Source organism: uncultured Tenacibaculum sp. (genome assembly GCF_947495995.1).
Lineage (GTDB): Bacteria > Bacteroidota > Bacteroidia > Flavobacteriales > Flavobacteriaceae > Polaribacter.
Window position 1 is genome coordinate 519,041 of sequence record NZ_CANMAX010000001.1, and the last position, 461,373, is coordinate 980,413.

General features: G+C 30.5%; 423 protein-coding genes and 6 tRNA genes (2 of these 429 only partly in view). 184 read left to right on the top strand and 245 right to left on the bottom strand.

All coding sequences use genetic code 11. The features are described 5' to 3' along the window. Together Q1A15_RS02335 and Q1A15_RS02340 are read right to left on the bottom strand one after the other, a co-directional pair. On the bottom strand, nucleotides 1-654 hold the 5' portion of the coding sequence (locus Q1A15_RS02335) for a ZIP family metal transporter (RefSeq protein WP_299618148.1). The gene continues 183 nt to the left of window position 1, outside the view; 654 of the gene's 837 nt are visible here — the first part of the coding sequence; it begins with the start codon at nucleotides 652-654; its stop codon lies beyond the left edge, outside the window. Continuing rightward, complete coding sequence (locus tag Q1A15_RS02340; RefSeq protein WP_299618152.1) at nucleotides 651-1,307, bottom strand: metal-dependent transcriptional regulator; 657 nt, start codon at nucleotides 1,305-1,307, stop codon at nucleotides 651-653. Before Q1A15_RS02340 ends, Q1A15_RS02335 begins: the two co-directional genes overlap by 4 nt. A gap of 113 nt (nucleotides 1,308-1,420) precedes the next feature. Between Q1A15_RS02340 and Q1A15_RS02345 the strand changes: the two genes are divergently transcribed. The 4 genes from Q1A15_RS02345 to Q1A15_RS02360 all read left to right on the top strand — a co-directional run bounded on the left by Q1A15_RS02345 (nucleotide 1,421) and on the right by Q1A15_RS02360 (nucleotide 9,732). Continuing rightward, a complete protein-coding gene (locus tag Q1A15_RS02345) occupies nucleotides 1,421-3,772 on the top strand; it encodes a TonB-dependent receptor (protein WP_299618155.1) in 2,352 nt (783 codons plus the stop codon). Between the two features lie 27 nt (nucleotides 3,773-3,799). Continuing rightward, the gene (locus Q1A15_RS02350; RefSeq protein WP_299618158.1) at nucleotides 3,800-4,285 is read left to right on the top strand and encodes a thioredoxin fold domain-containing protein; all 486 of its coding nucleotides are present in this window, start codon (nucleotides 3,800-3,802) and stop codon (nucleotides 4,283-4,285) included. Nucleotides 4,286-4,606: 321 nt separating this feature from the next. Further along, on the top strand, nucleotides 4,607-7,393 hold the full coding sequence (locus Q1A15_RS02355) for a TonB-dependent receptor (protein ID WP_299618161.1): 2,787 nt from the start codon (nucleotides 4,607-4,609) through the stop codon (nucleotides 7,391-7,393). A 122-nt stretch (nucleotides 7,394-7,515) separates the two neighbouring features. Continuing rightward, a complete protein-coding gene (locus tag Q1A15_RS02360) occupies nucleotides 7,516-9,732 on the top strand; it encodes a hypothetical protein (protein WP_299618164.1) in 2,217 nt (738 codons plus the stop codon). A gap of 80 nt (nucleotides 9,733-9,812) precedes the next feature. On the opposite strand, the gene Q1A15_RS02365 is transcribed toward Q1A15_RS02360, so the two are convergent. Continuing rightward, nucleotides 9,813-10,166 (bottom strand): nicotinic acid mononucleotide adenyltransferase, encoded by a 354-nt coding sequence (locus Q1A15_RS02365; protein WP_299618167.1) that lies wholly within the window; start codon nucleotides 10,164-10,166, stop codon nucleotides 9,813-9,815. A 158-nt stretch (nucleotides 10,167-10,324) separates the two neighbouring features. Here Q1A15_RS02365 and Q1A15_RS02370 point away from each other — a divergent pair, with 158 nt between their 5' ends. The 6 genes from Q1A15_RS02370 (at nucleotide 10,325) to Q1A15_RS02395 (ending at nucleotide 15,027) form a co-directional block, all read left to right on the top strand. Next, the gene (locus Q1A15_RS02370) at nucleotides 10,325-10,525 is read left to right on the top strand and encodes a dodecin family protein (protein ID WP_299618170.1); all 201 of its coding nucleotides are present in this window, start codon (nucleotides 10,325-10,327) and stop codon (nucleotides 10,523-10,525) included. Between the two features lie 250 nt (nucleotides 10,526-10,775). Beyond that, nucleotides 10,776-11,582, top strand: a complete 807-nt coding sequence (locus Q1A15_RS02375) for a mechanosensitive ion channel domain-containing protein (protein WP_299618173.1) — start codon at nucleotides 10,776-10,778, stop codon at nucleotides 11,580-11,582. A 20-nt stretch (nucleotides 11,583-11,602) separates the two neighbouring features. Continuing rightward, nucleotides 11,603-12,343: a hypothetical protein gene (locus tag Q1A15_RS02380; RefSeq protein ID WP_299618176.1), complete on the top strand. Its 741-nt coding sequence runs from the start codon at nucleotides 11,603-11,605 to the stop codon at nucleotides 12,341-12,343. A 160-nt stretch (nucleotides 12,344-12,503) separates the two neighbouring features. Further along, nucleotides 12,504-13,214, top strand: coding sequence for a hypothetical protein (locus Q1A15_RS02385; protein ID WP_299618178.1), 711 nt, complete (start codon nucleotides 12,504-12,506; stop codon nucleotides 13,212-13,214). A gap of 180 nt (nucleotides 13,215-13,394) precedes the next feature. Next, nucleotides 13,395-14,108 (top strand): hypothetical protein, encoded by a 714-nt coding sequence (locus Q1A15_RS02390; protein ID WP_299618181.1) that lies wholly within the window; start codon nucleotides 13,395-13,397, stop codon nucleotides 14,106-14,108. A 205-nt stretch (nucleotides 14,109-14,313) separates the two neighbouring features. Next, nucleotides 14,314-15,027, top strand: a complete 714-nt coding sequence (locus tag Q1A15_RS02395) for a hypothetical protein (protein WP_299618184.1) — start codon at nucleotides 14,314-14,316, stop codon at nucleotides 15,025-15,027. Here the strand turns inward: Q1A15_RS02395 and tsaB are convergent. The 10 genes from tsaB to cyoE all read right to left on the bottom strand — a co-directional run bounded on the left by tsaB (nucleotide 15,020) and on the right by cyoE (nucleotide 22,147). Beyond that, complete coding sequence (gene tsaB / locus Q1A15_RS02400) at nucleotides 15,020-15,700, bottom strand: tRNA (adenosine(37)-N6)-threonylcarbamoyltransferase complex dimerization subunit type 1 TsaB (protein WP_299618188.1); 681 nt, start codon at nucleotides 15,698-15,700, stop codon at nucleotides 15,020-15,022. The two genes, Q1A15_RS02395 and tsaB, sit on opposite strands and share 8 nt — an antisense overlap. 91 nt (nucleotides 15,701-15,791) lie before the next feature. Further along, on the bottom strand, nucleotides 15,792-17,129 hold the full coding sequence (locus Q1A15_RS02405) for a TolC family protein (protein WP_299618191.1): 1,338 nt from the start codon (nucleotides 17,127-17,129) through the stop codon (nucleotides 15,792-15,794). A 69-nt stretch (nucleotides 17,130-17,198) separates the two neighbouring features. After that, nucleotides 17,199-17,408 (bottom strand): hypothetical protein, encoded by a 210-nt coding sequence (locus Q1A15_RS02410; protein WP_299618194.1) that lies wholly within the window; start codon nucleotides 17,406-17,408, stop codon nucleotides 17,199-17,201. Further along, nucleotides 17,401-17,931 (bottom strand): DUF420 domain-containing protein, encoded by a 531-nt coding sequence (locus Q1A15_RS02415; protein WP_299618197.1) that lies wholly within the window; start codon nucleotides 17,929-17,931, stop codon nucleotides 17,401-17,403. The genes Q1A15_RS02410 and Q1A15_RS02415 overlap by 8 nt, the downstream gene beginning before the upstream one ends. Beyond that, on the bottom strand, nucleotides 17,924-18,571 hold the full coding sequence (locus tag Q1A15_RS02420) for an SCO family protein (protein WP_299618200.1): 648 nt from the start codon (nucleotides 18,569-18,571) through the stop codon (nucleotides 17,924-17,926). The genes Q1A15_RS02415 and Q1A15_RS02420 overlap by 8 nt, the downstream gene beginning before the upstream one ends. Further along, a complete protein-coding gene (locus Q1A15_RS02425) occupies nucleotides 18,558-19,238 on the bottom strand; it encodes a hypothetical protein (RefSeq protein ID WP_299618203.1) in 681 nt (226 codons plus the stop codon). Before Q1A15_RS02425 ends, Q1A15_RS02420 begins: the two co-directional genes overlap by 14 nt. A 60-nt stretch (nucleotides 19,239-19,298) precedes the next feature. Beyond that, complete coding sequence (locus tag Q1A15_RS02430) at nucleotides 19,299-19,637, bottom strand: cytochrome C oxidase subunit IV family protein (RefSeq protein WP_095074693.1); 339 nt, start codon at nucleotides 19,635-19,637, stop codon at nucleotides 19,299-19,301. 21 nt (nucleotides 19,638-19,658) lie between these two features. Beyond that, a complete protein-coding gene (locus Q1A15_RS02435; protein WP_299618220.1) occupies nucleotides 19,659-20,639 on the bottom strand; it encodes a cytochrome c oxidase subunit 3 in 981 nt (326 codons plus the stop codon). Between the two features lie 57 nt (nucleotides 20,640-20,696). Beyond that, nucleotides 20,697-21,281, bottom strand: coding sequence for a cytochrome c oxidase subunit 3 (locus Q1A15_RS02440; protein WP_299618223.1), 585 nt, complete (start codon nucleotides 21,279-21,281; stop codon nucleotides 20,697-20,699). Then, nucleotides 21,281-22,147, bottom strand: coding sequence for a heme o synthase (gene cyoE, locus Q1A15_RS02445; RefSeq protein ID WP_299618226.1), 867 nt, complete (start codon nucleotides 22,145-22,147; stop codon nucleotides 21,281-21,283). The genes Q1A15_RS02440 and cyoE overlap by 1 nt, the downstream gene beginning before the upstream one ends. 258 nt (nucleotides 22,148-22,405) lie before the next feature. Here cyoE and Q1A15_RS02450 point away from each other — a divergent pair. From Q1A15_RS02450 to Q1A15_RS02460, 3 genes are all read left to right on the top strand, one after another. After that, nucleotides 22,406-22,491 (top strand) — tRNA-Leu (locus tag Q1A15_RS02450). Nucleotides 22,492-22,751: 260 nt separating this feature from the next. After that, nucleotides 22,752-22,823 (top strand) — tRNA-Gly (locus Q1A15_RS02455). A 25-nt stretch (nucleotides 22,824-22,848) separates the two neighbouring features. Continuing rightward, nucleotides 22,849-22,934, top strand: a tRNA-Leu gene (locus Q1A15_RS02460). A 107-nt stretch (nucleotides 22,935-23,041) separates the two neighbouring features. On the opposite strand, the gene Q1A15_RS02465 is transcribed toward Q1A15_RS02460, so the two are convergent. The 3 genes from Q1A15_RS02465 to Q1A15_RS02475 all read right to left on the bottom strand — a co-directional run bounded on the left by Q1A15_RS02465 (nucleotide 23,042) and on the right by Q1A15_RS02475 (nucleotide 25,186). Next, complete coding sequence (locus Q1A15_RS02465; protein WP_299618228.1) at nucleotides 23,042-23,824, bottom strand: hypothetical protein; 783 nt, start codon at nucleotides 23,822-23,824, stop codon at nucleotides 23,042-23,044. 5 nt (nucleotides 23,825-23,829) lie between these two features. Further along, nucleotides 23,830-24,498: a peroxiredoxin-like family protein gene (locus tag Q1A15_RS02470; RefSeq protein ID WP_299618231.1), complete on the bottom strand. Its 669-nt coding sequence runs from the start codon at nucleotides 24,496-24,498 to the stop codon at nucleotides 23,830-23,832. A 112-nt stretch (nucleotides 24,499-24,610) separates the two neighbouring features. After that, a complete protein-coding gene (locus Q1A15_RS02475) occupies nucleotides 24,611-25,186 on the bottom strand; it encodes a Crp/Fnr family transcriptional regulator (RefSeq protein WP_299618234.1) in 576 nt (191 codons plus the stop codon). A 238-nt stretch (nucleotides 25,187-25,424) separates the two neighbouring features. On the opposite strand from Q1A15_RS02475, the gene Q1A15_RS02480 reads away from it, so the two are divergent. From Q1A15_RS02480 to Q1A15_RS02540, 13 genes are all read left to right on the top strand, one after another. Next, nucleotides 25,425-26,858: a hypothetical protein gene (locus tag Q1A15_RS02480; protein WP_299618237.1), complete on the top strand. Its 1,434-nt coding sequence runs from the start codon at nucleotides 25,425-25,427 to the stop codon at nucleotides 26,856-26,858. Between the two features lie 360 nt (nucleotides 26,859-27,218). Then, a complete protein-coding gene (locus tag Q1A15_RS02485; RefSeq protein WP_299618240.1) occupies nucleotides 27,219-27,929 on the top strand; it encodes a DUF547 domain-containing protein in 711 nt (236 codons plus the stop codon). A gap of 35 nt (nucleotides 27,930-27,964) precedes the next feature. Beyond that, nucleotides 27,965-28,300, top strand: coding sequence for an arsenosugar biosynthesis-associated peroxidase-like protein (locus Q1A15_RS02490; RefSeq protein WP_095074706.1), 336 nt, complete (start codon nucleotides 27,965-27,967; stop codon nucleotides 28,298-28,300). Between the two features lie 75 nt (nucleotides 28,301-28,375). Beyond that, a complete protein-coding gene (gene arsS, locus Q1A15_RS02495; RefSeq protein ID WP_299618246.1) occupies nucleotides 28,376-29,428 on the top strand; it encodes an arsenosugar biosynthesis radical SAM (seleno)protein ArsS in 1,053 nt (350 codons plus the stop codon). A 3-nt stretch (nucleotides 29,429-29,431) separates the two neighbouring features. Beyond that, nucleotides 29,432-29,935 carry a rhodanese-like domain-containing protein gene (locus Q1A15_RS02500; RefSeq protein ID WP_299618249.1) on the top strand — a complete coding sequence of 168 codons (504 nt, stop codon included), beginning with the start codon at nucleotides 29,432-29,434 and terminating at the stop codon, nucleotides 29,933-29,935. After that, nucleotides 29,928-30,530: a TIGR04282 family arsenosugar biosynthesis glycosyltransferase gene (locus Q1A15_RS02505; RefSeq protein WP_299618252.1), complete on the top strand. Its 603-nt coding sequence runs from the start codon at nucleotides 29,928-29,930 to the stop codon at nucleotides 30,528-30,530. Before Q1A15_RS02500 ends, Q1A15_RS02505 begins: the two co-directional genes overlap by 8 nt. After that, nucleotides 30,527-31,342 carry a purine-nucleoside phosphorylase gene (locus tag Q1A15_RS02510; RefSeq protein WP_095074714.1) on the top strand — a complete coding sequence of 272 codons (816 nt, stop codon included), beginning with the start codon at nucleotides 30,527-30,529 and terminating at the stop codon, nucleotides 31,340-31,342. The genes Q1A15_RS02505 and Q1A15_RS02510 overlap by 4 nt, the downstream gene beginning before the upstream one ends. Beyond that, nucleotides 31,342-31,755, top strand: a complete 414-nt coding sequence (locus tag Q1A15_RS02515; RefSeq protein ID WP_299618257.1) for a DoxX family membrane protein — start codon at nucleotides 31,342-31,344, stop codon at nucleotides 31,753-31,755. The genes Q1A15_RS02510 and Q1A15_RS02515 overlap by 1 nt, the downstream gene beginning before the upstream one ends. Before the next feature lie 2 nt (nucleotides 31,756-31,757). Further along, nucleotides 31,758-32,726 (top strand): arsenosugar biosynthesis arsenite methyltransferase ArsM, encoded by a 969-nt coding sequence (arsM, locus tag Q1A15_RS02520; RefSeq protein WP_299618260.1) that lies wholly within the window; start codon nucleotides 31,758-31,760, stop codon nucleotides 32,724-32,726. Nucleotides 32,727-32,929: 203 nt separating this feature from the next. Continuing rightward, nucleotides 32,930-34,291, top strand: coding sequence for a TlpA disulfide reductase family protein (locus Q1A15_RS02525; protein ID WP_299618263.1), 1,362 nt, complete (start codon nucleotides 32,930-32,932; stop codon nucleotides 34,289-34,291). A 119-nt stretch (nucleotides 34,292-34,410) separates the two neighbouring features. Beyond that, nucleotides 34,411-35,085 (top strand): DUF2064 domain-containing protein, encoded by a 675-nt coding sequence (locus tag Q1A15_RS02530; protein ID WP_299618266.1) that lies wholly within the window; start codon nucleotides 34,411-34,413, stop codon nucleotides 35,083-35,085. Between the two features lie 97 nt (nucleotides 35,086-35,182). Next, nucleotides 35,183-38,293, top strand: coding sequence for a carboxypeptidase regulatory-like domain-containing protein (locus tag Q1A15_RS02535; protein ID WP_299618269.1), 3,111 nt, complete (start codon nucleotides 35,183-35,185; stop codon nucleotides 38,291-38,293). 150 nt (nucleotides 38,294-38,443) lie between these two features. Further along, complete coding sequence (locus Q1A15_RS02540; RefSeq protein ID WP_299618272.1) at nucleotides 38,444-39,325, top strand: sterol desaturase family protein; 882 nt, start codon at nucleotides 38,444-38,446, stop codon at nucleotides 39,323-39,325. A gap of 3 nt (nucleotides 39,326-39,328) precedes the next feature. Here the strand turns inward: Q1A15_RS02540 and Q1A15_RS02545 are convergent, their stop codons facing one another. From Q1A15_RS02545 to Q1A15_RS02560, 4 genes are read right to left on the bottom strand one after another with little or no spacing between them, the layout of a single operon-like run. After that, nucleotides 39,329-40,591 carry a POTRA domain-containing protein gene (locus Q1A15_RS02545; protein WP_299618274.1) on the bottom strand — a complete coding sequence of 421 codons (1,263 nt, stop codon included), beginning with the start codon at nucleotides 40,589-40,591 and terminating at the stop codon, nucleotides 39,329-39,331. A 2-nt stretch (nucleotides 40,592-40,593) separates the two neighbouring features. Continuing rightward, nucleotides 40,594-41,331 (bottom strand): hypothetical protein, encoded by a 738-nt coding sequence (locus Q1A15_RS02550; protein WP_299618277.1) that lies wholly within the window; start codon nucleotides 41,329-41,331, stop codon nucleotides 40,594-40,596. Beyond that, nucleotides 41,321-42,322: a glycoside hydrolase gene (locus Q1A15_RS02555; protein ID WP_299618279.1), complete on the bottom strand. Its 1,002-nt coding sequence runs from the start codon at nucleotides 42,320-42,322 to the stop codon at nucleotides 41,321-41,323. Before Q1A15_RS02555 ends, Q1A15_RS02550 begins: the two co-directional genes overlap by 11 nt. Before the next feature lie 44 nt (nucleotides 42,323-42,366). Then, entirely contained in the window at nucleotides 42,367-43,248 is an 882-nt protein-coding gene (locus tag Q1A15_RS02560; protein ID WP_299618282.1) for a hypothetical protein, read from the bottom strand. Between the two features lie 157 nt (nucleotides 43,249-43,405). Between Q1A15_RS02560 and Q1A15_RS02565 the strand changes: the two genes are divergently transcribed. The 6 genes from Q1A15_RS02565 to Q1A15_RS02590 are packed head-to-tail and all read left to right on the top strand — an operon-like array spanning nucleotide 43,406 to nucleotide 50,417. Next, nucleotides 43,406-44,749, top strand: a complete 1,344-nt coding sequence (locus Q1A15_RS02565) for an FAD/NAD(P)-binding oxidoreductase (RefSeq protein ID WP_299618285.1) — start codon at nucleotides 43,406-43,408, stop codon at nucleotides 44,747-44,749. A 17-nt stretch (nucleotides 44,750-44,766) separates the two neighbouring features. Next, entirely contained in the window at nucleotides 44,767-46,371 is a 1,605-nt protein-coding gene (locus Q1A15_RS02570; RefSeq protein WP_299618288.1) for a 4Fe-4S dicluster domain-containing protein, read from the top strand. Beyond that, on the top strand, nucleotides 46,361-46,837 hold the full coding sequence (locus Q1A15_RS02575) for a hypothetical protein (RefSeq protein ID WP_299618291.1): 477 nt from the start codon (nucleotides 46,361-46,363) through the stop codon (nucleotides 46,835-46,837). Before Q1A15_RS02570 ends, Q1A15_RS02575 begins: the two co-directional genes overlap by 11 nt. Continuing rightward, complete coding sequence (locus Q1A15_RS02580) at nucleotides 46,837-47,532, top strand: glycosyltransferase family 2 protein (RefSeq protein WP_299618294.1); 696 nt, start codon at nucleotides 46,837-46,839, stop codon at nucleotides 47,530-47,532. The genes Q1A15_RS02575 and Q1A15_RS02580 overlap by 1 nt, the downstream gene beginning before the upstream one ends. Beyond that, nucleotides 47,532-49,022: a cellulose synthase family protein gene (locus Q1A15_RS02585; protein ID WP_299618297.1), complete on the top strand. Its 1,491-nt coding sequence runs from the start codon at nucleotides 47,532-47,534 to the stop codon at nucleotides 49,020-49,022. The genes Q1A15_RS02580 and Q1A15_RS02585 overlap by 1 nt, the downstream gene beginning before the upstream one ends. After that, nucleotides 49,023-50,417 (top strand): glycosyltransferase 87 family protein, encoded by a 1,395-nt coding sequence (locus tag Q1A15_RS02590; protein WP_299618300.1) that lies wholly within the window; start codon nucleotides 49,023-49,025, stop codon nucleotides 50,415-50,417. Between the two features lie 175 nt (nucleotides 50,418-50,592). Here Q1A15_RS02590 and Q1A15_RS02595 read toward each other — a convergent pair whose 3' ends face one another. The 9 genes from Q1A15_RS02595 to glpK form a co-directional block, all read right to left on the bottom strand. Continuing rightward, nucleotides 50,593-51,348 (bottom strand): energy transducer TonB, encoded by a 756-nt coding sequence (locus tag Q1A15_RS02595; protein WP_299618303.1) that lies wholly within the window; start codon nucleotides 51,346-51,348, stop codon nucleotides 50,593-50,595. A 103-nt stretch (nucleotides 51,349-51,451) separates the two neighbouring features. Further along, complete coding sequence (locus Q1A15_RS02600) at nucleotides 51,452-52,177, bottom strand: energy transducer TonB (RefSeq protein WP_299618306.1); 726 nt, start codon at nucleotides 52,175-52,177, stop codon at nucleotides 51,452-51,454. 48 nt (nucleotides 52,178-52,225) lie between these two features. Continuing rightward, complete coding sequence (locus Q1A15_RS02605; RefSeq protein ID WP_299618309.1) at nucleotides 52,226-52,615, bottom strand: VanZ family protein; 390 nt, start codon at nucleotides 52,613-52,615, stop codon at nucleotides 52,226-52,228. Beyond that, nucleotides 52,581-52,961, bottom strand: coding sequence for a glycine cleavage system protein GcvH (gene gcvH, locus Q1A15_RS02610; RefSeq protein ID WP_299618312.1), 381 nt, complete (start codon nucleotides 52,959-52,961; stop codon nucleotides 52,581-52,583). The genes Q1A15_RS02605 and gcvH overlap by 35 nt, the downstream gene beginning before the upstream one ends. A gap of 35 nt (nucleotides 52,962-52,996) precedes the next feature. Then, a complete protein-coding gene (sprA, locus tag Q1A15_RS02615) occupies nucleotides 52,997-60,133 on the bottom strand; it encodes a cell surface protein SprA (RefSeq protein ID WP_299618315.1) in 7,137 nt (2,378 codons plus the stop codon). Between the two features lie 47 nt (nucleotides 60,134-60,180). After that, complete coding sequence (ruvA, locus tag Q1A15_RS02620; protein WP_299618318.1) at nucleotides 60,181-60,762, bottom strand: Holliday junction branch migration protein RuvA; 582 nt, start codon at nucleotides 60,760-60,762, stop codon at nucleotides 60,181-60,183. Nucleotides 60,763-60,828: 66 nt separating this feature from the next. Then, nucleotides 60,829-63,117, bottom strand: coding sequence for an NADP-dependent malic enzyme (locus Q1A15_RS02625; RefSeq protein WP_299618321.1), 2,289 nt, complete (start codon nucleotides 63,115-63,117; stop codon nucleotides 60,829-60,831). 80 nt (nucleotides 63,118-63,197) lie between these two features. Then, complete coding sequence (locus Q1A15_RS02630) at nucleotides 63,198-64,634, bottom strand: DASS family sodium-coupled anion symporter (RefSeq protein WP_299618324.1); 1,437 nt, start codon at nucleotides 64,632-64,634, stop codon at nucleotides 63,198-63,200. 15 nt (nucleotides 64,635-64,649) lie between these two features. Beyond that, complete coding sequence (gene glpK / locus Q1A15_RS02635; RefSeq protein ID WP_299618327.1) at nucleotides 64,650-67,820, bottom strand: glycerol kinase GlpK; 3,171 nt, start codon at nucleotides 67,818-67,820, stop codon at nucleotides 64,650-64,652. 134 nt (nucleotides 67,821-67,954) lie between these two features. Here glpK and Q1A15_RS02640 point away from each other — a divergent pair, with 134 nt between their 5' ends. Further along, nucleotides 67,955-68,581 carry a PAS domain-containing protein gene (locus tag Q1A15_RS02640; RefSeq protein ID WP_299618330.1) on the top strand — a complete coding sequence of 209 codons (627 nt, stop codon included), beginning with the start codon at nucleotides 67,955-67,957 and terminating at the stop codon, nucleotides 68,579-68,581. A 121-nt stretch (nucleotides 68,582-68,702) separates the two neighbouring features. On the opposite strand, the gene Q1A15_RS02645 is transcribed toward Q1A15_RS02640, so the two are convergent. Together Q1A15_RS02645 and queG are read right to left on the bottom strand one after the other, a co-directional pair. Further along, entirely contained in the window at nucleotides 68,703-70,670 is a 1,968-nt protein-coding gene (locus Q1A15_RS02645; protein WP_299618333.1) for a hypothetical protein, read from the bottom strand. 201 nt (nucleotides 70,671-70,871) lie between these two features. Beyond that, nucleotides 70,872-71,798, bottom strand: a complete 927-nt coding sequence (gene queG, locus Q1A15_RS02650; protein WP_299618336.1) for a tRNA epoxyqueuosine(34) reductase QueG — start codon at nucleotides 71,796-71,798, stop codon at nucleotides 70,872-70,874. A 119-nt stretch (nucleotides 71,799-71,917) separates the two neighbouring features. Here queG and Q1A15_RS02655 point away from each other — a divergent pair, with 119 nt between their 5' ends. From Q1A15_RS02655 to Q1A15_RS02665, 3 genes are all read left to right on the top strand, one after another. Beyond that, nucleotides 71,918-74,548 (top strand): AsmA-like C-terminal region-containing protein, encoded by a 2,631-nt coding sequence (locus Q1A15_RS02655; RefSeq protein ID WP_299618339.1) that lies wholly within the window; start codon nucleotides 71,918-71,920, stop codon nucleotides 74,546-74,548. A gap of 445 nt (nucleotides 74,549-74,993) precedes the next feature. Then, the gene (locus Q1A15_RS02660) at nucleotides 74,994-77,459 is read left to right on the top strand and encodes a DUF5686 and carboxypeptidase regulatory-like domain-containing protein (protein ID WP_299618342.1); all 2,466 of its coding nucleotides are present in this window, start codon (nucleotides 74,994-74,996) and stop codon (nucleotides 77,457-77,459) included. A gap of 272 nt (nucleotides 77,460-77,731) precedes the next feature. Continuing rightward, nucleotides 77,732-78,388: an ATP-binding cassette domain-containing protein gene (locus Q1A15_RS02665; protein WP_299618344.1), complete on the top strand. Its 657-nt coding sequence runs from the start codon at nucleotides 77,732-77,734 to the stop codon at nucleotides 78,386-78,388. A 69-nt stretch (nucleotides 78,389-78,457) separates the two neighbouring features. Here Q1A15_RS02665 and Q1A15_RS02670 read toward each other — a convergent pair whose 3' ends face one another. The 5 genes from Q1A15_RS02670 to Q1A15_RS02690 all read right to left on the bottom strand — a co-directional run bounded on the left by Q1A15_RS02670 (nucleotide 78,458) and on the right by Q1A15_RS02690 (nucleotide 84,802). Then, complete coding sequence (locus Q1A15_RS02670; protein ID WP_299618347.1) at nucleotides 78,458-78,685, bottom strand: hypothetical protein; 228 nt, start codon at nucleotides 78,683-78,685, stop codon at nucleotides 78,458-78,460. Nucleotides 78,686-78,993: 308 nt separating this feature from the next. Beyond that, on the bottom strand, nucleotides 78,994-79,272 hold the full coding sequence (locus Q1A15_RS02675; RefSeq protein ID WP_299618350.1) for a DUF3817 domain-containing protein: 279 nt from the start codon (nucleotides 79,270-79,272) through the stop codon (nucleotides 78,994-78,996). A gap of 8 nt (nucleotides 79,273-79,280) precedes the next feature. Continuing rightward, on the bottom strand, nucleotides 79,281-81,755 hold the full coding sequence (locus Q1A15_RS02680; protein WP_299618353.1) for a TonB-dependent receptor: 2,475 nt from the start codon (nucleotides 81,753-81,755) through the stop codon (nucleotides 79,281-79,283). Nucleotides 81,756-81,758: 3 nt separating this feature from the next. Continuing rightward, on the bottom strand, nucleotides 81,759-82,481 hold the full coding sequence (gene recO, locus Q1A15_RS02685) for a DNA repair protein RecO (RefSeq protein WP_299618356.1): 723 nt from the start codon (nucleotides 82,479-82,481) through the stop codon (nucleotides 81,759-81,761). After that, nucleotides 82,481-84,802, bottom strand: coding sequence for a two-component regulator propeller domain-containing protein (locus Q1A15_RS02690; protein WP_299618359.1), 2,322 nt, complete (start codon nucleotides 84,800-84,802; stop codon nucleotides 82,481-82,483). The genes recO and Q1A15_RS02690 overlap by 1 nt, the downstream gene beginning before the upstream one ends. Nucleotides 84,803-84,870: 68 nt before the next feature. On the opposite strand from Q1A15_RS02690, the gene Q1A15_RS02695 reads away from it, so the two are divergent. Beyond that, entirely contained in the window at nucleotides 84,871-85,341 is a 471-nt protein-coding gene (locus Q1A15_RS02695; protein ID WP_299618362.1) for a CYTH domain-containing protein, read from the top strand. On the opposite strand, the gene Q1A15_RS02700 is transcribed toward Q1A15_RS02695, so the two are convergent. Both Q1A15_RS02700 and Q1A15_RS02705 read right to left on the bottom strand, forming a co-directional pair. After that, the gene (locus tag Q1A15_RS02700) at nucleotides 85,342-85,983 is read right to left on the bottom strand and encodes a hemolysin III family protein (protein WP_299618365.1); all 642 of its coding nucleotides are present in this window, start codon (nucleotides 85,981-85,983) and stop codon (nucleotides 85,342-85,344) included. Next, nucleotides 85,967-86,746: a lysophospholipid acyltransferase family protein gene (locus Q1A15_RS02705; protein ID WP_299618368.1), complete on the bottom strand. Its 780-nt coding sequence runs from the start codon at nucleotides 86,744-86,746 to the stop codon at nucleotides 85,967-85,969. Before Q1A15_RS02705 ends, Q1A15_RS02700 begins: the two co-directional genes overlap by 17 nt. A 79-nt stretch (nucleotides 86,747-86,825) precedes the next feature. Here Q1A15_RS02705 and Q1A15_RS02710 point away from each other — a divergent pair, with 79 nt between their 5' ends. From Q1A15_RS02710 to Q1A15_RS02720, 3 genes are all read left to right on the top strand, one after another. Continuing rightward, entirely contained in the window at nucleotides 86,826-87,626 is an 801-nt protein-coding gene (locus Q1A15_RS02710) for a hypothetical protein (protein ID WP_299618371.1), read from the top strand. A gap of 1 nt (nucleotide 87,627) precedes the next feature. Continuing rightward, nucleotides 87,628-88,596 (top strand): tryptophan--tRNA ligase, encoded by a 969-nt coding sequence (trpS, locus tag Q1A15_RS02715; protein WP_095074771.1) that lies wholly within the window; start codon nucleotides 87,628-87,630, stop codon nucleotides 88,594-88,596. Between the two features lie 246 nt (nucleotides 88,597-88,842). Further along, on the top strand, nucleotides 88,843-90,270 hold the full coding sequence (locus tag Q1A15_RS02720; protein WP_299618379.1) for a S41 family peptidase: 1,428 nt from the start codon (nucleotides 88,843-88,845) through the stop codon (nucleotides 90,268-90,270). Nucleotides 90,271-90,351: 81 nt separating this feature from the next. Here the strand turns inward: Q1A15_RS02720 and Q1A15_RS02725 are convergent, their stop codons facing one another. The 3 genes from Q1A15_RS02725 to Q1A15_RS02735 form a co-directional block, all read right to left on the bottom strand. Next, nucleotides 90,352-90,672 carry a cytochrome c gene (locus Q1A15_RS02725; protein WP_299618382.1) on the bottom strand — a complete coding sequence of 107 codons (321 nt, stop codon included), beginning with the start codon at nucleotides 90,670-90,672 and terminating at the stop codon, nucleotides 90,352-90,354. Nucleotides 90,673-90,709: 37 nt separating this feature from the next. Then, a complete protein-coding gene (locus tag Q1A15_RS02730) occupies nucleotides 90,710-91,750 on the bottom strand; it encodes an NADP(H)-dependent aldo-keto reductase (RefSeq protein ID WP_299618385.1) in 1,041 nt (346 codons plus the stop codon). Between the two features lie 236 nt (nucleotides 91,751-91,986). Beyond that, entirely contained in the window at nucleotides 91,987-93,174 is a 1,188-nt protein-coding gene (locus Q1A15_RS02735) for a phosphoglycerate kinase (RefSeq protein ID WP_299618388.1), read from the bottom strand. Nucleotides 93,175-93,311: 137 nt separating this feature from the next. Here Q1A15_RS02735 and Q1A15_RS02740 point away from each other — a divergent pair, with 137 nt between their 5' ends. After that, nucleotides 93,312-93,842 (top strand): GNAT family N-acetyltransferase, encoded by a 531-nt coding sequence (locus tag Q1A15_RS02740; protein WP_299618391.1) that lies wholly within the window; start codon nucleotides 93,312-93,314, stop codon nucleotides 93,840-93,842. A gap of 227 nt (nucleotides 93,843-94,069) precedes the next feature. Beyond that, nucleotides 94,070-94,669 carry a hypothetical protein gene (locus Q1A15_RS02745; RefSeq protein WP_299618394.1) on the top strand — a complete coding sequence of 200 codons (600 nt, stop codon included), beginning with the start codon at nucleotides 94,070-94,072 and terminating at the stop codon, nucleotides 94,667-94,669. A 33-nt stretch (nucleotides 94,670-94,702) separates the two neighbouring features. On the opposite strand, the gene Q1A15_RS02750 is transcribed toward Q1A15_RS02745, so the two are convergent. The 3 genes from Q1A15_RS02750 to Q1A15_RS02760 form a co-directional block, all read right to left on the bottom strand. Continuing rightward, entirely contained in the window at nucleotides 94,703-94,906 is a 204-nt protein-coding gene (locus Q1A15_RS02750) for a hypothetical protein (RefSeq protein ID WP_299618397.1), read from the bottom strand. 325 nt (nucleotides 94,907-95,231) lie between these two features. Continuing rightward, complete coding sequence (locus tag Q1A15_RS02755; RefSeq protein WP_299618412.1) at nucleotides 95,232-97,568, bottom strand: T9SS type A sorting domain-containing protein; 2,337 nt, start codon at nucleotides 97,566-97,568, stop codon at nucleotides 95,232-95,234. Between the two features lie 303 nt (nucleotides 97,569-97,871). Next, complete coding sequence (locus Q1A15_RS02760; RefSeq protein WP_299618414.1) at nucleotides 97,872-100,622, bottom strand: PD-(D/E)XK nuclease family protein; 2,751 nt, start codon at nucleotides 100,620-100,622, stop codon at nucleotides 97,872-97,874. Nucleotides 100,623-100,767: 145 nt separating this feature from the next. Between Q1A15_RS02760 and Q1A15_RS02765 the strand changes: the two genes are divergently transcribed. From Q1A15_RS02765 to Q1A15_RS02785, 5 genes are all read left to right on the top strand, one after another. After that, entirely contained in the window at nucleotides 100,768-101,544 is a 777-nt protein-coding gene (locus Q1A15_RS02765) for an amidohydrolase (protein WP_299618416.1), read from the top strand. Nucleotides 101,545-101,565: 21 nt separating this feature from the next. After that, nucleotides 101,566-102,015 (top strand): hypothetical protein, encoded by a 450-nt coding sequence (locus Q1A15_RS02770; protein ID WP_299618418.1) that lies wholly within the window; start codon nucleotides 101,566-101,568, stop codon nucleotides 102,013-102,015. Then, the gene (locus tag Q1A15_RS02775) at nucleotides 102,015-102,635 is read left to right on the top strand and encodes an acyloxyacyl hydrolase (protein WP_299618420.1); all 621 of its coding nucleotides are present in this window, start codon (nucleotides 102,015-102,017) and stop codon (nucleotides 102,633-102,635) included. The genes Q1A15_RS02770 and Q1A15_RS02775 overlap by 1 nt, the downstream gene beginning before the upstream one ends. 4 nt (nucleotides 102,636-102,639) lie before the next feature. After that, complete coding sequence (locus Q1A15_RS02780; protein WP_299618422.1) at nucleotides 102,640-103,035, top strand: hypothetical protein; 396 nt, start codon at nucleotides 102,640-102,642, stop codon at nucleotides 103,033-103,035. Between the two features lie 77 nt (nucleotides 103,036-103,112). Further along, a complete protein-coding gene (locus Q1A15_RS02785) occupies nucleotides 103,113-103,652 on the top strand; it encodes a DUF4377 domain-containing protein (protein WP_299618424.1) in 540 nt (179 codons plus the stop codon). Between the two features lie 53 nt (nucleotides 103,653-103,705). Here the strand turns inward: Q1A15_RS02785 and Q1A15_RS02790 are convergent, their stop codons facing one another. The 11 genes from Q1A15_RS02790 to Q1A15_RS02840 all read right to left on the bottom strand — a co-directional run bounded on the left by Q1A15_RS02790 (nucleotide 103,706) and on the right by Q1A15_RS02840 (nucleotide 118,400). Beyond that, nucleotides 103,706-104,686 carry an acyl-ACP desaturase gene (locus tag Q1A15_RS02790; RefSeq protein WP_299618426.1) on the bottom strand — a complete coding sequence of 327 codons (981 nt, stop codon included), beginning with the start codon at nucleotides 104,684-104,686 and terminating at the stop codon, nucleotides 103,706-103,708. A 14-nt stretch (nucleotides 104,687-104,700) separates the two neighbouring features. Then, complete coding sequence (locus Q1A15_RS02795) at nucleotides 104,701-105,432, bottom strand: lysophospholipid acyltransferase family protein (protein ID WP_299618428.1); 732 nt, start codon at nucleotides 105,430-105,432, stop codon at nucleotides 104,701-104,703. A gap of 45 nt (nucleotides 105,433-105,477) precedes the next feature. Then, nucleotides 105,478-105,894: a hypothetical protein gene (locus Q1A15_RS02800; RefSeq protein WP_299619772.1), complete on the bottom strand. Its 417-nt coding sequence runs from the start codon at nucleotides 105,892-105,894 to the stop codon at nucleotides 105,478-105,480. Nucleotides 105,895-105,991: 97 nt separating this feature from the next. Continuing rightward, complete coding sequence (locus tag Q1A15_RS02805; RefSeq protein ID WP_299618430.1) at nucleotides 105,992-109,222, bottom strand: TonB-dependent receptor; 3,231 nt, start codon at nucleotides 109,220-109,222, stop codon at nucleotides 105,992-105,994. A 123-nt stretch (nucleotides 109,223-109,345) separates the two neighbouring features. Beyond that, entirely contained in the window at nucleotides 109,346-110,914 is a 1,569-nt protein-coding gene (pgi, locus tag Q1A15_RS02810; RefSeq protein ID WP_299618432.1) for a glucose-6-phosphate isomerase, read from the bottom strand. A 7-nt stretch (nucleotides 110,915-110,921) separates the two neighbouring features. Beyond that, a complete protein-coding gene (locus tag Q1A15_RS02815) occupies nucleotides 110,922-112,241 on the bottom strand; it encodes a peptidoglycan DD-metalloendopeptidase family protein (RefSeq protein WP_299618434.1) in 1,320 nt (439 codons plus the stop codon). 94 nt (nucleotides 112,242-112,335) lie between these two features. After that, the gene (locus Q1A15_RS02820) at nucleotides 112,336-113,115 is read right to left on the bottom strand and encodes a DUF3108 domain-containing protein (protein WP_299618436.1); all 780 of its coding nucleotides are present in this window, start codon (nucleotides 113,113-113,115) and stop codon (nucleotides 112,336-112,338) included. A 66-nt stretch (nucleotides 113,116-113,181) separates the two neighbouring features. After that, entirely contained in the window at nucleotides 113,182-115,746 is a 2,565-nt protein-coding gene (locus Q1A15_RS02825; RefSeq protein WP_299618439.1) for a carboxypeptidase-like regulatory domain-containing protein, read from the bottom strand. Nucleotides 115,747-115,748: 2 nt separating this feature from the next. Further along, complete coding sequence (locus Q1A15_RS02830; protein WP_299618441.1) at nucleotides 115,749-116,672, bottom strand: FecR family protein; 924 nt, start codon at nucleotides 116,670-116,672, stop codon at nucleotides 115,749-115,751. A 4-nt stretch (nucleotides 116,673-116,676) separates the two neighbouring features. Further along, nucleotides 116,677-117,243 carry an RNA polymerase sigma-70 factor gene (locus Q1A15_RS02835; RefSeq protein ID WP_299618444.1) on the bottom strand — a complete coding sequence of 189 codons (567 nt, stop codon included), beginning with the start codon at nucleotides 117,241-117,243 and terminating at the stop codon, nucleotides 116,677-116,679. A gap of 101 nt (nucleotides 117,244-117,344) precedes the next feature. Next, nucleotides 117,345-118,400 (bottom strand): hypothetical protein, encoded by a 1,056-nt coding sequence (locus tag Q1A15_RS02840; protein WP_299618447.1) that lies wholly within the window; start codon nucleotides 118,398-118,400, stop codon nucleotides 117,345-117,347. A 295-nt stretch (nucleotides 118,401-118,695) separates the two neighbouring features. On the opposite strand from Q1A15_RS02840, the gene Q1A15_RS02845 reads away from it, so the two are divergent. Both Q1A15_RS02845 and Q1A15_RS02850 read left to right on the top strand, forming a co-directional pair. Next, nucleotides 118,696-119,076: an SMI1/KNR4 family protein gene (locus Q1A15_RS02845; RefSeq protein ID WP_299618450.1), complete on the top strand. Its 381-nt coding sequence runs from the start codon at nucleotides 118,696-118,698 to the stop codon at nucleotides 119,074-119,076. Between the two features lie 17 nt (nucleotides 119,077-119,093). Continuing rightward, nucleotides 119,094-119,303 (top strand): hypothetical protein, encoded by a 210-nt coding sequence (locus Q1A15_RS02850; protein ID WP_299618453.1) that lies wholly within the window; start codon nucleotides 119,094-119,096, stop codon nucleotides 119,301-119,303. Nucleotides 119,304-119,307: 4 nt separating this feature from the next. On the opposite strand, the gene Q1A15_RS02855 is transcribed toward Q1A15_RS02850, so the two are convergent. The 15 genes from Q1A15_RS02855 to Q1A15_RS02925 all read right to left on the bottom strand — a co-directional run bounded on the left by Q1A15_RS02855 (nucleotide 119,308) and on the right by Q1A15_RS02925 (nucleotide 130,197). After that, nucleotides 119,308-120,225 carry a tryptophan 2,3-dioxygenase family protein gene (locus Q1A15_RS02855; protein WP_299618456.1) on the bottom strand — a complete coding sequence of 306 codons (918 nt, stop codon included), beginning with the start codon at nucleotides 120,223-120,225 and terminating at the stop codon, nucleotides 119,308-119,310. Between the two features lie 141 nt (nucleotides 120,226-120,366). Then, nucleotides 120,367-121,530: a 4-hydroxyphenylpyruvate dioxygenase gene (gene hppD / locus Q1A15_RS02860; RefSeq protein WP_095074795.1), complete on the bottom strand. Its 1,164-nt coding sequence runs from the start codon at nucleotides 121,528-121,530 to the stop codon at nucleotides 120,367-120,369. 240 nt (nucleotides 121,531-121,770) lie between these two features. Continuing rightward, the gene (locus Q1A15_RS02865) at nucleotides 121,771-122,928 is read right to left on the bottom strand and encodes a homogentisate 1,2-dioxygenase (protein ID WP_299618462.1); all 1,158 of its coding nucleotides are present in this window, start codon (nucleotides 122,926-122,928) and stop codon (nucleotides 121,771-121,773) included. Between the two features lie 306 nt (nucleotides 122,929-123,234). Next, on the bottom strand, nucleotides 123,235-123,741 hold the full coding sequence (locus Q1A15_RS02870; RefSeq protein WP_299618465.1) for a ferritin: 507 nt from the start codon (nucleotides 123,739-123,741) through the stop codon (nucleotides 123,235-123,237). Between the two features lie 96 nt (nucleotides 123,742-123,837). Next, nucleotides 123,838-124,140, bottom strand: coding sequence for a hypothetical protein (locus tag Q1A15_RS02875; RefSeq protein WP_095074799.1), 303 nt, complete (start codon nucleotides 124,138-124,140; stop codon nucleotides 123,838-123,840). A gap of 36 nt (nucleotides 124,141-124,176) precedes the next feature. Continuing rightward, nucleotides 124,177-124,512 (bottom strand): 2Fe-2S iron-sulfur cluster-binding protein, encoded by a 336-nt coding sequence (locus Q1A15_RS02880; RefSeq protein ID WP_299618473.1) that lies wholly within the window; start codon nucleotides 124,510-124,512, stop codon nucleotides 124,177-124,179. Between the two features lies 1 nt (nucleotide 124,513). Further along, entirely contained in the window at nucleotides 124,514-124,795 is a 282-nt protein-coding gene (locus Q1A15_RS02885) for a hypothetical protein (RefSeq protein ID WP_299618476.1), read from the bottom strand. A gap of 4 nt (nucleotides 124,796-124,799) precedes the next feature. Beyond that, on the bottom strand, nucleotides 124,800-125,705 hold the full coding sequence (locus Q1A15_RS02890) for a sterol desaturase family protein (RefSeq protein ID WP_299618479.1): 906 nt from the start codon (nucleotides 125,703-125,705) through the stop codon (nucleotides 124,800-124,802). Between the two features lies 1 nt (nucleotide 125,706). Continuing rightward, on the bottom strand, nucleotides 125,707-126,762 hold the full coding sequence (locus Q1A15_RS02895) for an NAD(P)/FAD-dependent oxidoreductase (protein ID WP_299618482.1): 1,056 nt from the start codon (nucleotides 126,760-126,762) through the stop codon (nucleotides 125,707-125,709). Nucleotides 126,763-126,775: 13 nt separating this feature from the next. Continuing rightward, nucleotides 126,776-127,009 carry a NifU family protein gene (locus Q1A15_RS02900; RefSeq protein WP_299618485.1) on the bottom strand — a complete coding sequence of 78 codons (234 nt, stop codon included), beginning with the start codon at nucleotides 127,007-127,009 and terminating at the stop codon, nucleotides 126,776-126,778. 8 nt (nucleotides 127,010-127,017) lie between these two features. Beyond that, a complete protein-coding gene (locus Q1A15_RS02905; RefSeq protein ID WP_299618488.1) occupies nucleotides 127,018-128,148 on the bottom strand; it encodes an Mrp/NBP35 family ATP-binding protein in 1,131 nt (376 codons plus the stop codon). Nucleotides 128,149-128,274: 126 nt separating this feature from the next. After that, nucleotides 128,275-128,601, bottom strand: a complete 327-nt coding sequence (locus tag Q1A15_RS02910) for an MGMT family protein (RefSeq protein WP_299618491.1) — start codon at nucleotides 128,599-128,601, stop codon at nucleotides 128,275-128,277. Nucleotides 128,602-128,604: 3 nt separating this feature from the next. Then, nucleotides 128,605-129,216, bottom strand: a complete 612-nt coding sequence (locus Q1A15_RS02915) for a hypothetical protein (protein ID WP_299618494.1) — start codon at nucleotides 129,214-129,216, stop codon at nucleotides 128,605-128,607. 73 nt (nucleotides 129,217-129,289) lie between these two features. Then, a complete protein-coding gene (trmB, locus tag Q1A15_RS02920) occupies nucleotides 129,290-129,961 on the bottom strand; it encodes a tRNA (guanosine(46)-N7)-methyltransferase TrmB (protein ID WP_299618496.1) in 672 nt (223 codons plus the stop codon). 17 nt (nucleotides 129,962-129,978) lie between these two features. Continuing rightward, entirely contained in the window at nucleotides 129,979-130,197 is a 219-nt protein-coding gene (locus Q1A15_RS02925; protein WP_299618499.1) for a hypothetical protein, read from the bottom strand. 42 nt (nucleotides 130,198-130,239) lie between these two features. Here Q1A15_RS02925 and Q1A15_RS02930 point away from each other — a divergent pair, with 42 nt between their 5' ends. Further along, nucleotides 130,240-131,142 carry a DUF6427 family protein gene (locus tag Q1A15_RS02930; protein ID WP_299618501.1) on the top strand — a complete coding sequence of 301 codons (903 nt, stop codon included), beginning with the start codon at nucleotides 130,240-130,242 and terminating at the stop codon, nucleotides 131,140-131,142. Here the strand turns inward: Q1A15_RS02930 and upp are convergent, their stop codons facing one another. Beyond that, nucleotides 131,143-131,796 carry a uracil phosphoribosyltransferase gene (upp, locus tag Q1A15_RS02935; RefSeq protein ID WP_299618504.1) on the bottom strand — a complete coding sequence of 218 codons (654 nt, stop codon included), beginning with the start codon at nucleotides 131,794-131,796 and terminating at the stop codon, nucleotides 131,143-131,145. It abuts the gene before it with no gap. 119 nt (nucleotides 131,797-131,915) lie between these two features. Here upp and Q1A15_RS02940 point away from each other — a divergent pair, with 119 nt between their 5' ends. Beyond that, entirely contained in the window at nucleotides 131,916-132,710 is a 795-nt protein-coding gene (locus Q1A15_RS02940) for a hypothetical protein (RefSeq protein WP_299618507.1), read from the top strand. A 95-nt stretch (nucleotides 132,711-132,805) separates the two neighbouring features. Here the strand turns inward: Q1A15_RS02940 and Q1A15_RS02945 are convergent, their stop codons facing one another. From Q1A15_RS02945 to Q1A15_RS02960, 4 genes are all read right to left on the bottom strand, one after another. Continuing rightward, complete coding sequence (locus Q1A15_RS02945; RefSeq protein ID WP_299618510.1) at nucleotides 132,806-135,178, bottom strand: TonB-dependent receptor; 2,373 nt, start codon at nucleotides 135,176-135,178, stop codon at nucleotides 132,806-132,808. A gap of 134 nt (nucleotides 135,179-135,312) precedes the next feature. Next, complete coding sequence (locus Q1A15_RS02950) at nucleotides 135,313-136,431, bottom strand: helix-turn-helix domain-containing protein (RefSeq protein ID WP_299618513.1); 1,119 nt, start codon at nucleotides 136,429-136,431, stop codon at nucleotides 135,313-135,315. A 3-nt stretch (nucleotides 136,432-136,434) separates the two neighbouring features. After that, nucleotides 136,435-137,565 carry an AraC family transcriptional regulator gene (locus Q1A15_RS02955; protein ID WP_299618516.1) on the bottom strand — a complete coding sequence of 377 codons (1,131 nt, stop codon included), beginning with the start codon at nucleotides 137,563-137,565 and terminating at the stop codon, nucleotides 136,435-136,437. Nucleotides 137,566-137,611: 46 nt separating this feature from the next. After that, the gene (locus Q1A15_RS02960) at nucleotides 137,612-138,397 is read right to left on the bottom strand and encodes an alpha/beta hydrolase (protein ID WP_299618519.1); all 786 of its coding nucleotides are present in this window, start codon (nucleotides 138,395-138,397) and stop codon (nucleotides 137,612-137,614) included. A gap of 47 nt (nucleotides 138,398-138,444) precedes the next feature. Between Q1A15_RS02960 and Q1A15_RS02965 the strand changes: the two genes are divergently transcribed. Then, nucleotides 138,445-139,239 carry an alpha/beta hydrolase gene (locus Q1A15_RS02965; protein WP_299619775.1) on the top strand — a complete coding sequence of 265 codons (795 nt, stop codon included), beginning with the start codon at nucleotides 138,445-138,447 and terminating at the stop codon, nucleotides 139,237-139,239. Then, nucleotides 139,240-140,514 (top strand): branched-chain amino acid transport system II carrier protein, encoded by a 1,275-nt coding sequence (gene brnQ / locus Q1A15_RS02970; protein WP_299618522.1) that lies wholly within the window; start codon nucleotides 139,240-139,242, stop codon nucleotides 140,512-140,514. Here the strand turns inward: brnQ and Q1A15_RS02975 are convergent. From Q1A15_RS02975 to Q1A15_RS03070, 20 genes are all read right to left on the bottom strand, one after another. After that, nucleotides 140,511-140,987, bottom strand: coding sequence for a hypothetical protein (locus Q1A15_RS02975; RefSeq protein ID WP_299618525.1), 477 nt, complete (start codon nucleotides 140,985-140,987; stop codon nucleotides 140,511-140,513). The two genes, brnQ and Q1A15_RS02975, sit on opposite strands and share 4 nt — an antisense overlap. 89 nt (nucleotides 140,988-141,076) lie before the next feature. Further along, complete coding sequence (locus Q1A15_RS02980) at nucleotides 141,077-144,451, bottom strand: hypothetical protein (RefSeq protein WP_299618528.1); 3,375 nt, start codon at nucleotides 144,449-144,451, stop codon at nucleotides 141,077-141,079. Nucleotides 144,452-144,551: 100 nt separating this feature from the next. Continuing rightward, nucleotides 144,552-144,668 (bottom strand): FeoB-associated Cys-rich membrane protein, encoded by a 117-nt coding sequence (locus Q1A15_RS02985; RefSeq protein ID WP_299618531.1) that lies wholly within the window; start codon nucleotides 144,666-144,668, stop codon nucleotides 144,552-144,554. Further along, the gene (locus Q1A15_RS02990) at nucleotides 144,668-144,829 is read right to left on the bottom strand and encodes a hypothetical protein (RefSeq protein ID WP_299618534.1); all 162 of its coding nucleotides are present in this window, start codon (nucleotides 144,827-144,829) and stop codon (nucleotides 144,668-144,670) included. Before Q1A15_RS02990 ends, Q1A15_RS02985 begins: the two co-directional genes overlap by 1 nt. Before the next feature lie 685 nt (nucleotides 144,830-145,514). After that, nucleotides 145,515-145,898, bottom strand: coding sequence for an NHLP leader peptide family RiPP precursor (locus Q1A15_RS02995; protein WP_299618537.1), 384 nt, complete (start codon nucleotides 145,896-145,898; stop codon nucleotides 145,515-145,517). 4 nt (nucleotides 145,899-145,902) lie between these two features. Continuing rightward, nucleotides 145,903-146,265 carry a hypothetical protein gene (locus Q1A15_RS03000; RefSeq protein WP_299618540.1) on the bottom strand — a complete coding sequence of 121 codons (363 nt, stop codon included), beginning with the start codon at nucleotides 146,263-146,265 and terminating at the stop codon, nucleotides 145,903-145,905. Nucleotides 146,266-146,279: 14 nt separating this feature from the next. Further along, on the bottom strand, nucleotides 146,280-146,642 hold the full coding sequence (locus Q1A15_RS03005; RefSeq protein WP_299618543.1) for an NHLP leader peptide family RiPP precursor: 363 nt from the start codon (nucleotides 146,640-146,642) through the stop codon (nucleotides 146,280-146,282). Between the two features lie 368 nt (nucleotides 146,643-147,010). Next, the gene (locus Q1A15_RS03010) at nucleotides 147,011-147,340 is read right to left on the bottom strand and encodes an NHLP leader peptide family RiPP precursor (protein ID WP_299618547.1); all 330 of its coding nucleotides are present in this window, start codon (nucleotides 147,338-147,340) and stop codon (nucleotides 147,011-147,013) included. 76 nt (nucleotides 147,341-147,416) lie between these two features. After that, nucleotides 147,417-147,794 carry an NHLP leader peptide family RiPP precursor gene (locus Q1A15_RS03015; protein WP_299618550.1) on the bottom strand — a complete coding sequence of 126 codons (378 nt, stop codon included), beginning with the start codon at nucleotides 147,792-147,794 and terminating at the stop codon, nucleotides 147,417-147,419. A gap of 97 nt (nucleotides 147,795-147,891) precedes the next feature. Then, complete coding sequence (locus Q1A15_RS03020; protein ID WP_299618553.1) at nucleotides 147,892-149,856, bottom strand: adenylate/guanylate cyclase domain-containing protein; 1,965 nt, start codon at nucleotides 149,854-149,856, stop codon at nucleotides 147,892-147,894. 18 nt (nucleotides 149,857-149,874) lie between these two features. After that, nucleotides 149,875-150,204 (bottom strand): hypothetical protein, encoded by a 330-nt coding sequence (locus Q1A15_RS03025; protein ID WP_299618556.1) that lies wholly within the window; start codon nucleotides 150,202-150,204, stop codon nucleotides 149,875-149,877. A gap of 96 nt (nucleotides 150,205-150,300) precedes the next feature. Beyond that, complete coding sequence (locus Q1A15_RS03030; protein ID WP_299618559.1) at nucleotides 150,301-152,451, bottom strand: adenylate/guanylate cyclase domain-containing protein; 2,151 nt, start codon at nucleotides 152,449-152,451, stop codon at nucleotides 150,301-150,303. Beyond that, nucleotides 152,451-153,584, bottom strand: a complete 1,134-nt coding sequence (locus Q1A15_RS03035; protein WP_299618562.1) for a hypothetical protein — start codon at nucleotides 153,582-153,584, stop codon at nucleotides 152,451-152,453. The genes Q1A15_RS03030 and Q1A15_RS03035 overlap by 1 nt, the downstream gene beginning before the upstream one ends. A 3-nt stretch (nucleotides 153,585-153,587) precedes the next feature. Next, entirely contained in the window at nucleotides 153,588-156,494 is a 2,907-nt protein-coding gene (locus Q1A15_RS03040; RefSeq protein WP_299618565.1) for an NHLP bacteriocin export ABC transporter permease/ATPase subunit, read from the bottom strand. Between the two features lie 7 nt (nucleotides 156,495-156,501). After that, a complete protein-coding gene (locus tag Q1A15_RS03045; protein WP_299618568.1) occupies nucleotides 156,502-158,691 on the bottom strand; it encodes an NHLP family bacteriocin export ABC transporter peptidase/permease/ATPase subunit in 2,190 nt (729 codons plus the stop codon). A gap of 12 nt (nucleotides 158,692-158,703) precedes the next feature. Continuing rightward, nucleotides 158,704-159,966: an NHLP bacteriocin system secretion protein gene (locus Q1A15_RS03050; RefSeq protein WP_299618572.1), complete on the bottom strand. Its 1,263-nt coding sequence runs from the start codon at nucleotides 159,964-159,966 to the stop codon at nucleotides 158,704-158,706. An 11-nt stretch (nucleotides 159,967-159,977) separates the two neighbouring features. Beyond that, the gene (locus Q1A15_RS03055) at nucleotides 159,978-161,534 is read right to left on the bottom strand and encodes a TolC family protein (RefSeq protein WP_299618575.1); all 1,557 of its coding nucleotides are present in this window, start codon (nucleotides 161,532-161,534) and stop codon (nucleotides 159,978-159,980) included. A 13-nt stretch (nucleotides 161,535-161,547) separates the two neighbouring features. Continuing rightward, on the bottom strand, nucleotides 161,548-162,066 hold the full coding sequence (locus Q1A15_RS03060) for a cyclic nucleotide-binding domain-containing protein (RefSeq protein WP_299618578.1): 519 nt from the start codon (nucleotides 162,064-162,066) through the stop codon (nucleotides 161,548-161,550). 303 nt (nucleotides 162,067-162,369) lie between these two features. Further along, the gene (locus Q1A15_RS03065; RefSeq protein ID WP_299618581.1) at nucleotides 162,370-163,005 is read right to left on the bottom strand and encodes a helix-turn-helix transcriptional regulator; all 636 of its coding nucleotides are present in this window, start codon (nucleotides 163,003-163,005) and stop codon (nucleotides 162,370-162,372) included. A gap of 15 nt (nucleotides 163,006-163,020) precedes the next feature. After that, the gene (locus Q1A15_RS03070) at nucleotides 163,021-164,232 is read right to left on the bottom strand and encodes a cupin domain-containing protein (protein WP_299618584.1); all 1,212 of its coding nucleotides are present in this window, start codon (nucleotides 164,230-164,232) and stop codon (nucleotides 163,021-163,023) included. A gap of 244 nt (nucleotides 164,233-164,476) precedes the next feature. On the opposite strand from Q1A15_RS03070, the gene Q1A15_RS03075 reads away from it, so the two are divergent. The 5 genes from Q1A15_RS03075 to Q1A15_RS03095 all read left to right on the top strand — a co-directional run bounded on the left by Q1A15_RS03075 (nucleotide 164,477) and on the right by Q1A15_RS03095 (nucleotide 171,816). Beyond that, complete coding sequence (locus Q1A15_RS03075) at nucleotides 164,477-166,690, top strand: lantibiotic dehydratase family protein (protein WP_299618587.1); 2,214 nt, start codon at nucleotides 164,477-164,479, stop codon at nucleotides 166,688-166,690. 5 nt (nucleotides 166,691-166,695) lie between these two features. Beyond that, the gene (locus Q1A15_RS03080) at nucleotides 166,696-167,544 is read left to right on the top strand and encodes a thiopeptide-type bacteriocin biosynthesis protein (RefSeq protein WP_299618590.1); all 849 of its coding nucleotides are present in this window, start codon (nucleotides 166,696-166,698) and stop codon (nucleotides 167,542-167,544) included. After that, nucleotides 167,531-169,255, top strand: coding sequence for a helix-turn-helix domain-containing protein (locus tag Q1A15_RS03085; protein WP_299618593.1), 1,725 nt, complete (start codon nucleotides 167,531-167,533; stop codon nucleotides 169,253-169,255). Before Q1A15_RS03080 ends, Q1A15_RS03085 begins: the two co-directional genes overlap by 14 nt. A 136-nt stretch (nucleotides 169,256-169,391) precedes the next feature. Continuing rightward, nucleotides 169,392-169,565 (top strand): hypothetical protein, encoded by a 174-nt coding sequence (locus Q1A15_RS03090; RefSeq protein WP_299618596.1) that lies wholly within the window; start codon nucleotides 169,392-169,394, stop codon nucleotides 169,563-169,565. A gap of 70 nt (nucleotides 169,566-169,635) precedes the next feature. Beyond that, nucleotides 169,636-171,816 (top strand): prolyl oligopeptidase family serine peptidase, encoded by a 2,181-nt coding sequence (locus Q1A15_RS03095; protein WP_299618599.1) that lies wholly within the window; start codon nucleotides 169,636-169,638, stop codon nucleotides 171,814-171,816. 68 nt (nucleotides 171,817-171,884) lie between these two features. Here Q1A15_RS03095 and Q1A15_RS03100 read toward each other — a convergent pair whose 3' ends face one another. The 3 genes from Q1A15_RS03100 to Q1A15_RS03110 are packed head-to-tail and all read right to left on the bottom strand — an operon-like array spanning nucleotide 171,885 to nucleotide 174,352. Further along, a complete protein-coding gene (locus Q1A15_RS03100) occupies nucleotides 171,885-172,025 on the bottom strand; it encodes a FeoB-associated Cys-rich membrane protein (protein WP_299618602.1) in 141 nt (46 codons plus the stop codon). Further along, on the bottom strand, nucleotides 172,025-174,121 hold the full coding sequence (gene feoB / locus Q1A15_RS03105) for a ferrous iron transport protein B (RefSeq protein WP_299618605.1): 2,097 nt from the start codon (nucleotides 174,119-174,121) through the stop codon (nucleotides 172,025-172,027). Before feoB ends, Q1A15_RS03100 begins: the two co-directional genes overlap by 1 nt. Nucleotides 174,122-174,127: 6 nt before the next feature. Further along, nucleotides 174,128-174,352: a FeoA family protein gene (locus Q1A15_RS03110; protein WP_299618608.1), complete on the bottom strand. Its 225-nt coding sequence runs from the start codon at nucleotides 174,350-174,352 to the stop codon at nucleotides 174,128-174,130. A 126-nt stretch (nucleotides 174,353-174,478) separates the two neighbouring features. On the opposite strand from Q1A15_RS03110, the gene Q1A15_RS03115 reads away from it, so the two are divergent. The 6 genes from Q1A15_RS03115 (at nucleotide 174,479) to Q1A15_RS03140 (ending at nucleotide 181,219) form a co-directional block, all read left to right on the top strand. Further along, complete coding sequence (locus Q1A15_RS03115; RefSeq protein WP_299618611.1) at nucleotides 174,479-175,630, top strand: DNA polymerase III subunit delta'; 1,152 nt, start codon at nucleotides 174,479-174,481, stop codon at nucleotides 175,628-175,630. 1 nt (nucleotide 175,631) lies between these two features. Then, nucleotides 175,632-176,147 (top strand): hypothetical protein, encoded by a 516-nt coding sequence (locus Q1A15_RS03120; RefSeq protein ID WP_299618614.1) that lies wholly within the window; start codon nucleotides 175,632-175,634, stop codon nucleotides 176,145-176,147. A gap of 51 nt (nucleotides 176,148-176,198) precedes the next feature. Beyond that, nucleotides 176,199-177,608 (top strand): ATP-binding protein, encoded by a 1,410-nt coding sequence (locus Q1A15_RS03125; RefSeq protein WP_299618617.1) that lies wholly within the window; start codon nucleotides 176,199-176,201, stop codon nucleotides 177,606-177,608. A 7-nt stretch (nucleotides 177,609-177,615) separates the two neighbouring features. Further along, nucleotides 177,616-178,398, top strand: a complete 783-nt coding sequence (locus Q1A15_RS03130) for an enoyl-CoA hydratase-related protein (protein WP_299618620.1) — start codon at nucleotides 177,616-177,618, stop codon at nucleotides 178,396-178,398. 147 nt (nucleotides 178,399-178,545) lie between these two features. Next, nucleotides 178,546-179,289, top strand: a complete 744-nt coding sequence (locus tag Q1A15_RS03135; RefSeq protein WP_299618623.1) for a LytTR family DNA-binding domain-containing protein — start codon at nucleotides 178,546-178,548, stop codon at nucleotides 179,287-179,289. A gap of 1 nt (nucleotide 179,290) precedes the next feature. Further along, nucleotides 179,291-181,219 (top strand): tetratricopeptide repeat protein, encoded by a 1,929-nt coding sequence (locus Q1A15_RS03140; RefSeq protein WP_299618626.1) that lies wholly within the window; start codon nucleotides 179,291-179,293, stop codon nucleotides 181,217-181,219. Here Q1A15_RS03140 and dinB read toward each other — a convergent pair. Further along, nucleotides 181,216-182,298, bottom strand: a complete 1,083-nt coding sequence (gene dinB, locus Q1A15_RS03145) for a DNA polymerase IV (RefSeq protein WP_299618629.1) — start codon at nucleotides 182,296-182,298, stop codon at nucleotides 181,216-181,218. The genes Q1A15_RS03140 and dinB overlap by 4 nt on opposite strands. A 114-nt stretch (nucleotides 182,299-182,412) precedes the next feature. Between dinB and Q1A15_RS03150 the strand changes: the two genes are divergently transcribed. Continuing rightward, on the top strand, nucleotides 182,413-183,474 hold the full coding sequence (locus Q1A15_RS03150; protein WP_299618632.1) for a COX15/CtaA family protein: 1,062 nt from the start codon (nucleotides 182,413-182,415) through the stop codon (nucleotides 183,472-183,474). Here the strand turns inward: Q1A15_RS03150 and Q1A15_RS03155 are convergent. The 6 genes from Q1A15_RS03155 to mutY form a co-directional block, all read right to left on the bottom strand. Continuing rightward, nucleotides 183,471-184,136, bottom strand: coding sequence for a hypothetical protein (locus Q1A15_RS03155; protein WP_299618635.1), 666 nt, complete (start codon nucleotides 184,134-184,136; stop codon nucleotides 183,471-183,473). The two genes, Q1A15_RS03150 and Q1A15_RS03155, sit on opposite strands and share 4 nt — an antisense overlap. Before the next feature lie 112 nt (nucleotides 184,137-184,248). After that, nucleotides 184,249-184,653 (bottom strand): hypothetical protein, encoded by a 405-nt coding sequence (locus Q1A15_RS03160; protein WP_299618638.1) that lies wholly within the window; start codon nucleotides 184,651-184,653, stop codon nucleotides 184,249-184,251. 10 nt (nucleotides 184,654-184,663) lie between these two features. Then, nucleotides 184,664-185,224: a gliding motility lipoprotein GldD gene (gene gldD, locus Q1A15_RS03165; protein ID WP_299618641.1), complete on the bottom strand. Its 561-nt coding sequence runs from the start codon at nucleotides 185,222-185,224 to the stop codon at nucleotides 184,664-184,666. Then, nucleotides 185,217-186,548, bottom strand: a complete 1,332-nt coding sequence (gene gldE / locus Q1A15_RS03170; protein WP_299618644.1) for a gliding motility-associated protein GldE — start codon at nucleotides 186,546-186,548, stop codon at nucleotides 185,217-185,219. Before gldE ends, gldD begins: the two co-directional genes overlap by 8 nt. Nucleotides 186,549-186,567: 19 nt before the next feature. Then, nucleotides 186,568-186,999, bottom strand: a complete 432-nt coding sequence (gene ssb / locus Q1A15_RS03175; RefSeq protein WP_299618647.1) for a single-stranded DNA-binding protein — start codon at nucleotides 186,997-186,999, stop codon at nucleotides 186,568-186,570. Nucleotides 187,000-187,032: 33 nt separating this feature from the next. Beyond that, entirely contained in the window at nucleotides 187,033-188,076 is a 1,044-nt protein-coding gene (gene mutY / locus Q1A15_RS03180) for an A/G-specific adenine glycosylase (protein WP_299618650.1), read from the bottom strand. 141 nt (nucleotides 188,077-188,217) lie between these two features. Here mutY and Q1A15_RS03185 point away from each other — a divergent pair, with 141 nt between their 5' ends. Next, entirely contained in the window at nucleotides 188,218-188,508 is a 291-nt protein-coding gene (locus Q1A15_RS03185) for an HU family DNA-binding protein (protein WP_075340504.1), read from the top strand. 286 nt (nucleotides 188,509-188,794) lie between these two features. Then, the gene (locus Q1A15_RS03190) at nucleotides 188,795-190,333 is read left to right on the top strand and encodes a ribonuclease E/G (protein ID WP_299618658.1); all 1,539 of its coding nucleotides are present in this window, start codon (nucleotides 188,795-188,797) and stop codon (nucleotides 190,331-190,333) included. Between the two features lie 63 nt (nucleotides 190,334-190,396). Here the strand turns inward: Q1A15_RS03190 and Q1A15_RS03195 are convergent, their stop codons facing one another. The 4 genes from Q1A15_RS03195 to Q1A15_RS03210 form a co-directional block, all read right to left on the bottom strand. Next, nucleotides 190,397-192,598, bottom strand: a complete 2,202-nt coding sequence (locus Q1A15_RS03195) for a patatin-like phospholipase family protein (protein WP_299618661.1) — start codon at nucleotides 192,596-192,598, stop codon at nucleotides 190,397-190,399. Then, nucleotides 192,595-194,394 (bottom strand): excinuclease ABC subunit UvrC, encoded by a 1,800-nt coding sequence (gene uvrC, locus Q1A15_RS03200; protein ID WP_299618664.1) that lies wholly within the window; start codon nucleotides 194,392-194,394, stop codon nucleotides 192,595-192,597. Before uvrC ends, Q1A15_RS03195 begins: the two co-directional genes overlap by 4 nt. 81 nt (nucleotides 194,395-194,475) lie before the next feature. Further along, on the bottom strand, nucleotides 194,476-195,519 hold the full coding sequence (locus Q1A15_RS03205; RefSeq protein ID WP_299618667.1) for an ATP-binding protein: 1,044 nt from the start codon (nucleotides 195,517-195,519) through the stop codon (nucleotides 194,476-194,478). A gap of 21 nt (nucleotides 195,520-195,540) precedes the next feature. Continuing rightward, nucleotides 195,541-196,236 carry a response regulator transcription factor gene (locus Q1A15_RS03210; RefSeq protein ID WP_299618670.1) on the bottom strand — a complete coding sequence of 232 codons (696 nt, stop codon included), beginning with the start codon at nucleotides 196,234-196,236 and terminating at the stop codon, nucleotides 195,541-195,543. Between the two features lie 215 nt (nucleotides 196,237-196,451). On the opposite strand from Q1A15_RS03210, the gene Q1A15_RS03215 reads away from it, so the two are divergent. After that, a complete protein-coding gene (locus Q1A15_RS03215) occupies nucleotides 196,452-198,581 on the top strand; it encodes a T9SS type A sorting domain-containing protein (RefSeq protein WP_299618673.1) in 2,130 nt (709 codons plus the stop codon). An 86-nt stretch (nucleotides 198,582-198,667) separates the two neighbouring features. After that, nucleotides 198,668-199,291, top strand: coding sequence for a hypothetical protein (locus Q1A15_RS03220; RefSeq protein WP_299618676.1), 624 nt, complete (start codon nucleotides 198,668-198,670; stop codon nucleotides 199,289-199,291). On the opposite strand, the gene Q1A15_RS03225 is transcribed toward Q1A15_RS03220, so the two are convergent. From Q1A15_RS03225 to Q1A15_RS03245, 5 genes are all read right to left on the bottom strand, one after another. After that, nucleotides 199,288-200,427, bottom strand: coding sequence for an ATP-binding protein (locus tag Q1A15_RS03225; RefSeq protein ID WP_299618679.1), 1,140 nt, complete (start codon nucleotides 200,425-200,427; stop codon nucleotides 199,288-199,290). The genes Q1A15_RS03220 and Q1A15_RS03225 overlap by 4 nt on opposite strands. A gap of 2 nt (nucleotides 200,428-200,429) precedes the next feature. Beyond that, the gene (locus tag Q1A15_RS03230) at nucleotides 200,430-201,302 is read right to left on the bottom strand and encodes an aldo/keto reductase (RefSeq protein WP_299618682.1); all 873 of its coding nucleotides are present in this window, start codon (nucleotides 201,300-201,302) and stop codon (nucleotides 200,430-200,432) included. Then, a complete protein-coding gene (locus tag Q1A15_RS03235) occupies nucleotides 201,292-202,047 on the bottom strand; it encodes an SDR family NAD(P)-dependent oxidoreductase (RefSeq protein WP_299618685.1) in 756 nt (251 codons plus the stop codon). The genes Q1A15_RS03230 and Q1A15_RS03235 overlap by 11 nt, the downstream gene beginning before the upstream one ends. A 137-nt stretch (nucleotides 202,048-202,184) precedes the next feature. Further along, a complete protein-coding gene (locus Q1A15_RS03240; RefSeq protein ID WP_299618688.1) occupies nucleotides 202,185-203,117 on the bottom strand; it encodes a hypothetical protein in 933 nt (310 codons plus the stop codon). A gap of 93 nt (nucleotides 203,118-203,210) precedes the next feature. After that, entirely contained in the window at nucleotides 203,211-203,681 is a 471-nt protein-coding gene (locus Q1A15_RS03245) for a hypothetical protein (RefSeq protein WP_299618691.1), read from the bottom strand. Nucleotides 203,682-203,765: 84 nt separating this feature from the next. On the opposite strand from Q1A15_RS03245, the gene Q1A15_RS03250 reads away from it, so the two are divergent. Together Q1A15_RS03250 and Q1A15_RS03255 are read left to right on the top strand one after the other, a co-directional pair. Beyond that, the gene (locus Q1A15_RS03250; protein ID WP_299619778.1) at nucleotides 203,766-204,872 is read left to right on the top strand and encodes an FAD-dependent oxidoreductase; all 1,107 of its coding nucleotides are present in this window, start codon (nucleotides 203,766-203,768) and stop codon (nucleotides 204,870-204,872) included. Further along, nucleotides 204,869-205,318 carry a 3-oxoacyl-ACP synthase gene (locus Q1A15_RS03255; protein ID WP_299618694.1) on the top strand — a complete coding sequence of 150 codons (450 nt, stop codon included), beginning with the start codon at nucleotides 204,869-204,871 and terminating at the stop codon, nucleotides 205,316-205,318. Before Q1A15_RS03250 ends, Q1A15_RS03255 begins: the two co-directional genes overlap by 4 nt. On the opposite strand, the gene Q1A15_RS03260 is transcribed toward Q1A15_RS03255, so the two are convergent. The 5 genes from Q1A15_RS03260 to Q1A15_RS03280 form a co-directional block, all read right to left on the bottom strand. Further along, complete coding sequence (locus Q1A15_RS03260; protein WP_299618696.1) at nucleotides 205,308-206,234, bottom strand: ABC transporter ATP-binding protein; 927 nt, start codon at nucleotides 206,232-206,234, stop codon at nucleotides 205,308-205,310. The two genes, Q1A15_RS03255 and Q1A15_RS03260, sit on opposite strands and share 11 nt — an antisense overlap. 34 nt (nucleotides 206,235-206,268) lie before the next feature. Further along, nucleotides 206,269-207,018: a DUF3667 domain-containing protein gene (locus tag Q1A15_RS03265; RefSeq protein ID WP_299618700.1), complete on the bottom strand. Its 750-nt coding sequence runs from the start codon at nucleotides 207,016-207,018 to the stop codon at nucleotides 206,269-206,271. A 108-nt stretch (nucleotides 207,019-207,126) separates the two neighbouring features. Beyond that, the gene (locus Q1A15_RS03270) at nucleotides 207,127-209,229 is read right to left on the bottom strand and encodes a M13 family metallopeptidase (protein ID WP_299618703.1); all 2,103 of its coding nucleotides are present in this window, start codon (nucleotides 209,227-209,229) and stop codon (nucleotides 207,127-207,129) included. Between the two features lie 11 nt (nucleotides 209,230-209,240). Next, complete coding sequence (locus Q1A15_RS03275) at nucleotides 209,241-209,705, bottom strand: hypothetical protein (protein WP_299618706.1); 465 nt, start codon at nucleotides 209,703-209,705, stop codon at nucleotides 209,241-209,243. A 61-nt stretch (nucleotides 209,706-209,766) separates the two neighbouring features. Then, on the bottom strand, nucleotides 209,767-211,920 hold the full coding sequence (locus Q1A15_RS03280) for a prolyl oligopeptidase family serine peptidase (RefSeq protein ID WP_299618709.1): 2,154 nt from the start codon (nucleotides 211,918-211,920) through the stop codon (nucleotides 209,767-209,769). Nucleotides 211,921-212,068: 148 nt separating this feature from the next. Between Q1A15_RS03280 and trxA the strand changes: the two genes are divergently transcribed. The 3 genes from trxA to Q1A15_RS03295 all read left to right on the top strand — a co-directional run bounded on the left by trxA (nucleotide 212,069) and on the right by Q1A15_RS03295 (nucleotide 216,378). Beyond that, entirely contained in the window at nucleotides 212,069-212,428 is a 360-nt protein-coding gene (trxA, locus tag Q1A15_RS03285; RefSeq protein ID WP_299618712.1) for a thioredoxin, read from the top strand. Nucleotides 212,429-212,922: 494 nt separating this feature from the next. Next, the gene (locus tag Q1A15_RS03290) at nucleotides 212,923-213,894 is read left to right on the top strand and encodes a ribonucleotide-diphosphate reductase subunit beta (protein WP_299618715.1); all 972 of its coding nucleotides are present in this window, start codon (nucleotides 212,923-212,925) and stop codon (nucleotides 213,892-213,894) included. Nucleotides 213,895-213,984: 90 nt separating this feature from the next. Further along, on the top strand, nucleotides 213,985-216,378 hold the full coding sequence (locus Q1A15_RS03295) for a ribonucleoside-diphosphate reductase subunit alpha (protein WP_299618718.1): 2,394 nt from the start codon (nucleotides 213,985-213,987) through the stop codon (nucleotides 216,376-216,378). A 60-nt stretch (nucleotides 216,379-216,438) separates the two neighbouring features. Here Q1A15_RS03295 and Q1A15_RS03300 read toward each other — a convergent pair whose 3' ends face one another. Beyond that, a complete protein-coding gene (locus Q1A15_RS03300) occupies nucleotides 216,439-216,771 on the bottom strand; it encodes a hypothetical protein (RefSeq protein ID WP_299618721.1) in 333 nt (110 codons plus the stop codon). Beyond that, on the bottom strand, nucleotides 216,764-217,288 hold the full coding sequence (locus Q1A15_RS03305; RefSeq protein ID WP_299618724.1) for a type II toxin-antitoxin system antitoxin SocA domain-containing protein: 525 nt from the start codon (nucleotides 217,286-217,288) through the stop codon (nucleotides 216,764-216,766). The genes Q1A15_RS03300 and Q1A15_RS03305 overlap by 8 nt, the downstream gene beginning before the upstream one ends. Before the next feature lie 152 nt (nucleotides 217,289-217,440). On the opposite strand from Q1A15_RS03305, the gene Q1A15_RS03310 reads away from it, so the two are divergent. Next, nucleotides 217,441-218,775, top strand: coding sequence for a deoxyguanosinetriphosphate triphosphohydrolase (locus tag Q1A15_RS03310; protein ID WP_299618727.1), 1,335 nt, complete (start codon nucleotides 217,441-217,443; stop codon nucleotides 218,773-218,775). A 78-nt stretch (nucleotides 218,776-218,853) separates the two neighbouring features. Here the strand turns inward: Q1A15_RS03310 and Q1A15_RS03315 are convergent, their stop codons facing one another. Beyond that, nucleotides 218,854-219,618, bottom strand: coding sequence for a DUF4412 domain-containing protein (locus Q1A15_RS03315; RefSeq protein WP_299618729.1), 765 nt, complete (start codon nucleotides 219,616-219,618; stop codon nucleotides 218,854-218,856). Nucleotides 219,619-219,725: 107 nt separating this feature from the next. Here Q1A15_RS03315 and Q1A15_RS03320 point away from each other — a divergent pair, with 107 nt between their 5' ends. Together Q1A15_RS03320 and Q1A15_RS03325 are read left to right on the top strand one after the other, a co-directional pair. Further along, complete coding sequence (locus Q1A15_RS03320) at nucleotides 219,726-220,271, top strand: sigma-70 family RNA polymerase sigma factor (RefSeq protein ID WP_299618732.1); 546 nt, start codon at nucleotides 219,726-219,728, stop codon at nucleotides 220,269-220,271. After that, the gene (locus Q1A15_RS03325; protein ID WP_299618735.1) at nucleotides 220,264-220,983 is read left to right on the top strand and encodes a tetratricopeptide repeat protein; all 720 of its coding nucleotides are present in this window, start codon (nucleotides 220,264-220,266) and stop codon (nucleotides 220,981-220,983) included. The genes Q1A15_RS03320 and Q1A15_RS03325 overlap by 8 nt, the downstream gene beginning before the upstream one ends. A gap of 13 nt (nucleotides 220,984-220,996) precedes the next feature. On the opposite strand, the gene Q1A15_RS03330 is transcribed toward Q1A15_RS03325, so the two are convergent. Then, nucleotides 220,997-221,563, bottom strand: coding sequence for a DUF3109 family protein (locus Q1A15_RS03330; RefSeq protein ID WP_299618738.1), 567 nt, complete (start codon nucleotides 221,561-221,563; stop codon nucleotides 220,997-220,999). Between the two features lie 94 nt (nucleotides 221,564-221,657). On the opposite strand from Q1A15_RS03330, the gene Q1A15_RS03335 reads away from it, so the two are divergent. The 5 genes from Q1A15_RS03335 (at nucleotide 221,658) to Q1A15_RS03355 (ending at nucleotide 225,487) form a co-directional block, all read left to right on the top strand. After that, nucleotides 221,658-222,239: a MarC family protein gene (locus Q1A15_RS03335; RefSeq protein WP_299618742.1), complete on the top strand. Its 582-nt coding sequence runs from the start codon at nucleotides 221,658-221,660 to the stop codon at nucleotides 222,237-222,239. 2 nt (nucleotides 222,240-222,241) lie between these two features. Continuing rightward, the gene (locus Q1A15_RS03340) at nucleotides 222,242-222,856 is read left to right on the top strand and encodes an FAD-dependent oxidoreductase (protein ID WP_299618745.1); all 615 of its coding nucleotides are present in this window, start codon (nucleotides 222,242-222,244) and stop codon (nucleotides 222,854-222,856) included. A gap of 284 nt (nucleotides 222,857-223,140) precedes the next feature. After that, a complete protein-coding gene (locus Q1A15_RS03345) occupies nucleotides 223,141-223,794 on the top strand; it encodes a hypothetical protein (RefSeq protein ID WP_299618748.1) in 654 nt (217 codons plus the stop codon). Continuing rightward, on the top strand, nucleotides 223,794-224,810 hold the full coding sequence (locus Q1A15_RS03350) for a histidine kinase (RefSeq protein WP_299618751.1): 1,017 nt from the start codon (nucleotides 223,794-223,796) through the stop codon (nucleotides 224,808-224,810). The genes Q1A15_RS03345 and Q1A15_RS03350 overlap by 1 nt, the downstream gene beginning before the upstream one ends. Then, nucleotides 224,810-225,487 (top strand): response regulator transcription factor, encoded by a 678-nt coding sequence (locus Q1A15_RS03355; protein WP_299618754.1) that lies wholly within the window; start codon nucleotides 224,810-224,812, stop codon nucleotides 225,485-225,487. The genes Q1A15_RS03350 and Q1A15_RS03355 overlap by 1 nt, the downstream gene beginning before the upstream one ends. An 853-nt stretch (nucleotides 225,488-226,340) precedes the next feature. On the opposite strand, the gene Q1A15_RS03360 is transcribed toward Q1A15_RS03355, so the two are convergent. Next, on the bottom strand, nucleotides 226,341-227,519 hold the full coding sequence (locus tag Q1A15_RS03360) for an acyl-CoA dehydrogenase family protein (protein ID WP_299618757.1): 1,179 nt from the start codon (nucleotides 227,517-227,519) through the stop codon (nucleotides 226,341-226,343). A gap of 70 nt (nucleotides 227,520-227,589) precedes the next feature. Between Q1A15_RS03360 and rnpA the strand changes: the two genes are divergently transcribed. From rnpA to purD, 18 genes are all read left to right on the top strand, one after another. Then, nucleotides 227,590-227,973 carry a ribonuclease P protein component gene (gene rnpA / locus Q1A15_RS03365; RefSeq protein ID WP_299618760.1) on the top strand — a complete coding sequence of 128 codons (384 nt, stop codon included), beginning with the start codon at nucleotides 227,590-227,592 and terminating at the stop codon, nucleotides 227,971-227,973. Further along, complete coding sequence (locus tag Q1A15_RS03370) at nucleotides 227,963-229,585, top strand: S41 family peptidase (protein ID WP_299618763.1); 1,623 nt, start codon at nucleotides 227,963-227,965, stop codon at nucleotides 229,583-229,585. Before rnpA ends, Q1A15_RS03370 begins: the two co-directional genes overlap by 11 nt. A gap of 8 nt (nucleotides 229,586-229,593) precedes the next feature. Next, on the top strand, nucleotides 229,594-231,273 hold the full coding sequence (locus tag Q1A15_RS03375; RefSeq protein WP_299618766.1) for a hypothetical protein: 1,680 nt from the start codon (nucleotides 229,594-229,596) through the stop codon (nucleotides 231,271-231,273). A gap of 2 nt (nucleotides 231,274-231,275) precedes the next feature. Beyond that, a complete protein-coding gene (locus Q1A15_RS03380; RefSeq protein ID WP_299618768.1) occupies nucleotides 231,276-232,322 on the top strand; it encodes a hypothetical protein in 1,047 nt (348 codons plus the stop codon). Nucleotides 232,323-232,356: 34 nt separating this feature from the next. Beyond that, nucleotides 232,357-233,472 (top strand): GDP-mannose 4,6-dehydratase, encoded by a 1,116-nt coding sequence (gene gmd / locus Q1A15_RS03385; protein WP_299618771.1) that lies wholly within the window; start codon nucleotides 232,357-232,359, stop codon nucleotides 233,470-233,472. Further along, entirely contained in the window at nucleotides 233,465-234,508 is a 1,044-nt protein-coding gene (locus Q1A15_RS03390; protein WP_299618774.1) for a GDP-L-fucose synthase, read from the top strand. Before gmd ends, Q1A15_RS03390 begins: the two co-directional genes overlap by 8 nt. A 2-nt stretch (nucleotides 234,509-234,510) precedes the next feature. Next, nucleotides 234,511-235,380: an N-acetylneuraminate synthase family protein gene (locus tag Q1A15_RS03395; protein ID WP_299618777.1), complete on the top strand. Its 870-nt coding sequence runs from the start codon at nucleotides 234,511-234,513 to the stop codon at nucleotides 235,378-235,380. Next, nucleotides 235,380-236,531 (top strand): acylneuraminate cytidylyltransferase, encoded by a 1,152-nt coding sequence (locus tag Q1A15_RS03400; protein ID WP_299618780.1) that lies wholly within the window; start codon nucleotides 235,380-235,382, stop codon nucleotides 236,529-236,531. The genes Q1A15_RS03395 and Q1A15_RS03400 overlap by 1 nt, the downstream gene beginning before the upstream one ends. Nucleotide 236,532: 1 nt before the next feature. After that, the gene (locus Q1A15_RS03405; protein ID WP_299618783.1) at nucleotides 236,533-237,759 is read left to right on the top strand and encodes a hypothetical protein; all 1,227 of its coding nucleotides are present in this window, start codon (nucleotides 236,533-236,535) and stop codon (nucleotides 237,757-237,759) included. Next, complete coding sequence (locus Q1A15_RS03410) at nucleotides 237,752-238,969, top strand: hypothetical protein (RefSeq protein ID WP_299618786.1); 1,218 nt, start codon at nucleotides 237,752-237,754, stop codon at nucleotides 238,967-238,969. The genes Q1A15_RS03405 and Q1A15_RS03410 overlap by 8 nt, the downstream gene beginning before the upstream one ends. An 805-nt stretch (nucleotides 238,970-239,774) precedes the next feature. Continuing rightward, on the top strand, nucleotides 239,775-240,380 hold the full coding sequence (gene wzy / locus Q1A15_RS03415; RefSeq protein ID WP_299618788.1) for an O-antigen polysaccharide polymerase Wzy: 606 nt from the start codon (nucleotides 239,775-239,777) through the stop codon (nucleotides 240,378-240,380). Further along, nucleotides 240,381-241,586, top strand: coding sequence for an O-antigen ligase family protein (locus Q1A15_RS03420; protein ID WP_299618791.1), 1,206 nt, complete (start codon nucleotides 240,381-240,383; stop codon nucleotides 241,584-241,586). It begins immediately after the preceding gene. Next, nucleotides 241,576-242,655 (top strand): glycosyltransferase family 4 protein, encoded by a 1,080-nt coding sequence (locus tag Q1A15_RS03425; RefSeq protein ID WP_299618794.1) that lies wholly within the window; start codon nucleotides 241,576-241,578, stop codon nucleotides 242,653-242,655. Before Q1A15_RS03420 ends, Q1A15_RS03425 begins: the two co-directional genes overlap by 11 nt. Further along, complete coding sequence (locus tag Q1A15_RS03430; protein ID WP_299618797.1) at nucleotides 242,648-243,196, top strand: putative colanic acid biosynthesis acetyltransferase; 549 nt, start codon at nucleotides 242,648-242,650, stop codon at nucleotides 243,194-243,196. The genes Q1A15_RS03425 and Q1A15_RS03430 overlap by 8 nt, the downstream gene beginning before the upstream one ends. A gap of 17 nt (nucleotides 243,197-243,213) precedes the next feature. Then, nucleotides 243,214-244,386, top strand: coding sequence for a glycosyltransferase (locus Q1A15_RS03435; protein ID WP_299618799.1), 1,173 nt, complete (start codon nucleotides 243,214-243,216; stop codon nucleotides 244,384-244,386). Nucleotides 244,387-244,392: 6 nt separating this feature from the next. Then, on the top strand, nucleotides 244,393-245,748 hold the full coding sequence (locus Q1A15_RS03440) for an undecaprenyl-phosphate glucose phosphotransferase (protein ID WP_299618802.1): 1,356 nt from the start codon (nucleotides 244,393-244,395) through the stop codon (nucleotides 245,746-245,748). Then, the gene (locus tag Q1A15_RS03445; RefSeq protein WP_299618805.1) at nucleotides 245,748-246,503 is read left to right on the top strand and encodes a glycosyltransferase; all 756 of its coding nucleotides are present in this window, start codon (nucleotides 245,748-245,750) and stop codon (nucleotides 246,501-246,503) included. Before Q1A15_RS03440 ends, Q1A15_RS03445 begins: the two co-directional genes overlap by 1 nt. Nucleotides 246,504-246,539: 36 nt before the next feature. Continuing rightward, complete coding sequence (gene purD, locus Q1A15_RS03450) at nucleotides 246,540-247,811, top strand: phosphoribosylamine--glycine ligase (RefSeq protein WP_299618807.1); 1,272 nt, start codon at nucleotides 246,540-246,542, stop codon at nucleotides 247,809-247,811. 27 nt (nucleotides 247,812-247,838) lie between these two features. On the opposite strand, the gene Q1A15_RS03455 is transcribed toward purD, so the two are convergent. Continuing rightward, nucleotides 247,839-247,922, bottom strand: a tRNA-Leu gene (locus tag Q1A15_RS03455). 179 nt (nucleotides 247,923-248,101) lie between these two features. Continuing rightward, a complete protein-coding gene (locus Q1A15_RS03460; protein ID WP_299618810.1) occupies nucleotides 248,102-248,815 on the bottom strand; it encodes a S24 family peptidase in 714 nt (237 codons plus the stop codon). A gap of 108 nt (nucleotides 248,816-248,923) precedes the next feature. Between Q1A15_RS03460 and Q1A15_RS03465 the strand changes: the two genes are divergently transcribed. From Q1A15_RS03465 to Q1A15_RS03490, 6 genes are all read left to right on the top strand, one after another. Next, on the top strand, nucleotides 248,924-249,178 hold the full coding sequence (locus Q1A15_RS03465) for a hypothetical protein (protein WP_299618813.1): 255 nt from the start codon (nucleotides 248,924-248,926) through the stop codon (nucleotides 249,176-249,178). A gap of 237 nt (nucleotides 249,179-249,415) precedes the next feature. Beyond that, entirely contained in the window at nucleotides 249,416-251,284 is a 1,869-nt protein-coding gene (locus Q1A15_RS03470; RefSeq protein WP_299618816.1) for a hypothetical protein, read from the top strand. A gap of 9 nt (nucleotides 251,285-251,293) precedes the next feature. After that, complete coding sequence (locus tag Q1A15_RS03475; protein WP_299618819.1) at nucleotides 251,294-251,590, top strand: hypothetical protein; 297 nt, start codon at nucleotides 251,294-251,296, stop codon at nucleotides 251,588-251,590. Between the two features lie 143 nt (nucleotides 251,591-251,733). Continuing rightward, nucleotides 251,734-251,865, top strand: coding sequence for a hypothetical protein (locus Q1A15_RS03480; protein WP_299618822.1), 132 nt, complete (start codon nucleotides 251,734-251,736; stop codon nucleotides 251,863-251,865). Next, a complete protein-coding gene (locus Q1A15_RS03485; RefSeq protein ID WP_299618824.1) occupies nucleotides 251,843-252,457 on the top strand; it encodes a hypothetical protein in 615 nt (204 codons plus the stop codon). The genes Q1A15_RS03480 and Q1A15_RS03485 overlap by 23 nt, the downstream gene beginning before the upstream one ends. A gap of 12 nt (nucleotides 252,458-252,469) precedes the next feature. After that, nucleotides 252,470-252,658, top strand: a complete 189-nt coding sequence (locus Q1A15_RS03490) for a hypothetical protein (RefSeq protein WP_299618826.1) — start codon at nucleotides 252,470-252,472, stop codon at nucleotides 252,656-252,658. A gap of 18 nt (nucleotides 252,659-252,676) precedes the next feature. Here the strand turns inward: Q1A15_RS03490 and Q1A15_RS03495 are convergent, their stop codons facing one another. The 5 genes from Q1A15_RS03495 to Q1A15_RS03515 are packed head-to-tail and all read right to left on the bottom strand — an operon-like array spanning nucleotide 252,677 to nucleotide 262,328. Next, nucleotides 252,677-255,823 (bottom strand): type I restriction endonuclease subunit R, encoded by a 3,147-nt coding sequence (locus Q1A15_RS03495; protein WP_299618829.1) that lies wholly within the window; start codon nucleotides 255,821-255,823, stop codon nucleotides 252,677-252,679. 10 nt (nucleotides 255,824-255,833) lie between these two features. Further along, nucleotides 255,834-257,624, bottom strand: a complete 1,791-nt coding sequence (locus Q1A15_RS03500; protein WP_299618832.1) for a DUF262 domain-containing protein — start codon at nucleotides 257,622-257,624, stop codon at nucleotides 255,834-255,836. A gap of 37 nt (nucleotides 257,625-257,661) precedes the next feature. Next, complete coding sequence (locus tag Q1A15_RS03505) at nucleotides 257,662-259,473, bottom strand: AAA family ATPase (protein ID WP_299618835.1); 1,812 nt, start codon at nucleotides 259,471-259,473, stop codon at nucleotides 257,662-257,664. Nucleotides 259,474-259,486: 13 nt separating this feature from the next. Further along, nucleotides 259,487-260,782 (bottom strand): restriction endonuclease subunit S, encoded by a 1,296-nt coding sequence (locus tag Q1A15_RS03510; protein WP_299618838.1) that lies wholly within the window; start codon nucleotides 260,780-260,782, stop codon nucleotides 259,487-259,489. Continuing rightward, nucleotides 260,772-262,328 carry a class I SAM-dependent DNA methyltransferase gene (locus Q1A15_RS03515; protein ID WP_299618841.1) on the bottom strand — a complete coding sequence of 519 codons (1,557 nt, stop codon included), beginning with the start codon at nucleotides 262,326-262,328 and terminating at the stop codon, nucleotides 260,772-260,774. The genes Q1A15_RS03510 and Q1A15_RS03515 overlap by 11 nt, the downstream gene beginning before the upstream one ends. A gap of 249 nt (nucleotides 262,329-262,577) precedes the next feature. Between Q1A15_RS03515 and Q1A15_RS03520 the strand changes: the two genes are divergently transcribed. From Q1A15_RS03520 to Q1A15_RS03580, 13 genes are all read left to right on the top strand, one after another. Further along, nucleotides 262,578-264,122, top strand: a complete 1,545-nt coding sequence (locus Q1A15_RS03520; protein ID WP_299618843.1) for a hypothetical protein — start codon at nucleotides 262,578-262,580, stop codon at nucleotides 264,120-264,122. Continuing rightward, the gene (locus Q1A15_RS03525) at nucleotides 264,100-264,831 is read left to right on the top strand and encodes a hypothetical protein (protein ID WP_299618846.1); all 732 of its coding nucleotides are present in this window, start codon (nucleotides 264,100-264,102) and stop codon (nucleotides 264,829-264,831) included. Before Q1A15_RS03520 ends, Q1A15_RS03525 begins: the two co-directional genes overlap by 23 nt. A gap of 39 nt (nucleotides 264,832-264,870) precedes the next feature. Next, nucleotides 264,871-265,257 carry a hypothetical protein gene (locus Q1A15_RS03530; RefSeq protein ID WP_299618849.1) on the top strand — a complete coding sequence of 129 codons (387 nt, stop codon included), beginning with the start codon at nucleotides 264,871-264,873 and terminating at the stop codon, nucleotides 265,255-265,257. 65 nt (nucleotides 265,258-265,322) lie between these two features. Then, a complete protein-coding gene (locus Q1A15_RS03535) occupies nucleotides 265,323-265,679 on the top strand; it encodes a hypothetical protein (RefSeq protein ID WP_299618852.1) in 357 nt (118 codons plus the stop codon). 38 nt (nucleotides 265,680-265,717) lie between these two features. Continuing rightward, nucleotides 265,718-266,305, top strand: coding sequence for a hypothetical protein (locus Q1A15_RS03540; protein ID WP_299618854.1), 588 nt, complete (start codon nucleotides 265,718-265,720; stop codon nucleotides 266,303-266,305). A 62-nt stretch (nucleotides 266,306-266,367) separates the two neighbouring features. After that, nucleotides 266,368-266,820 (top strand): hypothetical protein, encoded by a 453-nt coding sequence (locus Q1A15_RS03545; RefSeq protein ID WP_299618857.1) that lies wholly within the window; start codon nucleotides 266,368-266,370, stop codon nucleotides 266,818-266,820. Then, the gene (locus Q1A15_RS03550) at nucleotides 266,810-267,127 is read left to right on the top strand and encodes a hypothetical protein (RefSeq protein WP_299618859.1); all 318 of its coding nucleotides are present in this window, start codon (nucleotides 266,810-266,812) and stop codon (nucleotides 267,125-267,127) included. Before Q1A15_RS03545 ends, Q1A15_RS03550 begins: the two co-directional genes overlap by 11 nt. Then, nucleotides 267,117-267,983 carry a hypothetical protein gene (locus Q1A15_RS03555; RefSeq protein WP_299618861.1) on the top strand — a complete coding sequence of 289 codons (867 nt, stop codon included), beginning with the start codon at nucleotides 267,117-267,119 and terminating at the stop codon, nucleotides 267,981-267,983. The genes Q1A15_RS03550 and Q1A15_RS03555 overlap by 11 nt, the downstream gene beginning before the upstream one ends. 149 nt (nucleotides 267,984-268,132) lie before the next feature. Next, the gene (locus tag Q1A15_RS03560; protein WP_299618864.1) at nucleotides 268,133-268,726 is read left to right on the top strand and encodes a hypothetical protein; all 594 of its coding nucleotides are present in this window, start codon (nucleotides 268,133-268,135) and stop codon (nucleotides 268,724-268,726) included. Nucleotides 268,727-268,738: 12 nt separating this feature from the next. Further along, nucleotides 268,739-269,221, top strand: a complete 483-nt coding sequence (locus Q1A15_RS03565; RefSeq protein WP_299618867.1) for a carboxypeptidase-like regulatory domain-containing protein — start codon at nucleotides 268,739-268,741, stop codon at nucleotides 269,219-269,221. A gap of 14 nt (nucleotides 269,222-269,235) precedes the next feature. Next, a complete protein-coding gene (locus Q1A15_RS03570; RefSeq protein WP_299618870.1) occupies nucleotides 269,236-269,727 on the top strand; it encodes a hypothetical protein in 492 nt (163 codons plus the stop codon). A gap of 15 nt (nucleotides 269,728-269,742) precedes the next feature. Beyond that, nucleotides 269,743-270,339, top strand: a complete 597-nt coding sequence (locus Q1A15_RS03575) for a glycosyl hydrolase 108 family protein (RefSeq protein WP_299618873.1) — start codon at nucleotides 269,743-269,745, stop codon at nucleotides 270,337-270,339. A 25-nt stretch (nucleotides 270,340-270,364) separates the two neighbouring features. Continuing rightward, a complete protein-coding gene (locus Q1A15_RS03580) occupies nucleotides 270,365-272,749 on the top strand; it encodes a zincin-like metallopeptidase domain-containing protein (RefSeq protein WP_299618876.1) in 2,385 nt (794 codons plus the stop codon). A 120-nt stretch (nucleotides 272,750-272,869) separates the two neighbouring features. Here Q1A15_RS03580 and Q1A15_RS03585 read toward each other — a convergent pair whose 3' ends face one another. Both Q1A15_RS03585 and Q1A15_RS03590 read right to left on the bottom strand, forming a co-directional pair. Beyond that, nucleotides 272,870-275,650 carry a hypothetical protein gene (locus Q1A15_RS03585; protein ID WP_299618879.1) on the bottom strand — a complete coding sequence of 927 codons (2,781 nt, stop codon included), beginning with the start codon at nucleotides 275,648-275,650 and terminating at the stop codon, nucleotides 272,870-272,872. 85 nt (nucleotides 275,651-275,735) lie between these two features. Then, complete coding sequence (locus Q1A15_RS03590) at nucleotides 275,736-276,320, bottom strand: hypothetical protein (protein ID WP_299618882.1); 585 nt, start codon at nucleotides 276,318-276,320, stop codon at nucleotides 275,736-275,738. Between the two features lie 836 nt (nucleotides 276,321-277,156). On the opposite strand from Q1A15_RS03590, the gene Q1A15_RS03595 reads away from it, so the two are divergent. Continuing rightward, the gene (locus Q1A15_RS03595) at nucleotides 277,157-277,705 is read left to right on the top strand and encodes a helix-turn-helix domain-containing protein (protein WP_299618885.1); all 549 of its coding nucleotides are present in this window, start codon (nucleotides 277,157-277,159) and stop codon (nucleotides 277,703-277,705) included. Between the two features lie 33 nt (nucleotides 277,706-277,738). On the opposite strand, the gene Q1A15_RS03600 is transcribed toward Q1A15_RS03595, so the two are convergent. Then, complete coding sequence (locus Q1A15_RS03600; RefSeq protein ID WP_299618896.1) at nucleotides 277,739-279,013, bottom strand: tyrosine-type recombinase/integrase; 1,275 nt, start codon at nucleotides 279,011-279,013, stop codon at nucleotides 277,739-277,741. Nucleotides 279,014-279,256: 243 nt separating this feature from the next. Between Q1A15_RS03600 and Q1A15_RS03605 the strand changes: the two genes are divergently transcribed. Next, complete coding sequence (locus Q1A15_RS03605; RefSeq protein WP_299618899.1) at nucleotides 279,257-280,198, top strand: ribose-phosphate pyrophosphokinase; 942 nt, start codon at nucleotides 279,257-279,259, stop codon at nucleotides 280,196-280,198. Nucleotides 280,199-280,220: 22 nt separating this feature from the next. Further along, nucleotides 280,221-280,796: a 50S ribosomal protein L25/general stress protein Ctc gene (locus Q1A15_RS03610; protein ID WP_299618902.1), complete on the top strand. Its 576-nt coding sequence runs from the start codon at nucleotides 280,221-280,223 to the stop codon at nucleotides 280,794-280,796. A gap of 89 nt (nucleotides 280,797-280,885) precedes the next feature. Here the strand turns inward: Q1A15_RS03610 and Q1A15_RS03615 are convergent, their stop codons facing one another. Further along, nucleotides 280,886-281,269: an ankyrin repeat domain-containing protein gene (locus tag Q1A15_RS03615; RefSeq protein ID WP_299618905.1), complete on the bottom strand. Its 384-nt coding sequence runs from the start codon at nucleotides 281,267-281,269 to the stop codon at nucleotides 280,886-280,888. Between the two features lie 235 nt (nucleotides 281,270-281,504). On the opposite strand from Q1A15_RS03615, the gene Q1A15_RS03620 reads away from it, so the two are divergent. Continuing rightward, entirely contained in the window at nucleotides 281,505-282,425 is a 921-nt protein-coding gene (locus Q1A15_RS03620; RefSeq protein WP_299618908.1) for an OmpA family protein, read from the top strand. Nucleotides 282,426-282,435: 10 nt separating this feature from the next. Further along, complete coding sequence (locus tag Q1A15_RS03625) at nucleotides 282,436-283,179, top strand: hypothetical protein (RefSeq protein WP_299618911.1); 744 nt, start codon at nucleotides 282,436-282,438, stop codon at nucleotides 283,177-283,179. Nucleotides 283,180-283,238: 59 nt separating this feature from the next. On the opposite strand, the gene Q1A15_RS03630 is transcribed toward Q1A15_RS03625, so the two are convergent. From Q1A15_RS03630 to Q1A15_RS03680, 11 genes are all read right to left on the bottom strand, one after another. Next, a complete protein-coding gene (locus Q1A15_RS03630; RefSeq protein ID WP_299618914.1) occupies nucleotides 283,239-283,601 on the bottom strand; it encodes a hypothetical protein in 363 nt (120 codons plus the stop codon). A gap of 49 nt (nucleotides 283,602-283,650) precedes the next feature. Beyond that, on the bottom strand, nucleotides 283,651-284,208 hold the full coding sequence (locus tag Q1A15_RS03635) for a carboxymuconolactone decarboxylase family protein (RefSeq protein ID WP_299618917.1): 558 nt from the start codon (nucleotides 284,206-284,208) through the stop codon (nucleotides 283,651-283,653). Nucleotides 284,209-284,513: 305 nt separating this feature from the next. Continuing rightward, nucleotides 284,514-285,365: a helix-turn-helix domain-containing protein gene (locus Q1A15_RS03640; protein ID WP_299618920.1), complete on the bottom strand. Its 852-nt coding sequence runs from the start codon at nucleotides 285,363-285,365 to the stop codon at nucleotides 284,514-284,516. Nucleotides 285,366-285,536: 171 nt separating this feature from the next. Further along, entirely contained in the window at nucleotides 285,537-285,968 is a 432-nt protein-coding gene (locus tag Q1A15_RS03645) for a TIGR02594 family protein (protein ID WP_299618924.1), read from the bottom strand. Nucleotides 285,969-286,269: 301 nt separating this feature from the next. Continuing rightward, nucleotides 286,270-286,815, bottom strand: a complete 546-nt coding sequence (locus Q1A15_RS03650) for a hypothetical protein (RefSeq protein WP_299618927.1) — start codon at nucleotides 286,813-286,815, stop codon at nucleotides 286,270-286,272. Nucleotides 286,816-286,817: 2 nt separating this feature from the next. Further along, entirely contained in the window at nucleotides 286,818-287,675 is an 858-nt protein-coding gene (locus Q1A15_RS03655) for a hypothetical protein (protein ID WP_299618930.1), read from the bottom strand. A 77-nt stretch (nucleotides 287,676-287,752) separates the two neighbouring features. Further along, complete coding sequence (locus Q1A15_RS03660) at nucleotides 287,753-288,373, bottom strand: DUF2589 domain-containing protein (protein ID WP_299618932.1); 621 nt, start codon at nucleotides 288,371-288,373, stop codon at nucleotides 287,753-287,755. A 473-nt stretch (nucleotides 288,374-288,846) separates the two neighbouring features. Beyond that, complete coding sequence (locus Q1A15_RS03665; protein WP_299618935.1) at nucleotides 288,847-289,167, bottom strand: hypothetical protein; 321 nt, start codon at nucleotides 289,165-289,167, stop codon at nucleotides 288,847-288,849. Nucleotides 289,168-289,252: 85 nt separating this feature from the next. Continuing rightward, nucleotides 289,253-289,561, bottom strand: a complete 309-nt coding sequence (locus Q1A15_RS03670) for a hypothetical protein (RefSeq protein ID WP_299618938.1) — start codon at nucleotides 289,559-289,561, stop codon at nucleotides 289,253-289,255. A 141-nt stretch (nucleotides 289,562-289,702) separates the two neighbouring features. Then, nucleotides 289,703-290,098, bottom strand: a complete 396-nt coding sequence (locus Q1A15_RS03675; RefSeq protein ID WP_299618941.1) for a hypothetical protein — start codon at nucleotides 290,096-290,098, stop codon at nucleotides 289,703-289,705. Nucleotides 290,099-290,110: 12 nt separating this feature from the next. Next, on the bottom strand, nucleotides 290,111-290,593 hold the full coding sequence (locus Q1A15_RS03680; RefSeq protein ID WP_299618944.1) for an SMI1/KNR4 family protein: 483 nt from the start codon (nucleotides 290,591-290,593) through the stop codon (nucleotides 290,111-290,113). A 97-nt stretch (nucleotides 290,594-290,690) separates the two neighbouring features. On the opposite strand from Q1A15_RS03680, the gene Q1A15_RS03685 reads away from it, so the two are divergent. After that, complete coding sequence (locus tag Q1A15_RS03685; RefSeq protein ID WP_299618947.1) at nucleotides 290,691-291,488, top strand: S24 family peptidase; 798 nt, start codon at nucleotides 290,691-290,693, stop codon at nucleotides 291,486-291,488. Between the two features lie 23 nt (nucleotides 291,489-291,511). Here the strand turns inward: Q1A15_RS03685 and Q1A15_RS03690 are convergent, their stop codons facing one another. Beyond that, complete coding sequence (locus Q1A15_RS03690) at nucleotides 291,512-292,591, bottom strand: aromatic ring-hydroxylating dioxygenase subunit alpha (RefSeq protein WP_299618950.1); 1,080 nt, start codon at nucleotides 292,589-292,591, stop codon at nucleotides 291,512-291,514. A 217-nt stretch (nucleotides 292,592-292,808) separates the two neighbouring features. Between Q1A15_RS03690 and Q1A15_RS03695 the strand changes: the two genes are divergently transcribed. The 4 genes from Q1A15_RS03695 (at nucleotide 292,809) to Q1A15_RS03710 (ending at nucleotide 298,117) form a co-directional block, all read left to right on the top strand. Next, on the top strand, nucleotides 292,809-293,483 hold the full coding sequence (locus tag Q1A15_RS03695) for a succinate dehydrogenase cytochrome b subunit (protein ID WP_299618952.1): 675 nt from the start codon (nucleotides 292,809-292,811) through the stop codon (nucleotides 293,481-293,483). A 12-nt stretch (nucleotides 293,484-293,495) separates the two neighbouring features. After that, nucleotides 293,496-295,511, top strand: coding sequence for a fumarate reductase/succinate dehydrogenase flavoprotein subunit (locus Q1A15_RS03700; RefSeq protein WP_299618954.1), 2,016 nt, complete (start codon nucleotides 293,496-293,498; stop codon nucleotides 295,509-295,511). 10 nt (nucleotides 295,512-295,521) lie between these two features. Further along, entirely contained in the window at nucleotides 295,522-296,268 is a 747-nt protein-coding gene (locus tag Q1A15_RS03705; RefSeq protein WP_299618956.1) for a succinate dehydrogenase/fumarate reductase iron-sulfur subunit, read from the top strand. A gap of 76 nt (nucleotides 296,269-296,344) precedes the next feature. Continuing rightward, nucleotides 296,345-298,117: a DNA mismatch repair protein MutS gene (locus tag Q1A15_RS03710; protein WP_299618958.1), complete on the top strand. Its 1,773-nt coding sequence runs from the start codon at nucleotides 296,345-296,347 to the stop codon at nucleotides 298,115-298,117. A gap of 18 nt (nucleotides 298,118-298,135) precedes the next feature. Here the strand turns inward: Q1A15_RS03710 and Q1A15_RS03715 are convergent, their stop codons facing one another. Beyond that, nucleotides 298,136-298,507 carry a DUF1573 domain-containing protein gene (locus Q1A15_RS03715; protein WP_299618960.1) on the bottom strand — a complete coding sequence of 124 codons (372 nt, stop codon included), beginning with the start codon at nucleotides 298,505-298,507 and terminating at the stop codon, nucleotides 298,136-298,138. A gap of 7 nt (nucleotides 298,508-298,514) precedes the next feature. Further along, complete coding sequence (locus tag Q1A15_RS03720) at nucleotides 298,515-299,405, bottom strand: thioredoxin family protein (protein WP_299618962.1); 891 nt, start codon at nucleotides 299,403-299,405, stop codon at nucleotides 298,515-298,517. Nucleotides 299,406-299,594: 189 nt separating this feature from the next. Between Q1A15_RS03720 and Q1A15_RS03725 the strand changes: the two genes are divergently transcribed. From Q1A15_RS03725 to Q1A15_RS03735, 3 genes are all read left to right on the top strand, one after another. After that, the gene (locus Q1A15_RS03725) at nucleotides 299,595-300,563 is read left to right on the top strand and encodes a histidine kinase (RefSeq protein ID WP_299618964.1); all 969 of its coding nucleotides are present in this window, start codon (nucleotides 299,595-299,597) and stop codon (nucleotides 300,561-300,563) included. Beyond that, on the top strand, nucleotides 300,560-301,246 hold the full coding sequence (locus Q1A15_RS03730; protein ID WP_299618966.1) for a LytTR family DNA-binding domain-containing protein: 687 nt from the start codon (nucleotides 300,560-300,562) through the stop codon (nucleotides 301,244-301,246). Before Q1A15_RS03725 ends, Q1A15_RS03730 begins: the two co-directional genes overlap by 4 nt. 346 nt (nucleotides 301,247-301,592) lie before the next feature. Beyond that, entirely contained in the window at nucleotides 301,593-301,928 is a 336-nt protein-coding gene (locus Q1A15_RS03735; RefSeq protein ID WP_299618970.1) for a hypothetical protein, read from the top strand. A gap of 974 nt (nucleotides 301,929-302,902) precedes the next feature. On the opposite strand, the gene Q1A15_RS03740 is transcribed toward Q1A15_RS03735, so the two are convergent. From Q1A15_RS03740 to Q1A15_RS03760, 5 genes are all read right to left on the bottom strand, one after another. Next, on the bottom strand, nucleotides 302,903-303,580 hold the full coding sequence (locus Q1A15_RS03740) for a hypothetical protein (protein WP_299618973.1): 678 nt from the start codon (nucleotides 303,578-303,580) through the stop codon (nucleotides 302,903-302,905). Then, a complete protein-coding gene (locus Q1A15_RS03745) occupies nucleotides 303,573-305,396 on the bottom strand; it encodes an ATP-binding protein (protein WP_299618976.1) in 1,824 nt (607 codons plus the stop codon). The genes Q1A15_RS03740 and Q1A15_RS03745 overlap by 8 nt, the downstream gene beginning before the upstream one ends. 1,088 nt (nucleotides 305,397-306,484) lie before the next feature. Continuing rightward, entirely contained in the window at nucleotides 306,485-306,610 is a 126-nt protein-coding gene (locus Q1A15_RS03750; RefSeq protein ID WP_299618979.1) for a hypothetical protein, read from the bottom strand. Nucleotides 306,611-307,270: 660 nt separating this feature from the next. Next, the gene (locus tag Q1A15_RS03755) at nucleotides 307,271-307,456 is read right to left on the bottom strand and encodes a hypothetical protein (RefSeq protein ID WP_299618982.1); all 186 of its coding nucleotides are present in this window, start codon (nucleotides 307,454-307,456) and stop codon (nucleotides 307,271-307,273) included. A 253-nt stretch (nucleotides 307,457-307,709) separates the two neighbouring features. Beyond that, nucleotides 307,710-308,240 carry an RNA methyltransferase gene (locus tag Q1A15_RS03760; protein ID WP_299618985.1) on the bottom strand — a complete coding sequence of 177 codons (531 nt, stop codon included), beginning with the start codon at nucleotides 308,238-308,240 and terminating at the stop codon, nucleotides 307,710-307,712. Nucleotides 308,241-308,385: 145 nt separating this feature from the next. Here Q1A15_RS03760 and mutS point away from each other — a divergent pair, with 145 nt between their 5' ends. Next, nucleotides 308,386-310,995: a DNA mismatch repair protein MutS gene (mutS, locus tag Q1A15_RS03765; protein ID WP_299618988.1), complete on the top strand. Its 2,610-nt coding sequence runs from the start codon at nucleotides 308,386-308,388 to the stop codon at nucleotides 310,993-310,995. Nucleotides 310,996-311,150: 155 nt separating this feature from the next. Here the strand turns inward: mutS and folE are convergent, their stop codons facing one another. Further along, complete coding sequence (folE, locus tag Q1A15_RS03770; protein ID WP_299618991.1) at nucleotides 311,151-311,810, bottom strand: GTP cyclohydrolase I FolE; 660 nt, start codon at nucleotides 311,808-311,810, stop codon at nucleotides 311,151-311,153. Nucleotides 311,811-311,823: 13 nt separating this feature from the next. Beyond that, complete coding sequence (locus Q1A15_RS03775) at nucleotides 311,824-312,225, bottom strand: MerC domain-containing protein (protein ID WP_299618993.1); 402 nt, start codon at nucleotides 312,223-312,225, stop codon at nucleotides 311,824-311,826. 81 nt (nucleotides 312,226-312,306) lie between these two features. Between Q1A15_RS03775 and Q1A15_RS03780 the strand changes: the two genes are divergently transcribed. Beyond that, entirely contained in the window at nucleotides 312,307-312,690 is a 384-nt protein-coding gene (locus tag Q1A15_RS03780) for a transcriptional repressor (RefSeq protein ID WP_299618995.1), read from the top strand. Here the strand turns inward: Q1A15_RS03780 and Q1A15_RS03785 are convergent. After that, nucleotides 312,687-313,154: a hypothetical protein gene (locus Q1A15_RS03785; RefSeq protein ID WP_299618998.1), complete on the bottom strand. Its 468-nt coding sequence runs from the start codon at nucleotides 313,152-313,154 to the stop codon at nucleotides 312,687-312,689. The genes Q1A15_RS03780 and Q1A15_RS03785 overlap by 4 nt on opposite strands. A gap of 62 nt (nucleotides 313,155-313,216) precedes the next feature. Here Q1A15_RS03785 and Q1A15_RS03790 point away from each other — a divergent pair, with 62 nt between their 5' ends. Beyond that, the gene (locus tag Q1A15_RS03790) at nucleotides 313,217-314,554 is read left to right on the top strand and encodes an MATE family efflux transporter (RefSeq protein ID WP_299619001.1); all 1,338 of its coding nucleotides are present in this window, start codon (nucleotides 313,217-313,219) and stop codon (nucleotides 314,552-314,554) included. Here the strand turns inward: Q1A15_RS03790 and Q1A15_RS03795 are convergent. Next, the gene (locus tag Q1A15_RS03795; protein ID WP_299619004.1) at nucleotides 314,549-314,998 is read right to left on the bottom strand and encodes a GNAT family N-acetyltransferase; all 450 of its coding nucleotides are present in this window, start codon (nucleotides 314,996-314,998) and stop codon (nucleotides 314,549-314,551) included. The two genes, Q1A15_RS03790 and Q1A15_RS03795, sit on opposite strands and share 6 nt — an antisense overlap. Before the next feature lie 58 nt (nucleotides 314,999-315,056). Here Q1A15_RS03795 and Q1A15_RS03800 point away from each other — a divergent pair, with 58 nt between their 5' ends. The 4 genes from Q1A15_RS03800 to Q1A15_RS03815 are packed head-to-tail and all read left to right on the top strand — an operon-like array spanning nucleotide 315,057 to nucleotide 317,736. Continuing rightward, nucleotides 315,057-315,824 carry an enoyl-CoA hydratase/isomerase family protein gene (locus Q1A15_RS03800; protein WP_299619007.1) on the top strand — a complete coding sequence of 256 codons (768 nt, stop codon included), beginning with the start codon at nucleotides 315,057-315,059 and terminating at the stop codon, nucleotides 315,822-315,824. 14 nt (nucleotides 315,825-315,838) lie between these two features. Continuing rightward, entirely contained in the window at nucleotides 315,839-316,558 is a 720-nt protein-coding gene (locus Q1A15_RS03805) for a suppressor of fused domain protein (protein ID WP_299619010.1), read from the top strand. A gap of 10 nt (nucleotides 316,559-316,568) precedes the next feature. Continuing rightward, nucleotides 316,569-317,270 carry a hypothetical protein gene (locus Q1A15_RS03810; protein ID WP_299619012.1) on the top strand — a complete coding sequence of 234 codons (702 nt, stop codon included), beginning with the start codon at nucleotides 316,569-316,571 and terminating at the stop codon, nucleotides 317,268-317,270. A 13-nt stretch (nucleotides 317,271-317,283) separates the two neighbouring features. Further along, nucleotides 317,284-317,736, top strand: a complete 453-nt coding sequence (locus Q1A15_RS03815) for a GNAT family N-acetyltransferase (protein WP_299619014.1) — start codon at nucleotides 317,284-317,286, stop codon at nucleotides 317,734-317,736. Here Q1A15_RS03815 and Q1A15_RS03820 read toward each other — a convergent pair. Together Q1A15_RS03820 and Q1A15_RS03825 are read right to left on the bottom strand one after the other, a co-directional pair. Next, nucleotides 317,733-318,608 carry a sterol desaturase family protein gene (locus tag Q1A15_RS03820; protein WP_299619017.1) on the bottom strand — a complete coding sequence of 292 codons (876 nt, stop codon included), beginning with the start codon at nucleotides 318,606-318,608 and terminating at the stop codon, nucleotides 317,733-317,735. The genes Q1A15_RS03815 and Q1A15_RS03820 overlap by 4 nt on opposite strands. 66 nt (nucleotides 318,609-318,674) lie before the next feature. Then, entirely contained in the window at nucleotides 318,675-319,556 is an 882-nt protein-coding gene (locus tag Q1A15_RS03825) for an AraC family transcriptional regulator (RefSeq protein ID WP_299619020.1), read from the bottom strand. Between the two features lie 296 nt (nucleotides 319,557-319,852). Between Q1A15_RS03825 and Q1A15_RS03830 the strand changes: the two genes are divergently transcribed. Continuing rightward, nucleotides 319,853-320,305, top strand: a complete 453-nt coding sequence (locus tag Q1A15_RS03830) for a 6-carboxytetrahydropterin synthase (protein WP_299619023.1) — start codon at nucleotides 319,853-319,855, stop codon at nucleotides 320,303-320,305. A gap of 95 nt (nucleotides 320,306-320,400) precedes the next feature. Here Q1A15_RS03830 and pth read toward each other — a convergent pair whose 3' ends face one another. After that, a complete protein-coding gene (pth, locus tag Q1A15_RS03835; protein ID WP_299619025.1) occupies nucleotides 320,401-321,030 on the bottom strand; it encodes an aminoacyl-tRNA hydrolase in 630 nt (209 codons plus the stop codon). 732 nt (nucleotides 321,031-321,762) lie between these two features. Then, nucleotides 321,763-323,304 carry an aldehyde dehydrogenase family protein gene (locus Q1A15_RS03840; RefSeq protein WP_299619028.1) on the bottom strand — a complete coding sequence of 514 codons (1,542 nt, stop codon included), beginning with the start codon at nucleotides 323,302-323,304 and terminating at the stop codon, nucleotides 321,763-321,765. 106 nt (nucleotides 323,305-323,410) lie between these two features. On the opposite strand from Q1A15_RS03840, the gene Q1A15_RS03845 reads away from it, so the two are divergent. Beyond that, nucleotides 323,411-324,457 carry an isoaspartyl peptidase/L-asparaginase gene (locus Q1A15_RS03845; RefSeq protein ID WP_299619031.1) on the top strand — a complete coding sequence of 349 codons (1,047 nt, stop codon included), beginning with the start codon at nucleotides 323,411-323,413 and terminating at the stop codon, nucleotides 324,455-324,457. A gap of 137 nt (nucleotides 324,458-324,594) precedes the next feature. Here the strand turns inward: Q1A15_RS03845 and Q1A15_RS03850 are convergent, their stop codons facing one another. The 5 genes from Q1A15_RS03850 to Q1A15_RS03870 are packed head-to-tail and all read right to left on the bottom strand — an operon-like array spanning nucleotide 324,595 to nucleotide 328,077. Then, entirely contained in the window at nucleotides 324,595-325,983 is a 1,389-nt protein-coding gene (locus Q1A15_RS03850; protein ID WP_299619034.1) for an outer membrane beta-barrel protein, read from the bottom strand. Beyond that, nucleotides 325,983-326,540 (bottom strand): RNA polymerase sigma factor, encoded by a 558-nt coding sequence (locus tag Q1A15_RS03855; RefSeq protein WP_363322666.1) that lies wholly within the window; start codon nucleotides 326,538-326,540, stop codon nucleotides 325,983-325,985. The genes Q1A15_RS03850 and Q1A15_RS03855 overlap by 1 nt, the downstream gene beginning before the upstream one ends. Before the next feature lie 24 nt (nucleotides 326,541-326,564). Then, nucleotides 326,565-326,954: a hypothetical protein gene (locus tag Q1A15_RS03860; RefSeq protein ID WP_299619037.1), complete on the bottom strand. Its 390-nt coding sequence runs from the start codon at nucleotides 326,952-326,954 to the stop codon at nucleotides 326,565-326,567. A gap of 12 nt (nucleotides 326,955-326,966) precedes the next feature. Continuing rightward, the gene (locus Q1A15_RS03865) at nucleotides 326,967-327,374 is read right to left on the bottom strand and encodes a hypothetical protein (protein ID WP_299619039.1); all 408 of its coding nucleotides are present in this window, start codon (nucleotides 327,372-327,374) and stop codon (nucleotides 326,967-326,969) included. A gap of 7 nt (nucleotides 327,375-327,381) precedes the next feature. After that, nucleotides 327,382-328,077 (bottom strand): hypothetical protein, encoded by a 696-nt coding sequence (locus Q1A15_RS03870; protein WP_299619042.1) that lies wholly within the window; start codon nucleotides 328,075-328,077, stop codon nucleotides 327,382-327,384. A gap of 103 nt (nucleotides 328,078-328,180) precedes the next feature. Between Q1A15_RS03870 and Q1A15_RS03875 the strand changes: the two genes are divergently transcribed. Genes Q1A15_RS03875 through Q1A15_RS03885 form a run of 3 tightly spaced genes read left to right on the top strand, consistent with a single transcriptional unit; the run spans nucleotide 328,181 to nucleotide 330,089 of the window. Next, on the top strand, nucleotides 328,181-329,155 hold the full coding sequence (locus tag Q1A15_RS03875) for an acyl transferase (protein WP_299619045.1): 975 nt from the start codon (nucleotides 328,181-328,183) through the stop codon (nucleotides 329,153-329,155). Between the two features lie 44 nt (nucleotides 329,156-329,199). Continuing rightward, entirely contained in the window at nucleotides 329,200-329,649 is a 450-nt protein-coding gene (locus Q1A15_RS03880) for a YHS domain-containing (seleno)protein (RefSeq protein WP_299619049.1), read from the top strand. Beyond that, nucleotides 329,649-330,089 carry a YHS domain-containing (seleno)protein gene (locus tag Q1A15_RS03885; protein ID WP_299619051.1) on the top strand — a complete coding sequence of 147 codons (441 nt, stop codon included), beginning with the start codon at nucleotides 329,649-329,651 and terminating at the stop codon, nucleotides 330,087-330,089. The genes Q1A15_RS03880 and Q1A15_RS03885 overlap by 1 nt, the downstream gene beginning before the upstream one ends. Here the strand turns inward: Q1A15_RS03885 and Q1A15_RS03890 are convergent. The 3 genes from Q1A15_RS03890 to Q1A15_RS03900 form a co-directional block, all read right to left on the bottom strand. After that, nucleotides 330,086-331,354, bottom strand: a complete 1,269-nt coding sequence (locus tag Q1A15_RS03890; RefSeq protein ID WP_299619053.1) for an MFS transporter — start codon at nucleotides 331,352-331,354, stop codon at nucleotides 330,086-330,088. The two genes, Q1A15_RS03885 and Q1A15_RS03890, sit on opposite strands and share 4 nt — an antisense overlap. Before the next feature lie 6 nt (nucleotides 331,355-331,360). Then, nucleotides 331,361-332,020, bottom strand: a complete 660-nt coding sequence (locus tag Q1A15_RS03895; protein ID WP_299619055.1) for a hypothetical protein — start codon at nucleotides 332,018-332,020, stop codon at nucleotides 331,361-331,363. Between the two features lie 210 nt (nucleotides 332,021-332,230). Beyond that, nucleotides 332,231-333,226, bottom strand: a complete 996-nt coding sequence (locus Q1A15_RS03900; RefSeq protein WP_299619058.1) for an NAD(P)H-dependent glycerol-3-phosphate dehydrogenase — start codon at nucleotides 333,224-333,226, stop codon at nucleotides 332,231-332,233. A gap of 95 nt (nucleotides 333,227-333,321) precedes the next feature. On the opposite strand from Q1A15_RS03900, the gene dut reads away from it, so the two are divergent. Beyond that, entirely contained in the window at nucleotides 333,322-333,753 is a 432-nt protein-coding gene (gene dut / locus Q1A15_RS03905) for a dUTP diphosphatase (RefSeq protein WP_299619061.1), read from the top strand. On the opposite strand, the gene Q1A15_RS03910 is transcribed toward dut, so the two are convergent. From Q1A15_RS03910 to recA, 4 genes are all read right to left on the bottom strand, one after another. Beyond that, a complete protein-coding gene (locus tag Q1A15_RS03910) occupies nucleotides 333,750-334,292 on the bottom strand; it encodes a GNAT family N-acetyltransferase (protein ID WP_299619065.1) in 543 nt (180 codons plus the stop codon). The two genes, dut and Q1A15_RS03910, sit on opposite strands and share 4 nt — an antisense overlap. Before the next feature lie 78 nt (nucleotides 334,293-334,370). Then, complete coding sequence (locus Q1A15_RS03915) at nucleotides 334,371-336,044, bottom strand: amidohydrolase (protein WP_299619068.1); 1,674 nt, start codon at nucleotides 336,042-336,044, stop codon at nucleotides 334,371-334,373. Nucleotides 336,045-336,072: 28 nt separating this feature from the next. Then, nucleotides 336,073-336,930, bottom strand: a complete 858-nt coding sequence (locus Q1A15_RS03920) for an AraC family transcriptional regulator (RefSeq protein WP_299619071.1) — start codon at nucleotides 336,928-336,930, stop codon at nucleotides 336,073-336,075. Between the two features lie 126 nt (nucleotides 336,931-337,056). Continuing rightward, nucleotides 337,057-338,064, bottom strand: a complete 1,008-nt coding sequence (gene recA, locus Q1A15_RS03925; RefSeq protein WP_299619074.1) for a recombinase RecA — start codon at nucleotides 338,062-338,064, stop codon at nucleotides 337,057-337,059. Between the two features lie 91 nt (nucleotides 338,065-338,155). Here recA and Q1A15_RS03930 point away from each other — a divergent pair, with 91 nt between their 5' ends. Further along, nucleotides 338,156-338,725, top strand: coding sequence for a pseudouridine synthase (locus Q1A15_RS03930; protein ID WP_299619077.1), 570 nt, complete (start codon nucleotides 338,156-338,158; stop codon nucleotides 338,723-338,725). A 241-nt stretch (nucleotides 338,726-338,966) separates the two neighbouring features. Here the strand turns inward: Q1A15_RS03930 and Q1A15_RS03935 are convergent, their stop codons facing one another. Both Q1A15_RS03935 and rpiB read right to left on the bottom strand, forming a co-directional pair. After that, nucleotides 338,967-339,407: a GNAT family N-acetyltransferase gene (locus Q1A15_RS03935; protein WP_299619080.1), complete on the bottom strand. Its 441-nt coding sequence runs from the start codon at nucleotides 339,405-339,407 to the stop codon at nucleotides 338,967-338,969. Between the two features lie 14 nt (nucleotides 339,408-339,421). Beyond that, entirely contained in the window at nucleotides 339,422-339,853 is a 432-nt protein-coding gene (rpiB, locus tag Q1A15_RS03940) for a ribose 5-phosphate isomerase B (RefSeq protein ID WP_299619083.1), read from the bottom strand. Nucleotides 339,854-340,679: 826 nt separating this feature from the next. Between rpiB and rnr the strand changes: the two genes are divergently transcribed. The 3 genes from rnr (at nucleotide 340,680) to tatA (ending at nucleotide 343,845) form a co-directional block, all read left to right on the top strand. After that, nucleotides 340,680-342,878: a ribonuclease R gene (gene rnr, locus Q1A15_RS03945; protein ID WP_299619086.1), complete on the top strand. Its 2,199-nt coding sequence runs from the start codon at nucleotides 340,680-340,682 to the stop codon at nucleotides 342,876-342,878. Between the two features lie 70 nt (nucleotides 342,879-342,948). After that, the gene (locus Q1A15_RS03950; protein ID WP_299619090.1) at nucleotides 342,949-343,626 is read left to right on the top strand and encodes a head GIN domain-containing protein; all 678 of its coding nucleotides are present in this window, start codon (nucleotides 342,949-342,951) and stop codon (nucleotides 343,624-343,626) included. Nucleotides 343,627-343,662: 36 nt separating this feature from the next. Next, nucleotides 343,663-343,845 (top strand): twin-arginine translocase TatA/TatE family subunit, encoded by a 183-nt coding sequence (tatA, locus tag Q1A15_RS03955; RefSeq protein ID WP_299619093.1) that lies wholly within the window; start codon nucleotides 343,663-343,665, stop codon nucleotides 343,843-343,845. A gap of 43 nt (nucleotides 343,846-343,888) precedes the next feature. Here tatA and Q1A15_RS03960 read toward each other — a convergent pair whose 3' ends face one another. The 4 genes from Q1A15_RS03960 to Q1A15_RS03975 form a co-directional block, all read right to left on the bottom strand. After that, complete coding sequence (locus tag Q1A15_RS03960) at nucleotides 343,889-344,569, bottom strand: LytTR family DNA-binding domain-containing protein (protein WP_299619097.1); 681 nt, start codon at nucleotides 344,567-344,569, stop codon at nucleotides 343,889-343,891. Further along, complete coding sequence (locus Q1A15_RS03965; protein WP_299619100.1) at nucleotides 344,566-345,603, bottom strand: histidine kinase; 1,038 nt, start codon at nucleotides 345,601-345,603, stop codon at nucleotides 344,566-344,568. Before Q1A15_RS03965 ends, Q1A15_RS03960 begins: the two co-directional genes overlap by 4 nt. Next, on the bottom strand, nucleotides 345,600-346,670 hold the full coding sequence (locus tag Q1A15_RS03970) for a serine hydrolase domain-containing protein (RefSeq protein WP_299619103.1): 1,071 nt from the start codon (nucleotides 346,668-346,670) through the stop codon (nucleotides 345,600-345,602). Before Q1A15_RS03970 ends, Q1A15_RS03965 begins: the two co-directional genes overlap by 4 nt. A 148-nt stretch (nucleotides 346,671-346,818) precedes the next feature. After that, complete coding sequence (locus Q1A15_RS03975; protein ID WP_299619106.1) at nucleotides 346,819-347,763, bottom strand: SPFH domain-containing protein; 945 nt, start codon at nucleotides 347,761-347,763, stop codon at nucleotides 346,819-346,821. A 116-nt stretch (nucleotides 347,764-347,879) separates the two neighbouring features. Here Q1A15_RS03975 and Q1A15_RS03980 point away from each other — a divergent pair, with 116 nt between their 5' ends. After that, a complete protein-coding gene (locus tag Q1A15_RS03980; RefSeq protein WP_299619109.1) occupies nucleotides 347,880-348,278 on the top strand; it encodes a DoxX family membrane protein in 399 nt (132 codons plus the stop codon). 138 nt (nucleotides 348,279-348,416) lie between these two features. On the opposite strand, the gene Q1A15_RS03985 is transcribed toward Q1A15_RS03980, so the two are convergent. The 5 genes from Q1A15_RS03985 to Q1A15_RS04005 form a co-directional block, all read right to left on the bottom strand. Further along, complete coding sequence (locus Q1A15_RS03985) at nucleotides 348,417-349,265, bottom strand: class I SAM-dependent methyltransferase (protein ID WP_299619116.1); 849 nt, start codon at nucleotides 349,263-349,265, stop codon at nucleotides 348,417-348,419. Between the two features lie 139 nt (nucleotides 349,266-349,404). Then, nucleotides 349,405-351,282, bottom strand: a complete 1,878-nt coding sequence (gene mnmG, locus Q1A15_RS03990) for a tRNA uridine-5-carboxymethylaminomethyl(34) synthesis enzyme MnmG (RefSeq protein WP_299619119.1) — start codon at nucleotides 351,280-351,282, stop codon at nucleotides 349,405-349,407. A 63-nt stretch (nucleotides 351,283-351,345) separates the two neighbouring features. After that, nucleotides 351,346-351,759 carry an rRNA maturation RNase YbeY gene (ybeY, locus tag Q1A15_RS03995; protein ID WP_299619122.1) on the bottom strand — a complete coding sequence of 138 codons (414 nt, stop codon included), beginning with the start codon at nucleotides 351,757-351,759 and terminating at the stop codon, nucleotides 351,346-351,348. Beyond that, nucleotides 351,756-353,222 carry a hypothetical protein gene (locus Q1A15_RS04000; RefSeq protein WP_299619125.1) on the bottom strand — a complete coding sequence of 489 codons (1,467 nt, stop codon included), beginning with the start codon at nucleotides 353,220-353,222 and terminating at the stop codon, nucleotides 351,756-351,758. The genes ybeY and Q1A15_RS04000 overlap by 4 nt, the downstream gene beginning before the upstream one ends. A gap of 27 nt (nucleotides 353,223-353,249) precedes the next feature. Beyond that, on the bottom strand, nucleotides 353,250-356,600 hold the full coding sequence (locus Q1A15_RS04005) for a DUF4175 family protein (RefSeq protein WP_299619128.1): 3,351 nt from the start codon (nucleotides 356,598-356,600) through the stop codon (nucleotides 353,250-353,252). Nucleotides 356,601-356,793: 193 nt separating this feature from the next. Between Q1A15_RS04005 and Q1A15_RS04010 the strand changes: the two genes are divergently transcribed. The 6 genes from Q1A15_RS04010 (at nucleotide 356,794) to Q1A15_RS04035 (ending at nucleotide 362,453) form a co-directional block, all read left to right on the top strand. Next, entirely contained in the window at nucleotides 356,794-357,039 is a 246-nt protein-coding gene (locus Q1A15_RS04010) for a hypothetical protein (protein ID WP_299619131.1), read from the top strand. A gap of 251 nt (nucleotides 357,040-357,290) precedes the next feature. Beyond that, a complete protein-coding gene (locus Q1A15_RS04015; protein WP_363322667.1) occupies nucleotides 357,291-358,043 on the top strand; it encodes an alpha/beta hydrolase in 753 nt (250 codons plus the stop codon). A 107-nt stretch (nucleotides 358,044-358,150) separates the two neighbouring features. Then, a complete protein-coding gene (locus tag Q1A15_RS04020) occupies nucleotides 358,151-358,984 on the top strand; it encodes a hypothetical protein (RefSeq protein WP_299619134.1) in 834 nt (277 codons plus the stop codon). Between the two features lie 110 nt (nucleotides 358,985-359,094). Then, a complete protein-coding gene (gltX, locus tag Q1A15_RS04025) occupies nucleotides 359,095-360,618 on the top strand; it encodes a glutamate--tRNA ligase (RefSeq protein WP_299619137.1) in 1,524 nt (507 codons plus the stop codon). A gap of 110 nt (nucleotides 360,619-360,728) precedes the next feature. Next, on the top strand, nucleotides 360,729-361,688 hold the full coding sequence (locus Q1A15_RS04030; protein ID WP_299619140.1) for a peptidase: 960 nt from the start codon (nucleotides 360,729-360,731) through the stop codon (nucleotides 361,686-361,688). Nucleotides 361,689-361,700: 12 nt separating this feature from the next. Further along, a complete protein-coding gene (locus Q1A15_RS04035) occupies nucleotides 361,701-362,453 on the top strand; it encodes a DUF481 domain-containing protein (RefSeq protein WP_299619143.1) in 753 nt (250 codons plus the stop codon). A 2-nt stretch (nucleotides 362,454-362,455) separates the two neighbouring features. On the opposite strand, the gene Q1A15_RS04040 is transcribed toward Q1A15_RS04035, so the two are convergent. After that, nucleotides 362,456-362,809, bottom strand: a complete 354-nt coding sequence (locus tag Q1A15_RS04040) for a hypothetical protein (protein ID WP_299619146.1) — start codon at nucleotides 362,807-362,809, stop codon at nucleotides 362,456-362,458. A gap of 36 nt (nucleotides 362,810-362,845) precedes the next feature. Beyond that, nucleotides 362,846-363,445 carry an outer membrane beta-barrel protein gene (locus tag Q1A15_RS04045; RefSeq protein WP_299619149.1) on the bottom strand — a complete coding sequence of 200 codons (600 nt, stop codon included), beginning with the start codon at nucleotides 363,443-363,445 and terminating at the stop codon, nucleotides 362,846-362,848. Nucleotides 363,446-363,752: 307 nt separating this feature from the next. Here Q1A15_RS04045 and Q1A15_RS04050 point away from each other — a divergent pair, with 307 nt between their 5' ends. The 3 genes from Q1A15_RS04050 (at nucleotide 363,753) to Q1A15_RS04060 (ending at nucleotide 370,761) form a co-directional block, all read left to right on the top strand. Continuing rightward, on the top strand, nucleotides 363,753-365,153 hold the full coding sequence (locus Q1A15_RS04050; protein WP_299619152.1) for a hypothetical protein: 1,401 nt from the start codon (nucleotides 363,753-363,755) through the stop codon (nucleotides 365,151-365,153). A gap of 21 nt (nucleotides 365,154-365,174) precedes the next feature. Further along, the gene (locus Q1A15_RS04055) at nucleotides 365,175-368,729 is read left to right on the top strand and encodes a T9SS type A sorting domain-containing protein (protein ID WP_299619155.1); all 3,555 of its coding nucleotides are present in this window, start codon (nucleotides 365,175-365,177) and stop codon (nucleotides 368,727-368,729) included. A gap of 160 nt (nucleotides 368,730-368,889) precedes the next feature. After that, on the top strand, nucleotides 368,890-370,761 hold the full coding sequence (locus Q1A15_RS04060) for a tetratricopeptide repeat protein (protein ID WP_299619158.1): 1,872 nt from the start codon (nucleotides 368,890-368,892) through the stop codon (nucleotides 370,759-370,761). Here the strand turns inward: Q1A15_RS04060 and Q1A15_RS04065 are convergent. Continuing rightward, on the bottom strand, nucleotides 370,758-371,192 hold the full coding sequence (locus Q1A15_RS04065; protein WP_299619160.1) for a TerB family tellurite resistance protein: 435 nt from the start codon (nucleotides 371,190-371,192) through the stop codon (nucleotides 370,758-370,760). The two genes, Q1A15_RS04060 and Q1A15_RS04065, sit on opposite strands and share 4 nt — an antisense overlap. A 169-nt stretch (nucleotides 371,193-371,361) precedes the next feature. On the opposite strand from Q1A15_RS04065, the gene Q1A15_RS04070 reads away from it, so the two are divergent. The 15 genes from Q1A15_RS04070 to Q1A15_RS04140 all read left to right on the top strand — a co-directional run bounded on the left by Q1A15_RS04070 (nucleotide 371,362) and on the right by Q1A15_RS04140 (nucleotide 389,421). Next, the gene (locus Q1A15_RS04070) at nucleotides 371,362-372,357 is read left to right on the top strand and encodes an alpha/beta hydrolase (RefSeq protein ID WP_299619163.1); all 996 of its coding nucleotides are present in this window, start codon (nucleotides 371,362-371,364) and stop codon (nucleotides 372,355-372,357) included. 200 nt (nucleotides 372,358-372,557) lie between these two features. Beyond that, nucleotides 372,558-373,121: a hypothetical protein gene (locus tag Q1A15_RS04075; protein WP_299619166.1), complete on the top strand. Its 564-nt coding sequence runs from the start codon at nucleotides 372,558-372,560 to the stop codon at nucleotides 373,119-373,121. A 132-nt stretch (nucleotides 373,122-373,253) separates the two neighbouring features. Then, on the top strand, nucleotides 373,254-373,547 hold the full coding sequence (locus Q1A15_RS04080; RefSeq protein WP_299619169.1) for an ankyrin repeat domain-containing protein: 294 nt from the start codon (nucleotides 373,254-373,256) through the stop codon (nucleotides 373,545-373,547). Between the two features lie 6 nt (nucleotides 373,548-373,553). Next, entirely contained in the window at nucleotides 373,554-374,150 is a 597-nt protein-coding gene (locus tag Q1A15_RS04085; RefSeq protein ID WP_299619172.1) for a methyltransferase domain-containing protein, read from the top strand. A 602-nt stretch (nucleotides 374,151-374,752) separates the two neighbouring features. Beyond that, entirely contained in the window at nucleotides 374,753-375,136 is a 384-nt protein-coding gene (gene tnpA / locus Q1A15_RS04090) for an IS200/IS605 family transposase (protein ID WP_299619175.1), read from the top strand. Nucleotides 375,137-376,021: 885 nt separating this feature from the next. Continuing rightward, nucleotides 376,022-376,225 (top strand): helix-turn-helix transcriptional regulator, encoded by a 204-nt coding sequence (locus tag Q1A15_RS04095; RefSeq protein WP_299619178.1) that lies wholly within the window; start codon nucleotides 376,022-376,024, stop codon nucleotides 376,223-376,225. Between the two features lie 5 nt (nucleotides 376,226-376,230). After that, nucleotides 376,231-377,439 carry a DNA cytosine methyltransferase gene (locus tag Q1A15_RS04100; protein WP_299619181.1) on the top strand — a complete coding sequence of 403 codons (1,209 nt, stop codon included), beginning with the start codon at nucleotides 376,231-376,233 and terminating at the stop codon, nucleotides 377,437-377,439. After that, complete coding sequence (locus tag Q1A15_RS04105) at nucleotides 377,432-379,939, top strand: ATP-binding protein (protein WP_299619184.1); 2,508 nt, start codon at nucleotides 377,432-377,434, stop codon at nucleotides 379,937-379,939. The genes Q1A15_RS04100 and Q1A15_RS04105 overlap by 8 nt, the downstream gene beginning before the upstream one ends. Next, entirely contained in the window at nucleotides 379,939-380,655 is a 717-nt protein-coding gene (locus Q1A15_RS04110) for a hypothetical protein (protein WP_299619187.1), read from the top strand. Before Q1A15_RS04105 ends, Q1A15_RS04110 begins: the two co-directional genes overlap by 1 nt. Then, nucleotides 380,648-381,313 (top strand): hypothetical protein, encoded by a 666-nt coding sequence (locus Q1A15_RS04115; RefSeq protein WP_299619190.1) that lies wholly within the window; start codon nucleotides 380,648-380,650, stop codon nucleotides 381,311-381,313. Before Q1A15_RS04110 ends, Q1A15_RS04115 begins: the two co-directional genes overlap by 8 nt. A 45-nt stretch (nucleotides 381,314-381,358) precedes the next feature. Next, a complete protein-coding gene (gene mfd, locus Q1A15_RS04120; RefSeq protein ID WP_299619193.1) occupies nucleotides 381,359-384,772 on the top strand; it encodes a transcription-repair coupling factor in 3,414 nt (1,137 codons plus the stop codon). Nucleotides 384,773-384,979: 207 nt separating this feature from the next. Beyond that, nucleotides 384,980-386,311, top strand: a complete 1,332-nt coding sequence (locus tag Q1A15_RS04125; protein WP_299619196.1) for a TlpA disulfide reductase family protein — start codon at nucleotides 384,980-384,982, stop codon at nucleotides 386,309-386,311. A gap of 89 nt (nucleotides 386,312-386,400) precedes the next feature. After that, nucleotides 386,401-387,750 (top strand): TlpA disulfide reductase family protein, encoded by a 1,350-nt coding sequence (locus tag Q1A15_RS04130; protein ID WP_299619199.1) that lies wholly within the window; start codon nucleotides 386,401-386,403, stop codon nucleotides 387,748-387,750. Nucleotides 387,751-387,833: 83 nt separating this feature from the next. Beyond that, complete coding sequence (locus tag Q1A15_RS04135; protein WP_299619202.1) at nucleotides 387,834-388,556, top strand: protein phosphatase 2C domain-containing protein; 723 nt, start codon at nucleotides 387,834-387,836, stop codon at nucleotides 388,554-388,556. 4 nt (nucleotides 388,557-388,560) lie between these two features. Continuing rightward, a complete protein-coding gene (locus Q1A15_RS04140; RefSeq protein WP_299619205.1) occupies nucleotides 388,561-389,421 on the top strand; it encodes a DMT family transporter in 861 nt (286 codons plus the stop codon). 1 nt (nucleotide 389,422) lies between these two features. On the opposite strand, the gene Q1A15_RS04145 is transcribed toward Q1A15_RS04140, so the two are convergent. Both Q1A15_RS04145 and Q1A15_RS04150 read right to left on the bottom strand, forming a co-directional pair. Next, a complete protein-coding gene (locus Q1A15_RS04145) occupies nucleotides 389,423-390,010 on the bottom strand; it encodes a phosphopantetheine-binding protein (RefSeq protein WP_299619208.1) in 588 nt (195 codons plus the stop codon). 6 nt (nucleotides 390,011-390,016) lie between these two features. Beyond that, nucleotides 390,017-391,078 carry a hypothetical protein gene (locus tag Q1A15_RS04150; protein WP_299619211.1) on the bottom strand — a complete coding sequence of 354 codons (1,062 nt, stop codon included), beginning with the start codon at nucleotides 391,076-391,078 and terminating at the stop codon, nucleotides 390,017-390,019. Nucleotides 391,079-391,162: 84 nt separating this feature from the next. Here Q1A15_RS04150 and Q1A15_RS04155 point away from each other — a divergent pair, with 84 nt between their 5' ends. Both Q1A15_RS04155 and Q1A15_RS04160 read left to right on the top strand, forming a co-directional pair. After that, the gene (locus tag Q1A15_RS04155) at nucleotides 391,163-392,182 is read left to right on the top strand and encodes an energy transducer TonB (protein WP_299619214.1); all 1,020 of its coding nucleotides are present in this window, start codon (nucleotides 391,163-391,165) and stop codon (nucleotides 392,180-392,182) included. A gap of 51 nt (nucleotides 392,183-392,233) precedes the next feature. Continuing rightward, nucleotides 392,234-392,803 carry a nucleoside monophosphate kinase gene (locus tag Q1A15_RS04160; RefSeq protein ID WP_299619217.1) on the top strand — a complete coding sequence of 190 codons (570 nt, stop codon included), beginning with the start codon at nucleotides 392,234-392,236 and terminating at the stop codon, nucleotides 392,801-392,803. Nucleotides 392,804-392,942: 139 nt separating this feature from the next. Here the strand turns inward: Q1A15_RS04160 and dprA are convergent, their stop codons facing one another. Beyond that, on the bottom strand, nucleotides 392,943-394,040 hold the full coding sequence (dprA, locus tag Q1A15_RS04165; RefSeq protein WP_299619220.1) for a DNA-processing protein DprA: 1,098 nt from the start codon (nucleotides 394,038-394,040) through the stop codon (nucleotides 392,943-392,945). 99 nt (nucleotides 394,041-394,139) lie between these two features. Here dprA and Q1A15_RS04170 point away from each other — a divergent pair, with 99 nt between their 5' ends. Together Q1A15_RS04170 and Q1A15_RS04175 are read left to right on the top strand one after the other, a co-directional pair. After that, nucleotides 394,140-395,060, top strand: coding sequence for an SPOR domain-containing protein (locus Q1A15_RS04170; protein ID WP_299619223.1), 921 nt, complete (start codon nucleotides 394,140-394,142; stop codon nucleotides 395,058-395,060). 69 nt (nucleotides 395,061-395,129) lie between these two features. Further along, nucleotides 395,130-395,642: an acyl-CoA thioesterase gene (locus Q1A15_RS04175; protein ID WP_299619226.1), complete on the top strand. Its 513-nt coding sequence runs from the start codon at nucleotides 395,130-395,132 to the stop codon at nucleotides 395,640-395,642. Here Q1A15_RS04175 and Q1A15_RS04180 read toward each other — a convergent pair. From Q1A15_RS04180 to Q1A15_RS04205, 6 genes are all read right to left on the bottom strand, one after another. Beyond that, nucleotides 395,620-396,681 carry an AI-2E family transporter gene (locus Q1A15_RS04180; protein WP_299619229.1) on the bottom strand — a complete coding sequence of 354 codons (1,062 nt, stop codon included), beginning with the start codon at nucleotides 396,679-396,681 and terminating at the stop codon, nucleotides 395,620-395,622. The two genes, Q1A15_RS04175 and Q1A15_RS04180, sit on opposite strands and share 23 nt — an antisense overlap. Next, nucleotides 396,681-397,841 carry a peptidoglycan DD-metalloendopeptidase family protein gene (locus Q1A15_RS04185; protein WP_299619231.1) on the bottom strand — a complete coding sequence of 387 codons (1,161 nt, stop codon included), beginning with the start codon at nucleotides 397,839-397,841 and terminating at the stop codon, nucleotides 396,681-396,683. Before Q1A15_RS04185 ends, Q1A15_RS04180 begins: the two co-directional genes overlap by 1 nt. A 47-nt stretch (nucleotides 397,842-397,888) precedes the next feature. After that, complete coding sequence (locus tag Q1A15_RS04190; RefSeq protein WP_299619233.1) at nucleotides 397,889-398,662, bottom strand: DUF4292 domain-containing protein; 774 nt, start codon at nucleotides 398,660-398,662, stop codon at nucleotides 397,889-397,891. A gap of 3 nt (nucleotides 398,663-398,665) precedes the next feature. Further along, nucleotides 398,666-399,556 carry a hypothetical protein gene (locus Q1A15_RS04195; protein WP_299619236.1) on the bottom strand — a complete coding sequence of 297 codons (891 nt, stop codon included), beginning with the start codon at nucleotides 399,554-399,556 and terminating at the stop codon, nucleotides 398,666-398,668. 61 nt (nucleotides 399,557-399,617) lie between these two features. Next, the gene (locus Q1A15_RS04200) at nucleotides 399,618-400,634 is read right to left on the bottom strand and encodes a sugar phosphate nucleotidyltransferase (RefSeq protein WP_299619239.1); all 1,017 of its coding nucleotides are present in this window, start codon (nucleotides 400,632-400,634) and stop codon (nucleotides 399,618-399,620) included. Between the two features lie 61 nt (nucleotides 400,635-400,695). After that, nucleotides 400,696-402,354: an ABC transporter ATP-binding protein gene (locus tag Q1A15_RS04205; protein WP_299619242.1), complete on the bottom strand. Its 1,659-nt coding sequence runs from the start codon at nucleotides 402,352-402,354 to the stop codon at nucleotides 400,696-400,698. 188 nt (nucleotides 402,355-402,542) lie between these two features. On the opposite strand from Q1A15_RS04205, the gene Q1A15_RS04210 reads away from it, so the two are divergent. The 5 genes from Q1A15_RS04210 (at nucleotide 402,543) to Q1A15_RS04230 (ending at nucleotide 415,674) form a co-directional block, all read left to right on the top strand. Then, nucleotides 402,543-406,013: a S8 family serine peptidase gene (locus Q1A15_RS04210; protein ID WP_299619244.1), complete on the top strand. Its 3,471-nt coding sequence runs from the start codon at nucleotides 402,543-402,545 to the stop codon at nucleotides 406,011-406,013. A 239-nt stretch (nucleotides 406,014-406,252) separates the two neighbouring features. Then, entirely contained in the window at nucleotides 406,253-408,949 is a 2,697-nt protein-coding gene (locus Q1A15_RS04215) for a GEVED domain-containing protein (protein WP_299619247.1), read from the top strand. Nucleotides 408,950-409,205: 256 nt separating this feature from the next. Further along, nucleotides 409,206-410,942: a GEVED domain-containing protein gene (locus Q1A15_RS04220; RefSeq protein WP_299619250.1), complete on the top strand. Its 1,737-nt coding sequence runs from the start codon at nucleotides 409,206-409,208 to the stop codon at nucleotides 410,940-410,942. A gap of 319 nt (nucleotides 410,943-411,261) precedes the next feature. Further along, the gene (locus Q1A15_RS04225) at nucleotides 411,262-413,715 is read left to right on the top strand and encodes a GEVED domain-containing protein (RefSeq protein WP_299619254.1); all 2,454 of its coding nucleotides are present in this window, start codon (nucleotides 411,262-411,264) and stop codon (nucleotides 413,713-413,715) included. 99 nt (nucleotides 413,716-413,814) lie between these two features. Next, nucleotides 413,815-415,674 (top strand): ABC-F family ATP-binding cassette domain-containing protein, encoded by a 1,860-nt coding sequence (locus tag Q1A15_RS04230; RefSeq protein ID WP_299619257.1) that lies wholly within the window; start codon nucleotides 413,815-413,817, stop codon nucleotides 415,672-415,674. A 183-nt stretch (nucleotides 415,675-415,857) separates the two neighbouring features. On the opposite strand, the gene Q1A15_RS04235 is transcribed toward Q1A15_RS04230, so the two are convergent. The 5 genes from Q1A15_RS04235 to Q1A15_RS04255 all read right to left on the bottom strand — a co-directional run bounded on the left by Q1A15_RS04235 (nucleotide 415,858) and on the right by Q1A15_RS04255 (nucleotide 421,193). Continuing rightward, entirely contained in the window at nucleotides 415,858-417,501 is a 1,644-nt protein-coding gene (locus Q1A15_RS04235; protein WP_299619260.1) for a hypothetical protein, read from the bottom strand. Nucleotides 417,502-417,503: 2 nt separating this feature from the next. Continuing rightward, nucleotides 417,504-418,754, bottom strand: coding sequence for a hypothetical protein (locus Q1A15_RS04240; RefSeq protein ID WP_299619263.1), 1,251 nt, complete (start codon nucleotides 418,752-418,754; stop codon nucleotides 417,504-417,506). Nucleotides 418,755-419,236: 482 nt separating this feature from the next. Then, complete coding sequence (locus Q1A15_RS04245) at nucleotides 419,237-419,701, bottom strand: DUF3291 domain-containing protein (RefSeq protein WP_299619266.1); 465 nt, start codon at nucleotides 419,699-419,701, stop codon at nucleotides 419,237-419,239. A 152-nt stretch (nucleotides 419,702-419,853) separates the two neighbouring features. Then, nucleotides 419,854-420,261, bottom strand: a complete 408-nt coding sequence (locus Q1A15_RS04250; RefSeq protein WP_299619269.1) for a VOC family protein — start codon at nucleotides 420,259-420,261, stop codon at nucleotides 419,854-419,856. A gap of 2 nt (nucleotides 420,262-420,263) precedes the next feature. Then, entirely contained in the window at nucleotides 420,264-421,193 is a 930-nt protein-coding gene (locus Q1A15_RS04255) for a glyoxylate/hydroxypyruvate reductase A (protein WP_299619272.1), read from the bottom strand. Nucleotides 421,194-421,299: 106 nt separating this feature from the next. Here Q1A15_RS04255 and Q1A15_RS04260 point away from each other — a divergent pair, with 106 nt between their 5' ends. Continuing rightward, a complete protein-coding gene (locus Q1A15_RS04260; RefSeq protein ID WP_299619275.1) occupies nucleotides 421,300-421,725 on the top strand; it encodes an Lrp/AsnC family transcriptional regulator in 426 nt (141 codons plus the stop codon). An 87-nt stretch (nucleotides 421,726-421,812) separates the two neighbouring features. Here the strand turns inward: Q1A15_RS04260 and Q1A15_RS04265 are convergent, their stop codons facing one another. From Q1A15_RS04265 to Q1A15_RS04475, 43 genes are all read right to left on the bottom strand, one after another. Next, nucleotides 421,813-422,937 (bottom strand): aminotransferase class I/II-fold pyridoxal phosphate-dependent enzyme, encoded by a 1,125-nt coding sequence (locus Q1A15_RS04265; RefSeq protein WP_299619278.1) that lies wholly within the window; start codon nucleotides 422,935-422,937, stop codon nucleotides 421,813-421,815. Nucleotides 422,938-422,987: 50 nt separating this feature from the next. Next, nucleotides 422,988-423,356: a hypothetical protein gene (locus Q1A15_RS04270; protein ID WP_299619281.1), complete on the bottom strand. Its 369-nt coding sequence runs from the start codon at nucleotides 423,354-423,356 to the stop codon at nucleotides 422,988-422,990. Between the two features lie 133 nt (nucleotides 423,357-423,489). Continuing rightward, the gene (locus Q1A15_RS04275) at nucleotides 423,490-423,957 is read right to left on the bottom strand and encodes a hypothetical protein (protein WP_299619284.1); all 468 of its coding nucleotides are present in this window, start codon (nucleotides 423,955-423,957) and stop codon (nucleotides 423,490-423,492) included. A gap of 139 nt (nucleotides 423,958-424,096) precedes the next feature. After that, a complete protein-coding gene (locus Q1A15_RS04280) occupies nucleotides 424,097-425,332 on the bottom strand; it encodes an alpha/beta hydrolase-fold protein (protein ID WP_299619287.1) in 1,236 nt (411 codons plus the stop codon). Between the two features lie 78 nt (nucleotides 425,333-425,410). Beyond that, nucleotides 425,411-426,538 carry a hypothetical protein gene (locus Q1A15_RS04285; protein ID WP_299619290.1) on the bottom strand — a complete coding sequence of 376 codons (1,128 nt, stop codon included), beginning with the start codon at nucleotides 426,536-426,538 and terminating at the stop codon, nucleotides 425,411-425,413. 129 nt (nucleotides 426,539-426,667) lie between these two features. Beyond that, on the bottom strand, nucleotides 426,668-427,642 hold the full coding sequence (locus tag Q1A15_RS04290) for a hypothetical protein (RefSeq protein ID WP_299619293.1): 975 nt from the start codon (nucleotides 427,640-427,642) through the stop codon (nucleotides 426,668-426,670). Between the two features lie 40 nt (nucleotides 427,643-427,682). Further along, entirely contained in the window at nucleotides 427,683-428,270 is a 588-nt protein-coding gene (locus tag Q1A15_RS04295) for a hypothetical protein (protein WP_299619296.1), read from the bottom strand. Between the two features lie 155 nt (nucleotides 428,271-428,425). Next, entirely contained in the window at nucleotides 428,426-429,172 is a 747-nt protein-coding gene (locus Q1A15_RS04300) for a hypothetical protein (RefSeq protein WP_299619299.1), read from the bottom strand. Between the two features lie 219 nt (nucleotides 429,173-429,391). Then, on the bottom strand, nucleotides 429,392-430,972 hold the full coding sequence (locus tag Q1A15_RS04305; RefSeq protein ID WP_299619302.1) for an RNA-directed DNA polymerase: 1,581 nt from the start codon (nucleotides 430,970-430,972) through the stop codon (nucleotides 429,392-429,394). A 371-nt stretch (nucleotides 430,973-431,343) separates the two neighbouring features. Continuing rightward, nucleotides 431,344-432,060, bottom strand: coding sequence for a hypothetical protein (locus tag Q1A15_RS04310; RefSeq protein ID WP_299619305.1), 717 nt, complete (start codon nucleotides 432,058-432,060; stop codon nucleotides 431,344-431,346). A gap of 83 nt (nucleotides 432,061-432,143) precedes the next feature. Next, nucleotides 432,144-433,097 carry a 2OG-Fe(II) oxygenase gene (locus Q1A15_RS04315; protein ID WP_299619308.1) on the bottom strand — a complete coding sequence of 318 codons (954 nt, stop codon included), beginning with the start codon at nucleotides 433,095-433,097 and terminating at the stop codon, nucleotides 432,144-432,146. A gap of 199 nt (nucleotides 433,098-433,296) precedes the next feature. Continuing rightward, nucleotides 433,297-433,719 (bottom strand): hypothetical protein, encoded by a 423-nt coding sequence (locus tag Q1A15_RS04320; RefSeq protein WP_299619311.1) that lies wholly within the window; start codon nucleotides 433,717-433,719, stop codon nucleotides 433,297-433,299. 18 nt (nucleotides 433,720-433,737) lie between these two features. Then, on the bottom strand, nucleotides 433,738-434,349 hold the full coding sequence (locus Q1A15_RS04325; protein ID WP_299619315.1) for an outer membrane beta-barrel protein: 612 nt from the start codon (nucleotides 434,347-434,349) through the stop codon (nucleotides 433,738-433,740). An 18-nt stretch (nucleotides 434,350-434,367) separates the two neighbouring features. Beyond that, entirely contained in the window at nucleotides 434,368-434,613 is a 246-nt protein-coding gene (locus Q1A15_RS04330) for a hypothetical protein (protein WP_299619318.1), read from the bottom strand. Nucleotides 434,614-434,733: 120 nt separating this feature from the next. After that, nucleotides 434,734-435,252 carry a hypothetical protein gene (locus tag Q1A15_RS04335; RefSeq protein WP_299619321.1) on the bottom strand — a complete coding sequence of 173 codons (519 nt, stop codon included), beginning with the start codon at nucleotides 435,250-435,252 and terminating at the stop codon, nucleotides 434,734-434,736. 83 nt (nucleotides 435,253-435,335) lie between these two features. Continuing rightward, nucleotides 435,336-435,893, bottom strand: coding sequence for a hypothetical protein (locus tag Q1A15_RS04340; protein WP_299619324.1), 558 nt, complete (start codon nucleotides 435,891-435,893; stop codon nucleotides 435,336-435,338). Continuing rightward, a complete protein-coding gene (locus Q1A15_RS04345) occupies nucleotides 435,893-438,088 on the bottom strand; it encodes a hypothetical protein (RefSeq protein WP_299619326.1) in 2,196 nt (731 codons plus the stop codon). Before Q1A15_RS04345 ends, Q1A15_RS04340 begins: the two co-directional genes overlap by 1 nt. A 4-nt stretch (nucleotides 438,089-438,092) precedes the next feature. Further along, nucleotides 438,093-439,106: a hypothetical protein gene (locus tag Q1A15_RS04350; protein WP_299619329.1), complete on the bottom strand. Its 1,014-nt coding sequence runs from the start codon at nucleotides 439,104-439,106 to the stop codon at nucleotides 438,093-438,095. Between the two features lie 125 nt (nucleotides 439,107-439,231). Continuing rightward, nucleotides 439,232-439,304 (bottom strand) — tRNA-Lys (locus tag Q1A15_RS04355). A 2-nt stretch (nucleotides 439,305-439,306) separates the two neighbouring features. Continuing rightward, a tRNA-Glu gene (locus Q1A15_RS04360) sits at nucleotides 439,307-439,378 on the bottom strand. A gap of 7 nt (nucleotides 439,379-439,385) precedes the next feature. Then, a complete protein-coding gene (locus Q1A15_RS04365; protein ID WP_299619332.1) occupies nucleotides 439,386-440,768 on the bottom strand; it encodes a hypothetical protein in 1,383 nt (460 codons plus the stop codon). A gap of 98 nt (nucleotides 440,769-440,866) precedes the next feature. After that, the gene (locus Q1A15_RS04370; RefSeq protein ID WP_299619335.1) at nucleotides 440,867-441,958 is read right to left on the bottom strand and encodes a serine hydrolase; all 1,092 of its coding nucleotides are present in this window, start codon (nucleotides 441,956-441,958) and stop codon (nucleotides 440,867-440,869) included. Between the two features lie 4 nt (nucleotides 441,959-441,962). Then, on the bottom strand, nucleotides 441,963-443,492 hold the full coding sequence (locus tag Q1A15_RS04375; protein ID WP_299619338.1) for an amidohydrolase family protein: 1,530 nt from the start codon (nucleotides 443,490-443,492) through the stop codon (nucleotides 441,963-441,965). Between the two features lie 161 nt (nucleotides 443,493-443,653). Further along, nucleotides 443,654-444,955 (bottom strand): phosphatidylserine decarboxylase, encoded by a 1,302-nt coding sequence (locus Q1A15_RS04380; RefSeq protein ID WP_299619341.1) that lies wholly within the window; start codon nucleotides 444,953-444,955, stop codon nucleotides 443,654-443,656. A 138-nt stretch (nucleotides 444,956-445,093) separates the two neighbouring features. Continuing rightward, nucleotides 445,094-446,140, bottom strand: a complete 1,047-nt coding sequence (locus Q1A15_RS04385; RefSeq protein WP_299619344.1) for a hypothetical protein — start codon at nucleotides 446,138-446,140, stop codon at nucleotides 445,094-445,096. A 108-nt stretch (nucleotides 446,141-446,248) separates the two neighbouring features. Continuing rightward, complete coding sequence (locus tag Q1A15_RS04390) at nucleotides 446,249-446,998, bottom strand: hypothetical protein (protein ID WP_299619347.1); 750 nt, start codon at nucleotides 446,996-446,998, stop codon at nucleotides 446,249-446,251. 104 nt (nucleotides 446,999-447,102) lie between these two features. Next, the gene (locus Q1A15_RS04395) at nucleotides 447,103-447,681 is read right to left on the bottom strand and encodes a HupE/UreJ family protein (RefSeq protein WP_299619350.1); all 579 of its coding nucleotides are present in this window, start codon (nucleotides 447,679-447,681) and stop codon (nucleotides 447,103-447,105) included. An 11-nt stretch (nucleotides 447,682-447,692) separates the two neighbouring features. Then, nucleotides 447,693-448,199 carry a DUF6702 family protein gene (locus Q1A15_RS04400; RefSeq protein ID WP_299619353.1) on the bottom strand — a complete coding sequence of 169 codons (507 nt, stop codon included), beginning with the start codon at nucleotides 448,197-448,199 and terminating at the stop codon, nucleotides 447,693-447,695. A gap of 8 nt (nucleotides 448,200-448,207) precedes the next feature. Beyond that, nucleotides 448,208-448,513, bottom strand: coding sequence for a heavy-metal-associated domain-containing protein (locus tag Q1A15_RS04405; RefSeq protein WP_299619356.1), 306 nt, complete (start codon nucleotides 448,511-448,513; stop codon nucleotides 448,208-448,210). 114 nt (nucleotides 448,514-448,627) lie between these two features. Next, entirely contained in the window at nucleotides 448,628-449,542 is a 915-nt protein-coding gene (locus Q1A15_RS04410) for a metallophosphatase (RefSeq protein ID WP_299619358.1), read from the bottom strand. Beyond that, on the bottom strand, nucleotides 449,542-450,288 hold the full coding sequence (locus Q1A15_RS04415; RefSeq protein ID WP_299619361.1) for a 5'-nucleotidase: 747 nt from the start codon (nucleotides 450,286-450,288) through the stop codon (nucleotides 449,542-449,544). The genes Q1A15_RS04410 and Q1A15_RS04415 overlap by 1 nt, the downstream gene beginning before the upstream one ends. 31 nt (nucleotides 450,289-450,319) lie before the next feature. Continuing rightward, entirely contained in the window at nucleotides 450,320-450,757 is a 438-nt protein-coding gene (locus Q1A15_RS04420; protein WP_299619364.1) for a hypothetical protein, read from the bottom strand. Next, nucleotides 450,747-452,039, bottom strand: a complete 1,293-nt coding sequence (locus Q1A15_RS04425) for an ABC transporter permease (RefSeq protein ID WP_299619367.1) — start codon at nucleotides 452,037-452,039, stop codon at nucleotides 450,747-450,749. Before Q1A15_RS04425 ends, Q1A15_RS04420 begins: the two co-directional genes overlap by 11 nt. Beyond that, entirely contained in the window at nucleotides 452,039-452,668 is a 630-nt protein-coding gene (locus Q1A15_RS04430) for an ATP-binding cassette domain-containing protein (protein ID WP_299619370.1), read from the bottom strand. Before Q1A15_RS04430 ends, Q1A15_RS04425 begins: the two co-directional genes overlap by 1 nt. 18 nt (nucleotides 452,669-452,686) lie before the next feature. After that, nucleotides 452,687-453,889, bottom strand: a complete 1,203-nt coding sequence (locus tag Q1A15_RS04435; RefSeq protein ID WP_299619373.1) for a GTP-binding protein — start codon at nucleotides 453,887-453,889, stop codon at nucleotides 452,687-452,689. An 11-nt stretch (nucleotides 453,890-453,900) separates the two neighbouring features. Further along, entirely contained in the window at nucleotides 453,901-455,580 is a 1,680-nt protein-coding gene (locus tag Q1A15_RS04440) for an alkaline phosphatase PhoX (RefSeq protein WP_299619375.1), read from the bottom strand. Nucleotides 455,581-455,921: 341 nt separating this feature from the next. Then, nucleotides 455,922-456,494: an HAD family hydrolase gene (locus Q1A15_RS04445; RefSeq protein WP_299619379.1), complete on the bottom strand. Its 573-nt coding sequence runs from the start codon at nucleotides 456,492-456,494 to the stop codon at nucleotides 455,922-455,924. Further along, nucleotides 456,495-457,211 carry a 3'-5' exonuclease gene (locus tag Q1A15_RS04450; protein WP_299619382.1) on the bottom strand — a complete coding sequence of 239 codons (717 nt, stop codon included), beginning with the start codon at nucleotides 457,209-457,211 and terminating at the stop codon, nucleotides 456,495-456,497. Nucleotides 457,212-457,359: 148 nt separating this feature from the next. Then, nucleotides 457,360-458,652 (bottom strand): aminopeptidase P family protein, encoded by a 1,293-nt coding sequence (locus tag Q1A15_RS04455; protein ID WP_299619384.1) that lies wholly within the window; start codon nucleotides 458,650-458,652, stop codon nucleotides 457,360-457,362. 74 nt (nucleotides 458,653-458,726) lie between these two features. Continuing rightward, nucleotides 458,727-459,296, bottom strand: coding sequence for a Crp/Fnr family transcriptional regulator (locus Q1A15_RS04460; protein WP_299619387.1), 570 nt, complete (start codon nucleotides 459,294-459,296; stop codon nucleotides 458,727-458,729). Nucleotides 459,297-459,382: 86 nt separating this feature from the next. Next, nucleotides 459,383-460,714, bottom strand: a complete 1,332-nt coding sequence (locus tag Q1A15_RS04465; protein ID WP_299619389.1) for a DEAD/DEAH box helicase — start codon at nucleotides 460,712-460,714, stop codon at nucleotides 459,383-459,385. Between the two features lie 137 nt (nucleotides 460,715-460,851). Next, nucleotides 460,852-461,103, bottom strand: coding sequence for a hypothetical protein (locus tag Q1A15_RS04470; RefSeq protein ID WP_299619393.1), 252 nt, complete (start codon nucleotides 461,101-461,103; stop codon nucleotides 460,852-460,854). Nucleotides 461,104-461,168: 65 nt separating this feature from the next. Further along, nucleotides 461,169-461,373, bottom strand: partial view of a succinylglutamate desuccinylase/aspartoacylase family protein gene (locus Q1A15_RS04475; protein WP_299619396.1) — the final stretch only. The gene runs 761 nt beyond the window's last position; the window shows 205 of its 966 coding nt (coding positions 762-966); its start codon lies off the right edge, out of view; its stop codon occupies nucleotides 461,169-461,171.

The window sequence follows — 461,373 nt, forward strand, 5'->3', positions numbered from 1 at the left end:
TAATGCTCCTAATACAGCTGCAAAAGGCTCTACTATGGCAGATAATTGTCCGTACCAAAAACTTTTTCTACGACTTACACCCTGTCTTCTTAAAGGCATTGCCACCGCAAATCCTTCTGGGAAATTTTGAATACCAATACCAATCGCTAAAGAAATAGCAGCAATAATCATTTCCGTTTGCTCTACTCCTACTAATGTAGATGCAGCCCCAAATAAAACTCCCACTGCCAAACCTTCTGGTATATTATGTAACGTAATTGCTAAAACTAATAATGTTGTTTTATGCCAATTCGTTTTTACACCTTCAGCTTCTTCTTCTTTAAAATTGATATGTAAGTGTGGTAACCATTTATCCATTCCGAATAAAGCCAACGCCCCTAAAGCGAAACCAATTGCTGAAGGAAGAACTTTTACAAAACCTTCACCCGGACTGTTATCAATAGCTGGTGATAATAAACTCCAAAAACTTGCAGCTACCATTACTCCTCCAGTAAAACCTAACATTCCATCTAAAACTGCTCTATTCATTTTCTTAAAAAAGAAAACTAACGCAGCACCTAACGCTGTTAATCCCCAAGTAAACAACGAAGCATATAATGCTCCTTGAATTGGATGTTCTTTGGCGAAATTAACCAGTTGATCAAAAAAACTCATCTTTTTTGTATGTATAAATTACTTGCTATTTTATTTGAGATAGTTAGTACTTTCTCGTTTACTTCTATTACGAAAGAACCATCAAAAGGTTCGATTTCTACTATTTTAATACGGTTTCCTAAACCAATACCTTGCTTATCTAAAAACTTCAAAAACTCAGATGAAGTATCATCAACACCAACACAAACACCTTCTTCTCCAACAGATAATAAAGACAATAACTTTTTATTAATTTGATGAATATTACCTTCTGCATCTGGAATAGGATCTCCATGAGGATCTTGTTTCGGATATCCTAAAAAAGCATCTAATTCAGAAATTAACTTTGGTGATTTGATATGTTCTAATTGCTCTGCAACTTCATGAACTTCATCCCAAGAAAAATTTAGTTTATCTACTAAAAAAACTTCCCACAAACGATGCTTCCTAATAATACTTGCAGCTACCTTCTTTCCAAAATCAGTTAAGGTTACACCTTGATACTTTTTATATATCACTACTTCCTTTTCAGAAAGTTTTTTTACCATATCAGTTACAGACGAGGCTTTAGTCTCTAATGCTTTTGCAATAGCATTTGTACTAATACCCCCATCAAAATCAATACTTAAATGGTATACTGTTTTTATATAATTTTCTTCAGACTGTGAAAACATAAACATATTTTTCAGCTACAAACATACAAAATTTATATCAGTAAAATTTAATTTTTAGACAAGTCTAAAAATTAGTTTATATTTGCATCGAAATTAATTTTAGAAAAGGTAAAATGAAAATCATTTATCAAATCATATTTTTATTGTTCTGTATAACATCTCAAGCACAAACTGCTACAGTAAGTGGAAGTGTGATGTCGGGTGAAGAATCTATCCCCTTTGCTACAGTATTTGTTAAGGGAAGTAATTTAGGTACTTCAACAGATAAAGATGGTAATTACAACTTTAAAACACCTTCTGGAACAATCACTCTAGTTGTAAGTTCACAAGGATTTCGTAGTGTAGAAAAACAAATTACGGTGTCGGAAGGAGAAAATAAAAAAGTAAATTTTAAACTTATCGAAGACTTACTAGGTCTTGATGAAGTGGTTGTAAGTGCAACAAGAAATCGTGTTGAGCGAAAAAACACTCCTGTTATAGTTTCCTCTATAAAACCACGTTTATTAAACGCTACTCAATCTCTTACTGTAGCAGACGGATTAAATTATGCACCTGGCGTAAGGGTAGAAACTAATTGTCAAAACTGTGGGTTTACACAAGTTAGACTTAATGGTTTAGATGGTGGTTATACACAGATACTTTTAAATAGTCGTCCTGTTTTCAGTTCATTATTAGGCGTATATGGTTTAGAACAAATTCCTACAAACATTATAGATCGCGTAGAAGTGGTTCGTAGTGGTGGTTCTGCATTATTTGGTTCTAATGCTATTGCAGGTACAATAAATATCATTACTAAAGACCCTGTTTTAAACACATGGGAAGTTGGTAGTAATCTAGCTGTTATTGATGGAGATGCTTGGGACAGAAATGTTACTTTCAACACTTCAAATGTTGCTGACGATCTTAATAGTGGTATTACACTTTACGGAACATATCGTAATAGGCAATCTTATGATGCAAATAATGACGGTTTTACTGAAATTGTAGAATTACGCAATACAACTGTAGGTGCAAAAGCCTTTGTAAAACCTAATGATCGTAGTAGAGTTTCAGTAAATCTTAATGCTATACGTGAATACAGACGTGGTGGTGATCGCTTAGAATTAGCTCCTCAATTCACAGATATTACAGAAGAACTTGATCACGATACTTTTATCGGTGGGGCAGATTATGAAATAAGCAGTAAAGACAACACCAATAAATTTCAATTATACACATCGGCTTCTTACACCAATAGAGATAGTTATTATGGTGGTTTAGGTGGTGCTAGAACAAGACAAGATAGTATTACAGCCAATAATGCATTTGGAACTACTAAAGATTTAGCCTGGATTAACGGTGCTCAGTTCACAAAATACCTAAAGAATAATGATGTGCTTACAGCTGGTGCTGAATATAATATAAGCAATACAGAAGATATAATTCCTGGCTACAATAGACTAATTGATCAAAGTGTAAATTCATTAGGTATTTATGCGCAATACGAATGGAAACCTTCTGAAAAGTTTACAGCCTTATTTGGTACTCGATTAGATAACATATCTGTTGATGGTAAATACTCTATCGGTGGAATATCTAGAGAAGCTGATATTAATCAAACAGCAATCTCTCCTAGGTTGACACTATCATACCAACTTTCTAAAGAAATAAAACTACGAGGTGGATATGCACGCGGATTTAGAGCTCCTCAAGCATTTAATGAAGATTTACATATTTCTAGCGTAGGAGGCGAACAACAGTTTGTTATTTTATCAGATGATTTAAATGCTGAGTTTTCCAATGCCTTTACATGGTCGTTTAATTATTCAAAAACGATTAATTTACTACAAGTCGATTTACTCTTAGAAACATTTTTCACTAGCTTACAAGATCCTTTTACTTTAGTAAGTACAGGTGCTACATTAGCAAATGGTTCTATTCTTGAAGAAGTTCGAAATGGTTCAGATGCTAGTGTTTTTGGTTCTAATTTTGAGTTAGGAATTTCACCAAATCCTAAATGGCGTTTTCAATTGGGTGGAACTTTACAACGTACCGAGTATGATGAACCACAAATACTTTTTGAAAGTGATGGAACTCCTGGAGAAAGTGATATTATTATTGAAGAGTTTGTTAGAGTTCCTAATTTTTATGGATACTTAAATGCTACTTGGTTACCTAGCGAAAAATTCAATGTAGATCTTACAGGCACTTATACAGGTAAAATGATCGTACCATTGGTTGTTAGTGACACAGGATTTTTATCTTTAAACGAAGTGGATCCATTTTTTGATTTGAACTTAAAACTTGAAAAACACATAGATTTTAATGACAACTTTATGATTACCTTATCAGGTGGTGTAAATAATCTGTTTAATAGTTATCAAGATGATTTTGATACAGGTGCAGGTCGTGATTCTGATTATGTTTACGGTCCTAACCTACCAAGAACCTTTTTTATGGGTATAAAATTTGGGAAATTTCATTAAAATAAAGATCGTTACTCTTATAATATTATGCATTTAAAAAATATAACATACATACTATTATTTTACTTGTTTACTCAATCTTTAACAGCTCAACAAAATAACAGTATTAACTGGATCACGTTTCAACAGTTAGAAGATTCACTTTCTGTAAAGCCCAAGAAAGTATTTATCGATTTCTATGCAGACTGGTGTATTTATTGTAAAAAAATGGAAAAGGTAGCTTTTAAAGATACTAAAGTTGTTGCAAAATTGAATGCCGATTATTATGCTGTTAAAATGAATGCGGAAAGTAGTGATACCATTTTTTTTGGAAGTGATACTTTTATCAATAAACAAATTGGAAAAAAAAGAAATCCCACTCATGATATTCCTCTGCTTTTAGCATCACGAAACAATAAAGATTTTTCACTTCCAGCAATAGTAATCTTAGATGAGAACTTTAAAATTTCAGCACGATATTTTGAATATTTAGACAGGAAGAAAATGTTGAAAGCTATAAGTCAAGAAAAATAAACTGCCATCTTTTTTATGAATACTAAGAAGATTTTGATCAAGTTTCGATAAAGACGTAAACTATATTTACAGACCTTGTAAACTTAAAACATACTTCATAAGAATAAAATTTATTAATGATTAACTAATTAACTGACACAAATCATTAATACACAAATAGCTACTTCATCACCTATGGAGTAGCTATTTCATTCAGCTTAACTTTTACCATTCTTTTACTTAACATAAAGTAAACATTCTAATAAACTAAGGATAATTTAAAAGTAACCTTATGTTTACACAATCAGTAGACTTTTGCAATTGATTTTAGAATACGTAAAAATGAAAAAAATTTTATTAATTGCTTTAGTTTGTCTGTGTCAAATGGTCGGTGCACAAGACAAGGGTACAGTTACGGGGACTGTTACTGATAAAGAAATGAATGGTGAAAGTTTACCGTTTGCAAATGTATTTATCAAAGGTACTTCTATCGGTGGTAATACAGATTTAGATGGAAAATACACTATTTCTGTTCCTGCTGGAAACCACATATTAACTTTTAGTTTCGTAGGATATCAAACTATAGAAAAGCCAATTACAGTTGTAGCTGGTAAAACACTAATTATAAACCAAGAACTTGGTGCTAGTGGGGGAGAACAATTAGAAGAAGTACAAATTAATACTACTATTAATAGAGAAAAAGAAACTGCTCTTTTATTAGAACAGAAAAAAGCAGTTGTTATCCAACAAAAAATTGGTAATCAAGAATTAGCAAGAAAAGGAGTTGGTGATGTTGCAACCGCCGTTACTAAAACTACTGGTGTTTCAAAAGAAGAAGGTTCAGGAACTGTATTCGTAAGAGGTTTAGGAGATCGTTATAATGTAACAACTCTTAACGGATTACCTTTACCATCTAACGATCCTTCTAAAAAGAATATTGATTTAAGTATTTTTTCTACGGATATTGTTGAGTACATTGGAATTGATAAAACTTACGCACTAAATAACTATGGTGACTTTGCTGGTGCTAATGTTGATATTGCTTCTAAAGTATACAAAGGAAAAGGATTTGCTGAAATCAGTTTAGGTTCAGGAATCAATACTGTAGCTAATAATAAAACTTTTTATGGTTCAGATGGTCCTAATAGTTTTGGTTTTTATAAAACTAACTACCCTGCTTTTCCATTAAACAACTACAACTTTACAACTAGCTGGGACAGACAAGAAGGAGATGCTCCAGTAAATACTTCAATTGCAATTAAAGGAGGAGATTCTTTTAATTTATCTGACAATACAAGATTAAGTTTCTTTGCTGTTGGTTCTTTCAATAACGACTTTACATATCAACAAGGAGTTACAAGAGCAGACGTAAACGTTTCAGGTGTTGCTCGTAGAGATTTGACAAGAGAATCTTACACATATAACACGAATACTACAGCAATGGGTAACTTACGTTTAAAGTATAAATCTCATGAGTTCAAGTATAATGGTTTAATGGTAAACAACTCTAGTGATACTCATGATGACTATCAAGGTATTTACGATATTTTTGATAATGCTCCAGAAGGTGGTGCTGTTATACAAAGACAAACTTATATACAAAACACATTATTTGTTCACCAATTATTAGGAGATCATAAATTCGGAGAAAATATCGAATTTGATTGGGGAGCTTCATATAACTTTAACAAGAACAATGTTCCAGACAGAAAACAAACTACTGTTTTACCTAATAGAAATGACGAACCCAACGGTCCAAAGTCTTTCTTACTAATCAGTAATGATTCTGATAACCATAGATTCTTCTCTGACCTTGAAGAAGAAGAAATTGCTGCGAATTCTAGTATCACATATAAGTTTGCTAAAGATGCAGACGACATTAACAGAGCTAAATTAAAATTAGGTTATAGCGGAAGATTTAAAGATGTTGATTTTGATGCAACTCAATTCAACTTTGCTATTACTTTAAGAACTGTAACACAACCTATCATTAACGATGTTTACAATTTAGATAGTTATTTCAATCAAAATAACTTTAATGCAGGTTTATTTACAATTAGAACATTTAGAGGAGGCTTAGGTAGTACTATAGATGTACTTTTACCACAAACTTATGGAGGTAAGCAAAATATTAATGCTGCTTATGCACAATTTGAATATAAATTTTCTGATAAATTCACAGGTATTTTTGGGGTAAGAGGAGAAAAAATCAGTCAATCTTTATTTTATAACACTTCTATCTTAAATGGACAAAGTGAATTAGATGAAACTCAAATTTTACCATCTGTTTCTTTAAAATACACTTTAAACGACAAGAACAATTTAAAGTTTGCAGCTAGTAAAACATATACATTACCTCAATTTAAAGAAAGAGCTCCTTTCTTATTTGAAGATATCGTAAATAACTCTTTAGGTAACCCTAACTTATATTCTTCAGATAATTATAATGTAGACTTCAAGTGGGAGTTCTATCCTGAAAAAGAAGAAATTATTTCAGCTGGTTTATTTGGTAAGTATATTGCAAATCCAATTAACGAAGTTAGAATTAACTCAGCATCTAACGATATTAGTTACGCAAATACTGGTGATTGGGGTGTTGCTTATGGAGTTGAATTAGAATTAAGAAAAAAGTTATTTAACTTCGAAACTGAAACTGAAGACAAAACTTTAAATAACAAATTAACTTTTGGACTTAATGGATCTTACATGATGCACAATCAAGAGTTAGATAAAGAAAAAGTAATTAGAGAAAATCCTGGAAACAGTGTTGACTTCTCTTTTGAAGAAGATGGTTTTGCTGGAGCTTCTGACTTCTTATTAAATACAGATTTTACATATTTAAAAGATTTCAGAAATGGTATGAATATCCAATCTACTGTAGTTTTCAACTACTTCTCTGATAGAATTTTCGCTTTAGGAACTGAAGGTAAAGGAAACTTAGTTGATAAAGGTTATAGTACTTTAGACTTAATTTTAAAGTCTTCTATTAACGAAAACATTAGTGTTGGTCTTTCTGCTAAAAACTTATTAAACCCAAGTATCGAAAGATTCCAAGACAATCAAGATGTTACTATTTTATCTTTTAGAAGAGGTGTTAATCTTAATTTCTCTCTATCATATAAGTTCTAAATACAGATAACATTTTATTTACAATCCAATAACCCAAGATTAATTTTTGTAAAACATTTAATTAATCTTGGGTTCTTTGATTTGTAGCATTGAAAAATCTATAAAATTATAAATTAAAAAAAATGAAAAGACAATTTTTTAGCCTAATGATGATGGTTGCTACTTTAGCTTTCGTTGTATCATGTGGAGACGATGATCCTGTTCAGACTGCTTCTTGTTCTGACGGAATCCAAAATGGTGACGAAACTGGAGTTGACTGTGGGGGTTCTTCATGTCAACCATGTACTAGTGCTAATTTATCTGGAGACGTAACTAGTGAAGTTACTTTAAATGCTAGTGTAACTTATAAGTTAACTGGTGCTTACGTTATCCAAAACGGAGGGGTTTTAAACATTCCTGCTGGAACAAAAATTGAGGCTACAGGAGGTACTTCTTCTTACATCGCTGTTGCTCAAGGAGGGAAAATATTTGTAAATGGTAATCAAGATAATCCAGTTGTTATGACTTCTGGCGCTGCTACACCTGCTCCAAAAGATTGGGGTGGATTAGTTGTTTGTGGTAAAGCTCCAACAAACGTAGGTTCTACTGCTACTTCTGAAGTTGCTGGTTTAACTTATGGTGGTACTGAAGCTAATGATAACTCAGGATCTATTCGTTATTTAAGAATCGAATATACTGGTGCTACTTTCAACTCTTCTAAAGAGTTCAACGGACTTTCTTTATTCGGTGTTGGTAACGGAACTACTGTAGAGTATGTACAGTCTTACGAAGGTGGAGACGATGGTATCGAATTCTTCGGAGGTACTGTTAATGGTAAATATTTAGTTGCTACTAACTCAGGAGATGATTCAATTGATTTCGCTGACGGATGGGCTGGTACTGGTGAATACTGGTATATCTCAGGAAGTGCAAAAGCTGGTATCGAAGGTTCTAATAACGGAGATAACGGTAATGCTACTCCTGTAACTAACGCTACTTTAAAAAACATTTCAGTTGTAGGTCCTGTTACTGAAGGTGCTTTATTCTACAAAGAAGGTGGTGGTAACTTTAACATCGATAACTTCTATATTTCTGGAGTTGACTTAGGTGTTAAAGTAAAAGATACTGACGCTGAAGCTGGTGTTAGAATTGAAAATGGAGATTTAGTTATGACTAATGTTCAGTTTGCTTCTAACGCAACAGGATTTGAAATGACTGACTATGCTGGTGCAAACCAATCATTCATTTCTCAAGGTGTTACTTCAGGTGCTGGTAACGGTGCTGCTGCTCCAGACTGGGCTGCTGGTTGGACAAGAGGTTTAAGTAACAGTGGTGTTACTTCAGAAAATTTAGCTGGTGAAGTTACTGGAGAAGTTACTTTAAATGCTGATGTTGAATACTTATTAACTAGTTCTTTTGTAGTAAAAGATGGTGGTAAATTAACTATTCCTGCTGGTACTACTATTAAGGCAACAGGAGGTACTTCTTCTTACATTGCTGTAGCTCAAGGTGGTCAAATCTTTGTTGAAGGTACTGCTTCTGATCCTGTAGTAATGACTTCTGGTTCTTCAAACCCAGCTCCAAAAGATTGGGGAGGATTAGTTGTATGTGGAAAAGCTCCAACAAATGTAGGTTCTGTAGCTACTTCTGAGGTTGCTGGTTTAACTTACGGTGGAACAACTACTAATGATAATTCAGGTTCTATTCGTTATTTAAGAATTGAGTATACTGGTGCAACTTTTAACTCTTCAAAAGAGTTTAACGGACTTTCTTTATTCGGTGTTGGTAACGGAACTACTGTAGAGTATGTACAATCTTTCGAAGGTGGTGATGATGGTATCGAATTCTTCGGAGGTACTGTTAACGGAAGCTACTTAGTTTGTACAAATTCTGGTGATGATTCATTAGATGTTGCTGATGGATACAACGGAACAATTGAAAACGTATATATTTCAGGAAGTGCTAAAGCTGGTGTTGAAGCTTCTAACAACGGAGATAACGGTGATGCTGCTCCTGTAACTAACTTAACATTAAGAAACATTACTGTTGTAGGTTCTGTTACTGAAGGTGCTTTATTCTACAAAGAAGGTGGTGGTAACTTTACTATTGATAACTTCTATATTTCTGCAGTTGATTTAGGTGTTAAAGTTAAGTCTACTGATGCTGAAGCTGGTGTTAGAATTGAAAACGGAGATTTAGTTATGACTAACGTTCAGTTTGCTAACAACGTTACTGGTTTCCAAATTACTGATTATGCTGGTGCTGCTGGTTCTTCTTTCTTAACTGAAGGAACTGCAACTGGTGCTGGTAACGGTGCTGCTGCTCCAACTTGGGCTGCTGGTTGGACTAGAGGTTTATAAAAAAATATCCTTATATAAAAAAGCCGAAATCATAACGATTTCGGCTTTTTCTTTTATAATAGTAATAATTTAAGATTCGTTTATTTTACTGCAATTTTAGATCCTTCTTTCCAAGACTGGATACTTGCAACTGCATTGTTTTCGTAGTTAATTTCCTTTAAACCATCTTTATCCCACATAAACCATTTTCCTACTTTTTTTCCTTGATCGTAAAAAGCCATTACTTTTTTATCACCTTGAGCATTAAAAACAACCCATTTTCCGTGAAGTAATTTATTTTTATAAAAGCCTTGCTCTTTTACCTTACCGTTATCATGAAAGTGTGTAACTTGAATTAAGTCACCTTTCTTTACATATACTGGTTTCTTACTGTTTTGTGCAAATGCAACCGAACCAACTAATAAGAAACAAACTAATACTAATATATTTTTCATACCTAAAGCATTTAATCATTAACATTTATATCACAAATATAACTATAAGTTTACTTTTAAACAAACTTTTGTTTACATTAAATTAACATTAGGTGTTTTTCCCGTTTGAATATCAAATAGTTTTATATTTGTACTTAATAATTAATTAAAATTGTATTATGGCAATAATGAAAGTAATTGAAATCTTAGCTAACTCAGATAAAAGTTGGGAAGATGCAACAAAAAAAGCTGTAAGCCAAGCAGCAAAATCAGTAAAAAACATCAGGTCAGCATTTGTACAATCGCAAAGTGTGGTTGTAAAAGATGATGAAGTGAGTGAATTTAGAGTGAACTTAAAAGTTACATTCGAAGTCAACTAAATTTAGCAAAAAACTACTACTACTTTTATATATATTGTGGCTAAAAAGCTGCATATTTCACTGTGCTTTTCGTTAAAAAAAATGTTAAATATCAGAAATAGCACAATAAATATTTCATTTAATAAACAAAGTTATTTAAATTTAAGAGCTATTCTATTATTCTTACTACTAGATATTTATATTTCTAACGGTAGTATTACTAATAAAAAAATTGTTGAATTGAATAACTTATTCAAGAATCAATCAAAACATGGAACAAAATTTCGAAAAAATCAAAAACTTATTATTAGAGTACGCACCTAAGGTAGTAGCAGCATTAATATTATTAATTGTTGGTTTATGGGTAATAGGTATTGTATCTAGAACAGTCTCAAAACTTATGGAAAAGAGAGGTATAGAAGCTTCTCTTAGAGGTTTTCTATCAAGTTTAGTAAACTGGAGTTTAAAGATTTTTTTAATTGTAACCGTAGCTGGACAACTAGGCGTTGAAACCACTTCTTTTGCTGCTATTATAGCTGCAGCTGGTTTAGCTATTGGTATGGCCTTGCAAGGTTCACTATCGAACTTCGCTGGTGGAGCATTAATCATGATCTTTAGACCTTTTAAAGTAGGTGATTATATTGAGGCACAAGGAGAGCAAGGTGTTGTAAAAGAAATTCAAATTTTCACTACTAAATTAAACACCGTGGATAATAAAGAGGTAATTATACCAAATGGGTCATTATCAAACGGGAACATTATTAATTATTCTTCTGAAGAAAAAAGGAGAGTTGATATCACTTTTGGAGTTTCTTATGATGCAGATATTAAAGAAACTAGAAAAGTACTTTTATCTGTTATAGAAAACACATCATATACTATAAACGATCCAGCACCCGCGGTTTTTGTAGGAGAATTAGCTGATAGTTCTGTAAATTTTATCACAAGAACTTGGGTGAAATCTTCTGATTACTGGGATGCTTATTTCCATATTATGGAAAATGTAAAAATTGAATTGGACAAAGCTGGTATTGAAATACCTTATCCACATTCAGTTGAAATTCAAAAAGAAGGCTAACTAACACTTAAAAACAATCTATGAAAAAAACAATTTTAAAATCAACAACATTATTCTTAATTGCTTTATCAAGTTTATCTCAAAATGTAAATGCTCAAGGAGTGGGTACAGGTAGTATTAGAGAAGCTATAAACCCTACTAGTAATTATTACTATGCAACATTTACTCTTGTAGAATTAGATAGAGATCGTATTGAGGGAACTGTTTACGTTGATAAAAAACCTCAAAAAGCTAATATTAATGAAAATCAAGAACTTGTACCTTTCAGATACAATGCTTTTCATGATATGATAGAAGTTAATGCTCCTAATGAAAGGACATTTTCTTTAGTTAAAGAAAAAGGAAACAAGATCAGTAATAAAGATATTACTTATGTTGTTTATGAAGATCTTGTTGAGAAAACTAATCGATTCTTTAAAGTTGAAATGTACTTAGATAACGTAACGCTTTTAACTAAAGAATCTGTTAGGTTAGATGAAGCTAAAATTAGTAGCGATAGTTACAGAATTGATAGACCAGCAAAACTGAAAAGATTAAAAGATACTTTTTATGTTTCTTTTGGTGATTATGAAGCCCATGAATTACCAAGAAATAAAAAGAAATTTCTTGCGCTTTTCGGAAATAAAAAAGATGCTGTAAAATCATTCATTAAGAAGAATGGATTAAATCATAAAAAGAAAAAGGATATTATCCATATCTTAAAGTATTACAATTCGCTGAAAGAAGCTAATTATAGAGTTATTATTGGTCAGAAGAAATAAAGAAATATCCCATTAAGTTTATCTTGATGGGATATTTTATATAAGCTAAATACAGAGCTTTATTTCCTATTTTAGGAAAATGTATCATTTAAAGTAAATACATTTTAATTTTATAAATCGTGTTTACATATTACATGAAATCAAACTAAAAAAATTAACAATGAAAAAATTATTCATCGCAATTATATTCATTTACAGTGTAAATTCTTTTGCTCAAGCCTTTACTGGAAGTACTGGTCGCGCATATAGAAACACAATGATCAATTATATTGCTGAAAATAAAAGATTCGAAAATAACAAAGAGTTCACTGAAAAATTTGAAGGTTCAGCATTTATCCAAAATGGGTTTAAAGTTGGTGTTATTAACGACAACACTAAAAAACATGTTTTATTTAAGTACAATGCTTACAGGGACGAAATATTGATTAAAAATGAAGAAAACCTAACATATTATACACTTCTTAAAGGATTGGGCACTAAAATTAAAGCTCTTAACACCCACAATGAAGATGTATATATTGTATTTAAACATGGAAAAAAGCAAGAAAATAGATTTTTTAAACACGTATTTCATACGGTAGATAAAAAAATATATCTTTTAATTAAAGAAAAAGTAATTTTTGTTGAAGGTAAAAAACCCAAAACAGGTTACGATGAATATGAAAAACCTCATTTCAAAAAATTAGATGATAAATTCTATGTTTCTTTTGATGATGAAAATGCTATAGAAATACCTAAATCTAGACGTAAGTTCACCGCATTATTTGGTGATAAAAAAAATGAGATTAAGAGTTTTATTAAAAGAAATAAAAAAGATCATAGAGAAAAACAAGATCTTATAACTATTTTAAAATACTATAACAGCTTATAAGCGAAAAACAATCTCATTGGAAAATAATTCGAATCATGAATACAAATTATGTGTATACGTTTATTTCCAATACTCTCCTATTTCCGTGATAAGGAAAATGTAAATTGAATGTGACACATTCCAGTAACTTGGATAAAGTCGATATTCTTTAATAACCTAAAAAAACTTAAAAAATTAACAATGAAAAAACTAATTACAGTAATTGTACTTGTGTGCAGTTTCAACTCATTTGGCCAAGCATTTTCATCTAGTGGTGAAGGTGGTAGAGGTTACAGAAATACACTTATAAACTATTTGGCAGAAAACCAAAGATTCAAAAACAACTTAGAGTTTGAAGAAAAATTTGAAGGTTCAGCTTTTATTCAAAAAGATTTTAAAGTTGGAGTAATTAGCGACTCTAACAAACACGTTTTGTTTAGATACAATGCCTACAAAGACGAAATGTTAATTAAAAACGAGAAAACTTTAAAATATTTCAATCTTCTGAAAGGGCTTGGTAATAGAATTAAAGCTGTGAACACTCATGGTGAAGATACTTACATAGTATTTAATGATAAAGAAGATGGAGAAAATAGATTTTTTAAGCACGTATTTAATACTGTAGATAAAAAACAGCATCTTTTAATAAAGGAAAAAGTAATTTTTGTTGAAGCTAAACAACCTAAAACTGCTTATCAAGATTATAAAAAACCACATTTTAAAAGATTAGAAGATAAGTTCTATATTTCTTTAGATGGAGAAAATGCAGTGGAAGTTCCTAGATCTAAACGAAAATTTATTGCATTATTCGGTGATAAGAAGAATGAAATTAAAACTTATATTAAAGAAAAGAAAAAAAGCTATAAGGATAAACAAGGTTTAATGGCTATTTTAAAATATTACAACTCTCTTTAGAAGAAAAGAAACTTATATCAAAAAAATTATATTTTAAGGTAGGGATTTTTAAATCTTTCTTGTTTTAAACTAACAATATCTCAATGTTTAACAAAACATTATAAGCCAAGTTTTATTGAAAACAGTATACTTGGCTTTCAATGGGGCTAACAACATTGAGATATTTATTAAACAACATAAAAATTTAAAACATTAATCCTTAAAAATGAAAAAAGTATTATTATTATTCTTTGCTGTAATTTATTCTGCAAATACTTTTTCGCAAGCTTTTACTGGGGGCGGAAACAAAGCATACCGAAACACTTTAATAAATTATTTATCTGAGAACCTAAGAGTAAAAAACAACAAAGAGTTTTATGAAAAAGTAAGCGGTACCGTTTTTGTTCAAAACAGTTTTATCGCAGGTAGAGTTAACGAATCTAAAGAAATTGTTAAGTATAAATACAATGCTTACAACGATCAAATTTTAATTAACGATAACAACGGAGAAAAGTACTTCAACCTTCTTAAAGGTGTTGGAAACAAAATTCAAGCTATAAACTCTAAATTAAGCGAAACTTATATTGTTTTTAAAGATTTGAGTACAAGTAAAAGTCAATTCTTTAAGCACGAGTTTAATACTTCAGGAGATAAAGTTGTGTCTTTATTAACTAAGCAAAAAGTAGTTTATGTTAAAGGAAAGCAAGCTACGAATAGTTACCAATCTGCTACTAAGCCAAAATTCAATAGATTAAAAGATCAATTCTTTGTTTCTTTAGATGATAGAACTGCAGTTGAAGTACCTAGATCTAAGAAAAAATTCATCGCTTTATTCGAGAATAAAGAAAAAGAAATTAAGACCTACATGAAAGAAAATCGTAAGAGTCACAAGAAAAGAAACGAGTTAATTGATATTTTAAAATATTACGCAACTATATAGTTTTCTTTTGTGGAGTAACAATAAAATCTTTTAGATAAAAAGGTTCAAAATAAGCGACATCTTCGATGTCGTTTTTTTTGTACTTATCATAACTGATTTTTGCCATATCTAAAGCAGAAGGAAATTTATCTTCTACAAACTCAAAATTCGTTGATTTAAGCACTTCTTTACACTTCGTACTTCCATCACCTAATAAATATATTTTTCTATCAGAAATATACTCAGAAAAAGAATCTTCAGTTATGATTTCTGCTTTAACTTCTCTAACTAAATTGTAGTTCGCATCATAAATACTAGAATATACTTCCATTCTTCTGGCATCTAACATCGGTATAATTAGAGAGTTCTCTTCTACAGAAATAGCATGAGCTAATGACGTTAGTGTTTCAACGCTTATTAAAGGTATATTCTGAGCAAAACATAATCCTTTGGCAGATGAAACTCCAATTCTTAAGCCTGTATACGAACCTGGACCTTTACTCACAGCAACAGCGTCTAAATCTTCAATTGAAATATTAGCTTGTTTAATAGCATCTATAATAAAAGGATGCAATTTTTCAGCATGTGAATAATTAATATCATTCAACTCTTTAAAACCAATCACTTCTCCATCTTTTGCTATACTTACAGAACAGTTTTTTGTAGATGTTTCTATATTAAGAATTAATGCCATGCTTGAAATTTATTTTGCAAATATATTACACAAAACAAAAACCCCACAAATAATTTGTGAGGCCTTATAAGTAAAGTTAGTAAACTTTACTTTAGTCTAAAATATTTTCACCGTAATAGAATTTTAAAACTTTAGTTTTAAAAATATAATCAAATTTAGCTCTAATTAAAGCTGATTCTGCATTTACTAATCTATTACGAACCTGATCATAATCAAATCTTGTCATAGCTCCGTATTCATAACTTGCTTGCGCATTTTTGAAAGCTTCATTCTGAGAATCTAACGAAATACTAGCAGCTTCGAAAGTTTTAGCTGCTGCTTTAGCATCTAAAAACGCTTGTTCTATAGTTTGTTTTAAGTTTAACTTTTCTATTTCTAAATTATTTTCAGAAATTAATTTTTGAACCTTAGAACGTTCTACGTTAGCATCATTTCTAAATCCATTAAAAATTGGAATATTTACACTAAACCCTAAACCATAACCTAAGTTATTATCTAACTGAGTAAATAAACCTGTATTAGAAAAACCAGGTGGTAAATCTAAATTGAAACCATAATTAGAACCAACATTAGCAGATGTAGAAATTGTTGGTAAATACCCTGATTTAGCAAGTTTAATTCCAAACTCAGAATTCTCTATATTTAATTTAGCTCTTTCTATCTCTGGCCTGTTAGTCAATGCTTTTTGATATACTTCGTTTGAACTACTATATAATAGAGCCGCAGAAGGAGAACCAATTTCAATTTTCGCTACCTGAAAACCTTCGTAATCTACTTGTAATAATTGCGATAAGTTTAATAAAGCTATGTTTAATGCATTTTCTTGTGTTACCACATTTTGTGCATCATTTGCTGCTGTAGATTGAATATTTAATAAATCTCCTTTAGGAATAGAACCTGTATCAAACTGCGCTTGAGCTCTATCAATTTGGTTTTTACTAATCCCTGCTTGAACTTTAGCTACTTGAAGATTTTCTTTTGCAAACAAAACATTTAAATACGTATTTACAACTCTTAAAGCAATATCATTTTCTATTACTTCTAAATCTAATTTACTTCTTTCAACTCCTAGTTTTGCTTGTTTGTATGTGTTTAAGTTTCTAAAACCGTTGAATACAGTATAACTAACACCAACACTTAAAGATCCACCAAATGTAGTTGTAGAAACCCTGTCGTTTGATACTGGATCGAATGTAGATCCAAAATTTAGACTACCTCCTGTTGAAGCGTTTACTGATGGTAGAAAATTTGCTTTATTATTTTTTACGTCTTTCTCTGCAACTTGTACATTAAGTTCGTTTATCTTAACCTGTATGTTATTTTTCATAGCATGATCAACACACTCTTTTAAAGTCCATTCTTTTTGACTATAAGAAAGTATAGAGACTAATAAAAAGGGAAATAACAGTAGTAATTTTTTGTTCTTCACAATCTTGTTTATTTAGTAAGTATCGATATGACGACAAAGTAAACAATATGTTACAAAAAAAGAACGAAATTAACTATTAGTTTTTTTTCTGTGTCTGTAGAGAAAGAATAATAGCAATCCGATTAATAAATAAGGAAATACCATTAAGTATGTAATACCATTATTAACACCCTCAGCTACAGCCTCATTACCACCTTCAATTACTGCCTTACACATTGCACATTGTGCATTAATATTCAGTGATATAAAAACGATAAATATTAAAAGTTTCTTAAGCATAATAAGGTGAAATCATTAAGTAAATTATTACTCCAGTTACTGCTACATATAACCATAATGGATATGCTATTTTAGCTATTTTCTTATGCATTTCGAACTGACCTAATTTAGCTCTCATAAAAGTAAAAAGCACGAAAGGTATAATTACTATCGATAAAAGTATATGAGTAATTAAAATGAAGTAATAAATGTATTTAATAGCTCCTTCTCCACCGTATGGTGTAGATTCTGAAGTCATGTGATAAGCAACATACATCACTAAAAACAATGCAGAAGAAATAATTGCCAGAGTATTTAGTTGTTCGTGTTGCTTTTTATTCCCTTTTTTAATTGCCATTACAGAGAATATCAACAATAAAGCTGTTATTCCATTCATAGTAGCATAAATAGGCGGTAAAAATGTTAAAGGTTCAACATTTGGAATTTTAATTCCGAAAAGTGCAGCAACTGCTATAGGAATCACTATAGATACTACAGTGATAAACTTTTTATATTTTTTTTCTTGAATCGTAAGATTACTCATTTAACAATAACTTTATATCTTGTTTTAACTCCGTAATTTGATCTGGAAAAGTTTCTTCTTGTAAAGCTCTGTAATACATAATTGGATTACCATACTCATCGTATCTTGAACGTATGTAACCTTGTTTATCAACTAAAGCGAATAAACCTGAATGATAAAACCCTCCATGATCTTCTCCTCCTTCTCCAACAGGTAATTTAAAACCTGTGTTAGAAAGTTCAAAAACATCTTCAACTGGCTTTCCTGTTAACAAATGCCAGTTGACATGTGTCATTTTATAATTTTCAGCATAACTTTTTAATACCTCAGGAGTATCTTTATCGGGTGTTATACTAAAAGAAGCAATACCAAAGTTTGGATTTCCAATGAATTCATTCTGAACACTAACCATTTTTCTGTTCATGATAGGACAAATCGTAGGACAAGTAGTAAAGAAGAATTCAACTACATAAACTTTACCTAAATAGTCCTTGTTAGAAATTGTTTTTCCTTCTTGATTTACAAATTCAAAATCAGGCACTTTATTAAACTTGTATAAATCTGCTTTTTGAAAATGTTTTACAATTTTAGGAACTGAATAAATTCCGAATAATAAAATTATGAATGAAATTCCTATGTAAGAATAATTACTTTTCTTCATTTGATATGCTTTTTTTCCTTCTGTCTTCGCTTCGGTTATTTTTCTTTAGTGCTAAACTATATTCAGCAAGAACAACTTTTACATCATCGAACATATCATTTTTCAATTCAGCAACAGATTGCATATTATAACCGAACAATTTCTTTTTCTTCAAGCTCTTTATAGTAGACTCTCCTCTTCGTAAAGCGACCTCTTTATCAACAATGTAAGCTTGAGAGGTATGAGAATTGCTATCTAACTTAGAATCACTTTTAAAACTATCGTGAATAGCATCCATTTCATCTTTCGAAGTATAGATGAAATTCCATTTTATCATGTTGGTATACTTACCTAGCTTTTCTTTTAAAGCTTCAGTTTGGGGTTTCAGTTCTTTATCTACAAAAGAGATTAATTGGAAATCAGTATAACCGTAAAACTTCTTATAGATTTTCTCATTTAAATTAAAAAGCTCTCCCCTACTATCAATAGTATCTTTACCGATAAAATTAACAACAGATACTTTTCCTTTAAACTTTATCTTTTTATAAATATTACTAACATCAATAACCTCTTTAGTAACTATTGGTAATTTTCCAAAGTTATAAGTTCCCATTTGAAGATATATATAGAACAATAATGGAACTATAAATAAGATAAATAGAACTGCGTGTTTTTTACTAATCTTCATTACAATAAGTGTATAGTTTAAAGCAAAAAAAAGGTGGTTAAAACCACCAATTTTATATTGTTACCATTTAATTAATGGTGCTAATGTATCGTATAAATAATCTCCTTCTAATAAAACTATAAATAGTAAATAGCAAATTAGAAAAACTCCTGTCCATACTATAGATCTTCTAAACCATTTTTTCTCTCCTTCTAAGTGCATGAACGCCCAAGCGATATAGTAAGCTTTAGCTAAAGTAAGGATAATGAATATCCAGTTTAACCAACTTGTACCTGGACCATGTAAGTGTAATGCATCTGGTTTAACAATACCTAAACCTACTTCTACTGCTGTAATTATAGATAATATAGCTAGAACTATCCAGATTCTTTTATTTGACTCGTGTGTATGACCTGCCATTTTAAATACTTTATTTTATTATTATACTAAGTAGAAGAATGTGAATACAAATACCCAAACTAAATCTACGAAGTGCCAATATAATCCTACTTTTTCTACCATTTCGTAGTGTCCTCTTTTCTCGTAAGTTCCTAACACTACATTAAAGAAAATAATGATATTAATTACAATTCCAGAGAATACGTGGAAACCGTGGAAACCTGTAATAAAGAAAAAGAAATCTGCAAAAATTGGATTACCATATTCGTTATCACGTAAATTCGCTCCTTCAACAACTAACTTTACTTTAGCCATTTGCTTAAGACTTTCTTCTCTAGATAAGATAATTTTCTTCTTAGTTGCTAAATCAATTTTCTCACTTCTAACTTGTAAAGAAGGATCGTTTTTAAATGCTTCCTGAACTTGAGCAATAGAATACTGAGAAATTGTAGCTTCATTCGCAAACCATAATCCGTTCTTTCTTGAGTGTTGAACTCTTCCGTCAGCTCTATCTCCCTGAACAAAATCAGCTATAGCGATTTGCTCTCCATTTCTAACGAATTGTAATATGTGATTGTCTGTAGTTTTAACAGCTCCGTAAGATCCTTTAATAAATGTTTTCCATTCCCAAGCTTGAGAACCAACGAATATTAAACCGAACACTATCGTTACAAACATGTATAATGCAACCTTCTTTTGTTTCATTTTGTGACCTGCATCTACAGCTAAAACCATAGTTACAGAAGAAACAATAAGAATAAACGTCATAAACGCTACATAGTACATTGGGTAATTACCATGAAAAAAAGGAACGTGCGTAAATACTTCATCGGCGATTGGCCATGAATCTATAAACTTAAAACGTGTTAAACCATAAGCAGCTAAGAACCCAGAAAAGGTTAAAGCATCAGACAAGATGAAGAACCACATCATCATTTTTCCATAACTAGCGCCAAATGGTTTTACTCCACCTCCGCTCCAGGTCTCTTTATTATCAGAATTTACAGCGATATTAGCTTCCATAAATATCTTTATCAGTTAAATTTTGTTAAATCGTCCGCCAAAATTACACATTTTTAATCATCTAATGAAATAGAAAAAGAAAAATAGATAAATCCATAAAACATCTACAAAATGCCAGAAGATTGCACCTAGTTCAAAACCAAGCATATCGGCGGAACTGTACTTCTTTTTAAAATGATTATAAATAACAACAATTAGCACGATAATTCCTGCTATCAGGTGTAAAACGTGCATAAAAGTAATGATCAATAGTAATGATACTGAAACTGTACTACCAGGACCAGTAAAATATAAACCTGAACTTCTTAATTGTTCGAATCCGATATATTGAAACCAAACAAAAGCTAAACCTAACACAAAAGTTAGACTTAACGTTAAAAAGGACATTTGTAATTTATTTTGTTTTAAGAAACGATGCGATAAAAATAGTGTGATACTACTTAAAACAATTAAGATGGTACTTGTATAAAAAGCAGTAGGTAAATCGAACGTTACCCAATCGTCTCTTTTCATACTAATAATGTATGCACTTGTTAAACCTGCAAAGAACATCACCATACTAATTAGTGACACCCATAACATTGGTTTTGCAGATTTTCTTTTCGCTGTTCTTAACTCACTATTTACTTGAGCTCTCTCCATTAGTGTAAAAATTTATCAATAACATATATAATAGGCAATATTGTGATATAGAACACACTTGCCAACATTAACTTTCTTGCATCTATATTCGATTCAGATTTATACAATTTAATTGCATAAAATAACATCAACAATCCTAAAGCTCCAACTATAATTGCTGTAATGGGATATATATATAAGTTACCTGTCGCTTTTAAAACCGGAGCAATTGATATTAAAATCATAATCGAAGTATAGAAAATCATTTGTACTACGGCTCCTTTATCTTTCTTATCCATAGGAAGCATGTGCAAACCTGCTTTGTTGTATTCTTCATATTGTAACCAACCAATGGCCCAAAAATGTGGGAATTGCCAGAAGAATTGAATCATGAATAAGAAACCTGCTTCGATACCAAATTTACCTGTTGCTGCAACCCAACCTAACATAAAAGGAATTGCTCCTGGAATTGCTCCAACAAAAACAGCAAGAGGTGTTACTGCTTTAAGTGGTGTATAAGCACTTGTGTATAAGAATATCGAAATTGCACCAAAAAGTGCACATTTAGGATTAATTGCATATAAAATAGCAATTCCTAAAATTGTAAATATCGTTGCTATAGTTAATGCTGTAGTTGGACTCATTCTACCAGATGGCAATGGTCTGTTCTTTGTGCGTTGCATTAAACTATCTATGTCTTTTTCTATTACTTGATTAAAAGCATTAGATGCGCCTACCATTAAGTAACCACCAATTGATAATAATACTATAATAGAATAATCTACTGTTTCTGCTCCTAATAAATAGCCAGCAATTGAAGTAAATACCACACTTACTGAAAGTCCTACTTTAGTAAGCTGTTTAAAATCTAAAAAAATTGTTTTCAATATCGACTTGTCTTCAACCAAAACTAAACCCACCTTGCTAATTCCAAAATTTTTGCAAAGATATTCTATAATACTGTAACCACCATGTTTTTTGAGTTTTATTAATGAGTGAAAATATTTTTATTAAAAAAACTTCTTTTTTGTTTGCAGAATAAAAAAACCATTGTATATTTGCACCCGCAATAACAATTGCACAAGTTCTTAAAATTACAAAATCAGAAATTATATATTAAATCTGATTAATATATAAAATACCATGCAGAAGTGGTGGAATTGGTAGACACGTTGGACTTAAAATCCAATGGGCCGTAATGCCCGTGCGGGTTCAAGTCCCGCCTTCTGTACTAAACCGTTGTTAACCCTACGTTTTCAACGGTTTTTTTATGCTTAAAACTTTCCTTCTCTCAACTTTTTAAATTTTCTTTTCAATTCAAAAAAATATTTCTTTTTTATTTGTCTGTTTTTGATTCAATTAAATATTAAAATCCTTTTTTTATATTGAAAAGCTACTGTAAATCTCACTTTTTTATTTGCAGAATAAAAAAACCATTGTATATTTGCATCCGCAATAACAATTGCACAAGTTCTTAAACAAAAAGCTTACGCGAAAGTAGCTCAGGGGTAGAGCATCACCTTGCCAAGGTGAGGGTCGCGGGTTCAAATCCCGTCTTTCGCTCGAACTCTTATATATAAAATACCATGCAGAAGTGGTGGAATTGGTAGACACGTTGGACTTAAAATCCAATGGGCCGTAATGCCCGTGCGGGTTCAAGTCCCGCCTTCTGTACTAAACCGTTATTAATCATACGATTTTTAACGGTTTTTTATTTTAAAAAAAACAATAGCGATTTAATTGAAATCAAATCGCTATTACTTTTACTATTAAACTTAAGGCTATTCAGCTTGTATTGTGGTTAAATTAAACCCGTTATTAAACTTAACATTTCTAGTAAACTGTTCAATCCAATTTTCTTTAATCACTTTTCCATCCCAATCAGCAGGTGCATATTTACGATATGTTGTTACATAAACTCCGTCAATTTTTTCATACTTCACCTTCATTAAACTTGGATCTTTAGCTCCAAAAGCTAATGCTGTATATAAAAATTGATCTATTCTATTGGTATTTGGATTAACATACAAAACATACTTATCACTTGCATCACCCACATTTTCACCAAACGTCATTTCTACAATTTTATAATCTATTCCATCAACTTTTCGAGATAGCAATAACTTATGATTTACTCCTGGATCTAATAATTTGAACATCATTGCAAACCAGTAATAATTTGTCTTTCTAAGCGAATGACCAATATAAGCTGGCTGCTGTTCAGTAATCATCTTTCCATTAACTTTAGAAACAGTTGTATTTCCATTGAAAAACTGAGAATGATTCCCTTTGATTTGAGGCAGAGCATAAACTTCTCTCTTTGAATAATTGGCATACGAAACTTCTCCATTAAAAATATAACGTTCGTTAGAAACATCTACAATATTTTTTCCTGTAACTTTAAATGTGTAATCAAAAGAAACATCTTTCAATTTATACAAAGCATCTACTCCTCCATTAGCTTTTACCACATTGGCAATTACTTCTCTTGCGTTTTGGGCTGTTGAATTGACAGTTATTAAAGTCAACACAATTCCTATAACTCTATTAATTTGCTTTTTCATGATTCTTAAATTTTATTGTTTAATCCGTTAATTATTTCTGAAGGCTCTACACGATTTCTATAATCTCCTCCTTCAGATTTAGCAAAAGAAATTATTCCGTCTTTCTCTATAATAAAAGTTGCAGGTACCGGAAGTTCACTGTTTTCATCAGCATAAAAACTATTATAGTCAAATCCTAATTCAGTCATTTTTTCTACTGATGTTTCAGGATTTTTATGCACCGCTACAAATTGTTTTGCAACAATATTTCCATTATCACTTAAAACTTCAAATTGTAATTCATTCTTCTCTTTAATATTTAGTGATTCATCTGGAGTTTGAGGTGAAATAGCAACTAATGTTGCTCCGGCTTCTTTTATTTCAGGAAGAATGCTCTGATATTGGTTTAAAATTAAATTACAATAAGGACACCAAGTTCCTCTGTAAAACGTAAGAACAACTCTTTCTTCTTTTAGAATATCGTATAAGTTAACTGTTGCATTAACTGCATTAGACAAACTGAAATTTGGAGCTTTATCTCCCTTTTTTAATTTTAAAATAGAAGTTTGATCTTTTTGTAATTGATCTGCATCAGAATTCCAAACATTAAGCGCATGTCCTGGAAGCATTTCTGAAAGGTTTTCTTTTAATACTTTTAAATTTTCTTGATACGAAGGAATTTTGATATTTTTCATTGTTAAAAATTTTATGATGTTTATAAATGTTTACACCACAAATTTCTTATCAATAGCCATGAATAAAAATGAACTGTAACAAGAAATAATCTTGAACTAGTTCAAGATTATATTATCGACGAGCACGTATTTTACTTAAAAACTCTGCAGAAATCCCTAAATAAGAAGCAATAACATATTGCGGTACTCGATTTACAATTTGCGGATATTTCTTCGCGTATTCTAAATAACGCTCTTCTGAAGTTTTACTATTATTAGAAATCACCCTACTTCTAGAACTCGCAAAAGCTTTTTCAGTAATTCGTCTAAAATACTCACTTAAACCATGAGTTTTAGCACACAGTCCTTCTATATCTTCGTACTTTAACTGTAAAATAACCGAATCCTCTAAAGCTTCAGCAAAATGAGCGGCAGGCAATTGATTGATGTAACTATAAAAATCGGTAAAATACCAATCTTCTATACCTATACTCACTGTATGTTCTTTTCCCTTATCATCTAAATAAAATACTCTAAAAGCACCTTTAACTATATAGTTACGATATTCACAAACATATCCTGGCTGAATAACAAACTGCCTTTTTTTAATTCTAGACACTTTAATAATTGAAGTAAACTGCTCTTTTTCTTCTTCAGTTAATTCAACATAACGTGCAATGTTTTTTAATATACCTTCGTACTTATCCATTTTATATAAAGTTAAGTTTGGTGATTCAATCGTAACTACAATCACACTATATAAGATGATTGAATGTTCTAGAAATAAAACTAATAATTCTATCTGTATAAATAAAAAGAACAGATTTAAAAACTTCAACTACACACCACTAAAACAGTTCAGTTTTCATAGATAAAAAGCAATTTTTAACAAGGATATCACCTTGATAAAACACAACTAATCAGCGAGCTTTGTTTAAAAAAATATTATGCAAAATTTTGAATTAATTTTATTTATCTCAGTTTTTAGTTATTTGGTCTTACACCGAATAATTAATGAAAAAATTAAGAAAGCTGGTATCATTATTACATTATGTATCATTCTTATTCTACATTTAATTTTAGAAGGTAGTAGATGGCAAATGTTTCCAATGTATCTCCTTTGGGGATTTTCTCTTCTTACAGCAATTAAACAAACTGAAAAGAAACCTCATATTATAATCCGTACACTAAAAGTTATAGGAATTCTTTTATTAAGCGGTATTAGTTTTTTCCTTTCTTCTCTCCTACCTGTTTTTAAACTTCCAGAAACAACAGGTACTTTTTCTGTAGGAACACAAGATCTCTTCTTAAAAACAAATCGTGACGAAGTGATTACATCAATCAAAGAAGATAAAAGAGAACTTATGATAAAAGTTTGGTATCCATCAAATGATAAAGAAGGTGTAAAAGATCATTATATTGATAAAGCTGGCAGATATGGTTTTGCTCAAAAATATGGATTACCCAATACTACATTCAACTATTTAGATAAAATCAAAACTCATGTATTTCGTGATGCGACAATACCCAAACAACAATTTCCTGTTTTAATTTTTTCTCATGGATATAATTCTAAAGCCAACAGTTATTATAGCTTATTATCAGAAATTGCCAGTCATGGATATATAATTTTTGCTGTTAATCACACTTATGAAAGTACAGGCACTACTTTTCCCGACGGTTCATTAAAATATTTTAATTACACCTATGCTAAAGAAATTGAATCTGGTTCTTGGGATATTATGAAACCTTCTATTGATGCATTTAAAAGCAATACTTCTTTTAATGAAAGACATCCAATAATTAAAAAAAGTCTGACTTCTTATTTTGTCAAAGATATTATAAAACGATGGGCAGATGACATAGGTAATGTAGTTGATGAACTGGAAAACTACAATTCAAATGGATTCTTTAAAAATAAGTTAAACCTACAACAAATTGGTGTATTTGGTCATTCAAGAGGAGGAGCCGCTGCTGGTGAAGCTTTACTTATCAATAAAAAAATTAAAGCTGGGTCTAATATTGATGGAGTACAATGGGGACAAATAGTTGATACCGCATTCCAAAAACCATTTTTGCTTTTAGCTTCAGATTGGCCAGAAAGCCATCCTAAATTTAGTGACCATGCTTATGTAAATAAAAGTACAACTACTTTTTATAAAGGAATAATAAAAGAATCTGGTCACAGTAACTTCATGGATATTCCATTAATGATTCCCATTTCTTCAGTAAATGAAGCTGGAAAAATCGATCCAAACTTAGCTTTAAAAATCACTAATGAACTTATAATTTCTTTCTTTGACAAACATCTCAAGAATGAAGATTTAACATTACAATCAAAACACAGCGCATTGGAATTAAAAACATATACAGGGAATTAAAAAGAGAAAAAACATACATTTAAAATGGTTAATTACACATTTAAAAAGCTGTTCAAATATTCTTTTTTTGAATTTCAAAAAAATTAACACAAAAAACAAAAACCTTAACTATTGATTTACAGACAACTAAGTTTTAACTCAAAAAAAACCATGTTTTTCCTGTTTTGGTACCTCTTAATTGCTTTATATTTGTAGTGTCCTCAGAGACGTTTGAGGACACTTTTTCTTTTTCATAGCAATTTTCCCACTCAATCTTTGAGTGGGTTTTTTTATTTAAATTAGTTACACTTTATTTTTTTGGAATACTCTTTGTAAAGTTCTAACAAAACATCCGTCTATACATATAAATCATTATTATTTATGAAGAAAATCGTTTTTATCCTATCAATATTTTTATCTATAAATGTTATAGCACAAACCTCAACATTTAATAGTTTATTACAAAAACACGTAGACGCAAAAGGAAATGTAAATTATAAAGCTTTAAAGAAGGATGAAGCTACTTTAGATACTTATTTAACCTATTTAAATAACACTACACCTAGTAGTTCTTGGTCCAAAAACAAACAAAAAGCGTTTTGGATTAACGCTTATAATGCATACACGATAAAATTAATTTTGGACAATTACCCAATAAAGAGTATTACTAAAATTAAAAAGAAAGGAAAAAACGCTTGGAAAATTCCTTTCGCTAAAGTTGGTGGTAAAACATATACTTTAGATCATATTGAACATAATATTTTAAGAAAGAAATTATTTGATCCAAGAATTCACGTTGGTGTAAACTGTGCTTCAGGTTCTTGTCCTAAATTACATAACAAAGCTTTTACAGCTAATAATGTAAACAGCGAATTAGAAAGCTTAATGAAGCAATTTATTAACGATCCTAAAAGAAATAAATTAAGTAAGAAAAGTTCGATACAAATTTCTGAAATCTTCAATTGGTTTAAAGGAGATTTCACAAAAGAAGGAACTGTGGTAGATTACATTAACAAGTATGCTAATGAAAAAGTAGCTAGTGATGCAAAAGTACGCAACCTACCATATGACTGGAATCTAAACGGAAAATAGTATCTTTAGTTTTCTAAATACATAAGAAATTATCAATGTCTAAAACATATTACGATCCTTCAGACTTAAGAAAGTTTGGAAAAATCACAGAATGGAGCGAAGAACTTGGAAACAAGTTCTTCGACTATTATGGAAAAGTTTTTGAAGAAGGAGCACTTACTGCTCGTGAAAAAAGCTTAATTGCTTTAGCTGTAGCACATACAGAACAATGTCCTTATTGTATTGATGCTTATACAAAAGACGGATTACAACGAGGCATAACTAAAGAAGAAATGATGGAAGCAATTCATGTTGGAGCTGCTATAAAAAGTGGAGCTACTTTAGTACATGGTGTGCAAATGATGAATAAAGTGAATAAGCTTGAAATGTAATCATGCTATGAATTATTCTAAATTATGAATTGAACTTGATTTCGTTTATAATTTTTAATTCACAATTAAAACTCAATGAAAAAATCACTCTTAGCTAGAAATAACGATTTGGCAAATACAACTCGCCAATTAGAAATATTATCTAACGGAATATTTCAAAATGGTGAATTACCAACATTTGCAAATAAGATAAAGGAGACAAATCAGTTTCCTTTACGTCCAAAAAAGCTAGAAATTTTACAAATAAACTTAGGTTACATGTGTAATCAAGTTTGTGCGCATTGTCATGTTGATGCTGGTCCGGATAGAAAAGAAATCATGACCACTGAAACTATGCAACAATGCTTAGATGTTATTAAAAAAACTGGAGCACACACGTTAGATTTAACTGGTGGAGCGCCAGAAATGAATCCAAATTTCAGATGGTTTGTTGAAGAAGCTTCTAAAGCAGGAATCAAAGATTTTATTGTTCGTTCTAACTTAACAATTATTAGAGCTAACAAAAAGTACTACGATTTACCAGAGTTCTTTAAGAAACATAATGTTCATGTAGTCTCTTCCATGCCACACTGGACAAGAGGAAAAACAGACAAACAAAGAGGTGATGGTGTTTTTGACAAGTCTATTAAAGCACTTCAAATGCTAAATGAAGTTGGATACGGAAAAGAAGGTTCTGGACTTCAATTGGATTTAGTTTACAATCCTTCAGGAGCATTTTTACCAGGAGATCAAGCAGCTTTAGAAAATGATTTCAAAAAAGCATTGCATGAAGATTTTGATATTGTTTTCAACAGCTTATTTGCAATTACAAATTTACCAATCAGTAGATTTTTAGATTATTTAATCGCTTCTGAAAATTATGAAGATTATATGTATGCTTTGGTTGAAGCTTATAATCCAATGGCTGTAGAAAATGTAATGTGTACAAATACTTTATCTATAAGTTGGGATGGTTGGTTATATGATTGTGATTTCAATCAAATGTTAAACCTAAAAGTAGCAAGTAAAGTAAAACACATTTCTGAATATAACGAAGAATTACTTCAAAATAGAAACATCATTATCAATCAACATTGTTACGGATGTACTGCTGGAGCAGGAAGTAGTTGTCAAGGAACTGTTGCATAAACCATGAAGACTAAAATTGTATTTTTTCTATCGTTTTTTATTTTTTCATTTACTTTCTCACAAAGTAGTTTAAAACAATTATTGAAAAAATACAATACTGAGTCTGTTCCATACATTACTGCTGAAAAGTTATCAAAAGAAAAAAGCGATTACATTCTATTAGATTCTCGAGAATCTAAAGAATATGATGTTAGCAGTATTAAAAATGGAATCTTTGTTGGTTATCAAAATTTCGATTTAAAAAGAACTGCAGATGTAATTTTAGCGAATAAGAAAGATGCTAAAATAGTAGTATATTGCTCTCTCGGAGTACGTTCTGAAGATATCGCAGAACAGCTACAAAAAAAAGGATTTACCAATGTATTTAATTTATACGGAGGTATTTTTGAATGGAAAAACAAAGGTTTTACTGTGATTAACACAAATAATAAACCTACAGAAAAAGTACATGCTTTTGATAAAGAATGGGGAAAATGGTTAAAAAAGGGCATAAAAGTATATGAGTAAAAATTTGCTGATGATTTTTACGCGAAACCCAGAATTGGGTAAAGTAAAAACAAGGCTTGCAAAATCTCTAGGAGATCAAAAAGCATTAGATATATATAAATTCTTACTGAATAAAACCAAAGAAGTTACGCAGCATTTATCTTGTGATAAAGCTGTTTTTTATTCTGTAAAAATTAGAAGTAACGATATTTGGGATACAGCGTATACAAAACACCAACAATCTGGAGAAGATTTAGGTATACGTATGCAAAATGCATTTACAGAAGCTTTTGAAAACGGTTATGAAAAGGTTGCTATTATCGGTAGTGATTTATTCGATTTAACTCCAGATCATATTAATGAAGCCTTTGAAAAATTAGATCGTAACGATGTTGTTATTGGTCCAGCAGAAGATGGTGGTTATTATTTATTAGCCAGTAAAAAAGTGTATCCTGAAATATTCCAAAACAAAGCTTGGGGAACCTCAACTGTAAGACAAGAAACACTACAAGACTTACAAAAAGAAAGTGTACATTTATTACCAATGTTAAATGATGTTGATATTATTGAAGACATTCAACAACACCCTGCGTTTCAACAATTTTTAAACTTATGAAAAAACAACAGCTACAAGAAACTATAAATTACCTTAAAGAAAATGGTATTACAAATCCTAAAATCGGAATTGTATTAGGTACAGGTTTAGGAAAATTAGTAGATGAAATTACAATAGAAACAGAAATCCCTTACAGTGATATTCCAAATTTTCCAGAGGCTACAGTAGAATTTCATTCAGGGAAATTAATCTACGGAGAATTAGCTGGTAAAAAAGTGGTTGTAATGTCTGGTCGTTTTCATTTATATGAAGGCTATACACCATGGGAAGTTACTTACGGAATTCGAACTATGCACGGATTAGGAATTGAAAACTTATTAATTTCTAATGCAGCCGGAGCTATTAATTTATCATACAACAAAGGTGAATTAATGCTTATTGAAGATCATATTAATTTACAAGGACAATCTCCTTTAGCTTTTGGTGAAGCCAAAGAATTCGGAAACATTTTTGCAGACATGCTAGAACCTTATTCAAAAAAATTAAATGATTTACTGAAAGGTATTGCCCAAAAACACGACATAACGCTACACGAAGGAGTATATGCTAGTGTATTAGGCCCGCAATTAGAAACGCGTGCAGAATACAGAATGCTTCAAATACTAGAAACAGATGCTGTAGGTATGAGTACTGTTCCTGAAGTAATTGTAGCAAAACAATTAAATATTCCATGTTGTGCTATTTCAGTTTTAACTGATGAGTGCGACCCTAAAAATTTACAACCAGTAGACATTGCTGATATTATCGCAACTGCTGGAAAAGCAGAGCCTAATTTGGTCGCTATATTTAAAGATTTAATTAAAGAACTATAATGCTTAACAAACAAATAGCTGTTTTAACTATTAGATTAATTCTTGGATTTATTTTCTTTTTCCAAGGATTCGGAAAAGTATTCAAATTTGGATTGGATAATGTTTACAAAAATTTCTTCCAATCTAGTTATGGTGAATTACTTCCTGATTTCTTATTGTTATTTTCTGCTTACTTTACTTCTTTAGCAGAATTCATCGGCGGTTTTTTGTTAGTTATCGGTTTTAAAAGAGATTATGCCTTATACGCCCTGGCTTTAGTTTTAGTTATTGTAACTTTTGGTCATGGTTTAAAGGATCCTATTTGGGATTTATCTCATGTGATGTATAGAACAATACTTTTGGTAAGTTTATTATTACTGCCAAAAGAACTTGATAAATTTTCTGTAGACTTTTTAATAAAAAAAGACAAGTAAGAATGAGTTATTTAGAAACAACAAAAGATGTATATAAAGAAGCAGCATTAACTCCAGATGTAGGATTATGTTGTACTACTAACCCAATTTGGGAATTACCAGGATTAAAAATCCCTAAAATCATGCAAGAAATGAACTACGGTTGTGGTTCAACAGTGCATGCTAGAGATTTAACCAATAGTCCGAAAATATTATACGTTGGTGTTGGAGGTGGAATGGAATTATTACAATTCTCTTACTTCTCTCGTCAAAAAAGTGGTGTCATTGGTTTAGATGTAGTAGACGAAATGTTAGAAGCTTCTCGAAAAAACTTTATTGAAGCAGAAGAGCAAAACGATTGGTTTAAAAGTGAATTTGTTGATCTACGTAAAGGCGATGCAATGAATTTACCTGTAGAAGATAATTCTATCGATGTTGCTGCTCAAAACTGTTTATTCAACATTTTTAAAGCAGACGATTTAAAGAAAGCTATTGCTGAAATGTATCGTGTATTAAAACCTCACGGACGTTTAGTAATGAGTGATCCAACTTGTGAACAACCAATGAATGAAACTTTACGTAACGACGAACGTTTACGTGCTTTATGTTTAAGTGGAAGTTTACCAATTGCTGAATATGTAAAAATGTTAACTGACGCTGGTTTCGGTACTATTGAAATTAGAGCTAGAAAACCATACAGAATTTTAGATCCAAAAAATTATCCTACAGATGAATTGATTTATATCGAATCTATAGAAGTAGCTGCAATAAAAGATCCTATGCCAGAAGATGGTCCATGTATCTTTACAGGAAAAGCTGCTATTTACTATGGTGAAGAAGAGTATTTCGATGATGGTAAAGGACACACGTTATTACAAAATCAACCTTTAGCGATTTGTGATAAAACAGCTGCTGCTTTACAAGCTTTAGGAAGAGATGATATTTATTTTTCAGAATCTACATTCCATTATGATGGAGGTGGATGCTGTTAATAATTAAACCACGTATTCTATCAAAAAAAGCGATCTATTTAGATCGCTTTTTTGTTGTTGTAAATTTAAATAATTCGTAATAAAAAGAGAAAAATAAAATAAACTGATTAAAAACCAGTTTAATACCATGTGAAATCGGCATTATTTTTGATAAAAAATCATATATTTAATTCATACTAAAAACCAACTTAAATCTAAAAATTATGAAAAAGCTAATTTTTGGTATCGCAGCTATAGCTTTAGTTTCATGCGGTAAGGAAAAAACAGTTAATTACGCTCTTTTTAAAGGAAACATCAAAAATCAAAACAGTAAAGAATTGTCCATTCTAAACGACAAAAACGAACTTGTTAAAACAATTAAAGTCTCAGACGACGGATCTTTTACAGATACGATTTTTAACGCAAATGGACATCATCGTTTTAGTGACGGAAAAGAATCTTCATCTTTTTACTTAAAAGATGGTTATGATCTTTCTTTACAAATGGATGCTAAAGAATTTGATGAAAGTATTGTCTATTCTGGAGAAGGAAATGATATTAATAATTTTTTAGCTCAAAAATACTTGATTAAAGAAAGAGCAGGATCTATGGAAGAGCTTTATTCTCTTGATGAAGCTGCTTATATCGCTAAAATGGAAGGAGTAAATAAAGAATTAGAAAAAGGTTTAGAGAAATTAGATAGCGATTTTGCTAAAGACGAAAAAGTTAATTTAAACTATGAGTATTTATCTCATTTAACAAATTATCAACCTGCGCATCGATATTTTTCAAAAAATAACGAATTTAAGGTATCAGATACTTTTCCTCTTAACTTAGATAAACTAGATTTAAGTAACGAAGAACACTTTAAAAAATACAACTCTTATAAAAGTATTGTTCACTATCATTTCTCTAAAACAGCAAGAGAGAATGCTAAAAATAAAAACATCTCATATGAAGATGCTGCTATCGAGTTTATAGGTGCTCATAAAAGTGAAGTTATAAAAAATAACTTAATAGAAGGAATGGCTTTTCAGGTTACTTCTAGCAATCCTAAATCTGAACTTTTATACAATGCTATCATGAAAATTTCTAGTGACGAAGCATTAAAAGAAAGATTAACAAAACAATTTGAAGCTATTCAAAAATTAGCAGCTGGTAAGGTCTCTCCTACTTTTGTAAATTATGAGAATAATGCAGGAGGAACAACATCTTTAGCTGATTTAAAAGGCAAGTATGTTTATATCGATCTTTGGGCTACTTGGTGCAAACCTTGTAAAGCAGAAATTCCATTTTTAAAGAAAGTAGAAGAAAAATACAGCGATAAAAATATCGAATTTGTAAGTATTTCTATAGATGCAAAAGCAGATCATGACACTTGGAAAAAAATGATTAAGGATAAAGAGTTAGGTGGAATCCAATTAATGGCAGATAACGATTGGAAGTCGAAATTCGTTTTAGATTACCAAGTACAAGGTATTCCTCATTTCATTTTAATTGATCCGGAAGGAAATATTGTAAAATCTTACGCCCCTAGACCATCCGATAAAAAACTTATTGAATTATTTGATGAATTAAAGATTTAAAAATCAATAATATTACAACATATTCATTGTTAAAAAACGACCTTTTCGGTCGTTTTTTTGCTTTATCAAGTAATGTATTGTAATTTATATCGACTATATACTCCACTTTATAAAAAGGAATGTTAAATAAAAGCACCAATACTGCCATTTTATTGTTTTCGAATACTTCTCAAAAAGAAGTAAAAGAAAAGCAAATACGTAATGGTCGACTTTTATTCAAACATTTACATCAAAAAGTACTTTCAGAAGCTCAAAAAACAGGATTAGACATTCTTGTTTTCAATGAAAATAATCAAGTTGGAACTTCTTTTGGGGAACGATTTTCTAATGCAATTGAAACTGTTTTTAATCAAGGATACGATCATGTAATTACCATAGGTAATGATAGTCCAGAGTTAAATTCAGCACATATTTTAATTGCTCACGAAAATTTAATTCGTCAAAGAAACACTTTAGGTCCGGCTTTAGATGGAGGTGTATACTTAATAGGAATTAGCAAACAACAATTTCTAAAAGATGAGTTTGCTTCTTTACCTTGGCAAACATCTGAGTTATTAAATACTCTAACAGCATTTTTTACTCAAAAAACTCTTAATCCTTTTCTTTTACAACCATTAAAAGATTTAGATTCTAAAAGTGATCTTTTTTACTTTCTTCAATCAGGTAGATCTGTTTTAGAAAGTATCATTTTAACTATTATTTCAACCTTCAGTATTCCAACTTATACTGAATATACTTCTTCAGAAGCTTATATAAAAAATCAGCATAATAAGGGTTCTCCTGCATTAGCTTAAAAATATCATTCAACTTGTTATGAACTTTTAAGTTACTACTTAAAAGTATAAGCTATTCACACCATTATTTTAATTAACTAAATCATTTTTCATTCGTATGAAAATTAAATTTTTTATTGCTGTTCTTTTTTCTGTTTTATTCAGTTATGCTCAAGAAACTACAGGAAATGTTGAGGGAAAAATAACAGATAAACAAGGACTTTCAATTCCTTTTGCTTCGGTAATTATAACAGATACAGAAACTAACTTTTCTTATGGAACAAGTTCTCAAGAATCTGGTCATTATGTAATCGCCAATATTCCACCCGGAAATACTTATAAAATCGAGGTTCATTTTATTGGCTATCATACATACGTTAAAACAGGAATTACAATTCAATTGGGGAAAACATTAACTATAGATATTCCTTTACAAGAAGAAAATGCTACACTAGATGAAGTTGTAATTTCTGGAAAATCGAATAAAATCAACCCATCTGTTATTAACACCAAACAACTGTTAAAAACACCTACAATTAGTAGAAGTGTTCAAGATTTAACACGAAACTTATCTGAAGCCAATTTGAATTCATTTGGAGGAGCAAGCAATAGATTTAATAATTTTAATATAGATGGAATAGCAAGTAACGATGTGGTTGGTTTTCAAGAGCCAGCTAGTGGTGCTGCAGGATCTTCAGCAAATGGAACTCCGGGAAGTTTATCTCGTAGTCAGCCTATTAGTTTTGGAGCAATTAAAGAACTTTCTGTTAAAACTTCACCGTTTGATGTAAGCATAGGAAACTTTACAGGAGCTAATATTAACGTGGTTACAAAAAACGGAACAAATACCACAAAAGCCGAAGTATATGGCTATGGAAATAATCAACTATTAATTGGTTCTTTTGCTGATGGAATTGAACAAGAAGTGAATAGTTTTTATGATATTCAGTTTGGTGGTGGCGTTGGTGGAGCTATAAAAAAAGATAAACTTTTTTATTATGTAAATGTTGAGCAGGCATTGAGTAAAACTCCTCTTATCGGAGCTCCTGGTTCTTCAGGATCAAACATTAGTCAACAAACTGTGATTGATATTGCAGATAAATTAAGAACAGATTATAATTACGATCCTGGTGCTTTTGAAAGCAGTGATATCGAAACTGCTTCTACGAAGATTTTTGCTCGTTTAGATTATAATATTTCAGAAAAACACAAACTTACTTTACGTAACAACTTTGTAAAGAGTTTTGCTGATAATTTAGAATGGAACCAAGCGGTTTTTAATTTTGGAAATCAAGGATACCGACACAATAGTATTCTTAACGGTACTACTTTAGAATTAAACTCTAGTTTATCTGAAAACACATCAAATATTTTAACTTTCGGTTATACAAAAGTAAAGGAAGATCGTTCGTATGACGGAAGAGTTTTTCCGCATATAGAAATTAACGATTCTTCTAATAGAATTTTTGCTGGAACATATCGAGAAGCTTCTATTTACAATACAAATCTGAACACTTTTCAACTTACCAATAAGTTAACATATTATAAAAATAATCATACGGTTACAGGTGGATTATTGTTTCAATACAATGATATTGATTACGGATTTTTAACTGCATGGAATGGACGTTGGGCTTATCGTTCTGTCGATGATTTTTTAAATGATAGACCATCTAGAATTCGTGGAGTATATCATGTTACAAACAACTCTTTTGATTTTGTAAACAATCGTCCTTCAGCAACAATTGATGTCCTGACTTCAGCTTTTTATCTTCAAGATAAAATAAGAATCAGTGATAAATTCTCATTAAACTTAGGTGTTCGATTAGACAACCAATTATTATTAGACGATTTACCTTTAAGTCCGTTAGTTAGAAATACTCCTGAGTTCAGTAATTTCACGAATCAAATAGAAGTAAATCCGCATATCAATCCAAGAGTAAGTTTTGAATATACGTTAGATGAAGACAAGAAATATAAGATTAGTGGAGGAAGTGGATTATTTACAGGTAGAATTCCGTATTTATGGTTTGCATATGCTGAATATATTTCTGGAACAGATTATTTTAATGTAGATATTCGTCCTAATGGAAATACAGTTCGTTTGGAAGAAAATTTAGGAACACTAGCAGCTCAACAGCCAGGATTAACAGAGATCAATTTAATTGATAATGATTTTGAATTACCAAGAGAATGGAAAACTCGCTTACATTTTGAAGCAAAACTACCAAGGAAATTTAGATTTACAGCTGAAGCAACTTATACTGATGTTTTAAAAGGAATTTTCTTTCAATCGATAAACAGAAGACAAGAATTTGGTAATTATTCTGGAGCAGACGATCGTTTATTTTATAACGGAACTCGCGTAAACAACAACTTTACTAATGTATTTTTATTAAGTAACACGAATAAAGGATACCGTTACAACATCAATCTTGGTTTGTATAAAGAAACCGATAATTATTCTGGGTTCTTAGGATATACAAATGGAAAAAGTAAAGAAATATCGAGTACTGTTCGTAATTCTTCTGCTGCAAACTTTGAATGGAATCAGGCTATAAATTCTCACGATCCAGATTTATCGTTTTCTAATTTCGATTTGCGTCATAAGTTTGTTTCATCTCACAGTTACAATATCGACTTCAAAAACAAACATCAAATACAACTTTCTGCTTTATATACAGGAACCTCAGGAAGTCCGTATTCTGTAGTGTATCAAGGAGATGTAAATAGAGATGGATCATCCAGAAACGATTTAGTTTATATTCCAGCAAATCAAGGAGAAATTCAATTACAAGATATTACTGATACCAATGGAAATATATTAGTTTCTGCTCAAGAACAATGGAATCGTTTAGATGCTTTTATTGAAAACAATGATTATTTAAGGGAAAACAGAGGAAGTTATGCAGAGCGAAACGGAGGTAGAACACCTTGGAATCATCAATTAGATGCTAAGTTTGTATACAATCTTCCTTTTGAAAATAATTCGAATTTACAAATCAGTTTAGATGTTTTTAATGTTTTAAACTTAATTCATAAAAATTGGGGACGATTAGTTTTTGTCCCTAACGTTGTAAACTCAAATTTCAACTTATTAGAATTTAGAGGTGTTCAGAATAATCAACCTGTGTATCAATTTACTTTAGATGAAAACGCTACACCTTGGGTTTTAGATGGAATTAATTCTCGCTGGAGAGCACAACTTGGATTGAAATATCAGTTTTAAACTGTCAGATAAAGAAATCTTTTTAACTTATAAATAGGAAAACCGCACTTAAAAATGTGGTTTTCCTTTTTTTTACATCTATAGCATAGTAAATAATATCTATAAGAAACGACTTAAGCTATTGAACTATTCTCGTATTTTTACAAAAGCATGCAAAAGTATCTAGAACTTATAAAAAACTCTTATACCGGTTACTGGAATTACATTAAACAATCTGTTTTAATGGAGTTAAACTGGGAAAATTATTTTTACGGCTTAATTCTAATTTCTTTAGTTGTATGGGGATTAGAAATTGTATTTCCTTGGCGAAAAAATCAATCTGTATTTCGAAAAGATTTCTGGTTAGACACATTTTATATGTTCTTTAATTTCTTTTTACTCAACTTAATTGTTCTGATTGCACTCTCAAATACCGCTTCTGAAGTTTTTAATGATGTTTTGGCAATTGTGGGCTTATCAATTACCGATCTTCAATTATTTGATATCAATAACTTTCCTTATGCTTTACGCCTATTTGTATTCTTTATTATTATTGATTTTGTGCAATGGTACACACACACTTTATTACACAAATACGAGTTTTTATGGAACTTCCACAAAGTACATCACTCTGTAAAACAAATGGGGTTTGCTGCTCATCTTCGCTATCATTGGATGGAACCTGTTGTGTATAAATCAATGAAATATATTCCGCTTGCTATTATGGGCGGATTTACAGCTCAAGATGTTGCTATTGTTCATTTTTTTAACATTGCTGTCGGACACTTAAATCACGCAAACATCAATTTAGATTATGGCTTTCTGAAGTATATTTTAAACAATCCAAAAATGCATATCTGGCATCATGTAAAAGAGTTGCCTGAAGAACGAAAAAATGGAGTAAACTTTGGAATTACATTAAGCATATGGGATTACATTTTCAAAACGAATTACATTCCACATTCTGGAAGAGATATAGAATTAGGTTTTGAAGGTGATGATAAGTTTCCTAAAGATTTTGTCGGTCAAGAATTATATCCTTTAAAGAAATAGACTTTAAAAATACTGCCCAATTCCGAAAACTAAACCGTTGGTATTATCTGTTAAACTAATTCCGTAGTCAATTCTAAAAACTGCGTTATAAATTCTTTTATTAATAAAACGAATTCCAACTCCAGAATAAGCGCGTACATTCTCCGATTTCCAAAAGTCTGATATTCTTCCTCCAGGTTGTCTCCAAGTTCCAGCATCAACAAATGCATTTCCTTGAATAGTCAACCATTTCTTATCATAAAACGTATGTCTATATTCAGTGTTATAAACGATACTAGCCGTACCTCGATCTACTATAAATCCAACTCCTCTTAAGTTAATATTATTATCTAAAGCAAACGGTGCAAAAGGAGAATCGTTATTAGAAGCAAAACCAATACGTAATCGGTTAGCCCAATTCCCTTTCTTCCCTACTCTATCGTAGTAAAAGAAATCGTTCCAAGCGATTATAAACTTATCTTGAAAATCATTTTGAGATGTAACATACTGAAGATATAAAATGCTTTTAAACCCATCTAAATAATGAAAATAATATTCAAGATTTTCATATGTATACAAAAGCTTGTATAGTATTTTATTTACTTTCAAATCTCTTGGTACTTGCGGACTTGTAGCTCCGTTTAAATACTGATATTTCTCTTGGAAATAATTGAATCCAAAAGTTATTTGATGATTAAAATTGATTTGATATAATCCTAATAACTCCGTAGAAATATTATTATACAAGTAATTTGCAGTCTGATTATCAAAAAATAATGGTTCTTCACTTTTCCAATTCTGATGACTAAAACCTAGACCAAACTTCTTAGAAAATAAATTCGGAGCTCTAACATTAAACGCATAAGTATCGTGCCCATTATTTTGATAAAATCCACCAACAGCTATGTTTCTTCCTAGAAAATTATAATCATAAACACCTAATTTATATGCAAATCTATTGTTGGTTGTTGTCCAAAATGCTAGTTCTGGTAAAATTGTAGTACTTTCTTGAATATGAAATTCAATATCACATTTACCATTTTCTACATTAGTTTTCACATAAGCATGTCCTACTGCTGGTAATCTTTTTAAAATGGTAAGGTCTTGATTGAGTGTTTTTGTACTGTATGCTTCTCCTGCTTTTGTTTCTGTAATTGAAGCTAAGAAAGAAGCTCTTGTTTTTTTCATTCCTTTAAAAGTAACTGAACTAATAATAGTTCCGTCTTCTTGTGAAACAGCTAAAAAAACAAATTGAAATAAGAATAGTATGGTTATTAATTTCTTCATTATTACTCTGCGGTAAAATTTGTGTAAGAGTAGCTATTTACCCAATTATCTAGACTTACTGCAAGTACTATAAATTGATAATTGTTTGCTACTTCTAATTCGGGAGGTGTGTTTGTATTTATAGTTAAAACTACATTACTTGTATCATAATAACGGAAAAATTGATCGAAAGTATAAGTTCCTGAAATAAAATTATCATTTTCTTCAAGTAATACCTGAAAATAAATCGCATCAGTATTTCCTGTACTTGCTTGCCAAGTAAATTTAGGTGAAAGTGATGTAGAATTATCTATAGTAATATTTGAATTATAATCGGTTAGTTCAGACAAATGCTTTAAACGAATCGAGTTAGATTTATGTAACTTTCCATTCGTCTGATAAGTTACAATTCCCCAAGCTTCATGTTGTTGTTCTCTTTTAAATGCACTCAATTTATTTCCAAAAACACCATTTATAGGTAAGTTTTTGAGTTTATAATTTGAGAAATCATCCGGATTAACATTTACATCATCCGTTTCATAATATCTAAAATCGAAACTTCCAGCTTCAGGAAAATAAAAAATCGATACAGAATTAAAATCACGATCGCTTCCAGCGCAAGCTATAACTTCGTCAAGTTCTTTATTCGTATTTAGTTGTAAAAAATCACTTAAAATAGTTTCAGATACATCTGATCCTTTTTCTTGATCGCTACAAGAAATGAATATCACTAGAACAAAAAGAAGCCATTTACTGTGCATATAATTTTTGAATTAATTTTTCGGTAGGTTTGTTTTGAGGAGTAAATCGATTATTATCCTCTCCTCCAACCTTTTCATGATCGTGAAACCATTTCCATAAAAATCCACCAGCAAACCAATCTTCTTTCCAAAACTGATTATAAATTGCTTGTGTTGCGTTCTCTTGAGCTTTTAAATTTACTTCTCCAGAAACTCTGTGTGAACTCCATGGTTCTTTCCCTGTAAAATTGATACTTCTGTAGCCAAATTCAGTAAAAAGAATAGGTTTATCAAACTTATCGTGTATTTCTTTTATTGTGGCTTTATGAGGTTTCCATCCTTGTTCAAAAGCTTCCACCGATGGTGTTTTTTCTTCACTTAATGGGAAATATGCATCGACACCTATATAATCTAATTGATTCCAGAAAGGAACTCTCTTAAACTCATCCCAGTTTGCAGCATAAGTTAGTTTACCAGAATACACTTTTTTTATTTTTAGAATTAATGAGTTCCAATATTCTGGTCTATTCATTACAAACTTTTCTAACTCAGTTCCAATACAAAGAATATCTGCTTTAACTTCTTCGGCTGCTGCTGCATATTCTAAAATAAACTTACTGTAAGACGATTCTAAAAGTTTCCATTCATCTTCTGTTTTCATTTCAATATATCCAGTAAACTCTCCTCTCCAAACCCAAATTTGTGGTTTAATCATAAACTTAATTCCGAGTTTTTTAAAAGATTCTGCATATTGCTTTACACCTTTTTTAGTTTCTCCAAACCATTGTCGAGAAGAATTGTATCGCACTTCCGGAGATGCTAAATCTCTTATAAAGCCGAAAGGCATCAATGAAACATAATTCGCTGATGCCTTTACAACTGGTGTTGTATGTTTGTCGTTTATAGCTTCCGAAGAAGCAACAAAACTTAATCCGTTTATTTTTCTTTTTTGACTATTACAAGAAGTAAATAATATCAAAAATGATAGCAAGAAAATTTGATTGAACTTCATGCATTAAAAATAGCCATTAAATTGCATTTTATATAAACCGGTATTTAAAATAATGCTCTAATACCGAAACTATACGTTTCTCCTAAACCTTGAAAGTTAAAACCTCTTACAATGTTGCTATATAAAACTTCCAAGTTAATTACATCTGTTAATTGGTATTTACCTCCAAATCCTAAAGAAGTATTGTCTTGCTCAAAATCACCAAAACGCTCTGAATGCTGAGCAAATGCTAATACTGTTGCTTTTTGAGTTGGGAAATAACTAATAAATGCTCCTGGAACTACTAAAAAAGTATTGTTTGCAAAACTTTGATCGTCACCAAAACCATATTCCGTATTTAACTCTGTAAATAATTGCCATTTTCCACTTGGAAATGTGTAATCGTAAAAGAATCTATTTTGAAAAGACCATGCTGTTTGATCTAAAAATCCTCCATCAGGATTACTTTCATCTCCACTTCCTAATAAAGGAATGTGAATAGCACTTTGAATAGAAAAGTTTCCTACGTTTTTAAAAGGTTGAATTTTTACTGCTGGTGCAATTGAAGAAAATCCTACTCTATTTGTTGGAGTATCTTCTAAACTGAATACAGAAAGTGCTTGTCTTCCTCCGAATGTATTTGAACGAAATTCAACAATAGCTCCTACGTTAATTCTATTATTATCAGAAATACCTGTGAATACTTCCAAAGTAGATGTAAAAAAGTTTGATCTTGCTACATCACTCCCATCACTGTTATTTGCTCCTGTTTGTTTTGTTTGAGTATATAACCCATTAAACCATTTAATGTCCCATTGACCTTTGTTTAATAGTTTAGACGGAGTAAAAACTTGTAGGTTGTTTTTCTCTTCTTCTTGACTGTCTTCTTGAGAAAACACAAGTGAATTAAATGTTAGTAGTGCTAAAAGAATTGATAATCGTTTCATAAATAGTTTTTTTTGATCTTACCCTCAGTCGGATAAAAAAACACTCCATTACATTAAATTTTAAACTCTTTTACTTATTTAAAACAATTCTAAATTTAGAACAATAGTAAATTATTATCTTTTATACCGACAGAAGTTAAAGCAATTTTCAAAAATCATGGAACACATCGTTATTATAGGTAATGGTATTTCTGGTGTTACAGCCGCTAGACATATCAGGAAGCTTTCTGACAAGAAGATTACCATTATCTCTTCAGAAACCGAACATTTTTTCTCAAGAACTGCACTTATGTATATCTACATGGGGCATATGAAATTCGAAAACACCAAACCCTACGAAGATTGGTTTTGGAAAAAGAATCGAATCGAATTAAAAAAAGCACTAGTAGAGAGAATAGATTCTGAAAACAAACAACTTGTGTTACAAGGTGGTTCTAATTTTTCTTATGATAAATTAATTTTAGCAACTGGTTCTAAACCAAATAAATTCGGTTGGCCTGGGCAAGATTTAGATGGTGTTATGGGTATGTACCATAAACAAGATCTAGAAAATTTAGAAAAATATGCACCTAATAGTAAAGCTTGTAAAAGAGCTGTAATTGTTGGTGGTGGACTTATTGGAATTGAATTAGCAGAAATGCTTCATAGTAGAAATATTCCTGTTACTTTTTTAGTACGTGAAGATAGCTTCTGGAATGGCGTACTTCCAGCCGAAGAATCAGAAATGATTAATCAAGAGATTCGAGATAATCATATCGATTTAAGATTAGGTGTAAACTTAAAAGAAATAAAAGCCGATAAAAACGGTAAAGTTAAGTCTATTGTTATTGCGGAAACGGGTGAAGAAATTGCTTGTAATGTTGTTGGATTAACCGCTGGTGTTTCCCCAAACATCAACTTTGTAAAAGAGTCTGCTATTGAAACTAATAGAGGAATTCTTGTAAATCGTTTTTTAGAAACTAGTGAAAAAGATGTTTATGCTATTGGTGATTGTGCTGAGCAAAGAGAGGCTATAGAACAAAGAAGACCTATTGAAGCTGTTTGGTATACTGGTAGAATGATGGGTGAAACGGTAGCACAGACTATCTGTGGAAATAAAATTGAATATAAACCAGGACATTGGTTTAACTCTGCAAAATTTGTAGATATAGAATACCAAACCTATGGTTGGGTTTGGGCAAAACCTAGAGAAAATGAAGCTCGCTTTTTCTGGAAAGATGCTACAGGTAAAAAAGCAATTCATTTAAATTACGATAGAGAAAGTCATGAATTCATTGGAATCAATACTTTCGGAATTCGACTTCGCCATGAGTTCTTCGATAAAGTTCTTACGAATAAGAAATCTGTTGAACATGTTTTAGAATACTTTAAGGATGCAAACTTCGATCCTGAATTCTTTAAACAACATGAAGAAGATATTGTTTCTAAGTTCAATAAAGAAAACGGAACAAATCTTAAAGTAAAAAAGAAAAGTTGGAAACGCATATTTAGTAAGGCATAAAAAAATCAATGAATACCATGAAAGTAATTAAAAATATAGGTTTAGTAATATCCCTTATTGGGTTTGCTATTTTCACAGCTAGCGTTTTTACTGGAACTAATAAAGTTTCAGAAGAAACATTTAACACTTGGGCTTCGCAAAAAGTAAAAAGTGAAGTGTTTGTTGAAAAAGCCAAAAAAGAAATTGTTGGTAAAGAGTTAAGTGCATATCAGTTATCTTCTAAAATTGTTGATATCGCTAAACAGTCTAATGAATTTCATAAGAGTCAAAAAGAAATCGCTTGGGATAAAATCATTTGGATTAAATGGAACAAGACATATAAAGATTTTGTTTATCCTTTAGTTCGTGCATCTGCTACAGGTTGGGTTGTTCAAAACCAAGGATTATTTTTCTTCCTAACTTTCGGATTAGCAATTTTAGGTGGTTTACTATTCTTTGGAGCTGATTATAAATTATTAGGTCCTGCGGGAATAAAAAACAATGGTATTTTCCAGCACTCTGCTACTAACAGAGGAGTTTTAGGAATGATTGCTTTTGCTTACTTCGTTGGGTTTTACATGTTATTATACTTTTTTCCTAACTATTTAATAAACCCTATTTTATCTGTAAATCCGATAAAACAAGCTTTAAACGGTAATGCTTCAGATCAGTGGTTCCTTTACGGATTTATGTATTGTTCTGTAATGACAGTGTTTGCCATTAGAATGTTTATCAAATACAGGCATAATAATTATCAAATTGTAAGAACAGCTGTAGTATTATTTTTCCAAATCGCTTTTGCTTTCTTAATTCCAGAAATCCTTGTTGCATTTAACAAGCCTTGGTTCGATTTTAAAAATGCTTGGCCACTAAATTATACGTTCTTCTTCGATTGGAATATCAATAGTTTAATCGCTAATGGTAACCTTGGAATCTTCATGTTAGTATGGGGAATCATATTAACTTTAATTATTGTTCCAGTAATGGTATACTTCTACGGAAAACGTTGGTATTGTTCTTGGGTTTGTGGTTGTGGTGGTTTAGCTGAAACTTTAGGAGATCCGTACAGACAATTATCTAGTAAATCTTTATTCTCTTGGAAAGTTGAGCGTTGGTTAATTCACGGAGTTTTAGTTTTTGCAACTGTAATGACAGCGTTAACATTATATACATACTTTGCTGAAATTGAAAGTTGGAAAGAAGTAGCATTTGGTTTATCTGCTTACGATATTCAAAGTTCATATGGATTCTTAATTGGTTCTATTTTCTCTGGAGTTATTGGTACAGGATTCTATCCAATTTTAGGAAACCGTGTTTGGTGTCGTTTTGGTTGTCCTTTAGCTGCTTACATGGGATTAGTACAACGTTTCAAATCTCGTTTCAGAATTACAACTAACGGTGGACAATGTATTTCTTGTGGTAACTGTTCTACTTATTGTGAACAAGGTATCGATGTAAGATCTTATGCACAAAAAGGAGAAAATATAGTTCGTTCTAGTTGTGTTGGTTGTGGTGTATGTTCTGCCGTATGTCCTAGAGGAGTTTTAAAATTAGAAAACGGACCAGAAGATGGAAGAATCAACCCTACTCAAGTGTTATTAGGTAATGATGTTGATTTGATAAAATTAATGAATGAAAAATAAGTTCTTACTTTTCTTTTTATTGTTAAGCTTTTTAGGAATATCACAAAAAATATATCAAAAAAAGTATTATTCAGACGGTTCTATTAAAGAAGAAGGTTGGATGAAAGATAATTTACGTGATGCTTTTTGGAAGTTTTACCATCCGAATGGTCAAATAAAAGAAAAAGGACATTACAAAAAAGGTTTAAAACATAAATATTGGTATTTTTACCGCGATAATGCTTCTAAAATTAAAGAAGGTCATTTCTTAAATGGCAAGCAAAACAAATGGTGGCTTTACTATAATGATAAAGGTGCTGTAGTACATAAATGCCAGTTGAAAAATGACATCAAAAACGGATATTGTTTAATTTATCGTGAAAGTAAATTGATAAAAGCTTCTAAATTTGTGGACGGAAAAAAAATAAAGGAATGGTCGGATTTCTCTTCTTTTAAAAGAGAAAATAATCTTAATGATTTAAAATAATGAAGCAGCCTTTAATTAGAGTAATTATTCCTGCATACAACGAACAAGATTCAATAGCAAAAGTAATTCAAGATATACCCGAAATTGTAGCAGAAGTAATTGTTGTTAACAACAATTCTTCTGATGCAACGGTAGAAAATGCAACAAAAGCTGGTGCAACTGTTTTAACCGAAAATAGAAAAGGTTATGGTTATGCTTGTTTAAAAGGAATAAACCATATTATTTCCAATAATTTAAGCACAGACATCGTTGTATTTCTAGATGGTGATTATTCAGATTACCCAGAGCAACTTACAGAAATTGTTGCGCCAATTACGAATAAGAATATTGATTTTGTAATTGGTTCTAGAGTTAAACGACTACGTGAAAGTGGATCGATGACTCCACAACAAGTTTTTGGTAATTGGTTAGCTACATTTCTAATGAAAGTATTTTTTAATGCAAAATTTACCGATTTAGGTCCATTTAGAGCTATTAAGTTTGATAAACTTCTAGAATTAGAAATGGAAGACAAAACTTATGGTTGGACAGTAGAAATGCAATTAAAAGCAATTAAAAGGAAATATTCTTATACAGAAGTTCCTGTTAAATATAGAAATAGAATTGGCGTATCAAAAGTTTCAGGTACGATAAAAGGAACTATATTAGCAGGCGTAAAAATATTAAGTTGGATCTTTAAATATAGTTTTAAGTAATGATACTTGAATACATCATTATAGTTTTATATAGCTTATCGCTATTACTAGTTTTTTTATACGCTTTAGCTCAGTTAAACTTATTGTTTAACTATTTATCTTCAAAAAAGAAAACTGACGATTCTCCAAAGTTTGATTTATCTAATGATGAGGAAGTTCCTTACATAACTATCCAACTTCCAGTATACAACGAGTTGTATGTAATGGAGCGTTTATTAGATAATATTGCGAAAATAAAATACCCTAAAGACAAACTTGAAATTCAAGTTTTAGATGATTCAACTGATGAATCTGTAATTTCTACAGCTGAACAAATAAAAAGAATACAGGAAACTGGTTTAGACATTCAACATATTCGTAGAGAAAATAGAACTGGTTTTAAAGCTGGAGCTTTGAAAGAAGGTTTAAAATTTGCAAAAGGAGAATTCATTGCAATTTTCGATGCCGATTTTTTACCAAAACCATGTTGGTTAGAAAAAACTGTTCCATATTTTAAAGATCCTGAAATTGGTGTAGTGCAAACTCGTTGGGGACATATCAATAGAGATTATTCTACATTAACTAAAGTTCAAGCTTTTGCTTTAGACGCACACTTCTCTTTAGAGCAAGTTGGTAGAAATAGTAAAGGTCATTTCATTAATTTTAATGGAACTGCAGGTATTTGGCGAAAAGAATGTATTATCGACGCTGGTAACTGGGAAGGCGATACACTTACAGAAGATTTAGATTTAAGCTATAGAGCACAATTAAAAAAGTGGAAGTTTAAATATTTAGAAGATGTTGTTACTCCTGCAGAGTTACCGGTTGTAATTAGTGCAGCTAGATCTCAACAATTCAGATGGAATAAAGGTGGTGCAGAGAATTTCCAAAAAATGATGGCTAGAATTATTACTAGTAAAAACATCAATTTTAAAACGAAAGTACATAGTTTACTTCACCTTTTGAATAGTTCTATGTTTACCTGCGTTTTCTTAATGGGAATTTTAAGTATTCCTATGCTATACATAAAAAACAAATACGGACATTTAGAAGTATTTTTCTGGGTAATGAGCTTCTTTGTAAGTAGTACTTTGATTTTCTTCATTTGTTATTGGTTTATGTATAAGAATTCATTCGGTGGAGGAATTAAAAACTTCATTAGATATATTGGAGCATTCTTTACATTTTTCTCTATTGCCATGGGGTTTTCTTTACACAATACTATTGCTGTATTAGAAGGACATATTGGTAAGAAAAGTGAATTTGTAAGAACACCAAAATTCAACATAAAAACATTAGCTGATAGCTGGAAAAACAACAAATACATAAAGAAAAGACCTTCTTTAAATGTAGTTATAGAAGGATTACTTGTATTGTATTTTGCTTTTGGCCTTTTTAGTGCATTTACTGTAGGTGATGGTGATGGTGATTTTGGGCTATTTCCTTTCCATTTAATGTTATTTATTGGATTTGGATATGTATTCTTTAAATCGGTATTTTCTAAGGCTTAAATGAATTTTTCTTTAAAGAATTCTACTCTAATTATAACTACACTATTATCTGGTGTACTATATTATTTATTTGCTTTTGAAACCGAGAGAACTCAATTTGCACAGGTTGTTGTAATTTGGACTTTACTCTTTGCTGGATATTATTTCTTTGTGAAGAATTCTAAAATATCAACGAATTATTACCTTGCTATTGCTATTCTTTTTAGACTCATATTTTTAGCTACAATTCCTAATTTATCTCAAGACTTTTATCGTTTTATTTGGGATGGTAGAATGATATTTGAAGGCTTTAATCCGTATATTTCTTTACCTGAAACTTTTATTACTGAAGGAAACTATCCAGTAAATCAAGCTAAAGAATTGTATGCAGGTATGGGCGGAATGAATGGTAGTCATTATACCAATTATCCACCTTTAAATCAGCTTTGCTTTTATATTGCAACTTTATTGAGTAATAATTCGATTTTAGGAGCTGCTATTGTAATGAGATGTATAATTATACTAGCAGATGTTGGAATCTTTTATTTTGGATATAAACTACTAAAGAATATCAATAAGAATCCTAATCTTATATTTCTTTACCTTTTAAATCCATTTATCATTATTGAACTTACAGGTAATTTACATTTTGAGCCTGTAATGTTATTCTTCTTAATATGGTCTTTATATCATCTTCAAAAGAAGAACTGGATTGTTGCTGGATTCTTACTTGCATTTTCGATTAATGTAAAATTAATCCCGTTGTTATTCTTACCATTATTCTTTAGGTGGTTTTTAGAAAAAAACAACAAACTACAATGGAATCAAATCGGGAAACTAGCTTTGTTTTACGCTATTGTAATTCTAATGTCGTTGGCTTTATTTGTGCCTTTTTTCTCAAATGAATTAATTGACAGTTATTCTAATTCAATCGGATTATGGTTTAGAAATTTCGAGTTTAATGCTAGTTTTTATTACATATTACGAGAAATTGGATACCTGTTTAGAGGTTATAATGAAATAGCTGTAATAGGAAAGATTTCGCCTGTTCTTACTATTTTATTCTTGGCTTATCTTACATTTTTTAAGAAGAATATTTCTTTTACAACATTAGCAACTTCAATGTTATTCGGACTGTCTTTTTATTATTTTACAACAACTACAATGCATCCTTGGTACATATCTACATTGATTATACTGTCTATATTTACAAAATATAGATTTCCATTGGTATGGTCTTTAGTAATTATTTTGAGTTATCAAGCTTATGCAAATACACCTTGGAAAGAAAATCTTTGGTTTGTTTTTTTAGAGTACATAGTAATGTATTTATACTTATTGTATGAAATAAAAAAACCCACTCAACGTCTGAGTGGGAAAAATTGCTATGAAAAAGAAAAAGAAAGTGGTTTATAACCACGTAACAAATATATAGTTAATTCTTTTCTATCCAAAATTAATTAACATTTTATTGTTAAAATTTTAACATAAAAAATCGCTTTTATAAGATTTATAAACTGCTGATTTTCTATATGATAATTTTTCTCTTCCAATAAAAAAGCTCAACCTTTATAAAGATTGAGCTTCTAACTTATTCTACCATAAAACCAATTGGTAATGTGTATCTTACTTTTGCTTTTTGGTTATTTTGAATCCCTGGTTTAAACTTTGGAATCTTCTTAATAATTCTATTTGTTTCTTTCTTTAATCTTGGATGCGGAGCTCTAATCTGAATATCTGTAATTAAACCATCTTCATCGATCACAAACTGAGTTATAATTCTGTTCTTTCCTCTTTGTAAACCTAGATCATTTGCCAAATCTGTATTAAAATGACGTTGTACAAGGCGTTTCATACTTTTTTCGAAGCAAGCCCTCGCCTTACTTTCCGATAATCCTTCACATCCTTTAAAAATAGGTGCTTTTTGTACTAACTTCATAGATACAGGACCGTCTTCTTTTTTTATCTCTTCCTCTTCAACAACTTCTACAATGTCGTCTTCTCCTATTTCAACGACATCATCAATGTCGTTTACAATCTCAGTTTCAACAAAATCCTTTTCATCATTGTCAATGATCTCAGGTTCTTCAATAATGGTTGTTCTTTGTTGTCTTTGTTTTGGTTTTTCTGTTACTTTTTCAACTCTTTTAATCAAGGTAGGAATTTCAGCAAATACAAGTGTAGGCGGATTATCATTATGAGCTGTATCTACAGGCTCTTTAATTAGTTCAGTTTTGTACTCTAAAGTAATGTAAACAATAAACAGAACGGCTACTAAACCTAATTGCATAAAAATTGTTGAAAATTTTTCTAGCTGTTTTTTTGGGTTCTTTTTGAACTTTTTCATCTTAATAGTTTTTGAAATTAATACTTTAAAAACACCAAAAAACATGCCACAAAAAAAAAGCAGCTTTTAAAGCTGCTTTCTTGATTATATGTAAGATAATATATTATTCTACATTAAAAGTAATTGGTAAAGTATACCCTACACGTACTGGCTTACCTCTTTGTCTACCAGGAACCATTTTAGGCAACTTTTTAGCGATTCTTTCCGCTTCCTTCTTTAATCTTGGGTGTGGTGCTCTAGCGTTTACACTAGTAATAGTACCATCCTTGTCAATTTTAAACTGTACGAAGATTCTTTTCTTACCAGGGGCTAAACCTAATTCGTTAGCTAATTCTGCATCAAAATATCTTTGAACGTGCTTACGCATCTTTTTGTTCAAACAATCTTTCTTTTGCTGGTTAGAACCTTTACAACCTGGAAATACTGGTACTTCTTCAATAATTGAGAAAGGTACATCCTCTACTACTTCTTCCTCTTCCTCTGCCTCTTCAATCTCTTCTACTTCAACAGCTTCAGATTCATCTGTTTCAGTTGATTCAATTACAGTTTCTTCAATCTCCTTGTCATCTTCAACTACCTCAATTTTTTCAGGTGTTGGTGGTGGCGGAGCTGGTGGTGGCGGTGGCGGTGGTGGCGGAGCGTTGATAACTAGAGTCTCTTCTTCGACCTCGTCACCAAGATCTGCACTACCCAAATCACCATAATCCTTCTCGTAAGTTTTATGCTCTATTGCTACATAGGTAATAAATAAAGCCAAAACCAAACCAAGTTGGATAAATAACTTGCTGTAGTTTTCAAGATTAAATTTTGGATTTTTCTTTATTTCCATCCTTTTAGTTTTTTCTGGTTTGCTAATTTAGTTAAATTCTTTGGACTTTTACAAGCTATTTAACATATTGATTAGATTTTTTTCAATTCTGATAAAAAACAACAAACCTATTAATACTCCTACAGTGTTCGCTATCATATCTAGATATTCGAATGATCTGTAAGTTGTTAAATTCGACTGGAGAAACTCCATTAAGATTCCAAAAGCTATACAGATAATAACTATTGTTTTTTTTCTTCCTTTAGAGATAAAAGCAAATAACCACGATATTGTTAAACCGAAATATGCAATGGCGTGATATATTTTGTCAATATTACTAAGGCTAATGATTACTTTTCCTGCTAAGTTCATTAAACTTAAAAAAGCAATACTAACAGTTACTAGAATAGCAATGTATATCGATTTATCCTTTAATAAGCTCTTGATAAGCTTCTGCATCTAATAAACCTTCTACTTGACTATTATCAGATAGCTTAACTTTGATCATCCATCCGTTTCCATATGGATCAGAGTTTACTAATTCTGGCTCATCTTCAAGAGTTTCATTGAATTCAATAACTTCTCCTGTTAATGGCATGAAAAGATCAGAAACAGTTTTAACAGCTTCTACAGAACCGAAAACTTCTTCGATTTCTACTGTATCATCTAAAGTGTCTACATCTACATAAACGATATCTCCTAACTCGCTCTGTGCAAAATCAGTGATCCCTATTGTAGCTACATCTCCATCAATTTTCACCCATTCATGGTCTTTTGTATACTTTAATTCTGCTGGAATATTCATTGTAATTTTGTTTTATATATATGTTTAGATTTTGTTTAATTTCCTAAGTTATATACTAGATTAAATCCTCCGTTGATCGATTGTCTTGGGAAGTTTGTTGAGATTGCGTAATCGAAAGTATTATGGTTATAATAAAATGAAACAGTTAAGTTTTTATTTAAATTATAATCTGCTAAAAATTTCAATGCAAACAATCTTTCTCCTCCAGTAATTTGATTGTTTTGTTCGTCTATAGATCTAATTAACGTTAAATTATCTCTTAAAGAAACATCAGCTCTAAAGTTTACATCACCTTTTAATGTTTCTTTTTTACCCGTGATTCTAGTGATAAATTTTACATCTTTAATTCTATATCCAAGTCCAAGAACGTACTCAGTACCTTTAATATCGGTTAACGTATTGTTATTAAAATTCAACGTTAAACTTCTATCTTTTTTTATTTCTCCACGGAAAGAAAACGAATTTCTCATTTTCATATCCACCTTAATTAAAGGAGAGAATTCATCTACTAAAGTTGCTGACGAAATTAATAATTCTGGTTGATAATTTCCGGAACTATTTGTTAAACTAAGATCATTCGGATCGAATTGTAAGTTATTTGTATAATTAAGAATACTATACGAAGATTTATAACTATGAGATAATGTAAATGAAGAGAATCTTTTCTTGAACCATTTTAACTTCATTAAACCATTATAACGCATTGTCCAGTTAGGAATTGGAATGTTTCTGAAAATTCCTGTATCAACAGAATTCGGATTTACCCCAGAATAAGCTGCTAAGAATGCCGGTAACATTGCTTGCTGACCTTCTTTTTGGAAAGCGTTAAATATTCCGTTTGGCTGTGCTTGAGTCTCTAATCTATTAGAAATAATTTGTCGATAACCTAAAAACTTTTCATACAGTGCATCTCCATCTTCAAACATAGTACCTAACATAAAGTGACTAATATTAAAGTTTCCTGTTTCAAATGCTAATAAGTCTGGATTCTGAGCTACAGATCCGTCTGCAAACCTTACAATATCTAATTGTTGCGTAGTATTAGATGTTCTAATTCTACTACCTCTTAAATCAATTGTGAAATCTTTAAATGGCTTTATAGAAATATTATAATCTAATTTATTGGCTTGAGTTTGCGCAAAGTTTTTATTGAAATAATCTTCGTCTTCTCCTCTTGTTACTAACCAACCTTGCTCAATACCTTTACTGATAATATCTGTTTGACTACCAAAAACGAAACCTAATGTTGGAGCAGCACTTCCATTGAAATTACTTCTTCCTAAGAATCCTACAGAAGGTCGATATCCTTGTAATAATGTTCCGTTTTCTTGAGAGTAACTAACTTTTGCTCTTTTAACTGAAGTTAAAACATCGTAAGTTCCTTTTAAAAGCTTCTGACTAAATGAAGCGTTTTTCTTAAGTTTAGGTTTCACACTTTTTTGCTTAGCTCCTAAAGCAACTTGTCCTTTCTTATTACCTCTCTTTTTAGCTCCTTTTAATAGTAACTTTTCTAAACCTAAAGTTTTATAGAAACGATTAAAATCTATAGTCGCATTTATATTATGCTTGTTAGAATTTTGAATCATGTTACCTACTTTATCTTCAATACTTACATCTACAGAATTTCCATTAATGTCTGTTTCTGTAATTGTACTTCTTGAAGAAGCTTGCCAATCGAAATCAGCCGTATATCCATAATCTGAAGTAATAAAATTCAGATACGGTAATTTATTAATTGGTAAATTATATGTAGCGTTTAAAGTTTGGTGATATTGATTTCTTCTTCCGAAAGTAAAGAACTTATCGAAAATTTCTAATTCTTCATCTTCACCGAAACTATCGTAGATATAATTATTTGTTGCTTTAAAGTTTAATTTTAAAGAACGAGTTAAGTCAAACACCACACCATAATCCCAATCAAATAAAAATCTTCTTTGAATTAATTCTGGCTGAGCCACTGGTAAATCAACTAAGTTTCTTGATTGTTGTAAGTTGTAATTTCTATTAATTTTAGAATTTAAAACTACAGATTTTGGTAACGGATTAAAATTTAAATCTCTAATGAATCTCCAATGTTTACTCTTTAATTTCTCAGATTTTTTAAACGGTTCAATACTCCAAGGCGCAAAATTAAAGTTATAACTAGCACCTGCCATTAAGTTTTGATTTACAAACCGTTGAATATTGTAATCTCTATGAAACTCTTCGTTAAACGCATAAGAAACAGATACATTTTCTACATCGTAGAATTTAGGTTTCTTATCACTTTTGGGATTTCTATTTTTCTTAACATTGATAAAACTAATACTCTTTCTTCTTGTATAATCTTGAGCGTTTTCGGCATTACGTTTTACTTGATCAGAACCTGAAGCTTTTGCATCAGCTAACTCAACATCTTGATATTGCGGATCAAATTTTGGATCGATGAATTGCTCTCCATAACTGTAACTCATAGGTACTTGCATGTTCCATTTTTTAGGCATCATTTTACCTAATTGAACATTTGTTGCAACACTATATTGTTTATTTTCTTCAAGACTTCTTTCTTGAACTCTTTGATCTACATTTCCAAATCCAACAGTAGACATACTACCTGCAAGAGTAACATCAGCTACATCAGCAAAATTTGCATCTGCATTTAATACAGCTGCCCAACCTCCTTGATTATCGAAACCAACAGCTCTTAATTCATTAAACCAAACTTCTGCACTAGCAGGATTTGTTGTACTATTTTTTACTCCTAACAATACTGTTCTAATTTGAGCTAAAGTTGGATTACCTTTTACTTTTATTGTTAATCCGTTAGAAGATGTTCCAGAATAAATATCAGAAACTGCAGTTCCTGTTCCATCTCTTTCTAATTTTAAACTTGCTAATTCTGTAAGCGATACATCTAAATTATTTTCTTCTGGCCAAACATCAATTGGTGAAGCACTAGATGTAGATAACTTTAATGGTTTTTCAATTTCATAATAATTATCATTTAAGTCTGTTCCTAAACGAATGATAGCATTCATATCATCGTCAGCAACAACTCTTCCAGGTACATCTTCTGCATGCAAGAACATTCTTAAATTTTTATATCGACGTAAATCGATACTAATATTTTTAAAAATTGCTCTAGCTTTACCTGGTTCTAAATCTGTAACCGTAATTGTAGAAGATTGTTCGTTTTGTCTTTGAATTCTGTTTGTTCCTTGTAATTGTTCTCTAGGAATTCCTGGAGGTAATTCATATCTATCATCATTTTGCTCGATACTAACTACCCCTACTTCAAAGTTATTTAATTCAGTATTGTCTAAATCTTCTTGCGGATCTACTGTCGGATCTAAAGTTCTAGTGTAACGTCTCCAATCTCCACGTACTAATTCTAATTCAGCAAAACGTAATACAACTGGCATACTGAATTGTGTTAAGTACATACGCATAAAACGAATACTATTGAAATCTGTAATTCCTCCAACAGCACGGGCAAAACCATTACGAACTGGAATTCTAAATTGATACCAAGTTGTACTTCTAGTTTCTCCGTTTGGTAATGAAATTGGTTCTGACTTTACATCAACAATAAAGTTAGATCCTTTTACTAAATCATTCTTCTTTAACGAAACTTCATATTCAAAATATGCACTAACTGCATCCATAGTTTGGTCACGGTTTAAATCTTCCACATCTGGATATTGAGATCCTGATGTTGGGAAATTTTCAGAAGACTGATCTATTGTTGGTGAGTTTCCTTGAGTTCCATTAAAGTTTTTATAACGTGTAAGTACTGAAGCTCCGACTGCATCTAATTCACTTCCTCTAAAAAACTGGAAGTTATCACCTGCTGGATCATCACCATAAATACTTCTTGCTTGTTCAATGTTCGCAATTCCAGGGAAATTTTGAACTATTTTTTCTAATTCTTGTGTATCGTTTAATCCATCTAAACCAACATCTTGCTGAGATCTTTCATCTGGATCTGTACTAAATGCATATAAAATTGATGGATTTCTAGGAATATTACCCCAAATTGTTTCTACTTGAGGAGAAGGATTTTGTGTAGTTGATAATCCGTTCTCGAATTGCTTTTGTGAATCTCGAAGAATATCCTCAGAAATACTTCCTAAGTTTAAGAATAGTTTACCTTGATTGATATCACTTTGAGGATCAACTCCTGCAGGTAAACCTTCTTCTGTTGTAATCGAATAACCTTCATATGGATCCATTAACCAGAACTGAACATACTCAACATTAGCTTGTTCGAAGTTATTGGTTGTTGTTAATGCTCTCATAATACCTCCCCATTTATCTTGAGCATTTCCTGGAGTTTGGTTGAAGTTATACGGACCAGTTTCGTTTGGATAATACGCTAAATCTAAAGTTCTAACTAAATTTAACTGAGTAATATCTAAATCTGTATTCGGAAATAATTCAGAAAAACTAATTTGTCTTACCTCATTTCTTGACAGTTCAATATCATTAATATTTGACGGTCTGGTCGCTCCATTAGAATAGAATAATTGATCGATACTGTACCAAGCTAACTTTGCTCTATTGTCATTATATCGAATATCTATATCTTCTGAAAACTGTTGTGAAAGTGGCGAACTTGCTAACTTCCATTCTGTTGGTGCAGTAAGATTGATAGGAATTTGCGTAGCTTCAAAATCATCTAAATATGATGTTGCTGCTCCGTTTACATCAATTCCACTTGGTGTACCTGGTAATAAATACGCCATATCTGCACGAACCGAAAGATTAGACGGTGCATCTGTTTCTACGAAAGGAAGTTTGTTTGCCAATTTTGTAAAGTATGGTACTTCTGTAGAAAAATCTACATTTAAACCAAACATCATATTGTCTATTGGCTCTGCGCCAAAATTAACTTTTGGCGTAATTGGTCGTTCAGTTACATTTAAGAATGTTGCACCAAGCACAAAATTCTCATTGAATTTATGCTCAACATCAATTCCTAAAAATGTTTTTCTTTGCTGATTAAAGAATGTATTATTCTCAACAGAAGCATTAATTGGAACTCCAGAAGCTTCTAATCCTGGATCTAAGATTTGAACCCTACCTAATTGATAATCTACAACATAATCAACACCCTCTACTAAAGTTCTTCCTCCTGCTGTAACTCGAACAGATCCTCTTGGAATATTAAATGCTCCTAAAGGAATACCTCTACTTGTTTCTGATTTATAATATCCTTTTAAAAAGAATTTATCACGATCTTGAAAATCGTTTTTAGCTTGAATCTTGGTTGTTGAATATAATTCATCAAACGCAAATCGATCTCTATCCGCAGTATTTGTAATTGCTAAATCTTCTCCAAAAGGTTCTGGTTTAGGGAAATAAATCAAACCTCTTGATGAGTTTACTGTTATTCCTTCTACATAATCAAAGAAACCATCTCCTCCGTCAACCTTAAACTGACTTTGGTCTAACTTATCAATTTCAAATAAGTTTAGTAATGTTTGATTCAATAAAGAAGTATCAGTTGCTCCTTGTAACGTGTTTTGTAAAACACCTGTATTATCATCTCTATATAATAATTCAAAACGGAAACCTTCTTGACTCAAAGGAACAGCACCTAAAGCATATACGTTTTTCATCATTAAACGCCAAGTTGGAAAAGGCACAAATGTGTTTGGCGAGATTTCTCTTCTTGTTGTTAAGATTTCACTACGTAATAATTTTACTGCAATATTTGAAGGAGCGTTAATTCCATCGTTAGAAAATTCCCCTACTTTAAAGATTGTTTCGCTAACAGGAGCTCCACTTTGTTGTGCACCTACAACAGTATATTCATAAGCAACAGCTAAAACTTCACCGTCGTTTAATCTTCTATTTAAAGAAATAAATCCTAATTGTGGGTGTAAAGTATATTCGTTTGGTTGTAATCTTCTTGCATTTTGTAAATATGAGTAATCTCTACCTTGCACCATTTCTGCTGGCACAGATGTATTAATTGTTGCAACATCTCTAATTCCGCCGTTATCTACAAACAAACCGCTAATGTCGTTCACATCATTATAAGGTAGATTAGAACCTCTTACGGATATCGGATTGTTAACTACATCAACATAACCTTCTTGAAAAACTCCACCGACTGCGTTTGCACTCACCAAATTATCTGGTTGGGATTCTCCTAAATCGGCAAAAGCAACAATACTTCTATAGTCTGTTACATTCTGATTTCTGTTCGTTACCCAGATCTCAATTCTGTTAATGTTTATTGGACTATTGATTAAAGGATAATTTTTTAACGCCGTTTCGTAGTTTTCTCTAAAGTATTGTGATAAAAAGAAGTGACGATCGTTATCATAATCTGTCGCTCTTAATTCAAATTCTTCTATAGATCCACCTGCTTGTGCTACCACATTACGTGTTTGTGAATTCTGTTGAGAAAATACCGATCGAATTGTAGTTTTTCCAAATTGAAAATCTGCTCGAACCCCAAATAAAGCTTGAGCCCCATTAATTAATGAGTTTTTAATCGGTAAATTTACGTTACCCGCATCAATTTTCTGAATAATATCATCTTCAGTAGGTGTATATTCTAACTTGATAATATTTTGAAAATCGAATGTTGTTTGCGTATCGTAATTTGCAGTTACTTGTAATCTTGTTCCTACTTTTGCTTGTAAACTTGCACTAATTTGCTGATCGAAATCGAAAGTAAAACTACTTTGGTTTTCTACAGAGATTTGTGGGTTTTCAGTATTTTGATAAATTCCTCCAAGCTTAATATTTATTTGTCCCGTTGGAATCACCTCTACTTCACTTCCTCCAAAAACAGATTCGAAAAACTTAGAATTCACATAATACTTAGGAAGTAAGTTTTTTCTAGCTTTTTCGTTTCCTTTTCGATTCGGATTCGCAGCTTCTATTTTTTCTTTGAAATATGTTTTAACATCGTTCTTTAATCTGAACTTGTTATACTCTCTCGGTGTTAAATACATTGGAGTACCAATTAAGTAGTCTCCAATTTTTTCAACAATCACAAATTTATCAATAGACTTATCGTAAGTAACCTGAACCGATGTTGGGTTATTTAAAAAGAGATGTGCTTTTTGGTTGAAATTAAAATTATACTTCAGAGGAACAACTGTGTCTTTCTTTTTAGAAATAGAATCGTTCTTCTTTGTTGTATTTTGAGCAAATAAAACAACACTTGCTATCAAAGCAAGTGCCGTTACGAGTTTATTGCGAAAATTTTCTCCCAACCTTTTTACAAATTTTTTAGTGCCTTTTTAATCAGCTCCTCAACGCTAGCTGAAGGCAGTTCTTTTAAAATATCGTTTACTACTTTACCTGCTTGTTTTCGGGCAAAGCCTAAAACCTCTAATGCAGATAACGCTTCTTCTTTATTTGTATTGTTTTCAATTACAGAAACTTCATCAATATCAAAGGTTTTTAATATTTTCTGTTTCAAATCAATGATAACACGCTGCGCTGTTTTTGCCCCAATTCCTTTAACGGATTGTATTAGGCTAACATTTTCTGATGCTATAGCTTGTTGTACATCTTCTGCCGTCATTGAAGACAACATTGTTCTTGCTATACTTGGGCCAACACCAGAAACTGAAATTAACAACTTAAACACTTCTCGTTCTACTTTATTAATAAAACCATAAAGTGTATGAGCGTCTTCTCGTATTGATAAATGTGTATATAACAATACATTTTCATCTGTGGGGAGAGCAGAGAAAGTATTTAATGAGATGTGGAGTAAATATCCTAACCCATTACAATCAACAACTACATAAGTCGGATTTTTTTCAACAAGTCTTCCTTTTATTTGTGTAATCATTGTTCTCTTTTAACAGACGCCTAAAGTAATAAATTTTTTATTTCTGTAAAACCAGTATTATACTAGTTAACAATTATTGTTTTTTGCCTTTTCTCGCTCTTGCGCATCAACAATTGCTACAGCAGCCATATTCACCATTTCATCTACGCTTGCACCTAGTTGTAATACGTGAACCGGTTTGCTTAACCCTAATAAAATCGGACCAATCGATTCTACTTCATTTACCTCCTTCATTAATTTATAGGTAATATTCGCCGATTCTAAGTTTGGAAATATTAAAACATTAACCTTTTGACCGTTTAATTTAGAGAAAGAAAACTCTTTAGATAACATTTCTTTATTAAGTGCAAAATCTGCTTGTAATTCGCCATCAACAATTAAATCAGGATAATTCTCGTGCATGTATTCTACAGCTTCTCTAATTTTTACAGATGTCTCAGATTTTGTTGATCCGAAATTCGAAAAACCTAACATAGCTACTTTTGGTTGCATACCAAACATTCTTGCTAGTATACTTGTGTAGCGTGTTATCTTCGCTAATTCTTTAGCTGAAGGGTTTATATTTATTGTTGTATCAGCTAAGAACATAGGTCCTTGCTTAGTTAACATTAAATTCGTCGCTGCTATTTTTTGTACCCCTTTATCTCTATCAACCAATTCTAAAATAGGTTTAACTACAGAAGAATAAGGTCTTGAATATCCTGTTACTAATGCATCTGCTTCTCCTTCATTTACCATCATAGAAGCAAAATAGTTACGTTGACGCATCCACTTTTCAGCTTCTAACAAAGTCATTCCTTTACGCTGACGTTTTTCCCAAAATAGTTTTCCAAAACGTTTTGTTCTTTCAACTTCTTCTGGAGTTTTAGGATCTATAATAGGTACGTCTGCATCAAATCCTAATTCTTCTTTTAACTCTAAGATAATCTCCTTATTACCTAAAAGAATAGGATGACCTAATTTTTCGTCATATACTCTTTGCGCTGCTTTTAACACATCTAAATGATCTGCTTCTGCAAAAACTACACGCTTAGGATTTGTTCTAGCTCTGTTATGTAAAATTCGTACTTCTTTACTTCCTGAACCTGAACGATCCATTAATTCATTTCTATATCTCTCCCAATCCTCAATTGGCTCTTTAGCGACACCACTTTCAATCGCTGCCTTAGCAATTGCTGGTGGAATTTCATAAATTAATCTTGGATCAAATGGTTTTGGAATGATATAATCTTTTCCGAAAGAAAGACTTACTTCATCGTAAACTATATTTACTTGCTCTGGTACAGATTTCTTAGCTAAGTCTGCTAATGCATGTACCGCAGCCATTTTCATTTCTTCATTAATCTTTGTTGCTCTAACGTCTAAAGCTCCTCTAAATATGAATGGGAAACCAAGTACATTATTCACCTGATTTGGATTATCTGATCGACCAGTCGCCATAATGATATCGTCTCTTGTAGCTACTGCCAAATCGTAATCGATTTCTGGTTCAGGATTCGCCATTGCAAAAACAATAGGATTTTTAGCCATTGACAATAACATTTCTGGACTTACTACATTTCCTTTAGATAAACCTATAAATACATCTGCATTATTCATAGCTTCTTCTAAAGTATTTAAATCTCTATCTGTGGCAAATTCAGCTTTTTGAGGAGTAAGATTATCTCTATCTTTTCTAATTACTCCTTTACTATCACACATTACAACGTTTTCGCGTTTTGCTCCTAAAGCTAAATATAAACGTGTACAAGAAATAGCCGCAGCTCCTGCTCCATTGACTACAATCTTAACATCTGCTATATTTTTCCCGTTGATTTCTAATGCATTTTTTAAAGCCGCCGCAGAAATAATAGCTGTTCCGTGTTGATCGTCGTGCATTACTGGAATATCTAATTCCTCTTTTAAACGTCTTTCAATTTCGAAAGCTTCTGGCGCTTTAATATCTTCAAGATTTATTCCTCCAAAAGTAGGAGCAATAGCTTTTACTGTTTCTATAAATTTATCTACATCGGTAGTATCTACCTCAATATCAAAAACATCAATATCTGCGAAAATCTTAAATAGTAAACCTTTCCCTTCCATAACAGGCTTAGATGCTTCTGGACCAATGTCTCCTAATCCTAAAACTGCTGTTCCGTTAGATATTACCGCTACTAGGTTTCCTTTAGTAGTATATTTATATACGTTCTCTTTGTTTTTTGCGATCTCTAGGCAAGGTTCTGCTACACCAGGAGAATACGCTAGTGATAAGTCGTGTTGAGTTGCATACTTCTTCGTTGGCACTACTGATATTTTACCTGGCTTAGGCTTAGCATGATACAATAGCGCTTCTCGTCTTTTACGTGATTGACTCATAAACTCTTTTAGTTGATTATTTAAAAAATAAATATAGTTGTTTTGTTATAACTTTTAAGGTTTCATTAAAAAAATATCAACTAGAGTATAATTGGCAAGATATATTTGAAGATAACTACAAGAAGCAAGACCGCTAAACAATTCAAAATCAAACCAGTTTTCATCATATCTTTTACTTTCACATAACCGCTTGCAAATACAATTGCATTCGGTGGTGTTGCCATTGGTAACATAAAAGCACAACTACTAGCTATCGTTACAGGAACCAATAAGTTTACTATTGGAATATTTAACCCTAAAGCTATTCCTGCCACTACCGGAGCTAAAACTGCAACTAAGGCGACATTACTCATTAACTCCGTCATAAATAACATTAAGAATATTAAAATAGAACCTGTTAAAAACACACCCAAATTGTACGATGCAATTACACTAGAAACCTGATCTACAATTCCGCTACTCGACATTCCTTTAGCAAGCGCTAAGCCTCCTCCAAATAATATTAATATCCCCCAAGAAAGCTTCTCGGTGTCTTTCCAGTTTAATATGAAATCTCCTTTTTTGAAGTTGAACGGAACCGCAAAAATTGCCAATGCAGCAAATACACTAATCATAGTATCTGTAAGTTTTAACTCTGGAAAAACTTTATTAATTACCGCTCTAAAAATCCACAAGAAAATAGCACAAGCAAAAACTAACAAGACAAACTTTTCACGTTTTGATATTTTTCCAAGCTTTTTTAATTCTGTATAAATTACTTCTTGAGAAGCCTTAAATTTTAAATTTTTATTTGGATACATAAACTCTACCAACACCAAATACACAACTGAAATCATTATTAAAGAAAATGGAAGACCAATACTCATCCATTCTAAAAAAGAGATTTCTATATTGTATTCATTTTCTAAAAACCCTATTAAAACAGAGTTTGGCGGCGTACCTATAATTGTTGCTATTCCTCCAGCATTTGCTGAAAAAGCAATTCCTAACATTACTGAAACTGCAAAATTCTTATTGTCTTTTGTAAAACCATCTTCATCATCTATCAACAATTGAATTACAGATAAAGCTATTGGCAACATAACAACTGTGCTAGCCGTATTGCTAATCCACATACTTAATAATCCAGTAGCAATCATGAAACCTAACACTACTTTTTTAGGTGTTGTTCCTGTTAATTTAATAATGGATAACGCAATACGCTTATGTAAATTCACTTTCTCTAAAGCTAAGGCCATTACAAATCCTCCGAAGAATAAAAATATAATCGGACTTCCGTAATTGGAACCAACTTCATTCATCGGCATAACTTTCAACAAAGGAAATAAAAGCAAAGGAAGTAATGCAGTTACAGAAATTGAAACTGCTTCTGTAATCCACCATGTAATCATCCAAAGTGCTACACTAATAACTTTATCTCCACTATTAGAAACAAGTTCAAAAGGTAAAATGTTAATAATCAAAAAGAAAACAGGACCTAAAAGTAAACCTACTCTTTTAGCAATCGGGTATTTCATTTTAAAGTGTATTCTTTATGATTTAAATTCTGTTTCATAGTACGTTGTTGCATCATCTAAAAGCATTTGTAAAATTTGCTTTTCGTACTCAACTCGTTTACGATCCCAATCTAATGTTTTGATACAATCTTTCAGCACTAAATCTTTGTATTTAATTATGCTATGAATATCAAAATATAATCTTCCTGTTCTTCTTACAAAGAAATCTGCTAATCCGTTTACCATTTCAAAATGAATACAATACCAAAGTTCTGCTCGAATAAAACGCTCTTCGATTGTTCCTGATAAATAAAATGAAAAACGTTCTAAAATCTTACTTGCATTCTTTCCAAAATTTGTAGCCAAATACCAAGCATAATCTTCATCATCAATGCCTAAATTTGCCAAATTAGTTTCCAATTCTTTTTCGTAAGCCTGAACTTCTTCCGAAGAAGACATTGACGGATTCACTAATGAAATATGTTCTGTTTCTGATTTTTTAACTGATTTTCTACGTTTTTCACTCATGGTTTTTAAAACAGCATCAATTACACGATGTGCCATTTTTCGATACCCCGTTAATTTTCCTCCAGCGATAGAAATTAGACCTGTATCTGAAACAAAAATCTCATCTTTTCTTGATAAATCTGACGGATCTTTTTCCTCTTCGTGAATTAAAGGACGTAATCCTGCCCAATTTGATTCAATATCATCTATTGTTAAATGAATTTCTGGAAACATATTATTAATTGCGCTTAACAAATACTCAGCGTCAGCAGCAGTCGCCACTACTCTATCTAAATCACCAGCATAATTTGTATCTGTTGTTCCTACGTAAGTACAACGACCTCTTGGAATTGCAAAAACCATTCTTCCATCTGGAACATCAAAATAAATAGATTGCTTAATTGGTAATTTTTCTAACGGAAAAACAATATGCACTCCTTTAGTTAAATGCAGATGTTTATTATTTAGTGAATTGTCTTTTCTACGTAATGTATCTACCCAAGGACCAGCAGCAGACACATAATTATTTGCTTTAATATTTAATGTTTTCCCTGTATTGTGATCTATACAGTTTAAACTTTCAATCTTTGATTCACTATTGTAAACAAACGATTCCATTTCACAATAATTCACAATTGTAGCTCCGAATTCTGTTGCTTTCTTTAAAATTTCTACTGTTAATCTAGCATCATCGGTTCTATATTCTGCGTAATAACCACTTCCTAAAGTGATGCTTTCATCTAAAAGCGGCTCTTTTTCTAAAGTCTGTTTTTTATCTAACATTCTTCTGCGGTCGTCACCATCTACATTTGCTAATAAATCGTAGACTTTTAATCCGATTGCAGTCATCATTTTACCATAAGTTCCGCCTTCAATTAAAGGCAACAACATTTTCTCTGGAATTACTAAATGCGGAGCTAATTGATGCACAATAGCACGCTCTGTACCCGATTCTCTAACCAAACCAATTTCCAATTGTTTTAAATAACGTAAACCACCATGAATCAGTTTCGTTGATTTATTACTTGTACCTGAAGCAAAATCATTCTTTTCAATCAAACACACTTTCATTCCTCTAGATGAAGCGTCTAATGCGATTCCGGCTCCTGTTACTCCTCCTCCAATAATGATTAAATCAAAAACTGTGGATTTCATTTTTTTTAGCTGTCGTTCTCTATCTAAAACTGAAAAACGAATTGGTTTTTGCTTTTTCTTTTTCCCTTTTGTTTGTGTTTTTTCAATTGCTTTAAGCCATCCTTTGTATTTCTTTTTTCTAGCTTTCGGAGTCATTTTTGTTTGAAAAACCGTATCAACTTTTCGTATAGTATCGATATCATCTAATGTCCAAACTCCAGATTTAATTCCAGCTAATAACGCAGCTCCAAAAGCGGTAACTTCAATCATTTTTGGTCGATCTACTTCAACATTTAGAATATCAGACTGAAATTGCATTAAGTAATTATTCGCACTCGCTCCACCATCAACTTTTAGCGTAATCATTTCTTTACTACTATCAGTAATCATTGCATTAATTACATCTTTTGTTTGATAAGCTAAAGATTCAACAGTTGCTTTTATAATTTCATTTCTACCAGTATCTAAAGTCATTCCGTAAATACTTCCTTTAGCTTCTTGATCCCAATACGGTGCTCCAAGACCGGCAAACGCAGGAACCACATAAATATCTTTCAATGACGGAATGCTATTACAAATCGCTTCTGTATCGGAAGCTCTATCTATAATTTTCATGCAATCTCTTAACCACTGAATAGAAGCACCACCAACAAATACACTTCCTTCTAAAGCGTATTTTGTAGGTTCATTTTCTAAAGTACAAGTTAGAGTCGTTAATAATCCGTTATTGGAAACAACTTGCTTTCTTCCGATGTTTAATAAGATAAAACAACCTGTTCCGTAAGTGTTTTTTGCAATACCAGATTTAAATCCGCCTTGCCCAAATAATGAAGCTTGTTGATCACCAGCAACTCCGTAAATAGGAATTTGTTGACCTTCAAAATCAATACTACCAAAATCAGAAGAAGATTGCTGAACACTTGGCAATAATGATTTCGGAATATCTAAAGCATTCAAAATAGTTTCATCCCAAGACAAATCTTTGATGTTATACAACATTGTTCGAGATGCATTTGTATGGTCTGTTAAGTGTTTTTCACCGTTTGTAAATTTATAAATCAACCAACTATCAATGGTACCAAAACATAATTTACCTTGATCTGCTTTTTCTCTTACGCCTTCAACATTATCTAAAATCCATTTCAGTTTTGTTCCAGAAAAATATGAATCGATAATCAATCCGGTATTTTCCTGAATGTATGAAGACAAATCTTTTGCTTTTAATTCTTCGCAGATCGCTTTAGTTCTTTTATCTAACCAAACAATTGCGTTATGTACAGGTTCGCCAGTTTCTTTATCCCAAACTACTGTTGTTTCTCTTTGATTTGTGATTCCAACAGCGATAAGCTCTGCAGGATTTATTTTTGACTTATCAATTGCTTCTTTAAATGTTTCTAATTGATCATTATAAATATCGATAGGACTATGTTCTACCCAGCCTGATTTTGGATAATGTTGTGCTAGTTCTTTTTGTCCAATACCAACAATTTCTCCATCAGTATTAAAAATTATAGTTCTGGTACTTGTTGTACCTTGATCAAAAGCCACAATATATTTCTTCTGCATACCTGTAAATTCAGATTCAAATTAGTTTCTCCTAAAATAGTTAAAATGTATGATTCTGGTACAAACATGATAAATATCATTCTTTACCATTATTTATCTTATGAATTTTGTTTCAAACAATAAATACTAATACTATGAATCACATCCCCCCGACACAAAAAACAGTAGACGAAGAAATAAAGTGGAATAAAGACAAGATTATTGTTAGTAAAACAGATCCTTTTGGAACCATTTTATATGCAAATGACGTATTTACAGAAGCTTCTGAATATAGCAAAGTAGAACTTGTAGGTGAACCCCACAATATTATTCGTCATCCAGATATGCCCAAAGTTGCTTTTAAAGTTTTATGGCAGGCTTTAAAAGCTGGAAAAAACTTTCATGCAATTGTAAAAAACAGAACAAAAAGCGGAAAATACTATTGGGTAATTACAGATTTTGAAACGGATAAAAACGAGAAAGGTGAAATTACAGGATACACTGCTAGAAGAAAAGCTGTACCAAACAGTGTTATTAAAAAAATAGAACCCATTTATAAAACACTGTTAGAAATAGAAAAATTAAAAGGAGAAAAAGCAAGTGAATTATACTTCAACGCTTACTTAAATGAAGAAATAGGCAAAAGTTATGACGAGTTTGTTCTTGATTTATTTGAGGAAGAAGTTGCGAAACAAAAGAAAAGAAATGCTATAACTAAAAGAGAAAATATATTTAAAAAGGGACTCAACTGGTTTTTTGTAACTGAATACGAAATGAGTTGATTGTTGATTTGTGTGAACTACACCTTAAGTGTAAACATCTTACGGTGTAGTTTTTTACATAAAAAATCCACACTTTTTAAGATAAAGTATGGATTTAATATTGTTTAAAGTGACAAATAAATTACCTATTGTAAGGTGATTCATTTATCCAATGGAAACCTCTATTGACTAATAAAAGAGACTTATCATTCATAATTTTACTTTTACCAGAAATCGTGTCTTTTCCTGATATAAAGTTAAAATCTAAACTGGTATCTGTTTTTGTATAATTGAAATCAAAAGCACCTGATGAACCTCCATTAGACGATGAAAACTTCATCTTTTTTGTAACAGAATCTATTGCAACTTTATAAAAAATCCTTTTTTCATTCATTGTTTCAATTAGCACAGATCCCTCTCTTTCAAACATAATCCTCTTCCAAAGTTTATTATTCTTGTAATTGGTTATCGTATCGTTGTTAATTACATAGTTTGTGACTTTGTAAACACCATATAATTCTGGTTTAGGCTGATCTCCTCTACCGTATTTTTCTTTCATTTTTAAAGTATCGTAGAAACCATAACCTAAGGCATAAAAAACAATTAAAATTTTAAGTACTTTAAGGGTAATACTAAACCATTTTTTTAGTTCTGGTTGTTTAATAACTGTCAGTTTCTCTACAGGATTATTTGTTACTAAATATTCCATTACTTTTTTAAGATCTCTAAACAATAAAAACAAAGTCATTAACACTAAATGTGTAGACAGTATTTTAACTGGCACATCGTAGAAGTAATTTACAGCCATTACATTCATAGTTGTCATTAACGTAATAACAGCTCCAAATGTTAATGTTCTTCTAAACAGTAATAACCCTGCTAATACTTCTGCAATACCCATAAATAAATTATATCCTTTAGAAAACCCTAAAAATGTCCATGCTAATCCCATAGGAGATGATTCTCCGTAAGGCTGCATTAATCTATAAAAGCTAGGTTGAGAGAATTGTAATTGTATAACCTTTACCATTCCGTAGTTAATTAACATTAATCCTACGTAATAGCGAATAGCCGTAGTTAACCAATAGTATAATTTATCGTTGTTCTTCTGTTTTCTACTTAATAGTGACCAAACAATCGCACTTAAAAACGCTATTGTAAAAATGACAAACATTAATACATAACCGTAAGTTGTATCTCCACTTCCGTTAGGGCCTGTGTTGATATCGAAAGGAAGTTGCAAAACATTCTTCCCTACCCAAGGTATAAATTGACGTACTAATTTTGCTGGATATTCTATGACATATCCCCAGAATGGATAAGCTCCGTTATTCTTAAAAATAATGAACAAGAAGAAGTAAACAAATGAAAACTTAAAACCAAAATCTCCTAACTTAGACCATTTATTATTCTTATTTGATCTCAAATAAGTAATTAAAGTAAGCGCAAATAATAAAATAAATAATATCGCGATAAATATCCCAGCATTTGGAATTAACGCCCCACTATCACCTGTGTTTTTATTGATACCACTACCTTCTACTAAAATAGAATACGTACCATCGACAGCTTTTGCATTGTTTGTAAAAGAAAATTCTCTAACATTTGTAATTCTTTTTCTTCCAATACCAGCATCCCAACTAGGAATAACATTATTCTTTACATTCTCTTCAAAACTAGGGTTACTAATTTTTACTGGTTGAAATTCACCATTATCATCTTCAATAAAAACTTCAAACTTATCAAAGTAGAACTTTCCGTTATTGTAGCAAATAACTCCAAAATTAAGTATCTCAGATTTTGAATTAATAATTCCTTCTACGGTGTAAGAGGTCCATTTTTTTGATACAATAGGTCTGTTTCTCATATTATCAAAAAAACCTCTTCCCTCATTAGGTTTATTATCTACTCTTGCCCAGATACCTGCTCTTCCTTTTTCATCTGTTGTTTCTACTTTAGCAGAAGCTACAACTCTAAACTTTTTTTCTTTATCTGCTTTTACTTCGATTGATTGCACAAAAGAAGTCCAATCTCTAGAAACATTTTGTACAGATTGTCCGTAAATAGAATAACAAATAAGAAAAGTGAATACTGCTAGTACTTTTTTCATTTTTACATTTTGTTTTTAATAGGTTAAATTTATTGGCACATTAAATCAATTGAACAAAACGTAATTTATATTGAAGCTTTATTCATAGAATTTATTTGAGTTTCGAATTTCCAAAACTATTTTTCTCTATTTAAAAAAAATTGTATTAAGTGGACATTAATGCTAAAAAAGCGTATATGAAGTTGTTTAAATTGATAGAAATTACTTTTTAATAAAGTTAATCGTACTTGTTAAACCTTTAAATTTAGTTCTTTTTACAGCAGACTTTTTAAATACTTTACTAAAGGTTTCTTGGGTTAATTCTTCCCAATCTCGCTTTTCTAAATCGAGCATATTTTCTTTTGAGTTAAATAACGGTTCGTTATGTGGTTTTGAAAAACGATTCCACGGACAAACATCTTGACAAATATCGCAGCCAAACATCCAATCTTCCATTTTATCTTTAAATGCTGTTGGAATATTATCACGTAATTCAATAGTCAAATAAGAAATACATTTACTTCCGTCAATCTGATTATTTGGTAATATTGCTTCAGTCGGACAAGCATCTATACATCTTGTACATTTACCGCAATGATCTGTTTCAAAAGGATGATCATATTCTAATTCTAAATCGATAATTAATTCTGCCAAAAAGAAAAAAGACCCTTGTTGTTTCTGAATTAGCAAGGTATGTTTTCCATTCCATCCTAAACCAGCTTTTTCTGCCCAAGCTCTTTCTAAAACTGGTGCAGAATCTACAAAGCAACGACCATTTATTTCACCGATTTCATCTCGTAAAGATTCAAGTAATTCAAAAAGTTTATTCTTAATCACATGATGATAATCTTCTCCGTAGGCATATTTTGCAATTTTGTACGATTCTGGATTTTGAATTTCTTCAGGAAAATAATTGTACGATAATGAAATTACTGACTTTGCACCTTCCACCAAAAGCCTAGGATCTAAGCGCTTATCAAAATGATTTTCCATATAGTGCATTTCTCCATGAAAACCATTTTTTAGCCATGTTTCTAAACGCGGAGCTTCTTCTTCTAAAAAATCTGCTTTTACTATACCACAAGACATGAAACCCAGACGTTTAGCTTCTTTTTTTATGAATTGAGAATATGTCGCAGTTTTTTTCAAAAATTAAACTTTTTATTAACTACAATATTACTCATAACTTTTAAATTTGTTGTACGATTACTTTTAGTAATTCAAATAAAATCCCAGTATAAATCGTTGTTATATAAAATACAAGTATCATGAAAAAAATTGTCAAAATTGTAGCCATTAGTTTAGTTGTAATTATTGTTGCTTTAGCGGCAATTCCTTTCATGTTTCAAGATAAAATTGTTGCTTTAATTAAAGAAACAATCAACAATAATGTTAATGCTAAGGTTGAGTTTGCTGATGCAAGCCTAAGTTTACTGAAAAACTTCCCTAAAGCTTCTGTTGAACTTAATGATGTTTTAGTTACCAATTATGCGCCTTTTGAAGGAGATACCTTAGTATACAGTGAAAAGATAAAAATTAAACTTAAGCTTACCGAAGTTTTTAAAGCTGCCAATAGTCAATTAAATATAAACTCGTTTACTATTGATAATTCTTTAGTGAAAATTCATGTTGATGAGCAAGGAAATGCAAACTACGATATTGCTAAAAAAGATGCGACTAAAGCAGTAGAAGAAAAAACTGAAGAAGCTAGCGGAGAAAGCAGCAACTTTAGTTTATCATTAAAAGAATATGCTATTACTAATGCCACTTTAAGATACCACGACGACAAAGGAAAAATGGATGTGGTTTTATCTGATTTTAATCACTCTGGAAGTGGAGATTTCTCTCAAAAAACTACTGAATTAGATACCAAAACAACAACTAATATTCTTTTTGAAAAAGATGGTAAAGCTTTAGTAAACAATCAGCATTTAGATTTAAACGCAGTTTTAGCTTTAGATTTAGAAAACTCGAAATATTCATTCTTAAAGAATGAAGCACATATCAATCAATTACCACTAATTTTCGATGGTTTTGTACAATTAAATAAAGATAACAGTCAAGAAATTCATGTGAATTTTAAAACTCCATCTTCAGATTTTAAAAACTTTTTAGCTTTAATTCCTGAGGAATATGCTAAGAACATATCAGGTGTAAAAACTACGGGAGATTTTAGTATCGATGGTAAAATAGACGGAAAAGTTACAGAAACTACTATTCCTAAAATAGATGTTACCATAGCATCTAACAATGCTTCTTTCAAGTATCCAAGTTTACCAAAAAGTGTAAAAAACATTCGCATTAACACTCAAATAAAAAATACTACAGGAAATGTAGATGATACTTATGTAAATCTTCAAAAATTAGCTTTCAAGATTGACGAGAATGAGTTTAGCGGTAATGCTAAAGTGAGTAACTTAACTAAGAATCCTTATATCAACTCTACCATTAAAGGTAAAATTGATTTAGGACATATTGATAAAGTATATCCATTAGAACTTAAAAACGAATTAAGTGGAATTATAACTGCTAACTTATCTTCTAGTTTTGATATTGATGCTGTTCAAAATAATAAATATCAACGTATCAAAAACAGTGGAGATATCGCTATAAAAGACTTTTTATTTAGCGGAGAACAAGTTGCAAATCCAATACAAATTAATACTGCAAAAGTAGATTTTACTCCTCAGAAAATATCATTAACAAAATTTAACGCTGTTACAGGAACTAGTGACTTAAATGCTACTGGTACTATTAATAACTTACTAGGTTTCTTACTTTCAGATAAAAATTTACAAGGTAATTTCAGTTTAAATTCTAACTCTTTTAAGGTTAGTGATTTTATGGTTGCTGAAACTGAAACAACAGGTGAAACTCCTAAAAAAGAAGAAACTTCAGAAAACAAAGAAGGACAACCAAAAGAAAAACTTAAAATCCCTGGATTCTTAGACTGTGTTGTTAATGCTTCTGCTAAAGAAGTGTACTACGACAACTTAAAGCTTTCTAACGTTCAAGGAAAGTTAATTATTAAGGATGAAAAAGCTACTTTACAAAATGTAAATGGAGAAATGTTTGGTGGAAACATTGCCTTAAACGGAGCGGTTAGCACAAAAGAAGAATCACCTGTATTTGATATGAATATGGGAATCAAATCTTTTAATATTAGCGACTCTTTTAAAAATATTGAGTTATTTAAAATATTATCACCAATTGCAGATGTTTTACAAGGAAAACTAAACACGAATTTAAATTTAGCAGGAAATCTTAACGATGATTTTACTCCTAACTTAACATCAATGTCTGGTAAAGCATTAGCAGAAGTTTTAGCTACAAATGTAGAACCTAAAAACTCTAAAGCTTTAAGTTTATTAGATCAAAACTTAGGTTTTATAGATTTAAAACAACTGAATCTAAAAGACATTAAAACGAACTTATCTTTTGACAAAGGAAAAGTTAACGTTAAGCCTTTTAACTTAAAATATAAAGACATCGATATACAAGTAGGTGGTAGTCATGGTTTCGATCAATTAATGGATTACAATGCTACGTTTAATGTTCCTGCAAAATACTTAGGTAGTGAAGTAAGCGGATTATTATCGAAACTTGATAGCAAAGATCAAAACGTAAAAGTTCCTGTTACCGCAAACTTTTCAGGTAGTTTCTCAAATCCTTCTGTAAAAACAGATTTAAAATCAGCTGTTAGTAATTTAACTACTCAATTAGTTAACAAACAAAAGAACAAGTTATTAGACAAAGCTGTTGGTGGTTTATTAGGAAATAAAGGCAATAAAGCTTCTGCTACAGGCGATAAAAAGAATAATACAGTAAATGCTGTAAAAGATGCTTTAGGTGGTTTATTTGGTAAAAAGAAGAAAAAAGAAAAAAAGAAAGACAATTAACACATAAGCACTTGATATTTAATAATTTAATTATTATATTTGTGTGTAATCATTTTTCTTGTATTTGTAATACACTAAATAAATATCCCCCTATTATGAAACATCGCATACTATCTTTTAGACAAAATTCTAATCTCTATTAAGAATAACTACGCAATCTTTTTACTGTAATTCGTTTTTAAAGTCTCACTTAGACTTTAGTGTTCTATTATTTATCAGAAATGAAATCTCAGCATTTTTTGCTCAATAAAATATTTAAGATTATAACTATCAGCAGTTAATAGTTGTATTTATAGTCCCTTGCTTAATTGAGTACAACGGTCAAATTTATTTGTCTGTTGTACTCATTCTGCTTTATATAGATTTTATTCTTTAACATTTCCTAAATAAATTTTACTAAATAATTAGACTATGTTTGCCATGCAAAAAAACCAAACCGCTGATTATGAAAAACTTTATGTTCGTAATTACGCTTTTAGCTTCTTTAATTTGTAACTCACAAATAAGAGGAAAAGTAGTAAATAAGAATAATGAACCTCTTCCATTTGTAAGTATTTATATTGAGAACTCCTTAGAAGGAACAACCACAAATGATAATGGTTTTTATGAATTAGCCACTTCAAAAAAAGGAAAGCAAACTGTTGTATTTCAATTTTTAGGTTTTAAAACAGTAAAGAAAACTGTAACTATAGATAGTTTTCCGTTCACATTAGATATAAAAATGGCAGAAAGAGAAGAGTTACTAGAGGAAGTAACTGTTTCTTCAACAGAAAATCCTGCAGATGCTATCATACGAAAAGTGATTGCAAGCAAAGAGAAAAATACAAATAAGTCTGGTAAATATCAGGCAGACTTCTACTCTAGAGGATTATTCAAAATAAAAAATGCTCCTAAAAAAATATTGGGTCAAGAAATTGGTGACTTAGGTGGTGGATTAGATTCTACTCGAAGTGGTATTATTTATCTTTCAGAAACAGTTTCTAAAATCTGGTATCAAAAACGACCAAAAAACTTTAAAGAAGTTATTGTGGCTTCTAAAGTTAGTGGACAAGACAACGGAATTTCTTTCAATAGAGCAGCAGACGTAAACTTTAATCTATATAAAAACCTAGTTCCTGTAGCCGATGCTGAGATTTTTTCTCCAATCGCTAATTATGCTTTTAGCTATTATAGATTCAAATTAACAGGTACTTTTTATAACGAAAACGGAAAACTAATTAATAAAATACAGATTATTCCTAGACGTGAAAATGATCGTGTTTTTGGTGGATATGTTTATGTTGTAGAAGACGATTGGGCTATTTATGGAGCTGATTTAACTGTAACAGGTGCACAAATAAACAACCCAGCAATTGATGTTTTACACATTAAACAAAACTACAACTACGAACCAAACTCAGGAATTTGGGCCTTAATTCTACAAACCATAGACTTTAAAGTTGGTTTTTTAGGATTTAATATCGACGGTAGATTCTCTGCTTCGTATGCAAATTATAATTTTTCACCTGAATTTAATCCTGAAACTTTTGGTAAAGAAATTTTATCTTTTGAAGAAAAAGCTACTAAAAAAGATTCAGCATATTGGACCAAATTAAGAAGTGTTCCTTTAACAACTGAAGAACAAAAAGATTACGTAATAAAAGACAGTCTTAAAATAGTTCGTAAGTCTAAGAAATACTTAGATTCTATAGATAATAAGAGAAATCGATTTACTCTTTCTTCTACTATTTTAGGTTACTCTTACCGAAACAGCTACAAAAAATGGTCGTTAAGCTTTAATAGTCTTGTAGAAACTGTTCGATTTAATACTGTTCAAGGATTCAATTTAAATCCAGAAATATCGTATTACAAGAGAATGAACGATAAAGGAAAATGGTGGAGCGTGAGCGGAGCTGTAAACTATGGTTTTTCAGACAAAAAAATCCGTCCAGTAGTTTCATTCAGTAAAAAATGGGACAATATTAGCAAACCAAGATTAACGATTTCTGCTGGAAATAAATTGAGTCAGTTTGATGAAAGTAATCCAGTTTCATATTTAAACAACACTTTCTTTTCTCTTATGTTTAAAGAGAATTTTGCTAAGTTTTTCGAAAAATCTTTCGCTTCTGTAGCTTTTTCAAAAGAGTTATATCCTGGAATTCAGTTTTTCTCTAAAGCAGAATATGCAGATAGAAAACCTGTAGTAAATACAACTGATTATTCGTTTTTTAATAGAGACGGAACTTTTGAAACCAACAATCCAATAGATCCAACTTCTACAAGTGTATCGTTTAACAGACATCGAATATTTAAAACACAAGTTTCTACCACTATAAACTTTGGAAGTAAATATATTAGTTATCCTGATTCACGTTTTACTGTTAGAAGTAATAAATATCCAACATTGACTTTAGGATATAGAAAAACATTTGGTTCGGAAAATTCTGAATTACATTCTGATTTAGTTTTTTCTAGCCTACAACAATATCTTTCTTTAGGAAATTTAGGTGACTTTGATTACAACTTGAAAGCGGGAACTTTCCTTGAACAGAAAAACATTGCTTTTATGGATTTTTACCATCCTTTAGCAAATGAGATTGACTTATCTCCTTCTAATAGATTAGGTAGTTACTTTATTATGCCATACTATGACTTTAGCACAAATGATGCTTATGGTGAAATTCACGCACAACATAATTTCAAAGGTTTCTTACTGAATAAAATTCCGCTGATTAACAAATTGAATTTCCATACTGTTATTGGAGCCAAAGGATACTTTTCTGGAGGAAGAAAACCGTATTCTGAATACAGTATTGGTTTAGATAATATTGGTTGGGGAAAATGGCGTTTTTTACGTTTAGATTTTGTTCAGTCTAATTTTAATGGCGTTAAAGAAAATCGAGTTCTTTTCGGAATCAGCTTGTTTGATTAATAAATTTCAATGAATTTATATTTCTTGAAATCAATTTTTCTTTTCCAATGGAAAATTATAAAAATTAGTTTTCCAATAGCTTTCCTGTTTAGTTTTTCAGGATTGTATTTTGGAATTAGTTATTTATTAATTAGCATTTTCAACCATTTATTTACTTATGAATTGAAATCGAAAAACGAGTACTATTTCTATCACAACCAAGGAATTAGTAAATCAACACTTTGGTTATCAACTGTATTAATTGGTTTTTTCATTACAATATTTCATTTAATATGGACAAACTTCAATTAGACAGTACGATAAAAACCTTTGGGACGCACCAAATACTTAATAACATCTTTTTAGAATGTAAAACAGGTGATATTGTAGGGTTACTAGGCAGAAATGGATCTGGAAAATCTACTTTATTAAAAATTATTTTCGGCACTGTAAAAGCTGATTTCAAATTTCTAAAAATTAATAATCAAGTACTCAAATCTTTAAGAAAGACTACTAGATATGTAAGTTATTTACCTCAGGAAACTATGCTTCCTAAAGAATACAATGTAAAAACGTTATTAACTTTTTTCGCTGGTAAAGGGGCTGTTAAAAAAGCAAAAGAAAATCCATTTTTAAAAAAATTATTAGCTACAAAAGCAGGAAATTTATCCGGTGGAGAACAAAAAATTATTGAAGTGTTTATGATTTTTAACTCCAAATCAAAATTCGTTTTATTAGATGAACCTTTTAAAGGTGTATCACCTGTAAACAGAAGTTTTATTAAAGAGTTAATACAAGAAAACTCTAAAAGCAAAGGTATAATTGTTACTGATCACGATTACTCTAGCATTTTAGAAATATCAAGTGAAGTACAATTATTAGACAACGGAAACTTAAGAAAGATTTCTCAAAAAGAAGATTTAATTCAGTACGATTATTTACCAGATTAAACCAAAAACAAACGAGTCATGATTATTCACAACTCGTTCTTTTATTTTTAGTTATGTATAGTAAACAAATTAGATATTTGTTTGTACACAGCTAGAAGATTGTCCTGTTGGACATTTACGATCTGCTTTTCTTTCAGCTCTTGTTATATTGCAAGCTCTAACCTGAAAAGTATTTGTGTTATTACCACACTGGCAAGCGAAATAATCTCTATTAAAAAGTCCACCACCTTTAACGTCTTGTTGACTGCTTTTGTCTAATACTTCAATTCCTTCTAATTTTAAAATGTTTTGTAACATAAGATTTAATTTATAATAGTTAATTAATCCTTGAACTTTTATAGACAATCAAGTATTTTGTCTACTCTTCGCGAATGAGGTTTTAACGTGTGATAAAACTATTATTTTCTGAAAGTAGAAGTACTAGGGAAACTCCCCCTAAAACACTGTTAAATTCCCTTTTTAATTACATGATATTTTCCTTTTGAAATATCAAAAACAAGAAAATACAACGTTTAAAAAAAGCAATAGAATTTAACAACAGCATTGCGAAAACAATGTGTTTATTTTAAAATAAAAAATGAATTGAAATTAGGAAGTTGTGTTATTTACTTTTCTTCTTTTAAATATTTCCCAACGAAGAAAGTTCCGAAAGGGATAATTGCTAAAAGACAAACCATAACAAAATCTTTAACACTCCATTTTAACTCAACCTTTAAAAGAGCTGCTAAAGCTAAATAACCAATAAATAATAACCCATGAGGCATTCCTAACCATTTAACATAAGTAGGATTGTCGTAAATGTATTTAATTGGTGTTGCTATAAATAGTAAAAGGATGTACGATAATCCTTCAAGAAAACTTACTATTTTGAATATATTGATCATAATTGATTTTAAAAATTTGCGAATAAACTTACTGATAGATTACGACCTGGAGCAGATACGCCAGAAGCAAACTCACGATAATGTTCATCGAATATATTATCTACTCTAGCTTGTAAACTAAAGTTTCTACTCAAATTATACTTTGCAAAAGCACTTAATGTTTGCCAGCTTGGCGATCCGTAATAACGTTGTTCAGGATCTGAAGAAGTTGCATCTACCAGAGGTGTTTGCTCATGATTATCGATACCTTCATCTATATTAAAATCTGAAATATCTTTTTTCGCATTAAAACGAAAGTTTACTCCAGCTTCAACTTTTTCATTTACATAATTCACATCGAAATTTCCAAACAATGGAGGTATTGAAGACATTGGTTCATCTGTATCAAAAGTCCTACCTTTTGTATATGTTATAGAACCTGTTGTAGTCCAATTTTGGAATAACTTTCCTTGGTAGTTCACTGTAAATCCTGTTACATAAGCATTATCTCTATTTACATTTGCTACGATATTGTTTCCATCAACACCATCAAATGAAATTGTAGAACTTCCGTTTAAAATAAAATTATCTCTATAGATATAATTCGTCAATAATGTATAGTAAACGTTAGCTCCTATTTTGAATTTTCTATCGTTAAAATACTTCTGTAATCCTATTTCTCCACTGTAAGCATGCTCTGGTCTTAAATCAACATTTGGTACCGTTACATTTCCTCCTTTTTCTCTTACCTTACCAACATCATCTATATTTGGCGAACGGAAACCTGAAGATAAAACTGCGTTTAATTGCCAACTTTTTGTCGGTTTATACACATAACCTATAGTTGCTGTAATTGCTGTATTACTTAAACTAATATCGTTATCTGGCAATGTAATAAAAGTATCATCTACCCATTTTGCTCTTAACTGCGTATTAGTTAAACGTATTCCTGAATTTAATGTTGAGTTACTCGAAATATCTTGACGATAATCGAAATATAATGCAGAACTTAAATAACTACTTCCGCCATCTGCATATCTAGATTGTACAGCAAAATCTCCGTTGAATCCTACAATTTCGTTATTTACAACATTCAATTCTTTTCCGAATGAATTAGAGTTTACATCATTGTAAGCTATTTCAAAACCATAACCTAAATTTCGTTGTCTTGCCAATGGAACTGAGAAATCTCCGTTTAAACTAAAAATATCAACCTTTTCTTCTCTGTAGGATCTTTGTAGACTTCCGAATTTTCTTTGAATTCTACTTTCTTTAATATTTTGATATGCTAAAGTAAACACTCCAGATTTCATCCATTTTTTCTTCGGATTAATTTCTAATTGCGAAGAGATTAATAAACGATCTTGTGGACCATAATACCATTCAGCAAATTTTAATGAAGATGGATCAGTTTCATCTGTTAATTCTGTAAGTCGATCAAATCTTGGAACATCAGAAGATGTTGAGTATTGAATATTAAGTTTTAAATCTGTATTCTTAGATAATGGAACATAAAACTTCTGTAAAATATCTGTTTGATTAAAACCTGTATTTCTTTGTAGATTTGGATCTGAGTTTAACGTTGGAGTAGCTACAAATTTATTTCCTACATTTTCTGAGAAATATGTAATCTTTCCCCAATCTTCAAATCCGTGAGATCTATTTTCTCCCATTTGTAAATCTCCGAAGTTACTATGCGAAACACTTGTAAAACTTCCCCATTTAGGAAAACGAAGTTCAACCGAAGCTTGATTAGTCACTTCATTATTAACCGTAGAAAAACGAGAGAAAAAATTACTTTTAACTTCTTTATCTTTTGATAATTTTGGCGTTTTAGTATAGTAATGAATAACTCCTCCTAAAGCATCTGAACCATAAATAACAGATGTTGGTCCGAATACAATTTCTGTTCTATCTAACATATTTGGAGAAACCGTAATTGAGTTTTGTAAATGACCTTTACGATAAATCGCATTGTTCATTCGGACACCATCTACAACAAGTAAAACTCTGTTACTTTCCATACCACGTAAAACCGGACTTCCACCTCCAAATTGAGATCTTTGAACACGAATTCCTGGTACAGCTGCTAAAACATCAGCAGAAGTTTGAGCTGCTATTTTCTGAACTTCTTTTGCTTTAATAACTTCTATCTGTTCTGCAATACGTTTTGTTTTTGCTTTGTTTTTAAATACAGAAACAACAACCTCATCTAACTGCTCAGATTCTTTAGATAGATATACAATATTATTGTTAAGTAAAATGATTGATTTTTTGATAGAAAATTCAGCATACGAAACATGTGTGAAGTAAATTATTTCACTTGAAGAAAACTCAGAAACATCTAATTTCCCGTTTTCGTTTGTTATACCAGACTTACTCTTGTCTTTATTGAAAATTGCAACTGATTCTATTACCTTACCTGTTTCTGCATCATAAACAGTAATTTCTTGTGAAAATAAGGTCGTAGAAACACATAAAAAAAGTAAAAATATCCACTTCATGAGTTAACTAAACACTGATTCTAAAACGTCTAACGATTTTGGTTTTTTAAAACCTTCCAAATGTAATTCAAAATATCGAATTATCACCTGTAACACTTTCTGTCTTTCTTTTTTATTAAATGAAATTATATCTATTGCATCAAAATTTATGCCTAACAGCCTTTTGAACAAAAGAAAATTATCTCCTGTGATCACTGATTTATCATACGACTTGTTTGTAAAACTACCTTCTAACAAACTAAACCCGAAACTTTCTTCATTAGACGTATCTGGATAGAAACCTAAAAACCGTGATAAATTCAATAAAAACAATAAGTGAAAATTAGCTGTAGAACTATGAGTATCTAACCAAATCAATGATGTTTCTATATAATTATACAGGATTTCATTCTGTTCTTCTTCCTGAATTATATTTGATAAGATTTCAGAGATAAATAAAACTATTGTTTGTTTTACTATTGAAGTATGAATTGTTTCATACATAGGAAATACTCTAGCTTCTTTAATTGAGTTTAAAGTTCCTCTAGTATTATGGTTTGCGGTAAGTTGTAATAAGGTTAATGGTTGAAAATATGCAGCTTTTAGCTTTCCTTTTTTAGACTTTAAAACTCCTCGAACCATGTAAGTTTTTAAACCTTCTTGTTCGGTGAAACATTTAACAATTAAACTAGTATCGCCGTATTTAATTGAGCTAAAAACAATAGCTTTGGTAGCAACAACAGGCATTAGTTTACAATAGCTATTTTAGTTGTAGCAGATTCGCTTCCATCATCAGTAGTAAGTAAAACGATATACACACCAGAAGCAACTTTTTGTCCAGCTAAATTTCTTTTATTCCAAACTACTTTACCACCTTGAACTTCTTGTCCTTCTACAACATTCGTTTCATAAACTAAATTTCCTGAAACATCTAAAATTTTCACATTCGTTCCTCTAGGTAAATTTGTGCCATTTCTACCATCGATAGTTACTGTATCGTTGTTCTTTAAAACTGGATTTGGATACGCATAAACTTCTCCTAAAGTATCTCCAAAAGGATCTACATTACTATTGTAAGCAACAATCCCTCTATCTGTTGCGAAAAACACTTTACCTGTAAATTCATCTACTGCAATTTCCAATATTTTATTTGAAGGCAAAGGAGAGTTCTCTTTATTGAAATTAGCTAATGTGTTTTGACCATTTGGATTTGTATATAATGCTCCTCCATTTTCTGTTCCAAACCATTTATTATTAGCTCCGTCTACTTTTATTGAATTTACAGTTTGATCTCCCAATAATCTTTTTGGTATTCCATCGTCTAAAATAATGATTGGTTCAGCATCGAAAACAGTAGCATCAAAAATTGAAGCTGGATTATTATACACAACTAAACCAGTTAAAGTTCCAATCCATAATCGATTGTTCCTGTCCACAGCAACTGCAGTTGTTCTTCTGTTTGGTAAATTTCCTCTTGTGGGCTCGGTAGTTAACGCTCTTTTTCGATCACCATTTTCGTTATATGCAAACAAACCATTACTTCGTGTCGTCATCCAAACTGTATTGGTATTATCTATGGTGATTTCCCCCATTCCTGGTCTATTCTGAACATAAAGTTCATTGATGTCGTAATTCGTCCAATTTCCATTTGGCGATAACTTTTTTAATCTTGAATTTCCTAAAATATTTGTCACCCAAAGATTTCCTTCTCTATCAAATGCAGAACCACTAATTCTAATTGTTACTCTAGTAGGATCTGCAGGAAGAATATCTTCTAACGGACTATTAGTATTGTTATAAAAGTTAACAACATTATCATCTACAACTTCATATAAACCACCAGTTAATCTCGTATTTACACTTCCAGTATCTCCAAAAGAACTTATAAAAACTCTATTATCACTATTTTTATCAATAGTTATACTTACTAAATCTCCGAATGGATTTGTAGGATCAAAAGGAGTGTTGATCCAATTTTCTCCATCAAACCTTGAAAAACCTTGTCTTGTTTGCGTTGGAGTAAATGTTACATCGTAACCTCCATACACAACCCATAAATTATTATTAAAAACATCGATTGAAAACACTTCATTTGAAAGTGGACCTTCTGGATGAATCTCTGTGTATGTTGGGGAAGCTACTGCAGCACTTAGTAAACCAAACTCAGAAGTTCCCAATAAAATTGAACTTCCATTTACTGTAGCTGTATTTAATGTAAAATCAAATGCTGTTGATGTTGTATTTGTCCCTTGTAATGCTAAAGATGCATTATAAACATTAGCTGACCTTGATAAAGCTATTACTAAATTCTGATTTGAAACATTAACATCTACTATATTTTCAGGAAACGAAAGCACTGTTTGCTGGGTTGTTCCGTTTAAACGAATTAATTCTCTATTAGAAACTGCATACACATTTCCTTCAAAAGAAATAGTTTTCTGAAAACTTCCTGTAAATCTACGTGTCCAATTTGCTGCATCAATTAAACTAGGATTATTTACATCAGCAACAAAAACTCCAATATCTGTAGCGGCATAAATTTCGTTATTTAAAACTGTAGTTTCATTTACATTTACACTACTCGAAGCTGGTCCGATAAAATAAGTATCTCCAAACTCTAATCGTTCAATATCATATACAACTATGGCAAATGAAGTCGAAATAAACAACTTACCATCGTGTTCAAAAATATCGTTTACTCGCTTTAAACCTGACTGATTAAAATTGACTATATCTGGTGAAACTGTTACAGAACCATCGTCACTAATTACCTCTATCAATCCTGTTTCGTATCCAATAACGATTCTATCAAAAGTTTCGTTATAATGAATTGTAGATGTTTCTTCTCCAGATAATCCATTTACTGAAGATACTTTTCGTAACTCTTCAGTAGTAATGTTGTATGAAAAAATAGCATTGTCTGTTAATGCAAAAACTTCATCGTTATTAATCACAAAATCCTTCACATTATTATATGAGAAAAAGTCTTCCCAACGATCACTAAAATCATTTTGTGCGCTAATTAACGTGATGCAAAGAAGTGCTAAAAGTGTAGAGATTTTCTTCATAATTGCTTCAAAGATATTTAATAATAACGATAAAAGCGATACATTCGTACAAATTTGAACCTGATCTTATGAGTCTAGAAATCGAACGTAAATTTTTAGTTAAAAACAATAGTTTTAAAGATGAAAAGCATACGAAAGTTTACATCAAACAAGGTTTTTTAAATTCTGATAAAGAACGTGTTGTTCGCGTACGTTTAAAAAACGATCAAGGTTATTTAACTATTAAAGGAAAATCTAATACTTCTGGAACTACTCGATTTGAATGGGAAAAAAAAATACCGCAAAAAGAAGCTCAAGATTTATTTGAATTGTGTGAAAAAGGAATCATTGAAAAATATCGTTATTTAATAACTATTGGTAATCACACTTTTGAAGTAGATGAGTTTTTAGATGATAATAAAGGATTACTTATTGCTGAAGTTGAATTATCTTCTGAAAGTGAAAATTTTGAAAAACCAGAATGGCTAGGTAAAGAAGTAACTGGTGATATTAAGTATTACAATTCAAACCTTAGTAAGTTACCTTTTAAAGATTGGTAACTATAAATTATATATTGCCCAAAAATGACAAAGACTTCCAAGCAAAACAAATACATGGAAAATAGCGTGATTATATGGGATTTTCTTAATTGAATATAACACCGCTCCAATAGTATAAAAAACTCCACCGGCAATTAAATTATTTGCTCCTTCTGGTGATAAACTATCTAATAAAGGACCTATAAAAAATACAACTAACCACCCCATTAAAACATACATTACTGTAGAAACGTGTTTTAATTTCCCAGTAAAAAACAGTTTAAAAATTATTCCTACTAAAGCGAAACTCCACACAATTAAGAACATTCTCCAGCCTAAATCTGATTGTAACGCTATTAAACAAAACGGAGAATAACTTCCTGCTATTAATACAAAAATCGCAGCATGATCGAAAACTTTCAGCTTTTTTCTCTTTTCTGCAACTGTTGTCTTATGATAAAAAGTTGAAGCCGAGTATAAAGCAATTAAACTTATACCATAGATAATCAAACTTATTTGACACCACACATCAACATAACAGAGTGCTTTACGGATTAAAAGAGGAAACGCAATACAGCTTGCTAATAACCCGATAGCATGTGTAAGAACATTGTAAAATTCTTCTTTTGTACTGTATTCACTTATTTTATTGTTGTTCTGCATCTAAAGCTTTGTTGGTATCTTTCATGTAACGTACATCGTTACTTAACTCTGTATACATTAAATCGAAAAGTTGATTCTTAAGCTGAATTCGATCTTCGATTTTTAAATCTTCTGTTGGTATAAATTTATACTGTTTAGCTCGTAATTTAGTTGGACCGCCTTTAAAAATATCCCAAGAAAACGAACGTTTACAATCGAAATAAATTTGAGGAACAATTGGTATTTTAAGCTCTATCGCTAAACTAAAAGCTCCGTTTTTAAAAGGTGCTAAAACTACTCCTTCTTCAGGCACTAGACCTTCTGGATAAATTGCAACGCTTGTTCCGTCTTTTAGACGTTTCTTAGCTAAACCATATACCTTTCTTCTACTTGATGCACTACTACGATCTACCATAATTACCACACGCTTGTAGAAAAAACCAAACACTGGGATTTTAACTAACTCTTTCTTTCCTACGAAAACGATCGGATTCTTACTCATAATTATCATCAACCAGATATCAAAAAAAGAAGTGTGATTTGCACAAAACACATAACTTTTATCTCGATCTATTTCTTCATCTCGTTCAATATCAAGACGAAATCCCATCGCAAAAACTAAGAAATATGAAAAGTAACGTGCTGCCTTCCAGAAATACGGATATAATTTTTCACTAGACGACAATATTATTAGTATTGGCGACAATAAAACAATACCTACAAACATTAATACATAAAACCATGCACGCCATAATAATAGAAAGGGAATTTTTATGTATTTCATAGTTGCTAATGTAGTAATTTCTTTTGTTTGGTAGATTTAAAGGTTATTTTTGTTTTAATGATTTTAAAAAACTTTGCTAATGAAAACCTATTGTATTTGTCTTTTTTTGATACTACAATCATTATTCGTTAATGCTTGTAATTCTGCTTATCAATATAAAATATTTCCTATTGGAATTCAAGATCAAAATATTATCACTTTAACTGTAGATATTCATAGAACAGATTTCTTTGATAAAACAGCAGAGTTTAAAATTCCTGAAATTGGATGGAACATTGAATATTATATTTCTACATACAATTTAAACGGACAAATAATCTCAAAGGACAAAACTGAAAAAATCGTAATTGAAGCGGAACATTATGTTAAGGAATTAACTGAAATCTTTCAGAAGAAATTAAAAGCCGAAGTCTCACAAAATAAAAATATCTCATTATTTAATCCTGAATATATTTCTTTTTGCGACTTTCAGAAAAAATGCAACATACTTACTTTAGAAAACAATCGTAAAAAGAAGAAAGATTATTTAACTTATAAATCAAAAAAACATCCAATAAGTCTTAATGCTTTTCAAGAGTTTAAAAGAAGTGCTACATTTACCGATAATTTAATAGCCTATTACTTAAGTTCTACTCGCATTTATAGAGCAAACAATATTGAGATTGTTATCGGTCATGTAGGAACTGGTCATGAAATATCTATGGGATGGATCACAAATGATCCTAATAAAAAGCCTAAAGATGAGTATGATGTTGTAATTTTGGCAAAAGAACACAAACCAAATATAAAATTTGACAAAATAAGTGAAACCGTATATGAAGAACCATTATTACATCATGGATATGGGTTTGACTTTTTAATACTAAAAGAAACAAAATAAAATGTCTAGAATTTTAACTGGTGTACAAAGTACTGGTACGCCACATTTAGGAAATTTATTAGGTGCAATTTTACCAGCAATTGAAATGGCTAATCAGCCAGAAAACGAATCGTTTTTATTTATTGCAGATATGCATTCATTAACTCAAATTAAAGACGGAAATCAATTACGTGAAAACACATACAGTACAGCTGCTACTTGGTTAGCTTGTGGTATTGATGTGAATAAGACTGTATTTTATCGTCAAAGTGATATTCCTGAAGTAACAGAATTAACTTGGTATTTAAATTGTTTCTTTCCATACAACAGATTAAAACTTGCACATAGTTTTAAAGATAAAGCAGATCGTTTAGAAGATGTTAATTCTGGATTGTTTACCTATCCAATGTTAATGGCTGCTGATATTTTGTTATACGATGCTGAAATTGTTCCTGTAGGAAAAGATCAATTACAGCATTTAGAAATGACAAGAGATGTTGCCGAGAGACTAAATAATATTGTCGGAGAAACTTTAGTTCCGCCACAAGCAAAAATTCAAGAACATACACAGTTAGTTCCTGGAGTTGATGGTGAAAAAATGAGTAAATCTCGTGATAACGTCATTAATATCTTTTTACCAGACAAAAAGTTACGTAAGCAAATCATGAAAATTCAAACTGATAGTACTCCTTTAGAAGAGCCTAAAAACCCTGATGGAGATAATGTTTTTGCTTTATATAAATTATTAGCTTCTGATGAGCAAATTGCTGAGATGCGTGCAAATTATGAAGGCGGAAATTATGGTTATGGACATGCAAAACAAGCTTTATACGAATTGATTATTGATAAGTTTGCTGATGTACGTTCAAAATACAATCACTACATGGAGAACAAAAATGAAATTGATGAAGCATTAGCAATTGGTGCTGAAAAAGCTAGAAAAGTAGCTCAAGATGTTTTACAACGTGTACGTGCTAAAGTAGGTTACTAGTTATAAACTAAATTATATAAATTTAAGCTTCTGAGAATATTTCTTAGGAGCTTTTGTTTTTTATAACTGTTTATCAATTAGAATTAACTTTTCTATTCAGGTACAATAATTTACTATTGGGAAAATAAATCAATTTCTCTACAGAAAAATTCATAATTTGATTTTTAAAGAACACTATTAACCAAAAACTTTAGTGTAACAACTGTACATTTTAAATGTCTTTTTAAGACAACTGAAAAATCAAATATGAAAAACTTACTTACACTTTCACTACTACTTTTAACATATCTTTCTTTTGCTCAAGAAGAATGTAAATGCTATAAAGATTTAGATTTTGTAATTAACTATTATGAAAACAATCTTCCTGGATTTAAAGACAATGTTACTTCTAAAACAAAAGCAATATACGCTTCCTTAAAAACCAATTTAATTGAAGAAGCAAGGAAAGTCAGTACGAAAAACGATTGTTATAAATTAACATTACAATATGTAGAGTTTTTTAGAGATAATCATTCTTCAATTTACATGAGAAGTCAAAATATCGATGAAAATAATGAAGAAGAATTACAACAATTTTTAGCTTCAGAAACTTATACTTCAAGAGAAACAATTCCATTAGAAAAAGTAGATCAAAAACAATATCCTATAGATAATATTCTTGGAATTTATGAAATCAAAAATGCATATACAGTTGCTGTAATTCCGAGTAAAACTAAGTTGAGAGATTATGTTGGTGTAATTTTAGATGCAAAAACAAAACTTTGGAAAAAAGGACAAGTAAAATTTGAACTTAAAAAAACAGCTACTCCAAATGAGTTTTTAGCAATTAGCTATTTAAAAAATCATGCTGTAAAATACGATAGTCGATTCTCTTTAAAAGAAGGCGTTCTTGGAGATTATTGGTTTAAAACTTCATTAAATTCTTATGCAAATCATGCAATTGATGTTCCATCTACTTATGATTTTAAAACAATTAACGATAGTATTTCTTATTTACGAATTCCTACTTTTTCAGGTAAAAGATCCGCTAAAATCGATTCGCTATACAAAGCTTCTTTCGATAAAATTAAAAAGCAGCCTTACTTAATTATTGATGTTCGTAATAATGGTGGAGGAAGTGATGATAATGTTAATCCACTTTTAGAATTTATCTACACGAATAAAATCAAAACCGATAAAGTTGATTTATACATTACTAAAGACAACATTAAAATTTGGGAAAGTTGGTATGAAGATGCAAAAAGTGATACGGTAAACTTTGATAAAGATCGAGTAAAATGGTTTGAGAACAGGGTAGAACGAATGAAAAAAGCAAAGTTAAACTCTTATATTTCTGTATCAAAAGGAGGAAGAATGAGTAGAAAGTTTAAGCCTAATGCCGTCAAAAAAGTTGCTATTATATACAATAAAAACTGTGCTAGCTCTTGTGAAACTCTTTTATTTTGGGCAAAACAAAGCAAGAAGACTATTTTAGTTGGAGAAAATTCTGGCGGATATGTTGGTTATGGTGAAGTTGGCGCAGTAATAACTCCTTGTTACAATTTTACATTAACATGTACATCTAGTCGATACAAAAAACAACGTGCTTATGAAGTGATTGGTATTGCTCCTGACTTTTATTTAAACAACCAAAAAAGCTGGATAGATCAAACTATTAATCTTTTGAAGGAATAAATTACTAAAAAGCTGTTTAAAATTAGCGTAGTGAGATTCTGAAATAAATTCAGAATGACATTATTTTTTAGACAGCTACTATTAATCTTTAGTATACTTTAAAATTTCATTGATTTGCTCGATACTTAACTGTGGAAAAGTAGGTTGATGTTTTTTAGAACTCAAATACTCATGTAAAGAAAGTGAGTCAAACTTTACACCTCTTAAAGCTGGACCGGTCATATCATCTTTATCTAACTTATGACAAGAGGCACAATTTGCATTAAAAAGCTTTCTTCCTGCTCTCTGTTCTTCAGTAATTGTATCTACAGTTCCACAAAAAAATCTTGGCTCTTCTTCTGCTGTTTCAGAAAATATCACAGAAGAAAAAAGCATCATCATGATTGTAATAAATACGACCATGTATGATGCAAATATTTTGTTTTTTAAACTCAAGAAACTAAGGCGCTGGATTCGGCATTGCTGCGTGCACTGCCTCTACTTCTTTCAAAATTTCTTCAGTTAATTCAACATGAATTGAGTTAATATTTTCTTTTAATTGATCCATTTTTGTAGCTCCAATAATATTACTCGTTACAAATGGTAACTGATTAATATACGCTAAAGCTAACTCAGATAATGTTAAACCGTGTTTTTCTGCAATTGCTAAATAAGCTTGCACTGCATTTTGAGATCCATCTCCCATATAACGAGCTATAAAACGAGGAAATAATGTTCCTCTTGCTCCTTCTGGCTTCCCTCCGTTTAAATACTTTCCAGAAAGTACTCCTTGCGCTAAAGGAGAATATGCTAAAAGTCCTATATCTTCACGCATCGAAACTTCAGACATTCCGTATTCGTAACCTCGATGAATTAATGAATATGAATTTTGAATGGTTACCATTCTAGGTAAATCATGCTGTTCAGCAGCTTGTAAATACTTCATTGTTCCCCAAGGAGTTTCGTTTGATAAACCTACATGTTTTATCTTTCCTTCTTTAATTAAACCTTGAAGTGTTTCTAAAATTTCAATATGATTTTCTGCTTCTTTTGCTGAAGTTTGATACGGATAATCACGCACACCAAAACAGTTTACTCCTCGATTTGGCCAGTGTAACTGATATAAATCGATATAATCTGTTTGTAAACGTTGCAGACTACCTTCAACAGCTTCAACAATATTCTTTCCTGTTAAACCTCCAGATCGAATATGCGCTGTATAATCTCCACCTCCAGCTATTTTAGAAGCTAAAACAACTTTATCTCTATTTCCTGTTTTCTTGAACCAGTTTCCGATGATCTTTTCTGTAGCTCCGTAAGTTTCTGGAGTTGCAGGTACAGAATATAACTCAGCAGTATCAAAAAAATTCACACCTTGCTCTAAGGCATAATCCATTTGCTCAAATCCTTCTGCTTCTGTATTCTGATTCCCCCAAGTCATTGTTCCTAAACAAATCTTAGAAACTTTAACATCGGTATTTGGTAATGTTGTGTATTTCATGTACTCAATTATTTAATTTACTAATGCAACAGTATTCTAATTTTCTACTATTTTATTGCATTACTCCATTATTAACTTCCTATGACTTCAGAGAATTAAACCATTTTAAATTATCAGTTCGAGAACTATTCCTAAGTTAAAATTCTTATTCTCGATACATTTTTTTTCATTTCTCTCTAAAAAATCACTCGAATTGACAGAAGTTTTATCCAATTACGCAATTGGTTTTAATCTGATTAATTTAAAATCGCATCGATTCCTGGTAAAACTCTACCTTCTAAACTTTCTAACATTGCTCCACCTCCAGTAGATACATAACTTACCTTATCTGCAAATCCGAATTGTTTTACAGCTGCAACAGAATCTCCTCCTCCAACTAAAGAGAAAGCTCCGTTTTTAGTAGCATTGTCTATAAAGTTTCCTAAAGCTATTGTTCCTTTTGCAAAACTTTCCATTTCAAAAACACCTAAAGGTCCGTTCCATAAAATCGTTTTACATTGGTTTACCACTTGCTCAAAATTCTCCAATGATTTCGGACCAGCATCTAATCCTTGCCAGTTATCTGGAATTTCATTTACATCTGAAATTTGAGTTTCTGCATTATTATCAAAAGCACTAGCAGCAATTACATCAACAGGAATGTGAACTTGTACATTTTTAGCTTTTGCTTTTTCAAGAATCTCTAAAGCTAAATCCATTTTATCATCTTCGCAGATAGAATCTCCAATTTTTCCACCTTGTGCTTTAACAAATGTGAATGTCATTCCTCCACCGATAATTAAGTGATCTACTTTATCTAAAATATTTTCGATTACAGTGATTTTAGAAGAAACTTTTGCTCCACCTAAAACAGCTAATACTGGCTTTTCTGAATTGTTTAATACCTTATCGATACTTTCAATTTCTTTCGCTAATAAATGTCCGAAGCACTTCTTTTCTGGAAAAAACTGAGCGATTACTGCTGTAGAAGCATGAGCTCTATGTGCTGTACCAAAAGCATCGTTTACATAAACATCTCCTAATTTTGATAATTGTTCTGCAAAAGCAACATCTCCTGCTTTTTCTTCGCCATGAAAACGTAAGTTTTCTAACAATAAGATTTCACCGCTTTTTAATTCAGCAACAGCAGCTTCAGCAGCTTCTCCTACGCAATCTTCAACAAACTTTACTTGTACTCCGATTACTTCACTTACTTTATCAACAATATGCTTTAAAGAAAACGTTGCATCTACTCCTTTTGGACGACCTAAATGCGACATTAACACACAACTTCCTCCGTCTTCTAAAATTTTAATGATTGTTGATTTAGCTGACTGAATTCTAGTATCGTCTGTTACTTGAAATTCGTCGTTTAATGGCACATTAAAATCTACACGGATTAATGCTTTTTTATCTTCAAAATTAAAATCGTTGATTGTCTTCATTTTTTGTTTTTTTAGAAGTTTGCTCTTTTGTTGATTCCAACAAAAATAATTATTCTAAATTAGAAAAAACGCGATTAAAAAAGCTTATTTCTCTAAATTTATAACGAAAACGTTTACTGTAAACCTTCTACTTATTTATGATCACTTTTACAAAAACTTCAAATACTGCTGAACTAAAACAAATCTTAGCATTACAACAACAAAACTTACCAAAACAACTTACTAAAGAAGAAAAGAAAACACAGGGTTTTGTTACTGTTGAACATGATTTAGAAATACTTGCTAAAATGCACGATCTTCATCCGCATATTATTGCGAAAGACAATGATAATGTAGTTGGTTATGCACTATCGATGTCTACTTCATTTAAAAATGAAATTCCTGTTTTACGTCCTATGTTTAATGAAATAAACAAACTTAATATTAATCCGGATTTTATTGTAATGGGACAAGTTTGTGTTGACAAAGCATACAGAGGAAAGGGAATTTTTAGAGGTTTGTACAATACAATGGCTACAACTTTTTCTGGTCAGTTTACTAGTATTATCACAGAAATTGATGCTAATAATACTCGATCTTTAAATGCACATGAAACTATTGGATTTTCTGATCTTTGTACTTATGAAGCTGGACAACAATTGTGGAAAGTTGTTGTTATGAATATATAAACTACTCTTTACACATTTTAGAAACTTAAACCCTCTAAAGTTTTCAGTTCAAAGACTATTTCTAGATCAAGATTCTTATTGTTGATACGATTTTTCCCATTTCACTCTAAAAAACAACTCGATTTAATAAAATTTTGCTTCAAAAATACAAAGGGTTTAATCTATTAGTTTTGAAAACAAAGTGGAATAATTTTTGATCCAAAAATGGTTCAATAAAATCTTAAGCTATGAAAATATATATATTATCACTATTTCTAATATCACTATCTATTTACAACTATGCCTGTAGCTGTAACAATATTCCATTTAAGGACGCTGTTGAATGGGCAGATGAAATTTTCATTGGTCGTTTGATTGAAATTAAAGAAGTAGAATATGAAATTAGTGAATTAAATGCTGGTGAAAAATATACTAGATTATGGTATGCTAAATTTGAAATCACAAAAAAATGGAAAGGGTCTAGTAAAAAATATATTAAAGTATATCAACCTTCAACTAGTTGTGATTTTGGTTTTAACTCACTAAATAAACATTATTTGGTATACACTAAAAAAGAAGAGGTTTTTAAGTTTTTTAATACAGAGAATGAAATATCAAGATACACAACTTGGATGTGTGCTAGAAATAGAGAATACGAATTTGTGAATGAACCAAAGGATAGTGATTATTTTAAACTGAATAAAAAATTCCCAAACACTATTGAATTAGTTGACAACACTCCTTTGCATTGGAAATTACCGCTTTTGGGAGTATTAATTTTTATCTCTGGTTTATTTATTGGAAGGAAAATAAAATCATTAGCTACTATAACACAAAGAAATCAATAGCATTTTTTCAAACGCTATTGATTTGTATTTTAGTTAATTACAAGAACCTACACTAGCAATACAAACTGATCGTATACATGAAAATATTGTTATACATCCACTTCCATCATCTTCTTTATCTTCTATAAGACGATAACAGTGATCAGGTGATAAACAAAATGTTTCAAGACCTCCATTAATTGTTTTTTGTTCTTTTTTACTTAGAGTTTTCCAGTTTTTGAAATTTTTTTTCAACATGATTTTAATATTTATTGGTTAATAATAGTTTAAGTTGTATTGATAAAAATCTGCTACAGGACTAACTCTAGAAATACTTTAGAGTAAATCGTTTTTAATTAAAAAAAGAGAATAGAACATAGCAAAATTTTATCTCTAGCAACTTTATGATTAAGTCTTTTTCTTTATAACTTAATTCGTATCTAAGCTATGACATTTCAATAAATATTGTGCAATTAATTATGTTAAAAAAGACTGTTCTTAAACTAAAAAATGCCTTTTCGAGGTTTATAAAAATATAAATGATCCTCAAAAAGACATTGTTTACTAAAAATAGATTTATAGGTTATTTTTTAATAAAACGTTTTATACCTACTTTATCTTCATCTGTTACTATTTTCAACATGTAAAATCCGAAAGCTAATCGACCAACATTACATGATTTTGTATTCTTAACATTTAGTATCTCTGTTCCCTGCATGTCATAAATCGTTAAAGATTTAATTTCTTTATCTGATTTTATATTTAGTGTATTAAGAACAGGATTTGGAGCAATTTCTGTATTCATTAAAACAAATTCATCATTCGATGCTGTAGCTCTACAATTTTCATTGAATGTTGCTGTATTATCTTTTATTGCTCCCCAATCGGTATCACTTACTACTTTGTTATCTACTTGAATACACATTAAATCTGGATTCGAAGTAAAGTCTGTTAATGCAGCATCAATCTTAGTATTGCTTCCATTTTTTATATCCACAGAAGTTAATTTGTTATCATTTGCGTACACACTATAAAGTTCTGAGTTTTCAGATAAATCAAGATTGATTAATTCGTTATTAGATACATCTAAAACCTCTAATCCTAAGTTTGAAGAAACATCTATAATCAACAAATCATTTGAATTAAGGTATAACTTTTTCAATACTGTAGCGTCAGTTGTATTAATGCTTCTTAATCTATTATTATTCAGATTTAAATACGTTAGATCAGTATTGTTATTTAAACCTATAGTAAGTATTTCATTATCTTGAAGTTTTGCTTCTTTGATTTTACTGTTTGATAAGTTTAAATTTTCAAGACTATTATTTGATGCATCTAAATATTCTAAATTATCGTGAACAGACAGAAATTCCATTGTATTATTAGAAACGTTTAATGTCTTTAATTTGTCGTTTCTAGATACATTTAAAACCCTTATTTTATTGTTACCAACATTTATTTCTTCTAATTCATTTCCTAAGAAAATATTAGCTATTTCATTATCGGACGCATTTAACTTTTTTAGCTCCCTATTTCCTGTTAGAGATAAAAGTTCTAGCTTATTATTTTGAATTTGTAATTCTTTTAAAGCTTCAAAACGTTCTATTCCTCTTATATCTTTAATATCTCTATTTGAAAGATCAAGAAACTCTACATTTTCAACATTTCGAATTAAAGCCGTTCCGTTGATTTCTCCAGCGTCTAAATTCAAATCGATTAAAGCTTGTTCGAAATTCTCATCTCTAATTACAATAACACTACTGCTACAAAATCTATCATAACTTGCGATATCGTCTTTAAAATCTGTCCAGTTTGCATTACTATAATCTTCATCATCAACCTCGATACAGGTTAATGCTGGATTGTTTTTAAAACTAGAACCAGCAAAACCAGTTAAAAAGTTTGTATTGTTTCCGTTTTTTAAATTTAAATCTAACAGCTGATTATCATCTGCACTTACGTAATACAATTCTCTGTTTCGATTTAAGGCAAGATCAGTTAACAAATTTCCATCGATAGTAAGCACTTCTAAATCTGTATTACTACTTAGATTAACTTCTTTCAACTTGTTATAAGCTAAACTAATCACTTTTAATCGATTATTTGCTGATAGAATTATCGCTTCGATATTATTTTCATTTGCATACAACGATTCTAAATTAGACTGTACTAGTATATTTAATGCATTTAGTTCGTTATTACTAACATCTAAATTAATTAAAAGGGGACTTCCAGATACATCTAACTCTGTGAGCTTATTATTTTTTAAATACAATTTTTCTAACTGAAGATTAAGGCGTAAACCTATTGTAGTAAGATCGTTATCTCCAATACTTATTTCTTTTAATAAGCGGTTATTTGTTAAATCGACAGTTGTGAATGAATTTTTGGTAGCATCAAATATTTCTAAAAGTGTATTTCTACTTAAATCTATTGTAGTTATTTGATTGTTATCAATCTCCAGTATTTTTAACTGACTATTTTTAGTAATATCAATAACGGTTAACATGTTGTCTGAAACTTTTAAACTTTCAAGAAGAATACTTCTAGAAACATCTAAAAGATTTAGTTTGTTTTTAACAACATTTACTTCTTTTAAAAGAACATTGTTGGTTAGTACTATTTCTTCTAATGAATTTCCTTTGAGATTTAAAGTTTCTAAAGTTATGATTGAAGCCAAATTAATGGCCTCGATATCATTTCCCTGAGCTTCAAGTTTTTTTAATGAAGTAAAACCTTCGATACCTGTTAAATCTTTAATATCGCTAAACGATATATCTAAATTTTCTACTCGATTAATGTTTGCTGTAGGCACAACATTATCCAAATCTCCAGAATCTAAACCAAGAGCAATTAAAGCTCTTTCGAAGTTATCATCTGGTACAATTGTGTTTTGAGAAAATGCAAAATTAGTACTCATGCAGAGTAGCAAAAATTGTAATAGTGGTTGTAAATTAGTTTTCATCTTTCTGTTTCTGTTTTCTATTTTTCTGAGGCTAAAAGTAGCTTAGAAAGTCTTAAGAAAATCTTAAAAAAAACATAAGAAATTTGACTTGATTAAATTTACAAAACCCTATAAAAACCCTAGGTTTATAGCGAAAATTGGCACTGTTTTATTTTCGTTTTGACTATCAGTTTTTTGTCCGTTTTTTTTAACAAATTTTGAAATTAATTTTTCGTAAAAAGTGTACTTAAATGTTTACGTTAAAAAATTGTTACGTACTTAAAAAGGAAGTTCAGAAGGTTCTAAAAATGATATTTCTGGATTATAAATCTCTTGAATTAACTTTTTAACTTGATCGATAAACGAATCTATTCTATCTAAAGAAACATTATTGTCTTGTCCACGATACTTTTCAGAGAAGTTTAATTTCATAAATCCAGATTTCAATCTTTTAAAAGAAATGATTCCAGCTTCTATTTGAAGTTCAGCTGTAGGATTATTTTGCGTATACATAAACGCATACAACAATACTTGAATCGCTTTGCTATATTTAAAATCTATAACGGCTGTTATATCAGAAATTTTCAAATCTGAAGCATTTACAACACCAGTTTTATAATCAATAATACGAGTTACTCCGTTAAGTTGATCTACACGATCTACTTGTCCGTGAATTTTAATCGGATAATCGATTCCGTCTACATTAAAAAACGCTTCGTAATCTTTTTCTACTTCAACAATTTTTAGAGCATTATTTGTATCAGAAAGTAATGTGATTTCTTGATCTAAAAAGTTTTGTACAAAACGAACAGCAACTTCAAAAATCAATCTGTTTTTTCCAGTAGTAATATCTCCGTTTTTAAAATATTCTGCGAAGAAATGTTCTACCAATTCAGAAACCTTCTTCTTCATCACAGACACATCATTTTTCACAATAAACTTTCCTACAAAAGGTTCGTATAAAACACGTAATGTTTCGTGAACAACAGTTCCTAAAGTATTAAATGCAACTTCTTCTTCGATATCATCAAACTCTCTGATTTTTAAAACTTTTTGCTGATAAAAAGCAACCGGATTATACAAATAATTGGTCAAAGCAGAAGGAGAAATTCCTTTAGTTGCTAATTCTTTTAATCGTTCAAGAATCGCTTCATTTTTATGAACTTCTAATTGTTCAGTGGTTTGTTGTGTAACTTTCGGACTTATAAATGTGTGTTTTACGTTATCTTTTAACAACTCTAATTGTGTTAAAAAACGGCTCTTCTCTCCTCCTCCATACGAATCACTTTCTGTATTATAAATCAAATAAATATTTTCTGCTCTTTGAATCAGTCTGAAAAAGTGATACGAGAAAATTGCATCTTTTTCTTTATAACTAGGCAAACCGTAATGCACTTTTGCATCAAAAGGAATAAATGACGTTTGTTTGCTAGACGCAGGAAAAACGCCTTCGTTTACCGAAGTAATAATTACATTTTTAAAATCTAACAGACGCGTTTCTAACATTCCCATTAGCTGTAAACCTTGTAACGGTTCCCCTTGGAAAGATAAACTTTCAGAAGAAATGAGCTGTTTAAAAAACTGATATAAAACCTTTAGATCTGAAAAATAACCAAACTCTAATTGTAAGTTTTGTAACTGATTAAAAGCGGTATAGTATCGAAATAAGAATTCTTTTTCTAATCCTTCAACTTTATCTTTTAAATGATCTATAAATCGAACAATTCTTTGTAAAAAAGCATCTACTGTTTTAAACTCAGAAAATAAATCGGAAATCAAATCTCGTTTTGTTTCGTCTATATTTTTAAGAAAACTTTCGATGTAAGTTTTAGAAACAAAAGTTCGGTTTTCAGTAAAAATTGCACCTATAATTTGCTCGGAAACAACTTCATTCTCTGTAGTTAGTATTTTATAAACAAAAGGTTCTTTTAACAGTTTTACTACTTCTTTGTAATAAAATTGTTGTGCATCTTTTTTCTGAAGTCTTTCTTGTGTGATGAACAGTTGAAACAACGACAAAAACAAACTTGTTGACGGCATATCTTTTAACGGATATCCCATCGTTATATTCACTGAATTTACATTCTGTGGTAACGAGTTTAAGGTAATTGGCAATTGTGATTCTTCGGCTAAAACTAAGGCTGTATTTTCATGACTAGAGAATTGCGATAATAATTCTCCTGCATACTTCATTTGCGTTACATTTTTAGAAGCTCCGATTAATTCGATATTCTTCGGTTGCGAAAACCAATTCCCGATCGTTTTTATTTCATTTGTTTGATAATATTTCCACCTGGTCTTATACTTTCTGATAAATGCACCTGCTTGATGATTCGAATACAAAAACGTTTCATCAATATCCCAATACACTTCGGTATTTCCTTCCAACAACATTTGTTTTATCATGAATTCTTCTGCTTTGTTTAAAGCATTAAATCCAATAAAAAAGAACTTTCTATCTCCTGAGTTTTGTAAAAACCCTTCCAGTTTTTCAGTTGCTTCTCTGTACAAACATCCTTGATATCCGATTTTATTTTCAATCAGATATTCATAGAAAAAATTATAGTATTCGTTTAATTTTTCGGTAAATGCAAAGTGATCTTTTATTAATTCAGTTTCTTGAAAAGTACCTTTTACCGACCATTTTTTTAAACGTTCTACATCTCGAATGTATACGAACACTTCTTTCGTATTTACTAAATGTTGATCAATCTCATTAAAATCTTGCAGTACCGTAAAAGCCCAAGAAGCAAAAACATCAAACGTATCTGGTTTCTCTTCAACTTTCTTGTAAATCTGATAGAAATAAAACAGTAATTGTATTGAATCTACTTTACGAATTCCAGACACTTCTTCTGTAAACTCTTCAATATTCAATATTTCAGGAAAAAAACCTTTTACTTGCGCATCTTTTAGTGCTTGCTTTACAAAAACTCCAGCACGATTCGATGGCAATACAAAAGTTACATCTTGAAAAGATTGTGTCGTTTTTAAGATGTCTTGAATTGTTTCCTGAATAAATGTTTGCATTTATTTTATTTCTATTTAAATCTTTAAATTGAGAATACAAAGTTAAGTCAATAATGTTATTCTTAAGAACACAGAGATAACATGGTAACTGGATAGATTTCTAAAGTACAATAATTATGTTATTTTTGATTTCAACTGAATAAAAATGAATACACTATCTGTTTCTTTATTGCAATCTGATTTAGTTTGGGAAAATCCGACTAAAAATTTAGAAAACTTCACAAAGAAAATAAATCATATTTCTTATGCTGTAGATCTTATCGTGTTACCTGAAATGTTTACCACCGGTTTTTCTATGAATGCTAGCAATTTGGCTGAAAAAATGGATGGTACTTCTGTACAATGGATGCAAAAAACAGCTATAGAAAAAAATGCCGCTATAATTGGAAGTATTATTATTGAAGAAAATGATGCCTTTTTTAATCGTTTGTTGTTTGTTTTTCCTTCAGGTGAAATTCAGTATTATGATAAAAAACATACGTTTACTCTAGCTAAAGAACACGAAACGTATACTTCGGGAACTCAAAAGTTAATTGTGGAATACAAAGGGTGGAAAATTTGTCCGCTTATCTGTTACGATTTACGTTTTCCTGTTTGGGCTAGAAACGTAGAAGATTATGATTTACTTCTATATACTGCGAGTTGGCCTAAAAAACGAATTAACGCTTGGGATGCATTATTAAAAGCTAGAGCAATTGAAAACATGAGTTTTACCATTGGTGTAAACAGAATTGGCTTAGATGGCAATGATTATGAATACGTTGGTCATTCTGCTGTTTATGATTGCTTAGGGAATTGTTTGTCTGAAGAAAATAATGAGTTAGAAAATACAATTACATTGAAACTTCAAAAAAATGAACAAGAAACTGTTCGAGAAAAGCTTGGCTTTTTAAAAGACCGAGATGTATTTACAATACAATAATCAACCAACTATACTCAAATTATGAATAAAGAAAATTTAAACTATTTAACCGACAACGTTTTATTACAACAATTTCTAATCAATTTCATCCCTGGACTTCCTTTATTTTACGCTCTTAAAACTATACTTAATGTATCAACAGGAGACGGATTTACAGCTTTCTTAATTATAATTGCTGTTTCTTGGGTATTAGGTTTAATTCTAGAAATATTATTGTTTAATAAACAACATAAAATGAGGTTTGATCAAGAAAACAATATTAGCAAAACACAACTTCATTATTTGTTGATTGCTAAGTTTGCCATCGGTATCGTTTTGTCTCTTACACTTGCATTAGTGGTTTTTGTTATCGGAAATGTAGATAATCCTGTTTTCGACGAAGATATTTTCTTACCTATTTTATTCAAGAGATTAATTATAGTCATCTTATCTGTTACAGCTTGGATTCATTTCAAAAAAAAGCTTGATTAATGTTACGATTATTATTCTTTATTTGTAGTCTCTTTTTAAGTCTTCAGTTTGTAAATGCTCAGGAACGTAAAATTTATTTGGGCTTAAATTATGGTAGAGCAACACAGAATAGTTTTCCGTTAAATGATCCTGATTACAGTTATGATAATCAATATTTAAAAGTTCAGATTAACTATCCACTAACCTTTAAAGAGAACTTTAACTTTGAACTCTTAATAGAGCCAAGTGTATACTTTGCCAATCATAAATTATTAAACGAGCAATTTGTTTTACCAACTACTGAAAACTATTTAGAGTTAAGAGAAAAATTTACTAAAAGAAGAGCTTTTGAAGAATATGCTTTAAACATCGGAATTTTAGTTCGCTACAATGTATTTTCGAATTTTAGTTCATATTTACTTGGTAGTGTAGGTCCAATGATTTCTAATGAAGACACAGAACGTTTACGAAGAGGGTTTGCTTTTTCCGACATCTTAGGTTTAGGTTTTTCTTGGAAACAAAAAAGAATTTTGTTTGATTTCAGATTAACTTTACGACACAATTCTAACTTAAACTTTGCTTCACCTAATAAAGGACATAACAGTTTTGGTATTGAATCTGGAATCTCTTTTCAATTATAATTCTATGAATGATATCAGAAAATTGGTTCGAATTCAAATTGGAGTATTATTGTTATTTATTGTTTTCAAAATTGTTCGCTCCAAAATTCTATCTTCAGAAAATAACTTTATTCAAGTAGTTGGTTTATCATTACCCAATCTTTTTGAAGGTATTTTAGGTGTATTAATATTAACTGCTTTAGGATTAACTCTTACTCGAAATAAAAATATTAAGCACAATTACATTTATATTTTAGCCATAATTTTTGCAGCTATATATGTAATTACTCAAGAATTTAAAATTCATAATTTAGGAGGCAAAAATGTATATGACAGTAATGATGTTTTGTTTTCTTTGATTGGTTTATTTATTGGAACAATAATCGTTTTTATAATTAAGCCTAAAATAGAGACTACTTAAAATAATATTTTCAATCTTTAAAGCAACCTTAAGGATTATTTGTCATCTAACAGATGTAACTTAAAAATATTCAAAACATGAAAAAGTTAATTTTTCTACTTGCATTTACAACCTTCTTATGCTCTTGTGAAGATGATAACGACAATGGTGAGATTGCAACTATTCGAATAAATCATTATCAAAGTACTGCTATAGGTTTTGCGCCTCAATTTGCCTTTTTAGCTCAAGAAGGAAGTAATTTAAATACTGATACTTGGGTGAACTTTTTTCATCCTATTGAAGGATTTAACTATGAATTGGGTTATACCTATACATTAGCAGTAAAAAAAGAAACTATTGCTAATCCACCTGAAGATGGAAGCTCAACACAGTACACCTTATTAGAAGTAACTTCTAAAGAAAAAGTTAATGATGATACTACTTTTGATATTAGGCTTAAACTTGATGACATAAACTTTGTAAATACTTCTTCTGGATTTAAAATTTTAAATGCTATTACAATTAATTGCGGAGTTTTATGTCAAGAGCTGGAAAATAAATTACAAAACAACAGTGATCTTACTGGAACTTTTAAACATATAGATCAAGATACTTTTGAGTTGGTAGCTTTAAATTAAAAAATCGTTATAAAACAAAAAAGCAACCTAAATTAGGTTGCTTTTGTATTTATTTATGCTGGAATCATCCATTTAAATTTAAAATCAGTATCAGGAATTACGATACGCTCGGTAATTCTATACATTCTATCTGGTAACTTCATTAGGTAATCTCTTGCCTTTTCTGCTTCAGCTGTTAAACCAGTAATTTTATCAATCTCCCAAGCTGCATTTAACTTTCTAAGGATATCGATATAATCAAAACCAGTATAAACTCCTAAACGTTGTGCTACCGTAGAAAAATCATCAAAAAGACTTCCTTTTTCATTAAATGACTCACGTAAATGCATTGCTGGCATTACAATTTTATGCTTCATCATTTTTTCAAAAGCTAACATCATTTCACTAGGATCAATGGTGAAAATTTCCTTGACAAATGCTGAATATGCTTTATGATGTCTCATTTCATCACCCGCAATAATTTTAGACATTCTAGCTAATAATTTATGCCCTTTTTTACGTGCTATTTTCGCTACATTATTATGAGAAATATATGTAGCTAACTCTTGAAAACTTGTATATACAAAATTCTTATACGGATCGGTAGATGTACCGATATCGAAACCATCTGCAATTAAATGCTGTGTAGAAATTTCTACTTCACGCATATTTACTCTTCCAGAAAGGTATAAATACTTGTTTAACACATCTCCGTGACGGTTTTCTTCAGCAGTCCAAGCTCTTACCCATTTTGCCCAACCGTTATCAGGATCTTGTTTTACACCATCTAACTCCATTAACCAAGATTCGTACGTTGGTAAAGCTTCTTCAGTAATTGTATCACCTACTAAAACAGCCCAAAAATCGTCATCTAATTCTTTAGAAATCTCACGAATTTCTTTTACTTCTTCTAAGAAGTTGTCACTTTGAGAATCTGGCAAGAAATCTGTTGGTTGCCAAATTTTTTCGATGGGGATTAAAAAATCATCTACAAAACCATGGATTTTGCTTTCCAAGGTTTTCATCACCTCTTTTCTTATGTTATTTATTGACATTGATTTAGTTGTTTTTATTCTATAATGGCCCCTTTAACATCAGCTTCTACTCTGGCCAATAAATCATCAAATGGTAAACTGTCTATTTTTATTGGTTCGTGTGTTATTATTTTTATCGGACTTCCAATTCCTAAAGGAAACTTTCCGTACTTAAACACCTTCCAAGAATTATTAATTGTTAATGGAACTACATAAGAATCTGGATTGTATTTTGCTAACATTTTAAGTCCGTTTGAAGCAAAACTCTTAGGTTTACCATTTCTACTTCTAGTTCCTTCAGGGAAAATCGCAGCAGACCAGTTGTTCTTATTTATTCTTTTTGCAAAGTTAATCATTTCTGTAATGGCTTGCTTTCTATCTTTTCTATCGATTAAGGCAGCTCCACCATGTTTTAAATTGAATGAAATACTCGGAATTCCTTTTCCTAGCTCTTTCTTAGAAACAAATTTTGGGCAATGTTTTCTGAAATACCAGATAATTGGAGGGATATCAAACATACTTTGATGATTCGACACAAATATTAGAGTTTGATTCTTTGGTAATTCGTGTTTGTTTTTTACACGAACTGGCACTCCTAAAATAAGTAGTGACTTTACTAAGAACCAATTCATAATATTTACTACTTTTTGATGACCATTTTGTCCACCTAATTTCAAACCTATCCATTGTATAGGATGAAAAATTAAAAGAAGTATAAAGAATACTAACGTAAAAATTGAAGATAAGAGATAACTTATTATTTTCATTTGTTATAAAATAAGATTCCCGCTAATTGCGGGAATTAAATTGTATTAAAATGGTAACCAATTTGACCACGGAATTCTGGATAAAATAAATACTAGAGCTAATCCGTAGAAAATTGAAAAAGTTTTAAATTTTGATTCGCTTTTCACTTGCTTTTTGTGTCTAGACCAACCAATTGTAATTAATGTGATTGCTAAAATCATCATTATTGGATGCTCTATTGCTAACAATCTGTTTGTAGCATCTACACCATTAGCTTTCATTGATTTGTACCAAGGAGACATAAAATACCACCCTAAACCTATTAATAATTGAATATGAGCAGTAATTAATGTGAATAAACCTAAGCGAAAATCTTTATGTGTAAATTCTTTTTTTTGTACTAATCCTATTACAGCATTTACAACAGCAAAAATTAATACTGCTAATGCAATGTAAGCCCAATAAGAGTGAACTGTTTTCATCATAATTAGTTAGTTTATTTATACTGTAAAAGTACTGAATTTTATGCATAAAAAAACCACCTCAAATGAGGTGGTTTTAAAAAATATGGTGAATATCTTAGTTAAAGATATATCTAAGTCCGATTTGTGCTTGCCATCTAGAAGATTGGATTCCTCTATCATCAATTTGATCGATAGTAATAGTTCTATTTGGATCAAAATTAAATTCTGGGTTAGCAGTACCACCACCACCAGCAACTTCGATAAGGTTTACATCACTAGCAAAATATGTTTTACCCCAGTTCTTATTTAATAAGTTTGTGAAGTTAAAGATATCAGCACTTAATTGTAATGTATGCTTTTGTCCGAAAGCGTTAACAGTGAAATCTTGTAAGAACTTTAAGTCTACTACGTGAGAGAATCTAGCTCTATCAGCATTTCTTTCTGCGTAAGTACCTCTTCTTGTTCTTAAGTAATCATCATTTTCGATATAAGCATCTAAAGCAGCCCACTGCTCAGCAGCAGTTACAGTGTTACCATTGTCAACAAAATCAACTAAGTTAATTTCCGAAGCGTTAGCTGGTACATAGATTAATGCGTTATCTCTTGAATCGTCATTTAATAAATCACGTCCTCCGTATACATAAGAGAAAGGTCTTCCTTGTTGACCGTTATAGAATAAACCAATAGTAGTCTTTAAGTTTTCATTCCATTTGAAATCTGCACTAACGTTAGCAAATACTCTGTGTCCTTGGTCAAAACCAGATCTACCTAATTGTGGGTTAGCATTCTTACCGTTTACAGTAACAATACCTCTCCATTGAGAACTGTTTTGAGATGAAGTACCATCAAAAATACTAGTAGAAGTACCGAAAGAGTAAGTAGCAGATGAATAAACATCAATGAAAGTACTCTTGAATGTATTTCTAGCTGTGAAAGATGAGTTCCAAGAACTACCAACATTAGTATTAGAAGCTAAAATGATTCTTCCGTAAGTGTTATCGATAGAACCTCTTCTGTTATAGAAAGGTCTGTTATCAGCACCAACTAAGTTTCCAACTGCATCTGGAATGTTTAAGTTTTCATAGAAAAGAGCTGATAAGTTATCGTTATATACGAAATCAGCAGATACAGAGAATCCTGCAGGTAATTTTCTATCAATAGCAAGGTTATACTTTACAACCTGTGGTAATTGGAAATCTGGAGTAATTAAATCAACATTTCCTCCTGTGAATCCTGAACCTGGAGCAACTCCGATTGGTTGAGTGTTTACATCTGGGTTGAAAGTTAATCCTGTAGCACCTTCTAAAGTTCCTTGAGTTACACCGTTATTGTTGTAGATACCTCCTGGCCATACTAATGGTAATCTAGAAACGAAGATACCCATACCTCCACGGATTTGAGTTTTAGAGTTTCCTCCTACATCCCAGTTAAATCCTAATCTTGGAGAAATGTATAATTGAGTGTTAATTCCTCTACCAACTCTAGCACCTTTTAAATCTTTTCCAGCAGCTTCTAATAAAGCTACAGTTCTTGTATTGAAATCGTTGTTTACAGTTCCATCTTCCCAAACTGGAATATCAAAACGTAAACCTGCAGTAATTTTTAAGTTATCTGAAAAATCAACTTCATCTTGTACATAAAAACCAAATTGCTTAGTTCCGAATTCAGCAGCACCAGTTGAATCATCACCAACGCTATTAGAAACTAAAGAATAATTTCTTTCAAAGTCAACTAAGTTTGTATTGTTGATAAAGTCATCAACAGAATCATAAATATAAGTACCAAAGTTAGAAGCAAAGAATAAGTTCTTTACATCAGCAAATTCGTTGTGAGTACCGATTGTAAATGTATGTCTACCATAATAAATATTGAAATTATTTGTTATAGTTAACATATCTGTATTTAATAAGTTAGCTGTAGAGAAACGCTCTGCTCCAAACTGGATACCGTCGAAACCAAAAGTATTGATTCCGTCTCCAATTACTACAGTTGGGAATGGATTACCAGATGGTGATCTATCATCTCTTACTCTAGTGTAACCAACTAAAAAGCTGTTTGCAATTTTATCTCCTTGGTAATTCCACTCTAATGAACTAGAGTTTGTATTACTGATGAAGAATTCAGAACCGTTAGAAAATGCTAAATCTCTTGCACCAGAACTTCTAGTTTCTAAGTTTTCAGCCTTAACATAAGTATGCTTAAATAAAAGTTTGTTTCTATCATCGATATTCCAGTCGATCTTAGCTGTGATTTTATCACTCTTTAAAGTTCTTAAAGCATTTTCGAAACTTCCGATATCGTAGTTATACGTATTTAATACGTGATCTCTTAATCTTGTGATATCAGCAGCAGTTGAGTTACCATCATAGCTTTCAATTGCGAATGGCTGTGGTAATTCGTCGTCTTGTCTTTCGTAGTTTACGAAGAAGAATAATTTATCTTCAATAATTGGCCCACCGATTCTTACACCATAAGTGTTAGCTGTGAACTCACCTAATTTTTGTCTTCCATTAGCTCCAACTAAATCTACTGGAGTTTTACCTGCTAAATCTTCATTTCTTGTAAAGAAGTAAGCAGACCCTTCAAATTTGTTAGTTCCTGATCTAGTTATCGCGTTGATTGCTCCACCTGTAAATCCTGATTGTCTTACATCAAATGGTGCAATGTTTACTTGGAATTGCTCGATTGCATCGATAGAGAAAGGACTTACACCTGTTTGTCCTCCATTTGTTCCTGATCCAGCTAAACCGAATACATCGTTATTTACAGCACCATCAATATAGATAGAGTTGTATCTGTTGTTTTGTCCACTAATAGAGATTGAGAATCCATCGTCTCCTTCACTAATTTGAGTTTGTGGTGTTAATCTTACGAAATCTGCAACAGAACGAGAAGCAGAAGCTACAGTAGCGATCTCTCTTTTTCCAATTGTAGTTTCAGATCCAGTTTTATTACCATCAATTAAACCATCTCTTTGTGCGTTGATTACAACCTCTTCTAATTGGTTAGAATCTTCTTTTAAAGTAAGGTTTAATTTTTTTGATTGTCCTAAAGTTAAATAGATCCCGCTGTTTTCGATAGTTTGAAAACCAACAAAAGAAACTGTTAACTTATATGGTCCTCCTGTTCTCATGTTAGAGATTCTGAAGAATCCATTAAAATCAGTAGAAGCTCCATACTTCGTTCCTGATGGCGTATGCACTAAAAGTACATTTGCACCAGGTAACGGCTCACCTGCGTCATCTGTAATTTTACCAGATGCAGAAGAAGATGTTACCCCCTGACCGAATACTGCTGTTACTACAAACAGTAATGATACTAGTAATAAATTTTTGAAATTTTTCATTGTCCTTTATATAATGTATTAAAACGAAGCAAAATTCACTCTTTTTAATATCTCCAATATTAAATAAATGTTAACTTTTTTAACGAAGCATTAATATTTTTTAGTTTTTTTTTGGATTTGGAGTTAGTTTTTTAAGATTTTTTTAGCTAATTCTTTCCCTAACTCCACCCCAAATTGATCGTAAGAGTATATGTTCCAGACAATTCCTTGCACAAAAATCTTGTGCTCATATAACGACACCAACTTTCCTAAAGATTTTGGCGTTAATTTTTCAAATAAGATTCCGTTACTCGGTCTGTTTCCAGAGAATACTTTATACGGTAATAATACGTTGATTTTATCCATATCACCTGAAGATTTCAACTCTAAGTGTACTTCTTCTTTTGTTTTTCCGAAAGCTAAAGCTTCCATTTGGGCAGTATAATTAGCCATTAACTTATTATGATGATCTTCTAAACCATGTAACGATTGTTTATAACCGATAAAGTCTGTTGGTATTAATTTGGTTCCTTGGTGTACTAATTGCATAAAAGCATGTTGCATATTAGTTCCTGTACTTCCCCAAACTATTGTTCCTGTTTGATACGTAATTTCATTTCCATCTCGATCTACACCTTTTCCGTTACTTTCCATAACAGCTTGTTGTAAGTATGCTGGAAGCTTCGATAAATATTGTGTGTAAGGTAAGATTGCTTCTGTTTCTGCTTCATAGAAGTTATTATACCAAACACTTAATAACGCTAAAACAACTGGAATATTTTGATCGAAATCTGCAGTTCTGAAATGAACATCCATCTCTTCAGCTCCATTTAATAACTCTCTAAAATTATCAAAACCGACTGCTAAGCTAATTGATAATCCAACAGCAGACCATAGAGAAAATCTTCCTCCTACCCAATTCCACATTGGGAATACATTATTTTTATCGATACCGAAATCGTAAACAGCGTCTAAATTTGTAGATACTGCAACGAAATGTTTTGCCACATCGAAAATTGAACCTGATTTTAAGAACCAATTCTTGATCGTGTTTGCATTACTTATAGTTTCTTGTGTGGTAAATGTTTTAGAAACAATTACAAAAAGAGTTGTTTCTGGATTTAAATTCTTTAGAACCTCAGAAACGTGATCTCCATCAACATTAGAAACAAAATGAGTATTTAACTTATTCTTGTAGAATTGTAAACTTTCTACAATCATATCTGGACCTAAATCTGAACCACCAATACCAATATTAACTACATCTGTAATTGATTTACCAGTATATCCTTTCCATTTACCAGAAATTACTTTATTACTAAAAGCTCTAATTTTTCTTAAAGCTGTTTGAACTTTTGGCTTAATATCTTTCCCGTCTACTAAAACAGGCTCTTCAGAAGTACTTCTTAAAGCTGTATGAAGTACAGCTCTTCCTTCAGTAACATTAATCTTTTCTCCTGAAAAATATTTTTCGATTGCATCTTTTAACTCTACTTCATTAGCTAATTCAACTAATAAATCTAACGTTTCTTGAGTTATTCTGTTTTTAGAAAAGTCTACTTCTAAATCGTCAAAAGTTATTGTAAAGTTTTCTTTTCTATTCACTTCGTTTCTGAACTGCTCTTTTAAAACTAGATTTTTAGATGCTTCAAAGTGAGTTGTTAGTTTTTTCCAAGTTTCAGTTTGCGTTGGATTGTAGTTTTTCAAAGCCATGGATAGGTTAGTTTTTAGCTATAATTTCTTCCTGTTTTTTCTCGATGCTATCAATTGCTTTAGTTTCATTGATTTCTTCTAAATCAGGAAGAGGAATATTATTTAGTTGTTCTCTTAGTGGAGTAATAAATTCGAAATATTGTGGTTTTAAACTATCTACCATTGGTTTTGCAGTTGGTAGTTTTTGTCTGAACGGATCGACTTGTCTTCCATTTTTCCAAAAACGGTAGCATACATGAGGGCCACTTGTATTTCCTGTCATACCTACCCAACCAATAACATCACCTTGTTTTACATAATCTCCCACACGTACTTTACGTCTTTTCATATGTAAATATTGTGTAGAATATGTACTGTTATGTTTTACTTTAACATAGTTACCATTTCCACCTCTTCTGGCAGATTCTACAACCGTACCACTAGCTGTAGTCATAATTGGTGTTCCGTAAGCCGCAGCAAAATCGGTTCCTCTGTGAGGTCTAACTTTATTTCCATATAAAGCTATTCGTCTTCTTAAATTATATCTTGACGAAATTCTATATTGGAATTTAATTGGTGATTTTAAAAACTGTCTTCTTAACAAACCAGCTTCTTCATCATAATAATCAACATCGCCTTTGATTGAATCAGCTATGTATCGATACGCATATAAATCATTTCCTTTATGATTGAAAACAGCAGCTTTTATTTTCCCATATCCGACAGGAACAGTATCGTTGATAAACTTTTGTTCGAAAACTAATTTAAATGTATCGTCTTTTTGAAGTCTATAAAAATCAACTGTCCAAGAATAAATATCTGCTACTTCGTTTGCTAGAACTGCACTATAACCTAAAGTATCTAATGCTTGAGAAAAGTTATCTATAATTTTCCCTGAAACTTCTCTTTCAACTATTCTAATTGGTTCTCTATAGGTATAAGCTTCTATGATTGAATCTTGAAAATTAACAATGGTAGATTCAATTTTGTTATGCTTATAAATAAAAACTTGAGCTGTTTGTGTAGTATCTTTTGAAGCTAAGATTGTGTATGGTTTTCCTGCCCTTACTTTTCTAACATCGAAAGTATCTTTTATTTTAGTAGAAATTGCATTAATCTTTGGATAAAAAACATGATGACGATCTAGAATAATTCCAAAACTTTCTCCGCTTTTTATGGTATCATTAATTACAGTGTAATTGTCGATATTAAAACCATATTCTATAACTGGTTCTGGTTCTTTAACCTCTATTACTTCTTCAGGAATTTCAATCTTTTTATCCTGTTTACAGGAAATTGATATAAAAATGATGTATAAGAAAATATAAGAATAGTAATTCGACCTCACCGATTTATTTGTTTTTGCACCTCTAAAGAGACAAATGTACAAATAAAAGCTTTTCCAGTAGTCACTTTAACACAATGTAAACAACTAAAACGATTTAGTCGTAAACAACCTCAAATGGGTTGGCTAAACCTTTATAAGCCTCTAATTCTGCTCTTAAAGATCCTACCGCCAAAGATGCTTTCATCTTAATCGGTATTTTGTTATCGTCTGCAGTAATCCATATCGTTACACTTTCTTTTGCTTTAAATACTCTACCGGCTTGTACTAATGGTCTAAACTTCTGTGTTTTGATTTTACCAAATCTAGTTTTTAATGTTTCATAACCCAAACAATGTAATTTAAAAGGGTATGATTTTTCATCAAAAAACATAGAGACATTGATATCGTCTCCTTTTTTCATTTTTTTTGTATCGAATTGTCTAAGAAAATAAAATGTAGAAATTAAATCTTGTGGTCCTTTTACAGAATATACACTGTCTTTCTTCTTAAGAAAATCTTGAACTCTTGCTGTGTTTTTATCACGATCAAAAGTTATCTGTTTGTCCTTTTTATATCCACCTTCATTAATCTTTCTTTTGAATAAATAGGGTTCTACTTGTGGAACCGTGAAATAACTTTCGTATTTATCTTCTACCTTAAAAAACCAACCTACAACAGCAGCTGTTCTTCCTTCACCAACAGCATGTAGCGCTGGTTGTCCTTTATATTCTGTTTCTTGTAACGATAATGTAGCTGTTCCTGCTTTTAAAAAACCACTATAGCTCATTCTGTACTGTAACCATTCTCCTCCTTTAAATGCAGATGGTATTTCTTCTTGGGAAAAACTAGTTAACGCAATGGCAATAAAAAACAAAAATAATATTGGCTTTCTCATACTTTCAAACTTATAAAAAAAGAATGACAATTATTGTTCCAAAAAGTTGAATTAGCAATTTTATAACTAAAACTGAACTCTAAAAACAACATTTGGTGTAAAACCTAAAGAAAATGTATCTACAGTATTTATTATACTACGAGAAGAGTTTAGAGGATCTGCTGCTTCCTCATAAGTTCGCCTCAAAATATTCTTTCTATTATAAATATTAATAAACGAGAGTCCTATTTTTGATTTTACTTTCCTGCTTTTACTCCAATAAAAATCATAGGTTGCAGATGCATCTAAACGATGAAAATTTGGTAACTGTCTTTGATTTCTATTTTCAAATTTTTGCGACAACTGCTCTTGCTCAACATCAAATCCACCGTCTATAACATCACTAAACGGTAAACCTGTTCTGAAAGTCCATCCTAATGAAAAATCGAAATTACCAAACTTTAATTGTTGTGCTACATACAATGCATTTGAAATATTAAAATTCCCTTTAAAAGATTTTCCATCATTAAACCCAGTGAAATCCATTGTATTTTCACCAAATGTATAACTTACCCAAGAACTAATATTTGAAGTCCATTTTTTCTTCAGTAGTATATCTATTCCTAAAACAGCTGCTTTCCCATTAAAAATAGTTTCGGAAGAACTACTGTCAAGACCAGTAGATAAGGAAGTTAACCCTTCTATATTTTTATAATAGGCTTCAGTATCTATTAACCAACCTCCTTTATCGAATAAAAATCCAAAAGTTACTTGTTGACTTTTTAAAATAGGAACATCTTTACCATTAGAAATTGCCCACAATTCATTTTCTAAACCAAAATCTGAAGTAAAAAACTCTATAATTTTACTCGTGTATTGTTGTTTGATTTCTGCTGATGTATTCAACCAAAAAGAAGGAAGTACTTGAACTCTACCATATATCCTAGGTTCTAAAAAAGTCTTTTTTAATAAAGGCATGTAACTTGTACGTAAGCCAACATTAAAATTATATTTTTTGGATTTACTTAATACATATTCAGCTAATATTGTTTGTTGATTATTGGCTTTTTTATCACTTTCGTTTGCTCTTTTAGACAAATCTAAATTCTCTTGATCTAAACTAAAGGAAATATCACTGTGTGTAAACTGATATCCAAAATTCAACTCACTTATATCATTTAGCTTCTGATTAAGAATAGAACTAAACGTAACTTCCTTTACTTCATTATTTTTGATAGTATAATCATTGATTGTTCCGTCTCTTTTTTTATTTCCGTTGTAAAAAAGCTTGTAATTTGTATAATTTATACTTGTTTCTTGAGATAGGTTTTCACTCCAACCTCTATTCCAAGTTATTCCATAACCCTCATTTTGAATATCAATAAAATCGTATCGAGATTGATTATCAACTTCATTATTCAATTCATACTCCAAATCATTTTTTATTCTAATTTGTTGAAATGATATTTTATTCTTGTCGTTGGGTTGATAAATTACTTTTGTATTAAAATCAATGAAACTAAAATTATTTTCATCTTCTATAAAAGGTTGTTCTTCAGCTTGCGTTTCTCCATCAGCAATAGCTGTATTTTGAAATACTTTTTGAGAAAGTTTATCAAATGTTGGTGTATCTAACAAATCAGAGATTGAGCGTCTAAACGAAAATTGTACACCTAATTTTTCTCCTAGAGGAATTGTTGCATTTATATCTGCATTGGTAAAATTAAAACCCGCTCCAATACTCATTTTTTTTGGAACCTCTTTCATGGTTTCAATATCTATAACTCCAGCAATATGATTTCCATATTTTGCATTTGATGCATTTTTATATACTGTAACATTATCTACTACATAAGGGTTAAATGCAGATATTGAACCAAAAAAATGAGAGGTATTGTATAATTTAATTCCATCAAATAAAATTAAATTCTGGTCTGGTGTACCTCCCCGAATATGAATTCCTGAAGCGCTTTCAATAGGACTCTGAATTCCTGGTAATTGTTGAGTACTTAATAATACATCTGCCTCAGTCAAACCAGGTAAAACTCCTTGTTTTCTAGGAATTAGCGTAATAGCTCCATCACTTTTTTTAGTAATCCCTGTAGTTAAATAGCTGGAAATTATAATTTCATTTAGAGTTTGAGACGATTCTTTTAAGTATACATTTATACTATTCTCTTTTTTCAGTTCAGCTACAGTTTTTTGTATGTTTTCGTAACCAACAAACGAAAAAGTAACCGTATCTTTTTCATGTAAACCTTTTAACTCAAAATAACCTTTTTCATCTGTTCCTACACCTTTCTTTTTCGTGAAAACTGCAGCATCTAATAATGGAGTTTGTGTATTTTCATCGAGAATATAACCCGAGATTTTGATGTTATCTGTATTAGCTACTATTGTATAGTAACGATCATTAATTTTTTTGATTTTCAATCCTGTTTTCGTCTCTATTTGCTGAATTAAAACAGCTAATAAATCATCGCCACTATCAACCTTTATTGATTTGTTTTTGATAATATCTTCAGAAAAAGAAAACTTGATATTATACGTTTTTTCAATTGAGTTTAGAATATCTAATAACGGTACTTCTTTTTGAGCAAAAACAAGTACAGAAAATAAGAAGGATATTAGGAATAACCGAACTTTTATCATTTTTACTCTTTAGATCGAAGTGTCACCTTATTACCTTCTTCTAGATCGTAGTTTAGGTTCATAGAAGTGGTAATTGTTTTTAATGCTATATCTATATCGTTTGTAGGAAAACTACCAGAAAAACGCTTTTCTAAATCAACATTATCGGTAATTATTGTAGCTCCGTAAGTTTTAATTAAGCTTTCTACTACAAATCGTAACGGAGTGTTTTTAAAGCTATTTTCAAAATCTTTCCAAGTAGGTTTGGTTTCAGAAAAATTCCAGTTTTCAAACTCTGAGTTTCCTATTTGACGAACAGCATCTCCTTGAGTTAAAATAAATTCTTTATTGTTTCTTGCGACACTCACTTTCCCTTCAAAACAATGAACTTCTAAGAAGTTTTTATGCTGATTCACATTAAATTGAGTTCCTAAAACAGCAACTGTTCCCTCTGGTGTAATTACTTCGAACTTACTTCCTTTTTGTACTTTAAAGTAAGCTTCTCCTTTAAGATTTAATTTCCTATTCTTTTCCCATTCTTTCTTATTGAACTCTAAATATGAATCTGAATTTAAAACTACTTCAGAATTATCTGGTAATACTACTGCTAATTGCTCTCCAAAACCTGTTGAGTAGGTTTGATTGGTATTTAAAAACTGAAATAACCCAAATAAAAACAATAAAGAAGCCGCAACACCACTAACAACGTAAAAAGGATTTAACTTTCTAACTGGTGTATTTTCTTTTGTATTTGATTTTGTTTTCTCCATGAAAGCATCAAATGACTTATCGTTATCAACATGAGGAGTTGAAAACTCTGAAGAAGCATCTAATATTTTCTTATATGTAGAAAACTCTTTCGAATTTTCTAGTGATGAAAGTTCATCAGAGGAAATTTTCCCTTCGATAAACTTGTTTAATAATATTTCAAACTCTTGATTTTCCATCTGCCTAAATACCTTCTATTTGATTTCTTAATTGCTTTAAAGCTTTGCTCATTCTCTTCTCAACTGTCTTAACTGAAATATTAAGCAGGTCGGCTATCTCTCTGTATTTCTTTTTATCAATTCTGTTTAAAAGAAATACTTCTCTCTCTTTGTCTGGCAAATCTGCTATTGCAGATTCTAACTTTTTTAAAAACTCTTGCTCTTCCAATAAAAACTCTGGATTTTCATTGGTTTGCTGATTAATATTCTTGTTCAATTTTTGATGCTCTAAAACTACTTTTTTGTGCTTCACCGTGTTTAAAAAGGCATTAGAAGCCATTGTAAACAATAATGATTTTACAGATTGTAATATTATTGTTGAGCATTTTTTCCATACTGTCATAAAACAGTCTTGGATAATATCTTCAGCAACATCAATATCTCCACATTTATAGTATACAAAGTTTCGTAATGCTGTTGCATTACTTTTATATACTTCTTCGAACACCTTCGAATCACATAATGATTTATCTCCTACTTTCATTAATGCAAAAATAACTCCTTTTAAGTCAACAAGTAATATCTTTTTCATCTTCTTTATCAAAAAGCAGAGTTATTAAAATTGAATACTCTGCTTTTATCAAAAGAATCAACTTACATATAATTAATTTTTTAAAATACTAAGCGCGGCTTTTAATTATCGCCTTGGCCATTATCATTATCATTGTCATTGTCTCCTTCTCCTTGACCATTGTCATTGTCTCCTTCTCCTTGACCATCGCCATTATCTCCTTCTCCTTGACCATCACCATTGTCTCCATTTCCTTGATCATCGCCATTGTCTCCATTTCCTTGACCATCGCCATTATCTCCATTTCCTTGACCATCGCCATTGTCTCCGTTTCCTTGACCATCGCCATTATCTCCGTTTCCTTGACCATCGTCATTGTCTCCATTTCCCTGACCATCGCCATTGTCTCCATTTCCTTGACCATCGCCATTATCTCCATTTCCTTGACCATCGCCATTATCTCCATTTCCTTGACCATCGCCATTGTCTCCATCACCAGAAGCAAGTTTTACTAACTTTATATCATCGATTGCTGCAGAAGCTCCGACAATTCTTATGATAACACTATACTCACCTGCATCTATAGATGTTGGTATTACTTCAGAAAAATCTACCCACCCATCTTGATTAACTTCTGCTGAAAATTTCACTAAAACGTCTACAAAATCCGGATCGTTACTAAAGTCATTATTAGAGTTTGCATGCTCAATAATAACATCTAAAATATAACTGTTGTTTTCCCACTCAGTAAAATCACCTGGCATGTAGTACTTGAAAGATAATTTACCTTCTCCTTGATTTAAACCTTCTTCAAGAAAGAAATCAGTTTTTACGACTGCTTCAAAGAAACCTCCACAAGACCCCATATCTAGTCCCATAAAATTTGTGTCATTTCCTTTAAAGTCATATCCTTTCCATTCAGTAAAATCTTCAGATTTACCTCTAAAAAGAGTTCCGCATGTATTTTGCGCTTGACCTCTATCCATTACAGGTTCATTTGCAGGAAAGTCCCCAATTGCATGAGTTATAAAATTCTCATTACCATCTTCAAAATCTAATGCAAAAATCAGTTGTTCTTCGTTTGATTGTTCGCCTTCTATAGGTGTTAATTCTGAATCAATACAACTAACAAACATAGCTAAGCTAATTCCTAAAAAAAGTGTACGAAATTGTTTCATTCTAAATATTTTTTTTGTTGTTACATGTTTAATACAACTCACTCTTTTTTTACCCTATAACTTTTGTTAAAATAAATTATCATTCGTCTCTAAGTAAACGCTTAACGTCATTACTAATACCGAAATTAACATGCAAAATTCTCCAAAATGTTCCATAATTGTTTCTAATATTTGTTCCCCTTATTAGTATTACAACACAACATTTAAAAACCCTACACTTATTTCACAATATATTTTGTTAGAGTAGTTAACTCTTTTTATTTAAATTTATAAAGCAAACCTTCTATCACTGAAAATGAAAAATTTATATTTCTTATTATTCACTACTATTTTATTAAGTTCTTGTAAAGTTTATAATGACGGAAAAAAGAAAACATTAAAAACTAATATTCATACGAATAAAGAACTGGTTAATATTGTTAATGCTATAAAGGAAGACGCTAGCAAACATTTAAATGTTGAGGAAAAACTAACTGATGATGAAATTTTAAGTATTGAAAAGAAAATTGGAAAATCACTTCCTGAATCTTATAAATACTTTCTTAAAACTATTGGTGCTGGAGCAGAATTGATTTACTACCAACCTATAGATGATATTAGGAGATATAACTATTTAAACTCTTTCAGAAAACTAAGTCAAGAAATTGAATTAGTTAACGAAAAAATATTCCTATAAATTCACTACTTTGTTTAATGAGTGGAGATTCTAATGGCGGTGCTTGGGTTTGGTTAACATCAGAAAAAAAAGAAGACAACGAATGGTCTTTAGCTTATTATAGCATACAAGACCAAAGATTGTATTTTAAAGTCGCTAATTTTACCGAATGGTTAAAGCTTTTATACCGTTCTAAAGGAGAAGTAATTAGAGAGCTCGATAAAGATTATATTCTAGGACTGGGGTAATTACTTAAAAAGTACCCCAATTTTCTAGCTCTTCTTTAGTCCATAAATATGGGAAGAAAACTCTTTTTTGATATTTTGGATGTAAATATTTCCTCCAACTACTACCACCCGTAGCTTCTAAATCAGTATCATTTCCGCCTAAATATTTACCCGCTGCATTGTAATGTGCCATAACCCACTTTACATTTACTGTATAATCGTAGTGACGCATTGCTTTAACTAAGGTCTCATCTTTTTGAATATCTTCTGGAAGTTGTTGAAATTTCTTAGAAAGATTGATATCGTTATAATCTTCCATAAACTCCATAAATTCACCCATGTATTTCTTTTCAAACAACTTTAATAGTGTTGTTTTCTGACCTGTAGTGTAATTCTTCCCTGCTGCTTGCCAATATAAATGATCGTAAGCATTTTTAAATGAAGAATTACGATCTATAGTATCTCTAAATCGAATATCTATTAAGTTGATTAACTCTGTAGATGCAAATTCAATTTTTCTATACTGAGCACTTTGAAAACCACTTGCTGGAGTTAATGTGTTTCTAAATTTAAGATATTGTTCTACATCCATTCCATCTCCCATAACATCAAACGAACTGCATAAAACATCGAAATACCTACTTATTCTCATTAAATGTTTTGAGAATTTATCTGCGGAAATTTCTACACTTTTCGCTACTTGATCAATTTCCCAAAGAATCATTTTAAACAAAAGCTCGTTTACCTGATGATACATAATAAATACCATTTCATCTGGTTGTGTAGTTCTAGGAATTTGTAATCCTAATAAAGCATCAGTTTGTATATAATCCCAATAAGTTATTGGTTTACTCCACAATAAACCCTCTAACATTGCTTCAACAGGAACTCCTAATTTATCGTACTTTTCTTCAATTGCTTTTAATAATTCTTCTCGACTCATTGGTTTGGTTTAGACTAAAGAATAAAAGAGCCAAGATACAAGACTTTCGTCACTTTAATGGCTTCAGTTTATTTTTAACATTAAAAAAAGAACCAAGAAAAACTTTGTGTTTTCTTGGTTCAGTTCCTCAATTCTATATATCTATAGGGTTCCTCTTCTTTGTTGTTCTCTTTCGATTGATTCGAAAAGTGCTTTAAAGTTTCCAGCTCCAAAACCTCTTGCTCCCATTCTTTGAATAATTTCGAAGAATAATGTTGGCCTGTCTTCTACTGGTTTTGTGAAAATTTGCAGTAAATATCCTTCCTCATCGGCATCTACTAAAATTGATAATTCTTGTAATTTAGAAATATCTTCTTTCATCATATCTCTATGAACTCCTAAACGTTCAGGAATCATATCGTAATATGCTTGAGGTGGTGGTGGTAAAAATTCTACTCCGTTAGCTTTTAATTGTGAAACAGTTTTGATGATATCATCGGTTGCAACTGCTATATGCTGTACTCCTTCACCTTCATAAAAATCTAAATATTCTTCTATCTGAGATCTTTTAGCTGCTTTGGCTGGTTCATTAATTGGGAATTTAACACGCCCATTTCCATTACTCATTACCTTACTCATTAAAGCAGAGTATTCTGTATGAATTTGTTTATCGTCAAATGATAAGAAGTTTTCAAATCCCATTACATCTTCATACCATTTTACCCATTTATTCATTTGACCCCAACCAACATTTCCTACCATGTGGTCGATATATTTCAATCCTGCTGAAGGTGGATTGTAATCTGATTTCCAATCCATGAATCCAGGCATAAATGTTCCTTTGTAATTCTTACGCTCTACAAACATATGCACAGTTTCTCCGTAAGTATAAATTCCAGAACGCACTACCTCTCCATGTTCATCAGTTTCTACAGTTGGCTCCATATAAGATTTTGCTCCTCTTTTTGTAGTTTCTTCCCAAGCAGAACGAGCATCTTCAACCCAAAGTGCAACAACTTTAACTCCGTCTCCATGCTTAACGATATGATCATTAATTGGCGATTTACTATTCAGCGGAGTTGTTAATACTAAGCGAATCTTATCTTGCACAAGTACATAACTTACTTCATCTTGAGACCCAGTTTCTAAACCTTTATAAGCTAAAGATTGGAAACCAAATGCGGTTTTATAAAAATGTGCAGCTTGTTTTGCATTACCTACATAAAACTCTACATAATCTGTTCCTAAAAGTGGAAGGAAATCTTGCGCTCCTTCAAATATTTTTTCTAAACCGTAGTTTACTGATTTTATATCTTTATTACTCATCTTAATTTCTAATTTGAAAAATTAAATTAAATATCCATTCTAGATCATCATTATTATTGTTGACGTCATTCTGAATTTATTTCAGAATCTCATAAAACATTTACAATAATTTATAATGAGAACCTGAAACAAGTTCAGGTTGACGTGTCTTTAATTATTAGATATCATGGATAATTGTTAAAATTGATTCATTTGAAAATCTATTACTATACTTTCAAATTCCTTTATTAATAATAGCGATTACTCTAACCAAGACTGATAATACGTATCATCTGCAATTTTCATTGCTTCTTCTGTTACCATTAATGGCTTAAATGTATCTACCATTACTGCTAACTCTTCTGTTTCAGTCTTTCCGATACTTCTTTCTGTTGCTCCAGGATGTGGTCCATGAGGAATTCCTGCTGGATGTAATGAAATATGTCCTGCATCAATATCATTTCTACTCATGAAATCTCCATCTACATAATATAAAACTTCATCAGAATCAATATTACTGTGATTGTATGGAGCTGGAATTGCTTGTGGATGATAATCGTATAATCTTGGAACGAAACTACAAATCACAAATGCATCTGTCTCGAAAGTTTGATGTACCGGTGGCGGTTGGTGTACTCTACCTGTGATTGGTTCAAAATCATGGATTGAAAATGCATACGGATAATTAAATCCATCGTAACCAACAACATCAAAAGGGTGTGTCGCATATACCATTTCTATGATTTCGTCTTGCTTTTTAATTTTTATTAAAAAGTCACCTTTTTCGTTATGTGTTTCTAACTCTTCTGGCTGACGAATATCTCTTTCACAAAACGGTGCGTGCTCTAACAATTGCCCGAACCAGTTTCTATAACGTTTTGGTGTATATACTGGTCTGTATGATTCAACAATAAATAAGCGATTATCTTCTGTATCGAAATCTAACTTGTAAATCATACCGCGAGGAATTACTAAGTAATCTCCATATTTGAAATTGATATTCCCCATATGTGTTCTTAACTTTCCTGTTCCTCTATGCACAAAAATCACTTCATCTGCATCTGTATTTTTATAGAAATAGTCTTTTGTAGATGATTTTGGTGCTGAAAGAATAATATTACAATCTGAATTCGTTAAAACTATTTTTCTACTTTCTAGATAGTCTTCGGTTTGAGGCACTTGAAATCCTTTAAAACGATACGATTGAATATTGTTTTTCTTTGCGATTTTAGGAGCTACAGAATATTGTTTTCTAATTTCTTTTACCTGAGTTGGTCTGTGCTCGTGATATAAATTTGATGACATTCCATCAAATCCTATGGTACCAAATAACTGCTCATAATACAAACTTCCGTCTTCTTTACGGAATTGTGTATGACGCTTTGGTGGAATTTTTCCTAATTTATGATAAAAAGGCATAAGCCGATAGTTTTATTTGTTAATGATATAATGTATACTGAAAATCAAAATATTGATTAAGCATTACATTCTCAAATAGATATATTGATCCATTAACCTATCACTCAGGATTTCGCTTGATTAAAAATTTTAAGTGTGCTAGTAAGCCTAACCAGAACATTCTTAGCGATTTAGTTGTTTGTCTTACAAATATAATAAAAAGAATGGGGATTACAGACTGATAAAAGTCACTCTACTAAGAATTCTTAAAAAACAAAAAGTCCGAAGCTATTAGCTTCGGACCCTAGAATATTGTTATACATCAAATTACTCCTTTGGTAATCTTTCGTCGATCATTTTTAATGGCATTCCTTCCATTAAATCAAATACATCGATAATGCTTCTCATTGTATCTTCTTCTTCTGATTGTTCTGAAATGAACCATTGTAAGAATACTTCTGTCACAAAATCGTCTTCTTTTCTTGCTGTCTTAAAGATTTTAAAGATTGACTCTGTTACATTTATTTCTTGCTCTAAAGAAGTTTCGTAAATCGCTCTAAGGCTTTCGAAATCATTATTTACATTTTCTACACTTGGAGAGATTGCAGCTCCACCATTATCGTTGATAAACGCAAATATTTTCATTGCATGCTCTCTTTCTTCTTCAGCTTGCTTATAGAAAAATGATTTGCTGTTTAATAATTCTCTTTGATCGCACCATGAAGCCATAGCTAAATAAGATGCAGAGGCTTTCATTTCTAATGCTATTTGACTGTTTAATAAATCCATAACTACAGGATTTATCGTCATTTGTTTTCTTATTGCTGTTTTCATGATATTCTAATTTTTACTTATTACAAAAATACGACAATACATCGCTGTAAAAAACTGACAATCAAAATTTAAAGGAAGTCTAAATAAGGATATTATTTAGATTGAAACTGATTTAAAACTGTAAAAAAACGAATCTATTGTGTTTCTTAAGTTTAAGATTTGAGGAATATCTAAGTAAATTAAATGCTGCTTATCAGCTACAAAAAGTAACACAAAATTCTCTGAATCAATAATATCATACAAAGCTTCTGGTTTTGTAAGATTGTATACATTTTTTCTCAATTGTAGTAATTGAGGAAATGATAAAGGGATTCTTTTATTAACTGTTTTTAATTCGTATTTACAAAATGTGATCTCTTTAAGATCAATTTCATATTCAACATTTACATCTACATTCATATTGCAAATGTAACACTTATTTAGAATAAATTAAAATTAACTTTCAGGAGCAATCTCAACTTCTAATCCATCGAGTTCTTGAGTCATATGAATTTGACATCCTAAACGGCTGTTATCTTCCACATAAAAAGCTTCTGCAAGCATTGCATCTTCGTCATCAGACATCTCTGGAAGTTCATGATCGGATTTCACATAACACTGACAAGAAGCGCACATTGCCATTCCTCCACAAATACCAACTGTTCCTTCAGGAGCTAATTCATATGAACGAATTACTTCCATCAAATTCATGTTCATGTCTGTTGGTGCTTGTACTTCGTGACTTACACCTTCTCTATCTATTATTTTTATAGTAATATCTTGATCTTGCATGTTAAATAAAGTAATCTACTCCTAATAATTTGAAAATGGGCATAAAAACCACAATTAAGGTAATAAAAATAGTTATGATTTTTATCCCTAAAGGAAAGCTTATAGGTTTGATTTTTTCTACTTCTCCATCGTTTCTTAAACCTATGAATTCTTTAGAAAAAAAGAAATGAGTGAACAATCCTAAAACACATGATATAAAAAAAATAATCATGATTTCATTTAATGAAATAGAAACATAATCACTAAACTCTAATGGTGTAATTGATACAATATTTAACATCATAGTATTAACCTTCTTGTTCTTTCAATTTCTTTCGAAGTACTTTCGCTCGTTTATCTTCCCCATCATGACTCCAACCTGGCGAATTAAAAATATAATTCAGTTTATCAGACCATTTATCAGCTCGTTTTACATCTTTCCAAATTGCAGCATACTCGTGTGTAGCAACTTTAACTGGGTGAAATGTTTCAATGTTTACTGTTAACCCATAAACTGGTTGATCAATTTCTTTTAATTCTTCAGAAAACGTACCGAAAATACGATCCCAAATAATTAAAATTCCAGCGTGATTACAATCCAAATATCGAATATTAGATGCATGATGAACCCTATGATGCGATGGTGTATTGAAAATAAACTCAATTGGTTTTGGTAATTTATCTACCAGTTCTGTATGCACAAAAAACTGATAAATTAAACTCACGCCCATCATGGTGAACATCATTAAAGGATCAAATCCCAGTAATGGAATCCATAACCAAAAGAAAAACTTATGAATACGTTCTCCAACTCCTTGACGCAATGCTGTTCCTAAATTCATATAAATAGATGAGTGATGCGGAACATGACCTGCCCAAAACAAACGAACTTCGTGGTTTAAGCGATGAAACCAATAATATGAAATATCATCAGCAAAAAACAATAACAACCAAGCCCACCATTGGCGACCAATAACGTCTTTTAGCGGACTTAATTCATGTAAATAGAAAAATACAACAAACGCCAATACCTTTGGAATAAACTCTATTATTGCTGAAAACAGCATCATTAGTAAAGAAACAGTAGTGTCTTTACCATGATATTTATCTTTCGCAAATCGATATTCTACCAGCATTGAAAAAAAGAAAACTGGTAATGCAAAATACAAGAGTTTATCTTGTGACAGTTGTTGTATATATTCTGTTATTGTCAATCTATTTTATCGCTTTAACTACAGCTTTTGGTGCTTCTTTTTTAGTTCCATCGAAACCTCGCACACCACCAACTGTTGTGTATTTCATTACATATTTTTTATCTGGAAAAATCCTTTTGAAAGCACTTTGACACATTAAAGTGGCTTCGTGGAATCCACATAAAATTAATTTTAACTTACCTGGATATGTATTTACATCTCCAATAGCATAAATCCCAGGAATATTAGTCTGGTAATCTAACGCATTATTCACTTTAATAGCGTTCTTCTCTATTTCTAATCCCCAATCTGCAATTGGACCTAATTTTGGAGATAAACCAAATAAAGGAATAAAATGATCTGTATTGATTACAAAAGGTTCTTCATCTTTCTTATGAACTTCAACTCCTTCAACCTTTCCATCACCAACAATTGCTTTAACTTCTGCAGGAGTAATTAAGTTGATTTTACCTTCGTTCTTTAATTCTTGTACCTGATCTACAGAATCTAAATGACCTCTAAATTCATTTCTTCTGTGGATTAACGTAACAGAATTAGCAACATCAGCTAAAAAGATAGACCAGTCTAAAGCAGAATCTCCTCCACCAGCAATAACAACGTCTTTTCCACGGTACATTTCTGGTTCTTTAATAATATATTCTACTCCTTTTCCTTCGTAATCTGCTATGTTACTAATAGGTGGTTTTCTAGGCTCAAAACTTCCTAATCCACCAGCAATAGCAACTACTGGAGCGTGATGTTTTGTACCTTTATTTGTAGTTACTATAAATGTTCCGTCTTCTTGTTTTTCAACAGTATCTGCACGTTCTCCTAAGGTAAATCCTGGTTCAAATTGTTTAATTTGCTCCATTAATTTATCTGTTAAGTCACCAGCTAAAATCTCTGGATATGCAGGAATATCGTAAATAGGTTTTTTAGGATAAATCTCAGAACATTGTCCGCCCGGTTGTGGTAACGCATCAATTAAATGACAACGTAACTTTAACAAACCTGCTTCAAAAACTGTAAACAGACCTGTTGGACCGGCACCTATGATAAGTATATCGGTTTTAATCATAAAAGTAAAATTATTAAGCTACATTAATCACTTCTTCAATCTCTGGAGCATGTCTTTTAATCGTTGCTTCTACACCATTTTTAAGTGTCATTTGGTTTACAGAACAACCACTGCAAGCTCCTTCTAATTGTACTTTTACAATGTTATTTTCTACTGATAAAAGCTTAATATTTCCTCCATCACTAATTAAAAATGGACGAATTTCTTCTAATGCTTTTTCTACTTTATCTTGTGTTTCTAATGACATAAACTAACTTATTTTGTGCTGCAACCACTCATAGTAGTAATTCGTACTACTTCTGTTGGAGGTAAGTTTGCATTTCTTTTTAATAACTCTGACACAACTTCTTGTGTTATTTCTTTGAATGATTCTTCAAGTTTTGTTCCGTTTTGTAAAGCCACAGGATGACCAACATCTCCTGCTTCTCTAATACTTTGAATAATTGGAATTTCACCTAAGAATCTGGTTTCTAAATCTTCAGCTAAATTTTTAGCTCCGTTTTGACCGAAAATGTAATACTTATTCTCAGGTAATTCTGCTGGTGTAAAGTATGCCATGTTCTCAATAATTCCTAAAACAGGAACGTTAATAGCTTCTTGTTGGAACATTGCTACACCTTTCTTCGCATCTGCTAAAGCAATATTTTGCGGAGTACTTACAACTACAGCTCCTGTAATTGGTAAAGCTTGAACAATTGATAAATGAACATCACCAGTTCCTGGAGGTAAGTCGATTAATAAGAAATCGATTTCTCCCCAATCTGCATCAAAAATTAATTGATTTAAAGCTTTAGAAGCCATTGGCCCTCTCCAAATTACAGCTTGATTTGGATTTGTAAAGAAACCTAGCGACAATAATTTTACTCCGTAATTTTCAACAGGTTTCATTTTAGAACGTCCATCAACTTTTACAGATAATGGTCTTTCACGTTCAACATCGAACATAATATGTTGAGATGGACCGTAAACATCGGCATCAAGAACACCTACATTGAATCCCATTTTTGCTAAACTAATTGCAACATTAGCGGTAACTGTAGATTTACCTACACCACCTTTACCAGAAGCAATTGCAATAATGTTTTTAATATTTGGAATTTCTTTTCCTCGGATTTGGTTTACCTCTTCTTTTGGCTTTACTTCAGCTTTTACATTGACTTTTACCTCAATACTATCGCTTACGTTTTGGTGAATCGCTTTTTTAATTTCGGTTTCTACCTTTTTTTTAGCCTGTAAAGTTGGGTTTCCAATAACAACATCTACAACAACTTCATTACCAAAAGTAACTACATTCTTTACATTCTCATTTTCAACTAAACTTTTTCCTTCTCCAGGAGCAGTTATAGTTTCTAATGCATTATATATATCTTGCTTTTTAAAGCTCATCCTATTTTTATATTAATTCTAAATTACAAAGATACCATTTAAGCTTCAGATATTAAAGCTTGAGAATTGCGATTGTTTATAGCTCGATAAGCTTTGATAATTGTAAAGTTTTCTGAAGGAAATAGATCACAATTCTTTCATCGGATCCCAAAAAACACCTTCTAAATTTTGTATTTGATTTTCTACAACTTCTATCCCTTCACTTTCTAGTAATTGCTGCATTAAGTTGGTTCCATCGAAATGATGTTTTCCTGTAAGTATTCCTTTTCTGTTTACAACTCTATGTGCTGGTACTTCTTTTCCTCCAGAATTATTCATTGCCCAACCTACCATTCTTGCAGAACGAGCTGCTCCTAAGTATTTTGCAATTGCTCCGTAACTTGTTACTCTCCCATGAGGAATTAAACGTGCTACTTCATATACTTTATCGAAAAAGTTTTTAGAATCTTCCATAATTTAAAAGTACAATTTTATTATAGTTAAAACAGCTAAAAAACCAGTAATTATACTCATTAATGGATTAAAAAACACCATAATTCTGGCCACGCTAGTTTCCATTTTTTTAATTAACAAAACATAACTTGATAGCACAGCGATAACCCCTAATGATGTGCCTAAACCGAAAGTTAAAAGGTAATTATATCCTTCAAAAATAAAACCTTTAGTTATTAAGAACGAATACACTAACGCAAAGAAAGGAATCGCAAACATATTGATAAAGGAAAGTTTTATTCCGTAAGAAAAACATTTTTTCTGACTACAAATTTGCTGCACTTTTTGTTTTGACGCATATTCTTTTTGGAGATAAAAAAAAGAGAGATAGATAAATACTAAGATTGCTACGTTTTTAATCCAAAATAAGATTTCTGGAAATTTATGGATCAATGAAATGACTACAATACTCAACAGAAATTGAAAAAAAACTACGATTGCTGCTCCGAAAATAAAATGACGTGCAGAGTTTTTATTTTCATCTATAAAGATTTTACCAACAGTTAAATTAAGCATACTCGGCGGAGTAAACCCAAGAAACGATGTTACAAAACCTAGAATAAAATGAGTAAGCATTACTAAAACAGTTGATTTTTGTTTTAGACGCTATAGAAGAAAAAACCTTTCGGAATTATTTTATGGCTACGACTTAATAGTTAAGCTTAAACTTAACATAAGTAATAGGTTTCCCTTCTTCTAAATATTGTTTTTCGTAGAAAGTTTGTGTACCTGTAACTTCTTCTGGAGAGTAATGATTCTTATATACATCGTGATTTGCATGCAATACCTCGTGACCTTCACCATGTAAAAGTCCTAATGTATAACCGTGCATAAACTCACTGTCTGTTTTAAGATTTATAACACCATCTTCTTTAAGAACTTGATGGTATTTTTTCAGAAAACTACTATTCGTCATACGATGTTTAGTTCTCTTGTATTTTATCTGAGGATCTGGGAAAGTAATCCAAATTTCATGCACTTCATTTTCAGCAAAAATAAAATCAATTAATTCTATTTGTGTTCTGATGAAAGCAACATTATTCATGTCATTTTCAAGAGCGGTTTTTGCACCTCTCCAAAAACGAGCACCTTTAATGTCGATTCCTATGAAATTAAAGTTTGGATTTTTTTCTGCTAAGGCAATAGTATATTCTCCTTTACCACAACCTAATTCAAGAACAATCGGATTATCATTCTTAAAAAAAGTATTCCACTTTCCTTTTAAAGAAAAATCGTTTACGACTTCTTCTCTAGTAGGCTGAATAACATTAGCAAAAGTTTCGTTTTCTCTGAAACGTTTGAGTTTGTTTTTACTTCCCAATATATAACGGCTTAAGCTTAGGCTCTATCTTCTGTTCCTTCTCTTTTAAACTTAAGAGCTTGAGAGATCCAGTAAGAAAGTAATGCAATAAGTATGAATAAGAAAAACCAATTGATAGCATTAGAAGTCCACCAACCAGCACTACTTTTTGCAAGAGATGTTCTAATCCACTCAAATGGAATGAATAAAACTTGAAAAACCTCACCTATAAATCTAAAAATATTTAATCCTAACATATCTTGATTATCTTTACGCCTGCAAAAATATAAAAAGAAAAAATGTTAACCAACTTTTTCAGTACAACTAAACCTGTAAATTCAATGTTTATTATAACATTGTTTATTTGTTATGTAGCTACAGGTTTTTTCACTGACTATGTAAGCCTTGTCAATATTCCTCTCTTTTTATGGTTTTTAACTTTGTTTGCAATTGTAAACTTTGTGAATTCTAGGAATGACCTTACGTTTGACAACTCTTACTTTTTCTTGTTTTTTGTGCTTTTATTAGGTTTTTTTCCGGAAACCTTTAAAATTAACACCACTTTTTACTCCAACATCGTTTTAACGTTATATGTAAGAAGAGTTTACAGTTTTCAATCTTCAAAGAATATTATAAAAAAACTATTTGATAGTGGTTTTTGGATTGGTATTTCTTTTTTAATTGAACCCTTTACTCTGTTGTTTTTTCCGTTAACTTTTCTAGCAATATTAATTCATGAACATATTGATATCAGAAGAATTTTATCTCCAATTCTTGGTTTTTTAGTTCCTCTTTTATTGTTCTTTACGTATTGCTTTTGGTACGATAACATTGCACAATTTGAGCAATTATTCAATTGGAATACATCTTATGATTTCAGCTTTTATAATAATTTTAGATACATAATATTGTTTAGTTTATTATTGCTTTTAGTCACAATATCTTCAGCTCTTAAAAGTCCGCAAACTTTACGAGTTAAAAACACATTTAGAAAAAGCTGGATTTTAGTTTGCCTTCACTTTTTCTTTTCTCTATTATTATTGTTAGTATTAAGAACCAGAAACGGAAGTGAGGTTTTATACATACTATTTCCTGCTGCTTTAGTAATTGCTAATGGATTTGAACTCTTTAGAAAGAAATGGTTTGCAGATATAATTATCTTGGTAATTTTAGCCGCTTCTTTACTGCCGTATTTTTATTAATTACATTTTCTGACCAAAAGCTAAATCTCCAGCATCTCCTAAACCAGGGACTATGTATCCTTTTTCGTTTAAGTCTTTATCAATATCAGCAATCCACAACGAAGTACTTACAGGAAAATGATTTTTGATATAATCTATTCCATCTAAAGAACCAATTGTTGATACAATATGTATTTGTTTTGGAGTTCCGTAATTTTTTAGTGCTGCATACACAGAAACCAAAGATCTTCCTGTGGCCAACATCGGATCAATTAACACCACTGTTTTTCCATCTATCGGAGGAGATGCAAAATATTCTACGATTATTTCGAATTCTTCAGAATTATTGGGATGATGTCTGTAAGCAGAAATAAAAGCATTTTCAGCATCGTCAAAATAATTTAAAACTCCATTATGTAATGGCAAACCTGCTCTTAAAATAGAACATAGCACAATTTCTTCATCTAATGTATCAACAACTTTAATTCCTAAAGGTGTTTTTATTTCTTTAGACTTATATGATAGATTCTTACTTAATTCGTAACCTAAAATTTCTCCAATTCTTTCAATATTCCTTCGGAATCTTAAACTATCTTTTTGAATTTTCTTATCTCTAATTTCAGCAATAAACTTATTTAAAATAGAATTTTTGTGTGCTAAATGGAATACCTTCATTGTTTTTGGAGCGTTAATGCTAAATGTTAATTAAACGATAAAGTTAAACATAGCTTTCACATATAAAAATTTGCGGTACAAATTTTGGTAAAAAAGTGGTAACTAAAAACGAAACTACTATGAAACGAAAATTACTATTGCTCGCATTTATTCCTGCATTTTTATTTTCTCAAAGCACACTAAGCAGTGCTAAACAAAGCTTAAGCAGCAGCTCTAGTTCTAGCTCTTCTTCTAGCAATGACGACTCTGATGATGATGACTCTGGAAATGACTTTAATTTCTTCTCTGCTTTTTTTGAAGATATTTTTTTGGATATTATGTATCGAACTACTTTAGGTATTGCTATTGGAGATGCTGAACCAACAGAAATAACTCCTTATCCGTACTTCTATGAAAATGTAGGAGAATATACCAGAAATTTTAGTCCAGAAAACAAAAGAATGAACCTAAAACTTGGTACAAACTACCTAATAAATCGAGTTAGAGGTTTAGAATTTAACGCTGTTTTTAAACCGCTACCAATTACTGGTATTGAAATTTCTCATATCAATTTTTCTGAAAGTACATTACAAACATCAGAAGCATTAAATATCACCTCAATAAATTTTAATTATTACAGAGTTAGAGAGCAAAATGTATCTATATGGTGGGGAGTTGGTGCGACTTATGTTGGTGATGGAGTAAATACTTGGGGTGGTTCATACAATATCGGCGTAGATATTTATCCTGTAAAACCGATAAGCTTGCATTTAGGTTGGAAACAAAGTTTTATAAACGAGAACACAGTAAATGTTTTTAAATCTCAGGTAAAATATCACATTAAAAAAACAGCATTATATACAGGATATCATAATTATAAATTAGGAAGCGAAACTGTATCTGGACTAGTATTAGGATTAGAATATACTTTTTAAATTATTCCTAAACCAAAAAGATTCCTGCTTTTTCAGCAGGAATCTAAGTGATAAAAATCAATTACATAGCATTTTTATCAAAACAAAAATTGTTATTAATTGCTTCTTCTTCGCTCTTCGTCGTTACCGAAATTTCTATCTCTTACTTTTATCTTTTTATTTCCAAAGCTATAAGACAAAGAAAAACGTATGTTTCTATTACTATCATTTTGTCCGTAAACTTGCTCAACTCCATCAACAACAGAAGTAAGATTATTTAAAGCACTTGTGTTGAAAATATCACTTGCTAAAACAGAAAGTTTAAGATTGTTTTTAAAATTATGTTGAAAACCTAGAGATACATTGTAGCTTTCTCCTACACTAAATAAACCTCCACTGTATTTAGAACTATACCATGTATTCACTAAAAACTTAGATTGTTTTGATAATGAAAATGTATGATTCGACGACGCTCTTACTTGAAATCCGTTTCTTGGTGTAGCTCCAATATCTTTTTGAAACTTTGAATAAAACCCTAACACATTAAAACTGTTTTGACTTTCCCACCAAGAAAAAAGGTTCGCATTGTAATTCTCTGAAATTCCGTAGTTATACTGAGTAATATAATTATCTCTAGTAACTATTTGAGTTTGTGCTACAGGATCTGAAGTAAAAATCACTCCAAAACCATCTGTAGTAACGGTTAAAAATAAATTCGAACTTAAATTTCTTTTATAAGTATGTGATAATTCGAAACTATCTGTAAATGATGGTTGTAAAAACGGATTTCCTTCACCAAAACTATTATCATTAATGTAATATCTAAATGGATTTAAATCTGAAAATCGAGGACGATCTACACGTTTTCCGTAAGAAAATGAAAAAGTGTGATTATCATTTTTATTGTACGATATATATACTGTTGGAAACAACTTTGTAAACTCGTTTTCTATCTCTTGATTTGTTTGCTCACTAATACCTTTTGTATTTGTACTTTCTAATCTAACCCCAACTTTTAATTCTAACTTTTTAGTTAAGTTAGTTCCAGCAGAAACATAAGCAGCTAAATTATTCTCTTCATATTCAAAATTATTAGATCTACTTGGATCTAAAATCGAGTTTCCAGAAAGTGTATCGAAAAATAAAATATTACTCTTCGTATTTGTAAAACTTGTTTTACCACCAAAAGATAAATTCACTTTGTTTATTGGGTAATTCACATCGATCTTTGAGCTATAATTTTCAATTGTTTGATCTGATATATTTAAGGCAGCAGAAGTAATTCCCATAGAATTTCCATCATTTCCAAAAACTTCAGTTGTAAAATCTCTATTGTTTTTTGCATTGTAATTAAAGTAATCTGCGTCAATAGAAATTGATCTACCAAGTGTATCTAACTTTGTTTCTGCATGAAAATTAATTGCATTATTTCTTCTATCAATTTTATTATCGCCTTTGTTTTCAATCCATCTATCTAATTGATTGTTCTGATCAAAAACTGTAGAAGTTACAGTTGTAAATCCGCCTGGTTTTGAAATGTTTCCTAAATATTGTAATCCTAAAGTTGTTTTTTCTGAAGCTTGATAGTCTACTTGAAATCTTCCTGAATAGTTTTCATTTCTCTCTTTTGATTGAATATCGATATCCCAAAAGTTTTGCGGATACTGAATTTGTAAATCTTCTGTATGTTTGAAATGACCTTTTGTAGCATTTACACTAGCAACTAACGATATGTTATTCTTATTGTAAGAAAAATTGTTTCTGATAGAACCAAAATTAAATTCATTCTGGTTGTAAACTACTGTCGATAAATTATTCCAAGAATTTAACTTCGACTTTTTTAATATAATATTGATTAAACCTCCTCTACCAGCAGCTTCAAATTTTGCAGGCGGAGTTGTAATTACTTCTATGTTTTTAATATCATTAGCATTTAATCCCTCTAAAAAAGTAGTTAACTCTTCACCTTCTAAAGGAGATAATCGTCCGTTTATTAAAACTCTTGAAGGTCCTTTTCCTAAAATCTCTAAAACTCCGTTTTGAATTTGAACTCTTGGCGCTACATTTAAAATATCAACACCGTTTCCTCCTTCTGCAACAACACTTTTCTCTACATCAAAAATTAGTCGATCTACTTTCTGCTGAATCACTCTTCTTTTAGATTGAATAACTACTTCATCTAAATTTTCTGCATTTTCTATTAATTTGATCTCTCCTAAGTCAACAATGTTGATAATCTCTATTTGCTTTTTCCAATCTTTATACCCTAAGAAAGAAACCACAATTGTATATTTTCCTTTAGGTGTTTTAAGTGTAAAATTTCCTTTTTCGTTTGAGTTGGTTCCTGTGACAATTTTTCCAGAATTATCTTTCAAAAAGATATTTGCAAAAGCTATTTCTCCAATTGTATCTACAACCTTTCCTTTTACTTCTTGTCCATTAATAAATAATGAAAAAATTAAAAATGTTACTAAAGCTAAACGTTTCATGTTTTTGTGTTTTTTTGTTTTGATGACACAAAAGTGCTTTAGACTTCGTTGATACACGACCGATAACACAAAGTCGAACCTTTTTCTTACTCAAAAAATGGTTCGACTATTTTTTTAAAACGTTCGACTTTACGCTAAACAACTGATTTCCTGTATTGTGTAGGTGTTTTTCCAGTATGTTTTTTAAATGCGGTATTGAATGAAGATTTTGAATTAAAACCTACTTCATATAAGATTTCCAAGACTGTTACTTTGGTTTTTGTAACGTCTGAAAGTATTTTTTTTGCTTTTTCAATTCGATATTCATTAATGAAATCGAAGAAATGTTGATTCAGTTTTTGATTGATTAAAACCGATAAATCTCGCATTGGCATTTTCATATGTTCAGCAAGTTTACGAATGGTTAAATCTGGGTTCAAATAAGGTTCTTCTGCTTCCATGTATTTTTTTAAATCCTGAATTTTTGTGTCGTCTTCTTCAACCTCTTTTTCTATCTCTTTAGATGTAGAAAGATTTACATCTATCCCTCTAAATAATTTTGGAGAGTTTAATGCTTTCAGAAATAACCAGAAAATGAAAAACACACCAAATAACAACAACACAATTCTAAGAATTTGGGTGAGTTCATCGTTATCTACATAATCTCTTACGTAGCCTTTAATTAGTGTTAACACATGACCAATTGTTATTAAAATCAATAATTGTTTTAACCAATTGTAGTTTTTTAAAACATCTGAATTTGTATAATTCTCTAGAATTAATTTTCGATATCGTAATACGTAATACAAAGTCGCTAAGAAATATCCTAAAGAAACAAACTGACCTAAAATATCTAAAAATTTAATTTCCCACTGTGAATCAAAATCAGCAAAAAAAGCTTCTTTAGCAGCAGTATCTGCAAGAAAAAAATTAGACAGCAATATAACTATACTAAATACCCAAAATAAACTATGAAATATATGAATTCTTCGAAGTTTAAAATTAGAATATATCACCGAAAGCACATATAAGAACAATAAAGGATCTTTAAAAGCTGATAATTTGATTCGTAACATTTCTAGATTCAAATTTGGTGTTATAAACATTGAATAGAAAAATACGCTGATATCTAAAGCTGTTACAATTAAAAAGCTCGCCAATAAAATATTGTTTAGCTTTTTATTGGTTTTTACTGTTAGTAGAAATCCTGCAAAGAATAAAAACAACAAGAAAATAATAAAACCTAAAACTGCTATTACAGAAACTTGATTCATAAATTAAGAATTAAATGCTTGTTTCCTATACTGTGTAGGAGTCACGTTTGTATACTTTTTAAATGCTGTATTAAAAGACGATTTTGAATTAAACCCTACGTCGTATAGAATTTCTAACACCGTTAACTTCGGATTACTTTTATCTGTTAACAAATGCATTGCCTTTTTAATTCTGTATTCATTTACAAAATCGAAAAAATGCTGGTTGAGATCGTGATTTATCGCTATAGAAAGTTCTCTTGGTGGAATTTTCATTTGCTGCGCTAGGTTTCGAATGGATAAAGACGGATTTAAAAAAGGTTTTTCTGCATCCATGAATTCGCGTAAACGATTTATTATTTCTTGATTCTCTTTATTTTCATCTGTTTCTTGAAGTAAATCTTTAGTAAGTTTTGTTTTAGAATCGACACCTTTAAATAAATCTGGATTATTTAATGCTTTTAAGATATACCAACAAGTAATTAGCAAAATAGAGAATACCAAAACTACTTGTGAATTAGAAAAAATAGCTGCCTCAACATCTGAGTATTTAAATATGTTTTTTATAAAAGCCAGTGAAAAGATTACAATCCAAAAAATTACAATTTGATACAACCAACGATATGCTTGAATTGCATTACCTGAATGATTTTCAAAGAATATATTTTTAGCTCTTCTCAATACAACAATACTCATTACATAATAATAGATGGATTGTATATGCATAGAAATATGCATAAAAATAAGTTCTGGAGTGTAAATAAGATTTGGTAATATTTGTTCTTGTACTTCTCTAGTTCCTAAATAAAGTCTTGGTGTCATTACCAAATTCCCGACAATAAAAAAAAGTAAATGCCACAGGTGTTTTTTTTGTAGTTTAAAATCTGAATAACAAACAGAGCAAACGTATAAATAAAACACAGGTGTTAATAAGTAATAACTTGTGTTTTTAAACATAAAAAGCGAAAGAGACATTGTAACAAAATCGTGTATAAAAAAACCACTTGTTTCAATAGAACTCAGAATTAAAAAAGCACCAAACAATCGATTACTCAATTTATTTTCAGCCTTTACAGAGAAAATAAATATGGCAAATAGCAATGTTATAAACGTGGCAAGAATTCCTATGAATACTCTTATATCTAAATCATTCATTTTTTTCGCTTCAATTCAAATATAAATGAATATTATTTTATGCTCTTTACAAAGCACAAAATTCTTTCAATTCCTTAATTATCTCCTCTCTATTTTCGATGTGACTCATATGTCCGTTAGACACAGTTACAAGTGGAGTATTCGTTCTTTTAGCTTCTTCCTGAATTTCTGAAACATGCAAAACAGGATCTTTTTTTCCAGTAATAATTAGTTTTTTAAAATTAGTGCTAACCAAAACTTCTTCTCGGTTTTTTCTAAGTTTCATTCCTTCTGTACATGCTATGTATCCTTGAACAGGAGTTTTTAACGCATCTTGCCTACATGCTTCAATTTCTTCTTTAAACTCTTGATATGTTTCACTAGCAAACAAATTATTAATAGACATTGAAACCAATGTTTTATAATTTGTTTTCGCCATAGCTATAGCTCTATTCCTTATTTTTTTACGTTCTTCTGAATCTGATTGCGATGTAGCATTTAACAAACATAAACCTTCAAATATTTCAGGATGTTTCTCAGCTAAAGCCAAAGCAACGTAACCTCCCATAGAATGACCAATCGCAGTTATTTTACTAATGTCCTCCTTTTCTAGTATTTGATGAACAACTGCCGCCATTTCTTCCATTGTATGAATATAGCCCAAACACTCTGATTCTCCGTGACCTAACAAATCTACAGTAATGATTTTATATTCATTTTTCAATTCATCAATCAAAAAACTCCACATTTCAGAACGCTCTAAAAACCCATGTAACAACATAAGAATCTTACCTCCACTACCGTAAATACTATAGTTTACCTTAGCATTTTTATATACCATACAACTTCTCATGACGCAAAAATATGTATCTTTCAAGTTTAAAACGTAAAAAAGAGGAGTTGTTATATCATAATACATACGTACACAAAACATCTTCGGAATGGGTAACTTTTGTTCATGGAGCTGGTGGAAGCAGTACCATCTGGTTTAAACAAGTTCGAGAGTTTAAAAAACACTTTAATGTTCTTATTTTAGATTTAAGAGGACATGGAAGAAGCAAACCATCGTTAGGTCAGCTTTTTAAAAGTGAATATACTTTTGATGTTGTTACAAAAGACATTATTGAAGTTTTACAACATGTAAAGATTAAAAAGTCTCACTTTATTGGAATTTCTTTAGGTTCTATTTTAATACGAAACCTTGCAGAAAAAAAGCCTGAATTGGTAAAAAGTATGATTTTAGGCGGAGCAATTTTAAAACTAAATTTTAGATCTCAGTTATTAATGAAATTGGGAAATATTTTTAAGTCTATCGTTCCGTATATGTTATTATACAAGTTATTTGCTTTTATAATAATGCCTAGAAAAAACCATCAAAAATCTAGACTTTTATTTATTAATGAAGCTAAAAAGTTATACCAAAAAGAGTTTTTAAAATGGTTTAAGCTTACTTCAGAAATCAATCCGTTATTACGTTTTTTCAGAGCAAAAGAGATTAAAATTCCAACCTTATATATTATGGGAGCAGAAGATCATTTGTTCTTACCTTCTATCAAGCGAGTAGTTAAAGATCATCTTAACTCTACATTATACGTTATAGAGAAATGTGGACATGTTGTTAATGTAGAACAACCAAATATTTTCAATACAAAAACAATTGACTTTATCGCTTCTTTAAATTCAAACAATTCGTAAATGAAAAATCCTAAAAAAGAAATACTCATCGTTGGTTTTGCCTTATTTTCAATGTTTTTTGGAGCAGGAAATCTTATTCTTCCTCCTTTTTTAGGTAAAAATGCTGCCAATGCATGGCTTTGGGTAACTTTAGGTTTTTTTATTACTGCTGTTTTTATTCCAATTCTTGGAATTTTAGCTCATGCGCGTTTACAAGGAACAATGTATGATTTCGGGAAGAAAGTATCACCTACATTTAGCCTAATATATTGTTTAATTGTGTATGCTATTTCCGTTGCTTTGCCTGCACCTAGAACAGCTTCTGTAACACATGAAATGGCAATTGCACCATACTTCGGAACCAGTTCAATTCTAACTAGTAGTATTTATTTCGCACTCGTGTTTTTATTTGTAATGAATCGAAGTAAAATCTTAAATATTATTGGACGTTTTTTAACTCCTTTAATTATTATAATTCTACTTTCTATTATCTGTATCGGAATATTTTCTACAAATACAATTACAGCAATCACAAGTTTTAAAACTCCGTTTGTAGATGGTCTTTTAGAAGGTTATCAAACTTTTGACGCTATCGGAGCTGTAGTAATTGGTGGTGTTTTGGTAATTTCTATGAACTTTAAAAAAGAAGCTTCTTTTCAAGAAAAAAGAGAATTAATAACTAAATCTGGTTTGGTTGCCGGATTAGGTTTACTCATTATCTATGCTGGCTTAATATATAATGGCGCTTTATTTGGAAGTACTTTTTCTGAATCTGCTACAAGAACAGAAGTGTTAACTGGATTAAGCACAAAAACTCTTGGAAACATTGGAACAACATTCTTAAATGTTTTAGTTTCTCTTGCTTGTTTTACTACTGCTGTAGGAATTATCACTGGTACTTCTGATTATTTCAAAGGATTGTTTGATAATTCACAAAAAGCTTATACTATAACTGCTGTAATTGGTTCGATATTAGGTATAGTAATGGGACAATTTGATGTACATCACATTATACACATTGCCATTCCTGCGTTAATGTTTATTTACCCAATAACTATCGTGTTGATACTATTAAACTTGTTACCAGAAAAAATGGCTACTGGCCGTGTTTTTAAAGCTGTAGTAATAGCAACATTGGTTTTTAGTATTCCAGACTTTTTCCAATCTATTGCAAAAAGCGACAGCATTACAAAAATTCAAGAACATATCCCTTTAGCAAAATCAAATCTTGGTTGGGTTTTACCTGCTTTGTTAACTTTTATTGTAACGCTGTTTGTAAAAAAACAAGAAGCTTAGAATCTGTATCCTACGTTTAAACCTATTCTTGGTACAACTTCTGGTGCTGTTTCTGTAAAAAAGTTTCTACCTAAACCACCTAAAACACTTACCATGAATCCTCCATTAGAAACATATTTTGTTCCTACAGAAATTCCTAATGCGCCATCGGTGTAAGAAACACCATCGTCGTTTTTTCCTGAGTTTATTCCCATAAAAATTTCTCCGAAATAGTTCCAGTTTCTTGCTGAAGTGAAATAATGACGGAAAAATGGAGAAATCATATTGTCTTCGTTATATCTAAAATCAGAGCTTCTTCCTTGAAAGTTAAATAATGCAGATGCTCCTACAGATGATTGTTCTCCGATATAATATTCGTAAGTAACTTCTAAAGTTTTTACTGCTAATGCATCAGCTAAATCTATACTTACTTCTTGTTGCGCTTGTAAAAAGTTTACACTTAAAATTGTTAAAACTACAATTAGCTTTTTCATGAAAGAATAATTAAAATGATTAATTAAATTACTTGTTTTAATATACGATCAAAAACTATACAAAAGTTGCGAATTCAATTATATTTTTTCTAGAAAATGGCTTTCAACTGAATCGTTCCAGAGTGTATTGCTCTTGAATTTTCACTTTTTCGTCCAAAATAATTTAGACTTAAATTTAAAAATGAATTGATCTTTTGATTAAATAAGGCATTCCATGTGAAATTTCTCCCTGCTTGCAAACCTTCTAATATTTGATAACCTACTGGAGAATTTGCACTACCTTCAAAATCGTTCACAAACATAGAAAAATCTGCAGAAATTTGATTCTTCTTTTTCGTAACATAGAAATAATTTAACCCTACTTGATGTTGGTTTAACATTTCTAAACCAGCAATTGTATTTTTCTTATCCTTTAGCTGATAAAAGAAAGAAAAACGATGATCTCTATTAAAAAGATAACTCAATTTAGGATGTACAGTTTTATTAACCAAGTTATAATTTCTGTTTGCAAAATTCTCTGTGTCTAATATATTTTCTCCATAAGAAGAAGAAAGTTCAAACAACCAAGATGTTGCAAACTTATGTTTGAATTCAAACTGATGAATTAATGCATTATTCTCTTGTGTTCCGATGGAAAACTGTTGTTTATTTCTAGATTTTCCGTAAGTATAAATCCAACTATAATGTTGAAGATTTCGATTAAAGAAAAAAGAGTTTCGAATATTAAACTGTAAACTTAACAGTCCGTTTTCATCTAAATTAAACGGATTAAAATTAAATCCGTCTTCAATTCTTCTTCGTTCATTATTAATGGTAAGAAAGGTTTGATTATAAAAATATGATGATAATTTTTTCCATCCTTTTTTAGTTTTCCATTGTGATGGATTTATTGTGATTGACTGTTTTAAAACGACTTTTTGAGTAGGTAAAAAACTAATGTTAGGCAGAGGAACACGTAAATATTCTGCCTGATCTTGGAACTCTGCGATTTCAAATTCCTCGAACTGTTGAATTCCGTCATTGTTATAATCATTCCATGTATAAAAACCTTGACCAGGTTCTGTTTTCACATAAACAAAATCTTGTTGAGCTATATTTCCAGAAGACGTTTCATAAACGGTTCCTAAAGTTAGAAAACGCTTAAATAATTGTTGATTGTATACTACTTTAGAATTTAATGATTGTCTGTTTTCCTCAAACTTGTTATCTGTAAATCGATAATTGGCATATAGTGACAAATTCGTTTTCTCATTCTGAATCAACCTGCTATCTAAATACAATGTATTTCTATTATTAATTTGTGTGAATTGATTATTTCTGATACTATCATTTGTTCGGTAATTCAGTCCAATTTTAGCAAACACTTTTGTAGAATCTCCTATTCCATAATACCCTTCATATTCTTGGAATTGATGACTTAACAGACTACGATTATTTGTTGTTCGATTTTTAATTTCATTAGTTTCAGCACCAATAAAACCACCAATCCAAGATTTCCCTAAACTATAAGTTCCTTTAGAATACAAACGAAAAAAAGCATCTTTATCAGCAATAGAAGTATTTGATAGAAAGCTACTTTTAATTTGAAAATCAAGTTTGTTTCTCTTCAATCTTGACTGAAATTCATGTTTATTTCCATTAAAACTCTCGGAAAAGTTTAAATGATTAAAACTATATACCAAATAGTTGTTTTTATCTTTCTCTAAATTCAGCTTTGTTACAACCTGATTTTGATTTCCTAATTGCTCTCTAACATTCCAATCACGATTAAATTCTACACTTCTAAATCGCTGTACTGTTCTAAAGTTCTCTTGTACAAACTCGTAATCAAAAGTACTTTTCAACTTCCATGTTCCATCGATAATCGTTTGATTCCATTTTAATTTTGATGCAACTTGCTGATTTTTTTCATCATCTAAAGAAGAAAATAAATTCTGATCACTATCGCTGTACGCTAATTCTGCCTGAATTGTTGTTTTTTCAGTCGGATTATAAGCGGAGTTGACCACGGCAACTTGTAAACTTGTAGGAGCATTTAATCGAATAACAGGCTCAAAGTTTCCTAAATTCTGACCAACATACCTGTAAATTGTTCCTGTGGCAATTGTTCGATCTACGACATAACTTCCTCTATTTGTCCCAACATTTGAAAAAGTAACAGAAAACAGTTCTGCATCTTCATCGGTAGAAAACTCAAAAACTTCAATTCCTCCAACGGTTACTTTTCGATATTGAATTCTATTTGGTGAAAACTGATCTTCGAAAGCACTCGATGCTACCATTTGAGAAATGTCATTTCCTGCATTAGCCAAAATTTGTTTTTGCGCATCAGTTAAACTTTGTTGAATTGGTTGATTTTTAGCATCATTTTCGTTGTAAAAATATCCTGAAAGCGTAAACTTATCGTTTTTATATTGAGCTTTTTCATAAGTAATAAAACGAGTATAGTTCTGATCTGAAAACTGAAATTCTACTCGAATCCTCATATCATTTGTAATTGGATACGTTGTATTAAAACGGATTTCTGCCAAATTATAATCAATAATATAATCTTTGTTTTCTCCTCTTTCTAATTGAATTCCGTTTACAAAAACAGCATCACTACCAGCTACAATGACTATGTTTGCCTGGTTATTGGGACCGAATATTTTATACGGACCTTGATTACCTTCTACTCCAACAAAATTAAACACAGAAAATCGTCCGCGTACAACAGCACCTGAAGCAGCAACGTTAAAATGATCACTTAAATTTGCGTTTACTTGCAGACCAGAAACCTGTTTATCAAAATTGAGAAAGTAACTGTCTTTATTTTCTAATGAAACATCTCCTCCTTTTACTTTCCAATTCTTACTAAATAATTCAATAAAAATCCGATCAAAATCAGTTAAACTTTGTGAATAACCGTTTTGCTGAAGCGGAAAATTTGTATCGAAGATATTTGCTCGTATAGATACTTCTTTAGATAATTTTCCTTCAAGAGTTAGATCTAAAGAAGCGTTGGTAACAGCATTCTGATTATTTCCTGCTGTGATTCCCCGAGATATGAATCCTTGTGTTTTTAAACCATCGAAAAGTTTAAAATCTTTTTTCTTTTTATTGGTGGTTAAACTGTATAGTTTATCTGTTCGGTTCGTGTTTGGAACAATTAAACTTTCATCTAAAATTGAATAAGTCTGCGTAAGAAAGTCTGGAAATCGCAAGTATTCTATTGTAATTTCAGAAAATTCTTTCGCGTTAAGAATTAGTTTAGCCTTTGGGAAATTAACTTGATATTTATGCTTTGGAATAGTATCTCCTTTTGCATTTAGCAACTTAAAAAACGTCGGATTAATACTAACAGAATCTATCTGAATCGTATCGTTTTTTACAGCTACTTTTTTTGATCGAAATTCTTTAAGATTTCTCTGACTAAACCCAGCTGTAGTGATTAACAGAAAAAAAATAAATACTCTTTTGATCATATGTTGTACAACGTATAGAAATCAAAAATAGTTTATTCTTAGGTAATGGTTACGAATTACAATGTTAAAAGGAAATCATTACAATAATTACTCATAAAAACTAACTACAACCGCAATCTGGTCCACAACCATCTTTTTTAGATTTAAAAATAAATTTCCTACCTAAAAAAAGAACTGCTAGTATTACAATTGAGTATGTTATAATCTCTTGAGTCATTATTGTAAAATTTGAAATGTTAATAATGCAGAGATGTACGCTAAAGCTCCCATTCCAAATAATTGGATTAATGGCCATTTCCAACTGTTAGTTTCTCGTTTAACAATAGCTAATGTTGCCATACATTGCATTGCAAATGCATAGAAAATCATTAACGACATTCCTGTTGCAAAATTGAAACGTTTTTAAATTTTTTTTAAAAATCTAGTAATATTTGATATATTGTCTTTAAAAACTATGCAATAGAAAGTAATTCCTAAGAATTTATAATTTTTCTCGATTAAAACCCTTTAATGTTTCTCTAATTAAACCCAACAATCACAAAAAAGTAAAAAGTGACTCTAATAATTATTAGGATCACTTTTTATTATTTTATTTAGTCTTTAAACGGAATAGACTTGTTTTCAGCTCTTTTTTTAACAAACATTATAATACCTATTATTAAAATAATAGCTCCAAGAATCATAATCGTAAAACTATGATTAAAGCCTTGCTTTTTTAGGGTGCAATATTCCAAAAATTATAATCCCTTAATAAAAAGCAGTCAAAGAGCATTTATTATTTTTTTAGTTTAAATAAACTATAAAGAAAAATAATTAACCAAAAAGAAACATAAATAATATTTTTGAAACTCAATTGAACAGAATCCTTATTGAGAAAAAACATTATGAAGAAATAGGCGGTATTTAATAAAGAAATAATAAATATTATTAGATTAAATGTTTTTGTTTGAAAAAAAATCATGAATAAACTTTAAGTTATAATTTAGAGTCTTAAATAATTGCTTTATTTAAGACTTTAAATATAGATAATTTTACTAGACTTGTAGTTACAGAATAATTAAGATTATTCTTGATTAGCCAACTCTATCCCATCAGAAATACCATCATAAATAGCCTTCCCTCCTGAGTATATGAGAGAAGCTACTGCTATTACAGCTAATACCGTTCCTACATCTCCACCTGAGACAGTTTCTAATTGTTCATCACTAAGTTCCATATCTTCGTTATTAATATTTCTTGGAATATTAATGTAAATCTTAGAACTATCTGTTTGATCTTCGACTACTAAATTTACTTTCTCATCAAATTTAGTTTGTGCAAATTCTTCAATTGTCTCTTTAGGGTTGGAAATTAATTGCGATTTAAATGTATTATCTTCCCATGACTTAACTACTAATTTGTTAAGTAATTCTTGTGTTTCTTCTTTTTGTTCCCTCGTTAATATCATAAGATTACTTTAATTGACTTGCAATGTGATATGTTAAACCTACAACAGCATGGTAAATTACTTCATAAACTAAGTTTGGAGTATGCTCATGCTTTGCTTCACCTCCAGAAACAACTTCTAGTTGCTCATCTGTTAATTCAAAATTACCTAAATCAATCTTTCTTGGTATATTTAGATATATTGTATTTTCATTTGTTTGATCTTCTACAACTACATTCCCTTTAAATTCTTGACCTAAAACTTCTGATATTGTAGCTTCAGGATTCTTAATTAGTTCTTCTTTAAAAGTTGCATTCTCCCATGCCTTTTGTACTAATTCATTGTATAGATCTTGACCTTTTTGTTGTTGTTCTAATGTTAATTTCATTTTATAATAAGTTTTTAAAGTTGAATTGTTGGACTTGGATCGAAATCTCCAGTTGGATTAAAGATTAATATGATATCTTTTAATGGATTATCACCTGTAAAAGGATCCGTAGTTCCTCCTGAAACTAATTCTAATTGCTCTTCATTTAATTCTACATCTTCCATTTTCTTTTCAGCAGGAATATTGATATAAACAGTAGACTCATCAGTTTGATCTCTTACTATAAGCGTTTTACCTTCCGGAAGAGTTAACTTAGCTCCAGTCAACTTTTCAATAACAGCAACTGGATTAGCAATTAATTCTTGTTTAAAAGCATTATCTTCCCATGCCTTATTTATTACATCTTGTAATAACTTTTGTTCTTTTGTTAATTCCATAATTTTTAATTTATTATTGTATTTATATTAATTAGTTTTTATTATCTCCACCTAAAATTGGTATAATTGGAAAAGGAATGGCTATCAAGTAACTTAAACTAGCTCCTCTTGTAACAGCTTCTAACTGTTATTCATTTAATTCAATATTTTCTACAGAAATATTAATGTAAACTACTGATTCATCTGATTGACCTCTCACTACAAGCTTGTTTCCTTCTAGAAAACCATTTTTTACATGTTTCCTTATCTATAGTAGTAACTGGATAAACAATTAATTCCTGTTTAAATGCATAATCTTCTCTTTCCCTATATATAACCGTTAGTAATAATTTTTAATCTTTTATTAACTCAACAATTGAAAGTTAGTTTTATATTTGGAAGAAATCAGCTAAAGATGGAGTAAGAACTCTAACCAAAGTTTTTACAATATCTTCTCCACCTGCTACCGCTTCAAGTTGTTCCTCTGTCAATTCTAAATTTTCAATATCAGGTTTAACAGGTATATTTAAATACACTACATCTTTTTCAGTTTGATCAAACACCTTTAACTTTTTTCCTTCTTTTACACTCAATTTCTCTCCTGTTAACCCTTCAATAGCATTTATTGGATTTGAAATTAACCCTTGCTTAAAAGCATCATCTTCCCACGCTTTAACTATTATTTTCTGAAATAATTCTTGATCTTTAGTAGATTTCATATTTTTTTTGTTAATGTATTGTAAAAGTATTTTTATAACACCATATAAAAATGACAATCAACACGTTAAAACTGATTTAATCATTTCCTGCATAAGGGCCTGTTGAAGGCTTAATAGGGTTTATAAAATCATCTCGATCACTTGGGTCTCCGAAAGGAATATCAGGAAATGTCACCCATGGATTAATCGTTCCTCCAGACACTGCTTCCAGCTGATCTTCATTTAACTCTACATCCTCCATATTAGGTTCAGCAGGGATATTTATATATACTGTAGATTCATTAGTTTGATCTCTTACTACTAATGTTTTCCCTTCTGGTAAATTCACCTGTTGTCCAGTAAGTTTTTCAATAGCTGCTACTGGATTTGCAACTAACTCTTGCTTAAAGCTTTCATCTTCCCAAGCTTTATGTATTACTTCTTGTAATAATTCTTGTTCTTTAGTTAATTCCATAATACGTTTTTATTATTATTAAGATATGGTAAAGATAGTTTGACAAAGAGGTGTAAAAACGACAAGAACACTGACAAAACTGCTTTATTAAAACAACTCAATAAACTGATACAAAATACATTGATAACTTACCCTTTCCTTTTACATTTATCTTACCTCTGTATTCAAATTGTAGGTCTTTTTCGTCTTTCACTATTTCATACGTGTTTTGACTTATATTAACTTTTTCAATAGCTCCATTACTTTCCATTCTACTAGCTGTATTCACTGTATCTCCCCAAACATCGTATTGAAATTTTTTAACTCCTACGATACCTGCTACAATTGGACCAACATGAATTCCGACTCTCATATCAAAAGCTGGTTTATCATTTGAGTAATTTTTCTTTTTCCTCTCTTTAATAAATTCTTGCATTTCTAAGGCTGCCAAAATAGTCTTCTTCACTGCGTTTACATCTGGTTTTGGCAAACCTCCTGCTGCCATATATGCATCACCTATAGTTTTTATTTTTTCAATTCCGTAATATTCAATAATACCATCAAAAGCTTTAAAACATTCATTGATTTCTTCAACAAGTTCTTGTGGAGTTAACTTTGATGCTGTTGCTGTAAACGATTTGAAATCTGTAAATAATATTGAAGCTGTTTCAAAATCTTGAGCTTTAACAAAACCTTTTTCTTTTAATTCATCAGCAACTTCTTCTGGTAAGATATTATGAAGTAAATGTTCTGATCTGTCTTTTTCTACCTGTAGAATTGCTTTTGCTTTTTTTGTATAATTTAATCTGCTCCATAATGCTCCTACAATTACAAGAATAAAAACCCCAGAAATAAGAAGAATATTTCTCTGTTTTTCTTGCCTCTGCACTTCTTTATCATGAGCCAATTTCAACTTTCTCTCTTTTTCAACGTTAGCAATACTATCTAACAACATCTCTTTTTCAAACTTCATATTTAGCATTTTGTTAGAAGTTTGTTTTAAATTGAGACTATCCTTCAACAGATGCATTTGCTCAAAATACTTTAAAGCTAAGTTTACATTGTTTCCTTTTTTATAAGAATTATATAAACACTCACATGCTTCTTGTTGTGTTGAAATTACCTTTAATTTTTCAGCTATTTTTAAACCTTTTTTACACTTCTTTAAAGAGATTAATATTTTACCTAATTTTGATTCTAATGTACCTATAGCTACTAAAGAATTACTTTCATATAGCAAATTCTTACTTTGCTCTGATTTCAATAATGAAGTCTTATAATATTTGAAAGCCTTATCATATTCTTTTTTATCTGAATATAATTCGCCTAGCTTAAACAATACTTCTATCTCCCTTCTTATTTCTTTTGTTGAAATTGCTAATTCTAAAGCCTCTTCAAGATGATTTAATGCTTGACTATAATTCAACTCTCTAAGGTACATTTCACCTAAACCACTTAGTACTTGAATTAACTGTTTAGAATTTTGTGATTTTATGTAGATGTTTTTAGCTTCTTGAAAATGATTTTTAGCACTCTTGTAATCATTAAGTTCAAGATATATACTTCCTATATTTTTAGTAGTTGCGGCTATTTGCAACTTATTATTTAGTTTCTCCTGGAGTTCTAAAGCTTTCCTGTAAAAATCAAGAGCTTTAGGATAATTTCCTAAGTAATAATATATGGCTCCAATATTATTATACGAAGAAGCTATCCCTTTTTTATGATCTGATTTTGTATAATACAAAGTACTCTCTTCAAAATTTGATAGTGCCTTTGTGTAATTACCTTGATAATAGAATGCAACTGCAATCTTTCTAAAACAATTCCCTATACCTCTATTATTATCTATAATTTTATAGATAGCAAGACTTTCTTCAATATTTTTTAATGCAGCATCATAATTACCTTTTTTAAGGTTCTTATTACTTAATTTAAAAATACTGTCTGCTTTTATCTTACTCTCTGTGTTACTTTGACTAAATAAAATAGTTGTATTAAAGACAAAAAAAGGAAGTGCGAGTTTTAGGCACTTCCTTATAATACAAACTCTATTGTTTCGTATCTTTCTTTCTTCTTTGAACATACTCAATTTATCAGATTTTTACCCTCCAACAACTTGATCTAAAGCCGACATGCTATCATCAATAATAATCGGATCATCTAAAGTACCACCAGTTACCATATCTAACTGATCTTCATTCAATTCAACATCACTTATGTCTTTTCTTGCTGGAATGTTAATAAATACAGTAGACTCATCCATCTGATCTCTAACGACTAAAGTTTTACCTTTTGGAATGTTCAATTTTTCACCTAGTAACTCTTCAATTACTTGTACTGGAGAGTTGATTAATTCATTTTTAAACGTTTCACTTTCCCAAGCTTTTTCTACAATGGTTTGATATAATTTTTGCCCTTTTGTTAACTCCATTTGTAATGTTGTTTTTTATGTTTCATAAAATTAATTACAGTAAAGTTATCATTAGAAAAAATGACAAAAGCGACAAAAAAACTGATAAAACATCTTTTATAAATTCGAAACTTCTAACAATTGATGATCACACCTTTCTAAAAAAGTTTTAGTTGGTCCATCATCTAATTTTATTGCTTTTGCTTTTTGAAAAGAAACTCTTGCTTCCTGGTAATTGGCTACTTTATAATTTGATAATCCTTCAGAAAAATATTCTAAAAAGTTTTGTTCTTCGTTTGACAAAAGTTCTTCTTTTGATTTTAATACAGTGTAGATTTTAACCGGAATATTCTTTCCTTTTACTAATAATGTATCAATTTCTCTACAATAAAATTCGTCTTTAATTTCTTGATAGGTTTGTTCGCAAATCAATAAGTCAACATTGTAGACTTTTGTTGCACTTTCTAATCGTGCTGCAATATTTACAGAATCGCCAATAACAGTATATTCGAAACGCTTTTCAGAACCAATATTTCCTGAAACCACATTTCCTGTACTTATTCCAATTCCGATATTGACTTTTGGTGTAGTTCTATCTTGGTTTTTATTTAATTCTTTTAGCTTTTCAAACATATCTAATGCACATCGTACTGCATTTTTACTATCAGATATATTCGCATAAGGAACTCCAAAAACAGTCATGATTGCATCTCCAATAAATTTATCTAAAATACCATCAAACTTATATACAGAAGTTATCATCGCTTCAAAATAATTATTCAAAAGCTTCACAATTTCCATTGCTCCGAATTCTTCTGTAAGCGTTGTAAAGTTCCTAATATCTGAAAATAGAATACTACACTTTGAGTAATTTCCTTTTAATAAAGACAAGTTATCTTTATTCATTACTTCTTTGACCAAATGTTGCGGAATATATCTACTCAAATTCGATTGAATTCTTTTCTCTTTAGAGATGTCATTAAAAACCATAATCACACCAATCTTTTCACCTTTAGCATTTTCCATGGGTAATGCACTGATGTTTACAGTAATAAACTTTTGGTTTTCTATCTGAATTTCAATATCATCAAAATATGTTTTCTCGCCAGATTTGATAGTTTCCTCTGCATAAGAAAACAACGATTGCAATGTTTCATTTACATCTTCAATGTGTTTCTCTTCTAAGTTGAAAGAATTATCGACATTGAACATTGAAAAAAATCGACTATTTATAGTTTTAATTTTTCGATTAGAATCTATTGTTACAATTCCATTATCTAGATTTTGAACTAAAATATTCAGGTAGTTTTTCATTCCTTCAATTTGATCAAAAAGCTTAGCGTTTTCAATTGCAATTTTTATCTGACTTGCAAATCCCGTTAAAATATTTAAATCATCTATATGAAATTCTCCATCATTTTTATTGATTACCTGAACTACACCTAATACCTCTTTTTCTGAATTAAAGACAGGAACACTAAGTATAGATTTTGTTTTATATTTTGTTTTAAGATCTACAGCAGGATTAAAATCTGGATGATTATAAGGGTCGTTAACAATTAATGGCGTTTTAGTTTTAGCCACCTTTGCTACAATCCCTTTCTTTGTTCTTACAATAGTATTATTTAAACCTTTTGCAAAAACCGTCCATAATTCACCTGTGATTTCATCAACTAAAAATAAAGAACTACGATCTGAGTTTGTGATTTCAGCAGCTTTATTCATAATTAACTGAATCAACTTATTTAAGTTTAATTCAGAGGAAACAGCTTTAAAGACTTCTAAAAGTTTAGAGAAATTATTTTTAAGATGTTCACTTGTGTAGTATAATTTACTGTTCTTAATTATTAAACTAATTGCTGTAGCAAAGCTATTAAGAACCTTAATATCATTGTTAGAAAAACTATCATTCTGTTTATTTAAGCATTGTAATGCACCTATTATCTCTTTATCTTCATTAAAGATTGGTACACATAAAATGGATTTTGTTTTAAAATTTAATTGATTATCAAATGAGGATGCGAAAAGTGGATTAGCGTAAACATCGTTTACCACTAATGGTTGTTGCGTTTCAAAAACATGTCCGACAATACCAGTACCTAAAGGAACTGCTATAATTAAGTTTTCTATTCCTTGGGCAACAACACTTTCAAGCGTTTTATTTTCTTCATTATACAAGAAAAAAGTACTTCTTTCCACCTCTAACACATTAGAAACCTGTGCTAATATTTCATTTACTTCCTTCAGTATTTTTTCATTTTCTGTCATTATAAAATCGCTTCGTTTATAATTCTATTTTTTCTATAAACATCCGATAACATTTCTTTTCCTTGATCTGATGCCATAGATAAAATATCTACTTCACATATACTTTTAATTCTACTCAACCTGTCTTCTTCACTGGATACATTCCCTAATTCTGAGTCAAATTCTTGAATTGTATCAATCGCTTTTTTAGTAATTTTAACTAAACATTTAAAAGCTTCAGAAGAACAATTATCATTCATATAATTCTGAAATCTTCCACCATTTCTATAGTTAGGATAGGATTCTAAACCTAGAAAATGTAACATCCAATTCTTATCGAATTTTCCTGATACTCGAATTATACCCGCATAATCTGCTATAAGTTCATCGTGGATATTCTTAGCCATTTGTCCGTAATAATTTAGTGTAAACAAATGTGCGCTTTCATGTTCTTTTCTAATATCTACCGATGCTTCTTGCCATAAACTCTCAGATACATTTAATACTTCATGTGCAACACCACTATAAGGTTTTGTACTAAGTATGATTAATTTATCTTGATACAAATCACGATTTGGTAATATTTCTTGTTTGAAAAATTGATTCCACGATATTGCTGTTTTTTCTTCTTGCCAAGCTTTTTTCAGTTTTGAAATTCTATCCCAATTATTGATTCCTTTTATAAAAGCTGCTCCCATTGATTTTGGTAAATCTGCAGGTTCATTTTTATTAGAAAACGCACAAACTAGCGTTTTAAAATCGTTTACATTAGACACAATTAAAACAGGTACTTTACCAATTAATTTACTTTCGTAAATATCTAACCAAAGAGCGTTTTCATCTTCAAGCAACAAATTTGAATTCGTTGTATTTTCTTTACCTCTTAAGGTTACATTTTTATAAGCTTCTGTTGAAGAAATTCCAGCCTTAACGGGAAACTGTAACTGAACTATATATTTTTTTAATGTTTTAAAAACACCTAATAATTTCGATTCTTCATTATATGCTTCCCAAGTTTCTATGTATTTTTCCTCTTTTGAAAACTTAGAAAAAGAAGGTTTAACAAATTTATTTTGAGTATACTCAAATACTTCTTGAATAACCTCTTCGTTATTCGTTAAACCTCTTAAAAAATCGTGTGCTTTGTTATTCATAGTTTAAGCAATTTGTCGCTTCGCTAATTTTGAGAATATTCCATCTTTATCCATTAATTCAGCATAAGATCCATATTCTACAATTTTTCCTTTATCTAAAACATAAATTCTATCAGCATTCATAACTGTACTTAAACGATGTGCAATTACAATACGAGTTGCTTGAAGTTTATCTAAACTTTCTGAAACTATATTTTGAGTTCTATTATCTAACGCACTTGTAGCTTCATCCATAAATAATAATCGAGGTTTATGAACAATGGCTCTAGCAATCATTAAACGTTGACGTTGTCCTCCAGAAAATGTTCCTGCTCCTTCACTAATTACAGTATGCATTCCCATTGGCATTTGCTTAATATCTTCTTCCATTCCAGCCATTCTAGCAGCTTCCCAAGCATCATCTAATGTAAGATCTGAGTTTCCAACAATATTTTTATAAATACTTCCAGACATTAATGCTCCGTTTTGTAGCACCACACCAATTTGCCTTCTTACTAAATCTTTATTCATAGAATCGTAAGAATTTCCATCGTAGAATATCGATCCCGCTTCAGCTTCTTCAAAACCAAGAAGTAATCTCATAATTGTAGATTTTCCTGAACCTGATGTTCCTACAAAAGCTACCATTTCTCCTGATTTAATCTTAAAAGATAAATCGTTTAATACTAATGGTTGGTCTTCATTATATCTAAATGAAACTGAATTCATTTCTATATCACCTTCTAATTCTCCTGGATCTAAACTTTCTCCTGAAGATTCTGGTGTTTCTTCTAAAATAGGCTTTACTCTCTCATATAATGTAATGATATTCAATGAGGTAATTAAAGCCATGCTCATTTTTAAACAATCTCTTAAGAATTGATTGAAAGCACTAATAAAAGCCATAAATGCCCCAACAGAAATCATGACTCCAACTTGACTTGAAGTGGTAACTGTGTAATAAATAAAAGCAAAGAAGAAAATATTAGTCATTAAGGGATAAGAAGCGTTGAAGGTTTCTACATAATTCTGGTAACTTCCAGAACTGAACCCTAGTTTTTTAAGTCTAGAAAACTTATCTGCCCAAAGTGAGAAAACTCTTCTTTCTCCTCCTGTTATTCTAATTTTACTTATTCCTGAAAGAAATTCAAAAAGAAAACCTTGTAAATCTCCCTGGGCATCAGATATTTCTCTATCATACTTCAGTTTCAACCATCCAATTATAGTCATAAAAGCAATAGCAGCAACTGCTAATCCAACACCAATCCAAGCTAAACTTGATTCATAGTAAAATAACAATCCTAAATTCACGAAAGAAAAGGCTCCACTAAGAACTGCTGTCATTACTGTATTAGATAAAACTTGTCTAATTCCATTGATACTTAATGCACGGTTAGTTAAGTCTCCAGCAGAAAACTTCTTGTAAAAAGTAACAGGCAAACGTAATAAATGATCCATAACACCAGCCTGTAGGTTTATACTAGACTTGGTTTCTAATCGTAACTGTAATACACCTTGCATTAACTGTAATCCAGCTGACACAACAGCTAGTAGTATCATTATAATTAACACTTCAACATGTAAAGATTTATCTGCAGTAGGAATTACATCATCAAACATTACTCCTGATAAAATTGGGACAATTAACCCAACTAAACTTCCAGCTAAAGCTGCTAAGATTAAAAACTTTGCATCTTTCTTTACTCCTTTTATCGCGAATTTCCCTATTTCTTTTACAGAACTCATGGTTGTATCAAAACCATAGAAAAACATATAACAAATAGGCTCTAATTCTTCAGCAATTTTATAATCTACTTTCTCTTCTCTACCAGTGATTACATCTTTTATAATGTATGTGTTTGGTGTTTTTTGAATTAAAGCTATTGGTCGTTTATCTTCTTTATAAAAAGCTAATAAATGTCCGTTTTCTTCTTTCCACCACGTACCTCTTAAAATAATTTTACGAACCCTTACTTTAGAAGTTTGTGCAATTGCTTGTAATTGATTTGCTGTACTATTTTTATACGACTCTAAATATTTTGGAGCTTCAAATTTGAATCCGATTTCATTACCTATCAACTGACATGTATTGAATAAATCGTTATCTATATTTTTGTCTCTTAAATCTACAGCAGTTTTTCTTTTTCCTCCTACAATAGATCTTAAATGATCTAATGTATTTGTAAGAGTATTGTTTTCTGCAGAAACTTTTTCTTCAATCCTACGTCTTTCTTCTTCTTTTGCTGATTCGAAATTTGTTTCTAATTTTTTATGCAAATGATCTTGTAAATCATTTAAAGATAACATTACGTAGATTTCATCTTTTAAAACCTCAGCAGTACTCTTTACATAAAACTCAGCTTTATTTTCAGTAGATTCAATCCATAAACCATTAAATACTGGAATTGGATAATTAAATTCTGATTCTAAATCGTATGTTTCTTCTCCTGCATATTTCTTTAAATTTCCTTCAATTAACTCCACCCAAGTAATACCTTTTGATGGATATGCTATTTTACCTTTTTGAAGTTCAATTTTCTTGAATTCATCTAATGTAGCATGGACTCTAGGAACTAAATTATGATGTATACTTTCAGTAGTTTTAACAATCCATTTTTCGACCATACTTTTAAGAATCAAATGATCGATATGCAATAATCTATTTTTGTTTATAGATATCAATGACGCTCCTTTACTAACTGCAATAAGTCGAATACCTTCTTTTCTATCTTGAGAAGTAATTAAACTAAATAATAACTCTGCTTTTTTAGCTGTATATAAATATTTAAGTCCGCTTTTATATTCTCCCTCACCATTAACCTCTGCATAAAACACATCAACTTCACCAGAAGTAATCATCCAAAATCGATCAGATTCATTAAGAATTAACGATTCGTTAGATGTTAATTTTATTTTCTTGTTATCAAACATCCTTTTATTATTTAGATTCAATTAGTTGGGCATAAACCCCATCTTGTTGCATTAATTCTTTGTGTGTACCTCGTTCTACGATTTTACCAAACTCCATCACAATAATCTCATCACAATCCATGATTGTACTTAATCGGTGTGCTACAATCAAACAAGTACAACCCCTTCTTTTAATGTTATCCATAACAATCTTTTCAGATTTTGGATCTAAGGCACTTGTAGCTTCATCCATGACTAAGATTGATGGGTTTAAAGCTAATGCTCTTGCTATTTCTAATCGCTGTCTTTGCCCTCCACTAAAATTAGCTCCTCTTTCCATAACTGGACTTTCGTAACCTTCTGTTCTTGCTGCAACAACATCGTGAATTGCAGCATCTTTAGCAGACTGAATAATACTTTTTTCGGTAACTTTTGAATCCCAAAACGCAATATTTTCATGAATAGATCCTTTGAACATTAAAACTTCTTGATCTATAACTGCCACAGATTCGTTAATAATATGTCTAGGAATTTCTCTTCTTGCTGTATTATCGAATAATATTTCACCTTGCCATGGATCATATAACCCTGAAGCTAATCGAGCAATCGTAGATTTTCCACTTCCTGAACCACCAACTAAAGCAACTCTGCTTCCAGGCTTTAACTTTAAACTAAAATCGTTAATTAATGCAGGCATTGTAGTGTTGTAACCAAATGTTACATTTTTCATTTCAAAATGACCTGTTAATTTGTTTACAAACTTTTCTTGATTAACAACTTCTTTTTTATCTTCTTTAAAATCTTCGGAAACTTCATAATTTAAAACATCATCAATTCTTGCCATGTCTCCTTCAGTTTCTTGTAACAGACTACCTACTCTCACCAATTGATTAACTGGACCAATAAAGTTGTTCATTAAGTATAAGAAAGCTACCAACATACCTAAAGTCATATCTCCATTCATTACTCTAGTAGCACCCACTCCTAATATAATTGCACTATTTAAAGACATTAATAATGGTGGTACAACATTTAACCTTGCAGTTAACCAACCTAACTCTTGTTGAGCATTCATCACCTTAGCTAAATAACCAGTCCAAGTTGTAAAGAAATCATTTTCTCTTCCTGAAGCTTTCAATGTTTCTATCATGCTAATTCCAGAAGTAGTTGTTCCTAAAAGCTTTCCATTTTCATTTGTAAATCTTCTGTTACCGTCTTTTCTAGTTCTCGATACATATTGAAGTGTTATAATATTTATACTTGCTATAAAAATTCCAATACATGTTAATAAGACATCATAAGAAAACATTAACAACGCGTAAAAAACAACCATGATAACATTTAAAGCAGCATTTGCTAAATCCCCACTTAAAAGTTTAGCTACTTTATCATTCAAGGAAACTCTATTTCCTATTTCTCCACTATAACGCTGAGTGAAAAATGCTATTGGTAAATGAAAAACATGCCACAAAAACTTACTAGAAGTTGTTAAAGCTAATTTTGTTTCTAACCGAAGTAGATAATATTGCTGTACGTATACTAATGCAGAATTCAATGCTAGCATACCTCCCATGATTAATAACAATGGCATTACAAAACCTGACAATCCATTTACTAAATACTTGTCTATAAATATTTTGGTAAAAGAAGGAATTACTAGACCTGGAATTACTAAGAATAAACTAGCTATAATAATATAAGTTAGACTTAATTTTGACCCTTTAACCCTAGATGCTAGAGAGCTTAGTAAACCTTGTTTTTCATTCCCTTTCTCAAACTTTTCATTTGGTTTAAAGGTCAATACAACTCCAGTATATGCATCGTCAAATTCTTGATGACTTACATAATACCTTCCTTGTGCTGGATCACTTAAATAAACTCTGTCTTTACTAAAACCTTCGATTACTAAAAAGTGATTAAAGTTCCAGAATATAATAGCAGGCATTTCTAGCTCTTTCAATTTTTCAATTGACTTAGCGTATCCTTTAGCCTCTAATCCATATTCTCTAGCAGCCTTTAATAAGTTAGTAGCTTTTAAACCATCTCTAGAAACACCACACGAAATTCTTAGTTTTTCTAAAGGAACAAATTTTCCGTAGTAACTTAATATAATACTTAAAGCTGCAGCTCCACACTCAACAGCCTCCATCTGGAGTACGGTAGGTGTTTTTACTCTGCGAGGCAACTTTTTTTCCTCGCTTTTTTTCTTGTTAATCATGCTTGGCAATTTTTAGTATAAATCAAAGAACTTCTTTAATGCTGGAACAACCATAGCAATTGGTGGTTCAGACTTCACAGTAATTTTTCCCATACAAGAAGTTCCTTCATTAATTAAAATATTTGGCCCTTGAGCAGATGTCCATTTAAATCCACTGTAAGCATTTTCATCTTTTTCAAATTCGACATACACTTCAAATAAAGCTCCGCCTGATAAAAGTCCACGAACCAATTGATCGTTTTTCACTGTCATCATCATTCCTTTTTGAGTAATAGGAAAGTCAGATACATATGTAATTTTCCCTTTCATAAAACCATATTCTTGCGGTTGCACAGTTGAAGGAACTACTAAAGCTTGCATTCCTTCTTTAATCTTTTTACCATCTTGAGAAGGAATATATAATACACCTCTTAAACGATTATCTGAAGCTTGTTTTTGATTTTTTAATTTAAATAGTGGTGCCCCTTGACCAACGATAACTCCTGAGTCTGTAAGAATTTCAACTACCTCACCAGCATAAGCACTTTTAATTTCTGTTTGAATCGTGTAACGCTCTTCTAAATGCTTTAATCTTCTTTGAGTTTCGGCTATTCTTTGCTTGTTTAGATTAATTTTTTGTTGTAAATCGAAACCTAGATTTAACTTTTGACTAGATGTTTGCACCATTTGTGCTTTTAATCTTTCGATAGAATTCTTAGAAGCCTCCATTTGTTGCTCAGTATTTACAACTTGAGATTTTGTAATTAACCCTTTCTTGAGTAAGTTTTTCTCTGTTTCTAGCTGATTATTTAAAAACGAAAGTGTTTTTTTCTCTGATGCTATTTGTAGCTGAATACTACTTCTTTGTTGTACAATTAATTCTTCTTGAATTCTCGTGTCTTTACTTCCGAAAGACAACAAACGTTGTAATTCAAATTCTCTTTCTTTTAAAGAAGCTTTTACTTCTTCAATTTGTTGAAATAATTCTGGTTGCTCAATAAAAGCAACAACATCGCCTTCGTTTATTGCATCTCCAATTTCAACATTAAGTTTAACTAATTGACCTTGTGAAGTAGCCACCACTTCGTGTATTTCTCCCCCAAGAAGTACACCTACAACATTTAATTTTGTTTTTACATTTCCTAAAAAAGACCAAGTAATTCCTGTACCTAAAACTAATGCTATGGTAAGTAAAGTTATCCATCCTTTAGGACTGGTAACTTTGATTAACTGATCAAGTTTTTCTGGAGTTGATAATTTTTCAAGTGCTGCTTTTCTAAAAAATCCTGCTGCCATTTTTGTTTTTTTTAAATTTTTGGTATTGTGTAGAATAGGTCCCTTGTGATATTCTTATTTGATTCCCCAATCAAAGTCCCCGTTTGATATCTTAAATTCACAATTGCAGATGCAAATTGTTGATGAGCTTGTAAGTATTCTAATTCTGCGAAGGTTAATCTTTCTTGAAATAAAATTAGATTAAGCAATGTTGTTAATCCGTTTTGAAACTTTTCTTTTTCATTACTAAAAACTTGTTTATAATAACTTAAAGATTCTTCTGCTTTTTCAAGAACCAAAACACTATTGTTTAAATTGTTAAGTGCAATAGAAACATTTAAATCAATATTTCTTTTTAAGTTCTGGTTTGAAATTTGCTGGTTTTCAAGAGCTACTTTACTTTTAGTGTAGTTTCCTCTTGCATTATTATTATTGATTGGAAAAGAAAAGTTTAATCGTACACCAAAACCTAAACTTCTTCCCTCTCTTTGTGTTAATGTAGCTAATGCGTTATTGATTCCATTACCAATATTTGCTCCTCCATAATTAACAAAACCAGTTAAATCTAACTGAGGCCTTCTGCCATTTTCTGCAAACTGTAATTGTAGTTTAACTGCTTCTTCAATTTGCTTTGTTGCTTCAATATCACTTCTATTTTCTTGAGCTAGTAGTATATATTTATTTAAATCAAGATTTGCAGTATAACCAGATGTAGTAATTCCTGGAAAATCATCAACTGGAGTATTTATTTTCTTACTATCTTCTTCATTTAATCCTATAGCTCTCCCTAGATTTAACTTAGCTGTATATAAATTTTGCTCTGCTACTTTAGTTTGTCTAGCTTGGTTTGCTAAATCTGCCTGAATTTGAGCTAAATCTCCCGCTGGTTTTTTATCTGCTTCTACTAGTTCTTTTGTGATATCTAATACTTTTTGAACCCTATTCTGGTTTTCTTGAAAAACAGCTAAACTTTTATTTGCTGCAACATATTGCCAATATGCATTTGCTGTTTGTAATAATTCGAATGAGTTTTTGAATGTTAAATTTGTTTTTTCACTCTCTAAATTAAGCATCGATGATTCCTCTAATACTGAAGCAACATTTACACTTCCTCTTAAAAGTGGTTGTGTTAGCGAAAAAGTACTTGTCATAGAATGATCATCAATGTTCGCTCCAATATTTTGATTAAACCTATTTAGAGGAAAATTATCATTCAATCTCGTATAATCAACTGAAAAACTTGCTACTAATCCTATTCTAAACCTTTTTTGCAACCCTAAACCTAAATTTAAATTACTAGCATCTAGTTCATTATTATTTAACAATGAACTTCTGGGGTCTGCTGCAAATAAATTTGAATTATTAGCACCTGCTGTAATACCAGATGTTAATTGATAATCGAAAAAACTTTTTTGAATTTGAAAATCTCCTTCAGCATTTGAAATTGACAATCTATTACTTTCAACTACAGGGCTTTCACTTAGAGTTAATTTAGAAAACTCAACAATACCTCCTGAACTAGAAGTTTGAGAAAAAACTAAACCAACCATACCTATAAACAATACAGTTATTTGAATTTTGAAATTCATATTTGCTTTACTATTAAACTTCTGAAAATTTTTGTAAAATCTGACCAAACCTTGCTCCAGCTTGCGAAACTCCATCTAATACAGATTCATCTATAACATCTTCTTCTTGAGGATTTCCATAACCTAACTGACTTGTTGTTTTACGCAACCTGTTAGATAAGAACAATGCCAAGGCATAATAAAAATTAGCTTTAAATTCAAGGTTTGCTGCTAACCTACTATTCATTAATTCTCTTGAAATTGCATAAACCGATACATTTTCCCCAGCAATAACAGAAACTGAAGGCGGTCTAGACTCTAAAAAAGACATTTCTCCAACAATCTCACCTGGACCGATGTTTGCAATGTGTTTATCCGTGTCACTATCAGTAATTGACAACGATCCTGATAAAACGATATATAAATTTTCTATAGTTTTTCCTTGCTCAATTAATCGATCTCCTACTTCTAAGTCTTCTCTGTAACCATTATTTATCATCCATTCTATATCGATGTCATCTAAATGCCCAAGCAAAAAAAGTACTCGCTTCATAATTCTATTTTTTTTATTTTTTATTTCTGATATGAAGCTAAATTAGAGCAATATGACAGTGTAAAACTGTCAAGTTTTCGGTGAAAAATGACTGATTTTAAAATAAAAAAAGGCGTTTAAATTAAACGCCTTTTTTCTTTGTATTTATGGGATTTACCTCTCTATTTCTCTTGTTAAATTATATTCCCATTTTTCTTGTCTTTCGATATAGCAATTTTAATTTTAAGAAGACCAGAGTATAGCTATCAGAAAATTATATAATTTATGAGAAATAGAGAAAAAGATGACTACCTCTGGCTTCTATTATCTTTCATACAAAAGTTTTTTTGGTGACACTCCATATTGTTGATTAAATAATTTTGAGAAATAATACGTGTCGTAATATCCCACAGCATAAGATATTTGTGAAATCGTATTATATAAATAATCATCAATTAATTGTTTTGCCTTGTGTAATTTCAACACCCTTATGTACTTGTTAGGAGTTAAATACACTAAATTTTTAATTTTTCTATGCAACTGACGTTCACTTACTGATAGATTATATGATAAATCATATAAGTTTATATCTCCTTGCTTTATGTTTTTATAAACCTCATCCTCCATTTTTTTCAACCAACTAATATCTTGCTTCGAAATGTTTGAAGATTTAACCTCTCCTTTACACATAGATTTAACCCTATCATTTGAATTATATATATGAAAAATTAAAGGTTCTGGTTCTTTATTATTATTTACCTTTTTTACAATTTCATCAACAATACTCTTAATTTGCTGACTGCTAGAAAATATGATGTTATTTGAGTTATTAGCATTATCATCAACTACACTATTACTCTCTTTTATTATCGATTCAAGAGGTGTTTCAATACCTTTAATTAACTCTATCAAAGCGTTCGGCGAACTCCAATTTATATTTTGTTGATTATCTAAATTCATAACATTTACTTTTTCTTAATTTACTTTTAACAATCCTCCCCTTATTAATCTTTTACATAATTTTATCTTATTAGTATCATTGATTAAAGGAATTTCATTAATCTTAAACCCACCTTTGTTTTCCGATATAAACTCTAAACAAGGTGCAATCGAAATTGGTCCTCTTATGACATTTCCAGGAAAAATAATTCTTGAAATATTCCCAACTTGTTGTACAGTACTATCTACATTCTTTCTTTTTATTAAGTGAGTATCTAGATCAATACAATCCATCACATCTAAACTTTCAAAGTGACCATCTGCTTGTGGTGAATTTTCCGATCTTAACTCCTCTTTTAATAGTTGAACTGATCCATAAATATTATTCTTTCTAGAAATATCGTTACATAATGTTTGTGAAATTTCTTCAATTTTACTTTTGATCAAACTAATGACATCTTCACTATTTAAATAACCTACCGGTAATGCTTTACGAAGCGAGATATCTGTTTGAGCTAAATTGTGTAATGTTTTACTAAAAAAGTCCAACCATTGTGTTGGATAAACTCCAATAGTTAAGTGTAATGAAGAATCGTCAGTAGTATATGCTTCGTGAGGTATTCCTCTAGGAATATACATCATATCACCTGCTTCTAATATAATTTCTTTTACACCTTGTAATTGTTCTCTTTGAAAGATCGGTTGAAAACTATTAACTAAAGGTGTTTTGTACTGATCATCGTATATTTTCCAATGCTTCTTTCCAGAAAGTTGCACTACAAATACATCATGGGTATCATAATGTGGTAATAATGCTTTTTGATTTTTAGGAGTCAAGTACATATTCCCTTTGGTCTTATGATTTAATAACCGTTTTACATTCTTACACAATGTTTTAATAGGCTTCCAAAATCGATCTATCTCATTAATTACAATAGTATAACCATCACCATAAGCAGCATATAATTGATTTAAGTTTAGACTTCCGTCTTCATTCTCATATTTATTCTTATATAACGGTTCTTGATTCTTTACCACTCGGATATTAGCCCCATTAGGCCTATGGTAATCTAAAACTTCGTCAACTTCTGAAATTTTCAAAAGTGATTCATTAAAAGAAATATTGTCTCTTTTTAAAAGTAGCACCTCCTTATCCCAGTACTTTTCTTTAAATTCATTTAAAGATACTGGATAAATTAAATCTTCAAAGCTTGTTATACTTTTTAAATTTTCTACTAAATTTTCCATACTTATATAATTTAAATTCCCGATTATTTCCCCTGTCTTTTCTGAGACATTTACAAGACAAATCAACGACTGAAAAAACTGGTTTCAAAGTGGACTTTTGTTAGTTTTATAAATCTGAACACATAGATTTATAAATCCATAGCACACTTTTTAACACACAGACGTCTGAAAAACAAATGTTTATCGTTTTTTTAAGAATTAAACTCGATAATTTGGTATTTTTGTCGGCTTAGAATTGATTTTAATGATGAGTAATAAACAAAATCCTTATACTTTTTTAAAGAACTATTGTTTAAGAACACCTTTTTATTCATTAAATTTTTATCAAAACTTAACTAGTAAAAAAGATTTTTCACTCGATGATCTAAAAAAATATTGGGCGGAAAACGTATTTAGAGAAAGTATTTTTTTAGCCTCACCTGAACTCTACTCTGAAATTGAAAAAGTTGTAAAAAGCAATACTCATTCAAAAAAAAATGAACGAATATTTCAATCGGTTTTTAAGTATTTAATTAGAGCTTCATCCAGATGTACTCCTTTTGGTTTATTCTCGCAAATAAGTTTAAATTCAGTTGAAGGAAAGAAACCAACAACGAACTCTTTTAAAAGACGAACAAATTTTGATACAAATTATTTGTTCTCATTATCGGTTAGCTTATCTCAAATTCCTGAAATAAAAAGTCAATTAACTTTTTTCCCTAACACTTCTCTTTATCAAACTAAAAATGGTCAGTTTCGTTATGTAGAATATTCTATTGAGAAAAATAAGAGATCGTACAGCATAGAAGGGATAGAAGCATCGGAATACTTAAACATCATCATAAGTAAATCTGAGAAAGGAAAAACTATAGATCAATTAACTGATTATTTAATCAATGAAGAAATCTCTTATGAAGAAGCAAAAGAGTACGTTGAAATATTAATTGATAATCAAATTTTAGTTAGTGAATTATATCCTAATGTTACTGGTAATGATATTTTATCTGAATTAATTACATCTTTAGAAAAACTCAACGATATTGACCACATCATTAAGGAATTAAAATCTCTTCAGAAAAGTTTATATCAAATAGATCAAACCTTAGGAAATGATAGAAATACTTATCAGGACATTATTAATAAATTAGAGAAAATAAATATTCCTTTTGATACTAAGCATTTATTTCAAACAGATTTAACTTCTGAAAAGGATATACAAACAATTGATGTAAAACACCTTTTCAATATTAAAAAGGTGATTCCTTTATTATTAAAGTTAAATGATTTTACAAAAAATGAGCAGCTTGAAAAGTTTAAAAAAGCTTTTATAGACAGGTACGATCAACAAGCTGTTTCTTTAGCTGAAGTTTTAGATATTGAAAGTGGAATTGGATATGTGCAAAGCAAAGAAGTTTCTGATACTACACCTTTTCTTCAAGATATAAAACCTATAAAGAAAAATTCATCTCAATCAGAACATTTTTTACTGAATGAAGCGCAAGAAATTATTTATCGAAAGTTAATTCAGTCTCAAGAAAACAAAGAGTATACTATAGAAATCACAGATAAAGATTTTGAAAATATTGAAACAGAATGGGATAATATTCCAGATACTTTATCCGCTTTTACAGAAGTTATTCATAATAGTGATCAGCAAAAAATCATTCTACACGGATTAAGTAGTGGCGCAGGAAAATTATTAGCTCGTTTTTGTGGTGTAAATGATGAAGTTTTTGAACACACTCGTCAGATTACTGATATCGAACAATCGCTTAATCCAGAAAAGATATTAGCTGAAATTGTACATCTTCCTCAATCTAGAACAGGAAATATATTAAAAAGACCCCATTTAAGGTCCTACGAAATACCTTATATAGCTAGATCTACAAAGCCAAAATCAAATCAATTATCAATAAATGATTTAACTGTATCAATAAGAAACAAAAAAATCATTTTAAAATCAAAAGGACTTGATAAAGAAATATTACCAAGGTTAACAAATGCCCATTACTATAAATCTCATGCTTTACCTATATATCATTTTTTATGTGATTTAGAATTTCAAAATAAAAGAGCATATTTAGGATTCTACTGGCCAAATATTGCTTATAGATATTCTTTTTTACCTAGAGTTGTTTATAAAGATTTAATTATATCTAAAGCAATATGGATATTATCAGATAATATTATTCAGGAGTTTGTTATTAAATATGATAATACATTAAAATCTATAGAAGATCTAAAGAAAAAATATAATATTCCTAGATACATTCAAATAAAAGAAGGAGATAATGCTTTATTAATAGATACAATACAACATGAAAGTATTAAGTTATTTATTAATACAATTAAAAATAAGAAAAGTGTAATCTTAGAAGAATTTTTACATCTAAATGACAATAATGCTATAATAAATGAAAAAGAAAATTATGCTAATGAACATATTTTCACTTTTTACAACGACCAAAAATTAAATTAAAAGCTATGAAACGAAATTTTATTCTTGGTGATGAGTGGATTTATTACAAAATCTATTGTGGAAAACGTACAGCAGACACAGTACTCACAAACATCATCAAACCTCTTTCTGAAAAATTATTAAAAGAAAACTTAATCAATCAATGGTTTTTCATACGATATACAGATCCGAAACCTCATTTACGAGTTAGGTTTCACATTTTAGATACTGATAAGGTAGGTAATGTTATTAAAATAGTTAAGAATCATACAGAAAAACATGTTAATGATGGGACTATTTGTTCTATTCAAACTGACATGTATTCTAGAGAACTTGAGCGATATGGCTATAGTATTATTGAAGAAAGCGAACACCTTTTTTATATAGATAGCGAAACTTGTTTAGATGCACTAAGTTTAATAGACGATGATATTCTTTTATTTTTATTCTCTTTACGTTCCATAGACACTACACTAAATGCGTTTTATTTTGATATTGATCAAAAAATAAAATTTACAGCATATAATCGTGATCTATTTAAAAAAGAGTTTAATGCTAATAAAGCATTAAGTAAACAGCTAAATATAAAATATCAAACATTAAGAAACCCTATTCTATCTTTCTTTACAAAACCCCATAAAGAATTTACCCCACTTGTTGAATTACTAAATAAAAAGTCAGAAGAAATAAAACAAAAAGTAAGAATTATAAACGATAATGTAAAAAATCAAAATTTAAGTATTGAAGATTTATTAGCTAGTCACATACATATGACTGTTAATAGAATATTTAGAGACAAACAGCGTTTGCACGAATTGGTTTGTTACAGTTGTTTATATAAATTTTATCAATTTCAAAAAAATGTCATTAAATAAAGTTATTCTTTTTATTTGCTGTAGTTTATTTACAATTTCCTATGCTCAACAAGGAAATGATATTCATAGCTTATTATCTAAAACACCTGAACAGTTAGAAGATTATTTTTCTAATATTACTGAAGAAAAAAGAAAAAGTGAAATTGCTGATTCTGTTTTAATGGAAGTAAAGAAATCAAACAATCTTGATTTTCGTTTTAAAGGGTATTTTCTAAAACTATTAGAAAACTCTCACAAACCTTTATCAATAAAATATGCAGATAGTATTTTATATGTAGCCAATAGAAAAAATGATAATTATATAAAAGCTTTAGGCAATTTATATAAAGGAATACAATTGTACTATCAATCAGAACATGTTGAAGCATTATCTTATTATTTAAAAGCTCAACAATACTTTAAGCAAAACAAAGATGAATATTATACTATTAAGATTCGCCACTACATAGGGCTTTTAAAAAATGCTTCTGGAAATGAGAAACAAGCATTAATTTTTTTTAAAAAAAATATTTCGTTTTTTGAGAAAGATTTAAAGCTAAAATCTAAATATGGGTCACAATACATAAAATCTCTATTTGCCTTAGGCGAATCATATAATCGTAATAGTAATTTAGATTCTGCCAATGTAATAAATAAGATAGGACTAAAAGAAAGTTTAAAACTAGATAAAAGTATGTATCCATACTTTCTACTAACTTATGGCGCAACAATGTACTATATGGAAAAACCTGAGTTAGGTATTGATAGCTTATTAAAGGCGACAAAATATCTAAACGAGAAAAAAAACTCTCTATCAGATGCTTACAGGTTGATTTCTTTATCTTACAAAAAAATGGATAAAGACAAATCTTTACTTCAATATTTATTAAAAATAGATTCGGTACATACACTACACCCTAACACAGTTTTAAATGCTCAGTGGGCTAACTCTGAGCTTTACAATTATCATAAAAAAATTGGTAATAAAGAAAAACAACTAGAAAACATAAACAAGTTACTATCTATAGATAGTATCGTAGAAACAAAATACTCCAAATTAGAAAAGAAAATAACAGAAGGTTACGATATACCCAATTTATTATCAGAGAGAGAAAACTTGATTAGCACTTTGAAAAAAGATAGTAATTCCAATCAAAAAACTTCTTTCATCTTTATTTTTTTGAGTTTTTCACTACTTCTTGTTTTATTCTATTTTTTAAGAAAAAACTATATTTTAAGACGTCGATTTCAGTCTATCATTCAAGATATAGATAGAAATGAGCAGCCAAAAATGGCAGATAAAATAAAAGAGAAGGAAGAACCTACTAAAGAACAAGAAACAACCGCTCAAAAACCACAAAAAACAGCTGGAATTTCAAAAGATCTTACAGAGAAAATTCTTTTAGGTTTAGATAAATTTGAAAAATCTCAACGTTTTACTAAAAAGAAATACACTTTAAATTCTTTAGCCAAAGAACTAAATACAAACAGTACTTATCTGTCAAAAGTTATTAATTTAGAAAAAGGAACAAACTTCTCAAATTATCTAAACAATCTTAAAATAGACTATGCAATTAATAGATTAACTAAAGATTCAAAGTTCCGATCTTACACCATAAAAGCCATCTCTGAAGAGTCTGGTTTTAATAATCAACTTACATTTTCTATAGCTTTTAACAAAAAAACTAAGTTACAACCTTCATATTTCATAAAACAACTTGAAAAGAAATAATAGACTAAAAAACAAATATTTAAAAACTTAAAAACATGTTTAGATTTATAAATCTAAACATATACTTCTTTTAAAATTCGTATTCACCTATTAGATTTGCTCTTGAGAAAAAAATTATATAAAATTTATTACAACCATGAGAAATCAGAGAAACGAACAGAAAAAGTTGAGTTTAAAAAAATTCCAAATTGCTAAAATTAAAAATCTACAGATGATTGTGGGAGGTAATTCACCTTTCAATTATAATAATGACGATGATGATGATGATGACTCTGGTGTAGACACTCAAAACAACCAAGGAAAATTATAAAAGAAAACATTTTAGCTTTAAACCATGAATTGTAAAACAGTTCATGGTTTTTAATATTTATATTTGGGTAATGAAAAAATACCTATACTATCTTTCAGGAATTATTCTATTAATTCAATTAGCTTGTACCAACAAAGAAGAATTCAAAATGAACTATCCTACTTTAAACAAACAGATAGTAAAAGACTCTTTTTTTGGTGAACAAATTAAAGATCAATATAGAAACCTAGAAAACCTAAACGATTCAACAACTATAAATTGGTTTGAATCTCAAGATAACTTAACTAATAAAACTCTATTTAAAATTTCTGGTAGAGATATTTTTTTACAAGAATTAAAGAACAATAATAATAAACAGAAACCCAGCTTCTTTCGTTTAAGAGAAGCAAGTAATGGTTATATATTCTATGTAAAACGTATGCCTGATGAAAACATCGGGAAATTGTATTTTAGAAGTGATTTTTCTGCCGAAGAAGAACTTCTTTTTGATCCTAAAAAATTTGATCCCAAAAGTAAAATAGAATATAAAATAAACTATCTACAACCCAATTGGGATGGATCTACAATCGCTGTAGGGTTAAGTTATGATGATAAAGAGTATGCCAAAATTATCGCCATTAACACAAAAGATAAATCTATTTACAAAGGGTTTGCTTCAAATTCTTTACCAAACTCTTATGGAGGTATTGAATGGCTTCCTGATAATTCAGGTTTTATCTACAGTAAAATATCTGATGATAAAAAAGGGAATACTGAAAGCGTAATTTATAAAATAGGTACCTCTTCTTCTAAAGTAAAAGCTGTTTTTTCAAAGAGCAATAACTTAGAAGTACCATTTAAAAACAATGATATTCCAATTTTATATTACACAAATCCAAATAGTGAAATAATACTTGGTGCGAATGTAGAAGGTAGTTCAAGATATCGAGATACCTATTACACATATATTGAAGATATTGAGAATAAACCGAAATGGAAATTATATTATAGCAAAGAAGAAAAAGTAAGAAATTTTAAAATTTCAGATGATTATTTTTATTACAGAACTGCAAAAAATGCTTCAAACTTTAAAATTTGTAGAACACCTTTAACTAAACCTGATTTTGAAAATCCTTTTGTTTTAGTTGAAGAAGATTCATTAGCTGTTATTTCTGATTTTGCTATTACAAGCAAAGGTTTATTTTATGTTAAAACTAAAAACGGTGTCGAGGCTAAACTTTTTAAACTTAATGAAAGCAATAAAGAGTTTTCAGAAGTTAAATTACCGAAATCTGCTGGTTATATTAACGTTTCCTCTAAAGGAGCCAACTTCGAAGATTTATGGGTTGAAACTGAAGGTTGGGTTAATAATAGACAACGATTAAAATTTAATTATACAACAAACATCTTTGAATCTCTGAATTTAATTCCTAATGCTGTTGAATCAAGTTTGAATGATGTTGTAGTAGAAGAAATAGAAATTCCTTCACATGATGGCACTATGGTTCCTCTTTCAATTGTTTATAAGAAAGGAACAAAAAAAGACAAGAGTAATCGTCTTCTAATTAACGCTTATGGTGCTTACAAATGGACTAACTCTCCCTTTATGTATAATTACTTATTACATTGGGTTAAAAATGGTGGAATTTACGCTACAGCTCATGTAAGAGGTGGAGGAGAAAAAGGTAACAAATGGTATAAAGCTGGATTTAAAACAACGAAACCAAATACATGGAAAGATTTAATTGCTTGTACAGAGTATTTTGTTAAAAACAATTATACTACTTCAGAAAAAATAGTAGCTTGGGGAGCTAGTGCTGGAGGTATTTGTATAGGTCGTGCAATTACGGAACGCCCAGATTTATATGCCGCTGCAATTATTAGAGTTGGTGTTTTAAATCCGATGAGACTAGAGTTTGGTCCTAAAGGTTCATTCAATACAAAAGAGTTTGGCTCTGTGAAAGACTCAGTTGAATATAAAGCGCTATATGAAATGGATTCTTATTTAAACATAAAAGACAATGTAGAATATCCTGCTGTTTATCTTACCGCTGGTTTAAACGATGCAAGAGTTGTTGCTTGGCAACCTGGAAAGTTTGTTGCTCGTATGCAAGAAGCATCCTCTTCTAATAAACCAATATTATTTTCAGTAGATAAAAAAGGTGGGCATGGTTTTGAAAGTACCAAGGATAAACAAAACAATGAACTAGCAAATATTATTTCTTTCGCCCTTTGGCAAACTGGTCATCCAGATTATCAAATCAAGAAATAATAATCATTAATTTATAATAATAAAAAAGCCTGAATTCGATATTATATTTTTCGAATTCAGGCTTTTTTTTATTCTTGATGAGTTTTATAAAGCAAACTACAACCACAATCTGGTCCGCAACTATCTTTTTTAGATTTAAAAATAAATTTCCGACCTAAAAAAAGAACTGCTAGTATTACAATTGAATATGTTATAATCTCTTGAGTCATTATTGTAAAATTTGAAATGTTAATAATGCAGAGATATATGCTAAAGCTCCCATTCCAAATAATTGGATTAATGGCCATTTCCAACTGTTAGTTTCTCGTTTAACAATAGCTAATGTTGCCATACATTGCATTGCAAATGCATAGAAAATCATTAACGACATTCCTGTCGCAAAATTGAAACGTTTCTTACCTGTTTTCGGATTAATTTCAGCTTCCATTCGCTCTTTTATCGTTCCTTCATCTTCTACTCCTTCAATGCTATAAATAGTAGCCAATGTTCCAACGAAAACTTCTCTCGCTGCAAACGAAGTAATTAAACCTATTCCTATTTTCCAATCATAACCTAAAGGTTTCACAACAGGTTCTATAGTTTTCCCAGCTATTCCAATATATGATCTTTCAAGTTTTTTTGAAGCTACTTTTTGCTCTAGTTCTTCTGTACTTAAATTGCTTGAAACGATTTCTTTTTTCACATCTTCTTCAGCTTTATGATAAGAAGAAGGTCCGTGAGTAGCTAAAAACCATAACAAAATAGATATCGGTAAAATAATTTTTCCTGCTTCTAAAACAAAGCTTTTAGTTTTTTCAACTACAGTTATTAGAACATTTTTAAGCGACGGAATCTTATATTCTGGCATTTCGATCACAAAAAATGATTTACTTTTTATTTTTAATGTTCTATGTAAAATAAATGCAGCTAATAGAGCTGTTGCAAAGCCTAAGAAATATAATCCTAACAAAGTAAGTCCTTGTAAATTAAAGAAACCCAAAACCTTTGTATTAGGTATAATAATAGCAATTAAAATTGCGTATACAGGTAAACGTGCTGAGCAAGTCGTAAAAGGAGTAATTAAAATTGTAATTAAACGTTCTTTCCAACTTGAAATAGTTCTAGCAGCCATAATTGCTGGAACTGCACATGCTGTTCCTGATATTAACGGAATTACACTTTTTCCACTTAATCCGAAACGACGCATAATTTTATCCATCAGAAATACTACTCTACTCATGTAACCTGATTCTTCTAAAACAGCAATAAGGAAAAATAGAATAGCAATTTGAGGAATGAAAATTACAACCCCTCCAATACCTGGAATAATTCCATCAGTAATTAAATCTGGAAGGATTCCTTCAGACATATTTTCCTTAACACCTTCTGAAAGACTCCCGAAAATTTCATCTATAAAATCCATTGGTACCGAAGCCCAACTAAAAATAGATTGAAAAATAAGTGATAAAATACCTACAAAAATAACGTAACCAAAAATCTTATGCGTAAAAACCTTATCGAGTTTAGCTCTTAAATCTTTGGCTTTACTTCGATCTAAAACATAACTCTCCTTTAAAATCGAATTAATTTTCTGATATCGATAAATCGTTTCTTTATGTTGATATTTCTTTATTTTAGATACATCATCTATAAAATCTGAAAGTTCTGCTTTTTGGGTTGTTCCGAAAGATTGCTGTGTAACACCCAACCATAAATGATATAAAGATTCCTCTGTTCTAACTTTCTGCAAATCTTCATAAAATGAACTATCAATTTTTTTTGCAACCTCCTGAAAATTAGAAACACTTTTAAGCTCTTCATAATTTTCTATAGCAGATTTCAATTCTTTTATTCCTTCATTTTTCTTTGCAGAAATTAATACAACTTTTGTTTCTAAACCTTGTTCTAATTTCGCTACATCAATAGAAATTCCTTTTTTATCCATTTGATCTGCCATATTAATAGCTAAAATCGTTGGAACCCCAATATCTTGAACTTGGGTAAATAAAAGTAAATTTCTTTTTAAATTTTCAGCATCAGCAACCACCACCATTACATCTGGGTAACTTAAGTGTGAAGGATCTTGAAGTACCTTCAGCACAACACTTTCGTCTACAGAAGTAGGATTAATACTATACGTACCAGGCAAATCTGTAATTGTCGCTTTTCCAGTTGATGATAAACTACAAGAACCTTGTTTTTTATCTACAGTGATTCCAGGATAATTTCCTACTTTTTGATTTAACCCAGTTAATCTATTAAATAATGATGTTTTTCCAGTATTAGGATTACCTATTAATGAAACTTGAATAGTACGCTTCCCCATTTAAAACTATAAGTTGGTCACTTTAATTTTTTCTGCAATATCTCTTCGTATTGCCATATGACTTCCATTTACATTGATATACAAAGGATCATTAAACGGTGCCTTCTGAACTAACTCGACCATTGTTCCTGGCAAGCAACCCATTTCTAATAATTTCAATGGAATTACATGTTCGCTTTGTTCAGATATAATACCTGTTTGTCCTAATTTTAATGCTGCTATTGTACTCAAAAATGTGTGTTTAATACAAATACTCTCGAAAATACTGAGAATTGTAGAATAAACGCAAAGATACTAAATTAGAATCGTTCTAAAGAAGTTGTGCTCTTCTCTTTTTAGAAATGGTATATTTGTCGTATGACTTTTGATGAGATAATCGGACAAGAACATATAAAAAAACATTTAATTGCTTCAGCAGAAAATGGTCGCATACCGCATGCACAATTATTTGTTGGTAAAGAAGGTTCTGGAACACTTTCTATGGCAATTGCTTATGCACAACATTTACTTTGTAATTATTCTAACGATGCTAATGCGTGTCATATAAAATGTAATAAACTACAACATCCAGATCTACATTTTGCTTTTCCAGTTACTACTAACGATAAAATAAAGAAACATCCAACAAGTAACCTTTTCTTAGAAGAATGGAGATCTTTTATAGAAAATACTCCTTACGGAAGTTTATACGATTGGTTGAAACATATTGGTGTTGAAAATAAGCAAGGTCAAATTGGTGTAGATGAAGCAGAGGATATCGTAAAGAAACTGTCATTAAAATCTTATGAAGGCGGATTTAAAGTGATGATAATTTGGATGGCTGAAAAAATGAATATTGCTGCTTCTAATAAGTTATTAAAACTGATTGAAGAACCTCCTTCAAAAACTATTTTCTTATTAGTTACTGAAGACGAAGGTCAGATTATAAATACTATTAAATCTCGTTGTCAGGCACTACACTTTCCTAGTTTATCTGAAAATAACATTGTAGATTATCTTTCAAAAAATGAAGGTGTAGAAAATCAAGAAGCAAATCGAATTGCACAACAATCTGAAGGTAATTTAAATAAAGCCATTCATTTCTTACATAACGATTCTAACGATTTAATCTTTGAAGAATGGTTTATTACTTGGATTCGTAGTGCTTTTAAAGCCAAAGGAAATGCTGCTGTTATCCAAGATTTAATTCATTGGAGTGAAGCCATAGCAAAATCTGGAAGAGAAACTCAAAAACAATTTTTACAATATTGCTTACAGTTTTTCAGACAAGCAATGTTGTTAAATTACGGTGCTCCAGACTTAGTATATTTATCACCTCAGACAGGAAATTTCAAACTTGAAAAATTTGCTCCTTTTGTTCATAGCGGAAATATTTTAACTATTGAAAAAGAAGTTAATGATGCTCAATATCATATCGAACGAAATGGAAATGCTAAAATAATTTTATTAGATTTATCTATAAAACTTACACGTTTACTTCATACGAAGGAACAAAAAATCGAAGCATAGTATGAGAATATCTTTTTTTATCATTTGTATCAGTTTTGGACTGATTTTTGTTGGTTGTAAAAACGAAAAAACCAAAACAGAGGAAACTAACCAAACAACTTCTAAAGCAGAAACAAAAAAACAAAGTCTTAAAAGTTTTATGGTTGGTAAGTGGGAAACGCAATACATAAAAATTGAATATTCTACATACCAAAAAGCTGATAGTTCTTATGTTTTTGAAGATGATTTTAGTAAACCTAATTCAGGAAGAGCACAATCTGAATACCTGAATGACGGGACTTTTACCTCTTGGTTTAAGCAGCCAGATAGCACAAAAGTTGGTGAAACTAAAGGAAATTGGAAAACTAAAGCAACTGATAGCTTATATGTAGATTATCAATATTTAGGAAAACAAGTTCAGGTTTGGTATAACATTGAACAAAAAGAAAATAAATTCACTGGTGTTGTTATTTCTGATTGGGATAACGATGGTGAGAACGACGATAAACTACTAATGAAATCTAAAAGAATACAATAAAAATTGCTCAGTTTAAATAATATATCGCTACGAATTAGAATTTTTATCTCAATGATACTCTTAGTATTATTGGCTTCAATTCTTATCGCCGCTGTAACTATCTATCAGTACGGTGAACAAACAAAAGATTATAATGAACAACGTTTCGGCAGAAAAGAAAACGCTACACGTTACGACATTGAAATCAAACTAAAGAAAACTACATATCCTGTTACTACAGCTAATCTTTCTAAAATATTTCAAGATTTAATTTATGAAATAGCTGCTATTCACAAATTAACAATTACAATGTACGACATGAATGGAAAGTTATTAAAATCTTCCATTCCTTACGATTTTGAAGCTGTAAATGAAAAACCTCTTTCGACAGAAATTGTTAGTGAATTAGCCAATAATTCTAACCATAGAATATTGAAATCGGATAGAAATAAAGGAACAACTTATCAGTCTTCTTACACCTACATCAATGACACAAGATTTAAAAGAATTGGTATTCTAGAAATTAAAGTTGCTCAAAACAACGATGAGCAACAAATGGAACTAGAAGAGTTTATGTCAAGATTGATCGTTGTTTACATTCTAATGTTTATCGCTGCGATTTCATTGGCTTACTTTTTATCGAGTTACATCACAAGATCGATACAAACCATATCTGGAAAAATAAAAGAAACTCGACTTAATAAGAGAAACGAAAAGATTACTTTAAGCGCTGCGAGTTCAGAAATTAACTCCTTAGTCGACGCATATAATAACATGATTGATCAGCTTGAAGACAGTGCTGTAAAATTAGCGCAAAGTGAACGTGAACAAGCTTGGAGAGAAATGGCAAAACAAGTGGCACACGAAATTAAAAATCCGCTTACTCCAATGCGCTTAACGGTACAGAGCTTCCAAAGAAAATTTGATCCAACAGACGAAAATATAAGGCAAAAAATCTCTGAATATAGCGAAACTCTTATTCAGCAAATTGACGTAATGAGTTCGATCGCTTCTGCATTTTCTGATTTTGCCAAAATGCCTACACAACGAAAAGAAAATCTAGATGTGATAGATGTTATAAAACATGCATTAGATATTTTTAATGAAGATTTCATTCATTATTTCCCGCAAGAAAAAGAATTATTTGCGAATCTAGATAAAACTCAGTTGATTAGAATCATCACTAACTTGGTTAAAAATGCTACTCAAGCAATGAAAGCTGATGAAGAAAATCCAAGGATAGAAGTAAAAGTTAGTTCAGATTTACACAATGTAATTATCAATGTAACCGATAACGGAAAAGGTATTACAGAAGAAAATAAAAAACTCATTTTCGAACCTAAATTCACTACAAAAACTAGTGGAATGGGACTTGGTTTACCTATGATTAAAAACATCATAGAAGCGTATAACGGCTCAATAACTTTCTCTTCTACTTTAGGTATCGGAACAGTTTTTACCGTAACTTTACCAAAAACTTAACTTATTTATGACTTTTGAAAACATATTAGTTGAAAAAGCTACCGAAATAGCAACTATTACGATAAATAGACCAAAAAAATTAAATGCGCTTAACAAAGCAACTATTGAAGAATTAAACAGTGCTTTCAAAGAGTTAAATGACGACAAAAGTGTAAAAGTAATTTTATTAACAGGAAGTGGAGAAAAAGCTTTTGTTGCTGGAGCAGACATTTCTGAATTTGCTCATTTTTCTGAAGCAGAAGGTGGTAAATTAGCTGCTAAAGGACAAGAGTTACTTTTCGATTTCGTTGAAAATCTTTCAACTCCAGTTATTGCTTTAGTAAATGGTTTTGCTCTTGGTGGTGGTTTAGAATTAGCTATGTCTTGTCATTTTAGAATTGCATCAGACAATGCTAGAGTTGGTTTACCTGAAACTTCTTTAGGAGTAATTCCTGGTTACGGTGGTACGCAACGTTTACCTCAACTTATCGGTAAAGGAAAAGCAATGGAATTAATTATGACTGCCGGAATGATGTCTGCTGAAGAAGCTAAATCATACGGATTAGTAAATTATGTGGTTTCACAAGAAGAATTAATTCCTTTAGGAGAGAAAATAGCAGGTAAAATCATTAAAAACTCTTCGGTTGCTATTGGCAAAGCTATTAAAGCTGTAAATTCTGGTTTTAAAGACGGTGAAAATGGTTACCAATCGGAAATCACTGCTTTCGGAGAATGTTTTGGAACAGAAGACTTTAAAGAAGGAACTACAGCATTCTTAGAAAAGAGAAAACCTAATTTTCCAAATAAATAAATTCACAAAAACTCGCAGTTTAATTGCGAGTTTTTCAATAAAACACTTGCAAATCCCTAGCAAATAGCTAGTTTTAACAAAAAAAATGCGGTTTTTTGTATGCATGGTCATTTTTTTTGTATAAATTGCAAAAAAAACTTTTTTAGCATGTTAAAAGCAATCATTGTAGACGATGAAGACAAGGCTATAAAAAGCTTATCATGGGAACTTTCAAACTTTAACGACGAAGTTGAAATATTAGATACATTTTCCAATCCCAATACAGCTCTTGATTTTATTAAGAACAATCAAATAGATTGTTTGTTCTTAGATATAGAAATGCCTACAATGGACGGTTTTCAATTTATTGAAAAACTGCCAAGAAAAGATTTTGCTATAGTTATCACCACAGCTTATAATGAATACGCAATTAAAGCTTTAAAACAAGAAGCTATTGATTATTTATTAAAGCCTGTAGACACTGATGATCTTGAACAAAGTTTAAAGAAGATATCTAAGTTCACGAAAAGAATCTCAGTTAGCAACACTAATGAAAAGTTAGAGAAAATACTATATAACTTCAATCAAAGATTAGACGAAAAGAAAGTTGTTATTAATGCAGATGGACGTTTAATTTTCTTAGAACCAGATGAAATCTTATGTATTGAGTCTGATGGAAATTATAGTTCTATATACACAACTGAAGGCAAGAAAATAGTTGTTACGAAAAAGCTTAAAGAAGTAAACACTTTACTTCCTGAAAATCTATTTTTTAGAATACATAACTCTTACATAATCAATCTTAGTAAAGTAAGAGAATACTACAAAACAGACGGTTATGTTATTCTAGAGAAAAATCATAAAATACCTGTATCTCGACAAAGAAAAACTGAATTTTTAGATAAGTTTTAAAATGAAAAATAAGTTAGTAGTTTTTACTTTACTTTTTTTTACCTCATTGGTTTTTTCACAAAAACCAGATGTTAACAAAACTTTAGAGTCTATCGTTTCAAAAAAATATAAAGCATATTTTAAACTAGATTCTATTGTAAAAGTTCATCATAACTTAAATAAAATTTCAGAAGAAAGCTTTTACAAATTATACGAGAATAGCTTAAAAAACAACTATAAGATTGGTCAAATCTACGCTTACAACAATCTTGGAAAGGTGTTAAGAACTAAAGATGAATACGCCGAAGCTATTAAATATCACATAAAAGCCTTAAAGCTTGTTAATTCTTTGAAAGAAGACGATATTAAAGCTTACACTTTAAACCTTCTAGGTTCTTGCTACAGAAGATTAGATGATGTAAAAAATGCTTTAAATTGTCATCAAGATGCGTTATCGATTACTAAAAGAGCCAAGACTGAAACTTTAATAAATCTGCATAACAAAAGTATTTCTATAAACAGTATTGGAAATATTTATCTTATTTTAAAACAGTACGACTTAGCACTTGATCAGTTTGAAAAATCGATTGTAATATCAAAAGAGCTACAAAACAAATTAGGACTTGCTATTAACTATCAAAATATTGGTTTTAGTCAGCAAAACTTAGGGTTTTACGATCAAGCTATTGAAAGTTTCAACAAATCACTTGAAGTAAACGAAGAAATTAATTCTGACAGAGGAAAAATTATTTGTTATAATAGTTTAGCTAGCACGTATTTAAAAAAGTTAGAATACGAGAAATCGTTAAAATTAATGGAAGAGATTTATCCTCTTGCATTGGCAAATAACAATAAATTTTACTTAGCTAGAACACTTACTAATTTAGGAATTGCTTATCTGAAAAACGATAAGTACAAAGAATCTGAGAAATACCTAAAAGAAGCAGTTGAATTATCTAAACAATATAATTTCAACCGAAGTCAGACTAGAAGTCAATATGCTTTAGCAGAATTATTTGAGGAAAAAAAAGAAGAAAAAACAGCATTAGATTTTTATAAAATTGCTGTTGATTTTGAAAAGAGAACACTACAAGAAAAAAATTTTTCCTATGTAAATAATCTTATCTCTAAACAAAACATCTTAGCTAAGATTAACGAAAGAGATAATATGGAAAGACAATTCCAAATTCAAGATTTAAGAACCGAACAAGACAGAAATATCTTAATTATTACACTTGTTACAATTGCCTTATCGAGTATTGCATTATATTCTGTTTACCGACAAAAGCTCTTGAATAACGATAGAAAAATCTTACTACTAGAGCAACAAGCATTACAAACACAAATGAATCCTCATTTTATTTTCAATGCTTTAAATTCTATCAAACTTTATGTAATTAATAACGATCAGAAACAAGCAGTATACTACCTTAATAAATTCTCGAAGTTAATTCGTAACATCTTAGAAGTTTCAAAAGTAAAAGAGGTAAGTTTAAAGGAAGAACTGTCTACAATGGATCTATACATGACTATTGAGAATATTCGTTTCTCTAATGAAATAAATTATTCGCTAGATATTAATCCAGATTTAAATACCGACACAATTAAAGTTCCGCCTTTAGTACTACAACCTTTCTTAGAAAATGCAATTTGGCACGGATTATCATCTAAAGAAGGTGAAAAAGAAATTACACTAACTGCACACAAAGTTTCCGACGATATTGTTTCTGTAAATATTATTGACAATGGTATTGGAAGAGAAGCTGCTGGCGCTATAAAAAGATCAAAGTCGCTTAAACGAAAATCGGTTGGTATTGATTTAACTATTGAGCGTTTAAAAACTTTTGCTGAAGATTATGAAGAAGAGTTTACGCTAACCTATCATGATTTAACAAACGACTCTGGAGAACCTGCTGGAACTAGAGTATCGATACAATTTCCTGTAGTTTAAAATTCAAACTGTAACTGAACCCAAACCGGATCTTTCTTTTCTGTATTCAAATTTCCAAAAGATATTCCTAACAAACGCACAGAATTTTTAAGTTCTTCTTGTAAAAGCAACTCTTTAACAATTGGAAAAAACTCTTTTTTCTTCTGTATAAAATACGGTATTGTTTTACTTCTTGTTTGCTGAGTAAAATCACTATATTTTATTTTTAACGTTACTGTTTTTCCTTTGGTTTTGGATTTATCCATTCGTCTTTCTAATTCATCAGCAATATGCTCTAGTTTTTCTAGCATAAAAATTTCAGAAGAAAGATTTTCATTAAACGTTCGTTCTGCGGCTATCGATTTTCTAATTCTATTTGGCTTAACAGCACTATTATGAATTCCTCTAACAATATTATAATAATGTCCTCCTGACTTCCCAAAGAGCTTAGTCAACTCCTCTAAACTTCTATTTTTTAAATCTAATCCTTTAAAAATTCCATGGTTGTGCATTTTAGCTCTTGTCACCTTACCTACTCCATAAAATTTACCAACTGGCAATTCTTCTAAAAAAGGAATTACCTCTTCAGGATTGATTGTTTTTTGTCCGTTTGGTTTATTAATATCAGAAGCAACTTTAGCAATAAATTTATTGATAGAAATTCCTGCAGAAGCTCTTAGCTCTAGTTCTTCCCAAATTCTATCTCTGATTTCTTTAGCAATTAAACTTGCAGAAGGATTACCTTTTTTATTTTCGGTAACATCTAAATAAGCCTCATCTAAAGATAAAGGTTCAACCAAATCTGTATAATCGAAAAAAATCTGTCGAATCTTTGCTGAAATCTCTTTGTAACGCGCAAATCTTGGCTTTACAAATATGATATGTGGACATTTTTTCTTTGCTAAAACTCCGCTCATAGCAGAACGTACACCAAATTTTCGTGCTTCGTAACTTGCAGCAGAAACCACACCTCTAACCTCACTACCACCAACGGCAACGGGTTTCCCTCGTAATTCAGGATTATCCAATTGCTCTACAGACGCATAAAAAGCGTCCATATCTACATGAATAATTTTTCGAAATGGTGGTTGTAATTCCATTGTATAAAATTAAAAAAAGAATAATTTAAATTCATTTTAAAGTAAGATCTTATCTCGCTTAAAATACTTTTCTCTTCGTTTTGCCGTATCTTTGTTCAAATTTTTTGAGTGTCGATGTTGTCAAAGATTAATAACTTACTCCATTACTTTAAATCTAGATTTCCTAGAATTACTAAAATTACTTTAATTTCTGTTTATTTAATCTTTTTAGCTGGTGCTGTTGTTCGTATGACAGGATCTGGAATGGGATGTCCTGACTGGCCTAAATGTTTTGGATATTTAATTCCACCTACTTCTGAAGAACAAATTACTTGGCAACCTAACAAAGAGTTCAAAAAAGGAATGATTATCGTTAAAGATGAAGTTCTTTTTGTTGCTCAGAATGATTTAAAAACTTCAGAAAACTTTACCGCTTCTAACTGGGAAAAATATACCAAACACGATTACGCTAAGTTTAATAAATATCATACCTGGACAGAATACATTAATCGTTTAGCATCTGTTGTATCTGGTTTTGTATTTATCTTTTTAATTCTCGGTTCTATTAAGTTTTGGAACGAAAAAAGAAGTATTACACTACTCTCTTTCTTTGCTTTCTTTCTCATGGGATTTGAAGCTTGGTTGGGTAAAACAGTTGTAGACACTAACTTAAAACCGACAATAATTACTATTCACATGGTTGTTGGTTTATTAATTATTGGGATATTATTGTATCTACATTTTACAGTTTCTGAAAACAAGAAAAGCCATCCGTATAACGCAATGTTCAACAAGCTTTTAATTTTATCTGTGCTATTTTCAGTTGTTCAAATAGCAATGGGAACACAAGTTCGTCAGTTTATTGACGAGCAAGTAAAACAGTTTGGATTTGACAACAAGCAATACAGTTTAATGAATCCTAGTTTTAAGTTTTACTTTCATCGATCTTTTACTATTGCAATCGTACTGGTTAACTTCGGAATGTTTTATTTGAATCAGATTAAAAACTTAGGTTATAAATTAGTTAACTGGATTGTATTCTTAATTTTCTTAGAAACCATTACTGGTATTTTAATGTATTATGCTGAATTTCCTATCGGAACACAAGCTGTACACTTACTTGCTGGAGCTATTCTTTTCGGATTGCAATTCTATTTATGGATGCAGAGTAGAAAATCTATTGCTGTTTCGAACTAATAAATTTGAAAGTGAATATGATCGTCATGACGCACTGCTTGACATCCATGATATCTAACTTTTTTATTTCTTAGTCTTAATCTAGATCTTAAATGCGGCTCTACAAAAAGTTTCTGAACTTCTTTTTGCTTTAGGATAGTATTAATCAAAAACTTTGTTCCTTTATTTGAAAGCTGAATATCTTTATTGATACTTCCGAAAGTTAAATATTTAGGAAAATCATATTGCCATTTCCCTCTCTTTTTACAAACTGAAATTTGGTCGTGTTCTTTTTTTGTTGGTCCACTAAAAACTCCATAACCACTAATCGATTTTTTCTTATTCGTCAACAGATTTCCATCCTCATAAATTAGAGAAACATCAATCTTTTTTCCATCGTTATGACTTAAATGTGGAAGCAAAGGAAAGCCATTGAAAAAAGGGAAATTCGCATCTAAATACACAAGTTTAATTCCTTTATGTTTTTTATGTAATTCTTGACTTACTTCAGATAAAACTTTGTTCAATTCCGGAACAACATAATTTCTATTCGTTATTAAATAAACAAATGAATTGGGCTGTAAATATTCTGAGTTTTTAATCTTTTCTCGACCAAAAAAAGGAGCTAATTCAGGTAAAACAAAAAGCGATATAATAGCATAAGAAAATATGAAAGTTAGCAATTTGAACTTTCTATTTCTCTTTCTAAAAACAAAGATGGTTATCAAATAAATAACTCCGCCTACTTGAGTTAAAATTGTAAGCAAAAAAGTTATGAATAGATGAAAAACAGTTTTAATTATCACCTTCAAACAATCTGGTTTTTGTTTTCTTAAACTGATCTATAAAAAGCTCTTTTTGTTTGTTTCCTTTCACTCTAAAACTCATAATCAATCCAACACTTAACACTAGAAAAAGAATAACAGGAAACCAATTATTTTTATAGATAAAATAAACATCTGTCAATAAAAGAATCAAAAGAAAAATTCTAAAACTATAATTGGTAGGAAATATGTAATCGTGACTTAAAATAAAGTTATTTCCACTTGTTAACTTTCCAATTATTCTGATGTTATTAGACTTTGATGTTCGTGCAAATTCAAAATATTCTGGACTTATGTTTCCTTCGTAATGTTTCTCTAAAACTAACTGATTTAGAACTTTGAATAATGTATCGTTGTTTTCTAATATCGTCTCCATAATAAACGATTTAATCCATGTTTTTCCACTTCAGAGTCTCCATCATTTTAATCATATCCTTTTTGATATAATCTACTGCTGGCAAAACACTATCGAAATTAGGTTTTGAATAAAAGAAAAGTGAAGCTTTTAAAAAGTGCTCTGTACTATCGGTAACATGAAATTGAACCTGTGAAGCTGCATTTCCGTATATGAAATACATTTTTCCATATACTTTTTGTTCTTCATTTATATAATCTTCAGTGTTAGAAATATTATCTGCTTTAACAGTATGTTCAAACACTAACTTTTCTGCTTCAATTAACAACTCTTTTAAGTTATTATCGACTGGTCTGTAAGTTATATCAACAGAAGCTTTTAATTCTGGATATCTAATTTTCAACCAATTTTTAGGTAACGTTTTAACTTGTACTTTTTTAGAAACTTCAAAAGAATAAGGACGTTCTACTGTTATTCTTTCGTAAGTAGGGTTTTCGTATTGTAGACTTAAATATGCTTTAGGTTTAGGTAACGTTTCTCCACCACACCCTACTAAAATCATCATCAAAAAAACACATAAATACCTATACATTTCTAGTAACTTTTACTTGTTTAATTCTTTTTCTATCTAACGCCTCTATTGTAAACGTATAATTTTTAAAATTTATTTTCTCTCCTTTTCTTGGAAACTTTCCAGAAACTTCAAGAATAAAACCAGCTAAGGTTTCACTTTCACCTTTATGATCTTCAAAAATCTCTTCATCTTCATCTAAAACTCTGCATAAATCTTTAACCGTTACTTTCCCTTCAAAAATGAAATTATTAATATCTAATTTAGAATATGTAAGATCATCATCGTCAAACTCATCATTTATATCTCCTACAATTTCTTCTATAACATCTTCTAAAGTTACAATACCACTTGTTCCTCCATATTCATCGACAACTATAGCTAAATGATTTTTTCTTTCTTGAAAATCCTTTAGCAAATCATCTAATTTCTTGTTTTCAGGAACAAAAAATGGTTTTCTCAACAAAGAAAGCCAGTCAAAATTCTTTTTATTAAGATGAGCTAGTAAATCTTTAGCATATAATATACCAACAATATTATCGATGTTTTCTTCATAAACCGGATTTCTAGAATACCCGTTTTCTAATATTGTACTTAATACTTTTTCATATGAATCTGAACTCGATATTGCACAAACATCTGTTCTAGGTTTCATAATTTGAACTGTTTCTGTATTTCCAAAAGTAACAATACCTTCGAGTATTTTTTGCTCATCTTTTGTCGTAGCATCTTCTGATGTTAGCTCTAAAGCTTGTGATAATCTTTCTACTGATAGATTGTTGTTTTTGTTTCCTAATTTACTCTCAACAACATTTGTTAAACTAGTAAGAGGAACGCTAAGCGGACTCAGAATTGCGTTTAAAACATCTAACGGTTTTGCTATAAAACTTGCAAATTGTAATGATTTTCTGCTGGCGTAAACCTTCGGAAGCACTTCTCCAAATAAGAGAATTAAAAAGGTAACTAATCCAACCTGGATTATAATTTTTACAACAGATTCAGAAATTGAAAACACACCTAAGTCTAAAGAAAAGTTTATGTTTCCAAACATAAATTCATCTAGCGAAGCAAAAATTAATACTACAAGAATATTAATAAAGTTGTTTGTGATTAATATTGTTCCAAGTAGTTTTTTTGGTTTTTCTAGCAGTTTTACAACAGTACTTTTTCCTTTAGTTTTTTCTTCAAGCTCATCTAACTCAGTTTGAGATAATGAGAAAAAAGCAACTTCTGCACCAGAAATTAAAGCCGAACATATTAATAGAATTAATAATACGATTAGACTGACTGAATTAAAGAGCGTTGTGCTTGCTGCTACCAATAAAAGATGGGGTTCTGGATCCAATTCTTAAATTTTAGTTAGACTAGAAAGGTAAATCATCATCGCCACTAGGAGCTACATTTTGATTCGTATTTCCTTGCATTGGAGGTTGATTTTGTTCACCAGGACTATTTAAATCGTTCTTGGTAGTTAAGAATGTCATCTCTTGAACATGGATTTCAGTAGTATATCTTTTCTGACCTTCAACTTCGTATTGACGGTTTTTAATTCTTCCTTCTAAATATACTTTATCTCCTTTGCTTAGATATTTTTCACAAATTTCGGCAAGCTTATTTCGTACTACAATATTGTGCCAATCTGTATTAGTTACTCTTTCTCCTGTTTGCCTATTTGTATATGTTTCGTTTGTAGCTAAAGGAAAACGCCCTACCGCATTTCCTTCATCAAATCGATACATTTTAATTTCATCTCCTAAGTGACCAATAAGTATTACTTTGTTTATCGTTCCTGCCATTTTTTTACACTGTGTAATTTCAAATATACAAATTTAGTTGTTCTGCTTTTTGTATTCTAATAAAAAATTGTTGATAAGCACTGGTACTGGATATTCAGCTACATTTTTCCATTTAATTAGTTCTGCTTCGAGATTCTTTGTAGTAACAATCCAAAACTTTGTAAATAAATGTTGATGCGATAATTTATGAACTACATCTTTAGTATTGAATAATTGAATTTTTACCTCTTCATTAAAAAGTTTATTAAACTCAGCTGTATTTACTAAATCTTCTACATCTATACTTTTATTTGTTTCTATTAAAGGAAACTCATAAAGACCTTCCCAAATTCCTTTACCTTCTCTTTTGTTTAGTATTGTTTCTCCATTGTTCTCTACAACCAAATAATTAAAATATCGTTTCTTAATTTTTAGTTTCTTTTCCTTAACGGGTAATTCATCAACACGATTTTTAGCTAGTGCAATACAACTATCAGATAAAGGACATTCTCCACAATTAGGACTTTTAGGCTTGCATTGTATTGCTCCAAAATCCATAATCGCTTGATTATAGGTCCCTATGTTTTCTTTATCAATAATTTGTTGTGCTAACTCTTTAAAATCTTTTATCCCTTTGGTAGAATTTATTGGAGTATCGATACCATAATAACGAGAAAGTACACGATACACATTACCATCTACAACTGCGGTTGGTTCGTTATAACATATAGATGCAATAGCTGATGCAGTATAATCACCTACACCTTTCAATTTTAATAAACCTTTATATGTATTAGGAAAAACTCCGTTTAATTCTTCAGCAATATATTTTGCTGTAAAATGTAAATTTCTTGCTCGAGAGTAATATCCTAATCCTTGCCACAGTTTTAAAACATAACTTTCATCGGCATTTGCAAGATCAAAAACCGTTGGAAAAGCCTCTGTAAATTTCAAATAATAGGGTAAACCTTGTGCAACTCTTGTTTGTTGAAGCATGATTTCACTCAACCAAATATGGTAAGGATTTTTTGTTTTTCTCCAAGGCAGTTCTCTGTTGTTTTTTAAATACCAGTTGATCAGTACTTTACTAAAATCCATTAATTAAAAGTTGTAATCACGAAATTACTGTATTTTATTTAGATTTTTTTAAGAACAATTATTTTTCGAATTGATTAATTATCATATATTTGCACCCTCGTAAAATTAAATTCACAACATATAATATAAAATATATATACAATGACAAAAGCAGATATCGTATCGAAGATTTCAGACAAAACAGGAATAGAGAAGGCAGATGTTTTAGCTACTGTAGAGGCGTTCATGTCTGAGGTAAAAGATTCTTTAGAGAGTGGAGATAATGTATATTTAAGAGGTTTTGGAAGCTTTATCATCAAAACAAGAGCTGAAAAAACAGGTAGAAATATTTCTAAAAATACTACGATTAAAATTCCTGCACACAACATTCCAGCTTTTAAACCAGCTAAAACTTTTACTGAGGGTGTTAAAGCTAAAGTTGCAGTAAAGTAAGATATTAACCTACTCTTTAACAAGAGTTTAAAACATTTTGAAATATGCCTAGTGGTAAAAAAAGAAAGAGAGCTAAGATCTCTACACACAAAAGAAAGAAAAGAGCACGAGCTAATCGTCACAAGAAAAAGTAAGTAGATTATTCTACTTACTTTTTCGTTTGTTTAAAAAAACACAAAAGTTCTTTGAAATAGAGGTTTTAAACCTCTAATTGGTATTTAAAAAATACCTGCTTAAACAATCTTAATCAGTCTTCGTTTTTTACGTAGACACAAAATTTATTCAGATGAAAACAGAATTAATTATTCGTTCAAATTCTTCTGATATTGATTTTGCCTTATTAAGAGATGGTAGACTTGTTGAGCTAAACAATGAAACCAGCGACAATAAATTCTCTGTCGGAGATATTTTTCTAGCAAAAATTGGAAAAGTAATGACAGGTTTAAATGCTGCTTTCGTTAATGTTGGTTATCCTAAAGATGGTTTTCTACACTATCATGATTTAGGACCCCAAGTACAATCGCTAAACAAGTTTATTAAAAAAGTAAGCACAGGTAAATTTAAAGAGTTCACTTTAAGAAACTTTCGTTTTGAAGATGATATCGACAAAGACGGAAGTATTAACAACGTACTAAAATCAGGTCAAAATTTATTAGTACAAATTGTAAAAGAACCGATATCTACTAAAGGCCCAAGGATAAGTTCAGAGTTATCGATTGCCGGTAGATATTTAGTTTTAGTCCCTTTTTCTAACAGAGTGTCAGTATCACAGAAAATTACTGATAATAAAGAAAAAGAGCGTTTAAAAAAGCTAGCAAAAAGTATTAAACCGAAAGGGTTTGGACTTATTTTGCGAACTGTTGCAGAGGGTAAGAAAGTAGCAGAGCTTGACAAAGATTTACAAAACTCACTAAACAGATGGAAAACTTTATGTAAAAGAATTCCAAATACAAATACACCAACAAAAGTATTAAGTGAGTTAGATAGAGCATCTTCAATTTTAAGAGATGTGATGAATGATTCTTTTACAAGTATTGTAACAAACGATGAAAGCTTAATGATTGAAATTAAGGAATATTTACAAGAAATATATCCTGAAAAAGAAAAAATAGTTAAGCTTCATAAATCTAACATTCCTATTTTTGAAAAATACGGTATTGAACGCCAAATAAAAACTTCGTTTGGTAGAACCGTATCTATGAGCAAAGGTGCCTATTTAGTAATTGAACATACTGAAGCATTACACGTAATAGATGTAAACAGTGGTAACCGCTCGAACAAAGCAAAAAACCAAGAAGAAACTGCTTTGGAAGTGAACTTAATTGCTGCTACTGAAATAGCAAGACAATTACAACTTCGTGACATGGGAGGAATTATTGTTGTTGATTTTATAGATATGAAGTCTGCAGAAAACAGACAAAAATTATTTCAACACTTTAGAGAAGTTATGGCCTTAGATAGAACTAAGCATAAAATCTTACCGCCTAGTAAATTTGGTCTTGTACAAATTACAAGACAAAGAGTTAGACCTGAACTCGAAATAAAAACACGTGAACCTAATCCTAACAAGAATGGAGAAGTAGAAGCTCCAATTGTTTTAATCGATAAAATCGAAGCAGAATTAGACAAAATCTTAAATAGTCAAACAGAATACAAAGAGATTACCTTAAATGTACATCCGTTCATATTCGCCTATTTAACTAAAGGAATTATGTCTATTCGTTTTAATTGGTTGTTAAGACATAAAAAGTGGATTAAAATTATACCTAGAGATGCGTATCAATATTTACAATACCATTTCTCTTACAAGAAAAAAAATAAATAAGGCAATATTCTTATTAAGAAATTAAAACCTACTTGGAATTATTCAGGTAGGTTTTTTTGTTTTCTAGAACCAAAATCCTAAATTAAAAAGAAGGAATTTATCTTCATGATCTGGAGACCAAGTGTATTTCAACTCTATAGGCCCAATAATTGTTTCTATTCCATAACCTACTGCATAACCTGATTTCGTGTCTTTTAAGAGTTCTCCACGTCTAAAAACATTTTTTGCTACTCTACCGTAGTTTGCTATAAAACTTAGATAATTCTTCTTAAAAGGCTCATATCTTAAATGAAATTCTGATTTTAAGAAAGATTGATCTGTAAGTGATGAAATATCATAACCATAAAACGGAATAAAATTATTGATATAATTCTGATTGTATCCTCCTACACGATAATCTAAAATCTCCGAATCTTCTTCTCCTAATGTAGCTCCGAATTGATATGTATTTAAAAAAGTAAACTTTTTCCAAAACGTAGTTGCATAACTAAACAATGCATCTACTTGTGAATATTGATTGAATCGTATACTTCCACTGGCAAAATCATTCAGACTTTCATTTCTGTTAGACCACATAAACCATCTGAAATTTGCATTCAGCAAAAATCCTTTTGTAGGAAACATACTTTTATCGAAGTTATCAATCTCTAAAAAAGCAAATGAATTTAAGTAACTACTATTATCAAAAACAGTTTCTTCATCGTTTGTTAAAAAAGTATCCGAAGATATTTTTAAATTCTTGAATTCTACTCCTAAACCAAATGCCGTTCTTTTATTAAATGTAGTTTGAGCAAAAACTCTGTTGGTAAAATCTCGATAATCTACATTGATTTTATTCAAATTATTCTCGTTGAATAAAACATCCGTTTCAAAAGAATTATATCGAGAAGCAAACCCGTAACTCAATAAAAATCCGTTATCTATAAAATACTGAAAATCGTATCTAACATCATCACCAATTACTAAATCTAAAGATAATTCATCGTTTGCCGAAAGTATTTTCTTTTGATTGTAGTTTAAAAGCACACCTGTTTTGTACAGTAAATCGTAATGAACTCCGAGACTCAAAAAACTTTTAATATCATTTTCTTTAACTTTTAACTCTAACTTTTTTCCTTTAAAAGAATTCTTTAATGTGTAATCGATTCTTTGAAAATTCTTTGTTGCTGTAAGTGTATTTATCTTTTTAGAAATATCTCGATACGATACAGAATCACCTTCTTTTAATCTTAATTTTCCTAAAATATAATCTTGTGTGTAATGCTTATTTCCTTTTAAAATGATTCTATCAATTAGAAATAAATTATTCTCTTTATAAACTATTTTTTCTTTTTGCTTTTTATTTTTTTGCTTTTTAGCCAATTCTTTTAAAACTGAATAATAAGGCTTAACAGCTCTTATTCCCGCTTTTATAATTTCATCTTTTTTGTCGAAAGAAACTACAGTGTAATCGGCAATATCAGGATGAATATGTATATCTAGTTTTTTAACTTGTTCGTCTGACTTCTCATACATTTGAAAATTTACAATCTGACTTAGTAATGATGCTACCGAAGATAATTCGTCTCGTTTCAATAACGTTCCTTGTACATTAACACCAATTACGATATCAACTCCTTTCTCCCTCATTCTATCTACGGGAAAATTGTTTGCCACACCACCATCCATCAACAAGCGATTATCAACCTCAACAGGATTTAACAACGACGGAAACGAAGCACTTGCTCTTAATGCCAATGGAAGTGAACCTTTTTCTAAAACAACTTCTTTACCAGTTTCAGTATCTGTAGCTACACAGAAAAAAGGTGTTGGAAGTCTGAAGAAATCGTCAACATTATCTACTGGAGCCAATAATTCTGTTAGAAAATTAAGTACATTCTGACCTTTAGACAAACCTAAAGGAAGACCAATACTTCCATTCTTTATTGGTAAACTTACAGCAGTTTTTTCTAGATATGCTTTTTCAAAATACGATTTATCTTCACGAGAAATATTATCTTGAATCACATATAAAAAGTCTATATCTCGAATTATTTTTTCGATTTGATTTGGTGAATAACCCGCTGCATATAATCCACCAACAACAGCTCCCATACTAGTTCCTCCAATATAATCAATCTGCACACCCGCTTTCTCTAATTCTTGAAGTACACCAACATGAGCAAAACCTTTTGCTCCTCCTCCACTAAGAACTAAACCAATTTTAGGCTGTTCTTGTGCGTAGATTAGTATTGGTAGTATTAATATGGTTAGTAACTTTTTCATTTCTCTTTTTTTTCATGAAAGTAGTCGTATACTTTTTTAGCTCTAGCATTACCTACTACTTCTATTAACTCTCCTAATGTAGCGCTTTTTACTCTTTTGGCTGATTTAAATTTACGTAATAAACTTGTTATGGTTTGTTTACCAACATTCGGAATTTGCTCTAATTCTGATTGAATAGCACTTTTACTTCGCTTATTTCTATGGAAAGTGATTCCGAATCGATGGGCCTCATTTCGAAGATATTGGATGATTTTTAAACTTTCAGATTTCTTATCTAAATACAAAGGAACACTATCTCCTGGATAATAAATTTCTTCTAATCGTTTTGCAATTCCAATAATTGCAATTTTTCCTCTCAGTCCTAAAACATCTAGACTTTTTAATGCTGAAGAAAGCTGACCTTTACCTCCATCAATGACAATTAATTGTGGTAATGGTTTATCTTCTTCAAGTAATCTTCGATATCTTCTGTACACCACTTCTTCCATAGAAGCAAAATCATCTGGGCCTTCTACAGTTTTTATATTAAAATGTCTGTAATCTTTCTTACTTGGTTTACCGTCTTTAAACACAACACAAGCAGCAACCGGATTTGTTCCTTGAATATTGGAGTTATCGAAACATTCAATATGTCTAGGTTCAACACTTAAACGTAAATCTTTTTGCATTTGAGCCATAATACGTTTTGTATGACGATCTGGATCTACAATCTTAATTTGCTTAAACTGTTCTTGTCTGTAATACTTTGCATTTCTAAGCGATAAGTCTACAATTCTTTTTTTGTCTCCTAACTTCGGAACTGTAACTTTTATTTGTTCACCTACATCTACCTTAAACGGCACATATATTTCTCGTGATAAAGAATTAAAACGCTGTCTGGTTTCAACAATAAATAACTCTAGTAATTCTCTATCAGTTTCCTCTAATTTCTTTTTGATTTCAGTTGTATATGACTGGATAATTGCCCCGTTCATAATCTTAAAGAAATTCGCATATCCGTGAGTTTCATCTGAAGTAATAGAGAAAACATCAACGTTGTTGATACTCGGATTAACAATGGTAGATTTTGCTTGATAATTTTTTAAAGAATCGAGTTTATCTTTAATTCTCTGTGCTTCTTCAAAATTCATATCAGCAGCATAATCCATCATAATATTATGCAAGCTCTCTAAACTCTCTTTGAAATTTCCTTTAATAATATTTCGGATTGCTCTTATGTTTTCTATATAAGAAGATTCATCTTGATAATCTTCACAAGGTCCTTTGCAGTTTTTCAGATGATACTCTAAACAAACTTTATATTTTCCTGCATCGATTTTTGGCTTACTTAAATCGTAATTACAAGTACGTAACGGATAAAGCTGCTTTATTAAATCTAATAAATTATGAACCGTTTTTACACTTGTATATGGACCAAAATATTCTGAACCATCTTTGATTACTCTTCTCGTTACAAAAACTCGAGGAAAACGTTCCTTTTTAATACAAATCCAAGGATATGATTTATCATCCTTTAACAGTACATTATATCTAGGCTGATATTTCTTTATTAAGTTATTTTCAAGCAGTAAAGCATCGGTTTCAGAATCAACAACAATATGTTCAATTCTGGTGATTTTTTTTACTAAAACTCTAGTTTTACCATACTCGTGATTTTTAGTAAAATATGAAGAAACTCTTTTCTTTAAATTCTTTGCTTTACCAACATATATAATAGTATCATTTTTATCAAAATATTGATAAACCCCTGCTGAATTCGGTAATGTTTTTACTTGAAGTTCTAAGTCTGTTGGCATGTAACGAAAATACAATTTATTCAATTAAGTTAACTGAATAATGCATTTAAACTACGATCTCGTTATAATGTGAATGCTAGATTACATTGCTTTTTCAAGCGTAAAAGAAAACTCCGATCCTTCACCAAAAGTACTTTTAAGAAGAATGGTTTCGTTATGTGCTTCAATGATATGTTTTACAATAGATAAACCTAAACCTGAACCTCCTTGTTCTCTAGATCTACTTTGATCTACTCTATAAAAACGTTCAAATAATCTAGGAATATGTTCTTGTTTTATTCCTTCACCATCATCAATTATTTTAATGACAAACTTGTTTTCATTGTAAGATTCTACACTTGCAGTAGTAACACCATCTACTTTTCCGTATTTAATAGAATTTACAATCAGGTTAATTAAAACTTGCTCTATTCTTTCAACATCTCCTTTTACAAATAATGGAAAATCGTAAACTTTATCGAATACCAATTGTATGTTTCTCTTTTTGGCTTTCATTTCAAAAAGATCAAAAACAGTTTGAATCAACTCGATAATATTAAAAGGCTCAATCTTCATTTTCATTCCGTCTGTTTCCAATTTAGCAATCATGTCTAAATCTTTAACAATGGAAGTTAAACGTTCAACTCCTTTATTTGCTCTTTCTAAATATTTATCACGAATTACCTTATCGTTTGCTGCACCTTCAATTAATGTTAGAATATAACCTTGAACTGTAAATAGAGGTGTTTTTAATTCGTGAGCAACATTTCCTAAGAAATCTCTACGGAATGAATCTCGCTCTGTTAAGTTTGCAATTTCTTCTTTTTTATCCTCAACATATTCTTGTACAGTCTTGGTAAAGTCTTCAATATCTGTAGTTATTTTATCTCGTTTTAAATCACTTATATCTAAAATCGAAATATCTTGATACAGTTTTTTTACTCTTTGATAAATAAAATGTTCTGCTCTGTATTGGATAACAAAAAATGAGGCCGTAAATACTATAATACCAAAAATGATAATAGCTACTAAACCTAAAGATTTAAAAAAAGACAGGTAAGAAAAAACTGCAATAATAACAGAAATCAATGTTAAATACAGCGCCGATGTTAGCGCATACCTGTATGTTTTTCTTAGTTTATTCAAAAAATACTATGTGATTAATTACTACTTGTCTGTTTCTAAAACAAACTTATATCCAACTCCTTTTACAGTTTTAAAGTGATGGTCTCCAATTTTTTCTCTTAGCTTACGAATATGAACATCGATAGTTCTTCCACCTACAACTACCTCATTTCCCCAAACACTATCTAAAATAGTTTCCCTTTTAAATACTTTACCTGGTTTAGAAGTTAATAAAGAGAATAATTCAAATTCTTTTCTAGGAAGCGTGATTTTTTCTTCTCCTTTGAAAACAACATATTCATCCCTATTAATTAAAATGTCTCCGATTTTAGTTGTAGCTTCAGAAACTGTATCTGTTTTAAGTCTTCTTAATAATGACTTAATTTTACTAACCAATACCTTTGGTTTAATTGGCTTTGTAATATAATCGTCTGCACCAGCATCAAAACCTGCTACTTGAGAGTAATCTTCACCACGAGCAGTTAAAAAAGAAATAATAACATTCTCTAATGGTTTTATATCTCTAATTTTCTCACAAGCTTCAATACCATCCATTTCTGGCATCATTATATCTAATAAAATTAAGTGAGGTGTAATTTTTCTAGCGATTTTTACCCCTTCAGCTCCATTAGTCGCAGTAAAAACTTGATAACCTTCAGATCTCAAATTGTATCCAACAATTTCTAAAATATCTGGTTCATCATCAACTAATAAAATCTTAATATCGTTAGTATTCATACAGTTATAATTATAGTGCTAAACAACCCAAAAGTAACGATAAAATAACAAAAACAGTTAATGACACTTTAACTTAATGTTGATTTAATATTAATAAAAGCATTTAACACAACTATTAAATATCAGATGCTTAACATTAAATTAAAGTAAAAAAACTATGTATGAGTCAGCTAATTTTCTAATTTTGAGTGCATTTTTTAATAAAACGGGATAATATGAAAAAAAACTACTTTTTAACTTTATTACTAACTTTTATATTTAGTTCTGCTTTTTCTCAGGACTTAGTAATAACTGGTGCTATTGACGGACCTTTACCTTCAGGTGCGCCTAAAGCTATTGAATTATATGTCGTAAATGACATTGCTGATTTAAGTATTTATGGTATTGAATCTACCACAAACGGAGCTACTGCTGCTGGAGCTGAGTATACATTCCCTGCTGATGCAGTAACAGCTGGCACATATATTTATTTGTCATTTGAAGACACACTTATTAATCAATATTTAGGAATTACTCCTCAATATGTTGATAACGTGATAAACGTAAATGGAGATGATACTGTTATTTTGTATAAGAATGGAACAATAGAAGATCTATTGGGAAGAATTGGTCAAGATGGTACTGGTGAAGATTGGGATTATGTTGATGGATGGGCATATCGAAAAGACGGACAAGGACCAAGTGCTACTTTTAATCCAAATGAATGGACATTTAGTGGACCAAACGCCCTTGATGGATGTGATAAAAGTGATGATTCTGGAATAAACGCTGACTGTTCTTCTGTATTTCCTGTTGGAACATATGCCGCAACAGCTTCTACTACACCTTCATTAACAATTAGCTCTCCTTCAAACGGATCTACAATATCTTTTACAGATATGGCAACAGTTAAGTTTTCTGTAAGTAATTTCAACGTTGCTCCTGGAGGTACAGGAGACGGTTATATAAAATGGACATTGAATAGCGTAGCTCAAGCTGATAAATTTGACACTGATGATATCACTTTTACTACTACAGGAGGAACTACTTACGAAATATATATGGAGTTAGTTGATAATGCTGGAAATGCTTTATCAACTCCTGTAAATCAAACAATTTCTTTTACTGTAGGACTTCCGTGTGATATTCAAGTAAGTACAATTACAACATCATGTGTTACAGAAACTTCTGGTGTAGACACTTACAATGTTTCTATAGGTTTTACAGGAGGAGGAACCTCTACATACATGTTAACTGCTGATAACGGAACAGTAGGTGGAGATAATCCTTCAATGATGACAACAGGAACAATTACTATCTCTGGGATTACCGAAGGAACAAATATTGTTTTTACTGTTAAAGGAGATACAAGCAATAGTAGTTGTGATTTTACGAGAAATATTTCAAGCCCAACTTGTAAAGGTTTACCTTTTATTGAAACTTTTGATTATGCTGATGCTGCTGTTTTATCTGACCAAGCAGACTGGGAAAGTGTAAACTCTGGAGATGATATAATTACTGCTACAGGTAGTTTAACTTATAGTGGATTAAAGCCTTCTGAAGGAAATAAAATTACGTTTAATGGATCAGGAGCTGAATCTTTCACTAAATTTACTGATGTATCTTCAGGAACAGTATATAGTTCTTTTTTATTAAAAGTTTCTGCTTTCCAAACTGGTACTAATCCTGATACTATAGATGGTGGATATTTTGCTGGTTTAGCTGCAGGTACATCATCTTATGATGCTAGATTATGGGTTAGACCGAATCCAGATACTAGCGGAACTACATTTGATATTGGTTTTGGGCCAGAAAGTTCAAATCCTCCTTTTACAACATCTACTTATAATTTAGGAGATGTATTATTTATTGTAATGGCTTACGATTTAGATAATGATGTTGTAAGCTTATGGATTAATCCAGATGCTGCAACTTTTGAAGGAGCTGCACCTACTGCAGATTTAGGAGGAAATGACACTAATGCTCCATCTTCTATTAACACTTTTATTTTAAGACAGGATTCAACAAACGAAACTCCAACTATTGAAATAGATGAATTAAGAATTGCTAAGACTTGGGCCGAAGTAACACCTAAAGACACTACAACTGCTTCTGTAATAGAAAATGAAATAGATGGTTTTGCGGCATATCCAAACCCTATCAATGGAAAATCACTTACAATTACTTCTTCATCTATCGACAATAAGAAGGTTCAAATCTTTAATATGATCGGTAAAGAAGTATATCAAACTTCTATATCTGGAACAAACAATCGTATTGATGTTTCTGGTGTAAGTTCTGGAATGTATATTTTAAAAGTTGTAGAAGCTAACAAAACTGCAACTCAAAAGTTAATTATCAAATAAATTAAAGTTTATTTAAGTTTATAGTAAAAGAGAGGTTGTATGAGCCTCTCTTTTTTATTTCTGCAATTCGCAGTATCTTTCTTTCAATGAAAAATATATTTCTAATCATATTTGTATTTTTAATCACTTCAGGGTTTTCACAGTCGAACTTTAAGAAATTTAAACAATTATCTTCTCCGAAAAAATGGTGGGTAATTTTTCATCCTTTCAAAGCAAAAAAGGCCCTTGAAATTTCTAAGGAAGCTAGCCGTGTTTCTGATAGTATTAGACAAACAGATTTATTAGATAGAGATCATGCTGGCGGACAGGTTGATGCTTTTAGACATGCATACTGGATGGCTAGATTACGTCAAGAAATTGGAAAACCTGCCGCAAGAACACTTGGAAAAGCGCACGAAAAAGAAAACTATTTAATGTATAAGAAGAGAAAACTTGAAGAGGGCATTGTTCCTGATCAAATTTCTTCTGAAATGGATTTATACAACAATGATATTGGTCTCACTTTAACTATAAAAGGTTGTAAAACTTCAAAAAAAGGCTTAATTCACAAAGTAGCTAATGCTATTAAAAAAGGAAAAATGAAGGTTATTAAAAAGAATAAAAAAGGCGAGTTTTTAACCTTTGATGATAAAAAAATAGAGCCTAAATCTTTACAAGGAAAATGGAAAAACAATAAATGTTTAGTCGATTCAAACTATAAAAGAAATTAGTGATATTTAACTTTCCTTAATACTCGAACTACATCTTTATATTTTATATATGTAGTTTTATCTTCTAAGTTCTTAATGTAATCTTTTGCTTTTTCTAATTGTTCTTTAGCATCTAAAAATCCGTTTAAATAACATATTAAATAATTATTTGGCAATCGATATACGTCTTCGTGTTCTGTAACTGATAATGGAATATTATGCTCAATATTATTGACAATATTGTTACTATTCTCGTAAATATGATTAATAATTTTACTATCGTAAGTTGGCGGCTCAAACAAAAATTCCTTTATAATATCTAGCTTACCATTATCTTTAAAATGAATAATTGTTTTTTCTAAAGGATATTTTATCTCGTCTTTTTCTAGACCTAACGCGATGTATTCAACTATAATAAATGAATGATGATTGATTTTAATTTTCACCTCATCTAAAGCAGAATAGAAAAGCTGCACTTGCTCATTTATCAATTCGATATCAACTCTAGAATAGAATTCTTCGTTATTCACTATTGTCTTTTTTCCAGCCCAACATAACACAAACTGTTCTTTGAAAACTTTGTATTTAGGATTGTACTCATCTTTATGTCTTCCGAAGAAATCAAAAACCCCATCTAAGGTTAATTGAATATTGTTGCTGGCATTGATCTCTATTGCCTCTACAATTTCTTTATTACTGTTCGGAAGCTTAAATTCATCGACTACAGGCATTGAATTACTACCTCTACGATAAAACACTGTTCCTCTGGGATATTTCCAAATAAACTTTGATAAATGTGAGATTTTATCTTTCGGATGGATAGTAACTAACCCTACTACTTTATACCTTGGTAAACCTGGAAAAGGTATATTTTCATATTGAATATTAGGCGGATTAATTAAATACGCGTTAACGAGATTCTGTATTTTACTGTCGTCAAAAAAATCAACGCCAATTACTTTATTGTCTTCATCTCGAATACCAATTAAAATGTAGGAATTATTTTCAGGATTTGAATTGGATAAGGCACAAATATGTTTAATGAATTTTGCTTTCCCTTCTTTACTACCTAAGGATAATTTTTGTTTTTTATCATAAAAACTATTCTCATCGTTGTGAGAAAGCAAATTCTTAATAAGTAGCCTTTTATTAATCATTATTAAGCTACTTTATGCCCTCGACTAGCTTCATAAAGAGTAAACCAATCTTGAACATCTAAATCTATTTGTAATGCTTGATTTGATTTCTTTATTCTGTTTTTATTTGAAGTTCCAATTACAGGAGCAACGTTACAAGGATGCTTTAAAATCCATGCTAATAAGATTTGATCGTTTGTTGCGTTGTATTTAGAAGTTAAATCTTTTAATACTTGTGTTACTCTCTCCGCTTGTTCTGTTTCTAAATTGAAGAAACCTCCTAAAGGACTCCAACTCATCACTTTCATATCTTCTTTGATTAGATAATCTAAAGTACCTTGATCTATTGCAGAATTCTGAATCAATGAAAATTCTAACTGATTACAAGTTAATGGTGTTTTCTTCTTTAATAATTCCATTTGACTTGCAGTAAAGTTTGAAACTCCAAAATCTATAATTTTTCCTTCTTCTTGCAACCTCAAAACAGCCTCATTAATTTCATCATATTGCATTAACGGACTTGGTCTGTGCAATAACAAAACATCTAAATAATCTGTCTTTAAATTCTTCAACGATTGCTCTACACTCCAAATAATATATTCTTTTGAGTAATCGTAATATTTAACTCTATTATCAGGCCTTTCTTCTGTGATGTATTGAATTCCACATTTAGATATTAACTGAATTTGCTCACGTTCTACCCCACTTTCAACAAATGCTTTTCCAAAAGCAGCTTCAGTAGTGTAACCTCCATAAATGTCGGCATGATCAAAAGTTATATTTCCTTCTTCAATACAAAAATGTATAAGGTCGGCCATTTCTTTTGTTGAAAAGTTTTTTCCCCATACACCCCAAGACATACATCCTATAATTATATCTGAAAGTTTAGTTTTCATTCTTATTTAAAATTGCTGCACTTGCTTGTGCGGTTGGATAAACGATTAAATCTTCGATATTAACATGATACGGTCTTGTTACTACAAAATGAATAATGTCTGCAATATCTTCTGCCTGTAAAGCCTTGTAACCTTTATAAACTTGTTTTGCTCTTTCTGAATCTCCTTTGAAACGAACATCTGAAAATTCTGTTTCCACTAATCCAGGATGAATTCCGCTTACTCGAATATTGTATTGGTTTAAATCTAATCGCATTGATTTGTTTAACGCATTTACTGCAAATTTAGATGCACAATACACATTTCCATTCGGATACACTTCTTTACCTGCGATAGATCCTATATTCACAATAAAACCTTCGTTTCTTTCAATCATTGTTGGAATTATAGCTTTAGAAACATATAATAAACCTTTTACATTACCATCAATCATAGCATCCCAATCATCTAAACTACCTTCTTGAATTGAATGTAATCCGTGAGCATTTCCTGCATTATTAATTAGAATATCTATAGCTTTAAATTCTGAAGGAATACTTTCAATAGCCTTGAAAACATCTTCTCTAAAACGAACATCAAATTGTAGTGTGTGTACTTTAGTTTCTTTTGACAATTCTTGTTCTAATTCTCGCAATTTTTCTTCCCTTCTACCACATAAAACTAAGTTATATTTTTGTTTTGCAAACAGATAAGCACAAGCCTTACCTATTCCAGATGTAGCTCCGGTAATTAGTACGGTTGACATAAATTTATATTATTTACTATAAAAATAAAACTTTTAATGTAAACCTTATGTTATATAAAAAGAAAACCGCCCTGAGGGGGCGGCTTCTCTAATTGGTTATTTGAGAAATAACCAACCAAAAATCAACTAACCAAACTTTATTTTAATATTTTTCTTGTAATTTCTTTTCTTTTTATTTTAGTACGTTTTCTATCACTATTCCTTACTGGTTTTTTAGACGCTTTTCCATTTTTCCCTTTCAAGAATTGGATGTATCCTCTACCTGTGAAAACGTATGTTGTTTGAGTACTTAAGTGGAATAACTCGATCTCTCCATCATTTACAACGCTTAATTCAAACTCTTCAGTATCTCCTCCGTCATAATTTAGTGTTAAAAACTTAAGATCGTCGTAATCTCTAATATCGTCTATTGTGTACCCACCTACAAAGTCCCAATTAATAGAAGCAAGATTTGTGCCAAATGCATCGTGAGATGAGTAAAAAGTTGTATTATTCTCTGGAGTAAATTGTAAATAACGCTCTTCATCAAACGGATTAGGTGATCCATTCCTAGCTCCTGTTCTCTCCCAAGCTATATACTCTTGTAAAAAGAACTCTATATTGTCATAAAACAATTTGTCATAATCAAAGTCATTTCTTTGATATCCTATTAAAAAATAACTTACATTATTATTTAAATCATTCAATCTGATTTCATTATTACTTAATTGAATTACTTCAAAACTGTAATCTCCATCTAATCTGTGAAATGTTTCTATAACACCATCATCATAAGTTCTGTATGATCCAACATTAATTCCTAAACCATCTCCTGTTCTTCCTACATCAACTATATTATTATTAGCATACATGTTTCCATTTAAAAATGATACTGTAAATGCTTTTGATAAATATGGAATTTCTGCAGTTCCTATAGTTCTATGAAAATCTACATACCATAAATCGTAACCTGAAACAATCTCTTCTGTAGGCACAAAATCATCTACGATAACTTCTTCATTTCTTACAACACATGAAGTTAGAGTTGTGGCGGCTACAAATATTAGTAAAAGTAATTTTATCGTTTTCATAAGTTTAAGTTTTACGGTTATGCTTATGTGTTTTCAAAATGCGTGCCAAAAAATAAAAGTCGCTCTTTCGAACGACTTTTATCTAACTTATGCTTATTGTCTTATTATAGATTTCCCTTGCTTTAAACTATCAATCTTGTAAAACTTAAGCTTACTTTCATCATAATAACTTATAACTACTTCATCTTCTTTAAGATTAAAAATATTCTTTTGTGAAGGCATATTACCATATTCCTTTTTAGGGTCTTTGTCTAAAATCAAATCTCTATTTATTTTGGAAATGGAATGATAAAATCTTCCTGAAATTATTTTATTTTTCTTTAATGTACTTTTTATTGCTTTTACTTTGTCACTAAAATAAAAAATTGAATCAAATTTTATATCCTTTGGAGATTTATAGACTATGTTAATAATAGAGCTACCGGAATTTGGTAGTCCTCCAACAGTATTAATATATTCTGCAGAAATAATTTTAAAAGGTGGTTGTTTTTCAAACTGATAACTAGCACAACTCATAAATACTAAGATTGATAGTGGAAAAAAGATGTTTTTAATAATACTCATATTTTGACTTTTTATATGGTGTTTTTCAAGGATCGTACCAATTTACGAATTTAAATGAATCCTTTTTTATAGTTTTAACGCATGATAGAGCTAAGTTATTGGGAGATTAAAGAATGGTTTAATAATGTTGATTATACAATTGTTGGTAGCGGAATTGTTGGATTGAACTGTGCTTTACAGTTAAAAAAACGTTTCCCAGAATCTAATGTTTTGATTTTAGAGAAAGGAATATTGCCTCATGGTGCAAGCACTAAAAATGCAGGTTTTGCTTGTTTTGGAAGTATTTCTGAACTTGTAGACGATTTAGAAAATCATACAGAAGAAGAAGTACTTTCTTTAGTTAAAAAACGTTGGAATGGTTTACAATTACTTCGAAAAAATTTAGGTGATAAAAACATCGATTTTCAACAAAATAAAGGATTTGAACTATTTCAAGATAAAGAACTTCTGGAGTTATGTTTAGATAAAAAGCAACAAGTTAACCAACTACTTTCATCTGTTTTTCATGCCCCTGTCTTTTATGAATCGAAAAATGACTTTAACTTTAAAAATATTGAAAGTCGATATATCGTAAATACTTTTGAAGGTCAGATTGACACTGGAAAAATGATGCAACATCTTATCACAAAAACACAAGCTCTAGGTGTTAAGATTTTAAATAACATTACTGTAAAAGATATACAAGATGATAATGGTTTTGTTCATATCAACACTAATTTATTAAGTTTTAAATCCAATAAAGTTTTTATTGCTACCAATGGTTTTTCAAAAGCAATTTTAAATGAAGAAGTAAAACCAGCTAGAGCTCAGGTTTTAATTACAAAACCTATAAAAAATCTACATATTAAAGGAACTTTTCATTTAGATCGAGGCTATTACTATTTTAGAAATATCGATAACCGTATTTTGTTTGGTGGAGGAAGAAATCTAGATTTTGATGCAGAAGAAACAACCGAATTTTCATTAACAAATTTGGTTCAAAACAAACTCGAAGAAATTTTAAAAACTACAATATTACCAGACACTGATATAGAAATAGAACATAGATGGTGCGGTATTATGGGAATTGGAAATCAGAAGAAAAGCATTGTAAAACCTATATCTAACAATGTTTTTTGCGGTATTCGCCTTGGTGGTATGGGAGTTGCAATTGGAAGTTTAATTGGTGAAGAATTAGCAGATTTAATATGAATTTAAAAGAAAAATTACATCACGCATGTGTTGCTTATATAGAAAAGCGAGAACAAACAATCAAGAATATTATAAGTTCGAATAAAAAAGCACTGTTATCTGAAACTAAGAGTTCTGCTGGCGACAAGCATGAAACAGGAAGAGCGATGCTTCAGTTAGAAATGGAAAAAGCTGGTCAACAAATTGCCGTTGTTCAGCAAATGAAAGAAACATTAGCTAAAGTTGACATACAAAGTTCACACGATTTAGTTCGCCTAGGAAGTATTATTGTTACTGAAAAAGCAAATTACTTTATAGCAATTAGCATGGGAAAAACAACTGTAGATAACACAGACTATTTTGTGATTTCCAGCGCGTCTCCTATCGGAAAGTTATTCTTAGGCAAAAAGGAAAATGATACTATAATTTTTAACGGAAATGAATTTACTATAAAAGTTATTCATTAAATCTTATGTAAACCTCTGAACCTTTTTCTAGTTGAGTGTTATTTGCAACAAAAAGAGTTTCATTATCATGTAAAACTTCTACCAACCAATAAGAACCTTTAAAATAGTTCTTACTGACTTTTGTTTTATGTTCAGATTGTTCTACAATTGAAATCTCATGCGGATAATACAGTTTTTCAGTCTTATCTATAATTACCTTATTTACATCATCAAATAACGATGCAACATATCGATTCGGTTTTTCTTTGTATAAATCTGAAGGTGTTCCTGACGCTAAAATTTGATTATTCTGAATGACAATTAATTGATCTGAAAACGACAACGCATCATTACCGTCGTGAGTTGCAACAATGCAAGCAATGTTTTTTTCCTTTAGATATGAAAAAAGATTTCTTCGTAATGCGTTCTTCTTAAAGTTATCGATCTGACTGAATGGTTCATCTAAAAGTAATAATTCTGGTTCTTTCGCTAATGCTTTGGCAATTGCTACACGTTGCTGTTGACCTCCACTTAGATTTTTAACTTTTTCATTCGCATAAGCTTTCATTTCAATAACACCTAACAACTCATTCGTCCTTCTTTCTGATTCTTCAGGATAAAATCGTGACAAGAATTTTGAAATATTTTCAGCAACAGTTATGTAAGGCATTAAATCAAAATCTTGCGGAACGTATTTAAAAAAATCCATCCCTGGAACCAAATGATAAGCCGGACCTAAAACTTCTTGATCGTTCCAAAATATCGTTCCTTTATCTACATCTAACAATCCGTAAATAATTCTTAAAAGTGTTGATTTTCCACACCCACTTTCTCCCATAATACTTAAATGTTCACCTTGGGTAAGACTTAGGCTAATATCTTTAAGTATTGGACTTTTTTTTGAATACGAAAATGTAATATCGTTGACTTGTAGCATGTGTGTAAAAATAAAACCTTTTTACGATAAAGTACTACATGATCTTTATTACAATTGAAGATATTATTCCTGTAAAAATTGATACAAATAGTATATAAAGTATGTAGGTTAAAATGGTAAGAAAAATGATTTTCAACCTTTTATAATTTTTGAAAAACTGTATGTAAACCCAAAAAACATAACCTAAAACAAAGACCATATATAATGTCTCAGTTACAGCATTTTCTCCTGTGAAAGATTTTAAAACAGCAAAAAAAGTATAAATAATTGCTTGTTGACCTGTGATAAAAGAATTTAGGACTATATGTTCTAGGTAATTGTATTCGTATTTTCTGAATGACAAATATGATGCTAAAGAAAAAACAGGTAATAATAGTAATATTGAGTAAGCATAATTTTTAACAAACCATTGATGAAGAACTGTTGCATTTGCATCTAAAGTAGAACCATCTTTGTATGATTTCCACCCGGATAATAAATCTCCTAAAACTGTTTGTTCATTTAAAAGAGTCGACAACAAAGCATAAACAGTAGATAAAATTAACACAAATGTTAACGGCTTAAAGTAGTTTTTTCTTTTTCCTTGTATAAAATCGCGAATACTATCTCCAGGATTTATACTCAATCTTTTAATTGTAAAAAAGAAACCACGATCTAGTTGAAAAAATGAGTTATTTATTTCATCTACAACATAGGCTAAATTAATAGGTCCCACATTGGTTTTTTGTCCGCAATTTGAACAAAATTTTCCATCAACTTTAGTCCCACAATTTTTACAATGCATAATTAAAATTAAAAAGTAGAGTTCAAAAATACAGAAAACACATTATTTCATTTCAATAAAAAAACCGACACTTTCGTATCGGTTTTTAATATTATTTAAAATGCAGCATTACCAAATTCTAACTCTGTCTTCTGGTTTTAAGTACATTGTATCACCTTCTTTAATATCAAAAGCTTCGTAAAAAGCATCTACATTTCTTAAAGGCACATAAGCTCTAAATTTACCAGGAGAATGCGGATCAGTTTTAATCTGATTTTTAATTGCCTCTGGACGAGCCTTAGTTCTCCAAATTGTTCCCCAAGAAAGGAAAAAACGTTGTTCTGGTGTAAATCCATCAATTTTTTCTGGTCTACCGCTTTTTTCTAAGAAGATTTGTAAACCTTCGTAAGCAGCATTTACTCCTCCTAAATCTCCAATATTTTCACCTAAAGTGAAGGTTCCATTTACATGAACATCATCAATAGCAACTAAAGCGTCGTACTGACCAATTAATGCTTTTCCTTCAGCAGCAAACTTTTCAGAGTCTTCTTTTGTCCACCAATTATTTAAATTACCATCTCCATCGAAACGAGCTCCTGAATCATCGAAACTATGAGAAATTTCATGACCAATAACTGCTCCAATTCCTCCGTAGTTTACAGCTTCATCAGCTTGATAATTATAAAATGGAGGTTGTAAAATAGCCGCTGGGAAAACAATCTCGTTATTTACTGGATTAAAATAAGCGTTTACAGTTTGTGGTGACATTCCCCACTCTGATCTATCAACTGGTTTTCCTAACTTAGATATATTTTCTTCGTAGTTCCACTTAGTAACGTTGATCGCATTTTCAAAATAACTTCCACCTTCTTTTACTCCTTTAATCTGTAAAGCAGCGTAATCTTTCCATTTATCTGGATAAGCTATTTTAACTGTTAGTTTACTTAATTTATCTAATGCTTTTAACTTAGTCGAATCGCTCATCCAAGTTAATCCGTTAATACGCTTTTCGAAACCTAATAATACATTATCAATCATTTCTCTAGCCTTCTGCTTAGCTTCAGGTGGAAACTTCTTATCAACATATAATTTTCCGATAGCCTCACCAATTGATCCGTTTACAGATGCTAAAGCTCTTTCATCACGAGGTCTTTGTTCTTTTGCTCCACGTAATTCTTTACTATAAAACTCCCAATTAGCAGTTTCTAAATCTGTACTTAATAAGCCAGCAGCACTATTAATCGTATTCCAACGTAATAATGTTTTAATATCGTCTACAGAACGCTCAGTAAAAATATCGTTCATAGCTTTGAAATAGTTTGGATCTGTAACAATTACTTTCTCCATTTTTTCTGTTCCAACACCTACTCCAATACCTTCTAAATGAGCTTTCCAATCAATAGCAGGAGCTAAAACTTGTAACTCTTCAACAGACATTGGGTTATACATTTTTCTAGCATCTCTTCGATCTTCTTTAGTCATCATTGGTTTAGCTAAACTAGCCTCAAAAGAAACTACAGTTGCAGCATTTTTAGCAGCAGTAGCTTCATCATCACCAAGTTTACCGAACATTTTAGCTACAAAAGCTTCGTATTTTTTAAGTTTCTCTTTAGTATCCTCATCTTCATCTACATAGTAATCACGAGATAAACCTAATCCGCCTGAACCTAAATAACCAGCATTCATATTACTGTTTTTTAAGTCGTTAAAAACACCAAGACCATAAAAAGCTCCACCACCATATGGTGCCATTTGAGTGATATAGTTTTCTACATCCTTTTTAGTTTTGATTTCATCGATCTTTGCTAAATAAGGCTTTAATGGAACTGTTCCTTGCTTATTACGAGCAACAGTATCCATAATACTTTCGTAATAATTTACTGCTTTTTGCTGATCACTATCGATTTCATTTCCTTGAGCATCTTTGATCTTAGGAAAATTACCTTCTTTAATAGCATCATTCAAAATAGCTAATACATCAGCATCTGTTTTTTTACGTAATTCTCCAAAACCACCCCATGATGATCTATCTGCAGGAATTTCTGTTTTATCAACCCAGTTCCCGTTTACATATCTGAAAAAATCTTCAGATGGTTTTACAGATGTATCCATGTTCTCAAGAATAATACCTGGAACCTTTTCTGCTACCTCAGCTTTTTGTTCTGTTTTACAACTTATTATAGCCAACGATGCTATTGTAGTTGTAAACAAGGCTTTTTTAATGTTTCTCATCTTAAAAAAATTTAGTTAAGCGATAAGTTTATTTGTTTCCCTTCTTTTTTAGCCTTTTCATCTTTTTGTTTTCCAATCATAGAACCAATTAGCATTCCTAAAGGATATCCAACAGCTAACATGGAAATATTACCAATAGCTGTAGAAAATATAATTCCTATTGGAATTCCAAAAGTTACCATTCCTAAAACAAACCATTGTTTTTGATAGTATTTTTCTGGAACAATTCCGTGCTCTTTAACTATGAGTTGAATAATATTACTCCTAGTAATTAATAATTTTCTTCTGTATTTTCTTTCACTACTTTCTTGAAAAGAATTAATTGATTTAACCAAATCATTAATTTTAACAATAGAATTTTCAGATAGTTCTGTTCCTCTGTAAGCAACCAATATTTTTTCTAAATCAGAAAACGCTTTTTTGGTTGTTTCTTTTTCAGTGAAATGACTATTCTTCTTTAATTCTATAATTTCCATAAACGATTTAATTTTTGATTACTTATAATAAGAGTCTTTTTTCGTTAAAATGTTACACTTACTAACCTTTAATCTTTGTTTTTGGAGTATATGGTAATGTTTCGAAGCCCATATTATATAATGTAAATCCGAAAATATCTGCTGTTTGTTCAATTGTTTTAGTTAATGAAGTACCAGCTCCATGCCCTGCATCAGTCTCAATTCTAATTAAAACAGGATTGTCTCCTTTATGCTTATCTTGTAATTCTGCAGCAAACTTAAAACTATGTGCAGGCACTACTCTATCATCATGGTCTCCAGTAGTTACTAAAGTTGCTGGATATTCAACACCTTCTTTAACGTTATGTACTGGAGAATATCCTTTTAAATATTCGAACATTTCTTTATTATCTTGAGCAGTTCCGTAATCGTAAGCCCAACCTGCACCTGCAGTAAAAGTATGGTAACGTAACATATCTAAAACTCCAACCGCTGGTAAAGCTACTTTCATTAAATCAGGACGCTGAGTCATTGTAGCTCCAACTAAAAGCCCACCATTAGAACCTCCTCTAATAGCTAAAAAATCTGATGATGTATATTTACTTTTAATTAAGAATTCTGCAGCAGCTATAAAGTCATCAAAAACATTTTGCTTTTGCATTTTAGTTCCCGCAACGTGCCATTTCTTTCCGTATTCTCCTCCACCTCTTAAATTAGGTACAGCAAAAATTCCACCTTGCTCCATCCAAACTGCGTTTGTAGTACTAAAAGTTGGAGTTAAACTAATATTGAATCCACCGTAACCATATAAGATCGTTGGATTCTTACCGTTCAACTCAATTCCTTTTTTATGAGTTATAATCATTGGTACTTTTGTACCATCTTTAGAAGTATAAAAAACTTGCTTGCTTTCATACTCATCTGGATTGAAAGTAATGCTTGGCTTCCAATACATTTCAGACGTTCCTTCTTTTGGATTGAACTTATAAAATGATCTTGGTGTTTTATAGTTTGCGAAAGAGAAATATAATTCTTTATCATCTTTTTCTCCACCAAAGCCACCAGCAGAACCTATTCCTGGTAATTTTATTTCTCTAACTAACTTTCCATTGTAATCGTATTGTAATACTTTAGAAATTGCATCAACCATGTAGCTCGCAAAGAAATATCCTGAACCTGTAGACGGTCTTAAAACATTTTCTGTTTCAGGAATAAAATCTTTCCAATTTTCTGGAGTAGGGTTTGTAATATCTACTGTTACAACTTTTTGATTTGGTGCATTTAAATTGGTTCCAAAGAAAAACTTTGTCCCTTCGTTTTCTATATAATATGTTGTACTATCAAAATGATCTAATATTGTAATAAAATCACTATCTGGTTTTGATAAATCTTTCACAAACAATCTGTTTCCTGATGTTGATTTTGAAGCAGACACAATTAAGTATTGATCATCTTCTGTAACTCCACCACCAACATAACGATGTTTTTCTTCTGGTGTAGCACCGAAAATTACTTTATCTGTTTTTTGAGCTGTTCCTAATTTGTGGTAGTATAATTTGTGTTGATCTGTTTTTGCAGATAACTCACTTCCTTTAGGTTTATCGTAACTAGAATAGTAGAAACCTTCGTTACCTTTCCAAGAAATTCCAGAGAACTTTACATCTACTAAAGTATCTTCTTTTATCTCTTTAGTCTCAACATCCATAATGATGATTTTTCTCCAATCACTACCTCCTTCAGAGATTGAATATGCTACTATTTTTCCATTTTTAGAAAAACTCACATTACTCAACGATGTTGTTCCATCTTTAGAAAATGTATTAGGATCTAAGAAAACCTCTTTTTCTCCATTTCCTTTTTCTCTATACATAACACTATGGTTCTGTAATCCATCGTTCTTATAAAAATAAGTGTAATCTCCTCTTTCAAAAGGCACACTCAATTTTTCATAGTTTAATAATTCCGATAGTCTATTTTTTAATTCATTACGATAAGGAATTTTAGATAAGTAATCGAAAGTAACTTCATTTTCTGCCTTTACCCACTCTTCAGTTTTTTTACTTCTATCATCTTCTAACCATCTATAGTTATCGGTAACTTCTTGTTCAAAATATGTATCTACAACTGGTACTTTTTCAGTCTTTGGATAATTCAATGCTGTTTTAGTTTTAGATTCCTCTTGCTTACAACTCACCACCAGTAAGCCCGCAAGTATTGGTAAAATTATTTTTTTCATTATTTAGATCGATTAGTTAATGTTTTCAAAATTAGATTAAAAAACTTACGATTTGTTACAATTTAAGATGTTTTTAACATCTATAGTTTTTATTTGTAATTTCTGTTACATTTAACGTCTAATCAACAAAACACAAATAAGAGTTATTATGACTGAATTATTGTCTAAAGAAACTTTTCTAGCAAAAGTTTTTAACTATGAAGAAAGTAAAGAGTGGAATTACTCAGGTGAATTACCTGCAATTATAGATTTTTATGCAGATTGGTGTGGACCTTGTAAAATGTTAGCTCCAGTTTTAGAACAACTAAGTGAAGAATATAAAGATAAGGTTGTAATTTATAAAGTAGACACAGAAGCAGAACAAGAATTATCAGCAATATTTGGTATTCGAAGTATACCTTCAATGTTGTTCTGCCCTATCGGAGAAGATCCTCAAATGGCTCACGGAGCTTTACCTAAAAATCAAATAGAGAAAATTATTAGTGATGTTTTGAAAGTATCTAAATAACATCTATTAATAATTATTTAATGTATTATGTTTACCATATACACAAAAAAGTTTACCATTTATACAAAAAGTATATTCAGAACACGATAACATATGTATATTTGCGACGTACTTTTATGTATTCAACATTTACACAATCATAAATCGTAATATTGGGGATTATTCGAATTATGGAATCAAGAGCAACGTTTCTCAGACGTTGCTTTTTTTGTGCCCAAAATCTTCATTAAAAAGTGTAATTTTTTTCATCATTTTTTTCAAAATAAGAATATCAACAAACACAACTACTTGAGCGAAATCATCCAAGTTAAAAAACTATAATACAGATATTTATAAAAAATATTTTTTTAGTGAAATTTAGAAGAAATTATACCATTTGTTAAAAACTTCAAGGAGTTTGTGGATAAGTATGGCTTTATTTTTTTCATAAAATTTTGAATCTTTGTTGTCCCCCCTACAACAACTTTTTTAACATATAATTTGAACGTACAAAAATGGCCGTATTAGAACCAATTTTACAAGAAAATAAAGACAGATTTGTTATTTTTCCAATCCAACATAATGATTTATGGGAATGGTATAAAAAACAACAAGCTTGTTTTTGGACTGCTGAGGAAATAGACCTACACCAAGACCTTGATGATTGGAACAATAAATTATCTGACGACGAACGCTATTTTATTAAACATATATTAGCTTTTTTCGCTGCTTCTGATGGAATTGTAAATGAAAATTTAGCAGAAAACTTCGTAAATGAAGTTCAATACTCTGAAGCGAAATTTTTCTACGGTTTCCAAATTATGATGGAAAACATCCATTCTGAAACGTATTCTTTATTAATAGATACATACATTAAGAATGATGATGAAAAAAATAATTTATTTAAAGCTATTGAAGTTTTTCCTGCAATTAAAAAGAAAGCAGACTGGGCTTTAAAATGGATAGAATCTGATTCTTTTGCTGAAAGATTAATTGCTTTCGCAGCTGTTGAAGGAATTTTCTTCTCTGGATCTTTCTGTTCAATTTTCTGGTTAAAGAAAAGAGGATTATTACCAGGATTAACATTTTCTAATGAATTAATTTCGAGAGATGAAGGTATGCACTGTGATTTTGCAGTACACTTACACAATAATCATCTATTAAATAAAGTTTCTAAAGAAAGGATTAAAGAAATTATAATTTCTGCTTTAGACATCGAACGTGAATTTATCACAGAATCATTACCTGTTAGTTTAATAGGAATGAATGCTAAATTGATGACTCAATATTTAGAGTTTGTAACAGACCGTTTATTATTAGAGTTTGGTTGTGAAAAAGAATATAGCGCAACAAATCCATTCGATTTTATGGAAATGATTTCGCTTGAAGGAAAAACCAACTTTTTCGAAAAAAGAGTGTCTGAATATCAAAAGGCAGGAGTAAAATCTGGGGGAACAGGCTCAATCAGTTTTGACGCTGATTTTTAAGAGCTTACATCATATAAAAACATCTGAAAACAATTAAATCTTAGGGAAGTATTCTCCCTAGGACTAACCTATATAAAACCAAAAATTATCATGTATGTAGTAAAAAGAGACGGTAGAAAAGAACCTGTGATGTTCGATAAAATCACAGAAAGAGTAAAAAAGATGTGTTACGGATTAAACAATATTGTTGATCCGGTTAAGGTAGCCATGAGAGTAATCGAAGGGCTTTACGATGGGGTTACAACCTCTGAATTAGATAATTTAGCTGCTGAAGTTTCAGCAACTATGACAACTGCTCATCCAGATTACGCTAAATTAGCCGCAAGGATCGCCGTTTCAAACTTACATAAAAACACAAAAAAGTCATTTACTGAAACAATGACTGATTTGTACAATTACGTTAACCCAAGAACAAACAAAAAAGCTCCTTTATTAGCAGATGATGTTTATGAAATCATCATGAAAAATGCTGATAAGTTAGACTCTACTATTATTTACAGTCGTGATTTTAATTACGATTACTTTGGTTTTAAAACATTAGAACGTTCTTATTTACTAAAATTAAACGGACAGATTGCTGAGCGTCCTCAGCAAATGTTAATGCGTGTTTCTATTGGTATCCATAAAGAAGATATTGATGAAGCTATCGCTACATACGAATTAATGAGTAAAAAATACTTTACTCACGCTACACCTACATTATTTAACTCTGGTACACCAAAACCACAAATGTCTTCTTGTTTCTTATTACAAATGCAAGACGATAGTATTGATGGTATCTACAACACATTAAAACAAACTGCTAAGATTTCTCAATCTGCAGGAGGTATAGGTTTATCTATCCACAATATTCGTGCTACAGGTAGTTATATTGCTGGTACTAACGGAACATCAAATGGTATCGTACCAATGTTACGTGTATTTAACGACACTGCTCGTTATGTAGATCAAGGTGGAGGAAAACGTAAAGGTTCTTTCGCTATGTACTTAGAGCCTTGGCATGCTGATATTTTTGATTTTCTTGACTTAAAGAAAAATCATGGTAAAGAAGAAATGAGAGCTCGAGATTTATTCTACGCAATGTGGATTTCTGATTTATTCATGAAACGTGTTCAAGAAGATGCTGATTGGACTTTAATGTGTCCACACGAATGTCCGCATTTATATGATACTTACGGAGAAGAGTTTGAACGTTTATACACAAGCTACGAACAAGCTGGAAAAGGTAGAAAAACCATAAAAGCTCGTGAGTTATGGGAAAAAATTCTTGAATCTCAAATTGAGACAGGAACTCCATACATGTTATATAAAGATGCAGCTAACCGTAAATCGAACCAAAAGAATTTAGGAACAATTCGTTCTTCTAATCTTTGTACAGAGATTATGGAATATACAGCTGAAGACGAAGTTGCTGTTTGTAACTTAGCTTCTATTGCGATTCCTATGTTTGTTGGTGAAGATGAAAACGGAAACAAATTCTTTGATCACGATAAATTATTTGAGGTTACTAAAAAAGTAATCAGAAACTTAGATACTGTAATTGATGAGAATTTCTACCCTGTTGTAGAAGCTGAAAACTCAAATACACGTCACCGTCCTGTTGGATTAGGTATCCAAGGTTTAGCTGATGCATTTATTATGCTTCGTTTACCATTTACAAGTGAAGAAGCTAAGAAATTAAATCAAGAAATTTTTGAAACTTTATATTTCGCAGCTGTAACTTCTTCAAAAGATATCGCTAAGAACAAAGGTGCATATTCTACATTTGAAGGATCTCCAATGTCTGAAGGAGAATTCCAATACAATATGTGGGGAATTAAAGATGAAGATTTGAGCGGAAGATGGGATTGGAAATCATTACGTGATGAAGTAATTGAACATGGTGTTCGTAACTCTTTATTATTAGCCCCAATGCCAACTGCATCTACATCTCAAATATTAGGAAACAATGAGGCTTTTGAGCCTTATACTTCTAACATTTATACTCGTAGAGTATTATCTGGTGAGTTTATTGTAGTTAACAAGCACTTATTAGAAGATTTAGTAGAATTAGGTTTATGGAATAATGATATGAAAGAAGATATCATGAGAGCTAATGGTTCTATTCAACATATAGACGCAATTCCACAAGATCTTAAAGATTTATATAGAACAGTTTGGGAAATGAGTATGAAAGATATTATCGACATGGCTCGCCATAGAGGATATTTCATCGATCAATCTCAGTCTTTAAACTTATTTATGAAAGATCCTGATTTTGGTAAATTAACTTCTATGCATTTCTATGCTTGGAAAAGTGGTTTAAAAACAGGAATGTACTATTTACGTACAAAATCTGCTGTAAACGCTATTCAGTTTACATTATCAAAAGAAAAGAACACAGAGCAGGAAGATAAACCAATGAGTCCTGCTGAATTTAAAGCAATGGTTGAAGCTTCAAAGAATGCTGAAGGACCAGAAGATTGTTTAATGTGTGGTTCTTAAAATTTTGAATTTAATTAAAAGGGAGTACAAAAGAGGAGTCGGAAGACTTCTCTTTTTTTATTATCTAAATAAATAACGCATTACCAGTATAAAAATACCAACTATACTTGCTAAAGAAGATGTTATTAAGGCAATTAAAACAGTATTGTCTAGTATGAAATTTAGCTGAGTAGAAAAACCTGCTAAAAAAACAATAGTTAAAACTAAAAAAGTAAACACACTAAGAAAAATAAACGTACGATATGCATATTTCTTACGTTCGTTTCTATCCTGTATTCTATCAGAGATTTCTTGTCGAGTAAGATTAAGATTAATATCAAAATCTAATTCTCTTCCATCAACTCCCGAATCTCCAGCTCCTTTCAGTAAGTCGTCTAATTCAGAATTATGCACTTCTTAAATAGTTTCTTAAGTTCACAACAAATTCGTCGTAATACTTTTTTATTAATCGTTCACCAATAACCCTATTTTCTCCATACCTATAAGTTAAACTCCAAGGAGTTCCTGGTCTGTGAGTAGAAGTTACTAATTCTTTAGACGAAGTATCTTTATAAAGATTCCAAGTTAATCTAACGATTTTTTTATCTTCCATGTCGGTCAAACTTGGTTCATAAGGACTCTCCCATTCATTCTCTAAAGCCATTGACTTAGATGTAATAGGATCTGACTTAAAATGTTTGAACTCATGATAAATACTCGGAACTACAGGACCATATTTCCAAGCTTCGATGCTGTCATCTTTAAAAATAGGTCTATCTAAAATAGATAATGAAAGACCTTGAGCGATATACATTAACTTAACTAATTTCATATTAGTTAATGGTATATTTTGCTCTTTCGAAAGACTTATAAATTCGTTAGCTACAGAGCTAGCTGTTCCCATACCTTTAATACTGTGTTGTTTATACAAATGTAGTGACAATTTTTAACCTTTTTCAATTTCTTTGGTACAAAAGTACAATTTCCGTCGCTAAAAATCAAATAGTTAAAGTTTAGTCATATTTATCTAATATAAAGAAAAAAGATTAAATAACTTTGTTTCGAATTGATTTATTAGAATAAATGAACTGGGAGCAATTACTTTCTTTAAAACGTTATGGTGACACGCAAAAACGCGAACGTATTCTACAAGATGAAACTCGTTTAGGTTTTGAAGTTGACTTTGACCGTATAATATTTTCTTCTGCATTTAGAAGTTTACAAGACAAAACACAAGTTATTCCGTTATCAAAAACAGACTTTGTTCACACTAGATTAACCCATAGTTTGGAAGTTTCTGTAGTAGGAAGAACATTAGGAAGAAGAGTAGGAAAAGAATTACTAGAAAAACATCCTAAATTAAAAGAACTAGGCTACACGTTTAATGATTTTGGAGCTATTGTTGCCGCAGCCTCTGTGATGCACGATATTGGAAATCCTCCATTCGGTCATTCCGGAGAAAAAGCAATAGGCGAATATTTTAAAACAGGAAATGGTAAATCATATAAAGATCAATTAACTGAGAAACAATATCAAGATTTAATTGATTTCGAAGGAAATGCTAATGGTTTCAAAATTGTAACTGAAGATCGATCTGGAACTCCAGGTGGATTACGTTTGTCGTATGCAACATTAGGAGCCTTTATTAAATACCCTAAAGAAAGTCTTCCTAAAAAACCGTCAAAAGATATTTCAGATAAGAAGTATGGATTTTTCCAATCGGAAAAAGATGCTTTTATCGATGTTGTTTCCGAATTAGGAATGTTGAAAAAAGAAAGAAGTGAAATTGCTTATTATCGTCATCCTCTAGCCTATTTAGTTGAAGCAGCAGATGATATTTGTTATACGATTATTGATTTTGAAGATGGAATTAATCTTGGCTTAATTGATGAAAGTTACGCTTTAGAATATATGTCTAAACTTGTAGCAAACATCAATAGAGAAAAATACTATTCTTTAAAATATAAAAAAGACAGAACTGCATATTTAAGAGCAATTGCAATTAACACCTTAGTCGGCGAAGCTGTAACAATTTTCTTAGAAAATGAAGAAGCTATTCTAGAAGGTGAATTCAATAAATCTCTGCTAGATAAATGTAAATACGAAGCTCAAATACGAGATATTATAAATATTAGTATTGAAAAGATCTACAAAAGCAAAGAAGTGGTCGAAAAAGAAGTTTCTGGTTATAAAATTATAGCTGACTTACTTGATGTTTTTGTAACTGCTTTAAACAATAAATATGAGCAACAACAATCCAACTACGATAACTTGGTGTTGAATCTTCTTCCTGAAGAATACAGAGATCCAAAAGAGAATTTATATGATAGAATCATGCAAATTTGCAGCTACATCGCAAGTATGTCTGATGGTTATGCAATTCGCCTTTACAAGAAGGTAAATGGGAATATTGTGTAAAACAATCAAGATTAGTAAGCTACAATGACAAGCTTGTAGCTTACTAAAATCAACTATTATACATAATCTATAAATTGATCAAAACATAGACTTATAACTTCTTGTATCAATTACAGTTTTTTTGTCTTTTTCGATTTTAATTACTTCAATTGATGCTTTTTCACCAGTTTTTGATTCAAATTTTAATTCAAGAACAAAACCTTTGATACTTGTTTGATTAGTCATACCTAATAACGGAGCATAATTAGATTCGATAGGAAAGCTTTCAGTTAACCAAACAGATGCATAACCTTCGTCATTTTTGTAAACATACTCCGAACATTTGTAACCCAAAATTGTTTTTGTATTTCCTGTTTTTACTAAACCTTCATTTCCTTTTGGCATTTTATCAGAATTATCGTATTCCAAAGAAGCTGAATTCTCTTTCTTAATTTTCATTCCTCCAGCATTGATAAAAGAAATAATTTTAGATGGCGTAATCACATTGTAAACCTGACTCGAATTATCAACATTCATTTCCATACAAGTGATTTCTTTTTCTTCACTAAAAAGCAAATTAAACACCGCTTTTTCATCCTTTTCGTTCGTAACCTCAACAGTAACACTTCCTTTAAATGTATAAGATTTAACAGCATCTACATCTTTGGCTTTTTTCTTCTTTTTCTTTAGTGCATTTTCCATTGTTTCATCTGCCTTCTTATCTATTTTTTGTAATGCTTTATTTTCTGCTTTATTCTGAAGTCGTTTCGTTACTTTTTTCCAAAACTGTGCGTTTCCATTTGTTGGAACACATAGTAAACATCCTACAATGCAAATCAGTTTAATAATTTTTTTAGCTCTCATAATAGTATCTGTTTTTTAAATTAATGTTTACTTTTAAAAAAGGTTAACATTAATCTTGAAAAAATAATTTCAGGATTTTGCTTACTTTTAGAAAAAAAAGACACTAAATGAATGATAGTGAGATACTCCAAAACATAAAAAAAGGAGACTCTAAAACACTAAAGGAGATTTATTTAGCATATAGAAAACCTTTTTTAGTTTTTGGAAAAAAATATAGTACATCTGAAGAAGTTATTTTAGATGTGTATCAAGATGCTATCATTGCTTTTCAAGAACAAGTAATGAAAGGTAAAGCCGATAATTTAAATTGTACTTTAAAAACATATTTATTTGGTATCGGAAAGTATATGATTTTTGATAAAAACAGAAAATCAAACAAAGAAGTGAGCATGTTTACTAGCGAAGTAAAAGATGATTATGATGTAGTAGAAGTAGAAGATTTTTCTAATCCTGTTGTTAGTCTTCAACAGAAACAAATTCAAAAAGCATTGAGCTTGTTAGGTAAAAAATGTAAAGAGGTACTAACCTTATTTTATTATAACAATTTAACCATAGAAGAAATAAAAGAGTATTTAAATTACGACAACAAAAACGTAGTTAAGAGTCAGAAATCAAGATGTTTAAAACAATTAAAATCTAAGGTTAATGGATAAATTTATACTCATAGAAAAATATTTTGAAGGAACTTTATCTGAATCAGAACAAGTAGAGTTTGATGATTTGTTAACTAATGATGTTGAATTTAAAAAAGAATTCGACTTTCAACAAAACCTTCAGCAAGCAATTGTACAAGAAAGTAGAGATACACTCAAAAGAGAATTACAAGCGTTAGAAAAGAACTCTTTCCAAGAAAATAAAGTAAAGCGTTTATTCCCTTTTCTAAAAGTAGCAGCATCTGTAGTGCTTATTTTTTCAATTGGAGCTTATTTATTACTCAACAGTAATGATTCCAACGAAGAATTATTTCAAGAATATTATAGTCCGTACACTAATGTAATTCAACCTATTGTTAGAGGTGAAGCTTCAGAAACCATAGAATATCAGGCTTTTTTAAATTATGAAAGTGAAAAATATCAAGAAGCTTTAACTCTATTTGAAAAAGCGTATTCAGAAACAAAAAACAATCACTTATTGTTATATAAAGCCAACTGTTTACTTTCTTTAAATAATCCAAAAGAAGCTATCTTAAATCTAGAAAACTACTTAAAAACCCCTTCAGCTTTTAACGATAAAGCGTATTGGTATTTAGGTTTAAGTTACCTGAAATTAAATGATAAATCAGCTGCTAAAGATTACTTTAAGAAACTAGAAAAACTAGATTCTTTTAAACAAAAAGAAGTTCAGGAAATTTTGAAAAACTTGTAAACTACAAAAGAGATTATTTGCGCTCAGCTGCAAATTTTTCCAATTCCATGTACCAGTTTTTACCGAACTTTCGTATTAAAGCTTCTTTAACGAATTTATAGATAGGAACTTCTAACTCTTTTCCTAATGAGCAAGCGTCGTCACAAATTTCCCATTTATGATAATTTACTGCTGAAAACTCAGAATAATCTTTTACTCGAACTGGATATAAATGACAAGAAATTGGTTTTTTCCAATCTACCAAGCCTTTATTATAGGCCTCTTCAATGGCACACAAAGCTGTGTTCTTTTCGTCAAAAATTACATAAGCACACTCGGCGTGATTTACTAATGGTGTTTCTAATTCACCAAAATCACTTGTAATCCAAGTTCCTTGCGATTCTATTGCAGCAATACCTTCTTCACGAAGAAATGGTTTAACTTTAGAATATATTTCTTCTAAAATTTTTGTTTCCTCTTTATCTAAAGGAGCACCTGCTTCTCCTTCTACACAACAAGCTCCTTTGCATGCAGACAAGTTACAAACAAACTCCTTTTCTATAATATCTTCTGAAACTATGGTTTTTCCTAATTGAAACATAGCGCAAAAATAAACTTATTTTTACTACATTTAATTCCATTAATACATACTTTTGCCGTTTTTTTAAAAAATGTTTAACTAAAAAATATCAGTTATGAACTTTAATTTAAATGAAGTATTTACAGCGTTTATGGTACTTTTTGCGGTTATTGATATTGTTGGAAACATTCCAATTATTATTGATTTACGTAAAAAAGTTGGACATATTCAATCTGAAAAAGCTTCGATTATCGCTGGTTTAATTATGATTTTATTCCTGTTTGTAGGACAACGTTTACTTAGTCTTATTGGAATAGATGTAAATTCTTTTGCCGTTGCTGGTTCGTTTATTTTATTCTTTATTGCTCTTGAAATGATTCTTGGTATTACGTTGTACAAAGAAGAAGAAGACCAAGCTTTAAATGCTACAGTATTTCCTTTAGCCTTTCCTTTAATTGCTGGTCCGGGTAGTTTAACTACGTTATTATCACTTCGTGCAGAATTTCAATTAATGAATATCATCATAGCTGTTTTATTAAACGTTATTGTTATTTACGCAGTATTAAAAACTTCTGCTAGAATTGAGCGTTTAATCGGTAAAAACGGAATCGCAATTATTAGAAAGATTTTTGGTGTAATATTACTTGCAATCGCTGTAAAATTATTTGCTGCAAATATTAAAATGTTACTAGCCTAAATATGATTTTTGATGTTTTAATTATTGGTGGTGGTGTAGCAGGAATGCAATGTGCTTTAGTTTTAGGTTCTGCAAAAGATAAATGGTTTGCTGAAGGAAAAAACATAGGCATAATTATGCATCAAAGAAGTTCGCATCTTCAAAATGCATTATTTAATAATGTTTTAGGATTAGAACCAGGAGCTCTAGGTAAAGATATTCTTCAAATGGGAAAAGATCAACTTCATGAACTTTATCCTCATGTGAATCAAATTAATGGAGAAAAAGTAGAAGCTGTTCTTGATGATGAAAATGGATTTAAAATTATCACGAATAAACAAGAATACTTTTCAAAAAGTGTTGTAATCGCTTTAAACTACGCTAAACCTTTTAACATAGCTGGTTTAGAACAGTATATTGAAAAACATTCACGCGCAAATCCAATGAAAGATCGTATTCAGTTACGAAACTTCAATCACCTTATAAAAGACGGATTATATGTATGCGGAACAATTGCTGGATGGCGAAGTCAATATGCTATTGCTGCCGGAAGTGGAGCTTCCGTAGCTACAGATATTCTCACTTTGTGGAATGATAACATTTCTACAAAAGTACACGACAAAATAAAGGCTGAATAATTACTATTCAGCCTTTTTTCAATACCTGGATTAAAAATAAATTTATCCCCCCGAACAACGTTATTTTAATCCTAGCTCAAATATAACCGCAACTCCGAAGCATTAATCTTTAAAATTCTTTAGTGTTTAAATAGAAGACTTAAGCGTAGATATTATTGACTTTAGATTTGATTTTGAAAAAAATCAAAATGTTTGACCAGAAAACAATAGTGTTCATCGAAAAAAGTTTTATTTCTTCACCTTCTGCTGTTCTTTTGAATCAAATAAATATAAATTTGAGTATTATGAAAACGAAACATGTAATATTAATTTTAAGCCTAGTTATTTTTAACTCTTGTATCGTAAAATCTTTAAATCCTTTTTACACAAAAGACACTATAGAATTTACTAAAGATTTTGTAGGTGAATGGAAGGATAACTATAACGATACATGGAAAATTGTAGATGCAAAACTTGTTATTTCTGAAGAAAATAAAGATGCTTCAGAAGAAACTAAAAAACAAAACGACTTGCTAAGCAAAGAGTATAGAAATTCTTATTTTGTTGAATACAAAACTAGAAAGCAAACTTCTATTTTTCTTGCTACTCCATTCAAAATCAACGGTCAATATTTTTTAGATTTTATTCCTTTTGATAATGAAAAAGGCAATCTTAGTAGATTATTAAAATACCATATAGTTTATACTCATTCATTAGTTAAACTAGATATTTTAGATAATGGAAATGTAAGTATTAAGTGGTTTGATGAGAAACGATTAAAAGATTTATTTGAAAAACAAAAAATAAAAATTAAGCATAAAAAAATTGGAATATTAAAAGATGATATCTTATTAACCGCAACCTCAGAAGAATTACAACAATTTTTAAAAAAGTATATGGTTTCATCATCTGCCAAAAAATGGGAAACTGAAACAAAGTTTACTTTAAAGAAAAGTTAATGAAATTAAACAACATTTATAATATCTGGAGCAGACACAATATAGTTACTTTCAATACTATATTGTGGTTGTTCTTTTTCGGTGTTCTCCTGTTTATTTTTTCAGACTATCCGGTTCAAAAAATTGATTTAATATACACTGTAAGTTATTTAATCACATTAATTCCTCCTGTTACTTTAGCGCTATATTATTTTATTCCTAAATTTTTAAAAAGAGAGAAAAACGTACTTTTTGTTTTTGCGGTAATTGCCTCTACCCTATTATTTGCTTTCTTAAACCTTTCTTTTCACAATAAATTTATTGATCTTATTTTTCCTGATTTCTTTTTTATCTCTTATCTGAAAAAATCACACACCGTTTTACTTTTCATAACAGGAGTTTTTTTTGCTGTTTTTGTTAAGCTTGCTGAAGATTGGATTTATTTTAATCAGAAAGAAAAAGCAGCTTTGCAGTTAGAATTATCAGTTTTAAAAAATCAAATCAATCCACATTTTTTATTTAATGCTTTAAATGTATTGTACTCACTCTCGATCAATAAAAAAGATGAAACTACAAAAGCTATTTTACAACTTTCAGATATTTTGAGGTATGGTGTGTATGATATTGAAAATGAAAAAATATCACTCAGCAAAGAAATAGAGTTAATTAACAATTATATTGATTTTGAAAAACATCGAACAGTTTCTGATGCAACGGTTGTTTTTAATCATTCAATTGAACAAGATATTGATATTCCACCTATGCTTTTACTGCCTTTAATTGAAAATGCATTTAAACACGGTATTAAAAGCGGAATTGAGCAACCCTTTGTAAAAATAAATTTAGCTGAAGAAAATCGCATATTAACATTCACTGTTCAAAACAACTTTATTCCTACTTCTTCAACAAAAGAATATTCAGGTATTGGTTTGCAAAATGTAAAACATCATTTACATATTTTATTTCCTAAAAAACATAGCCTGAATATAGAAAACAAAAACTCTAACTTTAATGTATCATTAAAAATAGAACTCTAATGAAAAAGATCAATTGTATTATTATAGATGATGAACCTTCTTCTCAAAATGTATTAGAACAATTTGTAGAAAGTGTAGATTATTTAGTTTTAAAAAAAGTATGCAATCATGCTATAGAAGCAAAAAAAGTGTTGGAAGAAGAAAAAATAGATTTGCTTTTTTTAGACATTAATATGCCTTTAATATCTGGTTTAGAATTCTACAAATCTTTAAAAGAACCGCCTCTAGTAATATTTACGACTGCATATTCTGAATATGCTGTAGAAGGTTTTGAAGTAAATGCAACCGATTATTTATTAAAACCTTTTTCTTTCGATCGTTTTTTAGTTGCAGTAAACAAAGCCAAAGACATTCTAACTCAAAATGGAGACAAGCTCCTTTTAAAAGCAGATAAAAAACTACATCTTATAAACTTTGATGACATCTTATTTATTAATTCACTTGGCGATTATGTTAAGGTATACCATAATTCAAATTTTCTAATTACATATAGTAAACTTAGTTCTTTAATAGAACGATTACCTAAAAACAAATTCATTCAAGTTCATAAATCGTATGTGATTAATTTTCAAAAAATAGATGTCATAGAAGGAAATCATATTTTAATACAAGAAAATAAAATTCCTATTGGTCAAAAATATAAATCTAATTTCACCAACAAACTAAACAGTTATTAACCTGTTTTATAACAACTTACGGAAAACCACATTTCATTTTGCGGATATCCCTTTTAAAAAACAAAAAAGCCGTCTTACATTTGTAGTGTAATTATTTATTACATAAACATTTAGGGATTATTTACACGATTAACAATATGGGAAAATTATTACTTTTAAAACTTAATAGACTTACTAAGCTATTTGTAGAAAATTTAAGTGAATGTGCAAAAGGAGCAAGTTACGCTTTACAACACTAAGACATTAATTAAATTGACGTATCCCCCCGATACATAAGCCAAATAAAAGAACCACCTTTAGAGGTGGTTCTTTTATTTTATAGCTACAGGAAAAACGCTGTAAAGTATTACGGAAATTTACACCTTTAGTTGCGGTTTTCCCCTTGTACAAACCTTGTCTTTGCTAGTATCTTTGTAGTGTTATTATTTAATAACAAGTTTAGGGATTATTTTAAAAATTAACATCATGGGGAAACTTTTAATTAAGAAAACAAGAATCGTAATCAAGCGTTTTCTTGTTGCTTTAAAAGAGTGGGGTAAAGGAGCTAGTTATGCTTTACAACACTAGAAAACCAAACTAAAAAAGTAAAAGCTATCGGATAAAAACGATAGCTTTTCAAAATTTTTCTCTTTAAACCGTAGGGTGTTTTATATCTGCGTTGTATTACTATCAGATTACAAACATATAAAGGGAACATAAAAATGAAACAATTTGAAGGGTTATTAAGACGATTAACTAATGTTTTTAACGAGATTACTAAAACACTTAGCAGACTTGGAGAAGGGGCCAGCTATGCTATACAACATTAGTTAAACTGAAAGAAGGCTGCCTTGGGGATTTGGGCAGCCTTTTTTTATTTAAATGCGTTTAATCCTGTAATATCTAAACCTGTGATTAATAAATGAACATCATGCGTTCCTTCATAGGTAATTACACTTTCTAGATTCATTGAATGTCTCATAATTGAATACTCTCCAGAGATTCCCATAGCACCCAAAATCTGTCTAGATTCTCTTGCTATTTTCAATGCCATTTCTACATTATTTCGTTTAGCCATAGAAATTTGAGCAGAAGTTGCTTTTCCTTCATTTTTTAAAACACCTAATCGCCAAGCCATAAGTTGAGCTTTTGTAATTTCGGTAATCATTTCAGCTAATTTCTTTTGTTGTAATTGAAATTGCCCGATTGGTTTTCCAAACTGAGTTCTTTCCTTAGCATATCTTAAAGCTGTATCGTAACAGTCCATTGCTGCACCGATAGCTCCCCAAGCAATACCATAACGTGCATGATCTAAACATTTTAACGGAGCTCCTAAACCAGATTTATTTGGTAAAATATTTTCTTTAGGAACTTTTACATCATGAAATATTAACTCACCAGTTATCGATGCTCGTAAAGACCACTTGTTTTTAGTTTCTGGTGTTGTAAAACCTTCCATACCTCGCTCTACAATTAAACCATGAATCCTTCCTTCTTCATTTTTTGCCCAAACAACAGCAACATCACAAATTGGAGAATTAGAAATCCACATTTTAGCTCCATTTAAAAGATAATGATCACCCATATCTTTAAACTTCGTTTCCATTCCACCAGGATTAGATCCATGATTTGGTTCTGTTAAACCAAAACTTCCAATCCATTCTCCAGAAGCTAATTTTGGTAAATATTTTTTTCGTTGTTCTTCAGAACCGTAATTATAAATTGGTCCCATTACCAAAGATGTTTGAACAGAAGCTGTAGATCGAATTCCACTATCTCCTCTTTCTAACTCTTGCATAATTAAACCATATGATATTTGATCTAATCCTGCACCACCATATGCTGATGGAATATAAGAACCAAAAGCTCCGACCTCAGCTAAACCATTTATTAATTGTGTCGGGAATTCAGATTTTTGAGCATAATCCTCTATTATTGGAGACAACTCCTTTTTTACCCAGTTACGAGCTGTATCTCTAACTAGTTTATGTTCATCTGATAATAAATCGTCAACTAAATAATAATCTGGTGCTTGAAAAAGATCGGGTTTCATATTCGTTTTGCTTTATTCAAAAATAGCTAAAAAAACAGATATTACGCTTTCTTTGCGTATGTTTGTCCTAATGAAATTTACCTTAGGAAAGCAAGAACGTTTAAAGAGTAGAAAAATAATTGCACGGTTATTTTCAGAAGGAAATTCTATTAAAGTTTATCCTCTTAGAATGGTGTATTTACAAACAGAGCATACTTCAAATGCTCCTGTTCAATTTGGCGTTTCTGTTCCTAAAAGAAACTTTAAAAAAGCAGTAGACCGAAATAAAATCAAACGTTTATTAAGAGAAAGTTATCGTTTACAAAAAAATATAGTGTATTCGGAAGTTGATAAACCATATGTATTTATGATTTCTTATCTTGCAAAAGAAGAGAGGCAATTTGCAAACTTAAAATCCTCGATGGAGAAATTATTAGTAAAGTTTACCGAAAAAATTTCTGAAGATGAGAAATAAAAAAATTATACTTCTGCTTACAAGTGTTGTAGTTATTCTTTCTTTTTCTTTTCAATCTCGTTTTTTTGAGATTGCAAAACAAATTGAAATTTACAACAGTTTATATAAAACATTGAATATTGATTATATCAATGAAATCAATCCAGGAGAAATCACAACTAAAGCAATAAACAATACGTTAGAAAATTTAGATCCGTATACACGCTTCTATAACGAGCAACAAGTTGAAGATGCTAAAATTAGACGTGAAGGTGAATATGGTGGTATTGGGATTTCTTCTTGGTATTCTAAACAAGGAATTACTATTCGTACAATTAAAGAAGGATTTCCTGCTGATAAAATTGGTTTAAAAGCTGGTGATGTTATTATAAATGTAAATAATCAAAAACTTGAAGGTCTTGATAATGAAAACTTATCTCAAGTTTTAAAAGGCATACCAGGAACACCAGTTTCGTTGACTATAAAAAGAGGATCGAAAACTTTAAATTTCAATTTAGAGTTAGATAAAATCATCGATAATCCTGTTCCTTATTTTGAAATGATTAATGAAGATACCGGATATGTTATTTTAACTCAGTTCACAGTAAAAAAATCTACTGATGGTGTTTTAAATGCAATCAACACTCTGAAGGAAAAAGGCATGAAAAAACTAGTTTTCGATTTAAGAAGTAATCCTGGAGGTTCTTTATTTGATGCTGTAAACATTACCAACCTATTCATTCCAAAAGGAAAAAGAGTTGTAGACACTAGAGGTAAAACAAGAAAAAACTCTAGAAGCTATACCACTAGTCAAGATGCTTTAGACGAAAACATGCCTGTAGTAATTTTAATCAACGGAAGATCTGCATCAGCATCTGAAATTGTTTCAGGAGCTTTACAAGATTACGATCGTGCTGTTGTTTTAGGAGAGCGTTCGTATGGAAAAGGATTAGTACAACGTTACTTTGATTTACCGTATGGAACACAAATGAAAGCAACTATTTCAAAATATTATACTCCTAGTGGAAGATGTATTCAAGAATTAGACTATGCAAACCGTGATTGGAAAACAGGAGAAGTTCCTAAATTTTCTGACGGACAAGTAGGTTCTTTTAAAACTGAAAACGGTAGAGTTGTTTACGATGGCGGAGGTGTAACTCCAGATGTTAAGATTGACATTTCAAAGAAAACTGAAGAAACTGAAAAGCTTTTAGCATCTAGAGCGATTTTTAATTTTGCAACAGACTATGTAAGAGCAAATCCTACATCAGATATTAATTCTTTTTCTTTTAAAGATTTTGCAAGATTTAAAACTTACTTAAAAACAAAAGACACAGCATTTGTTACAGAACAAGAAAAACTTTTTAAAGATGCTTATAAAAAACTAAAGAACAAGAAAAATGTTTCTTCGGATTATAGTTTACTAATGAGTAAAATTAAAGACGATAAAGTTCAGCAAATAGATAAAAATAAAGATGTATTGCTAGAGAAAATTCAAGATGAAATTTTACAGCAATATTTTTACAAAAAAGGAGTTTATCAATATCATTTAAAAAATGATCCGACGATAAAGCAAGCAGTTGATTTATTAAACAATCAATCGAAATACAATAAAATATTAGGAAACAGCTAAAAAGTTATATGTCGAAAATATATAAAGAGAGAACAAGAGCGCAAGAATCTACAAATGCAATAGAAAGACTTTATATTTCTATGCGTCACTTATTTAGTCGTGGGTTTTATAAACCTATGGGAGTTTCAGGAGAAGCACTTAGAAAATCATTATTATCACTAAGACCAGAAATTTATGGTTCTATCGCAGAAGATAAAACCGAACTTAATGGTTTAAATTATATTATAGAAAGGTTACCAGAAGGAATCGAAGAATGTCAGTTTATCAACCTTACTGGAGATGAAGGCTATAGAAATTCAAACTTTAAAACAATAATTCCTCCTAAGCGAAGAAGAAATTGTTATAGAATTGATAAAGATCAAATGAATATTGAGATCACACGAGGAAGATCTGATATTTACGATATTCTAACACACCTTACTTTCTTATTTATTGAATCACACAAAATTAAAGATCGTGTTTTAATAAGTGATGGAAAGAAAACAACCAGAGAATGGCAAAATTTAGAAGATACTGTACTAAATAACAAAACACTTTCTAATGAAGAGAAAGATGTTTTAATTGCTCATTTAGGAAGTATTCTAGGAAGAACTTACGAGGAAGTATATAACGCACACAATACTTACACAACAGCAGAAAATCCACATCGATTCTTCCACTTAATTTACTGGATGGGTAAATTAGCTATTAATGAAGAACTTTATGATAAGAAACGATCTATTCGTTTTAGTTCTGTTTTATCAGAAGAAATAGGACGTCATTATCATGGAGAAATTTGGGCTAATGACATTAAGCAGGTTTTATTAGAAAACAACTTAATCGAAAGACCAATTCACATTATTAGCGCAAATATGCATAGTGTTTTAAACACGTTATATGCTAAAAATGCATTACCAGAAGAGAACAGTAAAAATGAAGGTTTCGGTTTATATGAGTTATTAAGTAATGCTAACAGTAAACCATTACAAACTACTGTAAAAAATTATGCTTCTGAAAACGGATTGTTCTATCTTAAGGATAAAAGTGGAACAAACATTAATGTTCAGATAATTGATACAGAAAAAGTAGAGTTCGAAAATTCTGGATTTACATCGCCAACCTCTTCACAAAAACCCGTAATTATTGTTATGGATTATGCTTTTGGAGAGCAAGCGTATGAAACAATGGATGAGTTATTAAAACCATATAAATGCAATAATGAAGTAATTCATATTGATGTGAAATCGGTTTCAATAATGGGTAAAGCAGGAATTTTAGAAGGTGGAAAAGGAGATATTATGATACCTTCTTCTCATATCTTTGAAGGAACTGCAGATAACTATCCTTTCAAAAACGAATTAGAAAAAGAAGATTTAGAAGGTTTTGGTGTTGAAGTTTTTGATGGAGCTATGGTTACTGTTTTAGGAACATCGTTACAAAATAAAGATCTTTTAAAGTTCTTTCACGATTCTACTTGGGATGTAATCGGTTTAGAAATGGAAGGAGCTCACTATCAAAAAGCAATTCAATCTGCTTCTAAAATTAGAGGAAACATTGGAGAAGATGTTAAAGTAAGATATGCGTATTACGCTTCAGATAATCCTTTAGAAACAGGAGCTACATTAGCTTCAGGAGGATTAGGTATGAGTGGTGTAACACCAACTTATGCGATTACACAGAAAATATTAGAACAAATTTTAAAAGACTAATCATGTCTGATCAACATCATAAAGAAAGTGAAGAAGTAGATTTAGGTTCTTTGTTCGTTATAATCGGACGAGGTTTCTCGAAACTTTTCAATTTCATTGGAACTATATTTAAAGCTATTTTTAGTTTTATCATAGAAATTTTACTCTTTTTTAAAGAAAACATTATCAAATTAGGTATTGCTTCTTTAATAGGTATTGGTATTGGTCTATTATTAGAAAACACATCCGGAGATAAATTTGAAGGAAATCTTTATGTAAAACCAAATTTTGGAAGTACAAGAGAACTTTATAATAGTATAAAATTTTACAACGATCTTGTTAAGCAAAAGAAAAGTAAAAATTTATCTAATATATTCAACATTAATCCAGAAGAAGCTGAATCATTAAAAAGTTTTAAAATAAATCCTATAATTAACGAAAATGATATTTTAACTTCATTTGACGAACTTATTCAGGTTATAGATACTTCAACTGTAAAAAGCTATTCTTATGAAAAATTTAAAAATGCTTTTACCAAGTTTGATTATAAAGTACACGAAATATCGGTAGTTTCTAGTAAAAATAATTTTTTTACTAAGTTAAGTGGACCTATTATTTCTTCAATTATTAATAATAACTACTTCAAAAACTTAAAAAAAATTAATAAGCAAAACTTATTAAGAACCGATTCTTTATTAAGAAAAAATCTACAAAAAGCTGATTCTCTTCATTATGTATACAAAAAAGTATTATTAGAAGAAGCTAAAAAAACAAGTTCAGGAACAAATATCGATTTAGGACAAAGAACTAATGACTCTAATAAAGAATTAAGATTATTTGATACTGATATTAAAATCAATAAAAGTTTAATTGAAATTAATGATGATTTATCAGAAAAATCTGAAGTAATCAATATTATATCTGACTTCCAACCTATAGGTCATGAAATAAAAGAAATTGAAAAAAATAAAGCTTTTCAATTCGGACTAGCAGGTTTAATCATAATGATAGCTGGGTTATTATTACTAAAATTAAATTCATACTTAGAATCTTATAGAGATAATAAATAATCTTAAATTTTCTTCTTTTTAACTAGTTTATAAAATGAAAAAAGTAGCTTTAATAACAGGAATTACAGGTCAAGATGGTGCATATTTAGCAGAACTTTTATTAGAGAAAAACTATATAGTTCATGGTATAAAAAGAAGAGCATCTAGTTTTAACACAAAACGAATAGATCATTTATATCAAGATCCACATGCTAAAAACAGAAATCTTATTCTTCACTATGGAGATATGACAGATGGTACTAACCTCATTAGAATTTTACAAGAGGTTCAACCTGATGAGATATATAACCTTGCAGCTATGAGTCATGTTCATGTTTCTTTTGAAACACCAGAATATACCGCTAATGTTGATGGGTTAGGAACATTACGATTACTAGAAGCTATTCGAATTCTGAAACTTGAAAATAAAACCAAAATTTATCAAGCTTCAACATCTGAACTTTATGGAAAAGTTCAAGAAGTTCCACAAACAGAAAAAACACCTTTTTACCCAAGAAGTCCTTATGGTGTTGCTAAAATGTATGCTTATTGGATTACTGTAAACTATAGAGAGGCTTATAATATTTTTAGTTGTAACGGAATATTATTTAACCACGAATCTCCAATACGCGGAGAAACTTTTGTTACACGTAAAATTACCAGAGCTGTTTCAAAAATTGCTCATGGTTTGCAAGATAAATTATACTTAGGAAATTTAAATGCTCAAAGAGATTGGGGACATGCAAAAGATTATGTTCGCATGATGTGGATGATTTTACAAACTGATAAACCAGAAGATTGGGTTATAGCTACTGGTAAAACAACTACAGTAAGAGACTTTGTCAAAATGGCTTTTAATGAAATTGGTGTTGAGTTATCATTTGAAGGAGAAGGCAAAAACGAAAAAGGAATTATAAAATCATGTAATAATTCTAATTTCAACCTAGAGATAGGAAAAACTGTAGTTTGTATCGATCCTCATTATTATCGTCCAACTGAGGTAGATTTATTAATAGGAGATGCTTCAAAAGCAAAAGAAAAATTAGGTTGGATTCCAGAATATACGCTAGAAGATATGGTAGGAGAAATGATGGAAAGTGACTTAAAGTTAATGGAACGAGAGCGATATTTGGAAAGAGGTGGTCATAATATTTTAAATAATTATGAATAAATCTTCCAAAATATTTGTTGCAGGACATAGAGGTTTAGTAGGTAGTGCTATTATTAAAAACCTTAAGCAAAGAGGTTTTACAAATATTATTACTAGAACACATAATGAGCTTGATTTAACAAATCAAGCTAAAACCGCTTCTTTCTTCAAAAAAGAAAAACCTGAATACGTTTTTTTGGCGGCTGCAAAGGTTGGTGGTATTGTTGCCAACAATACATATAGAGCAGATTTTATATATGCTAATTTGATGATTCAAAACAATGTGATTCATGAAAGTTATAAGCATAATGTAAAAAAACTTTTATTTTTAGGGAGTACCTGCATTTATCCTAAAAAAGCACCTCAACCCTTAAGGGAAAACTCATTATTAACAGGAGAATTAGAATATACAAACGAACCTTATGCAATAGCAAAAATTGCAGGGATAAAAATGTGCGAGAGTTATAACTTACAGTATGGTACTAATTTCATTTCTGTAATGCCAACAAACTTATATGGTCCTAATGATAATTTTGATTTAGAAAAGTCTCATGTACTACCAGCTTTAATAAGAAAAATACATTTAGCTAAATTATTATCTGAAGGAAAAGAATCTAAAATTATTAGTGATTTGAATGTAACTTCAATAGAAGAAGCAAAAGCATACTTGTCAAAATTCGGAGTATCTTCTGAAAGTGTTGAAATTTGGGGTTCAGGAAAACCTAAAAGAGAGTTTTTATGGAGTGAAGACATGGCTGATGCTTGTGTTCATATCATGAATAAAGTTGATTTTAAAGATTTAATCAAGGATTCTAAAGAAGTAAAAAACACGCATATAAATATTGGTACAGGAAAAGAAATATCAATACAAGAATTGGCTCAACTAATAAAAAAAATAGTAGGATTTACAGGCACATTAATGTTTAATAGTAATAAGCCTGATGGTACTATGAGAAAAGTTACAGATGTATCTAAACTAAATAATTTAGATTGGAAACACTCAGTTGAACTCACAGAAGGAATAGATAGAATGTATAAATGGTATAGAAAAGTATAAGAATGAACTATAAAAAACCAAAAGTAATTGCTGAAATCGGTTGTAATCATAAAGGAGACTTCGATATTGCAATTGAGTTATTAGACCTAGCAAAAGAATGTGGTGCTGATATTGCTAAATTTCAAAAAAGAAATAATAAAGAATTACTTACACCTGAACAGTATAAAGCTAAACACCCAAATCCAGCTAACTCTTACGGAGAAACCTACGGAGCGCATAGAGAATTTTTAGAATTTACAGTTGAACAACATAAAAAACTAAAAGAACATTGTGACTCTATTGGTATTGAATATTCAACATCTGTTTGGGATACTACCTCTGCAAAAGAAATGGTAACTTTTAAACCAAGTTTATTGAAAGTACCTTCTGCATGTAACAACCATTTTGAAATGTTAAAGGTACTTAGAGATGAGTTTGAAGGAGAAGTACATTTATCTTTTGGAATGACTACACAGGAAGAAGAGAAAAAAATAGTAGCTTTTTTTGAAGAAACCAATCAAGCAAAAAACAGGTTAGTTATTTATTCTTGTACTTCAGGATACCCTGTTCCTTTTGAAAATGTTTGCTTACTAGAAATCAACCGATTAAAAAAAGAGTATGGGAACCGTGTGAAAGATATAGGTTTTTCAGGTCATCATTTAGGTATCGCTATAGATAATTCTGCCTACACATTGGGTGCAACTTGGGTAGAAAGACATTTTACAAAAGATAGAACTTGGAAAGGTACTGATCATGCTGCTTCTTTAGAACCAACAGGAATGAGAAAATTATGTAGAGATTTAAATGCTACATACAAATCTTTAAATTACAAAGAATCTGAAATTTTAGCAATTGAACAAGTACAAAGAGATAAACTAAAGTATAGAAAGTAATGAAAACAGTAGCTTTTATTCCTGCAAGAGGCGGAAGTAAATCTATTCCTCTTAAAAACATTAAACTGTTTTGTGGGAAACCCTTAATTTATTGGACAATAAAAGCTGCTTTTGAAGTAAATCAAATAAATGAAGTAGTTGTAGCTACAGATAGTCTAGAAATAGAAGAAACTGTCAGATCTTTCAAATTAGAAAAAGTTACAATTTACCAAAGAGAAACTAAAAATGCAGAAGATACTTCATCTACAGAAAGTGTAATGCTTGAATATTTATCAAAAGTAAACTTATCAGATTCTGATCGTTTTATATTGATACAAGCAACTTCACCAATGTTAATAAAGAATGATCTTGAAAACGGATTGAATCTATTTGTAAATAAAAAATATGATGCTGTTTTATCTTGTGTTCGAAGTAAAAGGTTTTTTTGGTCACCCGACGGAAAAGCTTTGAATTACGATTTCAAAAATAGACCTAGACGACAAGATTTTGATGGATTGTTAATGGAAAATGGTGCTTTTTATATAAGTACTGTAAAATCCATTCTTACAAATAAAAATCGAATATCTGGGAACATTGGTATAAGCGAAATGCCTGAATTTACAGCTGTGGAAATTGATGAAGAAGAAGATTGGATTGTTGCAGAGTCTTTAATGAGGAAATTTATTTTGAATCAAAAGAAGCGTAAAATAAAGTTAGTAATTTCTGATGTAGATGGCGTTTTAACTGATGCTGGAATGTATTACACTGAAGATGGTAATGAACTTAAAAAGTTTAATACTCACGATGGTATGGGATTTCAATTGTTAAGAGAAAATGGAATCAAGACTGGAATTATAACTTCTGAAAACACAAATATTGTTTCAAATAGAGCAAGAAAACTAAAAGTTGACTTTTTGTATCAGGGGAAAAAGTTTGGAGGAAAATTAGAATCTGTCTTAAAGATCTGTAAAGAAAATAATTTAAAATTAGAAGAGGTTGCATATATCGGAGATGACATCAATTGTTTTGAATTATTAAATGCTGTAGGTTTTGCTGCTTGTCCTGCCAATGCAACAAAAAAAATAAGAGAAATAGTAAACATAACACGATTAGAAAAAAAAGGTGGAGAAGGTGTTTTTAGAGAGTTTGTGGAAAAAATATTAGCAAATTAAAATGAGAAAAATTCTTTATTACGACAATTGGGATAAAGGATACAGGAACTTTTTACGTTTAGATCCTATTTTTAAAGAAAATGGTTACTCTACAATTCTTTTACATACCTCTTCTCTTGTTGATGAAATTACTGAAACTGACAAAGAAATTGATGGTCTCTATTTAAGAGATATTTCTTTTTACAAAACAAAAAGATTACGAAAGATTATAAAAAGTGAAGCCCCTGATGCGATTATTATGCTAAACTTATCTTTTATGATAGATAGAGCTTTGATTAGGATTTGTAATGATTTAAACATTAAAATTTATCATCTTTCACATGGAATGTTAATTCCTTCCGACAGTATTAAGGTCGTTAAACAAACAATAAAAAATTCTTCTAAAAAAAATATTTTTTCAAAATTTAATAAGAAAAATAAATATGCTCTGTTCAATTATCTAATAGAGTTAAAAAGCTTTACTAAGACAATATCTTTCTTTTACAAAGCAATAAAGAACCATACAAACTACACTCTTTTCCCCATTTATTCAGAAGAATTAAAGGTTAACAAATCGTTTGTCTTTTATCCTTCAGATTATCAAATTATGGTTAAAGATTTTGGTTTTCCAAAAGAAATGATAGAAGTTATAGGTAATCCAGAACTTGATGCTTTTTATAATTCCCAAATTATTGAGAAAACTACTTTTTTAAATACCAACAATATTAAAAACAGTAATTATATAGGTTATTTTGATGATGGACTTTCTAAAACACATGGTTGGAACAACAATAAATGGTTAACTTTCTTGAAAGATTTAAACGATATTATTGTTAGTAAAGGCTCCTCACTTGTTATAAAACTCCATCCACGACGAGACATTAAAGAATGTATTTCCTTTTTTGAAGAAAATAATATCACTTATTTATCTGATGTTGATTTTAAAAACTTTATACATCATTCAAAATTTATTATAAGCCATTTTTCGTCTGTTATTGTTTATGCTCTTCTTCTAAATAAAAAAATAAAATCTCCTAGATGGGGTGTCTCAAGTGGTTTAGAAGAAAAATATCCTAACAACATTATTGAATACTTTTATTCTAAAAAATCATTTGAAGATAGCTTCTCATCAATAGAAACAGATAAAAACGAAACACAAAAATATTTATACAATACTGTCGGAAAAGTAGATGGTAATTCTATCACAAAAGTTGTGGGTAAGATTTTAAACGATTTAAAGGATGAGTAATAAAAGTTTCTTTTTAAATTCTTTAAAATATATTATCGTATCTGGAGCTTCTAAAGGACTAAACTATTTAATTCTATTATATTTTGCTGTAGGTGTTTTTTCTGAACAATATGTAACAATACTTTTACTTCTTTCTTTAGAACAACTACTAAATTTACTACTTCCTTTAAATAACCCCACTATAATTTATTCCAAAACAGTAATAGATTACAATAGGATAACAAATAAATTAATTTCTACTTCTTTTTTATTTCTTTGTTTTTACGTCATAAGTTTTTGGCTTTTTCAGGAATCTATATATAAATATTATGGTGTTTCTAGTTTAATTATTTTCTCTTGTATTCTATTTAATGTTTTTACAAATGGTTATATATTCTATCTAACAAACTTTTATAAATTGATAGAAGACCATGATAAAGCTCTTAAAGTACAATCGCTTTACTTTATCTCTTTTCTATCTATTTTAACATCCTCTTTAATAATAGAAAACAAAGTATTAGCATTCTTTTTAGGAAAATCTATAGGTTTCTTAATTATTATAACACTGATAACCCTATTCAAATTTAATATTACAAAATTTCGTTTTTTAAACTTCACTGTTAATGAATGGAAGAAAATGTTGAATCTATTTTCAATAAGTATTTTAGGTTGGATTTCTGGTTTAGGATTTATAAATCTTGCAAAAATATATTCAACTCCAGAGATTGTTCTAAGAATTGGTTATATCTTAAATTTATGGAATATTTTTTTACTAATTGGTATCGGTGTAAACTCAGTATACCATCCTTTAATAAAAAAACACATTACAGATAAAATGCCTGATATTGCTAATAAAGTAAAACATCAGACATTACTTTTATATTTGGGAATTTCTTTGTGTGCATATATAATTTATTACACTTTAAACTACATAAATCTATTTGGTAATTATCCTGAAATTCAAAAGGTATTTGTTGAAATTCCAAATACTTTAATTCTTTTTGTAATAAGTGCTTTTTATTATGTTATCCATCCTTTTTATCTTGTTTATGATAAATTTAAAACCTTCAATTTGCTTAATATTTCAGCATTTGTTTTTGCTGTTTTTATAACATTTACAGGAACTTTTAATGGTTACAACAATTACATTATATATTTAATATTACTATATTTTTTTAAAAGCTCTTTTCTTTACATTTATGGTGAAAAAAAACTAATTAAAAATGTTTAAAGCAAAAAACTTATTCTTTGTAACTTATTTAGCTTTAACAGCTTTAATATTTTTAACATTTAGTGCTTCTTTTCAAGTTTATATATCTTTCTTTATTAGTAATTTATTTTTACTTTTAGTTGTTATATATCATTTATTTTATGAGAGAGATTATTCTCCCTTTATATCTTCTTATATAGTTTTTTATCTATTATTTTTTCTTCTTGCACCTATTTCACAAATAGACTCTTTTTCTGGAGTAGGAGGCAGTAGACTAGTCAATTTTTTTATCTACAAAGAGAACTTAGTAGTTTATGCTAATACACTAATTATAATATTCAATATAATTTTTATTTGCTTCTACATTACACTGAAAAAAAAGATTTTAAACACAGAGAATACTTCTTTAAAAGAAACGTCAAAAAAATATCTTCCAGTTATTTTATCCATTCTTTTAATTATATCATTACTAGGTTTTTTAAGTAGTTACTCTTTTATAAAAGATGAATTTTTTAATCCTAATTGGTTAAAATCTCAAGAAACGTCAAAAGCAAAAGTTTTAATTAATAAAAAATTTATATTCATGATACCTTTTACGGGTCTTGTATTGTGTATAAAATATATTAAATCACAAAAAAAACAACTTGTAAATTACATAATTATTTCTACCTTTTTTGTGATCTTCTTTGTGCTTTTGTTTTGGTTTAAAAATCCATTAACTGAAAAAAGAAATGCGTTGGGTCCGTTGTACATATGTTTGATTTTTCTGTTTTTCCCTAAATTACTAAACAGCAATGTAAAAACATTATCTTTTTTGTTTTTTTCTATGATTATAGTATTTCCACTAACAGCTATAATCACTCACTCTGATGCTACTTTAGCTGAAATTTATAATAACCCTTTAATACTTATAAATCAAATGAAAGGAGGAGGTATAATTAAAGCTTTCAATACTTTAAATTATGATGCCTTTTTCAATTTTACAGCCTCAATAGATTATGTTGATAAAAATGGATTCTCTTTTGGCTACCAACTCTTAGGTGGACTTCTATTTTTTGTTCCTAGAAGTTTCTGGACTTCTAAGCCAGTGTCTTCAGGAGAATTAGTAGGTGATTATTTAGTTAACGATTTTGGGTTCAATTTCACAAACTTATCTAATCCTTATGTTTCAGAAGGTTTCTTAAACTTTGGGTTAATTGGAGTTATTATTTACCCTATAATATTAGCATATATATTGATCATAATGTTACAGTGGATTAAATCTAAAAATCATTTAAAAAGAATAATGTCATTTTACTTTGCAATGCATTTATTATTTTTTTTGAGAGGCGACTTTACGAATGGATTTTCATATTATATTGCTCCATTAATAGCTGTAGTTTACTTACCTAATTTCATAGAATATATAATTAAAAACATAGTAAAAAGATAAATGAAAACACTTTACAAATTTTTAAAAGAGAAAAGTATTCCTTACGTTTTCATAATTATGTTCTCTTTGATATTATTCCCTAGAAATATAAAATCATTAGCTATAGCTATATTTTCTGTAACAATTCTAACACATGCTATTATTAAAAAAAATAAAATCAATTGGCGTTTTTTTTTAATAAACAGTAGTGTTTATTTGTTAATGATTAGCACTTTATTTTATTCTCATAATATCCAACAAGCATCGTTAAAATTACAGACAATGCTTTCTCTTTTCCTATTTCCTTTAGTATTTTCCTTAATCTCTAAAGAAAACTACATTAAAATTTATAACCATAAAGAAAAACTTCTACAAGTTTATATTTACTCTGTTCTATTATTTAATCTTACAATATTTTTAGGATATTGTATTAATGATCTTGCTTTTTTTAATGTAATAAAACACTATGTTATAATAGTAAATGAAAGATTACATAAATATAATATCCATCCTATTTATCTTTCTATTCACTTATGTATTTCTTTAATTTTCAGCATTTATTTATATAATAAAAAACGAAAGATAGTTACGCTTATATCCATAATTTTACTTTTCTTTTTCTTGTTTATTTTAATGAGAAAAGGTCCTATTTTATCTTTAATATTAATTTTATTGTACTCTATTACTTTTCTTCTCAAGAGGAAATTTAAAATAATAACATCTATATCGTTAATAATTTTTGTTGTTTCATCGTTTTTAATAGTACCAAAAGTTAAAACTAAGTTTTCTGAAATACTAAATATTGAGAAGTTAACCGAGAAAAATATGAATTCTACTAATATTAGAGCTGAGATTTACAAATCCTCTTTAAAGCCTATAAAAGAATCTTTATTTTTTGGTTATGGGATAGGTGACTTCAATTCAGCTTTAATAAACAGCTACAAAAATAAAGTTCTAATTAAAAGGCAATTTAACGCTCATAATCAATACATCAGTTTTTTACTGATTGGTGGTTTGTTTTTACTTTCAATCTTTTTATTAGTGCAGTTTTATAACATACGGTTATCCTACGTAAATAATAATCATCTTTTTATCATTATTTGTCTTTTTTATCTATTTAATATGATGACTGAAAGTATACTTGAAAGAGAAAATGGAGTGATTTATTTTAGTTTCTTTATTTGTTTTTTTGGTTTAAAGAATTATATACTTGATAATGAAAAGTAAGGTATTACTAATTGGTCCTTTTCCTGACCCTATATCTGGTGTGTCATTAGCAAATAAAATTGTAAGAGACTTATTAAAAGAAACAGAAAATTTTGATGTTTCTTTTATCAATACCTCTAATCCTAATTTCAGTGAAGATTTAGGTTCATTCTCTTTAAAAAAAATGTTCTTTTATCTAAAACTAAATTTCAACTTATATAAAGTTTTAAAAAATAATATTATTTACATTACTCCTGGTCAAACTTTTTTTGGAATAATAAAATATTCAGTTTTCATTCTGTTATCAAAGTTCTTAAGAAAAGAACTTATTATTCACGTTCATGGAAATCATTTGATTGATTGTTATAATAGTTTACAAGGGATTAAAAAACGTGTTTTTAAAAATCTAATATCTAAATTCTCAAAAGGAATAGTTTTATCAGAATCTTTAAAAAGAAATTTATCTCCATTTATTGAAGATGAAAAAATATTTATTCTTTATAATTTTGCTGAAGATTACCTAAAAATAGGAGAAACAAAGAAGGAATTCGAAAAAGTAAAGCTTGTTTTTTTAAGTAATCTTATGCAAGAAAAAGGAATTCTTTTTCTATTAGATGCTTTAAAAAAACTGGAAAAAAATAAAATAAATTATGAAGCTAAAATTGCAGGTAACATTGACGAAAATTTAAAAAATATAATTGTTAAAAAACTAAACAAATTAAATCATACCGAATATATTGGTGTTGTGAATGGAAATAATAAGAAAGAATTACTTCTTTGGAGTAATACTTTCATTTTACCAACCTTTTATAAAATGGAAGGTCAGCCTATTTCAATATTAGAAGCATTAGCTAGTCAAAATTATATCATAACAACTAAACATGCAGGCATAACAGATATTATTGATCAAAATATTCATGGTAAATTTGTAGAACAACAAAGTATAGAAAGTATATATAAAGCAGTACTTGATTTAAGCTTAAACTTAAATGAACTCAAAGAAATAGCTCAAAATAACAGTACGTATTTTCAACAGAAATTTTCACTGGACCGCTTTAAAGGGAATTTTATTAAAATATTGAATGCATAAAAAACAAGATTTAAACACATTTAAGTTACCAAAAAATTTTAGAGGAAGAAATCCATTTATAGTTCAACTTTGGTGGATTGTTCAAAGCGTCCTTTTTAGAACTTCCCCACAGTTTTTATATGGATGGAGACGTTTTTTATTACGTTTGTTTGGAGCTAAAATTGGTAAGAATGTTATTATTCGACCAACAGTTAGAGTTACTTATCCATGGAAATTAAACATTGGCGATTATTCATGGATTGGTGACGATGTTGTTCTATATAATTTAGGAAATATTATCATTGGGAATAATGTGGTTATCTCTCAAAAATCATATATCTGTACAGGATCTCATGACTATACCATTCCCTCCTTTCCTATTTACGCTAAAGAAATTAATATTGAAGATGAATGTTGGCTAGCTACAGATGTTTTTGTTGCTCCTGGAATTACTATTGGTAAACAATCTGTTATTGGCTCTAGAAGTAGTGTATATAAAAATATTCCTGCAAATAAAATTTGCTACGGAAACCCTTTAAAAATAGTAAAAGATAGAAATTAATTCTATAACCACTTTACATGATCAATAATCAATTAAACATAACTATAATTTCACCTTTCTTTTTTCCTGAGCCAATTTCTACTGGAAAATTTAATACTGAAATGGCTCTTGCTCTAAAAGAAAAAGGACATCATGTAAGAGTATTATGTTTTCATCCTTTTTATCCGAGTTGGAAAATCAGTAGAAGTTCAGAACAAATTGATGGTATTGAAATAATCCGCGGAGGAAGTTTCCTTTGTCTTCCAAATAATGCTACTTTACGTAGAGTTATTTTAGAAACAAGTTTTTCACTTTTTATATTAAGAAACATTTTAAAATTAAGAAAAAACACAGATATTATTATTCCTGTTTTTCCTCCTAGTCTAGCTTTTTATATTACTCAGTTTTTCCTCAAAAAAAATACAAAAAAAGCTGGAATGGTTCATGATTTACAAGAAATATATGCAAATCAAAAAACAAGTATAATAAGTAAAATAATTGCTAAATCTATTCATTTTGTAGAAAAAGGGTGTTACAAATCTTGTGATTCATTAATTTTCTTATCTCAGGAAATGAAAGATTTTGCTAAAGAGATTTATGATTTACCTGATTATAAATTAAAAGTTCAATATCCTTTTATCACAATTAATTCGGAAAATTTCACAAACGATCTAGAAATTATATTACCTAACACACATAAACATATTGTATATTCTGGTGCATTAGGAGAAAAGCAAAATCCAAAAGGTTTATATAATTTATTTGATTTTTGCTCTGAACAACTTAATGGAGTTATGTTTCATATTTTTTCTCAAGGGAATCACTTCGAAGAACTAAAAGAAAAAAACAATAATAATAAGATTAAATTTCATGCTTTAGTTCCTAAAAAAAATATTGAAGAATTATATCGTAGAAGCGACATTCAAATTGTACCGCAACTAGCAGGTACATCTAAGGGTTCTCTTCCTTCTAAACTTCCAAATTTATTAGTAAGTGGAGTTAACGTTGTTTGTATTACAGATGAAGGAAGTGAAATTGAACTTTTATTTAAAAAAAATAACTTTAAAACAATAGTTTCATCTTGGGATACTGAAAAAATTAAAGATATATTTGAAACATTACTAAAGGATGATTTTAATAAATCAGGTCAAATAGAAATAAGTAAAAAATTATTTCTTATTGATTCAATGATTGATAAAATATTAAACTAATTAAGATTGATTTCAAAGCTGATTAAAAACACCTATATTTTACTTCTGATAGTAGATTTACTACTTATCAATATAGTTGTATATTTTGTTTTTGAAAAAATTCATCAAAGCCTACAATTTAACGCTTACATTTCTGTTTTTTGGTGTGTTACTTCAATATTCACCAATTATTATAAAGTTTACAGGTTCACAAATTTTTATAGGTTATTACGATTAACAGTAGTTCAGGCTTTATTTTTCACACTTGGTTTTTTTGCTTATTTCGGAATTTTTAAGGAGGGAGAAGTTGTTAATACACAATTTAAAACTTTAATAATCACCTTAGGATCTTTAGCTTTATTTAAACTTATTTCTTTTCTGATATTAAAAAAAATAAGACAGTTTGGAAGTAATTTTAAAAAGGTAATTTTCTTTGAAAAGGATGATACCACAAAAAAAATGATCAAGCTTTTTCAAAATAGGGCTAGTCTAGGATATTCTTTCTTAGGTTATTTTTCAAATAAAATAACTGATGATTCGAATTACTTAGGTAATGAAAGTGAACTATACGACTTTCTTAAGCTTAATGAAATTGATGAAATATATGCTACTCTTTCAAATTTAAAGAAAGCACAAGTGAAAAAACTTACTAAGTATACCAGTTTACACAATATAACTTTAAAGTTAATTCCTGATTCTAAAGAGTTTTATAGTAAAAGTAGAAATGTAGAGTTTTATGATGATACATTAAAAGTATTAAGTGTTAAAAAACTTCCTTTCGATTTAATTGAAAATAGAATCATCAAACGTGTATTCGACATTCTCTTTTCTTCATTTGTTTGTTTGTTTATTATTTCTTGGTTGTATCCTGTATTATGGATTTTAATAAAGATTGAATCTAGAGGGCCTGCAATATTTAAACAAGAACGAGAAGGGTTTAATGGAAATGAATTTGTTTGTTATAAGTTCAGATCTATGTACATAAACAAACAAGCAAACAAGGTACACGCTATAAAAAATGATAGTAGGATTACTCCTATAGGTAAATTCATAAGAAAAACTAGTTTAGATGAAATCCCACAGTTTTTTAATGTTTTATTAGGAGATATGAGTGTAGTCGGACCTCGACCACATTTAGAAAGTTTAGCTCTTGAATATCAAAAAGATGTGGACAATTATTTAGAAAGACACGCAGTAAAACCAGGTATAACCGGTTTAGCACAAATTAGTGGCTATAGAGGTGAAATAAAAAAGAAATCAGATATTAAGAATAGAGTTCGCTTGGATATTTTTTATATAGAAAACTGGTCGTTTATGTTAGATATAAAAATCGTTGTTAGTACTGTATTAAATGTTTTTAAAGGTGATGAAAATGCTTATTGATGAATAATAATATCGAAATAACTGCTTGTATTGTATTATATAATGAGAATATCAATGATTTAGAAAACGCTGTTAATTCCTTTTTAAATATTTCTAATTTTACAAAACACCTTTTTTTAGTAGATAATTCACCTCAACTAAATATACCTCTATCGTTAAAAAACCATCCTGATATTACTTATATTTTTAACAATAAAAACTTAGGTTTTGCAAAGGCTCAAAATATTGTATCAGATAAAATAAAAAACTCAAAATATCATTTAGTTTTAAATCCAGATGTAACCTTTGAACCTAAAGTTATACAACATTTAGTTGAAAAATTAAAGAGTGAATCTAACCTAGCTATGATCACACCTAAAATTCAATTCCAAAATGGAAAACACCAATACAATGTAAGGAAGTATCCTACTTTTTTTGATTTAATTATTAGAAGGTTAAACATTTATAAAAGCAGGGTTTATGATCAAGAATATAGAAATAAAGACCTAGATAAACCATTCTTTCCTGAAGCTATACATGGTTGTTTTATGTTATTTAAAACTAACGATTTTATAGCTTTAAATGGTTTTGATGAGCGTTACTTCTTATATATGGAAGACATTGATATTTGTAAAAAAATAGACCAGATCGGTAAGAAAAAGTTATACTATCCTAAGGTAAAAGTTTCACATGTTTTAAAACAAGAATCATCTAAAAATATCAAATTATTTCTTTACCATTTATCTTCAGCTTTTAAGTATTTCGTAAAGTGGTAATACCTATATTTGCAGCCAAATAACAACACAACACACATGAATATTTTAGTTTTAGGTTCTGGAGGTAGAGAACATGCATTTACTTACAAACTATCTCAAAGTAAAAAAGTTAATCAAGTTTTCGTAGCGCCTGGAAATGCAGGAACAGATAAAATTGCTAAAAACTTAAGCATTAATCCGACTGATTTTTCTGCCGTAAAAACAGCCGTTTTAGAACATGAAATTAACATGGTTGTTGTGGGTCCAGAAGCACCTTTAGTAGAAGGAGTTCACGATTTCTTTTTAGCGGATGATCAACTAAAAAACATTCCTGTAATCGGACCTAAAAAAGATGGTGCTTTATTAGAAGGAAGTAAAGATTTCTCTAAACAATTTATGGAGAAACACAATATTCCTACTGCAAAATATCAATCGTTTACTCAAGATTCTTTAGAAGATGGATATGCTTTTTTAGAAACCTTAAATCCTCCTTTTGTTTTAAAAGCTGATGGTTTAGCTGCTGGAAAAGGAGTTTTAATTTTAGATAATATTGAAGAAGCTAAAACTGAGTTAAAAGAAATGTTAACCAATCAAAAATTTGGAGATGCTTCTGCTACGGTAGTTATCGAAGAATTCTTGAAAGGAATTGAACTTTCTGTTTTTGTACTTACCGATGGAAAAAGTTATAAAGTTTTACCTTCTGCTAAAGATTATAAAAGAATTGGTGAAGGAGATACTGGCTTAAATACCGGTGGAATGGGAGCAATTTCTCCTGTACCTTTTGCTGATGCTGATTTTCTTACTAAAGTTGAAGATCGAATTATAAAACCAACTGTTGACGGTTTACAAAAAGATGGGATCGATTATAGAGGATTTATATTTATTGGTTTAATGAATGTTGCTGGTGATCCTTTTGTTATTGAGTACAATGTAAGAATGGGAGATCCTGAAACTGAAGTTGTTTTACCTAGAATCAATTCTGATTTATTTGATTTATTTGAAGGAGTTGCCAATCAAAACTTACATGAGAAAACTTATGAAGTAACTTCACAAACTGCAACTACAGTAATGTTAGTCTCTGGTGGATATCCTGAAGCATACGAAAAAGGAAAAGTAATTTCTGGTTTCGAAGGAATTGAAGATTCTATCGTTTTTCATGCCGGAACTAAAATAGACGATACAGAAGTAGTAACAAGCGGTGGAAGAGTTATGGCAATAACGTCTTTTGGAGACACTATTAAAGATGCTTTAGCTAAGTCTTATAAAAATATCGACAAGATTTCATTTGATAAAATGAACTACAGAAAAGATATTGGATTCGATTTATAGAAATTTTTAACCTGTAAAAAGTTATTGTACCAAAGGTGGGACTCGAACCCACACGCTCTAATGAGCATCGGATTTTGAATCCGACGTGTCTACCAATTCCACCACTTTGGCTAGTAGTATATAGTCGTAAAAATTAGATAACTTTCTGAACTTAAACTAAAAAAGATAAAAATCTTAAATTGTCAGTTTTTACTATATTTTTACTTTTTTCAAATTTACAGGTACTTTTTAAGGTACTGTTTTGAGGATTCAAATATATACATAAATCCTATATAAACACTAGAAAAAATTTATCTTCTTCTACTTCTTTTTATATCCACTATGTTGTATATACCATTCAAATCTTGCATATACACCTCTTGGTTTTCGTAATAGGGGTTTAGGCTATGTAGTATCAACTTTCCTGTCTCTACTTCGTGTTCTATGATTCTTTTTACTAGTATTCCTTCTGTTTTATGAACGACTATGAAATCCCATTTATTGATGTGTAATTTACTAGACCAATATTCTTTTCTTACTTCTCTACCTAAGAGTAAATCTCCTTCTAAAATACTTTCTCTAGGATTATCACATTCCATACTATCTCCTACAACTTCAAAAGTTAAATAATTCCCTTTATATTCTCTGTCTACTTCCCACGGAATTTTTGGTAGTTCATCAATATATTCATCATCTTCCCATCCTGATAAAAATCCCGCTCTAGCTCTTTTGTTTATAAGCGGAACTAGTTTAAACCTTTCATATTCTACCCAAATCGCGTCATTTTTTTCCGATTTCTTGTCTTGCTTTAACATCTTTCCTTCTCCTTTTAAAAGCCATAGGAAATTGATATCATCATAAATGTCGAGAATTATTGAGATATAAGTATCGGAAACAGACCTTGTCAGTTTATTGGTATCTAGGAAACCTCTTTTTATTGACGTTGTATCATAAAAATCTTTCTTACTAATTCCCTTGTAGTCAAGATAGTGTAATAGCCTATGTTTAAAAGTAGCGACATTCATCGTTTTTCGATTTGTTTTTAAACGACTTTTGTCGTTATATTTGCATCATAATTCTGTCAAATATACGATAAAATTTAATTTTTAACGACGTTTGACGTTTTAATCGCTATGAAAAAGAATAACTTAACATTAACAATGCAGCATTTTGGGCAGCTTTCTCCAGATGAGAGAGCCTTGTTTTTGTCGGTTATATCTAGTGAAAAAGTTGAAGTAAAAAAAGAAGAGAAAAAGAGAGTTAATAATCATCCTTATAGTGAGGAATATTTTTATCAATTACTAAAAAAGAATCACAATCAAGAAGTGAGACAACGATTAAAAAAAATGAAAGAGAAGAAGAAAAAGGTTTACAGTACCACAGGATAAGTACTTCTTATCTAACAACAAGCAACCCACAATCGAATTGTGGGTTTGCTTATCCAATTACAAGAGAATCTCCCCCGCAATTACTAGTTATAACACATTAACTAATCATTACAATTTTATTGCTTGCCAAATAAAGAGCAAAAAAAACCTAGTCTTCATGGGAGGACTAGGAAAATTGCTATGAAAAAGAAAAAATATACTACCCGTCGATAGTAAATTGTTTAATTACTCAAATCTATGAAAAAAGAAGCGGAAAAACCTATAAAGAGTACAAATAATTTTACCTCAATTGGTAATTATAATAGCCAAGTTAAAGAGTATTTGGCTAGTCATAAATTGGATATAGTTACCAGACAGACAGTTAAACTATTTCAGGACAATGCAAAACGAAACAAGCTAAATGACAAACAGTATAACAAAGCTGTTGAATCCTTTAATGAAACTCACGGATTGTTACTTACAAAAAGAGAAATTGCGCATACGCAAAAAAAAGCAACGCCTTATCAATACATCAATTTTCCCTACCTAGATAAAGATGGGATGAAAAACGCAATGGATAAGTATCGTCAGTATGTACATAACTACAACACTAAAGTTGCGAAAGCAAATAAGGAAATTGTTAAGTACAATAAAAGTGTTGTGTCTCCTCAAAACATATCTTCAAATGATTTAAAAAGAATTGAAGCTATAAAGAGTAACTCTGAAGGTTTACTTCCTTTTGAATATAATAAAGCTGTTGAACAGATTAACACGGAACTAAAAGCAACTATTTTACCTAAGAAACGTACTCAAACAATTAAGTATGCTACTGAAATCGTTTTTAATGTGTTGGTAGGATTTTACATTGCGCAATTAAAAGAGCGCAATACCTATTTAAAAGCTGTTAATAGATCTACCAGCGTTTATAAAAATGCTTTACCTAAACTAAAGATAGACAACCGCAAATTAGCAACACATACCATTGCAGGAATACCAAGGCTAAGTTTTTGTAAGAAAACAGCACAAAATCATATTAAACGTTTACGAGAAGCAGGTGTATTAATTAACTATACCTATGTAAACCAAAACAAGCCAATTTCAGTGAATTTTAACCCTGAAATTGTTCAAGTTTTAGACGGAAATCCACCAAAGAAACAAATCACACAAAATGAATTAGTTAATATATCAAGTGGGAAAAAGTTACCTCATAATAATGATACTACTAGAACTTTTATAAAAGAAAAAGAAATAAAAGACTATGAAAATTTCATAGTTGAGAATAATTCTTATTCTGAAACGGATGAGATTGTATGTCTTGCAGACAGCTACAAGAACACCACAGCGATAAATACTTTTAAGCAAACTGGGGCGCGAGAAAACAGAGAAACGATTCGCAAATTGTTACCTGATTTTTTTAAAACCACGCCAAAATCTCAAGGAATAAATACGACACTCACACGAAATTTTCTTGCTCGTTTAGTGGATGATAGAGAACTGGCGCAAGACTTATCAAACGGAAAGTATAGTAGCTATACCGTGCTTCCTTATCATTATTTGCGCAAAGTTGCGCTATATACAAATGTTTCTTCAGAAGAATTTAGAGCAATTTTGATACAGGATTTTATCAAATCTTCTGCTAAGATTTGGAAACAACATACTGATGTTCACGCAGGAAGTTGGAAAAATGCTATTAATCAACTTAATGAAGTATTGTTTAGTGGAATTACTCAAAAGGAAACACTCATCGAAAAGCTAAAAGAGTATCGATGGAAACTAGAGTTTGCTCGCAAATGGTTTAAAAAGCATCATCACAATGCATTATTTCCTTCATTATACTTCGATGTAAACCGCAAAACTTCTAATGGAGTTGGTTTTTTCGGACTGCATTCAGTTTGGCTTTCACACTTAAAATATCAAGATAAAAAAGCGCAACGGCAAAGGGTAAATAAGCGCAATGAAAATGCAAGGAAACGCAAAAAAAGTGCAAAACAGAAATTTGTTAATGCTCTAACCGCTTATAAAAAAAAGAAATACACAGCAGAACAACTTTACAACTATGTAAAAGACAATTTACCACATGAGTTTTTAGAGCAGCTCATCGAGATTATGAACAAGGAAAAGAATTAAAATTAATAAATGAAAGAAAATAGTAAATGTTCTTGCGGAGCAGGAAATAAAATTACCTGCCCGAATTGTAGCAAGATAAAAATGGTCATCATGCTAAAAAATGGAAATTCAGAGTTAAAACTCAAAACTACCAATAATCGATATGCAAATCCTGTTTGGTATAGTCCTTTGAGTAAAAACCGAAAACCTATACAACTGATTATCGATAGTATGTATAAACGTTTTGAGAAATCAATTTATAAAGGAGTAACAAACAAAGTAATATTTTATAACAATTCAACTAAAGAACTTATAACAAGTAAGTAAAGAATAATAAAATAGTGCCAACACGGAAAAAGGGTTTGTAGTACGTGATTGAAATTCTGAGACCCTGAAATACCCATTAAGCTCGCCAGTGAATCAATCAGTATTGTTGGTAATAATTACAACAACTAAAGAAAAAGTAAACAATGAATTCATATCAAAAATGGATGGAAAAGCAGGAAGATGAAGCCTTCTTGCGTATGCGCAAAGAAGCGCAAGAAAAGTGCAACGAAAAAGAAACATTAAAACAGAAGCATGAAAATACAACAAGCAACTAACGGAAATATCTTACTATTAGATAATGAAAACGACATATTACACATTTTATCTAGTGTTTATATCCAAAAGCATCCACGTAAGGAAAACGCAATTTTAATTTCTGATGGTATAACAGCAGCAAATGGAACTCAGGGAATTTCTTTACTAGCTAGCACGATTGAAAGCATTAATGAAGAAAGTTTTAATGGTGATGTTTATGATTTGCTAGGAAAGTTGAGCACAGCTATTAGTTTAAATGGAACAATAGCCACTAAAAATGAAGCTTCCTTAACTAAAGAAAATGATCCTAATTATGTTGCCTATTTACAAGCCAACACTTTTGAGAAACTATTGGCTTTTATCAAGCTTCATAAATCAAATATTGGAGGAATAAAAGAAGAAAACGGAAAAGTACTGGAAGAGGAATACTTATGCCAATTTGAAACTTTTATCATAAGAGTAACACTAAGGTATACCTACAGAACTGATAAACCAAATTTAGTTGATGAAATTTTAATGTACGGAAGTACAGAATATGTATTAAAACCAACTAAAGTGTATCAATACGATGTAAATGACACCATAATAGGATATCAATATCGAGAAATTTAGAAATAAAAATTTATGAAAGGGATTTACACCAAAAAGAAGCTGTTTGAAAAATACTATTATTTACCAGAGCGTGAAATAAGAGCCACCATCAATGAAATTATTGCAGAAAACAGAGCCTTACCTCTAGAAATAGCTAAGTTTAAAAAAAATCTTCGCCCAAATGAGGTGCGAAGGTTTTTAGAGGTGTATGATTTGGAATAAAAGAAATATTTAATTTTCTTATCTCTGATGTTTTTTAAAGTTTTCAGCTTGAGAAAAGATTTCCTCATAAACTTCGTCTCGTTCTACTGGCGGGTATCTAAACTCATCTAGTAATAAAATTAAACCAACTTTTAAAGCTGCTTTAATATCATCACGTTTACTCCAATCAGGGAATTTTGCTTGACTATCTACTAATTCTTTTACTTTTTTTGCTAACTCAATTAACTTTTCTTCTGGGTATGTAAAATCATACTTTTTACACAACTCTAATAAGATGTCATAAAATGCCTTTTCTTCAAAATCAATTCCTAATTCATTACCTGCCTTGAATTCATCTCTCACCTGCATTATCATTTCGGTTAATGCTTCTGCCATTTCTTCATAGACTTCACTTCGCAAAATATCATTTTCACTTCTGTCATTGTATCTAGCTACCAAAGCATCCATTTTTCTAGTAAAATCAATGCCTTTTACTTTGTTTACTTTTTTAATTTCTCCAATAGCTTTTGCTAGTAGTTTTTGAAGTAGTTTAATTTTAGTGTTCGGTAATTTTATCTTGTCTATTTTGGCTAAATAATCATCATCAAAAATATCTTGTTCGGCTTCTGTATTCTCTCCAATCTTAAAAATTTCTTCAACTCCATCACTTTGTAAAGCATCTTTTATCATTTCACGAACTTTAGCATTCATCTGCGCTGTGTCTGGAGCATCTCCTTTGGTTAACTTAAAAACTATAGAACGAACTGCTAAATAGAAATGCGTATAATCCCTTTCTTTTTGAGTTAATTTTTCGCTTCCGGCACAAATATCATAAGCTGCTTTTAATCTTTTAACCAAGCCCATAAATCGTACTTCTGCTTCCTTGGTGACTTGTGCAAATTCGGCTGCTTGATTTAATGTGTTTAACTGGTCTAATGCAGAACCATTAAAGTATTTACTATTGTCAAACTTATGGAAGAACTTTCCTAACAAATCTAAATGATTACGAACTATAATTAATGACGATTCTATATCTTCAAAATTATCTTGGTCGCCTTTTCCGTATTTAGCTAAAGCCATATTCATAGCTTTTTTAATACCAATATAATCCACCACTAGACCTTTGTTTTTACCTGCAAATTTTCGGTTTACACGAGAAATAGTTTGAATTAAATTGTGTTGCTGAATAGGTTTATAAATGTAAATACTGTCTAAAAATGGCACATCAAAACCTGTTAACCACATATCTACAACAATGGCTATTTTAAAGTTTGATTTTTCATTTTTAAATTGACGGTCTAATTCTTTTCGATATTCTTTCGTTCCTAAAGCTTCATATAATTCTTTTGGGTCGTCTTTTCCGCGTGTCATTATCATTTTAACACGCTCCATAGGTTTAATTTCTTTTTTCTCTTTTTCTGATAATTCAGCTCCTTCTTCAGCTTGTTTTATTTCTGCCCATCCTGGTCTAAGCTCAATTACATTTTTGTAAAATTCATACGCAATAGGTCTGCTAGGACAAACAAACATGGCTTTACCTTTTACCGTTGCTCCTTCATTTACTCTGTTCTCATAATGATTAACAAAGTCTTCTGCTATTTTTTTAAGCACATCAGGGTCGCCTAAAATAGCATTCATGTTTGCCGATTGCTTTTTGCTTTCTTCTACTTGATAGTCATTTGCACCAGCTTCGGCTGCAACTTCATAATACTTCTCAATTTTTTCTAGTTCACTATTATTTAAAATTACTTTTGCTGCTCTTCCTTCGTATACTATCCTAACGGTAATTTCATCTTTTACAGATTCCGTCATAGTATAAGAATCTACTACTTTACCAAAAACATCAAGCGTTGCATCTATTGGCGTTCCTGTAAAGCCAACAAAGGTTGCGTTTGGTAATGAATCATGAAGATATTTAGCAAAACCGTAGGTCTTCTTAACTCCTTTATCAGTAACTTTTATTTTTTGGTCTAGGTTGGTTTGACTTCTATGAGCTTCGTCAGAAATACAAATTACGTTTGTACGTTCGGTTAGCAACTCTAAATCTTCGGTAAACTTGTGAATCGTGGTTAAAAACACACCACCAGATTCGCAACCTTGCAGTAATTCTCTTAAATGGTCGCGACTTTCTACACTAACAATACCATTATCTCCAATGTAATTTTTAGCATTGGTAAATTGTTCTGAAAGTTGTATATCTAAATCGGTTCTATCTGTGATGAGAATAATTGTCGGATTTTTAAAATACTCGCTTTTCATTAACAGGCGAGTTAAGAATAGCATTGTAAAACTTTTTCCGCAACCTGTCGCTCCAAAATATGTTCCTCCTTTACCATTTCCGCTTGGTTTTTGGGCTAGTTTAATATTGTCATACAATGCTCTTGCCGCATAATATTGCGGATAACGACACACAATTTTTTCATCCTTTTTACTGCTATCTGGTAAGTAGATAAAGTTGCGAATAATATCTCGTAAACGATTTTTGTGTAACATTCCTTGTACCAACGTAAACATAGAATCTATTCCATCAACTTCTTTTGCTAATCCTAAAACACGTCTCCAAGCATAAAAGAATTCATAAGGTGCAAAAAATGAACCTGCTTTATTATTTACGCCGTCACTTATTACGCAAAATGTATTGTAAATAAACAATTGCGGAATATCTCGTTTATAGCGTGTAGTTAGTTGTACATAAGCGTTATGGATAGTCGTGTTTTCCTGAATAGCTGTTTTGAATTCAAATACCACCAAAGGCAAACCATTTACATATAAAATACCATCTGGAATACGTTTGTGGCTACCCACAATTTCTAATTGATTGACAAATTTATAAACGTTGTTGTCCGTTTCTGAATAATCTACCAAATTGATATAAATATCTTTTTTACTCGCATCTTCCCTTTTTAGAATAAACCCATCAGTAAGCATACGCATAAAACGTTTGTTACTTTCATATAAATCAGAAGCAGGTAAGGTTTTTAATTGTAAAATAATTCCGTCAATTTCTGAAGTAGTTATACTTTCTGTAGCATAATTAGAAGCAAAAAAAGATCGTAGATCATCTTCCAAAATTACTTCGTCTTCTGCACGGTTTAGGGTATTCCCTAAAAAATGGGGATAGCCTTCATTTGTTAATAACTCCGCAAAAACATTTTCTAACTGCGCTTCTGTGAATTTTTGACTCATTTACTTACTTTTATAAACCTTCGTAATATGCTTTTAATTTCTTAGACATCAGCTTCCGCCTTTCTTCTAGAAATCTTGTGTAATCCTGATGTGTTGCCTCTTTAATAAAAAACGGAATATCGTTTGCTTTAATATTATCTTCTAAAGCATCTTTATTATCTATAGTGCTAATTTCATTGATACTCTCGTTTATTTGGGTTTCAATTTTACCTAGGTATTCAATGGGCGGCATTTTACCTACTTTTATATTGGTAGCTTGCTCTGTATATACAAAATTTGCTACTTGGTTGTAGGCTTTTTGAGAGTATCCGTTGTCTATTAAATATTGTTTAGGGAAAATATGATGAATATCTCCGCGTTGCTCAATAAGGCTAGAAATAGTCATTGATTTAGATAAAAAAGCTTTAGCATTACTATTTACTTGAGCTGCTAAGTACAATGTATAAGCATTGTTATTGACACTAGAGCTTTCTAAATCGTTAATTAAGCCAAAATCCCAAAAGCCTTCTCCTAAATGAGCTTGCTCCATTTGCAACAAATAGGCGGCAATACCTTTGGCATTAATTTGTTTGATATCTTCATCTATTCTAGATTCTGCTGAACCAGAATAACGCCCAATAAAGATAGATAAGACCAACCATCTTTTCACAAAGCCTTGTATTTCTGGTTCACTCAATCCTTCATCCCTTAATTTTAGGTATAAGGCGTAGGCAAAGTTTAAACTGTTTTGTGATGAAATAAGCTTTCTACTTATTAACCCAGTCGATTTTAATATCATTACAAACCGTTGGTAATTAGTTTGGTTTACAAAGGCTTCTAACCCCTCCGATAATTTGTTATAACTCGTTGCTGCAATTTCATTTTCGTAAGTTCTGGTTTCAAAATTTCTACCAGATAATAAGGCTACTAAATCACTAAACTTACCGCGGCTAAATTTAAAAGTGAAAGCCACACGGAGCATATCTATATAATCAGGGCAATACAAATCATCACTACCTGTAGCCATCCATTTAATAGCTTTATAGTAGTTGCTTTCTGCAAAATTGGTGTCGTTATCTACAATGTGTTTATTAAAACCTTTATCTACCAATAAACGGCAAAAATAATCTACCATTTTACGCATTTTATTACCGCCATGTTGCTCGTCTGAAGCAATTTTAGACATTACAAAATCGGCATTACTTAGTACAACACCTTTTTGATTGATACGAATAAATATTTCAGTTACCGTATCTATATCTAAGCTTGCGTCAAGCTCAATAATACCAATTTGTTGGTTTTTAATACTTTTAAGCTTTTCTATACGTTGTTCTATCACATCCTCATTTTCTTGAGGGTTTAGCTCCATATAGCTTTTTCTTGCTTTACTAATTGTAATTTCATCATTTACAATAGGATTGATATTGTTAATCCATTCCGGACTTCTTTCTTTGGCTTTATTTAAAACTTCAAAAGCTTCTGTTAACGGATTAAAGGCAATACGAATATTAATTTCTTTATAGTTTTTATTTAAAACACGTTGCCCAACTATAGCAGCTGTTAAGGCTGTAATACGTTGTTGCCCATCTATTAATACTTTTTTACCTGCTGATAATTCACCATTTTTTAACTTAACATCAGGATTACGCCAAGTTATAATATAGCCTACAGGATATCCTTGGTATAAAGAGTCTATTAAATCTCTTACCTTCGATGCTTTCCAAACAAAAGGACGTTGAATTTCTGGTATGGCGATATCGCCAGATTTTATCCAGCTTAATAAAGTTTCTACAGGTTGTTGTTGTACACTATATTTTGCCATTTTTAAATAGTTTATTTAATGGAAATTCTACTTTATTCTAAAAAGGTAAATCATTATCCTCAACTGGTAATTCCTCTTGAGCATTATCTTTTAATCCTAAAAAGACTTCAAGGCTTTCTGGGAACAAATTTTCATCAAAACTAAATTCATCTGAATTTAACAACTCCCAAATCGCAAGACTACTTTTGTCGTTAGATTCATAACCAATTACACTTTCTAATTTCTTAACATTAAAATGAATCTTATCTATTCCTGCATTTTCTATTAGATTATAATTAGTAGTAATCATTGCCTTCTTATCACTCTCCGTGTAGATTGCATCTGCTTTTAATAAATCTAGCGTTAAAAAACCTGAAATGGTATCAATAGACAATTCGTCTGCTTCAAAATCCCAATCGTTAATAACAAAATAATCTACTTGAAAATGTTTGCATAATTCTATCAAATAATTTGCTGTTGCTTTTCCGTGATGGCAAACAATCGCTATATTTTCAAAATTCATAAAAGTATCTGCATACCTTTCTTTATTTACTATTGCATCATCATTTGCTATAAAATCTAATACCTTTTGCCTTATAACATATTTGTACACCAAAACATCATTTGGACCTTCAACCAAAATGACCTTTTTACTAAATAAAATCTTACTTAAATTAGGCTCTATAGTTTTTATAAACTCATTGTACTTTGAGTAATTAATAAGTTCATCTGTTTCTTCATCTGCAATACTCACATCAAAGTCATCTAAACTATTATATTTTTTAACCGTTTGGTTGTTCTCATTAATTTCTAATCTAATTAATCCCTTGGTATCAAAAGGGTCAATCATTTTATCAGAATGTGTTGTATAGATTACTTGATGGTCATTTTCTGCTAAACCGCATAACACCGTTTTATAAAAATATTCTTGATGATTTTCGTGCAAAAAACTCTCAGGTTCTTCAAACAAAAACAAACACTTATCATTATCATTAAACTCTGAAATAGATTGAACCACAGCCATAACAAACATTGAGATATAACCATCTCCAAAATGACTAATAGGCACTTGATTTTCTACATCACCATTTAATCCAACCTTAAACAACATTTTTAAGAAAATATCGTGATAATTTGGTAGACCAAAACTTACAGAACAATCATCGTTGCGAAGATTAGATGAATAATTTTTTTTGATAAGACCTATAAATCTATTCAACTCCGAATCTTCTAAAACCTTATCTGTACTAGTTTGTACTTCTTCTTCAAATACAGCTTTTTTATCATTCATTGGAACATCAGAATCTACAATCTTTTTAATATGTTTCGCTAAAAAAGACCTTAGATTTCCCCAGCTTGTTTTATTCGTATTTATTTCCTCTTTAATTTTATGGAAATTGATATAGAATATGTTGAAATATCTAGTTGCTCCAAATGCCTCATAATTTATATCGTCCTTAGGTGTATCATCCCAACCTTGAATTTGTTCTAACCCATTTAAGGATTCAATTTTACTACCTTCAATTTCCTCTCCATCAACAAAAATTTTTAAACGATGATAACCTGTTAAACTTGCAAACTTTTCACCGTCAAATTTTGGCTCTCTACTGCTTGTAGCATTTAAAAGTATAAAAGGAACATTATCCATATCTCTATTATGGAAATCGTCTAGAGAGAAAGTATCTTTAGAAACAAAATTAACTTGTAACCCGTATAAAATAGCATTCAACAAATTGGTTTTACCACAATTATTATAACCAACAATAGCTACTGGTTTTTTATAACTAGCATCAGGAAATACAAAATCTTGTCTGTCTTTAAATGAACGGTAATTTTCTACTGATATGGTATTAATTCTGATTTCTGACATTTATACATATGTTTTATACTGATGCTGGTTTTGTTGCTACTTGAGTCATTTTTGCTAATAATAAACTTTGCAATTCTTTTAGTTTTTTTGACTGTTCTACATTCTTATCAATTTTGAACTGTATAATTTTTAATTTATAGGTGAATTTCTCTATTAAAGTATTATTAGCTAATGCATACGGAATAGATTGAATTATCTCTCTTTTTGCTATATTAACTTGAGCACTTCCACCAGAACCATCAAGTAACATCATATTACCTTTTTTAGAATCTAAAAAGCATTTTAAGTAAATACCTTCCATAATTTCTTTATCAGTTCTTAATATTAAAAGAGCTTGATTTATTACTCCAATTTTATCTTCCTTATTTATCAAAGTAATTCTTCCTAACGTTCCAGAACAACTAATTACTAAATCATCAGGTTCTATGCTAAATCTTTTTAACTTTTCATATTTCTCTTTTGTAATAAAATATCTGAACTCTCTGTGGTTATATATTGCGTGTTGTTGTTCGTAAACGGGTATACCTTTTTTTTGCATATCACTTTTTTTCAGTGCAGAGCCAAAAGGACCTCTTATATAACCTTTTTTACTTAATAATTTTCCAAGTGTAGTAGAACTCCACCCAACAGGAATATCTTTATCCAATTCTTCATTATAAACCATTTCGCCACCCGAAGATTTATAAGGTTTGCCAATTAAATGAGGTGATCCCGAAGCTAGTTCGGGACAACTTTCCTCTGTAATCGGAAAGTTGAAATCCACAAACCAATGTTTGTACAAGGCTTGTGCGGTAGCTTCTAGGTTGGTATTTATTTTTTTGTTGAGATGTATGCTTTGGGTTACCGTGTTGTACTCGGCTACTATTTGACGTTGTTTTTCTATGGATGGGATTGGTAATTGAGTGTCACAAAACTCTTCCCAATCAAAAACTTCTCTTGCACTACCGTGAGACTTGAAGCGAGCATAACGGTCAAATTCAGGTCTTCTGAACCACATCATTAAATATTGAGGAATTACTTCTTGTTCATCAATAACTTTAAAAACAGTATAGGCTTGAGAAACAATAGCTTTGTCATAATCTTCTAAGAGCGCAATAGAGATTTTATCTCCATTTCTAGAAGTAACAGGACCATAAGCAAATTGATTCTTCTCAATTATCTTATAAGTCTTCATATTTGTTCCAATCGTATTGGCAATTGAAGGCATCAATACTTTTTTGATACTTACACCTAACAAGGTTGTTACCTCTAATTCTGTGTTACGAATATTAATAGGTTCAATAAAATTGCCTAAGCGTTTATAGTTCATAGCCAAGAGATTTAAAAACTTTCTGTAAATCTGCTTTTGAGGCTTCTTCTTGGGCTAACAAATCTTTAAGTTCAGTTTGTAAGCCTTTCATTTTGGTATCAAAATCTATGTTTTCGTCTCGGTTTACAAACTCAATATACTTACTAGGCACTAATGAATAGTCTTTTTTAATGACTTCACCTTTTTTAGCTGAATAACAGTATTCTGGAATATTCTCATAGGCTTCTTCATCAGTTTGCCAAGTATGAAAAGTCTTGGCAATATCTTCTATTTGAGTAGGAGCAAACTGAATATACTTTTTCTCAAAAGGTTCACCTTTTTGGCGTAAATCCATAAATAAAATTTCATCTTCACGGTTGCGATACTCACGTGTTTCTGTTCCTTTACTAACCTTTTTTTCGGTTTTGTTCTTGTTTAAAACCCACAACGTTACAGAAATATCTGTGGTATAAAACATATTCCTTGGTAAAATAATAATAGCTTCTACCAAGTTGTTTTCAATCAGTTTTTTTCTAATTTTATATTCCTCGCCTCCACCAGATAATGCACCGTTTGCCAATATAAAACCAGCCACACCATTATCGGATAATTTGGAAACCATATTTAAAATCCAACCGTAATTGGCGTTACTTTTTGGTGGTACATCATACCCTTGCCAACGTGGGTCGTCTGTCAATTCATCTTTACCACGCCAATCTTTTTGGTTAAACGGTGGGTTTGCCATTATAAAATCAGCTTTAAGATCAGGGTGTTGGTCTGCTCCAAACGTATCAGCTGCTTTTTCTCCTAAATTGGCTGCAATACCACGTATGGCTAAATTCATTTTAGCCAGTTTGTAGGTGGTATTTGTGTATTCCTGCCCATAAACAGAAACCTCTTTTTTATTTCCGTGGTGGTTTTCTATAAACTTAACCGATTGCACAAACATACCACCAGAACCACAAGCAGGGTCGTAAATAATACCTTGATAAGGTTCTATTAATTCAGCAATAAGATTTACAATACTTTTTGGCGTATAGAATTCCCCTTTTCCTTTCCCTTCTTTAATAGCGAATTTGGCTAAAAAGTATTCATATACACGCCCCACAATATCGTTTTGTTTGTCTGCAATGGTGTTTATTTCACTTATTTGGTCAATAAGCGAAGCGAGTTTGGTTTTATCTAACCCTAATCGTGAAAAATAGTTGTCTGGCAACGCTCCTTTTAGTGCAGGATTGTTTTTTTCTATTTGGTGTAAAGCGGTATCAATTTTAAGTGCTAAATCATCTTGTTTGGCATTATCTTTTATAAAGCTCCAACGAGAAGTTTCATTTAAGAAAAAGACATTTTTCATATTGTAGAAATCTTTCATTTCTACATATTTTTCTTTTCCTTCTGAAATTAATTCTTCTCTTCGTTCTTCAAATTTATCACTAGCAAATTTTAAGAAGATTAGTCCTAAAACAACGTGTTTATATTCGCTAGATTCTACAGAGCCTCTTAATTTATCGCAAGACTGCCAAAGGCTTTCTTCTATTGATTTGGTTTTTACAGCTTTTTTAGCCATTTAGTTTATAAGTTTCTAATTGATTAGTGTTATAGCATTTCAGGTTCTTAACACCCTATTTTACTACTAAACTAAAGGAAAATCAATAAATAAAAAAGAATTCCTTTTCTTTTTCATTAATGTGCATGTAGGTTTAGCTTTAAAATTAGCAAATGCTACCCAATCATAACCAAAATTCTCCAAAGCTACCCAATCCTAAAAGCACGCTGTTTCTTCGCTATACTTTTGTAGTAAGAAAAAGAAAAAGCGTTGGATAGCAAAGCCATAAACACCTTATTATACCGTCCACTAAAAAAAGGAAAAAACTACGATAGTTTACTTCCTTTTAGTGATTGTAGCAGTACCAAAATTGCTACAGGAAATACTAAGGTAGCTATCGATAGTATGGCAGTATGGGCTAAAAAATATCAACATCATACTACAGCTCTTGCAAAAGAGAAATTCTTAGGCTTACCCTTATCAAAATTATGTAAGGAGCTTCATAGTTTTTTGTATCATCATTTACAGTATAAAATTGATGAGTACGACCAATTACTTAGAAGTCCTGCATGTGCTTGGGCTACTCGCTCACGGGGTCTGGACTGCAAGAGCTATAGTATTTTCGCTTCTGCTATTTTACTGAATTGTGGTATTTCTCATTATTTAAGACGTGTGAAGTATAAAGGTGATGACGGTTTTTCTCATGTGTATGTAGTTGTTCCTAAAAACCAAAACAGTTCGGATTTAAAAGATGGGTATTATGTTGTTGATGGCACACTAAAAAGTAACAGAGAGCCTAATTTTTATAGGTCTGATGATGTTTTTATGAGTACTAGTTCACAAGGATTATCAGGAATTGATGGAGAAATAACGAAGGGTGTTGGAAAACTAGTTAGCTATGCAGTAGATGAGTTTATTGCGGAGATGAATTCTTGTAGCGGTTCTACTTACGATGCTTCGGTGGTAGAGCTTAAAATTCGTAGAGATTTACGAGATAAATTACAGCTAAAGATTACAGAACTAGGAGAAGCAATTCTATTTAGAAATAGAACCAGAATTCAGCATCTATTTAATGAAATTTTTAAAGAAGTTGATTTAGGAATTGCACATCTAAGAAATGAAACTGCTTTTAGTTCTTTTGAGCTTTGCGATGGAGAAACCTTAGCCACTGCACTCGCCTTTGCAGAAAAGTTAAAAATCTTCATTGATAATTTTTTCGCCGAGTTTAAAAAGTCAAACAGGCATTACAAAATTGAAGAGTTTACCAAGAGTGCAAATGTAAATAGTCGCACCTTATATTTTGTTGTTCCGAATGATACGAATCCCATACAGGCAGACTATAGGTTTATTGTTTTAAAAGAAGAAGCAAATAGCTACGGACTAGATCCTATTTTTCCTTTTGAAGCAAATCTAAATGAGTGGCTCGTTAATAATATCACTCATTTAAAACAGCAGTATAAGGATGGTAGAGAACTCAGTTATGAAAAAGAGATTACTCCAATTTTAAACAAGGTTGTTGAGCTTAGAACAAAAGCAGATTTAGGAGGTGAAATGCTATACTATTTTGAACAGCCTTTGCAACGAGCCTTATACCGAGTATGGCTAAAATATGATAGCCAGTATGTAGACTTTTTAAAACAAGAAGCTGAAAGTGTAGCTACTGCCAATGAGTTAGCACTTCGAGATTATCAACAGCGGTTTAACAAAACCATTGAAGAAGATAAAAATGTAAAGAAGCGAAAAGCTCTTAAAAAGCAGTTGGGTTTAGGCGGACTCATATCCGCTTTATTGTATGTGTATTTTAAAAAAATGTGAAGTTATGAATGAAGAATTTGACACGCTAAACAAACATCCGATAGCATTACATGGATGGTTCGATGGTTTTTGTCCTTCCAACGGAATCGCTGACAGATTAAACAATCAAGCTAAAGGAGTTTGGGCGCAAAAAGCCGAGTGGGATACCAAAATGGAGAACCTAAAAAACGGTAAACAAGCCGCCGAATGGGAATCCTTAAAAAAAGAAGTTCGGCGATTAGAACAAGAGCTAAAATCAGAACAAATAAAGCTCAATCAAGAACAAGGAATTGCGGATGCTTTAGGATTGGGTGCTTGGTGTAATGGAGCAGTTTCTAAACGTAAAAAAGCCGAAGAGAGTTTGCGTAGTGCCGAAAAATCATTAGGAGAAATCAAAGGAGCCTTTGAGACGTTAGAGCGTCAACAAACCGAAGGAATTAAACAAGCAAGTCAGGTAATTGTAGAAAACAAAACCAAGGTAGAAGCTATTAAAAGACAAATTGTGGTATTACGTGAAAAGATTGCCCGATATAAAGCAGAGCGAGACCATAAAATTAAGATTGAGCAAAACGCAAGTTTGGTAGAAAAGCAAAATGCAAAAACACAGTCTTTTGTGGGTAAACTAAAAGAAAATGCTTTGCCTATTCTTGGAGGAATTGCCCTAGTTTCTGCCTTTGTGTATGTACAAAGAAGCTCACCCAAAAAAAGAAGAAAAGTAGTTGAAGTATAAACAAAAGAGAAGCTTATGAATTTAATGAAAACACATTTTTTGCTTGCCCAGGAGAGTGAGCAAAACATAAAAGGCTCTGGCGGACTTCATGGAGATGGGAGTTTTTGGGATGGTGCTAACCTGATGGGGATTTTAAACACTATTGGAGGTACATGGACACAGATAGAGCAGGCAAAAAATGGAAAACCTGTCTATGTTCAAAATGCTAGTGGAGGACAACAAGACATTGCTCCTCAATTACTCGCCAAGTTGGAAGAGCAAGCTCAATCGCAACAAACCTCTGTAGATAATCTTATGCGGATGATGGAATTGCAGTTTAAAGCCAATCAAGAACCAAAAAAAGACAATACACTCTTGTATATCGGTTTAGGAACAGCAGGTGTAGTTGCCGTAGGAACAATAATCTATTTAATCAGTAAAAAGTAAAGAATATGAAAAAGAAAGAATTTGTAAACTCATTAGTCAGCTTAGCAAGTATGACAGTGGGAGCTATGGGTTCAAGAATAGCTGCCGATGCTATTCCGATGCAAAATAGTACCATAAAAAGAGGCTTGTTAGTCTTAGGAGGAATTGCAGGCGCATCGAGTTTGGATAGAAAAACAACCATGCGAAAAATCGGTCAGGATGCTGCAATTTCTATGGCAGTAACTCAAACAGGGTATTTATTGAGAGATTGGTTAGGCGATAGTTTTAAGGATAACAAAATATTATCTCCAGCCTTGGGTAGTCCGTTAGAAGATTATGCCGTGCTTGATAGTAGTAATTTCTTGTCGAGTTATACAGGAGCAAACTATGATTTTATCTCTGAAGATATCGGCTATGAAGAAGTGCAAGATTTTGCAGGATAAAAAAGAAAAAGTATTAAACAATTAAAGAGAAACAGAAAATGAATTTTTTAAGAAACCAAGAACCGTATTTAAGAATCACCGAGTATTTAAAGTATAAAAACTCGATGCGTAAAGCCAATGAGAAATGGAATATTTCTGCTATGAAACCAATGCCAAGTTTTTTATATGCCAATAAAAAAGTAGATGTAGGAGGTTCGGTTGCCTTGTTAACAGGTTCATCAGTTGCTAAAAGAGGTGTTACCAATTTTGATGGAAACTCTCTAGTAAAAGGACGTGTTTTTGTCGCAAGTGGAATTTCTATTAAATGTGCTGTAGCAGACGAGACCACTCCTGTACAAGATGTAAAATATAGCAATGATTCGATTCCAAATGTGGTAATGCAAGCACACATTGTTGTGAAACAAAAGAATGAAATTTTAATTGACTTACCGATTAGCGATATCATTGAAGCTAGTGAAGAAGGAAGTATTTATTTCAACTTAGGTTCATTTGCTTTATTGGAAGATGATACCATTACCGAGATTGAAATTCAATATCCTGAAGGCGCAAAGTTAGCTTTAGATGCAGGGAAAGCATTATTTACCTCGTGCAGATTGTCAGGTTTTGCAACCTACCAAAAACGATAAGAGTAATTTGTATTGATTAAGCTTTGCGTTTGCAAAGGCGCAAAGCTTTAAAACCAAAGCGCATGAAAAAGATATTTAAACGAATAAAGGTTAACAAAGAGCTGCTTAAAATCAATGGTAGCATTGTAAAAGATTTTAGTGAGTATTTAGAAAATGAAACACACGATACCATTCCTTCAGGAAGTGTAAAAGGAGTTTATTTTATTTCTTATTTGTCTGAAACAATACCAACACCATCGACAGGAGAAGGAGGACTTGTACCGACCAATTTTGCATTTCCATCAATACTCACACATACCAATATCACTCTTAAAGATAGTAGAGGACATTTACTCACAGAACCTACAGATATTAAAGATTATCAGCATAAAAACGGAGGTTATAGCAAAGGTTTTAAGGAACTCAATTTTGAGAGTAATAATGAGCGTATTAGTATCTCATGGGAAACAACAGGAGGTATGCCGATACTAGGAGAGTTTGTATTTATCATTGAATCCAATTCTTGTGAGTGTTAGTATGAAAGTAGGTTATGCCGTAGAGCGTCATACCGATGATTTTGAGATTGATTTTTCAAGGAAAGAGCATTGTAAAGGAGTGTTGAGATTAGAAGTTTCAGTCATAAACCCAAGTATTCCATTACTAGTAAAAGACGGTTCAGGAATTAGAATTGTAGCAGGAGATAGTCCATTTGTTATCTCTTCAAACTTTCCAATTACCAAAGGAAATATCCGCTTTGAATTCTCAGAGTATGACCATTTAAAAGAAACAAATAACAAAGAAGAAAAGAAAGCCATTGTAAGGTATTTGTATTGTGAACAGTAGACTAGTAGACATATTAACCACTCATTTAACAGCATCAGAAAATCATGTTGTCAAGATAGAATGTAACGGATTAAAACTAGTAAAGTCTGGTTCAAAAAGACGGTATGCATTTAGTCTTGAAGATATTGAGCAGAAATATGTTTCCATAGCTAACTTTTTACAGTCCTTACCAGAAAAAGGTTTTGATAAAACAGTGGTGTTTTCATTACAGAAAATGTATGGAAGTCCAAACCGTACAACGTACCACTTGATAGAGAAAATTACAGAAGATTTAATAACAGACGATATGAGTGCAGAGCAGTTTTACCGAGAAGCTCCTTCTCAGTTACCAAGTATGATGGGAGCATCTAATTTTTTAAGCGCGCCCGAACTGGTTGCAAAAATGGTAGAAGCAGAACGCTCTACAGATTACAAAGAGCAAGTAAGCGAGCTTAAAGAATATGTAAAGGATTTAAAAGCACGTAATAGAACTTTAGAAGAGCAGAACAATTCCTACAAGCTAAAATTAGATACAGCCAAGGAGCGTGAGGAATTAAGAGTAGAGCGAGAGCTGTTGAAGAAGAAAAGCTTTTTAGAAACTCCTGCATTTGAAAAGACCATGGAAACCCTTGGTGGTATGATTCCAAAAGTATTGGAAGCTGCTAGCGTAAAAAATAATGGTTCATCTGCAAGTTTAGCAAGTCCAAACCTATCTCAAGTTCATAAAGCGTTTTTACAAAAACTAACGAGTAAAAATGTAAGTGATGAGCAGTTACTCTTTTTTAACTACTTACTTGATAATTGGGATGAGGATTTAATTCAACATACTGCTGCTTATATCGAAAACAAAGAAGACACTTATGAAGATACAGAATAAACAACAGGCATTACAAGAACTAGAAAAGCTACCTGAAAAAGTACTGATGCGAATGGCAGAGCTATCTCAGAACAAAGAGGCAAGAAGTTACTTTACATGTCCAATTAAATACGGTGCAGTAAAGAGCTTTTTGAAATAAAGAAAAAGCTATGACAAAGACAAAGAGTATAAAAAAGAAAATACGTGAAATTGCTACCAAAGAAAATGCGAAAACAGCTATTGAAAAAGCAAACTCCGTTAGTGAGTATTTGTTAGACAATAAGTCTTTACTAATTGTACTTGGAGGTGGAATCATAGGATATTTAGTTTATAGAAGAATACAAAAATCTGCCGATGCTGTTGCTGATATTTTTAAAAGCGACGACCCCGATCATATCATTCCAGATATCAGCATCAATGATAGTAAAGTCACAATCACTAAAGAACAGGCAAAACTACTAGCGAAATCTTTACTCGATGCATTTAACCATGAGACTTTCTTTGGAACTAGAGCCACTGATGAAGAAAAAGTAAAAGGTGTTTTTGACAAGTTAAAAACTGGAGATGATTTTAGACTAGTCTATACTGCATTTGGAAGAAGAAAACGTTTTGCAGGAGGCACACCAACACATTGGTTGGATAAGAAAATCTCAGATGATTACGATTTGATTTATTGGCTAAAAGAAGAAATTTCTGAGATGTGGGATAGTGATTTATACCATCAGGTAAAAGCGCGAATTGAAAGCGCAGGAATGTTGTTTTAAAAGAAAAAGAAAATGGAAGCAGATTTACCAATTTACGGATTAGCACGCCCGAACACAAAGGGTATGTATAACGAATTTGACACAGAAACTAACCATGAAAATTGCGGATGTACTATGAAATTAGCACCAGAGATATTATTAAAAGGAAAGATAACAGATTCCAAAACCAAAGCTCCTTTTGAGGCAGGATTAGTAAACATTTATAATGCTACAAAAAGCAGAGGAACTACTCCAGATAGTAATGGATTATTTGAATTGGCAGCTTCACAGAATGATGAAATTCGTATCTCTTTTGTGGGTTATAAAACTATTTCAGTAAAAGCTTCAGAGCTTCCTAAACTCATCGAATTACAGGAGAAAGTAGAGCAATTGGATGAGATTATTATTACAGGTAAAAAGACCTCTAAGAAATATGTTTATGCAGGAATTGGGTTTGCCACCTTACTACTGATGTATGGAATTGCTGAAGATGAAAAACAGAAAAAGAAAAAGTAGAAATGATAATTAGTATGAAAGCAAGTACGCTATTAGTATTGAGTTTAGGAACTGGAGTGATTTCTTTAGTTACCTATTTTACCACAAAGAAAAAGCAGATTGAGCGTATTATCGAGCAATTGGAATTCAGCGTTTCAGGAATTTCAAATTTTGGAATTTCTTTTAAGCACGTTGCTATGGATTTACACATTGAAATTTTAAATCCAACAGGAACGGATTTATATATCAATACAGGATTTGTAGAGGCTAAGATTCTTAGAGCATATCATAAACAAACAAGAAAGCTTTTAGCCTTTACCAATCTTAACACCAATAAGATTAATGTTCCTAGTGGTAGTCGCTATAAACTTACTCCTATTCATGTTAAAATTCCGCTACTAACAGGAGGTAAACTAATTTTTAATCAGCTTACAAGTAAACCTATGATTCAAAAGGATTTGATAAAAGAATTAGTTTTTGAATTGGAGATTGAGGCTTTTGGAAAAAGAAGAGTGATAGAATTATAAAAAAGGAAAAAGAAAATGGCAAGCTATGAATTATTTAAAAGCTCTTTGGAAAGAGCTGAAGGAGGCTATCAGAATTTAATCCACGATAAAGGGAATTACAATTCTAAAGGAGAGCGAGTAGGAACAAATCATGGAATCTCTGCAAAGTTTTATGAAAAGGTAATCGGTAGACCACCGAGCATTGATGATATGAAAGCTATTACCAAGTTTGATGCACACCTACTTTTTGAAAATGAGTTTTGGGATAAAGTACGAGCCAATGAAATACAAAGTCAAGCTGTTGCAGAAATGATTGCTGACCACGCAATCAATGCAAATCCTAAAGTAACTGCAAAAATGGTACAAACTACTCTTAACAACTCTTTCGATAGAAGCTTAGTTGTAGATGGAGCTGTAGGTTCAAAAACTATTGAAGCCATTAACTCGGTAAATCCGACAAAATTATTTTACAAAATAGGACAAGAACGTTTATCCTACTACGAAAACTTAGATGATTATAAATATTTCGCTAAGAGTTGGGATAGCAGAGTTTATGCTTTGGGAAGAAAATTCGGTGTTGAAATCAAAAAAAAAAGAAATTGGCAATGCTTGTGGGATTTTCTGGAGCAGTAGTAATAGGGTATTTGGTATATAAAAATTGGAAAAAGAAATGAGCGTAACAAAAGAGTTTAAAGCATTAAATGGTAAGGACATTACAAAAAGAGAACTCGTAAGACTTATCGAAAAAGCTAAAAAGGAAAACAACACAGAAGTAGTTTATAGATTATCAAAAATACTATTAGACAACCCGACTTATGAAGTGTTTTCGGTATCAATTAAACATTATCCAACATCTTTAAATGCACCGTATCATGTAGGGGCTTATAAAGAAGCATTAACGGAGACAGGAAAGCTCAGAAAAGGTTGGCGATTTGAAAGAGGAAGAGTGGTTAAAACCGCAAAGATTCCGAAGCCATCTAAAAAAGAGGGATTACAAGCAAATGGAAGACTACAAAAAGGCTATCGATATGCTAAAGGAGGTAAAATTGTGAAAGTTACCTCAAAAAAAAAAAAAAGGATAGTAAAATCTACTAGTTCCAATCTAAAAACAACAAACGATTTCCCTATTGAATTTTTAGCAGGATTGGACTATGTAGAAGGAGATAATAACTCGGAGTATGCGTTGGGTACTCCGCAGTTATCTCCTAAAGAAATTTATGAGCATATCACTGATAAAATGATTACGGCGGTTAAAAATGCTAAAGATGACTTTAAGGAGGTGTGGGATGAGAACTATAGGAATAAAGCAGGTTATTTAATCCCAAGAAATTTTAAAGGAGGCAATAGTTATCGTGGTGTAAATACCCTACTACTCAAGGGCGGAAATCTATTTCACATTTTCGACAATCCGTATTTCCTAACAGAAAAACAGATTGAGGATTTAAAAGGAAGTTTAAAGAAAGATGCTAAAGGAGTGTTAGTGGTGTACTTTACAAGTTTATACAAATTCAACGGCAAAGCCAACGATGAACCATTTACAAGTTATAGAAAAGAAGAAATGCTTGCACATTTAAAATCCATAGGCTATACTGCACAGCACTTTGATATACTGGTAAAGACCATACCGATTTTAAAACAGCATTTAGTGTTTAATGGTAGTGATATTAATGGTATCGATTTTAAGCTAGATAAATTAACTAAAGAGCAAAAGGCACGATTAGGTTATGTTGCTCCAAGTGATCCAAAGAACAAGGATGCTAAAAACCCTATTGCCGAGCTAATTATTAAAAACTTTCCAAAGGATAGTGCTAAGATAATTCACGGACATAAAGGAGCGAGTTACAATATTATTAAGGATGTTGTAAAGATGCCCGATTTTAAAGCCTTTGTTTCTTCAGAGGATTATTACAGTACTTTATTTCACGAAATGATTCATAGTACTGCTCATAATTCTAGGCTCAAAAGAACATTTGGGCAACAATTTGGTGATTTGGATTATGCCAAGGAAGAACTTATAGCGGAGTTTGGAGCCGTTTTTTTATCAGCACAAGCAGGGATTTTATGGAAAACACAGAAAACTCATGCAGCGTATTTAAAGAACTGGCAACTCGCTACACAGCTCATGGGAGAAGATAGTAAACTACTCATGCGAAGTGCTACTGAAGCACAAAAGGCAGTTGATTATCTCCTTCAAGTAAATGAAGATAAAGAGCCAAAGTTTTACGAGGATTTTAAAAAGGCTACAAAGGCTGATTTTAGTGTTGAAGTAGAAAAAGTTAAGACTAAGAAAAAGTCATTAGTTCCTGTTTCACTCTCAAGACCACAGGTGCGGAAAATTATCAAAGTACCAGGAGAAACGGTAGATAAAAATTCAGCAGCTTTTTTAAAGAAACAGCGTAAACACAAAGTAGTGAAGCGTTATGAGATAGCAGATAAAGACCTAGCTGTTTTCTTAGGAAACTTGGAGATAAAGCCAAAAGAGAGTTTAGTGGCTACCATAGCAGGGAAACAAGGAAGCGGTAAAACACGATTTGCTTTTCGTTTTATTGATGCACTTGCAAAAGAGTATAAAGTAGCGCATATTACAATGGAAGAACACAAAGACAGTGATTTGTATTGGGAAAAAGCAGATATGTATTTTAAGGGAGCAAATACCCTGCAAAACACTAATATCTTTAGTATGGAGAATATCTCGGAGCTTGATACCATTATAAAAGCGCATGATGTTATTGTGATTGATAGTTTTGCCAAACTGAAAGAACTGGATAGTAAACTAGAAATAGATACGCATCTTAGAAAGAAGTACGACGGTAAGCTGTTTTTAATTGTATTTCAACAAACCGCAGACGGCAAAATGAGAGGCGGTTCTAAAAGTGCTTTTGACGGAGATTGTATTTTTTATGTAGAGAAATCTCCACACTTTAAAAAGCATTATGTATATACCGATAAAAACCGTTATCAAAATAGGAATTTAGAGGATTTGAAGTATAATATTTTTTCGGGGAAGTTGGGTTCTACATGTAATAATGAAATAATGTTTTAATAATAGAGTATGTATAAATACTATTACTGTTTTTATCTACAAAAAGAGGCAAGAATTAATACCCTGCCTCTTTTTCTTTTTAATCCTTTTTCTCGTTCTTAAATAAGTCTAAAAATTTTATTATTTGATTCTGATTGGAGTTATAATGTTTCCTCCACCTCCCGATCCATCTTTGTCTTCTACATTAAAGCTTTGAACATACCAGTTAGTACATCCGCACCTATTTTTTAATCTTAAACCGATATCTATGGTACCTGTGTAGAATGGATATACATTTGCAATTCTATTATTATCCGAATATCTAACTTCACTATTAGGAATACTCCACTCATAATCGAAAGTGTACAAATCTTGTTCGAAAGAAGGTATTAAAAACTCTGATAAGCCTTCAAATCTAGACCATTCTTTCGAATAGACTTGTGTACTACCAACTAATCTATAACTTGAATATTCATTTAGAGGTTTTCCTATCCAAAATCCTTTTTCATCTTCCATCATATTTTCACCTTGTCTCTTAGCTGATATCCAACCTAAACCGTTTGTGGAACTATTAACTGGTGTTACAGTGATACTATTATTTGTTTGAGAAGTAACAATTAAATTATCGCTTACAGACCATTGTGTTTCACCTTGACATGAATTTATTGTCTCACTAATATTAAATGTTTTGTATTCTGTATAACAGATTGTATTTTCTCCTCCAATTGTAAAAGGTTTAACATAGACAGGAGGTAACTGAGGATTCCCTTTAATTTCTTCAATCAACCAGCTTACATTTTCATTAGTAAGAAAAATATGTTCTTCATTATTCTCTGGGGCGTAATAACTATCGAAAGGTGTTTCTCCAGTACAAACTAAGTTTTTATCTGCTAAATACTCATATAAAAAAGAATTTCCGTTAAACGCTAATGCACTTTTAGTAGGTATAAAACTATGTGTTTTAAAACTAATACTTTTGTCAATTTTAGCAAATAATCTAATATACCACTGATCAATTTCAGCTTCATCATATAGAATGTTTTGAGTATCAAAAAAACCACCTGGAGCATTGTCATAACTACCTTTTTCATCAGAAAAAGCACTTTCTAATTCACGATAAATATTCCACTCTATAAAGAAAGTACTTACTCTTATTCGACCATCAAAAACTCTACTTTCTTTATTTACTCCTGGACTAAAGTAAACATTCGAATGAATCCCTTCAAAATTAAATAATAAACCGAACGCTAAATGATTTAAAAGACGAGTTACAAGAGTAGGGTTTATTTCAATATTTAAAATTTCACGTCCACCTATGCCTATATTTTCACCAAATATACTACCATTAACAAGACTAATTTTTCTTAAATTTTGTGGCATTCCTAAATTATCTAAACTGTTTTGAAAACGATTTCTAAAATTTGGAGCACCAGCAACCGATTTACTTTTTGCTAGAAAATGATGAACGAGCATTTGTTTAGCTGCAGGTGTATCTAAAAACTCATCTATTTTATCTTTTACTTTTCCCAAAAAGTCATGAAATCTTAACCAATATTGAGCACCAATAGGTACATTAGCTCCTTGATGAGGACTATCAAAACTAACCCATAAACGAGTATTATGATTCCATTTTGTGTTATCTCCAGTTTCTGCTAACTTCTTTTCCATAAATGCTAAAGCGTATCTAGAAATTAACCCCCCCATACTAGGTCCTAGAATCACCATTTCCTCATTTCCTTGTTGAAGCTGTTTCAACTCTCTTATCAAAGAAATTAAAACAAATGCATTTCTCTCAATGTAATCAGTCCCTCCATCTATATGCTTACCATTGGAAGTATATCCTTTATGGTTAACAATTACTACATCATATCCTTCTGCTTTTAATTTATCAATGAAATTTTCATTTCCAAAATTCATTAACTCAACTATACTCTTTGTGCCTTGGTTATGCCCAATATCAGTTCTTTCAATTTTTCTTGTATCTCCTGGGTCAAAACCATCTAATATAATAAACGGTTTATCTAAAACATTATCTGAATCATTATAATAGATTCTATACTCATTTTTACCTAAATGTTCCTGAGATTCATTATAACCTTGAAATGCTAAATCAGAGTGAGCTTGTATTTCTGTTAAGGTAGGGATTGTCGTAGAAGACTTTTGTAAAGTTGTCCTATCTGGTATACCAACATATAATTTAGCATAAGAAATCTTTTGAGTATTATCAGATAAAGTAGTAATAAACTTAATTACTTTAACCCCTTCCGTTTGATACTTAGTCTCAAAAGTACCTGTATTGATATTAAAATTACTAATAAGGTTAAACGTAGTTCCATTTGTTAGTAATTGTAGGTTTTTTATTGTTTTTCCCTGTTTGTAAAGTTTACTATCAGCATCAATTTTATAGTTTATAGTATTACCAACCACCTTACTTACAAGTGGAGATATAATTGTTGCTTGTTTCTTAAAGAATGGATTCTTTCCTGAAATATTATAAAAAGTTTGGGTACTGCTATTAAACCCAACATTTGGGTTTTGCGTAGTACCTGCATCTCCGTAATGAAATTCTGTATTTATTATTCCTATCGGGACGGTATTTGTCGAATAATTTTTGATTTTTAACTTATCATTGAACTCCTCTAATGAAGAAAAGTTTTTCACATAGGACGCTTGATATAACTCATACCAAACTTGTTTGAAATGTTCATATGATGTCGTGTCTTTTCGCGCTTCCTGATTAAAAGATAAAATATCTGATACGGATAACACTCTATCTATAAGTATATTGCTTGTTATTGAGGTTTTGTTTAAGCTTTCTATTTTTTTATCCACCTCAGTTGTATATAGTTCACTTCCACTGTCTTGTGAATGTAAGGTTACAACAGATAACATAGCAATTATCCCACAAGTAATTTTTTTCATAATTTTGTAATGTAGTTTATATTAATGACCAATTAAATTGATATTTCTGCTTTGAGCAGTTGCTGCGAACAACTGCTCATGTTTTTTAATTTTGGTTTAATGTTTTTAAATCTAAATCAAACCTCCCCTCTGTAATTTCAATAATATCTTTTTCATTTTCAGTGTTTTTTAATTTCAAATTAAAAATCCCAGCGTACAACCCGTTTTCAGAATCAGCCTTTGTAAAAGTGATAGATCCAGAGTTTTGATATGAAGTAAGTTTTGAATCATATATTAAACCAAAGGAATGGTTGTAATCAGGTTTATCTAGACTTGCAGCAACTCCAGGACTATCTGAAAAAACATAGGTTTCTTCAAGTGGAGACTCCTTTGCTATATAGAGATAAATATAAATACCTTCATAGTTGTTAAGTGCTATACTAAAATATTCATATTGAGGTAAATTTGAACCTTTAATAACAGTTATTCCTTTTGGCTTATCTCCTCCAACTCCTGAAAAACCTGTTTTATCTTTAGGTATAAAGACCTCACCATTTACCAAACAACCCATTGTGTTTTCTCCAGTTTGAGAAATGGGTGGTAACTGATCTTGTTCACTGATATCGTCACTAGAACAACTAAATAGAGCGAATGCTACTAATAATATCGGTAAAAAATATTTTGATTTCATAATTAATGGGATTAGTTTAAATTTTTTTTTCAAGTTAGTACCTATCAAAGTATTAGAAATTTTCAGTTCACAAATTAATAGAACTTATTGCTTTTGGGCAAGAATAACATGATGTCATTCATGAATTACTTGTTGATATTTATGAATTTCCAGTGTATTTTTAAAATATTCCAGTAATTGTTATTTTTGTCAAATATTTTTCCCTAAAAAAAAATTGTAATTTGAGTATCAAGGACTTTTTTAACTTATTTTTAATTGTAAGCTCTATTCATGGTTTTATATTTTGCTTAGCGCTTTATTTTTCGAAGCAAACAAAATCAAGAGTATTACTATTTGTTAACTTATTGGTGCTTTCAATCTCTTTAAATAACTTTCAATCTTGGATTCTAGTGAAGAATTTTTTTCAAAACAATTCTTTTTTACAATATTTCGAGATTCCTTGGCATTTTTTAGTCGCTCCTTTCTTTTTTCTTTTTTTAATGAGTTATTTAAAGATAGAGACAAAAAGTATAAAATTAATTAAAGTAGTCATTCCCGTTTTTGTTTTCTTTATAATAATAAGATTGGGGTTTTTTATATATGAAAACAATCATCATGAGGTTGTATCTATTTATTTCAAGCAATATGTAATAATTGAGGAAATTATAAGTAGTATTTTTTCATTGCTAGTTTTCATTTTTTCTTACCAGAAGTATAATTCATTTAAAAAAACAATTAAACTAAATAATTTTGATGATTTAAATTGGATAAAAATTTTCTTTAAGCTTGGGCTGTTAACGTATGTTTTTTGGTTTATTCCGTTAATAATAACCCTTACTTTTGACTTTACTGTTTTCATGCCTTCTTATTATCCTTTAAGAGTTTTTACAACTATTCTCATATATTGGTTGGGTTACCAAAGTATAATTCAAATAAGAGTGTCTGAGGAGAGAAAATATCTACGTGAATATTTACTTAGTGAATCAAATTTTACTGATAATTCTGAAGTCAGTACATCTAAAGTTGTAAATACAACGAATAAAAGTATAAACATCTCTGAAGAAATTATTGATAATGTTTTAAGAGGGTTAACTGAATTTGAGAATAAAAAAGACTATATACAGCCTGATATCAGTTTACAAATTCTTGCAAAAAAACTAGATACCAATACCAATTATTTGTCTAAAATTATTAATCATTATAAAGGAGTTTCTTTTTCAATTTATTTAAACTCTCTAAGGATAGAAAATATAATTAATGAATTAAAAGCGAACCCTAAAATTAGAAAGTTTACCATTAAAGCTATCGCACAAGAAGCAGGTTTTAATAATTCTGATTCGTTTTCGAAAGTATTCTTTAAGTTAAAAGGTGAAAACCCATCAGAATTTATAAAAAAATTGGATTGATAATATTTCGTTCTATAAATTTAATATGACTTTTTAAAAATCTACAGTATAATTTTTAGTATAATCCTCAGGTAACGAAGCTCCGATTTCTCTTAGGTAGTTTTCTAATCCATCTAAAGATTTATGCCTAGTAATCGTCATCAGTTTATGTTTGGCTTCTAAATCTGTTAAACCTTCTTTTTTGAAAGAAGAGTACAAATCTAAAGCAACAGTATGTCTTGCAGAGTAAATACCATGATTCTGATTTAATCGAATTTCTTTTCCAATAGTATCTTTTAGTTTTTTAAATCTCCTACTAAAGAATTCTGTTTTAGAACTTTCTCTTTTTACCTCCCATAGACCAGGTAGTTCTTCTTTGGTAAATAAAAAATCATCGGAGTTGTATTTGTGCAATTCCATTTTTTCTAAAACCTTTCTAAGTGGTTCAATGATTAAAATGTTTGCTCTCTCCGTTTTTGTTTCTGCTTGAAGAATAACATTGTTCACTAAGTCAACATGTTTTACTTGAAGTCTACATATTTCTATTGGACGCATTAAACCATATGTTACAAATTTCATAAATTGAAATAAGTAATTGTCATGTTCAACTAAATAGTTTTTAATGCTATTTAATTGTTGCTTTGTAAAAGGTTGGTTCTTTTCAGGCTTGGATTCTAAGTTTGGAATTTTTAGAGCAACATTTTTTTCAAGAATATCATCATTAACCAATTGAGATAACAAAGAAGAAATTAATCTTTTGAAATTATTTCTGGTTGTATTGGAAGAGCTGTTGGTAATTTCGTTTAAGAAAATTACAATATGCCTTTTAGTTAGTTTGGTAATCTCTTTTTCTCCTAACTTATTTTTCATAACCCAATCAATAAATTGATTGTAAAGGCTCTTGTTTCCATTTCTAGTTTTCTCTGCCCAAGTTTTATTCTTTTCTTTTAAAGCTATTTCGAAAGCTTCTAGGATTGTGAACTTTTCTTTATCAATTAAATTTTCACTTTCTACTTTTTCTTGAAAAGGGTTGTAACCTTCTTGTAGTAATCTAAGTCTAGCTTTTCGCAAATGATTACCAATCATTTTTCTTTCAGTAATGGTTTTAATTCTATTCAAGCCTTTTTTCTCAATAATCTTTTCCATTTCTCCTGTAAATGGATTTCTGAAATAATAAGAGATGTACCAAGGTTTAGTAATATCAGGTTTGTTATTTCCTTTTATCTTAGGTATATATAGTATGGGTTCTGAGAACATCTTTTTTATAGAAATTACAGGCACTTTTTCAGGTACTTTTTTGTTGTCAAAGAAAATAAAATTTTTCATCATTTACATTTTTTTGATGTAAATAACTGAAATGAAGATTTTTAAAATGTTTTTGATTTAAGTCTTTGAGTGTTAGCTATTCAGTATAGCAAAATCTTTTGAATCCGACGTGTCTACCAATTCCACCACTTTGGCAATAATAGGCTGCAAATCTAAATATTTTTTACTGAATTCATTTAAATCTCTTTATTACTGTTCAAAATAATTTTACTTTTGCGCAAACACAACAATAAACACAACTGATAAATGTCTTATAATCAACTTACTCCTAAATTGTTTGCCTGCAGACAAAGTATGGAGCTAGCAAAAAAAATAGCAAAAGAATATGGCGAAGAGCTAGGTAATGTTAAAATTACACCTTTTAGCGATGGTGAATTTCAACCTGCTTTTGAAGAATCAGTACGTGGAAGAAGAGTTTTCATTATTGGATCTACTTTCCCTACTGCTGATAATTTAATGGAAATGCTGTTAATGTTAGATGCTGCAAAACGTGCATCTGCAAGACATATTACTGCTGTTATGCCTTATTTCGGATGGGCAAGACAAGATAGAAAAGATAAGCCTAGAGTAGCAATCGGTGCGAAATTAGTTGCTAATCTTTTACAAGCTGCTGGAGCAACTCGTATTATGACCATGGATTTACACGCAGATCAAATCCAAGGTTTCTTCGAAAAACCAGTAGATCACTTATATGCTTCTACAATCTTCATGGAGTACATTGAAAGTTTACAACTTGAAAATGTAACTATAGCTTCTCCAGATATGGGAGGTTCTAAAAGAGCTTATGCATATTCTAAATACTTAGCTAGCGATGTTGTAATCTGTTACAAACAAAGAAAAAAAGCTAACGTAATTGAGCACATGGAATTAATTGGTGAAGTAGAAGGTAAAAATGTAATTCTAGTTGATGACATGATCGATACTGGAGGAACATTAACTAGAGCTGCCGATTTAATGGTAGAAAGAGGTGCTAAATCTGTAAGAGCAATTTGTACGCATCCTATACTTTCTGGTGATGCTTATGAGAAAATTCAAAACTCTAAATTAACAGAGTTAATTGTCTCAGATACAATTCCTTTAAAAAAGGATATTTCTAAAATAAAAGTTGTATCTTGCGCGCCCTTATTCGCTGATGTTATGCACAAAGTGCAAGAGAATACATCGATAAGTGATAAGTTTTTAATGTAAATTTTTTAAATAAATATAAGTAATGCAATCGATTACAATCAACGGATCTCAAAGAGAAAGCGTGGGTAAAAAAGCTACTAAAGCCCTACGTAATGCTGGAAAGGTTCCTTGCGTATTATACGGAGGAGATAAGCCTGTTCACTTTTCAGCAGAAGAAAAAGCGTTCAAAAGTTTAGTATACACTCCAAACGTATATACTGCTTCGATTGAACTAGACGGTAAAACTTACGCAGCTGTTTTACAAGATATTCAGTTTCACCCAGTAACTGACAAAATCTTACACATTGATTTCTATCAATTATTCGAAGATAAGCCAGTAACTATGGAAATTCCTGTTAAATTAGTAGGTAGTTCTAAAGGGGTTATGATTGGTGGTGCTTTACGTCACAACATGCGTAAAGTAAAAGTTAAAGCTTTACCAGCTAACTTACCAGACTTTATTGAAGCTGACATCACTGAATTAGAAATCGGTAATAAACTTTATATTACTGAATTAGCAAATGAGAACTTTACTTTCTTACACCCAGATAACACTGTGGTTGCTCAAGTACGTATGTCTCGTAACGCTGCTAAAGCTGCTGCTGAAGCTGAAGAATAAAAATATTTTTATTTATTCAATATAAAATAAAAGACCGACAAATATGTCGGTCTTTTTTAATTCAAACAATTTACAAATGAAGTTTCGTCTTATTTCTTCATTGCGCTTTCAATAACTTTCATGGTTTCATCAGCCTTAGCTAATTTTGCCCATTTTAATGCTGTAAATCCTCTTTTCGACTTCGTTTTTAATTTAGCTCCATTGTCAATTAATAACTTGGCAATTTTAGCTTTGTTATAACGAGCAGCAAACATTAACGGTGTTAATCCCGTAGATTTCTTATTTATATCTTCACCGCTTTCAATCATAGCAGCTACAGCTTCATAATTTCCTTCTTTAATTAACTTACAAAAAGTAGTAACATCTGCATATTCAATAACAGTAGTATTAGCGTTGTTTGGTAATTCCGAAGCATTTATTGTAGTTGTATAAGCTCCGAATGCTAAAGCGATGGTTAAAATGATTTTTCTCATGGTAATACAATTAATTAGTGGTTGTTCATCTAAAAGACGCACATAACTAAAAAGTGTTTCACTGTATTCACCTAATTAACAAAACAATAACTTTCGTTAGATTTCTTTAACATTTCACAAGGTTTATAACCCAATAAAAGATTAAAAACCTAAAAAAATATAGTTTTCACAATCAATTTGTTAAATTTTTCAAAAAAATTAATACCTTAACAATCAGTAATCTAAATTAAAAACTATGGGTAAACGATTAATGTATCTTTTAGGTATTTTACTTACCATCGTATTTGGAACTTACTTTAGCTATATTATGTGTTGTAATCAAGAAGATGATAGTGTTAACAATACTTCAACCTCTACTGCAACTCAAAAAAAAGTGTACGAAACACCTACTTCCTACCCTTTTTTAGTTAAAGATGTAAACGGAAATCTTTCCTTAAACGCTAAGGATAATTTTAACTTTGAAGCTTCTAACCTCAACTTCTTAACTCCTATTTCTTCAAGTTTAGATTTAGAAATCGGAAAATTAAAAGATTATTTTTCATCAAATACAGATAAATCTTTATCCATAACAGGATATTATACTGATGAAGAAACAAACGATTCTGCTTATCCTAATTTAGGTTTAGCTAGAGCAAATTCAGTTAAGAACTTTTTAATTTCAAAAGGTTTTCCCTCTAAAATTATGAATACTTCTAGTGAGTTGAAACAAGATATGATTGCAGATTCACTTCATGTATATCACGGTCCTTTAGCTTTTAAAATTTCTGAATTAAAAGATAATACTGAAGATTTAGACAAATTGGCTAAATATATTAAAGATCATGCTATTGAATTACATTTCGGTTCTGGTCAATTCAAAATTAATTTGACTCTTGAAGACAGACAAGAAATTGCTGATATCGCAAAATATTTAGATAAAGTAGATGGAGCGACTTGTATAATAACGGGACATACTGATAATACCGGAAATCCTGAAATTAACTTAAGCCTAGGTCAGAAAAGAGCAAATTCAGTTAAAGAATATTTAATAAAAAACGCTGCAATACCCGCTGATAAAATTATAGCTACTTCTAAAGGACAAACAGAACCAATCGCTGACAATAACACCAAAGAAGGAAAAGCAAAAAACAGAAGAACAATAATCACAATTAAATAAAGAATAAATTATGAGTCCATGTATATACATCCCAATTATAGTAGGTATTCTTTCAGCTATTTTTGGATATTTATTAGGTAGACTTTTTAGAGGTACAAATGATGTTGAAAACAAGAATGATGAATCTGTAATCTTTGAATTAAAAAATAAAATCTCACAATTAGAAACCAACTTAGAAGCTTGTAACAAAGCTAAAATTGGTTTACAGAAAAAACTAGATGTATGTGAGGAAAGTAAACTGAATTTAACCTCAGATTTAAAACTAGCTAAAGATGCTAATACCAATTTAAATTTAGCTGCAGCTTCAACTAATGATAATGAAGCTGAACTATCTGCATTAAAAGAAGAAATTTCTAATTTAAAAACTGAATTAGACACCTGTGAAAAAGCTAAAATAGCTTTACAGCTTGATTTAGATAATGTAAAAAATGATAGCGCTAACTTAGCATTGATTCCGTTTGACGCAAGTGCTGCAAAAGCAGTATTTGGAAAGAAAATAAAACAAGATGATTTAAAAATCGTTGAGGGTATTGGACCAAAAATTGAAGGTCTTTTCCATAATTTTGATATTAAAACCTGGAAAGCTTTAAGTGAAGCTACAGTAGAAAAATGTCAGGAAGTATTAAACAGCGGTGGTGATCGCTACAGGATTCATAAACCAGATACTTGGCCACAACAAGCTAAGCTTGCTTACGAAGGTAAATGGAAAGAATTACTAGAATGGCAAGATAAACTTGACGGAGGAAAACTATAAAAATAAAAAAAGCTCGACAAACAATTTTGCCGAGCTTTTTTAAATTAACAATCTACTATTTATCTAACAATCAATGTGTATTGAGGAGTAGGGTTTAACGGACAAAAATATACGTACTCTCCTTTTTTTAATGTTACTTTTTTAGAAGTAGACTTCTTATTGTTTTTAGCTAAAGAAGTTACATATGCTTCTTTAATGTGGTTTGCTTGATCTGTTTTTCCTTTTGGAGCTAAAACAAAACCAACATCTTTACCAACGTTACTGTTAGCGATTTCGAAAACATAAGTTCCTTCAGATAATGTTAACGACTTTTGAGTAAACTCTCCTTTAGTTTGCTCTAAAGCTACAGTTTTAACGTCTTGTGCATTTACATTCATTACTGCACCTAATACTACTACTAAAATTGCTATAATTTTTTTCATGTCTAATTAATTTATTGTTTAGGGATTTAATACTTATTTACTTTACTTATTATGAATTTACTGTGAATTTTCCTGCTTCAACTGCTGGGAAATCAATCTCTGTTTCTGCGATGTGGTTCACGTAGTTTGTTAATGTGTTTGATACAACATTTAATACAATCTCTAAGATATCTCCATCGTTATATCCTGCTGCTTTTACAGCTGCAATTTCTTCAGAACTTACGTTACCTCTGTTTTTAGTTACACTTTGTGCAAATTGTAAACCTGCTGCTACTTTATCATCAGCAGAACGACCTTGTCTGTTTGCTTCAGTTTGCTCATCTGTTAAACCGTTCATTTTTCCAATTGCAGTGTGTGCAGATAAACAGTAGTTACAGTTATTTTCTTCTGCAATAGCTAAAGCTAATTGCTCTCTAAATTTGTTTGAAAAGTTTCCACTAGCTGTTAAATCTCCTAATGATAAATAACTTTGTAATGTTGCTGGTGAATTACCAAAAACTTTAATTAAGTTTGGAATAAATCCTAATTTACTTTGTACAGCATCAAATAATTCTTTTGATTTTCCTGTTGTAGTTTCTGGGTTTAATGTTTCAATTCTTGTACTCATTTTCTAAGGTTTTTTTTAGTTATTATTTTCTTGTTTATTACTTAATTCGTTTTGCTCTTCGTACTCTTGGTAACCCCAACAGTTCGGACATTGATAAATGTTTATTTCCATGTGTTTTTTGTTTTAATGAGGATTAACAAATAATTCTGGTACAAAGATGCGACGAGAATAGACCTTAAAAAATGGACAAAAGTTCCTAAGCCTTGGACATTTGGATTTTTAGTAGAAAAACAGGGTAAAAACAAGAAAAAATCCGCCTTGAAATGTCTTCAAAAGCGGATTTAGAATAGTATTGTAAAGAACAACTATAATTGTACTTTCTGTATTTTTTTGAATTGTGCTGGAGAATTTCCTGTTGCTTTAGTAAAGAATCGTGAAAAATAAGCCGGATCGTTAAATCCTAAATCAAAAGCAATATGTTTAACAGCTTCCGAAGAATATAATAATTGCCTTTTAGCTTCTGTAACTATTCTATTCTTAATAAAATCACTTGGAGTCTCTGCTCCTATTTTTTGAAAATGCTTTGTTAATGATTTTGGAGAAATACCTAATCTGTTTGCATATTCTGTTACACTGTGAAGTTTTCTAAAGTTTTGCTCTACTAACAAACTAAAATCTTTAAATAGTTTTGTTTCTGTATCGTCTTTAATAATAGAATGCTCCTTTTTCATACGAACAGAATAAATAATAAACTGTTTCAGGAAAGATTGCAGCATATCGTATTGTGCAGTTTCAGCTAATTCAAATTCTTCTACTAAATTCTCTAAAATGAAATTTAACTTCTGAATATCTTTCTCTGTAGGATTTACAAAAGGAGTTTCATAAATATTATTGAACAAAACTCCGTTACAAGAAATCTCGGTATCATGTGTTTGAATACAATAAAAATCTCTCGTAAAACTTAATTGATATGCTTCTTTTATTTTTTCAGAATCAACAGTAAATACCTGTCCAGGAGATAAAAAGAAAAGTACTGTACCATCAAAAGAATAACTTTTAAAATCTATATTATACGTTCCTTTACCTTCTTTTATCCAAAAGATTTTATACTCGTTAATCTGAGTTGGTTTATTCACAACACATGCTTTTTCAAAATCTACAAGTTGTAGCGAAAAAACATCTTTGAATGTGTAGGTCTTAATATCTTGAATTGCCATAAACCAAATTTACAAATTGGTCGTGAAATTGAAAATTAATAACAATAATAGCTTTGTTTTTTATTCAAAAAAAAGAACCGTTAAAACGAATTTTAACGGTTAACTTTTTCAATCTTCTTTTTCTCTTTACTTACGTTCTCTTTTATCTAGCTATTTATTCATATTCATATATTAAGCTACTTTCTCTAAAGTTCTATAATCTAATATTCTGTTTTTTGGATAGGCTTTAATGCTCACACTATTTCCTTGATTTCCTCCTAACAAATACACATAACGTTTCGATTCTTTAATTAAAAATCCTACGTGACCTTTCCAACTACTTGGGTCTTCTCTCCATAATACAACTACATCTCCTTGTTTTGGTTCGCTTGTAGATGTTCCTACAGTTAGCCAACTTCTAGCATTTAATTGATTTGATTTCTCGTAACCAGCTTGCCCTGCCACCCAATTAGCAAAAGCACTGCACCATGCTGTTTCATCACTATATTTGGTTTTATCGAAACCCATAGTGGTAAAATAGTTCAGTATTTGAGGGTGATCTTTCGCCCCTTTTACTTCTTTAACTCCATATTGCGATAACGCCACTGATATTAATTTATTCATATACATTTTTTTTAATAAAAGCGTTAGCAGACAGAACATAAAAAGTTAAAGGGTTCTTTATCGTTTTCTTCACCAGATTGTGGTTTAACCCAACTTTGTGTTTCTACGTAACATAAAAGATTCATTATAAAACAACACTAATTAATAGCAATACAAATATACAACATACTACAATTAAAAACAAACATTTTGCAAATTGTTTTTGTAATTTGTTATATTAAATAAAAAACAAAAGCTCAAAATTAGATTTCGAGCTTTTGTTTTTTGTGATATTACTGTTTTTCAGCTTTTTGTAAGTTGCTTACAAGTTTTCTATTTCGATTTCTTCAGCAAGAAGCAACAAAACATCTGTTTTTGTTACTAAAGATTGAATTTGAGAGGTTATTCCTCGCAATTGTTCATGCATTGTGCAAAACTGCCAAACTTCATGTATAAATTGAGTAAAATCTGTTCCTGGATCGTATTTAAATTGTTTGGTTTGATAAATAACTCCCAACAATTGTTTTACTGAAACTTTAGCTTTTTCAATTGTATCTGTTAATCTAGCGTACACTTTCCATAAATCCCCTTGCGCATCAGTTAAAAGTCCCGAACAAAATTGTAATAATTGTTTTCTTTTGTGTTGACTATTCTCTGGATGATATGTAGATAATTCTCCTCTTTTTACAGCAAACATAGAAGATTCTGCTAAATTATTCTGTTTAAACAACTCTTCGGTTTCTGCTAACCAATCACGTAATTCTTTTGAACTTGCATTACTCTTTTTTTCAAGTAAATCTACTATTGGATGTATTTTAGAGAGTTGAGTTTCTAAACTTTTTAAAGTATTAAGGATTGATTTTCTCATTATTATTCAGGCAATAATTTATTACTTACGTTTCCTTCTTCATTTTCAGAAGCATACCATTCTAAACTTTCTTCTTTTAAAGTCATTTTAATTTGAACGATATTTTCTGGTGGTAATTCTCTTAATTTATGACCTTCTACAATTACTCTTGGTCCAGCTTTAGCTGCCGAATCATCTGTTACAGGCGCAGATTTTACATAACCTTTTACATTTTGACTAACCGCATTTTGAGCTCCGATTAAATCTACTCTAACATATGGAGGAATTGGATATACTTTAGTAAATGCTCTAACCGCTCTTTCTGCATACGCACTTAACTCTTTATCGATACTTAAACCTAATTTTAAATTCGTATCGAGCTTTACAATTTCTTGATTGATCGAATTCTCTAATTCTGTAACTTTATAATCTGGAAAATCATCTTCAATAGGAGGAGCTAAAGATTCTTCTCTAGGAGGTTTCACATCATCAAAAGGAACAATATCTTCAACAGGTTTTATTTCTTGAGGAAAAGCAGCAGCTTCATCTTTACTGATTACATCTCCTTTAACATCACCAATAACATTTTTTTTATAAGGCAAACGATCTTGTAAAACTTTAATCGTTGCATTTCTTAAACTTGTCTTGTTCTCTACACTTGCAACATATGTTGTAGTTGTATCATCTTGACCTGTTTCTGCAATTGCTACTGGAATTGTTAATTCTATATTTTCCGCCTTAAAACGTGGTATAGAAAAGTGTTTTAACAATTCGTGTTTAGAAAATTGCTCTGCAACTTCTAACGATTTTAAATCAGAAACTAATCTTGCTTCTGCAATACTTGAAGCAATACTCCCTAAATATTCATTAAGTTTTACCATTATTTTGTTTTAAGTTTTTAAAAGGAAGGCCATTCAAAATGAATGACCTTCGAGGTTAGGTTAATTCAAATAAGCTTTTAAGCTATAGTAGCAATACTATCTTCTAACATGCCTAAAATTCTATTTAATCCTTCTGGTAATTCTTCGTTTACAGCTCTAACTCTAACACCTAAGTTGTATGTTTTATCAACTTTAGTTCCTTGAGTTGTGTTTCTTCTGTAAGAAGCAGAAGCTTTAAATTTGATGAACTTGAATTTTAAACCTAGTTTAGCATCTAAAGCAAACTTTGTATCGATACTTCTAGTTTCAACAGAACTTAAACGTGCGTTAAAATCAACATTTACTTCATCTATACGTAAAGATGGGATTGTTAACATTGTTAAAAACGGAACCTTGATTGCCACGTTACTTTCAAGAAACTGATTGTCTGTATCTGTGTCGGCTGGTAAACCTTCATCAGCAAGTTCGATAGCAGTTTTTCCAAAATGTGGGTTAGCTGTAGACTTTTTGTACTTGAAATCGACATAACGTAAATTGTCTACACTTGCTGGATCACCATCATTTTCAAACCCTACTCTCTCGATGAAATCTACAGTAGCCATAGAAGCTTCTGTTTGGGCTTGGATTGCCGCTTGTAACGGACCTCCGATATACACGTTGAAATCTAAACTGTTTAATTCTGGTACTAAATTTGGCATAATAAATAGGATGGTTTTTTAATAGGCTTACTCTGTTTTTTTACATGGTTTTTCTGCTTTCCCCCATGAAAGATTCTAATTTGATTCTTTCACAAAATGTTTCTGTCCTCTTCTATTAATTCACAAACATATACACCCAAAATAGGTGAACAGATTGCAGTTTTATAGCATCATGATTCAAATGATAAGCGCTTTACTATAAAAGCTTCAAAAAATATGTTGGAATTAATGTTGAAGAGATTTTAAAAAAATGAAGAAACTCAAGTTAAAACCTCAAAAAAAGTACCGTTTGGAATTCATACAAAATAGCTCAATTTGCGACTGTATGCCAACTGACGATTACGAGTACAAATATACAATCTTTTTTTAGTTTACACAAACTTTTTGCTGTTTTTTTTGTAAAATGATTAATTTTAACGTAGTAAAAATCCCGAAACATAATTTCGGGATTTATTTTTTTGTGATATTGCTGATTATTTACTATCATATCTATCCTCATCAGGATACCAGTAAAGATCATCAACTTCTAGTAAAGTTCCATTTTCATAAGCTTTTAAATAATTCTCTATTGAAAGCATAGTTCCAAAAGTAACCACCCTTCCTTTTTCTTTTTCAACCATAAAAGGATGATTATTAGCTAAAGACTTTTTTTGATCTCCTGTTAAAACAAATTCTTTAGATTCAAAAATATAAACGCTACCATATGGTTTATCTGATAACTCATCTGAAAGAACCATTTCTATATTACTTTCCTTTCCTAACTTTTCTATATAGCGCTCGGCTATTTCTTCCATTTCTTTATTTGTTAACATATCCGCTTAAAATCATTTCTTATTACTAAAAAACTCTTCAACACTTAAAAAGTTATTAATAGAAACTTTAACATACAATATTTCTTTTTTTTAAGTTAGACACAACAGAAATAGATCGTTGACTTTCAGTAGAGGTAAAAACGGTATAGAAAATATCCATAACCTCTCCATCTTTTGTTTTAAAGTCTTTTCTAAAAAATGTTTGAATATCTGATATTTGAATAGGTATAAGGTCTAACTTTAATTTTATTTCTTCACTGATTATTATTTCATTCTTACTAATCTCATTCCTTTCTTCCTTGGTTAAATCATTAAGATAATTTAACTCATCTCTATATTTTTTTTCAAATGATTTAAAAATATCTTGGTAATTCATGAATTGTACACGTATTAAAGTGAATTCCTCCTAACTCTTCTTTTTAAGATAAAATTCTCATCGGTATATTTTTGAGTTTCTACTTTTTTCTGTAAGATTTTGTTTAAATATATCAAAAGCTCTAAAATACTTTTTGAATATCTATTTTGGCTTTCTAATTTTAGGAGGAAAAATAAACCTTTTTACTCTTCTTCTGCTATATATATACTCTCTGATTTCATTTATCTCTTCTTTTTCTAATTCATCATTGTATTTCACTCTATCTTTTTCAAATGAAAACACCTTACTTAACTCAGGTGCGTATTTAAAAACATTTGATGTTCTTTCTATTTGTTGACCTAATAATATATATTCATTTTCAAAATATTGATCATAATCACCTTCGTCACTAAAAACCGCTCTATTCCAAAACAAAATCCTCTCAACTACATTAAAAACATCTTTAATTTCCATGTTTTCATATGCTTCATCTAAAATCTCACCTCTCTTTTGAATATCCACTAAACTCTCCAATATTTTTTTTATCTCTGGACTCATAGACATTTGTTTTTAAGAAGACACAGCTCTAAACCCATTTAAAAACTCAACAAATGAATTTGCTAGTTTATGTATTTCTCCATCTGAATAGTAAACATAAACATTACCAAAATCTCTTTTTCTCACTGATATTGAAAAATACCCTGTTCTTGATCTTCCAATAGTAACTTTTCCCTCAGGGTAATCATCTAAACCTACATTGATATTGTATTTTTCAAAAGTGGTTGAACCATATTTAATTGAAAAAATATTAAAAATCTCTATATCGTTATCCCAAATTTCTGGCTTAAAAAAATATTCTCTTAATGGTCTCATACCATTGTTTTTAATCATAAACTCCTTATAGCTTTTAGGCAATTTTATTGAATACAACTTTTCTAATTCAACCAACTCTCTAGGAGTTAAGTCTTTTTCTTTAGATGTAAATTTCATTCTTCTATTCTTATTCTTGTAAGTAAATCTATTGTATAATAACTCAGTATACAAACTTTTCAAAAGTCATTTACATTTTTAATTTTCACACATATGTTTATATTTTACTATATTTGTATAAAAAACAAACATTTTACATAAAATGTTAAAAATGATGAGGATGGACATTTCAAAAAAAATAGCAGAAATAAGAGATTTTCACAAATTAAATAATTTGTCATTTTCTAAAAGAATTGGTGTAACAGGAACAACGGTTGATAGTATTGTAAATGGTCGTCCGCAACCAGATGGTAGTCGTAAAAAAACCAAACCTGGTTACGATGTATTAACATCAATCATTAATGAATTCGGTATTAATCCAGATTATTTATTCGGAAAAAGTGACATAATGCTTTATAAAGATGTTCCAAACAGTAATTACAACGGAACTCCAAAAGTTGTTGCTACGAATTCTTCAGGAGATGAAAATATCGTTTTTGTTCCTACGCAAGCTCGTGCTGGTTATTTAAATGGTTATGGAGATTCCGAGTATATTCAAAACCTACCTTCTTTTCACATGCCACATTTACGTCATGGATCTTTTCGTTGCTTTGAAGTTCAGGGTAATTCAATGGTTCGAACTTTTTTTGACGGTGATTTAGTATTCGGACAATATGTTGAAGATTTACAAGATATAAAAGACGGAAGAGTTTATGTAATTGTAAGTAAAAATGATGGAATCGTTTTAAAACGTGTAATCAATAGAATATTAGAAAGAGGCAAACTAATATTAAAAAGTGATAATAAAACAGGTAATTATCCTACTTACACCATAAATGCTGATGAAATTATGGAAGTTTGGTATGTTACGATGTATGCATCTAAACAAATGCCAGAACCAGTAGATGTTTATGATCGACTACATGATTTAGAAACTCAAATAGCTTTACTTCAAGAACAAGCAAACAATAAAAACTAAAAAAGCCCAAAATGGGCTTTTTTTTATTCTAAATCTCTTTTCAACATCTTATGAAAATGATGAACTCCAGTTTCTCTAGTTGCTGAGAATCGACCATCTGTATAGAAACGTGATCGTAATCCTTTTTGTACACCTTCAACCACCCACTCATCTTCTTGCTGGGTTTTCTCTCCTAATTGTTCTCCACTCATTCGTTCCCAAATTTCTCTATCTTTTATGTAGTATAAGAATTCAACTTTAGTAAAGTTTTCTGCATAAGGACGCACAATATTTAACTGCACTCCCCAAGGATAAAAATTCAACATAAAGTTCGGATAGAACCAGTAATAATATGCCGAAATATTTTTACCATAATCTGGATGATCTTCAGGAAATTTAAATGTTTCCGCTCCATTTTCTCCATAACCAATTTGCAATACCATATCTCCATCACAAATAGTATCATAACTTCCATAATCTAAAATGCTATTCAAAGCAGGATGCACAAATGGAATATGAAAACCTTCTAAATAATTATCGATATACAATGCCCAATGCGATTGCACATTGTAAGTTTTTGAATATTCTGGAGCAAACTCAAAATCATCAACATTTAAAAATCCAATCCTACTTTCTAACTCATTTAAAATCTTAGAAAAATCTTGTTCTGGTGCTAAACTTGTAAATAAAAATTTAGACCATTTTTTTAATGGTAATTGATGTAAGTGCTCACAAGGTCTTGGAAAATTCTCTACCTCTTTAAACTCAGGCATAAATTCAAACTTTCCTTCTAAATTAAATCGTCTACCGTGATAAGAACAAACTAACTTTCTGTTTTTCCCAGGATGGTGAGAAAGAATAAAACCTCTGTGCGTACATACATTTGACAAACATCGAATTTCATCTTTTTGTTTTGTCAACACCAAAGGTTCTTCAATATATTTTTCTAAAAGATTGAATGGATAAGTATTTACTGCAACATTGAAAATTTCTTGTTCATCTCCAATGTATTGCCAACTTTTAGCAAATACATTTTCCTTCATTGCTTCCCAAATTTTAGCATCAAAATAAAAATCCGACGGTAATGTAGCCGATTCAGAAATTTTAGCCGTTACTTTTTTCATGATAAAAAATATTCAATAATGTGTAATAATTAGTGCAGTATTGGTAACAAAAGAAATGATTTTGTGACGAAAAAAAAACAACATAGTTTTATGAAATTTATCGAATCTTTTATTTAAACCCATTCTAAATATAAAACAAAAGAATATTTAATCCTTGTACAAACAGTACTTAGGTCTTAACTTTGCTAGTAATTATTTCATTCAACAATTAAAAATAATGAGCGGATTATTAAAATCTTCTATAGGAAGGAAGTTTGCTATGGCACTTTCGGCACTCTTCCTAATGGTTTTCTTACTACAACATTTTGCAATTAACATTTTATCGGTATTCAGTCCTGACGCTTTTAATGAAGCTTCTCACTTTATGGGAACATTCTGGGCAGTTCAGTACTTACTACAGCCTGTCTTAATTTTTGGTGTGATTTTCCATTTCGCAATGGGATTCGTGTTAGAGATTAAAAATAAAGCTGCTCGTACTGTAAAATATGCTAAAAATAATGGAGCTGCAAATTCTACTTGGATGAGTAGAAACATGATTTATAGCGGATTATTTATTTTAATCTTCTTAATCATTCACTTCATTGATTTTTGGATTCCTGAAATGAATACAAAATACATACAGGGAGATTTCTCTGGAATGCATAATGGAGAGTTTAGATATTTCCATGAATTACAAGAAAAATTTGTTCCAATCTGGCGTGTAGCATTATACTGTTTAGGTTTTGTTTTCTTAGCATTACACTTATTACACGGATTTAATTCTGCTTTCCAATCAGTAGGAGCAAATAATAAATATACTAAAGGATTGAAAACTCTTAGTAAAGTTTATGCAATTGGTCTTCCGTTAGGATTTATCATCATTGCTTTATTTCACCATTTCAATCACCACTAATACAATTTAAGTATGGCAACTTTAGATTCAAAAACACCAAAAGGTCCTATTGCTGATAAATGGACTAATCATAAAAATAAAATCAACTTAGTTAACCCAGCGAACAAACGTCTAATTGACGTAATTGTAGTTGGTACAGGTCTAGCAGGAGGTTCTGCTGCTGCAACTTTAGCTGAGTTAGGATATAATGTAAAAGCATTTTGTTTTCAAGATTCTCCACGTCGTGCACACTCTATTGCTGCACAGGGAGGAATTAACGCTGCAAAAAACTACCAAGGAGATGGAGATTCTACCTACAGATTATTTTACGATACTGTAAAAGGTGGTGACTACCGTTCTCGTGAAGCAAACGTTTATCGTTTAGCTGAGGTATCTGCAAATATTATTGACCAGTGTGTAGCTCAAGGTGTACCTTTTGCTCGTGACTATGGTGGATTATTAGATAACCGTTCTTTCGGAGGAGTATTAGTATCTAGAACTTTTTACGCTAAAGGACAAACTGGACAACAATTATTATTAGGAGCATATTCTGCAATGAACCGTCAAATCGGTCGTGGAAAAATCAAGATGTACAACCGTCACGAAATGTTAGACGTTGTAATCGTTGATGGAAAAGCTCGTGGTATTATTGCTCGTAACTTAGTTACTGGAGAAATTGAGCGTCATTCTGCTCACGCTGTTGTATTAGGAACTGGAGGTTACGGAAACGTATTTTTCTTATCTACAAATGCAATGGGAAGTAACGTAACAGCTGCTTGGAAAGCTCATAAAAAAGGAGCTTACTTTGCAAACCCTTGTTACACACAAATTCACCCAACTTGTATTCCAGTATCAGGAGATCATCAATCAAAATTAACGTTAATGTCTGAATCATTACGTAATGATGGTCGTATTTGGGTTCCAAAGAAAATGGAAGATGTAAAAGCAATTCGTGAAGGAAGTTTAAAACCTACGCAAATCGCTGAAGAAAATAGAGATTATTACTTAGAGCGTCGTTACCCTGCATTTGGTAACTTAGTTCCTCGTGATGTTGCATCTCGTGCTGCTAAAGAGCGTTGTGATGCTGGTTTCGGAGTAAATTCAACAGGAGAAGCTGTTTATTTAGATTTTGCTTCTGCTATTGAGCGTTACGGAAAAGAGCAAGCTACAATTAAAGGTTTAAATGTAAACGATGCTGCTTTAGTTAAAAAATTAGGTCAGGAAGTTGTAAAGAATAAGTATGGTAACCTATTCCAAATGTATGAGAAGATTGTTGATGAGAATCCATATGAAACTCCAATGATGATTTATCCAGCGGTTCACTACACAATGGGTGGAGTTTGGGTAGATTATAACTTAATGACAAGTGTTCCTGGATTATATGCAATTGGAGAAGCTAATTTCTCTGATCACGGAGCGAACCGTTTAGGTGCTTCTGCATTAATGCAAGGTTTAGCTGATGGTTACTTTGTATTACCATATACAATTGGTGATTATTTAGCGGATGATATTCGTACAGGACCAATTTCTACTGAGACTCCTGAATTTGACGAAGCTGAAAAGAGTGTTCGTGCTACAATAGACAAGTTTGTTAACAATAACGGAACAAAGTCTGTAGATTATTTCCACAGACGTCTAGGTAAAATTATGTGGAACAAAGTAGGTATGTCTCGTAACGAAAAAGGATTAAAGGAAGCAATTGAAGAGATTTCTGCTTTAAGAGCTGAATTTTATAAGGATGTAAGAGTGCCTGGTGGTGCAAATGAGTTTAATGAAGAATTAGCAAAAGCTGGTCGTGTGGCTGACTTCTTAGAATTAGGAGAGTTATTTGCTAAAGATGCATTAAATAGAACTGAGTCTTGTGGAGGTCACTTCCGTGAAGAATCTGTTGAATTAGATGGACCTCAGAAAGGTGAAGCTTTACGTAACGATAAAGAATTTGCTTATGTAGCTGCTTGGGAATACAAAGGTGAACCTAAAGATGCTGTTTTACACAAAGAAGAGTTAGAATTTAACGATATTGAATTAAAACAACGTTCATACAAATAAGGAAAGAATTATGAAGTTAACGTTAAAAATTTGGCGTCAAAAAGGCGCTAGCGATAAAGGAAAAATGGTTGATTATAATATCAACGATATATCGCCAGATATGTCTTTCCTTGAAATGTTAGATGTTTTAAACACACAATTAATCGAAACTGGTGATGAGCCTGTTGCTTTTGATCATGATTGTCGTGAAGGAATTTGCGGAATGTGTTCTTTATATATTAATGGTGAAGCTCACGGACCTGATAGAGGTGTTACAACTTGTCAATTACACATGCGTAAATTCAAAGATGGTGATACTATTTATATTGAGCCATTTAGAGCTAAAGCATTTCCGGTAATTAAAGATTTAGTAGTAGATAGATCTGCTTTTGATAGAGTTCAACATGCAGGAGGATTTATCTCTGTAAATACTTCAGGTAACACACAAGATGCAAATGCAATTCCTGTAAATAAGGAAAATGCTGACAAAGCTTTCGATGCAGCTACTTGTATTGGATGTGGTGCTTGTGTTGCAACTTGTAAGAATTCATCTGCAATGTTATACGTTTCTGCTAAAGTTTCTCAATTTGCTTTATTACCACAAGGACAAGTTGAAGCTACAGATCGTGTATTAAACATGGTGAAGCAAATGGATGAAGAAGGATTTGGTAACTGTACAAACACAGGAGCTTGTGAAGTAGAATGTCCGAAAGGAATCTCTTTAGAAAACATTGCTCGTATGAATACTGAATTCTTAAAAGCTAGTTTAAAAGGATAAAATAAACTTTCATATACTTAAAAACCCAAGACTGAGTCTTGGGTTTTTTGTTTCTTTACACCATCAAATATTATAGATGATAAATCACGTAGATTTTTATATAGCACAAGAAGAAAAATATCTTGAAGAGGTTAAACTTATTAAAAAGGAAATATCGAAACTAAGTATGCTTCGCTTATTTGTATTCTTAGCCACTGCATTTGGAATATATCTTTCTTTTGAATTTTGGAAAATTGCCATTATAATAGCTCTTATTGGTATTACAATCTTTACAATCTTATTACTTAAATACACAAAAGCAAAAAGAAAACAATCGTTACTTAAAACTTTAGTAGCTATAAATAAGGAGGAACTTGAAATTAATGCTGGTAACTTTTATAATAGAGAAGATGGATTTGATTTTCAAGATCCGAAACATTATTACAGTTTAGATATTGATCTATTTGGTATTGGTTCTTTTTTTCAATTCATAAATAGGACTTCTATATATGAAAGCACATTGAAACTGGCTAATCTTTTAAAAGCTAATAATACTGAGGATATTCATCTTCGTCAAGAAACTATAAAAGAATTAGGAGAAAAACCTCACTGGCGTCAAAGGTTTCAGGCTATTTCTAGCTTGATTAAAACAGAAATATCAGCAATAGACATCATTGATTGGTTGAAAAAATATAACCGTTTTATTCCTCATAAAATGCAATGGGTTTCTTTAGGGTTTTCTATTGTATCATTTGGTTTATTTACATGTGTATTTTTAGATCTTATCAATACTAATATTATTTTTTATTGGATGACATTAGGTCTGGGAATAACCGGTCGATATTTAAAAAGAATTAGTAATCTTTCGCAAAATTCAGATAAGATTAAAGATACATTTCGTCAATATTCACAACTCTTAAATGAAATTGAAAACGAAACATTTACTTCAGCTTTATTAAAAGAAAAACAACTTAATATACAATCAGAAGCTGAGAAAGCTTCAACTATCTTTAATCAGTTTACCAAAGCTCTCGATGCTTTAGATAATAGAAATAATATTATTGTAGCAATTCTAGGAAATGGTTTTTTCTTACTTGACATAAGGAATAGTTATAGAGTTGAACAATGGATAGAGACATATAAAGATGTTGTTGAAAACTGGTTTGAAGTTGTCACATTTTTTGATGCCTATAACAGCTTAGGAAATTATAGTTTTAATCATCCTGAATATGTGTTTCCAGAAATTAAAAAGGATCAAAAAACTATTTTAAACACAAAAAGTTTAGGTCATCCTTTACTTAAAAAAGAAAAAAGAGTAGATAATAGTATTGTAATAGACAAAGAACAATTCTTTATTGTTACTGGTGCAAATATGGCGGGTAAGAGTACTTTTTTAAGAACTGTATCTCTTAATATTGTTATGGCTAATATTGGCTTACCAGTATGTGCAAAATCGTGTACATATTCGCCAATTAAATTAATTACAAGTATGCGAACTAGTGATTCGTTAGCTGATGATAGTTCGTACTTTTTTTCTGAATTAACTCGCTTAAAGTTTATTGTAGATCAAATCCAAGATACTCCGTACTTTATAATCCTTGACGAAATTTTAAAAGGAACAAATAGTACAGATAAAGCTATTGGTTCTCAAAAGTTTGTTGAAAAACTAGTTGCTTCTAATTCTACAGGAATTATAGCTACTCATGATTTAAGTTTATGTGAAATTGAAAAGAAACTAGATGAGGTAAAGAATTTCTATTTTGATGCTGAAATAATTAACGATGAGCTTCATTTCGATTATCGCTTTAAAGAAGGTATCTGTAAAAACATGAATGCAAGCTTTTTACTAAAAAAGATGGAAATTATTTAATTCCCATCTTTTGTTCTTTTACTGAATTGCTTTTTCTACAAAACCTTTAAGTTTTAATAATTTTCGTTCTTGTTTAGCATTTGAAAAAATAGTGATTGCTTTAGAAAAACCTCCAGGTCTTTTTGTATCATAAGAAATTGAAATTTCTCCTTTTTCTCCTGGCATTATTGGACGTTCTGGTTTCTTAGGAACAGTGCATCCGCAAGTAGATTTAATTTCTTTAATAATTAATGGAGCATCGCCAATATTTGTAAATTCAAAAGTTCTAATACCATCAGAACCTAAAGTGATTTTACCATAATTGATAACTTCTTTTTCAAATTTGAATTCTTGGCTGTGTACTATATTTCCTAAAAGAAATAATAGAATTGCTGTTACTTGTACTTTCATTGTATTCTTATTTTAAATTAATTGTTTCTATTTCTTTGATTAAGGTTTTAGCATCTTTATTATCTCGATTAATACTAAGCGATATGTATAATGATGCTAGTGCTTTTTTATAATGCTTTTGTTCTTTATACAAAATTCCTAAACTGTTATGTGGAACATAATGATTCGGATACATTTTCGCATTCAACTCAAAAGCAAACTTTGCCTTCTCGTATTGTTTTGCTCGTAACTTTACAAAACCATAAGTGTTCAGTTCTTTTACTCCTTCATCTATTTGAGGTAAAAAACGTATCAGTTGTTTTTCTATAGTTTGTAGGTCTTGTTTTTGATTATTAAATAATTTGTCCAGTAAATTTGCTGCATTGTATTTTGAAGTATATTTTTCGTTAGCAACAATTTTATATAAATCTCGTTCTAATGTTTCTTTAGCATCTTCAACTATACGATTCACTTCCTTTCCATTTTTATAAATTATAAATGTGGGAACTCTATGAATATTCAACCCTTTTTCTTCTCCATTTGGAGATTGTTTATAAGCCTCTTTTTTTCTGTCTACAGCGATTAATTCAATAGCTTCTTTTGGAAATTTAGCTTCATCAAGTACTTTATAAAAAGCCGGTACATTACGCTTACTATCTCCGCACCAACTTCCAAAAAAGATCTTAATCTTATAATCTTTCAACTTCTTTTTTAAAAGCTTTGTAAGTTTATCATTCGTTAAATAAGCTTCATAATTTTTAGAAAACCAACTAAAGTCTTTTTGCTCTAGCATAGTTCTAGAAACCTTACCTAATAACATCGGATTTCCTTTTTCATCTTTGACAACAGAACCTAGTGTTTGCGAATAACAAAATGTGAAAAGTAGTAAACTCGTTATGGTTAGAAATAGTTTTTTCATAATTAACTCATTGTTTTTCACAAACATAAATAGCTATATTGTGTTTTAAAAAAGAAATAAACGTACAGTAGAGAAATAAGGATAAACAACGTAAACATCTGTATATAATGCATTTCGTACCTTCATTTTTGCATTTTATACTTCAATATTTGTTTATGGTTTTATAATCTGTATTTTCATCCAATAGAAATGGAAACTATTAAGAAACATATCACAGAGGCAATAGTACACGTACTTTTTTGGGTGTTATTTTGTTTTATCTCACTTTTTATTTTTTCTGAATATTATTGGTCAGAAAATCCTTTTTTACAGTACGCTTTTATATTAGTGAGCATTGTGTATTTGAATCATTTTATCTTACTTCCATTCTTCGTACAAAAGAAATGGTATTTTATATACACTATACTTTTTGTGTTGATTTCATTCTTTGCTACGCAGTTTTATTGTAATGTTTTTACAGCTTGTGGCTGCACTGTAATGAAGTGTTTAAGCAATTATTTATGGCAAACTATTGTTCCTTTAATATTCTTCTCTTTTATCTGGCTTTTGTTTAAATATCTCGGGAAAGAAGATGAAATTAGAAAAGCAAAAGAAGAAAAGGCAGCTATGGAATTAAAGTTCTTAAAATCTCAAATTAATCCGCACGTACTATTCAACAACTTAAATACAGTGTATTCGTATGCTATTGAAAAGCCAGAAGAAACTCCAGATTTAATTCTAAAACTATCTGAAAATCTAAAACATGTATTATATGAAAGTAATTCAGATTATATTTCTATGGAAAAGGAAATGAATTACATCGATAACTATATTGAGTTTCAAAAAATACGAACTGCAGGAATCAAAGATGTACATTATCATAAATATGTAGCTTCTTTTGAATATAAAATCGCACCATTATTACTTATCACTATTATTGAAAACGCATTTAAACATAGTACACCTAGAAGTAATATTACTATAGATATTTCTGTAAAGGATGATATTTTAACCTGTTTCTGTGAAAATAAATATAACGAAGCTAGTATTACGCAAAAAGATCGTATTGGCTTAGAGAACTTACAAAAACGGTTAGATTTACTATATCCTAATAAACATACTATTACTATTGAGAAATCAGATACATATATAGTTACGCTAAAAATTGAATTGGTATGATTTCTTGTGTAATTATTGAAGATGAAATTCCTGCTCAAAAGATTTTACAACGTTTTTTGAGTAAAACATTTAATATAGAGCTATTAGCTAGCTTTCAAACTGCTAAAGAAGCACATAGTTTTTTACAAGAGAATACTGTAGATTTTGTTTTCCTCGATATTAATTTACCAGACATTATGGGAATTGATTTCATGAAAACACTTATTAACCCTCCGTATGTTATTATAACTACAGCTTATCCAGATTATGCTTTAGATAGTTTTGATTTAGATACAATTGTAGATTATCTAGTAAAACCTTTCTCTTTCGATCGTTTTTTAAAAGCTATTCGTAAAATAGAACAGCGTATAAAACATGTAGAAACTGAAACTAACGAAACTATATTTTTAAATATCGACAAAACTTTACATAAGGTTTTATTGCATGACATATTATATATTGAGTCTGATAGAAACTATTTAACTTTTGTTACTAACGAGAAAAAGCATGTTTTTATCGATTCTTTGAAAAATTGGACTGTCAAACTTCCTGAATATTTCATTCAAGTTCATAAATCGTATATCATCAACTTAAATCATGTTGATAAGATCTCCGGAAATGAAATTCATATAGACAAAATTCGTATTCCAATAGGCAGAACTTTTAAGTCTAATTTCATGATGAAATTTAATCCTAAAAAATGACAGTTTTTTTAAAGTGAAAGCATAAATCTGACGTCCACTTTTTAGGCTAAAATCACCTTAAATTAACAGTGTTTTTTGAATTTTTTATTTTTTAATATTAAATATTCAATATTAAAAACGTCTTTTTAGTTGTTTTTAGTAATTTTTATTCATTAAAAATATATTTTTACTGAGAATAATTCAATGTTTTCTAAACGTTAATTTTTAGAGAACTTTAACAAAAACCACCTCAAAATAGACGTTTTATTAACATTTTTGATAGTCAAAAATAAGGAAGCCTGAACTACTTTTGGATCAACAAATTTTAATAAAAAAATATAATTAAAACCCGAAAAAAACCAGAACAATGAAAAAGCTAGTAACATTAATCGTAGTAACATTAATTAACTTTTCTGCATTTGCTAATAACGCTGATAAACCAGTAAAAGCAATTAAATCTGAATTAAGAACTGAAATCGTTAAACTTTTAGGTAAAGCTGATTTCGATTATAACAAGAATATTTCTACTTCAATAGAATTTACTATTAACAGTAAAGGTGAAATCATCGTTTTAACTGTTAACTCTAATAACCAAGATGTAGACGCTTACGTAAAAGCTAAATTAAACTATAGAGTAATTACTGCTGACTCTAAAATCGCAGGTAAAACATATAGAATGCCTTTAACTTTCTTAAAGAAGTAATTGAGGTAATTGTAAGAATTAATCAATATTTAAAAAGGACTTGTTAATCTGATTAACAAGTCCTTTTTTTATTTATGATAAGTAGTAAGTTCTTTTCAAAAAAAGAGGTTGACGTAGTGATCAACCTCTCATATAATCCCCTAAAATGTTTTCACCCTTGTTACTTGATGATCACACTACAAAGGTATGAGAAGGTCACAGTTTTATAAAGGGGATTTCCGCAGTAAAAGATGTGGATTTGAGCAAAAGGATTCTCCAAATAACTTAGACCTTTTGATATATAACAATTTTAAAAACAATATTTTACAGTTAATTTTAAAAAAAAGAAAAGAGACTTGCTATTTTAGATTAGCAAGTCTCTTTTTATATATAGTAAGTAGTAAGTTCTTTTCAAAAAAAGAGGTTGATTTTAGTGACCAACCCCTCATATAATCCCCTAAATGTTTTCACCCTTGTTACAGATGATCACACTACAAATGTATAACAAGGTCACAATTTTAGAAACGGGATTTCCGCAATTAAAAATGTGGATTTATGCACACAATAAATAAGGTTATAAAAAGTGAAAAGGGACTTGCTAATTTTGATTAACAAGTCCCTTTGGTATATATAATAAGTAGTAAGTTCTTTTGAAAAAAAGAGGTTGATTTTTTAGTGTGACCAACCTCTCATATAATCCCCTAAAATGTTTTCACCCTGATAACAGATGATCACATGACAAAGGTAAAAGAAGGTCACAATTTAAAGAAGGGGATTTCCGCAATTAATAATGTGGATTTATGCATTAGTTAATTTTAAGCAATAAAAAAACCCTTTGAGCAATTACTCAAAGGGCCTATTCTTCTTTCTAATCTTTTTCTGGAATTCTTCCCCAAAAATGTGAATTATTTGATTAATTCCGAGTCAAAGGTAACTCAGGAATCTTCCGTAGAAAAAGGGATATCTGTATGCAAAAATGTGGATTTCCGCAGCGATTAATCTAGAATACCTAACTCCTTAGCTTTCAATACTAAATCGGTATTATTATTCGCTTGTAAATCTGTTCTTAATTTTGCTAATTTGTTTTCTATAGATCTAATCTTTAAAAAACTACCATCATCTTTAGTAATTATACCTTCTAAATTACTAATCTTCGGATGGTTTGGAAGTTCTTTTAAAATCTGAATTGCAACATCATCCATTTGAATTTCAATTAAAGCTCTCTTTAATAATTTCTGATGGATTTCATGCGTGTAGTAAATGTCACCTCCTAAAATTTTCTGGATAGCGAAATTTAATTCATTAGTATTACACTTACCTTTTAATAAATATGCAGATGGATTTAAGTTTTGAATTACGTTAAAGATTCTGTTGGTTTCAGAATGCCCCGTAATTACACCAAACTTAATCGGAATTTTCTCTCTTATTATTGTTTTTAGTAAGTTTTCACCACTATCAATTTTGCATGTAGCGTCTGCATTATCAAAACTTAAGTCGGTAAATAAAATTTGAAAAGGTTCATCAACTAATGCAACTTTTATCTTTGCGTAAGCATCGTCACACGAGTTTGTAGTTACAATTTCTAGGTTATCAATATCTTTTAAGTAGGAAAGTATTCCTTCTATAATAAGTTGATGATCGTCTGCTAATAGTATTTTTATTTTATCAGGCATTTAAGGGCACTTGAATTTCAATATTGGTTCCTTTATGTAACTCACTTGAAATTGCCAACTTACCCTGTAACTCTTCAACCCGCTCTTGCATATTTTGTAACCCAATTCCTTTTTTAGAAGTATTTGTATCGAAACCAATACCATTGTCTTGTATTGTCAAAAGTACTGATTTTTTATATACTTTAAAACTTATATCCATTCTCGTGGCTTCTGCGTACTTTTTACAGTTTTGTATACTTTCTCGAATACTTAGGTACAATACTCTTTTTATTGGGTTGTCTACTTCTGTCCAATCGATCTTTTTTAAATGATGCGTTCTTATTCTAAAATTAGGTTCGAAATAATCGCTAACTAAATTGATTATCTGATCGATAAAAGTTACTTTTTCAAAACTTATACTACTTAATTGATGTGATAAATTACGCACATTGTCTTTAACCATTTCTAGTTTTTGTGCTTCAACTAAAAGCTGTGATTGCGCTAATTTTTGATGCAACATGCGTAAATCTCCAGCAACTTCGTCGTGTAGTGATTTTGCAATTTGTCGACGTTCTTTTTCTCTAACTTCTATTTTTTGTAGTTGAGCTTGAAATAATAATTTCTTTCTACGGAAAGAGAAGAAAGAAACACTAGATAATAAAATTAACAAACTTAATGTAGCTACTAGCCAACCAATTATTTTCTGTTGTCGTTGCTTTTCAAAAGCAATAACTCTACGTTCATTTTCTGCTTTTAAGGATACATTCTCTTCTTCTTTTTTTGCTGTTTCGTAACGAATTTTAGCAAACTGATTTTTTAGTTTACGCTCTTCTGTAAATAAACTATCATTTAACTTAATATATTCTTCTAAAAACTGCTTTGATTGTTCTCCCATAGATAAATCAGAAAGAATTTCTAAAGCTTCTAACCAACGTTCATTATTATGAGTTTCTTTTGCTAACTCTAAAGCTTTATTGGCATGATATCTCGCTTTAATTATGTTTTTTCTGTCGTTATATACTTCAGATAATAGATTATGAGTTATACTTAAATTACTTAGATCACCTTTATTTTTTCTAATTTTTAATACTTCTTCATATCTATTTATGGTAGATTTTTTTTTGTTCAGTTTGTATTCACTGTATGTTAAATTCTCTAATAATAATGCGTAGCGTAAAGGATACTTAATCTCAATACTATCAATAGCTAAACCAATTAAAAAATATTCGATCGCCTTTTTATGCTTTTCTTGATTTTGATAAGATAATCCTATTCCATTGTAGATGTATGGTAAATTTTGAATATTGCTATTTTTAACATTAGCTTCAATAGCTTTTTTAAAATAAAAATTGGAACTTTTATAATTATTTAAATTTCTAGATATAATTCCTAAGTTATTGTAAATACTTTCTAAAAATCGATACGATTTTATAGGTTCTAAATATTGTAACGCTTCAATAGAACTTATTTCGCTACCCAAGTAATCTTTAGCATTACGCTGCAAATTAGCTATACTTAGTAATCGCCTTCCTGTTTGTATAGAATCATTAGTAAGTTTTGATATATTCTTAGATTCATGATAATAATAAAATGTACTATCGTTCTTATAAGTTAATTTATTTTGTAAGGCCTTGAAATGGTAATATTTCGCAAGTAAAACAGAATCCTTATTTTTTGCATATATTGAATATACTTGCTTGGTTATATCTTTAAGTTTATTTAATTCTTTTTTAAAAAAAGCTTGTCTACCACTTTGAATGATGGCTTCACGGATAGAATCGTATTTTTCTCCTTCAAAATCTTGAGCTTGAAGAATAAGGGGAAAAATAAAAAGCAAAAAAAGTTTTCTAACCATCGCTACAAAAATAAAAAAACCATTATTTCCAAAAATAATGGTTTATATCTTGTATTAAAAATGAAATTTATCTAATCTCCATCTCCATTACCATCTCCGCCTCCGCCGTCCATATCATTTTCACTTCCTCCTGGAAACTTAATAGCTTTCTCTTCTAAAACTTGAGTAATCGTTCTCATATGCTGTTCTTTTTTAAAAATTAATAAATAACTATGTTAGCGTTTTAAAATTACCCTTTTTATTATAATTCTGCAAGGTTAAAATAGGTTTACTCGCTTTTTAAGCTAACTACATCTTTTTCATGATAAAAAAAATCAATTTTAAGATATTATTCTTTCAAATTGTGTAGCATTTACTTTAAAAAACATAGAATTTATAAGGTAAAACGTCGTTTTAATCCTCGATTGATAATAAAATTGGTTGTTTTTCTTAGTGAAATAATAGATCATTGCGAATTCTTCGACTATCGCTCAAGACAGATTATACATGCGAAAAGCAGCAATCTGTTTATTAATTTTCCTTGAATAGTAATTCGAATTCCAAAAGTAAAGATTACTTCGTCAATATCTTTCCTCGTAATGACTGTAAAAAAACGTCATTGCGAATGCAACATAGTGAAATGAAGCAATCTGTTTATTAACTTTCCTTAAATATTAATTCGAACTCTAAAAATAAAGATTACTTCGTCATTAGCTTTCCTCTTAATGACGGTAAAAAACGTCATTGTGAATCTTTCGACTGTCGCTCAAGACAGGAAATGCAGTGGAGTGAAGCAATCTGTTTATCAGGTAACTCGAAATAATAATTCTAACTCATAATTAAAAGATCACTTCGTCATTCTTCCTCGTGATGACGGTAAAAAAACGTCATTGCGAATGCAACATAGTGAAATGAAACAATCTGTTTATCGATTTTGTGAGATTCTGAAATAAATTCAGAATGACGGCTCTTATTTTTTCGTCATGCTGAACTTGTTCCAGCATCTCATTTATCAACTTAAAAGAATAAATTAAAATCATAAAAAAACCGTTACTAAAAATAGTAACGGTTTAAACTAATAATATCTTACCTTAACAGATTTCTGTTGTTTCATCACAGTAAAAATCTCCATCTCCATTTCCATCTCCTGGACAACCACCAAATACGTTTACTAATTGGTCTTTTTCAATTTCAAATTGTTTTAAATTCTCTAACATAATTTTATGTATTAATAGGTTAATAAAGTAGAAAAATACTTTTAGAATACTTTTAGAATACTTTAAAAACAAAATTTCATTGTTAAAAAAATATAAAAGCTGTTTAATTCTAAACTAAAACTCAGTTTTGCAATATTTTATAAATTAAAGATTACTTCGTCATTAGCTTTCCTCGTAATGACGGTAAAAAACGTCATTGCGAATGAACCCTGAGCTTTGTCGAAGGGAAAATGAAGCAATCTGTTTATCGATTTATCTTGAATATTAATTCGAATTCAAAAACAAAGATTACTTCGTCAGTATCTTTCCTCGTAATGACGGTAAAAAACGTCATTGCGAATGAAGCAATCTGTTTATCAATTTTCCTTAAATAGTAATTCGAATTCCAAAAGTAAAGATTACTTCGTCAATACCTTTCCTCGTAATGACGGTAGAAAACGTCATTGCGAACAAAACGCAGTGGAGTAAAGCAATCTGTTTATCGATTTTCCTTAAATAGTAATTCGAACTCTAAAAATAAAGATTACTTCGTCAATATCTCTCCTCGTAATGACAGTAAAAAATGTCATTGTGAATGAACCCTGAGCAACGTCGAAGGGAAAATGAAACAAAAAAAAGAACATCCAAAACTGAATGCTCTTTTAAAAATTTTTAATCTAATTATCTTTGACGACAGCTATGTGTAGGATCTAAAACTTCTTCACAAACCGGAATTAAAAAAGTATTTCCGTCTCTCTGTGCTGTTTGCATACATCTGTTAACAGCTCCACAAATGTCTCCTCCGTTGATTCGTTTTAAATTTTCCTTTGAAATTGCAAAAGATTTTAAGTGATTTAAAGATTTCATAAATTAAATATTTTGATTAATTAGAGTTAATTTGTCTCTAAACTAAAAGAGTATTTTAAACGATTACACGCTACTTTGTGGAGTAGTGGGTTTTCTTTGTGTAATACCTAATTTTAATTGTAAAGTAATATTGAGCTATTCTTCTTTAAAACTATAACAAACCTTTTATCGATTTATACCAAATTTGTGAAGTGCTTTTCAATAAAAAAACCGCTACTAAAAAGTAACGGTTCAATTATATTTTTCTAATTTTTTAGCTTCTCATTTTACTGAACAAATCCCATAAAACCACACCACAGCTTACTGATATATTTAATGAGTGCTTTGTTCCTAACTGCGGAATTTCTATACATTCATCTGAAACAGAAACTACTTCTTGTTGTACTCCTTTTACTTCGTTCCCGAAAACAACTGCATATTTCTGATTGGTTTTCGGCATAAATTCATCTAACATGGTACTGTTTTCTGCTTGTTCAATTGACAATACTTTTACATTTTCAGACTTTAGTTTTTCAACTAATGTTAATGTATCTTCAATATATTCCCAAGTTACAGATTCTGTAGACCCTAAAGCTGTTTTATGAATTTCTTTACTTGGCGGAGTTGCAGTAATTCCGCATAAATACACTTTCTCAATAAGAAAAGCATCCGAAGTTCTAAATACAGATCCAATATTATTTAAACTTCTAATATTATCTAACACCACAATAATTGGTGTTTTTGTCGCTGTTTTAAATTCCTCTACAGAAATTCTTCCTAATTCGCTATTTCTTAATTTTCTCATCTCTTCAATTAACAGTAATCAGTGATTAATTATCAATTTTCAGTCGTCAAAATTACTCTTTTATTGTTTACCGATAATTGTTCATTGTAAAGTAAGCACTGAGTATTTTTTCTATCTTCGCAAAACTAACTTAAAATACATAAACTTGGCAAAAACAAAGGCAAAAAAGGTAACGCCATTAATGCAACAGTACAACGGAATTAAAGCTAAATATCCGGATGCCATGTTATTATTTCGCGTAGGTGATTTCTATGAAACCTTTGGTGAAGACGCTATTAAAGCCTCAGAAGTTTTAGGTATTGTATTAACCAAACGTGGAAATGGAAGTGAAAGTGAAACGGCCTTGGCTGGTTTCCCACATCATTCATTAAATACCTATTTACCTAAGTTAGTAAAATCTGGACTTCGTGTTGCAATTTGCGATCAGCTAGAAGACCCGAAAATGACCAAAAAGATTGTAAAACGTGGTGTAACAGAATTGGTAACTCCTGGAGTTTCTTTAAATGATGAGGTATTACAATCGAAAACCAATAATTTCTTAGCTGCAATTCACTTCGGAAAAAAACGATTAGGAGTTTCTTTTTTAGATGTTTCTACAGGTGAGTTTTTAGTAGCTCACGGAGACGAAGCTTACATCGATAAATTATTACAAAACTTTTCACCAAGTGAAATCTTGGTGCAAAAACAAAATAAACAACGTTTTTTAGAAGCGTTTACTAACGATTTTCACACCTTTTATTTAGAAGATTGGGTTTTTCAAAAAGATTATGGTTATGATACATTAATCAATCATTTTAAAGTTCAGAATTTAAAAGGTTTTGGTGTTGAAGAAATTACGGATGGTATTATTGCTGCTGGTGCAGTAATGTATTATTTGTCGGAAACACAACTGAATAAAATAGAACACATTCAATCTGTAGGACGAATAGCTGAGGATTTATATGTTTGGATGGATCGTTTTACGGTTAAGAACTTAGAACTATACGGAGGTAATTCTGTAAACTCGGTTTGTTTATTAGACATTATCGACAAAACTATTTCTCCTATGGGAGGACGTTTATTAAAGCGTTGGTTGGCTTTACCGTTGAAAGATTTAAAACCAATTCAACAACGACAAGAACAGGTTCAGTTTTTAATTGATAACGAATCGTTTTTTGACACCGTTACTTATCAACTAAAACAGATTTCCGATTTAGAACGTTTAATTTCTAAAGTTGCTACAGGTAAAGTTTCTCCTAGAGAAGTTGTTTTATTAAAGAACTCATTAAAGGCTATTCATCCGATAAAATCAGCTGCTGAAAGCACTAAAAATGCTACAGTAAAAATGATTGGTTCTTTACTGAAAGATTGCAATGATTTAATTGAAAAAATAAGCACAACTTTATTTGAAGATGCTCCAGTAAACATTAACAAAGGAAATGCAATTGCTGATGGTGTTTCTGAAGAGTTAGATGAATTAAGAAGTATTGCAAATTCTGGAAAAGAGTATTTAGACAATATGTTGGCTCGTGAAACTGAACGCACAGGAATTCCGAGTTTAAAAATAGCTTTTAATAATGTTTTCGGATATTATATTGAAGTTCGAAATACACATAAAGATAAAGTTCCAGAAGATTGGATTCGTAAACAAACTTTAGTAAATGCCGAACGTTATATTACTGAAGAACTTAAAGAATACGAAGCAAAAATTTTAGGTGCAGAAGATAAAATTCAGTCGTTAGAAGCTGATTTATTTATTGAGCTAATTCAATACATTGTAAAAGATGTTCAAGATGTACAAAGCAACGCGCAATTAATTGCACAACTCGATTGTTTACTGTCTTTTGCAAACTTGGCAAAAGAAAACGATTATGTGCGTCCTGTTGTTGATAACTCAACAATATTAGAAATAAAAAATGGTCGTCACCCTGTAATTGAAAAGCAATTACCAATTGGTGAAGAATACGTGGCTAACGATGTGGTTTTAAATCGCGAAAACCAACAAATCATTATGATTACTGGTCCGAATATGTCGGGTAAATCTGCGATTTTACGTCAAACTGCATTAATCGTTTTATTAGCACAAATGGGAAGTTATGTTCCAGCAACTGAAGCGAAAATTGGAATTGTAGATAAAATATTTACTCGTGTTGGTGCTAGTGATAATATTTCAATGGGAGAATCTACATTTATGGTAGAAATGAATGAAACCGCTTCGATCTTAAATAACATCTCAGAACGTAGTTTAGTTTTATTAGATGAAATTGGAAGAGGTACTTCTACTTACGATGGAATTTCTATTGCTTGGGCTATTACCGAATATTTACATGAACACCCTTCAAAAGCGAAAACATTGTTTGCTACGCATTATCATGAATTAAATGAAATGACAACGACGTTTGAGCGAATTAAAAACTTTAATGTTTCTGTAAAAGAATTAGAAGACAGTATTATCTTTTTACGTAAACTTGTTGCTGGTGGAAGTAATCATAGTTTCGGAATTCACGTTGCTAAATTAGCTGGAATGCCAAATGTTGTGATTAGAAAAGCGAATAAGATCTTAAAACAGTTAGAAGAAAGTCATGCTAACAAAAATGTGGAAGACACGTTAAAAGATGTTCAAAACAACGACATGCAAATGAGTTTCTTCCAGTTAGATGATCCTTTATTAGAAGATTTAAGAGAAGAAATTTTAGCTACAGATATTGATACATTAACACCTATTGAAGCCTTAATGAAATTGAACGAGATTAAGCGAATGTTGGTGAAAAAATAGGTTCAATATTCAATTATCTTTGATCAATTATCAATAGTAAATTTCCATATTAACGTCATGCTGAATTTACTTGTGCTAAGCTTATTTCAGTATTTTATTAATATTTCCAGTTAGTATAATGATGAGAACCTGAAATAAATTCAGGTTGACGTTATTTACTCTGCATTCTTAAAATCACAAATCTTAAAAAATTCATTTCGAATACTTGCTTCGTTATAACGACCTCCGTATTCTACAGTAGTAGTAAAGCTTTCTTTATCTTTAATTCCTCTTGATGAAACACATAAATGTTTAGCATTAACCACCACAATTACGTCTTCTGTTCCTAAAGTTTCTTGAAGATCTTTTAAAATTTGAATACATAATCGCTCTTGTACTTGAGGACGGTGCGAATAATAATCTACCAAACGATTTATTTTAGATAAGCCCACAACTTTATCCTTTGGAATATAACCTACATGTGCGTATCCTGTAATTGGTAAAAAATGATGTTCGCAAGAAGAATCTATTGTAATATTTTGCTCAACTAACATCTTTTGATATCCGTACTTATTCTCAAAAGTAGAAATCTTTGGTTTGTTCGCTGGATTTAATCCGTAGAATAACTCTTTCACATACATTTTTGCAAAACGATATGGAGTACCAGATAAACTATCATCTGTTAAATCTAAACCTAACTCTTCCATGATTTTTTTAAAATGAACCTGAATGTTAGCTATTTTTTCATCATCAGACTTATCAAAAGCATTAGGAACCATTGGGGTTTTAATGTTTGTAAGTATATGATTGTCTCCTATGTGATCGTGTTTTTCCATAAATATTAGATTTTTAGCTTACTGTACAACATGTTTCATTTGAGCACTGGCAATATTTACTATTATATAAATGTAATCCTACTAAGCTTAAAGAAACAACATACATAGCTGCTTCTGGAATAGCGAATAATGCAATTTTTTCATTTATAATAATGAATGCTAATAATACCCAACTCGAAAATAAAGCATATTTCATCCATTCTTTTGATGTTTGGCTTGCTGACTTAAAAATAGCAAAAAAAGAAATCACTAAAAAAATATAATCAATACTCTTCCACCAAAATGGTGCAGTTGTTCCTTCACAACATACTCCATGAGCTTGAATTACAAATAAAAATGGCGTAAAAACACAGTGAATTAAACATAAACCACTTGATAATGCACCTAATGCATCAGATTTTTGACTCAATAACATCAATTTTTTTAATTTTGCAACTAGTTTGCAAAAATACATCAATTTGTATTAACGCAACTAAAATGCATTAAATTTGTTTTTATGGGAATCGTTAGAAAAACTAAAGCTGTTAAAATATTATTAGATTTATTTGATAATGGATTTTCTGCTATCTCTGCTGTTGATTTAGTTGAAAGACTAAAAGATGAAATGAATAAAACTACTGTTTACAGAGCCTTAGATCGTTTAGAGGATGATGGTATTGTGCACTCTTTTGTGGGGAAGAGTGGATTGAAATGGTATGCGAAATGTAAAAGTAGTTGTACTGCAGATCATCATAATGATGTTCATCCTCATTTTGAATGTAAAAAATGTAAGAAAGTAATGTGTTTACCTGTAGAAGTTACGATTCCTAATATTCCTAATCATACAATCGATAACACAGCGGTTTTTATAACAGGGATTTGTGATAATTGTAACGATTAATTATAAATTAAGTCGTCTTCAGTATTTATCTTTTTATCACTTCCTGCAGATGCTAAAATGTATGAATTTTCAACAACTTTATAAGAAAAAGTAGTTCCCCAACCATCGACTAGTAAATCGTTACGAAGCGGATTGTTTCTTTTAATTGTTTTTAAAGCTTCAGGGTATTTACCAAAAACTTCTCTTTCTTTTTCTAATAGTGCTTTAATTTCAACAGCTTTATCTTCTGTTTTACTTTTATCAGCTTTGCTTGTATTTACTATGTAAAATACAGTAGCTATCAATGATAACACCACTACTAAAATAGTAACTCTTCCGTTAGGTGATATCATTCTCTTAGGTGGTAAGTTATTGGCTTTTTCGTATGCTCTTCTTTTCTTTAGTTTTTTCTTGAAAAACAATTGCTGGAATCCTAAAGCTATTTCAGCAAAGAACTCTATTAAACTAGCTACTAATTCTCCCATAATAATTATTTAATTTAAACTATGTTTTTCCTTGTTCAATATACTTATTTTTGTTGACTATTATGCAACACGATATTAGTTTCAAATATATTAATAAATTAGCTATTCCTGCTCTAATTACCGGTGTTGCAGAACCTTTACTGTCTACAACAGATTTAGCTATTGTTGGAAACATTAAAGAAAATGCTACCGAAAGTATTGCTGCCATTGGAATTGTTGGTGCTTTTTTATCTATGTTAATTTGGGTATTCGGACAAACTCGTAGCGGAATTTCGTCTATTGTTTCTCAATATGTTGGTGCACAGCGTATCGATGAAATTAAAAACTTACCTGCACAAGCCACAGTAATAATTGTTGGTGTTAGTTTACTAATTTTAGGATTGAGTTACCCATTTGCTAAAGAAATTTTTCAGTTTTATAATGCATCCGGACAAGTTTTAGAGTATTCTGTTGATTATTATAAAATCAGAGCTTTTGGTTTTCCTTTTACATTATTTACAATAGCTGTATACGGAACTTTTAGAGGTTTACAAAACACGTTTTATCCTATGGTTATTGCAATTATAGGAACTGTAGTAAATATTGTTTTAGATTTAGCTTTTGTTTACGGAATTGAAGGATATATTCCTGCAATGCATATCGAAGGAGCTGCTTATGCAAGTGTTATTGCACAAATTGTAATGGCTATAATTGCGTTGGTTTTACTGTATAAAAAGACTACTATTTCTTTACGTTTTAAACTACCTTTTAATCAAGAAATTCCGAGATTTATTTCTATGGTACTTAATCTATTTGTTAGAACTATAGCTTTAAATTTAGCGTTGTACTTCGGAACTTCTTATGCAACGGCTTACGGAAACGAATATATCGCTGCCTATACAATTGGATTGAATTTATGGTTAATGGGCGCATTTATAATGGACGGATATTCTTCTGCTGGAAATATTTTATCAGGAAAATTATTAGGTGCAAAAGCTTATAAAACTTTAGTAAAATTAGGAAATCGATTAATTCTATATGGGTTTTTACTGGGAATAGCTTTAGCAATTATTGGTTTTGTTTTATATCAACCTATTGGAAGGTTATTTACGCAAGAAACTGAAGTTTTATCGAGTTTCTATGAAGTGTTCTGGGTTATTTTACTAATGCAACCTTTCTGTTCTTTGGCGTTTATTTATGACGGAATGTTTAAAGGTATGGGAGAAATGAAATATCTACGAAATTTATTGCTTTCTTCAACCTCAATGGTATTTATACCAACATTGCTTTTTTTCGATTATTTAGATTATAAATTATACGCTATTTGGATCGCTTTCTTCGCCTGGATTATTGCTCGTGGATTACCACTAATTCTTAAGTTTAGAAGTAAGTTTTTAAGATTAGCTAACGACGAATTATAAATCTTTCTCAAAAACAATCTTTTGTTGTCCGCTGGTATTGGTGTACACTTGAACAATATCAAATCCGTTTTTAATATTTAAAATCAGCATCGGTTTAAAACGATTCATCGATTTTGTTCGAAGTTTTTTATATCCTTTCCCTTTTATTAATTCTTCTTGTTTCTTAGCTAACTTTTGAGCAATTCCTTTTCTTCTGAAATCAGGTAATACTCCACCAACCCAACTGTAAAAAGTAGTTTCATTATATCGATATCCTATTTTAAATCCGACAGGTGAATTTTCAAAATAAGTCAACACAATTATTACATCGGTTTTACTTGTAATCCTATCAATGAAAAAATCAAGTTTTGCATCATCAAAAATCGTTTCATATAAATGTAAAAGTTCCTTTAAAATAGTATCTTTAGGAATACCTTCAACAATTACCATTTTTATGTTTTTCATGGTTCTTTTTTTCAGAAAAAATAAAATTAAGACTATTTTTGAACAAACAACTAAATAAATGACAACAACAAGACCTAACGGAAGTTTATATACACATATAGAGAATAAAATAGCAACTATAGAATTTGGGCATCCTGCCAGTAATTCTTTTCCTAGTGAATTATTAGATCGTTTAACAAAAGAATTAAATTCATTATCTGATAATGATGAGGTAAATATTATCGTTTTAAAGTCTGAAGGAGAACGTGCTTTTTGTGCTGGTGCTTCTTTCGATGAATTAGTAGCTATTGATAATTTAGAAGACGGAAAAAAGTTCTTTTCTGGATTTGCCAATGTAATTAATGCAATTCGTACTTGTTCAAAATTAGTTATCGGTAGAGTTCAAGGAAAAGTTGTTGGTGGAGGTGTTGGTTTAGCTGCAGCCTGTGATTATGTATTAGCTACTGAAGCTGCAAGCATAAAACTTTCTGAATTTACTATTGGTATTGGACCATTTGTTATTGCTCCTGCTGTAGAACGTAAAGTTGGTGTTAGCGGATTAGCAGAACTAACATTAGATGCTACAAGTTGGAAAAATGCGTACTGGGCAAAAGACAAAGGATTATATGCTAAAGTTTTTGATTCTCTTTCTGAATTAGATAAAGAGGTAGAATTATTAGCTGAAAAACTGGCTTCTTACAATCCTGATGCTTTATTTGAAATGAAAAAAATACTTTGGGAAGGAACTGAAAACTGGGGTGAATTATTAATAGAAAGAGCAAAAATTACTGGTAGATTAGTACTTTCTGAGTTTACTAAAAATGCTCTAGCAAAATTCAAAAAATAATTCGAAGTACAACTATGGAAAAGTCAAAATCAGGATCGCCAATTTACAGATACGACGAAACAGATAAAAATAAATTTGAAGTAGCTTCTGGAGAATCTTCTCTAGAATCTATTTCTAATCATATTGAAAATCATGTTGGAAAAATCGATATGGTTTTTCATGAAATTGTTTCCGATCAAGTACATATCGACATACATTGGGTGAAACCAACAAAAGAAAAACCTTATCATACTTTAATTACTTCTGGAATGAGTGATAAACCAATGAATACTCCAGAAGGTATTGAAAATTATGAGTATGCAGAATTAAGTATTTGTTTGCCTGAAGACTGGAAAATTTCTGAAGAAGATTTTAAAGATGAAAGTAATTATTGGCCAGTTCGATGGTTAAAATTCTTAGCACGTTTTCCTCACGAATATAATACTTGGTTAGGTTACGGACATACATTGCCTAACGGTGATCCAGCTAAACCTTTTGATGCTAAAACAAAATTAAGTTCTGTTGTTTTATTACCGTCTATTGTTTTTGGTGAACAATTTAATACACTACAACTAGAGCAAAAATCGATACACTTTTACACACTTATTCCTTTATATCAAGAAGAATTAGATCTTAAAATGACTAAAGGTGTTGAGTCTCTTTTTGATGGTTTTGGTAAGCATAATGTTTCCGATATTTTAGATATTAATAGACCTAATGTTGCTAAACGCAAAAAATTGTTTGGGTTATTTTAAGTAAAAAATAATGATGAATAATAAAGCTGTTATAATCTTAATTACATTCTTATACTTTATTTTAGGTTGTAATGAAATAAAGAAAAATAAAATTATTGGGACTCCTATTGAAAATTGCAATAACCCTTCAGATGCAATAGTTAAGTTCGAAAAAGTAGGTGAAGATGATCTTATAAACTCTTTTTTTAGCTATACTGATACTCAAAAAATTAAAATCAATACACCTGAGAAACTAAAGATTGAAAATTGGATTAAGGATGCTGTTTTCAGTAATAATAGAAATTTACCACTTGTAAGAGAATGGAATATTAATGATGAAGATATTTGTTTTATTCAAACCTCTACTGTTGAACAATCAAAAGATTCATCTGATGTAGGAAAATCTGTAGATATTAAAATTTGTAATTCTATTTTAAATAAAAATATTTCTGCTGGTAATTATTGGAGTTTTGAAACAGATGATCTTTATGTTTTTATTCAGTATTGTTTTAATAATGAAAATTATATCAAAAGAGTTGGATATTATGCAGTTGAAGAGAAAAGCTATGATAAAACTAAATTAGAACGTTCTTTAATAACTCATTTAAATAAATATAAAGCGAAAGTTAATATAGAAATCACGATAAAAGATAGGAAAAACAATATAACCTATTATGATAATATATTATCAGACAACTGTATTTTATATACTGGTTTCAGAGAATTTAATTGATAATTTTTAAGTTATGATATCTCTAGTTAGAACCGATTCAGAAAACAAAGATTTTAAAGCTTTAGTAAAACAATTGGATGCTTTTTTAGCTGTTACAGATGGTGACGATCATGATTTTTACAATCAGTACAACAAACTCGATCTTATTAAACATGTTGTTCTTATTTATGTTGATAACGAACCTTTAGCTTGTGGAGCCATTAAACAGTATGATATAACTACAATGGAAATTAAAAGAATGTTTACTTCTGAAAAAGCAAGAGGTAAAGGTTTCGCTTCACAAATACTAAAAGCATTAGAAATTTGGGCAAAAGAACTTTCTTTTAATCGCTGTATTTTAGAAACTGGAATTAGACAAGTTGAAGCGGTTCATCTTTACAAAAAAAACAATTACAAGATCATAGAAAATTACGGACAGTATTCTGGTTTAGAAGAAAGTATTTGCTTCGAAAAATATTTGGATTAACGCTTGTTTTTATCAAAATATTCTGGCTTCCAAATAAGGTTTCCAAAAACTATTCTCAATTTATCTTTTAACGTTTTGCATTGCTTTACTTCTTTCCAAATATGAACATATTCAATAAAATTAATAATAATTGGATTATTCGTTTTTATGTTCTTCGTTAATCCATAAACCACTTTTTCCTCTTCCCTTTTAAAGGTTCCAAATAACTTATCCCAAACAATTAAAATTCCTCCATAGTTTTTATCCAAATACTTTTGATTCGATCCATGATGAACTCTATGTGTCGATGGAGTATTAAAAACTTCATCTAACCAACCTAACTTTTTAATATGCTCTGTATGTATCCAGGTTTGATATTGTGCTACTAAAACTAAAGCTACAATAGTTTGAAAAGGACTAAAACCGATTAACACCATTGGAATTAAGAAAATCCACTCAAATAATCCTTCTACAAAGCTTAAACGCATCGATACTGTTAAATTATAATCTTCTGAAGAATGATGTACACTGTGATGTGCCCATAAAATTCGATGTTCGTGTTCTAAACGATGCATCCAGTAATATGTAAAATCTGCTGCTAGAATGGCAAAAAACCAAGATCTTAAATCCATTTGGATTTCAAAAAAAGCAATCCATTGAAAAAGAATTAGAAACAGAATTCCAATACTGCCTAATATTGTTTTTTCTAATAATTGGTTGATTATAAAGATGAGTAAATTCGCTCCAGTATCTTTCCATCTTCGTTGTTTAGAAACGAAAAAATCAACAACAATCTCAAATAAAATCAAAGAAAGATTGAACACAAAAAAGATAGCCACATAATTTATAATAGGTGCTTTTTCAAATAACAGCGTAATTGTTTTTAAATCCATGTTCGATAATTTTTCTAGTTCAAAATTATCTCAGGAATTCAAAAACTGTTTGTCCATTTAAGACAATTACACAATTGGAATGTAAATTTCTGTAATTAGTTCTTCTTTTGGTGTTGTACTTTCATCATTTACATAAAACTCCAATATAGGTTGGTCTGCAAATTCTAATTGTACATCTTGCATCCATCTAGCATAAATGTTATTGTAGGTTTCGTAACAAGATTCATGACTTCCTTTGTGTATAAATTTTGCATATTTCTGAGCTGGAATTTCCTTTATTCCAAAGAAACCCTTAGTGTCAAAATCTTGATGATCTTCTAAAATAATTCCTGCATTATATCTGCATTGTAAAGTATCTGTTATGTCATCATCATCTAAAATTTCACCTAAAAGTATGGTCTCATCACACAATAACTTCTTTTTAAAAGCATATTTTATCAAACTATTCCATGTAGTTTCTATTCCATGAATATCTTCATAAGAACTTTTGTATTGTAGATATAGAATTTTTAAACTTGGTAAATGTTCAATAGCAAATGATAGCGTTTTAGTAGTTTTCTCTTTTTTCTCTTTTTTCTCTTGCAAAATTCTGGTCGTAATCTCTTGCTGAATATGTTGCGAATTTCTGTACTTAGAAGGTGAACAATTAAAGTGCTTTTTAAATGCTTTACTAAAAGCAGCTAAATCTTTATAACCAATATCTAAAGCAATATCAGAGATTTCTTCTTCTGAATATTTTAAAAACTCAGCGGCTTTTTCTAATCTTTTTCTTTTGATGAATTGACCAATAGTTTCGTGTTGTAATGCTGCAAATATTCTATTGATATTTCGATACGAATAAAAAGAAACATCTTCTATATCTTCTGAAGTAATATCGGTTTTAAACTTACTTTCTAGATATTCGATGAGTTTCTGATATCTTTCTATTTGTGTGTTATTCTTATTCATCTTTTCTATTCATAAAATTATATAATTTTAATCGTAACCTGTTTGTTCTTTTCAGACATTATATGGTTACGATTCCTGTTTTCTGAAAAAATAGAACGTTAAAATCTACCTAAAGCTAGTTATAGCTACAAACTTTTAAATTAACGTATGCAACGCGAGTGAATTAAAATTGTATTTTTGCAAAATATTTTAACTGAAATTATGGGAGATAATATTATATTTCTTGGATTAGCATTAGCTGTAGGTATCGTTTATTTTGTTAATAAGTACAGAAATAACAAAAAATTTAGAAGGTAGTGAGTAGTATTAGAGTAACAAAGAAATTCACTTTTGAAACTGCTCATGCATTGTATGGATATGATGGAAAGTGTAAAAATATACATGGGCACAGCTACAAGTTATTTGTAACAGTAATTGGTGAGCCAATATCAGATACTAATAATCCTAAATATGGAATGGTGATTGATTTTGGTGATTTAAAAAAGATTGTAAATAAAGAGATCGTTGATGAGTTTGATCATGCAACATTATTTAACAAGAATACACCACATTTAGAGTTAGCTGAACATTTAAAAGAAAACGGACATCATATTATTTTGGTTGATTATCAACCATCTAGTGAAATGATGGTGATTGATTTTGCTAAAAAAATAGAAACGAGTTTACCTGAAGGTGTTCGTTTACATTCTTTAAAATTACAAGAGACTGAAAGTTGTTATGCTGAATGGTTTGCATCAGATAACAAATAGATTAAGTTTTAAAAAGCTTAGCATTAAATACACTAAATAAAAAAGAGATTGTTTTAAAAAGCAATCTCTTTTTGTTTTATATGAAACGTTAGTTATTATTTTCCGTTAAACTCATTCATAGTATTTGAAATTCCAGCATTTATAAACGAAATAATAGCATTTATACTTGTTGGTACTCTTTCTATAAGTTCACTTTCTTCTTCATTACTCCATGTTCCTAAAACAAAGTCTACTTGTCTACCTTTTTTATATTCTGAACCTACACCAAAACGAAATCTTGGATAAGAACCTGTATTCAACTTATCCTGAATATCTTTTAATCCATTATGACCGCCTGCACTTCCTCTTCCTTTAATTCTTATTTTTCCGAAATCGATATTTAAATCATCAGTAATAATTAAAACGTTCTCTATTTGAATGTTTTCTTTCTTCATCCAATACAAAACAGCCTTACCACTTAAGTTCATATATGTATTTGGTTTTAAAACAAATACTGTTTTTCCTTTGATTTTAAGTTTAGCTAAATCTCCTAATTTTTCAGTAGAAAATTGTTCTTCATGCTCTTTAACAAACGCGTCTACAATTTTAAAACCAATATTGTGTCTGGTATTATCATACTTTTCACCAATATTCCCAAGTCCTACTATCAAAAATTTTTTCATAATATCTTCTTCAGATTCTTGTTTTTGCCCAAAAATTCTACCTATCAAGGAAAGAAAATTCATAATGAGTATTAATTTACAATTTGCAAATCTAAAAAACCCTCGTCGTTTTTAATTCATTTTTAGCATTTATCTATAGGCAAATTGGTATCTAGCTTTATTAAACCTCCACTCATCGATAAAAAAAAATTGGAGCTTAGATATACGCTATCTTTGAAGTGTTAGTTCGTATTACAATTGATAATATATAGATACTATGGCTCGGGGGGCTATACATTTATAAGCAAAAAAGTCGTCTTGGTAGAGGCGACTTTTTTGTTTCTTATACTTTCAAAATTTGCATTTTTATCGTCAATATTTTACTATTCATCTAAATAAAAAAGCATCTTAAACCTTATCTAATATCGATCATCGATTTTATAGGTTTCCTCAATAATCTTACTTCTATTTTTGCCCCGCTTAATAATAATTTGGCTTGAAGGGGGCCGATTTTTTATTGCTTACAACTACTAGCCACCAATAACTAGGTGGCTAGATTTTTTTGTTAAAAAAATGTTAATTAAACCTCTGTTAATCTACATTGAAACCTTTGTTAACTCTACAAACCCTCCATTCATCGATAGTTCCCAGAAAAATAAAAGCATTCGTAATATCTTTACAGTGGAAAGAAAGTAGTATATGAGTTTCTGAATAACATAATACAAGGTTTATAGTTCGGGGGGACTATAGTTATTTAGACACAAAAAAAGCCATCTTCTAGAGATGGCTTTTTAATTTATATAATATTCTAATTTCTTATAAATCGAATTTTATACCTTGAGCTAAAGGTAACTCAGTTGTATAATTGATCGTATTTGTTTGACGACGCATATAAACTTTCCAAGCATCTGAACCAGATTCTCTACCTCCACCTGTTTCTTTTTCACCACCAAAAGCTCCACCAATTTCAGCTCCAGAAGTTCCAATATTTACATTTGCAATTCCACAATCTGAACCTGCATGAGATAAGAAACGCTCAGCTTCACGAAGATTATTTGTCATAATCGCAGAAGATAAACCTTGAGCAACACCATTTTGTAATGCTATAGCATTTTCAACATCTCCTGAATATTTTAATAAGTATAATACCGGAGCAAATGTTTCGTGTTGAACAATTTCAAAAGTATTTTTAGCTTCAGCAATTGCTGGCTTAACATAACAACCACTTTCGTAACCTTCTCCTTCTAACACTCCACCTTCTACAATAATGTTTCCACCTTCAGCAACAACCTTCTCTAAAGCTTTGTTATACATTGCTACAGCATCTGTATCGATTAACGGACCAACATGGTTATTTTCATCTAATGGATTTCCAATTCTTAATTGTTTGTATGCATCAACTAAAGCATTTTTAACTTTATCGTACATATCTTCGTGAACAATTAATCTACGAGTTGAAGTACAACGTTGTCCTGCAGTTCCTACAGCTCCGAAAACAGCTCCAATAACTGTCATTTTAATATCTGCATCTGGAGTAACAATAATTGCATTATTTCCTCCTAATTCTAATAAACTCTTACCTAAACGTCCTGCTACTTCTTTAGCAACAATTTTACCCATTCTAGTAGATCCTGTTGCAGAAACTAAAGGTATTCTTGTGTCTTTAGAAATAAATTCTCCAACTGCATAATCTCCGTTTACTAAGCCAGAAATTCCTTCAGGTAAATTATTTTCTTTTAAAACTTCAGCAATAATATTCTGACAAGCAACTCCACATAATGGTGCCTTTTCAGACGGTTTCCAAACACAAACGTCACCACAAATCCAAGCTAAAGCAGTGTTCCAAGACCAAACTGCTACAGGAAAATTAAAAGCAGAAATAATACCAACTACACCTAATGGATGATATTGCTCGTACATTCTATGTCCTGGTCTTTCAGAATGCATTGTTAAACCGTGTAACTGACGAGATAAACCAACTGCGAAATCACAGATATCAATCATTTCTTGAACTTCACCTAAACCTTCTTGATAGCTTTTTCCCATCTCGTAAGAAACTAATTTTCCTAAAGCTTCTTTCTTTTCTCTTAGCTTTTCTCCAAACTGACGAACGATTTCTCCTCGTTGAGGTGCTGGCATCACTCTCCAAGTCTTAAATGCCTCAGTAGCAGAAGTCATTACTTTTTCATAATCTTCTTTTGTAGAAGCTTTCACTTTACCTATTAATTTCCCATCTACAGGAGAATAACTTTCAATAAGCTCTCCGTTAGAAAACCACTGAGATCCTGTTGATGTTCCTTCATTTATTTCATTTAACCCAAGGGTTGTTAATGCTTCTTTAATACCAAAATCTGTCATTTTGTAGTTACGTTTTAGTTGTTTAAATTGATGTCAAATTTACAAATAAATCACCATTTTAAAAATTAAACAAAAATCTTGTTTTTTGTTTAAAATCAAACTTATCATGAAAACCTTTTTAACTAGCTTATCCTTAGCATTTCTAATGGTAAGCTGTAATACCACAACCGAAAAACCAAAAGAAGCTCCAAAAAAAATTAATGAATTTGCTATTGTAATTCATGGTGGAGCTGGAACTATTTTGAAGAAAAACATGACTCCTGAAAAAGAAGAAGCCTACAAACAAAAGCTAGAAGAAGCTATTAAAGTAGGTTATAACATTTTAAAAGAAGGAGGTAAAAGTATTGATGCTGTTGAACAAACAATTCATGTTTTAGAAAATTCTCCGCTTTTTAACGCAGGAAAAGGAGCTGTTTTTACACATGAAGAAACTAATGAACTTGATGCTTCAATAATGACTGGAAACGACTTAAATGCTGGTGCAATTGCTGGTGTTACAGATATTAAAAATCCGATTTCTTTGGCTAGAAAAGTAATGGAAAACTCTGAACATGTAATGCTTTCTGGTAAAGGAGCTTCTGTTTTTGCTAAAGAACAAGGTATTGAAATTGTAGACTCAAGTTATTTTTACACAGAAAGTAGATTTAAGTCTTTACAACGTGTAAAAGAGAAAATGAAAGCAGAACTTGATCATGATGGTAAAACAGCTTTTTACGATCCTATAATTAAAGATTCTAAATTCGGAACTGTTGGTTGTGTAGCTTTAGATAAGTCTGGAAATATCACTGCTGGAACTTCTACCGGAGGAATGACAAACAAACGCTGGAATAGAATTGGTGATGCTCCAATTATTGGATCTGGAACTTATGCTAATAATGAAAGTTGTGGTGTATCTTCTACAGGTTGGGGAGAATATTTTATTAGAGCTCAAGTTGCTCACGATATTTCTGCTTTAATGCAGTATAAAGACCTTACTTTAAAAGAAGCTGCTAGAGAAGTAATTCAGAATAAACTTACTAAACTTGGTGGTACAGGTGGTATTATTGCGGTTGATAAAAACGGAAATATGGTTTTTGAATTTAATACCGCTGGAATGTACAGAGCTTCTATGAATGCTAAAGGAGAAACTGAAGTTAAGATTTACAAAGAATAGAAAGTTTCAAATAGTAATTTCATTTGTTACTTTATAAAAAGAGCAATTATTAAAACTAATTAATAATTGCTCTTTTATTTTGCGCTAACTATACTTCTATATTACATGTTCCACATGAAACGGATATTTATATTCTTTTAAAAATCAAAGGTTACACCAGAATAGATTCCGAAAATGAAAGGAGTAAATCCGTTTGAGTTTCCTGAAAAAGTGTTCAGCTGAGCCTTTAACATCGGATTTAAATTTAAGTTCAAATGTTTTGACAATTGAACATCAATATTAATTCCTAAGTTTCCGCTAAAGTTTAAAGAATTTAAGTTATTAGCCTCTCCTATATCTTGATTAAAAACACTAGAATTTAAGGCTATCGAATTTTCATTTAAAAACAAAGTACTGAATCCTGTTACTAACTGTGTTTTTACACTTTTTGATTCGTAAAAAAGATATTGTACCTCAACAGGAACTTCAAAATAACTGTAAGTCTGTGCTAAACTCCCCTCTTCTACTCGTATTCCTGGACTTAAAGATGTTGGTGAATTTACTGAATTTGCATCTCCTGGTTCTAAACTTAAAAACGTAAATCTGTCGTTAATACTAAAATTAACAGCTGACAAATTGTTACTTGATGCAATTGTAGAAACTAAACCTACATTTTCGGTATTAATTACATTCTTTTGAAACTGAACTCCTGTTCGTAATGACCATTTATCGTTTAATTGATACGATACTTTCATTCCGTAAGCTAATGTTCCATCCGTAGAAATTGAATTTTGATTTAATCTTTCGTCAATCGGAGAACCTCCAGAAAAAGCACTTGAAGCTAGTAAACCTACAACAGGGGTAACACTCCATTTTTTCTTTGCTTTTTCTGCATTGTTCTCCTTTTCTTTATCCTCTTCTACTAATGCAGCAATTGCATTGATATCTTCTTTTTTCTTTTTATTTATCTTTTTGTTTTTTGATTCTGGTATATTATTCTTTGCTATTAAAGTCTTATCATTTTCTTTAATTATACCTTTTTTAAGCTCTTTTTTATCGTTTTTAGAGTTCTTATTAGTATTTACAATTTTACTATTTATAATGCTCTTATTTCGTTTTTTTACTGCTTTAGCTATAGTAATTCTTTCTTCTTGTATTACTGATTTGTTCTTTATGGGCTCTTTCTTTACGAACTCAGAAGCTACAGCTTCCTCTACTTTATTAGTATTAGTTTTTAGATTCGTGTTTGTAGTATCTATATCTATTTGAATTGTTTTAGTTTCAACTGTATTTCTATTAGAATTTTCTTCTGTAATAGGAATTATAAGATTTGGATCTGTACTTTCTTTAAAAGGATTTGTAATTAGTAATGTTATTAATAAAATTGCAGCAACACCAGAAGATAACCACCAAAATGGTAGTACTCTTTTCTTTTTTTTCTTAGAAAGTTTATCTTCGATATTCTGCCATATTTTAGGATCTGGAATAACTTCAAAATCCTTTAGGTTTTCTTGAAACAGTCTATCTATATTTTTATCTTCCATCATTATGCCTTTTCTAGTTTTAACTGATACGCTTCTATTTTACTTTTCAGAATTTTCTTTGCTCTAGATAAATTAGATTTCGATGTTCCTTCAGAAATATTTAGCAAATCTGCAATTTCTTTATGTGAAAAATTATCTAACACATATAAGTTGAACACTAAACGATATCTGTCGGGTAATTCTTGTATTAAACTTAATAATACATCTAAATTGATATTGCTATCATCTAAGCTTACCTCTTCTTCATCCTTTATTTCTATTTCTTCTTTAACAATATATAGCTGTGTTTTGTCTTTATATTTTTGAAGTGCAGTAGTAATCACAACTCTTCGTAACCAACCTTCGAAAGAACCTTTATTTTTATACTGATGTATTTTATCAAACGCTTTTAGAAAACTATCTTGAAGCACATCTTCTGCATCTTGATAGTTTCTACAGTACTTTAAGCTTAGGGCAAAAAGTTTCCCTGCAAAGATTTGATAAACCTGAGACTGAGCTTGTAAGTTCTGCTGCTTACATTGTTCTATGAGTTCGTTTATTTTGATAGTACAACCAGTAATTTTATTCGACTATTGTTGTTCTCTTTATTTAATTGTATTGTAAATTAAAACAGGTGATCCGTTTTCACAAGCAACATCTACCGGTTGTGCAATTAGACTACAATCTGAAATTGCTCCGCTCTTCTTATTAATCTCTTTATTAAGTTCGTTGTAAGCTGCTACTTTTTCTAAAAAATCACTAACATCAATTGTAGTAGGATATGCAATATATCCCCAAGGACCTCCACAAGGTTTTGCTCCGTATGCAGTAAAAGCCCAATCGTTTGCATTTTCACAAGATTTACTTTTTGCTAATGCTTCAATTTCTTCAAATTTTTGCTTTAATAATTCTTGATCTTCTTCTAAATCTGAAGTATTATCTGAACAAGACATAAAGGCTAACAATGCGATTGTAATAATTTTTAAATTTTTCATATTTCTCTTTTTTTATCTTACTAATGTATAGGCTATATCATCGAAAGCAATTCCATAATCTATTAATAATGCTTCTTCTTCAAATTTAATATATCCTCTTCGTTCTCCTACAACTAAAACTTCATATCCGTTAGTATCAGTTTCTATAGTAAAACTATAAACTCCTGAATGATTATGACTAAAGTTTTGTGTTGTTGGCGTTTCTATACTGTTAACAATTGTAATGGTATTGGTTTTAAAACTAATATTCCAAATTATATCTCCTTTATCATAAGTTATACCTTGAGCTAAACCTCCTTGTAAACCTACTACATTCCATGTTCCTTCTAATGAATTTTCAAATTCATCTTCACTACAACCAACAGTTGTTAGTATTAATGTTAAGACTAACATTAAGTTTAAGTACATTCTTTTTTTCATTTCTTCTTTAGTAATTATAGTTTATTTCTTGATCCCAATTTTCTAATTGAAGTAAAATCTGATTTGCATCTGTAACTCTTAATTCAGTAAGATTAAATTGAATTTCTCTACTAAAAACAGCCAAACAAGCTTCGTTATTAATAAGTTCTAATCTTAAATTTCGTTTTGGAGGAAACGATTCTGAAACTTCACCAGAATCTATCAGATTGATAATCCAAAGATCTCCACTACAACCCGATGAACTAATATTAATTGTTAGTATGTTATTTTCTATAGATACATCTGTAATTGTATAATTATCTGAACTTGTGTTTTCGTATCTTGTATTATCAATTAAAAGCTGATTATAATTTCGCCATAATACACCTAAAAATTGTGCATTATCTTGAAAATCTGGACAAGTATTTACTCCTGCTATTCCACCAAATTCGCATATTACTTCTCCTCTTTCATTGTACACTTTTGTTAACGCATCAGTACAATTCACACAATCATTAATTACATAAACTCTCTCTTCAAGATACTTAAATAGTAGTATCTCTACTTTTACAGAATTCATTAGTCTTTCAAAATTTTCCTTTTTCTGTTTTAACCATTCCAAATTCTCCAATGGATTAATCGCGTATTTATCCGTATGATATTCTTGTTTTGAACAAGCGAATAAAGAAAGACTAATGATTAGACTGTAAAATACCCTTTTCATAATTTAACTATTAACAAATTTGTGATTTAACTCACATGATTCACTTAAAAGATGTCACTTTTCTAAAATGGTTGCGTTAGTATCTTGTATTTTTGTTTTAATTATGAAAAATTGTTTCACACATATTAGTTCAGATAGCGAATTTGAAGAAAAAGCTTTTCAAACTTTTTCACATCAATTTGAAAATAATCCCGTGTATCGGTCATTTTGTGATTTGTTATACATACATCCTAGCGATGTAAAAGAAATACAACAAATTCCGTTTTTACCTATTCAATTTTTTAAATCACATCAAATTTTAAGTACTACTAATGCAGTACAAGAAGTTTTTAGTAGTTCTGGAACTACCGGTAGCATTACTAGTAAGCATTATGTTACCGATCTTTCTTTGTATGAAAAAAGTTATTTAGCTGGTTTCAAACATTTTTATGGAAACATCGAAGATTATGTTGTTTTAGCTTTATTACCAAATTATTTAGAGCGAAAAGGATCTTCGTTAATTTATATGGTTAACGATCTTATTCAAAAATCTAAGAATTCTGATAGTGGTTTTTATTTACATAATTTAGATGAACTTGCTACAAAATTGAAAACCCTCGATAATCAAGGAAAAAAAGTACTCTTAATAGGTGTTTCTTTTGCTTTATTAGATCTTGTTGAAGCCTATTCATTCAATCTAAAAAATACGATTGTTATGGAAACTGGTGGAATGAAAGGAAGAAGAAAAGAACTAATTAGAAAAGAGCTTCATAGTATTTTAAAACAAGGATTTGGTACGAGAGAAATTCATTCTGAATATGGAATGACAGAATTATTAAGTCAAGGATATTCAACAGGAAACGGAATATTTAATTGTCCGCCTTGGATGAAAGTATTAACTCGAGATACCGAAGATCCTTTAACTATAGAAAATAACAACAAAACAGGAGGAATTAATGTTATTGACTTAGCAAATTATAACTCTTGTTCTTTTATTGCCACGCAAGATTTAGGAAAAATATACGACGACAATTCTTTCGAAATCATTGGTCGTTTTGATAATTCTGATATTCGTGGTTGTAATTTAATGGTTTTTTAGAGACTAATAAATATATTTATATACTGATTTAAAATCATATACCGATGAAAAAAACAATCTTCTATCTAGTTGCAATTTTTGCATCTACCCTTTTTTATCAATGTTCAAAAACAGATGATAAAGTAGCTGTTGGGGGTTACGATGTAGTTTCTTATTTTAAAAGTGAAACTCCTGTAAAAGGAAGTGAAACATTCACTACAGATCTTAATGGAAAAACATATTATTTTTCTAATGAAGAAAGTTTAAAAGAATTTACAAGTGATCCTGATAAGTATGTTCCTCAATATGGCGGATACTGTGCTTATGCAGTTGCTGAAAAGAAAATAAAAATGGGTGTAGATCCTGAAGTATATGAAATAAGAGATGGAAAATTATATCTTTTTTACAATTCTTTTTTCGCTAATAAACTGAAAGATTGGCAAGAAGGAGATACCAAAGCACTTCAAGTTAAAGGAGATAAAAACTGGGAAGAAATTAAAAATTTAGATAAATAATGGGTCGTTTTTTACTTGCTTTACTTTTTGTTGCGACTACAGCTTTTAGTCAAACTTCACATTTGAATACTAAAAAAGGAGTTGTTGCAAAAGGTTACGATGTTGTGGCTTATTTTGGTAATGAAGCCATTAAAGGAAAAAAGAAATTTAGCACAGCATATGAAAATGCAACATATAGATTTTCTTCTGAAGAAAATTTAAATATTTTCAAAAGTAATCCTGCTAAATATATGCCTCAATACGGAGGTTACTGTGCTTATGCAGTTGGAGTAAATGGCGAAAAAGTAGATATTAATCCTAAGACTTTTGAAATTAGAGATGGAAAATTATATCTATTCTATAATTCTTGGAGAACCAACACTTTAAAAGCTTGGTTAAAAGAAGATCCAAACAAATTAAGAAAAAAAGCAGATGAGAACTGGTCGAAAATAGTGAACTAACTTTTTTCTTCTTGTTCTTGCATATCTTTAGTTAAATCCAGCCTTCTTAAGGTTGGATTTTTTATTGCTGTAGTTATTACTGTTAATAACGTCATAGTTCCTCCAAAAACAACTGCAGTAACAGTTCCCATTAATTTAGCTGTTAATCCACTTTCAAAAGCTCCTAATTCGTTTGAAGAACCTACAAATATTGAATTTACAGATGCTACTCTACCTCGCATATGATCTGGTGTTTTTAATTGTAAAATCGTTTGTCTGATTACCATAGATATTCCATCTGTAACTCCACTAAAAAATAGAGCTACAAGAGATAACCAAAAACTAGTTGATAAACCAAAAACTAGTATACAAATACCAAAACCAAAAATGGCTACTAAAAGCTTCTTTCCAGCATTTTTGCTAACTGGAATATAAGCTGTAATTAACATTGTTAAAAAAGCTCCCACAGCTGGTGCAGCGCTTAAAAAACCAAAACCTTCAGGTCCTACTTTTAAAATATCTTTAGCAAAAACAGGAAGTAAAGCCACTGCTCCACCGAAAAGAACAGAAATCATATCTAAAGTTAAAGCACCTAGAATTACTTTGGAATTTTTAACAAATTGAATTCCTTCTTTTAAACTTTCAAAAATAGGTTCTCCAATCTTTTTATTTAAAATAGGCTTTTTCTTTATAAACAATAATAAGACTAAAGATAGAGCTACAAGTGAAAATACGATTAATAGAGAAGAATCAACTCCAAATAAACTTATCGAAAAACCACCAAATGAAACACCTAAAATTTTAGCTAGTTGCCAAGTTGAACTATTCCAAGTAGCAGCATTCGTATATAGTTTCTTTGGAACAATTAATGCTACCAAAGAAAAAATAGTTGGTCCGAAGAAAGAACGCAATAAACCTCCAAAAAATACTAGTGCATAAATTGAATATAAAACTGCATTATAACTCCAGCCTTTTGTATAATAATCGGAAGTAAGAAAATATAACCCTAAACTTATTAGTGAAAAAAGTGCAATACATATTGCTAGTAAATTTCTTTTTTCTTTTTGATCTACTACATGTCCTGCAAATAAAGCCATTGAAACAGCTGGAATAACTTCCATTAAACCAATAATTCCTATAGCTAGTTTAGAATTAGTGATTTCATAAATCTCATATTCTAAAATAAGAAATTGCATTGACCATCCAAAAACTAATACAAACCTTACTAACAAAAAAATATTGAATTCTCTTATTCGTAAAGATGCAAACGGATCTTGTTTTTGCATAAAATTTTAGCTTAGTTTTAAATCCATCAGGATTGAAAATGTCTCATTAACATCTTGTTCTTTCACTACTATAGTCATTTCATGAGTAGTAGAAATAACTTCTTGAACAGCAATATTTGCCCAAGCAAACTGTTTTAAGATAAAGTAATAAATACCTGACTGTTCTAAGTTTTCTTTCGGAAGTTTAATCGTTATAGATGCTAAATCGTTTACATTGTTAATTAAAACTTCTTTTTCAAAAGTTTCTTTAATTAACGGTTGTAAAGTTTTACTTGCTACAATATTTGTTTCAAAAATACCTTGAGATATTGTTAAAAATAAATCGTTGTTTTCTGAGGCTTCGCCTAAGATAGTTGCTATTCTTTTAAATAATGTTGAAGTATTTTTAAAAGTAAAATCACATAAGTCTGAACGTACAATTACATCACCTAAATCTAGCGCTAACTTCTTTATATTCTTACGGATACGTAACTCATTTGCAGGTGACAATCTATTAATTGCCATCATAACTGCACCTACTTTCACTTCTTTCTTTAATTGTTGAGCTACTTCAGGTAATATTAACCTGGCGAGTGATGATACGTTGATTAGCTTTTCGTTAAGGGCTTCTTCTATAAAAGGAGTTTTTCTTATAGTAATTTCAACAGCTTCTTGAATTGTTTTCATCGATGTTTAAAATTATACTAGTTGTTGTAAAAATATTAAATTTTGTTAATTTTTATTTAACTTTTTATAAAATATTTAATAACTTTTTTATGCCGCTAGATTTTTTTTTTAATTTACTTTTGTGTCGTGAAAAATTTAGGGCGTTAGATGATGTTTGATTTCATTTTGTAGGTATTATTTGAAGGGTTTTTATACTTTTAACTTGAAAAGTTAATCTAACATATTTGTTAGTTTCTCAAACACTTCTTTCGCCTCTTTTTTCCCATACAAAATGCTGTAAATGGCATCTATAATTGGTGTTTTAGCACCATTTTCTTCATTTATCTTGTAAGCACTTTTTGTCGCGTAATAGCCTTCAGCAACCATATTCATTTCTAACATTGCAGACTTTACAGTATATCCTTTTCCAATCATATTTCCGAACATTCTGTTTCTACTAAATACCGAATAACCAGTCACTAACAAATCTCCTAAATAAGCAGAATTATTAATGTTTCGCTTCATACGATGTACTTTTTTAATATATCGTTTCATTTCACGAATGGCATTACTCATTAATACAGACTGAAAATTATCTCCATATCCTAAACCATGTGCAATACCAGCCGCAATAGCATAAATATTCTTTAACATGGCAGAATATTCTGTACCGAAAATATCATCAGACACTTTAGTTTTAATATATCTTCCTTTGATACATTTACTAAGTTCTTTTGCTTTTCTTTGATCTTGAGAAGCAATCGTTAAATACGATAAACGCTCCATCGCAACCTCTTCAGCATGACATGGTCCAGCTATAACTCCAATATTTTCGTAAGAAACATTATAATTTTTATGAAAATGCTCTCCAACAATTAATCCTGTTTCTGGAACAATACCTTTAATCGCTGAAAAAATGATTTTATTATCTAATGATGCTGTTAATTTTTCTAATTCAGAATTTAAAAAAGCAGAAGGAATCGCAAAAATAAGTACATCGTAATTCTCAACTAACTCGTTGATATCGTTTGTTAAATCTAATTGTTCAGGGTGCAATTCTGCAGAGCTTAAATAATTAGGATTATGCTTATTTCTTTTGATATGTTCTATTGCATAAACGCTTCTCATATACCAACCAATTTTGGCTGTATTTTCGGACAACATTTTTACTATTGCAGTTGCCCAACTTCCTCCACCAAGAACTGCTATTTTTTCAAATTCGCTCATCTTTGTTGTTTGTTTTATAATGCTAAATTAATAAAACTATAATCTAGTAAGGAATTGTAAGTATTATTTATCTTTGAAACGCTAAAAAATGTGAAATGAACGTTGAAATAATTAACAAATCAAAGCATCAAATTCCTACGTATGAAACTGAAGGTTCTGCAGGAATGGATTTAAGAGCTAATTTAAATGAACCTGTAATTTTAAAGCCTTTAGAAAGAGCTATTATTAAAACAGGATTGTTTATTGCTTTACCTCAAGGATATGAAGCTCAGGTTCGTCCTAGAAGTGGACTTGCAGCTAAAAAAGGAATTACTGTATTAAATTCTCCTGGAACTGTAGATGCAGATTATAGAGGTGAAATTGGAGTGATTTTAGTAAATCTTTCTAATGATGAATTTACAGTGAACGATGGTGAGCGAATTGCACAATTAGTAATAGCTAAACACGAACGTGTAAACTGGCAAGAAGTTTCTGTATTAGATGAAACTGAAAGAGGTGCTGGTGGATTTGGAAGTACTGGAGTTTAATTCAATATTTTATACACCTGACTCATTTTTCTGTATTTATCATGCAATAAATCAAAAGGTAAAAAGCAATGTGAATGGTATTGATAACCTAGTTTTTTATAAAACTCAAAAGCTTGTGGTTTTTCATCCATAGCATCTAACCAAATCATTTCATATTGTTTTTTCTTTGCTTCATTTTCTAACCACAATAATAATTGCTTTCCAACACCTTTACCTTGTGTTTTAGAATGTAAGTAAATTCGATGTAATTTTACTGCTTTTCTTTTCTCAGTAAAATTTTCTAATTCACTATTCCAATTCACTTTAAAATTACCAACTTTTTCTCCATCAACGACTACAAAGTAATAATCTGAATTTAGCTCTGCTAACTCTTTTACTATATTTTCTTCAGAATACTGACTGTTTATATACCAATTACCAGCATCTTCCCAGAAATAATCATAGGCTTGAGGATATACTTCTTTCATTAAATCAAACAAAATTGAAGTATCATTTGAAGTTATAGGAACTAAACTTATTTGCTCGCTTACTGTAATCACTTTTTTCTTTTAAAAATAAAAAAACAGCTGTAGTTAAACTACAACTATTATCGAATTTCACAGAAAACTATTCAGTGTTTATTTTTTATAAATTTCATTTCCATTAAAAACAGTTCTAATCACTTTTGTTTGGTTTATCTGATTTGTTGGAATCGTAAAAATATTCTGATCTACAACGATAAAATCTGCCAATTTTCCTACTTCTAAAGAACCAACTTCATTTTCTTGTCGCATAACATAAGCACCGTTAATTGTATAGCCTTTAATAGCTTCTTCTAATGAAATATTTTGCGGATTACGTGTTACTGCATTTTGAATTCCTACAAAAGGATTTAATGTACTTACATTCCAATCGCTACTTAATGTCAATCGAACGTTAGCATCTGTAAGAGATTTTATCGGAACTAAGTTATTCGCTAATGTTGTTCCTACCAATTCTACATTTTCTTGCCAGAATTCAGGTTTTGTAAATTCACCTGCTACTTGCGCATCTGCAGTAATATTTAATTGTTTAAATCGTGTAATATCTTCACTATCTACCATTTCAACATGAGTCAATCGATGACGATTTTCTAAATTACTAGCATTTTCTATTGCATTTATAGCTTCATGAACTCCTCTATTTCCTATGGCATGAATATGAAAATCAAATCCAACACCTTCTAGTTCTCTAATATATTTTGCTATTCTATTTTCAGAAAAATAATTCAGTCCATTGTTTGTAGTTTTATTAAAGTAATCTACATGATAATCTGTGTGTAAAGCAGCTGTTGTATTGTGGGTAATTCCATCTGAATACAACTTAATTTGATTGATCTTTAATAAGCTATTCTTATTGTTACTAAATAATGACTTTAAACTAGTAATTTGAGCATCGTCATCGGCTTCAGGATACGCCCAAAGTCCTAAATTAAAACGAGCAGTTAACATTTTATCTTCTGCTAATTGTTGCCAAACTTTATGTTGATTTCTCTTCCAATATGTTCTTGCATCTGATACAGATGTAATTCCATTTTTAGCAAGTTCTGGTAATACATAATTTACCATTCCATCGTATTCATTATTACTATTTTCTAAAGATTTTTGAGCTATTTGAAAAACAATATCTCCAGCATTATCAATTAAAATTCCATTTAGTTTTCCTGCTTCTTTCATAAGAATTCCTCCAGTTGGATTTTCACTTGAATCTGTAAAATCTGCAAGTTCTAAGGCTTTAGAATTTACCCACATCGAATGTGATGTATGTTCCATAATAATTACCGGCCTATTTGGTACAATTTCATCTAAAAGTAGCAACGGACTTTCTTCTGATGTTAAAAGTGTATTTATAGAATGACCAAAACCTATTAGCCAATCATTATCTATCTGTTCTTGTGAAGCTTGCTTAATTATGGGTAAATAATTGTTTATATCTTCTTCATTTTCATCTAATGTAAATGTTGTACTCGTTGCTCCTACTTCCATTGGATGCATGTGAACATCGTGAAAACCTGGTAATACTAATTTCCCTTTTAAATCTATTTCTTCAACAGCATTATCCAAAGCATTTCTAGCTTCTGAATTCGATCCAACAAAAACAATTTTATTTTTTTCAATAATCATTGCTTCTGCCCAAGGTTGACTTTCATTAACCGTATAAATTTTACCATTAAAATATAACTTTTGATTGCTAGCGGTAATACTTATAGATTCTCTTTTTGAACACGATTGTGAACCTAATATTAAACTTAAAATGAGTACTATAATTTTCATTTTATTCATTTTTAAAACTGATTTTTAATCAGCCTTTAATTGGTATAAAAATTTCTGTTTTATAATCTGCTTCATTCGATGTATTTCCTTCATGAAGAATGTAGAATTCTAAAAATGGCTTTTCTGTGATTTCATAAGAAGTTGTGAATAACCATTTCGTAAATATCTTATCGTAAGTATCGGCTATAGTTTTGTAAGAGCCTATGTGTTCAAAAACTGCATAAGTTTCAGATGGTATTCCTTTAGTATTGAATTTAGAGTTTACCAATTCTAAATCATCTATAACCAAACAAGCATCGTAATGATAGCTTAATTTTTCTGATATAATAGGTTCATCCCAAATAATTCCAAAAGATTCAGCTGTATTTACATCAACTCCTAATCTTTCTGATTGTTCAATAAAATTATCCCAAATACTATCTAAATCAGTACTATAATAATCACCTTTAAAGGTAGTATATAAGACTCTTTTCTCTGGTAAAACAGTAATTCTTTCCTCAAAAAAAGGCATAATTTCTTCTGTTATTTTTTCGCTTTTCTTAAATAATTCTTCTTTTTTATTTCTATACTTTGAAGGCGAAATACCAAAGTGTTTTTTAAATGCTTTACTGAAAGAAAATACATCTGAATATCCAACTTCTTCGGCGATCAGTTTTATTTCTTTTTGTGAATACACTAATATTTTTGCTGCGTTTTCTACCTTCAATCTTGTTACATAAGCTCCTATAGTTTCACTATAAAATGCTTTAAATACTCTCTGTAAATTTCTGTATGAGAAACTCGATAATTGTTCTAATTCTGTGATAGAAATTTTCTGATTGTATTGAGTTCTTATGTAGGAAACTACTTGTTGCAACCGTTGTTTATAGAATTCTTTTGTTTCCATATGGCAAATGTAGTATTGAAAATAGTCAGCGCTTTTGTCCTAAATTGACAATTGACATTTTAAGATACAAAAAAAGCAATTGATTGACTCAATTGCTTTTAGATATAATTTTATTTTAGAAACGAACTATTCTTGGTTATCGATAGCTTCTTTAATTTTAGTTTCTAATTCTTCCATTAATTCTGGATTGTCTTTAATTAGGTTTTTAACAGCATCTCTACCCTGACCTAATTTTGTGTCTCCATAACTAAACCAAGATCCACTCTTTTTAACAATACCAAGTTCTACACCGATATCTAAAATTTCACCAACTTTAGAAATTCCTAATCCGTACATAATATCAAATTCTGCAGTTTGGAATGGTGGTGCTACTTTGTTTTTAACAATTTTTACTTTAGTACTGTTACCAATAACACGATCTCCGTCTTTAATTTGTGTTCTTCTACGAATATCTAAACGAACAGAAGCATAGAATTTTAATGCATTACCACCCGTTGTAGTTTCTGGATTTCCGAACATTACACCAATCTTCTCACGTAACTGGTTAATAAAGATTACTGTACAGTTAGTTTTACTGATAGTAGCTGTTAACTTACGTAATGCTTGAGACATTAAACGTGCATGTAATCCCATTTTAGAATCACCCATTTCACCTTCAATCTCAGATTTTGGTGTCAAAGCTGCTACAGAATCGACAACAACAATATCAATAGCTCCAGAACGAATTAAGTTATCAGCAATTTCTAATGCTTGTTCACCATGATCTGGTTGCGATATAATTAAGTTATCAACATCTACTCCTAAACTTTCAGCATAAAAACGATCGAAAGCATGTTCTGCATCAATAAATGCTGCAATTCCACCAGCTTTTTGAGCTTCAGCAATTGCATGTATAGTTAAGGTTGTTTTACCAGAAGATTCTGGTCCGTATATTTCAATAATTCTTCCTCTAGGATATCCTCCAACACCTAACGCTAAATCTAACCCTAAAGAACCAGAAGAAATCGCATCTACATCGTCGATTACTTTATCTCCTAATTTCATTACAGTTCCTTTTCCGTAAGACTTATCTAATTTATCTAGAGTGAGTTGAAGCGCTTTTAATTTCGCTTCTTTTTCTTTATCTGTTGCCATAAAATTGGTAAAAATTATTATAAAATAAGATATGCTAAGTTATGAAAAAAGTAGTGTAATTTTGATTCCTTTTTCAGATTAACTATTTATTATGGAACATCGTCATTTTATTATTCATAAACCTTTTGGATTTCTTTCTCAGTTTATCAACAATCAAACTAAGAGACAGAAAAAAATGTTAGGAGAATTACACGATTTTCCTGAAGGAACAATGGCTATTGGACGTTTAGATGTAAAATCTGAAGGTTTATTATTGTTAACAACCGATGGAAAAGTAAGTGATTTTATTACGACACGTGGTAAAGTAGAGAAAGAATACTATGTACAAGTAGATGGTGCAATTACTAACAAAGAAATTAAATTGTTAAAAACCGGTGTTAAAATTGGAATTAAAGGTGAAAAATACCTGACAAAACCTTGTAAAGTTAGGGTTATTAATACTCCAAATTTTCCGGAACGTTCTATGAAAATTAGAGACGATCGACACGGACCAACATCTTGGATTTCAATTATATTACAAGAAGGAAAATATCGCCAGGTTCGTAAAATGACTTCTGCAGTTGGTTTTCCAACACTACGTTTAGTTCGTGTTCGAATAGGAAATATATGGTTAAACGATTTACCTTCTGGTGGTGTTAAAGAAGTTTCTAAATTAATTTAATAAATTTATTACTTATTAACCTTTAACCTATTATTATGTTTTCGAAAATTTCAAAATTAGGAATTGTACTAAACAAAACAGAATTAAAAAATATTAACGGTAGTCGCACTCGTAACAGATGTAAAATTGAACTTGACTGCCCTGGTGGCTTTTATTGGAATAGTTTACTTTGTACTTGTGAAATGATTGAGTTTTAAAAAATAAGGCTATCTAAAAATTTAGGTAGCCTTATTTAATTTATTTAACTCTTTATCATATGAATATGAGGAATTCCATCTTCTATATAACCTTCACCAACTTGTTGAAAACCGTGAGATTCGTAAAACTTTTGTAAATAAGTTTGCGCACCTATTTTTATAGTTTCTGTAGAAAACTTGTTAATAACAGTATCAATAGAGAATTTCATTAAATCGTGACCGTAACCATATTTACGTTCCGACTGTTTTACAATAACTCTACCTATACTAGCTTCTTCAAAATAATCTGATGGTTTAAATAAACGCGTGTAGGCTATAATTTCATTATTCTTTACACCTAAAACATGTAAAGCTTTATCATCTTTACCATCGATATCTTGATATACACAATCTTGTTCAACAACAAATACTTCTGAACGTAATTGTAATAAACTATAAAGCTCCCTTAAAGAGAGCTCATTAAAATATTTTACTAAAAATTCCATTTGTTAACTAGTTATTAACTACAAGCGATTTTAGATACTCTATTTTGGTGACGACCACCTTCGAATTCAGTAGCTAAGAAAATTTTTACAAAGCCTAATGCTTGTTGTAATGAAACAAAACGAGCCGGAATTGTTAATATGTTGGCATTATTATGTTGTCTTGATAAAGCAACCAATTCGTTGTTCCAACATAACGCAGCTCTAATTCCTTGATGTTTGTTTGCAGTCATTTGTGCTCCGTTACCGCTTCCGCATAAAATAATACCTAAATCGGCTTCATTATTTTCAACTGCATTAGCTGTTGGATGAATTGTATCTGGATAATCCATACTACCATTATCATCTGTTCCAAAATTAACTACAGTATGACCTAATTCTTCTAATAATTTGATGATTTCAAACTTATATTCTGTTCCTGCGTGATCATTACCAATAGCAATAGTCATAATTTCTTGATTTTAATTGTGTTGTTGGCCACAAAAATAGTGTTATTAACGGTTATCAACAGTAATTAACAATGCTTTTTTTTAAAAGGGTAATAAACATCTTAAAATAAACGATTTATCAATATTTCTAAATTGTTAAGAACTACTAAGAAGTTTATCAAAAGAATTTTTGGCTTTCTGAGTTTTTTTTACAATACAGCGATCTACATGAATTATGCAACTTTTTTTTTAGTTTTTTAATTTGAATTTATCAACATAAAATTTACAATTTATTTACAGTGAACAAGAAATTAACTATTCATAAAAATAAGTGTATTTCTAATCAAACGGATTGTTAATAACTCTATTTCTTAGTTGATTTTCAGTCTATTTTTATGCTTATAAATTGTTAATTTCATTTAATAAGTGATAAAACCAAATTTAAATTCAGAAAACAATTCCACAAATTAACACACTATTATAATCAGCTTTCTTTTTTTTAAAATTTTAAATAAAACAATTAATAATAATATAAGTTGTTAATAAGGAAAAATGGACTATGAAATTTTGATTAGGTAATGAATGTCTTTTTTAGAAGAAATCACTTTTGTTGAGTCATTCTTACTAAATGTCGTGTTTATACTTACTGCAGCAATAATGATTCCTGTAATGAATATTACAAGAAAGAAGATAATTATTTTGCGTAAGTTTTTCACTTTGTAGTAGTTAGTTTATATAAAGACGAGAAAATTTAAGAGATGTTACATTTTTCTTAAGATTTTTTTAAGAAATAGTTTTAAGAATAATTCTTTGTACTTTGGTTGTACGAAAAATTTTAAATAATTATATGCCTAAAAAAAAGAAGATTTATAAGAAGAAAGGTAAGGTAATCAAAGACTTAACAAGAAAGATATTCAGAATATTGAATGAGGATAGTAATAAGACTTTTAATTACAAACAAATTGCTAGCAAAATAGCAGTTAGTGATACAGACGGAAAAAATCAGATTATAAAGAAGCTAGGTGAACTAGCGAGCACAAAAAAAATTATTGAAGTTGAAAAAGGAAAATATAAAATTAATGAAGATCGTAAATATCATATAGGTACCATAGATTTAACAAGTAATGGTAATGGATATTTTATTTGTGACGATTTTGAAGATGATATTTTTGTTCCTTCAGTAAACATAAATAAAGCTTTACAAGATGATATTGTTAGAGTTTATGTGTATAACAAAAGAAAAACATCAAAACTCGAAGCTGATGTTGTAGAAGTTATAGAGAGAGCACGCCAGGAGTTTGTTGGAACATTACAAATGAGCAAAAATTTTGGTTTTGTTTTACCAGACAATTCTAAAATGTATGCAGATATATTTGTTTCGAAAGGAAAATTGAATGGAGCTGACAACGGAGATAAAGTTGTAGCGAAAATTACAGATTGGCCAGAAAACTCTAAAAATCCGTTTGGAAAGATTACTCAAATCTTAGGAAAACCAGGTGACCACGATACTGAAATCCATTCTATCTTATTAGAATACGGTTTACCTTATGAGTTTCCTAAAGAAGTAGAAGAAGACGCAGAAAAATTATCAATAGAAATTACTGCTGAAGAAATTGCTAAACGTAGAGATATGAGATCTGATCTTACGTTTACTATTGATCCGAAAGATGCAAAAGATTTTGATGACGCTTTATCGTTCACTGTATTAGAAAATGGTAATTACGAAATTGGAATTCATATTGCAGATGTTTCACATTATGTTCAACCTAAAACTATTTTAGATGATGAAGCTTACGACAGAGCAACATCTGTATATTTAGTTGATCGTGTGGTACCTATGTTACCAGAAATGCTTTCGAACGGTGTTTGTTCATTACGTCCGAATGAAGAAAAATTGACTTTTTCCGCCGTTTTTGAAATGAATGAAAAAGCGCAGATTGTAAATCAGTGGTTTGGTAGAACTGTTACTTATTCTGATAAACGTTTCGCTTATGAAGAAGCACAAGCAATTATAGAAAGTAAAACGAACGTAGTTCCTGAAAATGTTTCTTTAACTGGTTCTGAATATACTGTTGATGAAAATATTTCAAACGCTATTTTAAAATTAGATGAGTTAGCTAAGAAAATGCGTGGTAAGCGAATGAAAGCTGGTGCGATATCTTTTGATAAAGTAGAAGTTAAGTTTCATTTAGATGAGAATGCAAATCCAATTGGAGTATTTTTCAAAGAAGGAAAAGATGCTAATAAACTGATTGAAGAGTTTATGTTACTAGCTAACAGAAAAGTAGCAGAATTTATTGGTAAAGCTAAAGGTGGAAAACCAAGCAATAAAACATTTGTATATCGTGTTCATGACGAACCAGATGTTGAAAAGTTAGCTTCTTTACAGAATATTATATCTAAGTTTGGTTATAAAATTGATACACAAACCAGAGAAACAACTTCTCAATCTTTAAACACACTCTTAAAAGAAGTACAAGGAAAAGGAGAAGCAAATATGGTTGAAACTTTAGCCATCCGTTCGATGAGTAAAGCTGTGTATACGACACAAAATATTGGTCATTATGGTTTAGCATTTGAGTATTATAGTCATTTTACTTCACCTATTCGAAGATATCCTGATGTAATGACACACAGATTGTTACAACATTATTTAGATGGAGGAGCTACGCCAAAAGTAGAGACTTATGAAGAACGTTGTAAACACTCTTCTAAAATGGAAGAACTTGCTGCAAAGGCAGAACGTGATTCTATTAAATACATGCAAGTCAAGTACATGCAAGATCATAAAGATGAAGAGTTTGAAGGTGTGGTTTCTGGTGTTACAGAATGGGGAATTTATGTTGAAATCTTATCAAATAAATGTGAAGGAATGGTTCGTATTCGAGACATTAAAGATGATTACTACATTTTTGACGAGAAACAATATGCTGTTGTTGGACAAGCAACACAAGCAATTATTCAACTTGGAGATCAAGTAGTTGTAAAAGTTAAACATACCGATCTTGAACGTAAACATTTAGATTTTGAATTGATTTCTCACTAAACTTTAACTTTTTAAATATACTATTTATTTAAATTTTTAGTTTTATTTACAAATCCATAATCACCTAATAATGAAACAAATATTTTTTATAAAGCTTTGTTTTTTATCCTTAGTAACATTTGCTCAAACCACAATTACCAAGCAACTTAAAGATTTTGAAATTCTTAAAGTGTATAATGGTATTGATATTGAATTAATAAAGTCAGATAAACAAGAAATTCATATCACAGGAGAAAAGGCAGATAAGGTTAAGATTAAACAACAAGGTAAGAAGTTAAAAGTTTTACTTCGTTTTCCTGAAACAACAGCAGACGGAAAAGTAAAAGCAAAATTATATTTTAATAAAGATATACAAACAATAGATGCTAATGAAGGTGTTACATTAACATGTAAAGAAATCAATCAGAATCATGTTGAGATCAAAGCACAAGAAGGCGCATTTATGAACTTAGTTGTTAACACTAAACATTTAACCGTTAAAAGTTCTTCTGGTGGCGTAATTAAACTTTCAGGAGAAGCTAAAAATCAAACTGTTAAATTAGATTTAGGAGCAACATATCATGGTTATAACCTAAAAGTTACTAACGTTTCAACAGTTACTGCAGGTTCTGGAGCTAAAGCTGAAATTGATAGTGGTGAAACACTTAATGCTAAAGTAAGTTTTGGAGGAACTATTCTTTATAAAGGAAAGCCAGAAGTAATTGAAGAAAAGAAAGTAATTGGTGGAACTATTGAAAGAAGTAACTAAAGTTTTTTATATCTTTGCACTACAAAATTTTGGATGATGAATACATTAACAATTTTATTAGGAATTCCTGGAGGACCACAAATATTAATAATCTTAGTTGTGGTATTGTTGTTATTTGGAGGTAAGAAAATTCCTGAATTAATGAGAGGTTTAGGAACTGGTATCAAAGAATTCAAAGATGCTACCAAGAAAGACGAAGAGGAAAGAATAGAAGAATAATATTTCACTATAAGATAAAAAGCTCACAATTTGTGAGCTTTTTTTATTGCATTAACTTCGTAACTACTTCTTTTTTCAATCGTACACTAATAGGTATTTTATACTGATATATAAGTATTTGATTACCTACTATTTCATTTACTTTATTTTTAGATACCACATATGATTTGTGTGTTTGAATAAATAAATCTTCTGGTAATTGTTCTAGCATTTGTTTTAGTGTACTATGCGATACTATTACTTCCTCTTTTGTAATAATCTTCACATAATTTTGCATCGACTCTAAAAATAGAATATCCTCAACAGTAATCTTTTTAATTGAATTAGATGTTTTAATAAACAGGTTTTCAACAGTATCTTTTGAATTCAGTAAACGTTCTGCTTTATTAACAGCTTTTAAAAAACGATCAAACGGAATAGGTTTTACCAAATAATCTATAACATCAAAATCAAAGCTTTCTAAAGCATGTTCAGAATATGCACTAGTAATTACTACCAAAGGTGATTTTTGTAATGTTTTTAACCATTCTAAACCAGTTATCAAAGGCATGTTTATATCTAGAAATACTAGATCAATTTCATGTGATTGTAAATGTTCATTTGCAATAATTGCATTCTTACACAAAGCAATAACATTCAATACAGGTATTTGATCGCAATACTCTTTTATACCTTGTCTTGCAATAGGTTCATCATCAACAATTAAACAGTTAATTTTTCTCAATGTAAATCAATTTCAAGTTTTACTTTATATGTATTTTCTGTATTTGTAAGATCTAAATTGTATTTATTTTTATACGTTAATTCTAATCTCTTTTTTACGTTTTTTAAACCTATGCCTCCACTCCTATTTCCTTGTATTAAAGAGTCTTTTGTATTTTCTACGATCAGTTGTAATATGTTATTTTTTTCTTCTAAAACTATAGATATTCTATTGTCTTTCGAATCATTATGATTACTAACATATTTAAAAGCATTTTCAATAAAAGGAATTAATAATAACGGCATAATCAAATTATTTTCCTTTTCGATTTCAATAGAGAAATCTAGATGAATATCTTCTCCTTTTCGTATTTGTTCTATACTGATGTATTCTTCAATATAACTAACTTCTTTGTACAGTTCTATTTTGTTTGTATTACTCTCATACAATTGATATCGAAGTAAGTTAGAAAATTTGAGAAGTGTGTTTTTAGCATTTGCATCATTTTTACCGATGATATGATATATGCTGTTAATTCCATTGAATAAAAAATGTGGATTTAACTGAGCTTTTAAGTACTTTAATTCTGCATTATGATTCTCAACCAATAATTCTTGTTTGACACGCTCAGATCGAATGTATTCTTGTTGAAATCGATAATAGAAACCAACAATAAAATATATAAAATGAAAAACAGAGTTATGATAAATCCAGATGATTGCAATGGCTATAGGATGGAAATCGTAAACTCTATTATCTATTGCAAGTTTAACATCAAGGTATGTTTCTAAAAAAGTAATTAGAAAGAATAAAACGATAGCATAAATCCAAAACTTCGTTTTTTTCTGCTTTACATAGAATTTAGGAACCAACCAGAAAATCTGAAGATAAAATAAAGTAGCATTAAAAAACATACCATATAGGTATGCTTTTTTCAATAATCCTCCTTCTTTTCCAAACCCATTCCAACTTAAATTACCAGAAGTTATATATAGATAACTTAATAACCAGAAAGTTAAGTGTAGTAGAACAAGAAATATTTTCTTTTTTATCATTTTATTAATTTCTTAAATATAGAAAAACATAAGTTATCTACACTTGCCGATTTACTATTGAAAGCAGAAATATTAGATAAAACCAATACAGCTTTTTTAGATTGTTTACTAAAAACTAAGCAAGATCTATATCCACCAGTTCCACCATTATGCCAGTAAAACTTTTTATTTTTATTATCTATAATCTGCCATCCTAAACCAATTTTAGCCACTTTATTTTTAGCATAAGTTTCTTGTAATGGTAAAGTATACAAAGCATCATTTTCGAAGTTCTTACGTATGAATTTCTCCATATCTTTAGTTGTAGATTTAATTCCACCTGCGCCAACCATAGCATCTGTAAAATCCCAATTGCTAGCTATACTTCCATCTTCATTTAAACCTTTTACCAATTTATTTTTATTAATAAGATTCATAGAAGAACTGTTCATAGATAACGGATTAAAAATTACCTCTTTTAATAGTTCTTCGTAAGACTTATTTTCTTTTTTTGTGACGATATAACCTAATAATCCCATCCCTAAGTTAGAGTAAATACTTTTTGTACCCGATTTAAAAGCATAATCTAAATCTGTCTTTAAATAAGCTAATAAATCATCTTTAGTATAGTTTTTATAAGGATTATCTGGAGTTTTCTCCCTCTTACTATAAATGTTTGTTGGTAATACTGGAAGCCCAGAACTATGATTCGATAATTGTTGTAAAGTAATGCTGTCTCCTTTATGTATTTTAAAATTGAAGTTACTTTGTAAAGTCTCATTTAAACTACTTTCTCCCTTCTGTACAGAATTTGATAATAGAATATTTGTAAACACTTTTGTAATAGATCCTATTTCAAAAATACTTTCTTTATTATCAATTAGATCTACGGTATCATTTAGCTTTTTTACTCCAATAAACTCTGAATTATCAACATCTATAACCAATACCGATAACTCTGTATTAGTAGGAAAACCTTTTACAAAAGTTTTAATATCTGAACTATAATCTTTGTTATTCTCTTGAGCTTTAATATTAAATAAGCTTATTAAACCTAAGATAATACAAGTGTTTTTAAAGTATTTCATTTTCATTGTTTTATTATTTGATAACAAAGAAATAAATGATTTACATACTTAACTATTTTGTTTGATGAACGTATATATTTACTTGATAAACGTAAAAAAGCCAGTAGTTATACACTACTGGCTTTGTTTATAAGCTTAGAAAGATTTTCTATTCAGTATCGTCTTTCTTTTTGTTTTTAGCTCTTTTCATTGCTTCACCAATTTGATTACTTGCAGTAAATGAAGCTACCATGTTATTTAACATATCGCTACCTGCTTGCGGTGAATTAGGTAAAAGAATTAAGTTACTGTTAGTTTCTTCTCCAATCGATTGTAAAGTATCGTAATGTTGCGTTACAACGATTAATGCAGAAGCTTCTTGACTGTTTATACCTACTTTATTTAAAACTTCTACAGACTCTTCTAAACCACGAGCAATCTCTCTTCTTTGGTCAGCAATACCTTGTCCTTGTAAACGTTTACTTTCTGCTTCAGCTTTTGCTTTCTCAACAATTAAAATACGTTGAGCATCTCCTTCATATTGAGCAGCAATTTTTTCTCTTTCAGAAGCGTTAATTCTGTTCATTGCAGCTTTTACTTGAGCATCAGGATCGATATCTGTTACTAAAGTTTTAATAATGTCGTAACCATACTCCATCATTGCATCATTTAATTCAGATTTTACTGCAATTGCAATATCATCTTTCTTAACAAATACATCATCTAACTTCATTTTAGGAACTTCGGCACGAACTACATCAAATACATAACTTGTAATTTGATCGTGTGGATAATCTAACTTATAGAAAGCATCATATACCTTATCTTTTATAACTTTATATTGAACAGAAACCTTTAAACGTACGAATACATCATCTAAAGTTTTTGTTTCTACTATAACATCTAATTGTTGAATTTTCAAGCTTAATTTACCTGCAATACGGTCCACTAATGGTATTTTCAAATGTAAACCAGACTGTCGAATACTGTGAAACTTACCAAAACGCTCAATAATAGCAGCAGTTTGTTGTTTCACTATGAAGAATGCAGAAATCAATAATATTACTGATAAAAATATTATGACTGGTACTAAAGGGTTGCTTAATAATGACATAGTTAAATTTTTTTAAGTTGATTTTTTATAAATATAGCTATTTAAGTTACTTATATGACGCATTTTTTTTTAATTGTTACAATATGTAGTAATTTTATCCTAAACAAACTTTATTTATGGAACTTATTCAAAAACACATCACAGAAATACTATTGCTATTATTTCTTATTGTTACTTTCTTACAATCTGGAATTGATAAGGTAACTGATTGGAATGGTAACTTATCTTTTATAAAAGGACATTTTAAAGATTCACCTCTTAAAAACTCTGTTCCTTTTTTACTAGCAATAATTTTAATTATGGAAATTTTAGCTGGTGCTTTAATGTTTGTTGGAATTTTTCATTTACTTACCACAGGAGCAAAAGAAATTGCATTAACGGGAGCTATACTTTCTGCTTTAAGTTTAATATTTCTTTTAATCGGTCAAAGATTAGCAAAAGATTATGCAGGTGCAATGACATTGGCAGTTTACTTTATGATTGCCATTTTTGGAGTATATTTACTTAGTAAGTAAAATCTATATAGTATAAAATAAATATAATTTTTAATTATAATAAACGCTTTAAATAATGAGATTTAAAGCGTTTTTATTTTTAACTAATATGATTTTATGTATTATATATAAAGTCTCTTTAAAACTATGTATAAATAATTATTTCTTGTTTTTTAAGATATAAATGTGAGATGAATATTCTTTCGTGAATAATCCCCTAAAATTTGAATATAAACCAATAATAAAAGCCATAATAAAATTATTTTTACCCTTTTTATATTTTTCCGACAACATTGAAACATAAAAAGAATCAAACAACATTGGTTTTATATTTACAACTTCCATTTTAAATTTATCAAAGATTCTTGAGATGCTATTTTTTGAAAAATGCCAAACATGTCTTGGTACATCATAAGCAGCCCAAAAAGATTTATAATAAGTAGCATCGTAACTCTTATAATTAGGCACAGCAATAATTAAAGTTCCATTTTCTGTTAACATGTTTTTAATTTTATTAATAGTCTCATCTAAATTGGTTACATGTTCTAAAACATGCCACATAGTTATAATATCAAATTTCTGATTATTTAATTCATCAATTGAATTAAATATAACTAAATCTTTAGTTCGTCCTATATCTCTTGCTTTAGAATTTGGTTCAATACCTGTAACTTCCCAATTGTTGTTTTTACATTCTTTTATGAAATCTCCAGTGCCACATCCAATGTCTAATATAGATTTACTTTTATTACTGTAATTATTTATAAGTTTTATTTTCCTGGATATCGTATACTTTCTTACACTCTGATATATCTTATTAATTATTCCTTCACTGCTATCTGTGTGTGAAATATATTCTTCGCTTTCGTAATATGAACCTAAATTATCTGGTATAGGTTCTGTGATTAATAAATCGTATTCCTCGTTTCTTATTAATTTAAATTTTTCTTTACTTACAGAATGATCTTTACAATCTATAAAAAGGGAAGTGTTTTTATTGTAGTTCAAGTTATTTTTTATTTTAAGTTCCACGTGAAACTTTTAGGTTTAAAAAGGTAAATTTAAAAAATGTTCCACAAGGAACATTCGCTTTTTTGGTTTTAATTTTAGAGAATAAAAAAAACGTTCCATGTGGAACGTTTTAAAATTATCTACCCATATAAACTAATAATACGGAGACGTCGCTTGGAGAAACTCCACTAATTCGACTTGCTTGCGAAATGCTCGTCGGTTTTATTTTTAGAAGTTTTTCTCTTGCTTCATATGATAACGACTTTACTTTTGTGTAATCGAAATTAGAAGGTATAGGAACGTTTTCTAATCTATTTAATTTATCAGCATTACTTTTTTCCTTTTCTATATAACCAGAGTATTTTAAATGAATTTCAACTTGCTCTATGATTTCTTTATTAATTGAATTTTCTTGAATATAATTATTCAATTTCTCTATTGATAAAAGATCGTTAAATGAAAGTTGAGGTCTAGCCGCAATTTTATATAGTTTCATTGATTGATTAATAGAAGCTAGATTTTTACTTTTTAAGATCGGGTTTATTTCTTCTTTTTTAACGCTAAGGCTTTTTAAGAAGTTTATAGTGTCTTCAGTTCTTTGTTTCTTCTCTTCTACTCTGTCTAAACGCTCTTGTGATGCTAAACCTAATTTATATGCCTTAGGTGTTAATCTTAAGTCTGCATTATCTTGACGTAATAAGGTTCTGTATTCTGCTCTTGAAGTAAACATTCGATATGGTTCTTCAGTTCCTTTTGTGATTAAATCATCAATTAAAACTCCTATATATGCTTCACTTCTTTTTAAAATAAAAGGTTCTTTATTTTGAGTTTTTAAAGCTGCATTTACACCAGCCATTAATCCTTGTGCAGCTGCTTCTTCATATCCAGTTGTACCATTAATCTGTCCAGCAAAGAATAAGTTTTCTATTAGTTTTGTTTCTAAAGAATGTGTTAATTGAGTTGGTGGGAAATAATCATATTCTATAGCGTAACCATATCTAAAGAATTTTACATTTTCGAATCCAGGAATTGAGCGTATAGCTTTGTCTTGAATGTCCTCTGGAAGCGATGTAGAAAATCCATTTACATATATTTCAACTGTATTCCATCCTTCAGGTTCTACGAAAACTTGGTGTCTTTCCTTATCTGCGAATCTATTTATTTTATCTTCTACAGAAGGACAGTATCTAGGTCCTGTTGATTTAATTCTACCGTTAAACATAGGAGATCTGTCAAACCCTTCTCTAAGTAAATCGTGAGTAGTTTGATTTGTATATGTAAGGTAGCAAGAACGTTGTTCTTTTAATACAGATGTTATAGGTAGATAAGAGAATTTTTCAGGATTTTCATCTCCTGGTTGTTCTGTCATTTGAGAATAATCTAATGATCTTCCATCAACTCTTGGAGGAGTTCCAGTTTTCATTCTTCCAGACTCAAAACCTTTTTCTACTAAATCTTCAGTGATTCCAGTAGAAGCTCCTTCTCCTGCTCTACCACCACCAAAAGTTTTCTCTCCTATATGTATTAAACCATTTAAAAAAGTTCCTGCTGTAACGATTACAGTTTTAGCCTTTATCTCTAAACCAAGGTTTGTTTTTACTCCAATTATTTTATTTCCATCGAAGATTAAACCATTAACAGAATCTTGATAAAAGTCTAAGTTTTCTGTTTGTTCTAACATGTTCCTCCAGCACTCAGCGAACTGCATTCTGTCCGATTGAGCTCTCGGACTCCACATTGCAGGTCCTTTCGATTTGTTTAGCATTTTAAATTGTATAGCTGTCTTATCTGTAACAATACCACTATACCCACCAAGAGCATCAATCTCTCTTACAATTTGTCCTTTTGCTATTCCTCCCATAGCAGGATTACAACTCATCTGTGCAATGTTCTGTAAGTTCATTGTGATAAGAAGTGTATGTGCTCCCATGTTTGCACTAGCTGCTGCAGCTTCACTTCCCGCATGTCCTCCTCCTACTACAATAACATCATATGTTGTCGTGAATAAACTCATTTTATATGTGATCTTTTAATGGAAATTCTATTATATAAAAAAATCCGTTCCACGTGGAACGGATTACAAATTTAAGGTTTTTAAACAAGTATTTTCTTTGTCTCTCATGATTTGTTTTTCATCATCTGTTTTGTCTTTATAACCCATATAATGTAAAACACCATGTATAATAACTCTGTGTAATTCTTCTTCGAATGGAACTTTAAATTGCGAAGCGTTTTCTTTTACACGTTCTATTGAAATAAAAATATCACCACTTACTAATTTACCCATGGTGTAATCGAAACTAATAATATCTGTGAATGTATCGTGCTGTAAAAATTCAACGTTTATCTTATGAAGATATTCATCATCACAGAAAATATAGTTTAATTCTCCTTGTTCGAATTCTTCGTTTTCTATACACTCAATAACCCATTGCGATGTTTTATCTTCATCTTGGATTTTAAAATCAGTTTCGTAGTTAAAAGTTATCATTTAATTTTATTTGTTTGGATTACTAAACCTTTCAAAGTTCTTGAATATCCGATATGTCTAAAGGTGTTTTTAAGGAAACAACTTGATTTTTTAGATAAAGAAGTGTTCTTTTTAAGTTTATCTATATACTCTTTTTTGTTTATTTCTTTATGTTTAGTTTCAGGTAAAGCTTCATTAAAAATTTCACCATCTTTACTAATTACAAGCTCAAAATATCTGTCTTTTTTGTTTTTTATTACGTAATTTAAAGATACTTCATTTGGTTGAGATGGTCCAAATCTGCTTGGTAAATTAGTTCTTATATTGTTCATTATATTTTGATGCATCATTTGATGTTGTTGAAACATCATGTGATGATGCCACCAATTGTAATTGTAAGTATAATTTGCATCTACATAATCTACTCTTAAAATTAGTTTATCTGTCTTAGTTTCGTTTACTGTTATAGTAGCGTTATGTTTGTTTTTACCTGCTTTTTTAAGGAAATATTCTAATCCTTTGAAGTCTTTACTGGCTTTAATTTTGTTTAAAATAGAAGAATCAATAGTGATTTGGTTTAGTTTTTTACCTGTAGAAATATCAGATATAAGTATAGAACCTTCAGTTTTTGATAATCCTAATTGGAATAAATTACCTTTAAAAAAGTAAGAAGTAGCTTTTTTAAATTTCTTTTTACTTGGGTTGTTAAAAGTTTTTAAGGTAGGTTTCAATACATCATCTTTTAAAGAAATACTTAAAGTTTCTGTAATGTTGTATTGTTTCTTGTCAGAAATATCAATATTGAAAAATCCTACTGCTCTCTGCTTTATATCACCATCTTTTGTGAAAGTTAAAGCATTATCATGATAATATAAACGAAGATTATTCGTAGCTCCGTTTGATACAAACTCGTTTGTTCTAATAGGCGATACATATTTATCTTTAAAAAACTTATATACTTCATCGTTACGATCTTTGAATTTATATGTCTTTCGAATCGGTTTTTTGTTGTTCATATATGAGTTTATAGAAATGCTGTCTTCGTATTTGTAAACTAAGATAGATTTGTCTTTTAAACGTATTGTAGAGTAGATATCTTCATGACTGAATACATCAGATTCAGAAACTGTACTCTGTTTTAAATCATAATCAATACGTTTTAAAAAGTTTTTTCTTTCTTTTTCGAACTGTAATAACACAGATAAAACATCATTATCATAATGAAAAGTAATCACAGAATATTTGTTTTTACTGTTGATTAAAGGAAGTGTTAAGGTTTTATCACCATCAAAAATGTAGGAATGAATGGTTTGTTCTTTTGTTTTTTTATTCTTTGAGAAGACTAAATGGAATGATTCGGTATCGTTTAAATCGCCAGAAAATGTTTTTTTTACTTTGAAATGTTTAGGTAATTGAATAACGTTATTTGCATGAGATATTGCAGCAACCAACAATATACATGCAAAGAATAAGATTCTTTTCATCGTTTTTAGATAGTTTTAAATAGATTTTTATTTTTTAGAAGCGTTCTTGTTATTAAAATATTCTTGAACCTTCCTCTTGTAATTTTGCTGCAAAGGTAAAGATTGTCTATTTAAAATTTCAGTTTGATTGTAATATTGCTTTTTAAATTCAAGTTCTTTTATTCTATTTCTGTTGTATTGCTGTAAATTGGTGTTAGATTTTCTCTTCTTTTCTCTCCCCTGCTCGAAAGTAGCTTTATCTAATTTTAAAAGCTGGTAGTTTAAACGTTGCATTCTTTGAAGTGTACTTTGATTGAAACCTTTCTCTAGTATTTCGTTTTCTAACTGCTCCATTTCACGTAATGCTTTTTTACCTTCTCCATTTCCTCCTTTACCATTTTTATTTATAGCATCTTGTAATTGTTGTCTTAATTTACTTTGCTCTTTATAAATTTCATAAAGTTCACCGTTTAAATCATCGTTTTCGCCTGGTTGTCCTTCTCCTTTTTGCTGTCCTTGTTTATCGCCTTTTTGTCCTTTTTTGCCGTTCTTACCATCTTTTGGTTGACCGTTTTCTCCTTCTTTAGGTTTTCCATCCTTACCATTTTTCTTCATTCCTTGTTTCATTTTATCCATCAAACTTTCTTGTTTCTGAATAATATCAGGTAAACTAAAAGAACTTCCTTTTTTACCTTTTCCGCTTCCACTACCCGGCTGTGCATTTTGCATTGCATCTAAAGTGTTACTTAACATATTAGCCAGTTCATTAGCAGAAGTCATAACGTAACGTTGGTTTGTGATACCGATTCTAAATCTACTTTCAGTAAAGTTTTCTAAAGACTCATCTAAATTGTAATGTGTATCTGCTAAATGATCTTGTATTTTAGAGCTTATTTCTGGCACGCGAAGAGATAATACAAATAAACTATCGTCTATGTGTTCAAAGTATGTTTTTAATTGATTTTGCTTCTTTAAGTATTTACCAAAGTTTGGATGTCCAGAGTTGATATCAGAGAATTTTTCCATTAAAGTTTCTTGATCGAATGAAAAAGTAACTAGATTTTCAACAATGCTTCGAAGATCTTCCATGTTCTCCTCTTGCATTTCGCTACTCATCATTTGCATAGATTGCTGCATCTTTTGACTCATTTGTTTCATTTTTTGAGCAGCTTTCTTCTGATTTTGCTTTGCTTTTTCGTTCTGATTGTTCTTTTGATTCTCTTGAACTTTATTTAATTCTTGCTGAGCTTCCTTTTTTAATTGATCTACAGAAGGAATTTTCATAGGACGTTTAAGTTTTTCATTCTCTTTTTTAAGTGAATTCAACTCTTCCTTTTGTTGTTCAAACTCTTCTTTTAACTTCTCTTGTTCTTTTTGAGTATCGTCTTTTTTACTAAGTTCTTCTTGTTTCTTAGATAACTCATCCAGTTTCTCAGCAATTTGATTCATTTTTTGCTCAACATAATACTGTTTAGCTAATTCCAGAACACGTTCTAAACTCTTTTCTTCTTGTTTATTTTGCTGTGCTAATTGCTTAGTTTTTTTAATTAAATCTTCTTTTTTTAGTTTTTGAGCCATTTTTTTAAGCTCCTCTAATAGTTTTTTCTGTTTTTGTAATTTTTTAAGCTCTTCTATTCTCTTCTGTAAATTCTCTTTCTTTTTCTGTAGACTCTCATTTTTCTCTTTTTTTTCAGAGAAATTTTCTTTCAATTTTTGTGTTTGCCTTTGCATCATGTTTTGATACTGTTCTTGACGTTTAATTAATTTCTCAATCTTTTTCTGATCGTTCCAGTTCATATTCTTCTTGTTTTGAAGATCAAACTGTACTTTTTCTAATTCTTGTTTACTGTCTTGTTGCTTTTGTAATGAATTCTGAATGTTTTCTAAATAATCTTGTTGTTCATTTAACAATTCTCTATCTAGTTCTTCAGAAGTTTTCTTTCTGTAAGAAAATTTCTTACTTGTAGCTTTTTTATTGCCATTTATAGCATCATTGTCATAAATCTCAAAGAAAAGTTCATAGTCTACGCCTTCTACGATATTTAAACCGTCAGGAAACTTTGAAAAGAAACTTTGCACATTTTCCCTAGAAATTTCAACTGATTTGGTGTTTTTCTTTTCAGGATTGTCAATATCGTAGTAAACCATATCTAATTTTTTGAAGCCATAATCATCAGATATTTCACCAGCAAAGTAAACTGGACCTCTAGAAACACTATCGATATTTGATTTTACACGTATTCTCGGAAATTCATCATTAATCACATTGATTGTGAAATTTAATTTTTCATAATCCTTTAGTTTTTTGTTCGAGGTACTAATCACATAATTCAAATCTTCCAAAATTCTTCTCTTATATGTGAATTCATCTTTTTTATCATTTTTAAAACTTGAAGAATTACTTTTAGTAACGTATGTAACGCTATCAGTATCAGAAGTTAGAACTTTCCAATTTATAAATGTTCCTTGTGGAACAGTGATATTCGTTGCATTAGAAAGTTGTTCGTTTTTCTTCCTTACATAACTAGGATAATTAATACCCATACTAATATTTTTTATTGATGGAGTATTAATAATATTTATTTGATAGTTAGTAGACTTAATGTTATTTGCTTCAATAAAAAATTGAATGTTTTTATTTACTGATTCAAAAGTATAAGAGAATAAACCTGCGCCGTTGTTATCTAAATAATATGATTCGTTATTAAAATTGATTTTAGCTTCTTCCGGAATAATATTTCCTTTTGTTTGAACATATATAGTTAAAGGATCTCCTTTTATTACTTCTAAATTTTTTGAAGTTAATTCAAAAAGAAATGGTGCTGGCGGATTATAAGCAATACTATGGTTTACTACACGGTTTAAACTTTCATTTAATTTACCACCTAAACCAGTTACAAAAGTTAATAACCAAATAAAAACAGGAATAACTAAGTATTTTAAATATTTTACGTTTACAGAAAAGTTAATTGCGTTAGTAAAAGGGATTGGTTGTAATTCTTCCGCTTTTTGATCGATACTAGCTAAAAGTAATTCAGAAGTATTAGTGTTGTTTTTAAGTTGTAGAAAATTTAATAGCTTGTCTTGTACTTCAGGAAAATGATTACCAATTAATTTAGAAGCAGCTTCATTTGTTATTCCTTTTTTAAGTCCGAATAGTTTAAAAATTGGAAAACATATAAAACGTATTAAAAGAAATAGTTCAACAGCTATAAATAACCAAAACAAAACTGTTCTTGCAGCAGGTTTTAACCAAAAGAAATACTCTATAAACAAAGTAAAAAGTAAATAAAGTAAACCAAGAGTTAAAAATAAAATACTACCTCGAATTAACTCATTTGTGTAGAATTTTCTGCTAAACTGTTGAAGTTTTTGTTCAATACGATTGAAATCACTCATAAAGTAAAATATTAACTCATAAAAATAATCAATTTTATTTTTGGTCTAGCTTGATAGAAAAGTTAAAAATCAACTAAATATCTTAAAACAGTTCTTTTTGTTAAATTATATTTAAAACTCTAGTCTTTAACATTTTTGAAAAAAAATAATTCTAGATTTATAAGAATTATTAACCTCATAAATCATAAACATTATGAAAAAAGAATTTTTAAAGCTTCAAAACACTAAAATTTTATCTAAAAAAGAGCAAAGAAATATCCAAGGAGGAATCTGGGGAAGTTCAAATTGTACAGCTACTGGTTGTGTTGCTAGACATCATGCAGGTGGAAATGGTTTCGTAGGATTTGAAGGAGGACCATGTGCTTTAGATGCACCAACTCCAGAATCTTGTATAGGAACTGTTCGCAACGGTTTATGTTGTATAGGTTCTTTTAACTAAGAAAATATATTTTAAATAGAATTAAAGCTACTCTAATTTAGAGTGGCTTTTTTTATGAATTTAATAAAAAAATGAGTTAAAAAATTCTAAAATAAAACTATGTTAAGAACTATAGGCTTGAAAACGAGGTATATTGTAAAATCAAACTTTTTCAAATTATTATAAAATCTTACAAATTACTTTTATTTTTTTCAATTTTCACACTAGTATTTGCAAGCTGTTCTGATGAAAACACAGATACAGTAGAAAACATAGAAGCAGTATCTAGGTTAAACCTTTCTTATGGTTCAGATGCAAGACAAGTATATGATCTTTACTTACCACAAGGGAGAAGTTTAGACACAAAAGTTATTATTTTACTTCATGGAGGTAGTTGGGTTTCTGGAAGTAAAGAAGACGTTAATTTTATTAAAGATATTATTACAAGCGAACTTAAAGATTATGCGGTTGTAAATATGAACTATCGACTGGCAAGACCAGGAGTTTCTCCTTTTCCAACACAAACAGATGATATAACTTCTTTAGTAAATCATTTAAAGGCAAAAAGAAATGAATACATGATTTCTAATGAGTTAGCTTTCGTCGGAGTTAGTGCTGGAGCGCATTTAGCAATGTTTTGGAGTTATACTTTAGATACAGAGAATCAAGTAAATGCTGTTGTAAGTATTGTCGGTCCAACTGATCTTTCTAACAACGATGAAACAACTTTTTTAGGACAAATAGTAACTTCTGCTGGTGTAGATCCAACAGAAGAATTTTTTAAATCTAATAGTCCAGTTTTTCAAGCAACTCCAGATTCACCACCAACTATTCAATTTCATGGAGGTTTAGATGAATTAGTAGATAGAAATCAGGGAGTTAGTTTGCGAGATAAATTAAACGAATTAGGTGTAGAAAATGAATACACATTGTACCCTTTTGCAATGCACGATTACAGTTCAGAAGATCTACTTATTTTTGATACTTGGTTAAAAACCAGAGACTTTATTTTAAAACATCATTAAAAATAAAACTGAATAATATATTTAAAGTGCCCAGAAAATTAAATTTCTGGGCATTTTTTGTAAGGAAAATACTTATATTGAAACTAACAGTGAAAACATTTAAAAACATGAAGAAACTAGCTTATTTTTTACTTTTCTGCTTAACAGTAAACACTTATGCACAAAGTCCTTGGACACAAAAAAAAGGTGAAGCTTATTTACAATTAAATTTCACCACAATACCTTCCTATTCTGATATTTTTGGTAATCCAGATTTTCAAACAGAAAGAGAAATTAGTGATAATACTTTGCAATTATATGCTGAGTATGGTATTTCAGATAAAACAACATTAATAGCGAATTTACCTCTTAAATTTGTTTCTACAGGAGATTTAGTAAATGCTTCTCCAGTATCTGTAACTGCTGAAGGTTCAGAAACTTCACTAGGAAACATTCAATTAGGAGTTAGACATAATTTTTATAACAAAAAATGGTTAATTTCTGGTCAGTTAATGGTTGAAGCAAACACTGGAAGTTTTGACGCTGCAACTGGTTTAAGAACTGGTTACGATGCTTGGACATTTACTCCAGTTATTTCTGCTGGTAGAGGATTCGATAAATGGTATATTCAAGCATTTACAGGTGTAGATATTAGAACAAACGAATACAGTTCTGCATTTAAATTAGGTGGAGAAGCAGGTTATAAAGTTGGTTCTTGGTTATGGTTAGCTGGGTTTTTAGATGGTGTTGCTTCTTTCCAAAATGGAGAAGTTCAACAACCTATTACAAACTTATTAACGAGCTTATATGTTAACGATCAGAGTTATGCAGCTTTCGGATTTAAAATTATTGGAGAAATCAATAAAAACTTCGGAGCAAATGTTGGTTTAGGTGGAGCTTTAAGCGGACGAAGAGTTGCTAAATCACCTGCATTATCGTTCGGTTTATACTACAAGTTATAATATAATTTCACATAAATAATAGAGAAGAGAGTTTCATATGAAACTCTCTTTTTTTGTCTTTTTTGCTTTGTCTTTTAAAACTATCTTTGCCACGTTAAAAAATTAAAAAAATGTCTGATAACGTTCGTGTGCGTTTTGCACCAAGTCCAACGGGACCATTACATATGGGAGGTGTAAGAACCGCATTATTCAATTATTTATTTGCAAAAAAACATAATGGAACATTCGTTTTACGTATCGAAGATACCGATCAAACACGTTATGTAGCTAATGCAGAACAGTATATTGTGGATGCTTTAGAATGGTGTAATATTCCTTTTGATGAAGGACCTGGTAAAAATGAAAAATTTGGGCCATACAGACAGTCAGAACGTAAAGATTTATACAAACAATACGCAGAAGAATTATTAGCCAACGGATGGGCTTATTATGCCTTTGACACTGCAGAACAGCTAGATGCGCATCGTAAAGATCACGAAGCAAATGGTAAAACATTTATTTACAATTGGCACAATCGTGAAAAAGGAAGACTAGTAAATTCTTTAGTACTTTCTGAAGAAGAAGTACAACAAAAAATAGCAGCTGGAGAAAAATATGTAGTACGTTTTAAAACACCTCAAGATCAAACTTTAATCCTAGAAGATGAAGTTAGAGGAACTATTAAAATAGATACTAATACATTGGATGATAAAATTTTATTTAAATCTGATGGTATGCCAACATATCATTTAGCAAATATTGTTGACGATCATTTAATGGAAATTTCTCATGTAATTCGTGGAGAAGAATGGTTGCCTTCTCTCCCATTACACTCGTTGTTATATACTGCATTTGGTTGGGAATCGCCAAAATTTGCACATTTACCATTGATTTTAAAACCAGTTGGTAAAGGAAAATTAGGTAAGCGAGATGGAGATAAATTAGGTTTTCCTGTATTTCCCCTTGAGTATACTAACGAAGAAACTGGAAATGTTACACGTGGATACAAAGAAGATGGATATTTCTCTGATGCTTTTGTAAACATGTTGGCTTTATTAGGTTGGAATCCAGGAACTGAACAAGAATTATTTTCTTTAGAAGCTTTAGTTGAAGCGTTTGATTTAGCAAGAGTTAGTAAGTCTGGAGCAAAATTCAGTCCAGATAAAACAAAGTGGTTTAATCAACAATATTTACAGCAAAAAACTGACAATGAGTTAGTTGAGTTATATTTACCAATCCTTGAAAACCAAGGAGTTACAACTGACAAAGATTTTGCTGAAAAAGTAGTTGCTTTAATTAAAGAGCGTGCGGTATTCGTTCAAGATTTCTGGGATTTATCAAGTTTTTTCTTCCAAGATCCTATAGAGTACGACCCGAAAGCTGCTAAAAAGCAATGGAAAGAAACTACAGGTGAGTTAATGACAGAGTTAGTTACTGTAATTGAAGGAATAGAAGAATTTTCAATAGAGAACGCTCAAACAGAAATTAAAGGTTGGATAACTTCAAAAGAAATTGGTTTTGGTAAAGTAATGCAACCATTACGATTAAGTTTAGTAGGAAAATTAGCGGGACCAGACTTATTTGAAATTATGACTATGGTCGGTAAAGAAACTACAATAAAAAGAATTCAAAATGCGATAACTAATTTAGGTTAATCCATTTTACAACATATAAAAAGCGCTATTAAACTTACTTAATAGCGCTTTTTTGTTTTCATAGTATTAGTTTTTTGTTTCTTTGTAACCAAATAAAGAAAAAGAAAAGAATGTTTACAACTACAGTTAAAAGTACTTCAGAAGAAGATATTTCTATCTTGATACAAAAAGACAACCACTCTTGGAATTATTTATGTGATTGTGGAGAAGCTAGTGGTTTGACAGTTAAAGAAATACAGAATGTTAAAGCTGTATTTATCAGTCATACACATATCGATCATTTTATAAATTTTGATGCAATTATTAGGCATCAGATTGGTACTGAGGAACATGTGATTATTTGTGGACCAAAAGGTATTGCAGCCCAAGTACAATCAAAGTTACAAGGTTACACGTGGAACCTTATTAATGAAGGAGCAATTACTTATGAAGTAAGAGAATTGTTATCAGAGAATTACTACGAGGTTTACGAACTAAAACCTGCAAAATGGGAGTTAGAAAAAGTGAAAAAAGTAACAAACAATTTCATTTTTGAGGATAAAGACTTTCATATTTCATGTGTGATGTTAGATCATAAAATTCAAACAGTAGCTTATAGATTTCAAGAAAGAGAAAAAGTAAAAATTGATATCAAAAACACAAATTTTAAACCAGGCAAATGGGTTAAAGAATTGAAAGAAGCTTTTGAAAGTGATGTAAAGGAAAAAGAAATTAGAATTGAGGATGAAAATTACAAAGCAGAAGATCTATTTTATCTACTTAAAATTGAAAAAGGAGACAGTTTAGGAATTATTATGGATCATGCTGCAAGTGAAGAAAATCATATCAAAATAAAAACACATTTTTCAGGATGTAAAAATGTGTACATAGAATCTTTTTACTTGAATGAAGATAAAGATTTAGCTGAAAAGAATTTTCATAGTTATGCAGCTAAATCAGGAGAAATAATGAAACGTTCCGAAATTGAAAATCCTATTCCTGTTCATTTTTCAAGAAAGTATAAAGAAGAACAACGTAATCAGCTTCAAAAAGAATTTTACACAGCATTTCAAGAAACAAAGATTAGTTAGTAAGCCAAGTCAATGAAAAAATACATTTACATCGCTATTTTATTATTTCCGTTAACCATATCCTCTCAGATTATTAATGTAGAAAATTTAAGAAGAGTAACCGATACTACGGGTTGGTCTGGATTTGCACGGTTAGATTTACACTTGATAAAAAACAGGAATAAAATTTTTGGAGTTTCAAACAGAATTCGTGTACAATACAAGAGAAAAAAGCATTTGTGGTTATTCATAAACGATTTAGACTTTCGAGAAGCGAATTCTAGGAAGCTTGTAAGCAAAAACTCACAACATCTAAGGTATAACTATAAAATGAGTGATAAAATCGCTCTAGAAGCGTTTTTACAGTCTCAGGAGAACAAAATAGCTTCGATACGATTCAGAGGTTTAGTTGGAGCCGGTTTACGCTTTAAATTGTCTAAATCGGAGAAATACAAGCTATATTTTGGGAATTTAGTTATGTATGAAAACGAAAAAGTAATAGAATTAGATCAAAGAGTAACCAATATAGATTGGAGAAACAGTTCTTATTTTTCTATGAGTTTATTTCCTGCAAAACATATATCGATTGCCAGTACAACATATTTTCAGCCGAGATATGATAAACTTTCAGATTTTAGAGTTTCTAGTCAAACTACTATGAGTTTTAGAATTATAAAGAGATTAAGATTCGCAACAACATTTACGTATCAATACGATGAATTTCCAGTGTTAGGAATTCCAAAAGAACAATATCGATTAACAAACGGAATTATGTATTCGTTTTAATGTTAGCGATTTAAACCAGGAAAAGAATTTACAGGTTTGATTTTTAAATCAGGGAAGTTTTCGGTGATGTATACTTTCAGATCTTCGCCGTATTCTACGATTTCCCATTCACCGCAATCGTCGGCATTATTTTCAACAAACTTAACCTTTAAATCGGGAAAAGAATTTACGATTTTTACACGAACATCAGCTTGAGAAGCATATTCAACAAGTCTTATTTTTCCGTATAACTTATTCCCTTTAAAACGACACAAATCGTAAGAAATATCTGGATTTGCTTCTGTAGTTTTCTTTTCATTTTTGATGAACATAAAGATTGAAGCAGAACAAAAAAGGAATACAATAAGACTCTTCATAACAATTTAAATTTATTTGGTTGATTTTTAAATGGTTTAATGTTGGTTAAAATAACAAGCGCCACCAATACTAGAAGTTGGTTTACCTGCAAACATACTTCCGATGTCAAAAGAATAAACAATTCCACCAGTAATTTGAATGTGTGAACGCATACTTTCAAACATTTCTAACGAATGTTTATAATACACTTGTGTATTTAAACCAAAAGATTTTGAAATCCAATACGTTAATCCAGCTCCAATATTCAAAGTTGGTGTCATTTTTCGTTCAGAATCTACCAAACTTCCACCAGCAAAAACATAAGGAACAAAATCTTCAGATAGATTATTGAAATTGTAACGTACAGAACCATCTAAAGAAAAATACTTCACAGAATTATCGATAAATCCTACTCCGAAAGAGTTGAAAGACATAGCTCCGTCTAAAGATAAATTATTACCAATTGGTATGGTAAGATTTAAACGCGGAATCTGAATCATGTTTTTATCTCCAATAAAAGCAGCATCTTCATCAGAAAATTTTACAACAGCAGTTCCTATTCCAATTTGCCATTTTCGCTCTCTTTTACTCGATTCTGTTTGAGCCAAAATATTGGCAACAGTGAACACTGTTACGAAGAAAAATAGTTTTCTCATAATCATAATTTGGGGATGGGTTATAGAACACTAAACTACTAAAATATTATTTAGCAAAGTATTTTCGACTTTTTAAATGTTTAGTATTGAGTTTATTGGTACTATAATAACTTTATAAAGTATATATTATTTCAATTGCTATTAAATTTTAAAAACACAGTCTTATAATCAAAGTAAAGAGAAGAAAAAATAAACGCTTCATTTTTAATAAAATAAAGTGCATGTCCCGCTTTTGTCCTACCCTGTTTTATGGTTTAAAAAGATCATTTTTTTACGTTTATGAACTCTTAAATTCTACCAAATAATCATGAACGAAACAAATCAATTAAAACGCAAAAACATTATAGTTTTCATCGCATTAATTTTTACGTATTCTACTGTAAAATTATTCAGTCAAAGTAATACATACACTTGGCCTAAAAGTAAGGGATATCAATCTAAGGAGGCTATGGTATTAACTATGGACGACAATTCCACCTATACAAAAAATCAGAACTTTTATGTTACTCATGGAAGTAGAAGTAATTGGTTTCACAGAATAAAATTTGAAGTACAAATGGAAGGAGGAGCAGGAACAAGAAACGGTATGTTTATGGATACTTCAAATTTATACTTAGTTGCAGATTGGGATAACAATTCTAATGATGAAGATATAGTATTTGGTTTCAATAGTAATGCATCGTCTAGAGTAGACGAAAAGATGCGTCTTACCGATGAAGGACTTTTAGGTATTGGTACCAATTCACCTAAAAAAAAGTTACATGTGAATGGAGACATATATGCAAAAGGACATGTTTTTTTACATGCATTTGAAGGAGATAGAAAAGATGGTACTGCATACATACAAGCTAGAGATGATTCTAATAGCACTAGTGTAGGATTACAATTACGCTCACAAAATGAAGGAAAACTTATAGATGCATTTAAAATAAATCCAGATGGAGATATCGGTATTGGGATAGTAGATCCTCAAGTAAAACTAGATGTTTTAGGAAGTGTGAAAATTTCTGGAAATTCGACATCAAATGATGATGGAAATTTAGAAGTATCTGGAGACTTAACCATTTCAGGAAATACCAATTTAACTGAAGAGGTAAACTTAGATAAAGGAATCACAGTAAAAGGAAATATATCTTCTCTAGGAACACTAGATGTTAAAAGCCAAATCAATTTTTCTAATGTATTAAACTCACAACAAGTACTTGTTAATAAGGGTGTTGATTTTAGATTATCAAACATAGAAAACTCTCATTTTTCAATCAAAAATGCTTTTGGAAACAATGCTTTATATGTAAAAACTGATGGTAAAATGGGTTTTGGTGCTATCAATCCGAATAACATTACTGAGCAAGTACATGTGGCTGGAAGAATAAAAGCTAGCGGTTTTATAGCAGATGCTTCTTCTTTTCCTGATTATGTCTTTTCAAAAGATTACAAATTAATGCCTTTAAAAGAGGTGAAAAATTACACAAAGGAAAATCAGCATCTTCCAGGAATGCCTTCAGAAATAGAGGTAGTTAATAATGGATTAGATGTTAACAAAGTAGTTATTATTTCTGTAGAAAAAATTGAAGAATTATACTTACACACTATTAATCAAGAAGAAAAAATAAAAGAACAAGAAAACGGATTGAAAATGATGCAAAAAGTAATTTTTCAATTACAAGAAAAATTACAACTACTAGAAAATAAAGTCAACCAAAATTAAAGGTAATTCGTATTTAATATCATGAAAACAAAACTTTTAATTATAGTTTTTAGCATTATTTATGGATACTTTTTTAGCCAAGTTAATGCGCAAATTGCTACTTCAAAAGCAGCATCAGTATTAGATTTTAGTTTTGAGTCTTTACAAGTACCTGATTTAAAAGGGAGTCAAACAACAAAGGCAATTATCACGATATCTCCAGATGGAAAAGAGAATTCTTTTTTAACAAGATCAGTATCAGGGATAGAAATCGTAGAAAATGAAAATAACAGTGAAATAAAAAAGAATCAGTTATGGTGGGTTGTTCAAGATTTTAAACATCAAGCCTTTGCTTTAGTAAGTGTAGAGAATGGTGCTGATTGGATTTACTTACAAGAAACGAATGGAGCTTATTCACCAGTTATAGCTACTAATGATATTGTAGAAAATGAATATATAGATGATAATTATTTCTTTGAATTTGTAATGCCATACAATACTCAGGAAGACAAACATTATATAATTCAAAGTGCAGCTAAAGCTAATAATTATTTAAAAGCAGTTGCTGAAAATATTAGTATAGAAAGCTTACAAACAGAAAATTCTACATCTTTTACTTTTGAATTCAACACTTTTAAATCTTTTGAAAATCAGTATATAGCTGTGCCAACGTATAGTTCTAATGCTCATATTATAGAAAATATTGCTGATTCAGATAATAAATTTACAAGAATTACGACGGATGATTTTTTAGCCCCTATTGAAGACAATACAGCCATTATTGGTTCAGGAAATATAACAACTTTGGTAGAAGGAGGAACAGAAGATATGTTTCAAGTAGTTTTTAATGATAAAGCTGCTGCCAAATTAGGTTTGTTAGATTATAATGTAAGTGTTTATAGTAAAGAAGCATTACAATCACCAGGATCGAGGTTACTTACTTCTGGAATTGAAAAAAGAGACAATGGTATTATCTATATTTTTAATAAAGGTAAAGAAGTTGCTACAGAATTCGCACCTAATTTACCGATATATTTTGGTCACGAAAGTGGAAAACTATTGGCAAAACAAGGCGATAAACAACATGTCTTAAAAGGAGTTCCTACCCCTATTTTATTGAATAGTGATAACGGAAAATTTAACAGATTTCTATCGATAGTTAGAAGAGGTACTATTGATATATCATATAAGCCACAAGCAATTTTAGTGAGTGGTACTGATTTTGGAACAGTAAATGCTCCAAACGAACATACTACAGATCCTCAATTCTCTTTTGCTCCTTCAGGAAGACCAACAAATACCTTCGATTGGAGACAAGAATATTATTCAATGGCTTATGATGCTGCAGGAATTCGTACTGCGGTAAATGTAAAAAGTCCTTTTTATTCCAATGAACTTAATTTAAGACCTATTTCTTCTAAGTTTTCAGTAGATGGTACTTATCAAGGAGGAGAAGATTTTAGTTCTATTGATGGATGGGAATTTGTACAAATGGATTTTGGATATGACAAATTAGGAAATCAAAAAAGCGAACTGAGAGGAGAACCATACTTCGTATTGTACAACCGTTTTACAGGAAAATTACGTGTATTCTTATACGTTTATAACGGAACCATTGCTAACTTTTTAAAAGTATCTATATTAGATAAACAAACAGCTACGTATTCTGGTCAATATCATCAACCAAGATTATGGGCAAGTTATTTACAAGGAAAAGCCTTAGATAATCCATTTTTAGGAGCTCCAGAATACAGTAAATACATTGAATTAAGCGGAACAAATAAAGGGAAGTTTTATTATGTAGATTTTACGTTTAATTATGATCCATGTACCTGTTTCTTTGAATCTAACTTACAAATAAAAGTAGATAAAGTTACCCGTGGAACAATGGAAATTGTGGGGAAAACTCTAGGTGGAAGTATTCCTGCAGGTGCTGATGGTTATGATGAATGGATGGATAAATCAGATTCTTTTTTAACTGGGGTTTTAGATGCGCCTTTTGGAGAGCAATCTCAAAGTTTAGGAGATATAAGTTTAACTAGTTTAAACCAATGGAACAATACACCTTGGAGTAATGAAACTGAATTTACCATACCAGGTAGAAAAGTACCCGATTGGGAACGCGAAGCATTACGTTTACAATATGAAGGTACAAAAAAGATGTCTGCTGGTGATTTTACTTCTGCTTTTGGAAAAGGGGTTAAAGCAATAGGAGAAACAATGGATGCTGTCGATGGAGCAACTGAAGCTAGTGGTGGAAAAAAAGTTAAAGCAATTGGTGAATTATTAGATGCTGCAGGTACAGCAGTAAAAGGAAAAGGTAGAGCTATGACAGCAGCTGCAGTAAAACTAAGATTAGATAATTTAGAAGATGAACCAGATAAAGTAATTCCATTACAATTTCCAGATCCTCAACCAAGTTTGGTGTTTGCAGAATTAGCGGCTAAAGGTTCACTTACTATAGAATCTAATATTTTTAAAGATGTTATAATTACAACTCCTGGTTCAGAAAATGCAGAATTTGCTCCAATTGAAGCTGGAAATGGAACTAAAGGAGCATTTCCTTACTACAATGAATCTTTAGGTGTTTTTAACTTAGTATTTACCCCTAAAGTAGCTGTAAGTGTTGTGAAAAACGTGGAAAATAGATTCGGAGCACATTTACGTTTACTACAAAAACCATATGTAACTACGAATATGGATAATGTTTCAGGAACTGAATTTGGTTTCTTTATGGCCAATTATGTAGTTACAACCTATAACAAAGAAGGATATTCTATAAATTCTGTTCGAACAAAACCTTTTTTAATTTCAAATGGTACTAATGTAGATAATTCTATTCCTACGACTTTAGATATTACTGATTTACTAGATGAAGATATCTTGGAAGAAAATATGGGTACAGAAATCATTTCAGCAAATAACTTTAAAAATTGGATTTCTGTGACTTTGGAAATTGATTATATGGGACTTTCTGGTGTTGGTGAAAGCGGACAACAAAATGCAGAAATGATAAGACAATCATATGATGCTATTACTGAATTTTCTTATGATGAAGTAAGTGTTGATGTTGCAGATTTAAATCAAACTGCAGAAGAAAAAGCTAATGAGAACTTTGCTGTTTCTTATCCTGGAATTGATAATCCAATCTGGGGAGAAAACTACATTATTACTAAAAATACAGAAGGTTTTGAAAGTAAAATGGGAGATTTTTGTAGAAACTCAGTCCCTTTTATAAATAAAGCTAAACGTAGTTCTGTAAAAAATAAGAGAACTCACAAAGCAAAAGTAACTGTAGTGAATAAAGAAGACGATATTATCAATAATTTAGAAGAATTTACGGTTTCAGCATACCCAAATCCAAGTACTAGTTTTTTTAATATCAACTATAAAACTTTAGCAAAAGGAGAAATTTTATTTTCCGTATCAGATTTGAATGGACGTATTATTTTATCACATAAAGACATAGCTAAAGATAAAGGAGAACAAAAAGAAGCTCACATTGATTTACAAAATTTAGAAGGTATTTACATGTTAAATATTCAGTTTGAAAACGGTAAAAATTACACGATCAAACTAGTTAAAAAGAACTATTAATTTTTAATTGTTCCACAACTTCCCTATCGAATTAATTTCTTTAGGGAAGTTTTTATTTACGGTAGTTTATATTATTGTTACGTTTTAATGATTTCCTATTTTAATAAGAGCAAAACACTAGTTTTACCTACATAAATAAATATGAAAATGATTATTTACAATGAAAACATTGGCTTTAGGCTTTAGTATTGTTTTTATTATATTTTACTTCAACAAAGCAACAGCTCAAAATAAGCAAATAGTAGATAGTTTGCTGCAAATTGTGAATACTAAAAGTACAGATACTACTCTGATTAAGGCTTATAACGATTTAGGTATTCAATATGCTAGTTCAAATCATTTCAAAGCGAAAAAGTTTATAAGAAAAGCATTACGAATTGCTCATAAAATTAAGGCACCCAGAGGAATTGCTGGATCAAGTAACTGTTTAGGTATAGTTTATTATTATCAAAAAGAATACGATTCTGCGTTAGTGCATTTTAAAAAAGCACTTTTTCTTAATAAAAAAGTAAACCATTTATGGGGACAAGCCTCTGCCTTACATCAAATTGGAGCTGTGCAAAATTTTCAAAGTAATTATTTTGAAGCTATTGAGAGTTTTAAACAATCAGGAACATTATTTTTAAAACTCAAAGACTCTATTTCGTATATAAAATCTATTGAAAATACTGGAGTTTCTTATTTATTAATGCGACACGATAAAAAAAGTTTAGAGCATTTATTCAAAGCAAATAAATTATATGAAAAACGTGGAAATCCTTTAGGTTTAGGAAGAACAAATATTCAAATTAGTAATGTCTTAATTCGTCAAAAAGAATACTCTAAAGCATTAGAATTTTTAGAGAAAGCGCTACCACAAATTATTCAAGGAGGTAATAAAATACACCTGCTAGTTTTACTAAAAAATAAAGGTATTGCTTTGAAAGGAATTAAAGCGTTTGATAGAGCTTTAGAATTTTATAATCAAGCATTAAAAATAGCACGAAATATAAATCATAACAAAAGAATCTGTGCTTTACAGTCTCTTATAGGTGATTTATATTATGAAAGAAAACAGTATGAAAAAGCAATAACTATTCAAAAAGAAGCTTTAAAAAATTATCCAAAATCAGATTATAAAGACAAGAGTTATACAAGTATTGGATTGGCAAATTCTTTTTTAAAATTGAATAAATTGGATTCTGCTGTGTATTATGCAGAAGGAGCATTACCATTATCCAAAAAAGCAATGCGTTTAGATTTAGAAAAAGACGCTGTAGAAATACTTGCAGGCATCGCAGAGCAAAAAAAAGACACTGCTAAAAGCTACGCTTATTTTAAACAGATATCGTTGCTTAAAGACTCTATAAATGCGATTGAAAAACAAAAACAAGCAAGAGAATTACGAGCAAAGTTTGAGTTTGACAAAAAAGAGAGAAAAATTAAAACGCTTACCAAAATAAATCAGCAAGCAAAGCAGAAGCATATTGTATTGATAATTGTCTCTTTTTTAGGAATTTTTCTTTTATCCTATTTCGTACTTATCTTCCAAAGAAAGCAAAAACAATCGTGCATAGAAAAATACTTTTTAAATAAAGAATTATTGAAGAAAGATGAAGAATTACAAGAAAAAAGCAAGCAGTTAACTTCAAATTCGCTACACTTAGCTAATAAAAACAAGGCGTTAAAAGTACTAAAGAAAGAAGTAGAAAGCATTAAATATGCAGAAGATCAAAATACCCAATACAATTACCAAAAACTTCTTCAAACCATAAATTTTAATATGACAGAAGATAAAGATTGGGATAATTTTAAAAAGTATTTTGAACAACTACATAACGATTTTTATAGTACAATTAAAAATAAATACCCGAGTGTAACTGCCAATGAACTGAGATTGATGGCTTTATTGAAAATGAATTTATCAACCAAAGAAATAGCAGGAATTTTAAATGTTACTCAAGAAGGTGTAAGAAAAGCAAGGTATCGACTTCGAAAAAAACTAAAAATAGAGTCGAATACAATGCTTTTAGATATGGTATTAAATATTTAAACAGCGTTTACTTTTTTAATAGCAGTTGTAAAATCATCCAAATCGTTATCATTCATTACTAAGTGAATAGCTTCGTCGCAAACTTTTTCAACATTATCTAAAGGAAAAGTCAAAGCAGTAGCTACTTTTCGTAACAAAACAACTTCCTTTTTAGTAACATCATCGTCAGCAAAAATCATTTTTGTTAGCAAGTATAAACGTTCAATACTTTCATCGTATCCTACAGGTGGATTTACAGGATATGCATCCGGATTTTCAAGTATCTTTTTATACTCTTCTTCAGTAATATTTAATTTTCTCGCAGCTCTATCTAATAAACCTTGTTCTCCTTCAGTAATGTTATTATCTGCTAATGCAATTTTAACAACACTAGCAAAATAACCGATTTCTTGTTTGTGTTTTCCGCTGGCGTATAAATCTGATATAGACATGTTTTGAATTTTTTGTTATGTATAAATTTAATTAATCTTCTATGTTTTTAGATCAAAAAAAAGATGAAAAGTCACTTTTTACCTAGCTATAATTTAAATATATTTATGAGAAAAGGTTAAAAATTAAACTTTTAGCAATAAATGTTGTCTTAGAAACAAAATCCCTATCATGAAACAACTACAATACATAGCCCTTTTTTCAATACTATTTTTTTCGTGCAGTACAGATGAAAATATAGATATTCCAGAACAAAATCAAGATATACCAACAATAAAAACCGAGGTAACATACGACGTTACAATTACAAAAGATATTGTATATGCAGAAGGTTTAAGTCACGAATCTATTAACAGTACAAATGCAACAGTAAAACAATTGAAATTAGATGCTTATGTTCCTAATAATTCAGTAACAAACAGACCAGCAATTTTGTTAATACATGGCGGCGGATTTATTTCTGGATCTAAAGAAGTTCCACAAATGACCAATTTAGCAAATTACTTTGCATCAAGAGGTTGGGTTGCTTTTTCAATAAACTACAGATTGCAAGGAGATTTAGGAACAGTTCCGTCTGCTTGGGTTCCTTTTGCGCAAAATAATCTCGATCCAAGTGCTGTAGATCAATTTTTTGCTTTATATCCAGCGAGTAGAGATGCAAAAGCTGCTTTACGTTGGTTGTATGCCAATGCTAACAATTACAATATCAATACAGATTATATTACTGTTGGTGGAGGTTCTGCAGGCGCTGTTACGGCAACAATGTTAGGTGTTTCTAGTCCAGAAGATTATACAGAAGAAATTTCAATGACAGTAGATCCAACTTTAGCAACAACAAATCTAGATCAACCAACAAAAGTACATACGGTTTTAGATTTCTGGGGAAGTGGAATTACTGTGGAAATTTTAAATGATTTATACAACAAACAACGTTTCGATACTTCAGATGCGCCGATAATTATTATGCACGGAACAGAAGATCCAACAGTTTTATTTAGTGAAGCTGAAAAACTAAGAGACAATTACATTTCAACAGGAGTTAATTATGAATTTTATCCTTTAGAAGGAAAAGGACATGGACCTTGGAATGCAACAGTTAACAACAAAAGATTAGAAGCTTTGTGTTTCGATTTTATTGTTGAACAACAACAACTTAAAACAGAATAGTAATTTATAAAAGGTTCATAACCAATAAAAATACCACTCAATTTTTAAAGCCAGATTAAAATTTTAGCAATAAAACTTTAGCAATCTGTAAAATTAATTTTAAGAATATTATAGTTGTATTACTATTCGAAAAGTAAGTTTTTTCGATGTCGATTTTAGGTAATTTCACACTCAAATTAACCTATAAATCTTCATTAAAAATGAAAACTTTTAAATTACTTATTGCAGCAGTAGCTTTAGTAGCTTTTAACAGCTGTCAGAATGATGATACAGTGACTACAGAAACTGTACCAGCAAGTAATCAAAACCAACAATTTGTTAAAGTAATTGATGTTTCTAACACTCCAGAAGTACAAGAAATTGTAAAAGAATTACAATCTGGTACTAAATTAAATGCAGGTATCGTTTCTCAAAGAATCGTAAACTGTACTTTAGATAGCGATATCGGTTGTGGTAGTGAAACTGCATTAGAAATTGAAGAGTATGTAAATACTTCTAACTGTATTAGCTTTACTCAAGGATCTTTAATTTTTCCTCCACAAGCAGAGCAATTCACATTCGATTATTCTTACTATATCGATGGTGATTCAGACATTAATTTAGATAGATATCAATATCAATTTGATGCGCATATCGCTGAGATCGAGCGTCAAATTAAGCCACAAAAAATCGCTTTTATTCAAGCAGATGCACAAAACGGATGTTTTAACGAAAGAGGTTGGAATGTAGACCAAGTTGTGTACACAGTAATCTTAGGAAACTAAGCTACCGAATTTAAGAATTAAGTATACGAAAATACCGATGGTGAAAACTATCGGTATTTTTAGTTTTTATATAGCGTATTTCAAAAAATAAAAAGCATAAATTTAACCTATCAACCTTTTAAATAAAGAAACATGTCTGGAGGAGATTGGAAAGCAATGTTTAAGGCGATTCAAGACAATGATATTGAATTGTTAACGTATTATTTAAAGTTAGGTATCGATCCTAATTATCAACATCCAGAGTTTATGGCTTTGCCTTTAGCAGAAGCAATTCGTTATAATCATTTAGAAATGGTAAAACTCTTATTATCCAAAGGAACAAACCCACTTTTAGTAGAGTTAGAAATAGGAAAATCTATAGTTGAAATAGCTTTACAGAAAGGAAATAAAGAAATTATAGAGCTTATTAAAAGTTATAAAAACTAAAACAATTTGAGTACAACAAAAGATTACTGGTCGCAACGCTACATTGAAGAAAGAACCGGTTGGGATTTAGGTACAGCTTCCCTCCCATTACAAACGTATTTCGATCAATTAACCAACAAAGATTTACGCATTTTAATTCCTGGAGCAGGAAACTCTTATGAAGCAGAATATTTACATAAAAACGGATTTTCAAATGTTGAGGTTTTAGACATTGCAAACGAACCTTTACAAGCATTTACAGAACGAAATCCTGATTTCTCTAAAAATCAACTTTCAGAAGCTGATTTTTTTGAGTTCGAAGATCAATATGACTTAATTATTGAACAAACATTTTTTTGTTCCTTCCCTCCACTTCCAGAAACTCGAAAAGCTTATGCAAAAAAGATGCACGAGTTATTAAAACCAAACGGAAAATTAGTTGGTTTATGGTTTGATATTCCACTAACTGGAGATCTAGAAAAACGTCCATTTGGCGGCGATAAAGAAGAGTATTTGAGTTATTTCTCTGAATATTTTGAAGTCTTATCTTTTGAAAAAAGTTACAACTCTGTTCCAGCCAGAAAAGACATAGAGTTATTCGGTATTTTTCAGGTTAAGAAATAGATTACTATTCCCGTAATGAGATTCCGAAACAAGTTCGGAATAACGTTTGGCGTGGAACATCATGTTCTCGTCAAGCTGAATTTATTTCAGCTTCTCATACTGCTGAGAATAGATCTTAATTTTAGGTTGATTAAAAAAATTATAATTCATTCTTTTTTCCATTGATGAAAAAAGAAGCAAAAAAATCTAGTCTTCATAGCTTTTTACACATAAAACTCACATCCTCGAAACGTAATGAAAAGAACTCGCTATCGCTCAAACAGCTTTTCATTTTGCTCGTTTCTTGCGGTGGATTTTATGGTTCAATCTATGTATGACGTTTAAAATACAAGTGTTTATCGTGGAACAATTTCGTTCGTCAAGCTGAATTTACTTGTGCTGAATTTATTTCAGTATTTCAGTTTCTCATGATATTGATTTTAAACTTTATAGAACTTCGACCTCAGAGAATCAACGTAAATAAAATAGAGAACAAATTCGTTAAGAAATAAAATCTGTTTGAGGCAACGCCGAGTTATTTTATTGGTCTCAACTAATGGTCTAAAACCCTGCAATTTTATTGCAGCACTTTCAGTTATATGAAAAATTAATACCTTTCAGATATGGAAAGATCACTACGTAAAGGTTCTCATACGGTAATTAGGTTAACCTGTCATATAGTTTGGGTTACAAAATATCGTTATCAGATATTGAAAGGAGATATCCAGGTTCGTTGTCGAGAACTTCTGATGCAAATTTGCGATGCAGAGAACGTATCGATTTTAAAAGGAGTAGTTAGTTCAGATCATATCCATATCCATATGCATATAGAATATGCACCTAAACAAAGTGTTAGCTATTTAGTAAAGCAGCTGAAGGGTAGAAGCTCTCGTAAACTTCAACAAGAATTTAGAAAATTAAGTGATCTTTACTGGGGGAAACATTTTTGGGGAGCTGGCTATGGTGTTTGGAGTACAGGCAATATTACAGATGAGATGGTTAATTAGTATTTAGAGCATCATAGAAAACCGAACTCGGATAATTCTAATTTTATATTAGAATAAAAAAGGGGGACTTTTAGTCCCCAGTATAATAAACCTCTGTACTTTCAGTACAGAGTGATTTAGTTTAGAATTCGTTCGAAGATTTTTAGTTGATGATCTGAAGTCTTGATTTTTGGTTCTTTGTATCAAGACAAAGAATAATAGTAGCAAATGTAATTACGAACGAAACGCAGTGTAGTGAAGTAATCTCTCAATCAGAAAGTATGTTCATTCTTTTTTCCATTGATGAAAAAAGAAATCGACTTTAGGAGATTCATGAAGACTTAAACCAATAAAAAACGACTGAACTAACAAAAAAATCTAGTCTTCATAGTTTTTCACACATAAAACTCACATCCTCGAAACGCAATGAAAAGAACTCGCTATCGCTCAAACAGCTTTTAATTTCCTCGTTTCTTGCGGTGGATTTTATGGTTCAATCTTTGTATGACGTTTATCGTGGAACATTACGTTCTCGTCAAGCTGAATTTATTTCAGCTTCTCATAGTATTGAGATGAGGTTTTGGAATGTTGAATTCATTTGTACTTCTCTTGATGAGATTCCGAAATAAGTTTGGAATGACACCTCTGTTACTAAACTAAACTGTTAAAACAAGATACTTTTCAAAATTGAATTAATAATTTTTATTATGTTTAAGCCATGAAAAAAGACAAAGAAATAGACCAGTCCCCCTGTTCCTTTCACTTTTTCTTATTCACAAACTAATGTACACCCATAATAAGCTTGCGGATATCCGTAAAGTATTGTGTTGTGCTATGGTTAGTTTAGAATTTTAATAAAAAGTAATTATTTTTGCCTAAAATAATAATTTAATTATCCTATTTAATATGGAAATTAATAGATTAAAGATTGTTTTAGCTGAAAAAAGACGAACAAATAAATGGTTAGCTGAACAAATAAAGAAAAGAGAATCAACGATTTCTCTTTGGTGTACAAATTCAAGACAACCTTCTTTAGAGACTTTATCAGAGGTTGCTAAAGTATTGAATGTTGATATAAGAGATTTATTAAAATCAACAAAACAAATCTGATCGAAATGAAAAAAAAGAATACATACATAGATTTATTTGCAGGTTGTGGAGGACTTTCTCTAGGACTTCATAACGCTGGCTGGAGAGGTTCTTTTGCTATCGAGAAAAGTGAAGATGCATTTAAAACATTAGAATATAATTTAATAAAAAAGAAAAAACATTTTGATTGGCCGTCTTGGTTAGACCAAAAGAATCATGATATTAATCAAGTTTTAAAAAATCATTCTAAAAACTTAATTAAGTTGAGAGGTAAAATTGATTTAGTAGCTGGAGGACCTCCTTGTCAAGGGTTTTCAATGGCTGGAAGAAGAATTGAAAATGATTCTAGAAATGATTTAATAAACTCTTATGTAGAGTTCATTAACTTAGTAAAACCTAAATTGATTTTTTTTGAGAATGTAAAAGGATTCACACAAGGATTTAAAAAAAATAACAAAAAAGGAAAAGCTTATTCTATTTATGTAAAAGAAGAACTAGAGAGAATTGGATATAAGGTAAAAGGTCAATTAATTAATTTTGCTGATTATGGAATACCTCAAAAGAGAACTAGATTTATTTTGGTAGGTATTGATATAGAGTATGTTAAATCTAATTCTATCTTAAATGAGGAAACTTTTTTTAGAAAAGTTGAAAGTAATAAAGAGGAATTTTTAATAAATAAAAAACTTATTGTAAATCCAACATTAGAAAATGCTATATCTGATTTATTAGAAAGTAATGGCCAAATAGAGTCCGAAACTCCGAATTTCAAAGAAGGAGTTTATGGTTGTATAGAATCTGAATACCAAAAGTATGTTAGAAAATATAAAAGAAAAGATAGTAAAGTTGATAGTCATAGGTTTGCTAAACATACTGATAATGTTAAGAATAGGTTTGAAATTGCTTTGAATGAAAAATTAACAAGCTCAGAATATCGCGTACGATTTAATCTTAAAAAAAGTAGCACAAAAATTCTTGAAGCTAATAAACCTACTCCTACTATAACTACTTTACCTGATGATTATATACACTATTGTGAACCAAGAATTATGACGGTTCGTGAGTATGCTCGAATTCAATCATTTCCTGACTCTTATCAATTTAAAGGTAAATATACCACTGGTGGCAAAAGGAGAACTCAAGAGGTTCCTAGATATTCACAAATAGGTAATGCTATTCCTCCTCTTTTTGGAGAGCAGGCAGGACTTGTTTTAAAATCAATTTTAAATGGATAAAGGTGTTTTAAAATTTGATGTAAAAACAGGAATGAAAAATATTATCGGTAGAGATTTAATTACTGACGATTTTATTGCTATTTATGAATTAGTTAAAAATTCCTATGATGCTTATGCTGACTATGTGAAAATTACCTTTGATAAAGATGAAATTATTATCTCAGACAACGGCAAAGGAATGTCAAAAAATGACTTACAAAAAAAATGGTTTGCTGTAGCATATTCAGCAAAAAAAGAAGGAACAGAAGATCTTGATTTAAAAAGAGAATCCCATTTAAATAATTTAAAATCTAGAAGATTTTATGCAGGAGCAAAAGGTGTAGGTCGCTTTTCTTGTGATCGATTAGGGGGGCAATTAGATTTAATTACTTCAAAAATAAAAACAAATCAAGCTTTTAATGTAAAAATTGATTGGAACCAGTTCGAACAAAATGCTGAACAAAGCTTTGGTTCTATAGAAATACCTTTTAAAGAAGTAAAAAAAGATATATTTTTTCCAAAAAACTCTTCCAATGGAACTATTCTTAAAATCACAAATTTGAATGGAAAATGGGATAAAGGAAAAATTTTCAATTTAAGACGTTCTTTAGAAAAATTAATAAATCCTTTTTCTGAAGATAATTCTTTTAAAATTGAAATACAAGCTTCAAATAATATACAATCAATTAGAAAGACTGATAGTAATTTAAGCATCAATGGTGTAATAGGAAATAGTATCCTTAAAATACTGGATTTAAAAACTACTCAAATTGATTTAAGCCTTAAAGGAGAACTAATTACAACAAAAATAATTGATAGAGGAACCTTAATTTATCATATAGAAGAACCAAATAATTATCATTCCATTATTGATGATTTAGAAATTAACTTATATTTTTTGAATAGAAGTGCGAAAATAAATTTTGGTAAATTAATGGATATTGAACCAAAAAATTATGGAAGTGTATTTCTATTTAAAAATGGATTTAGAGTTCAACCCTATGGAGATATAGGTGACGATAGTTGGAATTTAGATAATAGGAAACAGCAAGGTTATAACCGTTTTTTAGGAACAAGAGATCTTTTTGGTAAAGTAGATTTAACAACAATTAATTTCAATGAATTCAAAGAAGTTTCAAGTAGAGATGGTGGTTTAGTTGAAACAGTAGGAAAAAAAATACTCTTTGATATTTTTATTGAAAAAGCTTTTAAGAGGTTAGAACGTTATGTGGTAGGTGTACTTTGGGGTGAAGCTTTTAAAAGAAAAAATTACTTTTTAAATAAAGATCTTGCTGACATTCATAAAAAAGATTTAGAAAAAGATAAAGATAAAGACCTTTTTGGAGATGCTTTAAATAGTATAGGAAGTAAAATTGATTTTGTTAATCTAATTAAAACTTTAGGGGATGATAAAGATATTAATATCATAAAATATAATAAAGATCTTGTAAACCTTGTAAATGAAAAACTAGAAGACGTTCAACCAAAATTTATCGCTGATTTAGAGAAAATAGCAGAAAGAACTAGTGATGAAAATTTATTAAATCAAGTTAGATTAACAGAAGATTCTTTTAGTAAAATTATAAAAGAAAAAGAAGATGCAATTAAGCGTGAGGAAGAAGAAAGGAGAAAAAGAAAAGAAGCTGAGGAAAAAGTAAAGAAAGAAGAAAAAGCAAGAAAAGAAGCTGAGGAAAAAGCAAGAAAAGAAGAAGAAAAAAGGATTAATGCTGAATTATTGACTGTTAAGAAAGAAAAAGAAGTTGCTTTAGCTTTGGTAGCCAAATTAAAAGCTCAGCAGAAAGAAAAAGAGGAAAAAGAAAAAAATAAAAAATTATCAGATAAACTTTCTATTGAAACTAAAAAAACTCAATATTTAACTGCTACAAGAAAAACACTCAGTGATGACGCTGAACAACTTGTACATTCAATAGATTTATATGTTGGAAATGCTTCTAAATATGTCAATGAATTATTAACATCTAATATAAATGAAGAGGTAAAATCAAAAATATATTCAATTAAAAATAATATAGATAAGGCTATTAAGGTTTCTCAAATAATAATTAAATCAAACTTTGATTATAAGTTTACTAATCAGAGAATAAACCTTCCAAAATATGTAAAAGAATATTTAGAAGATTTATCCAGAGAAGATCTAAATATTAAAATTAATAATCTTTTTGAAAAATACTCTTTAATCAATCCTATAGATATTGATATTGTTTTAGATAACTTAGTTTCTAACTCAATTAAAGCTAATGCAAGTAATATATTAGTTGAATTTTTTAAAATAGATAAAAAAATAGAAATTTTATATCATGATGATGGTATTGGTGTTTCTAAATTATTAGTTGAAAATCCAAAATCTATTTTTGAATTAGGAGTAAGGGACTCAAAAGAAAAAGGGTCAGGAATTGGAATGTATGATGCTAAAAAAAGAATAAAGAACATGAAAGGTTCGATAGATTTTATAGGAAATAATATAAAATTAAAAGGAGCCTCATTTAAAATTACTTTATAATGAGTCAAGTACCACTAAATTATCTAGTATTTGATGATGATTCAGATGCTAAAAAACAATACGATAACAAAATCAAAATTGATGGATGTGAAGTAACTCCTATTGTTATTAACCCTATTGACTTTTTTAATGTGGAATCTAATGAATTTGAATTAGATAAGTTCAAAAGTGAAATTAAAGAAAAAACTAAAGGAAGAAATATAAACTTGATCATTACCGATTGGAATATATTAAATAAGAATGATGAAGGATTCCGTGGTGTAAAAGGGTGGGATATTATTGAGTGGGTTATTGAAACGAAAGATAAATGGCGAAGTAGAACTTTTTTAATTTATTCTTCAGATATAAAAAAAGCTTCTGATTACGTTTTAGAGAAAATAAAAAAAGAGATTGAAAATCAACCTGAAGAGACAATTCCATCCTTGAGTTTTATAAGAGAGATTATTGAGCTTAAAATAAAATTCTGTAAAAGAGATGATCAAAGGTTTGAAGAAATAAGAACACTCTTAAAAGAGTCTAATACAATTTCTAATGTTGTATTAAATTCAATTTTATCTTTTGAGGAAGGCATGATAGTAAATACTGGAAATTCGAATTTTGATGGTAAAAAAATTTCAGATATTTTAAATTCAAATAAAATAGACAATGGTGGTTTGAAGTTCATTCGAGAATTTATTGAGCTGTCTATTTCTCACTATTCCTATTTAAATGAATAATTATAATTCTACAATAATTTTACACGCCATTGATAAATCTACTTTATTTTTAGATAAATTTAAAGATGAGTTTAGTGGAGTGTATAAACCTTTCAATATGAATGAAGATTCAATTAAAGGTATTAAAACTCTATTAGGAGATTTAGAACCAAAATCTTTAATTGTTTTTTTAGGACATGGTAGTTCATCGGGCTTGTTTGAACCAGATGATACACATACATATGAAAAGTACTTTCTTAATGTAACTTTAGGTAATCTCTATTTTGATGAACATGATATTTTCCTTTTAAGCTGTAAATCTAACGAATACATACAAAAAATTTATAAGTCTAATTATTCAGTAGGTTTTGGTAATATTATAAGTTCAAAAACAGAACTTGATTTACATAATCAGAAAAGTGAACTAGAAAAAGGTTTAAGTGAAGAAGAGATAAAAACTTTCAATGAAATTTATGTCAATTCATGTATTAAAGTGATCAAAAATATAATTAATGGAGACATTTTATTTCAAGATACTCCCAAATACATAGCGTATTATATTAATAAAGAGATTAATAAAATATTATTAAATAAAGATAATAATAACAGAATTGAATTAGCTAAGTTATTATTTGAATTTAGAAATCAAATTCAACTTAAATACAATTTAAGAACCTAAAACTTTTAAAAAGAATCCCCGTATCTTTGCTCAAAATTTTTACCGTTGAGTAAGCAAACCATTGTAAACTACTACCAAAATGCTACAAAGGTAGCTTTGGTACAACAAGCCTTACAACAAGAAAAAAACCACTTTCAATTATCGAATCTGGTCGGTTCTTCGTTGTCTTTTGTGATATCCGAAACTTTTAAAACTGCCGATAAACCTTTTCTATTTATTTGTAACGATAAAGAAGAAGCGGCATATTATTTAAACGATCTGGAGCAATTATTGGGAGAGAAAAACGTACTGTTTTATCCCGGTTCGTATCGTCGTCCGTATCAAATTGAAGAAACCGACAACGCCAATGTATTGTTACGATCGGAAGTGCTGAACCGTATCAATTCACGAAAAAAACCAGCGATAATTGTTACGTATCCTACTGCTTTATTTGAAAAAGTAGTAACGAAGAAAGAGCTGGAAAAAAACACACTCAAGGTAAACCAAGGTGAAAGCTTATCACTCGATTTTATCAACGAAGTATTATTCGAATACAATTTCAATCGAGTTGATTTTGTTACCGAACCTGGAGAGTTTTCGGTACGTGGAGGAATTGTAGATGTGTTTTCATTCTCTAACGACGAACCCTATCGAATCGAATTTTTTGGAGATGAAGTAGACAGCATCCGAACATTTGATGTAGAAACACAACTGTCGAAAGAAAAACTCACCAAAGTGAGTATTATGCCAAATGTAGAAAACAAGGCATTACAAGAATCACGAGAAAGCTTTTTAAAATATATTTCAGCAAAAACGGTATTGCTGATTAAAAATCAGGATTTACTTACTGGAAATCTCGATAAATTTTTCCGCAAAGCGGAAGTAGAATTTGAAAAACTGTCGGAAGACATTAAACACTCAAAACCATCAGAATTGTTCTGCGACGGAACATTGATTAAAAATCAATTGCAAGATTTTACGGTGGCTTATTTGGATAAAATGTCATCTCGAGCGGAGTCGAGAGATGTTTCAGCATCTCATCCAGATAAAAGTACTGCTCACACAGGTGAGACCCTGAAACAAGTTCAGGGTGACGGTAAGATTTCATTCTCAGTCCGTTCACAGCCTTCTTTTAATAAGCAGTTCGATTTATTAATCGAAGATTTAAATGTTCATCATTCTAAAGGATATACCAACTATATTTTTTGTGCTAATGAAAAGCAAGCACAGCGTTTTCATGATATTTTTGAAGATGCCGATGTTGAGGTACATTACGAAACTGTAGTTTTTCCGATTTATCAAGGATTTATTGATGAAGATCAGAAAATAGTTTGCTATACCGATCATCAAATTTTTGAACGTTACCATAAGTTCCGACTGAAAAATGGTTACGCCAAAAAACAATCGATTACACTAAAAGAATTAACCAATTTAGAAAAAGGCGATTATGTAACACATATCGATCATGGAGTTGGAAAATTCGCAGGATTACAAAAAATCGATGTTGAAGGAAAGAAACAAGAAGCGATTAAATTAATTTATGGCGATCGCGATATTTTGTATGTGAGTATTCACTCGCTACACAAGATTTCTAAATTCAACGGAAAAGATGGAAAACCACCAAAGATTTTTAAACTAGGATCGAATGCGTGGAAGAAAATCAAGCAAAAAACGAAAACTCGCGTTAAAGAAATTGCCTTTAACCTAATAAAACTTTATGCAAAGCGTAAATTAGAAAAAGGACACGCTTTTGGTCCAGATACGCACATGCAACATGAGTTAGAAGCGAGTTTCTTATACGAAGATACACCAGATCAGTTTTCTGCAACGCAAGATGTAAAAGCCGATATGGAAAAAGATCAACCAATGGATCGTTTAGTTTGTGGTGATGTTGGTTTCGGAAAAACAGAAGTTGCCATTCGTGCCGCTTTTAAAGCTGTAGACAATGGAAAACAAGTTGCGGTGTTAGTACCCACTACAATTTTAGCGTTTCAGCATTTTAAGACGTTTTCTGAGCGTTTAAAACAATTTCCTGTACAAATAGATTACTTAAACCGTTTTCGTACCGCAAAACAGAAAAAAGGTGTTTTAGAAGGTATTGCCGATGGATCTGTAGACATTGTGATTGGAACACATCAATTAACGAACAAAAATGTACAGTTTAAAGATTTAGGTTTATTAATTATTGATGAAGAACAAAAATTCGGAGTTGCAGCAAAAGATAAATTGAAAACCATTAAGGAAAATGTAGATACGTTAACCTTAACAGCAACGCCAATTCCACGTACGTTACAATTCAGTTTAATGGCTGCGCGTGATTTATCAGTCATAAAAACACCACCACCAAACCGTCATCCGGTAGAAACGAATGTGGTTCGTTTGTCTGAAGATATCATGCGTGATGCGATTTCCTACGAAATTTCACGTGGAGGTCAGGTTTTCTTTATTCATAACAGAATCGAGAATATTAAAGAAGTTGCCGGAATGTTACAACGTTTGGTTCCTTCAGCAAAAATTGGAATTGGACACGGACAAATGGAAGGGAAAAAGCTAGAGGAATTAATGCTGGCTTTCATGAACGGAGAGTTCGATGTTTTAGTGTCTACCACAATTATTGAAAGTGGATTAGATGTACCAAATGCCAACACGATTTTTATCAATAATGCCAATAACTTCGGATTGTCAGATTTACACCAAATGCGTGGTCGTGTAGGACGTTCGAACAAAAAAGCATTCTGTTATTTTATTACACCACCGTATCATATGATGACGGAAGAAGCGCGTAAACGAATTCAGGCTTTAGAAATGTTTTCTGAATTAGGAAGCGGATTGAATATCGCCATGAAAGATTTAGAAATTCGTGGAGCTGGAGATTTATTAGGAGGAGAACAAAGCGGATTTATTAACGATATTGGTTTCGATACGTATCAGAAAATTCTGAAGGAAGCGATTGAAGAACTGAAGGAAAATGAATTTAAAGATTTATATCCTGTTGATGAAAATGCTGGCCCGAAAGAATATGTAAAAGAAGTTCAAATTGATACTGATTTTGAGATTTTATTTCCAGATGATTATGTGAATTCTATCACAGAGCGTTTGAATTTATATAAACAATTAGGTGAGTTAGAATCGGAAGAAGCATTACAAGTTTTTGAAACCAACTTAATCGATCGATTTGGTGAATATCCAACTCAGGTTCAAGATTTACTAGATTCTGTTCGTATCAAATGGTTAGGAAAATCATTAGGATTAGAGAAAATCATTCTAAAGCAAAAACGTATGATTGGGTATTTTGTATCCGATCAGCAAAGTGATTTCTATCAAACCGAAGCATTTACCAAAATGTTGAGGTATGTACAGCACAATTCTAAAAGCTGTGTGATGAAAGAAAAGCAAACCAAAAATGGTTTACGATTATTAATCACATTTATTAAGATTGATACCGTTAAAAAGGCGTTAGAAACGTTGCAGAAAGTGTAAGTGTCATTGCGAACGAAGTGAAGCAATCTGATTATTGTTTAGTTTGTAATTGTTTTCAAATTCAAAGACTAACAGATTACGTCGTTACTATCGCTCCTCGTAATGACGGTTTGTAAAAATATAGGCGTCATTGTGAGCAAAATAAAGTTGAGTGAAGCAATCTATGCAGAGTAGTTTTTTAATTCAAAAAACACAAGACAAAAGAAGATGAAAAAAATATTGATAGTACTAGTGTTTGCTATTTGTATAGCACCAATTTATAGTCAATCTATAAGCGGAACAGTTAAAAATGCATCGAAAGATGTAAAACTATCGTTACGCACTATAAATAAACGCGCAGTAAAAGAAATTTCGCTGCAAGGAAATAGTTTTAATACGAGTGATTTAGAAATACGAGAAGGTTTTTATAAGTTTAGAAAAGATAATAATTCGGTGTATGTATATTTAAAGCCAGATTATAAACTTCAAATCAATTTCGATGCTAAAGATTTCAACAAAACAGTTAGTTTTTCGGGTCAAGGAGCTGAAGCAAATAATTATTTATTAACGAAGAAAAAGTTATTAAAAGAACGTTGGAAAAATTCAGAAAGCTTTTATAAAGAAGACGAAACTAAATATTTGAGTATTATAAAATCTATTGATAAAGAATTAAAGACTTTACTTAGTCAAGTAAACGATGCTAGTTTTAAAAACAATGAAACGATTAACTTGAGATTTAATTGCTTACAAAACTTATATAATTACTCAGTTTCTGCAGTCTCACACACAGGCAAACCAGTAACGCCAAGCACAAATTTTTTAAAACCATTACAAGAGTTAAATTATAACGATGCAGATTTATACGACCAATATCCTTCTTACAAAACATTGGCATCAGATTATTGGCATGACTTATTAAAAAAAGCGAAAAGCTTTGAAAGTATGGATGCTGAATTCAGTAAAATTTTAACGAGTCAACTTTTTGTAGATGTCATTGTAGACGCTTATTACAGAATTTCAGATACGCCAGAAAAAGCAAAATGGTACTATCAATTGATAGAAAAACATGTCCCGAATCAGAGTTTTGTAGAAAAAGCAAAAATTAAGTTTGATAAACTAAGTACTACTGCGATAGGACAAAAAGCTCCGGCTTTTACTTTTAAAGACCGAAACGGAAAGGATGTGTCATTAGAAGATTTTAAAGGAAAATATGTGCTTATTGATATTTGGGCAACTTGGTGTACTCCTTGCTTAAGAGAATTACCATATTTGAAAAAAATAGAGAAAAAATATCACGGTAAGAACATTGCATTTATTGGACTTTCTGTAGATAATAAAACAGAATACGATCTTTGGCAACAAACGTTGAAAGATAAAGAAATGAATGGAATTCAATTGTTTACCGATAAAGCTTTTGAGTCTGATTTTGTAAGTGATTTTGGTGTAACATCTATCCCTCGTTTTATTTTAATTTCTCCAGAAGGGAAAATTGTAGAAAGTCATTTAACAAAGCCTTCAAACGATAAAACACACGCACTTTTAGACAAGCTTTTAAACTAGAATATAATATTAACGATTTTCGTGTTTGAAAAAAACAATAAGTTAATTATAAATGAGTTAATTTGTAGTGATGTAAAGGATAATGATTTATGAAAAAAATAATTACTTGTTTGTTACTGTGTAGTATATCAAGTCTTTTCAGTCAAAAAATAACATTCAATATCGAAAACGATACCATTGGTAGCACGTTTTCTATTCGTAAAGTTACAAACGAAGTAGTTCGAAATGTAACGCTTAAAGAATTGAATTTTGATTTAGATGGTATTAGCCTTGATGAAGGATATTACATCTTAAAAAAAGAAGAAGACAAAGCTGTACTTTACATAAAACCAGAACACGAACTTACCATTTCTTTTGATGCAGAAGATTTTCATAATTCAATTGAATTTACAGGAAAAGGAGCTTTAATTAATAAATTTTTAGCCGAAAAAAATGCGATTCGCTTAAGCGATAATGGTACAGAGAAAAAATATTACGACCGTGATTTTTACGAAGGAAATGAATCTAATTATTTGAAAAAGATTGACGGTTATTACAAAGGTTTATACGGAACTTTATTTTCAGGAAACTTAGATAAAGATTTTGTTGAAGAGGAAATGAAAAACTTGCAATATGGTTATTCTTTAGATTTATTAAAATATGAAGATGCCAAAGCTTATTATCAGTTTAATGATAGTATTTATCCGTCTAAAGCTTTTTTAGAGCCTCTTACAAATATTCATTTTGATACAGAGTACTTATTTGAGAAATATGAATCTTATGCGCAATTAAGTATTTTAAAATGGCGAAAAGACCTAGAAAATGCCGCGGATTTAAAAATGATGAGAGATATTTTATCTTCAATTCGTACACAGCCTTTAAAACAAGGCGTTTTAGAGAGTTTATTCGAATTAATGAGTGCAGATACTCCACAACGTACAAGAGACTATTTTAGCCTTATTAAATCGAATTCTGCAACTTTAGAATTAACAGCAAAAGCAAAAACGATTTACGATCAAGTTCGTTTGGTTGAAGCAGAGAAAAATTTATCAAAATTCGATTTCTTAACAAGCAATGAAGAAGAGGTAAAATTAGCCGAATACAAAGGGAATTATATCTTAATGAATATTTGGGCTTCTTGGTGCGAAAGCTGTGTTCAAGATTTTGAAACGATAGAACAACTTAAAAAAGAATACCACGATTATAACATTGTTTTTATCAATATTTCGGTAGATAAAAAAGAAGATTTTTCGAAGTGGTTGTCGATTATCGAGAAAAACAGTAATAAAGGAGCACATTTATTTTTCGATGGTTCTAAAGGAAAGTTTGTAAAAACATATAATATTTCTTCAATGCCAACTTGTGTGTTATTATCAGACAAAGGAAAAGTGATTACCGACAAATTGAAGCTTAGTAGTAAAAAAACACGTCGTCTTTTAGATAAAATTTTCACCAAATAAGAAGAGTTCTTCTTATGCTTTCTTTTGAAATTTCTAAAACTTAATTCGAAGTAAACTATTGGTATTCCTTATTTTCGCGGGGAATGCAAATTTATCATACACTTCAAATAGGAGAATTCCACACCAATCATTGCGAAGATTTTTTAATTATAGAAGACATATCCGATACTGAAAAACTATTGGCCGTTTTCGATGGCTGTTCCTCAGGAAAAGAATCTGTTTTCGCATCAATTTTATTCGGAAAAATACTAAGAAACATCAGTAAACAAGAGTTTCATAAATCCTTTGTTGTTAAGGAGAAATCTTCGATACAAGAAAAAATGAAAGCTATTCTTTTACAGTTTTTCAATAAATTAAAATCAACGAAACAAACACTCGATTTAGATACTTACGAACTGCTTTCAACAGTTATTATTTGCTTGACAAATACAGAAAATAAAACAGCAGAAATTGTTGTTGCTGGAGATGGTTTAGTTACTGTTGATGGTAAAAAATATGATTTTGAAAGTAACGATAAACCAAATTATCTTGCGTATCATTTACAGAAGTCTTTTGAAGATTGGTTTACAAATGAAACTCAAAAAATAACGATTAATCACTACAAAGATCTTAGTTTAGCAACCGACGGAATTTTCGCATTTAAAAATTTAAAGAATAGAACTAAAGAAAAACCAGAAAGCGAAATCATAGAGTTTTTGCTGCATGAGTCTGTAAACACAACTTTAGATACAAAAATTAAAAGACTAAATCAACAATACGATCATCTTCCAACAGATGATATTGCGATAATTAGAGTACAAAATTAAACGTATGGATAACACACATTTTAAAAAGATTTTAGGTTTATTATTAGCCACTTTTTTTATTAGTACTTCTGGAGTTTTAGGTAGATATATAGCAATGCCTTCTGAAGTAATTATCTTTTTTAGAGCGGCATTTGCCATGCTGATTTTGTTTGTCTTTTTAAAGTTTAAAAAAGAATCGTTATCACTAAAATCAAAAAGTCATTTTTTACCTTTTGTAGTTGGGGGAGTTTTTATGGGAATACACTGGATAACCTATTTCTACGCGCTTAAACTTTCAAATGTTGCTATAGGAATGCTGTCGTTGTACACATTTCCTGTGTTGATTGCGTTTTTAGAACCTGTATTTTTAAAAGTGAAATTCAATCCGATTTACATTGTACTTGGAATTTTAGTTTTACTCGGATTATACATTTTGTCTCCAGATTTTACCTTTGAAAACACAACCGTTCAAGGTATGATTTTCGGTGTAATTTCAGCACTTTGTTATGCTATTCGTATTTTAATTTTAAAACGTTATGTAAACGAATATAATGGTGTGGTTTTAATGTTTTATCAAACAGTAATTATATCGATTTGCCTCTTCCCTACACTATTTTTTATGGATATTTCTGGTGTACAAAGTCAGTTACCATATTTGTTGTTACTTGCTTTTTTAACCACAGCAATTGGACACAGTTTAATGGTGTATTCTCTCCAGTTTTTTACGGCTTCAACTACAAGTATTATTAGCAGCGTACAACCAATTTTCGGAATCATTCTAGCATTTATTTTCTTGCACGAAATTCCAAATATAAATACATTAATCGGTGGAAGTTTAATTTTAGCTACTGTTGTTATTGAAAGTATACGAAGTAAGAAAAAGTAGATTAATCAATACCTAAATCTGTTGTCATAGCATGATGTAGTTCGATTTCATTAACAGGTAAACCAACACAATCACTAACAATTCCAATAACGATTCGTTGGATATCATACTCAGAAATCAATCCTGAAATATCAATGATTTTTTGATAATTTAAAGAAATGATCCAATCAATTAATTCACCAATATTTCCTTTGGTAATAGGAGATTTACGTTTGAAAATTTTTAGACCTAAAACTTTAACATGCGTATCTAACTTATCGTTAAAATCTAAAGGAACCAATTCAGGTAAAGTAAGTTGTAAAGATCTTTCTAAATCTTTCCATTGAAAAGCTAAATTACTTAGCTTAAAAACGTCCATTATTGGTGTTTTTAAACCAATGGTTGCTGTACTTGATGTAGTTTCTAAAATCGCATTTTTAATGCGGTTAAAAAGAAGTTCTTTTCTTGTGTTATTTTGATGTGAAATTCTCTTAGTTACAGCATTTATTAAATCTTGAACAGTGTAGATTTGTTCACATTCCTGATCTGGGATATCAATTTTAAACGTTTTCTCAACAGTAACAATAAGTTCAACACTATCTAATCCCATAAAAAATTATCGCATAGTTACATCTTCGTAATTTCGTCTTACAAAATCTAAAGCACTTTCAAGAACTTCTCCCATATTTTTGCTTTTTTTGAAAGAGATATCTTTCGTAAAATCATGAATCTGCATTTTTAGCTGTTCTATATTTGCATCATTAGAAATTTCATCATTTTTCATACAAAAAATCAGTTCATTCAAACGATCTTCAGAAGATAAAATACGCTTAGCTACAATCGATCTTTCTTCTAGTTTATATTGCTCAATAGAATTTTCTTGAAGCTTATCTCCTACCAATTGTACCATCGGGTAATTTTCCTTGAAAAACTGCGGATAATACACTTTGAATTTTCCTTCAAAACATTGCTGATCAAAGTCAATTGCTCTAATTTTATACACCACACTATCAAAGTCATGAGTAGGAACAATCACATAATTGTAGGAACGCATATCACCTAACAAACGAATCATACAACGTTCATTAAATTTTACAAACTCTTTGGCAATTTGAGATTTTTGAGGCTCAGTACAACTTGGTAAAATTTCTTTAATAAATGTATCTCCAGGAATTCCGGCAATATGTTCTTCAATTAAAGTGTCTTTATACACCAAGAAGTTGAGGTTATAAGGAGATAAAATATGCTCTAATTCTAAACCATAAACACGTGAAGCATCTGTTTTCTTTACGTAGAAATAGGTGTAATTATCATTTAAAACATTTCTCACTTTCACACGGAAAGGTTTCGAGTTTCCGAAAGTACAGTAATCAACAGCATCGATATTTAAATATTGAATGTTGTCTTCGTTACCGTTGGAGTGTAAAATGTTGTAGACTTTCTTTAAGCTTAAATCAATTTCTTGTCGATCGAATTCAGAAAAATAAACACGTACCCAAAGTGTATCTTCATCGTTCTTGTCGTACACAACAACAGAACCTTGAAAACGGAGTAAATCTTCATAAAAAATCGGAATCTTAATATTTCTGCTGTGTTCTATCAAGTAATCATTTAGAAAGTGATTGATAGGAAAAGCAGGCTTTTTTTTCGACATTAATTTTTCTTCAGAGTGCTCCATTGGGGTGTTTTTTTCAAATGTAAGTATTTTAAATGAAGAATTTTTGGAATAGTGTTTGTTGCTAGAACGAAAAACTACAAGACTATGAAAAACTACAGAATTACAATTCCCAAACCTTGCCATGAAGATTGGCAAAAAATGACGCCAAATGAGAAAGGACGTTTTTGTGCATCATGTACAAAAACAGTGGTTGATTTTACTAAAAAATCAACAAAAGAAATTCAAGAATATCTCACTGAAAATAAAGGAAAAAGAGTTTGTGGTCATTTCTACAGAAAGCAATTAGATTCCATAGTAATTCAACTCCCAGATATTGTTTTTAATACGAATTTATCATTTCAAAAACTGTTTTTTCTAGCGCTACTTATTGTGATGGGAACTACATTATTTAGTTGTAAAACGGAGCAAAAAACTCAGAAAATAGAGAAAGTAATGTTGATTGATAGCATCACTAAAGTTGAAAAAACAATAGATTCCTTAGCAGTTTTCAATCCGAAAGATTCTCTTAAAACGAAACCTACTTTTTGTCCTTCGCCTCCAGAGAAAAAAGATGATGTTGTAATTCTAGGAGATTTACCAATTCCAGAAAGTGGAGAGATTGTTGTTGAAACTACAGGAGATGTTGTCGAAATAAATTATGTTGAAAGAATAGACGAAGTTTCTAAGTTAATTGACAATTTGAAAGAAGAAGATGAAATAGAGCCTGTAGTTGGAATTATAACTCCTGCAGAAGAAAACAAAGAAAAATTCTACTCTTTTCGTTTTGTAGATAAACAACCAAGATTTAAAGGTGTTGTTAAAAGAGCAAATGAAACATGGGAAAAGAACTTTGAACGAAAGATAAATGAATTTGTAATAAAAAACTTTGATTTTTCAACTACTGAAAACTTAGGATTATCCGAAGGTAAAAAGAAAATGTTTACTCAGATTACAATTGATACTTTAGGTAATGTAACTAATATTGAAACTAAGGCACCGCATCCTACGCTTAAAGAAGAACTCAAAAAATTGTTTGAAAAACTACCTCGATTTATTCCAGGAAAACACAACGGAAAAAATGTAAGTATTCGCTATATAATTCCAATAACCTTTATGGTTGAATAAAGCATTTATAAGTACATTTGTAGATAAACAATTGAAATAGAAATTAAAAAGATGAAAATTTTAATCATCACAGGACCACCATATTCTGGAAAAGGAACACAGTGTGAAATTTTAAAGAACCTTTTAAATTATAAACACATTTCTACAGGAGATCGTTGTAGACTAGAAAAAGAAAATGGAACTGACATCGGTAAAGAATTATCCAAATATGAAAAGAAAGGAGATTTAGTTCCAGATGAAATTATGAAAACATTATTCAGTCAAATTTTAGATGAAAACAGATCTGAAGAAGGAATTATCTTAGACGGTTATCCGAGAACAATTCCACAAATGGACGATTTATTGGCTTTAGTTTCAGAAAAAGGATTGAGTATTGAAAAGGTAATTGATATTGAAGTTCCGAAAGAAGAATTACTACTTCGAGCAAAGAAACGAGCAGAAACTTCAAATCGAGAAGACGATAAAGATCCTGAAACACATTTGAAACGAATTCGAATTTTTGAAGAAACAACAAAGCCAGCGATTGCTTATATGAAAACAAAATTAGTGGTTACTACTTTTGATGGTATGGGTAATATTCAAGAAATTACGAATAGAATTCAAGAGAGTTTGATGTTATAGGCAATGTTGAAAATAAGATCTTTTATATGTCAGGTCGAGCGCAGTCGAGATCTTTTTTACTAATAACTCTCTATTGAATAGATAGAGATGAACAAGATTTCGACTGCGCTCAGTCTGACACTTGACTTGAAGTTATATATTACACCTCAAACATTTTTCCTGGTAAAGGTTTTATAATACCTTTTAATTCCATTTTTATTAATAAACCTGATAATTTGTATACAGGTATTTCACAATCTACAGCGATAAGATCTAATAATTGTTTTCCATTCTTTAATAAATAATCATACACTTTTTGTTCTATCTCGCTTAAGGTTACAAATAATTCCGTTTGCTTAGCAACAGGTTGTTCTTTTACATCCCAATTCAGCATTTTTATAATATCATCAGCTGAGGTTAATAAATGTGCCTGATTTGTTTTTATTAAATTATTACAGCCTTTACTGTAATAGTCACTCGTTTTTCCAGGTACAGCAAAAACATCACGATGATACGAGTTAGCAATATCAGCCGTGACTAATGCTCCTCCCCGCTCAGCAGATTCAATAACAATTGTTGCTTTCGATATACCTGCAACGATTCGATTTCGTTTTAAAAAATTTTCACGCATTGGTTGTTCGTTATGCCAGAACTCTGAAATTAATCCACCATGATCGATAATTTTCGGAAGAAACTGTTTGTGTTTTTTAGGGTAAATCTCATTCAAACCGTGTGCAAGCACAGCTATCGTTTGTAAATTATGATCCATTGCGGCTTGATGCGCACAAATATCAACACCATAAGCAAGACCGCTTACAATTAAAGGATCGTAAACAGCAATTGATTCAATTAAATTGCGACAAAATTCTTTTCCATAGTTTGTCATGTTTCGAGTTCCAACAATAGAAATAATACGATCTGTATGCCAATTTAAATTTCCATCATGAAAAAATAACAACGGTGCATCCTGACAATTTTTTAAGTTCTTCGGATAATCTTCATCAAAACAATATGAATATTGGATGTTATGCTTCTCAATATAGTTGAATTCTGCTGCTGCAAGTTTTTGAGTTTTTTCAGAAAGTAGATTGTTAATGGTGTACTCTCCTATTCCATCGATTTTAAGTAAAGACGATTTTTTTTCTTGAAAAATTTGTGTTGCAGAGCCTAGTGTGCGTATCAATTTTTTTGAAATAATGTCACCAACGTTTGGTGTTGACTGTAAACGCAATACAGCCAATAGTTCTTTTTCTAGCATTTTCTTTTTCTTAAATTAGAAGGCCAAAAATTAAAAAATATGACCTACTAAACACAAATATACTTTTTTTAAATCAACAAAAAAGCTAACTTTGTACTTATGATGATGAGAAGCTACATAAAGGAATTGTTATATCGTTACGATTGTGTGATCGTTCCGAACTTTGGAGGATTTGTATCAAATACAACTAATACACAATTAGTTGATGGAATTTTTTATCCACCTACAAAGAAGATTTCTTTTAATGCTCAATTGCAACATAACGATGGTTTATTAGCTAATGAAGTTGCTTCTGTTTTAAATATTTCTTTTGAAGAAGCTGTTGCTAAAATTTTAGAAACAGTTGCAGAATGGAAAGAAACGCTTAAAGAAAATACTTTAGAAATTAATGAAGTTGGATCTTTAACTTTAAATGAAGAAAGTCAATTAGTATTCAAACCTAATACAACTACAAATTTCTTAACAAGCTCATTCGGGTTTTCACCAGTGAATTACCCAGTTATTGAGCGTGTTGAAGAAAAAGTAATTCCTTTACCAACAGTTACTTCTTTTGATGAAGAGAAAATGACTGAAGAGGAAAAATCTACTAAAAAGCCATTTAGAATTGTTAAGTATGCTGCAGCAGCTGCTATTTTAATAGCTGGTACAGTTGGTTTACAACAATTCAATAAGAATAATAACAACAATGCTATTGGTGAACAAAACCTAGTTGAGGAAAAAATTCAGCAAGCTACTTTTGTTATTGACGATCAATTGCCAACAATTAGTTTAGATATTGCTAAAGAAGATAGCGATGCTACTGCTTATATTATTGCTGGAGCTTTTCAATTAGAAGAAAATGCGCGTAAAAAAATTACTGAATTAAAAAGTAAAGGTTACGATGCTAAAATTCTTGGTAAAAACCAATGGGGCTTAACACAAGTTTCTGTCGGTTCTTACGCTTCTAAAGATGCTGCTAAAGAGGTAATTGAAAAGGTTAGAGAAGAAGCTTCTAAAGATGCTTGGATTCTTGTAAAGTAATTCCGATATTTTTTTTATTAAACTTTAAATCCATTGTGGGTTTAGTTATCTTTGCGGGAAATTTTAGAAATGGAAGCTAAAACCCCACAACAATCACGAACAGTACTTACAGATCTTGTTTTACCAGGAGAAACAAATTATTTAGATAATCTTTTTGGTGGAGAACTATTGGCTCGTATGGACAGAGCTTGTAGTATTGCTGCACGCCGTCATTCACGCAGAATTGTTGTAACAGCTTCTGTAAATCATGTTGCTTTTACCAAATCTGTACCTGTAGGTAGTGTAGTTACTTTAGAAGCTAAAGTTTCTAGGGCTTTTACATCGTCTATGGAGGTTTTTGTAGATGTTTGGATAGAAGACCGTCAATCTGGTGAAAAAACGAAAGTAAACGAAGGTATTTACACATTTGTAGCCGTAGACGAAACAGGAAAACCTGTGCCAATTCCAAAAATTAATCCAGAAACTGAATTAGAACAACAACGTTTTGACGGAGCTTTACGTAGAAAGCAACTAAGCTTAATCTTAGCTGGTAAAATGCAACCTAAAGATGCTACAGAGCTTAAAGCTTTGTTCGTCGACTAGATTTATTTGTTATTTCATCTATTTCTCCATTTTCTGAGAGCATAATGGCTATAGATCTTGTTTTTTCAAACTGAGAGAAAACAATAATCATAATTACGGTAATTGGTACAGAAAGTACCATTCCTGTAATTCCCCAGATTTTGCCCCATACAGAAAGTGCGAGTATTGTTACAAGCGGACTTAAATTTAAAGATTTACCAAACAAGCGAGGTTCGATTACATTTCCTACAACTACTTGAATTATTCCAACAGCAACGGTAATAATTAAGAACGGAGTAAAATCTCCAAACTGCAATAAACTAAATATTGCAGGGAAAAGTGTACCTATTAACGAACCTACGGTCGGAATATAGTTTAATAAGAAGATTAGAAAGGCCCAAAACGGCGCACTATCTACTCCAACGAAAAGAAGTACAAAGTAGCTTAAAATACCCGTTAAAATGCTTACATAGGTCTTTAATCGTAAATAATTAGAAATAGAATCTTCTATTTTATCAATCATCGTTTGAATACTCTCGTAATTATTATTTCTACTGAAGACCATATAGATCTTTTTTACAAAAGAACGTTCTTCAAGAAATAAGAATAAAGCATAAATGATAATCATAAACGTGTCTCCTAATATTCCGCTTACACCATTGGCAACATCACCAAGAACAGATCCGTAATTAAAATCACCAACAACAGATTTTATCGATGTTAAAAGATCTACATTCAAATAATTACCTAGACCGTTGATAATCTTCTGAATATTAGGTTCGTATTTTGTGTACGATTCGGTAACATTAGTAACGCTATTCGTAACAATTTCCGAAACAAATCCAAAAGCTAAAATGATGATTGTAAATACTAAAATATTGCTAATCCATTTAGGAATAAACTTTTCTGCAAAAGGAATTTTATATATAATTTTTCTAATCTCACGAGTAAAAAACCAGAAAATAACCGCAAAAATAAACGGGATTAAAATGCCTTTACCTATAACCAAAATAGCTATAATAGCAGTGGTAACAATAATAAAATTAGAAGCTCTATTCATTAGTTAGATCTTATCCATTTTGCTGGATCGAGTTTAGTTGTGTTTTTATTTAAAACGAAAATTAAATCTGTTTTTCCTGTTACTTTATTTGTAAAAACGGTTCCTAAAGATGTTCCTGTAGTTACACTTTGTCCGTTTTTCACAAATACAGTTCGTAAATTAGAATATGTCGTAATGTAATCTCCATGCTGTACCATTACACTTTTTGTTCCCTTATCAGACTTTGTAATACTTAGTACTTTACCATTAAAAACACTTTTCGCAGCAGCACCTTTCTTCCCTCTAATATGTAAACCTGTTCCGTTAATTGTAATCGACTTAAATGTTGGATGCGGTTGAACACCAAACTTTCTCGTTACAACTCCGTCTATAGGCCAAGGAAGACTTCCTTTGTTTTGTTCAAACTTGGCTTTTAAATTTTTCTCGGCTTTTGTTAATAAGAACTCACCTTTCTTAGCTTTTCCTTTTTTACCTTTATTTGCTTTGGCAATGGCAGCTCTAATGATGCGATCTATTCGTTTAGCAACAGCTTTTTCTTCTCTGATTTTTTTATTTAACTGACGCTTGTATTTACTTTCTTGATTTTTAATTTTACTTACTAATTCCTCCTGCTCCTCTTTTTCATTTTCTATTCTCTTTTTCTGAGTAGTTTCGGTATTAATAAGTGATTTTTTCTGATTCTTCTTTTTCGTTAGAGAATCATTTAAGCGTTCAATATCTTTAGTCTTCGTAATTATTTTCTGAGCCTGTTTCTTTCTGAAACTCTTGTATTGCTCAATATATTTAATTCGCTTATAAGCTTGTAAAAAGTTTTCTGAAGACAATAAAAACATGGTTTTACTTTGTTGCGACTTGCTTTTGTATGATTTAAAAACCATATCTGCATAATCAGCTTTTAAAGTAGAAAGTTCTTTATTGTTAGATGATATTTTTTTTTCGTTTTGCTTTATTTCTTTGTTTAATTCTTCGGTTTCTAAACGAATAGTTTCAATTAACTGTTCACGAACCGTTATTTTCTGACTTAAATCTTTTAAGTCGTCTAAAGCATTTGTTTTTTCTTTTTTAGTTTCAAAAAGTAACGTATTGATCTTTTTGATTTCTTTATTAATCTTTTTACGGCGTTTTTCTAGCTCTTTTCTTCCTTGAGCATATGAAGACATGCTAAAGCAGAAAAAACTTAAAAGAGATATGTAAAAAAAGCGTTTCACTATAGTTCTATTTCTTTATATCCAGAAGGAATTCTGAATGGCATTTCAAGATTTGTATTAAAATTAACCGATCGAACATCTATGCTAATATTAGTAAATTTATCTTTCTCCTTAGCTGTTATTGTTGTTTTCTTAGGGAAAAGAAATTTTCCTTTTTTAATATAATCTGCGTAACTAATGTCTAATCGTTGTGCTTTTAGTTCATTAACTAAATGCTGTTTTTTTAATTTATAGTGATTAGGGTTTATTTGGTAAAAGATATCGAATAACTCCAATTGTTTTTTTGGATACAATTGATAAGCATTATCAATAATAGTAACCTTTTGCTTGTTTTTCGATATATCTAGAACGGCCTGACCTAGCAACATATTTTGAAGTTGTGTGAAATTAACATCAAAACCAAGTAATTCTTTTAGCATAGAAAAATCTCCTTCAAAATAATTCTTTTTGTACGGAGAGTAAAAACTAACTTTTTCTGGAGTAATTTTAGCTTTAAAAACAGTGATTAATTTTGTTCCTTTTAACCAAATTACTTCGTCTTTTTTGATTCTCATTTTTACAGAGAAACCAATATTTTCCTTTTTGTCTTTATACTTAACTTTAAGTTTAGCATCGATTGTTTTTCCATCAAAATCGGCAGACAAATGCTTTTTAACAACTCTTCTTGCAGATAACTCTTTAATTGCTGTACTATTGGCAGCATCTTTAGTTGTTTTACAAGAAAACAAGGTAGATAGTGCCAAAATGAGAAGTATCCCGTAAGTTTTTTTCATCGATTACTTAATTTTTTTCTGGTATTTATTGATGTTTTTATTGTCACCAGTACCTTTATAAGCTCGTAAAAGCTCTTTATAAAAACGTTGTTCCATTTTTTGGTCATCAATCACAAAATCAATACCATTTTTAAGTGTTGTTATAGCTTTTTTAAATTCTTTGTTATTATTTAACGCAAGTCCGTTCATTAAATACACAAAAGGTTGTGCAGGAAAAAGTGTTAATCCTTCTTCACTGTAAACCAAAAGTTCTTTACTGTTTTCCTTTTGTAATTTTTGTAAAAGATTACTCAGGTTTGTAAACGTTTTGTTCTTTTTAAAGGCAGATTCTAAACCTTCATTTTTAGTAGTAATTGCTGCAGTTCTTTTTTTACTACTTCTTTTATCTAAACTACTTTTTAATGCTCGTAGTCTGCGATTTAATAATTTAGCTTCCGATAATTCGTCAAGTAACTTTCTAGCTTTAGTTCTGTTGTTATCCATTAAGTACAAGAAAACTAATTCCTGTTTCTTTTTAGGGTACTTCGCTCCTATTTTTTGTTGAATTTCTATAGCTTTATTAAAACGACCAGATTTACGATAGATTTTAACCAAATGCTCTTGAATCCATAGATTTTCTGGATCTTTTGCTAAAGACTGATTTGCATACGTTGTTGCTTCAGGAATCTTTTTTAATAGCAAATAGTTCTTAGAAAGTTCAAATAAAACAGCTTTTTCGTTCGGAACTAAAGCATTACATTCTTCTAGTTTTTCTATGGCTTTTTGATGTTTATAAATCGCTTTTAATGTTATAGCATCAAAAAAAAGGCTTTCAAATTCTAAAAGTTTTTTTTCAGAAATTGAAGCTTCAAGAACCAAGCTGTCTTGCGCTTGTATTGTTGGTATTATAAACAAAAAAGAGAGTAGAAGACTTAAGTATATAAGTCGATAGTTCCACTCTCTTTTCAATGTTTTTTTATGTAAGTTCTGTATAATCACCTATACTTATTGATGTAAATTTTCCATTAAATTTAGCAAAATTACCAATCATAGCGTTATCAAAATTGGCATTACTTATTTGTACGTTGGTTTGGATTAATGAATTACTTATAGTTGCGTTTTCTACTACACTGTTTTCACCAATAGAAACATAAGGTCCTATTTTAGTGTTTTTTAGTACTACATTTTTTCCAACGTAACAAGGTTGAATAATTTCTGAATTTTCTAAAACAACATCTTCAGAAACTAAGTTATTTCCATCGGCTTGTTCAAAACCTAAAACCTGCTTGTTTGTGTCTACAGTAGGATCTTTTTTACCGCAATCCATCCAAGCATCAACTTTTCCAGGTATAAATTTAGCACCTTGTTGCTTTAAAGATTCTAAAACATTTGTTAATTGATACTCATTATTTTCTTTTAAGTCGTTATCAATTAAATATTGAATTTCTTCTTTTACCTTATCTCCGTCTTTGAAATAATAAATTCCAATAATTGCAAGATCAGATACAAATTCCTTTGGCTTTTCAACAAAATCAGTAATAAAACCATCATCTAATTTTACAACACCAAAAGCGCTAGGATCTTCAACTTGTTTCACCCAAATAGCACCATCTGCATTTGTGTCAAGTGTAAAATCTGCTTTAAATAAAGTATCAGCATAAGCGACAACACATGGTCCGCTTAACGATTCTTTCGCGCAATAAATTGCATGAGCAGTTCCTAATGCTTCTTCCTGAACATAAACAGAACCTTTTGCACCCAAATTGTTAGCAATTTCAATTAGTTTATCTTTAGTGTCAGATGGAAAACCTTTTTTAGCCGGACCAATAACAAATGCAATTTCTTCTATTTGTTGATCGATTACCTTGCTAATATCTTCTACTAAACGTTGTACAATAGTTTTACCTGCTATTACAGTTAATGGCTTTGGAGTTGTTAATGTGTGTGGTCTTAATCTAGAGCCAACACCAGCCATAGGAACAATTATCTTCATTTATATTTTTCTGTTTATTTACAATCGCAATATACTATATTAATTTCTTTTGTTAAGCGAGTTAAATTCCTTTAGGAATAGCATTAATAAGTGTTTTTGTATATAGTTTTTTAGGGTTTTTATAAATATCATCTGCGTCTCCAATTTCTTCAATTTCGCCTTTGTTCATTACGATAAGTTGATCGGACATATATTTAACTACAGCTAGATCGTGAGAAATAAATATATAAGTGAAATTGTATTTAAGTTTTAACTCATTTAATAAATTTAAAATTTGAGCTTGAATGGATACATCTAATGCTGAAACAGATTCGTCACAAATAAGTAATTTTGGTTGTAAAGCAATTGCTCTTGCAATACCAATACGCTGACGTTGCCCTCCGGAAAATTCATGAGGATATCTATCAAAATGAGAAACATCTAAACCAACATTTTTAAAAAGTTCTAATACATAAGTTTTTCTTTCTTTGTTGTTAGAAAGTATGTTATGAACTATCATAGGTTCTAAAATAGCTTCACCAACTGTCTTTTTAGGGTTTAATGAAGAAAAAGGATCTTGAAAAATGATTTGTATAAGCTTTCTCATTTTTTTCAATTCTTTCTTTTCAAGTAGTGTAATGTCTTTTCCTTCAAAAAATATTTGACCAGCCGTTGCTTTTTCTAATTGTAAAATAGTGCGGACTAACGTGGTTTTTCCACAACCAGATTCTCCAACCAAACCTAAAGTTTCGCCTTCATAAATTGAGAATGATACATCATTTACAGCTTTAACAATATTTGGTTTTGAAAATAAAAATGAATCAGAAATAAATTCTTTCTTTAAATTTTTAACTTCTAAAATAGGAGAGGAGTTGTATATTTTTTCATGATAAGCTTTTCTTTCTTCAGTTGTAAATTCTTCATTTTTAACAGTGTTTTCAATAAAGTCATTTACTGTTGGAAGTTTCTTTAAGCGGATATCTTCCTTAGGTTTTGATCCGATTAAAGCTCTGGTATAATTTTCTTTCGGATTTTTAAAAACTGAAACAGCATTTCCTTTTTCAATAATTTCTCCTTTATACATTACAACAACATCATCCGCAATTTCTGAAACTAAATTTAAATCATGAGAAATGAATAAAATACTCATTTTTGTTTCAGATTGTAATTCTTTCAGTAACGCAATAATTTCCTTCTGAACCGTAACATCTAAAGCAGTTGTAGGTTCATCTGCTATTAATAATTTTGGTTTACAAGCAATAGCCATAGCAATCATTACACGCTGTTTTTGTCCACCACTAATTTCATGAGGATATGAATTGTAAATCTTAGATGGTCTAGGTAATTTTACCTTTTCAAATAGATTTATTACTTCTTCTTTTATTTGTTTTTTAGATAAATAGGTATGGATTTTTAAGATTTCCGCAACTTGTTTTCCACAAGTCATTGTTGGGTTTAAAGAACTCATAGGTTCTTGAAAAATCATAGAAATTTCATTACCTCTATATTTTCGAAATTCTTTTTCGGATAATGTTAAAAGATTTTGATCTTGAAATAGAATAGATCCAGTATGATTAGCACTATTCGGTAGCAATCCCATAATGGCTAATGAGGTTAGTGATTTTCCACTACCGCTCTCTCCTACGATACCAAGAATGCTGTTTGATGAAATACAAAAGTTAATTTTGTTAATTACTTTAATTCCTTTGAATGAAATTGAAAAATCCTTAATTATTAACATATAAATTGACTTTAAAATGGGTTTTTGTTAAAAAAAGAGGGTTAACTCTATCTATTTTAAATAATTAACCTGATTTTTTTTGGATTAGATCAAAAAAAAATTATATTTGGCCCACTATTAACAAAATTTTAAGGATTTATTTAGGTTATTTTAACTGTGAAATCCTTATACTTTTTAACCCTTCAAAAATGAAAAACAATTACTGTACAAAGTTATTGCTTTTCGCTGGATTGTTGTCTCTTGGATTTCAGTCTAATGCGCAAAACAAGAAGCAAATTGAACAGATTCGTAGTCAGTATAACCTGACGAAACTTCAAAAAATAGAGAAATCTATTGAATCTAAGGAAAATTTACAGAGAAAAGAAGCTGTTAAAATCGCAAAACAGCAAGGATGGGAAACTTCTATTACAACTAAAGATGGAGTTTTCTTACAATTACAAAAAGTAATAGACGGAACCCCAGTTTATTATAAAACATTTAACGTTGATGCTGCAAGATCTACAAGAACAAATCATTTAAATAATGGAGGTTCTTTAGGATTGAACTTAATGGGACAAGGAATGACAGCTCACGTTTGGGATGGTGGTATCGCAAGAGCATCTCACCAAGAATATGATGGAGCAGGAGGAAACAACCGTTTCTCTGTAGGTGATGGAAGTTCTACTTTAAATTTCCATGCGGCTCACGTAACTGGTACTATTATCGCTTCTGGCGTACAAGCAGATGCTAAAGGTATGGCACCACATGCAAGTGCTGTTGGTTATTTTTGGGATAACGATCAATCTGAAGCAACTAGTGCTGCAGCAAGCGGAATGTTAGTGTCTAATCACTCTTATGGTTTTGCTGCTAGAAATCCTAATACAGGACAAGTTCAATTACCTCAATACTTCTTTGGTGGATATATTGATGAGTCAAGAGCTTGGGATGAAATCTTATTTAACGCACCAAACTATTTAATGGTTGTTGCTGCAGGTAACGATGGAAATGATAACACAGCAAACTCTAACCCAACTGGAGGTTCTGGATGGGATAAGTTAACAGGGCATTCAACTTCTAAAAATAATTTAGTAGTTGCGAATGCACAAGATGCAAACATTGATGCAAATGGAAATTTAATTTCTGTATCTATTAATAGTTCAAGTAGTGAAGGTCCTACGGATGATTTCCGTATTAAGCCAGATATTACAGGTAATGGTACTGGAGTTTACTCTACTTACCATAATAGTAATAGTGCATATAATTCTATTACAGGAACGTCTATGGCGTCTCCAAACGTGGCAGGTTCTTTATTATTATTACAACAACATTATAACAATGTGAATGGTAATTTCATGAGAGCTGCTACTTTGAAAGGTTTAGCACTTCATACAGCTGATGATGCTGGAGCTTCTGGTCCAGATGCTGTTTTTGGATGGGGTCTTTTAAATGCTAAAAGAGCTGCTGAAACTATTACAGCTAACGGAGCTGCTTCTAAAATTGAAGAATTAACTTTAACTGCTGGTCAAACATATACAATTACTGTAGATTCAGATGGAACTAGCCCTTTATTAGCTTCTATTTCTTGGACTGATAGACCTGGTACTGCTGTTACTACAGTGAATTCAACTACTCCAGTTTTAGTTAACGATTTAGATATTAGAGTTTCTAAAGGAGGAACACAGTTTTTACCATATGAGTTAACTGGACCAACTACTAATGCAAAAAGAGATAATAATGTAGATCCTTACGAAAGAGTTGATGTAAGCAATGCTTCAGGATCTTATACAATTACAGTTACGCACAAAGGAACATTAACTGGTGGAAGTCAAGCATTCACTTTAATTGTTACTGGAGTAACTGGTACACCTGCTGTTTGTAACGCTACTACTCCAACTGGAGTTAATGTAAACGGAGTTTCTCAAACGGGAGCTACTGTAAATTGGTCTGCTGTTGCAGGTACTACTTATGATGTAAGATATAGAGTAGCTGGAACTTCTTCTTGGACTACAACTGCTGTTTCTGGAACTTCTTTAGATTTATCAGGATTAACAGCTGCAACTCAATATCAAGTACAAGTTCGTAGTAAGTGTCCTGATGGAACAAATTCTTCTTACAGTTCTTCAACTACATTTACAACAAGTGCTCCTGCAGCTTGTCAATCTTTACCTTATAGTGAGAGTTTTGAATCTAACGATGGATGGACTCAAGTTGGTGGTGATGATGGTGACTGGGTAAGAGATAGTGGTGGAACTCCATCAAGTACAACAGGACCAAGTTCTGGTGCAGATGGATCTTTCTATATGTTCTTAGAGGCATCTACAAACGGAAGTACAGGTCAAATTGGAAATAATGCTACAGCTATTTTAGAAAGTGGATGTTTCGATTTATCAGGAAAATCTTCTGCTGCATTTACATTCCAAAACCATATGTATGGTACAGATATGGGAAGTTTAACAGTGCAAGCTTCTTCTAATGACGGAGCTTCATGGACAAATATTTGGACACAGTCTGGCAACCAAGGAAATCAATGGAATAGTGTTTCTGTAGATTTAGCTAGTTACTTAGGTTCAACAATTAAATTAAGAATCGTTGGTACAACAGGAAATGGATGGAGAAGTGATGTTGCTATCGATAACTTAGGATTAACTGCTGAAGATGCAGGGTCTGATACTCAAGCGCCTTCTGCGCCTTCAAATGTTCAGGCTTCAAGTATTACTAAAACTACAGCTACTGTTAGTTGGTCTGCTTCTTCAGATAATGTTGGAGTTACTGGTTACGAAGTTTTCCAAGGATCAACAAGTTTAGGAACTGTTACAGGTACTTCTGCAAACCTTACAGGTTTAACTGCAGATACATCATATACAATTTCGGTTAGAGCTCAAGATGCTGCTGGAAATCAGTCAGCTGCTGGATCTGTAACATTTACAACTGAAAGCGATACACCGGCTCCTGTTTCTTATTGTGCATCTAGTGGTAATAGAACACAATTTGAATGGATTGATAACGTTGAGTTAGGTGGAATTGCTAATGCTACTGGTGCAGGAAGTGGATATTCAGACTTTACTTCACAAGTTGGAACGTTAGCAAGAGGAAGTTCTAATAGTATGATTGTAAGCGCAGGTTTCTCTGGTCAAGCATATACAGAGTTCTGGGCTGTTTGGATTGATTTCAATAGAAACGGAACTTTTGAAGATAGTGAAAAAGTAGTTTCTGGATCTTCTTCTAGCGCAAATAACCTTTCTGCTACCGTAGCTGTGCCTTCTGATGCTGTTTTAGGTCAAACTAGAATGAGAGTGTCTATGAAGTATAATGCAGCACAAACTGCTTGTGAGAGCTTCGCAGACGGAGAAGTAGAAGATTATACAATTAATATTGTTGCTTCTACATCAAGTTCAAGTTTGTTTGCAACATTTAGTGATGCAGATGCGTTAGGTAATGAGGATGCGATAAGTGTTGCAGCATATCCTAACCCAGCAACTAATTTTGTTCAGGTTAAATTAAGCTCTAGAGATGCTGTATTAAGTTCTTATACAATTGTGAACACAATTGGTCAAACTGTTCAAAAAGGAGTGTTAACTAGCGAAAGAATTGATATTTCTAAGTTAAACTCTGGTGTATATATATTAAAAGTTAATGATACACAGAAAGAAATAAAAACACTTAAATTGGTTAAAAGATAAAACCCTTCAATTATTTACAACCAATCATAAAAGCCCAAACAATTGTTTGGGCTTTTTTTTATGTTCTTAAACAGAAAAACAGGATAAACCCCTATTTTACAGTGTGCTGTGGTTTTTTCTGAAAAAGATTGCTATCTTTAGAATGAAACTCTAGCTAACCTATGAGTATCTTTATTGGTATCCCCCTTCCTCAAGGATTAGATTGCTAATCGATGTGTAACCCCCAAACACAAGAGGACATGAAGAATACGTTCTTAACACTGCTGATGCTTCTTTCTTTAACATGCTTTCCGCAAGAAAGAAGAAAATGTCACTCAGACGAAAACTTTGAGTACAGAAAAACAAAGACCCCCGCGATTCAAGATAACTTGAATCGAATTGAGAATTTTACTCAAATGAGAATACAGCAATTGGAAAAGCTCCACGGTAGAATGGAACAACAGCTTATCACTATTCCAGTTGTAGTACATATTATCTACAGTAACGACTTAGAAAATATTAGTGATGATCAAGTTCAATCTCAAATAGATGTATTGAACGAAGATTTTCGAAAAACGAATCCCTACGTTACGGATAAATGGCCTCAGGCTGCTGATACTAAAATTCAGTTCCGATTGGCTTCAATCGATCCGAATGGTAATTCTACTAAAGGAATTACAAGAAAATCAACAACAAAAAAGTCTTGGGGAGCCCAAGACAAAATGAAAGATTCAAAATCTGGTGGAGTAAATCCATGGAATACTGCAGAGTATTTAAATATATGGGTTTGTAATATTAGAAATGGAATTTTAGGCTACGCGCAATATCCTGGAGGTACACCTTCAACAGATGGCGTAGTAATTAATCCTAAGAATTTTGGGTCTTCAGACAAAGGATCAAACTTTTATTTAAGTGCACCTTTCGATAAAGGAAGAACAACTACGCACGAGATAGGTCATTTTTTAAACTTACGCCATATTTGGGGTAATAGTACAGTTTGTGGAACTGACGATTTAGTTAGTGATACTCCTGAATCTAATGGACCAAATCATGGATGTCAACATGGAACAGTTTCTTGTGGGTCTGAAGACATGGTAGAAAACTTTATGGATTATTCAGATGATGCTTGTATGAGCATTTTCACATCTGGACAAAGCGCTAGAATGCATGCAATATTAATGGAAGGAGGATTCAGACATGACTTAGCGAAATCTAATAAATTTGATACTGTATCTAATGATCTTACAACACCTGATGGATTAATAGTTTCTAATGTGAAAACTCACGAAGCTAATATTTCTTGGGATTTAGTTGAAGGTGTTTCTTATGACGTAAAATATAGAGTTAGAAATACAGATACTTGGAATCAAGTTTCTGTTTTAGGAACTTCTATACTATTAAATGAATTATCTGATAATTCAGAATATGAAGTAAAAGTAAGAAGTACAAGTGCTTCTGGAGAATCTTTATTTAGTGAATGTGTAAAGTTTACTACACCTGTTAAAGATGCTTATTGTGTATCTAAAGCTAATAATGCAAACGAGTTACATTTAGGGACTGTGACTTTAGGAGATATAAACAATAGTTCTAATACAGAAGATGGGTATTCAAATTTCACTTCACAATACACTAAGGTTTTAAAATCTAGTGTTGTTGATTTTGAGTTAACTCCAGTTTGGACACGAGGTATTAATTACGAAGCAGGCTATGCTATTTTTATCGATTACAATCAAGATAATGATTTTGACGATGAAGGTGAGGTTGTATTTACTCAAAACAAAACAACTGATACTTTAGTTTCAGGAAGTTTTACAATACCTAATTCTGCTTTAGAAGGTGAAACACGAATGCGAATTACTGTAAAGTATTACGGGGTTCCTAGAAACTGTGAAACTTTCGAGTATGGTGAAGTAGAGGATTATACATTAAAGATTTATAATGCAGATCCAGATACTTACGAACCTGTTGCACCAGAGAATTTACATGCGTCAGAAATTTCTGAAACATCAATCACATTAGCATGGAATGAAATTATAGATGATGTTAATGTTGAAGGTTACGATGTGTATGTTAATGATGAATTTTTAGATTATGTAACAACTTCAAGTATAGAGCTTAATAATCTTGATATAGCTACAGAATATAAATTATCTGTAAAAACTATCGATTGCTTTGGAAACGAGTCTGATTCTTCAAGTGTTTTGGTATCTACAATAGGAGAGATTATATCGTATTGTAAATCTAAAGGAGAGAATACGGCTTATGAATGGATTGATAAAGTAGAGGTAGGAGAGATCTCAAATGAAAGTTCACATAACAGTGGTTATGGAGATTATACCAATTTAACGGCAAATGTTGTTAAAGGAAGTGAAACACCAATCGTTGTAAGTTCAGGTTTCTTGAATTATAGTTATACTGAATTTTGGACTGTTTGGATTGATTTTAATCAAGATGGTTCTTTTGATTCAGATGAAAAAGTATTAGAAGGTTCTTCATCAGATGAAAACGATTTATATGGAATAATTACTATTCCTACAAATGCATTACTTGGTAAAACTAGAATGCGAGTTGCTATGAAATACAATGCTAAAGCTACAGCTTGTGAATCTTTTTCTGAAGGAGAAGTTGAAGATTATACATTGAATATTATCGATGTAGATAGTATGGAAGAATTAAAAGAAGCAGACATTTCGAATGCTAGTTTCTTAGGGAATGAAAAACAATTAAGTGTAACTGCAAGTCCGAATCCTGCAACAGATGTTTTAGATATTGTGGTCACAGATAATAAGCGAGATCAAATGGTGTCTTACACCATTGTAAATACTATGGGACAAGTTGTTCAGAATGATAATTTAAACAGTTTAAAACTAGATGTTTCTAAACTTAGTTTTGGTGTTTATGTATTAGAAGTTCATGATGGACAGAAAAAATTTCAAACGAAAATAGTTAAGAGGTAATCCCCTTTTTTAATTATTTCTCTAAAAAAGCCTGAGCATTGCTTGGGCTTTTGCTATTTATGTTGAAATATTATTAACATAGATTAAGAAGTGATTAAAAATAATTAAATATTTAAGATATTGTTTGGTTATTTTATAGTGAAAATATATTTTCGGCCTCCCTTTTCACAAAAATTATTTAGTAAGTTTTCAAAATCAACAATTATTTAAGAGTTTTTGTGAAATAAAAATTAAACCATTAAAAACCCTTATTTAAATGAAAAACAAAATTACTTCAATTTTGGGAGCATTCCTTTTTACTACAACTCTCATGGCTCAAACTACTGTAAAGCGAAATTGTAACGTTACAGAGCTTTTTGAAGAAAAAATGCAGAAAGACCCGAGCTTAAGACAAAGAATGCTAGAAATAGAGTCTTTTACACAACAAAGAGTACAATTATTGAATAACTTAGAAGGAAAAATAGTTGGAAACGTAATTCAAATTCCTGTAGTTGTTCACGTTTTATATACAAATTCAACAAATAATATCAGTAATGCGCAAATTCAGTCGCAATTAGATGTGTTAAATGCAGACTTCAGAAGAACAAATGCAGATGCAAATAACAAATGGTCGCAAGCAGCAGATAGTCAAATTGAATTCTATTTAGCTGAAGTAGATCCAAATGGTAATGCTACTACTGGTGTTACAAGAAAAAGAGTAACTAAGTCTACTTGGTTAACTGATAATACAATGAAAAAATCTTCTCAAGGTGGAGTAGATCCATGGAATACAGAAGAGTATTTAAATATGTGGATTGTAGATGATTTAACAAATAGTAGAGGTAATACTATTTTAGGTTATGCACAATTTCCTTGGGACAACGATAAATCTACCGATGGTGTTGTAATGGCAGATCAATATTTCGGTACTTCTGGTACAGCACGTGCGCCATTCGACGGTGGTAGAACAACAACTCACGAAGTAGGTCACTTCTTTGGTTTACGTCACATTTGGGGTGACGGTGGTTGTGGTGTAGACGATTTTGTATCAGATACTCCAGAATCAGATGCGCCAAACTATGGTTGTACAACAAATCACTCTTCTTGTGGATCTTTAGATATGGTTGAAAACTATATGGATTATTCAGATGATTCTTGTATGAATTTATTCACAACAGGTCAAAAAAACAGAATGCGTTCTTATTTAGAATCTGGTGGAGAAAGAAGAAAATTAGCTTTATCTGATAAAACAAGTTCTGGTGGTGGAGGTTCAACACCAACTCCAGATGTAAACTATTGTGAGTCTAGTGGAAACCGTTCTTCATTCGAATGGATTGATAATATCGAATTAGGAGGTATTAGAAATGCTACAGGTTCTAACGATGGTTACGGAGATTTTACTGCGCAAGTAGGAACATTAGTTAGAGGAAGTTCTAACACAATGATCGTAAGTGCTGGTTTCTCTGGTCAAGCATATACAGAGTTCTGGTCAGTTTGGATCGATTTCAACAGAAACGGAACTTTCGAAAGTGCTGAGCAAGTAGTTTCAGGATCTTCATCAAGTGCAAATAATTTATCAGCAACAGTTAATGTACCTTCTAATGCTACATTAGGTAGAACTAGAATGCGTGTTTCTATGAAGTATAATGCAGCACAAACAGCTTGTGAAAACTTTGGAGATGGAGAAGTAGAAGATTATACGATTAACATTGTATCTACAGGATCTGGAACTAGAGTAGATGCTAGTGCAGGAAGAGAATTAGGAAACGAAGAAGGATTTGCATTTACTGCATATCCAAATCCAGCACAAGATTATGTTCAAATCAAAACAAATAATAAGTCTGTAAGTTTAACATCTTATAAAATTGTAAACACAATTGGTCAAGTTGTTAAAGCAGGGAAACTTACAGAAACAAACAGTGTAAATATCTCTAAATTGAATCAAGGTATTTATGTTTTAGAAGTTAATGATGGTCAAAAGTCATTTGTTACCAAGTTATCGGTAAAAAATTAAAGCATAGGTAATCCCCTTTATTGTTGACTAAGCCCAAGCATTTGCTTGGGCTTAGTTTTTTTATAAACCATGTTATTTCAATTTTTTAACACTTATCATGATTTATTCTTAAAATTTATAATAGTAATTGTGGTTTTTGTTTGTTTTTAAAACATGATTTTAACTCTTTTGTTTTTAATTTTTTAAAAAATTAACATTTTATTTGGTTTTGCTTGTGTTTTCACTATTTTAGCTTCACAAAATTAAATAATCGAGTTACCTCCCACATCTCCACTAAACTTGATTATTTATTATAAACCATTAAACCCTTTAAAAAACAATGAAAAAAATTACTTTTTTGTTTCTACTTGTTGCTGGAACAATTTTTTCGCAACAAAGAAGGAATTGTCATTCTATGGAAAACCTAGAATATAGACAATCAAACGACCCCCAACTACAACACAGAATGCAACAAATCGAAAGTTTTACTCAGAATAAGTTGCGTCAACTCTCAGGATTACAAGGAAGAATAGATGGTGATATCATCACAATTCCTGTTGTAGTACATATTATTTACAGTAATTCACAAGAGAATATTAGTACTGCTCAAATTCAATCGCAAATCGATGTATTGAATGAAGATTTTAGAAGAACAAATTCAGATGCTACAAACAAGTGGTCTCAAGCAGCAGATACACAAATAGAATTCCAATTAGCTGCTATCGATCCTAACGGAAATCCAACCAATGGTATTACAAGAAAATCATCAACAAGAACTTCTTGGGGAACAAACGATGCAATGAAATCGTCTGCTCAAGGAGGAGTTAGCCCATGGGATACTTCAGAGTATTTAAACATGTGGGTATGTAATATTGGTGGAGGAATTCTAGGATATGCACAATTTCCAGGAGGTAGTGCTTCTACTGACGGAGTTGTAATGAGTCCACAATATTTTGGAAGTTCAGATAAAGGTTCTGGATTTTACTTATCAGCTCCTTTCGATAAAGGAAGAACAACAACACACGAAGTAGGACACTTTTTAAACTTACGTCACATTTGGGGTGACGGTGGTTGTGGTGTAGACGATTTTGTTTCTGATACACCAACTGCTGGTGGAGCAAACTACGGTTGTGCTACTGGTAATACTTCTTGCGGTTCTGAAGATATGGTAGAAAACTACATGGATTATTCAGATGATGGATGTATGAACTTATTTACATTAGGACAAAAAAACAGAATGCGAGCAGTTTTAGAAGCGGGAGGATCTAGAAGAAGTTTAGCTTTATCTGATAAATTTACACCAGTTGCTTGTAATGCAACAACACCAACAGGAGTTTCTGTATCTGGAGTTTCTTCTTCAGGAGCAACAGTTAGCTGGAATGCAGTAACAGGAGCAACTTACGACGTAAGATATCGTGCAACAGGAACATCTTCTTGGACAGTAAATGCTGTTTCTGCAACATCAGCAGCGATTTCTGGTTTATCAGCTTCAACTCAATACGAAGTTCAAGTTCGTAGTAAATGTTCTTCAGGAAATTCTTCTTACAGCGCTTCTGCTAACTTTACAACTACTGCAGTACAAATTAACTACTGTGCTTCTCAAGGAAATAATGTAAGTGACGAATATATTAGTAATGTAACTTTAGGAAGCATCAATAATGATTCTGGAAGTGGAAACGGATATTCTAACTTTACTTCTATTTCAACAAACTTAAGTAAGTCTTCTTCTGCTTCAATAACAATCACACCGACATGGACAGGTACTGTTTATGCTGAAGGATATGCAGTATTTATAGATTATAACCAAGATGGTGATTTTGCTGATAGTGGAGAAACTGTTTGGACTCAAGCTGCAACTAGAAACACACCTGTAACAGGAAGTTTCACTGTTCCAGCTGGAGCAACTGAAGGAGCAACAAGAATGCGTGTTTCTATGAAATATAACGGTGTGCCAACTTCTTGTGAAACATTTACTTATGGAGAAGTAGAAGATTATACAGTAAATATTACTTCAGGAGGTTCTAATCCAGATCCTGGTTGTGATACATTAAACTTTAATGATTATACATTAACATCTTTCTCTAACCAAGATTCAGCAGGAAATGCATCTGTAGGTTCAGGCGGAAACTCTTTAACATTAACTAACAATACTTGGAAGTATATCGCATTAAATTATACAGTTACACCAAATACAGTAATTGAATTTGATTTTACGAGTACTTCTCAAGGAGAAATTCATGGAGTTGGTTTTGAAAATGATAATTCATTAACATCAAGTAGATATTTTAAAGTTCACGGAACACAAAATTATGGTGTAACGAATTACGATAACTATGCTGGTGGAACTAAAACTTATGTTATTCCTGTGGGAGATTCATATACAGGAGCAATGGATCGTTTAGTATTTATTAACGATAACGATGCTGGTTCTGGAAACAATTCTACATTCTCGAATGTGAAAATTTATGAAACGTCGTGTTCGTCATCAAGAACTGTTGTTGAATTCGGAGCAAGAATAGATGTTTTAGGAGATCAAGATGAGGATACTTTAACGGCATTAACTTTAGCACCAAATCCGGTTGCAAAAGGAAATATTTTACAAGTTTTAGGAACTTCAGAAAACACAGATTTATCAAAAACAAACTATGCAGTAGTAAACATGCTAGGGCAAGTTGTTAAAAAAGGAAATTTAGGGAACGGATTTATCAATACAAACGCACTAAACTCTGGTGTGTACATATTAAATCTGACCAACGAATACACAAATACGTCCAAACGTTTTGTTATTAGATAATTGTACTATTTTGAATGTAAAAGGGGCCGTTTTTTAAAACGGTCTCTTTTGTTTTTATAGTAGTTGAAATGATTACATTTGTCTTTTATTTAGAAATTCATGAATTACCTTACTGTAGAAAATATTTCCAAAGCTTATGGAGAGCGCGTTTTGTTTGAAGATTTATCTTTTGGAATTAATAAAGATCAGAAAATAGCTTTCGTTGCTAAAAACGGAAGTGGTAAAACATCAATTTTAAATATTATTGCAGGAAAAGATACTCCAGATACGGGGCAAGTTATCAGTAGAAAAGGAATTCACATCGTATATTTATCTCAAGAACATAATTTTGATGTAAATCAAACGATAGAAGAAACGATTTTCGCTACTGAAAATAAAATCCTTCCTATTATTCAGCAATATGAAGCTGCGTTACAAAATCCAGATGACGCTGAAGCATATCAAAAAGCATTTGATTTAATGGATCAACACAATGCTTGGGATTTTGAAACACAATACAAGCAAATTTTATCAAAATTAAAATTAGATAATCTACAGCAAAAAGTAGGTTCACTTTCTGGAGGCCAACGTAAACGTTTAGCTTTAGCAATTATCTTAATTAATAAACCCGATTTATTAATTCTTGATGAGCCAACCAACCACTTAGATTTAGAAATGATCGAATGGTTAGAAGCATTTTTTGCGAAGGAAAAAATTACGTTGTTTATGGTTACGCACGACCGTTATTTCTTAGAACGTGTGTGTAATGAAATTATAGAATTAGATAACGGGCAACTTTATAAATACAAAGGAAACTATTCGTATTACCTTCAAAATAAAGAAGAACGAAAAGCTTTAGAAGCTACGAACCTAAGTAAAGCGAAAAGTTTATACAAGAAAGAATTAGATTGGATGCGTCGTCAACCGAAAGCAAGAACGACAAAATCTAAATCTAGAATTGATGATTTCTTCGAAATCAAACAAAAAGCACACCAGCGTAGAAAAGAGCACGAAGTTCAGTTAGAAATTAACATGGAACGCTTAGGAAGCAAGATTGTAGAATTACATAAACTTAAAAAAGCGTTTGATGATAAAGTAATTCTTGATGGTTTTGAATATGTGTTCAAAAAAGGAGAACGTATTGGAATAATAGGAAAAAACGGAACAGGAAAATCATCGTTCTTAAATATTTTAACCAAACAATTACCATTAGACGGCGGAAAAATTGTAGTTGGTGAAACCGTAAAGTTTGGATATTACACCCAAAAAGGAATCACGATTAAAGAAGGGCAGAAGGTAATTGAAGTGATTAAAGAATTCGGAGAAGAAATTCCGTTAACAAAAGGAAGAAGAATTTCTGCCGCACAATTACTAGAGCGATTTTTATTCGACAGAAAAAAGCAATACGATTTTGTAGAAAAGTTAAGTGGAGGAGAGCAGAAGCGTTTGTATTTGTGTGCGGTGTTAATTCAGAATCCGAATTTCTTAATTCTCGATGAGCCAACTAACGATTTAGATGTAGTAACACTAAATGTTTTAGAAAACTTCTTATTAGATTATCCTGGAAACTTAATGGTAGTTTCGCACGACCGTTATTTTATGGATAAGATTGTAGATTCTTTATTTGTTTTTAGAGGAAGTGGAGTCGTGGAGAACTTCCCTGGAAATTACTCTGATTTTAGAGCTTATGAAGATTCTAAAGACCCAGAACCTAAAACAGAAAAGAAAGAAGCTGTGAAACGCGAAAAAACACCTCAAAAAGGAAAGTTAAGTTATAATGAGAAGCGTGAGTTTGGTGTTTTAGAAATTGATATTGAAAAACTACAAAAGAAGAAAGAACAAATCGAAGGACAATTCGCTAATGGAGAAGTGGCTTCAGATGACATTAACGACAAATCTGTAGAACTTCAACAAATTATAGAAGATTTAGAAACCAAAGAAGAGCGTTGGTTCGAATTATCTATGAAGATGGAGGGGTAGGATGAATAATGTCATAGGTGTTGTTATCTTTCTTGTAGTGAATGTTTTATAATAACGGTCTAGTGTGTAAGTCGTAGCGGATTTCTACTTACTAACTTTTAGGTTTTGCACTGTCTTTTATGTTCATACTTTCGTTTTATCACTTAAACCGCTATTACTTATACACATCTTTATTGTGCGCTGTTATCTTGTCATTTCAATATCTCCTTCGGAAAAGTTAAACTTTATAGGTTGGTTAAAATATTTACCATCCGTAGTTTCTACATTGACTAAATATTTCCTTTTTATTAAACGTTCTGTTAAGGCTTTGTGTTTTTTAATTATAATATTATCAATTAAAATAAGCCCTGAAGAATTTGGAATAATATCTAAATTAAAAGTCTCAATCCTAAGTAAAAAAGGTCTTGATTTTATTTTGTTTTCAGGGATAAATGGTGTGCCGATTGATGGATTGTTTTCATTTGTTTCATAGCCATTAGTAGGCTTAAGTTCCAAATCTTCAGTAAAATGAAGGGGAATCATATTTTTGTAGTAATCAGAATGTCTAATTTGTCCTGAAATTGTAATTGACAGCGAAGTCAATATTTGGCTACGCTTATCATCTTTATCTATTCCTTCTGAATAAAATGGATGATATTCGACTTCTATATTATTGAATATACTTGAGGGCCAAATTATTTCATCAATGAATGCTTTATCATCTGGTATGTTTGAAATATCGAATTTATCTTCATAGTAACAATCTTTTAATAATCTTATACTTTCCTTGATTCTATCAATAAGTTTAATTTCATACTCTTTAAAATATAACAAGTAATCATCAAATCTTTCATCTTTAATTACTTGTATTTGATTATAGGCATCATATAGAGTATTGAGGTTTATTTGTGTTCTTTCCAAAAATGTCACTTTATCTTTTTTCAAGGTCAGATTTAATAAGCCAAAAGGTTTAAATGAAGCTAATCTATAATCCACAGGTGCCGATTTATCTTTATCAAAATCAGCTAAAGTTGTACTTAAGTTTTCTAAAATTTCGCTTATTTTAATCGAACTTGAACTTGTGACAACTGGGCTGAATGACTTGATGCCTTCAGAACCCTGAGCTAAATATGTTATTTCTACACGACCATGCTTAGAAATTTCTTTGAAAAGGTTATCTATATCAAGTTTTGTTTTAGCATCAACTGAACCAAAACCATTAGCTTTGATATTCGCTGTTGCTGAATATTTGGAAATTATATGATTTTTGATTTCCTTTTCAATATTACTGATGCTTACAATTGCATACACAGAAGATTTTCTTGTTTCAAACCTAACATAATGTGTACCACATCTTGTAATAAAGTCTGAAAAATTGCCATCATCTAATAGTTTTTGAAATTGCGATTTAAGACTATTATCTTTTAACTTTAATCTTCCATGGCTTGTCTCTGCTTTAACCACAAAGTAAATTGAATTCGAGATATTCTTAAAATAGTGATTTAAGGTAAAGTCGTATGTTAAAGAACCACCACCACTTAGTGCATCACTTAAGTTTAATGTCGATTTAATGTCAGAATGATAAGAAAGTTTAAAATCATTACTGACTTCTTTGTAAGACGATATAAAAAGTGAAGATACTTCCGTTTTTACAGCTCCTCCGTCTATCCACTCTTTTTCTGAACTCGTGAAGCAGTCTTGCTTAGAATCAAATATAGAATTATAATCTATGCTTGCACCAAGATGTAAATTTGTTGAAGGGTCATAAGTTATAGTTATATCTTCTTGGGCAAACGATTTTGCGATAAATATGATAGAGATATAAATTAAGAATAGTTGAACTTTCATAATTATATGATTGTATATTTTCCTTCAGTTTTGTTAGGCATATTAAAGAAATCAGTACTTCTTTCTTCTACATATTTGTAATTAGAATGTCGTAATTTTCCATCTTGACCTTGCTCACCCCATTTTCCATTTTTACCTCTTTGTCCAACATTTCCTTTAGCACCTGTATTTCCGCAGCCTCCATTATCACCATTTTCTTGCCATATATTTGGAATACCTTCTGCATGACCTTTTCCGCCACCACAACCTCTAATACCAGGAATTCCTCCTTCACCTCCTTCACCTCCTATACCAGGTCTTCCGCCTTTTCCGCCTTTATACTTAGCAACTACTTTCTTATCTATTCCTTGAAAAAGAAAATCTTGCATATTTGGCTCGCTAAAATATATTTCTATCAGACCTCCACGACCTCCATTTCCTCCATTTCCTCCATTTCCTCCATCACCACCATTTCCTCCGTTTCCTCCATTTCCGCCTCTACCTCCATCACATGCTGACTTCCCACATTCATTTCCGTCTCCTCCGTTTCCTCCACGACCACCATTACCTCCTTCTCCACCAACTCCTCCTTTTTGACCATCACCGCCGTTGGCACCATTGCCACCTTGTGCTTCGATATCTATTTTAAGATTTTTATCAAGTGTAATTTTATTTAACTCTATTAGAATATTTGAAGAATGTGAGCCATTCTCTCCATTTCCACCGTCATTACCTCTTTTTCCTTTCAGACCAATGCTACCGTGTCCACCTGTATTACCATTTTTACACCCTTTGTTCCAAACTTTCGGCGGACAACAAATTCTAGAACCACAACTTGCATTCCTACCGTTACCTCCTTGACTACCACTTTTGGCTTTTTGAGTTATAGGTGAGGCTTGAGTATTATATGTTTTACCAGATTTTCCTAAAACTCCTCTAATACTTTTTATTTTGACATGACCACCAAGATATTTCGTTGGATAAAGACCTAAATCACTTTTAGTAAAGATTATTCCATTGTTCATAAATTTTATCGAATCGAATTTTAAGTAAATCTTTTTAGCATTATCTGCATAAATGTTTTCATCTCTATGACTAATTTCAATAAAACCACTTATTAAAAGCGTTTGACCAGATTTTCCAATAATACCATCATCTTCGATTAATAATTTTTGAGGGTTATTCGGGTTATTTGAGCCTAATTCAAAAACATCTTGTCCGTAAATAATAAAGCTAATTAAAATCGTGATAATTGTTAAGAATTTGCTTTTCATGATTCTTTTATTTTTAGTTAGTGATTTTTTTGTAATAGCGCACAAGGTTGTACATACAGAACAAAGATCAATATATACAATCTATATAGCGGTGTATACACACGGTTTATAAATTATTTATTTCCAAGAAAAACAAAAGAAACAGGAGGATTGGCTATTACTTTAACTTTCTCGATCGGCAAGTAAATCAATAAACAAATTCGTTGTATAGGAAAAACACCCTTTTTTGATTTTCAGTAAGTTAAGGTTCTGTAAATAACTACATCCTCTTTTATTGTTTATATATCTGCCTATACAAAACTACTTGTAGAGTTGATTGAAAAGAATACTTACAAATAGGTATTTTTAACATATGAAGGAATTATAAAAAAGTTGTTCGGAAACAACTCTATATCTTAATAAAGATGATTCTTCTGATAAAAGAAAATCAGATTTTCTAAGAATTAAGTTTAGATGAAGAAGTGGAAAAGTAATTTTATCACTTATACTTTCTCTCCCGAAGCGGTATAAATATCAACCATACTAAATGCATCAGGAGTTGATCCGTTTTTATTCAAAAGATCTAGTTTTTCTTTGGCCTCAGCAACAGTAGGAATATGACCTTGATCAATATACCACAATACAGCTTTGTGTCCTTCAATTTCATTAGACCATTTTTTTCTACTTTTTAGGAAATAACTGTGTACAGTTTTATAACTATAATTACGTAAAGTCTCATAGTTTTCCCAAACAGACATATTGATGAAAATCAATTTATCCTCGTACGGAGTTTCTAGATCTGTAGCACTTTCGCCACTTTCATCTTTCAATCTCCAAATAAAGCCTTTACTTTCCTCAGCAAGTAAATTCACTGGAGCGAGAAAATCTTTAAATTCTTTAATTATCGGAGAGTCTAATTCGTCTTTTAATCTAATGATATTGTATTGAGCAAGATGTTTCGTTTTCATAGCTTTTTAGGTTGAAATTCTAGGATCTTAAATTGATACTACATGTTGCTAAAATTACTAAAATTCACAAAGAAATCTATCCCCTAATCGGGGGAATTATAATTTGCAAAAACTCATTTACAAGCTTTTTTAACAAGTTTTATCTATCTGACTTAGAAAATCTCTTCTTCGTTCTTAAAACTCTTAAATTCGATCGGATTATTACTAAAATCTAATACAAACATGGTTTTCTGTTCGCCATGAGTTCCTTTGTAACGTGTTTGCGGTGGTATTATGAATTCAATATTATGAGATTGTAACGCGTTTTTAATAAATTCAAATTCATGATCTTTTACAATGCAACCAAAATGTGGAATCGGAACTTTTACATTATCCACTTTTCCACAGTAATCTAACTCAGGAATATTATTAGAAACATGAGTAGACAATTGATGTCCGAAAAAATCAAAATCAATCCAATGTTCGGTTTGTCGTCCGATAGTACAGTTTAGTATTTCATGATAAAATTCATGCGTACTTTCAATATCTTTAACCTTAAAAGCAAAATGAAATCTGTTCATAATTAATATCCTTTTTGTATTGAAACTACGTTTATAAATTCTTTTCCGTTTGACAAGCTTTTGTAATTCGAAACCACAATATCAGAAGCCGTTTCAATATTGGTTATAGCAGCAATATGTGGTGTAATGGTAATATTTTCGTGTTTCCAGAACGGATGATCTTCAGGTAAAGGTTCAGTTCGAAAAACATCAAGTAAAGCACCTGATAAATGTTGATTATTTAATAACGTAAGTAAATCGTTTTCCACTAAATGTTCTCCGCGTCCAACATTAATTAAATACCCGTTTTTGTTTAGTTGTGAAAGATGTTTAAGATTTAGAATATTTTCTATTGCTGAGGTTAATGGTAGAATATTAATTAAAATATCTGTGTTTTTTAGTGTATTTATCAAACCTTCATTTCCGTGAAAACAAGACACATTTTCTAATGTTTTTTCTGATCTCGACCAAGCCTTTACTGTAAAACCAACTTGCGCTAATTTTGTAGCAACATGAGTTCCGATTTTTCCTAAACCTAAAATTCCAATACTAGTATTTTGTATTGTTTTATAGGGTTTTTGTTGCCATTGTTTTTCTTTTTGAGCTTTTTGATAATCAGCAAATCGTTTTATATGAGATAAAATACCTGTTAAAACAAACTCGAACAGATCTTTGGATAATCGGTCATCTACAATTCTTGTCACGACGCAATCTGAAGCTAAATCCTGACTTTGAATTATATGTTCTACTGAAGCTCCAACAGATTGCACCACCTTTACATTTGGAAATTTTGCTAAAATATTCGACTCAGGTTTCCAACACAAAGCAAAAGTGATAGCTTTTGGATCAGTTACATTCGGATAAATCTCAATAGTTGCATTTGGCAATTTTGCTTGTAAAGCTTCTTGCCAAGGCTTCGGATCTTTATTGTTAAAACAGATTACAATGCTCATATTCTTTTTTTACAAATTTCTAGTTTTTAGTATAGTTATGAAAATGCAATCGTTTGTGTTTTTGTAAATTTACTTTTGAATGAAGTGTAATTTTAAAAATTTACTTATGATTGACAATATAGATACGCAAATTTTAAAAGCTTTAGAAAAAGATGCACGACTTTCTTTTGCGGAAATAGGACGTTTAATTAATCTTTCTGCATCTGCAGCAAGAGAACGTATTTTAAAAATGGAAGATGTAGGTTTAATTAAAAAATACACAATTGAAATTGATCATGCTCAGTTAGGCTATGATTTAGAAGTGTTTATTTTGGTAAAAGTATTTCATGGAAAATTACGTTCGTTTTTAGATGCAATTCCGACAATTCCAGAAATTAAAAAAGCACACAGAATTACTGGAAATCAGAACGTACATGTAAAAGCGATGCTTAAAAATCAATTGCACTTACAACAATTAATTGATCAATTAATGCCATTTGGTGATACACATACCTTGTTGGTATTATCGGATGTGATGGAAAAGAAAAGTTAATATCATTACCAAAAAAGAAATTCGTTTCTAGAAAATTAAGATTACTACAACCTTTTGAGGTTTCGTAATGATCTATGTTTGAAAATTTCAGTTGCTTCCATTTCTAATTTTTTTCAAATAATGATCTAAAACCGCTATAATTTCAGGAAAGTTAGCTCTTCCAAATCCTACTCTTATGTATTTACCTTCATATTCAAACATTTCTGAAGGAACAGTCATAATTCCAGTTTCTTTTACTAATGTATTACTAAATTCTAAAGCAGAATTATCGATATTAAGCTGAACAAAAGATGTTGAACCTGCTTTTGGCGGAACAAAATTTATGATTACATCTTGCTGATCAACAAACTTACTAAAGAGAGTAATATTACTGTTGATTTTTTTAAGATTTGGTTCTAAAAACGAGTTGATATTATTCAAAGCCATTATAGACAAAACTTCACTAGGTGCACTGTTACAAATGCTTAGATAATCTTTAAACGCTACAACTTTCTGTAAAAAAAATTTGTCTTGACTAACCAGCCAACCTGTTCGTAAACCTGCTAAACCAAAAGTTTTTGATGTTCCCCAAAGACTAATTCCTTTTTCGTAAAGATCACAAATAGGTTGTAATTCTTCTATATCTCCATGAATCAATTTATGATACATTTCATCTGAAAATATATAGATATCGTGCTTTCTAGCGATAGCAACTATTTCATTTATTTGATGTTTGGTTAAATAACTTCCTGTAGGATTATGCGGGAAATTTAGAATAATCAGTTTGGTGTTTTTCTGAATGAGTTTTTCTAAATCTTCCGTGTTGAAAGTCCAATCTTCAGAATTAGGTTTCCAAAATGAAAGCTCACAATGGATAGATTTCACAACTTCTGATAACGATTGGTAACATGGTGACACTGTAATAGCATGATCTGTTGCGTTTAACAAAACATTCATACTGATAAAATTCAGTTCGCCAGGTGTTGCTACGACAACATTTTCTATGGAATTTAAATTGTAATGTTGAAGTATGGCTTCTCGTAAAACCGGATTTCCTTCACTTTCGGTATATCCTAATTTTAAATTTTCCCAGAGTTTTAGTTCTTCTTTAGAAGCATTTTCTAATATATAATTCAATTCATAGCCATCGCAATCAGAACTTGATAGTAAATACTTTGCCGTAAACTCGTGTTGTGCAAAATAGCGTTCGAGTTTAAAATCGTTTATTTTCATAGGTTTTTCAGAAGTTAAATAATCCCGTTCAGATTAGGCGTTTTTTAGTGTTATTCTTTGATTTCCTTCCATAATTCTCTCATATAAGGAGATATTTTCCAAATATCATGAGTTTCAATATCAAAACAACTCCAATAAAATATTGTGTATTCGTGAATTTCAAAGTCTTTAATTATTCTTTGTTTTAGGTATTTCCAATTTTCATCAAAGTGATTTTTGTTTTCAATGTCTGTTAATGCTTGGATTAACATTTCCATTAGACTAAACTTTTTGTCTTCGTTTGTCTGTTCGTCATAATGTATAAAGTAGTTTCCTATTTCTTTTGATTCAGCAATTTCATAAGGCCAATCATGCATCCAGTCAGAATATGGGTAACCATATTTAGCAATCAATTCTTTAATTGCTCTTTCATTTTCCACATCTGAATTTTGGTTCTTCTACTTTCATTTTCTAAATACATTACAACGGTTTGTTTATGAAACATAGCATGTAAAAGATATTAAATTATCGGATTAATACTTAGCCAAATTTTATACATCGCGTTGTAGTCAGTTATTTGTTCAATCTTGTAATCATAATTATAATATTCCATAATGAAAAGAAATCAGACCCATTATTTGTTATAAATACTGTTTCATTTCCATCAAAGTCCATAATAGACAATTCACTTTCATTCTCCTTTTTTATTTTTTTAAGTTTCGTTTTTCTAGAATCTCTTTTAAGATGATGTTCTTTTAAGTTTTTAGAAATTACTTCTTTAATTGAGTTTAATTTTACCGAATTAAGTTTATTTCCATCAAACCCTACAATCATTTTGGTTCCAAGTGCAGTCCAGTTCTTTTTTGAATCAGTAAATAGTAAGATTACTTTTCCGCTATCTTTTTCATCAAAATGAGTCAAATATTTCATTTTAATTTCATCAATTAAGTTTTCAAATAGAAAGACACTTTTGTTCGGTAAATTATGTTTAGAAGCTCTCCACTTAATTCTATCTTCTAAAAATTCGACTGTTTTTTGCATTCTGTTAATTAGCTGTGGTCTAGTATTGAAATAGTAGTGGATTTTCACGCACTAACTTTTCGGTTAAACACAGACCTTTTCAATATTTATTCATTTTATCACTTAAACCACTATTAGTTGTATACATTGTTAGCATACGTTAAATTTGTTCTAATTTAGATTTGTAAGCCTTGATATTTTTATCTCCATTTCTTGAAGCTAGATCAATAGCTTTTATGTAATGTTTTTTTGCTTTTACTTTATCTCCTATGTTTACATAAGCATCACCTAAACCTCCTAGAATAATTGATGAATTTTGAAACTTTTCGAATCCTACAGTAAGTATTTCTATTGCTTCATTTGGTTTTTGATGTTTTAAGTAGAACTGGGCATACCTATTGAACCATATATCTCTGGTTTTTGATTTATAAAACCCTTTAAATTCATTCATAAAAAAATCAAATGATACAAAGTTGTTTTCCTTCATCGACTGTAATAGTAGGAAGTGCTTGGTATCCATATGAATTTCTTTAGATAAGTTATACTTTTTTCCTCTTTTTATATAATACTCTTTCAGTGCACTAATACCTCCAAAATCGATAAACTCTTTTAGGCTATAAAATCGTAAATATGGGTAATCCCAAAAGTATTTGTTTAACCCTTCATGAATTGTTTTAGTTGGTGTAGAGTGATGGTTTTCTTCATTGAGAATTTTATAATACCATTTCAAACCACTCGAAGCGTGTTCTTTTAAAATTTCACTAAGGCTTTCTAAAGATGGAATTGACCATGATTCTTCAGGACTTATAGAAAAGTATATAAATTCATTGACATTATCTTTTGACATCAATTTCTTCTTCAAAGTATCTAGTCGAGTTGCATTTATATGGGTTGGACTTGCAATAAAATAGGCAGAGAACATACTTTGTGATTGCGCTAATAATTCAATAGCTAATCCTCCCGCCATTTCCCAACCAAAAAATAGACGTTTCGAAGAAGTTCGATAATTTCTATCCACATAAGGAATTAACTCATTATCTAAAAAGTCAATAAACATTTTTGAATCATCAAAAAATAACTTCCTTCTTTTTCGATTATTGGTATTTATGCCTATAACTATAAAGTCAGGTGTTTTTTCTTGCCACTTCAAAGTGTTTTGATAAAGAATACCGTTCAAAAAATATCTTTGTCCGTCTAAAATGTAAAGAACAGGATAGTCTGTCTTAGTATGCTGGTAGTTTTCGGGAAGGTAGATTGAAATTTCTCTTTTCTCTTTTAAAATATCAGAATTAACAATGTGCTTCTCACCAATAAAATTGGAGTTTATTTCTTGAGCGTGAATATTGTTAAAAACAACAGTAAACAATACAATAGAAAGAGAAATTATTTTCTTCATAGTTGTTTCATGATGTGTGCTAACGTCGAGTATAACAAGCGTAGTATTCCGCAGGGAGCTATAATTTGTTATACAGTGTTAGGCACTTTTTATCTGGTTTAAAATATTCGTTACCTTTTCTTTTAATTCTAATTTGTCAATTCTGTCAATAGCAAAGTAAGCATTTCTTCCAAATCTATCCTCTAACATAGGGTTCAAATCATTTTGAAGTAAAAACTTTAACCTTTTTAGAACGTGGTCATATGGCTCATTTTTATTCAAACAATTCACAATTTCTCTTATTGAATCATAAAAGGATGAATCTTGTGCGACCTGTTCATTAATATCATATCCTTGCTTAATAAGTGTTTCCATTATATCAAATCGATCTTTTTCAAGAGCATATTTAAACGATGAATGTTGTCCTTTACCAAATTTTGGAAGTAAGTACTGTGTGAAATTTTCCTTTTCATGAAAAATTGATAATGGTAGAAGTCTTTTCATTACGTTTTCACTATTATCAATTGTTCCATTTTCTAATTCAGAGATGAGCTTTTCATATTGTCCATCATGATATAAACCAATGGGGTAAAATTCATTTTGCTCTTTCTGATAAGGCTTTAATTTACCATACTTTGGGTTGGGTTTTACTAAAAAAAGTTCTCTTTTGTTATATTCTTTTATTGATTTTTCGTGATAAGCTTGGTAATCAATTCCTTTATGTTCACATACTTTTATATCATCCCAGTCTTCTTGAAAATCAATGATTTTATCTTTATAAAAAGTTATTACAATTCCATGTTCATAATCAAGACAACTACTACAATCAAACATATAATAGGCATAAGAATCTTTATCAATGGTTTTTATTTTAATTGAATTAATACCATATAGTTTATTCAAGTCTTCGACTTTATTTAATTGAGGATAACATTCAGGGTATTCACTTTCCCACATAAATTCTTTATAAGTAGGGTAAATTGTTTTTTTACTGAATGTCAATAACTCGTTAAGAATAGATTTTTGATTTTTAGAATCAAGTAAATAGTTAACTGTATTTAATTGGCTTTCTTCAGGGTCAGGACTTTTATTTCTTTCGTCAAAAAACTCTAAACGAATAATTGAATTGTCTTTATTTGAATCTTGATATTTATATTCTGGATTATCAAAGAATTCAAATTCATTTAGTTTTATCTCTGTTTTCCAGTCACCTTTAAATTCAAACATTGTCTTTTATTTGGGTTGAAATTGCGCCTAACGGTTTGGCTATAGTTATTAAGGGAATTAAAAAGCGATTAATTCCCTATTAAACACTAAAACCGTATTAATTATAGCCATTGTTGTAGTTAGTGTTTTTTATTTAGGTATATATTTATTTCTTTTTTCGTCAATCAAATATTTAGATTTGCCATTTGAAACAATAAAATAAATATTAGCCTTTTTTCGATTTGAAAAATCTGTTTTAATGTCGTTTTCTGAAGTATAAATTATATCAATTATTTTAAGTTTCTTTTTAGGTTTTATAAGCCATTTCATGGTCACTAGATCTAGAACCCCAGATTTAGAAATAGAATCCATATAAACATCTCCATTGTGCTGTATACTGAAATTAAAACTTTCATTGTGGTATTGTGGTAACGTTAGTAATTTACCATAAAGCATCCTGCTTCCTGATAAAGTCACAAAAGCTTTTTTTCCATTGAAGTCTTCTATATAAATCAGACTATCCCCTTGATATTTATATTTGGTGTATGTAATTGATTTATATATAAACCCTTTTTTAATTTCTCCTTTTGTGTTAATTATTACGTCCTGCTTTTCACCTCTAACAATTGTATAATATTCTTTCTCAAATAAGAAAGGCTTTGATATATTCCAATAATGATGATTGCTTCTGAAATATGCTTTTGAATAAGCAATCAAGTTACCGTTATCATTTACTTTAAAACCTCTGTATCCATTTATTGAATCTAAAACCTGAATATCTTCTTCTGAATGAAACTCTTCACTGTCATCATATCTCAAATCAGTTACTTTAAGTTCATAATTTTTATTAATTTTAACATCGCATTTTCCATAAGAAAAGGAAATGTCTGGGTTAAAGGTTGATGGGTACTTCATTAAAGCTTTGGTTAACTTTTTTTTAGTTTTTTGATGCATTAATCCCCATTTTTCATTATCAATATCATAATATGGAATTAAATCTGTTGGTTTGTAAGTTTTTATCTTACTCAAAAAGTCCTTTTGTAAAGTTGATTTACATTTCTCGACTTGAGAGAATATATTGTTTATAAAGAAAACTAAAAGAATAATTAATCCTGCTTTTTTCATTTATTTGTTATTTATAATATATCTAACGGTGAATTATTATTTATTTCCAAAATTCCCACCACTTTTTTTGCTGAACTTTATTTTCACTTATCATTTTTAGAAGTGGACTTTCAATTTTGCCATTATTCATTAATTCTTGCATTTTCAAGTAAGGTCTAGTAATGTCAAAATATATTTTTTTACCTGATTGACACTGAATCAAATCGAATATTTTGTTTTCATTTTTAACAAGACTTTGACTTTTAAATTCTTCTTGAAAATATCTCAACATATCTTTCTCATCAGAGATTCTTGTCACAATGTAGGGCATTTCTTTTGTTCCATTTCCTGTTAAGCTAATTCCCTCCATTATTTTTTGAGCAAAAATTAATTCAGCTTGAGCACCTTTTTGATTATTCATTTTGTCTAAAGCGAAATTCTTATATAAATGTGCTCTTGGTGATAAAATTAAATTTATACTATTATATTCTATGGCTTTTGATAGTTCATTTTTATCTAAAAACTCTTCAATTATATTAAGGTCATCAGAGTAAGGATCATAATTTGAATGGTCAAATACTTCTTTTTGTGAAGAAGTAAAATTTACACACGTAGTGTCCATTATGAAATCGAAAAAATTATCTGTCATTCATTATTGTTTTTGGTGATGGCTAACGGTCTCGGTTATGAGTAATAGCGTGTGTTAGTACTTAACTTTGAAAGTACACAACAAGCTGAAAATCCTTACGGGTTTTCAGAAGTAAGCGAGAACAAGCAATTACTTATAGCCAATGTTGGCGGTAGTTATTCTTTTGGTTCAGAGAAATGATTTCCTTCTCCTAACCATTCTCTCTTTAATCCAGTTAGTTTTATAAATTCCTTTTGCTCGTTTTCAGTTGCATAGTCAATTACAAATTGTTGTCCTCCGTCATCATAATAAGTGTATTTTCCATTGGTTTTCAATTCAGATGGTAAATACGAAAATCTTTGAAAAAAAGAATCTGAAATGTAGCCAACTTTCTCTAATTTCCATTTTTTGTCAATTCCATTTACTTTAAAAACTATCCATTCGTAATTATCATTGTCTATTTGAATTGATATGTTAGAGTAATTAATTTCTCCGCTAGTAATTGCTCCCATTCGTTCCATAAACCAAATATATTGGTCGCTTGGGTCTATAAATTCAAGGTCAAACCAAATACATTCATCACTAAAGTTAAATCCAGAAATCTCCGGACTTCTCCAACCAAAATAATAGTATAATCTTGAAAATGGATTTTGTTCTATTTCTTGTAACCTTTCTTTTCTAATTTCGTCCCAAGCCGATTTTGCGTAGCCATCAGTTAATATTAAGTCTTTTGTTACTCCATCTGCAAACTCATAGCCTAATGATTTGAAAACTTTAATTTGTTTCTCGTAACTAATAGATTCAACTTCTTCTTTTATTTCTATTCCTTTTTCAGTCTTTACTATAGAGTCATTTTCTTTTGACTTACAACCGAAGAATCCTAATATTCCCATAAAAGTCAATATTGCTAATTTCTTATTCATTTGTCATTCTAATTACTGCTAACGTTCAGTATAAGAAACGTAGGGCAGTTGATAAGCGATACGTTTCGGTTTGGTACTTAGCCAAATATAATATTTTGCTTTTATCTTTTTTATTGAAAATGCCAAATTTTATATTTGGCGACTTCATAGAAAAACACAGAACTTTCGGAAAACCTAAATAGCCCTATGTTTTTTATACATTGTTGTGCTACGTTGCTGTTAAAATGGTAAGTCTGTGGGTTCATTTACATCTATTTCTTCAACAAAAGGTTGTTCATTAATAGGAAATTCGCTTTTTAAAAACTGTACATTTCCTTCACTCATTTTACTATACAATTCTTTACATTCAATACTATTGAATTGAGGTTTTGTAGGAGCGTCAAAAAATAAAGTGTAAATATATAACCACCATTCGTCTTCAATTTTTTCTTCTATAATTTGTTCAATCAATGAAAAATATTTGTCAAGATTAAGTTCATTTGTTTTGGAGTATGAATAACAAAGCAATACGGGTAGACAATCTCTCTCTTCAATCAAATAGTCTGAATATTCTTCAAAATTTTCAATCTCAAAATTGTATTTTATAGCCAATTGTATACCCCACAATGATACATCAGACCTAGAGTATTCTTTATGTTCTTTTAGTATTGAATTTATTTCTTTTTTTATTAATAAAGTTAAATCATCATCAAGAGAGTTTTTACTTAAAATTTCATCAAAAACATCAATGAAATATGGAAATATAAAGCAAACTCTGGATAAATACATTATTAAATATATTAGAGTATCTTTTGATGTATATGTTTTTTTAGATAAAATTCTAGTTGCATATTTTATTGCTGAATCATTAGGGTTTTCATTAGTTAAACTTATTGCTAAATCAATAAATTCAGAAATATTAATAAGATGACTATTATCTAAGTTCTCTGATGATAAAAAAGTGTTTGAATAAGTTTTTAGTTTTCTAATCCATTCTTCCTCAATAGGTTTTGGTAGTTCAACTATTTTAGTTTTTTTCTGATTAAGCCTTAGATTAAATTTTTCTAATTCTTTACTTAGTTTTTTAATAAATGTATCGGCTTCTTCTTTTGATTTACAATAGCATTTATAATCATCTATAAATCTGAAATATTTATAATTAAGTAATTCTTTATCTATTTGAGACAAAACAAGTTCAGAAATTATGCTAGAAGTGTCTGGACCAATTGGTATACCAACAGTTTCATTTCTCTGAGTACTCCTAATAGCAAAATCTAATTTATTATACCAAAGGTCTCTATTTCTAGAATTGGCTTTGGCTTCTATTTTGCCAACTAATGCCCACGGAATAGAATGAGAATAAATACTTGGATAACAATTTGCAATATCTGCGTGGACTAAATACTTTGCTTGAAAAGATTTATCTAAGCTTAAAAACTTTTGGTCTTTATTTCTTTCATAGGACAGCATTGAAACAAGACGGTTGTTTAAATTATTAGGTTTTGGAATAACCATACTTCTTTCATAATAATCATCAACTTCTCCAATTTTCTCAAATATTGAACTCCAATTATTTTTAATTTCTAATGCTAATCTGTTATAAGCGATTGGATGAGGAATACTTAAAATTCTTGGAGCGTTATTATTTCTTGTTAGACGAAAAACAATATTTGAACAAACTCTATTTTGTAAAACAGTAATTCCATTATCTCTTACCCATTTCCCATAAAGTTCACTTGAAAAAATTTTATCAATCTTTTCAGGAAATAAGCCAAAATCTAATAACTTTTGATAAATAACATTTTCGTCAATTTCTTCCATAGTTTTTTAATGTAGCACAACTCTGTATTTCCCAACCAACGGTAAACATATTTCACTATTCAGTTGTATATACGTAATTCGTGTTCTTTAAATTAAATTTTTAGAAAAGTTAAGGGAATAGGAGGATTGGTCTATTTCTTTAGCTTTTTCTTTCTAAATGTAGCTAATTAAAAAGAGGCAAGCAAAAAAAATTGTATAAACCCAGTTCGTTTGGTAAACTTAGGAACAAGTTTAGTTTCTCCTGTTCCTGTAGCTCCGAAGATCATTATTCTTATATCAAAAACGAATATAAAAGAAAAGTGCAAAACACTAGGTTTTGCACTTGATATGTTTAGATGTTATGGTAAAATAACACTTTCACTTTTATGAGTTTACTGAAAACACTCGATATAGAAAACTAAATTATCAGCATCGGCAGTAGAAACATGCGAAGATGTAAATCCGCCTTGATTATTAAATTGAACTGGAGTTAATTCGAAAGTTTCCCATTCTGTTACAATTCTAACACGTTGATAAAAAGCAAAACCTTCATCAATTCCTCCGTTAATTGGTTCAAAAATTACAGTGTATTCAAAACTTCCATTGCCCAAGTCTTCTTTACACCAACGTTTACGAACTCCTGGTAACGAACTTCCTCCGCTACTTGTTGCAGATAAACAAGCTCCGGTTTCTTCTACCCAAGGGCTACAATTGTCTGAATCGTTATCATCTGAATCAGAATTTACACGTGCAGTACTTTCAGCAGATTTCCAACTTACGCTAGCACCATCGGTAACTTCAGTATCTGTAAGAACTCTTTTAAAACCATCTTTTGTAAATCCTGAAAATTGTAAAATTCCACCGCGATCAACCGTTACATCTACACTTTTGGTTTCACCAGATCTAATTCCTGTTAGTAAAGCCAATTCAGATCCACCGATGTCATTTCCATCTTTATCATAAACGAGAACAGCAGAAGTAGATTCTGAGTCTGCTGCACTACTCGGACTAAATGTATAAGTGAATTTAAAAGTTACTGATCCGTCGTCGTCTTTCGTACAAGCCGTAAGGGTTAAACAGATTAAAATAAAGTAAAATAGATTTCTCATATTATTAAGTTTGAATCGTAAAACTATTGCAGTTGCGTTTGCGAGTCAATACTTATAAATGGGTATTTTTGAATTTTACTTTTTTAAAATGGAGCAAAAGTATCTTTTGGTCCGTCTGGTATACTCCAACGTTGTTTTGCAGTAATGTTTTCTGGTGTAGTATTAGTTAATGCTGAATTCCCAAAATTACCATAACTACTTGCATTTCCTCTAGGAATTTGCATACGATCTCCATATAACCATACAACCAAATTATTACGTTGTCCGCTAGTGATTGGATGTGTAGCATGCGGAACACTTCCACGATGAATTATGGCTTTACCGGGCTCGAAAACAGTACGCACAACTTTTCCTGTGGTTTTATCATGAAAATCTACTTGCGAACCTGTAAATTTTTCCTCTGGTAAATTGATATTGATATTCAATGTTGCAGCTGAAGCATCGGTATGCGGATGTAAATCTTTATCCTTATCAGGATTGTATTGAATAGAAAAACCAAACGTTTGGTTGTCGTAACCATAAGTCCCCAATAATAAACGAGCAACCGGACGCATATAACGATCCATAATATCATTATAAAATGCTTGGAAATTAGGAGCAGCAAGATGACCTTCTGAACGCTGATCAAGCATAATTCCATAACGATTTAATTGAATCCCGTATGGAGGACGGGCTGGAATTTGTGAATTCATAACTCCTTCTAAATAATTACGAAATTCTGCTAAACGCTCAACATCAAAAAACTGAGCGGTATAAACTCCTGGAATAATTTCTTCCCATAAATCGGCAACTGCATTTTCCTTTCCTGGGTTTTCCCAAGCATCATTAATTGCTTTTCTCAATTTAGGATCGAGTAATGTTTCATCAGGAATTAGTAAATCGTCTTTGTTTTCAATTTCCCATTCAGCCCATGCATCTTCAAGTAATTTTCTATTCGTGTTCCAAAATTCTGAAACAGATGCTTCACGTTGTAGCATAGCTTTACGAGAAGGTAAGGTGAGCGCACGAGCTTGTGCGAGTGCATTTTTATTTATCATTTTTTCTTACTATTAAATTTGTTTTTAGGATATTTTGAAATATCCAAAGACTTACTGTGTTCTATTTTAAATTGTTGAGGTAAGTCTTAGCTTTTAATTACGATGTAAAGTTAAGGCGAGAATCTGCCCGAAGTTTGGTAAGAAAAAAGTAAATTTTAGTAAAAAACAAAGATTTTGTTTGTTTTGGGAAGTGTGTTTCTTATTGAATGCCAATCAATGTTTTAATTCCGTTAATCATAATCATTGAAGCTTTTCCTGTTTCTATAAAGTATTCTAAATCAGAACCATTTTCTAGAGTTAAGGAACCAAAAACAAAATCATCTTTCATTGACTTAAACATTCCAGATCCTTTGTCTTTTGAATTTGTAAGTTCACCTGTAGCTACAATATTATTTTTATTTGTGATTAGTCGTTGGGTTGTTAAAACACTATAATTGTTTGCATTTACTACTGTTGAACAAATAATTAATTCATTTTCCCTTAAGTTAATATCTATGTCATTATAAGGAAACTCTTCATTTGATTCGTAAAACTTAGTAAACTTATAATCGTAGGGTTTAATGGTGCTTCGTTTGATAGCAGCAATGCAAATATTATGTTTTGATTTGTCTGTCTTTTTCATTTTTCTAACTTTTTATTCTTACAATTTAAATACGGCACCAATATTTAAACTTATGAAGAAGTTTTTTCCTTGTCTTTCTTCAGTAGAACTTGTCAGTCCGATTAGATTATAGTTTTCGATTAGTAATGAAAATCTAGGAGAGATCTCAAATTTATAACCAAGACCACCGCCTAATCCAAACTGAGTTGAGTTTGCAATGTCATTAATGTCAACAAAACCAACTCCGTTGTTAAAATCTCCTTCAGCATTAGTTAAAAAACTAATAGCAAATCCATAATTTATATACCAATTTCGTTCTGAACCAAAATGATAACTTATACCCACAGGAACAGTGATATAATTTGTTCTTTCAGAATATTCATCGGGAATCAAAGGAAAGTCAACGTTATTTGCTCCCATTTTTTGATATAAAGCTCCAGTTCGTAAACTCCAACGATTATTAAAGAAATAAGATCCGTAAACTCCTAATTGAACTCCAGTTACTGATGAAGCATCGAATAAAACTCCGTCTAATTGATAAGCGCCACTATAACCAATTATTGGGGTTAACTCGATATCTCCTTTTTCTCTTGTTTGACCTCTACATAGTAAACTACTTATTAATAATGCAGCACAGACTAAATATTTCATATTTATTTTTTTAGTGTATTAATTGTTGTTTTTATCTCCAATGAAAGTAATAGCAAAACCAAGGAAACAGAATCCGCTGATTAAAGAAAACCCTAGCGGTGCAAATGTTAATCCACTGGCAACGGTATGTTTGTTAGCGACATGGCTATTTGGATTAACTCGAATAAAATCTGCAATTTCTTCTTGACTAAATCCTATAGCAATACCAGCAGCAATAATTCCTAAAATTAGAAGTATTAATCGGGCGTGTTTTATGTTTGTCATCATATGATTTTAAGTAGCAATTAGAAATAAAATCTAAGAAGATAGTAGGAGTCTATTTCATTAGCTTTTTCTGTGATAAAATTAGCTAATTAAATAATTACAAACAAAAAGATAATGCTGTTATTCTTTGATTTCAATTAAAGGATCTTTATCTAGTAATTTTATATCATCTGGTATTGGTGCATAGCTTCCTTCAATAGATTCTAAACACTCTTTACCTGTAGTTTTATCAATGTAATATTGACCAAAAGCTACTTCATTATCTAAATAAATAGCAAAGATATTTGGTCCTTCTACAATTTTAGTGTCAAATCCAGAGTGAGGTAAATTGAAAGCTTTTACCACAAAATCAATTTTCTTTTGATCTTCAGTGTTTGGATGATACAATTTTTCAACACCAAAAAAATCAAAAGGAGCAACACTTTTAGAAGTTAGATTTACTTCAAAGTCATATGTTAAGTCCTGTTCTTTTTTTCCAAGAGGAATAAACTTGATGATTCGTTTATAATAAACAACTGTTTTTTGAGAGTTTTTCCATGCAGAAATTTCATACAATGAAGCATTGAAACGAAAGTTTGGATATTTAGTAGCCAAAATTGTATTCGCTTGAATGATAAGTTGATCTTTATTCAAAGTCATTTTATTTTTTTGAGCAAAGTTTGAGAGACTAAAAATAAAAATTAAAGGAACAAACAGTCGTTTCATCATGTTTCATGGTGTTTTTACATTAAGGAATTAAATTCTTCAGTAGGAATCATTCGTATTGCAACCATTCCTTTTTCAATTAGAAAATCTCTTAATTTTTGATTTATAATGATCAAATTAGGTTGTTCTTTCAACCTGAATATAGCTAGGTTATCTGTTTTTGTTGCATCAATTTTAAACTGTTCTACAAAGGTAGGTCTATCCCATGGTTTTGCACTCCAATCATACCCCTCAACACAAGCTTTTAATCCAATAATATTTGTTAAATGATAGCCGTATTCTATTTCATTCGTTGCTGGATCTAACATTTTTGTGGGTTGATACTGATAATTTTCTACCCCAAATTCATCAAACGCATCTAATAGTTCATTCCTGAATAATGGAAGAATTCCTCCCATTATATCTCCTCTGAAATCTCCACTACCTAAAGACAATTCTAGTTGAATTTCTTTTTTACTGTAATTAGGTTGTTTCTCTCCAGTCATGGTATTCATTATCTCAATTCCTTTAGGGACAGACATAACCGTAGCCAATCCCTTAACCCTTAAATCGGCGAATAGTACGTAATAGTTCATTAAGAATAATATTTAGCGGTAAATAAAACATTAATTAAGTCATTATTTTCTAAAGTCTCAGCATATTTTTTTACAAAGACATCCATAATAGTTTGTTCCTCTTCATTAGGATATTTTAAACGAGCATAATCTCCATCTCTTTCAAGAATGTTTATGAATGCCGTAATATCTTCTGTATCTGTATTTACAAGTACTTCTTTACATTGATTCATAACTTCTTCATTAAGAATATCCGTAGTGTTTCTGATGATAGTATTAAACATTAAAACGAAATTTCTTCCTCCAATGTTTCTAGAATTAAACGTATCTAAACCAATAGCAAGTAAATCTGGAAGTATTGTTTGGGTTCCTCTTTGAGCAATAGTTTTAGTTATGTGTACGTAAGCTTCATTTTCTTTGTTTGTTTTTAGAAGCGCTATTAAATCAGTATCCATTCCTTTTATATTGAAGTATGGGAGAGCTCTAGTTGCCCAACGCGGGCTTTTTTGGGCTCTAGCCATAACGATATCAAAATTGCTTCTTTTTTCTAGTTCTAAATGTGCAATTCCTCCTATATCATTCAATGCTTGTGCAGCAGCAGAAACGCACTGCGGATACCCACTTTTAAACTGATTGATAATTTTAGGAATAGCCTTTTCTGCTTTTTGTGTTCCTAAACCTTTTAAAGCTTCTCTTGCTACAAGTTCTCTTTCGTAATCTAAAAAGTTTAAAAGTATATCTGTAATACGTTCGTCTTTAAACCAACGCAAAGCAACAATAATATCATGAAGTTCGTAGGCATCTATATCTTCAATTTGAGTACTTGCAATCAAATAATCGACTGCTTCAGAAGCTTCTTCTGCTACGATCTCATGTTCATAAAAAAGTTGACCAACAGTTTTTAAAAGTTGATACGATTTATCTTGTAAACAAGGAGATAACAAAGCAATTTCTTCTTTGCTTCCTATTTTGGCTAAAACTTCCGAAATAGCCTGTAATCTTAATTCAGGAGACAGTATATTTAGGTTAGCAAGATTAGCTATTTCAGGTAGTCGAGGTTTTACTAAATGAATAAAATCGTGGTGTCTTGCTAATCCAGCTGCTCCGTTAATAATGTGATATGGATGATCTTGTTTAAATTTGAATTGTAATTTATCTCTAAAACCCTCAATACCTTCTGGATATTTTAATGGAGGAGGAGCTATGCTTAAAACAAGTCGTTGTTTTTTATCACTGATGTTTTCATCTTGATATTGATTGTCATGCATGAGAGTGTCAATACTATTGATTAGAGCATCGTGAGCCTCATGATTTTCAGGTAAATCTTGTAGTGCAATGGCACAAAGTTCTTCATAATCTTCTAAAGCATCTTTTCCGTGAGAATTCAATGCCCATACTATAACATCCGTAATTATTTCTACAGGAAGCTCAGCAATTAAGGTTAAAAAATTTCTGTCTAAACGACTAAGATGTTTCGCATCTATGTAGCTATACTTATTTTTCCATGCTTCAATAAAAAAGTTATTGTAGTTGGCAGGAATTCTATTCTTTATGGCGTGACATAATGGTACAAGTCCAGTAAAATCTTCAGCGTCTAGGTTTTGAGAGACTATTTTAAATACATGAAATAAAGCTTCTTCGCTTATTTTATCCCATTTGGATGCTAATAAATAAGGAAGGGTTGTCTCATCATCACCGTAATAATCTTCCCATTCAATTATTGATACAGGAATTTCACGTTCTATTTTTAGTAATAGATTGGAAATAGCTTCGTAATCTTCTCCAGATAATGTAGCAATGATAAGATCTTCTTTCTCGTTATTAGCATTTACAATAGCTAAAAAATCATCATCTTTTCTATATCCATGAAAATCTCTATCATCTTTTGCCATTTGATGATAATCTGTATACTCTTCTAAAACGATGGCTTGATTCAAATGATGTAACATTTTTTCCTTGTCTTCTTGCTGTGCATAAAAACAAGCAAGATTATAATGTGCGCTGGCAAACTCCGGATAAAACTCTAGCGATTTGTGCATACTAGCTATAGCTTCTTCTTTTTTATCAGTATACCAAAGACATAAGCTCAATCTTTTATGTGCAAAGAAACTTTTTGGGTCTTTAGCTAATGCTTGCTCTGCAAAATCTAATGCTTTTTCCCATTGTTTTCTTAGGGAATAAAATAAAGATCTATCTATTAATTCGCTTGTATTCATGGTTTTAATTATTAGCTGTTGTTGATTTTTTTATTGAAATTTTATGGATTTCTCCATTACCTTGAATTAGAATTAAACTCTCACCAGTACGATAACAACCATAAATAGTTGAACTATCTTCACCATATACTTCTATAATTGGTAATTCTTTAGTGTAATTTATGGTTGGATTTCCGCTTACATCAATACTACTGATATACGTTTTGTATTTCCTTTCTTTATTGATTCTTTTGAAATCTAAATGAATAATGTAAAGTGTTTGATCTATTAATTCCCAACCTCTAATACAGTGGTTTTTTAATATTCCTTTTGATATCTTTTTGATGTTGTTATTAGAAATGTCAAAATGATTTACAGCAATCCAAGCATCGCCTCCAATTTCTAAAACTAGCATTCGGTTATCAGTAAGTAATACAGGATATCCAATACCATTGTCTACAATTTTTTTAGCTGCTATTCTTTGTGGATCATCTGGATTTGTAATGTCCATAGCAAAAATTGAATTTTGATTAATCCAGTATATTGTATTTTTTACAACCTGAGTATAGAATGCACCATTGTAAACATCGTCTTCAGTTACAGGAATTACATAGTTAATTTCTGGATTTGGATTTTCTAAAGTTGGAATATCTGAGACTTGAAAATTGAAATGAATTTTATCTTTATGCGTTTCTGATATTTGGATATATAATTTATGTTGAGCAATACAAGCTCCTTTTATAAAACCATTTTTTGTTTTTTGTAGTACTACAGTTGGATTTTCAATGTTCTCAAAATCTATAATTGCGATTCTATTTCCTCTTTTGGCTATTAATAGTAATTTTTGACCTACAAATTGAAAACTAGGCTCGTAAAATCGCCCTCCTAGTTCTACTGAGGCTATTTTTTTGAAGTTAGCATCCCAAATATTTAAAATAGTATCTTCTTGAATACTAAATAATAGATTTTGATACCATTGTATAAAATGTATCCAATCTCTGTTATAATCTGTATTTAAAATGTTTGCTTGCACTATCATTCTTTCATCACATTTTTAACAAACAAAGATCTTTTTTAAAGCTGAGATATTTCCCCCTGTTTTCAGTGAAAACAGAAGAAGAGACAAAAACCAATAAATATCTTGTATTTATTGGTTTTAATTAGATCTGATAGCAGGGCTCGAACCTGCGTCCACCTGGTCCAAGAGCCAGGCGCTCTACCACTGAGCTATATCAGAAAAGATAGGTGCAGGGCTCGAACCTGCGTCCATTCGGGTGAGAGCCGAACGTTCTACCGCTGAACTAACCTACCTTATTTTTTATCTTGATAAAAAATGTACTTTTTTACCTGAAAAATACTTTTGCTTTTTAAGCATTGTTGCTAAATATGGATTGGAAATGACAACACCATGAACTAATTCTGGAGTAGGTTTAAACTTAACAACTTTATGGGTTTTCGGCGCAATCCAACCAGATTTATTAGGATCTAATCCTGCTTTTTTACAATACTTAACAACTAATTCTTTATTACATTTTTCTTTTCCTTGAAATACTTCCCAGGGTAAAGGAATTTTGTTCCAAACTTCTGTGTTTGGATCTAAATTTCCTCCGGAACTAAAATGCCACGCTACAACATCTGCAGCCATTAAACGTAATACTTTTCCAAAGCAAATTTCATTTAAAATATCATCCATTCCTAAGGCGTAAATAATATTCATCCAATTGTCTCTGGCTTTATTCCATGCGTTAGCCGTATTGTTCCATGTAGTAGAATCGTTTCCTCGACTAACAACCATAGTTTCAAGATTAATATCACTTCTTATCCAAATCTCTTCTAAAAACTCAGCAATTTCTTGAAGAATGGAAGTCCATTTACCTAATAATTTTCCTTTTTCTTCGTCTGAAAGATGTTGTAAGACTTCTTTACTAGTATAGATATGAGAAATTGCCCACCAATTAGTTTGATTCTTTGTTTTACTAATTGCTTGTTTTTTTAATCTATTGAAAACGTTAATTTCTGAATCAATTCCTTTACAACGATTTAATAACATGTTTGATATTTCATCGAATGACCTTTCTTGACTAGTATTTGTAAATACGCTACGTAAATTACAACGTGCATTATAGTAAGCAATAAAACATGCTGTATTGATGTCTTTTTTGAATTCTTCAAAACTTAATGTATGCGATAAACCGTGTTTACCAATTTTTTGAAATTCAATTTTTTTAATTTCGTTACTATAGGCAAGTAACTTCTTTTCTAAACGTTTTAAAAGTCTCCATTTTTTATTATAACGTCTTTTACTTATATCTAGGCCATTCTCTTTTCTCTGATGTTTATTTAAACGGTCTCCAAGAAAATTGTTAGCACCAAACTCTTTATTAATCAAAGGAGATATTTCTCTAATGAACAGTTCAACTTGATTGATATCGTTGTAATCTATTTTTCTTTTGACTTTTAAATCAAAAATTTCAATTGCTTTTTTAATTTGCTTTTCTGCTCCAATAGCAGTGGCAAATTCTTGCATCATAGATGTATAACCAAAGAATACATTTTTAAGAGAACCTTTGGATGCTTTTTTTAAAATGATTTTCTCTTGAGGGGATAATTGATCTCCTAAAAGCTCTTGAATCATTTGAGCAACATCTTCCGGACGTTTTCTCTGTATTAGTGTTTTATGTAAATCTTTTATCGTATTCATCATCGATGATTTTTAATTACAGTACAAGATTACAGGCTTATTACGCATTCTTTTTGCGTAGAGGAAATTATTTCATTTTTTTAGAAAACACATGCACTTTACTTTTGCTGTACAATCATTTTGTGAGCTTTTATTAAGCTTTTTATGCCAGAGTCCATGTTTCTGTTTTTTAACCAAAGTCCAGTTGTTAACAACGAATTACCTGTGAAATTTTGTTCGGTAAGTACTAAGTTTTGTTTTGGGTTTATCATTAAGAAACGTTCTCCATAGCCGTCAGACCATACTGTTTCTGTACTAGAATCAATCCACCATTGATAACCAAAACCATCATAACGACCATAATTAATATGGTTTTCTTTTAAGTTACTGTGCGAGGTTATACTTTTTTCAATCCATGTTTTAGATACGATTTGTTTTCCATTCCAAAGACCTTCGTTAGCAACCATTGCACCAATTCTAGCTAAATCTCTTGTACTTAAAAACAGATAATATTGTTTGTGTTTTGTAGGTTTTTTAGGATAAAACCATGGAGCGCCAATAATCACATTGTTTTCAGAAAAATCTTGTAAACCCATAGGTTTTGCTAAATATTTTTCCATAAAACTTCCAATAGACATTTTAGTTTCTTGTGTAAAAATGGTTCCTAAAGCATTTGCATCGAAATTATTTGAGAAAAAGTAAGTTCCTGGAGCATGACTCTCTCTTTTGGGTCTATCTGTTATCTGTGAATCATGTTCTCCTTGTGAAGGTAGAAATACACCAGATTTAAACATTAACAAGTCTTTTATTGTAGCCGTTTTTTCTTGCTTTGTTAAAGGTACAATTTCGTCGATATTTAGCTCTTCTAGTGTCTTGTCAATGTTGATCAAACCTTTGTCAACGGCAATTCCGTATAATAGACCTAAAATGGATTTTCGAATAGATGCTGTATTCATGATTTTATCTGTAGGACCATATTCATAAATAATCTTTTCATTTTTCAGAATAACTATCGATCGCGTTCTTGATGGTTTCTTTTTTGGAGTCAGAATATTTTGAATCTTTTCAGGAAGAGGTTTTCCGTAAGTTAATTCCGTTTGAAACTCTGGATCTGGATTACTAACCTTTGGGACAGCGAGATAAACGAAAAAGAAGATTAGTAATAAAAAAATAGTTGAAAGTGTTCTTTTGATAATTTTTTTAGTTCTCATATGTCTATTTTAAATAAGCATCAATATTTATTTTTCTACTTCTATCATTTGCATCTTTTACAGCTTGTAAGATGTTGTTTAATACCAGCCGATTGAGATATTTTCCATTTGCGATTACAGCTTCAATATTTTGTGTATGTTTTATATTTTCTAGTGGATTTTTATTCAGAAGTACTAAATCAGCTCTGTAGTTAATTTCAATTATTCCAGTGTTTTCACTCATCCAATCTGCAGTTGCTGATGTTGTAGCTTGTAAGATTTGGGCATTGGTTAAACCAATTTCACTAAGCGTAACCAGTTCTTCGTGTAATGAAAAACCAGGAACAGCTCCAGCTGCTCCGTTTGCATCTGTACCAGCTGTAATTACTACATTATTTTGCACTAATGCTTTTGTAACGATATCTAGAGCTTGTACAAACGTTTTCAAATAGGCATTAACTTCAGTTTTTTGTTGTTCCGTAAGATTACTAGAGTATTCATATGAATTGTTTCCAGGAAGCCATCCTTTTGAAATAGATGAACCTTCAATCCAACCTGGATTTTGATATTCTAAAGCAATAGTTTTAAGATAGTCTGCTAAGTGAAAAGCTTGTTTTACCACACTTTTATTTGAAGCAACTGTAGTAGATATTGTAATATTATTCTTTTTTAATTGCTTAGCAATTTGATCTACATTTTCTTCTAGATGTTTTAGGAAAGCATCTGCGTTTTTAGATGTAATTCGTCCGTAGCTTAACATAGATGCGTATGTAATCGATTCTACATGCGATAATTGTGATTGACCAGAAGTATAAAGTTCATCTAATGTTATAGGCACAGGTAAATGTCCGATTACAGGAATATTGATTTTTTTAGCTTCATCAAGAAGTGCATAGTAACTTTCTTTATTAAGATCCGAGCTTAGTTTGATAGCTTTATAACCTTTGTTTTTATAGTAATGAACAGCTTTTCTTACAGCTTTTATAGTGGTGTAATTTTGATGACGTCGTTCCATCCAACTTCTAAAGTTAGCTCTCATACCTTCTTGACTACTAACTTTTGGAGAAACGATGTAAATATTCGGACCTAATGCGCCAGCATCAATTTCTTTTTGATATTCAAAATGTTCATCCATTCCTGTCATTTCTCCTATATGAGTAATTCCGTTTACGAGGTACAAAAGCAGATCATTTTTACTTTTCTTTAAATGCACATGAGAATCAATTAATCCAGGAATTAAATATTTATTGCGACCATCGATTAGATGAAAATCTTTAGTTACAGGAATACTATCAGCATGAATTGCAATGATTTTTTTGCCTTCTACTAAAACGGTCTGATTCGGAATCATAGTTTGTGAATCTGTACTTAGTATATTCACATTAGTGATGGCTAATTTTCCTGAAATTGATTTGAATTGAGATGTGTTTACAATTTCTGTATTTCCTCCTAAAACGTGATCGATCTCTGAGCGATAATACAGGTAAGTGCTAAAGGCGATTGCTAAAACAATAATAAAAACTCCTAATATCCATTTTTTAATTGCTGACTTCATATGTCTTTTGTTTGAATTCTTTTTAGCAAAAGACATGATAAATCTTTATTCTGTTACCTCTGAAACCATTGAAAACACTATCAAAAAATGTTTTTGAGAGTACATAGCATAAAAAAAGAAGGTCATTCGACCTTCTTTTTAAATTTATATGATGTGCTATTTTATTTATTGAATAAAACAGAAGCTTGTCCGTATTGGAAATGAATTGGCATATGTCCAGGATCATATTTATACATGTAAATATCTACTGCTGGCTTTTGGAATAACATAATAATATCTGATCCTCCAAATCTGAATTTACCAAATTCTTGTCCTTTTACAACAGTTTTTCCTTGTAATTCAGTATACATATCAACACCAGAAACCTGACACATTCCGATTGGTAAAATAGCTACTTTACCAACTTCTGGTCCTGCATCCATAATTACAATTCCTCTTGCTTGGTTAAATTCGTAACCATCTTCTGCACCATCAGGAGCATCCCATTGTCCGTTTTCTTGTAGTTCTACATTTAAAAATACTTGCCCTTGTACAGGAATAATTTCTAAAATCTCTCCACTTACTGGTGTATGGAAACGGTGATAATCGAAAGGACTTAAGAAATAGTGTACAAATGTTCCTCCGTAAAAATCTTCACTATACTTGCTGAATTCTAAAAGTTGATCAACAGTTCCAATAGTATGAGTTCCTTTTAAAGATACTTTAGTTTCAGTACCTTTTTCATCTAAAACATTTCCGTTACTATCGATAGGATAAAATTGCTTGTAAGTACAATCTGCAGGTGAAGTTATAACCGTATTATCTTCTGGAGATGTAATTGGACGTAATGGACTTCTTCCTGTTTCTGGATCTGCATCATTAAATTCTCTGTAAAAGAATTCGTTGAATGTTTTCCAAGTTTTTTCGTTTTTAGCATATAACGGGAAGTTATACATTGTATCGTATTTAAACGATTGTAAACTTTCTTTAGTTAAAGAATCTTCAGTATCTAAGAAAGTACCCCAAGCTTGAGCGAAATCTACTAACCAATTAGCAAATTTTTCGAAACTTTGCATTGTTAATTCAGTACCAGGAACTTTTTGATCTATTAACCAGTACGACTGACATAATAAATCGTATACCTTTTGATTATAACCATTTTGCTGATCGTTACTTTTCCAAGCATTCGGATAATTAGGATCGTTACTTTCGTTTGGTACTAAACGAACATATAAATCTAAATAATCTAAGTAAGCCTCTACTGTTTTAGGCCATCCATTTCCTTGAAAAACATTATTAATTGCATGATATAAATCAGAATTTAATCTCTCTTTTGCTTCAGTTGAAGCGATAGTTAATGAAGCTTCTAAAGCAGCATACATTCTTACATCTTCAGAAAGAATTTGCTTTAATTTGGCAACTACGGGGGCGTGTTGTTGTGTTCCAACTGGAGCTACTACAGGTGTTTGCGTTTGTGTTTCCATACGTGTTTTTTAAGATTGATTATTAATATGAAATTAAATTACTTAAAAATACAATCGGAATATTAACTTATAGTTATAAGAATCTGATATTTAGGTATAAATGTATTTAAAACGATCATGAATGTAAACGATTTTAACTTAAGAAAAATTGAAGTTTGGATCGAGTTTAGATTGTTTCATCCCTACACGAAAAATAGAATACGTTACATCTTTAAACGGATCGTCGTAATTTCCTGTAACTAAATCTGCATTTGAAACATTAGACGGAACTAATTTTCCGTAAGTAGGATAGTAAAAAGCATTAGAATTAATAAACGTATTAAAATCCTTTCCTTTTGCTAATACACAAAAACCAGGAGATAACGAACCTATCTTTATTCGCTGACTTCCACCAGTGTAATCTAACTTAGCTTTTTCAGATAAGGCTAAACGTAAAGGTCTGCTTTTAAATAATATTTCTGGTTCCGATTTGTCTAAACGATTCAGTAATTCATCAATCATGTTGATGGCATTATTTGTAATTGCAGGAAAACCTAATGTTGAAGTTAATGTTTGTCCACTATCTGATTGTAAAAACTTAAAAATTCGTTGCCACCATTTAGGTTCACGATGTTTTACTACTTCAAAATTTAAATTTGCTAATCCACCAGGAATTTCAATAGGTCGGTTTCCGAAAGCTTGTTTAAAATCAGTTTTTAAATCCTTTGGTTCAGCAGGTTTTTCTTTCGCTTTGTTATAAAGATCTAAACCAGCTGCGATACTCCAAAAAGCGGTATCGAAATATCGATCTGTAGAATCTTTATCTTTTCCGATATTAATTCGCATTGTTGCTCTAGAATTTTTATCGATGTCTATATTATTTGCAATATGAAATGATTGCATTTCTAGATTCATTAAAACATCTGGTTCGTCTGAAGTTCCTTTTATAGATGAAGTAACTTCTGAAGATTCTAATATAGCAGGACCGTCAGCTTTGTTTGATAACTGAAAAGCAATAAACTGATTTTCTAAATCAAGCTCGGTAACATGTTCTACTCCTTTTTTATACGATACAGCTCCTCTACTTTCAGGCAAACCAAAAGTTGAAAACTCTGGACTATCTATAATTTTTTGAAGCTTATCTAAGTCGTGAATAAGTAATTCTGGTGTTAAAACTTCGTTTTCTTTGAATTCAAATAGTTTCATTTTTTTGTTTTTTAAAATAATGAGACTATAAAGATTGTTCTTATCTATAATGAAATCAATCCCTACATGTAGGTAAAAGAAAACTGTTTTAAGGCTGTTTAAAGAGTTTTATTTGATGTTTATAGCAATATTATTATTGTTTTCTTTAATGTAGTTTAAAAGATGGTTTTCTAAAGCTTTATCATGTTCCATTGCAGTATATACAAGTTGTTTTACATGTAAAAGAGAATCTTTTACATTCTGATGAATAGAAGCAATAGCTTTAGCACGATGTTTCTCCAAGTTATTCATAAATTCAGGAGCTTGTAAATTTTCATTCATAAGGCGTTGGAAAATTGCCTCGTAAACGATCGCTTCTAATAAAGTGAAATCTTTATTTTTTAATGAATGTTCATTTAATCCGTTTATTCCAACACAAATTTTAGTGCTATATACGTCTCCTTTTTTTTCAGATAAAAAGAATCTAGACGCAATTACCATAAGCTCTTCTTTAGTAAAATCTTGCCTTTTATCATTATAAAAAGTTTCATAAAAGTACTGTTGAAATTTCTTCCCTTTCAATAAAGAGTTGAAAATAGTATGAGCTTTTACGCTATCAGGTAAAACTTTTGAAACAGAATCTATAGCAATTCTATTGGTAAGTAAATATTCGTATCGTCTTGGAGTTTTATTTATTTTTAAACTAATACTATCGTTAATATTAGTCAATTCTGCATTTACGAACTCGAGCATTTTTCCTTGATATTCGAATTTTTCTATGTTTAACTTAACATAAGAACTGATGTCAAACTTTTGCTTCTCCTTTTGACAGCTCGAAATTAAAAACGGAATTAATAATAGATAATATATTTTTTTCATAGTAGTAATTGATTGTTTCTTTTTGCAATTGTGTAAACACAGGTTTCACAAAAATAAGAAACAATGAAAAACTAATATTATTGTCTTTTTATATGATATGAAAATTAAGAAAGTGCTCCAATAAATATAGTAGCAGCAATACCAAAACCAGCACCAGAAACGAAAATATTCCATTTAAGGTGTTCGCCCTTTAGTAATTTGGTATATACAAACAACATGGCAGTAAAAATGGCTACAATAAATAACTGACCAACTTCTATTCCTAAGTTAAAAGCAAATAAAGGCTTAATAACACTGCTATTAAACATCATCACTTTAAAGTTAGATGCAAAAGCTAAACCGTGAATTAATCCAAAAATTAAAGCAATAATGTATTTTACATTTTTGTTTGAAAATGTACCTTGTTTACCATAGTTTTTAATGTTACTAATGGCAGTGATCATTATTGTAAAAGGAATAAGTAAGTCGATAACTTTTGGATTATCTGGAATATATCCAAGAGCACTTATAATTAATGTAATACTATGCCCTATAGTAAAAGCCGTTATGATAACTAAAATTTGTTTCCACTCTTTAAGCTTAAAAGCAGCACAAAGTGTCATTACAAATAAAAGATGATCATAAGCGTTAATATCTACAATATGATGCCAACCGCTATTAAAAAAAGTGGTAAAATTATCCATTTGGTTATGTGTTAAAAAGTATAAGTGTAAGAATCTTCAACTTTAGTAGTTTCGAAGTATTTTGATTGAAAAAATGGAGGAAATCTAAGTTCCATTCTGTTGGATTGTAAAAAGCCAAAAACATCAAATAATAAGGCGTTTTTCACATCTATATTATCTCCTTTATTTACAGTGAAACTACTTTCAGAAAATTTAATAGTTAATACATTAAAAGCTTTTTCGAAATAAGAACTATCGTATTTGAAAGTGAATTTTTTCCCTTTAATCTTAATTATATAATATTCATTAAAGTAACTTTCGATATCGGTAATGTCTTTTTTGTTTAAACTGTTTACATTCATTGGTCTACCGATACTCTGTAAAAAATCATCAACAAAAACTTTACATTCTACTCGAATGTTTTTTTGATTTTCATCGTACTCAATAAGTGATGCCGTTACTTTTAAAGGATGTGAAAAAGAAGAAAAACTAAAAGTAATTCCTACGAGTAAAAAACCGATGTGTAATATTCTTTTCATATCATGAACTATTTACAAGGAATTTTACCAGCTAAAGAATTTACTTCAGTTTTTAAAACTGATGTTGTTGTTTCCTTAGGATTATACACTATTGAAACCTGTTTACTATGTAAATTAAGAATAGTTTGTTTAACTCCTTTAAAGTTTTTCAATCCACCTTCGACAACTTTTTGGCAATTATGACAACCTGCTTTAGGTATATCAACCACTAAAATAGAATCTTGATCAGATTTTACTAAAACTCTAGTTTCTGGCTTAATTCTATTACAAGAAGCTGTAATTATTATTAATAAAATTGCTAATGTAGACCTCATTTGAATGCTGATTTCATTATAGGCAAAGCCTTTTGAACCTTTTCCTCAGATTCAAATATATGAAAAAAGACCAAAATTGCAACAAAGTTGCGTTAACAACAAGTAATAAGAAATTTACACTAAAATTGTAGTTCCTGTTGAGGTTTTATTTAAATCTTCATCAAAATAGAAATCTACTCGACCAACATTAACACCATAAGCACCAACTTGATTGATCAACATGTTTTTATCATCCATGTTTTTCACAATAGTTGGTTTTGGTAAAAAAGTATGTGTATGCCCACCAATAATAAGATCGATATTTTTAGTAACCTTTGCTAAATTAAGATCAGAGATTTTATCAGGGTTATTCTTGTAATAATAACCTAAGTGAGAAAGACATATGACTAAATCACATTTTTGTTCGTTCTTTAATTCGTTCGTAATGTCTTGCGCAATTTCTACTGGATTTAAGTATTTAGTTTCCTTGTATAATTGCTTATTTACTAATCCTTCTAACTCAATACCTAAACCAAATATTCCTATTTTAATTCCATCTTTAATTAAGATTTTATAAGGTTTTACATGAGTATCTAATACCGTGTTTTTAAAATCGTAATTTGCACAAACAAAATCAAATTTTGCATTTGGTAATTGTTTGTAAAAACCATCAATTGAATTGTCAAAATCATGATTTCCTAAGGTAGCTACGTCGTATTTTAACATACTCATTAGCTTAAATTCAATTTCTCCACCAAAGTAATTGAAGTAAGGCGTTCCTTGAAAAATATCACCAGCATCTAAAAGAAGTGTATTAGGATTTTCTTTACGAATTTGCTCTACTAATGTCGCTCTTCTAGCAACACCACCTTGATTGGCATATCTTCTATGACTAGGTTTAAAAGGTTCAATATGGCTGTGTGTGTCATTGGTGTGTAAAATGGTAATATGACGTTGCTTTTTTTCAGTAAATGCAGGTAACGTTAATCCACCTACCATAGCTAATGCAGAAGCTCCTCCTACTTGTTTAATAAAATTTCTTCTTTTCATTACTTAATAATTACACGGTTATCAATTGTAGTACGAATCGTATCTGTCTTTTTAAAATAATCAATAATAGCTGTTCTTAGCTTGTAACCTAACTTTGTTAGTTTCTTAGGATTCTTCAAGAAGTTCATTCGATCTCCTCCGCTTTGTAAATAATCTGTAGTAACCACGGTATAGGTTTTACTTGGATCAAATTTTTCTCCATTAATTTTTAAATCACATGTATCGCCTTTAATAACAGCTTCTACGTTTTTAGACAAAGGATGTGCTTTTTTATTTTTCAAGAAGTAGGAAATGAATTCAACCATTTTATCACCGGTTAATTCAACTACAACAAGTTCGTTTTCAAAAGGCATTAATTTAAAAGCGTCTTCTTTTGTGATATTCCCTTTGGTAATAATAGAACGTATTCCTCCATTGTTTAATAAGGCAAAATCTATCGTTTTGCTAGTTAACTTTTTATAGATAGGATTACTTAATTCAAAAGTTAAATCGGCCATTAAATTTCCAAGAGAACTCTGCATAGCACCATCGTTTTTCACTAAATCTTTTGGTGTATAACTTAGTACTTTTTGCATTTCTTCTACAAGTTGTTTTTTATATGGTAAAACAGCATCATTAATGTCTGCATTGCCTCGAAAAGTACTGTCAACTGCAATGGTTTTTGCAGTTATTTTAGTGAGATGTTGCTCTTTTTGTTTGCATGAAGTAAATGCTATTAAAAAGCAAAACACGTAGAAAAATCTCATTATGATATATTGTTTATTTAGTTGATTCAATTTATTCTTTAGTTTTAACTGTACAATCACTCAGAATGTAATTGAAATGTTCTACATCAGAATCATTTAGGCTCAATGTTCCAGTTACAGTTACAATGTCGTCTGTTTTAAATTCCAGTTTTTTGTCAAAAACTAATTCTACAGCAGTTTCTGGTCCGCCAACACCACAAAAGAAACAAGAAGCCATTGGTCCTTTCGATAAAATATAAATTTTTCCGTTAGGATCTAAGTTTAAAAAATAACCACTTATTGTTATTACTTTACCTTCTAAATTCTTAACTGATTCTGAAAACTTAGGGTGTAAGAATTTATCATTGTACTTCGGATAGAATTTTTCAGTAAAGGTAACTTTAGCTAAATCATCCCAAGTTATTTTCTGTTGTCCGAAAGAAAATAAACTAATAAAAAAGAAGGTTAGGAAAACAATGCTATTTCTCATTAGATAAAATTTTAGATACGTTCATAGTAACAATAGGATATATGGCTAATGCTATTGCTACGAATACAAAACTAACAATTACTATACCGATAGAGAAAATATCATTAAAAGAAAGTGCTTTTAAAATTCCTTGTTGATATCCAGACTCTGCAAAAACAAACACAAATTTTAAAAGTATTTTAATTAATAAAACACCTGAAATAAAAGCAGTTAATGCGATTACAAGACCTTCGTAAACCATCATTTTTATCAACTGAAAATTACTTGCACCAAAAGTTCGTAAAAGTGCTAAATCGAAAGCTCTTTCTTTAACCATTTTATATAAACTGATAAAAATGATCATTCCTGAAATGATAAGAATAAGATAAGCAATCCAATTAATGGTTTTAAAACCTATTCCTGTATAACTGTAAAGTTTATCAAGTTCGTATTTAGGTAAAGCAGCTTGCATGTTGGTACTTTCATTTATTTTTCTTGGCATTGTTAAAAGTGCAACAGGATTTTTAAATGAAATTAATAAAGAAGTTACCTGTTTGTCTTCTTGAGAAGATTCATGCTCATGGTCTTCGAGGTCAGTTTCATGATGTTCTTCATGATCGTGTTCGTTGTGTTGATCATCTATTTCATGACCTTTATGTTCATCATGTTCGCCTTCTTCATGATCGTGATGGTCATGTGCATCCCAAATACTTTCTAATTTGGTAATTATTAATCGATCAATAGCTTGGTATGTTGGTTTTAATATTCCAACAACAGTAAATACTTCGTTGTGAACATCAATTTCATTTTCTATTAAACCATGAGAACTCAAGAAAGTATCACCAATTGAAAGTTTTAGTTTTTCAGCAATTGTAGCGCCAATAACTACTTCTAAACTCTTTTTTGTAGTGGTGCCTTTTTCTAATTCGGCTTTATATAATTTTAAAAAATCATCAGTTGTACCAACAATTCTGTATCCTTTGTAATTGTCTCCATAGGAAATAGGAACTGCTGTTTTTATTAAAGGGTTTTTACCAATTTTCTTTGCGTCTTTGTAAGAGATGTTCCCTGTAGGATTATCAAGATGTAAGACAGAAGCTAAAACCAATTGTAAAGGACTTCCTTTAGCACCAACAACTAAATCTATACCCGCTAAATTCTTTTCAATTTGATGTTTAAACGATGATTTTAATTGCTGAATTCCTAATAATAAACCAACACTTAGAGCAAGTGTAAAAACACTTAAGAAAGTGTAAAGAGGTTTAGATTTTATATTTTGTAATGTAATTTTCCAAATATTCATTATAAAGTAATTTGATTTTGGAAATATGGTTTAATTCTTTGGTCGTGAGTGATTACAATTAAATTAGCTCCTGTTTGTTTTGCTTGTTCTTTTAGTAGGTTGATTACTATTTTACAAGTATCATCATCTAAACTAGATGTAGGTTCGTCTGCTAATAAAATTTTAGGTTTATGAATTACAGACATAGCAATGCTTAATCGCTGTAATTGCCCCTCACTTAATTCATTTACATTCTTGTTTTTAAGATCGCCAATTTCTAATTGATTTAACAAATTGACTATTTCTTCTGTTGAAACTTTAGATTGGCTAAAAAACACTCGTGCTTGCATGTTTTTTAAAACACTTAAAGAAGTTATAGCGTGTTTTTGTTGGAAAACAAGACCAATATTTTTACCTCTAAATTGATCTAATTTATTGTTAGATAAAAGGTTAATATCTGTATTAGCAATAATTACTTTTCCTTGTTGAGGTTTTAGTAAGCCTGCTAATAAATGAAGAAAAGTAGTTTTCCCGATACCAGATTTACCAAGAATTAATAAATCTTCGTTTTGTTCTAAATTGATATCAGGAAAACTAAATGTATGATTATACTTTTGATATTGAAAAGTAAGATTTTCGGTTTTAATCATATACTACTTGTAAACTTATTATAAGCTTTCTATTGGCCAACGATCTTCTTGAGTAAACAAATGATTTTTCCATAATTCAACTTCGTCGTTGGTAAGTAAACAGTCTTGTAAGTCGGAAATCATTTCTTCTCTTTCAAGTTGTTGTCCGATAAAAACAAGTTCTGTTTTCCTATCGCCAAAATCGGTATCCCAATTTTCTTCTATTTGAGCTCTGTTTTCAGTAAAAGCTGCATAATTAATTCGTTCAGAAAATGGCATACTTGCCCACCAAACACCAGCGCTATCTGCTTTACAAGAACCTCCGGCAGAACTCCAAATTAAAGCTTGATTTCTTCGCGAAGCTAACCAAAATAATCCTTTACTTCGGATAACATTCTGTGGAAATTTTTCATTTAAATATGCTAAAAAACGCTGCGGATGAAAAGGCTTTGTACTTCTAAAAACAAAAGAACCGATTCCGTATTCTTCCGTTTCAGGAACATGTTCGTTTTCTAATTCTTTAATCCAACCTGCTGAAGCTTCAGCTTTCTCATAATCAAATAAATTCGTATTGATAACTTCGTTTAAGTTTACATTTGATTGACTAGTTGTTATGATTTTTGCTTCTGGATTTAAACTATGAATAATAGCTTTTAATTCTTCTAAACTTTCTTTTGAAACTAAATCTGTTTTATTGATAAGAATAATATTAGCAAACTCTATTTGATCTGTTAAAAGGTTTACAATAGTCCTGTCATCTCCATCAATATTGGTAAGTTCTCTAGTTACTAAATAATCAGAGCTTGAAAAATCTTTCAAAAAGTTAAAAGCATCTACTACGGTTACCATAGTATCGATATAGCTAAATCGACTTAAGTCAATTGTACCATCTTCACTTTCAAAAGAAAAAGTTTGGGCAACTGGAATTGGCTCACTAATACCTGTACTTTCAATAATTAAGTAATCGAATTTCTTTTGAGCGGCAAGCTTTTCTACTTCAACCATTAAATCTTCTCGTAATGTACAACAGATACAACCATTAGACATTTCAACGAGTTTCTCTTCCGTTCTAGAAAGTGTGTTTTCGTTTTCTATAAATTGAGCATCAACATTAACTTCACTCATATCGTTAACGATAACAGCCACTTTTAATCCTTCTTTATTATGTAAAATATGATTTAATAATGTGGTTTTTCCTGCCCCAAGAAAACCACTTAAAACGGTTACTGGTAATTTTTTCATTGGTTTAGTTTTTATGCTTCTAATTCTCTTAGTTTATTCATTTTTTCAATTACTACACCTTGTATAGCAACAACAGCAGATTTCGGAATATTATCTTCATCAAAAGGCCAAGTACTTGTTGGGTTTTTAATGTCTTTTGTTTGTTCTCCAGGATGTTGAACACTTAAAAATAATGTTTTTCCGTCAGGAGAGAACCAAGGTCCGGTAAGTTCTGCGTCTTTTGGAGCCGATGCTACTCGAATTACTTTTCCAGCATCTTTTCCATAACGTGGAATTACAAAAAGACTATTGTTTTTAAACGGCATATACGGTTTGTCTTTTCTGTTCATTGAACTACCAGACATATCCGATGTTATCCATAAATTTCCTGCCATATCAAAAGCAAGGTTATCTGGACAAGAAAAACCATTTTCTTCACCTCCTGCAATATAAGTAGAAGCTTTAAATGTAAGTGCATCAAAAGCACCATTAGTTTCTTCAATTTTCATGATAGAACCATGAAAATCACCTTTGTCTTTATTATTCGTTAACGTAAGGAAAATATGTCCTGTTACCGGATCTATCTCAATATCCTCAGGACGATTTAATTCTGTAGCCCCTAATAATTTTGCAGCCTCTCTTGCTCGGATTAAAACTTCTGTTTGATCTTTAAATTTTTCTTTCAATACAGGTTGATTTTCCCAATCTAAAGCAAGCCATTTACCATTTTCAGTATCAGCTACGTATAATGTTCCTTCTTTTAAAGAACCAGGTTTCGATGAAATGAATTTATATAAATGCTCACTGTTTTTATCGTCTCCAGTGTAGGCAACAACACGTTTATCTTCTAGTTCATATAACGTACAACATTCATGAGCAAATCTTCCTAAAGCTATGTGTTTTTGTGCAGCTCCGGTTTTAGGGTCAATTTCTACAACCCAACCATAATGTTCTGGCGGATATTCGTAAAACTTTTCCCATCCATATCTACTTGGTCTATGCGTAGCTTTATTATTCTCGTTATATTTAGTTTCACCAAAGAAACCATCATAATTTTCTTCACAAGTGATAAATGTTTTCCAAGGTGTAATTCCTCCCGAACAATTTGCTAAAGTACCTTTAACCGTAGAAGTTCCTTTTATAGGTGTGTCCCAGTTTAATTTTATATCAGTCTGAGCCGTAATTCGTCTGTTTAAAGGATCGTTTTTAACAACTTTCCATTGTCCGTTTTCTTCTCTAACTCTAACAATAGTACCACCAACATTATACATTTCTTTATCAACTTGCTCGATAGTTCTATGTTCCGCTGGATTATCGTAATTTCTGTAATTAAAATCAGATACAAATAATGGATTAACATATTCGTGATTTACCCACAACAATCCGTCTTTTGGGTTGTTTTCATCTAACGGAATAAAACACGTAAAATCGTTATTAAAACCAAAAGTATCGTTATCACTAATAGCGTCTCCCCATTTAACCACAGGATGATAATTTAATCCTTCTGTAAGTAGTAAATCATCTTTGTCTGAAGCTAATAAGTCTTTTAATTCAAAGTTTTTTAGTTTCTCTAAATATCCTGCATCTGTTACACCTTTATTTTTAGAAGGTGTTGTGGTATTTCCACAACTTGTTAAAAATGGAGGAACTATTGCTAATCCTATTCCAGCTTTACCTAAAAATGAAATAAATTTTCTTCTATTATATTCCAAAATAGTTGAGTTAAGTTTATAATTAAATGGTTGAAATTTATGTCTGATAGACGAGCACAAATGTACAGATAAAAACACTTAACGCAACTGGGTTGTTTTTAATTTAACAAGATTGAATATGTATTTTAACAATTTTCAGAAAAGCCATAGAAAAAAGTACTTTTAAAGAATAAAAAATCGTGCTTATTCAATGTGTGTCTTATATAGATTATGATAATAATTTCTTTGTCAAGTCGAGCGCAGTCGAGACTACATTATTATTAGTGAAAAAACTACTTCTCGACTGCGCTCGAAGTGACATTTACGAGTAGTATTTTATTTACAGTATGTTTTTCTTTTTCCTAAGTTGAACTCACGTATTTATTGTGAGTCAATTGTACTCCTCCAGCCTCTTTTTCAAATGTTCTTACATTTTCTACATCTTTTATTTTTATCAAAAAATCAGTTAGTTTTTTTAGTTTGTCATCAGCTAAATTTCCTTCAAATGGATTGATATAAATCGCATTTCCAAAGTTGTCTTTGGTTTTTTCAGGAGAATCATCAACAATTAAAGTGCGTTCTAAAGTAAAACCTTGTTTTTTAATTTTCTTTAATCTTTTTTCGCGAACATATCGATCTAAGTCGTAATCTCTTCGAATCGTGCAACGAGATCTTGCCCAAACAAACTCGAAGTTTATAGTTTCAGGACGAATAGTTTCAACAATATCATTCACATATTTGTCGTCTGCAGAAGACCAAATAGCTAGTTTGAAATGTTGATTTACGAAATCTAAAAACTCATTTAAAAACGGACGCTTATACACGAAATAATCAGCATATTCAAAATCATGTGGAATTGTCAATTTCTTTTCTGTTGCATGAATTAAGGTTTCATCTAAATCTAAAATTAAAAGTATAGGTTCTTTAGTTTCCATTTATACACTAATAATATTTTGATGTTCTAAAATAGGTAAATTCAAAAAACGTAACACGAGTTGCGCAACAGCTACAGTATCGTTTTCACAATAACGAACAATTCGATTTAAATCATTTTCTTGATAATATACCTGATACACTTCGGAACCATCAATGTCTTCTTTAGGAGATGGAACACCAAGAATATGTGTTAAAAGCTTTAAAGATGTATAGTGTTTATAATCTCCAAATTTCCATAACTCTAAAGTATCTAAATGCGGAACTTCCCAAGGTTTTTTACCCACTAAATTTAGCTTTTTTGGAAGCTTAATATTGTTAATAATCATTCTTCTGGCAATGTATGGGAAATCAAATTCTTTTCCGTTGTGCGCGCAGAGAATATGTTTTTCTTGTTTGAAATGATTATCAAGCAGATTTTTAAAGTTTTTGAGTAATGCATACTCATTTTCATTTTTGAAAGAAGTAATACGAAGCTGTAGTTTTTTATTCTTTTCGATAAAATAGCCGACAGAAATACAGATAATTCTACCAAATTCGGCCCAAATACCGGCTCTGTGGTAAAATTCTTCAGCAGTAACTTCTTCTTTTCTTTGGTAACGAGTTTTTAACCCGTACAATTCTTGTGTTTCCTCAGGAACATCATTCCAATGTTCATATTGAGGAACCGTTTCAATATCTAAAAACAAGATATTTTTCAGGTTTACGTGTTGTAACATGAATATATAGCAATTTGATTTTCAGTGTGCAATTTTGGTAAAAGTATGAAAAAAATTGAAAATGTCACTTCGAGCACAGTCGAGACGTTTTTAGTAAAGTAACATGTGGATTTTAAAGTCTCGACTGCGCTCGACTTGACAACTATTTTTATTGATTCATTAAATCTTCGATTTCCTCTACTTCGATTGGAATGTTTCGCATTAAGTTGAATGGTTCTCCTGATTCTTGAACAACTACGTCATCTTCTAAACGAATTCCGAAACCTTCATCTGGAAGATAAATTCCTGGTTCAACAGTAAATACCATATTTGCCTGAATTGGTTCGTGTAATAAACCGTAATCATGTGTGTCTAATCCCATATGATGAGAAGTTCCGTGCATGAAATACTTTTTATAAGCTGGCCAATCTGGATTTTCATTCTGAACATCAGCTTTGTCTAACAAGCCTAAACCTAACAATTCAGAAGTCATTAATTTACCAACTTCAACATGGTAATCTGCCCAAATTGCTCCAGGTACTAACATTTTTGTAGCTTCATTTTTAACTCTGTTTACAGCATTATACACATCTTTTTGACGATCTGTATAACGACCAGAAACAGGAATTGTTCTACTCATATCACTCGCATAATTTGCATATTCTGCAGCAACATCAAAAAGAATTAAATCGCCATCTTTACATTGTTGGTTATTCTCAATGTAGTGTAACACATTTGCGTTACTTCCGCTAGCAATAATTGGTGTGTAAGCAAATCCTTTAGAACGATTTCTTAAAAATTCATGAGCAAATTCAGCTTCAATTTCATATTCCCAAACACCTGGTTTTACAAAACCTAAAATTCTACGGAAACCTTTTTCAGTGATATTACATGCTTTCTGAATTAAATCGATTTCAATTTGATCTTTTACAGAACGTAAACGTTGTAAAATAGGATTACTTTTAGCAACACTGTGTGCTGGATATTTTGCTAATAACCATTTTGTAAAACGAGCTTCACGAGTTTCAGTTTCTATTTTAGCTCTGTAGTGTTCGTTGGTGTTAATATAAACAGTGTCTGCATAAGCCATCATTTCGGCTAATACTTTTTCTAAATCTTGTAACCAAAAAACAGTTTTAACGCCACTTGTTTCAAAAGCCTTTTCCTTGTTAAGCTTTTCTCCTTCCCAAACAGCAATATGCTCGTTTGTTTCTCTTAAGAATAAAACTTCTCGTAAGCTTTCTTTAGGACAATCTGGATAAACAATTAAAATACTTTCTTCTTGGTCTACACCACTTAAAAAGAAAATATCTCTGTGTTGTTGAAAAGGTAAAGTAGAATCTGCACTTACAGGATAAATATCATTAGAATTAAAAACAGCTAAACTGTTTGGCTTCATTTGAGCCATAAAGTTTTTTCTATTCTTTATAAATAGGTCTTTATTTATAGGAAGATATTTCATTTAGATTTAGTGTTTATACGTTAATATTCCCAAAAATAACCAAAGAAAAAACGATATACTAAAGCCAAATGGCGCTATTTTACTTTTTTACGAATTCTACTCATGTGTCTTTTAGATATTCCTAAAAAGGAAGCTAAATAGTGTAATGGTATACTTTTAAGTAATTCAGGATCGTTAGCTAGTAACTTTTGATAGCGATCTTCGGGTGAAAGTGTCAGAAGATTAATTCTATAATCGTCGATTAAAAATATTTGATTTTCAATGAGTTTATAATAGAATAAAAAGAAAGCTTTATTATTTTTTAAAAGATGATTGAATTGCTGAATAGAAAGCACTTGTAAATTCACTTCACTTAAAGCTTTGATATTTTTTCGTGAAGATTTTTGATGTAAAAAGCTTTTTAAAGCCGATGTACATGTATTTTTTAAGGCTAAATATGTTGTTTTTTCTTCACCATCAATAGTTATATAGTGTTGAAGAATTCCACTTTCAATAAAACAGAAATAATCACAAATAGCTCCTTCTTTAACAAACAGTTCGTTTTTAGAAAGAGTTTTTTCTTCGAAAGCATCTACAATTTCATTAATATGAATATCAAGTGATTCGTCGTTTATAATTTCTTTTAAATAGATTTTTAAACTCATTCTATCTTCTGATTATGCTGATGCTAAACATTTTGGTTTAAAAATACTATTTGGTAAATAATTAATGAATTTAAAAACAGGGTTTTTTAAGATTTTTTCCTGTTATTGTTTTTCGGTTTTCTTTTAAAGTTGTTTCTGTTTTTTCGAGGAGTATTGGAATTACTTTCCTTACTATTGTCGGATTTCTTTTTAGGTCGAAAATTTCGTCTTGTTTGATTCTTTTTACTTGGCTTTGAGTTGTTATTACTTCCTCTTGAAGTTTTTTTCTGTTGAGGTTGTTCGGTTGGCGTAAGATCAAAACCTTCTAATTCAACAATTTTTAGCTTTTGCTTTAATAACTTCTCAATGTTTTTAACATACTCTAATTCTTCATCAGAAACTAAAGATATAGCTTCTCCGCTTGCACCAGCTCTACCTGTTCTACCGATTCTATGCACATAATCTTCAGGAATATTAGGTAATTCATAGTTAATCACATGAGGTAATAAAGGAATATCTAATCCACGAGCAGCAATATCGGTAGCTACTAAAACACGAACAGTATTTTCTTTAAAACCTTTTAAAGCTTTTACTCTAGCACTTTGGCTTTTATTTCCATGGATTGCAGCAGAAGAAATATCTCTTTTCTGTAGCTTTTCAGCTAGTCTATTTGCACCGTGTTTAGTTCGTGTGAAAATAAGAACTTGATTCCAGTTACCGTCAGAAATTAATTGCGTTACCATTGCTGCTTTTCTACTTTTTGGAACACGATATATCTTTTGCTTAACCATTTCCGCAGTTGTATTCTCAGGAGCAGCTTCAACAAGAATCGGGTTTGTTAAAATTCCTTTAGCTAAGGCTTTTATTTCTTTAGAAAAAGTAGCAGAAAAAAGTAAGTTTTGGCGTTTTTCAGGTAGTAAGGCTATAATTTTTTTAATGTCTCTAACAAACCCCATATCTAACATTCTGTCTGCTTCGTCTAGAATCAGAATGTCTATTCTTTTTAGTGATAATGCTTTTTGGTCATGTAAGTCTAATAACCTTCCTGGTGTGGCAACTAGTACATCTATACCGTTTCTTATCGTTGCAATTTGTTTTTTAGGTTTTACACCTCCAAAAATAACGGTAGATTTAATATTAAGATGTTTACTATAATCACGAACATTATCGTAAATCTGAGCTGCTAATTCTCTTGTTGGAGTCAATATTAGCGCACGTATCGGTCTAAATTTCGGATTTTTAGTATCTGTTATTATTTGCAATATAGGCAATGTAAAACCTGCAGTTTTTCCTGTTCCTGTTTGTGCAGATGCTAACACATCGTTACCTTTTAAAATTACAGGTATTGCTTTTTCTTGTATCGGGGATGGGTTTGCATATCCTTTTTCTTCAATTGCTTTTAAAAGCTCTTTCTTTAACCCTAGTGATTCAAATGTCATAAATATATGTATAGGAATAAATTAAGTTTTATTCCTTTATCGATCGCAAAGGTACTGTTTATAGATTTTGTAAATGAAAAAAGCATCTAAATTAGTTTAGATGCTTTTCTGATATTCTTGTTGGAGTTAGAAATACGTTATTTCTTAATCGCATTTTTAATAACTCCAATAATAGCCATTAGTACTCCACCACCAACGGTTCCACCTGCTATGCTTCCCAAAATTCCACCAATATCTAAACCTAACATACCAAGTAAATGTCCGCCAAGACCACCACCAAGAATTCCAACAACAGAATTCCATAATGTACCCATTGAGAATTTTTTTAACAATGCACCAGCAATATTTCCTCCTAATGCTCCTGTTAATAGACTAATAATAATTTCCATTTTTTTGATTTTTTGTAATTTATGTTGAATTAAATTAACGAAAAAACTATCTAATAAACAAGTTGTTATGTGTTTCCAATATGGAATAAAGGATCTCCAAGGTTCACAACAGGGAAGTTGTTTTTAGCTATAATATAACCATCTTTAGGTGATTTTACAGAGAATTTTGTTTCACCATAGGTATCCATAATAAAACCAACAATTTCTCCTTTTTTTACTGAAGCTCCATTTTTAACTTTCGGATTAAAAATACCAGCTGCTCTAGCACGT

Excerpts from the sequence above, each read along its gene's own strand:
- Q1A15_RS02340 (WP_299618152.1), bottom strand. The coding sequence starts at position 1,307 with ATGTTTTCACAGTCTGAAGAAAATTATATAAAAACAGTATACCATTTA.
- Q1A15_RS02345 (WP_299618155.1), top strand. The coding sequence starts at position 1,421 with ATGAAAATCATTTATCAAATCATATTTTTATTGTTCTGTATAACATCT.
- Q1A15_RS02350 (WP_299618158.1), top strand. The coding sequence starts at position 3,800 with ATGCATTTAAAAAATATAACATACATACTATTATTTTACTTGTTTACT.
- Q1A15_RS02355 (WP_299618161.1), top strand. The coding sequence starts at position 4,607 with ATGAAAAAAATTTTATTAATTGCTTTAGTTTGTCTGTGTCAAATGGTC.
- Q1A15_RS02360 (WP_299618164.1), top strand. The coding sequence starts at position 7,516 with ATGAAAAGACAATTTTTTAGCCTAATGATGATGGTTGCTACTTTAGCT.
- Q1A15_RS02365 (WP_299618167.1), bottom strand. The coding sequence starts at position 10,166 with ATGAAAAATATATTAGTATTAGTTTGTTTCTTATTAGTTGGTTCGGTT.
- Q1A15_RS02370 (WP_299618170.1), top strand. The coding sequence starts at position 10,325 with ATGGCAATAATGAAAGTAATTGAAATCTTAGCTAACTCAGATAAAAGT.
- Q1A15_RS02375 (WP_299618173.1), top strand. The coding sequence starts at position 10,776 with ATGGAACAAAATTTCGAAAAAATCAAAAACTTATTATTAGAGTACGCA.
- Q1A15_RS02380 (WP_299618176.1), top strand. The coding sequence starts at position 11,603 with ATGAAAAAAACAATTTTAAAATCAACAACATTATTCTTAATTGCTTTA.
- Q1A15_RS02385 (WP_299618178.1), top strand. The coding sequence starts at position 12,504 with ATGAAAAAATTATTCATCGCAATTATATTCATTTACAGTGTAAATTCT.
- Q1A15_RS02390 (WP_299618181.1), top strand. The coding sequence starts at position 13,395 with ATGAAAAAACTAATTACAGTAATTGTACTTGTGTGCAGTTTCAACTCA.
- Q1A15_RS02395 (WP_299618184.1), top strand. The coding sequence starts at position 14,314 with ATGAAAAAAGTATTATTATTATTCTTTGCTGTAATTTATTCTGCAAAT.
- tsaB (WP_299618188.1), bottom strand. The coding sequence starts at position 15,700 with ATGGCATTAATTCTTAATATAGAAACATCTACAAAAAACTGTTCTGTA.
- Q1A15_RS02410 (WP_299618194.1), bottom strand. The coding sequence starts at position 17,408 with ATGCTTAAGAAACTTTTAATATTTATCGTTTTTATATCACTGAATATT.
- Q1A15_RS02415 (WP_299618197.1), bottom strand. The coding sequence starts at position 17,931 with ATGAGTAATCTTACGATTCAAGAAAAAAAATATAAAAAGTTTATCACT.
- Q1A15_RS02420 (WP_299618200.1), bottom strand. The coding sequence starts at position 18,571 with ATGAAGAAAAGTAATTATTCTTACATAGGAATTTCATTCATAATTTTA.
- Q1A15_RS02425 (WP_299618203.1), bottom strand. The coding sequence starts at position 19,238 with ATGAAGATTAGTAAAAAACACGCAGTTCTATTTATCTTATTTATAGTT.
- Q1A15_RS02430 (WP_095074693.1), bottom strand. The coding sequence starts at position 19,637 with ATGGCAGGTCATACACACGAGTCAAATAAAAGAATCTGGATAGTTCTA.
- Q1A15_RS02435 (WP_299618220.1), bottom strand. The coding sequence starts at position 20,639 with ATGGAAGCTAATATCGCTGTAAATTCTGATAATAAAGAGACCTGGAGC.
- Q1A15_RS02440 (WP_299618223.1), bottom strand. The coding sequence starts at position 21,281 with ATGGAGAGAGCTCAAGTAAATAGTGAGTTAAGAACAGCGAAAAGAAAA.
- Q1A15_RS02465 (WP_299618228.1), bottom strand. The coding sequence starts at position 23,824 with ATGAAAAAGCAAATTAATAGAGTTATAGGAATTGTGTTGACTTTAATA.
- Q1A15_RS02470 (WP_299618231.1), bottom strand. The coding sequence starts at position 24,498 with ATGAAAAATATCAAAATTCCTTCGTATCAAGAAAATTTAAAAGTATTA.
- Q1A15_RS02475 (WP_299618234.1), bottom strand. The coding sequence starts at position 25,186 with ATGGATAAGTACGAAGGTATATTAAAAAACATTGCACGTTATGTTGAA.
- Q1A15_RS02480 (WP_299618237.1), top strand. The coding sequence starts at position 25,425 with ATGCAAAATTTTGAATTAATTTTATTTATCTCAGTTTTTAGTTATTTG.
- Q1A15_RS02485 (WP_299618240.1), top strand. The coding sequence starts at position 27,219 with ATGAAGAAAATCGTTTTTATCCTATCAATATTTTTATCTATAAATGTT.
- Q1A15_RS02490 (WP_095074706.1), top strand. The coding sequence starts at position 27,965 with ATGTCTAAAACATATTACGATCCTTCAGACTTAAGAAAGTTTGGAAAA.
- arsS (WP_299618246.1), top strand. The coding sequence starts at position 28,376 with ATGAAAAAATCACTCTTAGCTAGAAATAACGATTTGGCAAATACAACT.
- Q1A15_RS02500 (WP_299618249.1), top strand. The coding sequence starts at position 29,432 with ATGAAGACTAAAATTGTATTTTTTCTATCGTTTTTTATTTTTTCATTT.
- Q1A15_RS02505 (WP_299618252.1), top strand. The coding sequence starts at position 29,928 with ATGAGTAAAAATTTGCTGATGATTTTTACGCGAAACCCAGAATTGGGT.
- Q1A15_RS02510 (WP_095074714.1), top strand. The coding sequence starts at position 30,527 with ATGAAAAAACAACAGCTACAAGAAACTATAAATTACCTTAAAGAAAAT.
- Q1A15_RS02515 (WP_299618257.1), top strand. The coding sequence starts at position 31,342 with ATGCTTAACAAACAAATAGCTGTTTTAACTATTAGATTAATTCTTGGA.
- arsM (WP_299618260.1), top strand. The coding sequence starts at position 31,758 with ATGAGTTATTTAGAAACAACAAAAGATGTATATAAAGAAGCAGCATTA.
- Q1A15_RS02525 (WP_299618263.1), top strand. The coding sequence starts at position 32,930 with ATGAAAAAGCTAATTTTTGGTATCGCAGCTATAGCTTTAGTTTCATGC.
- Q1A15_RS02530 (WP_299618266.1), top strand. The coding sequence starts at position 34,411 with ATGTTAAATAAAAGCACCAATACTGCCATTTTATTGTTTTCGAATACT.
- Q1A15_RS02535 (WP_299618269.1), top strand. The coding sequence starts at position 35,183 with ATGAAAATTAAATTTTTTATTGCTGTTCTTTTTTCTGTTTTATTCAGT.
- Q1A15_RS02540 (WP_299618272.1), top strand. The coding sequence starts at position 38,444 with ATGCAAAAGTATCTAGAACTTATAAAAAACTCTTATACCGGTTACTGG.
- Q1A15_RS02545 (WP_299618274.1), bottom strand. The coding sequence starts at position 40,591 with ATGAAGAAATTAATAACCATACTATTCTTATTTCAATTTGTTTTTTTA.
- Q1A15_RS02550 (WP_299618277.1), bottom strand. The coding sequence starts at position 41,331 with ATGCACAGTAAATGGCTTCTTTTTGTTCTAGTGATATTCATTTCTTGT.
- Q1A15_RS02555 (WP_299618279.1), bottom strand. The coding sequence starts at position 42,322 with ATGAAGTTCAATCAAATTTTCTTGCTATCATTTTTGATATTATTTACT.
- Q1A15_RS02560 (WP_299618282.1), bottom strand. The coding sequence starts at position 43,248 with ATGAAACGATTATCAATTCTTTTAGCACTACTAACATTTAATTCACTT.
- Q1A15_RS02565 (WP_299618285.1), top strand. The coding sequence starts at position 43,406 with ATGGAACACATCGTTATTATAGGTAATGGTATTTCTGGTGTTACAGCC.
- Q1A15_RS02570 (WP_299618288.1), top strand. The coding sequence starts at position 44,767 with ATGAAAGTAATTAAAAATATAGGTTTAGTAATATCCCTTATTGGGTTT.
- Q1A15_RS02575 (WP_299618291.1), top strand. The coding sequence starts at position 46,361 with ATGAAAAATAAGTTCTTACTTTTCTTTTTATTGTTAAGCTTTTTAGGA.
- Q1A15_RS02580 (WP_299618294.1), top strand. The coding sequence starts at position 46,837 with ATGAAGCAGCCTTTAATTAGAGTAATTATTCCTGCATACAACGAACAA.
- Q1A15_RS02585 (WP_299618297.1), top strand. The coding sequence starts at position 47,532 with ATGATACTTGAATACATCATTATAGTTTTATATAGCTTATCGCTATTA.
- Q1A15_RS02590 (WP_299618300.1), top strand. The coding sequence starts at position 49,023 with ATGAATTTTTCTTTAAAGAATTCTACTCTAATTATAACTACACTATTA.
- Q1A15_RS02595 (WP_299618303.1), bottom strand. The coding sequence starts at position 51,348 with ATGAAAAAGTTCAAAAAGAACCCAAAAAAACAGCTAGAAAAATTTTCA.
- Q1A15_RS02600 (WP_299618306.1), bottom strand. The coding sequence starts at position 52,177 with ATGGAAATAAAGAAAAATCCAAAATTTAATCTTGAAAACTACAGCAAG.
- Q1A15_RS02605 (WP_299618309.1), bottom strand. The coding sequence starts at position 52,615 with ATGCAGAAGCTTATCAAGAGCTTATTAAAGGATAAATCGATATACATT.
- gcvH (WP_299618312.1), bottom strand. The coding sequence starts at position 52,961 with ATGAATATTCCAGCAGAATTAAAGTATACAAAAGACCATGAATGGGTG.
- ruvA (WP_299618318.1), bottom strand. The coding sequence starts at position 60,762 with ATGATTACACAAATAAAAGGAAGACTTGTTGAAAAAAATCCGACTTAT.
- Q1A15_RS02625 (WP_299618321.1), bottom strand. The coding sequence starts at position 63,117 with ATGAGTCAATCACGTAAAAGACGAGAAGCGCTATTGTATCATGCTAAG.
- Q1A15_RS02630 (WP_299618324.1), bottom strand. The coding sequence starts at position 64,634 with ATGAAATACCCGATTGCTAAAAGAGTAGGTTTACTTTTAGGTCCTGTT.
- glpK (WP_299618327.1), bottom strand. The coding sequence starts at position 67,820 with ATGCAGAAGAAATATATTGTGGCTTTTGATCAAGGTACAACAAGTACC.
- Q1A15_RS02640 (WP_299618330.1), top strand. The coding sequence starts at position 67,955 with ATGAATCACATCCCCCCGACACAAAAAACAGTAGACGAAGAAATAAAG.
- Q1A15_RS02645 (WP_299618333.1), bottom strand. The coding sequence starts at position 70,670 with ATGAAAAAAGTACTAGCAGTATTCACTTTTCTTATTTGTTATTCTATT.
- Q1A15_RS02655 (WP_299618339.1), top strand. The coding sequence starts at position 71,918 with ATGAAAAAAATTGTCAAAATTGTAGCCATTAGTTTAGTTGTAATTATT.
- Q1A15_RS02660 (WP_299618342.1), top strand. The coding sequence starts at position 74,994 with ATGAAAAACTTTATGTTCGTAATTACGCTTTTAGCTTCTTTAATTTGT.
- Q1A15_RS02665 (WP_299618344.1), top strand. The coding sequence starts at position 77,732 with ATGGACAAACTTCAATTAGACAGTACGATAAAAACCTTTGGGACGCAC.
- Q1A15_RS02670 (WP_299618347.1), bottom strand. The coding sequence starts at position 78,685 with ATGTTACAAAACATTTTAAAATTAGAAGGAATTGAAGTATTAGACAAA.
- Q1A15_RS02675 (WP_299618350.1), bottom strand. The coding sequence starts at position 79,272 with ATGATCAATATATTCAAAATAGTAAGTTTTCTTGAAGGATTATCGTAC.
- Q1A15_RS02680 (WP_299618353.1), bottom strand. The coding sequence starts at position 81,755 with ATGAAGTGGATATTTTTACTTTTTTTATGTGTTTCTACGACCTTATTT.
- recO (WP_299618356.1), bottom strand. The coding sequence starts at position 82,481 with ATGCCTGTTGTTGCTACCAAAGCTATTGTTTTTAGCTCAATTAAATAC.
- Q1A15_RS02690 (WP_299618359.1), bottom strand. The coding sequence starts at position 84,802 with ATGAAGAAAATCTCTACACTTTTAGCACTTCTTTGCATCACGTTAATT.
- Q1A15_RS02695 (WP_299618362.1), top strand. The coding sequence starts at position 84,871 with ATGAGTCTAGAAATCGAACGTAAATTTTTAGTTAAAAACAATAGTTTT.
- Q1A15_RS02700 (WP_299618365.1), bottom strand. The coding sequence starts at position 85,983 with ATGCAGAACAACAATAAAATAAGTGAATACAGTACAAAAGAAGAATTT.
- Q1A15_RS02705 (WP_299618368.1), bottom strand. The coding sequence starts at position 86,746 with ATGAAATACATAAAAATTCCCTTTCTATTATTATGGCGTGCATGGTTT.
- Q1A15_RS02710 (WP_299618371.1), top strand. The coding sequence starts at position 86,826 with ATGAAAACCTATTGTATTTGTCTTTTTTTGATACTACAATCATTATTC.
- trpS (WP_095074771.1), top strand. The coding sequence starts at position 87,628 with ATGTCTAGAATTTTAACTGGTGTACAAAGTACTGGTACGCCACATTTA.
- Q1A15_RS02720 (WP_299618379.1), top strand. The coding sequence starts at position 88,843 with ATGAAAAACTTACTTACACTTTCACTACTACTTTTAACATATCTTTCT.
- Q1A15_RS02725 (WP_299618382.1), bottom strand. The coding sequence starts at position 90,672 with ATGGTCGTATTTATTACAATCATGATGATGCTTTTTTCTTCTGTGATA.
- Q1A15_RS02730 (WP_299618385.1), bottom strand. The coding sequence starts at position 91,750 with ATGAAATACACAACATTACCAAATACCGATGTTAAAGTTTCTAAGATT.
- Q1A15_RS02735 (WP_299618388.1), bottom strand. The coding sequence starts at position 93,174 with ATGAAGACAATCAACGATTTTAATTTTGAAGATAAAAAAGCATTAATC.
- Q1A15_RS02740 (WP_299618391.1), top strand. The coding sequence starts at position 93,312 with ATGATCACTTTTACAAAAACTTCAAATACTGCTGAACTAAAACAAATC.
- Q1A15_RS02745 (WP_299618394.1), top strand. The coding sequence starts at position 94,070 with ATGAAAATATATATATTATCACTATTTCTAATATCACTATCTATTTAC.
- Q1A15_RS02750 (WP_299618397.1), bottom strand. The coding sequence starts at position 94,906 with ATGTTGAAAAAAAATTTCAAAAACTGGAAAACTCTAAGTAAAAAAGAA.
- Q1A15_RS02755 (WP_299618412.1), bottom strand. The coding sequence starts at position 97,568 with ATGAGTACTAATTTTGCATTTTCTCAAAACACAATTGTACCAGATGAT.
- Q1A15_RS02760 (WP_299618414.1), bottom strand. The coding sequence starts at position 100,622 with ATGCAAACATTTATTCAGGAAACAATTCAAGACATCTTAAAAACGACA.
- Q1A15_RS02765 (WP_299618416.1), top strand. The coding sequence starts at position 100,768 with ATGAATACACTATCTGTTTCTTTATTGCAATCTGATTTAGTTTGGGAA.
- Q1A15_RS02770 (WP_299618418.1), top strand. The coding sequence starts at position 101,566 with ATGAATAAAGAAAATTTAAACTATTTAACCGACAACGTTTTATTACAA.
- Q1A15_RS02775 (WP_299618420.1), top strand. The coding sequence starts at position 102,015 with ATGTTACGATTATTATTCTTTATTTGTAGTCTCTTTTTAAGTCTTCAG.
- Q1A15_RS02780 (WP_299618422.1), top strand. The coding sequence starts at position 102,640 with ATGAATGATATCAGAAAATTGGTTCGAATTCAAATTGGAGTATTATTG.
- Q1A15_RS02785 (WP_299618424.1), top strand. The coding sequence starts at position 103,113 with ATGAAAAAGTTAATTTTTCTACTTGCATTTACAACCTTCTTATGCTCT.
- Q1A15_RS02790 (WP_299618426.1), bottom strand. The coding sequence starts at position 104,686 with ATGTCAATAAATAACATAAGAAAAGAGGTGATGAAAACCTTGGAAAGC.
- Q1A15_RS02795 (WP_299618428.1), bottom strand. The coding sequence starts at position 105,432 with ATGAAAATAATAAGTTATCTCTTATCTTCAATTTTTACGTTAGTATTC.
- Q1A15_RS02800 (WP_299619772.1), bottom strand. The coding sequence starts at position 105,894 with ATGAAAACAGTTCACTCTTATTGGGCTTACATTGCATTAGCAGTATTA.
- Q1A15_RS02805 (WP_299618430.1), bottom strand. The coding sequence starts at position 109,222 with ATGAAAAATTTCAAAAATTTATTACTAGTATCATTACTGTTTGTAGTA.
- pgi (WP_299618432.1), bottom strand. The coding sequence starts at position 110,914 with ATGGCTTTGAAAAACTACAATCCAACGCAAACTGAAACTTGGAAAAAA.
- Q1A15_RS02820 (WP_299618436.1), bottom strand. The coding sequence starts at position 113,115 with ATGAGAAAGCCAATATTATTTTTGTTTTTTATTGCCATTGCGTTAACT.
- Q1A15_RS02825 (WP_299618439.1), bottom strand. The coding sequence starts at position 115,746 with ATGATAAAAGTTCGGTTATTCCTAATATCCTTCTTATTTTCTGTACTT.
- Q1A15_RS02830 (WP_299618441.1), bottom strand. The coding sequence starts at position 116,672 with ATGGAAAATCAAGAGTTTGAAATATTATTAAACAAGTTTATCGAAGGG.
- Q1A15_RS02835 (WP_299618444.1), bottom strand. The coding sequence starts at position 117,243 with ATGAAAAAGATATTACTTGTTGACTTAAAAGGAGTTATTTTTGCATTA.
- Q1A15_RS02840 (WP_299618447.1), bottom strand. The coding sequence starts at position 118,400 with ATGAAACAATTTCGTACACTTTTTTTAGGAATTAGCTTAGCTATGTTT.
- Q1A15_RS02845 (WP_299618450.1), top strand. The coding sequence starts at position 118,696 with ATGAAAAATTTATATTTCTTATTATTCACTACTATTTTATTAAGTTCT.
- Q1A15_RS02850 (WP_299618453.1), top strand. The coding sequence starts at position 119,094 with ATGAGTGGAGATTCTAATGGCGGTGCTTGGGTTTGGTTAACATCAGAA.
- Q1A15_RS02855 (WP_299618456.1), bottom strand. The coding sequence starts at position 120,225 with ATGAGTCGAGAAGAATTATTAAAAGCAATTGAAGAAAAGTACGATAAA.
- hppD (WP_095074795.1), bottom strand. The coding sequence starts at position 121,530 with ATGAGTAATAAAGATATAAAATCAGTAAACTACGGTTTAGAAAAAATA.
- Q1A15_RS02865 (WP_299618462.1), bottom strand. The coding sequence starts at position 122,928 with ATGCCTTTTTATCATAAATTAGGAAAAATTCCACCAAAGCGTCATACA.
- Q1A15_RS02870 (WP_299618465.1), bottom strand. The coding sequence starts at position 123,741 with ATGAAAACAGCAATAAGAAAACAAATGACGATAAATCCTGTAGTTATG.
- Q1A15_RS02875 (WP_095074799.1), bottom strand. The coding sequence starts at position 124,140 with ATGAATGTAGATGTAAATGTTGAATATGAAATTGATCTTAAAGAGATC.
- Q1A15_RS02880 (WP_299618473.1), bottom strand. The coding sequence starts at position 124,512 with ATGCAAGATCAAGATATTACTATAAAAATAATAGATAGAGAAGGTGTA.
- Q1A15_RS02885 (WP_299618476.1), bottom strand. The coding sequence starts at position 124,795 with ATGATGTTAAATATTGTATCAATTACACCATTAGAGTTTAGTGATTAT.
- Q1A15_RS02895 (WP_299618482.1), bottom strand. The coding sequence starts at position 126,762 with ATGATTAAAACCGATATACTTATCATAGGTGCCGGTCCAACAGGTCTG.
- Q1A15_RS02900 (WP_299618485.1), bottom strand. The coding sequence starts at position 127,009 with ATGTCATTAGAAACACAAGATAAAGTAGAAAAAGCATTAGAAGAAATT.
- Q1A15_RS02905 (WP_299618488.1), bottom strand. The coding sequence starts at position 128,148 with ATGAGCTTTAAAAAGCAAGATATATATAATGCATTAGAAACTATAACT.
- Q1A15_RS02910 (WP_299618491.1), bottom strand. The coding sequence starts at position 128,601 with ATGGAAGATTCTAAAAACTTTTTCGATAAAGTATATGAAGTAGCACGT.
- Q1A15_RS02915 (WP_299618494.1), bottom strand. The coding sequence starts at position 129,216 with ATGCTTACTCATTTTATTCTAGGTTTTGTAACATCGTTTCTTGGGTTT.
- Q1A15_RS02925 (WP_299618499.1), bottom strand. The coding sequence starts at position 130,197 with ATGTTAGGATTAAATATTTTTAGATTTATAGGTGAGGTTTTTCAAGTT.
- Q1A15_RS02930 (WP_299618501.1), top strand. The coding sequence starts at position 130,240 with ATGTTAACCAACTTTTTCAGTACAACTAAACCTGTAAATTCAATGTTT.
- upp (WP_299618504.1), bottom strand. The coding sequence starts at position 131,796 with ATGAAGGTATTCCATTTAGCACACAAAAATTCTATTTTAAATAAGTTT.
- Q1A15_RS02940 (WP_299618507.1), top strand. The coding sequence starts at position 131,916 with ATGAAACGAAAATTACTATTGCTCGCATTTATTCCTGCATTTTTATTT.
- Q1A15_RS02945 (WP_299618510.1), bottom strand. The coding sequence starts at position 135,178 with ATGAAACGTTTAGCTTTAGTAACATTTTTAATTTTTTCATTATTTATT.
- Q1A15_RS02950 (WP_299618513.1), bottom strand. The coding sequence starts at position 136,431 with ATGAATCAAGTTTCTGTAATAGCAGTTTTAGGTTTTATTATTTTCTTG.
- Q1A15_RS02955 (WP_299618516.1), bottom strand. The coding sequence starts at position 137,565 with ATGAATGATTTAGATATAAGAGTATTCATAGGAATTCTTGCCACGTTT.
- Q1A15_RS02960 (WP_299618519.1), bottom strand. The coding sequence starts at position 138,397 with ATGAGAAGTTGTATGGTATATAAAAATGCTAAGGTAAACTATAGTATT.
- brnQ (WP_299618522.1), top strand. The coding sequence starts at position 139,240 with ATGAAAAATCCTAAAAAAGAAATACTCATCGTTGGTTTTGCCTTATTT.
- Q1A15_RS02975 (WP_299618525.1), bottom strand. The coding sequence starts at position 140,987 with ATGAAAAAGCTAATTGTAGTTTTAACAATTTTAAGTGTAAACTTTTTA.
- Q1A15_RS02980 (WP_299618528.1), bottom strand. The coding sequence starts at position 144,451 with ATGATCAAAAGAGTATTTATTTTTTTTCTGTTAATCACTACAGCTGGG.
- Q1A15_RS02985 (WP_299618531.1), bottom strand. The coding sequence starts at position 144,668 with ATGACTCAAGAGATTATAACATACTCAATTGTAATACTAGCAGTTCTT.
- Q1A15_RS02990 (WP_299618534.1), bottom strand. The coding sequence starts at position 144,829 with ATGTCGTTAATGATTTTCTATGCATTTGCAATGCAATGTATGGCAACA.
- Q1A15_RS02995 (WP_299618537.1), bottom strand. The coding sequence starts at position 145,898 with ATGATATTAACGAGGGAACAAAAAGAAGAAACACAAGAATTACTTAAC.
- Q1A15_RS03000 (WP_299618540.1), bottom strand. The coding sequence starts at position 146,265 with ATGAAATTAACATTAGAACAACAACAAAAAGGTCAAGATCTATACAAT.
- Q1A15_RS03005 (WP_299618543.1), bottom strand. The coding sequence starts at position 146,642 with ATGGAATTAACAAAAGAACAAAAGTTATTACAAGATGTAATAAATAAG.
- Q1A15_RS03010 (WP_299618547.1), bottom strand. The coding sequence starts at position 147,340 with ATGAAATCTACTAAAGATCAAGAATTATTTCAGAAAATAATAGTTAAA.
- Q1A15_RS03015 (WP_299618550.1), bottom strand. The coding sequence starts at position 147,794 with ATGGAATTAACTAAAGAACAAGAATTATTACAAGAAGTAATACATAAA.
- Q1A15_RS03020 (WP_299618553.1), bottom strand. The coding sequence starts at position 149,856 with ATGTTCAAAGAAGAAAGAAAGATACGAAACAATAGAGTTTGTATTATA.
- Q1A15_RS03025 (WP_299618556.1), bottom strand. The coding sequence starts at position 150,204 with ATGGAGTTAACAAAAGGGCAAAAATTATATCAAACCATTGTAGAAAAA.
- Q1A15_RS03030 (WP_299618559.1), bottom strand. The coding sequence starts at position 152,451 with ATGACAGAAAATGAAAAAATACTGAAGGAAGTAAATGAAATATTAGCA.
- Q1A15_RS03035 (WP_299618562.1), bottom strand. The coding sequence starts at position 153,584 with ATGAATAACAAAGCACACGATTTTTTAAGAGGTTTAACGAATAACGAA.
- Q1A15_RS03040 (WP_299618565.1), bottom strand. The coding sequence starts at position 156,494 with ATGTTTGATAACAAGAAAATAAAATTAACATCTAACGAATCGTTAATT.
- Q1A15_RS03045 (WP_299618568.1), bottom strand. The coding sequence starts at position 158,691 with ATGATTAACAAGAAAAAAAGCGAGGAAAAAAAGTTGCCTCGCAGAGTA.
- Q1A15_RS03050 (WP_299618572.1), bottom strand. The coding sequence starts at position 159,966 with ATGGCAGCAGGATTTTTTAGAAAAGCAGCACTTGAAAAATTATCAACT.
- Q1A15_RS03055 (WP_299618575.1), bottom strand. The coding sequence starts at position 161,534 with ATGAATTTCAAAATTCAAATAACTGTATTGTTTATAGGTATGGTTGGT.
- Q1A15_RS03060 (WP_299618578.1), bottom strand. The coding sequence starts at position 162,066 with ATGAAGCGAGTACTTTTTTTGCTTGGGCATTTAGATGACATCGATATA.
- Q1A15_RS03065 (WP_299618581.1), bottom strand. The coding sequence starts at position 163,005 with ATGAATTTAGATAATCAACAAAATATAAATTGGAGTTCGCCGAACGCT.
- Q1A15_RS03070 (WP_299618584.1), bottom strand. The coding sequence starts at position 164,232 with ATGGAAAATTTAGTAGAAAATTTAAAAAGTATAACAAGCTTTGAAGAT.
- Q1A15_RS03075 (WP_299618587.1), top strand. The coding sequence starts at position 164,477 with ATGATGAGTAATAAACAAAATCCTTATACTTTTTTAAAGAACTATTGT.
- Q1A15_RS03080 (WP_299618590.1), top strand. The coding sequence starts at position 166,696 with ATGAAACGAAATTTTATTCTTGGTGATGAGTGGATTTATTACAAAATC.
- Q1A15_RS03085 (WP_299618593.1), top strand. The coding sequence starts at position 167,531 with ATGTCATTAAATAAAGTTATTCTTTTTATTTGCTGTAGTTTATTTACA.
- Q1A15_RS03090 (WP_299618596.1), top strand. The coding sequence starts at position 169,392 with ATGAGAAATCAGAGAAACGAACAGAAAAAGTTGAGTTTAAAAAAATTC.
- Q1A15_RS03095 (WP_299618599.1), top strand. The coding sequence starts at position 169,636 with ATGAAAAAATACCTATACTATCTTTCAGGAATTATTCTATTAATTCAA.
- Q1A15_RS03100 (WP_299618602.1), bottom strand. The coding sequence starts at position 172,025 with ATGACTCAAGAGATTATAACATATTCAATTGTAATACTAGCAGTTCTT.
- feoB (WP_299618605.1), bottom strand. The coding sequence starts at position 174,121 with ATGGGGAAGCGTACTATTCAAGTTTCATTAATAGGTAATCCTAATACT.
- Q1A15_RS03115 (WP_299618611.1), top strand. The coding sequence starts at position 174,479 with ATGACTTTTGATGAGATAATCGGACAAGAACATATAAAAAAACATTTA.
- Q1A15_RS03120 (WP_299618614.1), top strand. The coding sequence starts at position 175,632 with ATGAGAATATCTTTTTTTATCATTTGTATCAGTTTTGGACTGATTTTT.
- Q1A15_RS03125 (WP_299618617.1), top strand. The coding sequence starts at position 176,199 with ATGATACTCTTAGTATTATTGGCTTCAATTCTTATCGCCGCTGTAACT.
- Q1A15_RS03130 (WP_299618620.1), top strand. The coding sequence starts at position 177,616 with ATGACTTTTGAAAACATATTAGTTGAAAAAGCTACCGAAATAGCAACT.
- Q1A15_RS03135 (WP_299618623.1), top strand. The coding sequence starts at position 178,546 with ATGTTAAAAGCAATCATTGTAGACGATGAAGACAAGGCTATAAAAAGC.
- Q1A15_RS03140 (WP_299618626.1), top strand. The coding sequence starts at position 179,291 with ATGAAAAATAAGTTAGTAGTTTTTACTTTACTTTTTTTTACCTCATTG.
- dinB (WP_299618629.1), bottom strand. The coding sequence starts at position 182,298 with ATGGAATTACAACCACCATTTCGAAAAATTATTCATGTAGATATGGAC.
- Q1A15_RS03150 (WP_299618632.1), top strand. The coding sequence starts at position 182,413 with ATGTTGTCAAAGATTAATAACTTACTCCATTACTTTAAATCTAGATTT.
- Q1A15_RS03160 (WP_299618638.1), bottom strand. The coding sequence starts at position 184,653 with ATGGAGACGATATTAGAAAACAACGATACATTATTCAAAGTTCTAAAT.
- gldD (WP_299618641.1), bottom strand. The coding sequence starts at position 185,224 with ATGTATAGGTATTTATGTGTTTTTTTGATGATGATTTTAGTAGGGTGT.
- ssb (WP_299618647.1), bottom strand. The coding sequence starts at position 186,999 with ATGGCAGGAACGATAAACAAAGTAATACTTATTGGTCACTTAGGAGAT.
- mutY (WP_299618650.1), bottom strand. The coding sequence starts at position 188,076 with ATGGATTTTAGTAAAGTACTGATCAACTGGTATTTAAAAAACAACAGA.
- Q1A15_RS03185 (WP_075340504.1), top strand. The coding sequence starts at position 188,218 with ATGACAAAAGCAGATATCGTATCGAAGATTTCAGACAAAACAGGAATA.
- Q1A15_RS03190 (WP_299618658.1), top strand. The coding sequence starts at position 188,795 with ATGAAAACAGAATTAATTATTCGTTCAAATTCTTCTGATATTGATTTT.
- Q1A15_RS03195 (WP_299618661.1), bottom strand. The coding sequence starts at position 192,598 with ATGAAAAAGTTACTAACCATATTAATACTACCAATACTAATCTACGCA.
- uvrC (WP_299618664.1), bottom strand. The coding sequence starts at position 194,394 with ATGCCAACAGACTTAGAACTTCAAGTAAAAACATTACCGAATTCAGCA.
- Q1A15_RS03210 (WP_299618670.1), bottom strand. The coding sequence starts at position 196,236 with ATGAATACTAACGATATTAAGATTTTATTAGTTGATGATGAACCAGAT.
- Q1A15_RS03215 (WP_299618673.1), top strand. The coding sequence starts at position 196,452 with ATGAAAAAAAACTACTTTTTAACTTTATTACTAACTTTTATATTTAGT.
- Q1A15_RS03220 (WP_299618676.1), top strand. The coding sequence starts at position 198,668 with ATGAAAAATATATTTCTAATCATATTTGTATTTTTAATCACTTCAGGG.
- Q1A15_RS03225 (WP_299618679.1), bottom strand. The coding sequence starts at position 200,427 with ATGATTAATAAAAGGCTACTTATTAAGAATTTGCTTTCTCACAACGAT.
- Q1A15_RS03230 (WP_299618682.1), bottom strand. The coding sequence starts at position 201,302 with ATGAAAACTAAACTTTCAGATATAATTATAGGATGTATGTCTTGGGGT.
- Q1A15_RS03235 (WP_299618685.1), bottom strand. The coding sequence starts at position 202,047 with ATGTCAACCGTACTAATTACCGGAGCTACATCTGGAATAGGTAAGGCT.
- Q1A15_RS03240 (WP_299618688.1), bottom strand. The coding sequence starts at position 203,117 with ATGAAAACGATAAAATTACTTTTACTAATATTTGTAGCCGCCACAACT.
- Q1A15_RS03245 (WP_299618691.1), bottom strand. The coding sequence starts at position 203,681 with ATGAGTATTATTAAAAACATCTTTTTTCCACTATCAATCTTAGTATTT.
- Q1A15_RS03255 (WP_299618694.1), top strand. The coding sequence starts at position 204,869 with ATGAATTTAAAAGAAAAATTACATCACGCATGTGTTGCTTATATAGAA.
- Q1A15_RS03260 (WP_299618696.1), bottom strand. The coding sequence starts at position 206,234 with ATGCTACAAGTCAACGATATTACATTTTCGTATTCAAAAAAAAGTCCA.
- Q1A15_RS03265 (WP_299618700.1), bottom strand. The coding sequence starts at position 207,018 with ATGCATTGTAAAAATTGTGGGACTAAAGTTGATGGAAAATTTTGTTCA.
- Q1A15_RS03270 (WP_299618703.1), bottom strand. The coding sequence starts at position 209,229 with ATGAGAAACATTAAAAAAGCCTTGTTTACAACTACAATAGCATCGTTG.
- Q1A15_RS03275 (WP_299618706.1), bottom strand. The coding sequence starts at position 209,705 with ATGGAAATTATAGAATTAAAGAAGAATAGTCATTTCACTGAAAAAGAA.
- Q1A15_RS03280 (WP_299618709.1), bottom strand. The coding sequence starts at position 211,920 with ATGAAAAAAATAATTTTACCAATACTTGCGGGCTTACTGGTGGTGAGT.
- trxA (WP_299618712.1), top strand. The coding sequence starts at position 212,069 with ATGACTGAATTATTGTCTAAAGAAACTTTTCTAGCAAAAGTTTTTAAC.
- Q1A15_RS03290 (WP_299618715.1), top strand. The coding sequence starts at position 212,923 with ATGGCCGTATTAGAACCAATTTTACAAGAAAATAAAGACAGATTTGTT.
- Q1A15_RS03295 (WP_299618718.1), top strand. The coding sequence starts at position 213,985 with ATGTATGTAGTAAAAAGAGACGGTAGAAAAGAACCTGTGATGTTCGAT.
- Q1A15_RS03310 (WP_299618727.1), top strand. The coding sequence starts at position 217,441 with ATGAACTGGGAGCAATTACTTTCTTTAAAACGTTATGGTGACACGCAA.
- Q1A15_RS03315 (WP_299618729.1), bottom strand. The coding sequence starts at position 219,618 with ATGAGAGCTAAAAAAATTATTAAACTGATTTGCATTGTAGGATGTTTA.
- Q1A15_RS03320 (WP_299618732.1), top strand. The coding sequence starts at position 219,726 with ATGAATGATAGTGAGATACTCCAAAACATAAAAAAAGGAGACTCTAAA.
- Q1A15_RS03325 (WP_299618735.1), top strand. The coding sequence starts at position 220,264 with ATGGATAAATTTATACTCATAGAAAAATATTTTGAAGGAACTTTATCT.
- Q1A15_RS03330 (WP_299618738.1), bottom strand. The coding sequence starts at position 221,563 with ATGTTTCAATTAGGAAAAACCATAGTTTCAGAAGATATTATAGAAAAG.
- Q1A15_RS03335 (WP_299618742.1), top strand. The coding sequence starts at position 221,658 with ATGAACTTTAATTTAAATGAAGTATTTACAGCGTTTATGGTACTTTTT.
- Q1A15_RS03340 (WP_299618745.1), top strand. The coding sequence starts at position 222,242 with ATGATTTTTGATGTTTTAATTATTGGTGGTGGTGTAGCAGGAATGCAA.
- Q1A15_RS03345 (WP_299618748.1), top strand. The coding sequence starts at position 223,141 with ATGAAAACGAAACATGTAATATTAATTTTAAGCCTAGTTATTTTTAAC.
- Q1A15_RS03350 (WP_299618751.1), top strand. The coding sequence starts at position 223,794 with ATGAAATTAAACAACATTTATAATATCTGGAGCAGACACAATATAGTT.
- Q1A15_RS03355 (WP_299618754.1), top strand. The coding sequence starts at position 224,810 with ATGAAAAAGATCAATTGTATTATTATAGATGATGAACCTTCTTCTCAA.
- Q1A15_RS03360 (WP_299618757.1), bottom strand. The coding sequence starts at position 227,519 with ATGAAACCCGATCTTTTTCAAGCACCAGATTATTATTTAGTTGACGAT.
- rnpA (WP_299618760.1), top strand. The coding sequence starts at position 227,590 with ATGAAATTTACCTTAGGAAAGCAAGAACGTTTAAAGAGTAGAAAAATA.
- Q1A15_RS03370 (WP_299618763.1), top strand. The coding sequence starts at position 227,963 with ATGAGAAATAAAAAAATTATACTTCTGCTTACAAGTGTTGTAGTTATT.
- Q1A15_RS03375 (WP_299618766.1), top strand. The coding sequence starts at position 229,594 with ATGTCGAAAATATATAAAGAGAGAACAAGAGCGCAAGAATCTACAAAT.
- Q1A15_RS03380 (WP_299618768.1), top strand. The coding sequence starts at position 231,276 with ATGTCTGATCAACATCATAAAGAAAGTGAAGAAGTAGATTTAGGTTCT.
- gmd (WP_299618771.1), top strand. The coding sequence starts at position 232,357 with ATGAAAAAAGTAGCTTTAATAACAGGAATTACAGGTCAAGATGGTGCA.
- Q1A15_RS03390 (WP_299618774.1), top strand. The coding sequence starts at position 233,465 with ATGAATAAATCTTCCAAAATATTTGTTGCAGGACATAGAGGTTTAGTA.
- Q1A15_RS03395 (WP_299618777.1), top strand. The coding sequence starts at position 234,511 with ATGAACTATAAAAAACCAAAAGTAATTGCTGAAATCGGTTGTAATCAT.
- Q1A15_RS03400 (WP_299618780.1), top strand. The coding sequence starts at position 235,380 with ATGAAAACAGTAGCTTTTATTCCTGCAAGAGGCGGAAGTAAATCTATT.
- Q1A15_RS03405 (WP_299618783.1), top strand. The coding sequence starts at position 236,533 with ATGAGAAAAATTCTTTATTACGACAATTGGGATAAAGGATACAGGAAC.
- Q1A15_RS03410 (WP_299618786.1), top strand. The coding sequence starts at position 237,752 with ATGAGTAATAAAAGTTTCTTTTTAAATTCTTTAAAATATATTATCGTA.
- wzy (WP_299618788.1), top strand. The coding sequence starts at position 239,775 with ATGATTATAGTATTTCCACTAACAGCTATAATCACTCACTCTGATGCT.
- Q1A15_RS03420 (WP_299618791.1), top strand. The coding sequence starts at position 240,381 with ATGAAAACACTTTACAAATTTTTAAAAGAGAAAAGTATTCCTTACGTT.
- Q1A15_RS03425 (WP_299618794.1), top strand. The coding sequence starts at position 241,576 with ATGAAAAGTAAGGTATTACTAATTGGTCCTTTTCCTGACCCTATATCT.
- Q1A15_RS03430 (WP_299618797.1), top strand. The coding sequence starts at position 242,648 with ATGCATAAAAAACAAGATTTAAACACATTTAAGTTACCAAAAAATTTT.
- Q1A15_RS03435 (WP_299618799.1), top strand. The coding sequence starts at position 243,214 with ATGATCAATAATCAATTAAACATAACTATAATTTCACCTTTCTTTTTT.
- Q1A15_RS03445 (WP_299618805.1), top strand. The coding sequence starts at position 245,748 with ATGAATAATAATATCGAAATAACTGCTTGTATTGTATTATATAATGAG.
- purD (WP_299618807.1), top strand. The coding sequence starts at position 246,540 with ATGAATATTTTAGTTTTAGGTTCTGGAGGTAGAGAACATGCATTTACT.
- Q1A15_RS03460 (WP_299618810.1), bottom strand. The coding sequence starts at position 248,815 with ATGAATGTCGCTACTTTTAAACATAGGCTATTACACTATCTTGACTAC.
- Q1A15_RS03465 (WP_299618813.1), top strand. The coding sequence starts at position 248,924 with ATGAAAAAGAATAACTTAACATTAACAATGCAGCATTTTGGGCAGCTT.
- Q1A15_RS03470 (WP_299618816.1), top strand. The coding sequence starts at position 249,416 with ATGAAAAAAGAAGCGGAAAAACCTATAAAGAGTACAAATAATTTTACC.
- Q1A15_RS03475 (WP_299618819.1), top strand. The coding sequence starts at position 251,294 with ATGAAAGAAAATAGTAAATGTTCTTGCGGAGCAGGAAATAAAATTACC.
- Q1A15_RS03480 (WP_299618822.1), top strand. The coding sequence starts at position 251,734 with ATGAATTCATATCAAAAATGGATGGAAAAGCAGGAAGATGAAGCCTTC.
- Q1A15_RS03485 (WP_299618824.1), top strand. The coding sequence starts at position 251,843 with ATGAAAATACAACAAGCAACTAACGGAAATATCTTACTATTAGATAAT.
- Q1A15_RS03490 (WP_299618826.1), top strand. The coding sequence starts at position 252,470 with ATGAAAGGGATTTACACCAAAAAGAAGCTGTTTGAAAAATACTATTAT.
- Q1A15_RS03495 (WP_299618829.1), bottom strand. The coding sequence starts at position 255,823 with ATGAGTCAAAAATTCACAGAAGCGCAGTTAGAAAATGTTTTTGCGGAG.
- Q1A15_RS03500 (WP_299618832.1), bottom strand. The coding sequence starts at position 257,624 with ATGGCAAAATATAGTGTACAACAACAACCTGTAGAAACTTTATTAAGC.
- Q1A15_RS03505 (WP_299618835.1), bottom strand. The coding sequence starts at position 259,473 with ATGTCAGAAATCAGAATTAATACCATATCAGTAGAAAATTACCGTTCA.
- Q1A15_RS03510 (WP_299618838.1), bottom strand. The coding sequence starts at position 260,782 with ATGAACTATAAACGCTTAGGCAATTTTATTGAACCTATTAATATTCGT.
- Q1A15_RS03515 (WP_299618841.1), bottom strand. The coding sequence starts at position 262,328 with ATGGCTAAAAAAGCTGTAAAAACCAAATCAATAGAAGAAAGCCTTTGG.
- Q1A15_RS03525 (WP_299618846.1), top strand. The coding sequence starts at position 264,100 with ATGTGTATTTTAAAAAAATGTGAAGTTATGAATGAAGAATTTGACACG.
- Q1A15_RS03535 (WP_299618852.1), top strand. The coding sequence starts at position 265,323 with ATGGGTTCAAGAATAGCTGCCGATGCTATTCCGATGCAAAATAGTACC.
- Q1A15_RS03540 (WP_299618854.1), top strand. The coding sequence starts at position 265,718 with ATGAATTTTTTAAGAAACCAAGAACCGTATTTAAGAATCACCGAGTAT.
- Q1A15_RS03545 (WP_299618857.1), top strand. The coding sequence starts at position 266,368 with ATGAAAAAGATATTTAAACGAATAAAGGTTAACAAAGAGCTGCTTAAA.
- Q1A15_RS03560 (WP_299618864.1), top strand. The coding sequence starts at position 268,133 with ATGACAAAGACAAAGAGTATAAAAAAGAAAATACGTGAAATTGCTACC.
- Q1A15_RS03565 (WP_299618867.1), top strand. The coding sequence starts at position 268,739 with ATGGAAGCAGATTTACCAATTTACGGATTAGCACGCCCGAACACAAAG.
- Q1A15_RS03570 (WP_299618870.1), top strand. The coding sequence starts at position 269,236 with ATGAAAGCAAGTACGCTATTAGTATTGAGTTTAGGAACTGGAGTGATT.
- Q1A15_RS03575 (WP_299618873.1), top strand. The coding sequence starts at position 269,743 with ATGGCAAGCTATGAATTATTTAAAAGCTCTTTGGAAAGAGCTGAAGGA.
- Q1A15_RS03585 (WP_299618879.1), bottom strand. The coding sequence starts at position 275,650 with ATGAAAAAAATTACTTGTGGGATAATTGCTATGTTATCTGTTGTAACC.
- Q1A15_RS03590 (WP_299618882.1), bottom strand. The coding sequence starts at position 276,320 with ATGAAATCAAAATATTTTTTACCGATATTATTAGTAGCATTCGCTCTA.
- Q1A15_RS03595 (WP_299618885.1), top strand. The coding sequence starts at position 277,157 with ATGCCTTCTTATTATCCTTTAAGAGTTTTTACAACTATTCTCATATAT.
- Q1A15_RS03600 (WP_299618896.1), bottom strand. The coding sequence starts at position 279,013 with ATGATGAAAAATTTTATTTTCTTTGACAACAAAAAAGTACCTGAAAAA.
- Q1A15_RS03605 (WP_299618899.1), top strand. The coding sequence starts at position 279,257 with ATGTCTTATAATCAACTTACTCCTAAATTGTTTGCCTGCAGACAAAGT.
- Q1A15_RS03610 (WP_299618902.1), top strand. The coding sequence starts at position 280,221 with ATGCAATCGATTACAATCAACGGATCTCAAAGAGAAAGCGTGGGTAAA.
- Q1A15_RS03615 (WP_299618905.1), bottom strand. The coding sequence starts at position 281,269 with ATGAGAAAAATCATTTTAACCATCGCTTTAGCATTCGGAGCTTATACA.
- Q1A15_RS03620 (WP_299618908.1), top strand. The coding sequence starts at position 281,505 with ATGGGTAAACGATTAATGTATCTTTTAGGTATTTTACTTACCATCGTA.
- Q1A15_RS03625 (WP_299618911.1), top strand. The coding sequence starts at position 282,436 with ATGAGTCCATGTATATACATCCCAATTATAGTAGGTATTCTTTCAGCT.
- Q1A15_RS03630 (WP_299618914.1), bottom strand. The coding sequence starts at position 283,601 with ATGAAAAAAATTATAGCAATTTTAGTAGTAGTATTAGGTGCAGTAATG.
- Q1A15_RS03635 (WP_299618917.1), bottom strand. The coding sequence starts at position 284,208 with ATGAGTACAAGAATTGAAACATTAAACCCAGAAACTACAACAGGAAAA.
- Q1A15_RS03640 (WP_299618920.1), bottom strand. The coding sequence starts at position 285,365 with ATGGCAATTCAAGATATTAAGACCTACACATTCAAAGATGTTTTTTCG.
- Q1A15_RS03645 (WP_299618924.1), bottom strand. The coding sequence starts at position 285,968 with ATGAATAAATTAATATCAGTGGCGTTATCGCAATATGGAGTTAAAGAA.
- Q1A15_RS03650 (WP_299618927.1), bottom strand. The coding sequence starts at position 286,815 with ATGAGAAAATCAATCCTTAATACTTTAAAAAGTTTAGAAACTCAACTC.
- Q1A15_RS03655 (WP_299618930.1), bottom strand. The coding sequence starts at position 287,675 with ATGGTAAAACTTAATGAATATTTAGGGAGTATTGCTTCAAGTATTGCA.
- Q1A15_RS03660 (WP_299618932.1), bottom strand. The coding sequence starts at position 288,373 with ATGCCAAATTTAGTACCAGAATTAAACAGTTTAGATTTCAACGTGTAT.
- Q1A15_RS03665 (WP_299618935.1), bottom strand. The coding sequence starts at position 289,167 with ATGGAAGAAATAGCCGAGCGCTATATAGAAAAGTTAGGAAAGGAAAGT.
- Q1A15_RS03670 (WP_299618938.1), bottom strand. The coding sequence starts at position 289,561 with ATGAATTACCAAGATATTTTTAAATCATTTGAAAAAAAATATAGAGAT.
- Q1A15_RS03675 (WP_299618941.1), bottom strand. The coding sequence starts at position 290,098 with ATGAGTCCAGAGATAAAAAAAATATTGGAGAGTTTAGTGGATATTCAA.
- Q1A15_RS03685 (WP_299618947.1), top strand. The coding sequence starts at position 290,691 with ATGGACATTTCAAAAAAAATAGCAGAAATAAGAGATTTTCACAAATTA.
- Q1A15_RS03690 (WP_299618950.1), bottom strand. The coding sequence starts at position 292,591 with ATGAAAAAAGTAACGGCTAAAATTTCTGAATCGGCTACATTACCGTCG.
- Q1A15_RS03695 (WP_299618952.1), top strand. The coding sequence starts at position 292,809 with ATGAGCGGATTATTAAAATCTTCTATAGGAAGGAAGTTTGCTATGGCA.
- Q1A15_RS03700 (WP_299618954.1), top strand. The coding sequence starts at position 293,496 with ATGGCAACTTTAGATTCAAAAACACCAAAAGGTCCTATTGCTGATAAA.
- Q1A15_RS03705 (WP_299618956.1), top strand. The coding sequence starts at position 295,522 with ATGAAGTTAACGTTAAAAATTTGGCGTCAAAAAGGCGCTAGCGATAAA.
- Q1A15_RS03710 (WP_299618958.1), top strand. The coding sequence starts at position 296,345 with ATGATAAATCACGTAGATTTTTATATAGCACAAGAAGAAAAATATCTT.
- Q1A15_RS03715 (WP_299618960.1), bottom strand. The coding sequence starts at position 298,507 with ATGAAAGTACAAGTAACAGCAATTCTATTATTTCTTTTAGGAAATATA.
- Q1A15_RS03720 (WP_299618962.1), bottom strand. The coding sequence starts at position 299,405 with ATGAAAAAACTATTTCTAACCATAACGAGTTTACTACTTTTCACATTT.
- Q1A15_RS03725 (WP_299618964.1), top strand. The coding sequence starts at position 299,595 with ATGGAAACTATTAAGAAACATATCACAGAGGCAATAGTACACGTACTT.
- Q1A15_RS03730 (WP_299618966.1), top strand. The coding sequence starts at position 300,560 with ATGATTTCTTGTGTAATTATTGAAGATGAAATTCCTGCTCAAAAGATT.
- Q1A15_RS03735 (WP_299618970.1), top strand. The coding sequence starts at position 301,593 with ATGAAAAAGCTAGTAACATTAATCGTAGTAACATTAATTAACTTTTCT.
- Q1A15_RS03740 (WP_299618973.1), bottom strand. The coding sequence starts at position 303,580 with ATGCCTGATAAAATAAAAATACTATTAGCAGACGATCATCAACTTATT.
- Q1A15_RS03750 (WP_299618979.1), bottom strand. The coding sequence starts at position 306,610 with ATGTTAGAGAATTTAAAACAATTTGAAATTGAAAAAGACCAATTAGTA.
- Q1A15_RS03755 (WP_299618982.1), bottom strand. The coding sequence starts at position 307,456 with ATGAAATCTTTAAATCACTTAAAATCTTTTGCAATTTCAAAGGAAAAT.
- Q1A15_RS03760 (WP_299618985.1), bottom strand. The coding sequence starts at position 308,240 with ATGAGAAAATTAAGAAATAGCGAATTAGGAAGAATTTCTGTAGAGGAA.
- folE (WP_299618991.1), bottom strand. The coding sequence starts at position 311,810 with ATGGAAAAACACGATCACATAGGAGACAATCATATACTTACAAACATT.
- Q1A15_RS03775 (WP_299618993.1), bottom strand. The coding sequence starts at position 312,225 with ATGTTATTGAGTCAAAAATCTGATGCATTAGGTGCATTATCAAGTGGT.
- Q1A15_RS03780 (WP_299618995.1), top strand. The coding sequence starts at position 312,307 with ATGGGAATCGTTAGAAAAACTAAAGCTGTTAAAATATTATTAGATTTA.
- Q1A15_RS03785 (WP_299618998.1), bottom strand. The coding sequence starts at position 313,154 with ATGGGAGAATTAGTAGCTAGTTTAATAGAGTTCTTTGCTGAAATAGCT.
- Q1A15_RS03790 (WP_299619001.1), top strand. The coding sequence starts at position 313,217 with ATGCAACACGATATTAGTTTCAAATATATTAATAAATTAGCTATTCCT.
- Q1A15_RS03795 (WP_299619004.1), bottom strand. The coding sequence starts at position 314,998 with ATGAAAAACATAAAAATGGTAATTGTTGAAGGTATTCCTAAAGATACT.
- Q1A15_RS03800 (WP_299619007.1), top strand. The coding sequence starts at position 315,057 with ATGACAACAACAAGACCTAACGGAAGTTTATATACACATATAGAGAAT.
- Q1A15_RS03805 (WP_299619010.1), top strand. The coding sequence starts at position 315,839 with ATGGAAAAGTCAAAATCAGGATCGCCAATTTACAGATACGACGAAACA.
- Q1A15_RS03810 (WP_299619012.1), top strand. The coding sequence starts at position 316,569 with ATGATGAATAATAAAGCTGTTATAATCTTAATTACATTCTTATACTTT.
- Q1A15_RS03815 (WP_299619014.1), top strand. The coding sequence starts at position 317,284 with ATGATATCTCTAGTTAGAACCGATTCAGAAAACAAAGATTTTAAAGCT.
- Q1A15_RS03820 (WP_299619017.1), bottom strand. The coding sequence starts at position 318,608 with ATGGATTTAAAAACAATTACGCTGTTATTTGAAAAAGCACCTATTATA.
- Q1A15_RS03825 (WP_299619020.1), bottom strand. The coding sequence starts at position 319,556 with ATGAATAAGAATAACACACAAATAGAAAGATATCAGAAACTCATCGAA.
- pth (WP_299619025.1), bottom strand. The coding sequence starts at position 321,030 with ATGAATTTTCTTTCCTTGATAGGTAGAATTTTTGGGCAAAAACAAGAA.
- Q1A15_RS03840 (WP_299619028.1), bottom strand. The coding sequence starts at position 323,304 with ATGACAGATTTTGGTATTAAAGAAGCATTAACAACCCTTGGGTTAAAT.
- Q1A15_RS03845 (WP_299619031.1), top strand. The coding sequence starts at position 323,411 with ATGAAAACCTTTTTAACTAGCTTATCCTTAGCATTTCTAATGGTAAGC.
- Q1A15_RS03850 (WP_299619034.1), bottom strand. The coding sequence starts at position 325,983 with ATGATGGAAGATAAAAATATAGATAGACTGTTTCAAGAAAACCTAAAG.
- Q1A15_RS03860 (WP_299619037.1), bottom strand. The coding sequence starts at position 326,954 with ATGAAAAATTTAAAAATTATTACAATCGCATTGTTAGCCTTTATGTCT.
- Q1A15_RS03865 (WP_299619039.1), bottom strand. The coding sequence starts at position 327,374 with ATGAAAAAAAGAATGTACTTAAACTTAATGTTAGTCTTAACATTAATA.
- Q1A15_RS03870 (WP_299619042.1), bottom strand. The coding sequence starts at position 328,077 with ATGAAAAGGGTATTTTACAGTCTAATCATTAGTCTTTCTTTATTCGCT.
- Q1A15_RS03875 (WP_299619045.1), top strand. The coding sequence starts at position 328,181 with ATGAAAAATTGTTTCACACATATTAGTTCAGATAGCGAATTTGAAGAA.
- Q1A15_RS03880 (WP_299619049.1), top strand. The coding sequence starts at position 329,200 with ATGAAAAAAACAATCTTCTATCTAGTTGCAATTTTTGCATCTACCCTT.
- Q1A15_RS03885 (WP_299619051.1), top strand. The coding sequence starts at position 329,649 with ATGGGTCGTTTTTTACTTGCTTTACTTTTTGTTGCGACTACAGCTTTT.
- Q1A15_RS03890 (WP_299619053.1), bottom strand. The coding sequence starts at position 331,354 with ATGCAAAAACAAGATCCGTTTGCATCTTTACGAATAAGAGAATTCAAT.
- Q1A15_RS03895 (WP_299619055.1), bottom strand. The coding sequence starts at position 332,020 with ATGAAAACAATTCAAGAAGCTGTTGAAATTACTATAAGAAAAACTCCT.
- Q1A15_RS03900 (WP_299619058.1), bottom strand. The coding sequence starts at position 333,226 with ATGAGCGAATTTGAAAAAATAGCAGTTCTTGGTGGAGGAAGTTGGGCA.
- dut (WP_299619061.1), top strand. The coding sequence starts at position 333,322 with ATGAACGTTGAAATAATTAACAAATCAAAGCATCAAATTCCTACGTAT.
- Q1A15_RS03915 (WP_299619068.1), bottom strand. The coding sequence starts at position 336,044 with ATGAAAATTATAGTACTCATTTTAAGTTTAATATTAGGTTCACAATCG.
- Q1A15_RS03920 (WP_299619071.1), bottom strand. The coding sequence starts at position 336,930 with ATGGAAACAAAAGAATTCTATAAACAACGGTTGCAACAAGTAGTTTCC.
- recA (WP_299619074.1), bottom strand. The coding sequence starts at position 338,064 with ATGGCAACAGATAAAGAAAAAGAAGCGAAATTAAAAGCGCTTCAACTC.
- Q1A15_RS03930 (WP_299619077.1), top strand. The coding sequence starts at position 338,156 with ATGGAACATCGTCATTTTATTATTCATAAACCTTTTGGATTTCTTTCT.
- Q1A15_RS03935 (WP_299619080.1), bottom strand. The coding sequence starts at position 339,407 with ATGGAATTTTTAGTAAAATATTTTAATGAGCTCTCTTTAAGGGAGCTT.
- rpiB (WP_299619083.1), bottom strand. The coding sequence starts at position 339,853 with ATGACTATTGCTATTGGTAATGATCACGCAGGAACAGAATATAAGTTT.
- rnr (WP_299619086.1), top strand. The coding sequence starts at position 340,680 with ATGCCTAAAAAAAAGAAGATTTATAAGAAGAAAGGTAAGGTAATCAAA.
- Q1A15_RS03950 (WP_299619090.1), top strand. The coding sequence starts at position 342,949 with ATGAAACAAATATTTTTTATAAAGCTTTGTTTTTTATCCTTAGTAACA.
- tatA (WP_299619093.1), top strand. The coding sequence starts at position 343,663 with ATGAATACATTAACAATTTTATTAGGAATTCCTGGAGGACCACAAATA.
- Q1A15_RS03965 (WP_299619100.1), bottom strand. The coding sequence starts at position 345,603 with ATGATAAAAAAGAAAATATTTCTTGTTCTACTACACTTAACTTTCTGG.
- Q1A15_RS03970 (WP_299619103.1), bottom strand. The coding sequence starts at position 346,670 with ATGAAATACTTTAAAAACACTTGTATTATCTTAGGTTTAATAAGCTTA.
- Q1A15_RS03975 (WP_299619106.1), bottom strand. The coding sequence starts at position 347,763 with ATGTCATTATTAAGCAACCCTTTAGTACCAGTCATAATATTTTTATCA.
- Q1A15_RS03980 (WP_299619109.1), top strand. The coding sequence starts at position 347,880 with ATGGAACTTATTCAAAAACACATCACAGAAATACTATTGCTATTATTT.
- mnmG (WP_299619119.1), bottom strand. The coding sequence starts at position 351,282 with ATGAGTTTATTCACGACAACATATGATGTTATTGTAGTAGGAGGAGGA.
- ybeY (WP_299619122.1), bottom strand. The coding sequence starts at position 351,759 with ATGATAACTTTTAACTACGAAACTGATTTTAAAATCCAAGATGAAGAT.
- Q1A15_RS04000 (WP_299619125.1), bottom strand. The coding sequence starts at position 353,222 with ATGAAAAGAATCTTATTCTTTGCATGTATATTGTTGGTTGCTGCAATA.
- Q1A15_RS04005 (WP_299619128.1), bottom strand. The coding sequence starts at position 356,600 with ATGAGTGATTTCAATCGTATTGAACAAAAACTTCAACAGTTTAGCAGA.
- Q1A15_RS04010 (WP_299619131.1), top strand. The coding sequence starts at position 356,794 with ATGAAAAAAGAATTTTTAAAGCTTCAAAACACTAAAATTTTATCTAAA.
- Q1A15_RS04020 (WP_299619134.1), top strand. The coding sequence starts at position 358,151 with ATGAAGAAACTAGCTTATTTTTTACTTTTCTGCTTAACAGTAAACACT.
- gltX (WP_299619137.1), top strand. The coding sequence starts at position 359,095 with ATGTCTGATAACGTTCGTGTGCGTTTTGCACCAAGTCCAACGGGACCA.
- Q1A15_RS04030 (WP_299619140.1), top strand. The coding sequence starts at position 360,729 with ATGTTTACAACTACAGTTAAAAGTACTTCAGAAGAAGATATTTCTATC.
- Q1A15_RS04035 (WP_299619143.1), top strand. The coding sequence starts at position 361,701 with ATGAAAAAATACATTTACATCGCTATTTTATTATTTCCGTTAACCATA.
- Q1A15_RS04040 (WP_299619146.1), bottom strand. The coding sequence starts at position 362,809 with ATGAAGAGTCTTATTGTATTCCTTTTTTGTTCTGCTTCAATCTTTATG.
- Q1A15_RS04045 (WP_299619149.1), bottom strand. The coding sequence starts at position 363,445 with ATGAGAAAACTATTTTTCTTCGTAACAGTGTTCACTGTTGCCAATATT.
- Q1A15_RS04050 (WP_299619152.1), top strand. The coding sequence starts at position 363,753 with ATGAACGAAACAAATCAATTAAAACGCAAAAACATTATAGTTTTCATC.
- Q1A15_RS04055 (WP_299619155.1), top strand. The coding sequence starts at position 365,175 with ATGAAAACAAAACTTTTAATTATAGTTTTTAGCATTATTTATGGATAC.
- Q1A15_RS04060 (WP_299619158.1), top strand. The coding sequence starts at position 368,890 with ATGAAAACATTGGCTTTAGGCTTTAGTATTGTTTTTATTATATTTTAC.
- Q1A15_RS04065 (WP_299619160.1), bottom strand. The coding sequence starts at position 371,192 with ATGTCTATATCAGATTTATACGCCAGCGGAAAACACAAACAAGAAATC.
- Q1A15_RS04070 (WP_299619163.1), top strand. The coding sequence starts at position 371,362 with ATGAAACAACTACAATACATAGCCCTTTTTTCAATACTATTTTTTTCG.
- Q1A15_RS04075 (WP_299619166.1), top strand. The coding sequence starts at position 372,558 with ATGAAAACTTTTAAATTACTTATTGCAGCAGTAGCTTTAGTAGCTTTT.
- Q1A15_RS04080 (WP_299619169.1), top strand. The coding sequence starts at position 373,254 with ATGTCTGGAGGAGATTGGAAAGCAATGTTTAAGGCGATTCAAGACAAT.
- tnpA (WP_299619175.1), top strand. The coding sequence starts at position 374,753 with ATGGAAAGATCACTACGTAAAGGTTCTCATACGGTAATTAGGTTAACC.
- Q1A15_RS04095 (WP_299619178.1), top strand. The coding sequence starts at position 376,022 with ATGGAAATTAATAGATTAAAGATTGTTTTAGCTGAAAAAAGACGAACA.
- Q1A15_RS04100 (WP_299619181.1), top strand. The coding sequence starts at position 376,231 with ATGAAAAAAAAGAATACATACATAGATTTATTTGCAGGTTGTGGAGGA.
- Q1A15_RS04105 (WP_299619184.1), top strand. The coding sequence starts at position 377,432 with ATGGATAAAGGTGTTTTAAAATTTGATGTAAAAACAGGAATGAAAAAT.
- Q1A15_RS04110 (WP_299619187.1), top strand. The coding sequence starts at position 379,939 with ATGAGTCAAGTACCACTAAATTATCTAGTATTTGATGATGATTCAGAT.
- Q1A15_RS04115 (WP_299619190.1), top strand. The coding sequence starts at position 380,648 with ATGAATAATTATAATTCTACAATAATTTTACACGCCATTGATAAATCT.
- Q1A15_RS04125 (WP_299619196.1), top strand. The coding sequence starts at position 384,980 with ATGAAAAAAATATTGATAGTACTAGTGTTTGCTATTTGTATAGCACCA.
- Q1A15_RS04130 (WP_299619199.1), top strand. The coding sequence starts at position 386,401 with ATGAAAAAAATAATTACTTGTTTGTTACTGTGTAGTATATCAAGTCTT.
- Q1A15_RS04135 (WP_299619202.1), top strand. The coding sequence starts at position 387,834 with ATGCAAATTTATCATACACTTCAAATAGGAGAATTCCACACCAATCAT.
- Q1A15_RS04140 (WP_299619205.1), top strand. The coding sequence starts at position 388,561 with ATGGATAACACACATTTTAAAAAGATTTTAGGTTTATTATTAGCCACT.
- Q1A15_RS04145 (WP_299619208.1), bottom strand. The coding sequence starts at position 390,010 with ATGGGATTAGATAGTGTTGAACTTATTGTTACTGTTGAGAAAACGTTT.
- Q1A15_RS04150 (WP_299619211.1), bottom strand. The coding sequence starts at position 391,078 with ATGGAGCACTCTGAAGAAAAATTAATGTCGAAAAAAAAGCCTGCTTTT.
- Q1A15_RS04155 (WP_299619214.1), top strand. The coding sequence starts at position 391,163 with ATGAAAAACTACAGAATTACAATTCCCAAACCTTGCCATGAAGATTGG.
- Q1A15_RS04160 (WP_299619217.1), top strand. The coding sequence starts at position 392,234 with ATGAAAATTTTAATCATCACAGGACCACCATATTCTGGAAAAGGAACA.
- dprA (WP_299619220.1), bottom strand. The coding sequence starts at position 394,040 with ATGCTAGAAAAAGAACTATTGGCTGTATTGCGTTTACAGTCAACACCA.
- Q1A15_RS04170 (WP_299619223.1), top strand. The coding sequence starts at position 394,140 with ATGATGATGAGAAGCTACATAAAGGAATTGTTATATCGTTACGATTGT.
- Q1A15_RS04175 (WP_299619226.1), top strand. The coding sequence starts at position 395,130 with ATGGAAGCTAAAACCCCACAACAATCACGAACAGTACTTACAGATCTT.
- Q1A15_RS04180 (WP_299619229.1), bottom strand. The coding sequence starts at position 396,681 with ATGAATAGAGCTTCTAATTTTATTATTGTTACCACTGCTATTATAGCT.
- Q1A15_RS04185 (WP_299619231.1), bottom strand. The coding sequence starts at position 397,841 with ATGTCTTCATATGCTCAAGGAAGAAAAGAGCTAGAAAAACGCCGTAAA.
- Q1A15_RS04190 (WP_299619233.1), bottom strand. The coding sequence starts at position 398,662 with ATGAAAAAAACTTACGGGATACTTCTCATTTTGGCACTATCTACCTTG.
- Q1A15_RS04200 (WP_299619239.1), bottom strand. The coding sequence starts at position 400,634 with ATGAAGATAATTGTTCCTATGGCTGGTGTTGGCTCTAGATTAAGACCA.
- Q1A15_RS04205 (WP_299619242.1), bottom strand. The coding sequence starts at position 402,354 with ATGTTAATAATTAAGGATTTTTCAATTTCATTCAAAGGAATTAAAGTA.
- Q1A15_RS04210 (WP_299619244.1), top strand. The coding sequence starts at position 402,543 with ATGAAAAACAATTACTGTACAAAGTTATTGCTTTTCGCTGGATTGTTG.
- Q1A15_RS04215 (WP_299619247.1), top strand. The coding sequence starts at position 406,253 with ATGAAGAATACGTTCTTAACACTGCTGATGCTTCTTTCTTTAACATGC.
- Q1A15_RS04220 (WP_299619250.1), top strand. The coding sequence starts at position 409,206 with ATGAAAAACAAAATTACTTCAATTTTGGGAGCATTCCTTTTTACTACA.
- Q1A15_RS04225 (WP_299619254.1), top strand. The coding sequence starts at position 411,262 with ATGAAAAAAATTACTTTTTTGTTTCTACTTGTTGCTGGAACAATTTTT.
- Q1A15_RS04230 (WP_299619257.1), top strand. The coding sequence starts at position 413,815 with ATGAATTACCTTACTGTAGAAAATATTTCCAAAGCTTATGGAGAGCGC.
- Q1A15_RS04235 (WP_299619260.1), bottom strand. The coding sequence starts at position 417,501 with ATGAAAGTTCAACTATTCTTAATTTATATCTCTATCATATTTATCGCA.
- Q1A15_RS04240 (WP_299619263.1), bottom strand. The coding sequence starts at position 418,754 with ATGAAAAGCAAATTCTTAACAATTATCACGATTTTAATTAGCTTTATT.
- Q1A15_RS04245 (WP_299619266.1), bottom strand. The coding sequence starts at position 419,701 with ATGAAAACGAAACATCTTGCTCAATACAATATCATTAGATTAAAAGAC.
- Q1A15_RS04250 (WP_299619269.1), bottom strand. The coding sequence starts at position 420,261 with ATGAACAGATTTCATTTTGCTTTTAAGGTTAAAGATATTGAAAGTACG.
- Q1A15_RS04255 (WP_299619272.1), bottom strand. The coding sequence starts at position 421,193 with ATGAGCATTGTAATCTGTTTTAACAATAAAGATCCGAAGCCTTGGCAA.
- Q1A15_RS04260 (WP_299619275.1), top strand. The coding sequence starts at position 421,300 with ATGATTGACAATATAGATACGCAAATTTTAAAAGCTTTAGAAAAAGAT.
- Q1A15_RS04265 (WP_299619278.1), bottom strand. The coding sequence starts at position 422,937 with ATGAAAATAAACGATTTTAAACTCGAACGCTATTTTGCACAACACGAG.
- Q1A15_RS04275 (WP_299619284.1), bottom strand. The coding sequence starts at position 423,957 with ATGCAAAAAACAGTCGAATTTTTAGAAGATAGAATTAAGTGGAGAGCT.
- Q1A15_RS04280 (WP_299619287.1), bottom strand. The coding sequence starts at position 425,332 with ATGAAGAAAATAATTTCTCTTTCTATTGTATTGTTTACTGTTGTTTTT.
- Q1A15_RS04285 (WP_299619290.1), bottom strand. The coding sequence starts at position 426,538 with ATGTTTGAATTTAAAGGTGACTGGAAAACAGAGATAAAACTAAATGAA.
- Q1A15_RS04290 (WP_299619293.1), bottom strand. The coding sequence starts at position 427,642 with ATGAAAAAAGCAGGATTAATTATTCTTTTAGTTTTCTTTATAAACAAT.
- Q1A15_RS04295 (WP_299619296.1), bottom strand. The coding sequence starts at position 428,270 with ATGACAGATAATTTTTTCGATTTCATAATGGACACTACGTGTGTAAAT.
- Q1A15_RS04300 (WP_299619299.1), bottom strand. The coding sequence starts at position 429,172 with ATGAATAAGAAATTAGCAATATTGACTTTTATGGGAATATTAGGATTC.
- Q1A15_RS04305 (WP_299619302.1), bottom strand. The coding sequence starts at position 430,972 with ATGGAAGAAATTGACGAAAATGTTATTTATCAAAAGTTATTAGATTTT.
- Q1A15_RS04310 (WP_299619305.1), bottom strand. The coding sequence starts at position 432,060 with ATGAGAAATCTATTTTACTTTATTTTAATCTGTTTAACCCTTACGGCT.
- Q1A15_RS04315 (WP_299619308.1), bottom strand. The coding sequence starts at position 433,097 with ATGATAAATAAAAATGCACTCGCACAAGCTCGTGCGCTCACCTTACCT.
- Q1A15_RS04320 (WP_299619311.1), bottom strand. The coding sequence starts at position 433,719 with ATGAAAAAGACAGACAAATCAAAACATAATATTTGCATTGCTGCTATC.
- Q1A15_RS04325 (WP_299619315.1), bottom strand. The coding sequence starts at position 434,349 with ATGAAATATTTAGTCTGTGCTGCATTATTAATAAGTAGTTTACTATGT.
- Q1A15_RS04330 (WP_299619318.1), bottom strand. The coding sequence starts at position 434,613 with ATGACAAACATAAAACACGCCCGATTAATACTTCTAATTTTAGGAATT.
- Q1A15_RS04335 (WP_299619321.1), bottom strand. The coding sequence starts at position 435,252 with ATGACTTTGAATAAAGATCAACTTATCATTCAAGCGAATACAATTTTG.
- Q1A15_RS04340 (WP_299619324.1), bottom strand. The coding sequence starts at position 435,893 with ATGAACTATTACGTACTATTCGCCGATTTAAGGGTTAAGGGATTGGCT.
- Q1A15_RS04345 (WP_299619326.1), bottom strand. The coding sequence starts at position 438,088 with ATGAATACAAGCGAATTAATAGATAGATCTTTATTTTATTCCCTAAGA.
- Q1A15_RS04350 (WP_299619329.1), bottom strand. The coding sequence starts at position 439,106 with ATGATAGTGCAAGCAAACATTTTAAATACAGATTATAACAGAGATTGG.
- Q1A15_RS04365 (WP_299619332.1), bottom strand. The coding sequence starts at position 440,768 with ATGAATACGATAAAAGATTTACATAAAACACTAATACAGAGAAAACGT.
- Q1A15_RS04370 (WP_299619335.1), bottom strand. The coding sequence starts at position 441,958 with ATGAGAACTAAAAAAATTATCAAAAGAACACTTTCAACTATTTTTTTA.
- Q1A15_RS04375 (WP_299619338.1), bottom strand. The coding sequence starts at position 443,492 with ATGAAGTCAGCAATTAAAAAATGGATATTAGGAGTTTTTATTATTGTT.
- Q1A15_RS04380 (WP_299619341.1), bottom strand. The coding sequence starts at position 444,955 with ATGGAAACACAAACGCAAACACCTGTAGTAGCTCCAGTTGGAACACAA.
- Q1A15_RS04385 (WP_299619344.1), bottom strand. The coding sequence starts at position 446,140 with ATGAAACTATTTGAATTCAAAGAAAACGAAGTTTTAACACCAGAATTA.
- Q1A15_RS04390 (WP_299619347.1), bottom strand. The coding sequence starts at position 446,998 with ATGAAAAAAATATATTATCTATTATTAATTCCGTTTTTAATTTCGAGC.
- Q1A15_RS04395 (WP_299619350.1), bottom strand. The coding sequence starts at position 447,681 with ATGGATAATTTTACCACTTTTTTTAATAGCGGTTGGCATCATATTGTA.
- Q1A15_RS04400 (WP_299619353.1), bottom strand. The coding sequence starts at position 448,199 with ATGAAAAGAATATTACACATCGGTTTTTTACTCGTAGGAATTACTTTT.
- Q1A15_RS04405 (WP_299619356.1), bottom strand. The coding sequence starts at position 448,513 with ATGAGGTCTACATTAGCAATTTTATTAATAATAATTACAGCTTCTTGT.
- Q1A15_RS04410 (WP_299619358.1), bottom strand. The coding sequence starts at position 449,542 with ATGAAAAGAAGAAATTTTATTAAACAAGTAGGAGGAGCTTCTGCATTA.
- Q1A15_RS04415 (WP_299619361.1), bottom strand. The coding sequence starts at position 450,288 with ATGAGATTTTTCTACGTGTTTTGCTTTTTAATAGCATTTACTTCATGC.
- Q1A15_RS04420 (WP_299619364.1), bottom strand. The coding sequence starts at position 450,757 with ATGAGAAATAGCATTGTTTTCCTAACCTTCTTTTTTATTAGTTTATTT.
- Q1A15_RS04425 (WP_299619367.1), bottom strand. The coding sequence starts at position 452,039 with ATGAATATTTGGAAAATTACATTACAAAATATAAAATCTAAACCTCTT.
- Q1A15_RS04430 (WP_299619370.1), bottom strand. The coding sequence starts at position 452,668 with ATGATTAAAACCGAAAATCTTACTTTTCAATATCAAAAGTATAATCAT.
- Q1A15_RS04435 (WP_299619373.1), bottom strand. The coding sequence starts at position 453,889 with ATGAAAAAATTACCAGTAACCGTTTTAAGTGGTTTTCTTGGGGCAGGA.
- Q1A15_RS04445 (WP_299619379.1), bottom strand. The coding sequence starts at position 456,494 with ATGGAAACTAAAGAACCTATACTTTTAATTTTAGATTTAGATGAAACC.
- Q1A15_RS04450 (WP_299619382.1), bottom strand. The coding sequence starts at position 457,211 with ATGTTACAACACGTAAACCTGAAAAATATCTTGTTTTTAGATATTGAA.
- Q1A15_RS04455 (WP_299619384.1), bottom strand. The coding sequence starts at position 458,652 with ATGAAATATCTTCCTATAAATAAAGACCTATTTATAAAGAATAGAAAA.
- Q1A15_RS04460 (WP_299619387.1), bottom strand. The coding sequence starts at position 459,296 with ATGAGTTTAAAAATCTATTTAAAAGAAATTATAAACGACGAATCACTT.
- Q1A15_RS04465 (WP_299619389.1), bottom strand. The coding sequence starts at position 460,714 with ATGACATTTGAATCACTAGGGTTAAAGAAAGAGCTTTTAAAAGCAATT.
- Q1A15_RS04470 (WP_299619393.1), bottom strand. The coding sequence starts at position 461,103 with ATGGAAATTATTATTAGTCTATTAACAGGAGCATTAGGAGGAAATATT.